The organism is Pseudomonas fluorescens (genome assembly GCF_001623525.1).
Taxonomy (GTDB): Bacteria; Pseudomonadota; Gammaproteobacteria; order Pseudomonadales; family Pseudomonadaceae; genus Aquipseudomonas; species Aquipseudomonas fluorescens_Q.
On the sequence record NZ_CP015225.1, the window covers coordinates 6398121 to 6852736 of the forward strand.

General features: G+C 60.5%; 439 protein-coding genes, 13 tRNA genes, 6 pseudogenes and 2 riboswitches (2 of these 460 cut by a window edge). Of the genes and pseudogenes, 278 read left to right on the top strand and 180 right to left on the bottom strand.

What is annotated here, in order from left to right; translation table 11 throughout:
* Window positions 1-814, bottom strand: the 5' portion of a protein-coding gene (argF, locus tag TK06_RS27800; RefSeq protein ID WP_063324646.1) for an ornithine carbamoyltransferase. The gene continues 107 nt to the left of window position 1, outside the view; 814 of the gene's 921 nt are visible here — the first part of the coding sequence; the start codon lies at window positions 812-814; its stop codon lies beyond the left edge, outside the window.
* A 403-nt stretch (window positions 815-1217) separates the two neighbouring features.
* Between argF and TK06_RS27805 the strand changes: the two genes are divergently transcribed.
* From TK06_RS27805 to grxD, 3 genes are all read left to right on the top strand, one after another.
* Window positions 1218-1505 carry a hypothetical protein gene (locus TK06_RS27805; RefSeq protein ID WP_063324647.1) on the top strand — a complete coding sequence of 96 codons (288 nt, stop codon included), beginning with the start codon at window positions 1218-1220 and terminating at the stop codon, window positions 1503-1505.
* A 131-nt stretch (window positions 1506-1636) separates the two neighbouring features.
* Window positions 1637-3745 carry a molybdopterin oxidoreductase family protein gene (locus TK06_RS27810; RefSeq protein WP_063324648.1) on the top strand — a complete coding sequence of 703 codons (2109 nt, stop codon included), beginning with the start codon at window positions 1637-1639 and terminating at the stop codon, window positions 3743-3745.
* An 89-nt stretch (window positions 3746-3834) separates the two neighbouring features.
* Window positions 3835-4176, top strand: a complete 342-nt coding sequence (gene grxD / locus TK06_RS27815; protein WP_003204956.1) for a Grx4 family monothiol glutaredoxin — start codon at window positions 3835-3837, stop codon at window positions 4174-4176.
* Window positions 4177-4343: 167 nt separating this feature from the next.
* Here the strand turns inward: grxD and bfr are convergent, their stop codons facing one another.
* Together bfr and TK06_RS27825 are read right to left on the bottom strand one after the other, a co-directional pair.
* The gene (gene bfr / locus TK06_RS27820; RefSeq protein ID WP_003178701.1) at window positions 4344-4817 is read right to left on the bottom strand and encodes a bacterioferritin; all 474 of its coding nucleotides are present in this window, start codon (window positions 4815-4817) and stop codon (window positions 4344-4346) included.
* A 198-nt stretch (window positions 4818-5015) separates the two neighbouring features.
* Window positions 5016-5234, bottom strand: coding sequence for a bacterioferritin-associated ferredoxin (locus TK06_RS27825; protein ID WP_003178704.1), 219 nt, complete (start codon window positions 5232-5234; stop codon window positions 5016-5018).
* A gap of 314 nt (window positions 5235-5548) precedes the next feature.
* Between TK06_RS27825 and TK06_RS27830 the strand changes: the two genes are divergently transcribed.
* Window positions 5549-6151, top strand: coding sequence for a peroxiredoxin (locus tag TK06_RS27830; protein ID WP_025215179.1), 603 nt, complete (start codon window positions 5549-5551; stop codon window positions 6149-6151).
* A gap of 187 nt (window positions 6152-6338) precedes the next feature.
* Here TK06_RS27830 and rnt read toward each other — a convergent pair whose 3' ends face one another.
* Both rnt and pyrC read right to left on the bottom strand, forming a co-directional pair.
* Window positions 6339-7016 carry a ribonuclease T gene (rnt, locus tag TK06_RS27835; protein WP_063324649.1) on the bottom strand — a complete coding sequence of 226 codons (678 nt, stop codon included), beginning with the start codon at window positions 7014-7016 and terminating at the stop codon, window positions 6339-6341.
* Window positions 7013-8059, bottom strand: a complete 1047-nt coding sequence (gene pyrC / locus TK06_RS27840; RefSeq protein ID WP_003204946.1) for a dihydroorotase — start codon at window positions 8057-8059, stop codon at window positions 7013-7015. Before pyrC ends, rnt begins: the two co-directional genes overlap by 4 nt.
* A 190-nt stretch (window positions 8060-8249) precedes the next feature.
* On the opposite strand from pyrC, the gene TK06_RS27845 reads away from it, so the two are divergent.
* Both TK06_RS27845 and TK06_RS27850 read left to right on the top strand, forming a co-directional pair.
* A complete protein-coding gene (locus TK06_RS27845) occupies window positions 8250-9227 on the top strand; it encodes a flagellar protein MotY (protein WP_063324650.1) in 978 nt (325 codons plus the stop codon).
* Window positions 9228-9356: 129 nt separating this feature from the next.
* On the top strand, window positions 9357-10574 hold the full coding sequence (locus TK06_RS27850) for an argininosuccinate synthase (protein ID WP_003204943.1): 1218 nt from the start codon (window positions 9357-9359) through the stop codon (window positions 10572-10574).
* Between the two features lie 90 nt (window positions 10575-10664).
* Here TK06_RS27850 and TK06_RS33145 read toward each other — a convergent pair whose 3' ends face one another.
* Window positions 10665-11147 carry a hypothetical protein gene (locus tag TK06_RS33145; protein WP_063324651.1) on the bottom strand — a complete coding sequence of 161 codons (483 nt, stop codon included), beginning with the start codon at window positions 11145-11147 and terminating at the stop codon, window positions 10665-10667.
* A gap of 469 nt (window positions 11148-11616) precedes the next feature.
* Here TK06_RS33145 and TK06_RS27860 point away from each other — a divergent pair, with 469 nt between their 5' ends.
* A complete protein-coding gene (locus tag TK06_RS27860) occupies window positions 11617-12243 on the top strand; it encodes a response regulator transcription factor (RefSeq protein WP_003204939.1) in 627 nt (208 codons plus the stop codon).
* Between the two features lie 55 nt (window positions 12244-12298).
* On the opposite strand, the gene TK06_RS27865 is transcribed toward TK06_RS27860, so the two are convergent.
* The 8 genes from TK06_RS27865 to metG form a co-directional block, all read right to left on the bottom strand.
* On the bottom strand, window positions 12299-12481 hold the full coding sequence (locus tag TK06_RS27865) for a PA3496 family putative envelope integrity protein (protein ID WP_063324652.1): 183 nt from the start codon (window positions 12479-12481) through the stop codon (window positions 12299-12301).
* Between the two features lie 107 nt (window positions 12482-12588).
* Complete coding sequence (gene nth, locus TK06_RS27870; RefSeq protein WP_003204935.1) at window positions 12589-13227, bottom strand: endonuclease III; 639 nt, start codon at window positions 13225-13227, stop codon at window positions 12589-12591.
* On the bottom strand, window positions 13224-13757 hold the full coding sequence (locus TK06_RS27875; RefSeq protein WP_063324653.1) for an Rnf-Nqr domain containing protein: 534 nt from the start codon (window positions 13755-13757) through the stop codon (window positions 13224-13226). Before TK06_RS27875 ends, nth begins: the two co-directional genes overlap by 4 nt.
* A complete protein-coding gene (locus TK06_RS27880; RefSeq protein ID WP_063324654.1) occupies window positions 13750-14361 on the bottom strand; it encodes an RnfABCDGE type electron transport complex subunit G in 612 nt (203 codons plus the stop codon). Before TK06_RS27880 ends, TK06_RS27875 begins: the two co-directional genes overlap by 8 nt.
* Complete coding sequence (locus TK06_RS27885) at window positions 14358-15344, bottom strand: RnfABCDGE type electron transport complex subunit D (RefSeq protein WP_063324655.1); 987 nt, start codon at window positions 15342-15344, stop codon at window positions 14358-14360. The genes TK06_RS27880 and TK06_RS27885 overlap by 4 nt, the downstream gene beginning before the upstream one ends.
* Entirely contained in the window at window positions 15331-16350 is a 1020-nt protein-coding gene (rsxB, locus tag TK06_RS27890) for an electron transport complex subunit RsxB (RefSeq protein WP_063324656.1), read from the bottom strand. The genes TK06_RS27885 and rsxB overlap by 14 nt, the downstream gene beginning before the upstream one ends.
* Window positions 16347-16919, bottom strand: coding sequence for an Rnf-Nqr domain containing protein (locus TK06_RS27895; protein WP_063324657.1), 573 nt, complete (start codon window positions 16917-16919; stop codon window positions 16347-16349). Before TK06_RS27895 ends, rsxB begins: the two co-directional genes overlap by 4 nt.
* Window positions 16920-17049: 130 nt before the next feature.
* Window positions 17050-19095 carry a methionine--tRNA ligase gene (gene metG / locus TK06_RS27900; protein ID WP_063324658.1) on the bottom strand — a complete coding sequence of 682 codons (2046 nt, stop codon included), beginning with the start codon at window positions 19093-19095 and terminating at the stop codon, window positions 17050-17052.
* Window positions 19096-19370: 275 nt separating this feature from the next.
* On the opposite strand from metG, the gene apbC reads away from it, so the two are divergent.
* The gene (apbC, locus tag TK06_RS27905) at window positions 19371-20465 is read left to right on the top strand and encodes an iron-sulfur cluster carrier protein ApbC (protein WP_063324659.1); all 1095 of its coding nucleotides are present in this window, start codon (window positions 19371-19373) and stop codon (window positions 20463-20465) included.
* 59 nt (window positions 20466-20524) lie between these two features.
* Here the strand turns inward: apbC and TK06_RS27910 are convergent, their stop codons facing one another.
* The gene (locus tag TK06_RS27910) at window positions 20525-21283 is read right to left on the bottom strand and encodes an SDR family oxidoreductase (protein ID WP_063324660.1); all 759 of its coding nucleotides are present in this window, start codon (window positions 21281-21283) and stop codon (window positions 20525-20527) included.
* Between the two features lie 164 nt (window positions 21284-21447).
* On the opposite strand from TK06_RS27910, the gene TK06_RS27915 reads away from it, so the two are divergent.
* The 4 genes from TK06_RS27915 (at window position 21448) to groL (ending at window position 24954) form a co-directional block, all read left to right on the top strand.
* A complete protein-coding gene (locus tag TK06_RS27915) occupies window positions 21448-22179 on the top strand; it encodes a HugZ family protein (RefSeq protein ID WP_063324661.1) in 732 nt (243 codons plus the stop codon).
* 66 nt (window positions 22180-22245) lie between these two features.
* Window positions 22246-22722 carry an FxsA family protein gene (locus TK06_RS27920; RefSeq protein WP_063324662.1) on the top strand — a complete coding sequence of 159 codons (477 nt, stop codon included), beginning with the start codon at window positions 22246-22248 and terminating at the stop codon, window positions 22720-22722.
* 244 nt (window positions 22723-22966) lie between these two features.
* A complete protein-coding gene (locus tag TK06_RS27925) occupies window positions 22967-23260 on the top strand; it encodes a co-chaperone GroES (RefSeq protein ID WP_003204913.1) in 294 nt (97 codons plus the stop codon).
* 50 nt (window positions 23261-23310) lie between these two features.
* Window positions 23311-24954 (top strand): chaperonin GroEL, encoded by a 1644-nt coding sequence (groL, locus tag TK06_RS27930; RefSeq protein ID WP_063324663.1) that lies wholly within the window; start codon window positions 23311-23313, stop codon window positions 24952-24954.
* A 226-nt stretch (window positions 24955-25180) separates the two neighbouring features.
* Here groL and TK06_RS27935 read toward each other — a convergent pair whose 3' ends face one another.
* Entirely contained in the window at window positions 25181-25924 is a 744-nt protein-coding gene (locus TK06_RS27935; protein WP_063324664.1) for a phosphatase PAP2 family protein, read from the bottom strand.
* Between the two features lie 218 nt (window positions 25925-26142).
* On the opposite strand from TK06_RS27935, the gene colR reads away from it, so the two are divergent.
* The 5 genes from colR (at window position 26143) to TK06_RS33150 (ending at window position 29821) form a co-directional block, all read left to right on the top strand.
* Window positions 26143-26826: a two-component system response regulator ColR gene (gene colR, locus TK06_RS27940; protein ID WP_025215158.1), complete on the top strand. Its 684-nt coding sequence runs from the start codon at window positions 26143-26145 to the stop codon at window positions 26824-26826.
* Window positions 26816-28093, top strand: coding sequence for a sensor histidine kinase (locus TK06_RS27945; protein ID WP_063324665.1), 1278 nt, complete (start codon window positions 26816-26818; stop codon window positions 28091-28093). The genes colR and TK06_RS27945 overlap by 11 nt, the downstream gene beginning before the upstream one ends.
* A 114-nt stretch (window positions 28094-28207) precedes the next feature.
* Window positions 28208-28876 carry a class I SAM-dependent methyltransferase gene (locus TK06_RS27950; protein ID WP_063324666.1) on the top strand — a complete coding sequence of 223 codons (669 nt, stop codon included), beginning with the start codon at window positions 28208-28210 and terminating at the stop codon, window positions 28874-28876.
* Between the two features lie 4 nt (window positions 28877-28880).
* The gene (locus TK06_RS27955) at window positions 28881-29591 is read left to right on the top strand and encodes a lipopolysaccharide kinase InaA family protein (RefSeq protein ID WP_063324667.1); all 711 of its coding nucleotides are present in this window, start codon (window positions 28881-28883) and stop codon (window positions 29589-29591) included.
* A 2-nt stretch (window positions 29592-29593) separates the two neighbouring features.
* On the top strand, window positions 29594-29821 hold the full coding sequence (locus tag TK06_RS33150) for a hypothetical protein (RefSeq protein WP_063324668.1): 228 nt from the start codon (window positions 29594-29596) through the stop codon (window positions 29819-29821).
* Between the two features lie 224 nt (window positions 29822-30045).
* Here TK06_RS33150 and TK06_RS27965 read toward each other — a convergent pair whose 3' ends face one another.
* The 11 genes from TK06_RS27965 to TK06_RS28015 form a co-directional block, all read right to left on the bottom strand.
* Entirely contained in the window at window positions 30046-33072 is a 3027-nt protein-coding gene (locus TK06_RS27965) for a multidrug efflux RND transporter permease subunit (protein ID WP_063324669.1), read from the bottom strand.
* Window positions 33073-33085: 13 nt separating this feature from the next.
* Entirely contained in the window at window positions 33086-34234 is a 1149-nt protein-coding gene (locus tag TK06_RS27970; protein ID WP_063324670.1) for an efflux RND transporter periplasmic adaptor subunit, read from the bottom strand.
* A 155-nt stretch (window positions 34235-34389) separates the two neighbouring features.
* Complete coding sequence (locus TK06_RS27975) at window positions 34390-35487, bottom strand: DUF1513 domain-containing protein (protein ID WP_063324671.1); 1098 nt, start codon at window positions 35485-35487, stop codon at window positions 34390-34392.
* A gap of 2 nt (window positions 35488-35489) precedes the next feature.
* A complete protein-coding gene (locus TK06_RS27980; RefSeq protein ID WP_003204891.1) occupies window positions 35490-36554 on the bottom strand; it encodes an imelysin family protein in 1065 nt (354 codons plus the stop codon).
* A 28-nt stretch (window positions 36555-36582) separates the two neighbouring features.
* The gene (locus TK06_RS27985; protein ID WP_063324672.1) at window positions 36583-38010 is read right to left on the bottom strand and encodes a di-heme oxidoredictase family protein; all 1428 of its coding nucleotides are present in this window, start codon (window positions 38008-38010) and stop codon (window positions 36583-36585) included.
* Window positions 38011-38293: 283 nt separating this feature from the next.
* Window positions 38294-39634 (bottom strand): sensor histidine kinase, encoded by a 1341-nt coding sequence (locus TK06_RS27990; RefSeq protein ID WP_063324673.1) that lies wholly within the window; start codon window positions 39632-39634, stop codon window positions 38294-38296.
* Window positions 39635-39700: 66 nt separating this feature from the next.
* A complete protein-coding gene (locus TK06_RS27995) occupies window positions 39701-40138 on the bottom strand; it encodes a Spy/CpxP family protein refolding chaperone (protein WP_063324674.1) in 438 nt (145 codons plus the stop codon).
* Between the two features lie 336 nt (window positions 40139-40474).
* Window positions 40475-41152 carry a response regulator transcription factor gene (locus TK06_RS28000; RefSeq protein ID WP_063324675.1) on the bottom strand — a complete coding sequence of 226 codons (678 nt, stop codon included), beginning with the start codon at window positions 41150-41152 and terminating at the stop codon, window positions 40475-40477.
* 7 nt (window positions 41153-41159) lie between these two features.
* Window positions 41160-41570, bottom strand: a complete 411-nt coding sequence (locus TK06_RS28005) for a hypothetical protein (RefSeq protein WP_063324676.1) — start codon at window positions 41568-41570, stop codon at window positions 41160-41162.
* A 107-nt stretch (window positions 41571-41677) separates the two neighbouring features.
* On the bottom strand, window positions 41678-41977 hold the full coding sequence (locus tag TK06_RS28010) for a YciI family protein (RefSeq protein WP_057452480.1): 300 nt from the start codon (window positions 41975-41977) through the stop codon (window positions 41678-41680).
* A gap of 1 nt (window position 41978) precedes the next feature.
* Window positions 41979-42575 carry a septation protein A gene (locus tag TK06_RS28015; protein WP_063324677.1) on the bottom strand — a complete coding sequence of 199 codons (597 nt, stop codon included), beginning with the start codon at window positions 42573-42575 and terminating at the stop codon, window positions 41979-41981.
* Window positions 42576-42662: 87 nt separating this feature from the next.
* Here TK06_RS28015 and TK06_RS28020 point away from each other — a divergent pair, with 87 nt between their 5' ends.
* From TK06_RS28020 to rluB, 5 genes are all read left to right on the top strand, one after another.
* Window positions 42663-43526 carry a PHP domain-containing protein gene (locus tag TK06_RS28020; RefSeq protein ID WP_060740970.1) on the top strand — a complete coding sequence of 288 codons (864 nt, stop codon included), beginning with the start codon at window positions 42663-42665 and terminating at the stop codon, window positions 43524-43526.
* Window positions 43527-43539: 13 nt separating this feature from the next.
* On the top strand, window positions 43540-44169 hold the full coding sequence (locus TK06_RS28025) for an L-threonylcarbamoyladenylate synthase (protein ID WP_063325238.1): 630 nt from the start codon (window positions 43540-43542) through the stop codon (window positions 44167-44169).
* A 132-nt stretch (window positions 44170-44301) separates the two neighbouring features.
* Window positions 44302-45000, top strand: coding sequence for a segregation and condensation protein A (locus tag TK06_RS28030; protein ID WP_165826070.1), 699 nt, complete (start codon window positions 44302-44304; stop codon window positions 44998-45000).
* 11 nt (window positions 45001-45011) lie between these two features.
* Window positions 45012-45953, top strand: coding sequence for an SMC-Scp complex subunit ScpB (gene scpB, locus TK06_RS28035; RefSeq protein WP_063324679.1), 942 nt, complete (start codon window positions 45012-45014; stop codon window positions 45951-45953).
* A gap of 297 nt (window positions 45954-46250) precedes the next feature.
* Entirely contained in the window at window positions 46251-47486 is a 1236-nt protein-coding gene (rluB, locus tag TK06_RS28040; RefSeq protein ID WP_063324680.1) for a 23S rRNA pseudouridine(2605) synthase RluB, read from the top strand.
* A 181-nt stretch (window positions 47487-47667) separates the two neighbouring features.
* Here the strand turns inward: rluB and TK06_RS28045 are convergent, their stop codons facing one another.
* Window positions 47668-48633 (bottom strand): hypothetical protein, encoded by a 966-nt coding sequence (locus tag TK06_RS28045; protein ID WP_063324681.1) that lies wholly within the window; start codon window positions 48631-48633, stop codon window positions 47668-47670.
* A gap of 92 nt (window positions 48634-48725) precedes the next feature.
* On the bottom strand, window positions 48726-48863 hold the full coding sequence (locus TK06_RS32825) for a hypothetical protein (protein WP_003178782.1): 138 nt from the start codon (window positions 48861-48863) through the stop codon (window positions 48726-48728).
* Window positions 48864-49801: 938 nt separating this feature from the next.
* On the opposite strand from TK06_RS32825, the gene TK06_RS28050 reads away from it, so the two are divergent.
* Together TK06_RS28050 and arfB are read left to right on the top strand one after the other, a co-directional pair.
* Window positions 49802-51220: an amino acid permease gene (locus tag TK06_RS28050; protein ID WP_063324682.1), complete on the top strand. Its 1419-nt coding sequence runs from the start codon at window positions 49802-49804 to the stop codon at window positions 51218-51220.
* A gap of 338 nt (window positions 51221-51558) precedes the next feature.
* Entirely contained in the window at window positions 51559-51972 is a 414-nt protein-coding gene (gene arfB / locus TK06_RS28055) for an alternative ribosome rescue aminoacyl-tRNA hydrolase ArfB (protein WP_063324683.1), read from the top strand.
* Here the strand turns inward: arfB and TK06_RS28060 are convergent.
* The 4 genes from TK06_RS28060 to TK06_RS28070 all read right to left on the bottom strand — a co-directional run bounded on the left by TK06_RS28060 (window position 51969) and on the right by TK06_RS28070 (window position 54847).
* Window positions 51969-53168, bottom strand: a complete 1200-nt coding sequence (locus TK06_RS28060; RefSeq protein ID WP_063324684.1) for an MFS transporter — start codon at window positions 53166-53168, stop codon at window positions 51969-51971. The genes arfB and TK06_RS28060 overlap by 4 nt on opposite strands.
* 102 nt (window positions 53169-53270) lie before the next feature.
* Window positions 53271-53501, bottom strand: a complete 231-nt coding sequence (locus tag TK06_RS28065) for a hypothetical protein (RefSeq protein WP_086936732.1) — start codon at window positions 53499-53501, stop codon at window positions 53271-53273.
* A 37-nt stretch (window positions 53502-53538) separates the two neighbouring features.
* Complete coding sequence (locus TK06_RS32830) at window positions 53539-53682, bottom strand: hypothetical protein (RefSeq protein ID WP_003204853.1); 144 nt, start codon at window positions 53680-53682, stop codon at window positions 53539-53541.
* Between the two features lie 142 nt (window positions 53683-53824).
* The gene (locus tag TK06_RS28070; protein ID WP_063324685.1) at window positions 53825-54847 is read right to left on the bottom strand and encodes a transporter; all 1023 of its coding nucleotides are present in this window, start codon (window positions 54845-54847) and stop codon (window positions 53825-53827) included.
* A gap of 244 nt (window positions 54848-55091) precedes the next feature.
* Between TK06_RS28070 and TK06_RS28075 the strand changes: the two genes are divergently transcribed.
* Entirely contained in the window at window positions 55092-56717 is a 1626-nt protein-coding gene (locus tag TK06_RS28075) for a methyl-accepting chemotaxis protein (RefSeq protein WP_063324686.1), read from the top strand.
* 80 nt (window positions 56718-56797) lie between these two features.
* Here TK06_RS28075 and TK06_RS28080 read toward each other — a convergent pair whose 3' ends face one another.
* Both TK06_RS28080 and TK06_RS28085 read right to left on the bottom strand, forming a co-directional pair.
* Window positions 56798-57103 (bottom strand): PepSY domain-containing protein, encoded by a 306-nt coding sequence (locus TK06_RS28080; protein WP_063324687.1) that lies wholly within the window; start codon window positions 57101-57103, stop codon window positions 56798-56800.
* A 123-nt stretch (window positions 57104-57226) separates the two neighbouring features.
* Window positions 57227-58354 (bottom strand): glycerophosphodiester phosphodiesterase, encoded by a 1128-nt coding sequence (locus TK06_RS28085; RefSeq protein ID WP_063324688.1) that lies wholly within the window; start codon window positions 58352-58354, stop codon window positions 57227-57229.
* A 243-nt stretch (window positions 58355-58597) separates the two neighbouring features.
* Here TK06_RS28085 and TK06_RS28090 point away from each other — a divergent pair, with 243 nt between their 5' ends.
* Entirely contained in the window at window positions 58598-58924 is a 327-nt protein-coding gene (locus TK06_RS28090) for a DUF2025 family protein (RefSeq protein WP_063324689.1), read from the top strand.
* 216 nt (window positions 58925-59140) lie between these two features.
* On the opposite strand, the gene TK06_RS28095 is transcribed toward TK06_RS28090, so the two are convergent.
* On the bottom strand, window positions 59141-59455 hold the full coding sequence (locus TK06_RS28095) for an antibiotic biosynthesis monooxygenase family protein (protein WP_063324690.1): 315 nt from the start codon (window positions 59453-59455) through the stop codon (window positions 59141-59143).
* The gene (locus TK06_RS28100; RefSeq protein WP_063324691.1) at window positions 59452-60162 is read right to left on the bottom strand and encodes a CTP synthase C-terminal region-related (seleno)protein; all 711 of its coding nucleotides are present in this window, start codon (window positions 60160-60162) and stop codon (window positions 59452-59454) included. Before TK06_RS28100 ends, TK06_RS28095 begins: the two co-directional genes overlap by 4 nt.
* A gap of 14 nt (window positions 60163-60176) precedes the next feature.
* On the opposite strand from TK06_RS28100, the gene TK06_RS28105 reads away from it, so the two are divergent.
* On the top strand, window positions 60177-61124 hold the full coding sequence (locus TK06_RS28105; protein WP_086936733.1) for a LysR family transcriptional regulator: 948 nt from the start codon (window positions 60177-60179) through the stop codon (window positions 61122-61124).
* Between the two features lie 92 nt (window positions 61125-61216).
* Window positions 61217-61750: a DUF1003 domain-containing protein gene (locus TK06_RS28110; protein ID WP_063324693.1), complete on the top strand. Its 534-nt coding sequence runs from the start codon at window positions 61217-61219 to the stop codon at window positions 61748-61750.
* A gap of 23 nt (window positions 61751-61773) precedes the next feature.
* On the opposite strand, the gene TK06_RS28115 is transcribed toward TK06_RS28110, so the two are convergent.
* Window positions 61774-62382, bottom strand: coding sequence for a TetR/AcrR family transcriptional regulator (locus TK06_RS28115; protein ID WP_063324694.1), 609 nt, complete (start codon window positions 62380-62382; stop codon window positions 61774-61776).
* Between the two features lie 190 nt (window positions 62383-62572).
* Between TK06_RS28115 and TK06_RS28120 the strand changes: the two genes are divergently transcribed.
* The gene (locus TK06_RS28120; RefSeq protein WP_063324695.1) at window positions 62573-63631 is read left to right on the top strand and encodes an MBL fold metallo-hydrolase; all 1059 of its coding nucleotides are present in this window, start codon (window positions 62573-62575) and stop codon (window positions 63629-63631) included.
* A 15-nt stretch (window positions 63632-63646) separates the two neighbouring features.
* Here TK06_RS28120 and TK06_RS28125 read toward each other — a convergent pair whose 3' ends face one another.
* Complete coding sequence (locus TK06_RS28125) at window positions 63647-63964, bottom strand: helix-turn-helix domain-containing protein (protein ID WP_063324696.1); 318 nt, start codon at window positions 63962-63964, stop codon at window positions 63647-63649.
* Between the two features lie 83 nt (window positions 63965-64047).
* A complete protein-coding gene (locus tag TK06_RS28130; protein ID WP_063324697.1) occupies window positions 64048-64824 on the bottom strand; it encodes an AraC family transcriptional regulator in 777 nt (258 codons plus the stop codon).
* Between the two features lie 112 nt (window positions 64825-64936).
* Here TK06_RS28130 and TK06_RS28135 point away from each other — a divergent pair, with 112 nt between their 5' ends.
* From TK06_RS28135 to TK06_RS28145, 3 genes are read left to right on the top strand one after another with little or no spacing between them, the layout of a single operon-like run.
* A complete protein-coding gene (locus tag TK06_RS28135; protein WP_063324698.1) occupies window positions 64937-65749 on the top strand; it encodes a sulfite exporter TauE/SafE family protein in 813 nt (270 codons plus the stop codon).
* Window positions 65750-65792: 43 nt separating this feature from the next.
* Window positions 65793-66143 (top strand): hypothetical protein, encoded by a 351-nt coding sequence (locus TK06_RS28140; protein ID WP_063324699.1) that lies wholly within the window; start codon window positions 65793-65795, stop codon window positions 66141-66143.
* 31 nt (window positions 66144-66174) lie between these two features.
* The gene (locus TK06_RS28145) at window positions 66175-66873 is read left to right on the top strand and encodes a DUF6933 domain-containing protein (RefSeq protein WP_063324700.1); all 699 of its coding nucleotides are present in this window, start codon (window positions 66175-66177) and stop codon (window positions 66871-66873) included.
* 62 nt (window positions 66874-66935) lie between these two features.
* Here TK06_RS28145 and TK06_RS28150 read toward each other — a convergent pair whose 3' ends face one another.
* The 5 genes from TK06_RS28150 to TK06_RS28170 form a co-directional block, all read right to left on the bottom strand.
* A complete protein-coding gene (locus tag TK06_RS28150; protein WP_063324701.1) occupies window positions 66936-67922 on the bottom strand; it encodes a hypothetical protein in 987 nt (328 codons plus the stop codon).
* A gap of 260 nt (window positions 67923-68182) precedes the next feature.
* Window positions 68183-68692, bottom strand: coding sequence for a BRO-N domain-containing protein (locus TK06_RS28155; RefSeq protein WP_063324702.1), 510 nt, complete (start codon window positions 68690-68692; stop codon window positions 68183-68185).
* 400 nt (window positions 68693-69092) lie between these two features.
* The gene (locus tag TK06_RS28160; protein ID WP_063324703.1) at window positions 69093-70340 is read right to left on the bottom strand and encodes a ribonucleotide-diphosphate reductase subunit beta; all 1248 of its coding nucleotides are present in this window, start codon (window positions 70338-70340) and stop codon (window positions 69093-69095) included.
* A gap of 490 nt (window positions 70341-70830) precedes the next feature.
* Window positions 70831-71046: a hypothetical protein gene (locus TK06_RS28165; protein WP_063324704.1), complete on the bottom strand. Its 216-nt coding sequence runs from the start codon at window positions 71044-71046 to the stop codon at window positions 70831-70833.
* Window positions 71047-71077: 31 nt separating this feature from the next.
* Entirely contained in the window at window positions 71078-71341 is a 264-nt protein-coding gene (locus TK06_RS28170; protein ID WP_003204807.1) for a DUF2790 domain-containing protein, read from the bottom strand.
* 445 nt (window positions 71342-71786) lie between these two features.
* Here TK06_RS28170 and acs point away from each other — a divergent pair, with 445 nt between their 5' ends.
* From acs to astE, 13 genes are all read left to right on the top strand, one after another.
* A complete protein-coding gene (acs, locus tag TK06_RS28175) occupies window positions 71787-73742 on the top strand; it encodes an acetate--CoA ligase (RefSeq protein ID WP_063324705.1) in 1956 nt (651 codons plus the stop codon).
* A 745-nt stretch (window positions 73743-74487) separates the two neighbouring features.
* The gene (locus TK06_RS28180) at window positions 74488-75261 is read left to right on the top strand and encodes an ABC transporter substrate-binding protein (RefSeq protein ID WP_063324706.1); all 774 of its coding nucleotides are present in this window, start codon (window positions 74488-74490) and stop codon (window positions 75259-75261) included.
* Window positions 75262-75351: 90 nt separating this feature from the next.
* Window positions 75352-76041 carry an ABC transporter permease gene (locus tag TK06_RS28185; protein ID WP_003204800.1) on the top strand — a complete coding sequence of 230 codons (690 nt, stop codon included), beginning with the start codon at window positions 75352-75354 and terminating at the stop codon, window positions 76039-76041.
* Window positions 76038-76736: an ABC transporter permease gene (locus TK06_RS28190; protein ID WP_063324707.1), complete on the top strand. Its 699-nt coding sequence runs from the start codon at window positions 76038-76040 to the stop codon at window positions 76734-76736. The genes TK06_RS28185 and TK06_RS28190 overlap by 4 nt, the downstream gene beginning before the upstream one ends.
* Window positions 76737-76792: 56 nt before the next feature.
* Window positions 76793-77557, top strand: a complete 765-nt coding sequence (locus TK06_RS28195; protein WP_063324708.1) for an ABC transporter ATP-binding protein — start codon at window positions 76793-76795, stop codon at window positions 77555-77557.
* Window positions 77558-77670: 113 nt separating this feature from the next.
* The gene (locus tag TK06_RS28200; RefSeq protein ID WP_063324709.1) at window positions 77671-78651 is read left to right on the top strand and encodes a GlxA family transcriptional regulator; all 981 of its coding nucleotides are present in this window, start codon (window positions 77671-77673) and stop codon (window positions 78649-78651) included.
* Window positions 78652-79061: 410 nt separating this feature from the next.
* Entirely contained in the window at window positions 79062-80282 is a 1221-nt protein-coding gene (locus TK06_RS28205; protein ID WP_063324710.1) for an aspartate aminotransferase family protein, read from the top strand.
* 249 nt (window positions 80283-80531) lie between these two features.
* Window positions 80532-81551 (top strand): arginine/ornithine succinyltransferase subunit alpha, encoded by a 1020-nt coding sequence (gene aruF, locus TK06_RS28210; RefSeq protein WP_063324711.1) that lies wholly within the window; start codon window positions 80532-80534, stop codon window positions 81549-81551.
* 54 nt (window positions 81552-81605) lie between these two features.
* On the top strand, window positions 81606-82631 hold the full coding sequence (astA, locus tag TK06_RS28215) for an arginine N-succinyltransferase (protein WP_063324712.1): 1026 nt from the start codon (window positions 81606-81608) through the stop codon (window positions 82629-82631).
* Window positions 82628-84097: a succinylglutamate-semialdehyde dehydrogenase gene (astD, locus tag TK06_RS28220; RefSeq protein ID WP_203417452.1), complete on the top strand. Its 1470-nt coding sequence runs from the start codon at window positions 82628-82630 to the stop codon at window positions 84095-84097. The genes astA and astD overlap by 4 nt, the downstream gene beginning before the upstream one ends.
* 130 nt (window positions 84098-84227) lie before the next feature.
* Window positions 84228-85574, top strand: coding sequence for an N-succinylarginine dihydrolase (gene astB, locus TK06_RS28225; protein WP_063324714.1), 1347 nt, complete (start codon window positions 84228-84230; stop codon window positions 85572-85574).
* Between the two features lie 69 nt (window positions 85575-85643).
* Window positions 85644-85931: a hypothetical protein gene (locus tag TK06_RS28230; protein WP_003178862.1), complete on the top strand. Its 288-nt coding sequence runs from the start codon at window positions 85644-85646 to the stop codon at window positions 85929-85931.
* Window positions 85932-85943: 12 nt separating this feature from the next.
* Window positions 85944-86951, top strand: a complete 1008-nt coding sequence (gene astE / locus TK06_RS28235) for a succinylglutamate desuccinylase (protein ID WP_063324715.1) — start codon at window positions 85944-85946, stop codon at window positions 86949-86951.
* 56 nt (window positions 86952-87007) lie between these two features.
* On the opposite strand, the gene TK06_RS28240 is transcribed toward astE, so the two are convergent.
* Window positions 87008-87517, bottom strand: a complete 510-nt coding sequence (locus TK06_RS28240) for a 6,7-dimethyl-8-ribityllumazine synthase (RefSeq protein WP_024618891.1) — start codon at window positions 87515-87517, stop codon at window positions 87008-87010.
* Window positions 87518-87617: 100 nt separating this feature from the next.
* A riboswitch (FMN riboswitch) is annotated at window positions 87618-87786 on the bottom strand.
* Window positions 87787-88057: 271 nt separating this feature from the next.
* Between TK06_RS28240 and ltaE the strand changes: the two genes are divergently transcribed.
* The 7 genes from ltaE (at window position 88058) to TK06_RS28275 (ending at window position 94025) form a co-directional block, all read left to right on the top strand.
* Window positions 88058-89062: a low-specificity L-threonine aldolase gene (ltaE, locus tag TK06_RS28245; protein ID WP_063324716.1), complete on the top strand. Its 1005-nt coding sequence runs from the start codon at window positions 88058-88060 to the stop codon at window positions 89060-89062.
* 146 nt (window positions 89063-89208) lie between these two features.
* The gene (gene alaS / locus TK06_RS28250) at window positions 89209-91830 is read left to right on the top strand and encodes an alanine--tRNA ligase (protein WP_063324717.1); all 2622 of its coding nucleotides are present in this window, start codon (window positions 89209-89211) and stop codon (window positions 91828-91830) included.
* A gap of 91 nt (window positions 91831-91921) precedes the next feature.
* On the top strand, window positions 91922-93163 hold the full coding sequence (locus tag TK06_RS28255) for an aspartate kinase (protein ID WP_014339802.1): 1242 nt from the start codon (window positions 91922-91924) through the stop codon (window positions 93161-93163).
* Between the two features lie 186 nt (window positions 93164-93349).
* Window positions 93350-93538, top strand: a complete 189-nt coding sequence (csrA, locus tag TK06_RS28260) for a carbon storage regulator CsrA (RefSeq protein ID WP_003178872.1) — start codon at window positions 93350-93352, stop codon at window positions 93536-93538.
* Between the two features lie 62 nt (window positions 93539-93600).
* Window positions 93601-93691, top strand: a tRNA-Ser gene (locus tag TK06_RS28265).
* 108 nt (window positions 93692-93799) lie between these two features.
* Window positions 93800-93876, top strand: a tRNA-Arg gene (locus tag TK06_RS28270).
* Between the two features lie 72 nt (window positions 93877-93948).
* Window positions 93949-94025 (top strand) — tRNA-Arg (locus tag TK06_RS28275).
* Between the two features lie 40 nt (window positions 94026-94065).
* Here the strand turns inward: TK06_RS28275 and TK06_RS28280 are convergent.
* Window positions 94066-94572: a hypothetical protein gene (locus tag TK06_RS28280; protein ID WP_063324718.1), complete on the bottom strand. Its 507-nt coding sequence runs from the start codon at window positions 94570-94572 to the stop codon at window positions 94066-94068.
* Window positions 94573-94894: 322 nt separating this feature from the next.
* Here TK06_RS28280 and mgtE point away from each other — a divergent pair, with 322 nt between their 5' ends.
* Window positions 94895-96337, top strand: coding sequence for a magnesium transporter (gene mgtE / locus TK06_RS28285; RefSeq protein ID WP_063324719.1), 1443 nt, complete (start codon window positions 94895-94897; stop codon window positions 96335-96337).
* 116 nt (window positions 96338-96453) lie between these two features.
* On the opposite strand, the gene TK06_RS28290 is transcribed toward mgtE, so the two are convergent.
* The 3 genes from TK06_RS28290 to TK06_RS28300 form a co-directional block, all read right to left on the bottom strand.
* Window positions 96454-97068 carry a LysE family translocator gene (locus TK06_RS28290; RefSeq protein WP_063324720.1) on the bottom strand — a complete coding sequence of 205 codons (615 nt, stop codon included), beginning with the start codon at window positions 97066-97068 and terminating at the stop codon, window positions 96454-96456.
* A 79-nt stretch (window positions 97069-97147) separates the two neighbouring features.
* A complete protein-coding gene (locus TK06_RS28295; protein ID WP_086936734.1) occupies window positions 97148-97960 on the bottom strand; it encodes an AraC family transcriptional regulator in 813 nt (270 codons plus the stop codon).
* A gap of 164 nt (window positions 97961-98124) precedes the next feature.
* A complete protein-coding gene (locus TK06_RS28300; protein WP_003204761.1) occupies window positions 98125-98451 on the bottom strand; it encodes an Arc family DNA-binding protein in 327 nt (108 codons plus the stop codon).
* A gap of 526 nt (window positions 98452-98977) precedes the next feature.
* Here TK06_RS28300 and TK06_RS28305 point away from each other — a divergent pair.
* The 5 genes from TK06_RS28305 (at window position 98978) to TK06_RS28325 (ending at window position 104712) form a co-directional block, all read left to right on the top strand.
* Window positions 98978-99054, top strand: a tRNA-Arg gene (locus TK06_RS28305).
* A gap of 424 nt (window positions 99055-99478) precedes the next feature.
* Window positions 99479-101086: a tetratricopeptide repeat-containing response regulator gene (locus TK06_RS28310; RefSeq protein WP_063324722.1), complete on the top strand. Its 1608-nt coding sequence runs from the start codon at window positions 99479-99481 to the stop codon at window positions 101084-101086.
* Entirely contained in the window at window positions 101079-101771 is a 693-nt protein-coding gene (locus TK06_RS28315) for a sensor histidine kinase (protein ID WP_063324723.1), read from the top strand. Before TK06_RS28310 ends, TK06_RS28315 begins: the two co-directional genes overlap by 8 nt.
* Before the next feature lie 261 nt (window positions 101772-102032).
* Window positions 102033-103274, top strand: a complete 1242-nt coding sequence (locus TK06_RS28320) for a glutamine synthetase family protein (RefSeq protein ID WP_161951763.1) — start codon at window positions 102033-102035, stop codon at window positions 103272-103274.
* 70 nt (window positions 103275-103344) lie between these two features.
* On the top strand, window positions 103345-104712 hold the full coding sequence (locus TK06_RS28325; protein WP_063324725.1) for an MFS transporter: 1368 nt from the start codon (window positions 103345-103347) through the stop codon (window positions 104710-104712).
* A gap of 62 nt (window positions 104713-104774) precedes the next feature.
* Here TK06_RS28325 and TK06_RS28330 read toward each other — a convergent pair whose 3' ends face one another.
* From TK06_RS28330 to flgA, 4 genes are all read right to left on the bottom strand, one after another.
* Window positions 104775-105521, bottom strand: coding sequence for a flagellar brake protein (locus TK06_RS28330; protein WP_063324726.1), 747 nt, complete (start codon window positions 105519-105521; stop codon window positions 104775-104777).
* A gap of 92 nt (window positions 105522-105613) precedes the next feature.
* Window positions 105614-106081 (bottom strand): flagella synthesis protein FlgN, encoded by a 468-nt coding sequence (locus tag TK06_RS28335; protein ID WP_063324727.1) that lies wholly within the window; start codon window positions 106079-106081, stop codon window positions 105614-105616.
* 47 nt (window positions 106082-106128) lie between these two features.
* Entirely contained in the window at window positions 106129-106446 is a 318-nt protein-coding gene (gene flgM, locus TK06_RS28340; protein WP_063324728.1) for a flagellar biosynthesis anti-sigma factor FlgM, read from the bottom strand.
* 172 nt (window positions 106447-106618) lie between these two features.
* Entirely contained in the window at window positions 106619-107383 is a 765-nt protein-coding gene (gene flgA / locus TK06_RS28345; RefSeq protein ID WP_063324729.1) for a flagellar basal body P-ring formation chaperone FlgA, read from the bottom strand.
* Between the two features lie 78 nt (window positions 107384-107461).
* On the opposite strand from flgA, the gene TK06_RS28350 reads away from it, so the two are divergent.
* From TK06_RS28350 to flgE, 6 genes are all read left to right on the top strand, one after another.
* Entirely contained in the window at window positions 107462-108388 is a 927-nt protein-coding gene (locus TK06_RS28350) for a chemotaxis protein CheV (protein WP_058544891.1), read from the top strand.
* Window positions 108389-108446: 58 nt separating this feature from the next.
* Window positions 108447-109274, top strand: a complete 828-nt coding sequence (gene cheR, locus TK06_RS28355; RefSeq protein ID WP_063324730.1) for a protein-glutamate O-methyltransferase CheR — start codon at window positions 108447-108449, stop codon at window positions 109272-109274.
* A 299-nt stretch (window positions 109275-109573) separates the two neighbouring features.
* Complete coding sequence (gene flgB, locus TK06_RS28360) at window positions 109574-109981, top strand: flagellar basal body rod protein FlgB (RefSeq protein WP_003204732.1); 408 nt, start codon at window positions 109574-109576, stop codon at window positions 109979-109981.
* Between the two features lie 3 nt (window positions 109982-109984).
* Window positions 109985-110428 carry a flagellar basal body rod protein FlgC gene (flgC, locus tag TK06_RS28365; protein WP_003204730.1) on the top strand — a complete coding sequence of 148 codons (444 nt, stop codon included), beginning with the start codon at window positions 109985-109987 and terminating at the stop codon, window positions 110426-110428.
* 15 nt (window positions 110429-110443) lie between these two features.
* On the top strand, window positions 110444-111166 hold the full coding sequence (gene flgD, locus TK06_RS28370; protein ID WP_063324731.1) for a flagellar hook assembly protein FlgD: 723 nt from the start codon (window positions 110444-110446) through the stop codon (window positions 111164-111166).
* Between the two features lie 28 nt (window positions 111167-111194).
* Window positions 111195-112520 carry a flagellar hook protein FlgE gene (gene flgE / locus TK06_RS28375; protein WP_063324732.1) on the top strand — a complete coding sequence of 442 codons (1326 nt, stop codon included), beginning with the start codon at window positions 111195-111197 and terminating at the stop codon, window positions 112518-112520.
* Window positions 112521-112881: 361 nt separating this feature from the next.
* Here flgE and TK06_RS28380 read toward each other — a convergent pair whose 3' ends face one another.
* On the bottom strand, window positions 112882-115773 hold the full coding sequence (locus tag TK06_RS28380) for a ribonucleoside-diphosphate reductase subunit alpha (RefSeq protein ID WP_063324733.1): 2892 nt from the start codon (window positions 115771-115773) through the stop codon (window positions 112882-112884).
* Between the two features lie 875 nt (window positions 115774-116648).
* Between TK06_RS28380 and TK06_RS28385 the strand changes: the two genes are divergently transcribed.
* Window positions 116649-117371, top strand: coding sequence for a response regulator (locus tag TK06_RS28385; RefSeq protein ID WP_063324734.1), 723 nt, complete (start codon window positions 116649-116651; stop codon window positions 117369-117371).
* The gene (locus tag TK06_RS28390; protein ID WP_063324735.1) at window positions 117368-118978 is read left to right on the top strand and encodes an ATP-binding protein; all 1611 of its coding nucleotides are present in this window, start codon (window positions 117368-117370) and stop codon (window positions 118976-118978) included. The genes TK06_RS28385 and TK06_RS28390 overlap by 4 nt, the downstream gene beginning before the upstream one ends.
* Window positions 118979-119004: 26 nt before the next feature.
* Here the strand turns inward: TK06_RS28390 and TK06_RS28395 are convergent, their stop codons facing one another.
* Together TK06_RS28395 and TK06_RS28400 are read right to left on the bottom strand one after the other, a co-directional pair.
* Window positions 119005-119730: a 4'-phosphopantetheinyl transferase family protein gene (locus TK06_RS28395; RefSeq protein ID WP_063324736.1), complete on the bottom strand. Its 726-nt coding sequence runs from the start codon at window positions 119728-119730 to the stop codon at window positions 119005-119007.
* A 221-nt stretch (window positions 119731-119951) separates the two neighbouring features.
* Window positions 119952-120743, bottom strand: a complete 792-nt coding sequence (locus TK06_RS28400; RefSeq protein ID WP_063324737.1) for a dienelactone hydrolase family protein — start codon at window positions 120741-120743, stop codon at window positions 119952-119954.
* A gap of 147 nt (window positions 120744-120890) precedes the next feature.
* On the opposite strand from TK06_RS28400, the gene TK06_RS28405 reads away from it, so the two are divergent.
* The 3 genes from TK06_RS28405 (at window position 120891) to TK06_RS28415 (ending at window position 123615) form a co-directional block, all read left to right on the top strand.
* Window positions 120891-121490: a hypothetical protein gene (locus TK06_RS28405; protein ID WP_063324738.1), complete on the top strand. Its 600-nt coding sequence runs from the start codon at window positions 120891-120893 to the stop codon at window positions 121488-121490.
* A gap of 104 nt (window positions 121491-121594) precedes the next feature.
* On the top strand, window positions 121595-122272 hold the full coding sequence (locus TK06_RS28410; RefSeq protein ID WP_014339772.1) for a response regulator: 678 nt from the start codon (window positions 121595-121597) through the stop codon (window positions 122270-122272).
* Entirely contained in the window at window positions 122269-123615 is a 1347-nt protein-coding gene (locus tag TK06_RS28415) for an ATP-binding protein (RefSeq protein WP_063324739.1), read from the top strand. The genes TK06_RS28410 and TK06_RS28415 overlap by 4 nt, the downstream gene beginning before the upstream one ends.
* A gap of 163 nt (window positions 123616-123778) precedes the next feature.
* Here the strand turns inward: TK06_RS28415 and TK06_RS28420 are convergent, their stop codons facing one another.
* Entirely contained in the window at window positions 123779-124777 is a 999-nt protein-coding gene (locus TK06_RS28420) for an AraC family transcriptional regulator (protein ID WP_063324740.1), read from the bottom strand.
* 333 nt (window positions 124778-125110) lie between these two features.
* Between TK06_RS28420 and TK06_RS28425 the strand changes: the two genes are divergently transcribed.
* Window positions 125111-126463, top strand: coding sequence for a dicarboxylate/amino acid:cation symporter (locus TK06_RS28425; protein ID WP_063324741.1), 1353 nt, complete (start codon window positions 125111-125113; stop codon window positions 126461-126463).
* A gap of 304 nt (window positions 126464-126767) precedes the next feature.
* Complete coding sequence (locus TK06_RS28430) at window positions 126768-127949, top strand: CaiB/BaiF CoA transferase family protein (protein WP_063324742.1); 1182 nt, start codon at window positions 126768-126770, stop codon at window positions 127947-127949.
* A gap of 49 nt (window positions 127950-127998) precedes the next feature.
* On the opposite strand, the gene TK06_RS28435 is transcribed toward TK06_RS28430, so the two are convergent.
* Entirely contained in the window at window positions 127999-128493 is a 495-nt protein-coding gene (locus tag TK06_RS28435) for a SprT family zinc-dependent metalloprotease (protein WP_003204703.1), read from the bottom strand.
* Between the two features lie 172 nt (window positions 128494-128665).
* A complete protein-coding gene (locus TK06_RS28440; RefSeq protein ID WP_058542562.1) occupies window positions 128666-129268 on the bottom strand; it encodes a Yip1 family protein in 603 nt (200 codons plus the stop codon).
* A 416-nt stretch (window positions 129269-129684) separates the two neighbouring features.
* Between TK06_RS28440 and ttcA the strand changes: the two genes are divergently transcribed.
* Window positions 129685-130509, top strand: a complete 825-nt coding sequence (ttcA, locus tag TK06_RS28445; RefSeq protein ID WP_063324743.1) for a tRNA 2-thiocytidine(32) synthetase TtcA — start codon at window positions 129685-129687, stop codon at window positions 130507-130509.
* 81 nt (window positions 130510-130590) lie between these two features.
* On the top strand, window positions 130591-131265 hold the full coding sequence (locus TK06_RS28450; protein ID WP_063324744.1) for a DNA-3-methyladenine glycosylase I: 675 nt from the start codon (window positions 130591-130593) through the stop codon (window positions 131263-131265).
* A gap of 87 nt (window positions 131266-131352) precedes the next feature.
* On the opposite strand, the gene TK06_RS28455 is transcribed toward TK06_RS28450, so the two are convergent.
* From TK06_RS28455 to arsC, 3 genes are read right to left on the bottom strand one after another with little or no spacing between them, the layout of a single operon-like run.
* Window positions 131353-131778 carry a DUF2069 domain-containing protein gene (locus TK06_RS28455; RefSeq protein WP_063324745.1) on the bottom strand — a complete coding sequence of 142 codons (426 nt, stop codon included), beginning with the start codon at window positions 131776-131778 and terminating at the stop codon, window positions 131353-131355.
* Window positions 131771-132376 carry an NAD(P)H:quinone oxidoreductase gene (wrbA, locus tag TK06_RS28460; RefSeq protein ID WP_003204695.1) on the bottom strand — a complete coding sequence of 202 codons (606 nt, stop codon included), beginning with the start codon at window positions 132374-132376 and terminating at the stop codon, window positions 131771-131773. Before wrbA ends, TK06_RS28455 begins: the two co-directional genes overlap by 8 nt.
* On the bottom strand, window positions 132373-132726 hold the full coding sequence (arsC, locus tag TK06_RS28465; protein ID WP_057448610.1) for an arsenate reductase (glutaredoxin): 354 nt from the start codon (window positions 132724-132726) through the stop codon (window positions 132373-132375). The genes wrbA and arsC overlap by 4 nt, the downstream gene beginning before the upstream one ends.
* A 114-nt stretch (window positions 132727-132840) precedes the next feature.
* Between arsC and TK06_RS28470 the strand changes: the two genes are divergently transcribed.
* Window positions 132841-133308, top strand: a complete 468-nt coding sequence (locus tag TK06_RS28470; RefSeq protein WP_063324746.1) for a TlpA disulfide reductase family protein — start codon at window positions 132841-132843, stop codon at window positions 133306-133308.
* 162 nt (window positions 133309-133470) lie between these two features.
* On the opposite strand, the gene TK06_RS28475 is transcribed toward TK06_RS28470, so the two are convergent.
* The 4 genes from TK06_RS28475 to TK06_RS28490 form a co-directional block, all read right to left on the bottom strand.
* The gene (locus TK06_RS28475) at window positions 133471-133875 is read right to left on the bottom strand and encodes an META domain-containing protein (RefSeq protein WP_003204689.1); all 405 of its coding nucleotides are present in this window, start codon (window positions 133873-133875) and stop codon (window positions 133471-133473) included.
* Complete coding sequence (locus tag TK06_RS28480) at window positions 133875-134309, bottom strand: hypothetical protein (RefSeq protein ID WP_063324747.1); 435 nt, start codon at window positions 134307-134309, stop codon at window positions 133875-133877. Before TK06_RS28480 ends, TK06_RS28475 begins: the two co-directional genes overlap by 1 nt.
* A gap of 335 nt (window positions 134310-134644) precedes the next feature.
* Window positions 134645-135634, bottom strand: a complete 990-nt coding sequence (locus TK06_RS28485; protein WP_063324748.1) for a 2-hydroxyacid dehydrogenase — start codon at window positions 135632-135634, stop codon at window positions 134645-134647.
* Between the two features lie 66 nt (window positions 135635-135700).
* A complete protein-coding gene (locus TK06_RS28490; RefSeq protein WP_063325240.1) occupies window positions 135701-138451 on the bottom strand; it encodes a response regulator in 2751 nt (916 codons plus the stop codon).
* A gap of 287 nt (window positions 138452-138738) precedes the next feature.
* Here TK06_RS28490 and TK06_RS28495 point away from each other — a divergent pair, with 287 nt between their 5' ends.
* The 6 genes from TK06_RS28495 to TK06_RS28520 all read left to right on the top strand — a co-directional run bounded on the left by TK06_RS28495 (window position 138739) and on the right by TK06_RS28520 (window position 145561).
* The gene (locus TK06_RS28495) at window positions 138739-139131 is read left to right on the top strand and encodes a hypothetical protein (RefSeq protein ID WP_063324749.1); all 393 of its coding nucleotides are present in this window, start codon (window positions 138739-138741) and stop codon (window positions 139129-139131) included.
* Between the two features lie 297 nt (window positions 139132-139428).
* A complete protein-coding gene (gene cysM, locus TK06_RS28500; protein WP_063324750.1) occupies window positions 139429-140331 on the top strand; it encodes a cysteine synthase CysM in 903 nt (300 codons plus the stop codon).
* Complete coding sequence (gene rlmD, locus TK06_RS28505; RefSeq protein ID WP_063324751.1) at window positions 140331-141701, top strand: 23S rRNA (uracil(1939)-C(5))-methyltransferase RlmD; 1371 nt, start codon at window positions 140331-140333, stop codon at window positions 141699-141701. The genes cysM and rlmD overlap by 1 nt, the downstream gene beginning before the upstream one ends.
* A 100-nt stretch (window positions 141702-141801) precedes the next feature.
* On the top strand, window positions 141802-144048 hold the full coding sequence (relA, locus tag TK06_RS28510) for a GTP diphosphokinase (protein ID WP_003204671.1): 2247 nt from the start codon (window positions 141802-141804) through the stop codon (window positions 144046-144048).
* A 113-nt stretch (window positions 144049-144161) separates the two neighbouring features.
* Complete coding sequence (mazG, locus tag TK06_RS28515; protein ID WP_063324752.1) at window positions 144162-144995, top strand: nucleoside triphosphate pyrophosphohydrolase; 834 nt, start codon at window positions 144162-144164, stop codon at window positions 144993-144995.
* A 26-nt stretch (window positions 144996-145021) separates the two neighbouring features.
* Window positions 145022-145561, top strand: coding sequence for a DUF2058 domain-containing protein (locus TK06_RS28520; protein WP_053124301.1), 540 nt, complete (start codon window positions 145022-145024; stop codon window positions 145559-145561).
* 130 nt (window positions 145562-145691) lie between these two features.
* Here TK06_RS28520 and TK06_RS28525 read toward each other — a convergent pair whose 3' ends face one another.
* The 4 genes from TK06_RS28525 to purM all read right to left on the bottom strand — a co-directional run bounded on the left by TK06_RS28525 (window position 145692) and on the right by purM (window position 148593).
* Window positions 145692-145886, bottom strand: a complete 195-nt coding sequence (locus TK06_RS28525) for a hypothetical protein (RefSeq protein ID WP_025215049.1) — start codon at window positions 145884-145886, stop codon at window positions 145692-145694.
* Window positions 145887-146162: 276 nt separating this feature from the next.
* On the bottom strand, window positions 146163-146876 hold the full coding sequence (locus tag TK06_RS28530) for a DUF3108 domain-containing protein (RefSeq protein ID WP_063324753.1): 714 nt from the start codon (window positions 146874-146876) through the stop codon (window positions 146163-146165).
* 8 nt (window positions 146877-146884) lie between these two features.
* On the bottom strand, window positions 146885-147535 hold the full coding sequence (gene purN / locus TK06_RS28535) for a phosphoribosylglycinamide formyltransferase (protein ID WP_003204660.1): 651 nt from the start codon (window positions 147533-147535) through the stop codon (window positions 146885-146887).
* Complete coding sequence (gene purM, locus TK06_RS28540) at window positions 147535-148593, bottom strand: phosphoribosylformylglycinamidine cyclo-ligase (RefSeq protein ID WP_003204658.1); 1059 nt, start codon at window positions 148591-148593, stop codon at window positions 147535-147537. The genes purN and purM overlap by 1 nt, the downstream gene beginning before the upstream one ends.
* A 364-nt stretch (window positions 148594-148957) precedes the next feature.
* Here purM and TK06_RS28545 point away from each other — a divergent pair, with 364 nt between their 5' ends.
* The 5 genes from TK06_RS28545 (at window position 148958) to TK06_RS28565 (ending at window position 153535) form a co-directional block, all read left to right on the top strand.
* On the top strand, window positions 148958-150016 hold the full coding sequence (locus TK06_RS28545; protein ID WP_063324754.1) for a DUF2066 domain-containing protein: 1059 nt from the start codon (window positions 148958-148960) through the stop codon (window positions 150014-150016).
* A 32-nt stretch (window positions 150017-150048) separates the two neighbouring features.
* Window positions 150049-151122 carry an AI-2E family transporter gene (locus TK06_RS28550; protein ID WP_063324755.1) on the top strand — a complete coding sequence of 358 codons (1074 nt, stop codon included), beginning with the start codon at window positions 150049-150051 and terminating at the stop codon, window positions 151120-151122.
* A 169-nt stretch (window positions 151123-151291) separates the two neighbouring features.
* Window positions 151292-151996, top strand: a complete 705-nt coding sequence (gene hda, locus TK06_RS28555; RefSeq protein WP_003178999.1) for a DnaA regulatory inactivator Hda — start codon at window positions 151292-151294, stop codon at window positions 151994-151996.
* A gap of 214 nt (window positions 151997-152210) precedes the next feature.
* Window positions 152211-152837 (top strand): C40 family peptidase, encoded by a 627-nt coding sequence (locus TK06_RS28560; RefSeq protein WP_003204649.1) that lies wholly within the window; start codon window positions 152211-152213, stop codon window positions 152835-152837.
* Between the two features lie 164 nt (window positions 152838-153001).
* Complete coding sequence (locus TK06_RS28565) at window positions 153002-153535, top strand: C40 family peptidase (protein ID WP_063324756.1); 534 nt, start codon at window positions 153002-153004, stop codon at window positions 153533-153535.
* Between the two features lie 181 nt (window positions 153536-153716).
* On the opposite strand, the gene TK06_RS28570 is transcribed toward TK06_RS28565, so the two are convergent.
* The gene (locus TK06_RS28570; RefSeq protein ID WP_063324757.1) at window positions 153717-155027 is read right to left on the bottom strand and encodes a PQQ-dependent sugar dehydrogenase; all 1311 of its coding nucleotides are present in this window, start codon (window positions 155025-155027) and stop codon (window positions 153717-153719) included.
* A 66-nt stretch (window positions 155028-155093) separates the two neighbouring features.
* Window positions 155094-155678: a hypothetical protein gene (locus TK06_RS28575; RefSeq protein ID WP_063324758.1), complete on the bottom strand. Its 585-nt coding sequence runs from the start codon at window positions 155676-155678 to the stop codon at window positions 155094-155096.
* A gap of 158 nt (window positions 155679-155836) precedes the next feature.
* Window positions 155837-156046: riboswitch (cobalamin riboswitch) on the top strand.
* 81 nt (window positions 156047-156127) lie between these two features.
* Here TK06_RS28575 and cobO point away from each other — a divergent pair.
* The 10 genes from cobO to TK06_RS28625 are packed head-to-tail and all read left to right on the top strand — an operon-like array spanning window position 156128 to window position 164961.
* The gene (gene cobO / locus TK06_RS28580) at window positions 156128-156739 is read left to right on the top strand and encodes a cob(I)yrinic acid a,c-diamide adenosyltransferase (RefSeq protein ID WP_063324759.1); all 612 of its coding nucleotides are present in this window, start codon (window positions 156128-156130) and stop codon (window positions 156737-156739) included.
* A gap of 11 nt (window positions 156740-156750) precedes the next feature.
* A complete protein-coding gene (locus TK06_RS28585; RefSeq protein ID WP_063325241.1) occupies window positions 156751-158067 on the top strand; it encodes a cobyrinate a,c-diamide synthase in 1317 nt (438 codons plus the stop codon).
* Complete coding sequence (gene bluB, locus TK06_RS28590) at window positions 158064-158714, top strand: 5,6-dimethylbenzimidazole synthase (RefSeq protein ID WP_063324760.1); 651 nt, start codon at window positions 158064-158066, stop codon at window positions 158712-158714. Before TK06_RS28585 ends, bluB begins: the two co-directional genes overlap by 4 nt.
* On the top strand, window positions 158711-159619 hold the full coding sequence (cbiB, locus tag TK06_RS28595) for an adenosylcobinamide-phosphate synthase CbiB (protein ID WP_063324761.1): 909 nt from the start codon (window positions 158711-158713) through the stop codon (window positions 159617-159619). Before bluB ends, cbiB begins: the two co-directional genes overlap by 4 nt.
* Window positions 159612-160604 (top strand): threonine-phosphate decarboxylase CobD, encoded by a 993-nt coding sequence (gene cobD, locus TK06_RS28600; protein WP_063324762.1) that lies wholly within the window; start codon window positions 159612-159614, stop codon window positions 160602-160604. The genes cbiB and cobD overlap by 8 nt, the downstream gene beginning before the upstream one ends.
* Complete coding sequence (locus TK06_RS28605) at window positions 160601-162052, top strand: cobyric acid synthase (RefSeq protein ID WP_063324763.1); 1452 nt, start codon at window positions 160601-160603, stop codon at window positions 162050-162052. Before cobD ends, TK06_RS28605 begins: the two co-directional genes overlap by 4 nt.
* Before the next feature lie 35 nt (window positions 162053-162087).
* Complete coding sequence (cobU, locus tag TK06_RS28610) at window positions 162088-162609, top strand: bifunctional adenosylcobinamide kinase/adenosylcobinamide-phosphate guanylyltransferase (RefSeq protein ID WP_063324764.1); 522 nt, start codon at window positions 162088-162090, stop codon at window positions 162607-162609.
* Window positions 162606-163661 (top strand): nicotinate-nucleotide--dimethylbenzimidazole phosphoribosyltransferase, encoded by a 1056-nt coding sequence (gene cobT, locus TK06_RS28615; RefSeq protein WP_063324765.1) that lies wholly within the window; start codon window positions 162606-162608, stop codon window positions 163659-163661. Before cobU ends, cobT begins: the two co-directional genes overlap by 4 nt.
* Window positions 163658-164233 (top strand): alpha-ribazole phosphatase family protein, encoded by a 576-nt coding sequence (cobC, locus tag TK06_RS28620; protein ID WP_063324766.1) that lies wholly within the window; start codon window positions 163658-163660, stop codon window positions 164231-164233. Before cobT ends, cobC begins: the two co-directional genes overlap by 4 nt.
* Window positions 164234-164235: 2 nt before the next feature.
* On the top strand, window positions 164236-164961 hold the full coding sequence (locus tag TK06_RS28625; protein WP_063324767.1) for an adenosylcobinamide-GDP ribazoletransferase: 726 nt from the start codon (window positions 164236-164238) through the stop codon (window positions 164959-164961).
* 43 nt (window positions 164962-165004) lie between these two features.
* Here TK06_RS28625 and TK06_RS28630 read toward each other — a convergent pair whose 3' ends face one another.
* Window positions 165005-165739: a response regulator transcription factor gene (locus tag TK06_RS28630; RefSeq protein ID WP_063324768.1), complete on the bottom strand. Its 735-nt coding sequence runs from the start codon at window positions 165737-165739 to the stop codon at window positions 165005-165007.
* Between the two features lie 58 nt (window positions 165740-165797).
* Entirely contained in the window at window positions 165798-166073 is a 276-nt protein-coding gene (locus TK06_RS28635; RefSeq protein ID WP_063324769.1) for a response regulator transcription factor, read from the bottom strand.
* 371 nt (window positions 166074-166444) lie between these two features.
* Between TK06_RS28635 and TK06_RS28640 the strand changes: the two genes are divergently transcribed.
* From TK06_RS28640 to TK06_RS28650, 3 genes are all read left to right on the top strand, one after another.
* Window positions 166445-166849: a MarR family winged helix-turn-helix transcriptional regulator gene (locus tag TK06_RS28640; RefSeq protein WP_063324770.1), complete on the top strand. Its 405-nt coding sequence runs from the start codon at window positions 166445-166447 to the stop codon at window positions 166847-166849.
* A gap of 52 nt (window positions 166850-166901) precedes the next feature.
* Complete coding sequence (locus TK06_RS28645; RefSeq protein ID WP_063324771.1) at window positions 166902-168110, top strand: MFS transporter; 1209 nt, start codon at window positions 166902-166904, stop codon at window positions 168108-168110.
* 180 nt (window positions 168111-168290) lie between these two features.
* Window positions 168291-168842, top strand: a complete 552-nt coding sequence (locus TK06_RS28650) for a glutathione peroxidase (protein WP_063324772.1) — start codon at window positions 168291-168293, stop codon at window positions 168840-168842.
* An 88-nt stretch (window positions 168843-168930) separates the two neighbouring features.
* Here the strand turns inward: TK06_RS28650 and TK06_RS28655 are convergent, their stop codons facing one another.
* The 3 genes from TK06_RS28655 to TK06_RS28665 form a co-directional block, all read right to left on the bottom strand.
* Window positions 168931-170205 carry an OmpP1/FadL family transporter gene (locus tag TK06_RS28655; RefSeq protein ID WP_063324773.1) on the bottom strand — a complete coding sequence of 425 codons (1275 nt, stop codon included), beginning with the start codon at window positions 170203-170205 and terminating at the stop codon, window positions 168931-168933.
* 144 nt (window positions 170206-170349) lie between these two features.
* Window positions 170350-170832: a hypothetical protein gene (locus TK06_RS28660; RefSeq protein WP_063324774.1), complete on the bottom strand. Its 483-nt coding sequence runs from the start codon at window positions 170830-170832 to the stop codon at window positions 170350-170352.
* A gap of 276 nt (window positions 170833-171108) precedes the next feature.
* Entirely contained in the window at window positions 171109-171333 is a 225-nt protein-coding gene (locus TK06_RS28665) for a hypothetical protein (protein ID WP_003204606.1), read from the bottom strand.
* A gap of 1080 nt (window positions 171334-172413) precedes the next feature.
* Here TK06_RS28665 and TK06_RS28670 point away from each other — a divergent pair.
* Both TK06_RS28670 and rmuC read left to right on the top strand, forming a co-directional pair.
* Window positions 172414-172737 (top strand): sel1 repeat family protein, encoded by a 324-nt coding sequence (locus TK06_RS28670; RefSeq protein ID WP_072348674.1) that lies wholly within the window; start codon window positions 172414-172416, stop codon window positions 172735-172737.
* Between the two features lie 188 nt (window positions 172738-172925).
* Complete coding sequence (gene rmuC / locus TK06_RS28675; RefSeq protein ID WP_161951764.1) at window positions 172926-174311, top strand: DNA recombination protein RmuC; 1386 nt, start codon at window positions 172926-172928, stop codon at window positions 174309-174311.
* Between the two features lie 150 nt (window positions 174312-174461).
* On the opposite strand, the gene TK06_RS28680 is transcribed toward rmuC, so the two are convergent.
* Entirely contained in the window at window positions 174462-177932 is a 3471-nt protein-coding gene (locus tag TK06_RS28680; RefSeq protein WP_063324776.1) for a hybrid sensor histidine kinase/response regulator, read from the bottom strand.
* Between the two features lie 250 nt (window positions 177933-178182).
* A complete protein-coding gene (locus TK06_RS28685; RefSeq protein ID WP_063324777.1) occupies window positions 178183-178722 on the bottom strand; it encodes a TetR/AcrR family transcriptional regulator in 540 nt (179 codons plus the stop codon).
* A 103-nt stretch (window positions 178723-178825) separates the two neighbouring features.
* On the opposite strand from TK06_RS28685, the gene TK06_RS28690 reads away from it, so the two are divergent.
* From TK06_RS28690 to TK06_RS28705, 4 genes are all read left to right on the top strand, one after another.
* Window positions 178826-180019 carry an MFS transporter gene (locus TK06_RS28690; RefSeq protein ID WP_063324778.1) on the top strand — a complete coding sequence of 398 codons (1194 nt, stop codon included), beginning with the start codon at window positions 178826-178828 and terminating at the stop codon, window positions 180017-180019.
* Window positions 180020-180095: 76 nt separating this feature from the next.
* Window positions 180096-180407 carry a hypothetical protein gene (locus tag TK06_RS28695; protein ID WP_063324779.1) on the top strand — a complete coding sequence of 104 codons (312 nt, stop codon included), beginning with the start codon at window positions 180096-180098 and terminating at the stop codon, window positions 180405-180407.
* A 104-nt stretch (window positions 180408-180511) separates the two neighbouring features.
* Window positions 180512-181660, top strand: a complete 1149-nt coding sequence (locus tag TK06_RS28700) for a TDT family transporter (protein WP_063324780.1) — start codon at window positions 180512-180514, stop codon at window positions 181658-181660.
* A gap of 82 nt (window positions 181661-181742) precedes the next feature.
* Window positions 181743-183617: an MFS transporter gene (locus tag TK06_RS28705; protein ID WP_063324781.1), complete on the top strand. Its 1875-nt coding sequence runs from the start codon at window positions 181743-181745 to the stop codon at window positions 183615-183617.
* Window positions 183618-183658: 41 nt separating this feature from the next.
* On the opposite strand, the gene sugE is transcribed toward TK06_RS28705, so the two are convergent.
* From sugE to rdgC, 3 genes are all read right to left on the bottom strand, one after another.
* Window positions 183659-183973 (bottom strand): quaternary ammonium compound efflux SMR transporter SugE, encoded by a 315-nt coding sequence (sugE, locus tag TK06_RS28710; protein WP_003204587.1) that lies wholly within the window; start codon window positions 183971-183973, stop codon window positions 183659-183661.
* A 118-nt stretch (window positions 183974-184091) separates the two neighbouring features.
* Entirely contained in the window at window positions 184092-185057 is a 966-nt protein-coding gene (locus TK06_RS28715) for a bile acid:sodium symporter family protein (RefSeq protein WP_063324782.1), read from the bottom strand.
* A 75-nt stretch (window positions 185058-185132) separates the two neighbouring features.
* Window positions 185133-186053, bottom strand: a complete 921-nt coding sequence (rdgC, locus tag TK06_RS28720; RefSeq protein WP_063324783.1) for a recombination-associated protein RdgC — start codon at window positions 186051-186053, stop codon at window positions 185133-185135.
* 160 nt (window positions 186054-186213) lie between these two features.
* Here rdgC and TK06_RS28725 point away from each other — a divergent pair.
* From TK06_RS28725 to TK06_RS28740, 4 genes are all read left to right on the top strand, one after another.
* A tRNA-Val gene (locus TK06_RS28725) sits at window positions 186214-186289 on the top strand.
* Between the two features lie 19 nt (window positions 186290-186308).
* Window positions 186309-186385 (top strand) — tRNA-Asp (locus TK06_RS28730).
* 176 nt (window positions 186386-186561) lie between these two features.
* Window positions 186562-186637 (top strand) — tRNA-Val (locus tag TK06_RS28735).
* A 17-nt stretch (window positions 186638-186654) separates the two neighbouring features.
* Window positions 186655-186731 (top strand) — tRNA-Asp (locus TK06_RS28740).
* An 89-nt stretch (window positions 186732-186820) separates the two neighbouring features.
* Here TK06_RS28740 and TK06_RS28745 read toward each other — a convergent pair.
* Together TK06_RS28745 and TK06_RS28750 are read right to left on the bottom strand one after the other, a co-directional pair.
* On the bottom strand, window positions 186821-187957 hold the full coding sequence (locus tag TK06_RS28745; protein ID WP_063324784.1) for a catalase family protein: 1137 nt from the start codon (window positions 187955-187957) through the stop codon (window positions 186821-186823).
* Window positions 187958-187988: 31 nt separating this feature from the next.
* A complete protein-coding gene (locus TK06_RS28750) occupies window positions 187989-189794 on the bottom strand; it encodes a di-heme-cytochrome C peroxidase (protein ID WP_063324785.1) in 1806 nt (601 codons plus the stop codon).
* 269 nt (window positions 189795-190063) lie between these two features.
* On the opposite strand from TK06_RS28750, the gene TK06_RS28755 reads away from it, so the two are divergent.
* From TK06_RS28755 to TK06_RS28785, 7 genes are all read left to right on the top strand, one after another.
* Window positions 190064-190777: an FKBP-type peptidyl-prolyl cis-trans isomerase gene (locus tag TK06_RS28755; protein ID WP_003204577.1), complete on the top strand. Its 714-nt coding sequence runs from the start codon at window positions 190064-190066 to the stop codon at window positions 190775-190777.
* A 294-nt stretch (window positions 190778-191071) separates the two neighbouring features.
* Window positions 191072-191527 carry a YkvA family protein gene (locus TK06_RS28760; RefSeq protein WP_063324786.1) on the top strand — a complete coding sequence of 152 codons (456 nt, stop codon included), beginning with the start codon at window positions 191072-191074 and terminating at the stop codon, window positions 191525-191527.
* A 114-nt stretch (window positions 191528-191641) separates the two neighbouring features.
* Window positions 191642-191983: a helix-turn-helix domain-containing protein gene (locus TK06_RS28765; protein ID WP_003204574.1), complete on the top strand. Its 342-nt coding sequence runs from the start codon at window positions 191642-191644 to the stop codon at window positions 191981-191983.
* Window positions 191980-192351: a hypothetical protein gene (locus tag TK06_RS28770; protein WP_003179080.1), complete on the top strand. Its 372-nt coding sequence runs from the start codon at window positions 191980-191982 to the stop codon at window positions 192349-192351. The genes TK06_RS28765 and TK06_RS28770 overlap by 4 nt, the downstream gene beginning before the upstream one ends.
* Window positions 192352-192753, top strand: a complete 402-nt coding sequence (locus tag TK06_RS28775) for a sel1 repeat family protein (RefSeq protein WP_063324787.1) — start codon at window positions 192352-192354, stop codon at window positions 192751-192753. It begins immediately after the preceding gene.
* 188 nt (window positions 192754-192941) lie between these two features.
* Window positions 192942-197600 carry an RHS repeat protein gene (locus TK06_RS28780; RefSeq protein ID WP_063324788.1) on the top strand — a complete coding sequence of 1553 codons (4659 nt, stop codon included), beginning with the start codon at window positions 192942-192944 and terminating at the stop codon, window positions 197598-197600.
* A complete protein-coding gene (locus TK06_RS28785; RefSeq protein ID WP_063324789.1) occupies window positions 197597-197902 on the top strand; it encodes a contact-dependent growth inhibition system immunity protein in 306 nt (101 codons plus the stop codon). Before TK06_RS28780 ends, TK06_RS28785 begins: the two co-directional genes overlap by 4 nt.
* Before the next feature lie 305 nt (window positions 197903-198207).
* On the opposite strand, the gene TK06_RS28790 is transcribed toward TK06_RS28785, so the two are convergent.
* Together TK06_RS28790 and TK06_RS28795 are read right to left on the bottom strand one after the other, a co-directional pair.
* Entirely contained in the window at window positions 198208-199995 is a 1788-nt protein-coding gene (locus TK06_RS28790; protein WP_063324790.1) for a bifunctional diguanylate cyclase/phosphodiesterase, read from the bottom strand.
* Window positions 199996-200113: 118 nt separating this feature from the next.
* A complete protein-coding gene (locus TK06_RS28795; RefSeq protein ID WP_203417453.1) occupies window positions 200114-202192 on the bottom strand; it encodes a carboxy terminal-processing peptidase in 2079 nt (692 codons plus the stop codon).
* Window positions 202193-202331: 139 nt separating this feature from the next.
* On the opposite strand from TK06_RS28795, the gene TK06_RS28800 reads away from it, so the two are divergent.
* From TK06_RS28800 to TK06_RS28820, 5 genes are all read left to right on the top strand, one after another.
* Complete coding sequence (locus TK06_RS28800; RefSeq protein WP_063324792.1) at window positions 202332-203294, top strand: zinc-binding dehydrogenase; 963 nt, start codon at window positions 202332-202334, stop codon at window positions 203292-203294.
* A 255-nt stretch (window positions 203295-203549) separates the two neighbouring features.
* A complete protein-coding gene (locus TK06_RS28805) occupies window positions 203550-203771 on the top strand; it encodes a hypothetical protein (protein WP_139230551.1) in 222 nt (73 codons plus the stop codon).
* 9 nt (window positions 203772-203780) lie between these two features.
* Window positions 203781-204020, top strand: coding sequence for a hypothetical protein (locus tag TK06_RS33650; RefSeq protein WP_086936740.1), 240 nt, complete (start codon window positions 203781-203783; stop codon window positions 204018-204020).
* 226 nt (window positions 204021-204246) lie between these two features.
* The gene (locus TK06_RS28815) at window positions 204247-204882 is read left to right on the top strand and encodes a DUF1326 domain-containing protein (protein WP_063324795.1); all 636 of its coding nucleotides are present in this window, start codon (window positions 204247-204249) and stop codon (window positions 204880-204882) included.
* Window positions 204882-205670, top strand: coding sequence for a DUF2182 domain-containing protein (locus tag TK06_RS28820; RefSeq protein WP_063324796.1), 789 nt, complete (start codon window positions 204882-204884; stop codon window positions 205668-205670). Before TK06_RS28815 ends, TK06_RS28820 begins: the two co-directional genes overlap by 1 nt.
* A 222-nt stretch (window positions 205671-205892) precedes the next feature.
* Here TK06_RS28820 and TK06_RS28825 read toward each other — a convergent pair whose 3' ends face one another.
* The 6 genes from TK06_RS28825 to TK06_RS28850 all read right to left on the bottom strand — a co-directional run bounded on the left by TK06_RS28825 (window position 205893) and on the right by TK06_RS28850 (window position 211203).
* Complete coding sequence (locus tag TK06_RS28825; RefSeq protein ID WP_063324797.1) at window positions 205893-206546, bottom strand: HAD family hydrolase; 654 nt, start codon at window positions 206544-206546, stop codon at window positions 205893-205895.
* A gap of 46 nt (window positions 206547-206592) precedes the next feature.
* Window positions 206593-207582, bottom strand: a complete 990-nt coding sequence (locus tag TK06_RS28830) for an ABC transporter ATP-binding protein (protein WP_063324798.1) — start codon at window positions 207580-207582, stop codon at window positions 206593-206595.
* Window positions 207579-208379, bottom strand: coding sequence for an ABC transporter permease (locus TK06_RS28835; RefSeq protein ID WP_063324799.1), 801 nt, complete (start codon window positions 208377-208379; stop codon window positions 207579-207581). Before TK06_RS28835 ends, TK06_RS28830 begins: the two co-directional genes overlap by 4 nt.
* Window positions 208366-209202: an ABC transporter permease gene (locus TK06_RS28840; RefSeq protein WP_161951765.1), complete on the bottom strand. Its 837-nt coding sequence runs from the start codon at window positions 209200-209202 to the stop codon at window positions 208366-208368. The genes TK06_RS28835 and TK06_RS28840 overlap by 14 nt, the downstream gene beginning before the upstream one ends.
* A 5-nt stretch (window positions 209203-209207) precedes the next feature.
* Window positions 209208-210014, bottom strand: coding sequence for an alkaline phosphatase family protein (locus tag TK06_RS28845; protein WP_063324801.1), 807 nt, complete (start codon window positions 210012-210014; stop codon window positions 209208-209210).
* A gap of 121 nt (window positions 210015-210135) precedes the next feature.
* Window positions 210136-211203 carry an ABC transporter substrate-binding protein gene (locus tag TK06_RS28850; RefSeq protein ID WP_063324802.1) on the bottom strand — a complete coding sequence of 356 codons (1068 nt, stop codon included), beginning with the start codon at window positions 211201-211203 and terminating at the stop codon, window positions 210136-210138.
* Window positions 211204-211552: 349 nt separating this feature from the next.
* Here TK06_RS28850 and TK06_RS28855 point away from each other — a divergent pair, with 349 nt between their 5' ends.
* A complete protein-coding gene (locus TK06_RS28855) occupies window positions 211553-212299 on the top strand; it encodes a UTRA domain-containing protein (RefSeq protein ID WP_063324803.1) in 747 nt (248 codons plus the stop codon).
* 7 nt (window positions 212300-212306) lie between these two features.
* On the opposite strand, the gene TK06_RS28860 is transcribed toward TK06_RS28855, so the two are convergent.
* From TK06_RS28860 to minC, 6 genes are all read right to left on the bottom strand, one after another.
* Window positions 212307-212489, bottom strand: a complete 183-nt coding sequence (locus TK06_RS28860; protein ID WP_063324804.1) for a hypothetical protein — start codon at window positions 212487-212489, stop codon at window positions 212307-212309.
* 242 nt (window positions 212490-212731) lie between these two features.
* The gene (locus TK06_RS28865) at window positions 212732-214021 is read right to left on the bottom strand and encodes a M18 family aminopeptidase (RefSeq protein ID WP_014339686.1); all 1290 of its coding nucleotides are present in this window, start codon (window positions 214019-214021) and stop codon (window positions 212732-212734) included.
* Window positions 214022-214259: 238 nt separating this feature from the next.
* Window positions 214260-214895 (bottom strand): RluA family pseudouridine synthase, encoded by a 636-nt coding sequence (locus tag TK06_RS28870; RefSeq protein WP_003204542.1) that lies wholly within the window; start codon window positions 214893-214895, stop codon window positions 214260-214262.
* A 101-nt stretch (window positions 214896-214996) separates the two neighbouring features.
* Entirely contained in the window at window positions 214997-215251 is a 255-nt protein-coding gene (gene minE, locus TK06_RS28875; protein WP_003179111.1) for a cell division topological specificity factor MinE, read from the bottom strand.
* Entirely contained in the window at window positions 215251-216063 is an 813-nt protein-coding gene (gene minD / locus TK06_RS28880; RefSeq protein ID WP_058542331.1) for a septum site-determining protein MinD, read from the bottom strand. The genes minE and minD overlap by 1 nt, the downstream gene beginning before the upstream one ends.
* Window positions 216064-216263: 200 nt before the next feature.
* On the bottom strand, window positions 216264-217001 hold the full coding sequence (gene minC, locus TK06_RS28885; RefSeq protein WP_063324805.1) for a septum site-determining protein MinC: 738 nt from the start codon (window positions 216999-217001) through the stop codon (window positions 216264-216266).
* A 118-nt stretch (window positions 217002-217119) separates the two neighbouring features.
* Between minC and TK06_RS28890 the strand changes: the two genes are divergently transcribed.
* Window positions 217120-218052 carry a lipid A biosynthesis lauroyl acyltransferase gene (locus TK06_RS28890; protein WP_063324806.1) on the top strand — a complete coding sequence of 311 codons (933 nt, stop codon included), beginning with the start codon at window positions 217120-217122 and terminating at the stop codon, window positions 218050-218052.
* A gap of 43 nt (window positions 218053-218095) precedes the next feature.
* Window positions 218096-219250 (top strand): patatin-like phospholipase family protein, encoded by a 1155-nt coding sequence (locus tag TK06_RS28895; protein ID WP_063324807.1) that lies wholly within the window; start codon window positions 218096-218098, stop codon window positions 219248-219250.
* A gap of 131 nt (window positions 219251-219381) precedes the next feature.
* Here the strand turns inward: TK06_RS28895 and TK06_RS28900 are convergent, their stop codons facing one another.
* The 6 genes from TK06_RS28900 to puuE all read right to left on the bottom strand — a co-directional run bounded on the left by TK06_RS28900 (window position 219382) and on the right by puuE (window position 225044).
* A complete protein-coding gene (locus TK06_RS28900; RefSeq protein ID WP_063324808.1) occupies window positions 219382-220167 on the bottom strand; it encodes an outer membrane protein OmpK in 786 nt (261 codons plus the stop codon).
* Window positions 220168-220529: 362 nt separating this feature from the next.
* Window positions 220530-221837 carry a urate hydroxylase PuuD gene (locus TK06_RS28905; protein ID WP_063324809.1) on the bottom strand — a complete coding sequence of 436 codons (1308 nt, stop codon included), beginning with the start codon at window positions 221835-221837 and terminating at the stop codon, window positions 220530-220532.
* A 52-nt stretch (window positions 221838-221889) separates the two neighbouring features.
* Window positions 221890-222393 carry an ureidoglycolate lyase gene (locus TK06_RS28910; protein WP_063324810.1) on the bottom strand — a complete coding sequence of 168 codons (504 nt, stop codon included), beginning with the start codon at window positions 222391-222393 and terminating at the stop codon, window positions 221890-221892.
* A gap of 147 nt (window positions 222394-222540) precedes the next feature.
* Entirely contained in the window at window positions 222541-223536 is a 996-nt protein-coding gene (gene alc / locus TK06_RS28915) for an allantoicase (protein ID WP_063324811.1), read from the bottom strand.
* Window positions 223537-223590: 54 nt separating this feature from the next.
* Complete coding sequence (gene uraD / locus TK06_RS28920) at window positions 223591-224106, bottom strand: 2-oxo-4-hydroxy-4-carboxy-5-ureidoimidazoline decarboxylase (RefSeq protein WP_063324812.1); 516 nt, start codon at window positions 224104-224106, stop codon at window positions 223591-223593.
* Window positions 224103-225044 carry an allantoinase PuuE gene (gene puuE / locus TK06_RS28925; protein WP_063324813.1) on the bottom strand — a complete coding sequence of 314 codons (942 nt, stop codon included), beginning with the start codon at window positions 225042-225044 and terminating at the stop codon, window positions 224103-224105. Before puuE ends, uraD begins: the two co-directional genes overlap by 4 nt.
* 413 nt (window positions 225045-225457) lie before the next feature.
* Here puuE and uraH point away from each other — a divergent pair, with 413 nt between their 5' ends.
* A complete protein-coding gene (gene uraH / locus TK06_RS28930) occupies window positions 225458-225811 on the top strand; it encodes a hydroxyisourate hydrolase (RefSeq protein ID WP_063324814.1) in 354 nt (117 codons plus the stop codon).
* A gap of 96 nt (window positions 225812-225907) precedes the next feature.
* Here the strand turns inward: uraH and TK06_RS32510 are convergent, their stop codons facing one another.
* The 5 genes from TK06_RS32510 to TK06_RS28955 all read right to left on the bottom strand — a co-directional run bounded on the left by TK06_RS32510 (window position 225908) and on the right by TK06_RS28955 (window position 234328).
* Complete coding sequence (locus tag TK06_RS32510) at window positions 225908-227497, bottom strand: hypothetical protein (protein ID WP_153044855.1); 1590 nt, start codon at window positions 227495-227497, stop codon at window positions 225908-225910.
* Window positions 227498-227667: 170 nt separating this feature from the next.
* Window positions 227668-231384 carry a calcium-binding protein gene (locus TK06_RS28940; RefSeq protein WP_203417395.1) on the bottom strand — a complete coding sequence of 1239 codons (3717 nt, stop codon included), beginning with the start codon at window positions 231382-231384 and terminating at the stop codon, window positions 227668-227670.
* A gap of 121 nt (window positions 231385-231505) precedes the next feature.
* On the bottom strand, window positions 231506-232135 hold the full coding sequence (locus tag TK06_RS28945; protein ID WP_063324816.1) for a LysE family translocator: 630 nt from the start codon (window positions 232133-232135) through the stop codon (window positions 231506-231508).
* A 63-nt stretch (window positions 232136-232198) separates the two neighbouring features.
* Window positions 232199-233548, bottom strand: a complete 1350-nt coding sequence (locus TK06_RS28950) for an NCS2 family permease (RefSeq protein ID WP_063324817.1) — start codon at window positions 233546-233548, stop codon at window positions 232199-232201.
* Window positions 233549-233881: 333 nt separating this feature from the next.
* On the bottom strand, window positions 233882-234328 hold the full coding sequence (locus tag TK06_RS28955; protein ID WP_063324818.1) for a MarR family winged helix-turn-helix transcriptional regulator: 447 nt from the start codon (window positions 234326-234328) through the stop codon (window positions 233882-233884).
* Window positions 234329-234409: 81 nt separating this feature from the next.
* On the opposite strand from TK06_RS28955, the gene TK06_RS28960 reads away from it, so the two are divergent.
* Window positions 234410-235576 carry a PLP-dependent aminotransferase family protein gene (locus TK06_RS28960; protein ID WP_063324819.1) on the top strand — a complete coding sequence of 389 codons (1167 nt, stop codon included), beginning with the start codon at window positions 234410-234412 and terminating at the stop codon, window positions 235574-235576.
* A gap of 85 nt (window positions 235577-235661) precedes the next feature.
* Here TK06_RS28960 and TK06_RS28965 read toward each other — a convergent pair whose 3' ends face one another.
* The 5 genes from TK06_RS28965 to TK06_RS28985 form a co-directional block, all read right to left on the bottom strand.
* Window positions 235662-236033, bottom strand: a complete 372-nt coding sequence (locus TK06_RS28965) for a glutathione S-transferase N-terminal domain-containing protein (protein ID WP_063325242.1) — start codon at window positions 236031-236033, stop codon at window positions 235662-235664.
* A gap of 104 nt (window positions 236034-236137) precedes the next feature.
* Window positions 236138-236683: a GTP cyclohydrolase I FolE gene (gene folE, locus TK06_RS28970; RefSeq protein ID WP_063324820.1), complete on the bottom strand. Its 546-nt coding sequence runs from the start codon at window positions 236681-236683 to the stop codon at window positions 236138-236140.
* Between the two features lie 77 nt (window positions 236684-236760).
* Entirely contained in the window at window positions 236761-237318 is a 558-nt protein-coding gene (locus tag TK06_RS28975; RefSeq protein ID WP_063325243.1) for a Smr/MutS family protein, read from the bottom strand.
* A 73-nt stretch (window positions 237319-237391) separates the two neighbouring features.
* Window positions 237392-237712 carry a hypothetical protein gene (locus TK06_RS28980; RefSeq protein WP_063324821.1) on the bottom strand — a complete coding sequence of 107 codons (321 nt, stop codon included), beginning with the start codon at window positions 237710-237712 and terminating at the stop codon, window positions 237392-237394.
* 130 nt (window positions 237713-237842) lie between these two features.
* Window positions 237843-238433, bottom strand: a complete 591-nt coding sequence (locus TK06_RS28985) for a cysteine hydrolase family protein (RefSeq protein WP_003204493.1) — start codon at window positions 238431-238433, stop codon at window positions 237843-237845.
* 254 nt (window positions 238434-238687) lie between these two features.
* Here TK06_RS28985 and prmB point away from each other — a divergent pair, with 254 nt between their 5' ends.
* On the top strand, window positions 238688-239596 hold the full coding sequence (prmB, locus tag TK06_RS28990) for a 50S ribosomal protein L3 N(5)-glutamine methyltransferase (protein ID WP_003204491.1): 909 nt from the start codon (window positions 238688-238690) through the stop codon (window positions 239594-239596).
* Window positions 239597-239779: 183 nt separating this feature from the next.
* Here the strand turns inward: prmB and TK06_RS28995 are convergent, their stop codons facing one another.
* Both TK06_RS28995 and TK06_RS29000 read right to left on the bottom strand, forming a co-directional pair.
* On the bottom strand, window positions 239780-240568 hold the full coding sequence (locus TK06_RS28995; RefSeq protein ID WP_063324822.1) for a hypothetical protein: 789 nt from the start codon (window positions 240566-240568) through the stop codon (window positions 239780-239782).
* Window positions 240569-240675: 107 nt separating this feature from the next.
* Entirely contained in the window at window positions 240676-241641 is a 966-nt protein-coding gene (locus TK06_RS29000) for an alpha/beta hydrolase (RefSeq protein ID WP_063324823.1), read from the bottom strand.
* A gap of 142 nt (window positions 241642-241783) precedes the next feature.
* On the opposite strand from TK06_RS29000, the gene aroC reads away from it, so the two are divergent.
* The 3 genes from aroC to TK06_RS29015 are packed head-to-tail and all read left to right on the top strand — an operon-like array spanning window position 241784 to window position 244623.
* On the top strand, window positions 241784-242875 hold the full coding sequence (aroC, locus tag TK06_RS29005) for a chorismate synthase (RefSeq protein WP_060741135.1): 1092 nt from the start codon (window positions 241784-241786) through the stop codon (window positions 242873-242875).
* A gap of 34 nt (window positions 242876-242909) precedes the next feature.
* Window positions 242910-244055 (top strand): MFS transporter, encoded by a 1146-nt coding sequence (locus TK06_RS29010; RefSeq protein WP_063324824.1) that lies wholly within the window; start codon window positions 242910-242912, stop codon window positions 244053-244055.
* Between the two features lie 34 nt (window positions 244056-244089).
* Window positions 244090-244623 carry an acireductone dioxygenase gene (locus TK06_RS29015; RefSeq protein WP_063324825.1) on the top strand — a complete coding sequence of 178 codons (534 nt, stop codon included), beginning with the start codon at window positions 244090-244092 and terminating at the stop codon, window positions 244621-244623.
* 204 nt (window positions 244624-244827) lie between these two features.
* On the opposite strand, the gene TK06_RS29020 is transcribed toward TK06_RS29015, so the two are convergent.
* Window positions 244828-245106: a DUF3509 domain-containing protein gene (locus TK06_RS29020; RefSeq protein ID WP_003204481.1), complete on the bottom strand. Its 279-nt coding sequence runs from the start codon at window positions 245104-245106 to the stop codon at window positions 244828-244830.
* A 353-nt stretch (window positions 245107-245459) separates the two neighbouring features.
* Between TK06_RS29020 and TK06_RS29025 the strand changes: the two genes are divergently transcribed.
* The 4 genes from TK06_RS29025 (at window position 245460) to TK06_RS29040 (ending at window position 248935) form a co-directional block, all read left to right on the top strand.
* Window positions 245460-247298: a long-chain-acyl-CoA synthetase gene (locus TK06_RS29025; RefSeq protein WP_063324826.1), complete on the top strand. Its 1839-nt coding sequence runs from the start codon at window positions 245460-245462 to the stop codon at window positions 247296-247298.
* 94 nt (window positions 247299-247392) lie between these two features.
* Complete coding sequence (locus tag TK06_RS29030; RefSeq protein ID WP_060741139.1) at window positions 247393-247911, top strand: ankyrin repeat domain-containing protein; 519 nt, start codon at window positions 247393-247395, stop codon at window positions 247909-247911.
* 230 nt (window positions 247912-248141) lie between these two features.
* Complete coding sequence (locus TK06_RS29035; RefSeq protein ID WP_063324827.1) at window positions 248142-248672, top strand: hypothetical protein; 531 nt, start codon at window positions 248142-248144, stop codon at window positions 248670-248672.
* 71 nt (window positions 248673-248743) lie between these two features.
* Window positions 248744-248935 carry a PLDc N-terminal domain-containing protein gene (locus TK06_RS29040; RefSeq protein WP_003204476.1) on the top strand — a complete coding sequence of 64 codons (192 nt, stop codon included), beginning with the start codon at window positions 248744-248746 and terminating at the stop codon, window positions 248933-248935.
* A 60-nt stretch (window positions 248936-248995) separates the two neighbouring features.
* Here the strand turns inward: TK06_RS29040 and TK06_RS29045 are convergent, their stop codons facing one another.
* From TK06_RS29045 to gcl, 9 genes are all read right to left on the bottom strand, one after another.
* Entirely contained in the window at window positions 248996-250198 is a 1203-nt protein-coding gene (locus tag TK06_RS29045) for an MFS transporter (protein WP_063325244.1), read from the bottom strand.
* Between the two features lie 294 nt (window positions 250199-250492).
* Window positions 250493-251491 (bottom strand): sulfate ABC transporter substrate-binding protein, encoded by a 999-nt coding sequence (locus TK06_RS29050; protein WP_063324828.1) that lies wholly within the window; start codon window positions 251489-251491, stop codon window positions 250493-250495.
* Window positions 251492-251584: 93 nt separating this feature from the next.
* The gene (locus TK06_RS29055) at window positions 251585-252409 is read right to left on the bottom strand and encodes an ion transporter (protein WP_063324829.1); all 825 of its coding nucleotides are present in this window, start codon (window positions 252407-252409) and stop codon (window positions 251585-251587) included.
* A gap of 20 nt (window positions 252410-252429) precedes the next feature.
* Window positions 252430-253344, bottom strand: coding sequence for an urea transporter (locus TK06_RS29060; protein WP_063324830.1), 915 nt, complete (start codon window positions 253342-253344; stop codon window positions 252430-252432).
* Window positions 253345-253467: 123 nt separating this feature from the next.
* The gene (gene pyk, locus TK06_RS29065) at window positions 253468-254883 is read right to left on the bottom strand and encodes a pyruvate kinase (RefSeq protein ID WP_063324831.1); all 1416 of its coding nucleotides are present in this window, start codon (window positions 254881-254883) and stop codon (window positions 253468-253470) included.
* Window positions 254873-256153 (bottom strand): glycerate kinase type-2 family protein, encoded by a 1281-nt coding sequence (locus TK06_RS29070; RefSeq protein ID WP_063324832.1) that lies wholly within the window; start codon window positions 256151-256153, stop codon window positions 254873-254875. The genes pyk and TK06_RS29070 overlap by 11 nt, the downstream gene beginning before the upstream one ends.
* An 88-nt stretch (window positions 256154-256241) precedes the next feature.
* Entirely contained in the window at window positions 256242-257132 is an 891-nt protein-coding gene (locus TK06_RS29075) for a 2-hydroxy-3-oxopropionate reductase (protein WP_063324833.1), read from the bottom strand.
* 177 nt (window positions 257133-257309) lie between these two features.
* A complete protein-coding gene (gene hyi / locus TK06_RS29080; protein ID WP_063324834.1) occupies window positions 257310-258092 on the bottom strand; it encodes a hydroxypyruvate isomerase in 783 nt (260 codons plus the stop codon).
* Between the two features lie 169 nt (window positions 258093-258261).
* Window positions 258262-260037 carry a glyoxylate carboligase gene (gcl, locus tag TK06_RS29085; protein WP_063324835.1) on the bottom strand — a complete coding sequence of 592 codons (1776 nt, stop codon included), beginning with the start codon at window positions 260035-260037 and terminating at the stop codon, window positions 258262-258264.
* A 267-nt stretch (window positions 260038-260304) separates the two neighbouring features.
* On the opposite strand from gcl, the pseudogene TK06_RS29090 reads away from it, so the two are divergent.
* A pseudogene (locus TK06_RS29090) lies at window positions 260305-260746 on the top strand (GlcG/HbpS family heme-binding protein).
* Between the two features lie 125 nt (window positions 260747-260871).
* Here TK06_RS29090 and TK06_RS29095 read toward each other — a convergent pair.
* Window positions 260872-261478, bottom strand: a pseudogene (locus tag TK06_RS29095) (TetR/AcrR family transcriptional regulator).
* A 131-nt stretch (window positions 261479-261609) separates the two neighbouring features.
* Here TK06_RS29095 and TK06_RS29100 point away from each other — a divergent pair.
* Window positions 261610-262524 (top strand): DUF808 domain-containing protein, encoded by a 915-nt coding sequence (locus TK06_RS29100; RefSeq protein WP_063324836.1) that lies wholly within the window; start codon window positions 261610-261612, stop codon window positions 262522-262524.
* Window positions 262525-262658: 134 nt separating this feature from the next.
* Here the strand turns inward: TK06_RS29100 and TK06_RS29105 are convergent, their stop codons facing one another.
* Both TK06_RS29105 and TK06_RS29110 read right to left on the bottom strand, forming a co-directional pair.
* Complete coding sequence (locus tag TK06_RS29105; RefSeq protein ID WP_063324837.1) at window positions 262659-263447, bottom strand: MlaA family lipoprotein; 789 nt, start codon at window positions 263445-263447, stop codon at window positions 262659-262661.
* A complete protein-coding gene (locus TK06_RS29110) occupies window positions 263440-264738 on the bottom strand; it encodes a hypothetical protein (protein WP_063324838.1) in 1299 nt (432 codons plus the stop codon). Before TK06_RS29110 ends, TK06_RS29105 begins: the two co-directional genes overlap by 8 nt.
* 422 nt (window positions 264739-265160) lie before the next feature.
* Between TK06_RS29110 and TK06_RS29115 the strand changes: the two genes are divergently transcribed.
* The 3 genes from TK06_RS29115 (at window position 265161) to TK06_RS29125 (ending at window position 268208) form a co-directional block, all read left to right on the top strand.
* Window positions 265161-266015, top strand: a complete 855-nt coding sequence (locus tag TK06_RS29115) for a glycine betaine ABC transporter substrate-binding protein (RefSeq protein ID WP_063324839.1) — start codon at window positions 265161-265163, stop codon at window positions 266013-266015.
* Between the two features lie 226 nt (window positions 266016-266241).
* Window positions 266242-266553 (top strand): DUF485 domain-containing protein, encoded by a 312-nt coding sequence (locus tag TK06_RS29120; protein ID WP_003179217.1) that lies wholly within the window; start codon window positions 266242-266244, stop codon window positions 266551-266553.
* Entirely contained in the window at window positions 266550-268208 is a 1659-nt protein-coding gene (locus tag TK06_RS29125) for a cation acetate symporter (protein WP_063324840.1), read from the top strand. Before TK06_RS29120 ends, TK06_RS29125 begins: the two co-directional genes overlap by 4 nt.
* 288 nt (window positions 268209-268496) lie before the next feature.
* Here TK06_RS29125 and gltA read toward each other — a convergent pair whose 3' ends face one another.
* Entirely contained in the window at window positions 268497-269786 is a 1290-nt protein-coding gene (gene gltA, locus TK06_RS29130) for a citrate synthase (RefSeq protein ID WP_014339589.1), read from the bottom strand.
* A gap of 365 nt (window positions 269787-270151) precedes the next feature.
* On the opposite strand from gltA, the gene sdhC reads away from it, so the two are divergent.
* The 11 genes from sdhC to TK06_RS29185 all read left to right on the top strand — a co-directional run bounded on the left by sdhC (window position 270152) and on the right by TK06_RS29185 (window position 284303).
* The gene (sdhC, locus tag TK06_RS29135; protein WP_024780620.1) at window positions 270152-270526 is read left to right on the top strand and encodes a succinate dehydrogenase, cytochrome b556 subunit; all 375 of its coding nucleotides are present in this window, start codon (window positions 270152-270154) and stop codon (window positions 270524-270526) included.
* Window positions 270520-270888: a succinate dehydrogenase, hydrophobic membrane anchor protein gene (gene sdhD / locus TK06_RS29140; protein WP_003204438.1), complete on the top strand. Its 369-nt coding sequence runs from the start codon at window positions 270520-270522 to the stop codon at window positions 270886-270888. Before sdhC ends, sdhD begins: the two co-directional genes overlap by 7 nt.
* Before the next feature lie 3 nt (window positions 270889-270891).
* Window positions 270892-272664 carry a succinate dehydrogenase flavoprotein subunit gene (sdhA, locus tag TK06_RS29145; RefSeq protein WP_063324841.1) on the top strand — a complete coding sequence of 591 codons (1773 nt, stop codon included), beginning with the start codon at window positions 270892-270894 and terminating at the stop codon, window positions 272662-272664.
* 11 nt (window positions 272665-272675) lie between these two features.
* Window positions 272676-273380 (top strand): succinate dehydrogenase iron-sulfur subunit, encoded by a 705-nt coding sequence (locus tag TK06_RS29150; RefSeq protein WP_003204434.1) that lies wholly within the window; start codon window positions 272676-272678, stop codon window positions 273378-273380.
* Between the two features lie 262 nt (window positions 273381-273642).
* Complete coding sequence (locus TK06_RS29155; RefSeq protein ID WP_063324842.1) at window positions 273643-276474, top strand: 2-oxoglutarate dehydrogenase E1 component; 2832 nt, start codon at window positions 273643-273645, stop codon at window positions 276472-276474.
* A 42-nt stretch (window positions 276475-276516) separates the two neighbouring features.
* Window positions 276517-277740, top strand: coding sequence for a 2-oxoglutarate dehydrogenase complex dihydrolipoyllysine-residue succinyltransferase (odhB, locus tag TK06_RS29160; protein ID WP_063324843.1), 1224 nt, complete (start codon window positions 276517-276519; stop codon window positions 277738-277740).
* Between the two features lie 113 nt (window positions 277741-277853).
* Window positions 277854-279299, top strand: coding sequence for a dihydrolipoyl dehydrogenase (gene lpdA / locus TK06_RS29165; protein ID WP_063324844.1), 1446 nt, complete (start codon window positions 277854-277856; stop codon window positions 279297-279299).
* Between the two features lie 196 nt (window positions 279300-279495).
* On the top strand, window positions 279496-280662 hold the full coding sequence (gene sucC / locus TK06_RS29170; RefSeq protein ID WP_003179235.1) for an ADP-forming succinate--CoA ligase subunit beta: 1167 nt from the start codon (window positions 279496-279498) through the stop codon (window positions 280660-280662).
* A complete protein-coding gene (sucD, locus tag TK06_RS29175; protein WP_003179236.1) occupies window positions 280662-281546 on the top strand; it encodes a succinate--CoA ligase subunit alpha in 885 nt (294 codons plus the stop codon). Before sucC ends, sucD begins: the two co-directional genes overlap by 1 nt.
* A gap of 489 nt (window positions 281547-282035) precedes the next feature.
* Complete coding sequence (gene brnQ / locus TK06_RS29180; protein ID WP_063324845.1) at window positions 282036-283349, top strand: branched-chain amino acid transport system II carrier protein; 1314 nt, start codon at window positions 282036-282038, stop codon at window positions 283347-283349.
* Window positions 283350-283565: 216 nt separating this feature from the next.
* The gene (locus TK06_RS29185) at window positions 283566-284303 is read left to right on the top strand and encodes a DUF599 domain-containing protein (protein WP_063324846.1); all 738 of its coding nucleotides are present in this window, start codon (window positions 283566-283568) and stop codon (window positions 284301-284303) included.
* 72 nt (window positions 284304-284375) lie between these two features.
* Here TK06_RS29185 and TK06_RS29190 read toward each other — a convergent pair whose 3' ends face one another.
* The gene (locus tag TK06_RS29190; RefSeq protein WP_063324847.1) at window positions 284376-284624 is read right to left on the bottom strand and encodes a hypothetical protein; all 249 of its coding nucleotides are present in this window, start codon (window positions 284622-284624) and stop codon (window positions 284376-284378) included.
* 157 nt (window positions 284625-284781) lie between these two features.
* Between TK06_RS29190 and TK06_RS29195 the strand changes: the two genes are divergently transcribed.
* The 4 genes from TK06_RS29195 to TK06_RS29210 all read left to right on the top strand — a co-directional run bounded on the left by TK06_RS29195 (window position 284782) and on the right by TK06_RS29210 (window position 288507).
* The gene (locus TK06_RS29195; RefSeq protein WP_063324848.1) at window positions 284782-285258 is read left to right on the top strand and encodes a PaaI family thioesterase; all 477 of its coding nucleotides are present in this window, start codon (window positions 284782-284784) and stop codon (window positions 285256-285258) included.
* Window positions 285255-285716 (top strand): PaaI family thioesterase, encoded by a 462-nt coding sequence (locus tag TK06_RS29200; protein WP_063324849.1) that lies wholly within the window; start codon window positions 285255-285257, stop codon window positions 285714-285716. The genes TK06_RS29195 and TK06_RS29200 overlap by 4 nt, the downstream gene beginning before the upstream one ends.
* A gap of 87 nt (window positions 285717-285803) precedes the next feature.
* Window positions 285804-287708: a molecular chaperone HtpG gene (htpG, locus tag TK06_RS29205; protein ID WP_060743152.1), complete on the top strand. Its 1905-nt coding sequence runs from the start codon at window positions 285804-285806 to the stop codon at window positions 287706-287708.
* Window positions 287709-287778: 70 nt separating this feature from the next.
* A complete protein-coding gene (locus TK06_RS29210) occupies window positions 287779-288507 on the top strand; it encodes a dienelactone hydrolase family protein (RefSeq protein WP_063324850.1) in 729 nt (242 codons plus the stop codon).
* 125 nt (window positions 288508-288632) lie between these two features.
* On the opposite strand, the gene TK06_RS29215 is transcribed toward TK06_RS29210, so the two are convergent.
* Window positions 288633-289493, bottom strand: a complete 861-nt coding sequence (locus TK06_RS29215) for a pirin family protein (RefSeq protein WP_063325245.1) — start codon at window positions 289491-289493, stop codon at window positions 288633-288635.
* A 120-nt stretch (window positions 289494-289613) separates the two neighbouring features.
* Here TK06_RS29215 and TK06_RS29220 point away from each other — a divergent pair, with 120 nt between their 5' ends.
* On the top strand, window positions 289614-290630 hold the full coding sequence (locus tag TK06_RS29220) for an amidohydrolase family protein (RefSeq protein ID WP_161951766.1): 1017 nt from the start codon (window positions 289614-289616) through the stop codon (window positions 290628-290630).
* 184 nt (window positions 290631-290814) lie between these two features.
* Window positions 290815-291279, top strand: coding sequence for a DUF3859 domain-containing protein (locus tag TK06_RS29225; RefSeq protein ID WP_063324852.1), 465 nt, complete (start codon window positions 290815-290817; stop codon window positions 291277-291279).
* 89 nt (window positions 291280-291368) lie between these two features.
* Here TK06_RS29225 and fabB read toward each other — a convergent pair whose 3' ends face one another.
* The 5 genes from fabB to TK06_RS29250 form a co-directional block, all read right to left on the bottom strand.
* On the bottom strand, window positions 291369-292589 hold the full coding sequence (fabB, locus tag TK06_RS29230; RefSeq protein ID WP_063324853.1) for a beta-ketoacyl-ACP synthase I: 1221 nt from the start codon (window positions 292587-292589) through the stop codon (window positions 291369-291371).
* 11 nt (window positions 292590-292600) lie between these two features.
* Window positions 292601-293116, bottom strand: a complete 516-nt coding sequence (gene fabA, locus TK06_RS29235; protein ID WP_003204400.1) for a 3-hydroxyacyl-[acyl-carrier-protein] dehydratase FabA — start codon at window positions 293114-293116, stop codon at window positions 292601-292603.
* Window positions 293117-293364: 248 nt separating this feature from the next.
* Window positions 293365-295266: an ATP-binding protein gene (locus TK06_RS29240; RefSeq protein WP_063324854.1), complete on the bottom strand. Its 1902-nt coding sequence runs from the start codon at window positions 295264-295266 to the stop codon at window positions 293365-293367.
* Window positions 295263-296195 (bottom strand): ABC transporter substrate-binding protein, encoded by a 933-nt coding sequence (locus TK06_RS29245; RefSeq protein ID WP_063324855.1) that lies wholly within the window; start codon window positions 296193-296195, stop codon window positions 295263-295265. Before TK06_RS29245 ends, TK06_RS29240 begins: the two co-directional genes overlap by 4 nt.
* Window positions 296196-298319, bottom strand: coding sequence for a TonB-dependent receptor plug domain-containing protein (locus tag TK06_RS29250; RefSeq protein WP_063324856.1), 2124 nt, complete (start codon window positions 298317-298319; stop codon window positions 296196-296198).
* A gap of 199 nt (window positions 298320-298518) precedes the next feature.
* Here TK06_RS29250 and TK06_RS29255 point away from each other — a divergent pair, with 199 nt between their 5' ends.
* From TK06_RS29255 to TK06_RS29290, 8 genes are all read left to right on the top strand, one after another.
* Window positions 298519-299544, top strand: a complete 1026-nt coding sequence (locus TK06_RS29255; protein ID WP_063324857.1) for an NAD(P)H-dependent glycerol-3-phosphate dehydrogenase — start codon at window positions 298519-298521, stop codon at window positions 299542-299544.
* Window positions 299545-299574: 30 nt separating this feature from the next.
* Complete coding sequence (locus TK06_RS29260) at window positions 299575-299922, top strand: DUF4389 domain-containing protein (RefSeq protein ID WP_003204392.1); 348 nt, start codon at window positions 299575-299577, stop codon at window positions 299920-299922.
* Window positions 299919-300371, top strand: coding sequence for a phosphohistidine phosphatase SixA (gene sixA, locus TK06_RS29265; RefSeq protein ID WP_063324858.1), 453 nt, complete (start codon window positions 299919-299921; stop codon window positions 300369-300371). The genes TK06_RS29260 and sixA overlap by 4 nt, the downstream gene beginning before the upstream one ends.
* Before the next feature lie 52 nt (window positions 300372-300423).
* Window positions 300424-300867, top strand: coding sequence for a hotdog fold thioesterase (locus TK06_RS29270; RefSeq protein ID WP_063324859.1), 444 nt, complete (start codon window positions 300424-300426; stop codon window positions 300865-300867).
* A gap of 296 nt (window positions 300868-301163) precedes the next feature.
* Window positions 301164-301958, top strand: a complete 795-nt coding sequence (locus tag TK06_RS29275) for an alpha/beta fold hydrolase (protein ID WP_063324860.1) — start codon at window positions 301164-301166, stop codon at window positions 301956-301958.
* A complete protein-coding gene (locus TK06_RS29280; protein ID WP_063324861.1) occupies window positions 301955-302806 on the top strand; it encodes an alpha/beta hydrolase in 852 nt (283 codons plus the stop codon). The genes TK06_RS29275 and TK06_RS29280 overlap by 4 nt, the downstream gene beginning before the upstream one ends.
* Before the next feature lie 129 nt (window positions 302807-302935).
* Window positions 302936-303754: a DUF4892 domain-containing protein gene (locus TK06_RS29285; RefSeq protein WP_063324862.1), complete on the top strand. Its 819-nt coding sequence runs from the start codon at window positions 302936-302938 to the stop codon at window positions 303752-303754.
* 64 nt (window positions 303755-303818) lie between these two features.
* A complete protein-coding gene (locus TK06_RS29290) occupies window positions 303819-304856 on the top strand; it encodes an AI-2E family transporter (RefSeq protein ID WP_003204378.1) in 1038 nt (345 codons plus the stop codon).
* Window positions 304857-305072: 216 nt separating this feature from the next.
* On the opposite strand, the gene xopAW is transcribed toward TK06_RS29290, so the two are convergent.
* The 3 genes and pseudogenes from xopAW to TK06_RS29305 form a co-directional block, all read right to left on the bottom strand.
* Window positions 305073-305795, bottom strand: a complete 723-nt coding sequence (gene xopAW / locus TK06_RS29295) for an EF-hand domain-containing protein (protein WP_063324863.1) — start codon at window positions 305793-305795, stop codon at window positions 305073-305075.
* Window positions 305796-305947: 152 nt separating this feature from the next.
* Window positions 305948-306990, bottom strand: a pseudogene (locus TK06_RS29300) (HAMP domain-containing sensor histidine kinase).
* Window positions 306990-307748, bottom strand: a complete 759-nt coding sequence (locus TK06_RS29305; protein ID WP_063324864.1) for a response regulator — start codon at window positions 307746-307748, stop codon at window positions 306990-306992. The pseudogene TK06_RS29300 and the gene TK06_RS29305 overlap by 1 nt, the downstream one beginning before the upstream one ends.
* 289 nt (window positions 307749-308037) lie before the next feature.
* On the opposite strand from TK06_RS29305, the gene pyrF reads away from it, so the two are divergent.
* Entirely contained in the window at window positions 308038-308736 is a 699-nt protein-coding gene (gene pyrF / locus TK06_RS29310; protein WP_063324865.1) for an orotidine-5'-phosphate decarboxylase, read from the top strand.
* Window positions 308737-308792: 56 nt separating this feature from the next.
* Here pyrF and TK06_RS29315 read toward each other — a convergent pair whose 3' ends face one another.
* On the bottom strand, window positions 308793-309797 hold the full coding sequence (locus TK06_RS29315; protein ID WP_063324866.1) for an NADP-dependent oxidoreductase: 1005 nt from the start codon (window positions 309795-309797) through the stop codon (window positions 308793-308795).
* A gap of 226 nt (window positions 309798-310023) precedes the next feature.
* On the opposite strand from TK06_RS29315, the gene TK06_RS29320 reads away from it, so the two are divergent.
* The 4 genes and pseudogenes from TK06_RS29320 to TK06_RS33660 all read left to right on the top strand — a co-directional run bounded on the left by TK06_RS29320 (window position 310024) and on the right by TK06_RS33660 (window position 314460).
* Window positions 310024-310785 carry an SDR family oxidoreductase gene (locus tag TK06_RS29320; RefSeq protein ID WP_063324867.1) on the top strand — a complete coding sequence of 254 codons (762 nt, stop codon included), beginning with the start codon at window positions 310024-310026 and terminating at the stop codon, window positions 310783-310785.
* A gap of 206 nt (window positions 310786-310991) precedes the next feature.
* Window positions 310992-312382 (top strand): annotated as a pseudogene (locus TK06_RS29325) (PLP-dependent aminotransferase family protein).
* Between the two features lie 992 nt (window positions 312383-313374).
* Window positions 313375-313551, top strand: a pseudogene (locus tag TK06_RS33655) (HAMP domain-containing protein); the annotation flags it as partial.
* Window positions 313552-313755: 204 nt separating this feature from the next.
* Entirely contained in the window at window positions 313756-314460 is a 705-nt protein-coding gene (locus TK06_RS33660; RefSeq protein WP_371856966.1) for a methyl-accepting chemotaxis protein, read from the top strand.
* 196 nt (window positions 314461-314656) lie between these two features.
* Here the strand turns inward: TK06_RS33660 and TK06_RS29335 are convergent, their stop codons facing one another.
* Window positions 314657-315415 (bottom strand): hypothetical protein, encoded by a 759-nt coding sequence (locus TK06_RS29335; protein WP_063324869.1) that lies wholly within the window; start codon window positions 315413-315415, stop codon window positions 314657-314659.
* A 371-nt stretch (window positions 315416-315786) separates the two neighbouring features.
* On the opposite strand from TK06_RS29335, the gene TK06_RS29340 reads away from it, so the two are divergent.
* The 5 genes from TK06_RS29340 (at window position 315787) to TK06_RS29360 (ending at window position 317105) form a co-directional block, all read left to right on the top strand.
* Window positions 315787-315862, top strand: a tRNA-Glu gene (locus tag TK06_RS29340).
* Between the two features lie 2 nt (window positions 315863-315864).
* Window positions 315865-315940, top strand: a tRNA-Gly gene (locus TK06_RS29345).
* A 105-nt stretch (window positions 315941-316045) separates the two neighbouring features.
* A tRNA-Glu gene (locus TK06_RS29350) sits at window positions 316046-316121 on the top strand.
* A 3-nt stretch (window positions 316122-316124) separates the two neighbouring features.
* Window positions 316125-316200: transfer RNA gene (locus tag TK06_RS29355), tRNA-Gly, on the top strand.
* Window positions 316201-316472: 272 nt separating this feature from the next.
* Complete coding sequence (locus TK06_RS29360; protein ID WP_063324870.1) at window positions 316473-317105, top strand: LysE family translocator; 633 nt, start codon at window positions 316473-316475, stop codon at window positions 317103-317105.
* A 67-nt stretch (window positions 317106-317172) separates the two neighbouring features.
* Here TK06_RS29360 and TK06_RS29365 read toward each other — a convergent pair whose 3' ends face one another.
* From TK06_RS29365 to TK06_RS29380, 4 genes are all read right to left on the bottom strand, one after another.
* Window positions 317173-318429 carry a PLP-dependent aminotransferase family protein gene (locus tag TK06_RS29365; RefSeq protein ID WP_063324871.1) on the bottom strand — a complete coding sequence of 419 codons (1257 nt, stop codon included), beginning with the start codon at window positions 318427-318429 and terminating at the stop codon, window positions 317173-317175.
* 62 nt (window positions 318430-318491) lie between these two features.
* Window positions 318492-319637, bottom strand: a complete 1146-nt coding sequence (locus tag TK06_RS29370) for a PLP-dependent transferase (protein ID WP_063324872.1) — start codon at window positions 319635-319637, stop codon at window positions 318492-318494.
* Window positions 319634-321118, bottom strand: coding sequence for an AmmeMemoRadiSam system radical SAM enzyme (amrS, locus tag TK06_RS29375; RefSeq protein ID WP_063324873.1), 1485 nt, complete (start codon window positions 321116-321118; stop codon window positions 319634-319636). Before amrS ends, TK06_RS29370 begins: the two co-directional genes overlap by 4 nt.
* 103 nt (window positions 321119-321221) lie before the next feature.
* Window positions 321222-321935: a YczE/YyaS/YitT family protein gene (locus tag TK06_RS29380; RefSeq protein WP_063324874.1), complete on the bottom strand. Its 714-nt coding sequence runs from the start codon at window positions 321933-321935 to the stop codon at window positions 321222-321224.
* A gap of 188 nt (window positions 321936-322123) precedes the next feature.
* Here TK06_RS29380 and TK06_RS29385 point away from each other — a divergent pair, with 188 nt between their 5' ends.
* Window positions 322124-322555, top strand: coding sequence for an Lrp/AsnC family transcriptional regulator (locus TK06_RS29385; protein WP_063324875.1), 432 nt, complete (start codon window positions 322124-322126; stop codon window positions 322553-322555).
* Window positions 322556-322628: 73 nt separating this feature from the next.
* On the opposite strand, the gene TK06_RS29390 is transcribed toward TK06_RS29385, so the two are convergent.
* The 6 genes from TK06_RS29390 to TK06_RS29415 form a co-directional block, all read right to left on the bottom strand.
* Window positions 322629-323879: an MFS transporter gene (locus TK06_RS29390; protein ID WP_343226758.1), complete on the bottom strand. Its 1251-nt coding sequence runs from the start codon at window positions 323877-323879 to the stop codon at window positions 322629-322631.
* Complete coding sequence (locus tag TK06_RS29395) at window positions 323843-324445, bottom strand: DUF1349 domain-containing protein (protein WP_063324877.1); 603 nt, start codon at window positions 324443-324445, stop codon at window positions 323843-323845. The genes TK06_RS29390 and TK06_RS29395 overlap by 37 nt, the downstream gene beginning before the upstream one ends.
* 7 nt (window positions 324446-324452) lie before the next feature.
* On the bottom strand, window positions 324453-325103 hold the full coding sequence (locus tag TK06_RS29400; protein ID WP_063324878.1) for an HAD family hydrolase: 651 nt from the start codon (window positions 325101-325103) through the stop codon (window positions 324453-324455).
* Window positions 325103-325777, bottom strand: a complete 675-nt coding sequence (locus TK06_RS29405; RefSeq protein ID WP_063324879.1) for a dihydrofolate reductase family protein — start codon at window positions 325775-325777, stop codon at window positions 325103-325105. Before TK06_RS29405 ends, TK06_RS29400 begins: the two co-directional genes overlap by 1 nt.
* A gap of 29 nt (window positions 325778-325806) precedes the next feature.
* Window positions 325807-326835 (bottom strand): alcohol dehydrogenase catalytic domain-containing protein, encoded by a 1029-nt coding sequence (locus TK06_RS29410; RefSeq protein WP_063324880.1) that lies wholly within the window; start codon window positions 326833-326835, stop codon window positions 325807-325809.
* Window positions 326836-327158: 323 nt separating this feature from the next.
* Window positions 327159-328028 carry a response regulator transcription factor gene (locus tag TK06_RS29415; protein WP_063324881.1) on the bottom strand — a complete coding sequence of 290 codons (870 nt, stop codon included), beginning with the start codon at window positions 328026-328028 and terminating at the stop codon, window positions 327159-327161.
* A 311-nt stretch (window positions 328029-328339) separates the two neighbouring features.
* Here TK06_RS29415 and TK06_RS29420 point away from each other — a divergent pair, with 311 nt between their 5' ends.
* From TK06_RS29420 to TK06_RS29475, 12 genes are all read left to right on the top strand, one after another.
* On the top strand, window positions 328340-328534 hold the full coding sequence (locus tag TK06_RS29420) for a Flp family type IVb pilin (RefSeq protein ID WP_008070254.1): 195 nt from the start codon (window positions 328340-328342) through the stop codon (window positions 328532-328534).
* 158 nt (window positions 328535-328692) lie between these two features.
* A complete protein-coding gene (locus TK06_RS29425) occupies window positions 328693-328887 on the top strand; it encodes a Flp family type IVb pilin (protein ID WP_063324882.1) in 195 nt (64 codons plus the stop codon).
* A gap of 26 nt (window positions 328888-328913) precedes the next feature.
* Entirely contained in the window at window positions 328914-329444 is a 531-nt protein-coding gene (locus TK06_RS29430; protein WP_063324883.1) for an A24 family peptidase, read from the top strand.
* A gap of 2 nt (window positions 329445-329446) precedes the next feature.
* Window positions 329447-330775 carry a hypothetical protein gene (locus TK06_RS29435; RefSeq protein ID WP_063324884.1) on the top strand — a complete coding sequence of 443 codons (1329 nt, stop codon included), beginning with the start codon at window positions 329447-329449 and terminating at the stop codon, window positions 330773-330775.
* A gap of 15 nt (window positions 330776-330790) precedes the next feature.
* Window positions 330791-331603, top strand: coding sequence for a Flp pilus assembly protein CpaB (gene cpaB, locus TK06_RS29440; protein ID WP_063324885.1), 813 nt, complete (start codon window positions 330791-330793; stop codon window positions 331601-331603).
* Between the two features lie 70 nt (window positions 331604-331673).
* Window positions 331674-332990 carry a TadE/TadG family type IV pilus assembly protein gene (locus TK06_RS29445; protein ID WP_063324886.1) on the top strand — a complete coding sequence of 439 codons (1317 nt, stop codon included), beginning with the start codon at window positions 331674-331676 and terminating at the stop codon, window positions 332988-332990.
* A gap of 8 nt (window positions 332991-332998) precedes the next feature.
* Window positions 332999-333478: a TadE/TadG family type IV pilus assembly protein gene (locus TK06_RS29450; RefSeq protein WP_063324887.1), complete on the top strand. Its 480-nt coding sequence runs from the start codon at window positions 332999-333001 to the stop codon at window positions 333476-333478.
* Window positions 333478-333972: a TadE/TadG family type IV pilus assembly protein gene (locus TK06_RS29455; RefSeq protein WP_063324888.1), complete on the top strand. Its 495-nt coding sequence runs from the start codon at window positions 333478-333480 to the stop codon at window positions 333970-333972. Before TK06_RS29450 ends, TK06_RS29455 begins: the two co-directional genes overlap by 1 nt.
* Window positions 333966-335186, top strand: a complete 1221-nt coding sequence (locus tag TK06_RS29460; protein ID WP_063324889.1) for an AAA family ATPase — start codon at window positions 333966-333968, stop codon at window positions 335184-335186. The genes TK06_RS29455 and TK06_RS29460 overlap by 7 nt, the downstream gene beginning before the upstream one ends.
* Window positions 335187-335189: 3 nt before the next feature.
* Window positions 335190-336632, top strand: a complete 1443-nt coding sequence (locus TK06_RS29465) for a CpaF family protein (RefSeq protein WP_063324890.1) — start codon at window positions 335190-335192, stop codon at window positions 336630-336632.
* Window positions 336629-337615 (top strand): type II secretion system F family protein, encoded by a 987-nt coding sequence (locus TK06_RS29470; RefSeq protein WP_063324891.1) that lies wholly within the window; start codon window positions 336629-336631, stop codon window positions 337613-337615. The genes TK06_RS29465 and TK06_RS29470 overlap by 4 nt, the downstream gene beginning before the upstream one ends.
* 27 nt (window positions 337616-337642) lie before the next feature.
* Entirely contained in the window at window positions 337643-338608 is a 966-nt protein-coding gene (locus tag TK06_RS29475; RefSeq protein WP_063324892.1) for a type II secretion system F family protein, read from the top strand.
* A gap of 1076 nt (window positions 338609-339684) precedes the next feature.
* On the opposite strand, the gene TK06_RS29480 is transcribed toward TK06_RS29475, so the two are convergent.
* The 4 genes from TK06_RS29480 to TK06_RS29495 all read right to left on the bottom strand — a co-directional run bounded on the left by TK06_RS29480 (window position 339685) and on the right by TK06_RS29495 (window position 343075).
* Window positions 339685-339954, bottom strand: a complete 270-nt coding sequence (locus TK06_RS29480) for a DUF3613 domain-containing protein (RefSeq protein ID WP_063324893.1) — start codon at window positions 339952-339954, stop codon at window positions 339685-339687.
* 22 nt (window positions 339955-339976) lie between these two features.
* Complete coding sequence (locus tag TK06_RS29485; RefSeq protein ID WP_063325246.1) at window positions 339977-340690, bottom strand: tetratricopeptide repeat protein; 714 nt, start codon at window positions 340688-340690, stop codon at window positions 339977-339979.
* A gap of 56 nt (window positions 340691-340746) precedes the next feature.
* On the bottom strand, window positions 340747-341970 hold the full coding sequence (locus TK06_RS29490; RefSeq protein WP_063324894.1) for a type II and III secretion system protein family protein: 1224 nt from the start codon (window positions 341968-341970) through the stop codon (window positions 340747-340749).
* Window positions 341971-342448: 478 nt separating this feature from the next.
* On the bottom strand, window positions 342449-343075 hold the full coding sequence (locus TK06_RS29495) for a hypothetical protein (protein ID WP_063324895.1): 627 nt from the start codon (window positions 343073-343075) through the stop codon (window positions 342449-342451).
* A 90-nt stretch (window positions 343076-343165) separates the two neighbouring features.
* On the opposite strand from TK06_RS29495, the gene TK06_RS29500 reads away from it, so the two are divergent.
* A complete protein-coding gene (locus TK06_RS29500; protein WP_063324896.1) occupies window positions 343166-344164 on the top strand; it encodes a LysR family transcriptional regulator in 999 nt (332 codons plus the stop codon).
* A 101-nt stretch (window positions 344165-344265) separates the two neighbouring features.
* Here TK06_RS29500 and TK06_RS29505 read toward each other — a convergent pair whose 3' ends face one another.
* Both TK06_RS29505 and TK06_RS29510 read right to left on the bottom strand, forming a co-directional pair.
* A complete protein-coding gene (locus tag TK06_RS29505) occupies window positions 344266-344673 on the bottom strand; it encodes a PA2817 family protein (protein WP_063324897.1) in 408 nt (135 codons plus the stop codon).
* A 232-nt stretch (window positions 344674-344905) separates the two neighbouring features.
* A complete protein-coding gene (locus tag TK06_RS29510; protein ID WP_063324898.1) occupies window positions 344906-347353 on the bottom strand; it encodes an acyl-CoA dehydrogenase in 2448 nt (815 codons plus the stop codon).
* Window positions 347354-347756: 403 nt separating this feature from the next.
* Here TK06_RS29510 and TK06_RS29515 point away from each other — a divergent pair, with 403 nt between their 5' ends.
* The 4 genes from TK06_RS29515 to TK06_RS29530 all read left to right on the top strand — a co-directional run bounded on the left by TK06_RS29515 (window position 347757) and on the right by TK06_RS29530 (window position 350936).
* Window positions 347757-348416: a transglutaminase-like domain-containing protein gene (locus TK06_RS29515; RefSeq protein WP_063324899.1), complete on the top strand. Its 660-nt coding sequence runs from the start codon at window positions 347757-347759 to the stop codon at window positions 348414-348416.
* A 45-nt stretch (window positions 348417-348461) separates the two neighbouring features.
* The gene (locus tag TK06_RS29520; RefSeq protein ID WP_063324900.1) at window positions 348462-349085 is read left to right on the top strand and encodes a glutathione S-transferase family protein; all 624 of its coding nucleotides are present in this window, start codon (window positions 348462-348464) and stop codon (window positions 349083-349085) included.
* Window positions 349086-349221: 136 nt separating this feature from the next.
* Window positions 349222-350154 carry an ABC transporter ATP-binding protein gene (locus TK06_RS29525; protein ID WP_063324901.1) on the top strand — a complete coding sequence of 311 codons (933 nt, stop codon included), beginning with the start codon at window positions 349222-349224 and terminating at the stop codon, window positions 350152-350154.
* A 2-nt stretch (window positions 350155-350156) separates the two neighbouring features.
* The gene (locus TK06_RS29530) at window positions 350157-350936 is read left to right on the top strand and encodes an ABC transporter permease (RefSeq protein WP_053124195.1); all 780 of its coding nucleotides are present in this window, start codon (window positions 350157-350159) and stop codon (window positions 350934-350936) included.
* Between the two features lie 294 nt (window positions 350937-351230).
* On the opposite strand, the gene TK06_RS29535 is transcribed toward TK06_RS29530, so the two are convergent.
* Window positions 351231-351746, bottom strand: a complete 516-nt coding sequence (locus tag TK06_RS29535) for a DUF2062 domain-containing protein (RefSeq protein ID WP_046063671.1) — start codon at window positions 351744-351746, stop codon at window positions 351231-351233.
* A 144-nt stretch (window positions 351747-351890) separates the two neighbouring features.
* Here TK06_RS29535 and TK06_RS29540 point away from each other — a divergent pair, with 144 nt between their 5' ends.
* The 12 genes from TK06_RS29540 to TK06_RS29595 all read left to right on the top strand — a co-directional run bounded on the left by TK06_RS29540 (window position 351891) and on the right by TK06_RS29595 (window position 363385).
* Window positions 351891-354137 carry a DNA internalization-related competence protein ComEC/Rec2 gene (locus tag TK06_RS29540; protein ID WP_063324902.1) on the top strand — a complete coding sequence of 749 codons (2247 nt, stop codon included), beginning with the start codon at window positions 351891-351893 and terminating at the stop codon, window positions 354135-354137.
* Window positions 354138-354232: 95 nt separating this feature from the next.
* Window positions 354233-354868 carry a MotA/TolQ/ExbB proton channel family protein gene (locus tag TK06_RS29545; RefSeq protein ID WP_161951746.1) on the top strand — a complete coding sequence of 212 codons (636 nt, stop codon included), beginning with the start codon at window positions 354233-354235 and terminating at the stop codon, window positions 354866-354868.
* Window positions 354865-355293, top strand: coding sequence for an ExbD/TolR family protein (locus TK06_RS29550; protein WP_053123850.1), 429 nt, complete (start codon window positions 354865-354867; stop codon window positions 355291-355293). The genes TK06_RS29545 and TK06_RS29550 overlap by 4 nt, the downstream gene beginning before the upstream one ends.
* Window positions 355293-356303: a tetraacyldisaccharide 4'-kinase gene (gene lpxK / locus TK06_RS29555; protein WP_063324904.1), complete on the top strand. Its 1011-nt coding sequence runs from the start codon at window positions 355293-355295 to the stop codon at window positions 356301-356303. The genes TK06_RS29550 and lpxK overlap by 1 nt, the downstream gene beginning before the upstream one ends.
* Before the next feature lie 23 nt (window positions 356304-356326).
* Window positions 356327-356512, top strand: a complete 186-nt coding sequence (locus TK06_RS29560) for a Trm112 family protein (RefSeq protein WP_003179363.1) — start codon at window positions 356327-356329, stop codon at window positions 356510-356512.
* Entirely contained in the window at window positions 356509-357273 is a 765-nt protein-coding gene (kdsB, locus tag TK06_RS29565; RefSeq protein ID WP_053189634.1) for a 3-deoxy-manno-octulosonate cytidylyltransferase, read from the top strand. The genes TK06_RS29560 and kdsB overlap by 4 nt, the downstream gene beginning before the upstream one ends.
* The gene (locus TK06_RS29570) at window positions 357273-357737 is read left to right on the top strand and encodes a low molecular weight protein-tyrosine-phosphatase (protein ID WP_063324905.1); all 465 of its coding nucleotides are present in this window, start codon (window positions 357273-357275) and stop codon (window positions 357735-357737) included. The genes kdsB and TK06_RS29570 overlap by 1 nt, the downstream gene beginning before the upstream one ends.
* Entirely contained in the window at window positions 357734-358753 is a 1020-nt protein-coding gene (murB, locus tag TK06_RS29575; protein WP_063324906.1) for a UDP-N-acetylmuramate dehydrogenase, read from the top strand. The genes TK06_RS29570 and murB overlap by 4 nt, the downstream gene beginning before the upstream one ends.
* Before the next feature lie 267 nt (window positions 358754-359020).
* Complete coding sequence (locus TK06_RS29580) at window positions 359021-359491, top strand: (2Fe-2S)-binding protein (RefSeq protein WP_063324907.1); 471 nt, start codon at window positions 359021-359023, stop codon at window positions 359489-359491.
* Window positions 359488-361803 (top strand): xanthine dehydrogenase family protein molybdopterin-binding subunit, encoded by a 2316-nt coding sequence (locus TK06_RS29585; RefSeq protein ID WP_063324908.1) that lies wholly within the window; start codon window positions 359488-359490, stop codon window positions 361801-361803. Before TK06_RS29580 ends, TK06_RS29585 begins: the two co-directional genes overlap by 4 nt.
* Window positions 361803-362774, top strand: coding sequence for an XdhC family protein (locus tag TK06_RS29590; RefSeq protein WP_063324909.1), 972 nt, complete (start codon window positions 361803-361805; stop codon window positions 362772-362774). Before TK06_RS29585 ends, TK06_RS29590 begins: the two co-directional genes overlap by 1 nt.
* Window positions 362775-362794: 20 nt before the next feature.
* A complete protein-coding gene (locus tag TK06_RS29595) occupies window positions 362795-363385 on the top strand; it encodes a nucleotidyltransferase family protein (protein ID WP_063324910.1) in 591 nt (196 codons plus the stop codon).
* Window positions 363386-363611: 226 nt separating this feature from the next.
* Here TK06_RS29595 and rne read toward each other — a convergent pair whose 3' ends face one another.
* On the bottom strand, window positions 363612-366818 hold the full coding sequence (rne, locus tag TK06_RS29600; protein ID WP_063324911.1) for a ribonuclease E: 3207 nt from the start codon (window positions 366816-366818) through the stop codon (window positions 363612-363614).
* A 699-nt stretch (window positions 366819-367517) separates the two neighbouring features.
* On the opposite strand from rne, the gene rluC reads away from it, so the two are divergent.
* Genes rluC through TK06_RS29615 form a run of 3 tightly spaced genes read left to right on the top strand, consistent with a single transcriptional unit; the run spans window position 367518 to window position 370136 of the window.
* Window positions 367518-368474, top strand: a complete 957-nt coding sequence (rluC, locus tag TK06_RS29605; RefSeq protein WP_063325247.1) for a 23S rRNA pseudouridine(955/2504/2580) synthase RluC — start codon at window positions 367518-367520, stop codon at window positions 368472-368474.
* Window positions 368464-369126: an HAD-IA family hydrolase gene (locus tag TK06_RS29610; RefSeq protein WP_063324912.1), complete on the top strand. Its 663-nt coding sequence runs from the start codon at window positions 368464-368466 to the stop codon at window positions 369124-369126. Before rluC ends, TK06_RS29610 begins: the two co-directional genes overlap by 11 nt.
* 20 nt (window positions 369127-369146) lie before the next feature.
* Window positions 369147-370136 carry a S49 family peptidase gene (locus tag TK06_RS29615; RefSeq protein WP_063324913.1) on the top strand — a complete coding sequence of 330 codons (990 nt, stop codon included), beginning with the start codon at window positions 369147-369149 and terminating at the stop codon, window positions 370134-370136.
* A 138-nt stretch (window positions 370137-370274) separates the two neighbouring features.
* Here TK06_RS29615 and TK06_RS29620 read toward each other — a convergent pair whose 3' ends face one another.
* Window positions 370275-370853 carry a Maf family protein gene (locus TK06_RS29620; protein ID WP_063324914.1) on the bottom strand — a complete coding sequence of 193 codons (579 nt, stop codon included), beginning with the start codon at window positions 370851-370853 and terminating at the stop codon, window positions 370275-370277.
* A gap of 105 nt (window positions 370854-370958) precedes the next feature.
* Between TK06_RS29620 and TK06_RS29625 the strand changes: the two genes are divergently transcribed.
* From TK06_RS29625 to araH, 23 genes are all read left to right on the top strand, one after another.
* Complete coding sequence (locus TK06_RS29625) at window positions 370959-371486, top strand: YceD family protein (RefSeq protein ID WP_003204262.1); 528 nt, start codon at window positions 370959-370961, stop codon at window positions 371484-371486.
* Window positions 371487-371499: 13 nt separating this feature from the next.
* On the top strand, window positions 371500-371682 hold the full coding sequence (rpmF, locus tag TK06_RS29630) for a 50S ribosomal protein L32 (RefSeq protein WP_003179396.1): 183 nt from the start codon (window positions 371500-371502) through the stop codon (window positions 371680-371682).
* Between the two features lie 4 nt (window positions 371683-371686).
* Window positions 371687-372697, top strand: coding sequence for a phosphate acyltransferase PlsX (plsX, locus tag TK06_RS29635; RefSeq protein ID WP_086936742.1), 1011 nt, complete (start codon window positions 371687-371689; stop codon window positions 372695-372697).
* A gap of 123 nt (window positions 372698-372820) precedes the next feature.
* Window positions 372821-373759: an ACP S-malonyltransferase gene (gene fabD, locus TK06_RS29640; RefSeq protein ID WP_003204258.1), complete on the top strand. Its 939-nt coding sequence runs from the start codon at window positions 372821-372823 to the stop codon at window positions 373757-373759.
* Window positions 373760-373774: 15 nt separating this feature from the next.
* Entirely contained in the window at window positions 373775-374518 is a 744-nt protein-coding gene (gene fabG, locus TK06_RS29645) for a 3-oxoacyl-ACP reductase FabG (protein ID WP_018613558.1), read from the top strand.
* Between the two features lie 191 nt (window positions 374519-374709).
* The gene (acpP, locus tag TK06_RS29650; RefSeq protein WP_003175607.1) at window positions 374710-374946 is read left to right on the top strand and encodes an acyl carrier protein; all 237 of its coding nucleotides are present in this window, start codon (window positions 374710-374712) and stop codon (window positions 374944-374946) included.
* 108 nt (window positions 374947-375054) lie between these two features.
* A complete protein-coding gene (gene fabF, locus TK06_RS29655; protein WP_063324916.1) occupies window positions 375055-376299 on the top strand; it encodes a beta-ketoacyl-ACP synthase II in 1245 nt (414 codons plus the stop codon).
* Entirely contained in the window at window positions 376299-377114 is an 816-nt protein-coding gene (gene pabC / locus TK06_RS29660) for an aminodeoxychorismate lyase (protein WP_063324917.1), read from the top strand. Before fabF ends, pabC begins: the two co-directional genes overlap by 1 nt.
* Before the next feature lie 3 nt (window positions 377115-377117).
* Complete coding sequence (gene mltG / locus TK06_RS29665) at window positions 377118-378278, top strand: endolytic transglycosylase MltG (protein WP_086936743.1); 1161 nt, start codon at window positions 377118-377120, stop codon at window positions 378276-378278.
* A gap of 19 nt (window positions 378279-378297) precedes the next feature.
* Complete coding sequence (tmk, locus tag TK06_RS29670) at window positions 378298-378930, top strand: dTMP kinase (RefSeq protein WP_063324919.1); 633 nt, start codon at window positions 378298-378300, stop codon at window positions 378928-378930.
* A complete protein-coding gene (locus tag TK06_RS29675) occupies window positions 378923-379909 on the top strand; it encodes a DNA polymerase III subunit delta' (RefSeq protein ID WP_063324920.1) in 987 nt (328 codons plus the stop codon). Before tmk ends, TK06_RS29675 begins: the two co-directional genes overlap by 8 nt.
* 125 nt (window positions 379910-380034) lie before the next feature.
* On the top strand, window positions 380035-380391 hold the full coding sequence (locus tag TK06_RS29680) for a PilZ domain-containing protein (RefSeq protein ID WP_053180946.1): 357 nt from the start codon (window positions 380035-380037) through the stop codon (window positions 380389-380391).
* Window positions 380392-380402: 11 nt separating this feature from the next.
* Window positions 380403-381197, top strand: coding sequence for a TatD family hydrolase (locus tag TK06_RS29685; RefSeq protein ID WP_063324921.1), 795 nt, complete (start codon window positions 380403-380405; stop codon window positions 381195-381197).
* A gap of 383 nt (window positions 381198-381580) precedes the next feature.
* Window positions 381581-382219, top strand: coding sequence for a TetR/AcrR family transcriptional regulator (locus TK06_RS29690; RefSeq protein WP_060741238.1), 639 nt, complete (start codon window positions 381581-381583; stop codon window positions 382217-382219).
* Between the two features lie 153 nt (window positions 382220-382372).
* Window positions 382373-383341 (top strand): GTP 3',8-cyclase MoaA, encoded by a 969-nt coding sequence (locus TK06_RS29695; RefSeq protein ID WP_063324922.1) that lies wholly within the window; start codon window positions 382373-382375, stop codon window positions 383339-383341.
* A 985-nt stretch (window positions 383342-384326) separates the two neighbouring features.
* Complete coding sequence (locus tag TK06_RS29700) at window positions 384327-384932, top strand: DUF4823 domain-containing protein (RefSeq protein ID WP_063324923.1); 606 nt, start codon at window positions 384327-384329, stop codon at window positions 384930-384932.
* Between the two features lie 16 nt (window positions 384933-384948).
* A complete protein-coding gene (locus tag TK06_RS29705) occupies window positions 384949-385509 on the top strand; it encodes a DUF1285 domain-containing protein (RefSeq protein WP_014339492.1) in 561 nt (186 codons plus the stop codon).
* Between the two features lie 162 nt (window positions 385510-385671).
* Window positions 385672-386418 carry a FadR/GntR family transcriptional regulator gene (locus TK06_RS29710; RefSeq protein WP_063324924.1) on the top strand — a complete coding sequence of 249 codons (747 nt, stop codon included), beginning with the start codon at window positions 385672-385674 and terminating at the stop codon, window positions 386416-386418.
* Window positions 386415-387290, top strand: a complete 876-nt coding sequence (locus TK06_RS29715) for an SMP-30/gluconolactonase/LRE family protein (RefSeq protein WP_063324925.1) — start codon at window positions 386415-386417, stop codon at window positions 387288-387290. The genes TK06_RS29710 and TK06_RS29715 overlap by 4 nt, the downstream gene beginning before the upstream one ends.
* 236 nt (window positions 387291-387526) lie before the next feature.
* A complete protein-coding gene (locus tag TK06_RS29720) occupies window positions 387527-388345 on the top strand; it encodes an SDR family oxidoreductase (RefSeq protein ID WP_063324926.1) in 819 nt (272 codons plus the stop codon).
* A 175-nt stretch (window positions 388346-388520) separates the two neighbouring features.
* The gene (locus tag TK06_RS29725; protein ID WP_063324927.1) at window positions 388521-389525 is read left to right on the top strand and encodes a substrate-binding domain-containing protein; all 1005 of its coding nucleotides are present in this window, start codon (window positions 388521-388523) and stop codon (window positions 389523-389525) included.
* 75 nt (window positions 389526-389600) lie between these two features.
* Window positions 389601-391145: an L-arabinose ABC transporter ATP-binding protein AraG gene (gene araG, locus TK06_RS29730; protein ID WP_063324928.1), complete on the top strand. Its 1545-nt coding sequence runs from the start codon at window positions 389601-389603 to the stop codon at window positions 391143-391145.
* Window positions 391146-391155: 10 nt separating this feature from the next.
* Window positions 391156-392124, top strand: a complete 969-nt coding sequence (araH, locus tag TK06_RS29735; RefSeq protein ID WP_063324929.1) for an L-arabinose ABC transporter permease AraH — start codon at window positions 391156-391158, stop codon at window positions 392122-392124.
* A 153-nt stretch (window positions 392125-392277) separates the two neighbouring features.
* Here araH and TK06_RS29740 read toward each other — a convergent pair whose 3' ends face one another.
* Window positions 392278-392658 (bottom strand): Rho termination factor N-terminal domain-containing protein, encoded by a 381-nt coding sequence (locus tag TK06_RS29740; protein ID WP_063324930.1) that lies wholly within the window; start codon window positions 392656-392658, stop codon window positions 392278-392280.
* A 32-nt stretch (window positions 392659-392690) separates the two neighbouring features.
* Complete coding sequence (locus TK06_RS29745) at window positions 392691-393035, bottom strand: hypothetical protein (protein WP_018613594.1); 345 nt, start codon at window positions 393033-393035, stop codon at window positions 392691-392693.
* 189 nt (window positions 393036-393224) lie between these two features.
* Between TK06_RS29745 and TK06_RS29750 the strand changes: the two genes are divergently transcribed.
* Complete coding sequence (locus TK06_RS29750; RefSeq protein WP_014339485.1) at window positions 393225-393707, top strand: GNAT family N-acetyltransferase; 483 nt, start codon at window positions 393225-393227, stop codon at window positions 393705-393707.
* A 5-nt stretch (window positions 393708-393712) separates the two neighbouring features.
* Here TK06_RS29750 and TK06_RS29755 read toward each other — a convergent pair whose 3' ends face one another.
* Window positions 393713-394345 carry a glutathione S-transferase family protein gene (locus tag TK06_RS29755; RefSeq protein WP_063324931.1) on the bottom strand — a complete coding sequence of 211 codons (633 nt, stop codon included), beginning with the start codon at window positions 394343-394345 and terminating at the stop codon, window positions 393713-393715.
* A 187-nt stretch (window positions 394346-394532) separates the two neighbouring features.
* Between TK06_RS29755 and TK06_RS29760 the strand changes: the two genes are divergently transcribed.
* From TK06_RS29760 to TK06_RS29780, 5 genes are all read left to right on the top strand, one after another.
* Window positions 394533-395513: a 2-dehydro-3-deoxygalactonokinase gene (locus TK06_RS29760; RefSeq protein WP_063324932.1), complete on the top strand. Its 981-nt coding sequence runs from the start codon at window positions 394533-394535 to the stop codon at window positions 395511-395513.
* 19 nt (window positions 395514-395532) lie between these two features.
* The gene (locus TK06_RS29765) at window positions 395533-396153 is read left to right on the top strand and encodes a 2-dehydro-3-deoxy-6-phosphogalactonate aldolase (RefSeq protein WP_063324933.1); all 621 of its coding nucleotides are present in this window, start codon (window positions 395533-395535) and stop codon (window positions 396151-396153) included.
* Between the two features lie 49 nt (window positions 396154-396202).
* Entirely contained in the window at window positions 396203-397351 is a 1149-nt protein-coding gene (gene dgoD / locus TK06_RS29770) for a galactonate dehydratase (protein WP_003179439.1), read from the top strand.
* A gap of 190 nt (window positions 397352-397541) precedes the next feature.
* Entirely contained in the window at window positions 397542-398852 is a 1311-nt protein-coding gene (locus TK06_RS29775; protein ID WP_063324934.1) for an MFS transporter, read from the top strand.
* Between the two features lie 58 nt (window positions 398853-398910).
* A complete protein-coding gene (locus TK06_RS29780) occupies window positions 398911-399714 on the top strand; it encodes an IclR family transcriptional regulator (RefSeq protein WP_063324935.1) in 804 nt (267 codons plus the stop codon).
* Between the two features lie 6 nt (window positions 399715-399720).
* Here the strand turns inward: TK06_RS29780 and TK06_RS29785 are convergent, their stop codons facing one another.
* Window positions 399721-400773, bottom strand: a complete 1053-nt coding sequence (locus TK06_RS29785; protein ID WP_063324936.1) for an NAD(P)-dependent alcohol dehydrogenase — start codon at window positions 400771-400773, stop codon at window positions 399721-399723.
* 185 nt (window positions 400774-400958) lie between these two features.
* Here TK06_RS29785 and TK06_RS29790 point away from each other — a divergent pair, with 185 nt between their 5' ends.
* Entirely contained in the window at window positions 400959-401849 is an 891-nt protein-coding gene (locus TK06_RS29790) for an AraC family transcriptional regulator (RefSeq protein WP_063324937.1), read from the top strand.
* A gap of 306 nt (window positions 401850-402155) precedes the next feature.
* Here the strand turns inward: TK06_RS29790 and TK06_RS29795 are convergent, their stop codons facing one another.
* A complete protein-coding gene (locus tag TK06_RS29795; protein WP_063324938.1) occupies window positions 402156-403820 on the bottom strand; it encodes an electron transfer flavoprotein-ubiquinone oxidoreductase in 1665 nt (554 codons plus the stop codon).
* A 546-nt stretch (window positions 403821-404366) separates the two neighbouring features.
* Here TK06_RS29795 and TK06_RS29800 point away from each other — a divergent pair.
* The 14 genes from TK06_RS29800 (at window position 404367) to TK06_RS29865 (ending at window position 415874) form a co-directional block, all read left to right on the top strand.
* Complete coding sequence (locus TK06_RS29800; protein WP_014339477.1) at window positions 404367-405116, top strand: electron transfer flavoprotein subunit beta/FixA family protein; 750 nt, start codon at window positions 404367-404369, stop codon at window positions 405114-405116.
* A gap of 2 nt (window positions 405117-405118) precedes the next feature.
* On the top strand, window positions 405119-406048 hold the full coding sequence (locus TK06_RS29805) for an electron transfer flavoprotein subunit alpha/FixB family protein (protein ID WP_063324939.1): 930 nt from the start codon (window positions 405119-405121) through the stop codon (window positions 406046-406048).
* A 75-nt stretch (window positions 406049-406123) separates the two neighbouring features.
* Window positions 406124-406948, top strand: coding sequence for a substrate-binding periplasmic protein (locus tag TK06_RS29810; protein WP_063324940.1), 825 nt, complete (start codon window positions 406124-406126; stop codon window positions 406946-406948).
* A gap of 9 nt (window positions 406949-406957) precedes the next feature.
* Entirely contained in the window at window positions 406958-407317 is a 360-nt protein-coding gene (locus tag TK06_RS29815) for a DUF4398 domain-containing protein (RefSeq protein WP_003204190.1), read from the top strand.
* On the top strand, window positions 407314-408123 hold the full coding sequence (locus tag TK06_RS29820) for an OmpA family protein (protein WP_063324941.1): 810 nt from the start codon (window positions 407314-407316) through the stop codon (window positions 408121-408123). The genes TK06_RS29815 and TK06_RS29820 overlap by 4 nt, the downstream gene beginning before the upstream one ends.
* A 200-nt stretch (window positions 408124-408323) precedes the next feature.
* On the top strand, window positions 408324-409766 hold the full coding sequence (locus tag TK06_RS29825; protein ID WP_014339472.1) for a PLP-dependent aminotransferase family protein: 1443 nt from the start codon (window positions 408324-408326) through the stop codon (window positions 409764-409766).
* 85 nt (window positions 409767-409851) lie between these two features.
* The gene (locus tag TK06_RS29830) at window positions 409852-410328 is read left to right on the top strand and encodes a hypothetical protein (RefSeq protein WP_063324942.1); all 477 of its coding nucleotides are present in this window, start codon (window positions 409852-409854) and stop codon (window positions 410326-410328) included.
* Window positions 410329-410476: 148 nt separating this feature from the next.
* Window positions 410477-410731 carry a YkgJ family cysteine cluster protein gene (locus TK06_RS29835; protein WP_063324943.1) on the top strand — a complete coding sequence of 85 codons (255 nt, stop codon included), beginning with the start codon at window positions 410477-410479 and terminating at the stop codon, window positions 410729-410731.
* Window positions 410732-410785: 54 nt separating this feature from the next.
* The gene (locus TK06_RS29840; RefSeq protein ID WP_063324944.1) at window positions 410786-411394 is read left to right on the top strand and encodes an START domain-containing protein; all 609 of its coding nucleotides are present in this window, start codon (window positions 410786-410788) and stop codon (window positions 411392-411394) included.
* 141 nt (window positions 411395-411535) lie between these two features.
* Entirely contained in the window at window positions 411536-411772 is a 237-nt protein-coding gene (locus TK06_RS29845) for a hypothetical protein (RefSeq protein WP_057452053.1), read from the top strand.
* Window positions 411773-411973: 201 nt separating this feature from the next.
* Window positions 411974-412315: a ribonuclease E inhibitor RraB gene (locus TK06_RS29850; protein ID WP_003179463.1), complete on the top strand. Its 342-nt coding sequence runs from the start codon at window positions 411974-411976 to the stop codon at window positions 412313-412315.
* Between the two features lie 389 nt (window positions 412316-412704).
* Window positions 412705-414114, top strand: a complete 1410-nt coding sequence (locus TK06_RS29855; protein WP_063324945.1) for a circularly permuted type 2 ATP-grasp protein — start codon at window positions 412705-412707, stop codon at window positions 414112-414114.
* A gap of 9 nt (window positions 414115-414123) precedes the next feature.
* Complete coding sequence (locus TK06_RS29860) at window positions 414124-415074, top strand: alpha-E domain-containing protein (RefSeq protein ID WP_063324946.1); 951 nt, start codon at window positions 414124-414126, stop codon at window positions 415072-415074.
* Complete coding sequence (locus tag TK06_RS29865) at window positions 415071-415874, top strand: transglutaminase family protein (protein WP_063324947.1); 804 nt, start codon at window positions 415071-415073, stop codon at window positions 415872-415874. The genes TK06_RS29860 and TK06_RS29865 overlap by 4 nt, the downstream gene beginning before the upstream one ends.
* A gap of 128 nt (window positions 415875-416002) precedes the next feature.
* Here TK06_RS29865 and TK06_RS29870 read toward each other — a convergent pair whose 3' ends face one another.
* Complete coding sequence (locus TK06_RS29870; protein WP_063324948.1) at window positions 416003-416815, bottom strand: c-type cytochrome; 813 nt, start codon at window positions 416813-416815, stop codon at window positions 416003-416005.
* A gap of 604 nt (window positions 416816-417419) precedes the next feature.
* Here TK06_RS29870 and TK06_RS29875 point away from each other — a divergent pair.
* From TK06_RS29875 to TK06_RS29885, 3 genes are all read left to right on the top strand, one after another.
* Window positions 417420-418625, top strand: coding sequence for an acetyl-CoA C-acetyltransferase (locus TK06_RS29875; protein ID WP_063325248.1), 1206 nt, complete (start codon window positions 417420-417422; stop codon window positions 418623-418625).
* 26 nt (window positions 418626-418651) lie between these two features.
* The gene (locus TK06_RS29880) at window positions 418652-420796 is read left to right on the top strand and encodes a 3-hydroxyacyl-CoA dehydrogenase NAD-binding domain-containing protein (RefSeq protein WP_063324949.1); all 2145 of its coding nucleotides are present in this window, start codon (window positions 418652-418654) and stop codon (window positions 420794-420796) included.
* 89 nt (window positions 420797-420885) lie between these two features.
* Window positions 420886-421620 carry an amidotransferase gene (locus TK06_RS29885; protein ID WP_063324950.1) on the top strand — a complete coding sequence of 245 codons (735 nt, stop codon included), beginning with the start codon at window positions 420886-420888 and terminating at the stop codon, window positions 421618-421620.
* Window positions 421621-421751: 131 nt separating this feature from the next.
* Here the strand turns inward: TK06_RS29885 and TK06_RS29890 are convergent, their stop codons facing one another.
* The 3 genes from TK06_RS29890 to TK06_RS29900 all read right to left on the bottom strand — a co-directional run bounded on the left by TK06_RS29890 (window position 421752) and on the right by TK06_RS29900 (window position 424457).
* Window positions 421752-422723, bottom strand: a complete 972-nt coding sequence (locus TK06_RS29890) for a magnesium and cobalt transport protein CorA (protein ID WP_063324951.1) — start codon at window positions 422721-422723, stop codon at window positions 421752-421754.
* Between the two features lie 133 nt (window positions 422724-422856).
* Window positions 422857-423579 carry a 1-acylglycerol-3-phosphate O-acyltransferase gene (locus TK06_RS29895; protein ID WP_063324952.1) on the bottom strand — a complete coding sequence of 241 codons (723 nt, stop codon included), beginning with the start codon at window positions 423577-423579 and terminating at the stop codon, window positions 422857-422859.
* Window positions 423580-423767: 188 nt separating this feature from the next.
* Window positions 423768-424457 (bottom strand): crotonase/enoyl-CoA hydratase family protein, encoded by a 690-nt coding sequence (locus tag TK06_RS29900; RefSeq protein ID WP_013693979.1) that lies wholly within the window; start codon window positions 424455-424457, stop codon window positions 423768-423770.
* Window positions 424458-424765: 308 nt separating this feature from the next.
* On the opposite strand from TK06_RS29900, the gene TK06_RS29905 reads away from it, so the two are divergent.
* Window positions 424766-424855 (top strand) — tRNA-Ser (locus TK06_RS29905).
* Window positions 424856-425177: 322 nt separating this feature from the next.
* Here TK06_RS29905 and TK06_RS29910 read toward each other — a convergent pair.
* On the bottom strand, window positions 425178-426023 hold the full coding sequence (locus tag TK06_RS29910) for a helix-turn-helix domain-containing protein (RefSeq protein ID WP_063324953.1): 846 nt from the start codon (window positions 426021-426023) through the stop codon (window positions 425178-425180).
* An 83-nt stretch (window positions 426024-426106) separates the two neighbouring features.
* Here TK06_RS29910 and TK06_RS29915 point away from each other — a divergent pair, with 83 nt between their 5' ends.
* Together TK06_RS29915 and TK06_RS29920 are read left to right on the top strand one after the other, a co-directional pair.
* The gene (locus tag TK06_RS29915) at window positions 426107-426730 is read left to right on the top strand and encodes a glutathione S-transferase family protein (protein ID WP_063324954.1); all 624 of its coding nucleotides are present in this window, start codon (window positions 426107-426109) and stop codon (window positions 426728-426730) included.
* Window positions 426731-426898: 168 nt separating this feature from the next.
* Complete coding sequence (locus TK06_RS29920; protein WP_063324955.1) at window positions 426899-427804, top strand: DMT family transporter; 906 nt, start codon at window positions 426899-426901, stop codon at window positions 427802-427804.
* A gap of 310 nt (window positions 427805-428114) precedes the next feature.
* Here the strand turns inward: TK06_RS29920 and TK06_RS29925 are convergent, their stop codons facing one another.
* From TK06_RS29925 to TK06_RS29945, 4 genes are all read right to left on the bottom strand, one after another.
* The gene (locus tag TK06_RS29925; protein ID WP_063324956.1) at window positions 428115-428420 is read right to left on the bottom strand and encodes a hypothetical protein; all 306 of its coding nucleotides are present in this window, start codon (window positions 428418-428420) and stop codon (window positions 428115-428117) included.
* Window positions 428417-429397 (bottom strand): integrase domain-containing protein, encoded by a 981-nt coding sequence (locus TK06_RS29930; protein WP_063324957.1) that lies wholly within the window; start codon window positions 429395-429397, stop codon window positions 428417-428419. Before TK06_RS29930 ends, TK06_RS29925 begins: the two co-directional genes overlap by 4 nt.
* Window positions 429398-429717: 320 nt before the next feature.
* Window positions 429718-431118 (bottom strand): YfjI family protein, encoded by a 1401-nt coding sequence (locus TK06_RS29940; protein ID WP_086936744.1) that lies wholly within the window; start codon window positions 431116-431118, stop codon window positions 429718-429720.
* Between the two features lie 1016 nt (window positions 431119-432134).
* Window positions 432135-433379, bottom strand: a complete 1245-nt coding sequence (locus TK06_RS29945) for a tyrosine-type recombinase/integrase (RefSeq protein WP_063324960.1) — start codon at window positions 433377-433379, stop codon at window positions 432135-432137.
* 429 nt (window positions 433380-433808) lie between these two features.
* Here TK06_RS29945 and TK06_RS29950 point away from each other — a divergent pair, with 429 nt between their 5' ends.
* The 3 genes from TK06_RS29950 to TK06_RS29960 all read left to right on the top strand — a co-directional run bounded on the left by TK06_RS29950 (window position 433809) and on the right by TK06_RS29960 (window position 436118).
* A complete protein-coding gene (locus tag TK06_RS29950; protein WP_063324961.1) occupies window positions 433809-435008 on the top strand; it encodes an MFS transporter in 1200 nt (399 codons plus the stop codon).
* A 258-nt stretch (window positions 435009-435266) separates the two neighbouring features.
* Complete coding sequence (locus TK06_RS29955) at window positions 435267-435749, top strand: nuclear transport factor 2 family protein (protein ID WP_086936805.1); 483 nt, start codon at window positions 435267-435269, stop codon at window positions 435747-435749.
* 141 nt (window positions 435750-435890) lie between these two features.
* Window positions 435891-436118, top strand: coding sequence for an integrase (locus tag TK06_RS29960; protein WP_003204158.1), 228 nt, complete (start codon window positions 435891-435893; stop codon window positions 436116-436118).
* Between the two features lie 13 nt (window positions 436119-436131).
* On the opposite strand, the pseudogene TK06_RS29965 reads toward TK06_RS29960, so the two are convergent.
* Window positions 436132-436410: pseudogene (locus TK06_RS29965) on the bottom strand (GNAT family N-acetyltransferase); the annotation flags it as partial.
* Between the two features lie 280 nt (window positions 436411-436690).
* Between TK06_RS29965 and TK06_RS29970 the strand changes: the two are divergent.
* Entirely contained in the window at window positions 436691-437320 is a 630-nt protein-coding gene (locus TK06_RS29970) for a hypothetical protein (protein ID WP_063324963.1), read from the top strand.
* Window positions 437321-437394: 74 nt separating this feature from the next.
* Here TK06_RS29970 and TK06_RS29975 read toward each other — a convergent pair whose 3' ends face one another.
* The gene (locus TK06_RS29975; RefSeq protein WP_063324964.1) at window positions 437395-438327 is read right to left on the bottom strand and encodes a helix-turn-helix transcriptional regulator; all 933 of its coding nucleotides are present in this window, start codon (window positions 438325-438327) and stop codon (window positions 437395-437397) included.
* A 564-nt stretch (window positions 438328-438891) separates the two neighbouring features.
* Between TK06_RS29975 and TK06_RS29980 the strand changes: the two genes are divergently transcribed.
* From TK06_RS29980 to TK06_RS30020, 9 genes are all read left to right on the top strand, one after another.
* Complete coding sequence (locus tag TK06_RS29980) at window positions 438892-440223, top strand: MFS transporter (protein WP_063324965.1); 1332 nt, start codon at window positions 438892-438894, stop codon at window positions 440221-440223.
* 102 nt (window positions 440224-440325) lie between these two features.
* On the top strand, window positions 440326-441024 hold the full coding sequence (locus TK06_RS29985; protein ID WP_063324966.1) for a fumarylacetoacetate hydrolase family protein: 699 nt from the start codon (window positions 440326-440328) through the stop codon (window positions 441022-441024).
* Between the two features lie 21 nt (window positions 441025-441045).
* Window positions 441046-441804 carry an SDR family oxidoreductase gene (locus TK06_RS29990; protein ID WP_063324967.1) on the top strand — a complete coding sequence of 253 codons (759 nt, stop codon included), beginning with the start codon at window positions 441046-441048 and terminating at the stop codon, window positions 441802-441804.
* A gap of 194 nt (window positions 441805-441998) precedes the next feature.
* On the top strand, window positions 441999-442955 hold the full coding sequence (locus tag TK06_RS29995) for a 2-hydroxyacid dehydrogenase (protein WP_063324968.1): 957 nt from the start codon (window positions 441999-442001) through the stop codon (window positions 442953-442955).
* Window positions 442956-443099: 144 nt separating this feature from the next.
* Entirely contained in the window at window positions 443100-443387 is a 288-nt protein-coding gene (locus TK06_RS30000; RefSeq protein ID WP_063324969.1) for a type II toxin-antitoxin system Phd/YefM family antitoxin, read from the top strand.
* Window positions 443377-443688 (top strand): type II toxin-antitoxin system RelE family toxin, encoded by a 312-nt coding sequence (locus TK06_RS30005; protein WP_063324970.1) that lies wholly within the window; start codon window positions 443377-443379, stop codon window positions 443686-443688. Before TK06_RS30000 ends, TK06_RS30005 begins: the two co-directional genes overlap by 11 nt.
* Before the next feature lie 4 nt (window positions 443689-443692).
* Window positions 443693-444331: a helix-turn-helix domain-containing protein gene (locus TK06_RS30010; RefSeq protein WP_063324971.1), complete on the top strand. Its 639-nt coding sequence runs from the start codon at window positions 443693-443695 to the stop codon at window positions 444329-444331.
* A gap of 181 nt (window positions 444332-444512) precedes the next feature.
* The gene (locus tag TK06_RS30015; protein WP_063324972.1) at window positions 444513-445094 is read left to right on the top strand and encodes a hypothetical protein; all 582 of its coding nucleotides are present in this window, start codon (window positions 444513-444515) and stop codon (window positions 445092-445094) included.
* Between the two features lie 50 nt (window positions 445095-445144).
* Window positions 445145-445705, top strand: a complete 561-nt coding sequence (locus tag TK06_RS30020) for a GNAT family N-acetyltransferase (RefSeq protein WP_063324973.1) — start codon at window positions 445145-445147, stop codon at window positions 445703-445705.
* A 33-nt stretch (window positions 445706-445738) separates the two neighbouring features.
* Here TK06_RS30020 and TK06_RS30025 read toward each other — a convergent pair whose 3' ends face one another.
* The gene (locus tag TK06_RS30025) at window positions 445739-446860 is read right to left on the bottom strand and encodes a S1C family serine protease (protein ID WP_161951747.1); all 1122 of its coding nucleotides are present in this window, start codon (window positions 446858-446860) and stop codon (window positions 445739-445741) included.
* Window positions 446861-447063: 203 nt separating this feature from the next.
* On the opposite strand from TK06_RS30025, the gene TK06_RS30030 reads away from it, so the two are divergent.
* The 4 genes from TK06_RS30030 (at window position 447064) to dapF (ending at window position 449875) form a co-directional block, all read left to right on the top strand.
* Entirely contained in the window at window positions 447064-448224 is a 1161-nt protein-coding gene (locus TK06_RS30030) for a PDZ domain-containing protein (RefSeq protein ID WP_086936746.1), read from the top strand.
* A 339-nt stretch (window positions 448225-448563) separates the two neighbouring features.
* Window positions 448564-448701: a hypothetical protein gene (locus tag TK06_RS31345; RefSeq protein ID WP_409077369.1), complete on the top strand. Its 138-nt coding sequence runs from the start codon at window positions 448564-448566 to the stop codon at window positions 448699-448701.
* A 14-nt stretch (window positions 448702-448715) separates the two neighbouring features.
* On the top strand, window positions 448716-449081 hold the full coding sequence (locus TK06_RS30040) for a VOC family protein (protein WP_063324977.1): 366 nt from the start codon (window positions 448716-448718) through the stop codon (window positions 449079-449081).
* Window positions 449072-449875: a diaminopimelate epimerase gene (dapF, locus tag TK06_RS30045; protein ID WP_063324978.1), complete on the top strand. Its 804-nt coding sequence runs from the start codon at window positions 449072-449074 to the stop codon at window positions 449873-449875. Before TK06_RS30040 ends, dapF begins: the two co-directional genes overlap by 10 nt.
* Window positions 449876-450060: 185 nt before the next feature.
* Here the strand turns inward: dapF and TK06_RS30050 are convergent, their stop codons facing one another.
* Entirely contained in the window at window positions 450061-450621 is a 561-nt protein-coding gene (locus TK06_RS30050) for a nucleotidyltransferase family protein (protein ID WP_063325249.1), read from the bottom strand.
* Window positions 450622-450722: 101 nt separating this feature from the next.
* On the opposite strand from TK06_RS30050, the gene TK06_RS30055 reads away from it, so the two are divergent.
* The 5 genes from TK06_RS30055 to TK06_RS30075 form a co-directional block, all read left to right on the top strand.
* Window positions 450723-451220 (top strand): GNAT family N-acetyltransferase, encoded by a 498-nt coding sequence (locus TK06_RS30055; protein WP_063324979.1) that lies wholly within the window; start codon window positions 450723-450725, stop codon window positions 451218-451220.
* Between the two features lie 88 nt (window positions 451221-451308).
* Window positions 451309-452406: a sterol desaturase family protein gene (locus TK06_RS30060; RefSeq protein ID WP_063324980.1), complete on the top strand. Its 1098-nt coding sequence runs from the start codon at window positions 451309-451311 to the stop codon at window positions 452404-452406.
* Entirely contained in the window at window positions 452403-453218 is an 816-nt protein-coding gene (locus tag TK06_RS30065) for a suppressor of fused domain protein (RefSeq protein ID WP_063324981.1), read from the top strand. Before TK06_RS30060 ends, TK06_RS30065 begins: the two co-directional genes overlap by 4 nt.
* 81 nt (window positions 453219-453299) lie before the next feature.
* Window positions 453300-453914, top strand: coding sequence for an alpha/beta fold hydrolase (locus TK06_RS30070; protein WP_063325250.1), 615 nt, complete (start codon window positions 453300-453302; stop codon window positions 453912-453914).
* Between the two features lie 97 nt (window positions 453915-454011).
* Window positions 454012-454616, top strand: partial view of an SMI1/KNR4 family protein gene (locus TK06_RS30075; protein WP_063324982.1) — the 5' portion only. Its footprint extends 19 nt past the window's final position; only the first 605 of its 624 coding nucleotides appear in the window; its start codon is at window positions 454012-454014; its stop codon lies off the right edge, out of view.

Here is a 454616-nt window from a genome sequence, read left to right on the forward strand (position 1 = left end):
AATCGAAGCTGATCTCCTCGCCACGGTGGGCCGGCAGGCAGTGCATGAACAGCACGTCGGCATCCGCCAGGTCGAGCAAGGCCCGGTTGACCTGCAGCGGCGCGAACAGCTCGAGGCGCTTGGCGGTTTCTTCTTCCTGGCCCATGGAGGTCCAGACGTCGGTGCTCACCAGATGCGCACCGGCCACGGCCTGTTTCGGATCACGCACGATGGTCACCCGCTCGCCGGCCTTGGCGAGCAGTTCGGCATTGGGGTCATAACCTTCAGGGCAGGCAATGCGCAGTTGGAAGTCGAATTGCAGCGCCGCTTCTATATAGCTGTTGCACATGTTGTTGCCGTCGCCGATCCAGGCCACGGTCTTGCCCTGGATCGAGCCGCGATGTTCGAGGAAGGTCTGCATGTCGGCCAGCAACTGGCAGGGGTGCAGGTCATCGGACAGGCCGTTGATGACGGGTACGCGGGAATGGGCTGCGAACTCGGTCAGGGTGCTGTGGGCAAAGGTACGGATCATCACCGCGTCCAGCATGCCCGACATGACGATGGCGCAATCGCTGATGGGTTCGCCACGGCCCAGTTGAGTGTCGCGGGGCGACAGGAAGATCGCCTGGCCGCCCAGCTGGATCATGCCAGCTTCGAAAGAGATGCGGGTGCGGGTCGATGACTTCTCGAAGATCATCCCCAGCACGCGGTTTTTCAAGGGCTCGAACAGTACGCCGCGGTTACGCAGGTCCTTGAGCTCCACGCCTCGACGGATTACGCCGAGCAACTCATCGGGCGTGAAATCCATCAGGGAGAGAAAGTGCCTTGCGCTCATGATTGACTACCTTTTTGTAACTGACCGCAGATGCTCAAAGCCTTGTTTATTCAAAAAACGGGCGAGACCTGCGGCAAAAGCCGCACGGGGCGACGAAATAGGGGAAGGCGCGATCTTATAATTAAATGTCGCGTCTTACCAATAGGGCTACGGTTTTTGGGGATTTCAGCGAGGCCATCACGCGAATGCGATGGCATATTTGTGGCCGGTTTCCTGACAGCAGCGACCCATTTGTACACTGGCGTTGCTTGGATTGGCAATCGAGCGCGGCGGGCGTGCCATGGATGAACGTCGTTTTGCGCCGTGGCATCCCAGCCTTTCGCCTGTCTGCGGGTGGCTGTGAAACATTTCCTAATGCAAAGGCCTGGGTTATAAATGAGCCTCAGCGGCACAGGAGCCCGAAATGGATTCGAAAGAGCAACAATTGATGGAATTGCTGGGGCTGACTGCACGCTCGCTGACGCACCTGACGGCTTCGGTGACTTCCATGTCATTCGAATTGCTGCGCAGCGATGACGAGGTGACCAAGGCAGCGGGCCGTCGGATGATCGACCGCATGGCCACTATCAGCAGCGGCCTCGACGAGCATTGGCGGCTGATTGGCGAGCTCACGGGGATGCCCATTACCCAGGAGCAGGTGGAAACCGTCGAAGAAATCCAGATGCTGGCACCGCCTTCCGATCAGCCTTGATGCCCTCTCATCGGTGGGCCTGATGCCCGGCAATTCACAGGACGAACGTCGCTGGCGCTGCCGGGAATCACGCGCCATAGTTTTGTTCCCGCGGCCGAAAGCGCCCGCCACGAATAAAACAGAGACTGGCCATGACCAAGACTCTCCACCACCGTGCGTGCCACCTGTGTGAAGCCATCTGCGGCTTGACCCTCGAAACCACCGAAACCGACGGCCAGGGCCTGGCAATCACCTCGATCAAGGGCGATGCGCTGGACACCTTCAGCCGCGGTCACATCTGCCCCAAGGCGGTGGCCCTGCAAGATATCCAGAACGACCCGGACCGGCTGCGCCAGCCCATGCAGCGCGTTGGCAATGAATGGCAACCCATTGCCTGGGACGACGCCTTCGCGTTGGTGGCCGAGCGTCTGGCGGATATCCAGGCGCGCCACGGCCAGAACGCGGTGGCGGTCTACCAGGGCAACCCCAGCGTGCATAACTATGGGCTGATGACCCACAGCAACTATTTCCTGGGCCTGTTGAAAACCCGCAGCCGTTTCTCGGCGACTTCGGTGGACCAACTGCCCCATCACCTGACCAGCTACTTGATGTATGGCCACGGCCTGCTGCTGCCCATTCCGGACATCGACCACACCGACTTCATGCTGATCCTGGGCGGCAACCCGCTGGCTTCCAACGGCAGCATCATGACCGTGCCGGACGTGGAGAAGCGCCTCAAGGCGATCCAGGCCCGTGGCGGCAAGGTGGTGGTGGTCGATCCGCGCCGCAGCGAAACGGCGGCCATTGCCAACCAGCATGTCTTTGTACGCCCTGGCGGTGATGCTGCGCTGCTGTCTGGTTTGCTCAACACATTGTTCAGCGAAGGCCTGACCCGTGACAGCCACCTGCCGGTGGACGGCCTGGACGAGGTGCGCGAGGCCGTTGCCACGTTCACGGCTGAAGCCATGAGCCCGCTCTGTGCGGTGCCAGCAGCGCAGATCCGGCAATTGGCCCGGGACTTCGCCGCCGCGCCGTCAGCGGTGTGCTACGGGCGGATGGGGGTCTCGACCCAGGCGTTTGGCACGCTGTGCCATTGGCTGATCCAGGTGATCAACCTGGTGACCGGCAATCTGGATCGGGTGGGCGGGGCGCTGTGCACCGAGCCGGCGGTGGACTTGGTGGCGACCACTTCGGGCGGGCATTTCAACCGTTGGCAGAGCCGGGTGTCCGGGCGTCCCGAGTATTCCGGGGAGTTGCCAGTGTCGGCCCTGGCCGAGGAGATGCTCACCGAGGGCGAAGGCCAGATTCGTGCGCTGGTCACCGTGGCCGGCAACCCGGTGCTGTCCACACCCAACGGGCGGCAGTTGGAGCAGGCCCTGGACGGGCTGGAGTTCATGGTCAGTGTCGATCTGTACATCAACGAAACCACGCGTTACGCCGACCTGATCCTGCCCTCGACCTCGGCCCTGGAAAACGATCATTACGACACCACGTTCAACCTGTTCGCGGTGCGCAACGTGACCCGTTTCAACCGGGCGATCCTGCCCAAGCCCGAGGGTGCGCTGCACGATTGGGAAATTTTCGTCGGCCTGGCCAAGGCTTTTGCCGCCCGAACCGGCAAGGAACTCAAGCCGACCATGCCGCCGGCGCAGATGATCGATTTCGGCCTGCGCAGCGGAGCGTATGGCGATGCCTCGCCGCATAAGCTGTCCCTGGCGACCCTGTTCGATCATCCCCATGGCATCGACCTCGGTGCGCTCAAGCCCAACCTGGCTGCGCGCCTGAAAACCGAAAACCAACGTGTGCAGGCTGCGCCAGCCGTGATACTTGTCGATCTCGAGCGCTTCGCTGGGTTGCAGGCGCCAAAACCGGACGAATTGCTGATGATTGGCCGCCGCCATGTGCGCAGCAATAACTCCTGGATGCATAATTTTCATCGACTGGTGAAGGGCAAGCCGCGCCACCAATTGTTGATGCACCCGGATGACCTCGCCAGTCGCGGCCTTGTCGACGGGCAACGGGTGACCGTCAGTTCGCGGGTGGGCGTCATCGAAGTCGAGGTGCTGGGCTGCCTGGACATGATGAAAGGCGTGGTCAGCCTGCCCCACGGCTGGGGGCATGCCCGGCCGGGCGTGCAGATGACCATTGCCAGCGGACAACCGGGCTCCAGCGCCAACGACCTGACCGATGATTGTCAGCTCGATGAGTTGTCTGGCAATGCGGCGCTTAACGGCGTACCGGTGAAGGTGGCAGCTGCGTAAAATTGTCTCTGGAGCAGGTTCGGCTTTCCGTTACAATGCGTCACCGTGTCGACAACTTAAGTCGCAAAAGTTTTAAGCCGAGGTGCTCCATGGATATCATCGAAACGATTAAAGACCAGATTGCCAACAACACCATCCTGCTTTACATGAAAGGCTCGCCGAACGCGCCACAGTGCGGTTTCTCGGCAAAGGCTGCTCAGGCTGTGATGGCGTGTGGCGAGAAGTTTGCCTACGTGGACATCCTGCAGAACCCGGAAATCCGCGCCAACCTGCCCAAGTACGCCAACTGGCCAACCTTCCCACAGCTGTGGGTGGGTGGTGAACTGATCGGCGGTAGCGACATCATGACCGAGATGGCCGCCGACGGCTCTCTGCAGGCCACGATCAAGGAAGCGGTAGAAAAAGCGGCGGCGAACAAGACCGAAGCCTGATTCATGGATGTATGTTCACCGCATCCGTCGTGGTGAACGGGAAACCTTGTGGGAGCGAGCAAGCTCGCTCCCACAGTGGTTTTCGGTGTGGCCTGGAATTCAGGTAATAAAAAGCCCCGCCTCTCGAAAGAGGGCGGGGCTTTTTAGTGGCTGGCTTTCGGGGAAGCTTACTCTTCACCCATCTGCGATTGCAGATAGTTCTCAAGACCGACTTTGTCGATCAAGCCCAATTGGGTTTCCAGCCAGTCGATGTGCTCTTCCTCGGATTCGAGAATGTCTTCCAGCAGTTCGCGGCTACCGAAGTCGCCAACGCTTTCGCAATGGGCGATAGCGGCTTTCAGGTCGGCGTGGCCGGTGCGCTCGATACGCAGGTCGCACTCGAGCATCTCGCGGGTATGTTCGCCGATGTGCAGCTTGCCCAGGTCCTGGACGTTCGGCAGGCCTTCGAGGAACAGGATGCGCTTGATCAGCTTGTCCGCGTGCTTCATCTCGTCGATGGATTCGTGGTACTCGTGCTTGCCCAGCTTGTTCAGGCCCCAATCCTCGTACATGCGCGCATGCAGGAAGTATTGGTTGATCGCGACCAGCTCATTGGCAAGGATCTTGTTGAGATGCTGGATGACTGTAATGTCGCCTTTCATGATGAGGCCTGCCCTGTAATAGCTGTGTATAAGGCAGAGTTTGAGCCGCGTATTTACGAGTGTCAAACCTAAGTTATTGAATAATAAATGAAAATTAATCGGAATAAGAATGTTTGTGTTCCGCGTCTGGAGGCTAAGCGCTTGATTTACAGGCATAAAAAAACCGGACATTGAGTCCGGTTCTTCAAAAAGCTGGTTTCAAGCGGCAGTAAATTCTACCGGATAGGGAATCGAGGCTTGGGCCGTTTGCACTTTGGCGAGGGTTTCACGAACCACTTCCTTGGCCAGGCAGGCACATTTGCCGCATTGGCTGGCTACGCCGGTGGCCTGGCGGACTTCGCGATAGCTGCAGCAACCTTCGTAGATCGCTTCGCGGATTTGCCCGTCGGTGACGCCAGTGCAGAGGCATACATACATAAGTGAGAACCGTCGCTGGTTGTGACTCAATTGGGACGGATCTTAATGTTAACGAGAATGATTGTCAAAGTGGTTTCTCAAGGTCTTGCGCCAGAGCGTTGCCAGGCTGACGAACGGTTTGTTCAGGACGACTGATGCGGCATGCAACCGGACGGCGATTTTTTCGATGTCGCCGAAAAACCGTTGAAGACAGCCCAAATGCGCGGTGTATGATGATCGGCCCTTGCAAGCGGGTTCGTGTCACAGGGCTGTCGCCTGAGGGTGGCAGGCTGGCCCGGACCTTGTTTTCACGCTATTACATCAGGAGATATCCAATGAGCGTACTCGTAGGCAAACAAGCCCCAGACTTCACCGTTCCAGCCGTCCTCGGCAACGGCGAAATCGTCGACAGCTTCACCCTGTCCTCGGCCATCAAAGGCAAATACGGCCTGGTGTTCTTCTATCCACTGGACTTCACCTTCGTCTGCCCGTCCGAGCTGATCGCACTGGATCACCGCATGGATGATTTCAAGGCGCGCAACGTCGAAGTGGTCGCTGTTTCGATCGACTCGCACTTCACCCACAACGCCTGGCGCAACACCCCGATCAACAATGGCGGTATCGGTCAGGTGAAATACACCATGGCTGCCGACATGAAGCACGAAATCGCCAAGGCCTATGACGTTGAGTCCGAAGGCGGCGTGGCCTTCCGTGGCGCGTTCCTGATCGACGACAAAGGTGTTGTCCGTTCGCAGATCATCAACGACCTGCCACTGGGCCGTAACATGGAAGAACTGATCCGTCTGGTCGACGCGCTGCAATTCCACGAAGAGCACGGCGAAGTCTGCCCGGCCAACTGGAAAAAAGGCGACAAGGGCATGGACGCATCGCCTGAAGGTGTGGCCGCTTACCTGACCGAGCACGGCGGCAAGCTGTAAGCGCGCAAGGCATAAAAAAACCGGCCCTCGACAGGCCGGTTTTTTTATGGGGGTTCTAAAGCAGAACCCAGACCCCGTGGCGAGGGAGCTTGCTCCCGCTGGGTGGCGCAGCCGCCCCAAGATCTTGTGAGCGCTGCGCACTCAAGCGGGAGCAAGCTCCCTCGCCACACAAAGAGCCAGGCCGATGTCAGTCGTCGAAATCCTGCCAGCCACCCATCTGCTTCCACCGATTGACGATGCCGCAGAACAGCTCGGCGGTCTTCTCGGTGTCGTAGCGGGCCGAGTGGGCTTCACGGCCATCGAAATCGATGTCGGCCGCCTGGCACGCCTTGGCCAGGACGGTCTGGCCGTACGCCAGGCCAGCCAGGGTCGCGGTGTCGAAGCTGGAGAACGGGTGGAACGGGTTGCGCTTCATGTCCAGGCGCGCGACGGCGGCGTTGAGGAAGCCCAGGTCGAAGCTGCTGTTGTGGCCGACCAGGATCGCTCGCTTGCAACCATTGGCCTTGAGCGCCTTGCGCACGCCACGGAAGATGTCGGTCAGGGCCGTTTCTTCGCTGACAGCCATGCGCAACGGGTGATCGAGCTTGATCCCGGTGAACTCCAGGGCCGCCGCTTCGACGTTGGCGCCTTCGAACGGTTCGACACGGAAGAAGTAGGTGTGGTCAGGGAACACGAAGCCTTTTTCGTCCATGCCAATGGTGGTCGCGGCGATTTCGAGCAAAGCGTCGGTGGCGGAGTTGAAACCGCCGGTTTCTACGTCGACGACGACCGGCAGGTAGCCACGGAACCGAGCTGCCATGGGGTGACGGGCGCCGCCCGAACCACCGTTGCCGTCCAGTTCGTCGTCGAAATGATCTTCACTCACGCGTTTTCCTCCAGCAGGCGCCAGCGCAGTTTTTCACCGGCGCGCAGCGGGATGACAGCCAGATCGCCGAAAGGCAGGCTGGCGGGGGCGGTCCACTCATCGCGAACCAGGGTAATACGATCAGTGTTCACCGGCAGGCCATAGAAACGTGGGCCATGCAGGCTGGCGAAGCCTTCGAGCTTGTCCAGCGCGTTGCGCTGTTCGAAGGCTTCGGCGTACATCTCGATGGCGGCATAGGCGGTGTAGCAACCGGCGCAACCGCAGGCCGCTTCCTTGGCATGCTGGGCGTGGGGTGCCGAGTCGGTGCCGAGGAAAAACTTGGCGCTGCCGCTGGTGGCGGCGTCCAGCAAGGCTTCCTGGTGGGTATTGCGCTTGAGGATCGGCAGGCAATAGAAGTGCGGCCGGATCCCGCCCACCAGCATGTGGTTGCGGTTGTACAGCAGGTGATGGGCGGTAATGGTCGCGCCGACGTTGGCCGGGGCCTCGTTGACGAACTGCACGGCATCGCCGGTGGTGATGTGTTCGAACACCACCTTGAGGGTCGGGAAGCGCTCCACGACGCGGCGCATGTGCTCGTCGATGAAGATTTTCTCGCGGTCGAACACGTCGACGTCGCCCCGGGTGACTTCACCATGGATCAACAACGGCATGCCGACTTCGGCCATGGCCTCCAGCGCCGGGAAGATCTTGTCGATGCTGGTGACGCCGGAATCGGAGTTGGTGGTCGCGCCGGCCGGGTACAGCTTGGCGGCATGGACGAAGCCGCTGGCCTTGGCCTCGCGGATTTCTTCGGGCTGGGTGCGGTCGGTGAGGTAAAGCACCATCAACGGTTCGAAGCGGCTGCCAGCCGGGCGTGCGGCGAGGATGCGCTGGCGATAGCCGTCGGCTTCGGCGGCGTTGCGCACTGGCGGAACCAGGTTAGGCATGATGATTGCGCGCCCGAAGGTGCGCGCGACATCGGCGACGGTATGGGTCAACACAGCACCATCGCGAAGATGAATATGCCAGTCGTCGGGACGCAGCAGGGTCAGGCGGTCGGACATTGGGGGGCTTCCAGGCGGGTCAAACTGTGGGAATGCTACCGGAAAAGACCGATTCAGGCACCCGCTATCAAGTTCTGGCGCAACTTACCGATAGCTCCTACAGGTGTGCCACGAATCCGTTCAGTGCCCCGGACAGGCGTCATGCCCTCGGCATGCGTCGATCTTTGTATAAAAGTCAGTGGAGCCTCCCGTGCGCCAGCGTTATCTAGCCTTGCTCAGTGTGTTTGCCAGCCTTCCTGCCATGGCGCTCACTTTCCAGACCCGTCTGGAGAGCATTGAGTGGACGGTCGAAGGCGACAAGTTCGAGTGCCGGCTGAGCCAGCCGATCACTGATTTTGGCAGTGGCGAATTCGTGCGCCGGGCGGGTGAGCAGGCCACCTTCAGGCTCAAGGCCTATAATCCGATGCTCGGCGGCGGTTCCGCGACCTTGTTGGCGGCGGCCGCGCCATGGCAACCGGGGCGAGGCGATATCAACCTGGGCTCGGTCAGCATTGGCAGTGGCGATGTGTTGTTCAACAGCTCCCAGGTCCAGGCTGGTCGCTTGATCAGCGGCCTGATGGACGGTCGCAGCCCTGTGGTACGGCGCAATACCGAGGACGGTCGAGTGTCGGAAGTCCGGTTGCTGCCGGTGCGTTTCAACAAAGCCTTCAGCGACTATCAGAGCTGCGTGGCCAAGTTGCTGCCGAAGAATTTCGAACAGGTGAAGCAGACCCAGATCGGCTTCCCTGGCGAGGAAGTCGAGCTCGATGCGCGGGCCAAGGCCCAGTTGCAGGTGATGCTCGACTTCATCAAGGCCGACCCGAGCGTCAATCATGTCGAACTCGATGGTCACTCCGACAACAGTGGCAATCGCCTGACCAACCGTGAACTGTCGCGCCGTCGGGCCCTGGCGGTCCAGGATTTCTTCAAGGCCAATGGCTTCCAGGAATCGCAGATCACCCTGCGTTTCCACGGCGAGCGTTATCCCCTGGTGCCCAATACCAACGCCGCCAACCGGGCCAAGAATCGTCGCGTGGTCGTGCGCCTGGAGCGTGTGGCGCCGACCGAAGCACCGGCCCCGCAGCCGACAACCCCGGCGCCAGCCCCAGCAGCAGCCCCCGCCAAGGTTCCGGCACCGGCTGCGGCACCGGCCAAGGTTCCCGCTGCCGCCACTGCACGCACGTCCTGATCCCAAGGGCGGCCGTCGCTCAATCGACATAATCTGTCGCTTCGTCGTCATAAGCTGTCGCGCCTCTGTAAATTATCCGCATTGGACGTTAGACTTCCCGGCTTTCCGTACAACCCGTGGAGTGATGGCATGGCGGACGTAAACAAGGTCGTTCTGGCGTATTCCGGCGGCCTGGACACTTCGGTGATCCTCAAGTGGCTGCAGGACACTTATAACTGCGAGGTGGTGACCTTCACCGCTGACCTGGGGCAGGGCGAAGAAGTCGAGCCTGCACGCGCCAAGGCCCAGGCCATGGGCGTCAAAGAGATCTACATCGATGACCTGCGCGAAGAATTCGTCCGCGACTTCGTGTTCCCGATGTTCCGCGCCAACACCGTTTACGAAGGCGAGTACCTGCTGGGTACCTCCATCGCCCGTCCGCTGATCGCCAAGCGCCTGATCGAAATCGCCAACGAAACCGGCGCCGATGCCATTTCCCATGGCGCCACCGGCAAAGGCAACGACCAGGTGCGTTTCGAGCTGGGTGCCTATGCCCTCAAGCCGGGCGTGAAAGTCATTGCCCCGTGGCGTGAATGGGACTTGCTGTCCCGTGAAAAACTGATGGACTACGCCGAGAAGCACGCGATTCCGATCGAGCGCCACGGCAAGAAGAAATCCCCGTACTCGATGGATGCCAACCTGCTGCACATCTCCTATGAAGGCGGCGTGCTGGAAGACACCTGGACCGAGCACGAAGAAGACATGTGGCGCTGGACCGTCTCCCCGGAGAAGGCTCCTGATACTCCGCAATACCTGGAACTGACCTATCGCAACGGCGATATCGTCGCGCTGGACGGCGTTGAGATGAGCCCGGCCACCGTGCTGGCAACCCTGAACCGCATCGGTGGCGAACACGGCATCGGTCGTCTGGACATCGTCGAAAACCGCTATGTGGGCATGAAGTCCCGCGGTTGCTACGAGACCCCGGGCGGCACCATCATGCTGCGCGCCCACCGGGCGATCGAGTCGATCACCCTGGACCGCGAAGTGGCTCACCTCAAGGATGAGCTGATGCCCAAGTACGCCAGCCTGATCTACACCGGCTACTGGTGGAGCCCAGAGCGCCTGATGCTGCAACAGATGATCGACGCCTCCCAGGCTCACGTGAATGGCGTGGTACGCCTGAAGCTGTACAAGGGCAACGTGATCGTCACCGGGCGCAAGTCCGACGAGTCGTTGTTCGATGCCAACATCGCGACTTTCGAAGAAGACGGCGGTGCCTACAACCAGGCTGACGCGGCCGGCTTCATCAAGCTCAACGCCCTGCGCATGCGCATCGCGGCGAACAAGGGTCGCAAGTTGTTCTGACCCTGGTGATCTGAAAACGGCCTGCCATGAGCAGGCCGTTTTTTTACCCTTTTTTTGTGTGGCTTTTGTTGCGGCGCTGCCCCGGCTCGCTCATTCATCCTGCCCGCGCGTTGCCAGGTCTGCGCTGCTGTAGATGACGTACACGACGATGCTGGTTTGCTTCAAATGTCTTGATCGACAAGTCTCGATCGGGCGTTTCGATTGGCTGCATACGATACAAAGGGTATCTGGTCCGCGCCTGCGTCGATGAAGACGTATCACCAGCAGTTCCTTGACGTCGTCGGCCCGACGTAGCTGTCGTTTGCGTCGACAGGGCGAATCATCCATGGTCTTTATGAAGTGTTTGCTCTTGCGGAAATCCGAAGGTGAATACAACGAACGATAATTGAAGTTGAGCGTTATGAAAAAAAGCAGCAATAGATAAAAAGGAAAGCTGATCAGGAACCACAGATAATACTCACGATCCTGGTCATCCAGAAAGGGCAGGGAAATCGCCGCGGAAGTTTCGGATAAAGTGGCAAATATGGCGATGAGGGTCATGGGGTTGGTTATGGTCTTCAAAGGTTTGTTCATGGTTAATGCTCATGGAGTACTTGTGCTCGGTATGTGGGTTGGAAAGTGGTTGTCCATGCCGAATGAAATATAGGCATGGTCGCAATGGCTGCCGATGCTGGATGTCAGGCGCCTGAATATGTTTTATATAGGATTCCCCTTCCTTAAGTGAGTGGAAGGTAGTTTTAACAGTAAATAATTCAGTTACTTTCTATGAGTGAAGAACTTTCCAGTGGGCTGTCCATAGGTGGGTGGGCCGCTGAAAAAGCGCATTGTTCACAGGGTTACCGAATTGTTAAGAAAGCTCATTCCTTCTCTGTAAAAAAATCCATGACACATTTTTTCTGCGGCGATTTGTAGGACTTTTCTGTATAGCTTGTAGGTTCTGTCTCTCGGTGCGAGCGTTCAGGGGGGGGCGGCATGCCAAGGTAGAAATGACTAGGCTATTGTGCGTGCTCTAAAAATTCGAACAGCGAAGTTGGATTTGCCCATGAATAAAGTGCTGATCGTGGATGATCATCCCGTCATTCGTCTTGCTGTACGTTTGCTGATGGAACGTCATGGTTATGAAGTCGTTGCCGAAACCGATAATGGCGTCGATGCGTTACAGTTTGCTCGCGAACTTATGCCCGATATCGTCATTCTCGATATCGGTATTCCGAAGCTGGACGGATTGGAAGTCATTGCTCGCCTGACGGCCATTCCTTCACCCATGAAGGTGTTGGTGCTGACTTCCCAGGCGCCGGGACATTTTTCAATGCGCTGCATGCAGACGGGGGCGGCCGGGTATGTATGCAAGCAACAGGATCTTACCGAGTTACTAAGTGCAATAAAGGCGGTACTGTCCGGTTACAGTTACTTTCCCAACCAGGCATTGCATACGGTGCGGTCGAGTCTGGGTAATGCCAGTGAGTCCGATATGGTCGATCGATTATCGGGGCGGGAAATGATGGTCTTGCAGCAACTGGCGCGCGGAAAGACCAACAAGGAGATCGCCGATGGAATGTTCTTGAGCAACAAGACCGTCAGTACCTACAAGACGCGCCTGTTATTGAAGCTCAATGCCCGTTCGCTGGTCGACCTGATCGAACTGGCGCAGCGCAATGGCTTGGTGTGAGTTTTCGGGTCACGCGTACTCAGTAAAAAGCCTCCATCAGGGAGGCTTTTACGTGTCAGAGGTCAAAATCATAATCGGCCAGTTGTTTCTGCAGGCGACGCTCTTCCAGCAGGTTATCGATGGTGCGGCGCTTGCTCAGGTTGGTTTTCGCCACTTCCACGACCACAGGTTCGACGTCGTCGCCCTCAGCGGCGATGAATTCGTCTTCTACATCCAGTTGTTCTTTGCCAGCACTCATGGGTTCGACTCCAGGCTAAGACTGCCATTGGCGCTCCTTATATCGATAAACCGCGGGCGGGTAAAAAAGATTTTTTCAATCGATGGATCGATAAAAGCAATAGCACCTCAATCGTCGGAGGTCTTGTGCTTGTACTCGCATAAATCTTCGATTCGGCAGCTGCCGCAGCGAGGCTTGCGTGCCAGGCAAACGTAGCGGCCGTGAAGGATGAGCCAGTGATGGGAGTCCAGCAGGAATTCCTTGGGAACAAATTTCATCAATTTCTTCTCGACCTCCACCACGTTTTTGCCGGGGGCCAGCCCGGTGCGGTTGCTGACGCGGAAAATGTGGGTGTCGACCGCCATGGTCAACTGCCGAAACGCGGTATTGAGCACGACGTTGGCGGTTTTGCGGCCGACCCCCGGGAGGGCTTCCAGCGCTTCGCGAGTCTGCGGGACTTCACTGCCATGGCGCTCGATCAGCAGGCGGCAGGTCTCGATCACGTTTTTGGCCTTGCTGTTGAACAGCCCGATGGTCTTGATGTATTCGGACAGTCCTTCGACGCCCAGGGCATAGATCGCCTCTGGCGTATTGGCCACCGGGAACAGTTTGGCCGTGGCTTTGTTGACGCCGACATCGGTGGACTGGGCTGACAGAATGACCGCGATCAGCAACTCGAACGGCGAGGAATAGGCCAGTTCGGTTTTCGGTTCCGGGTTGTCCTCGTGAAGGCGACGAAATATTTCCAGGCGTTTTGCGGCGTTCATGGGCGCGGCGTTTCCTCAACGGATGAATGGGGTCTGGCGGCCGTCCAGGCCTGTCGGGCCGCCAACAGCAGCCCGAGCAGAATGAACCCGCCAGGGGCGAGCAGGGCCAGGGGCAGGCCGTTGCCGATCAACTCACGCACGGCGCCCAGGCTGATCATCAAAAGGCCAAACAGCCCGGCCAGCCTGAGGCGTCCGGGCCAGCGAGAATCAACGAAGAAGCCCTCATGCTCCAGCGCTACGCAGCTCAGGGCGACCCAGCCAACGTAAAGGCTCAACGGTCGATACAATTCCAGTGCCCAGGCCTGGAGGACAAGGCCAATGCAGGTGCTCAGGGTAGCGGCCAACACGATAGAGGCGAGCAGCCGTTGACAGGCTGCCAGGTGTTGGCGCACAAGCCCCATTGCCAAGCCATGGCTGCAAAGAACCAGGGCCCAGGCCAGCCATAACCCCAGCGCGCCAACCAGCGAATCGCTCGCGCCGACCAATGGGACGAGCAGCAGGCCGTGTGTCAGTCCCCAAGACTTATTCATTGGCCGCCACCCCCGTCAACTGAGCCTTGTGCTCGTCGAAGTAACGCAGCGCATCGTGAACAGCCTGGAGGACCGCCCGGGACGTCACTGTCGCGCCAGCCAGTTGATCGAACTGGCCCTGGTCCTTTTTCAAGGCCCAGCCGCTGTCATCAGGTGCCTGGCGTGATTTACCCGTGAAGGTCTGCAACCAGGCGTTCGGCCAGCCGGCAATTGCTGCGCCCAATCCGGGTGTCTCGGATTGGCGCAGGGTCTTGACGCCCAGCAACCGGCCCTGTGGATCGATGGCGACCAGCAATTCGATGCTGCCTTCATAGCCCAGCGCCTGGCTACGCAGCAGCACGGCGCTGGGTTGGCCGCTGCGAGTCGCCAGGTAGCCGCCCAGCAGCGTGCTATGGGCCAGGGGCTCTGAGGCTGTGACAACGGGGTGCGCCAACGGCTGGTTATCATAGTGGTCGGTGGGCAGCACCTCGAGCAAGGCCCTGTTCGCCAGCGCTTGCTGCTGGGCCTCGATGCGCCCGGCCGTGCCGAGGTGCGTGAGGTAAGTGGCACCGAGCCCCAGGCCGATCAACAAGGTCAGGATTGCCACGCCGACGGGGTTGTTCATGTCAGTGGCCGCCGTTGTCGCGCCTCGGCAAACCGGTCCAGTGCCGGCACGCCGAGGTTCATCAACAACACTGCGAACGCCACGCCGTCGGGATAGCCACCCCAGGTGCGTATCAGATAGACCAGCAATCCCATGCCCGCGCCAAACAGCAGGCGGGCGAGAGGAGCCTTGGCACCTGAGACCGGTTCGGTCGCGATAAAAAACGCGCCGAGCATGGTTGCGCCGCTGAACAGATGAAACAGCGGCGAGCCATGGGAGTCGGAGCCCGAACCGTTCCAGCACAGCAGGCTGACGACGGATAGGCTCAGCAGCATGCCCACGGGGGCATGCCAACTGAACACCCGTTGCTGCAGCAGAAACAGACCGCCCGCCAGGAAGGCCAGGTTGACCCATTCGCCACCCCGGCCGCCGAAACGCCCGAACGCCGGATCGTTGGCGAACAGTTCATCGATGGTCAGGCTCGCGTTGATTCGCAGGCTGTCCAGTGCGGTCGCCCCGGCCCAGGCATCGGGCGCCGGATGAGCGCCGAATACCTGCTGCAAGCCTTCAGACAGGCCCATGCCGTGGAGCGCCGGCCAGTGACTCATCTGGGAAGGAAAGGCCACCAGTACCAGGGCGTACCCGAGCATGGCCGGGTTGAACGGGTTACTGCCGACGCCGCCCCACAGGTGCTTGCCGAACAGCAAGGCGCAGGCGGCCGCCGTGACGGTCAGCCACCAGGGGCAATAGGCCGGTAAGGCCAGGGCCAGCAGCGTGGCGCTGACCAGCGCGCTGCCATCGTTCAGGTCGCGCCTGAGTGGCTGGCGTCGCAAACGCAGCACCAACGCCTCCACTGCCAGCGCAGTGACGCCGGACAACAGCAGGTTGAGCGCCACGCCCCAGCCTTGGAACCACAGCAACGCCAGCACGCCGGGCAGCGTCGCCAGCAACACTCGCGTCATTGCTTGGCGCAGCCGTTCGTCCACTGGCTCAAGAGGCGGCATGGGCGTCCACCTGGCGTTCGGCATCCTTCACCGCTTGTTCCAATGCCTGCAGTTGTTCATCCGATGCCGTAGCTGCCCGGGCTTTGCTGAGTTCGGCGCGGCGCATCGCCAGTTGGATCTTGGCCCGCTTCAGCTCGGCGTTTTGCGTCGGTGCTGGGGCTGGCGCGGCCGCGGGCGCGGCGTTTTCCAGCTGGTTCAGCGCCTGTTCGGCCGCTTCGAACTGGCGTTGCAGCACGATCAGTTGCGACTGCTGCTCGAAGGTTGGCGGGTGGCCGAACGCTTTCAAGGATTTGTTCAACTGTGCCCGGCTCATGGCCAGGTCGACCTTGGCTTTTTTCAAGGCGGCATCGGCGGTGGCGGCTTTTTGCGCGCGCACGCGCTCCAGCGCGGCTTGCACGGGGTCGAGTGCCGGGGCCTGGGTTTGAGCCTGGACCTGCGCCGCCCGTTGGGTCCGAGCCAGGCGCTCGGCCTGGCGCTGCTCATCTTCGCGGCGCAGGCGTGCATTGCGTTGTTCGAAGCGGCGCCGGGCATGATTGCGCTTGGCGGTTCGCGCCTGTTGCTCTTCGGTGCTGAAGGCCAGGCCGCCGACGATCGGCAGCACGTTTGCCGTCAGCAGAGGACGCATTTCGATGCAATCGACCGGGCAGGGCGCCACGCACAGGTCGCAGCCTGTGCATTCGTCGATGAGGACGGTGTGCATCAGCTTGGCGGCGCCGACAATCGCATCCACCGGACAGGCCTGGATGCACTTGGTGCAACCGATGCATTCGGCTTCCCGGATAAAGGCGATTTGCGCCGGGGCCACGCCGCGGCTGGTGTCCAGCTCCAACACCGGTATTTTCATCAGTTCGGCCAGGGCCGCGATGGTTTCGCGCCCCCCGGGCGGACATTTATTGATCGGCTCGCCCTGGGCGATGCCTTCGGCGTAGGGTTTGCACCCGGGATGGCCGCACTTGCCGCATTGGGTCTGCGGCAGCAGGGCGTCGATACGTTGAATCAGGCTCATGTTTTGACCAGCCCGCGTAATCCGAGAAAGGCCACCGCCATCAGGCCGGCGCTGATCAACTGAATCGGCAGGCCCCGAAAGGGCAGGGGAATATCGTTATTGAAAGTGCGCTGGCGCAAATCGTCGAACAGGCCCAGCACCAGCCAGAACCCCAGCCCGGCACCCAGGCTCAGGGCGATGGCGTGGCCCAGGCCCCGGTCATCCTGGCCGTTGAGCAGTGTGACGCCCAGTATGCCGGCATTGCCGAGCAACAGCGGCCACAACCCCTCGAACGACATTGCCGGCCGCCAGCGTGCCAGCAGGCGCAGCAAGGGGCCGATCAGCAACACGCTCAAGGACAGCCAGGCCAACAAGCGCAGCGAGACCAGGTTGCTCGGCGCAAGCAGATAATGATCGATCAGGTAGCCCAGGGTGCCGACGATCAGCATCAGGCACGCCGTCGCCAGGCCCAAGGCGTGCACCTGCTTTCGACCATTGGCCGCCAGCAGCGGATCGACGCCCAGCGGCCAGTGCAACACCAGGTTGTTGATCAGGGCAGCGCTGAACAGCGTGAGGACGATTTCGGTCATGGGTGCGTTGGCGACAAAGGGCCTGTTACAAGATTAGGCATTATCCGGCACGCCGGGAGCGTGGGCCAGATATGAAAATCCCACAGCCACCTGCAAGGCGACTGTGGGATCGGTGCAGCAAGCGGTCGCGTTACTTGATTCGCTGGCCCGGCTTGGCGCCGCTGTCAGGGCTCAACAGGTAGATTTCCTCGCCGCCGGGGCCTGCCGCCATCACCATGCCTTCGGAGATGCCAAAGCGCATTTTGCGCGGCTTGAGGTTGGCGATCATCATCGTCAACCGACCTTCGAGCTTGGCCGGGTCCGGGTAGGCACTCTTGATACCGGAGAACACGTTGCGTTGCTCGTCGCCGATGTCCAGGGTCAGGCGCAGCAGCTTGTCGGCGCCTTCGACGGCCTCGGCCTTGACGATCAGCGCCACGCGCAGGTCAACGGCGGCGAAAGTGTCGAAGTCGATTTCCGGCGACAGCGGGTCCTTGGCCAGTTCGCCGTTCCCGGCAGGTGCACCGGTGTCGGTCTGGCTGGCGGCCAGGTCTTCCTTGGAGGCGTCGGTCATGGCTTGCACCTTGGTCGCGTCGATACGGGTCATCAACGGTTTGAACGCGTTCAACTGATGGTTGCTCAGCAGCGTCTGGTGATCGTTCCAGGTCAGCGGTGCGACGTTGAGGAACGCCTCGGCATCGGCGGCCAGCAGCGGCAGCACCGGCTTGAGGAAAATCACCAGTTGGCGGAACAGGTTGATGCCCAAGGCGCAGATCGCCTGGACTTCGTCCTGCTTGCCTTCCTGCTTGGCCAGGGACCAGGGCGCCTTGTCGGCGATCCAGGCATTGGCGCGGTCGGCCAGGGCCATGATTTCGCGCATGGCGCGGGCAAAGTCGCGGCTCTCGTAGGCGTCGGCGATGCTTGGCGCCGCGGCCAGGAAGGCGTCGGTCAGCTCCGGCGCGGCGTTGCCGGCTACCAGAACACCGGCGTTGCCTTTGTGGATAAAACCGGCGCAGCGGCTGGCAATGTTGACCACCTTGCCCACCAGGTCGGAGTTGACCTTCTGCACGAAGTCTTCGAGATTCAGGTCCAGGTCGTCGACGCCACGGCCGAGCTTGGCCGCGTAGTAGTAGCGCAGGTATTCCGGCGACAGGTGGTCCAGGTAGGTCCGGGCCTTGATGAAGGTGCCGCGGGACTTGGACATTTTCTGGCCGTTGACGGTCAGGTAGCCGTGGACATTGATGCCGGTCGGCTTGCGGAAGCCGGCGCCTTCGAGCATGGCTGGCCAGAACAAGGCGTGGAAGTTGACGATGTCCTTGCCGATGAAGTGATACAGCTCGGCAGTGGAGTCCTTGCCCCAGAACGCGTCGAAGTCCAGCTCCGGTGTGCGGTTGCAGAGGTTCTTGAAACTCGCCATGTAGCCGATCGGTGCGTCCAGCCACACGTAGAAATACTTGCCAGGCTCGTCGGGGATCTCGAAGCCGAAGTACGGCGCATCGCGGGAAATGTCCCACTGCTGCAGGCCGGCATCGAGCCATTCGGCGATCTTGTTGGCGACGGCGTCCTGCAGGGTGCCGCTGCGGGTCCAGGCTTGCAGCATCTGCTGGAAGTCCGGCAGCTTGAAGAAGAAATGCTGGGAGTCCTTGAGCACCGGCGTCGCCCCGGAAATCGCCGATTTCGGGTCCTTCAGGTCGGTCGGTGCGTAGGTGGCGCCGCATTTTTCGCAGTTGTCGCCGTACTGGTCTTCAGTGCCGCATTTCGGACAGGTGCCCTTGATGAAGCGGTCGGCCAGGAACATTTTCTTTTCCGGGTCGAAATACTGGGTGATCGAACGGGTAGCGATGTGCCCGGCGTCACGCAGCTTCAGGTAGATCTGGCTCGACAGCTCACGGTTTTCTTCGGCGTGGGTGGAGTGGAAGTTGTCGAAATCCACCAGGAACTCGGCAAAGTCGGCGCTGTGTTCAGCCTGGACGTTGGCGATCAGTTGTTCCGGGGTGATGCCTTCCTTTTCCGCACGCAGCATGATGGCCGAGCCGTGGGCGTCGTCGGCGCAGACATAAATACATTGGTTGCCGCGATGCTTCTGGAAGCGCACCCACATATCGGTCTGGATGTATTCCAGCATATGGCCGAGGTGAATCGAACCATTGGCATAGGGCAGGGCGCTGGTGACGAGGATCTTGCGTGGCTCGGACATGGGGCTCGGCTACTTGATGAAACGGAGGTCGGCCACTATAAAGCGCTGGCGGCTTTTTTTCACCCTGTGAGCCTGTTTCCAGATGCTGGCAGGGCCTCTGTGGCGAGGGAGCTTGCTCCCGCTGGGTGGCGCAGCCGCCCGCAAACGCTCAACCCGACCTCTCATGGCCTCATTGCGACTGCTGCGCAGTCGAGCGGGAGCAAGCTCCCTCGCCACACAAGCAGGTGGGGCGTAGGATAGCGGCCTGTTTTCAAGTCTTGCTATCGGAGTTGCCCATGAGCGCCGTCAATCGCGCAGCGGTGGAAGCCGTCCTTCGCCAGTACACCGACCCCTACCTGAACCAAGACCCAGTCAGCGCCGGATGTGTGCGCACCATCGACATCCAGGGTGATCGCGTCAGCGTCCAGCTGGAAATCGGCTACGCCGCCGACCTGTTCAAGGGTGGTTGGGCGCAGATGCTGCAAATGGCGATCGAGGCCCTGGACGGGGTGAGCGCCGCCAAAGTCGACATCACCAGTGTGATCGCCGCCCACAAGGCCCAGGCGCAGGTGCCGGGGCTGGCGAACGTCAAGAACGTGATCGCCGTGGCCTCGGGCAAGGGCGGCGTGGGCAAGTCCACCACCGCCGCCAACCTGGCCCTGGCCCTGGCCCGTGAAGGGGCGAAGGTCGGGATTCTCGATGCAGACATCTACGGCCCGAGCCAGGGCATCATGTTCGGTGTTGCCGAGGGCACCCGACCGCAGGTCAAGGACCAGAAGTGGTTTGTGCCGATCCAGTCCCATGGCGTGGAAGTCATGTCCATGGCCTTCCTCACCGACGACAACACGCCGATGGTCTGGCGCGGGCCGATGGTGTCCGGTGCCTTGTTGCAACTGGTCACGCAAACCGCCTGGGGCGACCTGGATTACCTGGTGATCGACATGCCACCAGGCACCGGCGATATCCAACTGACCCTGGCGCAGAAAGTCCCGGTGGCCGGTGCGGTGATCGTCACCACGCCTCAAGACCTGGCCTTGCTGGACGCGCGCAAGGGTGTGGAGATGTTCCGCAAGGTCAACATCCCGGTGCTGGGCGTGGTGGAGAACATGGCCGTGCACATCTGTTCGAACTGCGGGCATGCCGAGCACCTGTTCGGCGAAGGTGGCGGGGAAAAACTGGCGAGCCAGTACGGCGTCGAATTGTTGGCTTCGCTGCCGCTGTCGATGCTGATCCGCGAACAGGCCGACGGCGGCAAGCCGACGGTCATCGCCGAACCGGACAGCCAGATCGCCATGGTCTATCAGGAACTGGCCCGCCACGTGGGCGCGCGGATCGTGTTGCAAGAGGCCGCTTCACCGATGATGCCGAACATCACGGTCAGTGACGATTGACAGACTGAGCCATCCGCTGTGGGAGAGAGCTGGCTCCCACAGTGGCTGTGTGCGGGCGCTTAGATCCGCAACCCGCCATCCATCTCCAGGATCCGACCGGTGTAGTAGTCGTTCTCGAAGATATACGCCGCCGAATGAGCAATCTCCTCGGGCTTGCCCATGCGCTTGAGCGGAATCCCCGAGGTCATTTTTTCCAGGGCCTCGGGCTTCATGCCCAGGGTCATCTCGGTTTCGATGAAGCCCGGGGCGATGCCGGCGACACGGATGCCGTAGCGCGCCAGCTCCTTGGCCCAGGTCACAGTGGCGGCGGCCACACCGGCCTTGGCGGCCGAGTAGTTGGTCTGGCCGACGTTGCCGGCGCGGGAGATCGACGAAATGTTGATGATCGCGCCGCTGTTCTTCAGTTCGACCATTTTCGCCGCCACTTCACGGGTGCACAGGAATACCCCGGTGAGGTTGACGTCGATCACGGCCTGCCACTGGGCCAGGCTCATCTTGGTCATTTCGCCGTCCTTGACCTTGAGCAGCAGGCCGTCACGCAGGATCCCGGCGTTGTTGATCAGGCCGTGGATCGCGCCGAAGTCCTCGGCGACCCGGGCGACCATGTCGCTGACCTGCTCCTCATTGGCAACGTTGCACAGGTACGCCCGGGCTTCGACGCCCTTGGCTGCACACGCGGCAACCGCCTGGTCGAGTTTTTCCTGGTTGAGGTCCACCAGGGCGAGTTTCGCGCCTTTGCCCGCGAGATACTCGGCCATGGAGCGGCCCAGGCCCTGGCAACCGCCGGTGATAATGATTACTTTGTCAGTGAGTTGCATGCTCATGTCCAGGTGGCGCAGCGATGGAGGGGACCTTTTGGAACGTCTCTCGATTGGCGACGGTGTAGCCCGGTTGCACACGAGAACTGTCCTATCGGTGTATCGGAACATTACTCCAGTCGCCTGACCGTTTTCTAGACGGATTTCATTAAAGGAGTCATAAGTTGAGCGTTGAAGCTGCCAAGCATGCCCGGGAACTGCTGCTCAAGGAATACCGTGGAGTGCTCTCCACTCATTCCAAATCCATGCCCGGTTTTCCGTTCGGTTCCGTGGTGCCCTATTGCCTGGACGAACAAGGCCGGCCACTGATCCTGATCAGCCGTATCGCCCAGCACACTCACAATCTGCAGAAAGACCCCAAGTGTTCGATGCTGGTGGGCGAGCGGGGAGCCGAGGATGTGCAGGCCGTGGGGCGCCTGACCTACCTGGCCGAGGCCCGCAAACTCGAAGACAGCGCCGTCATCGAGGCTGCCGCCGAGCGTTACTACCGCTATTTCCCTGACTCGCAGAACTACCACAAGGCCCATGATTTCGATTTCTGGGTGCTCGAGCCGGTGCGCCATCGCTACATTGGCGGCTTTGGCGCCATCCACTGGATAGACCAGCTCACCCTGGCCAACCCCTTCGCCGGCAAAGCCGAAGCCAGCATGGTCGAGCACATGAATGCCGATCACGCCAAGGCCATTGCCCATTACGTGGAACTGACCGGCCTGCCGAAAAGCGAACCGGCACAACTGGCGGGCATCGACAGCGAGGGCATGCACTTGCGCATTGGCCAGGGCCTGCACTGGCTGGCGTTTCCGACGCCTTGCAACACCCCGACACAAGTGCGCGAAGCCTTGGTTTATCTGGCTCACGCCGAGCAATGGCCGAAAAATGCCGAGGTCGACGCTTGAATTCACGAAAGGGCGACGTCATTTAGGGTTTCATAGCAAGGCATTCTTGCGTTGAGGAACCATTTGATGCGCCCTTTTTTGTTGCTCTTTCTGCTGTTCCCGGTGTTGGAGCTGTTCGTATTCGTCAAGGTCAGCGGTGCGATCGGGTTTTTCCCGGCCCTGCTGCTGGTCATTCTCGGCTCGATGCTCGGCGTGTTCGTGCTGCGTATCGCCGGCCTCGCCACGGCATTGCGTGCCCGTGAAAGCCTGAACCGCGGCGAGCTGCCCGCCCAGACCATGCTCGAAGGCCTGATGCTGGCCCTGGGTGGCGGTCTGTTGATCCTGCCAGGCTTTATCAGCGACGTGTTGGGCCTGGTCATGCTGTTGCCGTTCACCCGTAGGCTGCTGGCCAATAAAATGCGCCAGCGTGCCGAAGAGCAGGCGATGCGTCAGCGCGCCTTCGCCGATGACCTCCAACCCCGTGGCGGCCCGGCTCCGCGAGAGCCTATGGGCCGCGAGCCCAATGTGATCGAAGGCGAATTCGAACACCGGGATTCCAAGTAAAACCTTCAGCACGGCGCCTTCGGGCGCCGTGCTCGTTTTGGTGGCGCGGAGCAAAAAAATTTCTGTCCCCGCCCTTGTAATCCACTTGTGCGCCCTTATGTAACGGTCACCGCAAGGTTTCCGGTGGTGACACCGGGCAGACTTCCGCGGTTCGACTGACGAACCGCACCCGGCTCCGCCGGCTTTGTTAAACCCGCCGGGACTACACCGGCCGATGAAAACCAAAAATTAGGAGAGATCGACAATGAAGCTTCGTCCTCTGCATGACCGCGTCGTCATCCGTCGCAGCGAAGAAGAGAAGAAAACCGCTGGCGGTATCGTCCTGCCAGGTTCGGCTGCTGAAAAAGCCAACCACGGTGAAGTTCTCGCTGTAGGCCCAGGCAAGGCACTGGAAAACGGTGAAGTACGTGCGCTGGCCGTGAAAGTGGGTGACAAGGTTGTGTTCGGCCCTTACTCCGGCAGCAACACAGTGAAAGTCGACGGCGAAGACCTGCTGGTAATGAGCGAGAACGAAATCCTCGCTGTTCTCGAAGGCTGATTCCCCCGCCCATTTTCCCGTTACTACAAAGTATTTAAGGAATATCGATCATGGCTGCTAAAGAAGTTAAATTCGGCGATTCCGCCCGCAAGAAAATGCTCGCCGGTGTCAACGTCCTGGCTGACGCAGTAAAAGCGACCCTGGGCCCGAAAGGCCGTAACGTGATCATCGAGAAGAGCTTCGGCGCTCCGACCATCACCAAGGACGGCGTTTCCGTAGCCAAGGAAATCGAGCTGAAAGATCGCTTCGAAAACATGGGCGCGCAGCTGGTCAAAGACGTTGCCTCCCGTGCCAACGATGACGCCGGTGACGGCACCACCACCGCCACCGTACTGGCTCAGTCGATCGTCAACGAAGGCCTGAAAGCCGTCGCTGCCGGCATGAACCCGATGGACCTCAAGCGTGGTATCGACAAGGCGACCATCGCCATCGTCAAGGAACTGAAGGGTCTGGCCAAGCCTTGCGCTGACTCCAAGGCGATCGCTCAGGTCGGCACCATCTCGGCCAACTCCGACAACTCCATCGGCGACATCATTGCCGAAGCCATGGAAAAAGTCGGTAAAGAAGGCGTGATCACCGTTGAAGAAGGCTCGGGCCTGGAAAACGAACTGTCGGTTGTAGAAGGCATGCAGTTCGACCGTGGCTACCTGTCCCCGTACTTCGTCAACAAGCCGGACACCATGACCGCCGAGCTGGACAGCCCGCTGATCCTGCTGGTGGACAAGAAGATCTCGAACATCCGCGAAATGCTGCCAGTGCTGGAAGCCGTTGCCAAAGCTGGCCGCCCACTGCTGATCGTGGCTGAAGACGTTGAAGGCGAAGCCCTGGCGACCCTGGTTGTGAACAACATGCGCGGTATCGTCAAAGTGGCTGCCGTCAAGGCACCAGGCTTCGGCGATCGTCGCAAGGCCATGCTGCAGGACATCGCTGTACTGACCGGCGGTACCGTTATCTCCGAAGAGATCGGCCTGAGCCTGGAAAGCACCACCCTGGAGCACCTGGGTAACGCCAAGCGCGTGATCCTGTCCAAGGAAAACACCACCGTGATCGACGGTGCCGGCGTTGAGGCTGACATCCAGGCTCGCGTTACCCAGATCCGCGCACAAGTGGCCGAGACCTCGTCCGACTACGACCGTGAAAAACTGCAAGAGCGTCTGGCCAAGTTGTCCGGCGGCGTCGCAGTGATCAAGGTTGGCGCGGGTTCCGAAGTTGAAATGAAAGAGAAGAAAGCCCGCGTTGAAGACGCCCTGCACGCTACCCGCGCAGCCGTCGAAGAAGGCGTGGTACCTGGCGGTGGCGTGGCTCTGGTTCGTGCCCTGCAAGCCATCAGCGAACTCAAAGGCGACAACGATGACCAGAACGTCGGCATCCAGTTGCTGCGTCGCGCTGTAGAAGCTCCGCTGCGCCAGATCGTTGCCAACTCCGGCGACGAGCCAAGCGTTGTGGTCGACAAGGTCAAGCAGGGTTCGGGTAACTACGGTTACAACGCTGCCACCGGCGAATACGGCGACATGATCGAAATGGGTATCCTGGACCCGGCCAAAGTGACTCGTTCGGCTCTGCAAGCGGCTTCGTCGATTGCCAGCCTGATGATCACCACCGAGGCGATGATCGCTGAAATCAAGGAAGACGCTCCAGCTGGCGGCGGTATGCCAGACATGGGCGGCATGGGTGGCATGGGCGGCATGATGTAAGCCAGCCTTACCCCTGTAGCGAAAAACCCCGCCTGCGAAAGCAAGCGGGGTTTTTTATTGCCTTGGATTTATCCCGGCATTGAGCTGGGCCCAGCTGTCTCTGTGCCAGCTGTTTCTGTGGGAGCAAAGCTTGCTCGCGATCACGGTGGGTCGGCTTGTCAGGATGCTGAAGCTGCCCTCGCAATCGCGAGCAGCTTTGCTCCCACAGGGTTTGTCCGGGGGGCTTTCAGGTATTGGCGGGACTGGTTACAGCTACACGATCAGCCGTGGCGGCCGGTCGGTACAGGATGTAGGAGTAACACCCCAGGCAGATCAGCCAACAGAACACCGCCGTCCACACGTTATGGGAAAAGAAGTGCGCCCCTTGCATCATCCGCCCCAGGGAAAACACCGTTCCCAGCGTAAAGGCGAGTACCAGGGCTTGACGGGCCAGGCGTGGACGGCGGTCGCGTAGCACAAAAAACAGCGCAAACAACGTGAACCCAGTGGCGGCGTGACCGCCGGGCCAGCATCGACCGGGTTTGTCCGTGGCCGGCCGTGGGCTGAGCAGTTCGCTATAGGTTTCCTTGCCACCGAATTCCTTCAGGCTCCAGGGGCATTGCACTGCTGTCACCGCTTTCATCGGCGTGACGAAGGACGTCGCCAGTGCCAGGGACAGCACCAGGCAACCGAGCTCGCGCTTGAGCGGTTTGAGCCGGGCGATGAAGAACGAGCTGATGAATCCCAGGACCGCCAGCATGGAAAATACGATCACCACCTCTTTGGCCCGGTCGTGCAGGATGTCCTCCAGGAAAAAGCTGTGTCGACCGATAAATCCACCCGCCATCGGGTCGTAAAACAGCTTCGCCAGGTCCATGTCCAACGTGGTCAGTTCCAGTAACACCAGAATCGCTGCGACAAAGGCAGGCAGGCCGAGGGCAATCCAGAAATTCAGGGGCCTGGAAGCGGGGCGGATGGCGGTGGAAACCATGGCAGTACCTTTGGTGGTGGGGGCGTAAGCAGCGCGATGCGCAGTCTGGTCTGTGTTGCGTCGGGACGGTGTGAATGTTGGGTGAAAAACTCGTCAATGCCTTGCAGTCTGGCTGTGGGTCCAGGCTGCCACAGCCGATACAATCCTAGCCGTCAGCCAAACTTGGCCGTAAGCTGCGCGGGCCAAGATGGCCGTTAACTGTGTACGCAGAGGTGCCCATGCGAATTCTATTGGTCGAAGACAACCGCGATATCCTGGCCAATCTGGCCGATTACCTGGGGCTCAAGGGTTACACCGTCGATTGTGCCCAGGACGGTTTGTCGGGGTTGCACCTGGCCGCGACCGAACACTACGACCTGATCGTGCTCGACATCATGCTGCCGGGCATCGACGGCTACACCTTGTGCAAGCGCCTGCGCGAAGACGCCCGACGCGATACACCGGTGATCATGCTCACCGCCCGGGATCAGTTGGACGATCGTTTGCAGGGCTTCAAGTCCGGGGCCGATGACTACCTGATCAAACCGTTTGCCCTGTCGGAACTGGCCGCACGGATCGAAGCTGTCATGCGTCGGGCCCAGGGCGGTGGCCGCCGTGCCTTGCAGGTTGGCGACCTGAGCTACGACCTCGACACCCTGGAAGTGACCCGTGAAGGCAAGCTGCTCAAGCTCAACCCCGTAGGCCTCAAGCTGCTGGCGGTACTGATGCAGAAAAGCCCCCACGTGCTGCGCCGCGAAATCCTCGAAGAAGCCTTGTGGGGCGATGACTGCCCGGACAGCGACAGCCTGCGCAGCCACGTTCATCAACTGCGCCAGGTGATCGACAAACCGTTCGACAAACCGTTGTTGCACACCGTACATGGCGTCGGCTATCGCTTGGCCGAGGGCCGCGATGGAGTTTAAGCAGAGCCTCGCCCAACGGATCATCATCGCCTTTGCGCTGATGAGCGCACTGGTGGCAGGCGCTTTCGCCATGGGCATCGTGGCGACGGTCCACCTGGTGGAAGAGAAGCTGATTTCCGCCGGGCTTGGCGGTGATTTGCAACGCCTGCTGTTGATGGACAGTGTCTCGGACTGGAACCATCGGCCGGAACCCGACCAGTTGTTTTATTTCAGCGGCGGCCCGGGGGACTTCGAGTTGCCCAAGGATCTGCGCCATCTGGAGCGCGGTTTCCACGAGGTGTTTCGCGAGCAGTTGTCCTATCACGCCATGGTAGAGATCGTTGATGGGCGGCACTACGTGTTGCTGCAGGACCAGAGCGATTTCGAAGAGCGCGAACGGGTGCTGTTCGCCGTGGTGCTGGTGGGTTTCGTGCTCAGCCTGGCACTGGCGGTATTTTTGGGCTGGGTCTTGGCACGCCGGGTAATGGCGCCCGTGGTTCGCCTGGCCCGGCAAGTGCGTCATCGCGACCAACTGCTGGGACTCGCGCCGCCGCTGGCCCCGGATTATGCCGCCGATGAGGTGGGTGAACTGGCGGTGGCGTTCGATGCCACATTGGGGCGTTTACGCCAGGCCTTGACCCGCGAGCGGTTGTTTACCAGCGACGTGAGCCACGAGTTGCGCACCCCGTTGATGGTCCTGGCGACCTCTTGTGAGTTGCTGTTGGAAAACCCGGCGCTGGACCCGCGCGGTCGTACCCAGGTCGAGCGCATCAATCGGGCCAGTGAAGAGATGCGCGAGCTGGTGCAGACCTTCCTGATGCTCGCCAGGGCCGAGCGTGAAGACAACGGCATGTCGCCTCGACTGACCTTGGGGCAGGTGGCCGAGAACCTCCTTGGCGTGTGGCGTGCCCCCATCGAATCCAAAGGTCTGACGCTGATCTTCGAACCTGGGCAACCCGTCGACACCCTGTATAACGCCACGTTCCTGACGGCCGTGATGGGCAATCTATTGCGTAACGCCCTGCACTACACTGACCAGGGTTTTATCCGCCTTTCGCTGACCACCACCGGATTCGTGGTCGAGGACAGCGGCGTGGGGATTCCAGAGGAGAAGCGCGAGGCGATGTTCGAGCCGTTCGTGCGCGGAAACGAAAAACGCGGTGAGGGATTGGGATTGGGCTTGTCGCTGGTGCAGCGCATCTGCGAGAACCAGGCTTGGACAGTCAGCCTCAGTACGATGGAGCCCAATGGTTGCCACTTCGAGGTGGAATTGAATCCAGAGGGCTAAACCTCCATGCCGAAAAGTCTTGTAAACATTGGAGCGTTTACCTGACTTTATTTTCACAAAGGCATGACATTCCGATCCATAAGGTGGGGCCGATCAGTCATCGAGACCCGCCTAATGTCCAAACCCATCAAGCTGGAATTTTCTGAAAAATACGACGAGCAGCACGCCAGGGAATATTTTCATAAGCACCGCCGTGGCTTGAGTCGCCGTCTTTCCAATCAGCGAGATCAACAACTGGCCCGGCGTGCATTGGCCCTCGTCGGAGACCCCGGCCTGGTCCTGGACCTGCCCTGCGGTGCCGGGCGCTTCTGGTCTTTGTTAGCCGAAAAGCCGAATCGAGTCATCATCGGCGCGGACAATTCCGAGGCCATGCTCAAGACCGCAATGGAGGCTCAACCGACCGATGTGGTGAAACGGGTACAACCCTTGCACACTTCTGCGTTCGACATCGCGTTGCCTGATAACGCCGTCGATAGCATTTTTTGCATGCGTCTGTTGCACCACATCGGTGAACCCGCGCACCGACTGGCGATTCTGAAGGAATTCGAGCGTGTCAGCCGCGACAGCGTGATCGTTTCATTGTGGGTTGATGGCAATTTCAAGGCCTGGAAACGCAAGCGTCTGGAGCGCACTCGTGCGCAGAAAAACTACCAGAATCGATTTGTGTTACCGACAGATACAGTAGAAGAAGAGTTTCGGCAGTCTGGGTTTCGCATTCAGGAACGGCTGGATTTCCTACCGCTCTATGCCATGTGGCGAGTTTATGTATTACGCAAGAGGTAAGGGCATGGGTGTACAGGCAGCAGAACCATCAATGTTTCTTCTCGACGACTTTGAACATTTCTGGAGTCAGCAGGGTGATTGGGTGGAAGAACCTAATGTACGTCGCGGCGGTGAAAGCGGCGTGCAGCGGATCAAGAGCAAGGATGGCAAGCTGCTTTATGCCAAGCGTCAGACCGGACATATTTATCGCAGCTGGCTGCACCCATTCGGTAGACCGACCGTGCTGCGCGAGCAAGACGCACTCCTGGCGTTGACCCGACTGGATGTTCGCGTCCCTCAGCTCATTTTCTGTGGCGCCCAATGGGACCCGGTTCACCAGTGGCGTGCGCTGCTGGTAACCCAGGCGCTGGAAGGTTTTGAAGAGATCGAGCACTGGTATGCCGGGGGTGGCCGCGAGCGCCATGGCGAAGCCGTGCATGATCAAATCCTCCTGGCACTGGCTGAAAACCTGGCTCGCATGCACAAGGGCCGTTGGCAACATGGCTGTATCTACATCAAGCATGTCTTTGTGCGTGTGAGCGGGGAGGGCGAGGCGGCCAAGGCCGAAGTGGCTTTGCTCGATTTTGAAAAGTGTCGCCAGCGTCTGACCGCCCAACGTGCGGCATCCCATGACCTGAAGCAGCTGCGGCGCCACTCGTCGTTCAGCGAGGTTGACTGGAAAAAACTGGTCTATTTTTACGAGGCGGCGTTTGGCAGCGCTATCAAAGGTTTATAGCGATGAAACTAGAAATTGCTAGAGGTTTGTTTTTAGTCGGAGCCCTGGCAGTTGCGTCGATGGCGTTGGCTGTCTGGGAACAGCCTCGTTCGCAGATCCTCAGTGCGTCCAGTGCGGGTGCGTATTGTCCGCTGCCGCGTGTGGCAAAGACGAGTGAGGCGATCCGACCGGACGATGATCTGTTGCTGTTCATGTTCAGCCTGTCCCAAGGGATGAGGCCGCAGAGTTGAACATCACGAAGCCCAAAAGGCCTCGCTTGTGCGAGGCCTTTTTTTTCCTGCCGCAATCTCCAGTCGAGCACTGAAACCTGTGGCGAGGGAGCTTGCTCCCGCTGGACCGTGAAGCGGTCCCAATCGATTGCTCAGGTAGCCTTGGTGCATTGACGACTGCTTCGCAGCCGAGCGGGAGCAAGCTCCCTCGCCACAAAAAAACTCCTGTTCCCTTCTGGCCGCCTTCAGGGTTTATCGGGCTTGGCCAGCAGCGTGTAGACGCAAGGCAACACGAACAGCGTGAACAAGGTGCCAATCGACATCCCGGTGGCGATCACCGTGCCAATGTCGAAGCGGCTCACCGCCCCGGCGCCTGTGGCGAAGATGAGCGGCACCATGCCGAACACCATCGCAGCGGTGGTCATCAGCACCGGCCGCAGACGAATCGATGCGGCTTGTTCCACGGCTTCCCGCGGTGTCAGGTTCTGTTCCCTGCGCAGCTGGTTGGCGAATTCGACAATCAGGATCCCATGCTTGCTGATCAGGCCAATCAACGTCACCAGCCCCACCTGGGTATAGATGTTCATGCTCGACCAGCCGAGGAACAACGGAATCAAGGCGCCGCAAATAGACAACGGCACGGTCACCAGGATCACCAGCGGGTCCCGGAAACTCTCGAACTGCGCGGCCAGCACCAGGAAGATAATCGCCAGGGCCAGGGCAAAGGTCACCCACAACGCGCTGCCTTCCTGTACGAATTGGCGTGAAGCCCCGGCGTAATCGAAGGCGAACCCCGCTGGGGCTTCCTCCCGGGCGATCTGGCGGACGGTCTCGATCGCCTCGCCCATGCTTACGACGGGAAAGCCTGAAATGGTCACCGCATTGAGCTGCTGGAACTGGTTCAGCTGTCGCGGTCGCGCCCGGTCGCTGACCTTGATAAGGGTCGACAGCGGGAGTGATTCACCCTTGGCATTTTTCACGTAGTAGTTGTTCAACCAGTCCGGGTTGTCCCGGAAGGGGCGTTCGACCTGGGCAATGACCTTATAGCTGCGCCCCTCGAGGGTGAAGCGGTTGATCTCGGCTTCACCCAGCAGTGTCGCCAGGGTACCGCCCAGATCCTGCATCGAGACGCCCATCTGGGCGGCCTTGGCGCGATCGATATCCACCACGACTTCGGGTTTGTCGAACGCCAGGTCAATGTCCATGAAGGCGAACTTGCCGGATTCCAACGCGCGCTTTTTGACACGCTCGGCAATCTCCAGCAGCGTCGCATAATCCTTCGGCGAGTTGATGACGAACGCAAATGGCAAGCCTTCGCCAGTGCCCGGCAGTGAGGGCAGGTTGAAACCGAAGATCTGCAAACCAGGCACGCTTTCGAGCTTGGCCTGGACCTCTGGCAGGATTTCCATCTGGGTGCGGCTGCGTTCGTTCCAGGGCTTGAGCAGGAAGCCGCCGATGCCCGACTGTACGCCGTTGTAGCCGTTGATCTGGAACGAGGAGTAGTACTCCGGGAACTCCTTGAAGATGGTAATGAAGTGATCGGTGTAGGTGTTCAGGTAGTCGAGGTTGGTTGGCTGCGGGGCGTTGGCCATCATGAAGATGATGCCCTGGTCCTCGTCGGGGGCCAGTTCGGACTTGGTGAACATGATCAGCACCGGGATCAGCAGCAGTACGATCACGGCGAATACCAGTACCACCGGCCGGGTGTTGAGCGTGCCGTGAAGCATGCGCTGGTAACGGCTCTTCAGACGCTCGAAAACCATGTCCAGCCGATGGGCCAGCCCCGAGGGGTTCTCATCGTGGCGCAGGAGCATGGCGCACATCATCGGTGACAAGGTCAGGGCGACGATGCCGGAGATCACCACCGCCCCGGCCAGGGTCAATGCGAACTCCTTGAACAAAGCGCCCGTCAGGCCCTGCAGCAGGCCGATCGGCGCGTACACCGCCGCCAGGGTGATGGTCATCGAGACCACCGGCATGGCGATTTCCCGGGCACCTTCTATCGCGGCGTCGAATGGTGTCTTGCCTTCCTCGATGTGCCGGTGAATGTTCTCCACCACCACGATGGCGTCGTCCACTACCAGGCCGATGGCGAGCACCATGGCCAGCAGGGTCAGGAGGTTCATCGAGTAGCCCATCAACTGCATGAAGAACATCACGCCGATCATCGACAGCGGGATGGTCACCACCGGGATGACCACCGAACGCAGGGCACCGAGGAACAGGAACACGACGACGATGACGATCAGCACCGCCTCGAACAGGGTTTTCACCACTTCGTCGATCGAGGCCTGGATGAACAGGGTGGCGTCGTAGGCAATCTCGGCCTTGAGGTTGGCCGGGAGCTGGGCCTCCATGTCCGGCATGATCTTGCGTACTTCCTTGATCACATCCAGCGGGTTCGCACCGGGTGTGGCCTTGATCCCTATGTACACCGAGGGTGTGCCACCAAAGGAACTGATGGTGTCGTAGTTCTCGGCGCCCATTTCCACGCGGGCGACGTCTCGCAGCAACACCCGGCTGTCGCCGTCGGTCTTGAGCGGGATCGCGGCGAAGGCCTCGGCGGACTTGAGTTCGGTGTTGGCGTTGATGCTGGTGACGATGTATTCGCCTTTCACTTCACCGGCGGCGGAGAGGAAGTTGTGCTGGCGCACGGCATTGGTTACGTCGGCGGCAGTCAGGCCGAAGCCGGCGAGCTTGACCGGGTCCAGCCACAGGCGCATGGCGAAGACCTGGTTGCCGAGGATCTCCGCCTCGGCCATGCCGGGCAATGTCGCCAGCTTGGGCTGGATCACCCGTGACAGGTAGTCGGTGATCTGCGGGTTGTTCAGTTCCTTGCTGAAGAAGCTGATGTACATCAGTGCCGAGGCATCGGCGGCCTCGCGGCTGAGGACCGGGTCCTCGGCATCCTGGGGCAACTGGTTCTTGACCTCGTTGGCCTTGGCCAGCAGTTCGGTAAAGAGCCGGTCGCTGTTGGAGCCGATGCGGGCATAGACCGAAATCACCGAGAAGTTCTGGCGACTGACCGAGGTCATGTAGTCGATGCCCTCGGCACTGGCCAGGCTCTGTTGCATCGGTTGGGTGATGTAGCCCTGGATGGTCTCGGCGTTGGCCCCGGGGTAGGCGGTGGTCACCGTGATCAGGGCGTTTTCCATTTGTGGATACTGACGCAGGGGCAGCTTGCTCCAGGCCTGGAAACCCAGGAGCACGATCAACAGGCTGACCACGGTGGCGAGCACCGGACGGCGGATGAACGGATCGGTAAAAGCCATGGGGGTTCCTTGATCAGTCCGCGCGCGGCGGGCTGTTCTGTTCGGTCAGGGTCTTGTCGTCGCTGACGGCGATCGGCGTACCGTTATCGAGCTTGATCTGGCCGGCGATCACGACTTGGTCGCCGCTCTGCACACCTTTGGTAACCAGCACCTGCCCGTCGCGTCGCTCGCCGGTTTCAACGAAACGCCGTTCAGCGATCAGGACCGGCTGGCCCTTGTCGTCTTTCTCGACTGTGCCGTCGGCGGCTTTCTTTTGCGCCACCACGTACATGGAGTTGCCGTAGAGGGTGTAGGTCACGGCGCTTTCCGGCACGACGATTCCGGCGGCCACGTCCGGCAGGATCACCTGCAGGTTGGCGAACATACCGGGCAGCAGCTTGCCGTCGGGGTTGGCCAGGGTGGCGCGCACCAGGACGTTGCGGGTGCTGTCCTCGACCTTGGGGTTGATCGCGCTGATGGTGCCGACGAAGGTCTGCCCGGGATAGGCCGAGACGCTGACGTTGACCGGTTGGGCGACCGCGAGCCTGGGCACGGTTTGCTCAGGTACGTAGAAGTCCACATAAAGGCTGCTGAGATCCTGCAGGGTAGCGATCACCGTGCCGCTGGCCAGGTAGTCGCCGACGTCCACCTGGCGAATGCCGATGGTGCCGCTGAATGGCGCCAGAATCTGTTTTTTGGCCAGCGAAGCCTTGAGCTGGTTGACCGTGGCCTGGTTCTTCTTCAGTTGTGCCGAGAGCCGGTCGAATTCGCCCTTGGAGATCGCCTGGCTGCCCACCAGCTGTCGGCCGCGACCGAAATCCAGTTGCGCCAGGCCAAGGTCGGCCTCGGCGGTTTCCAGCAGGGCGCTTTCGACTTCACTATCCAGTTGCAGGAGCGGCTGGCCCGCCTTGACCTTCTGCCCGGACTGGAACTGCACCTTCTGCACGGTCCCGGCGATTTCCAGGCTCAGGTCCACGCCTTGCAGGGCCTTGAGGCTACCGACGGTGGGCAGGCGTGCCTGCCAGGGCTGCTCGATGGCCTTGGCCACGGCCACGCTGACGGGTGGTTTCGGTGCAGAAAACATCTGGATCTGCTGGTAGATGGAGAAGGCCTTGTAGCCGGCGAGCAACAGCACCACCAGCAGGACAACACCCAACATGATCAGCATGCGGCGTCGCAGCATGTTCCACTTCCTTGGAAAAGAGCTGAGAGAAAATACAGATAGGCGGGCACATTACCCTGAGTGTGCGGGCTATTCCAGATGCTGGCGGGCTGGAGGTGCGTGGGATTTTTCCGAAAAATCAGGGAGCTCGGCGCCGATGGGCTTCGCTCCCTGGCTCAGGCCAGATGCAAATGGTTGTCCCAGAGCCCTGCCGGCAGATCCAGTGGCTTTGCAACCAGTTGTGTCTGCCGGCAATCGTAATAACGGCAACGCCCTTGTCCCGACGTCACGACGAAACCGTCGGCCACCGCACCCACACCGGCACAGTCCGGTAAAGGTGCATCCAGGCGCACTTCACCGCTGTCCAGGTCCCAGATGAAAAAGCGGTTGCCACGGGGAGCGGTCAGGGCCACCAGGCGCAGGTCGCTGTGCACGGCGACGCTGGCGGTGTAGTGCCCCATGGCCTGCAATTGTTCCTCAGGCAGGGGAAACGCCTGGAACGGCTGGCCCGGCCGCTTGATCGCGAGCAGTTCCGACGACTCGTGGGCTGCGCCCATGAACTGCTGGCCGGAGACGATGGTGCCGTCACTGGCGATGCCGAGGTGGCGCACGCTGTTCATCGATTGGGCGAGGGTTTCCTTGCTCAGCAGGGTGCCATCGCGTTGCATCAGCACCAGGCTCGGCTCCATGGCGTCGAGGTTCATTTCGACCCGGCTTTCGGCCTCGGTGCGAATGCCGCCATTGGCCACCACCAGGGTTTCGCCGTCAGGCATCCATGAGACCTGGTGCGGACCGATGCCATGGGTGGATATCTCGCCGCTGTGCACCAGCCGCTCGCCTTCGAAACGGTAAACGCCCAACAGGCCGCGTCCCGGGTCGGTGGTGTCGTTCTCGGTGGCGTACAGCCATTCGCCGCTGTTATGGATGACCGCGTGGCCGTAGAAATGCCGGTTCGGCAACGAGGCGATGGTTTGCAGCAGCGCCCCGTCGCGCAGGTCGATCAAGTAGCTTTCGGTGCCGGGGCGACGGGCGACGAACAGCGCAATCGGCTGTGTCGGATGATTGATGATGTCATGGCAGCGTTGGCCGACCTGGGTGGCGAACACCCGGGTGCCGTCCAGTCGATAGCCGACGGCGTAGTGCTTGCCGTCGCCATCGTCCCGTGCCGAAAGCAAGAGTGGGTGCTTGTCCTTTTGCTTGAACAGCGTCCAGCCGCCCAGGGTGACGGCACCGAGCAGCAAGCTGCCCAGTGCCAGGACCTGACGTCGAAACATGATCAGTCACCATCGTTGGCATTGAAGCCCAGTTGAATGCCCAGCGCCTTGGCCAGTTCGCCTTCGTGCAGGCGATGGACGACGTTGAGGCTGTCATACAAATCGTTGAGTTGCTGGCGCCCGGCATCGTCGTTGAGCATTTCAGTCAGCGAACGCTGGCTGCTGGCGAACAACTTCAAGGAGGCATCGTAGGCTGCGTCGATCTTGTCCGCCAACGGTTTCTGGTCGCTGGGCAGCAGGCCGCGCAGACCCTTGTTGTCCACGCCGGCCCAGACAGTCCTGGCCGCGCTCAGGCTGGCCTCCAGGCCTTGCAGCGACGACTGGCTGCGCCAGGCATCGGCCTGGAACGGTTGCGGCACACCCTTGCTCTGGCGGCCCATCGGCGTGCCGAGTTTTTTCTTCAGGGTGTCGAGGGCGGTGACCTGGACCCGCAGCAGGTCAGCGATGGCTTCGTGGGAATCGGCGTAGCGCTGGTTGGGGAATTTGCTCATCTGGGCGAGCATGCCGTCGTTGGTGTTCCAGCGCGACAGGATCTCTTCGGCCAGTTGTTTCTGGCGTTCGCCAATGGCGGTGAGCAGCGGGCAATACTTGGCTTTTTGCGCACTGTCGGCCATGTCGATCTTGGCGTCGAACAGCAGGTATTCATAGGCCGAGAGGCCCTGGACCACGACGCTGGACTTGGCCAGGCCGGCGGCGTCGATCTGTGGCTCGCTGTTGACCAATTGCTCGACCTGACGGCCCACCAGGTTTTTCTTGTCCGGCCAGAACTGCACCTGCCAGGCGCGGTTGCCCTCGGCCAGCGGACCGATCAACAGCGGTTGCAATTCGGCCCAGGCTTTTTGTGCCTTGAGGAAATCGGCGCGGGCGGTTTCCAGGTTTTCCTTGCCTTGGCAGAAAGCCAGGGCGCTGGTCGCCAGTTGCCGGTCGGCGTCGACCCAGCGGCTATAGGTCGGCAGGATCACTTGCTTGGCGATGGCGGCCGAGGTTACGGCTTGTGGATCCTGGGGCGAGCAGGCACCGAGGGCGATGGCGGCGAGGCTGGTGAACAACAGCTTGGGACGGAACATGTCGTGCTCCCACTTCTGGAAAAGGCATTTAAAGGGAATTCAGGAAGGCCAGCAACGCAGTGCGCTGCTCGGCATTGAACGCTAAAACCTGACGCTGCGCCGCTTGTGCTTCGCCGCCATGCCACAGCACGGCTTCGAGCAGGTTGCGGGCCCGGCCGTCATGCAGGAACTGGGTGTGGCCGTTGACGGTTTCGGTCAGGCCGATGCCCCACAGCGGCGGGGTTCGCCAGTCACGGCCGCTGGCCTTGAATTCGCTGCGGTTGTCCGCCAGGCCTTCGCCCATGTCGTGCAACAGCAGGTCGGTGTAAGGGCGGATGACCTGGTTCGCCAACTCCGGTTCGGCGGCGTTGGCGGAGGTGGTGTATTTCGGGGTGTGGCAGGACTGGCAACCGGCCTGGAAGAACAGATTCTTGCCCGCCAGCACCTGGGGTGAATTCACCTCGCGCCGGGCCGGTACGGCGAGGTTGCGGCTATAGAACAGCACCAGTCGCAGGATGTTGTCGCTGACTTCCGGTTCGCCATCGGGGCCGTTGCCGCTGGGCGCACGCTTGCAGTCGGCCTGGGTCTGGGTGCAGTCGTCGAAGGGTCGCAGGCTTGTCGTCAGGCCCATGTCGCCGGAGAACGCGTGGACGTTCTGCTGGTTGAGGTTGGGCTGTCCGGCCTTCCAGCCGAACCTTCCCAGGACGGTTTTTTGCTGGGCATCGTCCCAGACCTCGTTGGGACGCCCGGCGATGCCGTTTTTCTCCCGGGCCTGGGCTTCGGCGTTTGCGAGGATGGCTTCGTCGGGGATCGCCTCAAGCAGTCCCAGGCCGATCATCGGCGGGGCGACGCGGGCGGAAAAACGCGTGTCCGGGTGCATCGGCCCATAGGCCAGTTGGGTAATCTGCAGGTCCGGCTTGCGTAGTTCCACCACGGTGCCGTCCTTGAAACGCACGGGGACCGGCGTGTAATCGACCCGCACCTTGCCTTCGGGGGCGACGCCGGGCACGGACATGTCCTGTAATTGCCCGCCGTAAACCGGTTCCGGCACGACGCCCAATTGTTCGATGACCTTGGCGTATGGCGGTGTGTCGGGGATCGACAGGCGTACCAGCATCGATACCGCGGTGGTCGCGTCCGGCGCAGGTGGGTGGCCGCGGCCGTCCTTGATGTGGCAGTTCTGGCAGGCGTTGGTGTTGAACAAGGGCCCGAGGCCGTCGCGAGCGGTGGTGGTCGAGGGGGCGATCACCCAGGGGCTGCGGAAGAAACTGTTGCCGACGCTGAAATCCACGCGCCGTGAGGGCGGCAGGTTGGCCGAGGGCAGGGAAAAGGCGTTCTGGTCCGTCTTGCGTACTGTCGCGGCGCCACCGGAACGGGCTTCACCCGGCTCGGCCTGGGTAAAGCGCGGGGCATCATCGCAGGCGCTCAGGCCCAGGGCCATGAACAGCGCACATAAACGAAGAGGCAACGACGGCATCGGGCGTCCTGGGAGATGAGTGAAAACGAGGGCGCAAAGTCTAACAGGGCGGGGCTGTTTGAATAAGAGGAATTATCGTTTGGTTGAGGGGGTCGCGCTTGCCTGGCGGCAACACTGCTCACTCAGGCTTGCTCGATTCCCTGTGGCGAGGGAGCTTGCTCCCGCTCGGTTGCGCAGCAACCGCAAAATCTTGGGGCCGCTTCGCAGCCCAGCGGGAGCAAGCTCCCTCGCCACAGGGTGCAGCGTTGCCCTGGAGTCAACGGATCAACTGTTCATTTGCAGGTTACGGCTGGACGACCGCCCCCGGCACCAACGGCAACTCCAGCGTCGCGATGAACCCGCCGCCAGGATGATTGCCCAGCACCAGCGTGCCGCCGTGGCGTTCGGCGGCACGGCGCGCGATGGCCAGGCCCAGGCCATGGCCGGCGGCGGTCTGGCCGGGCGCGCGGTAGAACGGCTCGCCCAATTGTCCCAGGTGTTCGGCATCCACGCCTGGCCCGTGGTCGCGCACGCTGATCAGGATCCGTTCACCCTGGCGCATCGCGTGCATCTCGATCGATTGCCCGGCCGGATTGAAGCGCTGGGCGTTGCGCAGCAGGTTGTCCACTGCTCGCTCGATCATGGTCGGCCAGCCCTTGAGGGTCAGGTCCGCCTCGGTTTCGAGCTGCACGGTTTGTTCCGGTGAGGCCAGTTGCGCATCTTTTTGCAGGGTGACCAGCAAACCGTTGAGTTCCACCTCTTCGGCGCTGGCGTTGTCGGCATCGACCCGGGCCAACACCAGGATTTCACTGATCAGCGCTTCCAGGCGATCGCATTCGCGGGTCAGGCGTGGCCAGAGCCTTTCACGCTCCTCGGGGCTGGCCCGTTCAGCCAAGGCCAAGGCAATGCGCAGCCGGGCCAGGGGCGAGCGCAGTTCGTGGGACACGTCGCGCAGCAGTTGTCGCTGGCTGGTGATCAAGCTTTGCAGGCGCGCACCCATGCGGTTGAAGTCAGTGGCCAGTACGCCGAACTCATCTCGCCGGTTGGCCAGCTTGGCGAGGCTGTTCTGCTGATAGGCGGCCTGGCCCAAGTCATGCACCGCGCCACGCAGGCGACTCAGCGGGCGAGTGATGGAAAGCGTCACCAACAGGCTGAACAAGGTCAGCACCACCAGCGCGATCCCCAGCGCACTGAGGGGCCAGAGCAGGCTGTCGCGGTGCCAGGCGTCCAGTTCGGGATGGGGGATGCGGTAGATGAACAGATACGTGTCGCCGGTTTTGGCGCTGGTGAATTCGTCGGTCAGTCGCCGCCAGGGTAGGCGTCGCTCGTTGTTGTTCTGCCGAGCCTCGAAGGCCGCGGCGCGATGTGGGAAGGTGCCGCGCACCACCGGGTCGCCGCTTTCATTGAACACTTGGACGTCGATGTGATACTGACGCTTGCGCTGTTGCAGGATGTCCTGCGCGGCGTCCTCGCCCTGGCTTTCGTAGGTTTGTGTCCACTCTTCGGGCAGGGTGTTGAGACCCGGATGGCGGCTGAGGATCCAGGCGTCCTGATTGAGCATGTGGCCCATCAGGAGCGAAAGTCCTGCAACCAGAGCGATGGCCAGCCAGAAACTGGCCAGGATGCGCCAGAACAATGAACGCACGGTAAATCCTCGAAAACAAAGAAAGCCCAACGGCGACTTGCCGTTGGGCTGGGGGGCTTCAGTGCATTATTGCGCTTTTTGCGGCTGTTGCGCTTTCCAGGCCTTGAACTCAGCCCACTCGGCGCGACGCTCGGCCTGTTTCTTCTGGATCGCGTCGAACTCTTTCTGCTGCTCAGGCTTCAACAGCCCGCGGATCTGGGCATCGATCTTCTGATGCCGGGCGTCCATTTCGTCTTGCATGGCTTTCTGGTCGGCTGGCGACAGCTTGGCCAGGTACTTGTCTACCAGTTCGCGTTGTTCGTGGCGCTGTTCGCCCATGATCCGGCGAATTTGCTGGCGCTGTTCGCGGCTCAGGTCCAGATCGCTGAAGGGACCTTTGTCATGCATCATGCCGCCGTGGCGCGGGCCATCCATCGGACCCATCGGGCCGGCGTCTCCAGGCATGGCCATGGCGACGGTCGGCAGGGCAGCAGCGAACATCAGAGCGATAAGGGTCTTGCGCATGGTGTGTCTCCTTGTCTCATTCCCGGTCAGTTCCGGATGAGTGCAGATTACGGAGATCAAGGTCAGCGGCGGTCAGGGGTGGGTAAAGCTTGGGTAAAGAGGTTTTGGTACGGACCTGACAAACAGCCTGCACAAAACCCCGTGGGGCATGCAATGGGAAGGAGGAGGGCTCTTGGTTCATTGTGGCGAGGGAGCTTGCTCCCGCTCGGTTGCGCAGCAACCGCAAAATCTTGGGGCCGCTTCGCAGCCCAGCGGGAGCAAGCTCCCTCGCCACAAAAGCCTCCAGGGGCTGTAATAGCAATTACAGTCTCTAGGGCGTAATAGCAGCCACAACCTTTAGAGGCTGTAGTAATAGCCACGGCTACGCAGCGCTACGATGCGCGGGCGGCCGTCGGGGTGGGGACCGATCTTCTTGCGCAGGTTGCTCACGTGCATATCGAGGCTGCGGTCGTACAGGGTCAGCTTGCGGCCCAGGGCGATCTGCGCCAGTTCCTGCTTGTCCAGCGGCTCGCCTGGCTGCTTGAGCAACGCTTCGAGCAGGCGGCTTTCGGAAATGGTGAGGGCCTGTTCCTGTTCATCGATGCTGACCACGCCACGCACCGGGCTGAAAGTCAGGTCACCCAGTTCGATCTGGGTGGACACGGCCGTCGGGTGGCTGCGCCGTAGCACGGCGCGCAGGCGGGCGGTCAGTTCGCGTGGGTCGCAGGGCTTGGCCAGGTAATCATCGGCGCCCAGTTCCAGGCCGAGGATACGGTCCAGCGGTTCACCCCGGGCCGACAGCATCAGCACCGGCAGCTCCGGGTGATCGCTGCGCAATTGCTTGAGCAGTTCCAGGCCACTGCCGTCGGGCAGCATCACGTCCAGTACCACGGCTGCCGGGGCGGTTTCGGCCAGGGCCTTGCGGGCACTTTGGCCATCGTGACAGGCCCGGACCTGAAAACCTTCCTGGCTCAACCAGCTAACGAGGAGCTCGCACAGCTCCTGGTCATCGTCTATCAGTAACAGCTCGCTCATGACTCACTCAATTTAGCCATTGCCGACGTTGTCTACGTCCACCGCTGGCAAAGATACCGCACAGCAGGGCCAATAGCGCTACCCCGGCACCGATGACAAACCATTGCTGTTGATCGGTCAACAGGCGTGGCAGGGGGCTGGCCTGGGCTTCCTTGAGTTGCAGCTTCAGGCGCTGGTTCTCCTGGCGCAACCGGGCCAGCAATGCGCTCTCGCGTTCGCTGTCAGCGTTTTGCAACTGCTTGCTCAGTTCTTCGCGCTGGCGTTCGCTGTCTTTCAAGCGTTGCTGCAGTTCGGCGATCTGGCTGCCGGCACTCAGGGACAAAGGCGTCGAATGACTGCCCTCGGTGTTCTCCTCGCCATGGGCGGGTGCCCCGATCGCCAACGTGACCAATAACAGGCACAACGGACCTTTGCGCATTGCAACTCCTGAATTCCAATCGAGATTAGACAGGTTGTCGGCAGGCAAACGAGAACAATGAGCAATTGAACGCAATGAGCCGCGAAGGCTCATCGCGCCAGGGGCATTTACGGCATGACTTGCTTGAATGGCTTGACCACGACATTGGCATAGACGCCGGCCGCAACGAACGGATCGGCCTCGGCCCATTGCTGCGCAGCGGACAGCGAGTCGAATTCGACCACCATCAGGCTGCCACTGAAGCCCGCGGCGCCCGGGTCATTGCTGTCCACCGCCGGATGCGGTCCAGCCAGCACTACGCGGCCTTCGTCCTGGAGTTTTTGCAGGCGCTCCAGGTGCGCGGGACGAGCGGCCTGGCGTTTTTCCAGGGAGTTGGCGACGTCGGTAGCAATGATTGCGTAGAGCATGTCAGTCCTCGGTTTTTGGCGTAGTGGGGTCGGCATCATGCAGATGACGGGACAGGTAGATACCCTGGCCAATCAGGAACAACAGCGTCAAGCCCAGGCTACCGAAGACCTTGAAGTCGACCCAGTAGTCCTGGAACGTGAACGCAACAAACAGGTTGGCGGCGCCGCAGAACAGGAAGAACGCGATCCAGGCGATGTTCAGCCGGGTCCAGATCAGTTCTGGCAGGTTGATGGCATGGCCCATGATGCGCTTGATCAGCAAGCGGTCACCGACAAAGTGGCTGCCGATGAAGGCGAGGGCGAACAACCAGTTGACCACCGGGGCCTTCCATTTGAGGAAGGTTTCGCTGTGGAACGCCAGGGTCAGGCTGCCGAACACGAGGCAGGCGATCAGGGTCAGCCACTGGCTCTTCTCCAGCTTGCGCTGGGACACGAACAATGCGCCGTAGACCACCAGGGAACTGATGATCAGCACTGCGGTGGCGCTGTAAATACCGCCTACAGTCAAGGAATGACCGGCGAAGTCGACGGCCCGGGGATCAAGTTTGTAGACGATGAAAAACAGCAGGAGCGGGATGAAGTCGATGAATTGTTTCACAGTGGCAGCCAGAAGCAGGATGTGGCGGCATAATAACAAACATCCTTGGCCGCGATAGGGCCAGCTGATTTGAGGTAACAAACTCTCGTGAATGTTGATTTGCACTGCCATAGCACGGCCTCCGATGGCGCCCTGGCGCCTGCGGTTCTGGTGGCGCGGGCGTTCGAGCACGGCGTGCGAGTCCTGGCCCTGACCGATCACGACACCCTCGAAGGCCTCGACGAGGCCCGCAGCGCCGCCACGGCACTGGGCATGCAACTGGTCAATGGGGTCGAGTTGTCCTGTACCTGGGGCGGGGCGACCATCCATGTGCTGGGCTATGGTTTCGATGTGAATGCGCCCGCGTTGGTCCAGGCCATCGCGCAGTTGCGCGACGGGCGCTGGCTGCGTTCCGAAGAGATCAGCCGCAAGCTGGCCCTCAAGGGCATGCCCGGTGCGCTGGACGGCGCCCGGCAGATCCAGCAGGAACTGGGCGACAGCGGCAACGCACCGGCCCGGCCACACTTTGCCGACTGGATGGTGCGCGAGGGGTTCGTCAAGGACCGCGCCGAAGCGTTCCGCAAATGGCTGGGGGCCGGCAAGCTGGGGGATGTCAAGCAGCACTGGCCGACGCTGGAAGAAACCGTCCAGACCCTGCGGGCCGCTGGCGCCTGGGTCAGCCTGGCACATCCATGGCATTATGATTTCACTCGCAGCAAGCGCCGTCGCCTGGTCGCCGACTATATTCAAGCGGGGGGCCATGCCATTGAGGTGGTCAACGGCCATCAGCCTGCCGAGCAGGTCGGCAGCCTGGCGATCCTGGCCCGTGAGTTCGGCCTGCTGGTCACCGCCGGCAGTGATTTCCATGGCCCTGGGGGCTGGTCCGAGATTGGCGAATACCGCCCGTTGCCGGAAGATCTGCCACCACTATGGTGTAGATTCAAACATGATCCCGTTACCGCCGCCGTCTGAACAGGTAGAACACGTGAGTCAATTTTTCCAGATTCATCCGGAAAACCCGCAAGCGCGCCTGATCAAACAGGCCGTGGAGATTATTCGTAGCGGTGGCGTGGTGGTCTATCCCACCGACTCGTCCTATGCCATCGGTTGCCAGATCGGCGACAAGAATGCCGTGGAGCGTGTCAGACGCCTGCGTCAACTGGATGACAAGCACAACTTCGCGCTCATCTGCAGCGACCTGTCGCAGTTGGGCCTGTTCGCCAAGATCGACACCGGCACCTTCCGCCTGCTCAAGGCGCATTTGCCGGGGCCATACACCTTTATTCTCAATGCTACGCGGGAAGTCCCGCGGCTGTTGCTGCACCCGAAAAAGCGCACCATCGGCCTGCGGGTGCCAAGCCATCCCATTGCCCTGGCGCTGCTGGCGGAACTGGGTGAGCCGCTGATGAGCGTGACGCTGATCATGCCCGGCGAGACCGATCCATTGACCGATCCCTATGAGATGCGCCAGATCCTCGAGCATCAGGTGGACCTGATCATCGACGGCGGTTTCGGCGGCATGTCGGCGTCCACGGTGATCAACCTGGCCGATGGCGAGCCCCAGGTGGTGCGCGTCGGTTGTGGCGATCCGACGCCGTTCATGGTCGAGGCCTGAATGTCCGCCGTGGAAACCGCCGTGGAGCGTACAGACAGCCAGGCCGGCGCGCAGCAGGAGCTGCCGTTCGCCATGGTCTATGGCCAGGCGGTCATGGAAATGCCCCTGGACCTGTACATTCCGCCGGATGCGCTGGAAGTGTTCCTCGAAGCCTTCGAGGGCCCGCTTGACTTGCTGCTGTACCTGATTCGCAAACAGAACATCAACATCCTCGACATCCCCGTGGCGGAAATCACCCGCCAGTACATGGGCTACGTCGAGTTGATGCAGTCGGTGCGCCTGGAACTGGCGGCCGAGTACCTGGTGATGGCCGCCATGCTGGCCGAGATCAAGTCGCGGATGCTGCTGCCGCGCTCGGCTGAGGTCGAAGCGGAAGAGGACGACCCGCGGGCCGAACTGATCCGTCGTTTGCAGGAGTACGAACGCTTCAAGGTCGCAGCCGAAGGCCTCGATGGTTTGAACCGGGTCGGGCGCGATGTGGTGGTGCCCAAACTCGATGCCCCCGAGGCGCGGGCGCGCAAGTTGCTGCCGGATGTGAGCCTGGAAGAGTTGCTGATGTCCATGGCTGAGGTCCTGCGCCGGGGCGATATGTTTGAAAGTCATCAGGTCAGCCGCGAAGCGCTGTCCACCCGCGAGCGCATGAGCGATGTGCTGGAGCGGCTCAAGGGCGGCGGTTTTGTGCCGTTCGTCGAGCTGTTCACCGCCGAGGAAGGGCGCCTGGGGGTCGTTGTGACGTTTATGGCGGTCTTGGAATTGGTCAAGGAATCCTTGGTCGAGCTGGTACAGAATGAGCCGTTCGCAGCGATCCATGTGCGGGCACGAGCCGAATAACGAGCAAATCAATGAATCTGACTGAACCCCGCGAGCTGGCCCCCTTGCTTGAAGCTTTCCTGTTGGCCTCGGGAAAGCCGCAATCGATGGAGCGCCTGTTCGAACTCTTCGAAGAAGGCGAGCGACCTGAGCCGGCCGTGTTCAAGAAAGCCCTGACGCTGCTGGGCAAATCCTGCGAGGGACGGGCCTTCGAGCTCAAGGAAGTGGCGTCCGGTTATCGCCTGCAGATCCGCGAGAAGTTCGCGCCATGGGTCGGGCGCCTGTGGGAGGAGCGGCCGCAGCGCTACTCCCGCGCCATGCTCGAAACCATGGCATTGATTGCCTATCGTCAACCGATCACCCGGGGCGAGATCGAAGATGTGCGCGGCGTGGCGGTCAACAGCCATATCGTCAAGACGCTGTTGGAGCGCGAGTGGATCCGCGTCGTCGGCTATCGCGATGTGCCCGGCAAACCGGCGATGTTCGCCACCACCAAGGCCTTTCTCGATCACTTCAACCTGAAGAACCTGGATGACCTGCCGCCGCTGGCCGAACTGCGGGAGCTGGAACCCGAACCGATGCTGGAATTCGACGACGCCCCGGTGCCCCAGGGCCTGCAGGAATTGGCCGACGCCAGTGCCGAGCCTGAGGAGCCGAAGGAAGAGACCAGTTTCCACTCGTTGTTGCTGGAGCTGGACACCATGGAGGAGGGCTTGAAGACCGATTTCGACGACCTGCTGCGTGAGGGGCCGGGGCCTGAAGGCGAGACGGATGAGTTGCCGGAGCCTGACAGCGAGTCGGAGCCTGAACCTGAGCCGGAAGAGGACATCCTCGGCGTTGCCGAAGCCCGGGAAAAACTGCTGGCCGCCGTCGCCGCCCTCCAACCGCCGGAACCCGAACTGAGCGACGAGGAAGCCGAAGCCCGCGCCCTGGCCGAAGCGATCGAAAACGAACGGCGCCAGTTCGACGATTGATTCAACTGGTTTGGAACGCGGTCGCCTGTGGGAGCCGAGCTTGCTCGCGATGACAGAGGAACATTCAGCATCAATGCAAGCTGACCCACCGCTATCGCGAGCAAGCTCGGCTCCCACAGGGGACTTCAGCCACCGGTCGGCGGAAAAAGCGCTGAGCCTGGGTTGATCAGCTAGTCTCAGATGCGCAATTGCCTCAACAGGCGTATGATTCGCGACCCTTTGGCGATCCCTTCGTCCAAGACCCGTTTTCAAAGCGTCAGGCCAAGCCTGACCCGACCACACCGGGAGGTGCCCAGAATGAAAGACCAAGACCAGAACGACAGCCAGGAAATCGGCCCAGCAGGCGAGAAGCTGCAAAAAGTCCTCGCCCGTATCGGCGTCGGTTCGCGCCGTGACGTGGAAGCCTGGATCACTCAGGGCCGGATCAAGGTCAATGGCAAAGATGCCATCTTGGGCCTGCGTGTCGACATGCACGACGCCATCACCATCGATGGCAAGGTGATCAAGCGCGAAGAGGCCGCCGAAACGGTGCGCCGCGTGATCATGTACAACAAGCCCGACGGCGAGATCTGCACCCGCGACGATCCGGAAGGCCGTCCGACCGTGTTCGACAAGATGCCGCGTCCGAAAGAAGGCCGCTGGATCAACATCGGTCGCCTGGACATCAACACCACCGGTTTGCTGATGTTCACCACCGACGGTGAGCTGGCCAACCGTTTGATGCACCCGTCCTACGAGATGGACCGCGAATACGCCGTGCGTGTGCGTGGCGAAGTCGACGACGAGATGATCGAGCGCCTCAAGGCCGGCGTTGTGCTGGAAGACGGCCCGGCGCGTTTCACCGACATCAAGCAGGCGCCCGGCGGTGAAGGCTTCAACCACTGGTATCACTGCGTGGTGATGGAAGGCCGTAACCGTGAAGTACGGCGTTTGTGGGAATCCCAGGGGCTGGTGGTCAGCCGCCTCAAGCGCGTGCGTTTCGGCCCGGTGTTCCTCAACTCCGACCTGCCGATGGGCCGCTGGCGCGAAATGAGCCAGTACGAAGTCGACATCCTGGCGGCCGAAGTGGGTCTCAAGCCGGTGGCGATGCCGCAGATGACCGCCAAGAGCAAGGACAAGCTGGAGCGGATGCAGCGTAAATCCTCGCGCCCGATGGGCAAGACCGAGCGCGTGCGTACGCTGCGTCCGGCTGCTGAAGGCGCACCGACGGGGCCGCGTCCTTCACGCGAGCCGCAGATCGAAGGCGAGCGCCCGGCCCGCAAGCCTGCACCTCGCCAGGACGGCGAGCGTGGCCCACGTACGCCGCGTCCGGCCAATGGTCGGACTGAACGTGGTGAGGGGCGCGGTGCTCCGGCTGGCCGCGGTACGCCAGTCGCCGATCGCCCGGCCGACACCAAGCGTCCGGCCAAGCCCGCGCCGAAAAAGCGCCCGGGTATCGTCCTGGCCGATCGCGATGCGCCATCGGGCAAGCGCCGTGGTGCACCGGCAGGTTCGGGACAGCGTCCGGGGTTCGGGCGTCGTAAGCCGGAGTGAGGCAGCCATGAGCTTCTAGCTGCAAGCTGCAAGAAAAAACGGCAACCACTAGGTTGCCGTTTTTGTGTCTGGCGTTATTGATACGCTGCCGGTGCGGCCGTCTTCGCGAGCAGCTCCACACCACGATCCAGAGGCTGCTCGCTCTTTCTTGCCGCTTGAAGCTCGCCGCTTGCAACTGCCCCTAAAGCACAAACCGCCCATCAAACATCGGCTCGTTATCCAGCGCCAATACGCCGCTCTCGAAAATCAGGTCCAGGTGATGGCTGCCCTTGGCCCCGCCACCGAGTCCCAGGTGCAGGCCGCAATGGCGCTCCTCGAAACCGGCGTTGCGTGCATAAAGACTCTTGACCCCTTCATTGGTGCCGATTCCCAGTTCCTCGATGCGGCGATTGGACGGGTTGGCGTCCAGGTACTTGTTGAAGTCGTGCTCCAGGCCCGGTACGTCGGTGGCGATTTTCTGGATGGTGGAGTCTTCGATCCACAGCTCCAGCGGCGATTGCAGCACGCCGTATTTACGTGCGAACGGGATGGTGCTCAGGAAGGTGCCGACGAAATTCACCCGACCATTGATGGTGTCGCTGTGAGTGGCGATTTCGCCGGGCGCCAGGTCGTAGTTGCCGAGGCCGTTGATGTCGGTCCACTTCTTCACGCCGCCCAGGACTGTGTCGAAATATGAACCGTGGTCATCCTGGAAACTCAGGGTCGCCGCCTGGGACATGCGTCGGATCAGGTGACTGTTGAGCCCGGCGATACGCTGGGGAATCACGCTGAAGGTGTCGTAGAAGTAGTCGCCGTAGTCCTTGAACAGCAGCGATTTCTTCCAGTTGTCGGCCATCACGCCTTGCAGTGCGCGGACAAAGTCCGGGCCGTCGGGACGAGGGTTGGGCAGGGTGGAGGAGTCGTAGAAGAAAATATACAGATCGCTGTCGGCAATGGCCTTGGACAGGCGCTCCGTGGGTTCGAGGTCCAGGCGCATGGCACTGAACCGGAAAGGCGAGCCGCTGCCCGCCTGTTCGGCGATGGCGCCGGTCAGCGCTTCGTAGTCAGCGGTATGGCCGAGCAACACCTTGGCGGGCTGGATGCCGGCCAGGGCGGGATGGTGTTCGAGGTAGTAAAGGAAATGTGAGATGGCTCGTTGCGTGTCCATGCTTATTCTTCCCTGACAAGTTCATTAAACGTCCCTGACAACCGGCAAAAGTGGCGGAGTCGACCGGCCGGATCGCCTCCGCCGGGCGGTGCCTACAGAGGCCACATCGCCGTGCCGAATGGAACGACGGCATCGGCCTGCATCATTTCAACGGCGGCTTCATGGGTTGGGGCTTCAAACCATTCGTCCAGTTGCAGTTCGGTTTCCAAGTCTTTGTCCAGTGCTTGCATAGTGAATCTCCTAGATGACTTTTACGGAAATAAGCGGCTCGCTTCGGCGAGTGGAAACAGGCCGGCGACGGCACCGCAGAACTTGTCGGCACGATGCCTTGGCAAGTCGCTGAAAACCTAGTCGAGGGAATTTTGGATTGCAAAAAAATAATTTATTTTTTTTCGTTTGAACTTTTTGTTCCATTTTTAGCGACGACATTACTCATTCAAAAACAGCCGCCTGGGTGTTTTTTTAAATAGGTAGCTACCTACCGTCAATTTGCAGTCAGCTTACGGAAATTTCCTACTTGGAAAGTTTGCGTGACGGGCTGTAAAGAAATGTTGACGTAAAAGGCCGGCCGAGAGGGGCTGAAACGTGGTTTTCCCAAAGCGTAAGAAAAAACTTCCGTAAGCCCCGCCCTGCAGGGGGTTGCGAGGCTCTGGCCCGCTTGTTTCGAATCGATGGGCAGGGTGAGATGCGCCCCATGCCTGTCGTGCAGGTGAATAACAAGAAGGAGGCGCAATGAACGCCGCAGCTCAAGTGCATTTCTCCCGTCGTAGCGTTTTTAGCGCTACACCCTTCAGGGGCTCGCAAGGGCCTGGACACTTTTTTGCAGCCGCCCGGCCTGTTCGGGGCGGCCCCATGCAATCCCGGCAAACGACACGCTGATCCGGTGGTGTCTGGCAGCAGGGGGTCAGCGGTGTACAATGCGCCGCGTTTTACTGTGACCCTTCGCGTACCCACGCACTTTCAAGGTTATCCGCCTTGTTCACTCCGTCACGCCACAAGCGTGTCGGGTTCGATTTCGTCACAGATAAAAACAAACAGGTGACGCATGACCGTTGTAAAAACGCTGAATTCCTGGTGCCTGCGCTGGGGTTTGATCGGCGCTGCTTGAGATCCGATTCGAGCGGCAACGTCTAACGAACATCATCAAACCTTGCGTGAGACCCTTTTCATGAGTGGACAAAACTCGCATTCGGGCGAGCTGAAACGCGGCCTGAAAAATCGCCACATTCAACTGATCGCCCTCGGTGGCGCGATCGGCACTGGCTTGTTTCTCGGCTCGGCGGGGGTGCTGAAATCAGCCGGCCCGTCGATGATCCTTGGCTACGCCATCTGCGGCTTCATCGCCTTCATGATCATGCGCCAGTTGGGCGAAATGATCGTCGAAGAGCCAGTCGCCGGGTCCTTCAGCCATTTCGCCCACAAGTACTGGGGCGGTTTCGCCGGGTTCCTGTCGGGTTGGAACTGCTGGATTCTCTACATCCTGGTGGGCATGTCCGAACTGACCGCAGTGGGCAAGTACATCCATTACTGGGCGCCGGATATCCCGACCTGGGTGTCGGCGGCGGCGTTTTTCATCCTGATCAACGTCATCAACCTGGCCAACGTCAAAGTCTTCGGCGAGGCCGAGTTCTGGTTCGCGATCATCAAGGTCGTGGCGATTGTCGGCATGATTGCCCTGGGCAGCTATTTGCTGGTCAGTGGCCACGGCGGCCCGCAAGCGTCGGTGACCAACCTGTGGTCCCATGGTGGGTTTTTCCCCAACGGCGTCAGCGGCCTGGTGATGGCCATGGCGATCATCATGTTCTCTTTTGGTGGCCTGGAAATGCTCGGTTTCACCGCCGCTGAGGCCGACAAACCGAAAACCGTGATCCCCAAGGCCATTAACCAGGTGATCTACCGGATCCTGATTTTCTACATCGGTGCGCTCGTGGTGCTGCTGTCCCTGACGCCCTGGGACAGCCTGCTGAGCACGCTCAACGCCTCCGGCGATGCCTACAGCGGCAGCCCGTTCGTGCAGGTGTTCTCGATGCTGGGCAGCAACACCGCGGCGCATATCCTCAACTTCGTGGTGCTGACCGCCGCGCTGTCGGTGTACAACAGCGGCACCTATTGCAACAGCCGTATGTTGCTGGGCATGGCCGAGCAGGGCGATGCGCCCAAGGTCTTGTCCAAGATCGACAAGCGCGGCGTGCCGGTGCGTTCGATCCTCGCGTCGGCGGCGGTCACGCTGGTGGCGGTGCTGTTGAATTACCTGATCCCGCAACATGCGCTGGAGTTGCTGATGTCGCTGGTGGTCGCGACCCTGGTGATCAACTGGGCGATGATCAGCTACTCGCACTTCAAGTTCCGCCAGCACATGAACCAGACCCATCAGACGCCGCTGTTCAAGGCGCTGTGGTACCCGTACGGCAACTACATCTGCCTGGCGTTCGTGGTGTTCATCCTGGGCGTGATGTTGTTGATCCCGGGCATCCAGGTATCGGTCTATGCGATTCCGGTGTGGGTGGTGTTCATGGCCGTGTGCTATTGGATCAAGAACAAGCGCAGTGCGCGGCAGGAACTGGCTGTGGCGGCTGCAGCCAAGTAATCCATCTTGAAAATACAACAAACCCGGCGAAGTGCCGTAATGCGGTTCACTCAAGGCAATCGACAAACCCGTGGCGAGGGAGCTTGCTCCCGCTGGGCCGCGAAGCGGCCCCAAAACCTGCCAGATGCGGAGCATCAGACATACCGCACCCGCCGGTTTACGCCTGCTTCGCAGCCGAACGGGAGCAAGCTCCCTCGCCACAGGTCCATCATTTTTCTTGAATGAACCGCATTAGGCCAAGTGCCGGGTTTGTCGTTTCCGGCTCACACCTCCCACAGGGTTAGGCGTTGCCGGGGGGATTCGCGGTATCCTGTGGGGCCTGATACCGGACACTTTCCATGCTGGCGATTTCCAACACCGTGCACATCCCGGATGCCGAGATCGAGTTGACGGCCATCCGCGCCCAGGGGGCCGGGGGGCAGAACGTCAACAAGGTCTCCAGTGCCGTGCATTTGCGCTTCGACATTCCGGCCTCGTCGCTGCCCGAGTTCTACAAGGAGCGGCTGCTGGCCCTGCGTGACAGTCGCATTACCAGCGACGGTGTATTGATCATCAAGGCCCAGCAGTACCGCACCCAGGAACAGAACCGGGCCGATGCCCTGGAGCGCCTGCTCGAGCTGATCCTCAGCGCCACCAAGGTCGAGAAGAAGCGCCGTCCGACCAAACCGACCCTGGGTTCGAAAAAGCGTCGCCTGGAATCCAAGACCAAGCGCGGCTCGATCAAGGCCGGCCGCGGCAAGGTGGACTTCTAGCTTTTCTCCCGTTCCTGGCGATGCCTCGGCGCCTGTCGGTACAGATAGACACTCAATGCCAACCCGCCCAGGGCCGCGAATGCGGCGAACAGAAAGATCGAGGCAAAGCCGAAGCCCGCAGCAATCGCACCGGCCAGCGGTCCGGTGATCCCCAGCGACAAATCAATGAACAGTGAATAAGCCCCCACCGCCGCCCCACGGCTGGAGGCCGGCACCAGGTTGACCGCTTCCACGCCCAGCGCAGGAAACACCAGGGAGAAGCCGAAACCGCTCAACGCCGCGCCCGCCAGGGCCCAGTGGGCATCCGGTGCGAGCCACAACAGCAACAGGCCCAGGGTTTCCACCGACAGGCAGGCAATGGCGACGCGGAAGCCGCCCATTCGGTTGATCAGGTTGCCAAAGAGCAAGCGCGCGCCGATGAAGCTGGCGCCGAACAGGCTCAGGCACAACACCGCGTTGTCCCAATGCTGGGTTGCGTAGTACAGGGTGATGAACGTGGCGATGGTGCCAAACCCGATGGAGCCCAGGGCCAGGCCGCAGCCGTGGGGCAGGACGCGCCCCAGCACGTGCATGAACGGCAGGCGTTCGCCAGTGACGATGGGCGCGGCGGTTTTGCGCCAGGCCAATGCCAACCCCAGCAAACCGAGCAAGATAATGCTAACGCCCATGCTCCACAGCCCCAGCGCATTGACCAGCCACACCCCCAGCGGTGCGCCGATCGCCAGCGCGCCGTAACTGGCGATACCGTTCCAGGAAATCACCTTGGCGGTATTCGCCGCGCCGACCCGGCCGATGCCCCAGCCAATCGAACCGGAGCCCACCAGGCTTTCCGCGCTGCCGAGCACCAGACGACCGATCAGCAGGCTGATCAGGCTGAACGTGGGCAGGTGGGGCGTCCAGGCAGAGACCAGCATGAACACGCCGCTCAGTCCGCAGCCGGCGAGGCCGAACATCACCGCGCGCTTGCTCCCCAGGTTATCGATGATTCGCCCGGCGTAAGGACGACTGAGCAGGGTGGCCAGGTATTGCACGCTGATCACCAACCCGGCGATCACCGCGCCGAAGCCCAGTTCGCCGTGGACGAACCCGGGCAGCACGGCCAGGGGAATGCCGATATTCAGGTAGCCGATGAAGGTGAACAGGACGATGGAAACGACTTGCAGCGTGACCGCCAGGGGGCGCTGGGAATCTGACATGGGGTAAAGGTCCACGGAGCAGCAGGATAGATAGGCTGCTTATGATAACGGCGACCGTGGGGTCAGGGCGCAGAAAAGTAAAACTATTTGCCCAATGGTGGTTCAGTTGCCGCTCTCACCGCTGAGCAGGCGTGTGGTGACCAGTGCGGCGATGGCGTTTTCTTCGCTGCCAAAACGCGCCAGCAGGGCCGCTCGTTTCTCGGCAGGAAGGCGGGTCCAGATATCGACCATTTTTTCGGCAGTGCCGATCAGCACGCTGGCCTGGGCTTCGCTGAATGGAGGGGTGTCATCGGTCATGGAGGGCTCGGGGTTCAGGCGGTGTGGAAAGCGCATCTTAGCGCTTTCCACACGGTCTGGTGGTGCGGGTCAATCAGTCTTCGCTGTCGGCCTGGCGGCGTTCAGTGGCTTCTTTTGGCTCGGGTTGCTGGGCGTCTGCTTGCCCCCCGGCTTGTAGCGTGGTCGTCTGCTCAGTGTCGTGCAGGCTTGGGAAGGGGAGATTAGGGATCTCGTGCATATCGCGCTCCTCGCAAGGTCTGTGGATAGATCTGGTAGATCCGCGCTTTTACAAAGCCTGGGCAGGATACAGCAGGAGAAATGACAAAAAGACTTTTAAATCCCGTCGGGCCGACAAAAGGGATTGTCTAGACACGTCATGTTCAATAGTCACCTCGCTTGCGAAATGCCCAGCGGCCGGCAATCAGCGTGAAGGTTGCCACCAGTGCCACCAGGATCCAGAAGCCTTCGGGATCGCTGGCAAGCGGCACGCCACCGACGTTCATGCCAAAGAACCCGGCAATGATGTTGATGGGCAACGCCAATACCGTGACCACCGTCAGGGTGAACAGGGTGCGGTTGCTTTGTTCGTTGAGATTGGCGGCGATTTCTTCCTGGAGCAGCTTGATCCGTTCACTCAACGCGGTGAGGTCGTTGATGATCAGGGCGAACTCCTCGGTGGATTTGCGCAGCTCCTTGACGTCTTCTTTCTGCAACCATTGCGGCGGGCGGTTGAGCAGACGTAGCAATGAACCCGGCTCCAGGGCCAGCAAGCGCTGCAAGCGCACCAGCACCCGGCGGTTGCTGCCCAGCTCGGCGCGGTTGGTGGACAGCCGCGAGGACAGCAATTGATCTTCGACCTGGTCGACGCTCAGGCTGGTCTTGCGCACGATCTGGGTCAGCACTTCGCCCTGGTCGCGCAGCAAGTGCACGAGTAATTCCACTGGCGAGCGAAAGCACTCGCCGGCCTTCACCGACGAGCGCAGCTTGTCGACCGAGTGCAAGGGTTGCAGGCGCGCGCTGACGATCAATCGGCTGTGCACGCAAACCCACAAGGTGGAGACATCCGAGGACACCATATTGCTGAGGTTGAACACGACATCGTTCACTACGGCCAGCAACGCCGAGTCGACATGCTCGATGCGGGTCGAGCGCGAGCCTTCGTGCAAGGCTTCGAAAAATTCCTGGGGCAGGGCCAGGTGACCTTTCATCCAGCGCTCGCACGCAGCGTGGGCCAGGTTCAGGTGCAGCCAGAGGAACTCATCCGAGTCTTGCGGGTGTTGCAGGCTCCGTAAGGCCTGGGCCGAATCGATTTCCTGCCCGCGTTCGCCGGGGCGGAAACGGAACCCGTAAAGCAGGCCGAACAGGTCCGGATCACGGTGGCTTTGATCAAGGCTGTGGTTCATGAAGTCTCGCTGGCGGGAAGTGCCTGTCGCGGCTACAGGTTCACTTGAACGCCATCTTCGCAAGCTTTCTTGATGGTTTTGTGACAGTTCCATCCGCACCGCCAAGCTGGCGCTACCGGCAGTCGCCTAGTTTCAAGAATGCCCCGGGCAGGCCGATGTCGTGTACATATCCCCCGTATTCGCTGTGTTGCGGACATGGGGGCGGGACATCGTTCCTGTTCCTCTTGCTTAGAGATTGCTCCCCATGATTCTACAAAAATCCCTTCGAGCCCAGATTCTCGCCCTGTTGAGCGGCAGCCTGCTGGCGATGTTGCTGATCGCCCTGGCGTCCTTTCATTTCCTTTCCAATGGTGTCCAGAACTATCGCAACCTGATCGATGGACCGTTGCGTGCCTCGCAATTGATCGACGAGGCCAACCTGCAGTTCAAGGTGCAGGTGCAGGAATGGAAAAACGTCCTGCTGCGCGGCAAGCAGCCGGCGGACCTGGATAAATACTGGAAGCAGTTCGAGGAACGTCAGCGTGAGGTCCAAGACATCCTTGGCCAATTGAGCGGGCATGAAGGTGTGCCGGCGCCAATCAAGACCCGCATCGTGGCCCTGCGCGATGAACATCGTCAGTTGGGTGCTGCCTACCAAAAGGGCCGTGACGCATTTGTCGCCTCCGGTGGCGATTCGGCGGCGGGCGATGCGGCGGTCAAGGGCGTGGACCGTGCGGCCAGTGAGCAAATGAGTGCGCTGGTGGTGGAGCTGCGCAAGCTGGGCACCGAGCAATCGACGCTGATCAGTGCCGGCGCCGATCGCACGATTATGCTGGGCACCGTGATCATGCTGGTGTCGGGCGTGCTGATTGGGCTGTTCAGCCTGTGGCTGGTCAATCGCAACCTGGTTCAACCGATCCGTAACCTGATCGACTACGTGACCCGACTCAGCCATGGGCGTTTCGCCGAGCGTGTGACGAGCAACCGTCAGGACGAGTTGGGCAATCTGGCGGTAGCGGCCAACACATTGCGCGATTTCCTTGCCGAAACCTTTACCCGCCTGCAACGCAGTGCCACGGAACTGGACAGTGCCAGCGGTGAGCTCAATGCCATCGCCAGCCTGATGAGCCAGGGCACCAGCGAGCAATTCGAACGCACCGATCAGGTGGCGACGGCGATGAACGAAATGTCCGCCACGGCCCAGGAAGTGGCCCGCCATGCGGCTGACGCTGCAAGGGCGGCCGATGACGCCGATCAATCGGCGCAACAGGGCGAGAAGGTCATGCAAGGGACCATTCACACCATCACCCGGATGCGCGGCGAGATCGCCAACACGGCCACGGTCATCCGTCAGTTGGAAACCGACAGCGGGCGCATCGGCAAGGTGCTGGAGGTGATCCGCGGGATCGCCGAACAGACCAACCTGCTGGCCCTCAATGCTGCCATCGAAGCCGCGCGAGCCGGGGAGGCGGGGCGCGGTTTCGCGGTGGTCGCCGATGAGGTCCGCAGCCTGGCCCAGCGTACGGCTTCGTCAATCATCGAGATCAACCAGATTATCCAGACTGTACAAACGGGAGCGGTGGACGCGGCCCACGCCATTGAGAGTGGGCAATCGCGCAGCGAAGAAAGTGTGGAGCAAGTGACCCAGGCCGGTGTGATGCTCGAACGCATCACCCAGGCTGTCGAAGCGATTCGCGACATGAACCGCCAGATCGCCACCGCAGCCGAAGAGCAGACTTCCGTGGCCGAAGACATTTCCCGCAACCTGACGGAAATCACCTGCATTGCCAGCACTAACCTGGACAATGTGCAGCGCACCGAAGCCGCCAGTCGGGATTTGCACGGTTTGTCGGGACAGTTGAATGAAGTGACGGCGCGGTTAAGTGCCTGACGGTCGTTCGCGACAGGTATCGATAAACGCAAAAGAGCCGCGCAACCCCAAGGTTGCGCGGCTCTTTTTTTGCAGATGGATCAAGTGTCTTGCTTGTTGCTCAAGACTTTGCCGGTCGTGGCATCGAAATCAACATCAAACTCTTTGCCGTCGGCGGTTTTCAATTCGACTTCATATTCATAACCGTTGAAGTGGTTATCCAGGTCGGTGTCGGTGATGGTCGCGCCCGGGTGCAACTTCAGGGCTTCGTCGTTCATCGACTCAAGGGACTTGATCTTGCCTTCCTTGACCAGTTGGGGAATCTGATCGACGCGAACATCTGCCTGGGCCAGGCCAGCAGTCAGGGTCAGGGCAGCGGCGGTAAACAGGGCAGTCAATGTTTTCATGAGTTCTTTCCTTGGTGTCGTTAAGGGTGAGTCGTTTAAGTGAGCTCAGATTAACTGTGGCAACTTAATTCACCCTTAATTCGAAAAAACCTGAAGCAAGTTGCCTGGCAACCGTCTTGCGACTCAGTAGCCATTGTTTTCCAATAGTTGCGCCACGCTGCCTGTCTCGGGACGCTGGAAGTACTTGAGCAACTCATTGGCACGGTTGGTGAAGATGCCATCGACACCGGCATCCATCACTTTCTTGAAGTCCACCGCTTCATCCACGGTGTAGACATGCACCAGCAGACCCTGGTCATGGGTGTACTGGTTCATCCACGGTTGCACCAGGTCCGCGTAACTCTGGCTGCCGCCATGGGTCAACGCCGCGGATGGCCCGGTACCAACGGCGCCCTGGGCCTTGGCGTACTGAATCCACTTTTCGAATTCAGCCTTGTCCTTGGGTTCCTGCTTGGCGTAATAGGCGGCCTTGTCCGTTTCGCCGGACTCGGCAAAAGGCACCTTGGATTTGGGCTCGATGTTGCCTTCGCCCACCCACAACAGCAGGATCTTCGGCACCTTCGGCATCTCTTTGTGCAGCAGTTCGAGACTGCTCTTTTCAAAGGTCTGCAAGACGACTTTGCCCTTGCCCTGGCCGACCCCCGTGGCCCGCTTGGCCAGTTTCGACCCGGCCGGGCTCAGCCAACCGCGGTCTTGCAGTTTGTCCTTCAGGTCGCGCTCGATGCCGGGGAACAGTTTCGGCTCTTTGGTTTCGATGTACAGCCCGGGCTTTTGCTGCGGATTGCCCTCGGCGATATTGATCACTTCATCGAGGGTCAGGATCTTCAGGCCGGCGAACGAAGGGCGCGCGCGATCCGGGTAAGCGGTGTTGAACCAACTGCCGGCATCGAGGGTTTTGAGCTCCGCCATGGTGAATTCGTTGGCGGTGCTGTCCTTACGCTCGGGGAATTTGACCGCGACATCCGTGGTGCGCAGCAGGCTGTCGTCATGCAGGACGAACAACACGCCGTCCTTGCTGCGTTGCAGGTCCAGTTCCAGGTAATCGGCGCCCAGGTCGCGGGCCAGCTTGTAGGCGGCAGCGGTAGATTCCGGCGCGTCGAACGAGGCCCCGCGGTGGGCGATCACGGCGGGGTGCGGAATGCCTTGGAGGCTTGCCAGGGCCTTGGGGTTCGGGTTCTCGGACGCTTGGGTCTGGCCGAAGCCGAGCAACAGGCTCAGCATCAAGGCGGTGCGGGTGAAGGTGACAGGCATGCTCGAAATCCTTTCGTCGGTGTGCAAAAAACTATCTTTTAACAACTGAACGCGGTCGGCGCTATCGCCATACCGACATAAAGCTGTGCAAAGAAGATTTTTCCCACGCATTTCCAGGCCGCTTTGCAGTACCCTTGCCGCATCAGTTTCCCCGGCAGAGGGAAACCTTAAATCCTGTGTCCGCTTGCCCTGCGTGTAAACCATTGATCAGACGTCCTGAGGGACGCATCCATGAGGTTTACCATGCGCACCACTTCGACATTCATCTGCCAGGCCGCCGACCAGCTCAAGGGTTTTGTCGGCTTGAACCGCAAGACTGGCCAGTACATCGTGCGTTTCAGCGAAGACGCTTTCGGCATGGACGTGGCCGACGACGGCATCATCCCCACCTGCGAATTTGTCTGGGCCCCCGTGGCAGACGGCACCATGGCCCTCAAGCGCGAGCGGATCCAGTTGCTGCTAGACCAGCACATCGACGACCGGATCAACCTCACCGAACCCTTGCGGGTGTACATGGCCCGCAGTGATTTGCCAGAGATCGTGGCGGTGCGGCAGTTGGTGGAGGGCTGAAGCCCTCGATCTTGCGTTGAACAGAGATCCTGTGGGAGCCCACAAGGATTTTTGGAATGGCACGGTCCTGTGGCGAGGGAGCTTGCTCCCGCCGGGTCGCGCAGCGGCCCGCAAAAAAGCGATGAGCGCTGCGCACTCAAGCCGGAGAAGGCTCCCTCGCCACAAAAGCTTCCCTGCTATCACGCTACAGATTGATCAACGGTAAACACTGTGACATTAGATTGGGCGTTGGAAGGCATAGTCGCGTTCGACCTTGCACACCCTCGTATGGCAATGGCTATACCAGGTGGAGCGGCCGCGCTCACGGATCGCGCGGTGTTCGGGATGCTGCTTCCAGGCCAGGATCGCGGCTTCATCGCTCCAATAGGACACGGTAATCCCCAGGCCATCTTCGCCACGCGCCGATTCGACACCGAGAAACCCCGGCTGCTCTCGAGCCAAGGCCAGCATGTGCTCGGCGGCTTCGGCGTATCCTTGGTTCCCCTCGGTGCGCAGGGAGGTGAAAATCACTGCGTAGTAGTGGGCGTTCATGGCGTTGTCCTGGCGCAGGCTTGGACAAACGCGCTGACCAGCGGCGGCACGCGCCCTTCCAATGCGGCACGTTCAGGCTGGAACAGCGTGGCGACGAAGAACGGATGGTCCTGCAGCTCCACCGCTCGCAGGCCGCCGGCCGAGTCTCGGGCCACGGGATGCAGGCGCTGATTGAGCAAGTCTTCTTCAAAGTTCGGGTTGACCCCGAAGCGGCAATGGTAGCCCTCGAATACCATCTGGCGACCATAAGCCTTGGCAATCAACGAGTCCGCATCGAGCTGAAGGCTATCGATGGTTTCGATCAAGGCACAGCTCAGCGGCGTCAACAGCGCGCGTTTAGCTTCGGGATCGGTTTCGCCATGGGCGGCATCGGCCCAACCCATCACATTGCGCGCGTATTCCAGCACGGCATGCTGAAAACCACCGCAGGTGCCGAGGAAAGGGCGATGCTGTTCGCGGGCAAAACGAATCGCTTGCACGGCGCCGTCTTCACTTCGGTAAGGACTGCCGGGCACGCACCAGACGCCGTTGAAGTCATTTAGAACGCTGTTGTCAGCGATGGAGTCGGTTGCCAACCATTGGAAGTGAATGTCTTGGCCGGTTTGTCTGGTGATGAGCTCAAGGGCGATGGGGATTGCCCGATGAGCCGTTATCTGGGGGGCATGGTCGCCGACCAGGGCGATGTGTAAAGGACGCTGTTTTTCCATGGGAGAGTCGCCGCTTGTTGATTCCTGGTCGCCACTATAGATTGGCGTTCACGCAATCAATATTGGCGTTTATACAAGTGATCAATGCAGCAGCGCACTATCGTTTGGACTATCCCGACCTGTCCCTGATCCTCGCACTGGTCCGTGGCGGCTCACTGGCCCGGGCCGCTCGATTGCTGCAGGTGGATGTGTCCACGGTGTTTCGTTCGGTACGTCGGCTGGAGGCGGCCCTGGGCCAGCCCTTGTTCGAAAAAAGCCGTTCCGGGTACTTGCCCACGAGCCTGGCCCAGGCGCTGGCCGAGCAAGCCGAGCGCGCCGAACAGGCCTTGGAGGCGGCGCGGGTGGGGGTGGAGCAGGGCGGCGAGGTCATCAGCGGGACGGTACGCTTGACGTGCAGCGACTCGGTCCTGCAAGCGTTGCTGCTGCCTGCGCTGGCGCGTTTCATGCCCGCGTATCCGGCGTTGACCCTTGAGCTGAGCACCTCGAACGACTTCGCCAACCTGAGCCGCCGCGATGCCGACATCGCGTTACGCCTGACCCGTACGCCGCCGGAACACCTGGTCGGTCGAAATCTGGGCGATGTGGCATACCGGGTATGCGCCAGCGCCACCTACCTGCGCTTGGCGAATACGGATGACCTGGCTTCCATGACCTGGATCGCGTCGGACGATTTCCTCCCGGATCACCCCACCGTGGCCTGGCGCCGCCAACATCTACCCGCCGTGGTGCCCGCCTATCGCTGCAACAGCATGCTCTCGGTCACCGAACTGGTGCGAGCCGGCTTGGGTGTGGCGGCGTTGCCGGACTTTCTGATCGATGAACACCAGGGCCTGATACCCCTTGGCGAACCGCTGGAGGGGTATGACACCGCCCTGTGGCTCCTGACTCGCCCTGACTGCCGGGCCTTGCGCTCGGTGGTGAGCTTGTTCGATGAGCTGGGGCGCAATCTGCGCTGGCTCTGACTTTTAACGAGTAGGGTGTGCATGACTCAATGGACGATGGTCCCCAACGGTTATAGTGCCTCAAGCACCCGCCCTTGGCAGAGAACATCACGATGACGAAGTCTTCCCAACCCACTCCCGCCGCACCCGTTGACCACTTGCGTTTTCATCGCCCCCACGCGCATCTGGCGCCGACCTTCGGCAATGACCGCTTTGCGCTGAGAGCGGAGGCGTTCGCGCGTTTTTTCGGGACGCCGATGTTCCTCGGCGCGCAAACCTTGATCGTGCTGATATGGGTCAGCCTGAACCTGGTGGGGGTCTTTCATTTCGATGCTTACCCATTCATTTTGCTGAACCTGGCGTTCAGCCTGCAGTCAGCCTATGCCGCGCCGCTGATTTTGCTGGCACAAACCCGTCAGGCTGCTCGGGACAAAGCCCAGGCGGAAGCCGATGCCCAGCATCGTGAAGCCTTGGCCATCGCCAACAGCGAGCGCCAGGCCCAGTCCGCGCAGAATACGGCGCAGTTGCTTGAGTTGTTGGAACAGAACACCCGCCTGACGGAAATGACCAAGGCATTGACCGAGCGCATCGACAACTTGACCACTGAAATGCACCAGAAGGTCGTGCACAACCCATCGGTGCAGTAGTCCTTCACGCCAGGACTTCTTGATCAAGCCTGGTAACGGCTCAGGAACATGTCGAGGGCCGATTCGATCACCTGGGCTTGCTCCTCCTGGGTCAGGCTGGGTTGCCCCATCGAGACCTGCGGCCAGAAGGCGAACGTCTTGAGCAGCCCATGCATTTGCTGGGCGGCAAATGCCGGTTCCACGGGTTTCAACCGGCCATCGGCCTGGGCTTGGCGAATCCAGGCCGTCAGGCCTTCTTCCCGCTGGCCCATGCGCGACACCATGTCCCGGGCCCGCTCCGGGGAATGAATGGTTGCGGCGATGGCGATGCGCGCCAGGTCAAGGAAGTTCTCATCCGCCAGCATGTGCAGTTTGGCTTGCAGCAACGTTTGCAGCTGCTCCCGTAGCGGCTTTCGCGGGCTGTAGGGCATGTCCTGTTCCGCGGTAATGCTGTTCCATAACCGATTCAGAATTTCGGCAAACAATTCTTCCTTGCTCGGAAAATGGTTATACACCGTGCGCTTCGATACGCCGGCAGTCGCCGCAATCTTGTCCATGCTGGTGATCTCGAAACCGCTGCTACGGAATTCAGCAATCGCGGCCTGGAGGATGGCTTCGCGTTTTCGCTCGGTAAGGCGCTGCGGTACGGTCATGGGCAATTCGTCGGTGAGATGAGAGAACTTACACTCGGCAGTTTACTTGCTACCGGGATTCATGCAATCTAGAAAGTACACCGAGTGGTGTAGTTTTTTGAGTCAAGCGGCTGAGCGTGCATGCAACGGCCATCCAGCGTCCCACAACGGCGAAGCGCAATTGCGCCGACGCCCTTGGAGTTATCGCACCATGACCATTCCCTCTCTTTCGACCGACAATCCGTCCGCCCAAAACGCATCCCGGCGTGAACAGGGCAAGTATCGCAATCATGCCTTCACGCCTCGGGAAGGCTTTGGCACCACCCTGCGTATCATCTGGAACATGATCTTCCACAAGCCGCGCACCACTCGGCCTTCGGGCGCCATCGAGGTTCAACCGCTGTCGCGCGACACCCTGCTGGCCGCGCCGAACAACAGTGTCTGGCGCCTCGGCCATTCCACCGTGCTGCTCAAGCTGCGGGACAAGTTCTGGCTGACCGACCCGGTTTTCTCCGAACGTGCCTCACCCGTGCAATGGGTCGGTCCCAAGCGTTTTCATCAGCCACCCATCAGCCTGGAAGAACTGCCGCCGATCGAAGCAGTGATCCTTTCCCATGATCATTACGATCACCTCGACCATCAGGCCATTCTCAAACTGGCTGCCAAGACTCGCCACTTCCTGGCTCCCTTGGGCGTGGGCGACACCCTGATCAAATGGGGCATCGACGCCAGCAAGGTCCGTCAGTTGGACTGGTGGCAAGGCACCGAAGTGGACGGTATCGAGTTCATTGCCACGCCATCCCAGCATTTTTCCGGTCGCGGCCTGTTCGACAGCAACGGCACGTTATGGGCCTCGTGGGTGATGATCGACGCCGGTACCCGGATTTTCTTCAGCGGCGACACTGGTTATTTCGATGGTTTCAAACGCATCGGCGAGCAATACGGCCCCTTTGATCTGACGCTGATGGAAACTGGTGCCTATAACGTCGACTGGCCGCATGTCCACATGCAGCCGGAGCAAACCCTGCAAGCTCATATCGATCTCAAGGGCCGTTGGCTACTGCCGATCCACAACGGCACATTCGACCTGGCGATGCATGCCTGGTATGAACCCTTCGATCGCATCCTGGCGCTGGCCTGGGAGCGCAACGTCAGCATCGCTACGCCGCAAATGGGCGAAGCATTCACCCTGACGCAGCCGAAACGTGGCCGCGCCTGGTGGCTGGACGTGGAGCCCTCGGCTTATCAGGACCAGCCCGACATGGCCTGACTCCCGACGCATCGATCATTCGATCATTGCGTAGTCTGGGCGCTCCATCGGATCCGGCGTGGCGCCCTTGATGTTCATGCCGCGCCCCGGTGCGAAGCCGGGGAAGAACACCAGGCCCTCGGCCTCCAGCCGAAAGGCCAGGGCCAGGCGGGTCACATCGAGCAACTCGCCCCCAGCCTCGAAGCGGCGGATGGCCTGGACCGAGACGCCGGATTGGCGGGACAGCTCCTCGACACTCCAACCGAGCATGGCTCGCGCCTGTGCACTGTGAGCAGGGGTGAATTGATAGACAGCGATGCGTTGCAGGGTGGTTTTGATTGCGAGAGAGGCCATGGGGGGGCTCCAAAGCTGTGGGATAAAAAAACACTGTGTTTTTGTACAGTTGTTTTGAATCCCGATCAATCTCATTTTTTTGATCAATGACCAGCGGTCTTTTCCAGCCAGGCACTCGGCGCGTGTCCCAGTACCCGGCGGAACATGGTGGAGAACGCGGCGGGGCTGTCGTAGCCCAGATCCAGGGCAATGCGGGTTACCGAATCGCCTACGGCCAATCGGGACAATGCCGACATCACACACGCCTGTTGCCGCCATTGGCTGAAACTTGCCCCGGTTTGCTGGCTGAACAGGCGATTGAACGAGCGCAAGCTGATATGTAACTGCGCCGCCCATTGCACGGGCGAGACGTGGGCGTTGGGGTGTTTCAGAAATCCCTGGCACAGGCCTAGCAGACGCGGGTCCTTGGGCAGTGGAAGGTGCAGCGGCAAATGCGCGCTGCGGGCCAGCTCGTGCAGCAACAGATCGATTAATGCACCGTCGCGTCCAGCCTCGTCATAGTCCGGGGCAAGTTCCACGGCTTCCATCAGCAACTGGCGCATCAGCGGCGACACGCTGATGACCTGGCAACGGGCGTCCATGGCCGTTACGGCGGCCGGTTTGATATACAAGCTTCGCGTGCTGACGCCCAGCATCAGCACCTCATGGGCAACCCCGGGCGGGATCCACACCGCCCGTTGCGGCGGCACCACCCAATTGCCGTCCGCGGTGCTGACCTGCATGACTCCGGTGGCGCCGTAGAGCAACTGCGCCCGACGATGGCGGTGCAATGGCAACAAATGTCCGTGGGGGTAATCGGTGCCAATGGCGACGACTGCCCTGGGGGTCGCATCCAATAAATCGATCGAAGTGTTGCGCATCAACGGGCCACTCGTGATTGGCGTAAACGCGAACATTATTGGCCTGTTTGCTACAGCAGGCCAAGCGTCGCTTACCCATCGTGGGCGCCCACATTTCACGGAATCACCTCGAATGTTCTATATATTGCTCGCATGCTTCGGCTGCCTGAGTGGCGTGACAGCCGTGCTGTTCGGGTTCGGCGGCGGCTTTGTCGTGGTGCCCTTGGTGTATCGCATGCTGACGGTCCATCACACCGGTGACGTCATCGGTGAGTCGGCGATGCACATCGCCGTCGCTACCTCCACCTGCGTCATGATCGTCAACGCCCTGGTTGCCACTCGAAAACAACGCCGCGCCGGTCAGTTGATTCGTCGTTATTTGTGGCCGTTCGGCGGCTTCATTGCCCTGGGCGCGGCCCTCGGCGCAGCTACTGCCACCTGGATGAGCGGCGAGATTATCCGCTACGCTTTCATTGCCTACCTGGGCCTGACCATTTTGGATTGCCTGCTGCGGCGAGGTTTTCTGACACACACCAGCGATGCCGTCCCACGACCTTTGGCGACAATGGAGACCGCGTTGGGTGGCACCACCATCGGAATCATCGCCACGGTCCTGGGGGTTGGCGGCAGCGTCATGACCGTGCCGTTGCTACGCCGCTGCGGCCTGAGCATGTCCCAGGCCACGTCGATGGCCAATCCGCTGAGCTTGCCCGTCGCGTTGGCCGGTACTGTTACCTACATGGCCATGGCCGGTTTCACCGATACAGACTTCGGCCCGTGGTTTATCGGTTATATCGATCTACTGGCCTTTGTTGCGCTCACACTTGGCGCGTTACTGGGCATTCGCCTGGCAACGCCATGGATCGGGCGGATACCGGATCGGCTGCACGCGTGGGTCTATATTGGATTGTTAGTCATTGTGATGCTGGGCATATCGATACAATAAATCGCTGCACGGCGTTGCTCGAAATCCAGTGAAGGAGGGTGCCATGTCGATATCCGACAGTGACTGGAAGAGTTACAACGAACTCTACGATCTGGCGCTAGAGCGCTTCTGCCAAGGCGTTCTTGCTGATGCCCAGACCATCGCTCAGAGCGAAGCTTTATCAGCTCACGCGCGATATCGTACGCTCTATCGCCTCATGCGAAATCGGGACAAGGACTTGGCGATGGCATTCAATGTATCTCGACGCCGAGACGTCTCTTTATCTTTGAGATTGATGATTGCATATGACCTGCTGAGCGATCAGGAATTGGCGGTCCTGAGCGAGGAGCTGCGTGAAAGGGTTTCTGACGCCGTTCGCCAACCCTTTGAGATTGAATGGGCTGAAGACACATAAGTATTTTTCAAGCATTTTCCAGAGAGTCTGAATGTTAATCTTCAACTGCACCGAAGCGGCCAGCAACTTCTTCAGCCGCGTGAGCAAAGGTAAGAAAATTACCCCAGTGGAGAAACCACCATCACCCGTTATCGAGGACGATGAGGTGGTGGTTGAGTTCGCCGAACAGTGGCTGGTCCATGCTATCACCGTGCAGCGCAAACACGTGTTGTTCGTCATCCATGTGCAAACCCGTTACTGCATGATTTTCGCCGATGCTAAAAAAGCTGATATTGAAGGTTTTGTTCAGCGGTTTTCCGAGCGATGGATCAATGGCCTGATGCGTCACGCGGGACAGCACGACCTCCTTCGCTGGGTCGATGATGAACCGATGATGGAACGCTTCCGGGAAAGTTGCCGTGAGTACGTTTTTTACAAACGTGGTCATCGTGGTGCGCAAAAGCACATCAACGAAATTTCCTGGATTTTCGAGGACTGTGCCGCCGAATGGGGAACGTTACCCACAGATGAATACGCTGCGGGCCGCTTCGATGGCAATAGGAATAACACCCCGAGAAGCAGTAAGGGGCATAAGGACTATTACTACCCGGATGAGGAAATGATCATTCACTGGTTGCGGGTGTACGGTGGCGTGGATGATTCCGCCGCCGAGGCTGCTCGTGAACGACGTATGGAAGTGAGACGGGAAATCTGGGCACTCGAACGGCAACTTGCGCAAGAAGCGCAATGAATAGGAAAAGCGACGACGCTCCGCAGCTCGTCGTCTGAGTCACAACAGTCTCTCAGGCGAAATTACTTTTCATCCAACCCCGGCGCTTCCCGAATAATGAAGTGATCCAGGTTCTCGATATTGGCACTGAACACCCCGAACGTCTGGTCGGGGTTTTTCTTGCTCGGTACCTGCTTGAGCTCCGGCGTCACGCCATAAAAGAAGCAATACAACGGCGCATCACTGTCGGCGGCGTGCTTGATCTCTTCCAGGAACGCTTTGCGCTTGCGGTAGTTATCGATCAGCTTCTTGCTCAGGTAAACGTTGACCGAGTAAGGCTTTTTCTTCGTCTCGTCCGGTTGTTTGAACCAGACCTTGGGTTCGAAATCGATGCGAAAGCTTTGCGTGTAATCCTTGATCTCCTTGATCTTGCCCCAGTAAATGAGCCCCTTGTTATCCAGCAGGTACTCGATCTTCTTGAAGAACGACCCATAGGGCGCCGTGTGCTCGCCAATCTTCAGCATCATGCGCTTGAGCAGGTCCTTGTCCGCGAAGTTCGACACGAAGCACTCCACCGGATGGGCGAAGACATGGGTCTTGTCCGGTGCCGAGTCACGGCCCGGGTGCTCGTCATGCCTGGCGGCTGAAGGCATGCGCTCATCGCGTATCACGTCTGCCGTCGCCGTCGGGTTGGACGGCTTGCGCACATACTCACGCCGAGTCAGCAACAACTCCGAAGGGAAATGCTCCTCCCGCCCGTCATCCGATTCCGCGCCATCCACTTCCAGGCCCGAGGCTGGCGCCTTCAGGCTGACATAAGGGCAACCCTCGATATGCCGCGTGCTGGGGATGTTCTTGAAGTGCGGCGTGCGCACGTAATTCACATTCTTGGCGTTGAACGTCCCCAACACATTCGCCGCATCAAACGCCATTCGACAGGCATCGTTGGGGCACTGGAACTGTTCTTTCGCGGAATCGAACGCCACCGTCTCGTCGAAATTCAGATCGCGCACGTCATAAATCGACAGCTTGTCGTCGAGGCTGCGGCAGTAGGCGAGGTCGAATTTCATGGTGGGCTCGGGTCCTTGAGGGGGAAGGGTATTAATAGCGGGAGGCGGGGTGGGTTGCACTGACTGTTTTCAGATCAGAGCAAATTTGTAGCAATGCCCCGCCCATGGACAGCGCCCGAGACGTTATTGATATTCTTCCAGCTCAACACCGACCCTGTGGCGAGGGAGCTTGCTCCCGCTGGGCTGCGCAGCAGCCCCCAACCTCATTTCACCAACGAAAAACCGCCGCCCGAACACGAACGACGGCTTCAGATTGAGCTTCAAAACCCCCGCAAAACCCGCGACGCCTTCCGCCACCAAGACTCATGCTGGCCAAACGGATCATCCACCAACACCGCCGGCATATCCCGCAAGCGAATCCATGGTTCATCCAGCCAATGCAGCATGCAGAGCGACATCTTCGGCCAATCCAACACGCTCAACGTCGGCCGCTCCACCTTATGCGAGCAGCGCTCATCCCGCAGCGTAGGCACCACCTGATACGTGATCCACTCACGCAGCAACCGATACTCAGGGCAGTAGTGATAAACCAACAACGCATAAATGCCCGACTCGCTCAGCATCAGACGTTCCTCGGTCAACCCGTGGACATGCACGAGCATCATCCGACGCTGGTCAGGGTCAAGCTTGCGGGTCATGCGCTCATCGAGGTGCTTGCTCATCAAGCGTCCCAAGTCGCAGGCGCTGAACCAAGCCTGGTTTTCAACCAAGAGGGCATGAAGATGGAGGTTGTGACGGGTGAACGATCCCGGGAGATAAGCATCAGGCATGATTGATCTCCAAGGTATACGGAGAGCAGGGTGAAATTTTTGTGGGCATAACCACCTCTACGTTCGAAGGTTAGCGGCGCGAGCCCGACGTAGAGGATGTAAGAAAATCCCAACAAGCTATTTCCCTACACAGAATTGCTCATGTTCTTAGACAACATGCGCTTCTATGGGGGGGCGATCAGCTACTACGTTGGGCGTTTCTTAGGCACCTGCGACTAAGATAGGTAACGAGGCGATACGGCGTCAATGCGGAAGGATTCTGAGTTTTTCGTAGGGCAAAGGTAGCGCGCCTGCGCCAGAGTTAAACGCGGCTTTGGTTCTGCAGAACACAAAAAACCCCGTTTTCACGGGGTTTTAAGTTAAGTCGCTGGTGGTTCAGCTCAGGATTTCTCTCTCGAAATCAATCCCAGCTCAAAGCCCCACCCGTCTGATACTCAATCACTCGCGTCTCAAAGAAGTTCTTCTCTTTCTTCAAGTCCATGATCTCGCTCATCCAAGGGAACGGGTTAGTCGTGCCTGGATACTCTTCCTTCAGACCAATCTGCGACAAACGACGGTTAGCGATGAACTTCAGATAGTCTTCCATCATCGCCGCATTCATCCCCAACACGCCGCGAGGCATGGTGTCGCGGGCGTATTCGATCTCCAGCTGCGTACCCTGCAGGATCATCTGGGTCGCTTCTTCCTTCATCTCGGCATCCCACAAGTGCGGGTTTTCGATCTTGATCTGGTTGATCACGTCGATGCCGAAGTTCAGGTGCATGGATTCGTCGCGCAGGATGTACTGGAACTGCTCGGCGACGCCGGTCATTTTGTTGCGGCGGCCCATGGAAAGGATCTGGGTGAAGCCACAGTAGAAGAAGATGCCTTCCAGGACGCAGTAGTAGGCGATCAGGTTGCGCAGCAGCTCTTTGTCGGTGTCCGGGGTGCCGGTTTCGAACTTCGGATCGGAGATCGAACGGGTGTATTTCAGGCCCCAGGCGGCTTTTTTCGCGACCGATGGGATCTCGTGGTACATGTTGAAGATCTCGCCTTCATCCATGGCCAGCGATTCGATGCAGTACTGGTAGGCGTGGGTGTGGATCGCCTCTTCGAAGGCCTGGCGCAGGATGTACTGGCGGCATTCCGGGTTGGTGATCAGGCGGTACACGGCCAGGACCAGGTTGTTGGCAACCAGGGAGTCGGCGGTGGAGAAGAAGCCCAGGTTGCGCATCACGATGCGGCGCTCGTCGTCGGTCAGGCCTTCCGGGTTTTTCCAGAGGGCGATGTCGGCGGTCATGTTGACTTCTTGCGGCATCCAGTGGTTTGCGCAGCCGTCCAGGTACTTCTGCCAGGCCCAATCGTATTTGAATGGCACGAGCTGGTTGAGGTCGGCGCGGCAGTTGATCATGCGCTTTTCGTCGACGGCGACACGGGCGGAGGCGCCTTCGAGTTCGGCGAGGCCTTCGGCGATGTCGAGTTTGTCGAGGGCGGCCTTGGCGCGAATGATCGCGGCCGAGTCGTTGGCCGTCACGGCCCGGGCTTCGAGGGCGGCGGCACCGCCGGCGCTGTCGAGGCGGTCCATGTTGGCTTCAGAAGCGTGGCCGGCGTTGGCGCCTTTTACAGCGACTTCGCCGTCTTCTTTGTCGAATTCGTCCCAGCTCAGCATGACGTGTCGTCTCCTGCGTGAGGGCCAGATGCCCAATGAAGGCCTACTGGCCGCGGTGGATCTTGGAAAAATCGTTTGTTGCAGCAGCTGACGCAGGCAATAAACAGAAAAATGTACGGGTCATTCTGAAGCGGCTGTGTACGCGAGGAGGCGATGAGCCTCTGCGGGGGCTTCAGGCTGGCTTGATCCCCTGTAAGGGAATATTGCAGGCCCGTTTAAGGCGGCATTATAAGGACTTTTTTGCCTACGTGCTGCGGCGAAATAGCTCACAGAAGGGGTAGCGGCTGGCATATCCGCGTGGGAGCGAGGGTTTACAAGGCTTTGGCCGCTGAAGATTTTTTTTGCATGGGTTGCGGGGCGGGTTTTTTTGATCAAAAAATGAGCGTTTTTTACGGTTTTGCACTACATGTTGTGTTTATGGAGGGTTTTCGGCGCTTTCAGACACAACCAGGCCCGATCGAAGTCGGGCCGTGGAAAATGCCAGTAATGATCAGCCGATACGGGCCGAACCGGTTTGATCGTAGCCATCTTCCGCGACGGTAGCGGAGCCGGTACGGTCGTAGCCGTCTTGCGCGACGGTAGCAGAACCGGTGCGGTCGTAGCCGTCTTCAGCGACCGCGGAACCGGTGCGATCAAATCCGTCGGCGGCGAAGGTGTTGCCGGCCAGTACGGACAGGGTCAGGACGAGGATCAGTGGGGTTTTCATGGTGGTTGCTCCCGATTGGTTTAAAGGTTGATCAGCCGTTGGAGCAGCCGTTGCCCATGACGCTGTAGCGCAGGATGTGGCGCTGGCCCTTGGAATCGTCGTATTCCATCTTCGCCGGGACCACTTCGCAGACGTTCGGGATTTCGCTCATGGAAATGACTTTGGCGATGTCCAGGTGGGTGGAGTAGGTGTACTCCTCAATGGCCGGTTTTTGCTGTGCAGCATCGGTCGGGAGCTCGTCTGCCATCGCGGTGGCGCAAAGGCTGCCGAGGACCAGAACCCATAAAGCTTTCATCTGATTCACCTTTCTTGAGGTCGAGTGGGGTCACGCAACCTTTTTGGGGTTGCGTGTGGAGCAAGTATTGGAAGTTGGATTAACGGCCTTCGTGGGGGCTGTGTTGCGTTAATCGTGTTTGCCGGTTGGCGAGATGAATTTTAGGGAGTGGGGCGGGGCACAAAAAGACTCGGTTTTGATAAACACTGTTGGTTGATCTGGTAATAATCGCTGCAGGTGGGGGGATTGTCTGCTGTATCTATGTTGGATGGGCTACCGCCATCGCGAGCAAGCTCGGCTCCCACAGGCTCGGCTGCTGCACAGGGAAAAGCCTGGCGGGAGGGAGTTGCACGTTAGTACCGACATTTTGTAGGGACTTGTTACTACCATCGTCGAATGGTTCTATAGGCCCGCCCCGGGCTACAACGGGATCATACAAAAACAACTATTCACCGAGGTAAGAAAGATGAGTGCGGCTTCTGTGTATCCCGTTCGCCCCGAGGTTGCGGCCAATACGCTGACTGACGAGGCGACCTACAAGGCCATGTACCAGCAGTCGGTGGTCAACCCGGACGGCTTCTGGCGCGAGCAGGCCAAGCGCCTCGATTGGATCAAGCCTTTCACCACGGTGAAGCAGACGTCCTTCGACGATCACCATGTCGATATCAAGTGGTTCGCCGACGGCACCCTGAACGTTTCCTACAACTGCCTCGACCGTCACCTGGCCGAGCGCGGCGATCAGGTGGCGATTATCTGGGAGGGCGATGACCCTGCCGAGAGCCGCAACATCACCTATCGCGAGCTGCATGAAGAAGTCTGCAAGTTCGCCAACGCCCTGCGCGGCCAGGACGTGCATCGCGGCGACGTGGTGACGATCTACATGCCGATGATCCCCGAGGCCGTGGTCGCCATGCTGGCTTGTGCCCGGATCGGAGCGATCCACTCGGTCGTTTTCGGCGGCTTCTCGCCGGAAGCACTGGCCGGTCGGATCATCGACTGCAAGTCCAAAGTGGTGATCACCGCCGACGAGGGCGTTCGCGCCGGCAAGAAGATCCCGCTCAAGGCCAACGTCGATGACGCGTTGACCAACCCGGAAACCAGCAGCATCCAGAAGGTCATCGTGTGCAAGCGCACCGCGGGCAATATCAAATGGAACCAGCACCGTGACATCTGGTACGAAGACCTGATGAAGGTGGCCGGTACCGTTTGCGCGCCGAAGGAAATGGGCGCCGAAGAAGCGCTGTTCATCCTCTACACCTCCGGTTCCACTGGCAAACCCAAGGGCGTGCAGCACACCACGGCCGGCTACTTGCTGTACGCGGCGCTGACCCATGAGCGCGTGTTCGACTACAAGCCAGGCGACGTCTACTGGTGCACCGCCGACGTCGGCTGGGTCACCGGTCACAGCTATATCGTCTATGGCCCACTGGCCAACGGCGCGACCACACTGCTGTTCGAAGGCGTGCCGAACTACCCGGACATCACCCGAGTGGCCAAGGTTGTCGACAAGCACAAGGTCAACATCCTCTACACCGCGCCGACCGCCATCCGCGCGATGATGGCCTCGGGCACTGCCGCCGTCGAAGGTGCTGACGGCAGCAGCCTGCGCCTGTTGGGTTCGGTCGGCGAGCCGATCAACCCGGAAGCCTGGGACTGGTACTACAAGAATGTCGGCAAGGAGCGTTGCCCGATCGTCGACACCTGGTGGCAGACCGAAACCGGTGGCGTGCTGATCAGCCCACTGCCAGGCGCCACGGCGTTGAAGCCAGGTTCGGCCACGCGTCCGTTCTTCGGTGTGGTGCCGGCGTTGGTGGACAACCTCGGCAACCTGATCGAAGGCGCGGCCGAAGGCAACCTGGTGATCCTCGATTCGTGGCCAGGCCAGGCGCGTACGCTGTACGGCGACCATGACCGTTTTGTCGACACCTACTTCAAGACTTTCAGCGGCATGTATTTCACCGGCGACGGTGCGCGTCGCGACGAGGATGGCTACTACTGGATCACCGGTCGGGTGGATGACGTGCTCAACGTGTCCGGCCACCGCATGGGCACGGCCGAAATCGAGAGCGCCATGGTCGCCCACCCGAAAGTCGCCGAAGCGGCGGTGGTCGGTGTGCCGCACGACATCAAGGGGCAGGGCATCTACGTCTATGTCACCCTCAATGCCGGCGAAGAAACCAGCGAGGCGCTGCGCCTGGAACTGAAGAACTGGGTGCGCAAGGAGATCGGTCCGATTGCTTCGCCGGATGTGATCCAGTGGGCGCCGGGGCTGCCAAAAACCCGCTCTGGCAAGATCATGCGCCGCATCCTGCGCAAGATCGCCACGGCGGAGTACGACGGGTTGGGTGATATCTCCACCCTGGCCGACCCGAGCGTGGTGGCGCATCTGATCGAGACGCACAAGACCATGAACGTTGCCTGACGGCGGTTTGTGACCTCAAGCAGCCCCGCCTGGCATTTGCCTGGCGGGGCTTTTTTGTGGGGCCTGTCTGATCCTGAATAAGGTTTACACCTATTTCACGGCTGGACGCTCTTGTGGCGAGGGAGCTTGCTCCCGCTCGGCTGCGCAGCAGTCGTAAACCGGCCCATGCGGTATGACCGAACGACCGCGGTGCCTGGCTTTGGGGCTGCTGCGCAGCCCAGCGGGAGCAAGCTCCCTCGCCACAGGGTTTTGTGTTTGGCCGACATGGTCTGCGAATAAATATCGATCTTCGTCGTCAGACGCTTCCGAGCGTTACCGGTGTTTCGAAATGTGTAACCAAAGGCGCCACAACGGGGCGATGTGAAACGCCAAGCCCCGATACAGGGCGCTTTCGGGCGTCTGCAAAAATAAGCCGACACGCTGTGCTTGCCGGATTAGAAGGGTTTGCGAATAATGGGCCCGCTATTTGCAGCATAGATCGGTTTCCCTTCTTTTGCTCTTGCATGAATTTGCGGGGCTGTCAATGCGCTTGAACAGCTTTCTCGGTGCTTCTGTAATTTGTTGTCGCATTGAAGAAATATCGGCTTCGGGCCTGTCGTTAGAATGCCGATCACTCGCTCGTCGTGGCTCGTGTTGAATAAACCGTGAGCTTCCTAGGACGCAGCACCAAAGTTCGTTTCACTCATTCGCATATTGGGCTGTTGCTCACTCTGCCGTTTTTGCCCTTTACCGATGGAGTCCCAAGATGAAGAAACTTGTGCTGCTTGGCGCCCTGGCACTGTCCGTGCTGTCCCTGCCAACCTTCGCTGATGAGAAGCCCCTGAAGATTGGTATTGAAGCGGCTTACCCTCCGTTCGCCTCGAAAGCTCCAGATGGCAGTATCGTCGGTTTCGACTACGACATCGGCAATGCGCTGTGCGAAGAGATGAAAGTCAAGTGCGTGTGGGTCGAGCAAGAGTTCGACGGTCTGATCCCGGCGCTCAAGGTCCGCAAGATCGACGCGATCCTGTCGTCCATGTCGATCACCGAAGATCGCAAGAAGTCGGTTGATTTCACCAACAAGTACTACAACACCCCGGCTCGTCTGGTGATGAAGGCCGGAACCCAGGTCAGCGATAACCTGGCCGAGCTCAAGGGCAAGAATATCGGCGTGCAGCGCGGTTCGATCCACGAGCGTTTCGCCCGTGAAGTCCTGGCCCCGCTGGGTGCCGAGATCAAGCCATACGGTTCGCAGAACGAGATCTACCTGGACGTGTCCGCTGGTCGTCTCGACGGCACTGTGGCAGACGCTACGCTGTTGGATGACGGCTTCCTCAAGACCGATGCCGGCAAGGGCTTCGCATTTGTAGGTCCAGCCTTCACCGATGAGAAATACTTCGGCGACGGCATCGGTATCGCGGTTCGCAAGGGCGATGCGCTGAAAGACAAGATCAATGGCGCGATCACCGCCATCCGCGAGAATGGCAAATACAAGCAAATCCAGGACAAATACTTCGCTTTCGACATCTACGGCAAGTAACGACGTCCCGCCACTCGTGCGAAATGGCGCAAGCAACAGGATCTCTGCGGTTTGCGCCATTTTTTCATCCCACTTTCGAGGACCTGAATCATGTTGAAAGGCTACGGGGCTGTCATCCTCGATGGCGCATGGTTGACGCTTGAGCTCGCCTTGTCGTCCATGGCCCTGGCCATCGTCCTGGGGTTGATCGGCGTTGCGTTGCGCCTCTCTCCGGTGCGCTGGCTGGCGTGGCTGGGCGACCTGTATGCCACGGTCATTCGCGGTATTCCCGATCTGGTGCTGATCCTGCTGATTTTCTACGGTGGCCAGGACTTGCTCAACCGCGTGGCGCCGATGCTCGGCTACGACGATTACATCGACCTGAACCCGCTGGCGGCCGGTATCGGCACTCTGGGGTTCATCTTCGGTGCCTACCTGTCGGAAACCTTCCGCGGTGCCTTCATGGCGATCCCCAAGGGGCAGGCCGAGGCGGGCATGGCGTACGGCATGAACGGGTTCCAGGTGTTTTTCCGGGTGCTGGTGCCGCAGATGATTCGCCTGGCGATCCCGGGCTTCACCAACAACTGGCTGGTGCTGACCAAGGCCACCGCGCTGATTTCCGTGGTGGGCCTGCAAGACATGATGTTCAAGGCCAAGCAGGCGGCAGATGCCACGCGCGAGCCTTTCACCTTCTTCCTCGCAGTGGCGGCGATGTACCTGGTGATCACCAGTGTCTCGTTACTGGCATTGCGTCACCTTGAGAAGCGCTACTCGGTAGGCGTAAGGGCGGCTGATCTATGATCTTCGACTACAACGTCATCTATGAAGCCTTGCCGCTGTATTTCAGTGGCTTGTTGACCACTCTGAAGTTGCTGGCCCTGTCGCTGTTCTTCGGCCTGCTGGCGGCGTTGCCCCTGGGGCTGATGCGTGTGTCCAAGCAGCCGATCGTCAACATGACGGCCTGGCTCTACACCTACGTGATCCGCGGCACGCCGATGCTGGTGCAACTGTTCCTGATCTACTACGGGCTGGCGCAGTTCGCGATCGTTCGCGAAAGCTTCCTCTGGCCGTGGCTGTCCAGTGCGACCTTCTGTGCGTGCCTGGCGTTCGCCATCAACACCAGCGCCTACACCGCCGAAATCATCGCCGGCAGCCTGCGGGCCACGTCCAATGGTGAGATCGAAGCGGCCAAGGCCATGGGCATGTCGCGCTACAAGCTGTATCGCCGGATCCTGCTGCCATCGGCCTTGCGTCGGGCGCTGCCGCAATACAGTAACGAAGTGATCATGATGTTGCAGACCACCAGCCTGGCCTCCATCGTGACCCTGATCGACATCACCGGCGCCGCGCGTACGGTGAATGCGCAGTACTACTTGCCGTTCGAAGCCTACATCACGGCCGGCGTTTTCTACCTGTGCCTGACTTTTATCCTGGTGCGCCTGTTCAAGCTGGCCGAGCGCCGCTGGCTGGGTTACCTGGCCCCGCGCAAGCACTGATAACGCATCGATCCGATCGACTGCTCAACGACTGACGTTTTGTGAGAACCGACCGCATGTACAAGCTTGAAGTCCAAGACCTGCATAAACGCTATGGCAGTCACGAAGTGCTCAAGGGCGTGTCCCTGAAAGCCGCCGCTGGCGATGTGATCAGCATCATCGGCTCCAGTGGCTCCGGCAAGAGTACCTTCCTGCGTTGCATCAACCTGCTCGAGCAACCCCATGCTGGCAAGATCCTGCTCAACAACGAAGAGTTGAAGCTGGTCGCCGGCAAGGACGGCGCGTTGAAGGCCGCAGACCCCAAGCAACTGCAGCGCATGCGTTCGCGGCTGTCGATGGTGTTCCAGCATTTCAACCTGTGGTCCCACATGACCGCGTTGGAAAACATCATGGAAGCGCCGGTGCATGTGCTGGGCGTGACCAAGGCTCAAGCGCGGGAGAAAGCCGAGCACTACCTGAACAAGGTCGGCGTGGCCCATCGCAAGGATGCCTACCCGGGCCACATGTCCGGCGGCGAGCAGCAGCGTGTGGCGATCGCCCGTGCGCTGGCGATGGAGCCGGAGGTGATGCTGTTCGACGAGCCGACCTCGGCCCTCGACCCGGAACTGGTAGGCGATGTGCTCAAGGTGATGCAGGGCCTGGCCCTGGAAGGCCGGACGATGGTGGTGGTGACCCACGAAATGGGCTTTGCCCGTGAAGTGTCGAACCAACTGGTGTTCTTGCACAAAGGTATCGTCGAAGAAAGCGGCAACCCGCGCGAAGTGCTGGTCAATCCGCAATCCGAGCGCTTGCAACAATTTCTTTCGGGCAGCCTCAAGTAATCGCTCCCGTTACGCACCTGATTTGGGTCATGCTGCGCACCGCGCGCCAGATGGTCTAATTTGGTTGCAGCCGCTTTTGGCTTTAACACTGTTTTCGCTTCGGATCGCCCGCCATGACTGCCCATCGAATAGGTTTCCTGATTTGGCCCAGCACTAAAGCCTTGACGCTGGCGCTGGCCGAGGAGGCCTTGCGTGTTGCTCAGCGGGTGCATCCGGATGTGGTCTATGAACTGTCGTTCTTGCAGGCCGAACCACCGATCGACGGTGCCTGGCAACTGCCGGGCGAGCCCTGGGCTGGCAAGCTCGAAGGCTTGCAGAAGCTTTTCCTGCTGGCCGATGAGCCGCCGGCTGCGCTGGCCTCATCCCTGAGCAGCGCCCTCAAGCAACTGGTGCGTGCCGGTTGTGTGATTGGTGGTTTGTCTGCCGGTGTCTATCCCCTGGCCCAACTGGGTTTGCTCGACGGTTACCGTGCCGCCGTGCATTGGCGCTGGCAGGACGATTTCTCCGAGCGCTTCCCCAAGGTCATCGCCACTAGCCATCTGTTTGACTGGGATCGCGATCGCCTGAGCGCTTGCGGCGGCATGTCGGTGCTTGACCTGTTGCTGGCGGTGCTGGCTCGCGATCACGGCGCGGAACTGGCCGGTGCGGTGTCGGAAGAGTTGGTGGTCGAGCGCATTCGCGAGGGCGGCGAGCGTCAGCGCATCCCGTTGCAGAACCGTCTTGGCTCCAGCCATCCAAAGCTCACCCAGGCAGTGCTGTTGATGGAAGCCAACATCGAAGAGCCGCTGACTACCGACGAGATCGCCCAGCATGTCTGTGTATCCCGTCGACAGTTGGAGCGGATCTTCAAGCAATACCTCAATCGCGTGCCCAGCCAGTATTACCTGGAATTGCGCCTGAACAAGGCCCGGCAGATGCTGATGCAGACCAGCAAATCCATCATCCAGATCGGCCTGTCCTGCGGCTTCTCCTCGGGGCCGCACTTCTCCAGCGCCTACCGCAACTTCTTCGGCGCCACACCGCGGGAAGACCGCAATCAGCGCCGCAGCAGCAGCCCGTTCGAACTGTCGTCGGTGCCGTCCGAGCGGGGCTAGGGCTGGCGCGGTTCCTGTGGTAAGGCAACTTACCCGTGGCGAGGGAGCTTGCTCCCGCTGGGCCGCGAAGCGGACCCAAACGGCAAAACCGGTGCTTCAGATTGATCGGGGGCTTTTCTGGGGGACGCTGCGCGCCCCAGCGGGAGCAAGCTCCCTCGCCACAGATAACGCCTCTCAAGCTCCAGTTGTGGCTGGCCAGGGAAATATGGATGCAGGTGCCTCAAATCCCTTGGCAACGTTTAAACTGCGCCTTTGCGACGCTATTTGTCGCATTGCCGTAAACCCGCGAAAAACGTGGGTTGGCGCTATAAGAAGTTGTCGCTTGGCGGCAAGGCCGGGCTGAAAACTGTCCTTACAATCCTTACCAAGCCCGCCAGTTCCAGGCGGGTGTTCCTCATCAGGAGACTCCGATGTCCGTTGAGCAAGCCGCGGTACAACGCGCCGATTTCGACCAGGTTATGGTTCCCAACTATGCACCTGCTGCCTTCATCCCTGTGCGTGGTGCCGGTTCCCGCGTATGGGACCAATCCGGTCGTGAGTTGATCGACTTTGCTGGCGGTATTGCAGTCAACGTCCTGGGCCATGCCCACCCGGCACTGGTCGGTGCACTGACCGAACAGGCCAACAAGTTGTGGCACGTGTCCAACGTATTCACCAACGAGCCGGCCCTGCGCCTGGCCCATAAGTTGGTCAACGCAACCTTTGCCGAGCGCGCGTTCTTCTGCAATTCGGGCGCCGAAGCCAACGAGGCCGCCTTCAAGCTGGCCCGTCGCGTCGCGTTCGATCGTTTCGGCAGCGAGAAGTACGAAATCATCGCCGCACTCAATAGCTTCCACGGTCGTACCCTGTTCACCGTCAACGTCGGCGGGCAGTCGAAGTACTCCGACGGCTTCGGTCCTAAAATTACTGGCATCACCCACGTTCCTTACAACGACCTGGCCGCTTTGAAAGCCGCCATTTCGGATAAGACCTGCGCCGTGGTGCTGGAGCCGATCCAGGGCGAGGGCGGGGTGCTACCGGCCGAGCAGGCCTACCTGCAAGGCGCCCGCGACCTGTGCGATGCCCACGACGCATTGCTGGTGTTCGATGAAGTGCAGACCGGCATGGGCCGCAGCGGTCACCTGTTCGCCTACATGCATTACGGCGTGGTCCCGGACATCCTCACCAGCGCCAAGAGCCTGGGTGGTGGTTTCCCGATCGCGGCGATGCTCACCACCGAAGCGTTGGCCAAGCACTTGGTCGTCGGCACCCACGGCACCACCTACGGCGGTAACCCGCTGGCCTGCGCGGTGGCCGAAGCGGTGATCGATGTGGTCAATACGCCTGAGGTACTCGGTGGTGTCAAAACCAAGCACGCCAAGTTCAAGGCGCGCCTGGAGCAGATCGGCGAGAAGTACGGCCTGTTCACCCAAGTACGCGGCCTGGGCCTGCTGATCGGCTGCGTGCTGAACGACGCCTGGAAAGGCAAGGCCAAGGACATCTTCAACGCCGCCGAACAGGAAGGCCTGATGATCCTGCAAGCCGGCCCGGACGTGATTCGCTTCGCCCCGAGCCTGGTGGTGGAAGACGCCGATATCGACGAAGGCCTGGATCGTTTCGAGCGGGCCGTGGCGAAGTTGACCCAAGCCTAAGGTTGAGTCGGACCCCTTGTGGGGGCGAGCTTGCTCCGGGCGGCGATCCGACGATGGCGTCGGATCAGCCAGCATCGATGTTGACTGGCACACTGCTATCGCGAGCAAGCTTGCTCCCACAGGAGTCTTGCAGCGGCTGAAAAATCGAAGACCGCCGCAGATGCAATGCGGACCCGCGTGTTCGTTTAGTTTTTTCTGTGTATCGACCCTGATGGTCGAACCGTTTATTTCAAGTTAAGGAGTGACACCATGCTGGTGATACGCCCCGCGCAAATGGCTGATCTGGGCGAGGTACAGCGTCTGGCTGCGGACAGTCCGATCGGTGTCACTTCCTTGCCGGATGACGTGGAACGCCTGAGCGACAAGATCGCCGCAAGCGAAGCCTCGTTTGCCGCCGAAGTCAGCTTCAACGGTGAAGAGAGCTATTTCTTCGTCCTTGAAGACACCACGACCGGCAAGCTGGTGGGCTGTTCGGCCATCGTCGCTTCGGCCGGTTATTCCGAACCGTTCTACAGCTTTCGCAACGAGACTTTCGTTCACGCCTCCCGTGAGCTGAAGATCCACAACAAGATCCACGTGCTCTCCCAATGCCACGACCTGACTGGCAACAGCCTGCTGACCAGTTTCTACGTGGTGCCGGAGCTGGTGGGTTCGCCATGGTCGGAACTCAATTCCCGCGGGCGCCTGCTGTTCGTCGCCAGCCACCCGGAACGGTTTGCCGATTCGGTGGTGACCGAGATCGTCGGCTACAGCGATGAGAATGGCGACTCGCCATTCTGGGACGCCATCGGTCGCAACTTCTTCGACCTCAACTACGCCGCCGCCGAGCGCTTGTGCGGGTTGAAAAGCCGTACCTTCCTCGCCGAATTGATGCCGCACTACCCGATCTACGTACCGCTGTTGCCGGACGCCGCCCAGGAAGCCATGGGCCAGGTCCATCCGCGGGCGCAGATCACCTTCGACATCCTGATGCGCGAGGGTTTCGAGACCGATCACTACATTGACATCTTCGACGGTGGCCCGACCCTGCACGCTCGTGTCTCGGGCATCCGCTCGATTGCCCAGAGCCGCGTGGTGCCGGTCAAGATCGGTGAACCGGTCAAGGGTGCCGGCCGCCAGTACCTGGTGGCCAATGCCCAGTTGCAGGATTACCGCGCCGTGCTGCTCGAGCTCGATTACGCGCCGGGCAAACCTGTGACGCTGGACATGGAAGCGGCCGAAGCCTTGGGCGTCGGCGAAGGCGCCAGCGTGCGCCTGGTAGCCGTATAACGCTTTACAGCTGAGTTTCGCGGGTGGCGTGAGCGACCCGTTTGAGGAGATAGCATGATCGTTCGTCCCGTACGCAGCAGCGATTTACCCGCTCTGATCGCCCTGGCCCGCAGCACGGGCACCGGCCTGACCACCTTGCCGGCCAACGAAGAGCGCCTGGCCCATCGGGTCGGCTGGGCCGAGAAGACCTTTCGCGGCGAAGCCGGGCGCGGTGACGCGGACTACCTGTTCGTGCTCGAAGACGATGACGGTCGCGTGGTGGGCATTTCCGCCATCGCCGGTGCCGTGGGGTTGCGTGAGCCCTGGTACAACTTCCGGGTCGGCCTGACGGTCAGCGCCTCCCAGGAGCTGAACATCTACCGGGAAATCCCGACCCTGTTCCTGGCCAACGACCTGACCGGCAATTCCGAGCTGTGCTCGCTGTTCCTGCATGCCGATTTCCGCAGTGGTCTCAATGGCCGCATGCTGGCCAAGGCGCGGCTGTTGTTCATTGCCGAATTCCCACAGCTGTTCGGCAACAAGATCATCGCCGAGATGCGCGGCATGTCCGACGACAAGGGGCGTTCACCGTTCTGGGAAAGCCTGGGCCGGCACTTCTTCAAGATGGAATTCAGCCAGGCCGATTACCTCACCGGCGTGGGCAACAAGGCGTTCATCGCCGAGCTGATGCCCAAGTTCCCGCTGTACACCTGTTTCCTGTCCGAAGATGCCCGGGCCGTGATCGGCCAGGTTCATCCGGACACCGAACCGGCATTGTCGATGCTCAAGAGCGAAGGCTTCAGCTACCAGGGTTACGTCGACATCTTCGACGCCGGCCCGGCGGTGGAGTGCGAAACCGGCAAGATCCGCGCGATTCGTGACAGCCAGGCGCTGGTGCTGGCCATCGGTACGCCGGGTGATGACGCCACGCCGTTCATCATTCATAACCGTAAGCGCGAGGACTGCCGCATCACGGCGGCACCGGCGCGCCTGGCTGCGGGCACCCTGGTGGTCGATCCGCTGACTGCCAAACGTCTTCAACTCAATGCCGGCGATCAGGTGCGTGCCGTCGCGTTGTCTGCTGCTCGGGAGTCGAAATAATGAATTCGCTGTACATCGCAGGAAGTTGGCTGGAAGGCCAAGGTGACGTTTTTGAGTCGTTGAACCCGGTGACCCAGCAGGTGTTGTGGTCGGGCAAGGGCGCCACGGCTGCGCAGGTGGAGTCGGCGGTGCAGGCCGCGCGCCAGGCGTTTCCGGGCTGGGCTCGGCGCACGCTGGATGAGCGCATCCAGGTACTGGAAGCCTTTGCCGCGACCCTGAAAAGCCATGCTGACGAACTGGCCCAGTGCATCGGTGAAGAAACCGGAAAACCGTTGTGGGAAGCGGCGACCGAAGTCACCACCATGGTCAATAAAATTGCCATTTCGGTGCAGAGCTACCGCGAGCGGACCGGCGAGAAGAGCGGCCCCCTGGGCGACGCCACCGCCGTGCTGCGCCACAAGCCCCATGGCGTGGTGGCGGTGTTCGGCCCCTACAACTTCCCCGGTCACTTGCCCAATGGCCACATCGTGCCAGCGCTGCTGGCCGGTAACAGCGTGCTGTTCAAGCCGAGCGAGCTGACGCCGAAAGTCGCCGAGCTGACGGTCAAGTGCTGGGTCGAGGCTGGTCTGCCGGCGGGCGTACTGAACCTGCTGCAAGGCGCGCGGGAAACCGGTATCGCCCTGGCGGCCAACTCGGGCATCGACGGACTGTTCTTCACCGGCTCCAGCCGTACCGGCAATCTGTTGCACCAACAATTTTCCGGGCGTCCGGACAAGATCCTCGCGCTGGAAATGGGCGGCAACAACCCGCTGGTGGTGGATGAGGTGGCCGACGTCGATGCTGCGGTCTACACCATTATTCAGTCCGCTTTCATTTCCGCCGGGCAGCGCTGCACCTGTGCGCGCCGCCTGCTGGTGCCGGAAGGGGCCTGGGGCGATGCCTTGCTGGCGCGCCTGGTGGCCGTCAGCTCGACCCTTGAAGTCGGTGCCTTCGACCAGCAACCGGCACCCTTCATGGGGGCGGTGATTTCCCTGGGCGCGGCGAAGGCGCTGATGGACGCGCAGAACCATTTGCTGGGCAAAGGCGCGGTGCCGCTGTTGAGCATGACCCAGCCCCAGCCTCAGGCGGCATTGCTGACGCCGGGTATCCTGGACGTGACGACCGTGGCCGAGCGGCCTGATGAAGAACTGTTCGGGCCGTTGCTGCAAGTGATCCGCTACAAAGATTTCGCAGCGGCAATCACCGAGGCCAACAATACGCAATATGGCCTGGCCGCCGGGTTGCTGTCCGATTCCCAGGAGCGTTACCAGCAGTTCTGGCTGGAGAGCCGTGCCGGTATCGTCAACTGGAACAAGCAACTGACGGGGGCTGCCAGCAGCGCGCCGTTCGGCGGTGTCGGTGCCTCGGGCAACCATCGCGCCAGCGCTTATTACGCGGCTGACTATTGCGCGTACCCGGTGGCTTCCCTGGAAACCCCGAGCCTTGTCATGCCGGCTGCCCTGACCCCCGGCGTGAGAATGGCGTAGCCCTTTTCGCGAGCAGGCTCGCTCCCACAGGAATTGCGCAAGACCCTGTGGGAGTGAGCCTGCTCGCGATAGCCGCGCCGCGGTTGTTACTTGATGCCTATAAAAAACAGATTCTCGTGGAGCCTCGCTGATGAAATCCTATGAAGTCAACTTTGACGGTCTAGTGGGGCCGACCCATAACTACGGCGGGCTCTCGTACGGCAACGTCGCGTCCCAGAGCAACAGCCAGCAGTCCTCCAACCCCAAGGAAGCGGCGTTGCAGGGCCTGGCGAAAATGAAAGCGCTGATGGACATGGGTTTCCAGCAAGGGGTGCTGGCGCCACAGGAGCGCCCGGACGTGGCGGCCCTGCGTCGGTTGGGTTTTGCCGGCAGCGACGCCCAGGTCATCCAACAGGCCGCGAAAGAAGCGATGCCGCTGCTGGTCGCCAGTTGCTCGGCCTCCAGCATGTGGGTGGCCAACGCCGCCACCGTCAGCCCGAGTGCCGACACCGCTGATGGTCGCGTGCATTTCACCGCCGCCAACCTGAATTGCAAATACCACCGCAGCATCGAACATCCGACCACCAGTCGTGTGCTGGGGGCGATGTTCGCCAACCAGCAACACTTCGCCCACCACGCCGCGTTGCCAGCGGTGGCGCAGTTCGGCGATGAAGGCGCGGCCAACCACACCCGTTTCTGCCGCGCCTACGGTGAGGCCGGTGTCGAGTTCTTTGTGTTCGGTCGCAGCGCTTTTGACACCCGCTATCCCGCGCCGCAGAAATACCCGGCGCGCCAGACCCTGGAAGCTTCCCAGGCTGTTGCCCGCCTGCACGGGCTGAGGGAGGAGGGCGTGGTGTACGCTCAACAGAACCCATCGGTGATCGACCAGGGTGTGTTCCACAACGACGTGATCGCGGTGGGCAATGGCGAAGTGCTGTTCTATCACGAGGACGCGTTTCTCGAGACCGACAGGATGTTGGCCGAGCTGAGCAGCAAACTCGCCAAAGTCGGTGGGAAATTTCAGTCGGTGTGCGTGCCGCGTTCGGCGGTGACGGTGGATGATGCGGTGCGCTCCTACCTGTTCAATAGCCAGTTGCTGTCGCGTCCCGACGGCTCGATGCTGTTGATCGTGCCGGAAGAGTGCCGTGGCAACGAGCGCGTCTGGCAATACCTGCAGGGCCTGACGGGCACTGGCGGGGTGATTCGCGAAGTGAAGGTCTTCGACCTCAAGCAAAGCATGCAGAACGGTGGTGGCCCGGCTTGCCTGAGGTTGCGCGTGGCCCTTAATGAAACCGAGCTGGCGGCGGTCAACCCAGGGGTTATCATGACCGCGCCGCTGTACGATTCGCTGACCCAATGGGTCGAGCGGCACTACCGCGACCGCATGACCGAAAACGATCTGGCAGACCCCCAGTTGCTGCTCGAATGCCGTGGGGCACTGGATGAACTGACACAAATCCTTAAACTTGGCTCGGTTTATCCTTTCCAGATCAATTGAAAGCGCGCGCGACCTGACTACAGTCAAAGCAGGGCGCGTTGCCTTATCCCCAGACGAGAATGTAAAGACATGAGCGATACCTTGCAGCTGATCCTTGAAGACACCGACGGCACCCAACTGGAAACCTCCTGCACCCGCGTCGCGGTGATGTGGCAAGGCAAGGAGTTGTGGATCCAGCAGGATGGCCGTGGTCAGTTGCTGATCGGCGTCGATGTCGAGGAAGGGGACGAGGAATACGCCAACCTGTTGTTGCGTCCATTGGCGACCAACCTGGTCAGCCTGCAACTGGAAATGGAACCGGCGGACGTCGGCGACGATGACCATGTCCATGGCCCGGATTGCGGCCACGACCATTAAGGAAACCGCGCTATGCTCGCCCTCGGCAAACTGCTTGAACTGACCCTCGCCGGCCGTGAACCGGCGGAGAAGACTCAACTGACTGTCGAAGGCGTACGGATGCGCTGGTTGAGCGAGGGCGCGCTGGAGGTCAAGCCGCCCGAAGCCCGTGATAACGGTCTGGACCTGCTGCTGTCGGCCGGTATCCACGGCAACGAAACCGCGCCGATCGAGCTGCTCGACCGCTTGCTGCACGACATCGCCCGTGGCCATTTGAAGCCTCGGGCCCGCATTCTGTTCCTGTTCGGCAACCCCGAGGCCATACGGCGCGGTGAGCGTTTCGTCGAACAGGACGTCAACCGCCTGTTCAATGGCCGCCATGAGCTGAGCGGCGGTCCTGAGGCGCTACGGGCCTGCGAGCTGGAGCGCCTGGCCGCCAGTTTCTTCAGCCGGCCAGAACGCAGTCGCTTGCATTACGACCTGCACACCGCCATCCGCGGCTCGAAGATCGAGCAGTTCGCCCTCTACCCGTGGAAAGAAGGTCGCCAGCATTCACGCCGTGAACTGGCACGCCTGCGTGCCGGGGGCATGGAGGCGGTGTTGCTGCAGAACAAGCCGTCCATTGTGTTCAGCGCCTACACCTACGACCAGCTCGGTGCCGAGTCCTTCACCCTGGAACTGGGCAAGGCCCGGCCATTCGGACAGAACGACGGGGTCAACGTCAGCCTGCTGGAAACCCGCCTGCAACAGATCATCGAGGGCAACGAGCCGGAACTGGATGAAGGGCTCGATGGCCTGCAGCTGTTCAGCGTGGCCCGGGAAATCATCAAGCACAGCGACAGTTTCCGCCTGAACCTGCCGGCGGACATCGAGAACTTCTCGGAACTGGGGAAAGGCTACGTGCTGGCCGAAGACATTGCCCAGACCCGCTGGGTGATCGAAGAAGAGGGCGCCCGGATCATCTTTCCCAACCCCAAGGTCAAGAATGGCTTGCGGGCTGGGATTCTGATCGTTCCGGCTACGGATGAAAACCTGGCCTGACGCCACATCTTTCCAATGTGGGAGCAAGCCCGCTCCCACAGTTTTTTGGGTGATGTTTAGACCGCTACCGCCCGCTGCTCACTACGGCGCAACGCCCGGGTCTTGTGCAGGGTATCGGCGCAGGTCTTCGCCGCTTCCTGGCCCTTGTGCACGAAATGCTCAAAGAAGAACTTCTGATGTTCTTCCCCAGCATGGAAGTGATGCGGCGTGAGCACGACCGAGAACACCGGCACTTCGGTTTCCAGTTGGACCTGCATCAGGCCGCTGATCACCGATTGGGCGACGAATTCGTGACGGTAGATGCCACCGTCCACCACCAGGCCGGCGGCGACGATGCCGGCGTAGCGGCCTGACTTGGCCAGCAGCTTGGCGTGCAGCGGAATCTCGAAGGCGCCACCGACTTCGAAGAAGTCGATATCACTTTCCTGGTAACCCTGGATGATCATTTCGGCGACGAAGCCTTTACGGCTCTGGTCGACGATTTCCTTATGCCAGCAGGCCTGGATGAACGCGACGCGCTCGCCCGGATGACTTTTGCTTTTGCTGTCGATTGCAGTGGGTTGCATGTTCTGGTTCCTGTTTGTGTGAAAAACAGGGCGTCATGAATCGAAGGGGATTCGAGGGTACGCCGCGCACGGATAGTCGCAGTCGGCCCTTGGGTATCAATCCCGTTCTCTCTTCATCCGGACTATGACCGTCGGCCCCGGAATCACACCGGGTCTGCTGACCTTGTCGCTACACCCCAAAAAGCGGTGCACCACCAAGCGCTCGCGGGCTATGCACGTTGCGTGCAATTACCGCCGGTGGGGAATTACACCCCGCCCTGAGAACGTTTTTGCTGCCATGGTTTTTGGCGGCGGAGGATTTTTAACACATATTTCAGCGCGACGCATGACCTGGATGTCCCGAGAACATTGTGGCGAGGGAGCTTGCTCCCGCTGGGCTGCGAAGCGGCCCCAAGATTTTGCGGCTGCTTCGCACCCGAGCGGGAGCAAGCTCCCTCGCCACGGAATATTCCTCCAGTCGGTCTTGATTAATCGTCGCCATGCCCGCAGTAATTGCCCTTCGAAAGGGATTTCCCTCCACTTGAGCCCGAGGCCAGATTCATGAGCGTTATCGATCTTCGCAGTGACACGGTCACCCAACCCAGCGCCGGCATGCTGGATGCCATGGCCAGCGCGCCTACCGGTGACGATGTGTACGGGGAAGACCCGACCGTCAATCGCCTCGAGGCCGAACTGGCCGCGCGCCTGGGGTTTGCCGCAGCGTTGTTCGTGCCCACGGGGACCATGAGTAACCTGTTGGGGTTGATGGCCCACTGCGAGCGCGGCGACGAATACATCGTCGGCCAGCAGGCCCACACCTACAAATACGAAGGTGGCGGGGCGGCGGTGCTGGGTTCGATCCAGCCTCAGCCCCTCGAGGTGCAAGCGGACGGTTCCCTGGACTTGGCGCAAGTGGCCGCGGCGATCAAGCCCGATGACTTCCACTTTGCCCGCACCCGCCTGCTGGCCCTGGAAAACACCATGCAGGGCAAGGTGCTGCCACTGGAATACCTGGCCCGGGCCCGGCGTTTCACCCAGGAACATGGCCTGGCCCTGCATTTGGACGGGGCGCGGCTGTACAACGCCGCGGTCAAGCTGAATGTCGACGCCCGGCAGATCACGCAGCATTTCGATTCGGTGTCGGTGTGCTTGTCCAAGGGCCTCGGCGCGCCGGTGGGCTCGGTCCTGTGCGGCAGCGTCGAGCTGATCGGCAAGGCCCGTCGGCTGCGCAAGATGGTCGGTGGCGGCATGCGCCAGGCCGGGATTCTCGCGGCGGCGGGGCTGTACGCCCTGGAACATCAGGTCCAGCGCCTGGCCGATGACCACGGCAATGCCCAGCGGCTCGCCGAGGGCTTGCGAGCGGCGGGTTACGAGGTCGAGCCGGTGCAGACCAACATGGTCTACGTGCAAATGGGCGAGCGGGCCGAGGCGATCAAGGCATTTGCCGATGAACGGGGCGTCAAGCTCAGCGCTGCGCCACGCCTGCGAATGGTGACGCACATGGACGTGAGCGCGGCGCAAATCGACCAGGTGGTCGCCACTTTCGTCGAATTTTCCCGCCACTGACCCGTCAACCGGGCCAATTGACAGTTTCTATCGCATAAACACGCTGTACCCCACGCGCAGGGCCGATATAATGCGGCCCTTTGCCGTTGCTTCGTCTGTTGACGTTTTGCACAGGCCTTTGGCCGCAGCCTCCGTGGAAGAACCTAATGAAAAGCGCAGAAATCCGTGAAGCCTTCCTTCGCTTCTTCGAAGAGCAAGGCCACACCCGAGTAGCCTCCAGCTCTTTGATTCCGGGCAACGACCCGACCCTGCTGTTCACCAACGCGGGGATGAACCAGTTCAAGGACTGCTTCCTGGGCCAGGAAAAACGTGCCTACACCCGTGCGGTGAGCAGCCAGAAGTGCGTGCGTGCCGGCGGCAAGCACAACGACCTGGAAAACGTCGGTTATACCGCTCGTCACCACACCTTCTTCGAAATGCTGGGTAACTTCAGCTTCGGTGACTATTTCAAGCGCGACGCCATCACCTTCGCCTGGACCTTCCTGACCTCCGACAAGTGGCTGAACCTGCCCAAGGAGAAGCTCTGGGTAACGGTCTACGCCACCGACGACGAAGCCTATGACATCTGGACCAAAGAAGTCGGTGTCCCAGCTGAACGCATGGTGCGCATTGGCGACAACAAAGGTGCGCCTTACGCCTCCGATAACTTCTGGACCATGGGCGACACCGGCCCGTGCGGTCCGTGCACCGAGATTTTCTACGATCACGGCGCCGACATTTGGGGCGGCCCACCCGGCTCGCCGGAAGAAGACGGCGACCGCTACATCGAGATCTGGAACAACGTGTTCATGCAGTTCAACCGCACCGCCGATGGCGTGTTGCATCCGCTGCCAGCGCCGTCGGTCGACACCGGCATGGGCCTGGAGCGGATCAGTGCGGTGCTGCAGCACGTTCACTCCAACTACGAAATCGACCTGTTCCAGAGCTTGCTGAGCGCGTCGGCCCAGGCTATCGGTTGCACCAACGACAACCAGGCCTCGCTCAAAGTGGTGGCCGACCACATCCGTTCCTGTGGCTTCCTGATTGCCGACGGTGTGTTGCCGTCCAACGAGGGCCGCGGCTATGTGCTGCGCCGGATCATCCGTCGCGCCTGCCGTCACGGCAACAAGCTGGGCGCCAAGGGCAGCTTCTTCTATCAGATCGTTGCGGCATTGGCGGCCGAGATGGGCGACGCTTTCCCGGAACTCAAGTCCCAGCAGGCGCATATCGAGCGCGTGCTCAAGGCTGAAGAAGAGCAATTCGCCAAGACCCTGGAGCAAGGCCTGAAGATCCTCGAGCAGGACCTGGCCGAGCTCAAGGGCAACGTGGTCCCGGGCGACGTGGTGTTCAAGCTGTACGACACCTACGGCTTCCCGATGGACCTGACCGGCGACATCGCCCGTGAACGCAACCTGACCCTCGACGAGGAAGGGTTCGAGCGCGAGATGGAAGCCCAGCGGGTGCGCGCGCGTTCCGCCAGCTCCTTTGGCATGGACTACAACAGCCTGGTCAAGGTGGACGTGGCCACCGAGTTCACCGGTTATGCGGGCACCACCGGCTCGGCCAAGATCGTCGCCATCTATAAGGATGGGCAATCGGTCGACATCCTGAGCGAAGGCCAGGAAGGCGTGATCGTGCTGGACAAGACTCCGTTCTACGCCGAATCCGGCGGCCAGATCGGCGACAGCGGTTACCTGCAGGCCGGCAGCTCGCGTTTCGACGTGCGTGACACCACCAAGACCGGCGGCGCTTTCCTGCACCACGGCGTGCTGGCGTCGGGCAGCCTGATGATCGCCGCCCCGGTGGCCGCCCATGTCGACGCCGACGTTCGGCATGCCACGTCGCTGAACCACTCCGCTACGCACTTGCTGCACGCGGCGTTGCGCCAGGTGCTGGGCGAGCATGTCCAGCAGAAGGGTTCGTTGGTGGACAGTCAGCGCCTGCGCTTCGACTTCAGCCATTTCGAAGCCATCAAGCCTGAGCAGCTCAAGGCGCTGGAAGAAATCGTCAACGCCGAGATTCGCAAGAACTCCCCGGTGGAAACCGAAGAAACCGACATCGAGACCGCCAAGCGCAAGGGCGCGATGGCGTTGTTCGGCGAGAAGTACGGCGACAGCGTGCGCGTACTGAGCATGGGCGATTTCTCCGTTGAACTGTGCGGCGGTATCCACGCCAACCGCACCGGCGACATCGGCCTGATGAAAATCATCAGCGAAGGTGGCGTGGCATCCGGTGTGCGCCGGATCGAAGCGGTCACCGGCGCCGCGGCCCTGGCGTACCTCAACGCGGCTGAAGAACAACTCAAGGAAGCGGCAACCCTGATCAAGGGCAGCCGCGACAACCTGATCGACAAGCTGTCGGCTGTGCTGGAGCGCAACCGCCTGCTGGAAAAGCAACTCGAGCAGTTGCAGGCCAAGGCCGCCAGCGCCGCGGGCGACGATCTGTCGGCCCAGGCCGTGGATGTCAAGGGCGTGAAAGTGCTGGCTGTGCGTCTGGATGGCCAGGATGGCAAGGCACTGCTGGCGCTGGTCGATCAATTGAAAAACAAACTCGGCCGCGCAGTGATCCTGCTCGGCAGTGTCCATGAGGAAAAGGTCGTTCTCGTCGCAGGCGTGACCAAAGACCTGACTGGCCAACTCAAAGCCGGTGATTTGATGAAGCAAGCCGCTGCGGCAGTGGGCGGCAAGGGCGGTGGTCGTCCGGACATGGCGCAAGGCGGTGGTACCGACGTCGGCGCCCTGGACGCGGCACTGGCCCAGACCGTTGCATTCGTAGAGCAGGGTATTTAAGGCAGCGTCGCGGGCTCGTGGTCTAGTGACGAGCCCGGCCGCTGTTTGAGTGATTTATTGGGCGCCCTTCATGGGCAGAGGCGGCTTTGAAATGGCTTTGATCGTACAGAAATTTGGAGGCACCTCGGTCGGCACTGTCGAGAGAATCGAACAAGTCGCCGACAAGGTTAAGAAATTCCGTGAAGCGGGCGATGACCTGGTGGTTGTGCTGTCGGCAATGAGCGGCGAGACCAACCGTCTGATCGATCTGGCCAAGCAAATCAGCGGCGACCAGCAACCGGTTCCCCGTGAGCTGGACGTGATCGTTTCCACTGGCGAGCAGGTGACCATCGCCTTGCTGGCCATGGCGCTGATCAAGCGTGGCGTGCCAGCGGTGTCTTACACCGGCAACCAGGTGCGTATCCTGACGGACAGCGCGCACAACAAAGCGCGTATCCTGCAGATCGACGACCAGAAGATTCGCGGCGACCTGAAGGCTGGCCGTGTCGTGGTTGTCGCCGGTTTCCAGGGTGTGGACGAGCAGGGCAACATCACCACCCTCGGCCGTGGCGGTTCCGACACCACCGGGGTTGCCCTGGCGGCGGCCCTCAAGGCTGACGAATGCCAGATCTACACCGATGTGGACGGTGTCTACACCACTGACCCACGGGTGGTGCCTGTGGCCCAGCGGCTGGACAAGATCACGTTCGAAGAAATGCTGGAAATGGCCAGTCTCGGTTCGAAGGTGTTGCAGATCCGGGCGGTCGAATTCGCCGGCAAGTACAACGTTCCGCTGCGCGTTCTGCACAGCTTCAAAGAGGGTCCGGGCACCCTCATTACTATTGATGAAGAGGAATCCATGGAACAGCCGATCATTTCCGGCATCGCTTTCAACCGCGATGAGGCCAAGCTGACCATCCGTGGCGTGCCAGACACCCCCGGCGTGGCGTTCAAGATTCTCGGCCCGATCAGTGCCGCGAACATCGAAGTCGACATGATCGTGCAGAACGTCTCGCACGATAACACCACTGACTTCACCTTCACCGTGCACCGCAACGACTACCAGTCTGCCGAAGCGATCCTGAAAAAGACCGCTGGCGAGATCGGTGCCCGGGAAGTGGTGGGTGATACCAAGATCGCCAAGGTCTCGATCGTCGGTGTCGGCATGCGTTCCCACGCAGGCGTGGCCAGCCGCATGTTCGAATCCCTGGCCAAGGAAAGCATCAACATCCAGATGATCTCTACCTCGGAAATCAAGGTTTCCGTGGTGATCGAAGAGAAGTACCTGGAACTGGCCGTGCGCGCCCTGCACACGGCTTTCGAACTCGACGCTGCTGCCCAGCCGGGCGAGTAAAAAGCGTTGTCTGGAGGGCGCGGCTGGACCGCGCCCTTTGTTTTTCTGAATGGCGCGTCCCAAAACTGTTCTTTTGCCCGCGCTGGTCAATACTAGGCTTGTAGGCTTCGACCGTTTCGGTTGTAGGTCCAATGCCTTTTTTTTGCAGACTGTTGTCCCTTAAGTGAATTGCGTGAGGAGAAAGGTATGCTGATTCTGACCCGTCGGTGTGCAGAAAGCCTGATTATTGGCGATGGCGAAATCACCGTGACCGTGCTCGGCGTCAAAGGAAACCAAGTGCGTATCGGCGTCAATGCCCCGAAAGAGGTTGCTGTACACCGCGAGGAAATTTACCTGCGTATCAAGAAAGAGAAGGACGACGAACCAAGCCATTAATTTTTATCGATTTTTATGTTTGCAAACGGGGATGAAGGTGGTTAATATACGCCCCGTGTTGCGGAGAGCTGGCCGAGTGGCCGAAGGCGCTCCCCTGCTAAGGGAGTACACCTCAAAAGGGTGTCGGGGGTTCGAATCCCCCGTTCTCCGCCATTATTCGTTTAGTGCGTCAAAACCTGGCTTGCTCAGTAAGTGATTGAAATTACTGAAAAAAAGCGCTTTACAAAAGGAATTGACGACCTATAATGCGCGGCAACAAATGCACTCGTAGCTCAGCTGGATAGAGTACTCGGCTACGAACCGAGCGGTCACAGGTTCGAATCCTGTCGAGTGCACCATTTAAGAGTTGTTTGCAGCAATGCAAATAACTTGGCTTCAACCAGTTGTGATCTGGTATAAAACCACAACTTGCACTCGTAGCTCAGCTGGATAGAGTACTCGGCTACGAACCGAGCGGTCACAGGTTCGAATCCTGTCGAGTGCACCAAACACCAAAAAGCCCGCGTTAAACGCGGGCTTTTTGCTGTCTACGATTTGCCTTTCACGCATCCCCTCTCATCGAACACGACCTCTGCGCTGCGGCCTTTCTTCGCCTTGTAGGTATAGCGCGTGCTCGAATTCCGAACTTTGATCGAGTCTGGCTTGCCCAGGGCGCTCTCTACGTCCTGCTGGCTCATGCCGGCGATGATGCGTCGGCCCAGGATGGCGTCGCGGCGTCGCCTGGCGTCGATGAGGTTCCCGCAGCGGTCCTGGAACTGGCCAATCACGGTCGGTTCCTTGCGCGTGGTTTTGTTGCTGGATGTTTGTCCGCGCTCCGCTTCAGGCAGCATCGCCTCGGTCGTCGGTTTGATTGTCGGTTCGATCGAACCTGGGCGGTACGGATGGATCTGTTGTAGTGACAGAGCTTCTTCCGGGCCGCAGCTCAGGGTGGTGAATGTCACGTGCCCTGCGATGTTTTCGCAGCGATGCACGGTCTGCCCGGCAGCCCATAAAGGCGAGCAGGCGAGCAGGAACAGGCAGTGGTTGAGGTGCATCCGGTCGTCCTCCTTGACGGTGCAGAAGAGAAGAGTAGTCGCCGCATTTCTGCCGCGGCGTGTGTTTTCTTTTCCGGATAAGTCGTCGTAAAGGAACAGGTTCAGCCTGTGTTCAGGTTTGTCTCGCAAGCGCTTGTTCTTGCCATGATTTTTTAGCGTTTTAAAGCGTCAAGCGGTGTATGATTGCGCCCGTCAGCCCCGCCGGGGCTTTGGAATATATCCATGGACTTACCCAGTAGTTACTCAATATTAAGTTTTGCCAATCATGAATTAACTGATTGATGCTTCCGGCGTGCTCCACTGCTGGGAGTGGAGTTCGCCTATGACCCAAGTAGAAGTAAAAAAAACGCAGGAAAGCCTTCAGGATCGTCTCGCTCAAGTCGTTGAGCTGCTGCAGCGCCAGCGGGTCGTCGAAGACCTGACGCATCGCCAGGAAGGTCCGCATCATGACCGGGTCGAGAACCTGGTCCACCGGCAGAATCTCGTCGAGCTGCAACGCAAGCTCGATGACCTGCACTCCGCCGACGTCGCCTACATTCTTGAAGCCTTGCCACTGGAAGAGCGTCTGACGGTCTGGCAGTTGGTCAAGGCTGATCGCGACGGTGACATCCTGCTCGAAGTGTCGGACTCGGTTCGGGAAACCCTGATCGCCGACATGGATGATCACGAGTTGCTGGCGGCGGCCAAGGAAATGGACGCCGACGAACTCGCCGACCTTGCGCCCGAACTGCCGCGGGACGTTGTCCACGAACTGATGGAAGCCCTCGACGGCCAGCAGCGCGAGCGTGTGCGCTCGGCGTTGTCCTATGACGAGGAGCAGGTCGGTGCGCTGATGGACTTCGAGATGGTGACGATCCGTGAGGACGTCAGCCTTGAAGTGGTCTTGCGCTACCTGCGTCGCCTCAAGGAACTGCCGGGGCATACTGACAAACTGTTTGTGGTCGACTACGGCGGCGTGCTCAAGGGCGTGCTGCCCATCAAGCGCCTGCTCGTCAATGATCCGGAAAAACAGGTGGCCGAGGTGATGGCCAGCGATCCGGTGAGTTTCCACCCGGACGAAGACGCCTACGATGCGGCCCAGGCATTCGAACGTTATGACTTGATTTCGGCACCTGTGGTCGACAAGAACGGCAAGCTGATCGGCCGTCTGACCATCGATGAGATGGTCGACTTGATTCGTGAGGAAAGCGAAAGCGAAGTTCTCAACATGGCCGGTCTGCGCGAAGAAGAAGACATCTTCGCCTCGGTCTGGAAGTCCCTGCGTAACCGCTGGGCCTGGCTGGCGATCAACCTGATCACGGCGTTTGTCGCTTCCCGGGTCATCGGCCTGTTCGAAGGCTCCATCGAGAAGCTGGTGGCGCTCGCGGCGCTGATGCCCATCGTCGCCGGTATCGGTGGCAACTCCGGTAACCAGACCATCACCATGATCGTCCGTGCCATGGCACTGGACCAGGTCAGCACCGGCAATACCTCGCGATTGATGCGCAAGGAGCTCGCGGTTTCCTTGATCAACGGCGTGATTTGGGGGGGAGTGATTGGTGTGGTGGCTTATCTGCTTTATGGCAGTTGGTCGCTGGGGGTGGTCATGACGGCCGCAATGACGCTCAACCTGCTGCTGGCGGCATTGATGGGGGTCTTGATCCCCATGACCCTGGCCCGCATGGGGCGCGATCCTGCCATGGGCGCCAGTGTCATGATTACCGCGGTGACTGACAGCGGCGGGTTCTTCATTTTCCTGGGGTTGGCGACGATTTTCCTGCTCTGAGTCGCTCATCGAGAAACCCGCCTGTTTGGCGTAATACTGTCCACATAGAAAAAACGGCGCTTCTTTCAGAAATGAGAGGCGCCGTTTTTTTTGCGTTTCTTTTGGTTTGCGGGGCGTCAAGAACCAAAGACTAACGCCAGTCGTGCAGCCAGTAGCACAAAGGCTGCCGAGAATAGCCGGCGTATCCACTGCAACACGGATGGACGCTCCAGAACATGGCGGCGCATCGATGCGCAGAGCACGCCATAGATGACGAAGACGACAAGGGTGATCGCCATGAAGATGAAGCTCAGTTGCAACATGCGCCACATGGCATCCGTTTCTCCTGGCGCGAGAAATTGCGGTAGAAAGGCCAGGAAAAAAATCGACAGTTTTGGATTCAGCAGATTGACCAAGATGCCCGAAAAAATCACCGCGCCGTTCGAACGTGGGGTCTTGTGCGGATCAATATGCAATGCCCCATGGCTCTGGAGCGTGCTCCATGCCATCCACAGCAGGTAAGCGACGCCAAGGTACGTGATGATCTCGAAGGCCGGTGGGCTTGTGTGCAGCAGTGCAGCGAGGCCCGTGATGGCTGCCAGCATGTGCGGCACGATCCCCAGCGTACAACTCAATGCCGCTACCACGCTTGCGCGCCAGCCCCGGGCCAGGCCGGCTGCCACTGTATAGACCACGCCAGTGCCAGGCGAGGCCGCCACGATCAGGGAAGTGATAAAAAATTCGAGGTTCATGCGACGCCGACCTTGGCAGTTGTGAAGTCTCCAGCCTGCCTGCTGTGAGGAGGGGCGTCTTGAACGAAATTGCAGGTTGCTACGGGTGTCCTTGCCGGGCGTACATGCCCGGTGAGAATCCAAAGCTGCGCACGAAGCATCGAGTCATATGGCTCTGATCGGCGAAACCGCTGGCCAGGGACGCATCGGCCAGCGGCATGCCTGCAGCGATCAGTTGTCGTGCTCGGTGGATGCGTCGTTGCATCAGATAGGCGTGGGGTGTCAAACCGGTCAGGCGGGTGAAGGCGCGTACCAATTGAAAGCGGCTTAAATCGGCCTCCCTGGCGAGCAGGGCAAGCGACATGGACGACTGCGGATCGTCGTCGATCAAGGCTTTTGCACGGTTTGCCGCGACCTTCGGCAAACACGATATCGGCATGGAGCGATCCAGCAAATGTTCGAGCAAAAGCACGAGCGTTTCTTCGATCTTCAGGTGAGCGCCAAATTCCTCGGCTTGAGCGAGGGTTTGATACAAAGTGCGGAACAATTCTGCCGCATGGGGGCTTTGCAGCACCGGATAAGCGAATTCCTGGGCACAGATGCCTCCATCGTTCTCCATATCCTTGAATGCCTGCGCAATCAGCAGCGGGTCGAAATACAGCATCTGCCAACGACGCGTTCCGTTTCCGATGGGCGCGCCGTCATGCACTTCGGCCGGATTGACCGATATAAGGTCGCCAGCCATCGCTTCTACCTGGCCTCGGCCGCTGGCTGAACGTTGCGCCCCGCGCACAAGCAAGCCAATGCCAAAATGTTCGTGCATATGCCGGACGAACGTTCGATCTGAATCGGCCTCGACGATTTCCACGCCCAGCCCTGGAATTCTTTGGATCTTGAATGCGTGACCTGTCATGCAGGCCTCCATGCCCTCACTTTTTAGAGGATCAATTTAGCATTACGGCCATGGATCAGCAGTGGTGTTGGTTCGATGGCTCTATGAGTGCTTGAAAAGCAGGCTGAGGCCAAACGCCAGGCAAAAAAAGCCAGCACGAGGCTGGCTTGAGTATTTTGGGGCTATCAGGTCGCGTCTGCGGCCATTTCTGCGTCATGGGCAATCAGCGAAACGAGGGCGTTCTGCTGGCGATGGGAGAGTTGTCGGAAGCGTTGAAGCAGTTCGCGCTCATGCAATGACAGCTCTGGACTGTCCAGGCGCATGCTCAACTCTTCACCCAACGCGCCTTCCTGAATAAGGCTTTGCTCAAGACGCGCGATGATTTCAGAGTTCATGCTGCGGTGATGATTGCGAGCCACTTCGGCAATGCGTTCCCGCATTCCGTCTGGCAGACGTACGACGAACTTGTCAGCCGTACGGCTGGAATAAATTGCCTGTTTCAATGGGCGCATATATTTAACCGGTTAGTTCAGGGGAGCGGTTCTCGGGATTGGCCGCAGGATGTCGATAGGACAAGCTCCATTGCCAAATGTTCAACCTGAATTGTTAAGAGGCCCGCATCATGCCTCAAAATTGCCAGATCATTGGCGCCAATTCTGTGACAAATTCTGATCGGGGTAAAGGCGTTCTGCCAGTATCCTTCATCAAAAAATGCGGACTGGTTGGTAAAAAACAACAGGTTCGCATTTGTGACCGTCGAATTGTGTCTATGTGCCATACCGTCTGGCGGATAACGGAAATGGACAAAAACCTGTGCCATCCCTGTCTTGTACAGGATAGTGGCAAATGGCCGATTTACTAGGATGAGCGAGCCAGGACAGATGAATGGCGGCCCGCGCTCGGCGTCCAGAATCTGCCAGCCTTACAGGGGAGTACTATTTGCCTACACTTAAAAAGCCATGGGCGACATGACAAACGCAGGGCAGGTCGTTAACATGCACGCCGTCCTGCGCACCGCATCTCTTGTGGTCGACTCGTGTCTCAGTAGCTCAATTGGATAGAGCATCCCCCTCCTAAGGGGAAGGTTGGCAGTTCGAACCTGCCCTGGGACACCATATTAATCAAAGATTTAGCGAATTTTTGCCCTGCTCTCGTTTTTTTTCCTGATCCCCACTTCTTAATGCATTCTTTGTGGCGAGGGAGCTTGCTCCCGCTCGGTTGCGCAGCAGCCGCCAAAAAACGGGGCCGCTGCGCGGCCCAGCGGGAGCAAGCTTTCTCGCCACGGTCTGATTTTCTGCACTCGGTTTTCCCTACAGCTTCCCCTTAACGGAACGCCATCTGCTGCCGATAACCCGATGAGCCCGGTTGTCTCCTGCGTTTTGGCTCGCAATGTGCGTCACGACACAGCCAGGCCAAGCGATTGCTGAAATCCCTTGAACGTTGCTGGCTGGTGGCTATCATCTGCGCGCCTCGGGCTTGTGACACGGCGTTTCGTTGTTATGCCATTGGGTTATTTTTTTACTTGCCTGGACATCCTCGATGCTGGCGTACCACCAAAAAAGTTTTCTGATCGTCGATGATTTCTCGGATTTCCGCAGTTCGATCCGGTCCATGCTGCGTGAGCTGGGCGTCAAGGACGTGGACACCGCCGACACCGGTGAAGTGGCGCTGCGCATGTGCTCGCAGAAGCGTTATGACTTCATCTTGCAGGACTATCACCTGGGCGATGGGCGCAAGAATGGCCAGCAGGTGCTGGAAGACCTGATGGTCGAGAAGCTGATCAGCCATGAAAGTGTGTTTCTCATGGTGACCGCCGAGACCAGCCAGGCGATGGTGCTCAGTGCCCTGGAGCATGAGCCCGATGCGTACCTGACCAAACCGTTCAACCGCTCCGGCCTGGCCCAGCGGCTGGAGCGGTTGGAGCAGCGCAAGACCCTGCTCAAGCCGATCCTGCAAGCCCTCGATCGTGGCAAGCCGATGGACGTGCTCAATGCCTGCATCGCCTTGTGCAAGCAGGACCCGCGCTACGGGCCGTTGTGCCTGCGTTATCGGGCCGATGCGTTGCGCGACCTGAATCAGAACGAGGCCCTGGAGCGTCTGTACAACTCCATCCTCGCGGATCGCCCGTTGCCGTGGGCCTACGCGGGGCTGGGCAAGTTGATGTTCAAGCGTGGCCAGGTGGGGCAGGCCAAGGCCGTTTATGAAAAAGCCCTGAAAGTCTTTCCGATGATGCCGGCGTTGTACGACGGTATGGCCGAAGTGTTGATGGCCGAAGGTGACACCAAGCAGGCGCAGCACGTGCTGGAAGAGGCGGTGCGCTTGTCGCCGCTGGCGGTGCGCCGCCAGTCGTTGCTGGGCAAGTTGGCGATGACCAACGAAGACTACGACACGGCTTCCCGGGCTTATCGCCAGGCGGTCGGGCAGGGCGCGCAGTCGCGCTTCAAGGATCCGGAAAGCAACCTCGGCCTGGCCCATGCGCTGATCAGCAAGGGCAGCGAAAAAGGCCTTGATACCCGGACCCGGCTGGAGATCAACACCACCCTCAGTGCCGTGGCGAAGGAGAACCTCAATGACCCGGGTTTGCAGGTCCGGGCGCGGCTGATGAAGGCCACCAGCCTGTTGCTCAACGATGCCGAAACCGCCGAGAAGCTCACCGAACAGGCTTTGCAGCGCCTCGATGGCATGGAGCAATTCATGAGCGCCGAGGCCGCGTTGCTGGTGGCCAAGCAGTTACAAATGCTTGGCCAGGCCAGCGCCGGCGAGTCGATGCTCAAGAACTGCGCGGAAATCTACGGTGATGACCCGACGGTGATGCAAGGCATCGCCAAGCTGACCGACGATCCGAACATTCTCAATCAAGGCAATGCCGCCGCCGAGCTGAACCGCGAAGGCGTGCGGGTCTACAAGACCGGCGCGTTGCCGGAGGCGCGGGAGCTGTTCCGCCGCGCCCTGAAGATGCAACCGAAGAACATCAGTATTGCCCTGAACATGGCGCAATCGCTGCTGCATGGCACCGACACCAGCGTGGAGTCGGAACTGCTGCAGGAGTGTCGCGCCTGCCTGAAACTGGTGGGCATGATGCCCGACACCGATGCGCGTTTTGCGCGTTATCAAAAACTGCGAAGCAAGGCATTTGGCGATGAATGACAGCGAACAGGTCCTCGATTTTTCCACGGTGATCGCATCGACCGTGCACGACATGAAGAACTCCCTGACCTTGCTCATGCAGACGCATACGCAATGGCTTGAGCGCTTGCCCGACGCCGAGCGCCAGACCTCGGAGCAAGGCGTCATCGAGTTCGAATTCGCCCATCTCAATGGTTTGCTGGTGCAACTGCTGGGGCTGTACAAGCTCGGTGTCAACCAGTTGCCGCTGCACCCGGCCTACCATGAGCTGGATGACTTCATCGAGGCGCAACTGGCCGGCCATCAGGACGTGTTCCGCAGTCGCGGGATCATGGTCACCTATGAAGTCGATCCGCTCAGCCCCTTGGGTTTTTTCGACCGTGAACTGATTGCTTCGGTGCTCGACAATTGCATCAATAATGCCATTCGCCATGCGCGCCAGGCGCTGCTGATCAGTGTGAGCGACGAGGCCGGGCAACTGGTGCTGACCCTCAATGACGACGGCGAAGGTTACCCGCCTGAGATGATCGAGCGTCAGGCCGAGTACGTGCAAGGCATCAACCACAGCAGCGGCAGCACCGGGCTGGGTCTGTACTTCGCCGCGCGGATCGCCAGGCTGCACCAGCGCGGCGGCGTGAGCGGGCGTACCGAGATTGCCAATGGCGGTGTGTTGGGTGGTGGGGTGTTCCGGCTTTACTTGCCTTGAGCGTGCGCTCATAAATACGCAGCCCCCACAAATCCCCACACGGAATCTCACATTCCCGCGCTCGGTGTTTATTGTCTGTGGGTGCTTGATATTCCGAACAGCCGAAGCCTATTTTGTACGGGTTGCCGTTCGCGGCTCGCACATAACAAGGATTGCGTCATGACGACCGATGGCCAGCGTTCACTCGCGCAGCGACTGACGGGCATTGATGAGATTGAATGTGTCACGCCGGATTTGAATGGCGTGCCGCGGGGCAAGGTAATGACCGCTGAGGGTTTCCTCGAAGGCCGGCGGTTGCAGTTGGCGCGGGGCGTGCTGCTGCAATGCATCATGGGCGGTTATCCGCCGTCGCGTTTCTACGGCAGCGACGACGGCGACCTGGCGCTGGTGGCCGATCCGAAACAGATTCATCGCCTGCCTTGGAGCCAGCAGCCCCGTGCCCTGGCGATCTGCGATGCCGACGAGTTGACCGGTGAAAGCTCCCGGCTCTCGACGCGCGGCCAGCTCAAGGCCGTTGTCGCGCGCTATGCCGCCCTTGGCCTGGCGCCGGTGGTGGCGACCGAACTGGAATTTTTCGTGTTCGCCCCCAATCCGGACCCGACCCAGCCGTTCCAGCCGCCGATGGGCCTGGATGGTCGTCGCGAAGACGGCCATTCGGCGTTCAGCGTCAGCTCCAACAATGGCCTGCGCCCGTTCTTCAGTGAAGTCTATGCCTGCATGGCGGCGCTGGGCCTGCCTCGCGATACCTTCATGCATGAAATGGGCGTAAGCCAGTTCGAGATCAATCTGCTGCACGGCGATCCGCTGTTGCTGGCCGACCAGACGTTCCTGTTCAAGCACCTGCTCAAGGAAGTGGCCCTCAAGCACGGCCTGACGGTGGTCTGCATGGCCAAGCCCCTGGCCCACACGCCGGGCAGTTCGATGCACATCCATCAGAGCGTCGTCGAGGAGGGCAGCGGTCGTAACGTCTTCAGCGACGAAGCGGGCGAACCGACGGCCGCGTTCCGGCATTTCATCGGGGGGCAACAGGCGTGCCTGGCGGACTTCACCGCGCTGTTCGCGCCGAACGTGAATTCCTACCAGCGCCTGTGCCACCCGTTCGCCTCGCCGAACAATGCCTGCTGGTCCCATGACAACCGTTCGGCCGGGTTGCGGATTCCTGCCAGTTCGCCGGTGGCCCGGCGGGTCGAGAACCGCTTGCCGGGAGCCGATGCCAACCCCTACCTGGCGATTGCCGCCAGCCTGGCCGCCGGGCTGTATGGGATTGAACATCGGCTGGAGCCGAGCGCGGCGATCCAGGGTGAATTCGAAGTGCCGGATAATCTGTCGCTGCCATGTACCTTGCATGCCGCCTTGGAGCGTCTGAAGCGTAGTCATCTGGCGAAGGAACTGTTTGGTACGGAGTTCATCGAAGGCTACATCGCCTCCAAGACCCTGGAGCTGACCAGCTTCTTCGATGAAATCACGCCTTGGGAGCGACGTGTCCTCGCGGCCCAGGCATAACGAACCGTCGCATTCGGGCTATCTTCAACAGGTAGCCCTTACTCACCTCAAGGAGCCGCTCGGAACGCCGATGCGCCAAATCTGGAAACCTTTTCGAGCGCTTTATTTCGCTTCGCTGATGATGTTGATCGGCTCGGGCCTCTTGAGTACTTACCTGGCCTTGCGCCTGGCCGCCGACCATGTGGACAGTCTCTGGGTCGGTGCGCTGATGGCCGCCAACTATTTCGGCCTGGTGCTGGGGGGCAAGATCGGTCATCGGCTGATCGCCCGCGTCGGGCACATCCGCGCCTATTCGGCCTGCGCCGGGATTGTCGGGGCGGCCGTGCTGGGCCATGGCTTGGTGGACTGGCTGCCGGCCTGGGTCGTGCTGCGGATGATTGTCGGCCTCGGGATGATGTGCCAGTACATGGTCATCGAGAGCTGGCTCAACGAGCAAGCCGATGCCAAGCAGCGTGGGGTGGTGTTCAGTGGCTATATGATCGCCTCGTACCTGGGGTTGGTGCTGGGGCAGTTGATCCTGGTCATGCACCCGGCCCTGGGGCCTGAGCTGTTGATGCTGGTGGCGCTGTGCTTCGCCTTGTGCCTGGTGCCGGTGACACTGACCCGGCGGATTCACCCGGCGGCGCTGCATCCGGCGCCCATGGAGCCGCGCTTCTTCATCAAGCGTGTGCCACAGTCATTGAGTACGGTGCTGGGCTCCGGATTGATCGTCGGCTCGTTCTATGGTCTGGCGCCGCTGTATGCCTCTCAGCAGGGCCTGTCGACCGAGCAGGTCGGTCTGTTCATGGGTAGCTGCATCTTCGCCGGACTGCTGGTGCAGTGGCCCCTGGGCTGGCTGTCCGATCGATATGACCGGGCGCTGCTGATCCGCTGCTTTGCGCTGGTCCTGACGATCTGTGCGCTGCCATTGGCGATTCTTCCGACGGTGCCGCTGGAGGTGCTGTTCGTCGCGGGGTTCTTCTGTTCGCTGGTGCAGTTCTGCCTGTATCCGCTGGCGGTAGCGTTCTCCAACGACCACGTCGAAGCTGATCGAAGGGTGTCCCTGACCGCGATGCTGCTGGTGACCTACGGCGTGGGAGCCAGCATCGGGCCGCTGGTGGCGGGTGTGCTGATGAAGATGTTCGGTAGCCAGATGCTCTACGGCTTTTTCGCCTTCTTCGCCCTGGTGCTGGTGTGGCGGATCCGGCCGAAAGCGGTGACCAACCTGCATCAGGTCGATGACGCACCGCTGCATCACGTGGCGATGCCGGACAGCATGTCGAGTTCGCCTCTGGTGGCGTGCCTCGATCCGCGGGTGGATGAACAAGTGGTGCAGGAGCAGATGCAGGCGCCGGCCAATCCGGACGTGGAGCCCGAGCCGGCCACTGAGGCTGCGGCCGAGGCTGAAACTGAAACCGAGGCGCCCGAGACGCCGAGTTTTACCCAGGCCAGGCCTTGAAGCAGGCATAAAAAAACGGGCAGTCGCCGCAAGGGACTGCCCGTTTTTCATGCCTCGAAAAATCAGAGGTCGTCTTTATCGAAGCGCCGGGCTTCTCGTTGGAGCTGGTAGACGAACCGCTCGACCTGCCGTTGCACCAGGCCACTGATGTTGTGGAAGCGTACACCGGCGAACGTGGTGTTGATCCTTTCTTCGAAATGCAGGTAACGCAGCTCGACTGGCGCGGTCATGTTGCCAAAAGGCAGGGCCGCGATGAAACGCTCATACACCTGGCCCAATTGCAGACGCTCCGTGATGTCGCCGTCAAAGCGCAATTTGCAACCGGTGGCGGAGATGTCCAGCAACTTGCCATCTACGGGGGACTTGAGCTTGTCGCCGCCCAGTTCAACGCTTACCAGTTGTGCCAGTTTCAGGGCGGCGCGGAAGGCGTTGCGACGTTGGTGGTAGACCACTTCGTCGGGCAGGGCGCCGCGATAGCAGCGACCGTCGTTGGATTCATCGATGGTCAGTGGACCCTTGCCATCCCAGGCGATACGCACGCCGTCATGAAAACCCTCGACACGAAACGGCTCGCCGGCCAGCAGGAAACGCTCGCCGTCCCGGGGGATCATTTCATCCAGGGCGATGGAGTTGGTCTCGCGATCGACGTTGACCAAATAGCTCTGGAAGCGCTGGCTACGTTCGTGGAAGGTGATGATCAGTGGGTCGTGGCTCTCTTGCAGCATCCGCAGGTTGCCGGAGATTTCCAGGGGCGTGGTGAGGACCTTGGGGGGCTGCGGAGCATCATCCGCGTTTGATGCATTGAACACGGTGAGTCAATCTCCAGGCAAAATACGACTACGAATGGCCGGCATTTTGCCAGCATGTATCGCGCGTTGATAGAGCGAAGGCATTGTTCGTTTCATGCCTGGCTGAGCGGGCGGTGCTTGACCATTCTGGCCGTTGAACCGCTAGCGTCATACAGCGTCGGGATCTCGCCACCGTTGAGAATGCGCAACTGGTTGGCGGTGGCGGCCTGCTGCATCAGGATCGACTGGCCGTTGCGGGCGTTGGTCGCCTGGCATTGGGCGAGCAGGTCGTTGAGTACTTTGCTCTGGGAGCGCAGCTGATCGCCGACCGTCGACTGGTCGGCCAGTTGCTCGAGGCCGTCATGGCTGGCGGGCAGGTTGAGGCTGGCGAGGATCTCGCTGCGTTTGCGGCCATGCTGGTCAAGCAAGATGATCAATGCCTGTTTCTGCGCCAGGATATTCTCCAGCAGGGGCATGTCACGACCGTGCAGTGCCACGGATTCGGCCTGCAACAATTCCAGTAGCTGTTGCGCTGGAACGAAGTCGTCGATGATCAATTGCAATAAATGAGTGTCGTGCATGGCTGGCCTTGGGTCTTAGCGTCCAAAAGCCTGGCGCAGGCGGCGGCCTAGCGCTGGGCTTCGAAGTTGAGCAGTTTGCTGGCTACGCGGTTGCTGTCGACTTTGTAGCTGCCATCGGCGATTGCTGCTTTCAACTCGGCCACGCGGGCGTTGTCGACGACAGGTTGATCGCGCAGCTTGTCAGTGACCTTCTGCAACTGCTGAGCCTCATTGCTGAGGTGTACCGACTCCCCATTGCTGACCTGGTCGGCTGGTGTAGACAGCGGCGCGGATTTGCCGGCTTCGGCGGTTTCCTTGGTAGCGCTGGTACGCGTAGTGCCTGTCAGCGGTGAAGAGCTGTTTAAACGATTGAAATCGATGACCATGGTAAAAAACCTCTGGGTATTTGGACGCTTGCCATGTTTTCGGCCATTCCCAAAAAAACTTTAGGCTCATTTATTCAATGAACGTGCGCACGTCTGCGCTTGCCTTTGCGTAAGGCACAGTCTAGGGAACACCGGGATCAAGCGCCAGCTTTCTACCTCCTCTACCGGGTCATTACATCGCCACTTCCACTTGGCCTGGAGCCATCACTTGCGCCTTGATGACGCGCTGGGAATTGAGGTTTTTTACCCGTATCTGTTCACGCATGCCGCCGTTGGACAGGGCTTCGCCGGGCATCCGCACGGCCAGGGAGCCGCTGCGGGCGGTGATCACGACCTGGTCGCCCTTGCGGACCACTTCGGCCTGCTCCAGGTGCACCAGCGTCACGACCTGATCGGCGACCATTGGTCGGACAAGTTTCTGCCCGATGGCCTGATCGACGGAGGTCAGGAAGCCCTGGGTGATCTGGCTGATGTCCCGTTCACGCAGCATCACGTCCTGGGGCTCGACGATCCCGGCCCGCTTGAGCGGACGCGTGGTGGTGACAATTTCCCGAAACAGGCGCACTTGAGCGGGCACGAACACCGTCCAGGGCGCGGCGCTGTCGCAACGAACCTTCACCGTGACGCGGCCCAGAGGGCGAGCGGGACTCTCCAGCGAAGCAGTCAATTCCTTGTCGCACATTGGCATGCGCAGGCGCGGGTCGAGTTGGTTGACTTCGATTTCGTAGCGACCTTCGGTTTGACTGGTAGCCAGATAGTCTTCTACGGTGAATTCAAGAAAGCCCTGAGTGACGCCGATAAGGAGATCAGGCAAGGTAACCGGAACAGCAGCAAGGGCAGGACCGCCCGAAGTGAACAGGCAGACAGCCAGCAGTGCACCGAGCCAGTGGCGGCAGTGAGTGGTCAGGCGTCGAGAAAATGTCGTTTGTGCGTTCATGCCGGTTCAATAGCAAGCCCCGTGCCGTTTAGTGATGAATGCGCGTCGGACACATTAGCGTTAGGTAGGAGTCAGGGCATGGCGGGAGTAATGGATTCGGTAAACCAGCGCACTCAGCTGGTCGGTCAGAATCGCCTGGAGCTGTTGTTGTTCCGTCTCGACGGCCAACAAATGTATGGGATCAACGTATTCAAGGTCCGCGAGGTGCTGCAATGCCCCAAGCTGACCCTGATGCCCAAGTCCAGCCCCGTCGTGTGCGGTGTGGCCAATATTCGGGGAGCGACCATCCCGATTCTCGACCTGGCGATGGCGACCGGTTCCGGTCGGCTGCTGGACCAGAGCAATCCGTTTGTGATCATCACCGAGTACAACACCAAGACCCAGGGGTTCCTGGTCCGCTCGGTGGAGCGCATCGTCAACATGAACTGGGAAGAGATCCATCCACCGCCCAAGGGGACCGGCCGCGATCACTACCTCACGGCAGTGACCCGGGTCGATAACCAGTTGGTGGAAATCATCGACGTGGAAAAAATCCTCGCCGAAGTAGCACCCACGCCGGAAGCGATCTCCGTGGGGGTGGTGGATGCCGAAACCCAGCACAAGGCGATTTCGCTGCGGGTGTTGACCGTCGATGACTCTTCGGTGGCCCGCAAGCAGGTGACCCGTTGTCTGCAAACGGTTGGCGTCGAGGTGGTGGCGTTGAACGACGGGCGACAGGCGCTGGATTACCTGCGCAAGCTGGTCGACGAGGGCAAGAAGCCTGAGGAAGAGTTCCTGATGATGATCTCCGACATTGAAATGCCGGAGATGGACGGGTACACCCTGACCTCGGAAATCCGCAGCGATCCGCGCATGCAAAAGCTGCACATCATCTTGCATACTTCGTTGTCCGGGGTTTTCAACCAGGCGATGGTCAAGAAGGTCGGTGCCGACGATTTCCTGGCGAAATTCCGTCCCGATGACCTGGCGTCCCGGGTCGTCGATCGGATCAAGGCAGCAGAATAAAGTAAAGGTCGGGCGCGTTGTGCGCCCGGCAAGTCAACACGATGAAAGAGGCGGTATCTTGTCTACGGGTAATTTGGATTTCGAACAGTTCCGGGTCTTCCTGGAAAAAGCCTGTGGCATCTTGCTTGGTGAAAACAAGCAATACCTGGTGTCGAGCCGTCTCAATAAATTGATGGAGCAACAGGGCCTCAAGTCATTGGGCGAGCTTGTGCAGCGTATCCAGACCCAACCGCGCAGCGGCTTGCGCGAGATGGTGGTGGACGCCATGACCACCAACGAAACCCTGTGGTTTCGCGACACCTATCCGTTCGAGGTGTTGAAGAACAAAGTACTGCCAGCCGCCATCAAGGCCAGCCCGGGCCAGCGCCTGCGGATCTGGTCGGCGGCCTGTTCGTCGGGGCAGGAACCCTATTCGCTGTCGATGTCCATCGATGAGTTCGAACGCTCCAACCTCGGCCAGTTGAAAGGCGGCGTGCAGATCGTCGCCACCGACCTGTCCGGGACCATGCTCAATAACTGCAAGACTGGCGAGTACGACAGCCTGGCCATCGGCCGTGGTTTGTCGCCGGACCGCCTGCAACGCTACTTCGACCCGAAAGGGCCGGGCAAGTGGGTGGTCAAGGCGCCGATCAAGAGCCGGGTGGAGTTCCGCTCGTTCAACCTGCTGGACAGCTATGCCAGCCTGGGCAAGTTCGACATCGTGTTCTGCCGCAACGTACTGATCTACTTCTCCGCCGAAGTGAAGAAAGACATCCTGCTGCGCATCCACGGCACGCTCAAGCCGGGCGGCTACCTGTTCCTCGGCGCCTCCGAGGCGTTGAACGGTTTGCCGGATCATTACCAGATGGTCCAGTGCAGCCCGGGGATCATTTACCAGGCGAAGTGATTGGCTTGGGTTGTCAAAAAACGGGAGTCCCCACGGGTTCCCGTTTTTTTATGCCCGATAATTTCCTTCCTATCACCCTGATCCCTGTGGGAGCGAGTCAGCTCGCTCCCACATTTTTGACCTCTGTTGCCTGGATGAAAGCGGCAGAAAAGCGGCAGCTTGCGGAAGCCAGTTGCCGCTTTTCTGGCATTGCCGCTTTGCCGATGCCCGCAAAACCCCGGTTTATGGGCCTTTTGAAAGTGGCACGCCGCTTGCTAAGTTCATCGTACGTACATTCTGGTCACCCAAAGGTTTCCGACATGAGCATCAGCTTCGATAAAGCGCTCGGTATCCACGAACAGGCCCTGAGCTTCCGCGCCCAGCGTGCCGAAGTCCTGGCCAACAACATCGCCAACGCCGACACCCCGAACTACAAGGCTCGGGACCTGGACTTCTCCAAAGTGCTCGCCGAGCAGAACGAGAAGACCAAGAACGGCCACTTCGCCTTGAACATGACCAACAGCCGTCATATCGAGGCCGAAGGCCTGGGCAATGGCGACGAATCGCTGATGTATCGCACGCCGATGCAGCCTTCGATCGACCAGAACACCGTGGACGCTCAACTGGAACAGTCCAACTACGCGGAAAACTCCGTGAACTTCCAGGCCAGCTTCACCCTGCTCAACAGCAAATTCAAAGGGCTGGTATCGGCCCTGCGTGGAGAGTAAGCCATGTCGATTGCTAGCGTATTCAACATTGCCGGCAGTGCCATGAGTGCCCAGACCACTCGCCTGAACACCGTCGCCAGTAACATCGCCAACGCCGAGACCGTTTCGTCGAGCATCGACCAGACCTACCGCGCCCGCCACCCGGTTTTCGCCACCATGTTCCAGGGCGGCCAGTCCGGCGGCAGCGACTCGCTGTTCCAGGAGCAGGACGCGGCCGGGCAGGGCGTACAGGTGCTTGGCGTGGTCGAAGACCAGAGCAACCTCGAAGCCCGTTATGAGCCAAATCATCCGGCTGCGGACGCCAAGGGTTATGTCTACTACCCGAACGTCAACGTGGTCGAAGAAATGGCCGACATGATTTCCGCCAGTCGTTCGTTCCAGACCAACGCCGAAATGATGAACACCGCCAAAACCATGATGCAGAAGGTCCTGACCCTCGGTCAGTGATAAGGGGCGAGTCACATGAGCGTTACCAACACTACCAGCGGTTTGAGCCTGAACGAGATTCTGGCCAATTCCTCGGTCAAGACCAACAACACCTCCGATACCCTCGGGGCAGTGACAGGTGCGGCGACCGGCAAGAAGGAACTGGGCAAGGATGCGTTCCTGCAACTGCTCGTTACCCAGCTGAAGAACCAGAACCCGCTGGAGCCCCAGGACAACGGTGAGTTCGTGGCCCAATTGGCGCAGTTCAGCAGCCTGGAAGGCATCACCACCCTCAACGAGACCGTCAGCGGCATCGCCGGCAACTACAACTCGTCCCAGGCCTTGCAGGCTTCGTCGCTGGTGGGCCGCTCGGTCATTGCTCCAGGCGACAAGGCTGTGGTCGATACCTCCAAGAGCCTCAACGGCACGGTGGTGGTGCCAACCTCGGTGTCCTCCGTCGCGGTCAAGATCGTGGACAAGGACGGCAAGACCGTTCGCACCATCGACTTGGGCAGCCAGAACGCCGGCAATTCCGCGTTCATCTGGGATGGCAAGAACGATGCGGGCACGGTCGTTGAATCGGGCACTTACACCTTCGCGGCCTCGACCACCATCGACGGCAAGGCCACGTCGTTGATCACCAACCTGCCGGCCACGGTCAGCAGCGTGACGATCAGCCAGACGGGCGGTGAGCTGATGCTCAACCTGGCCGGGCTGGGCAGCATTGCCCTGTCCAAAGTACAAACTATTGGTATGTAGAGCCGACTAACCGGCAAAAGGAGTCAACATGTCTTTCAACATCGGCCTTAGCGGTCTCTATGCAGCCAACAAACAGCTGGACGTGACCGGCAACAACATCGCCAACGTGGCGACCACCGGTTTCAAATCGTCCCGCGCGGAATTCGAAGACGTCTACTCGGCCACCAAGCTGGGCTCGGGCAGCAAGACTGTCGGCAACGGCGTGCGCCTGGCCAACGTTTCCCAGCAGTTCGGCCAGGGGGATGTCAACAACACCGGCAACGTGCTGGACATGGGTATCCAGGGCCAGGGTTTCTTTGTTCTGAGCAACGACGGCTCCCTGAGCTACACCCGTGCCGGTACGTTCAAGACCGACAAGGAAGGTTTCATCACCAACAGCGATGGTACTGCGCGCCTGCAGGGTTATGGTGTGGACGCCAACGGCAAGATCCAGAACGGGATCCTGACCGACCTGCGCATCGACACTTCGAACCTGCCGCCGCAAGCCACCAGCCTGGTTTCTTCGACGATCAACCTGAACTCCACGGCGACGCCGATCACCGTTGCGTTCAACCCGACCGACACGGCCACATTCACCAAGCAATTCACTACCCCGGTCTATGATACCCAGGGCAACCAGCACTCCATGGACCAGTACATGGTCAAGACTGCCGGTAATACCTGGAACGTCTATACCTTGATCGATGGTCGTAACCTCAATGGCAGCGCGCCGGTTGCTCCGAACGCTCCGGTTCCTTCCACAATGACGTTCGACTCGAACGGCAGACTAACCCAGGTCAGCACTCCGGTTCCGCCGACCGTTCCGCCGACTGTTCCGACACCTGCGCCAACCATCAGCAATGATCTGAATCTGGTTGGCTGGGTCCCAGGCACTGTGACTAATGGTACATGGACTGCTAATGGCGCGGGCTCGTCGACTATTACGATCTCCATGGCCAACACCACCCAATTCAACGCCGACACCGCCCGCTCGATTCCAGCCCAGAACGGTTACGCCACGGGCCAGATTACCAACCTGACCATCGACGGCAGCGGTGTACTGTTGGCCAACTTCAGCAACAACCAGACCAAGCCGATCGGCCAGCTCGCACTCGCCAGCTTCACCAACGAGCAAGGCCTGCAGCCGGTAGGCGGCACCAGCTGGAAAGAAACCTTCGCCTCGGGCATCCCGGGCTACGATGCCCCGGAAACCGGCACTTTGGGCTCGATCGTCTCCAACTCCCTGGAAGAGTCCAACGTCAACCTGACCAACGAACTGGTCGAGCTGATCAAGGCCCAGAGCAACTACCAGGCGAACGCCAAGACCATCTCCACCCAGAGCACCATCATGCAGACCATCATTCAGATGACCTGATGTCGAAGGTTGCTTGACGCTGCACACGGAGCCCCTCGCAAGAGGGGCTTTTTCATGCGTGCTAGAGCCCGTCCTCATGCCAGGTTTCCCTTTGTGGCGAGGGGATTTATCCCCGCTGGGCTGCGCAGCAGCCCCTCCACAAGCAGTCAATACGACCTGCCTGACCCACCGGGTCGCTGGCATTCAGGGCCGCTCCGCGCCCCAGCGGGGATAAATCCCCTCGCCACAATGAATGTCACCCTGAATATGGATAAGGGCAGCCCAGGCGACGTCGTTTCCAAGGCAAAAGAAAACCCCCGATAAACCAGCGGTCTATCGGGGGCTTCTTCAGTCGGCGCCTTTACACGCCCACCCACTCAGCTTATTGGCAAGCTTCGCAATCCGGCTCGTCGATCGCGCAGGCCTTTGGCACTGGCGCAGGGCCTGCTGGAGCAGCCAGGACCGAATCGTCACCGTGGTTGCCGCCGCTGGAAACAGCGTTCAGCTTGCCGGTGTTGATGGTCGACTTCTCGGTGCTGGTCGCGGCCAGGGCACGGAGGTAGTAAGTGGTTTTCAGGCCACGGTACCAAGCCATGCGGTAGGTCACGTCCAGCTTCTTGCCCGAAGCACCGGCGATGTACAGGTTCAGCGATTGAGCCTGGTCGATCCACTTCTGGCGACGGCTGGCGGCGTCGACGATCCACTTGGTGTCCACTTCGAACGCGGTGGCGTAGAGCGCTTTGAGCTCTTGCGGGATGCGTTCGATCTGCTGCACCGAACCGTCGTAGTACTTCAGGTCGTTGATCATGACCGAGTCCCAGAGGCCGCGGGCCTTGAGGTCGCGAACCAGGTACGGGTTGATCACGGTGAACTCGCCCGACAGGTTCGATTTCACATACAGGTTCTGGTAGGTCGGTTCGATCGACTGCGACACGCCGGTGATGTTGGCGATGGTGGCGGTCGGTGCGATGGCCATGATGTTGGAGTTACGGATGCCTTTCTGCACACGGGCGCGAACCGGTGCCCAGTCCAGGGATTCGTTCAGGTCAACGTCGATGTACTTCTGGCCGCGCTGGGCGATCAGGATCTGTTGCGAGTCCAGCGGCAGAATGCCCTGGGACCACAGCGAACCCTGGAACGTCTCGTAGGCGCCACGCTCGTCGGCCAGGTCGCAGGAAGCCTGGATCGCATAGTAGCTGACCGCTTCCATGGACTTGTCGGCGAATTCGACCGCGGCATCGGAACCGTACGGGATGTGCTGCAGGTACAGCGCGTCCTGGAAGCCCATGATGCCCAGGCCGACCGGACGGTGCTTGAAGTTGGAGTTCTTCGCCTGTGGCACCGAGTAGTAGTTGATGTCGATCACGTTGTCGAGCATGCGCACGGCAGTGTTCACGGTGCGTTGCAGCTTGGCGGTGTCCAGCTTGCCGTCGACGATGTGGTTCGGCAGGTTGATCGAGCCCAGGTTGCAGACCGCGATCTCATCCTTGTTGGTGTTCAGGGTGATCTCGGTGCACAGGTTCGAGCTGTGGACCACGCCCACGTGCTGCTGCGGGCTGCGCAGGTTGCACGGGTCCTTGAAGGTCAGCCATGGGTGGCCGGTTTCGAACAGCATCGACAGCATCTTGCGCCACAGGTCTTTGGCCTGGACGACTTTGAACAGCTTGATCTTGTTGTACTCGGTCAGGGCTTCGTAGTACTCGTAGCGCTCTTCGAAAGCCTTGCCGGTCAGGTCGTGCAGGTCCGGTACTTCGGACGGCGAGAACAGGGTCCACTTGCCGTCATCGAAGACACGCTTCATGAACAGGTCAGGGATCCAGTTGGCGGTGTTCATGTCGTGGGTACGACGACGGTCATCACCGGTGTTCTTGCGCAGCTCGATGAACTCTTCGATGTCCATGTGCCAGGTTTCCAGGTAGGCACAGACCGCGCCCTTGCGCTTGCCACCCTGGTTGACCGCGACGGCGGTGTCGTTGACCACTTTGAGGAACGGCACCACGCCCTGGGATTTGCCGTTGGTGCCCTTGATGTACGAGCCCAATGCGCGAACCGGGGTCCAGTCGTTGCCCAGGCCACCGGCGAATTTCGACAGCATGGCGTTGTCGTGGATTGCGCCGTAGATGCCCGACAGGTCATCCGGAACGGTGGTCAGGTAGCAGCTCGACAGCTGTGGACGCAGGGTACCGGCGTTGAACAAGGTCGGAGTCGAGGCCATGTAGTCGAAGGACGACAACAGGTTGTAGAACTCGATCGCACGGTCTTCGCGCTGCTTCTCTTCGATCGCCAGGCCCATGGCCACGCGCATGAAGAAGATCTGTGGCAGTTCGAAACGCACGCCATCCTTGTGGATGAAGTAACGGTCATACAGGGTTTGCAGGCCCAGGTAGGTGAACTGCTGGTCGCGCTCGTGGTTGATCGCCTTGCCGAGTTTTTCCAGATCGAATTCGGCCAGGACCGGGTTCAGCAATTCGAACTCGATACCCTTGGCAACATAGGCTGGCAGCGCCTTGGCGTACAGGTCGACCATTTCGTGGTGGGTCGCGCTCTCGGCGACTTCCAGGAAGCTCAGGCCTTCGGCACGCAGGGTGTCCATCAGCAGGCGGGCGGTCACGAAGGAGTAGTTCGGCTCGCGCTCCACCAGGGTCCGGGCGGTCATCACCAGGGCCGTGTTGACGTCCTTGAGTGCAACGCCGTCATAGAGGTTCTTCAGGGTTTCGCGCTGGATCAGGTCGCCATCGACTTCTTCCAGGCCTTCGCAGGCCTCGGTGACGATGGTGTTCAGGCGACCCATGTCCAGTGGCGCCAGGCTGCCGTCGGCGCGGGCGATGCGGATCGAAGGGTGGGCCTGGACCGGTGCGTCGGCTGGGGAGCGGGTAGCACGTTCCTTGGCGCGGGAGTCACGGTAGATCACGTAGTCGCGCGCCACTTTCTGCTCGCCGGCACGCATCAGGGCCAGTTCGACCTGGTCCTGGATTTCTTCGATGTGGATGGTGCCGCCCGAGGGCATGCGACGCTTGAAGGTCGCGGTGACCTGTTCGGTCAGGCGGGCCACGGTGTCGTGGATTCGCGACGAAGCGGCAGCGGTGCCACCTTCAACTGCGAGGAACGCTTTGGTGATGGCGACGGTGATCTTGTCATCGGTGTAAGGAACGACAGTGCCGTTACGCTTGATCACACGCAGTTGGCCCGGCGCGGTGGCGGACAGATCCGGGTTCGAATCGGCGGCCAGCGGCGCGGTGCCCTGCGGGTTCTCGCGAGTTGTGTCGGTGTGCATGGGTGTCTCCACGTTCTCTATGTTTGTTTGGGCACCATCACGGTGCCCACCGTTCCGTCCTGAAGCACTACAACCGACTGGCGCCGGGCATAACAACTTCGGGACAGTAGGAAGCAGGCGTTTAATGCCGCTTCCATCCGAAGTTCTCAGGTTGCGAGCGGGGCTCGAAACCGGGTTGCCGGGGTGGCAGCAATTGACTGCAACACCCGTACCGTTTCGGTCGTTTTCGACCTTGAAACAGTTGCCATCCGCAGGGGCGGTCTGGGCTTGGGGAAATACGGTGTTTCAGCTGGGCAGAAGCAAGAAAAGCGCTTGAATTCTCTGCCCGACTTGTGTTTGGTTTTTGGCCTGAAACCCTACATGTAGGGTTTTTTGCGCGGCGGGCTACAAGATAATGCGTTTTTGGGGGGTATGCAACGTGCTACCTGTGGATAAGCCTGTGCGTAATTTGTGTGCGAAACGTGGAACTGCTCTGTAGGCCGCGACCTAGCTGGAGTGGACCTTTTTTCATCGGTTTCGACGGTCTGAAAACTGCCCGATGGTTTTTTGCGGGCGCGGACGTTACCACATAAAACCTGCTTCGACCGAACGCATTTGTCCGCTTGTTTTCTAGGGGGGCGACGTTTATACAATCGGTCGGTGTGCTGGCATGTTTATCCTCCTTTGATATGACAAAAAGAGGAGGCTGTATTCGAATCTCTGGAATGAACACTGTTGTGGCCAGAGATTGCTCCCGCTCGATTGCGCAGCAATCGCAAAAAACAGGGGCCGCTTCGCAGCCCAGCGGGAGCAAGCTCCCTCGCCACGGGGTAGTGATCCTTCTGCAAGGGTTGTGGCCATCCGGTCCTTTATTTTCATAACAAAACGAGGCCCCCATGGAACAAGAAGCCTGGCAGGTATTGATCGTCGAGGATGACCAGCGTCTGGCCGAGCTGACCCGGGAGTACCTCGAAAGCAACGGGTTGCGTGTCGCCATCGAAGGCGACGGCGCGGTGGCGGCGGCGCGGATCATTGCCGAGCAGCCGGACCTGGTGATCCTCGACCTGATGCTGCCCGGCGAAGACGGCCTGAGCATCTGTCGCAAGGTGCGCGGGCATTATGACGGGCCGATCCTCATGCTCACCGCCCGCACCGACGACACCGATCAGATCCAGGGCCTGGACCTGGGCGCCGATGATTATGTCTGCAAGCCGGTTCGCCCGCGTTTGCTCTTGGCGCGTATCCAGGCCCTGCTGCGGCGCAGCGAACCGGAGCCGAGCGTCGCGCAGAAGCAGCGACGCCTGCAATTCGGCCCGCTGGTGGTCGACGACGCCCTGCGCGAAGCCTGGTTGCAGGGCAACGGTATCGAGCTGACCAGCGCCGAATTCGACCTGCTGTGGCTGCTGGTGTCCAATGCCGGGCGCATCCTGTCCCGGGAAGAAATCTTCACCGCTTTGCGCGGCATCGGTTATGACGGCCAGGACCGTTCCATCGACGTGCGCATTTCGCGTATCCGCCCCAAGATCGGCGATGACCCGGACCATCCACGGCTGATCAAGACCATTCGCAGCAAAGGCTACCTGTTCGTTCCTGAAGCCTGCGTAGACCCGGCACCGTGAACTCGATCTTCCTGCGTATTTATGGCGGCATGTGTGCCGCACTGGTGCTGGTGGCGGTCCTCGGCGTACTGGCCCTGCACCTGCTCAACCAGACCCGCAGCGAGCAATACCGCGAGCGCCTGGCCCACGGTACGTTTTCGTTGATGGCCGACAACCTGCGGCCGATGAATGACACCGAACGGCGGCGGGCGTTGCTGGTATGGGAGCGCCTGCTGGGCATTCCCCTGGCGTTGCAGACCTTTGCCCAGACCGACCTCGACCTCGGCCAGCGCACCCGCGTGCTGCGTGGCCAGGCCTTGGTGGAGCAGACCGGACCCCATGCGGCCAAAGTCTATCGGCTGGTCAGCGATGGCGAGCAACTGATGTTGGTGGGGGAAGTCCAGCAGATCAGCGAACAACTGGCCCGCGCGACCATCTATCTGTTGGCCGACGAGCTGGTGCGTTCCCCGGTGGCCGAACAACCCAAGCGGCTGGCGCAACTGGCGCAGGAAAAAGGTTTTGGTTTCGATCTGCGACTCATGACCGCCGAGCAGGCGGACATGGATGAAGACCAGCGCCGTCGTGTGTCCGAGGGCGATACGGTGATGGCGTTGGGCAAGGGCGGCGACTCCATCCGGGTCTTCGCCGGCATGGTCGGCACGCCGTGGGTGCTGGAGATTGGTCCGCTGTACCAGATGAACCCTTATCCGCCGCAATGGCTGGTGCTGATCGCGGCGCTGGGCTTGAGCCTGATCGGCTTGATCGTCTACCTGTTGGTGCGCCAGTTGGAGCGGCGCTTGCGCGGCCTGGAGTCGGCCGCGACCCAGATCGCCCAGGGCAGTTTGGAAACCCGGGTACCGGCCCGAGGTGCCGACTCGGTGGGGCGGTTGGCCGCTGCGTTCAACGGCATGGCCGAGCACTTGCAGCAATTGTTGGCCATCCAGCGCGAGCTGGTGCGGGCGGTGTCCCACGAATTGCGTACCCCGGTGGCGCGCCTGCGCTTCGGCCTGGAAATGCTCGGCAGCGCCACCACGCCCCAGGCCCGGGACAAATACCTGGCGGGCATGGACCACGACATCGAAGACCTGGATCGGCTGGTGGACGAAATGCTCACCTATGCGCGACTGGAACAGGGTTCACCGGCCCTGAATTTCCAGCGGGTGGACCTGGATGCGCTGGTCAATCAAGTGATCGATGAACTGGGGCCGTTGCGGGCCGGGATCACGGTCGAGCGCGGTCTATGCCTGTCGGCCGTCGATTGCGACGGCGCCTGGGTCGAGGCCGAGCCACGCTTTCTGCATCGGGCCCTGCAGAACCTGGTGGGCAACGCCATGCGTCACGCCAGTTCCCGGGTCACTGTCAGCTACCAGGTGGGTCAGTTGCGTTGTCGGGTGGATGTGGAGGACGACGGGCCTGGTGTGCCGGAAGCGGCATGGGAGCGGATCTTCAAGCCCTTCCTGCGTCTGGATGACAGCCGCGCCCGGGCGTCGGGCGGGCATGGGCTGGGGCTGTCGATCGTGCGGCGGATTATCCACTGGCATGACGGTCGGGCGTTGATCGGCAAGAGCAAGAGCCTGGGCGGGGCTTGCTTCAGTTTGAGTTGGCCGAGGCATCAGGACAGGTCTTGATAGGTGGGCTCCCAAACCCACAACTCTCAGGCTTTGATCCCCACCAGGCTCAATAGCTGCCCATCCTTCACCCCGAACTGCGCCTGCAGTTCGCTGCCATGACGCCACTCGGCCGACAGGTCCGTCAGCAACCGCAGTCGCACCTGTCCGTCGTGTGTCCATTCCAGCACTTCGGCATGCTCGAAATAAAAGCGCTGCCTGACGATGGGATACAGCGCCTTGAACAAGCTTTCCTTCACTGAAAAGGTCAGGGTGACCAGCAAGGCCCGCTCGTCATGCGCAAGCGTTGCCATGCGCAGCAGCTCCGGCGGGGTGAGGATTTCACCGGCCAGGCGCTCGGCGCGTTCGGGGTCGAGCAGGTTTTCCACGTCCATGCCCAAGCCTTGCCAGTGGTCTTTTTTCGCGACGATGGCCGCGGCCCGGCCCGTGCTGTGGGTGATCGAGCCGCTGACATGGGCCGGCCACACGGGGGCGCGGTCCTCGCCAATGGCCGGCACGCAGGTCTGGCCGTCCAGCTGGCGAAGGGCTGCCCGGGCGCAGATCCGCCCGGCCAGGAATTCAGCCTGACGCTTGGCCACCGATCGCTGGATGCTCGCCGGTGGTTCGATGGCGCTGTCGGGGAAGTCGGTGCCTACCAGCAGCAACGGGTCGAAGCGGGTGCTCAGCAGCACCGTATCGGGCAGCGCATCGGGCAAAAGCCAGTGTTCATCCAGAGGCGAGCAACAGGCGGGCAGGGTGGGGAGTGTCTTCATGCCCGGCATTTTGCCGGGTTGACGGGAGGCTGGGTAGTGGGGCAAGCCTGAGTGGCGCAAGTGAGTGGAAAAGAAGCTTCTGTGGCGAGGGAGCTTGCTCCCGCTGGGCTGCGAAGCAGTCCTGAATCTGACAGCTCGGAGTATCAGATTGAACGCGTCGCTGCTGTTGGGGCTGCTGCGCAGCCCAGCGGGAGCAAGCTCCCTCGCCACAGGGTTATGCGTCAGTCAAAAACTTTCTTGAAGAACTTCTGCATATCCGCCCACGATTTCTCATCGGCTTCCTTGTTGTAGCCAATGTCCGGCCCGCCATGTTCGCCGTGGCTCAAACGGTCGGCGTCCGGGTTGCTGAAGCCGTGTTTGGCGCCTTCGAGGTTGACGAATTTATAGTCGGCGCCGGCCTTGTCCATCTCGCTCTTGAACGCGGTGACGTTGTCCTGGGTGACCATGCTGTCCAGGGCGCCATGCTCGACCAGCACCTTGGCCTTGACGCTGCCAGGTGTTGCCGGGGTGTTGGTCACCAGCGCACCGTGGAAGCTCACCACGCCGGCCAGCGGCACACCCTGGCGCGCCGCATCGAGTACCACCTTGCCGCCGAAGCAGTAGCCGATGGCAGCGAGTTTGTCCGGATCAGTCTGGGGTTGTTTCTTCAGTAGGTCCAACCCCGCCTGGAAGCGTGCGCTGGCGGCCTTGCCGTCCTTGAGCGCCGCCTGCATGAAGGCCATGGCGTCCTTGGGGTGCTCGGTGTTCTTGCCGTCGCCGTACATGTCGATGGCCAGGGCGCTATAGCCCAGGCCGGCGAGGTCACGGGCACGGCGCTTGGCGTAGTCGTTCAACCCCCACCATTCATGCACCACCACCACGCCCGGGCGCGGGCCCTTGACGGTGTCGTCATACGCGTAATAGCCGATCAGCTTGGTGCCGTCGGCACTGGTGTAGGGGAGCTCCTGGGTCTGGATGGCGGCTTGGCTCACGCCGCTAATGGCCAGAAGTACAACAGCAAGCAGCCTGCGCATGATGGATCTCCTTAAAAAGTGCTGAGACAGGACACTCTAGCCGATTCATTCAGCGAAGGTTCAGAGAACGTTCAAGGGGGGTTCAGGGAGCGCTGGTTAAGGTGACGGCGACTTCACAATTCACCCACGCTGCAAAGGAACTCGATCATGACTGCTATGAAAAAACTGCTGTTGGCTTTCACCGTGCTGGGCGCCAGCGCCCTGGCCCACGCCGATGACAACTTCGCCAGCCTGACCCTCGGCCAGACCAGCGACAAGGTGAAGAAGTCCAACGCCTTGGACAGCGCCCTGAACAACCCGAACGCCGACGGCGTCATCGGCAAGGACACCACGTATGGCCTGCGACTGGGCAAGCAAAACGACCAGGGCCGCTACTACGCCACCTACGACAACGTCTCGGGCACCCACAACGGCATCAAGCTGCGCCAGGAAAACCTGCTGGGCAGCTACGATGTGTTCTATCCGGTCACCAGCAGCACCAAGCTGTTCGGTGGCGGCACGGCGGGCCTGACCAAGCTGACCCAGGATTCTCCCGGCTTCAGCCGCGACAGCGACATTGGCTACGCAGTGGGCTTGCAAGGGGGCGTGCTGCAACAAATTTCGCAGAACACCTCGGTTGAACTGGGTTACCGTTACCTGCGCAGCAACGCCAGCACCGAGATGAGCCCGCACGGTGGCGATAAGGTTGGCTCGTTGGACCTGACCAGCAGCGCCCAGACCTACCTGTCCGCCAACTACACGTTCTAAGCGGTTGATGGTGAGCGTATCCAGCCGGATCGGTCGAAGACGATCCGGCGCCTTTCGTTGAAGTGCGCCGCACTGGATTGTTTGATTTGCCTGGGAGAGGCTCCATGAAATTACTGGTCGTCGAAGACGAAGCGCTGTTGCGTCACCACCTGCAAACCCGTCTCACCGACAGCGGCCATGTGGTGCAGGCCGTGGCCAATGCCGAAGAGGCCTTGTACCAGGTCCGGGAATTCAACCATGACCTGGCGGTGATCGACCTGGGCTTGCCGGGCATCAGCGGGCTGGAGCTGATCCGCCGGCTGCGCTCGCAGGACAAGACGTTTCCGATCCTGATCCTGACCGCCCGCGGCAACTGGCAGGACAAGGTCGAAGGCCTGGCCGCCGGTGCCGACGACTATGTGGTCAAGCCGTTTCAGTTCGAAGAACTGGAGGCCCGGCTGAACGCCCTGTTGCGCCGCTCCAGTGGTTTTACCCAATCGACCATCGTCGCCGGTCCGTTGCTGCTCGACCTCAACCGCAAGCAGGCGTCCCTCGATGAGGAGCCGCTGGCGTTGACTGCCTACGAGTACCGCATCCTCGAATACCTCATGCGCCATCACCAGCAGGTGGTGGCCAAGGACCGCTTGATGGAGCAGCTTTACCCCGATGACGATGAGCGTGATCCCAATGTCATCGAAGTGCTGGTCGGGCGCCTGCGCCGTAAGCTGGAAGCGCCGGCTGGCTTCAAGCCGATCGATACCGTGCGCGGCCTGGGCTACCTGTTCAACGAGCGCTGCCAGTGATTCGTTCGCTTCGCCTGCGGTTGATGCTGGCCGCCATGACCCTGGCGGTGCTGTTCATGCTGGCCTTGTTGCCGGCCATGCAAGGCGCGTTCAGCCTGGCACTGCAGGAATCCATCGAGCAACGCCTGGCTTCGGACGTGACCACGCTGATTTCCGCCGCCCGAGTGGAAAACAACCGCTTGAGGATGCCGGCGCAGTTGCCCGATGAGCGCTTCAACCTCGCCGATGCCCGCCTGCTGGGCTACATCTATGATCGCGAGGGGCGGTTGGTCTGGCGCTCGAAGGCTACCCAGGAAGAGAACATCAATTACACGCCACGCTATGACGGCCAGGGCAACCAGTTCGCGCGCATTCGCGAGAACGACGGCCAGGAGTTTTTTGTCTATGACGTCGAGATCAAGCTGCTCGGCGGCCAGAGCGCGGCGTTCAGCATCGTTACCTTGCAACCGGTGCGCGACTACGAAGTGACCTTGCAGGGCCTGCGGGACAATCTGTACCTGGGCTTTGGCGCGGCCCTGTTGGTGTTGCTGGCGCTGTTGTGGATCGGCCTGACCTGGGGCCTTCGGGCGCTGCGGCGCCTGAGCCAGGAACTGGACGAAATCGAAAGCGGGGCCCGGGAAAGCCTCAGTACTGAACATCCCCGGGAACTGTTGCGCCTGACCGGCTCCCTCAACCGCCTGCTGTACAGCGAGCGGGAGCAACGCAGCCGTTATCGCGATTCCCTCGATGACCTGGCCCACAGCTTGAAGACCCCGTTGGCGGTGTTGCAGGGCGTCAGCGAGGACATGGCCCGACGCCCGGAGGACCGTGGACAGGCTTGGGTGCTGCAAACCCAGATCGAGCGCATGAGCCAGCAGATCGGCTACCAGTTGCAGCGCGCCAGCCTGCGCAAAAGCGGGCTGGTGCGCCATCAGGTACGCTTGCGCCCGGTGTTGCAAAGCCTGTGTGACACCCTGGACAAGGTCTATCGCGACAAACGAGTCAATGTCAGTTTCGATCTGCCGGAGCACTGCCAGGTGCCGATCGAACAGGGCGCCTTGCTGGAGATGCTCGGCAACCTGCTGGAAAACGCCTATCGGCTGTGCCTGGGCGAGGTGCGCGTCAGCGTGCACCAGACCCTCGGCGGTACGGAGTTGAGTGTCGAGGACGACGGGCCGGGCGTGCCACCGGATCAACGTGCGCGGATTCTCCAGCGGGGCGAGCGACTGGATCGCCAGCATCCGGGGCAAGGGATCGGACTGGCGGTGGTGGAAGACATCATCGAGAGCTACGGCGCCAAGTTGACCCTGGGGGATTCAGAGCTGGGCGGGGCGGCGTTCCGGATTCATTTTCCGGTGGTTTGACTGGAATACTTCGGTGGGGTTGCCGGCCTTTGTGGCGAGGGAGCTTGCTCCCGCTCGAGTGCGCAGCGCTCGCAAGTCCTTGGGGCCGCTTCGCAGCCCAGCGGGAGCAAGCTCCCTCGCCACAGGGGCCGGCGGGCTCTCCACAGAAGTTGGATGTCACCACTCAATTCTCCTGCTCCCGATAAGCCCCCGGCGTCAGCCCCGTCCACTTCTTGAACGCCCGGTGAAACGCCGATGGCTCTGAGAAACCCAACTGCTCGGCAATCTGCTGCAACGACAGGTCCGCCCGCCCCAAGTGGTAGATGGCGATATCCCGCCGCAGCTGATCCTTGAGTTCCTGGAAGCTGGTGCCTTCTTCACGCAAATGCCGGCGCAAGGTCTGCGGGCTGATGTGCAGATGGCCGGCGACGGTGTCCAGGTCGGGCCAGCGGGCGGTGTCGCGGCTGAGCAGGCGGCGCAGTTGGCTGCTCAGGCTATGGCCATCGTCCGGGCGCGACAGCAGGTCGGCGGGGGAGCGTTCGAGGAAATGCTTGAGGGTGCGTTCGTCCTGCAGCAGTGGCATGCCCAGGTAACGGCTGTGGAACAACAGGCTGCTGCTGCGCGCTTCGAACACCAGCGGACAGGAAAAAAGTAAGTCGTATTCGGCACCGTGGGCGGGTTTGGTGTAGCCGAAAGTCGCCTGTTCCAGGCCGATACGCTGGCCGATCAGCCAACTGGCCAGGCGATGCCAGACTACCAGCAAGCTTTCAGTCAGAAAATGATCCGGGTCCCACAGCGTCGAATCGTCCAGCACCAGCCGCACTCGCTCGCCTTCGGCTTCCAGGGTCAGGCTCGGCGCGTCGGGGAACAGACTGTAGAACAGCAAGCCGCGTTGAAGGGCCTTGCCCAGGGTCCGACAGTGGATCAACGCGTGACACATCATGGCAAACGTCCCGGGTTTACTCGCAGCCCTACCGAATCCCAGGTATTCGTCCCCCAATGCCAGCCACAGCGCCTGCAACAGGCGCGCGAACTGCTCGGGCGCAATCCGCGCGCGCGGCTCGTCCAACAGCTCTGGGCTGATGCCCAGCTGTTGCAGCACAGGAACATAGTCGAAGCCTTGCCGGCGCGCGCCGCCCAAGGCTGCGCGGGCGAAGTGGCTGGCGATCGTGCGTTGGCGCATGGCTGGAATCCGTCCGTTAAGCGGGCGATGGTAGCAGGGCACTGCGGCCCGACAAGGCGGATATCCGCCAAATCCCGGAGTGATAAACACCCCGTGGGCGGAAATCCGCCACATTCCACGCCCGTGTTTAACTCGTGAATAATTCCAGAACCCTTCTGCGACAGCGCTTGTAGGGGTTTTCTGAAAAATGGCACGAGCCTTGCGATACAGCACACAGGTCTGCCGCGTGCAGCCGACAAAAAACAAATCCCTCCAGTGCAGGAGGGTTCGCAATTGAGGTGCCGTGGACGACAGGTGGAAGTCGTCAAACGGGACTCTTGAGGAAGGTTTGCCATGACGACTCGTCAGCCACTGTACAAATCCTTGTATTTCCAAGTGATCGTAGCCATTGCCATCGGCATTTTGCTCGGCCACTTCTACCCGCAGACTGGTGTTGCCCTCAAGCCGTTCGGTGACGGGTTCATCAAACTGATCAAAATGGTCATCGCCCCCATCATTTTCTGTACCGTCGTCAGCGGCATCGGCGGTATGCAGAACATGAAATCGGTCGGCAAGACCGGCGGCTATGCGCTGCTGTACTTTGAAATTGTCTCCACCATCGCCCTGCTGATCGGCCTGGTCGTGGTTAACATCGTGCAACCGGGTGTAGGCATGCACATCGATGTATCGACCCTGGACACCAGCAAGATCGCCGGTTTCATCAATGCCAGTAAAGACCAGAGCATCATCGCCTTTATCCTCAACGTGATCCCGAACACCATCGTCGGCGCGTTCGCCAACGGTGACATCCTGCAAGTGCTGATGTTCTCGGTGCTCTTCGGCTTCGCTCTGCATCGCCTGGGTGCCTACGGCAAGCCGGTACTGGACTTCATCGATCGCTTCGCCCATGTGATGTTCATCATCATCAACATGATCATGAAGCTGGCGCCGATCGGTGCGTTCGGTGCCATGGCCTTCACCATCGGCGCCTACGGTGTCGGTTCGCTGGTGCAACTGGGCCAGCTGATGATCTGCTTCTATATCACCTGCGTGGTGTTCGTGCTGGTAGTACTGGGCGCCATCTGCCGCGCCCACGGCTTCAGCGTGGTCAAGCTGATTCGCTACATCCGTGAAGAACTGCTGATCGTGCTGGGCACTTCCTCGTCGGAATCGGCCCTGCCACGCATGCTGATCAAGATGGAGCGCCTGGGTGCCAAGAAGTCGGTCGTAGGCCTGGTCATCCCGACTGGCTACTCGTTCAACCTCGACGGTACGTCGATCTACCTGACCATGGCCGCGGTGTTCATCGCCCAGGCCACCGATACCCCGATGGACCTGACTCACCAGATCACCCTGCTGCTGGTGCTGCTGCTGTCCTCCAAAGGTGCGGCTGGCGTGACCGGTAGCGGCTTCATCGTGCTGGCGGCCACCCTGTCGGCCGTGGGCACCTTGCCGGTGGCCGGTCTGGCACTGATTCTGGGTATCGACCGCTTCATGTCCGAAGCTCGCGCCCTGACCAACCTGGTGGGCAACGCCGTTGCCACGATCGTGGTTGCCAAGTGGGTCAAGGAACTGGACGAAGACCAGTTGCAGACCGAGCTGGCTTCCGGTGGTCGTGGTATCGCCGATGTCCGTGAAGATGACGAGCAGATCGCGGCGGCGCAGATTGCAGCGGCTGAGTCCTCTGCTCCAGTCACTGTGAAGTAAACTTCAGGCTGTAATGAAAAACCCGCTTCGGCGGGTTTTTTATTGGAAGAACTCTTCCGTCGAGGAGGTTTCTGTGGCGAGGGAGCTTGCTCCCGCTGGGTTGCGAAGCGACCCTAAGATGTATCTGCCACCGCGGTGCCTCAGACAAATGGCGGGGGGGCTGCTGCGCACCCCAGCGGGCGCAAGCTCCCTCGCCACAAGAGCTCTCACGCTGAGCGCAATGGTCATCCAGACTGGCACCTGCGGTGATTGCCCTACCACCAACCCCTGCCTAGTCTTTAGCCATCACCCACCGGAGATCGCTATGCAAGGCCCACTGGCATCGCTCAAGGTTCTGGATTTCTCGACCCTGCTGCCCGGCCCGTTTGCCTCGCTGTTGCTGGCAGACATGGGGGCCGAGGTGTTGCGCATCGAGTCGCCGACCCGCCAGGACCTGCTGCGGGTGCTGCCGCCCCATGATCAGGGCTCCTCGGCCAGCCACGCCTACCTCAACCGTAACAAACGCAGCCTGGCCCTGGACCTCAAGCAACCGGAAGCGTTGGCGGTGGTCACGCAATTGCTGGAGGACTACGACATCCTGCTGGAACAGTTCCGCCCCGGCGTGATGGAGCGGTTGGGCCTGGGATACGAAGCCTTGAAAGCCATCAATCCGCGGCTGATCTACGTGTCGATCACCGGCTACGGCCAGACCGGGCCCTACAAGGACCGCGCCGGTCACGACATCAATTACCTGGCCCTGGCGGGGCTGGCCAGCCACACCGGCCGCGCCGACAGCGGTCCGTTGCCGCTGGGGATCCAGGCGGCGGACATCGCCGGAGGTTCGTTGCATGGGGTGATCGGGCTGTTGGCGGCGGTCATCGCCCGCCAGCAAACCGGTCAGGGGCAGCATCTTGACGTGAGCATGACTGACTGTGTGTTCAGCCTCAACGCCATGGCCGGTGCCGGTTACCTGGCCTGCGGTGTCGAGCCGGAGCGGGAAAAACAGATGCTCAACGGCGGCAGCTTCTATGACTATTACCGTACCCGCGATGCTCGCTGGATGTCGGTGGGTAGCCTGGAACCGGTGTTCATGCAGGCGTTGTGCGAGGCCTTGGGACGGCCGGAACTGGCGGCCCAGGGGTTGTCGCCCAAGCCTGAACAACAGCACGCTCTTAAGCAGGCGCTGCAAGCCGAGTTTGAAAAACGCGATTTTGCCGAGCTGTGCAGCCTGTTTGCCGGGATCGATGCCTGCGTCGAGCCGGTCCTGAGCCTGGAGGAAGCTGTTCGGCATCCGCAGTTACAGGCTCGGGAGCTGGTGACACAGGTGCCCCGGGGCGATGGTTCAAGCCAGGCGCAGATGGCTTGTCCGTTGAGATTTTCCGAAGGGTTGCCTGAGCCTCGGCATATTGGCGCGGGATTGGGGGCGCATACGGATCAGGTGTTGGGGGAGTTGGGGTTTAGTGCGCAGCGGATCGCTCAATTGCGGGATGCCAAGGTGATTTTGTAGTGCTCTTTAGGGCCTCTTCGCGGGCAAGCCCAGACACCACAAAAGCCTGCTATTCCACCCGGGTTTCTCCACTGAACACCAAGGTATTGCGACAGCTTCGGCACAAATACCGCCGCCCCTGGCGCACCAGGCTGTGGCGCTGGGCCGAGAACGGGAAGTCGCTGCCGTCGCAGGGGCATTTGTAGATGTAGCGGGTCACGCTGCGGCGTTTGATTTCGTAGGTGTGGCAGCGGTTGGGCGGTAGTTCGTACACCCCACGCATGATCAGTTGCCATTCTTCGCCATGGGGCTGGATGCGTTCGCCAAACAGTTGATGGGCGATCAGGTGCGCGACTTCATGGGCGACGGTCTGCTTGAGGAAGTCTTCGGCGTTTTCCCGGTACAACTGTGGATTGAAGCGCAGCAGATTCTCATGCAGGTGCGCAACGCCGGCCTTCTGGCCACGCAATTTGAAGCTGACCACTGGGCGTTTGAAAGGACGTTTGAAAAAGGATTCGGCTTGTTGGTAACACTCTTCGACGCGGGTATTGAGTTGCTCGAGCATGCTTTACGGGTCTCCAGAAGCCCGAGTATGCCGCAAGCGTCGGCCGTTGCGAATCGTCCAGGCGCCCAGCGGTCGTGTCGAGCGGCTCAAACACAGGAAGGCCGCCTTGCGGCGGCCTGTGTCGGCAGATCCTGTTTTTATTGGAGGGTACTATCGGGACCGTTTCAATCCTTCAATTGGTATAGACCGGGCCGACGCCGAGCCCCCAGACAATCACCGTGAACGCCATGATGGCTACCAGCACCACCAGGCCTACGGCGAGCACCGAACTGGAAAACAGAAAACCTTCGTCCTGGGGAATGTTCATGAACGTCGGCAAGCCCACATACAGCAGGTAGACCGTGTAGCAGATCGCCGCCGTGCCGACGATCATCCCCAGCCACATGTGCGGGTAGAGCGCCGCCAGGCCGCCGATGAACAAAGGTGTCGCGGTGTAGGTAGCGAACGCGACGCAACGGGCCAGGCTCGGGTTGGCGTCATAGGTTCGGGCCATCCAGTGGATGAAGGCGCCCATCACTGCCACACCGCCCAACATGGCCAGGTACGACATGACTGTCATCCACAGCGCACTTTCCTGGGTGAGCATGACCGGTGCACGATTGCCGATGACCCATCCCACCTGCGTGGTGCCGATGAACGCCGATACCGCGGGAATGGCCGCCAGGATCAGCGTGTGGGTGAGGTACATGTGGCTGATGCTTTCCTCCTGATCGCCACGGATTTCTTTCCATTCTTGATCAGGGTGGGTAAAGAGCCCCACGACATGATGGATCATAGTCAGTCACTCCTTTGTTATTGCCATCGCCCCCCAACGGAGCGCCTACGGGCCAAATGGCCGGGTAAGTAAAGGTCTGTAAGTGTGTGCGACCTTATGTCGCAGTATAGAAAGGAGTCACCCCAAGGGGGATGGTGGGCTTAGAGCAAATCGCGCTGTAAAGGAGCAGGTTAATCGCGGCTTGATCTGTATGCGTAATTCTCAGGCGAAGAGATTCATGTGGCGAGGGAGCTTGCTCCCGCTGGACTGCGCAGCAGGCCCCTGCGTTCTGTCCGGCACCGCGGTGATACATACATTTTCGGGGCTGCTTCGCACCCCAGCGGGAGCAAGCTCCCTCGCCACAGGGGGGCGGTGCCATATGGGAGATTTTTTGCGTAAAATGCCGCCCTTTCGTCACACCTCACGGATTTCGCGTCATGGGCACTCTTACGGTCAACCAGAACAAACTGCAAAAGCGCCTGCGCCGCCTGGCCGGTGAGGCGGTCGCCGATTTCAACATGATCGAGGACGGTGACAAGGTCATGGTCTGCCTGTCCGGCGGCAAGGACAGCTACACCTTGCTCGATGTGCTGATGCATCTGCAGAAGGTTGCGCCGATCAAGTTCGACATCGTCGCGGTAAACATGGACCAGAAGCAGCCCGGGTTCCCCGAGCATGTGCTGCCGGCCTACCTTGAATCGCTGGGTGTGGAATATCACATCGTCGAGAAAGACACCTATTCGGTGGTCAAGGAACTGATTCCCGAAGGCAAGACCACCTGTTCGCTGTGCTCACGCCTGCGGCGCGGAACGCTCTACACCTTCGCCGACGAGATCGGCGCAACCAAGATGGCCCTGGGGCACCATCGCGACGACATCGTCGAGACCTTTTTCCTGAACATGTTCTACAACGGCTCGCTCAAGGCCATGCCGCCCAAGCTGCGAGCCGATGACGGGCGCAACGTGGTGATCCGGCCATTGGCCTATTGCAGCGAGAAAGACATCCAGGCCTATTCGGATTTCAAGCAATTCCCGATCATCCCCTGCAACCTGTGCGGCTCCCAGGAAAACCTGCAACGTCAGGTGGTCAAGGAAATGCTCCAGGAGTGGGAGCGCAAGACGCCGGGCCGTACCGAGAGCATTTTCCGCGGCTTGCAGAACGTCATTCCGTCGCAACTGGCGGACCGCAACCTGTTCGACTTCACCAACCTGCGCATCGACGAAAACGCCACGCCGCGGTTCGTCAACGTGGTGAATCTCTGACGGCGCCAACCGCTCTATTCACGGCGCCAATGGCTATAAGGGCCACTGGCGCCGTTTTCATTTCCGACCCCAGGAGAGGGCATGCGCGATTACAAGTGGCTGCACGAGTATTGTCTGAACCGCTTCGGTTCGGCGGCTGAACTGGAAGCCCATCTGCCGGTTCCCAAGACCCCGGCGCAATTGCGCAAGATCGGCGACGACCGCTACCTCTCGACCATGGCGCTGCGGGTGTTCCGCGCCGGGCTCAAGCACAGCCTGGTGGATGCCAAGTGGCCGGCGTTCGAAGAGGTGTTCTTCAAGTTCGATCCGGAGAAAGTCGTGCTGATGAGCGCCGAGCACCTGGAGCGGTTGATGCAGGACGCGCGGATCATCCGCCATCTGGGCAAGCTCAAGAGCGTACCGCGCAACGCGCAACTGATATTGGACGTGGCCCACGAAAAGGGCAGCTTCGCCGCACTGGTCGCTGACTGGCCAGTGACCGACATCGTCGGCCTGTGGACGTACCTGAAAAAACGCGGCCATCAACTGGGCGGCCTGTCGGCGCCGCGCTTTTTGCGGATGATGGGCAAGGACACCTTCGTGCCCAGTTATGACGTGGTGGCCGCGCTCAATGCCCAGGACATCATCGACAAAGTCCCCACCAGCCAGCGGGACCTGGCGACGGTGCAGAATGCCTTCAACCAGTGGCATGAAGAGAGCGGGGGAAGGCCCATGAGCCAGATATCGATGATGCTGGCGTATACCGTGAATCATTGAGACCGCGTTGCGGCCATCGCGAGCAAGCTCGCTCCCACAGGGACTCGATGGCACCCTGTGTGCGAGCTTGCTCGCGATAGCGGTATATCAGGCGACGGAGACATCTCCCTCGCCCGCCAACCGTCGATTCAACTGAAACCGCCACCGCACATACAACAACGCCGAGCAGAACACCGCCACGCTCGCCGCCATTTCCAGCACACCGAACAGCTGACGGTTCGGGTCATAGGCTGCCAGTGCGCCCTTGATGAAGTACAGGTTCACCACGAAGCACATCCATGAGTGTCCACGGGCGCTGCCGCTGAGCATGCCGGGCGCGAGTATCAGCAGCGGCACCAGTTCGATCAGCAGAATCACCCAGGGCCGCGCGCCGTGCAGGTCGGCGATCAGCAGGTAATAGGCGCTGAGCAACCCCACCAGGCCGAAAAAGCACAGCAGGCTGAGAACGCGAGCCAGGCGTACGCGCGGTTCGAGCCATTGGATGGAAGGCAGGATCTTCGGCTTCTTAGCCACGGCCGTTCTCCAGCAACAGGGCGGTTTTCGCCAGGCGCAAACCCAGGGCGCGGCACAGGGCAACCTCATGTTCGTTCAAGCCGCTTTTACCGTCGGCCCCGGCGTGATGGCTCGGGCCGTAGGGCGTGCCACCGCCCTGGGTGTCGATCAGGGCCGATTCGCTGTAGGGCAGGCCGGTGATCAGCATGCCGTGGTGCAGCAGCGGCAGCATCATCGACAGCAGGGTGGTTTCCTGGCCGCCGTGCAGGCTCGCGGTGGAGGTGAACACCCCGGCCGGTTTGCCCACCAGCGCGCCGGTCAGCCACAGGTTGCTGGTGCCGTCGAGAAAGTACTTGAGCGGCGCGGCCATGTTGCCGAAACGGGTCGGGCTGCCCAAGGCCAGGCCAGCGCAGTTCTTCAGGTCATCGAGGCTGGCGTAGAGCGGGCCTTGTTCTGGGATGTCTGGCGAAACCGCTTCGCACTCGGCGGAAATGGCCGGCACCGTACGCAACCTGGCTTCCAGCCCGGCCTGCTCGACACCACGGGCGATCTGCCGGGCCATTTCGTTGGTGGAGCCACTGCGGCTGTAATACAACACCAGGATGTACGGCGTGGTCACGGCAGGATCTCCAGGATCTTCTCCGGCGGACGGCCGATCACGGCCTTTTCCCCGGCTTCCAGAATCGGCCGTTCCATGAGTTTCGGGTGCGCGGCGATGGCTGCGATCAACTGGGCCTGGCTCAGGCTTTCGTCGGCCAGGTTCAAGTCTTTGTACTCGTCCTCGCCGGTGCGCAGCAATTGCCGGGCGGTGATGCCGAGCTTGCCCAGCAGACGCTCCAGGTGCGCGGCATCGAGCGGGGTTTCCAGGTAGCGGACCACGGTGGGCGTCAGGCCACGGGCCTCCAACAGTTCCAGCGCACCGCGGGATTTCGAGCAGCGCGGGTTGTGATAAAGCGTCAGATCGGTCATGAGTGGGTCGCATCTTGCGTAAGGTGGCGGCTATTCTACTGTGCCGCGAAGCCCCTAGCACCTGAGAGAGGCGACGGGTCGCAGCAGCGTTCACATTCAGACAAGGATTGGCACATGGCAAGGCGATTGACGGCGGCACTGACATTTATCGGCATTTTGTTGCTCGCCGGCTGCGGGAACGACTACGGCGTGGACCAGAACGGCCAGGCCATTGCCTCGCAGCGGCTGGACAAACAATGGGTGGTGCTCAACTACTGGGCCGAATGGTGCGCGCCATGCCGTACCGAAATCCCGGAATTCAATGCCTTGGCCGAACAGCTCAAGGGGCGCAACGTCGGTGTATTCGGGGTCAACTTCGACCAGGTGCAGGGCGAAGAACTCAAGAGCGCCAGCGACAAGATGGGGATTCGCTTCACGGTGCTGGCCCGGGATCCGGCCGAGATCTTCGACCTTCCTCGCAGCGAAGGGCTACCGGTGACGTACATCATCGATAACAAGGGCAAGGTGCGCGAGCAGTTGCTGGGGGAGCAGACGGCGGCGGGGGTGATGGCCAAGCTTGAAGCGTTGCAGGCGTTCAAATAACCCCTGTCATGGCTGAGGGCTTGTGTGGCGAGGGAGCTTGCTCCCGCTGGGCTGCGCAGCAGCCCCAAAATGTATCTGTCACCACGGTGTCGGACAGGACGCAGGGGCCTGCTGCGCAGTCCAGCGGGAGCAAGCTCCCTCGCCACAGGGGGGGCGTCAGCTTCAGCCCTCTTCCAACCACCACCGCAGCGGCTTGCCCTGGGCCGGCCAGAAGCGTATTTGCTCGATGGGCGAGATGTCCCAGCGCTCGACCTTTTCCAAGGCCTGCAAGAAGCGCGTTTCTTGCTCCATCACCGCCGGGGCGCAGAGTTTGCGCGTGCTGCCGATCTTGCCGAAGCTCAAACGGTGGCCTTCCAGGGTATAGGGCGCGAACCAGTGGTTGCAGCCGCCATTGCCATAGGCGCGACCGTCATCCCCAAGGGTGATGGTCAGGTGGCTGTAGTCCATCAATGGCCGTTCACCGATCCACTCCAGGATGTAGCTGCGGTTATGTTGCAGCTGTACAGGTTCAGCGGCACAGCCCATCAGGCTCATGCCGATCAACGCGGACAGGGCCAAACGTTTCATCAGGCGGCTTCCTGGCATTTCGGGCACAGGTGTTTTTCACCCACGGTGATCCAGCCCAGTTCGGCGATCCGTGCAGTGGCGGCCGGTTTTTCGGCCTTGACGCCGAGCTTGGCATCGACGGCGAATTCGAAGCTCAGTTCCTTGGCGCAGCTGTCGCAGTTGACCTGCCAGGTGTGGATCGCCAGTTCGCCGAACACCGGGCCGGTGGTCATGGCGGTCCATTGGCCCATGGGCTTGAGCAGGTGCCGCACGGTGTCCACGGTCAGGCGCATGGACAAGTCCTTGCTGCCCTTGAGCGTGACGAGCAACACATCGTTGGCCTGGATCGAACCGCCATTGCCGGTGACCTGGTAGCGGCCCGGCGCCAGTGCGCGGACTTCGGTCAAGGTGTGCTGCGGGTTCATCAGGGTGTAGCGGAAATCGTGTTCGGCCATGGGTCCTCCAAATAGGCGCGATATGCTAGCACGGGGCATGGCTTTGGATGCTCCATAAGGGATCTGACCGACGAAACTCCATCCCTGTGGGAGCAAGCTCGCGATGGCGTCAGCCCAGACAACCCACAACCCGTGGCGAGGGAGCTTGCTCCCGCTCGGCTGCGCAGCAGTCGCCAACCGGATCATGCGGTCCGGCTGAAAAAATGCAGAGGCCTGCTTCGCAGGCCAGCGGGAGCAAGCTCCCTCGCCACATTGGGTTTGTGTGAAGCCGAAATTGGAGCTCGACCAAAGTCCCTGTGTGAGCGAGCTCCTACAGGGGGGCTGGCTAGAGCTGATCAGCCATCCACCAGGTTTTGCGGCGTGCCGGCTGCCCAGGCGGCGATGTTGTCCAGGGTGGTCATGGCAATCGCCGCCAAGGCTTCATGGGTCAGGAACGCCTGGTGAGCGGTGACGATCACGTTGGGGAAGGTCAACAGCCGGGCCAGCACGTCGTCCTGCAAGGGCAGGTCGGAGCGGTCCTTGAAAAACAGCTGGGCTTCTTCCTCGTAGACATCCAGGCCCAGATAGCCCAGCTGGCCGCTTTTCAACGCCTCGATCAAGGCCGGTGTGTCCACCAGGCCGCCACGCCCGGTATTGATCAGCATGGCGCCGCGTTGCATCGCAGCAAGCGATTGGGCATTGATCAGGTGTCGGCTTTGTTCATTGAGCGGGCAATGCAGGCTGATGATCTGCGCCTGCGCGAGCAGCTCGGCCAAGGGCAGGTAGCGGGCGCCCAAGGCTTCGACCTGCGGGTTGGGGTAGGGGTCATAGGCCAGCAACTGGCAGCCGAAGCCTGCCATGATCCGTGCGAACGTCGCGCCGATCTGCCCGGTGCCGATCACGCCAACGGTCTTGCCCACCAGATCGAACCCGGTCAGCCCATGAAGGCTGAAATTGCCGTCCCGGGTGCGGTTGTAAGCGCGATGCAGGCAGCGATTGAGGGCCATGATCAATGCCACGGCATGTTCGGCCACGGCATGGGGCGAGTAGGCCGGCACCCGGACGATGCTCAAGCCCAGGCGCTGGGCGGCGAGCAGGTCGACGTGGTTGTAGCCGGCCGAGCGCAGGGCAATCAGCCGCGTGCCGCCTTCGGCCAGTTGCTCCAGCACCGGGGCGCTGAGGTCATCGTTGATGAAGGCACACACCACTTCATGCCGTTCGGCCAGGGCCACGGTGTCGAGGTTCAGGCGGGCGGGCTGGAATTGCAATTGAAGGCCCGCGGGCGTCGGGGCCTTGGTGAAACTGTCGCGGTCGTAGGTCTGGCTGCTGAAAAAAATCACGCGCATGGCGGCCTCCTGGCATTGGAATAGACCCAGCTTAACCGCCATCGCTCCGGTCGCCATTGCCCTGGATCAGGCGCTGATACGCGCCTCGCTGGCCAGGCGGTTGATGGCCCGCTCCAATTCCTCCAGGGCGTCGGCGGCCTTGGGATCCTGTTGCTTGAGCAGGGTTTCGCTGCGCTGGCAGGCCGCCCGCAATTGCGGTACGCCGCAGTAGCGGGTGGCGCCGTGCAGGCGGTGGACGCGTTCGATCAGTGCGTTGTGATCGTTGGCCTCGATGGCCTGGCGGATCGCTTCGCGGTCGGCTTCCAGGGAGGCCAGCAGCATCGCCAGCATGTCCGCCGCCAGGTCAGCCTTGCCGGCGGCCAGGCGAAGGCCTTCTTCGTGATCGAGCACCAACAGTTCGCTGCCGCCCGGGGCATCGCCGCTGCGCTCCGGTGACTGGTTGCGCAGGGCCAGGCCAGTCCATTTGAGCACCACCTGGGCCAGTTGCCGCTCGCTGATGGGTTTGGTCAGATAATCATCCATGCCACTTTGCAGCAGGGCGCGCTTTTCGTTGGCCATGGCGTGGGCGGTGAGGGCGACGATCGGCAGCGGCGTGCAGTGCCGCTCGCTTTCCCACTGGCGGACCGCCTCGGTGCTCTGGCGACCGTCCATGCCGGGCATCTGCACGTCCATCAAGACCAGGTCGAAGGTTTCCTTCTGCACGGCCTTGACCGCCGCATAACCGCTTTCCACGGCCAGCACCTTGGCGCCCATGTCTTCGAGCAGGGTCTGTACCAGCAGCAGGTTGGCCGGGTTGTCGTCCACGCACAGCACTTTCGGGGCGCGGCTGGAAACCGGTTCGTGGGGGTCGCTGCGGGTCGGGCGCGGGTTGACCAGGTCGGAAAGCGCGCGGCGCAACTTGCGGGTGCAGGCCGGCTTGGCCTGGAGCTGGCTGTGAGGGTTGGGCACCGAGAGGTGGTACAGGGTCTGTTCGGTGGTGGGGCACAGCACGAGTACTTTGCAGCCCAGGTGCTCAAGGTCCCAGATGTGTTGGTTGAGGCGCTCCGGTGGCATGTCGTTGCTGGTGATGCCCAGCACGGCCAGGTCGATCGCCTGATCGGTCTGGTGGGCGATGGTGATGCCGTTGGTCAAGCTTTCCAGGGTGTTGAACGGCGTCACTTGCAGGCCACAGTCTTCGAGCTGGTGCTGCAAGGCCTGGCGGGCCAGTTCGTGATTCTCCAGCACCGCTACACGCCGGCCCAGCAACGGTGGGCCGGGCAGGTCCTCGGCATCGTCACGGGTCTTGGGCAGGCGCAGGCTGATCCAGAATTCCGAGCCTTCGCCCGGTGTGCTGTCGACGCCGATTTCCCCGCCCATCTGTTCCACCAGGCGCTTGGAAATCACCAGGCCCAAGCCGGTGCCCCCCGGTTGCCGCGACAGCGAATTGTCAGCCTGGCTGAACGCCTGGAACAGCGCCCGCACATCCTGGTTGGACAGGCCGATGCCGGTGTCCTGGATGCTGATGCGCAACTGCACGCTGTCTTCGTGCTCGTCTTCGAGCATGGCCCGGGCGACGATGGTGCCCTCGCGGGTGAACTTGATGGCGTTGCTCACCAGGTTGGTGAGGATCTGCTTGAGGCGCAGTGGATCGCCCACCAGCGACAGTGGCGTGTCCCGGTAGACCAGGCTCACCAGTTCCAACTGCTTGGCATGGGCGGCGGGGGCGAGGATGGTCAGGGTGTCCTGCAGCAGGTCGCGCAAGTTGAACGGAATGCTGTCGAGCACCAGCTTGCCGGCCTCGATCTTCGAAAAGTCGAGGATCTCGTTGATGATCCCCAGCAGGCTGTCGGCGGATTTTTCAATGGTACCCAGGTAGTCGAGCTGGCGTGGGGTCAGTTCGCTTTTCTGCAACAGGTGGGTAAAGCCGAGGATACCGTTGAGCGGCGTGCGGATTTCATGGCTCATGTTCGCCAGGAACTCGGATTTGATCCGGCTCGCTTCCAGGGCTTCCTTGCGAGCCAGGTCCAGCTCGATGTTCTGGATCTCGATGGTTTCCAGGTTCTGGCGCACGTCCTCGGTGGCCTGGTCGATGCTGTGCTGCAATTCTTCCTGGGCGTTCTGCAAGGTACTGGCCATGCGGTTGATGCCCGAGGCCAGTTCGTCCAGCTCCTGGCTGCCCAGCGGCGGCAGGCGGGTTTCCAGGTGACCGTCCTTGAGCTGTGCCACGGCCTGCTTGATCTGGCTCAGCGGGCGGTTGATCGTGCGGCCCATGCGCAGGGCCAGCAAGCCGGTCAGGCACAGGCCAGCGGCGATCAGCAGCAGGCTGGCGAACAGGCTGCGATAGCCGCGCAGCAACATACCGCTGTGGGACAACTCCAACTCGACCCAGCCCAACAGGCGGTCGGCTTCTTCGGGAATCAGTTCCCCCGCCAGGTTGCGGTGCTTGCCGAATACCGGCAGCAAGTAGCGCGTGGCGTCGTTGCCAGTGCGTTGCAGTAGCTGCGTGCTGTTGCCCTCCGGCGCCCGGTTGAGCATGGTCGGGCCGGCGTGGGCCAGTGGTACGCGGTCGGGGGCGAGGAAGGTGACGGCGCGCACGTCCGCCTGTTCGAGGGACTGGGTGGCGATGCGCTCCAGTAGATCGATGTCCTGGCGGCTCATGGCTGGGGCGACCAGCGGAGCAAGTTGTTCGGCAATCATTTCACCGCGTTGCAACAACTGGGCATGCAGCTCCGATTGTTGCATCCAGGTGAAATAGCCGCCCAGGACCAGCGCCATCAGGCTGGTTGGCAACAGGGTCAGCAACAGCACGCGGCCTTTGATTCCCAGTTTCTTGAGCACACTTGTCTCCTGCATCCAGCGGGTTTGATTGAACTTGCACGCATCCGGCATGCAATACCTGCGCAGTGTAGCGATTTGCGGGCGGGCAATCTTCGTAAAAATCATGCCTGCCCGCGCATCCGTACTGCCAATCCTGTAATGACCTGGCAAGCAACCTCCGGGCCTGTGTCCGCTCAGACTCGCCCATCGGACCTTCGGTCGGGCCTGTCAACGTTGACAGGTGTTGTTTTCGTTCTTCTGTTTAAGCTCGGTCTCGTTGAACTGCATAGAAACAACGGGAGAACAACATGAATACCAAGCATGCAGAAGAAAGATTGAAAGCTGTAAAGATTGCACCCCGACTTGATGCGAAAGGCTCAATAACTATCTCGCTTAATGGACAGGTTACGAAAACCGAGGATGTTCATATCCTGGATCAACCCGGTCACTCCATTGTGGGGCTCATAGGGGAGGGTATTGTCATCGTGCAGTTCAGCTCACTGACAGCACCTGGTACCTATGAGATCAAGGAACATGGTATCTGGATATATATGTCGTTCCACGGTTTCCAGGGGGAGGCGGCAACCGGAGCCTTGACCCTTGACACCATCGAGACGAAAAGCAAGTACAGAGGTCATTTTGATGTGAAGACCTCGGATCACCAAAAAGTCGATGGGATATTTGACGTCCAGAGGGTATAGGTTTGGATGTTGAGGGTAGGGGGGCGCCTCCATGTGTAAGGTCCCCCCCCCATCAGACTTCGTTCACTGTTCATGTTCGCGACGTTAGCGATGAGTTTCAGCCGATGTGCAGCCTCCTCGCCCCTGCCACTCAGAAAATAGCTTGAGGCCGCTACGCCGGCAGGCGGAAGCAAGCTCACTCGTCACACCTTGGCTCGCTTATTCCCATAAGCCATAACCACCACACTTTGCGTGATATGGCCGCGCCGGGTTTGCCGGTATGATAGGCGCCCCCGCAGTCCGGATTGCGAATACGCCATGACTCTGCAGTACCCAACCATCGCCGATTGCGTCGGCAACACTCCGCTGGTCCGTTTGCAACGCTTGCCCGGCGTGACCACTAATACGCTTTTGCTCAAGCTCGAAGGGAATAACCCGGCGGGTTCGGTCAAGGACCGGCCGGCGCTGTCGATGATCACCCGTGGCGAATTGCGCGGACAGATCCGGCCTGGCGACACGCTGATCGAGGCGACCTCCGGCAACACCGGTATTGCCCTGGCGATGGCGGCGGCGATCAAGGGCTACAAGATGATCCTGATCATGCCCGACAACTCCAGCGCCGAGCGCAAGGCAGCGATGACGGCCTACGGTGCCGAGTTGATCCTGGTGACTCAGGAGCAGGGCATGGAAGGTGCCCGGGACCTGGCCGAGCGCATGCAGGCCGAGGGTCGTGGCAAAGTGCTGGACCAGTTCGCCAACGGCGACAATCCAGAGGCCCACTACACCTCCACCGGCCCTGAGATCTGGCGTCAGACCGACGGCACCATCACCCATTTCGTCAGCTCGATGGGCACCACCGGCACCATCATGGGCACCTCGCGCTATCTGAAAGAACAGAACCCGAACGTGCAGATCATTGGCCTGCAACCGATGGAAGGCTCGGCCATCCCCGGTATTCGTCGCTGGCCCGAAGAGTATTTGCCGAAGATCTACCAGGCCGACCGCGTGGATCGCATCATCGACATGGCCCAGAGCGAAGCCGAGGACACCACCCGTCGCCTGGCGCGCGAAGAAGGCATCTTCTGCGGCGTGTCTTCGGGCGGTGCCGTGGCGGGGATGCTGCGCCTGTCCAAGGAAGTTGAAAACGCGGTGATCGTCGCGATCATCTGTGACCGTGGCGACCGTTACCTGTCGACCGGCATTTTCGACGCGCCCAACTGATGGCCAAGCAAGAGAGAGGCCTGCGCTTCCAGCCCAGCGGCGGAAGCCGGGCCCCGCAAGTGCCCACCGGCAAGAAGCAGCGCTTGACCATCGAGCGCCTGGCCAACGACGGTCGGGGCATCGCCTTCATTGAAGGGCGCACCTGGTTTGTCATCGGCGCCCTGGCCGGCGAAGAAGTCGAGGCGCGGGTGCTCGGTGCCCATGGCAAAGTGGTCGAGGCCCGTACCGAGCGCGTGTTCCTGCCCAGTGAACTGCGACGTGCGGCGCCGTGCGTCCATGCTGGTCGCTGCGGCGGTTGCAGCGTCCAACATTTGCCCCATGACGAACAACTCGCCCTGAAACAGCGCATGCTCGCCGAGCAGTTGTCGCGGGTGGCCGGGGTGGTGCCAGAGGAATGGGCCGCGCCCTTGAGCGGGCCGGAATTCGGTTACCGGCGTCGCGCCCGCGTGGCGGTGCGCTGGGATCAGAAGGCGAAAAAACTCGAAGTCGGTTTCCGCGCCGTCGGCAGCCAGGACATCGTCGCCATTGGTGATTGCCCGGTGCTGGTACAGCCCTTGCAGCCGATCATGAGCCGCCTGCCGGAGATGCTGCGTCGCTTGAGCAAACCCCAGGCGTTGGGGCATGTGGAATTGTTCGCCGGTTCGTCCCGCGCGGTATTGCTGCGCCACATGGCGCCGCTGTCGGAGGCCGACCTGACGATCCTCAAGGACTTCTGCGCGTTCCATGAAGCCCAGTTGTGGTTGCACGGTGAAGGTGAGCCGCAACCGGTCGAGCCCGGGCAAGCTCTCGGGTTTCGCCTGGATGCCTGGGACCTTGAGCTGGCTTACCGACCGGGGGATTTCATCCAGGTGAACGCCGGGGTCAACGAGGCGATGATCGCCCAGGCCCTGCAATGGCTGGCACCGCGAGCCGAGGAACGGGTGCTGGATCTGTTCTGCGGCCTGGGCAACTTTGCCTTGCCGCTGGCCCAAAGCGTGCGTCAGGTGGTGGCTGTCGAAGGCGTGCAGACCATGGTGGATCGTGCGGCGGCCAATGCCGTCAGTAACAATTTGAATAACACGGCCTTTTTTCAGGCCGATTTATCCCAGCCTCTGGCTGATGCCGAATGGATCGGCGAAGGCTTTTCTGCGGTACTCTTGGACCCACCCCGTGACGGTGCTTTCGAGGTGGTGCGCAAACTGTCGTCCCTGGGTGCCAAACGATTGGTCTATGTATCGTGCAACCCGGCAACTTTGGCCCGGGATACGGTCGAACTGATCAAGCAGGGCTACCGGTTAAAACGTGCCGGGATTCTCGATATGTTTCCTCAAACGGCGCATGTCGAGGCCATGGCGTTATTTGAAGCGAGCCAGGATGGCTTGTCCGACTGACCCGTTCGTGCCAACTCGCCACAGCCCTGGGCGTAAACACGGGCATGAAGGTCAGCGAAGTTGACGCATTGAATCTGCGTCGTAGGGAAGGTAAGTAAAGATGGTACAGGTGAGAGCACACCAGCCGATCAACACCGACGGCAGTATCAATCTCGAGGCTTGGCTCGATCATGCGGTCAGCGTCGACATGGCTCTGGATCGCGAAGCCTTGAAGGCCGCCTGCGAGTTCGCTCGTGAGGCGGAGCAGCAACATAACGCAGCGAAGAACCTGTGGTCCGAAGGCACCTCGAGTTTCCAGACGGGCCTGGAGATCGCCGAAATTCTTGCTGACCTCAAGCTCGACCAGGACTCCCTGGTGGCGGCGGTGTTGTACCGCGGCGTGCGCGAAGGCCAGATCCAGCTACCGGTGGTCAGCCAGCGCTTCGGCACGGTGGTCGCCAAGCTGATCGATGGCGTGCTGCGCATGGCCGCCATCAGCGCCAGCCTCAGCCCGCGCCAGTCCATGGTGCTGGGCACCCAGGGCCAGGTGGAAAACCTGCGCAAGATGCTGGTGGCGATGGTTGACGACGTGCGCGTCGCGCTGATCAAGCTGGCCGAACGTACCTGCGCCATCCGCGCCGTGAAGTCTGCCGATGACGAAAAACGCAATCGGGTCGCCCGGGAGGTGTTCGACATCTATGCCCCCCTGGCCCACCGTCTCGGCATCGGTCACATCAAGTGGGAGCTGGAGGACCTGTCCTTCCGCTACCTGGAGCCGGATCAATACAAACAGATCGCCAAGCTGTTGCATGAGCGGCGCCTGGATCGCGAGCGTTTCATCACCGATGTGATGACCCAGTTGCGCGAAGAGTTGCAGGCCACCGGCGTGGTAGCCGACATCAGTGGCCGGGCCAAGCACATCTACTCGATCTGGCGAAAAATGCAGCGCAAGGGCCTGGAATTCAGCCAGATCTACGACGTTCGCGCCGTTCGCGTCCTGGTCCCGGAAATGCGCGACTGCTACACCGCGCTGGGGATCGTCCATACCTTATGGCGGCACATTCCGAAGGAGTTCGACGACTACATCGCCAACCCCAAGGAAAACGGTTATCGCTCGCTGCACACTGCAGTGATCGGCCCCGAGGGCAAGGTACTGGAAGTGCAGATTCGCACCCATGCGATGCACGAGGAGGCTGAGCTGGGCGTCTGCGCCCACTGGAAATACAAGGGCACCGACGTCAAGTCCGGCTCCAATCACTACGAAGAGAAGATCTCCTGGCTGCGTCAGGTGCTGGAGTGGCACGAGGAACTGGGTGACATCGGCGGCCTGGCCGAACAGCTGCGGGTCGATATCGAGCCGGACCGGGTCTATATCTTCACCCCCGACGGCCATGCCATCGACCTGCCCAAGGGCGCGACGCCGCTGGACTTCGCCTACCGGGTCCACACCGAGATCGGCCACAACTGCCGTGGCGCCAAGATCAACGGGCGGATCGTACCGCTCAACTACAGTCTGCAGACCGGTGAACAGGTCGAGATCATCACCAGCAAGCACGGTACGCCGAGCCGCGACTGGTTGAACCCGAACCTGGGCTACATCACCACGTCGCGGGCCCGGGCGAAAATCGTCCACTGGTTCAAGTTGCAGGCTCGCGACCAGAACGTCGCCGCTGGCAAGACCCTGCTCGAGCGCGAACTCGGTCGCCTGGGCCTGCCGCAGGTGGATTTCGACAAGCTGGCCGAAAAAGCCAACATGAAAACCGCCGAAGACATGTTCGCCGCCCTCGGTGCCGGCGATCTGCGCCTGGCGCAGTTGGTCAACCTGGCCCAGCAACTGGTGGAGCCGGAGCGGGGCAACGAGCAACTGGAGCTGATCCCGCGCAAGGCTACCGGCTACAAACCGGGCAAGCGTGGCGATATCCAGATCCAGGGCGTGGGCAACCTGATGACCCAGATGGCCGGCTGCTGCCAGCCGTTGCCGGGGGATGCGATCGTCGGCTACATCACCCAGGGCCGTGGCGTGAGCATTCACCGCCAGGACTGTGCCTCGGTGCTGCAACTGGCCGGTCGCGAGCCGGAGCGGATCATCCAGGTCAGTTGGGGCCCGGTACCGGTGCTCACCTACCCGGTGGACATCGTCATCCGTGCCTACGACCGCTCCGGCCTGCTGCGTGACGTGTCCCAGGTGTTGCTGAACGAGCGGATCAACGTGCTGGCGGTCAACACCCGTTCGAACAAGGAAGACAACACCGCGCTGATGTCGCTGACCATCGAGATCCCAGGGTTGGATGCGCTGGGGCGGTTGCTGGGGCGGATTTCCCAGTTGCCGAACATCATCGAGACCCGGCGTAACCGGACGCCAGGTTAAGCGCAGTCCAAACATGTGGGAGCGAGCTTGCTCGCGATAGCGGTCCATCACTGACCGGCCGCCATCGCGAGCAAGCCCGCTCCCACAGGGTTATTTTGTGATGAGATGGATTGATGTATAGCCTCGAAGACCTGCTCCACCTGATGAACCGCCTGCGGGACCCGCAGTACGGCTGTCCGTGGGACATCCAGCAAACCTACGCGACCATCGTTCCTCATACGCTTGAAGAAGCCTACGAAGTGGCCGATGCCATCGAGCGCGGCGATTTCGATCATTTGCAGGGCGAGTTGGGCGACCTGTTGTTCCAAGTGGTGTATTACAGCCAGTTGGCCCGGGAAGAGAACCGCTTCGAATTTGCCGGCGTGGTCGACAGCATTACCCGCAAGCTGATCCGCCGCCATCCCCATGTGTTTCCTACCGGGGACCTTTACGCGCCAGTGGACATCCCGCGCCTGAGTGAAGAGCAGGTCAAGCAGCGCTGGGAAGAGATCAAGGCAGAGGAGCGGGCCGAGAAAGCCGCGGCCCCCGAGCAGTTGTCGCTGCTCGACGATGTGCCGGGGGCGCTGCCGGCGTTGTCCCGTTCGGCGAAGCTGCAAAAGCGTGCGGCGCAGGTCGGTTTCGACTGGCCAGGCCCGTTGCCGGTGCTCGACAAGGTCCGGGAGGAGCTGGACGAAGTCCTCGAAGCCATGGCCGACAACGATCCGGTGGCTATCAGCGACGAGATCGGTGACTTGCTGTTCAGCGTGGTGAATCTGGCTCGCCACCTCAAGGTCGACCCGGAAACCGCCCTGCGTGGCGCCAACGGGAAGTTCGAACGAAGGTTCCGATTTATCGAACAGGCATTGCGCGACACCCACCGTCCCATGGAAGATTGCACCCTCGAAGAGTTGGACGCCTTGTGGGGCGAAGCCAAACGTCAGGAAAAGAATTTGCCCAGCTGTGGCTGAGGCCGTTGCCTAAGTGAGTAAGCACCATGAGCCTTTCCCTTCGCGACCAGTTGCTCAAAGCAGGGCTGGTCAACCAAAAGCAGGCCAAACAGGTCGGCAAAGAGAAACAGAAGCAGCAGCGCCTGGCCCACAAAGGCCAGATCGAACTGGATGACTCCCAGCAACGTGCGGCCCAGGAGGCCATGGCCGAGAAGGTCAAGCGCGACCAGGAACTCAACCGGCAGCAGCAGGAAAAGGTCGAGCAGAAGGCCCGGGCCGCGCAGATCAAGCAATTGATCGAAGTCTCGCGCCTGCCGAAGCTGACCACCGAGGATTACTACAACTTCGTCGACGACAAGAAGGTCAAGCGCATCTCGGTCAACACCCTGATGCGCAACAAGCTGAGCAGCGGCTCGTTGGCGATCGTCCACCATGCCGGCGGTTACGAAGTGATCCCGCGCGAGGCGGCCCTGAAGATCCAGGAGCGCGATCCCAAGCGCATCGTCCAGCTCAACACCCAGACCGAAGAAGTGGATGCCGATGATCCGTACGCGGCGTATCAGATTCCGGATGATTTGATGTGGTAACGCCGGCAACCTGAAAAAACAACCCGTGGCGAGGGAGCTTGCTCCCGCTTGAGTGCGAAGCGCTCACAAGAAAGGGCTGCTACGCAGCCCAGCGGGAGCAAGCTCCCTCGCCACAGGGTCCCGGTGTCGTTCAGGATTCCGCCATTTCTCGCGAGCGCAGCCGTTCCTCGCGCTCCAGCTCAGCCTTGTAGCTATGGGCATCCGTCTCCGAGTGGAACATCCCCACCAGCAAATCCTGTTGATGCACATCCCAGATCCGGATACCGGCGGCAATGCCTTCGTGGGACATATGGGCGTCATCGCGTTCAGTTACTTTCACAGTCATCTTGCAAGCTCCAATCTCTGTTATCTGCAGCAAGGCGTGTGCAGGACTTTGTTATAGATTTGGATAGCGTGCTACGTAAATGCCCCGGTTCGTTAAGAAGTTTTCATGGAAAGCGCCATAATCCTGCAGGCCAAGTGGTGCGCGGCATTCGGTCGCAGGTGTTTTTCATGAAGAAGATTTCATGTCGCAATCCTCCATGAATACAAATCCTGTGGGAGCTTGAAATCCAGGCAATAAAAAGCCCCGCATGGCGGGGCTTCCTGGTGTTTGCGTCGATCAGCTGCCTTTCACAGCCTTGCCGTTGACCGTACCGTCCAGGAGCATGATGTTGTACTCCTTGCCGTCGGTCTCGACCTGTTGCAGGCGCACCAGCAGGTAGTCCCAGTCCTTGGCGAACCAGAGCACGGTGATGCGTTTGCTTTGCGTCGGGTCGCGCACGCGCTCGACCTTGATCGCGTCGATCTGGCCGGCCTTGGTGTCGACTTTTTCCGAGCCCAGCACGCGGAAGTCATAAGTATCGATCTCGCCATCATCGACGACCTGATAGCTCATGCTTTTCTTGCCGGCCGCCACGTCGTGCTGCAGGGCCAGTTGATAGGTGGATTTATCGACCATGCCACGGTTGAGCGGCAGCTTGACCGCGTCGCCGCGATCGGTGCCGGTGACCATCTTGGTGTTCCAATCGAAGTCCAGGTCGGCCTTCTTGGCTTTGCCCAGGCCACCGCGTTCGAAGTGGTAGGACTGTGGCAGCAGCGTGTCCTTGTCCAGGGTCAGGGTGCTTTCTTCGGTCAGGCTGGCGATCATCATCGAAGCCTTGAAGCTCAGCTTCCAGGTACCGTTGGCTTCCTTGGTCAGGCTGCGCTCGGCGGTGCCGCTCATGGGCAGCTGTTTCCAGTCGGCGGTGTAGCTGGCGGAGAACGGTTGTAGTTCCGCAGCCTGTGCCAGGGGCAGGGCAAGCAGAGCGCAAGCGAAGAGCAGGGCGCGACGCATAAAATCTCCTAGTATCGAATCAAATGGCCGCTGGCGGCGAGCAACTGGCCGTCCAGTGAGGCACCGCGATCGTCGAGGGTCAGCCTTCCTTCGGCAAACCAACGCACGGCCATCGGGTAGATCTGGTGCTCGCGGGCGTGAACCCGTTGCGCCAGGCTTTGCGGCGTGTCGTGCAACTCTACCGGTATTACTGCCTGTACGACCAGTGGTCCGCCATCGAGTTCCTCGGTGACAAAGTGCACCGAGCAGCCATGCTCCGTGTCTCCGGCCTCCAGCGCCCGCTGGTGAGTGTGTAACCCTTTGTATTTGGGTAGCAGCGAAGGATGGATATTGAACAGGCGGCCCTGGTAGTGACGCACGAAGCCGGCGCTGAGGATGCGCATGAAGCCAGCGAGGACCACCAGTTGCGGATTGAAGGTGTCGATCTGTTCGATCAACGCGGCGTCGAAGGCTTCGCGGCCCTCGAACGCCTTGTGATCCAGGACGCGGGTGTCGATCCCCGCGTCCTTGGCGCGTTGCAGGCCATAGGCATCGGCGCGGTTGGAGATTACCGCGCGGATACGGACCGGGCTGTCGCCGGTCCGGGTGCTGTCGATCAGGGCCTGCAAATTACTGCCGGTGCCGGACAGCAGCACCACCACGTCACAGGTTGCGGACATCAATGCGCCTTAAGGTTTTTCAGCTCGACCTGTGCAGCGCCTTCGGCCGCGGTAGCGATCTGGCCGATGACCCAAGGCTGCTCGCCAGCTTCACGCAATACGTTCAGGGCGGTCTCGACGTGCTCCTGGGCCACGCAGATGACCATGCCCACGCCGCAGTTCAGCACGCGGTGCATTTCGGTTTCATCGACATTGCCTTTCTCTTGCAGCCAGTCGAACACCGCCGGGCGGGTCCAGCTCGCCACGTCGACCACGGCCTGGGCGCCTTTTGGCAACACGCGCGGGATGTTGTCCAGCAAGCCACCACCGGTGATGTGGGCCATGGCCTTGACGGCGCCGGTGTCCTTGATCAACTTGAGCAGTGGCTTGACGTAGATGCGAGTCGGGGCCATCAGCAGGTCGGCCAGTGGCTTGCCGTCGAGCTGGGTGTTTTCGATGTCGGCACCCGAGACTTCGATGATCTTGCGGATCAGCGAGTAGCCGTTGGAGTGCGGGCCGGAGGACGGCAGGGCGAGCAGGGCATCGCCAGCGGCGACTTTCGAGCCGTCGATGATCTCGGCTTTCTCTACCACGCCGACGCAGAAGCCGGCCAGGTCGTAGTCTTCGCCTTCGTACATGCCAGGCATTTCAGCGGTTTCGCCACCGACCAGGGAGCAGCCGGACAGTTCACAGCCGGCACCGATGCCGGTCACCACCTGAGCGGCGGTATCGACGTTCAGTTTGCCGGTGGCGTAGTAGTCGAGGAAGAACAGCGGCTCGGCGCCGCAGACCACCAGGTCGTTCACGCACATGGCCACCAGGTCGATGCCGATGCTGTCGTGCTTGTTCAGGTTCAGGGCCAGGCGCAGCTTGGTGCCGACACCGTCGGTGCCCGAGACCAGGACCGGTTGCTTGTAGCCGGCCGGGATCTCGCAGAGGGCGCCGAAACCGCCCAGGCCGCCCATGACTTCCGGACGCGCAGTGCGCTTGGCGACGCTCTTGATGCGTTCGACCAATGCTTCACCGGCGTCGATGTCTACACCGGCGTCCTTGTAGCTCAGGGAGGGTTGCTTGCTCATGATCCAGGCCTTTAGGGGGGATTTCTGGGTAACGACCGACGCCGGGGCCATTGAATAACCGTTGTACGAATTATTCCGGGAGCCCAGCCATTGCCGGTCTGCGAAGGCGCGCGATTTTATCAGGCTTGAGGGGCAGCGGCCATCCTCGCGCCGACGGGCAGGGACATATCCACGGAAAAAAACCGATATTTCTTATATTGGTACTGCGTAGCGCGTCTGTATAAGGTGTAGCGGTAACCGGCTATGGTGATGACCGTGCGAAACTTCCATCGGGCGTGTGAATGTTTTGCCGGGTGTTGTGGTCACAGCCATGCTCAATCTTCTTCACACGGCCTGTTCCAGCCGTTATGTCCGGGAATCTTCCATGCGTTTGTTCAAACTCTTGTCTATGGGCTGCCTGGCGCTGATCAGCCTGGCGAGTCATGCCGAAACCGTCAATGGCCTGTATCAAGTGCTCGAACCGGTCAGCAGCCAGACCCCGGAAGAGCGTAACCAGGCGACTCTGCGTGCGCTGGACACGTTGGTGCTGCGCCTGACCGGCGACGCCAAGGCTGCCCAGAATCCTGGCCTGGCGGCGATCCGCAAGGACCCGCAACAGATCATTCTTCAATATGGCTACGACGCCGGCCCGCCGGAAAGCCTCAAGGTGGACTTCGACCCGGCGAGTACCGACCGGGCATTGCGCTCGGCAGGCTTGTCACTGTGGAGTGCGAACCGGCCATCGATCCTGGGTTGGTGGCTGAACGACTCAGCCGAGGGCTCCAGCCTGGTGGGCGATGGCCAGGCCAGCGCCACGCCATTGCGGCGTGCCGCCCAGCATCGGGGGCTGGCGTTGCACCTGCCGCTGGCGGACTTGAGCGAGCAGATCGTTGCCACCGCACCAAACCTGGAAGGCAGCGACCCGGCGCCTTTGCGCGATGCCTCGGAGCGCTACGCGACAGACGCCTTGCTGGCGGTCCACGCCAAGGAGGAGGGCGGGCAGTGGAATGGGGCCTGGCGCCTGTGGCTGGGCGATCAGCGTGAGCAGGGTACGGCCCAGGGCGCCGATCCGGCCGCATTGGCTGACGCGGTGATGTTGGCGGTGAACCAGCGCCTGGCGCCGCGCTTCGTCGCCAAGCCGGGCGTGGCGACTGAACAGTTGCTGGAGGTGCAGGGCATGAACCTTGAGCGGTATGCGGCGCTTGGGCGTTTGCTCGAACCATTTGGTGGGCAGTTGCAGCAGGTCGAGGGTGATCGGATCGTCTATCGAGTCAATGGCAGCGCCGAGCAGTTGAAGGCGCAACTGGCCCTGGCGAAACTTCAGGAAGTTCCGCCCGGCGAGGCCGTCGCGCCAGCGCCAGTGGCGCCTCCCGCCGCCGATGGCTCGGTCCCGGTTGCAGCACCTGTGCCGGCGCCGGCAGCCAATCTGCGGTTCCGCTGGTAGGTTTTCTTTCTTTATATAGCTAGGAGTGGTTCATGGGCGATACGCGGCGTTGGTTCTGGTTGGGTGGGGTTGCCCTGCTGTTCGCCCTTATCTATTTGCTGCATCCGATCCTGACGCCGTTCCTGGTCGCGCTGCTGTTGGCCTATCTGTTCGATCCGGTGGTGGATCGCCTGGAAAAACTCGGCCTGTCGCGCACATGGGGCGTGGTGGCGGTATTTGCGCTGTTCACACTGATTGTGAGCGCCCTGTTGCTGGTGCTGATACCGATGCTCGCCAAGCAACTGTTGCGCCTGTACGAATTGGCGCCGCAGATGCTCGATTGGTTGCAGCACAGCGCGGTGCCGTGGGTGCAATCGAAGCTAGGGCTGGCGGACGGTTTCTGGAAGTTCGACAAGGTCAAGGCGGCTATCAGTGAGCATATGGGCCAGACCACCGACATCGTTGGCGTGGTGTTGAGCCAGGCCACGGCCTCGGGCCTGGCGTTGATCGGCTGGCTGGCGAACCTGGTGTTGATTCCGGTGGTGGCCTTCTATCTGCTGCGGGATTGGGATCTGATGATGGCGAAGATTCGTAGCCTGCTGCCGCGTCACCGTGAAGAACGCATCATGACCTTGACCTTCGAATGCCACGAAGTGCTGGGGGCGTTCGTGCGCGGGCAACTGCTGGTGATGGTGGCCCTGGGTTTCATCTATGCCGCAGGGCTGATGCTGGTAGGACTGGAGCTGGGCCTGTTGATCGGCCTCATCGCCGGCCTGGCCGCCATCGTGCCGTACATGGGGTTTGTGATTGGTATTGGCGCGGCATTGATCGCCGGATTGTTCCAGTTCGGCGGCGACCTGTACCCGATGCTGGGCATCGTCGCGGTGTTCATGGTCGGTCAGGCGCTGGAGGGCATGGTGCTGACGCCGCTGCTGGTGGGCGATCGTATTGGCCTGCATCCGGTAGCGGTGATCTTCGCGATCCTGGCTGGGGGAGAGTTGTTCGGCTTCACCGGGATTCTGTTGGCGCTGCCGATGGCGGCGGTGATCATGGTGCTGGTGCGCCATATGCATGATTTGTACAAGGATTCGGACATTTATAGCGGCGCTGAAGACCCCGACCTGTAGGGCAAATCGTTGGCGGAGCGTCAGGGAAACCGACGCTCTGTCCTCTTTCCGCTGCAAACCTTTGATTTTGCTCGTGGTCCGGCGCATTGTGCGGTCCGTGTCACGGGTATAAACTTTGCGAACTTTACACAGAGGCCACTAACGGTTCCTTTGGAACTGTTCAGTCAGCATGAAACCGATTCAGCTGCCCCTAGGTGTGCGTCTGCGTGATGACGCCACCTTTATCAATTACTACCCAGGCGCCAATGCCGCTGCACTCGGCTATGTCGAGCGGCTTTGCGAAGCCGACGCCGGCTGGACCGAAAGCCTGATCTACCTGTGGGGCAAGGACGGGGTAGGGCGCACGCATCTGTTGCAGGCCGCGTGCCTGCGGTTCGAACAATTGGGCGAACCTGCGGTGTACCTGCCGTTGGCCGAATTGCTTGACCGCGGTGTTGAGATCCTCGACAACCTTGAGCAGTACGAACTGGTCTGCCTGGACGATCTCCAGGCCGTGGCCGGCAAGGCTGATTGGGAAGAGGCGCTGTTTCATCTGTTCAATCGGTTGCGCGACAGCGGTCGGCGCTTGTTGATCGCCGCGTCGACGTCGCCACGGGAGCTGCCGGTGAAGCTGGCGGACCTCAAGTCCCGTCTCACCCTGGCGCTGATTTTCCAGATGCGTCCGCTTTCCGACGAAGACAAACTTCGTGCCTTGCAGCTGCGCGCGTCCCGGCGTGGCCTGCACCTGACCGACGAAGTCGGGCATTTCATCCTCACCCGTGGCACCCGCAGCATGAGCGCGTTGTTCGAACTGCTCGAACGCCTCGACCAGGCCTCGCTTCAGGCCCAGCGCAAGCTGACCATTCCTTTTTTGAAAGAAACTTTGGGCTGGTAAAGCTGTCGCCCGATGATGGCTTAAAGCCTCTTCTGGACCCGGTGAAGCCCGCGGTTTTACTGGGCTGTAGGGCTGTAACCCGCTCAGGTCGGGCTTAAGCGCTTAGATGTAAGCGTAAAACCGAGAAGTCACATTTGCATCGATTGAATTTGCAAATGAGGTTGATAGAAGGCATAGTCTCGCCATCTTTACTACTTCAGCCACGGTCGTGCCCATGCTAAATCGCTTCGCACCCCTCGTGCCTCTCGCACTCGTTACCCTGTTGTTTGGTTGCGCTGCCCACTCCCCAGTGTCCCAGCAAGAGCAACAACCACAGGTCAAGAACTCCGTTACCGCCCAGTCTTCCTCCGTTGCGTTCCAGGAAGAAATGGCCTCCGACAAAGAGCTCGCAGCCTTCGCCGGCAGCAAGCCTTACCAGCTTCCAGTATTGGCTGACAGCATCCTGGAACGTGGGATGTCGTTGATCGGTACCCGCTACCGTTTTGGCGGCACCTCTGAAGCTGGCTTCGATTGCAGCGGTTTCATCGGTTATCTGTTCCGCGAAGAGGCCGGCATGAACCTGCCGCGCTCCACCCGCGAAATGATCAACGTGAACGCCCCACTGGTGGCTCGCAACCAACTGGAGCCCGGTGACCTGCTGTTCTTCAGCACCAACGGTCGTCGCGGTCGCGTCAGCCACGCCGGTATCTACCTGGGCGACAACCAGTTCATCCATTCCAGCAGCCGCCGCAGCGGTGGCGTGCGGATCGACAGCCTGGGCGACAGCTACTGGAGCAAGACCTTCATCGAAGCCAAGCGCGCCCTCGCCATGGCGCCGACTGTGGTCACTGCCCGCAAGTAAGCACACAGTTTGTAAGGCAAACTTAAAGTCTTACTTGAAGTTTGTCGTATAGCCGCTAGAATCCTGATCATTGTTTGATGGCAATCCGCCTGCGTACTCCGCAGGCGGATTTGTTTTCATGCCCACGGCAGAAAAGCCGCATCCAGATCAGGATTGTTCTGCATATGTCGACGTCGGCCCGCCTCGCTCTCATGTTCCTCGCCGCGCTGCTCAGCGCCTGCGCCAGCCGCACTCCACCGCCAGCTCCCGTGCGGGCTCCGGTGGTCTTTGCCCCCTCACAAACCTTTTCCCCGGCTGCCGAAGATGTGCTGTTCCGGGCATTGGGTTTGGTGGGGACGCCGTATCGCTGGGGCGGTAATACGCCGGATTCGGGTTTCGATTGCAGCGGCTTGATTGGTTACGTCTACCGCGATGCGGCGGGTATTTCCCTGCCACGTTCCACGCGGGAAATGATCGGCATGCGCGCCCCGGATGTGGGCAAGGAGGCGTTGCAGACAGGTGATTTGATTTTCTTCGCCACCAACGGCGGCTCCCAGGTCAGCCATGCCGGGATCTATGTGGGGGAGGGCCGTTTCGTCCATGCACCGGCCACCGGTGGCACGGTCAAGCTCGACAGCTTGTCCAAGGCCTATTGGCAGAAGGCTTACCTGGGTGCCAAGCGGGTGCTGCAGTCGGAACATCTGGCGCGTAATCCCTGACCCTTCAACGTTTGCAGTGCTAGAAAGCTTTTGTGGCGAGGGAGCTTGCTCCCGCTCGGTTGCGCAGCAACCGCCAGAAGCTGGGGGTTGCTTCGCAGCCCAGCGGGAGCAAGCTCCCTCGCCACGGGGTTCACCATGTCCCCGGACCAAACAGGGTTCCTTCACAAGTCTTGGTGGTGGGTTATTTACCCGACACTCGCCAAACCTTGTTTCCCACATCATCAGCCACCAACAACCCACCCTGTTGATCGATCACCACGCCCACCGGCCGGCCCTGGGCTTTTTCGTCGGCGTTCAGGAAGCCGGTGAGCACATCCACGGGTTGTCCCACGGGCTTGCCGCCAGTGAACGGTACAAAAATCACTTTATAACCACTGTGGGGTTTACGGTTCCAAGAGCCGTGCTGCCCGATGAACGCCCCTTCGGTGAACGGTGCCGGTAAGCGGCTGCCTTCGGCGAAGGTCAGGCCCAGCGATGCGGTGTGAGGGCCGACGGCATAGTCCGGGGCGATGGCCTTGGCCACCAGGGCCGGATTCTGCGGTTCGACCCGCACATCGACGTGCTGCCCATAGTAGCTGTAGGGCCAGCCATAGAACGCGCCGTCCTTGACCGAAGTGATGTAGTCCGGCACCAGGTCGCTGCCGATTTCATCCCGCTCGTTCACGGCCGTCCACAGGGCACCGCTGCGGGGTTCCCAGGCCAGGCCGTTGGGGTTGCGCAGGCCCGAGGCAAATATGCGGTGATTGCCGCTGGCTCGGTCCACTTCCCAGATGGCGGCGCGACCTTCTTCGGCCTCCATGCCGTTTTCCGCGACGTTGCTGTTCGAACCTGTGGTGACGTACAGCTTGCTGCCGTCCCGGCTGGCGATGACGTTTTTGGTCCAGTGATGATTGAGCGTGCCGCCCGGCAAATCGACGACCTTGGTCGGTTGCGCCTTGATCTGCGTGTCACCGTCCTTATAGGGGAAGCGGATCAGCCGATCGGTGTCGGCCACGTACAGGTCATTGCCCACCAGGGTCATGCCGAACGGCGAGTTGAGATTTTCCAGGAACACCGTGCGGGTTTCGGCGACGCCGTCATGATTGGCGTCGCGCAGCAGCGTGATGCGATTGGGGCTGGGCACGCCGGCACCGGCGCGGCCCATGACCTTTTTCATCACCCAGCCGCGGATGCCCTTGGAATCGTCCGGTTTGGGTGGGGCGTTGGTTTCGGCCACCAGCACATCGCCATTGGGCAACACATAGAGCCAGCGCGGATGGTCCAGCCCTTCGGCGAAGGCGACCACTTGCAGGCCTGGGGCCGGGGTGGGTTTGGCGCCGCTGGCCCAGCCGACGGCTTCGGCGATGTTGACGGTAGGCACCAGGGTCTTGTTCGGTTCAGGCAGCTTCGGCGCAGGACCGGTGCCGTCGGACACTTGCAGGGTGGACGACTCGCCACAAGCGACAAGCCCGGCGGCAAGGGCGACGATCAGGAGATGGGGTGGCTTGAGCATGCTGGCTTCCCTATGAATGCATGGAGTTATTCATAGAGAAGCGTAGACGCGCGATGGTTCAACCGGTCAGCCGTGGGCCTGTTTGAACAGCACGGCGATGCCGGGGTGATAGAAGCCGGCTTCATTGCGCAACTTGCGGTAGGCGTAGGGGAAGTACCAGGCCACGGCGCAGGTGTTTTCCTTTTGCAGGTCATCGATCATGTCCTGCAATTCTTCGGGCGTGGCGCTCTGCTGGGCTTTTTGCGGCGAGACGAACAGGCAACCCAGCTTCAGGTCGCTGGCATAGCTGATGCGCTTGGCATCGCTGGCGGCCTCCTGCAGCGGCTGGGTCAGGTTCAGGTTGTTGACCTTGGGCCAGCGTTGGGTGGCCTGGATGAAGGCGCGCTCATCGGTACTGGCGATAAACAGATCGGCGCTGACATTGCGTTCGCCTTCTTCATTCTGCTTGCGGGTCGGGGCATTCTGCAGCGTGACCATTTCGGCCATCCAAGCGGCGGCCGAGAGCAAGCCCAGGTTGGCTCGTTCATCGAACCAGTAAGGCGTGTCGTTATCGCCGCGCACGGCGTTGTAGCGGTCGATACAGTCAAACCAACGTTCCAGCACCGGACGCAGGAATTCCAGTTTTGGATTGCTGATGATCATGCCTTGCATACATTGCCCTCTTGTTCTTGTGATATCGGGTCGTGATGCCGCTTTGATATCACTTCCCTCAGCGTGACACAAGATTGACGTCATTCCATTGATCCCGGCCAATAAACAGCGCTGGACCCGTGGCGGCTTTAATTGACGCTCCACCCCCAACCCTCTAACCTTCGCCGCTTGTTTCAGGTGCTCTGTGGCCGTGGCCGACAGAGTGAAACAGGGAAGCCGGTGAGTGCACACGAACCCGGCGCTGCCCCCGCAACGGTAAATGAGTCAAGGTTGCCTACAGGCCACTGTGTCCATGGACATGGGAAGGCGCGCAGCCCGGCATCACGCCGCTCATGAGCCCGGAGACCGGCCTGATTCATCCAACGGCATCACGGTGGGCGATGCCAGGCTTGTTGCCGTCTTTTTTTGTGCCCGCCCGCCGTTATCCAAGCCCAACGGAGAGCTCCCCCATGACCGACACCCCGGATCGCGACGAACGCCACCTGGCGCGCATGCTGCGCAAGAAAGCCGTGATCGACGAGCGCATCGCCAATTCGCCGAACGAGTGTGGCCTGCTGCTGGTGCTGACCGGCAACGGCAAGGGCAAGAGCAGTTCGGCGTTCGGCATGCTCGCCCGGGCCATGGGCCACGGCATGCAGTGTGGTGTGGTGCAGTTCATCAAGGGGCGCAACAGCACGGGCGAAGAATTGTTTTTCCGCCGCTTCCCGGAGCAGGTGCGCTTTCATGTCATGGGCGAAGGCTTCACTTGGGAAACCCAGGATCGCCAGCGCGATATTGCCGCCGCCGAAGCGGCCTGGACGGTATCGCGCCAGTTGCTCAGCGATCCTTCCGTGGGCCTGGTGGTGCTCGATGAACTCAATATCGCCCTCAAGCACGGTTACCTCGACCTCGATCAGGTCCTCAGCGATCTCCAGGCCCGCCCGCCGATGCAACACGTGGTGGTGACCGGTCGTGGCGCCAAGCCGGAAATGATCGAACTGGCCGACACCGTCACCGAGATGGGCATGGTCAAGCACGCGTTCCAGGCCGGCATCAAGGCGCAGAAAGGCGTCGAGCTGTGAGTGACACGTCCATGACGAGTCGCCATTGCCCGGCGGTGCTGATCGCCGCTCCGGCTTCGGGGCAAGGCAAGACCACCGTCACCGCCGCCCTGGCCCGTTTGCATCGCAACCAGGGGCGCAAGGTACGCGTCTTCAAGTGTGGCCCGGACTTTCTCGATCCGATGATTCTCGAGCGGGCCAGCGGCGCGCCGGTCTATCAGTTGGACATGTGGATGGTCGGCGAGCAGGAAAGTCGTCGGTTGTTGTGGGAAGCCGCCGCCGAAGCAGACCTGATCCTGATCGAAGGGGTGATGGGGTTGTTCGACGGCACCCCGTCCAGCGCCGACCTGGCGCGACATTTTGGTGTACCGGTGCTGGCGGTGATCGATGGCACGGCCATGGCCCAGACCTTCGGCGCCCTGGCCTTGGGCCTGGCGCGTTATCAAGCGGACTTGCCGTTCGCCGGGGTCTTGGCCAACCGCGTTGGCACCTTGCGCCACGCGCAGTTGCTCGAAGGCAGCCTGACCGAAGGCCTGCGCTGGTACGGCGCGCTGTCCCGGGAAACCGGCATCGAGTTGCCCAGCCGTCATCTCGGGCTGGTCCAGGCCAGCGAGTTGAATGACCTCGACCTGCGCCTCGACGCGGCAGCCGAGGCCCTGGCCGGCAGTTGCGAAGTGGCGCTGCCGCCAGCGGTCGAATTCGCCGCGCCCGAGGTGATCGACCCGCAACCATGGCTCGACGGCGTGCGCATCGCCGTGGCCCGGGACGAAGCGTTTGCCTTCACCTATGGCGCGAGCCTGGATCTGTTGCGGGCCATGGGCGCGCAGTTGAGCTTTTTTTCGCCGATTCATGACAGCGAATTGCCCGAGGCGGACAGCCTGTATCTGCCCGGCGGTTATCCAGAGCTGCACCACGTTGCGTTGGCCCGGAACACGCCGATGTTGGCGGCGATCCGTGCCCACCATGCAGCCGGTAAACCGTTGCTCGCCGAATGTGGCGGTATGTTGTATCTGCTTGATTCATTGACCGATGTCGAAGGCGTGCGTGCCGAGCTGCTGGGCTTGCTCGCGGGTGAGGCGCAGATGCAAAAGCGTCTGGCGGCCCTGGCGCTGCAATCGGTGGACTTGCCGGAAGGCATCTTGCGTGGGCATACCTATCATCATTCGCTGACCAGCACCGAACTTGAACCGATTGCCCGTGGCCATAGCCCCAACGGGGGGCGTGGGGCAGAAGCGGTGTTCCGGCAGGGGCGGATGACGGCTTCCTATGTGCATTTTTATTTTCCGTCGAATCCGAGGGCGATTGCCGCGCTGTTTGCGCCTGACCTTGAGGCCGCGAAAAGGCCATGACCGACAACGCTTTCTCCCAGGTCGAACGCGACGCAATCTACCGCGCCATCGCCGAGCGCCGTGACATGCGCCACTTCAGCGGCGGCACGGTCGAACCGGCCTTGCTGCGCCGGCTGCTGGAAGCCGCGCACCAGGCGCCCAGCGTGGGCCTGATGCAACCGTGGCGGTTTATCCGCATCAGTGACCGCGCCTTGCGCGGGAACATCCAGCAGTTGGTGGAAGAAGAACGCATCCGCACCGCCGAGGCCCTCGGCGAGCGCAGCGATGAATTCATGAAGCTCAAGGTCGAAGGCATCAACGACTGCGCCGAGGTGCTGGTGGCGGCGTTGATGGAGGATCGCGAGCGGCACATCTTCGGTCGCCGGACCTTGCCGGAAATGGACCTGGCCTCGCTGTCCTGCGCGATCCAGAACTTGTGGCTGGCGGCCCGCGCCGAAGGCCTGGGGATGGGCTGGGTGTCGTTGTTCGATCCCCAGGCCCTGGCCGATCTGCTGGGCCTGCCAGCGGGCGCCAAGCCGTTGGCGATACTCTGCCTGGGTCCGGTCGAGGCTTTTTACCCGGCGCCGATGCTCGCCCTGGAAGGCTGGGCGCAACCGCGTTCGCTGAATGAACTGCTCTATGAAAACCAGTGGGGCGTGCGCCCATGAGCGTGGCCTTGCTCACGGTCGCCGCGGTGGCGCTGGATGCGTTGCTGGGTGAGCCCCGGCGTTGGCATCCGCTGGTGGCGTTCGGCGGTTTTGCCTCGCGGATCGAACAACGTTTCAACTCCGGTGGGCGCGGCTGGCGCAGCCATGGGGTGACGGCGTGGATCATCGCCGTGGTGCCCTTGACCTTGCTCGCCACGGCCCTGTCTTGGGCGCCCATGGTGGGCTGGCTGGTGGACATCCTCGCGCTGTACTGCGCCCTCGGCCTGCGCAGCCTCGGCGAACATGTCGAGCCGGTGGCCCAGGCGCTGCGCAGTGGCGATCTGGATGAAGCGCGCCTGCGTGTCGGCTACCTGGTCAGCCGCGAAACCCGCGAGCTGGACGAAACCGCCGTGGCCCGTGCCGCCACCGAGTCGGTGCTGGAGAACGGCAGCGACGCGGTGTTCGCCGCGCTGTTCTGGTTCGCCGTGGCCGGCGCGCCCGGTGTGGTGTTGTACCGCTTGAGCAATACCCTCGATGCCATGTGGGGCTATCGCAACGAGCGTTTCGAGCGCTTCGGCTGGGCGGCGGCAAAGATCGACGATGTGCTCAACTACATTCCGGCGCGTCTGGTGGCGTTGACCTACGCGCTGCTCGGCAAGACCCGCCTGGCACTCAAGTGCTGGCGCAGCCAGGGCCCGACCTGGGACAGCCCCAATGCCGGGCCGGTCATGGCTGCCGGTGCCGGTGCGCTGGGTGTGGAGTTGGGCGGGGCGGCGGTTTATCACGGTGAACTGCACCAACGTCCGCCGCTGGGCGAAGGCGTGCCGGCGAGCGCAGACTCCATTGATCGCGGCTGGCAATTGGTCCAGCGCGGCGTATGGTTATGGCTGCTGATTCTCTGCCTGGGAGCTGAGTTTTATGCTTGAGCACGGTGGGCGCTTGCGTAACGCGGCCCGGCAATACGGCATCGCCGAGGCTGACTGGCTGGATTTGTCCAGCGGCCTGGCGCCTTGGCCGTTCGAGGTTCCGGCGATTCCCCTGCGGGCCTGGGCGCGCCTGCCGGAAACCGATGACGGCCTGGAACAGGCCGCCTGCGACTACTACGGTGCGTTGGATGTATTGCCGGTGGCCGGTTCGCAAATGGCCATCCAGCTGTTGCCGCGCCTGCGCCGGGCTGGCAAGGTCGGCGTCTTGTCGCCGTGTTACGCCGAGCACGCCGAAGCCTGGCGCCGCAGCGGCTACATCGTGCGCGAAGTGCTGGAGTCGGAGGTGGATTTCTTTCTCGACAGCCTCGACGTGCTGGTGGTGGTCAATCCGAACAATCCCACGGGCCTGAGCCTTGCACCCGAGCGCTTGCTGGACTGGCATGGGCGCCTGGCTCAGCGCGGTGGCTGGCTGGTGGTGGATGAAGCCTTCATGGACGTCACGCCGGCGCTGAGTCTGGCGGCGCACACCCATCTGGTCGGGTTGATCGTGCTGCGCTCGTTTGGCAAGTTCTTTGGCCTGGCCGGGGTTCGCCTGGGGTTTGTACTGGCCGAGCGCCGCTTGCTCAAGTTGCTCGCCGAACAGGTCGGGCCGTGGGTGGTCAGCGGGCCGACCCGGGTGCTGGGGCAGGCGTGCTTGCTGGACACTGATGCCCACGCCTACCAGCGCCAACGCTGCGAAGCCAACAGCCAACGCCTGGCGCTGATGCTCGAACGCCACGGCTTCAAGCCACAGGGCGGCTGCGGGTTGTTCCAATGGCTGGTCACCGAACACGCCCTGGGGCTTCATGATTTCATGGCCCATCGCGGCATTCTCCTGCGCTTGTTTACCAACACCAGCAGCCTGCGCTTCGGACTGCCAGCCGACGACAGCGAATTCCTGCGCCTCGAACAGGCCTTAGAGGCCTACACCAAGGACATTCGATGACCACTGTGATGGTGCAAGGCACCACGTCCGATGCCGGCAAAAGTACCTTGGTCACGGCTTTATGCCGCTGGGTCCGCCGCCAGGGTGTCAGCGTGGTGCCGTTCAAGCCGCAGAACATGGCGCTCAACAGCGCCGTGACCGCTGACGGCGGCGAAATCGGCCGCGCTCAGGCGGTGCAGGCCCAGGCCGCCGGCCTCGAACCGCACACCGACATGAACCCGGTGCTGCTCAAGCCCAACAGCGACACGGGCGCCCAGGTGATCATCCACGGTCGCGCCGTGACCACCATGAATGCCGTGGCCTATCACGATTACAAAGCCATCGCGATGCAAGCGGTGCTGGCCTCCCACACGCGCTTGAGCGCGGCCTATCCGGTAGTGATGGTGGAGGGCGCCGGCTCGCCAGCGGAGATCAACCTGCGTGCTGGCGACATTGCCAACATGGGCTTTGCCGAGGCGGTGGACTGCCCGGTGCTGCTGATCGCCGACATCAATCGCGGTGGAGTATTCGCCCATCTGGTCGGTACGCTGGAGTTGCTTTCACCCAGCGAGCAGGCGCGGGTCAAGGGTTTCGTCATCAACCGTTTTCGCGGCGACATCGCCTTGTTGCAACCGGGCCTCGATTGGCTGGAGGCGCGCACCGGCAAACCGGTGGTGGGCGTGTTGCCCTACGTGATGGACCTGCACCTGGAAGCCGAGGACGGCCTCGACCAGCGCCAGGCCGACAAGGTCGAACAGCTGCTCAAGGTGGTGGTGCCGGTTTTGCCGCGCATCAGCAACCACACCGATTTCGATCCGTTGCGCCTGCATCCGCAGGTCGACCTGCAATTCATCGGCCCCGGCCAGCCCATCCCGCCGGCCGACCTGATCATCCTGCCCGGTTCGAAAAGCGTGCGCAGCGACCTGGCCTACCTGCGCGCCAACGGCTGGGAAAGCGCGCTCCAACGGCACCTGCGCTACGGCGGCAAGCTGCTGGGCATTTGCGGCGGCTTGCAGATGCTCGGCCAGCAGGTCCACGACCCGCTGGGGCTGGAAGGCGCGGCGGGCTCCAGTGCCGGCCTGGGCCTGCTGGCCTTTGAAACGACGCTGGAACACGAGAAACAACTGCGCAATGTCCGCGGGCGATTGGCCTTGGAAGAGGCTGAAGTCAGCGGCTATGAGATTCACGCCGGCGTGACCACCGGCCCGGCACTGGAACACGCAGCGGTGTACCTGGAAGACGGCCGTTGCGACGGCGCGCAAAGTCTCGATGGGCAGATTTTCGGCACCTACCTGCATGGGCTGTTCGAGTCTCCCCAGGCCAGCAGCGCGTTGTTGCGCTGGGCTGGGTTGCCGGATGTGCAAACGGTGGATTACCACGGCTTGCGCGAGCGGGACATCGAGCGGTTGGCGGATCTGGTGGCGCGGCATCTGGACACTGGTTTGTTGCGTGAACTCTGTGGGATTTAGGCCGGCAGCAACACCGCCATTGAAAGGTAAAACACATGCTCCAACTGATCCTCGGCGGCGCCCGCTCCGGCAAAAGCCGCCTGGCGGAAAAACTCGCGGTCGAAACAGGCTTGCCAGTGACCTACATCGCCACCAGCCAGCCCCTGGACGGCGAGATGAACGCACGGGTCGCCCAACACCGAGCCCGTCGCCCGGCCGAATGGGCGCTGGTGGAAGAACCCTTGGCCCTGGCCCGGGTGCTGCAAGAAAACGCCGCCCCCGGACAATGTCTGCTGGTGGATTGCCTGACCCTGTGGCTGACCAACCTGCTGATGCTCGACGACCCCGAGCGGCTGAACGCAGAACGCGAAGCACTGCTGGACTGCCTCGCCGCGCTGCCCGGGGAGATCATTTTTGTCAGCAACGAGACTGGCATGGGTGTCGTGCCCCTGGGCGAGTTGACTCGCCGTTATGTCGATGAAGCCGGTTGGCTGCATCAAGCCTTGGCCGAACGGTGTCAGCGCGTCGTGCTGACCGTCGCCGGCCTGCCCCTGACTCTCAAAGGTACTGCGTTATGAATCACCGCTGGTGGCTGGACCCGTGCAAGCCCCTCGATACCCAGGCCCTGGAACAGGCCACGGCCCGTCAGCAACAACTGACCAAACCGGCCGGCTCCCTCGGGCGGCTGGAGTCGGTGGCGGTGCAACTGGCGGGGCTGCAAGGGCAGGTCAAGCCGAGTCTGGATCACGTCTGGATCGCGATTTTTGCCGGTGACCATGGCGTGGTGGCGGAGGGCGTCTCAGCCTTTCCCCAGGAAGTGACCGGGCAGATGCTGCTCAACTTCGTCAGCGGCGGCGCGGCCATCAGCGTCCTGGCGCGGCAACTGGGCGCTTCGCTGGAAGTGGTGGACCTGGGCACCGTAACGCCTGCGCTGGACCTGCCCGGCGTGCGGCATCTGCGCGTCGGCCCCGGCACGGCGAATTTCGTCCATGGCCCGGCGATGACCGTGGCCCAAGGCGAGCAAGCCCTGCAAGCCGGCCGCGACAGTGTGCAGCGTGCCGTTGCAGCCGGGACGCACTTGTTCATTGGTGGCGAGATGGGCATCGGCAACACCACGGCGGCCAGCGCCCTGGCCTGTGCCTTGCTTGATTGCCCGGTGGCGCATCTGGTTGGTCCGGGCACCGGGCTGGACGCGGCGGGTGTCAGCCACAAGGCCCAGGTGATCGAACGGGCCCTGGCGCTGCACGCAGCCCAACGCGACGACCCGTTGCAGACCCTGTTCAACCTCGGCGGTTTTGAAATCGCCGCGTTGGCCGGCGCGTACCTGGCCTGTGCCCAGCAAGGCGTCGCCGTGCTGGTGGACGGGTTCATCTGCAGTGTCGCGGCTCTGGTGGCGGTACGCGTCAATCCCGGATGCCGGCCATGGTTGCTGTTCGGCCATCGCGGCGCCGAGCCGGGCCATCGCCACGTGCTGGAAACCCTCGGCGCCGAACCGCTGCTGGACCTTGGCCTGCGCCTGGGCGAGGGCAGTGGCGCGGCGTTGGCGGTGCCACTGTTGCGCCTGGCCTGTGGCTTGCACGGGCAGATGGCGACGTTTGCCGAAGCGGCCGTGGCGGATCGCCCGGCATGACCTTGCGCCTGGACCTGTTGCGTCACGGCGAAACCGAACTGGGCGGCGGACTGCGCGGCAGCCTCGACGACGCCTTGACCGCCAAGGGCTGGGAGCAAATGCACGCGGCAGTCATAGAAGGCGGGCCCTGGGATCGGTTGGTTAGTTCGCCGTTGCAGCGTTGCGCCCGTTTCGCCGAACAACTCGGCGCCCGGCTGGGCGTGCCAGTGCACTTGGACAAGGACCTGCAAGAGCTACATTTCGGCGCCTGGGAAGGCCGCAGCGCGGCGGCGTTGATGGACACCGATGCCGAAGCCTTAGGCCGATTCTGGGCCGATCCCTACAGCTTCACGCCACCCGATGGCGAGCCGGTGCTGGCGTTTTCCGGGCGCGTTTTGGCGGCGGTGGAACGCCTGCATAGCGCTTATGTCGGCCAGCGGATTTTGCTGGTCAGCCATGGCGGCGTGATGCGCTTGCTGCTGGCACAGGCCCGGGGTCTGCCTCGGGAGCAACTGCTCAATGTCGAAGTCGGCCACGGCGCGTTGTTTACCCTGCACGTGTCGTCCGGTGCGCGGCTGGAAGAGGCGGTTTGACCATGTTGCCATTCTGGATCGCCTTGCAATTTCTCAGCAGCCTGCCGGTTCGCCTGCCGGGCATGCCCGAGCCTGAGCAACTGGGCCGTTCGCTGTTGTTCTACCCGCTGGTGGGCCTGTTGTTCGGCGGTCTGCTGTGGCTGCTCAATGCACTGCTGCTGGGTGCACCGTCGCTACTCCACGCCGCGCTGTTGCTGACGGCCTGGGTGTTGCTCAGCGCAGGCCTGCACCTCGACGGCCTGGCCGACAGCGCCGACGCCTGGCTGGGCGGTTTTGGTGACCGCGAACGCACGCTGCTGATCATGAAGGATCCGCGCAGCGGACCCATTGCGGTGATCACCTTGGTGTTGGTGCTGCTGCTCAAGTTCGCCGCGCTGCTGGCGTTGATCGAGCAGGGGCAAGCGTTGGCCTTGATCATCGTGCCGGTGCTGGGGCGTGCGGCGTTGCTTGGCCTGTTTCTCAGCACACCTTACGTGCGCGCCGGCGGGTTGGGCCAAGCGCTTGCCGATCATCTGCCCCGGCGCGCGGGTGGATGGGTGTTGTTGGTGTGTGCGTTGGGCTGTGTGCTGGTGGCGGGGTGGCCCGGCGTTTGGGCATTGGCCGTTGCTTTCGCGGTGTTCGTTGGCTTGCGGCGGATGATGCTGCGCAGGCTCGGGGGCTGCACCGGGGATACAGCCGGGGCGTTGCTGGAGTTGCTTGAAATAGCGGTGCTGGTGGGGTGGGTCTGAGTTGACGGGAACGCGATGGTGGGCCGTTTCGGGATTTGAGGGGTCAACCCTTTAACCCACTCACCCGAGCAAACTCCATCAATCCACCGTCATGCCCAAGCCCCAACTTGTCCATGGCGGTGCGTTTTTGTCGGCTGATAGTTTTTTCACTGCGATTGAGCTGGGCTGCAATCTGTCTGCCCGACATCCCGTGCACGAACAGCCTCACCACCTCCAGCTCCCGTTCGGAAAGGCTCACCCGGTTGGCGTCCGAGCGCGTGGCGGCCAAGGTTTGCCCTCGCAGAAGCTCAAGAAAAGCCGGGCATGCATACTGCCGCCCCTGGGTGACACCGAGGATGGCCTGTTTCAGTTCCATCAAAGGACTGCGTTTATCGAACAAGCCGTTCACGCCGGTATTGAGCAAGGCCTGCAACACGGACGGATTGCGTAGCATGGTGATCACGATCAGGGGGCAGGCGCGGTAGTGGCGTTTCAAATAGCCCATCAGGGCCAGGCCGTCCGGAAACTGCCCATCGGGCATCGAATAGTCGCAGATGACCAGGTCGCAGGGGGTGCGCTCCAAGTGCTGGAGCAGTTCATCGGCGTTGCGAGCCTTGGCAACCACTGAAAACCCAGCCCCCGCCAGGACCATTTCGATACCCGTCAGCACGACGGGGTGATCATCGGCAAGGATGATGCGTATAGGGTTGTCCGAAGAAGGCCTGTGCGACACTCGCGTATCGTCACAGGTGCTGAGGCCGAAAATGTCGCGGCATTCGGGCGTGTGGTTCAGATTCATTGCTGCCTCTACAGGGGTCAAGTACATCCCGACCGCTGCTGACAAGCCGTCGGAGCGCTCAGATCAAGCCTCGTTCGCGCGCGATTTTTCCCGCGAGATGACGCGAACTGACGCCGAATTTTCGGCGAATGTTGTTGAAGTGATAATTGACGTTGGCCTCGCTGCAATCAACGATGACGGCAATCTCCCAAGAAGATTTGCCAGCCTCGCTCCACTGCAGGAATTCCTTCTCCCGATTGGTGAGTCGGATCGCTTGAGCAGGTTTTTTTTCCGTGGAGTGGTAATGGTCTTGGTATGGCGCCGAACGTCCAGAAATCGCGGTGCTGTGGTACATGACTGAAACTCCCATTCATCATCATTATTTGATGGCGTGGGGGTGGCGGAATCTTCCCACTTCTTGATGGCATGGTTCGCACAACCCGTCTTCAAGCCTGCAGGCAGGGCTGAAAGCACGGTTTCGTTTATAGCTTGATTCAAAGCACCTGAAACCTGTCAGACATTACAGGTGGGGGACTCTAATGAGTAATGGTTGAAAAGGCTGTCAGCCAAAGCGCCTGATTTTGTGGGATTTATTTCCGTCTGGTTGACGATTCCGTTTGTCCTGACCAAGCAAAAACCAGGAGAAAGCGAGGCTAGGGAACATGACATAAGTGAAAATCGCCATTTAAATTTGCATTCAATCAACCCCGGGTATATACACGCACCATGCTTCCTTCCCAATGCTTGTGCATCAACCTGCGTCGCGCCGCGCGTGGCGTCAGCAGGTATTACGACGGCGCCCTCGACGGCTTCGGGATCAACGTTGCCCAGTATTCTTTGCTGAGCAACCTGGCGCGCTTGGACCAGCCGAGTATTTCTTCCCTGGCCGAAGCCATGGGCCTGGACCGCAGCACTCTGGGTCGTAATCTGCGTGTGCTGGAAGGCGAAGGGCTGGTGGCGCTGGCCGAGGGGGAAGACCTGCGTAACCGCATCGTCGTGCTCACTGAGACGGGGCAGGCCCGGTTGGCGGCGGCGTTGCCGGCCTGGGAAGCGGCGCAGCAGAAACTGATTGATAAGCTGGGCGCCGAAAAGCGTGCGACCTTGCTGGCCTTGCTGGATGAACTGGCGTGAAGCCGGTTCGTTCGATGATAAGTGGGTATATACCCGCGACCGGAGAGCAAGAATGACATCGATGTGGCGTACCTGTGGTTGGGTCCTGGTGGGCAGCGCGCTGATCCTGGCGTTGTCCCTGGGCGTACGGCATGGCTTCGGCCTGTTCCTGGCGCCCATGAGTGCCGAGTTCGGCTGGGGCCGTGAGGTGTTCGCCTTCGCCATTGCCTTGCAGAACCTGATCTGGGGCTTGGCGCAGCCGTTCACCGGCGCGCTGGCCGACCGCTTCGGTGCGGCGAAAGTGGTGCTGATCGGCGGTGTGCTGTACGCATTGGGCCTGGTGTTCATGGGCATGGCCGATTCGCCATGGTCCTTGTCGTTGAGTGCGGGTCTGCTGATTGGCATCGGCCTCTCAGGCACGTCGTTCTCGGTGATTCTGGGTGTGGTCGGGCGGGCCGTGCCGCCGGAAAAACGCAGCATGGGCATGGGTATCGCCAGTGCCGCCGGTTCCTTCGGCCAGTTCGCCATGCTGCCCGGTACGCTGGGGCTGATCGGCTGGCTCGGTTGGTCGGCGGCGTTGTTGGCGCTGGGGCTGCTGGTGGCGTTGATCGTGCCGCTGGTGAGCATGCTCAAGGACGCGCCGTTGCCGGTCGCCGGCCATGAGCAAACCCTGGGCGAAGCCTTGCGTGAGGCGTGCAGTCATTCCGGGTTCTGGCTGCTGGCGGTTGGTTTTTTTGTCTGCGGTTTCCAGGTGGTGTTCATCGGCGTGCATTTGCCGGCCTATCTGGTGGACCAACATCTGCCGGCCAGCGTCGGGACCACCGTGTTGGCCCTGGTCGGGCTTTTCAATATCTTCGGTACCTACACCGCCGGCTGGCTGGGCGGACGCATGTCCAAGCCCCGGTTGCTGACGGGGTTGTACCTGGTGCGAGCGGTGGTGATCGGCTTGTTCCTGTGGCTGCCGGTGACCACCACTACGGCGTACCTGTTCGGCATGGCGATGGGCTTGCTGTGGCTGTCGACGGTACCGTTGACCAACGGCACGGTAGCGACCTTGTTTGGTGTACGAAATCTCTCGATGTTGGGTGGGATCGTGTTCCTGTTCCACCAGTTGGGTTCGTTCCTCGGTGGTTGGTTGGGCGGGGTGGTGTACGACCGCACCGGCAGCTACGACTTGATCTGGCAGGTGTCGATCCTGCTCAGCCTGTTGGCGGCGGCCTTGAACTGGCCAGTACGTGAACGTCCGGTGGCGCGCCTGCAAGTCCAGGCCGGCGCAGCATGAATCGCATCGGTCCGTGGTTGATCGCTGCCGGTGCCGGCCTGCTGCTGGCGTTCGCCTGGTGGGGCTGGCATCAGGGCGGATTGGCCTTGATGCAGTTGGGCATGGGCAACTGCTGACAATGGACGGCGTCGGACGCTGCGAGTAACGTCTTGGTCTGACGTGCTTTTAAGGAAAATCGACATGTTGATGCGCTGGTTTGCTGTTCCCGCCCTGTTGCTGGCTGTGACCGGGCAAGTCTGGGCCGCTGGTTGCCCACCGTTGCTGGAGGGTTCGTTGCCCAAGCTACGGGCCAAGGAAACCATCGATCTGTGCCAGCGCTTCGCCGGCAAGCCGCTGGTGGTGGTCAACACTGCCAGCTTCTGTGGGTTCGCCCCGCAATTCAAAGGTCTTGAGGCGCTCAACCAGCGCTACAAGGACCAAGGGCTGCAAGTGCTGGGTGTGCCGTCCAATGACTTCAAGCAGGAGTCCAAGGACGGCGCTGAAACCGCCAAGGTCTGCTACGTCAATTACGGCGTGACCTTCACCATGACCGAACCACAACCGGTGCGCGGCGCTGACGCAATACCGTTGTTCAAGCATTTGGCTGAACAGTCTGGTGCGCCGAAGTGGAATTTCTACAAATACGTCGTGGACCGACAGGGCAAGGTCATCGCCAGTTTTTCCAGCCGGACCAAGCCCGATGATCCTGAGTTGATCAAGGCTGTAGAAGCTGCCATCGCTTCGAAACCCTGACCGCCAGCCACGAAAAAGCCCCGGCTCTTTGCAGAGTGCGGGGCTTTTTTCGTTTTTGCGGCGAGGCGTTCAGCTTCGCCGTGCATCATCAGAAGCGGTAGGTTGCACCGACACCAAAACCGTTGGCGCTGTTTTCGTATTCAGCGTTGTAGGATTGGTTGAGAGCGTTGCTGCCACTGACTTTGACTTTTTCTTCCTTGAGGTAGGAATACGCCACGTCAATGGTCAGGTCGTCGGTTGGGCTCCAGCCGGCACCGAGGCTGAAGATGGTCCGGTCGCCAGTAGGAATGCGTGGCGAGCGATCGGCGTTGTTGGTGGGCGCCTGGTCGAAAGACAGGCCGGTACGCAGTACCCACTGTTTGTTCAACTGGTAGGAAGTCCCGATGGCGTAGGCCCAGGTGTCGTGCCAGTTTTGTTCTTCGGTGATGGTGCCGAGAGACGGGTTCAGTAAACCACCGCCGCTGCTGGTGCCTTCGTTTTCCACCGTGATTTCTTTCAGGCGGCTCCAACGAGTCCAGGTGCTACCGGCATAGACGGTCCAGGCATCATTGATTTGTTGAGTGACCGAAAAGTCCACCGACTCAGGCGTGGTGATGTCCAGCGAAGCGTCGTAGCGACCGTCGGTAAGCAGGAAGGCAGGCATCCCGGCGCCCGGGTTCACTTCAGTGTGGCCTTCAAGCTTGTACTTGACCTTGGAATGGTAGGTCAAGCCGACACGAGTGGTGTCGGTTGCCTGGACCAGCACGCCGACGTTATAGCCGTAGCCAATGTCGTCACCCTTGATCTCTACGCCGGCCTCGGGCAGACCCGGTACGCCCAACTGCGATTCCAGGGAGCCGGAAATACGGTTGATGGTCGGGCCGAAACCGATCGATACCTTGTCGTTGAAGGCATAGCTGACGGTTGGCTGGAAAGTGACGACTTTCACTTCGCTCTTGCTGCCGAAACTCCGACCCTGGAAGCCGTTTTCATAATCGGTGATCAAGCCAAACGGTGCGTAGACACCCAGGCCGAAAGCCCACTGATCATCGATAGGCTTGACGTAATAGCCCATCGGAACGCCGGTCAGCGGGACCATGTCACCCTTGTTGGTGCCGGACTGGGTGCCGCTGGCATCGTTGATATCGGTGGAGGCATCAATGGCGGCGAAGCCACCAGTGACTTGCTGGCGCTTGAGGCGCGACATGCCGGCAGGGTTGCCAAAAACGGTGCTGGCGTCATCGGCAATGGAAGAACGACCTGCGAAACCAGTGCCCATGCCACTGATGCTTTGTTCGTTCAAGGCAAAGCCACTGGCGAAAAGTTGGGTGGATGCCAAGGTGACGGCAAGGCCGAGGGTGGTTTTGAGCATGATTTTTTTCATTGTTAGAACTCCTGATGATCACCGGGGCGAAAATTACCAACATTTTCGTGCAAGCGCTATAGCCCGTATCGCTTGATTTAGAGGGGTTTTGTAGGACAATCCGACCAGATTCGCGACCGTTGCAGGAAGTTTCCAAATTCCCCATCAGCAAGCGACCTGATTCAGTGATGAAACACAGCTTCGCCAGGCGCAGGTGAAATCTCGCAGGCGCCCTTGGGGGTGGAAGGTTTGTCGCCAGATGCGGGCCATGCCAAGCAGGTCATCGGCTTCGGGAAGCGGAGTGTTCTGTTCCTCCACCAGCAGCCAGGCAATGGCAGTGGCATAGCGCAGGTTGACGGTCAATTCCAGGTGCGGACCGCTGAGAAAGGCGTGCTGGCTGGCCAGGCCGCGTACCAGGCTGGCACGTTCTGGGTCCAGCGCCAGGTAATGGTCCCAGAGTGCCTGGTGTCGGGGCTCGGTAATGCGATACAGGCCATGCCCGCGGCGATCATGCAGGGCTGAACCCAGGGCGGACTGGCTGGCGGCAATACCCAGCAACAAGGATTCCGCAGTTGCACTGTGACGCTCAAGGTAGAGGAGCGTCGGGCGGATCACATATCGACACAGTTCGCTGGCAGCGATACCCATAAAACCCTCGAAGTGTGAAATGGGCGGAGCCTGAAGAGTGTGGGCTTGGCAGCGGTGGATCGGTCCAGGCCCCGCCGGAAGCGGATCATGCCGCTTGACTTGAAGTTTAGTGTCATATTTGCGTTGTAAAGGACTGTTTTTAAAACATCTTCAACGAACGGTTATAACTGTTATATCCCTTGGTACTTACGCCGTTTCGCTTAATCGAGGAATTCCAGGCAATAAAAAACCCCGCTTTTTGGGCGGGGCCTTTGGGGTTTCAGCCTTTCTGGCGTCTCAGGCAACCAGTGCCTGACGAGTACGCTCGATCACGGCCTGCAGCGGCTCGGCGCTGGAGTACTGATCGGGGTACAGGCGTTCGCTGTGACGGGCGATGCCGTGTTCGTTGACCAGGGTGAAGCTGAAGCAGCCTTTGCGAGCGGCCATGATCAGGCAGTTCATCGGGGCAAAAGCGTTGGTTAGGGTGCGGATAGCATCCTGTGCGTGGATTTGAGTGGACATGTTATGGGTGTTCCTGCAAATGACACGGTTAAGAACCGTGCAACGTTAAAACGTTCCAGTAACGTCGACCACCATTGGTCGAACGAAGAACCCGACTGGAACAAAGCAGCCAGTTTGAGCGCTATATGAAGTGCGCGCTTGGGCTGGCAGGTAGGTACTTAGGAGGGCAGGCAACACATCGAGGGCAAAGGTTCTGGGCCCGGGGTGAAGATCCTGATCAATTTTGCAGGTTGGTTCGGTCAGAGTAAGGAGCCTGGCAACACCCTTTGCATTCGATCAAAGGCTGTGTTGACGCAAGGTTTACCTGGAAACCATCGAGGGGGCCGGTCTCCTTTTTTCGGTGAGGCGTCCTTTGAAGGATGGCTGACCGTGGAGATGTGTTCGACCCGGAATTGACTTTCAGCTTGGTACTAACGCCGCGGATACTAACGGATCGAACTCGTGAAGGGAAGGGCGTTGGCTAAAAAATATTCAAATGGGCCATAAGAGAAAGGCCAAACCATGACTGTCTGTACCGCGGACAGGATGGACACGGACCCCGTGGCGAGGGAGCTTGCTCCCGCTGGGTTGCGCAGCAGCCCCAAAAGCAGGGCCGCTTCGCGCCCCAGCGGGAGCAAGCTCCCTCGCCACCGACATAGCACAGGATCCCGAGGACTGCGGTGCATCCAAGCCACTGTTGCGCTGGGCAGGGCATCAAGGTTATCCCCAGGTTCTGCTGCCAAACGTACCAAAAAATCGCAGCCTTATAACCCGTTCGGATGGTATTTGTGCACACTTGTGATGCGGCTTGTCACCGAACTGTCATGTGCGAACAATTCGGGGTGGGTGCCTGCATCCAAAATTTAAGTCAATGAAAAACATCGCTTTTTTTTACTGGTGAAAAAATCGTCAGTTTGAGCGCAGGCCCCGTTCCATAGGGCTTTGCGCGAGTTCAGGGGGGGTTGTCCACTGAGTTATCCACAGCTTCTGTGGATTGTCCCAAGCGCTTGCTCTAGCACGGGCGTGCCGGTTTTTTTCGGCTTTACCCGTACGAAAAAAGGAGTAGAGTGGCGCGCCTTCCGATCTATCCCACAGTGTTTTATGAAGTTTCGCTCCGTATCAAATCCTGTTACCTCCACACCCCCGGGTGTTACCCCACCCAAGCGTATTTCGATGCGGGTGGCTGAGTGGCTGCTCGACAGCCCGCGACTGGGAGATAGCCCCAGCGTCAAGCACTTGGCCGGCCGGTTACTCAAGCAACCGGCCCGTGAAGGCGTGGTGGCCGCGCAAAGTCGCCTCGGACAATTGATGTGCCGTGAATGCGGCAACGCCCGGGATCGCCGCATCGGCCAGGACCTGCTGCGCCAGGCTGCGCGTGCCGGCGATGATCGAGCCCGCCGAGCCCTCGGTGAAATCGAAGGCTGAAAACGAAGACCGAGCTGGGCAACCCCGGGCCGCTTGGTTAACCTTCGGGCTTTATTTGATCGGCAGGAATTGTCATGGCTATGGATTTGACCAGCCTGTTGTTTGGCCTGGCGGGCGCTGCGGTGCCGTTGCTGGCACTGGCCTGGCACCTGCAACGCCAGGCCGCCGCCGCGCAGACCGAACAGGCCCTGCTGGAAGAGCGCCTGGCCACCGCACACATGGCCCACGACGGCCTCAATGCCCAGCTTGATGCCTGCCGCGATGAGATCAGCGACCTGAGCCAGGCGAACGCCGCCAAGCAAGCCGAGCTTGCCGCAGCCTGTCGTGAAGTGGAGTTGTTGCAGATCGAGCGCGACAACGCCCGGGATGCGGCCCACGCCTGGAACCTTGAGCGCGCCAACAAGGAAGCGGAACTGCGGCGGCTCGATGCCCAGGCGGCGTCGTTGCATGCCGAACTGCGCGAGCAGCAGGAAAGCCATCAGCAACGTCTGGATGATCTGCAAGGTTCGCGCGACGAGTTGCGGGCACAGTTCGCCGAGCTCGCCGGAAAAATCTTCGATGAGCGTGAGCAGCGTTTCGCCGAAACCAGCCAACAGCGCCTGGGCCAGTTGCTCGATCCGCTGAAGGAGCGCATCCAGTCCTTCGAAAAACGTGTCGAAGAAAGTTATCAGGCCGAGGCCCGGGAACGTTTCTCCCTGGGCAAGGAGCTGGAGCGGCTGCAGCAGTTGAACCTGCGCCTGAGCGATGAAGCCACCAACCTCACCCGTGCCCTCAAAGGCCAGAAAACCCAGGGTAACTGGGGCGAGTTGATCCTGGAGCGGGTACTCGAACATGCCGGCCTGGAGAAGGGCCGTGAATATCAGACCCAAGTCAGCCTCAAGGGCCCGGACGGCGAGCGTTTCCAACCAGACGTGTTGATTTACCTGCCCGGCGACAAGCAAGTGGTGGTCGATTCCAAGGTCAGCCTCACGGCCTATCAGCAGTACGTGGCCGCCGAGGACGACGCCATTGGCCAACATGCCCTCAAGCAACATGTGGCGTCGTTGCGCGCCCACGTCAAAGGCTTGGCCGGCAAGGACTACAAACGCCTGGACGGTCTGCACAGCCTGGATTTCGTGTTGCTGTTCGTGCCGATCGAAGCGGCGTTTTCCGCCGCCCTGCAAGCCGAGCCGAACCTGTTCCAGGAAGCCTTCGATCGCAATATCGTGATTGTCAGCCCGACCACGCTGCTGGCGACATTGCGGGTGATCGACAGCTTGTGGAAGCAGGAACGCCAGAGCCAGAACGCTCGGGAAATCGCCGAGCGAGCGGGGTGGCTGTATGACAAATTCGTGCTGTTCATCCAGGACCTGGACGAGATCGGCAGTCGCCTGCAGCAACTGGACAAGGCCTACAGCGCAGCGCGCAACAAGCTGACCGAAGGACGCGGCAACCTGATCAGTCGCAGTGAACAGCTCAAGCTCCTCGGTGCCCGGGCGAGCAAGAGTTTGCCCGCCGATTTGCTCGAACGGGCGATGACCGATGCGGATGGGCTGCCTGAGTTGCCTGAAGAAACGGTAAAAACCCAGGATTAATGAAACCCATAAGCTTGATGCAAACCCCTGTGGCGAGGGAGCTTGCTCCCGCTTGAGTGCGCAGCACTCACAAAAAGGGGTTGCTGCGCAACCCAGCGGGGATGAATCCCCTCGCCACAGGTTCCGTGCCCAGTTGGGGAGTTCCAGTGCCTACAACGGCAAATGCCGACTCAACAACGCCCGCAGTGCCGCCGGCTTCACCGGTTTGGCCAGGTAATCCAGGCCCGCCGCATGCACCTGGGCAATCATTTCGGGCCGGCCGTCGGCGCTGATCACCACGCCCGGGATCGGTTCGCCCATGCGTGTGCGCAGCCAGGCCATCAGCTCGGTGCCGGTCTCGCCGTCGTCCAGGTGAAAGTCCACCAAGGCCAGTTGCGGTCGTCCGCCCTGGGCAAGCCAGCGCTCGCACTCTTCCCGGTTGCGCGCGGTCCAGACCTGGCAACCCCAACGGGTCAGCAGGCTGTCCATGCCGATCAGGATGCTGTCTTCGTTATCGACACACAGCACCTGCGCGCCGCTGGGTAAGTGACCGTTGAGTTCGGCCACCGGGTTGGGGGCGACGGCCTGGGTGCTGGCCAGCGGTACGCTGACGCTGAACACACTGCCGCGCCCCGGCCAGGAACGCACGCGCAAGGTATGGCCGAGCACGCGGCACAACCCGTCGGCGATCGCCAGGCCCAGGCCGAGGCCTTTTTCGGCGCGGGTCTGGTGGCTGTCCAGGCGTTTGAATTCCTCGAAGATGACCTGCTGTTTGTCTTCGGCGATGCCTGGTCCACGGTCCCAGACTTCCAGGCACAACTCCCCATTGCGCCGTCGCACGCCCAGCAGCACCGGCCCCTTGGCGTAGCGGAAGGCATTGGTCAGGAAGTTCTGCAAAACCCGGCGCAGCAACTTGATGTCACTGTCGACCCGTAACCGCGAACCGCGCACCCTGAATTTCAGGCCTTGTTCCTGGGCCAGCGCGGTGAACTCGGCGCCAAGGGTATCGAACAGTTCGTTGAGGACGAATGGCTTGCGCTCGGGGTTGATCTTGCCGTTTTCCAGGCGGGAGATGTCCAGCAGGTCGGTGATCAGGTCTTCGGCCGAACGCAGTGAGCTGTCCAGGTGATGCACCAGTTGTCGGGCTTCCTCCGGCAAGCCTTCGTGCTGGTGCGACAGCGCGGCAGAGAACAGTCGCGCGGCGTTGAGCGGTTGCATCAGGTCGTGGCTGACCGCCGCCAGGAACCGGGTCTTGGATTGATAGGCCGCTTCGGCGGTGCTCTTGGCTTCGGTCAGGGCCAGGTTCAGCTGTGACAATTCTCGGGTGCGTTCGGCCACCCGTTGCTCCAACCCCTCGTTGGCTTCGGTCAGCGCTTGTGCGGCCTCACGGAAGGCGGTGATGTCGGTGAAACTCATGACGAAACCGCCACCGGGCATCGGGTTGCCGATCAGCTCGATTACCCGACCGTTGGGAAACAGTCGTTCAGAGGTATGGGCGCGGCCCTGGCGCATCCAGTGCAGGCGTCGGGCAACGTGTACTTCGGCTTCGCCTGGGCCACAGAGGCCACGTTCGGCGTTGTAGCGGATGATATCGGCAATGGGCCGGCCAACACTGATCAAGCCGTCCGGATACTTGAACAGTTCCAGGTAGCGACGATTCCAGGCTACCAGCCTGAGGGACTGGTCGACCACGCTGATGCCCTGGCTGATGTTCTCGATGGCGCCTTGCAACAGCGCGCGGTTGAACTGCAGCACTTCCGAGGCTTCGTCCGCGATCCGGACGACGTCTTCGAGCTGCATCTCCCGACCTTCAATGGCGGCCTTTACCACAGCCCTTGTCGAAGAGGCCCCGAGTACACCGGCCAGCAGGCGTTCGGTGTGGGCGATCCATTCGCTGTCGGCATTCTGGGTCGGGTTGAAGCCTTTGCCCTGGCGGTAGGCAAAGCGAATGAAACTCTGCCGCGCCCGTTCCTCGCCGACGAAGCGCGCGGCCAGCTGCAACAGGTCTTCGATGTGCACCGCCAGCATTGAGCGGGGGTTGGGGCGGGCGCTGATTTCCTGGCCGATGAAACGTCCGGCCTGCCAGTGTTCCGACACGCGTGTGCGCGACAGCACGGACACCCAGGCAAACAGCGTGAAGTTACCGGCCAGGGACAGGACCACCCCTTGAGTCAGAGGGGTAATCGGCAGGTTCAAGGGATTGCCGTGCAACCAGGCCAGGCCGGGGAAGCTAGTGAGCGACCAACCAAGGCTGTGAGCGGCGATCGGCAACACCAGGGTGTAGAACCACAGGAAAATCCCCATGGCGAGGCCGGCGAACACACCGCGGCGGTTCGCCTGTTTCCAGTACAGCGCGCCGAGCATGGCCGGGGCCAGTTGGGTCACGGCGGCGAAGGCGATCTGGCCGATAGTCGCCAGGCTCGCCGTCGAACCCAGCAGCCGGTAGCTGACGTAGGCCAGCAGCAGGATCACGACGATGCTCACCCGCCGCACCGAGAGCATCCACTGGCGGAACACTTCGAAGGGCCGCTCGGCGTTGTTGCGGCGCAGCAGCCACGGTAACAACATGTCGTTGGAAACCATGGTGGACAACGCCACGCTGGCCACGATCACCATGCCGGTAGCCGCCGAGGCACCGCCAATGAAGGCCAGCACCGCCAGGGCCGGGTGGGCCTGGGCCAGTGGCAGGCTGATGACGAACGAATCCGGCAGTACCGAACTGGGCAGCATCATTTGCCCGGCGAGGGCGATGGGCACCACGAACAGCGCGGCCAGGGCCAGGTAGGCGGGGAATACCCACTTGGCCAGGCGCAAATCCTGGGGCTCGATGTTCTCCACCACGGTCACGTGAAACTGCCGCGGCAAACAGATGATCGCCATCATCGCCACCCCGGTCTGCACCACCATGGACGGCCAGTTGATGGTTTCTTTCCAGTATTGCTCCAGCCGTGGGGCGAGCATGGCCTGGTTGAACAGGTCGTCGAAGCCGTCGTACAGGCCGTACGTCACGAATGCACCTACCGCCAGGAAGGCGAACAGCTTGACCAGGGATTCGAAGGCAATCGCCAGCACCATGCCACGGTGGTGTTCGGTCGCGTCCAGGTTGCGCGTACCGAATACGATGGTAAACAGCGCCAGGATCAGCGAGACGATCAGCGCGGTGTCCTGGGCGCGGGTGCCCATGGCATCGGCGCCGGCACCGATCAACAGGTTCACCCCGAGCACGATGCCCTTGAGCTGCAAGGCGATGTACGGCAACACGCCCACCAGGCAGATCAGTGCGACCACCACTGCCAGGGATTGGGACTTGCCGTAGCGAGCGGCGATGAAGTCGGCGATGGAGGTGATGTTCTCCTGTTTGCTGATCATCACCATTTTCTGCAGAACCCACGGCGCCAGTACCAGCAGCAGGATCGGCCCGAGGTAGATCGGCAGGAACGACCAAAGCTGCTCGGCAGCCTGGCCCACGGCACCGAAGAACGTCCAACTGGTGCAGTACACCGCCAGCGACAGGCTGTAGACCCAGGCGCGCACCCGTGGCGGCAGCGGCGTGCTGCGCCGGTCGCCGTAGAAGGCGATGGCGAACATGATGGCCATATAGGCCAGGGCGACAACGGCGATCAGCCCGCTGGACAACGACATGGAAACTCCCCAACGAAGACACCGGGACTTGAGCCCGGCAGGACAGTCTCGCATGCCCGCTCGGGTTCGTCAGTGTCGACCAAGGTCGAGGCGTGGTGGGGTGTCGCAGGTGGAGGGATTCTTGGGTTATGCAGGGCGGTTGCCGGCCTCATCGCGAGCAAGCACGCTCCCACATTTGATCTGCTGCCAACGCAAAATCTATGTTCGCCCAGGGCCCGATGTGGGAGCGGGCTTGCTCGCGAATGCGGTCTTACTGACTCAACGCAATATCCACCAACCGATGCAACTCCTCGACCCCCAGCGGCGCGCTAGCAAAGAGGATGCGAAACACCGTCGGCGCCACGATCACATTGATCAGCCGTTCGACGCCTGGATTGGGCTCATCGGGATAGCGATCCAGAATGATCTGCAACTGACGGCTGATGATCCCCACGCAATACCCCGCAGTGGCGCAGGCCTGGATGTCGCGCATCATGTTGCGACCGGGCTCGGAACTCATTTCGTCCAGGTACTGTTCGGCCCAGGCGAGCAGGTCGCCGCGCAGGCTGCCGGTGTTGGCGGGGTCGCTGTCGGGGCGCAAACGAGCGATGGCGACGTCGGCCAGCAGCGCCGGCAGATCACCCCAGCGCCGGTAGATGGTGGACGGCGTCACGCCAGCGCGCGCAGCGATTTGCGGCACGGTCAGGGTCGCGCGGTCCTGCTCTTGCAGCAGGTCGCGGACCGCCGAATGAATCGACTCTTGGACCCGGGCGCTTCTACCGCCTGGGCGTAAACCTTCTTTAATCGCCATGCGTCAGACCTTAACACAAAGAATTTGCTTTAAGCGCATGCGGGTAGCACACTCCGCAAAAGCAAAAAATTAGCTTTTGCGAGTATTCCTGTGGAGCGTGCCCATGTCCCGTCCAGCTTCGACCCGCGCCAGCCTGATATTCCTGGCGCTCACCTTGCTCGGTTTTCTCGCCGCGTCCAGTGCGCCGACGCCGTTGTACCACCTCTACCAGGAACAATTGCAATTTTCCCCGGCCGTCCTGACGCTGATTTTCGGTGTGTACGCCTTCAGTCTGCTGGCGGCTTTGCTGACGGTGGGTTCGTTGTCGGATTACTTGGGCCGCAAACCGGTGATTTTCGTGGCGCTGTTGCTCAATATGCTGGCGATGCTGCTGTTCATCAGCGCCGACAACGTTGCCTGGTTGATCAGTGCCCGATTGATCCAGGGATTTGCCACCGGCATGGCCACCAGCGTGCTGGGGGCTGCCTTGCTGGATTTCGACCGTCGCCAAGGCCCATTGATCACCAGTGTCGCACCGCTGTTGGGCATGGCGTGCGGGGCGCTCGGTTGCGGCCTGCTGGCGGAATTCGCGCCGCGGCCTTTGCAACTGACGTACTGGATCCTGCTCGGGTTGTTCCTGCTCCAGGCTGTTTATATCTGGCGCCTGGCGGAGAGCGTCAGTCCGCAGCCTGGCGCCTGGCAGTCACTGCGTCCGACCTTGCATGTGCCAATCCAGGCGCGGCGCGCCTTGTGGTTGATCCTGTCGCTGAACCTGGCGGCCTGGGCGGTGGGCGGCTTTTATCTGTCCCTGGCACCTTCGCTGGTGCGGGCCGCGACGGGATCGACGTCCAACCTGATTGGCGGCGCGCTGGTGGCGGTGTTGACGCTTACCGGCGCGCTGTCCATTTATACGCTGCGCAACCAGGGGGCAGACAAGATGCTGCGTCTGGCCGCCAGCCTGTTGGTGATTGGCCTGGCGCTGGTGTTGCTCGCGGTGCACGGCGCCAGCTTGCCGTTGTTCTTTGTCGGCACATTGGTCACTGGCAGTGGTTTCGGCGCCGGGTTCCTGGGGGCACTGCGCAGCATCATGCCGCTGGCCTTGCCCCACGAGCGGGCCGGCTTGATGTCGGCGTTCTATGTCCTCAGTTACCTGGCCTTCAGTCTTCCATCGCTGTTGGCCGGGAACCTGACCCGGGTATTCGGGTTGATTCCGACCACCGATGGCTATGGCGCGGTGCTGATCGTGTTGTCGACAGGCGCCTTGCTAGGGCTGTTGCGTCAATCTGTAAAACCACTGGGAGACGGGGTTCGACCTTGAAAGTGTTGAATGCAGGCGCCGCCTTGGCGGTTTTGCGCTAGCCTGGACGCCTCTGCATTTCTTTCGGTCGATCGCTTTGAAAATTATCCGCAGCAAATCCTTCACCGGGGACCGCGCCTGGGCGGCGCTGGATATCGCCAACATGAATGGCATCACCACGCGCCTGCACTGGACCGATCAACCGTATAAATGGCACGTCAATGACGGCGAGGAAGTCTTTGTGGTGCTCGATGGGCAAGTGCGGATGTGCTATCGGGAAGACGGCGTCGAAAAAGAGGTCCTGCTGGCTATAGGGGACATTTTCTACGCATCGGTGGGCACCGAGCATGTGGCCAAACCGTTGGGCGAAGCGAGAATCCTGGTGATCGAGACCGAGGGCAGTGTCTGATAGTTATCTGTGAAACCGATAACAGATAGAGAAATTACCCGTTATATAGATATTTGATCCGGCTCTAGCATGGCTCCACCCTCATCCGAGGACAGGAGTTCGCCATGACATGCTGCGCTGCAAAAAACCGCTTGCGTCCATTGAGCCATTTGCCCGGGCCGCTGGAGGCTGTTCGCCAATTCACGCCTAACTGGTTTGCCGTGGTGATGGGCACCGGTGTGCTGGCGTTGGCTTTGGCGCAATGGCCCGGAAACGTACCGGGCCTGCGCTTACTCGGTGAAGGGTTGTGGTTGTTCAACATCCTGTTGTTCGTGGTGTTCGCCGGCTTGTACACGGCTCGTTGGCTGTTGTTCTTCGACGAGGCGCGGCGGATCTTCGGCCACTCCACGGTTTCGATGTTCTTCGGCACCATTCCCATGGGGCTGGCGACCATCATCAACGGCTTTTTGGTATTCGGGCTGCCGCGCTGGGGCAACGGTGTGGTGCCGTTGGCCGAAGCGTTATGGTGGATCGACGTGGCCATGTCGCTGGCCTGTGGTGTGCTGATCCCATTCTTGATGTTCACCCGCCAGGAACACCGCATCGACCAGATGACCGCCGTGTGGCTCTTGCCGGTGGTGGCCGCCGAAGTCGCGGCGGCCAGTGGCGGGCTGATGGCACCGCATCTGGCCGACGCTCATGGGCAACTGGTCATGCTGGTGACCAGCTACGTGCTCTGGGCCTTTTCCCTGCCGGTGGCGTTCAGCATCCTGACGATTTTGCTGTTGCGCATGGCGCTGCACAAACTGCCTCACGAAAACATGGCCGCCTCGAGCTGGCTGGCCCTCGGCCCGATCGGCACTGGCGCCCTGGGCATGTTGCTGCTGGGCAACGATGCCCCACTGATTTTTGCCGCCAATGGCCTGTCCGGCGTGGGCGAAATCGCCGCCGGGTTGGGCCTGATAGCTGGTATCACGCTGTGGGGGCTGGGGTTGTGGTGGATGTTGATGGCGCTGCTGATCACCGTGCGCTACTTGCGCGCAGGCATTCCCTTCAACCTCGGCTGGTGGGGCTTTACCTTTCCCCTGGGCGTGTACGCGTTGACCACGTTGAAGCTTTCGGAGCTGCTGAGCCTGGGTTTTTTCAGCGTGTTCGGGGCTGTGCTGGTGGTGATGCTGGTGGTGATGTGGCTGATCGTCGGACGGCGTACGGTGCAGGGCGCCTGGCACGGTGAGTTGTTTGTGTCGCCCTGCATTGCAGGGCTGGCGAAATAATCGCTAAAGACAGGTAATGTGTGGCCTGGATCGAAAAGCGTTCATTCCAATAAGCGTCCACGCCACTGTAGGAACATGGAAGATGAGTCACCCTTCGCAGTTCACCTTGCTTCGCACGCGGCGTTTCCTGCCGTTCTTCATCACGCAGTCCTTGGGCGCGTTCAACGACAACATTTTCAAGCAGTCGCTGATCCTCGCCATCCTCTACAAATTGACCATCGAGGGGGACCGCTCGATTTGGGTCAACCTCTGCGCGCTGCTGTTTATCCTGCCGTTCTTTCTGTTCTCGGCGCTGGCGGGGCAGTTCGGGGAAAAATTCGCCAAGGACGCGTTGATTCGCCTGATCAAGCTCGGCGAAATCGTCATCATGGCGGTGGGTGCAGTAGGGTTTCTGTTCGATCACTTATCGCTGATGCTGGTGGCGTTATTCGCCATGGGCACGCATTCGGCGTTGTTCGGCCCGGTGAAGTACTCGATCCTGCCCCAGGCCTTGCGTGAGGAAGAGTTGGTCGGCGGCAATGGCCTGGTGGAAATGGGCACCTTCCTGGCGATCCTGGCCGGCACCATAGGCGCCGGGATCATGATGTCCTCGGCGCATTACGCACCCGTAGTGTCCACCGCGATCATCGGCGTTGCCGTGCTCGGTTACCTGGCCAGCCGCGGCATTCCGCGCGCGGCCGCGGCCTCGCCACAGATGCGCCTGAACTGGAACATCTTCAGCCAATCCTGGGCCACCCTGAAACTGGGGTTGGGGCAAACCCCGGCAGTGTCCCGTTCGATTGTCGGCAACTCCTGGTTCTGGTTCGTCGGTGCGATCTACCTGACGCAGATCCCCGCCTATGCCAAGGAGTGGATGCACGGTGACGAAACCGTGGTGACCTTGATCCTGACGGTGTTCTCGGTAGGGATCGCCTTGGGTTCGATGCTCTGCGAAAAGCTTTCCGGGCGCAAAGTCGAGATCGGCCTGGTGCCGTTCGGCTCGTTCGGGCTGACGGTGTTCGGCCTGCTGTTGTGGTGGCATTCCGGTGGAATCCCCGACAGCGTCGATGGCCATGGTTGGCTTGAAGTACTCGGTTTCGGTCACGCCTGGCTGGTATTGATCGACATCCTTGGCCTGGGTGTCTTCGGTGGTTTCTACATCGTGCCGCTGTACGCCTTGATCCAGTCGCGCACCGTCGAAAACGAACGGGCGCGAGTGATCGCTGCCAACAACATTCTCAACGCCTTGTTCATGGTGGTTTCGGCGATTGTCTCCATCGTCTTGCTGAGCCTGGCCAAGTTGTCGATCCCGCAGTTGTTCCTGGTGGTGTCGTTGCTGAACATCGGCGTCAACGCCTACATCTTCAAGATCGTCCCCGAGTTCAGCATGCGTTTCATGATCTGGCTGCTGAGCCATTCCATGTACCGCGTGGAGCACCGCAACCTGGAGGCGATACCGGATGAAGGGGCTGCGCTGTTGGTGTGCAACCACGTCTCCTTCGTCGATGCCTTGCTGATTGGCGGCGCGGTACGTCGGCCGATTCGCTTCGTGATGTACTACAAGATCTACAACTTGCCAGTGCTGAATTTCATCTTCCGTACCGCTGGGACGATTCCGATTGCCGGGCGTCAGGAAGACATCCATATCTACGAAAAGGCCTTCAGCCGAATCGCGCAATACCTGAAGGACGGTGAGCTGGTGTGCATCTTCCCGGAAGGAAAACTGACGGCTGACGGTGAGATCAATGAGTTCAAGAGCGGGCTGACGCGCATCCTCCAGGAAACTCCGGTGCCGGTGATTCCCCTGGCGCTGCAGGGCTTGTGGGGCAGTTTTTTCAGTCGCGATCCGAGCAAGGGCATGTTCCGCCGGTTCTGGTCGCGGGTGACGTTGGTGGCGGGTTCGGCGGTCGCGGTAGAGGCGGCAACGCCTTCGAGTTTACAGGCGTTGGTGGGAGACTTGCGCGGCACCGTCCGCTAGGGCGAAAAAACTGTGGGAGCGAGCGTGCTCCCACAATTAATTCAAGCGCTGACCTTGAGCCCGATCAACCCCGCAACGATCAACGCCACACTGGCCAACCGAACCAGCGCCATCGACTCACCGAACAGAATGATCCCGGCGATCACCGTGCCCACGGCACCGACCCCGGTCCAGATCGCATAGGCCGTGCCCAGCGGCAGTTCCTTCATTGCAAGGCCGAGCAGGCCGAGGCTGATCGCCATGGCGGCGATTGTCAGTGCAGTGGGGAGAGGGCGGCTGAAACCGTCGGTGTATTTCAGGCCGACAGCCCAGCCGACTTCGAACAGGCCGGCAAAAAACAGAATGATCCAGGACATCACACACCTCATCGATGGATGGGGTCGTCCCCGGATAACGAACGCTCTAGCGTTGCGGGGTCGTCCCCGCATTGGGCGCAAGAGTGCCCAATGCTGACGAGTCGGTCAAGATTCTCCTTCAGTCCGCCGCTGGACGGGCCTGTAGTTCACGGTCCTGTTTTTCGCTCATGCGCCGGAAGTACGTCGAGAGCAGAGCCCCGGAAATGTTGTGCCAGACGCTGAACAGCGCGCTGGGTACCGCCGCCAGTGGCGAAAAGTGCGCGCTGGCCAACGCCGCGCCCAGGCCGGAGTTCTGCATGCCGACTTCCAGCGCCAGGGATTTACGCTGGGCCAGCGGCAGCTTGAACAGATGCCCGGTGAAGTAACCCAGCAAAAAGCCGAAGCTGTTGTGCAGCATCACCACGGCCATGATCAACAGGCCCGACTCGGCAATTTTTGCCTGGCTGGCGGCCACCACCGCAGTGACGATGATGACGATGCTCACCACCGACACCAATGGCAATACTTCCACGGCATGACGGACCTTGTCCCCCAGCAGCCGTTGCGCCACCACGCCCAACACGATAGGCAGCAGCACCACTTGCAGGATCGACCAGAACAGCTCCATGAACGATACCGGCAGCCAGGCCGAGGCCAGCAGCCAGATCAGCGCCGGGGTCAGCAGCGGCGCGAGCAGGGTGGTGACGGCGGCGATGGCCACCGACAGGGCCAGGTCGCCACGGGCCAGCCAGGTCATGACATTCGACGAGGTGCCGCTTGGGCAGCAGCCCACCAGAATCACGCCGACGGCGATTTCCGGTGGCAGGTGGAACACCTGGCAGAGCAACCAGGCCACACCGGGCATGATCACGAAATGCGCGACCACGCCGAGGGCCACGCGCCAGGGATGGCGTGCGACTTCGGCGAAGTCTTCGAGCTTGAGGGTCAGGCCCATGCCGAACATCACCAGGCCCAGCAGCGGCACGATGGCGCTTTTTAGACCGATGAACCAGACCGGCTGCAGAAACGCCACCACTGCGAAAAACAGTACCCAGTAAGCGAAGGTATTGCCGACAAAGCGACTCAATGCAGCCAATGCGCGCATGACCTGATCCTTATTATTAAGAACACCGAATACTAATGTGGGAGCGAGCAAGCTCGCTCCCACAGGGGGCGGGTTTTAGATACCTTGCGGAATCTCTTCCCCACCCAAGGCTTCAACCAGCGCCGGCAGGAACTCGCCGAACGTCAACATCATCAGCGTGAAACTGGCGTCCAGTTGGCCAAGGGCTTCGTCGCCTCCGTCCTGTTCCGCCTGGTCCTGCAGCAGGTCTTCGAATTTCAGGCGCTTGACCACCATCTTGTCGTCGAGCACGAAGGACAGCTTGTCCTGCCACGCCAGGGACAGTTGCGTGACGACCTTGCCGGTGTTCAAGTGCAGCTGGATTTCGTCGCTGGTCAGGTCCTGGCGCTTGCAGCGCACGATGCCGCCGTCTTCGTGGGTGTCGCGCAGTTCGCATTCATCGAGCACGAAGAAATCGTCCGCGGCTTTCTGGGTCTTGACCCAGTCGGTCATGGTGGCAGTCGGGGCCATTTTTACCGTCAGTGGACGTACCGGCAGCGAGCCGATCACTTCGCGCAGGGTAGACAGCAGGTCTTCGGCGCGTTTCGGGCTGGCGGAGTTCACCAGGATCAGGCCCTGTTTCGGCGCGATGGCGGCGAAGGTGGACGAGCGACGGATGAACGCGCGCGGCAGGAACGCCTGGATGATTTCATCCTTGAGCTGGTCCCGTTCCTTTTTATAGACCTTGCGCATTTGCTCGGCTTCGATCTCTTCGACCTTTTCCTTCAAGGCATCACGCACGACGCTGCCAGGCAGGATGCGTTCTTCCTTGCGCGCGGCGATCAGCAGGAAATCCTGGCTGACATGCACCAATGGCGCGTCTTCGCCTTTGCCAAACGGCGCGACGAAACCGTAAGTGGTCAACTCCTGGCTTGCACATGGACGCGCCAGTTTGGTGGCCAGTGCAGTTTCCAACGCCTCGGCATCAAAAGGCAGATCTTGGGTCAGGCGATAGATAAGCAGGTTTTTGAACCACATGGGGTGAGTCTCTCCTTTATACAAAGGGGGGCATTATTCTCTTCGCGGCGCCATAGGCCAACCCTTCGCTAAGCCTTTGGAAGGCCTGAAAAAATTAATTTAAAAAGTGCTTGCCAGCTTAAAGAGTGCTCCGTAGAATGCGCGCCACACCGAAAGCGAAGGGTGATTAGCTCAGCTGGGAGAGCGTCTGCCTTACAAGCAGAATGTCGGCGGTTCGATCCCGTCATCACCCACCATTCGTTCAACGTGTTACGCGCAGCGGTAGTTCAGTCGGTTAGAATACCGGCCTGTCACGCCGGGGGTCGCGGGTTCGAGTCCCGTCCGCTGCGCCATATTCGGTTACCTGGAACACTGAACGCCAGGTCACCACGGAAAGCCCGCTCACGCGGGCTTTTTGCTGTTTGCAGTTCCTGTGGTGTGCGTTGCTCATGTTTTTTTGCTGAATTTGCTAATTAAATCAGCACGTTAAGAAAAACTGTGAGAGAATGCGCCCCGCATCGAAAGTGAAGGGTGATTAGCTCAGCTGGGAGAGCGTCTGCCTTACAAGCAGAATGTCGGCGGTTCGATCCCGTCATCACCCACCAAACTTTCAGTGTTACGCGCAGCGGTAGTTCAGTCGGTTAGAATACCGGCCTGTCACGCCGGGGGTCGCGGGTTCGAGTCCCGTCCGCTGCGCCATATTCGGTTATCTGGAATGCTGAACGCCAGGTACCAACAAAAAGCCCGCTCATTGAGCGGGCTTTTTGCTGTCTGGCATTTGCCTGCCTCTATTGCTCGGCGTTACGGCTGTGACGGTAGTCGCTGACCGCCTCATACACCGCTTTACGCAAGCGATTGATCCCACCAATAGGCCGATGCGCCTCAATGCCGAACCAAGGATTGAACGACTGATTATCACAAGCCAGGTTCAGCTTGGGCGTATCAAAATCCTGAGCCGGAACCTTGATCCGTGCCACGGTCTCGAACGGCGCATCACTTTCCTGCCATTCAATACTGGTGTCTTCGATCGGCATGTACTTGCTCGGATCCTGGCGCTGGATCTGCAAGACAAAACACGCCGGCACCCGATCTGTGGATAACTGCTGGTTCAATGCGCTACGCAAGAAGTTCGGCAGGTCCTGGTTCTGGGCCGGCAAGGTGTAGCTTGGGCAACTGTCCGGATCCGGTGCGACGCGAAACTTGGCGTTGGCCTCACCGAACTTATAGGGCGATACCGAGAAGTAAGTGGTCTGGGTCGGACTGGCCGGTGGCGGTGAGAGGGTCGCCAGGGCGATGAATAAATGCCGAATCTGCCAACTGCGCGGGTCGAGGCTCGGAAAAAAGGCCATCGCCTTTTTCCCGTCAGCCTGAGCCGCCACATTCTGACGATATTCGGCGACATCACTGACAAAGAAGTTCGGATGGTTGAACATCACGAAATCCTGCTCACCTTGTGATTGCCGATCAGCGAGCAGTTGCTTGCCCGGTACGTTCGTCAGCTTGATCGCCATCCCCCGTGCATCGCGCAGGCTGTCGAACTGCGGATAGGCGTTGCCGTTGGACAGGCGAATCGTCGCCTGCCAGACCTTCCCCGGCTCGGCGAATACCCCTTGGCGCAATGGTGCCGGCAGGTCGCTCGGTACCTGGACTTCGGCCATGACACAGCCGTGGGCCTTGGCGTGGGCATCGCGCAGATAACGCGTGCTTTCGCGGTGCTGATCGACGATGCGAATAGCGGTCTGGATGATGTCCTGGGTCATGGCCGCTTCGCCGGGCGCCACCTGTTCCTTGTCCGGGACCGGTCCCTTGTGTTGCCAGGCAAACCAGGCCGTGGACAGTGCCCAGCCGAGCAGCCCGATGCCCAGCAGCCACAGGAGCGTCTTGCCCAAAAAGGCACCGAGGCGCAGCCAGAGCGTGATCAACATTGAAACTTCCTTTTACCTGTGGGGTTCATCATTACAGTTGCGACTCCAATGGCCCGCCCAGCACCTTTAAATACTCCAGCAAGGCCCAGCGTTCCTGTGGTTGCAGCAAGCGGCCAATGACGCCATTGCCTCGCTCGCCCGCGCGGAATTCATGGCCGCTGTTGTGGTTGCCGGTAATGCGGGTATCGAAGAGAAAACCGTTGGTAAAGGCTTCGGTGCGATAGCCCAGGTGGCGCGGGTCGTATTCGAAGTTGCCTTTATAGAACGTGGTCGCGCGCTCATCCTGGGGGGACAGCAGTTGATAGATCGTCGGCACCGAGCCGTTGTGCAGGAACGGTGGCGTGGCCCAGACACCCGCCAGTGGCCGGGCTTTGTAGGCGCGCAATTCACGTACGCCGATGGGCAAGCCGAAACCGTCCAGCGCCGGGCGCTCGGCGGGGGTGACGCCGGCGTCGCGGTAAGCGCGGTTTTCGACGAATGCCGTCACGTAGGCCAGGCCTTTGGCGACCGAGAGTTGACTCAGGTCCAGCGGTTCTGTTGGGGTCGGGTGCAGTTGCACTTCCAGCTTCGCCAGCTCGGCCGGATCCCACTGCAGGCTGGTCAGGTCGAAGCGGTGATCGGCGATGTTATTGGCAGTGCCCGGGTCGGTGCCGATCACCTGCACGGGCAGCATGTGCAATTGCTGGACCGGCCTGTCGGGCCCTTGGACCACCTTGGGTACATGGCAGCCGACGCAGTTTTCGGTAAACAGTGCCCGGCCCTTGGCGGCCAGCGGTTTGTCGATTGGGCCCAGTAGCGCTTGCGGCCATACAGGCGGTTTGAGCAGTTGCAGGGTCTCTTCGATCTTGTTCAAGTCGCGCACACGCACGCTGGAGGGGTATCGCGCATCGCCCTGCAGCGGTTTGCCTTGGGCGTCGAAGAAATTCAGCGTGGCGCCGACCCCCAACGCCTCACCGACGTTGCGGGCCATCGGTTGCTGGGCCGATCCGTTCCACTGCACCCAGTCGAATGTCCATATGTCCCACAACTGCGGGTAATCCACGGGGGCGTTGGCCACCCGGTAGTTTTGCGGCGAAATGGCGTCGCCGAAGCTGGCATTGGCGATACGACCGAAGGCGTCGGTACGGCCAGGCCCTTCTTCGGTGGGGTAGAGGCCACGATGGGTGTCGTTCCAGGCCACCCGCAGGAACGTGTCCAGGGAGGCCTTGAAGGCCTTGCGCAATTCCTCGTGGCGGGCTTCGTAGTCCTTGCCCAGCACTTTGCGGGCGAAGCGCTCGAATTTCCAAGGGTTGTAGTAGGTAGACGCCAGACTGGCGACCAATGCTTGTCCGAAACTGCCACCGCGTAATGTAGGAACACTGGAGGGCAGCACGTGCTGAGCCGTGCCGCCGTCGATCCGTATTGCCTGGCCCTTGAAGCGCAATTCGCCGGTATGGCACGCCGCGCAAGTGATATCCAGGAACTGCTCGGTGCTGCCCGGGTTCTGGTGCCGCGCAAACCCTACCGGCAAGTTGCCGGGATTGGCCGACGAGGCTTTCTGCGCCGGATCGACCAGGAACCCAAAGCGCGCCAGGTACTCGGGCGATGCGAAGCGTTGTTGTGAAAACGGTAATTCGAGGGCGGTGAACCAGTCGTAGCGCAGGCCTTTGACCTGGGTGCCCTGGGGTGTGAAGTAATACGTCTGGCGCTCGGCGGCACTCCATTGGTCCAGGTAATTCACCTGTTCGACGGGCGTGTAGAACGGCAAGCGAGGATTGGCGACGTAATAAAGCACCACGGCCACGACAATGATCAGCAGCGCGAGGAGCAGCAAGAGGATGCGAGAGAGAAGGCGCACGGTAACGTCCTTGTTTTTTTGATAAGCCCTTATGCCTCAGTGCTGCGCGGCGGGCAAGTGGCCATTACCTCTGGCCTGTAGGGGAGCGGCAATTTGTCCCTGTACGTAACAGATGACAGATGCTTCATTCGTCCAGGCTTAAAAAGCGTTTGCGGACCTGAACTTATCATGACTTTGTGGCTCACATGCCGGTAGCCATTGGTCGTGGCCGCCTGATAAGCTCGCGGCTTTATTCGATTGCCCTTTAGGCGCATGAACAAGGAAATAGCATGAAACAGCATCGGTTGGCGGCGGCGGTGGCCCTGGTTGGCCTGGTACTCGCGGGTTGCGACTCGCAGACCAGCGTAGAGCTGAAGACCCCGGCGCAGAAAGCTTCCTACGGTATTGGCCTGAACATGGGCAAGAGCCTGGCTCAGGAAGGCATGGATGACCTGGACTCCAAAGCGGTCGCCCAGGGCATCGAAGATGCCGTCGGCAAGAAAGAACAGAAGCTGAAAGACGAAGAACTGGTCGAAGCCTTTGCCGCGCTGCAAAAGCGTGCCGAAGAGCGCATGGCCAAGATGAGCGAAGAGTCGGCAGCCGCCGGCAAGAAATTCCTCGAAGAAAACGGCAAGAAAGCCGGTGTTACCACCACCGCTTCCGGCCTGCAGTACGAAGTGGTCAAGAAAGCCGACGGTCCACAGCCCAAGCCGACCGACGTAGTGACTGTTCACTACACCGGCAAGCTGACCAACGGCACTGTGTTCGACAGCTCCGTTGAACGTGGCAGCCCGATCGACCTGCCGGTCAGCGGCGTGATCCCGGGTTGGGTCGAAGGCCTGCAACTGATGCACGTCGGCGAGAAGTACAAGCTGTACATCCCGAGCGACCTGGCCTATGGCGCCCAGAGCCCGAGCCCGGCAATTCCGGCCAACTCGGTCCTGGTGTTCGACCTGGAACTGCTGGCGATCAAGGATCCGGCAAAAGAAGACGCAGCCAAGTAATCGCGTCTGCTATAACGACAACGCCTCGCTCATGCGGGGCGTTGTCGCATCTGGGCTGCGGCAAAATGGCAAAAAAACCGAACGCACGATGCAGGGTATAGTCATAGGCAATACAGGCGCTGTGGTAGACGCAGTCCGCCGGTCAAGTCAATGAAATATTGGGTTTTTTTATGTGAGTAAAAAACGCCCGATCTAAGCCGGGCCCTTATGAAACAGGGGCTTCAGCGGTGAAATGCAGCTCTGTTCACAAGGTTATCCACAATTTGTGTGGATAACATTTCAGTCGGAGAAAAAATGAAGGCTCCGTGGAATTTTGCGCGATTTCTGCCCTTGGCAGGCCGCCTGCTGGCCCGCGGTCGATTGCCGACGTTGCTGTTCGCCGTCGCCAGCAAGGGTGCCCGGGAGGGCGGACGACTGGGCAAACTCAAGGAGGACCTGCATCTGTTGCAGGCCTTGTGCCTGGCCTACTGGCGGGGCGAATACCGCGCTGTCAGCGCCAAGTCGATGCTGTCGGTGGTGGCAGGGCTCATGTATTTCCTCAGCCCCTTGGATGCGATTCCAGATATCTTGCCGATGTTTGGCATGTTCGACGATATCGCCGTGCTGGCCTGGGTCATGAAAACCCTCGACGTTGAACTCGAGGCTTTCCGCGCCTGGCGTTATCGGCAGTCGCCCGAAAAGCTTGCCCAGGTCGAAAGGCTTCCCGATACCCCGGAACAACTTCAACTCCAAGGTCAGAAAAAAACCTGATTCGCTAGCACTTGCCCCAGAGAATTCATCGCCCCGCGACCTTAGCCGGTATTAGGATTACACTTCTAAGAAAAAAGGCTGTCTCGCTAAGTGTTGTTGTCCTACGGGGTAGACATGGATATTCAAATAATCACACGTGACGGAGAGCCCGAATACGCGGTTTTGCCGTGGGATCAGTACCAGTCGTTGTTGAAGGCAGCAGGCATCGATCAAGCTCCGCCGCGCGAAGCGACAGTCCGTCACGCGGCGGCACCGGGCCAGGTTCTCCCTGGCCTGGATCAATTACGCAGTTTACGCGAAGGGAAGGGCATCGCCATCGAGGCGCTGGCCCGCACGGTAGGTATCAGCCCGTCTTATCTGGCCTTGATCGAGAGCGGCGAGCGTCAGCCCGATGCCGCGATTCGGCGCAGTCTGGCCTGGGAGTTGACGGTGCCGGGTTGGAGGGAAGAGTCGTGAGCGTACGCATCAGTCGGCAGCATTGGGATGGGTTGTTGGGTGAGTTGGACCAGGCGCGCCGCCAGCGGCATTTATTGACCTACCGCGCGTTGCTGGAGCGTCTGCAGTTGCCCAGTCCGGCCATGCAGACCTTGACTGCGGCCCTTGAACACCTGGCTGCGCTGGACGCCCGGGCGGAACAGCCGCTGCGCAGTTCATTGGTGATCAGCCAGGGCGCCAGTCGGTTGCCGCGCACGGGGTTCTTCGAGTGTGTAGAACGCCTGGGGCGCTTTTCCGGGCCTTCCGATGGCGTCGCCGCTGCTTCCTGGCACGCTTCGGAAGTGGTCCGGGTATTTGAATACGAGTACCCCGAGTCGGCGGAGGCCTGAGTGCTCTGGCGACTCAAGGCGCGGGCCGGTTACTGGTTGGCGCGTCGGCTGTTTCACTGGTCCTGGTTCGTCCGTCAGCCGCGTGGCTGGGCCTGGCTCGAGGGGCAGTTCTCTCGCATGGCGAACTTGGGCGACGTCGGTGCGCAAAGCTTCTATGGGCATATCCTCACGTTTCGCGGCCAAGGGCTGGGCGCCCGGGAAGAAGGGATTCGCCTGTTGCGGCTGGCGGCATTGGCCGGTGATGGCAAGGCCGCCTACCAGGTTGGCGTGATCAGCCTGGCCGGCACAGCCAGCAAGGCGCCGGACCCGGCTGAAGCGGCGCGTTGGTGGACCTTGGCGGCGAAAGCCGGGCATCCGCTGGCCGAAATCAAGCTCAAATCACTTGAAGCTCGCTATCTCTAGGGTTATCCACTGGCGATTCGTTGTGCAGGTCAGACGAATTTAGCGAATCGCCCTACGGGCTCTGTCTCCTCCCCCTGACTTAATTCCCCTGTCATCCCCGGCAAAGTCTCGCGCTCCCTGAGTGCTGCGAGACGTCTGCCCATGTTCGACCGTTTTTTCCTGCCAGCCCTTGAGCGAGCCCTGTCCTGATGGATCAGGTGAGCCGAATCGAGCAGGAACTCGACAGCTTCAAAGACACCCTTTCGGTCTATCGCGAGCAGCTCGAGCGCTGGTACAGCCGAGCGGCGGATCGAGCCAGCCACATGGCCGACTTGCCCTCGCTTATGGGCATGGAGCGGTTGATCCGCTTTGGCGACAGCACCACCGCTGTCAGCACCGGCGACGATGACTTCCTCTCCACGGTCGTCCAGTGTCCTAAGGGCGGGCCGATGACGATCGAAAGCAAGTTCGAATCGGTATACGACATCCCACTGGGCGACATTGTGGTGGACGTGGTGGATGTGGTCAGCGGCGAGGTCACGCCGGTCACCCTGGATGCCCACGGCCTGGGAACCTTCATGGGGGAGGCGGGCAAATCCTATCGTGTTCACGTTCAGGGCGAGGTGTCCGCCAAGCAAATCGCGAATCTGTTTTCTTCCTACGATGGCTTGACCACCAATCTGACGGAATGGTTGCGCGGTGAGTGGCAGGGCTTCAAGCCGCGATGGGCTCAACAATCGTTGTCGACTTCGGCGGCGTCGGTGGGCAACGGGTTGCTCGCCGGCAGTTGGGCGGCGATTGAAAGTGCGTGGGACAGCATCAGCTTGCTCTCGGACATCCTCAAGGATCCCGGTCAGTTTGTTGAGCGGTTGGGCGAAAGCGCCAGGCAGTTGGAGGACCTGGCGAAAAAAACACCGCGGGTGATGGCCAAGCTGCAGCTGTTGGCCAGCGACGAAGCGGCACTGTGCCTGTTGGTGCGCACCGCCAGCCTCTGGTTGGATATGTTGCCGCCCAGTGAGCTTGCCGGCGAAACGGCCGAAGCCTTGTCGAGGGCGACGGTCCAGTTGTTGATCGACCTGTTGATTGGTGTCGTCCTGACCTTCACCGGGGCGGGTGCCGGTATCGCTTATCTGTCGATGCGCCTGGGGAATGTGGGCGCGCGCCTGCTGGGCGTCTTGCAGCGTTTCATCGGTGCGATCTTTGCGGTGGTCAACGGCTTCATGACCTACGTGGACCGCTACAAAACCGTGGCGGCACGCGGTATCGCGGCCGGCGTGAAAAAGGGCAGGATGCAACTGCGCTGGGATGCACAGCGCAACACCACGCTGAAAAAACACGAACATCACGACGACGCCCCCGCCCAGTCGAAAAACCCCAACGGCGACAGCGCCGACACCGCGGCCCAGACCCAGACCAGCGGCTGCCCGGTGTCGATGGTCACCGGCGAAGAACTGCTGACCCTCGACGATGGCACCCTCGATGGCCGCTTGCCGTTTGTTTTCACCCGTTTGTACCGCACCAGCGCCGCTGACCTGGATGTCGGCCTCGGGCGCGGCTGGAGCCATGCCCTGGCCCATCGCTTGGAGCTTGAGGGCGAGCAGGTCACCTGGGTCGACCAGGAAAACCGCCGCACGACGTTTCCCCTGCCCAACGCCCAGCGTCCGGCCATTCACAACAGCCTGGCCCGCGCGGCCATCTACCTGGGGGCCGAGCCGGACGAACTGATCGTCGCCCAGCCCGGGGAAAACGCCCCGTTCCTGCACTTTCGCGACGGCCACCTGACCGCCCTCAGCGACCGCTACGACAACCGCCTGACGCTACAGCGCAACATCCATGGCGACATCAGCCGCCTGGACAACGGCGCCGGGCGCGCCCTGCGCCTGCGTTACGAGCAGCGCCACCTGATCGCCGTCGACTACCAGAGCTTCCATCCCGCCATCACCCTCGACGAAGCCTGGCGGACCGAACAGACGCTGATGTCCTACCGCTACGACGGACGTTTCCGACTGATCGAAGCGACCAATGCCGCCGGTGAAAGCGAACGCTACGACTACGACGACCAGCACGTCATCCTCCAACGGCAACTGGCCGGCGGGGCGAGTTTCTACTGGGAGTGGCAAGGGGCCGGGCGGGCGGCGCGCTGCGTACGGCATTGGGCTTCGTTTGCGCAAATGGACAGCCGCTACACCTGGGGCGAGGACGGCAGCGTCACGGTCCAGCACCTGGACGGCAGCCAGGAGGTGTATGTCCACGATGACCGGGCGCGGCTGGTGCGCAAGGTCGAGCCCGACGGCGGTGAGCACCTCAAGGCCTACGACGAACAAGGCCGCTTGATCGCCGAGCAGGACCCGCTGGGCGCCGTGACCGAATACCGCTACGACGAAGCCGGTCGGCTGCTGGCGCTGATTCCACCCGTTGATGAGCCGACGTCCTACGAATACCGCAACGGTTTCCTGCACACCCGTGCGCGCGGCCAGGCGGTGTGGCGCTACCGGCGCAATGCCCGGGGGGACGTGATCGTCCTTATCGACCCGGACGGCCGGCGCACGGAATATGCCTACGACGCCCATGGGCAACTGCTGGCGACGTATGACCCGGACGGCGGCGAACATCGGTTCACCTGGAGTCGCCTGGGCCAACTGACCGAAGAGATCCTGCCCGACGGCAGTCGCCGGTGTTTTTCCTACGACGCCCTGGGGCGTTTGCTCAGCCGCCAGGACGAACATGGCGCGCTCACGCACTACCAATGGGACGCCGTCGGCCGCCTGCTGCAGGTGACCTTGCCCAACGGAACCACGCGGACCTGGCGCTACAACGCCTACGGCAAGATCACCGCCGAGCGCGATGAACAGGGCCGTCTGACCCGCTACGAATACGCCGACGACCTGCACCTGGTCAGCCGTCGCCTGAATCCCGACGGTAGCGAGCTGAAATACCGCTACGACTCGGCGCGGTTGCTGCTGACCGAAATCGAAAACGAATCCGGCGAAAAATATCAGCTGGACTACACGCCCAACGGCTTGATCCGACAGCAAGTCGGCTTCGACGGCCAACGCACCGTCTACGCCTACGACCTCAATGGCCACCTGCTGGCGAAAACCGAGCACGGCGAGGACGGTTCGCAACGGCTCACCCAGTACCAGCGTGACGCGGCTGGGCGGCTGCGAGTCAAGACCTTGCCCGACGGCCAGGCCATCGAATACCGCTACGACGAGCTGGGCCGATTGGTCCACGTCAACGACGGCAGCGATCATCCCCTGGCCTTTGAGTACGACGCCCAGGACCGGCTGGTTTGCGAACACCAGGGCTGGGGCACCCTGCGTTATCGCTACGACGCTTGCGGACGCCTCAACCACCTGCGCCTGCCGGACGACAGCCAGCTCGACTACCACCATGCCCCAGGTGGCGCACTGACCTCCATCGACCTCAACGGCTCGCGCCTGACCGAACACCGCTTCGTCGGCGGTCGCGAACGGCAACGCCAGCAAGGCCGGCTGCTCAGTGACTACGACTACGACGAACAGGGCCGCCTCAAGGCCCAGACCGTGTGGCAGAGCCAACAGCAGCAACTGTTCTGGCGCGATTATGCCTACAGCGCCAAGGGCAACCTGCAAACCCTTTCCGACAACCGAAACCGCCGCAGCTACCAGTACGACCCGCTGGATCGCCTGACCCGCATCGACTTTTCCCACAGCGAACCGCCGGAACACTTCTGCCACGATCCGGCCGGCAACCTGATGATGCAGGACCGCCCCGGCCCGACCACCCTCAAGGGCAACCGCCTGCTGAAAGAGGGCGACCGCCACTACGACTACGACGCCTTCGGCAACCTGATCCGCGAACGCCGCGGCCAGGCTCTGGTCAGCGCCTACCGCTACGACAGCCAGCACCGCCTGATCGGCGTCACCACGGCCGATGGGCGTGAAACCTCCTACCGCTACGACGCCTTTGGCCGACGCATCAGCAAGACCGTGGACGGCCTGACCACGGAATTTTTCTGGCAGGGCGACCAGGTCGTCGCCGAAAACAGCCCGCGCCACCACCGCAGCTACGTCTACGAACCCGGCACCTTCCGCCCACTGGCGATGCTCGACGGCGAAGGCCCCGACGCCCGCCCGTTCTACTACCACCTCGACCACCTGGGCACCCCCCAGGAACTGACCAACCCCGCCGGCCAGATCGTCTGGTCGGCGCGCTACAACGGCTACGGCCAACTCACCGAACTCCAGCACGGCGGCGGCGAACAACTGGAACAACCGCTGCGCTTCCAGGGCCAATACTTCGACCCGGAAAGCGGCCTGCACTACAACCGCCACCGCTACTACAATCCCGGAACCGGCCGCTATCTGACGCCTGACCCGAGCAAATTGGCGGGTGGGCTCAATGGGTATCGCTACACGGTGAACCCGACGGGGTGGGTGGATCCGTTGGGGTTGGCGTGTCAGTGTCCTGGCGACATTGAGGCTGATGGGCCGTTCAGCGAGATTGTGCCGGGGGGAGGGTTGGCTACGCATGAGGCTCAAGGAGGACATTTGATTGAAAAACATATTGGTAGAACAGATGCACAGTTAGCCCAAAGGTTAGAGGCGGAGCCACATATCCCAGCGGCCTCCACGTTCCCTGACCGGCCTACTGCTGAGTTGACGGCAGCAAGGGCATTGGCGGCGAATGAAAAGAAAATTGAAAAATTCTTAGCTAGTAAGAAAGATAAGACGACTATTAATCATACTTTTACCCATCCCGTGGGCATCAGCTTGCTAAATGGCCGTACCGACTATCTGCCGGCATCAAAAATTTTATTGGTCTTGAAAAAAGACGAACGAAGACCCTTGGGGTACTTTGTGCTAACAGGATTCCCGGAAGTATGAGTACAGAATTTCCTGAATTACATGATTTTTTTGGGGCTTATTTTCACCAGGATTGGCCTGATGAACATGGAACGGCTGAGGAAGTCCTCGACGCCTTCCTGGCAGAGTCTGATGTTGATGATTTGAGGGCTATTCAACAAGAACTCAACGACCTAATTGAACGGAGGAAAGATGAGTCGGAATTGAGGGCTTATTTATTGAGGGAGCTGAGTTGTTATTACAGTTACTGGATAGCATGGGGCACGGGCGAGGCATGGTTACGTCATATTGCCCGTAGGCTGAGTTCTAGAGTTGATCGCTGAAACTGAGGCCTTCGATCTCTTGTTCATGAAAATTGAAGCCCCAATGTGGGAGATTCTATGCTGCAGGGCAACCCTGCAACATAGGCGTTGGTTGTTATTCGCTCTGATTTTTCGAACCGCTTTTGTGGCGAGGGAGCTTGCTCCCGCTGGGCTGCGCAGCAGCCCTAAAAACAACTAACTCGGTCAGCCAGATACACCGTGGCGTTGGTCAGAAGAGGGGGGCTGCTACGCAGCCCAGCGGGAGCAAGCTCCCTCGCCACAGGGTCAGCGCCAGGCGTTTGGGCTGTGGTGAGTGGGGAATCCGCTTACACCGACAAACCCAACGCCACCCCAGCCTCCCGCTCCGCCAAACCCTCCACCAAATACACACTTCCTCCCAAAATTTCCTTGGCATGATGCTTGGCCTGGGAAGCCAGCTCAGCCAACTGACTGGCGTCCAATTCCTCACAGGCCTCGGCGCGCAGGTGCACCACGCCAATCGACAGCGACAACAACGCGAACTCCTGTCGAATACCCTGCCGATTCAACGCCGTAAAGCATCCCGCCTCTAGGTGTTCGGGGCGGTAGAAGCGACGGCAGTGGGTCTGGAAGTCGCTGAGGAGCTGGTCCAGGCGTCTGCGCCAGTCTTCCGGGCCGAGGACCAGCAGGAAGTCGTCGCCGCCGATATGACCGACGAAGTCGCGGCTGGGGTCGATGCGTTCGTTCAGGCATTGGGCCAGGCACAGCAGGACTTCGTCACCGCGACCGTAGCCGTAGATGTCGTTGAAGGGTTTGAAACTGTCGATGTCCACGTAGCAGATCACCGACTCCTGCCGCTGCTGCAGCAGGCGCGTGAGGCATTGCTGGATCGGTACGTTGCCCGGTAGCAGCGTCAGTGGGTTAGCGTAGCGGGCCTGTTGGATTTTCAGTTCAGTGATGAGCTTGAGCACATCGATCACCCGGCCCAGGCCCATGTAGCTGCCGTTGAGGGTGATGATGAAGTCCTCTTCGATGCGTTGTCGGGCGCGGCTGGTGATCAGGCGACTGACTTGTTGCAACGACTGGTTCAACTCCACTGCGAGAAAGTCGTCGCTCATCAAGCGGCTGATGGGTTTGCGGGCGAACAGGTCGGTGGCGAAGGGTTTGAGCAAGGCATCCGAGAGCGAATGGCGATGAACGATGCCGCAGGGCTGCCCTTGATCATCCAGCACCGCCAGGGAGTTGAGGTTGGCCTGGCGACGAAAGGCTTCCAGCACGGTGGCTGTCGGCGTGTTGTGGGCCACTGCCGGTTGTTCGTTGAGCAGCGCACCGAGGTCGTTGACCTCATCGCTCAACGCCGCCACGCCGCTGTCCTGCTTGGGCATCAGCGCCCTGGCATCGCGTGACGGTTGTTCCTGAGGCCGGGCCAGCAGATAGCCCTGGACCAGGTCGACGCCCATTTCGATCAGCACCGCCAATTCTTCCGGCAGTTCGATTCCCTCGGCAATCACCTGGGCGCGGGAGGCCCGGGCGATTTTCAGGATCGAGCCCACGAACTCGCGCTTGAGGGCGTCCTGGTGGATGCCGTCGATGAAATGCCGGTCGATCTTCACATAATCGGGCCGCAATTCAGACCACAGCCGCAGGCTCGAATAGCCGGCGCCCAGGTCGTCCAGGGCAATCGAGAAACCCATCGCACGATAATGATGCAGCGCGGTTTGCAGGAGCTGGAAGTCATCGATAGGGGTTTGTTCAGTCAGTTCGATCACGACTTGGCTGGGGGCAATGCCGAGGTCCTGCAGCAGTTGCAGGGTGCGCCCGGTCTGGTGCGCGGATTCCAGCAGCGACTCGGGCGAGACGTTGAGAAACAGCTTGCCCGGGAGCTTTTGCTCATTGAAGCGCTGGCAGGCGCTGCGGCGGCAGGCCAACTCTAGTTCGCTGAGGCGGCCGGCCTGGCGCGCCACGGAGAGTAGCGCGATGGGGGAGTGCAACGGGCTGTTGGAGGGGCCGCGGGTCAAGGCTTCATAACCCACGATGCGCCGTTCGGAAAGGCAGATGATCGGTTGGAACAGGCTGTGCAAACCGCTTTGAGCCAGGATCGAACTCAAGGCACTCAGCTGTTCTGTCGTGGTCATGGCAATCTCTGGCGATAAAAAAAGGACCGGGTGCGTGGCACCCAGTCCTGTATTTCACGACAGACTGATGTCAGTTTGATGACACTCCGACGAGCATCGCCATTAAATGGCCATCATCCTAGTGCTTGGCGATCGCTGTGTTGAGTTTCAGGTAATCCAGCAGGATCCGCCCGGTCTCGCTCAGGTAGGCATCGTCTTCCGGCTTGGTTTTCTCCGGCTCGGTGATCAGGTCTTCGTCCTCTTTCTTCAGTTCTTTGAGCGGTTCTTCGCCCTTGGCCTTGCGACGCAGGTTTTCCATGGTCAGTTGCTTGGCCTCGATGTCGGCATGCTGCGCGCGACGGTCGGCTTCGTTGAGGGTGACGGTTTTCTCCATCATCAACTTCTGCGCCAGGGCCAGCTTGTCGCGGATGAAGACAAACTCTGCATCCTGGGCCGTGCGGGTGTCGTGCTCGGACTTGAGCTGGGCCAGGAACGGTTTGAACGGATCCACCGCCGGTTTGATCGCCGGGCGGATGGTGTCCCACGGCATCGCTTCGGGCAGGGCGCTTTCGCCGATTTCCTTGGTGTCGATGATCGACGGGTAGTCGATGTCAGGCAGTACGCCCTGATGCTGGGTGCTCTGGCCGGAAACCCGGTAGAACTTCGCCAGGGTCAGCTTCAGTTCGCCATGGTTGAGCGGCTGGATGGTCTGCACGGTGCCTTTGCCGAAGGTCTGGCCGCCGATGATCAGCGCACGGTGATAGTCCTGCATGGCGCCGGCGAAAATCTCCGAGGCAGAAGCGGACAGGCGGTTGACCAGCAAGGCCATTGGCCCCTTGTAGAACGCACCGGGGTTTTCGTCTTCCAGCACGTCCACTCGACCATCGGCGTTACGCACGAGCACGGTCGGGCCCTTGTCGATGAACAGGCTGGTCAGCTCGGTGGCTTCCTGCAGGGAGCCGCCGCCGTTGTTGCGCAAGTCGATGACCACGCCGTCGACTTTTTCCTTCTGCAGCTCGGTCAGCAGCTTCTTGACGTCGCGCGTGGTGCTCTTGTAGTCCGGATCCCCGGCGCGGAAGGCCTTGAAGTCCAGATAGAAGGCCGGGATCTCGATGATGCCGAGCTTGTAGTCCTTGCCGTCCTGCTTGAGGTTGAGGACCGATTTCTTCGCTGCCTGTTCTTCCAGCTTCACCGCTTCACGGGTGATGGGCACGATCTTGCTGGTCTGGTCGTTCGGCGCATTGCTGGCCGGGATGACTTCCAGGCGCACCACCGAGCCTTTCGGACCACGGATCAGCTTGACCACTTCGTCCAGGCGCCAGCCGACCACGTCGACCATTTCCTTGTTGCCTTGGGCGACGCCGATGATCTTGTCCGCCGGGCTGACCTGTTTGGTCTTGTCCGCCGGGCCGGCCGGGACCAGACGCACGATTTTCACCTGGTCGTTGTCGCTCTGCAGCACCGCACCGATGCCTTCCAGGGACAGACTCATGTTGATGTCGAAGTTTTCCGCGTTATCCGGCGACAGATAATTGGTGTGCGGGTCGTAGGACATGGCAAAGGTGTTGATGTACGCCTGGAAAACGTCTTCGGCGCGAGTCTGGTCCAGGCGAGCCAATTGGTTCTTGTAGCGCTTGGCCAGGGTTTCCTGGATCTGCTTGGAATCCTTGCCGGCGATTTTCATGCGCAGCACTTCGTCCTTGACGCGCTTGCGCCACAGGTCATCGAGTTCGGCTGTGCTTTTGAGCCAGGGGGCGTCCTTGCGGTCGACCAGCAAGGTTTCCTTGGTATTGAAATCGATTTTGTCGACGCCTTTGTTCAGCTCGGCCAGGGCGTAGTCCAGACGCGCCTTCACGCGGTCCAGGTAGCGCTTGTAGATGGTGAACCCGGCGTTCAGGTCGCCGCTCTTGAGGAAGTCGTCGAACTGGGTTTTCCACTTGTCGAATTCAGCGATGTCGCTGGCCAGGAAATAACTGCGCGACGGATCGAGCAGCTTCAGGTAGCTGTCGTAGATGATGACCGAACGCGCGTCATCGAGCGGCGGCTTGCTGTAGTGATGGCGCTTGAGCAACTCGACCACGTTAAGGCTGGCAATCACCTCGTCACGATCGGGCTGAAGCTTGTCCCAGCTGTTGGCTGCGAACGTATCGTTCGACAGCGGTAACAGGCCGAGGCCAATGACTAGCGCGAGGGCGGTACTGGGGAACAGATGCTTCATGCTGATTCGACGCAGGGACAATTGATAACGCATATTAGGCCGTCTTTGAAGTCGCCGGTTCCATGTGGCCCGGGCGCATAATGCAAGAAAGCCCGGCGTTGAAGCAGCGGGCCCAGTCGAGACTCACTATGGAGGCACCGTGAAAGCATTGCAAGGCGTTGAAGGCCAAGTGGTATGGGCAGATGAGCCGAGCCCGGCGTGTGATGTCGGGCAAGTTCGTATTCGTGTGGCAGCCGCCGGCCTGAATCGGGCCGATTTGCTGCAAAAAGCCGGACTTTACCCGCCGCCGCCCGGCGCCAGCCAGGTGTTGGGGCTGGAGTGCGCCGGGGTGATCAGCGAGGTCGGGCCGGGCTCGTCCTGGCAGGTGGGCGACCGCGTTTGCGCGTTGCTGGCCGGCGGTGGGATGGCCGAGGAGGTGGTGGTCGATGGCCGGCATGTATTGCCGGTGCCGGAGGGCCTGTCATTGACTGAGGCGGCCGCGCTGCCGGAGGTCTACGGCACTGCGTGGCTGAACCTGTTCCAGCTGGCGGCGCTCAAGCCGGGTGAAAAAGTACTGTTGCACGCTGGGGCCAGCGGCGTCGGCTCGGCCGCGATCCAGCTGTGCAAGGCGTTCGGCAACCCATGCTGGGTCAGTGTCGGTTCGACCGAGCGGCTGGCCTATTGCGAGGCCCTGGGCGCCCAGGGCGGCGTGGTACGCACCGATGGCCTGGAGAGTTTGAACGATCTCGGTCCGTTCGACGTGATCCTCGATCCGGTGGGCGGCAGCTACGCCAAACTCAACGTGAAACTTTTGTCAGTTGACGGCCGCTGGGTGTTGATCGGCCTGATGGGGGGGCGCTCGACCGAACTGGATCTGGCACAGGTGCTGGGCAAGCGTATCCAATTGCTCGGTTCGACCTTGCGCAGCCGTGACGAGCAGTTCAAGGCTGACCTGATCAGCGAGCTGGGCCAACAGGTGTGGCCGCTGTTTGCCGACAAGCGCCTGAGCCCGCAACTGGCCAAGACCTTCGCGATCAAGGATGCCGAAGCGGCGTTTGCGGAGTTGGCGACCAACCAGGTGTCAGGGAAGCTGGTGTTGGTGATCGACGAGAGTCTGAGCTAGTCGCGCAAGCAGTACAGCTGCGGTTCCTGTGTCGAGCAAGCTTGCTCGACACAGGAATTTGAGTGTCCTGTAGTAAGTGCTCGCTCCCGCGCTCGCTGGAATTTGCAAAGGGCTAGATAGGGATACACCCTGTCAAGTCTGACAGTAGACACCACGAAGAAAGTCACTCTAGAGTGGGTTCGAGAGTAATAGATGTCTCTCTGTTTAGTGTCCACTGACAGAAGAGGTGCTGTGATGGCTACGAAAGAGCTCCGCATGACCCAGGAATATGTTGACGACAACAGATCGCCCGACGTTGTCCTGGAGATCTATAAGGGCAAGAAGTTGCAGTTCGCGACTTTTGTCTCTGCGTCGAAAAAGAACGGCCCCTACGATACCGTCAATGTCAAAACCGACGCTGATGGCGACGGCGACATGGACAGGCAAGACGAAAAAGCAATTCTGGATCTGGCAAAAGCCTTTTCCAAGTTCAAGTAGGGCACTGGCATGTCTGATCATGTCGTTCTACACGCGCTGGTTTGTGCACTTTCATGGGTACTCGTTGAAGCTGCCCAAGCACAAGTCCCTTCAGACACGTCAGAACAAGGGCCATGGGGAGATTGGGGCGCGGCTGCATACTGCCCTCAGGGACAATATGTCTGGGGATTCCGACTCAAAAGTGAACCCGATCAGGGCAATGGGGATGATACGGCCCTGAATGCGATGCAGGTGTATTGCGGGCTCTAGCTCTAGTGCCTGTTGCCGTTTCGCAGACTCACCAGCACAGTGCAGGTGCGGCCCGTGGCAGCGACAAGGTGATATCGACGGTGGCTTTCACCTTTGACCGGCGACCACGGGCAAGCCGACCTTCGGTCGGCAGCCCGTATCCGATGCGCGCGCCCTGCTAGCGTTAACTAATGGGGGATGGGGTAACCGCAGCTTTCATTTCACCTGCCAGGTGAAGAGGTTGATCATGGCCATCGCCGAATGGCGCATGCAGGGCGTCGAATTCATTGCCTGCAACTGCAATTGGGGCTGCCCCTGTCAATTCAATGCACCACCGACCCATGGTCACTGCCAGGCGGTGGCGTCGATGCGAGTGGAACACGGATATTTCAATCAGGTCGCGCTGGACGGTTTGTGCTGGGCCGCCACCTTCGCTTGGCCGGGTGCCATCCATGAGGGCAACGGCAGTTGCCAGGTGTTCATCGATGAACGCGCCGATGAGGCGCAACGCCAGGCCCTGTTGACCATTCTTTCTGGCTTGGAGAGCGACCCTGGGGCCAACGTGTTTCAGGTGTTCAGCAGCACCATGAGTGAAGCGTTCGAACCGCTGTTCGTGCCCATCACGCTCTCCATCGATGTCGATCAGCGCTTGGCGCACCTGGACATTCCTGGCGTGCTGCAGGCCAGCGGCGAACCGATCCGCAGTCCGATCGACGGCTCACCTCATCGAGCCCGCCTGTCCCTGCCCAACGGCTTCGAGTTCCGTGAGGCCGAAGTGGCGAGCGGCAGCTACCAGACGCATTCAGCCCTCAAACTACAATCCCAGGGCAGTCATAGCCACCTCGCCCACGTGCACTTCACCGGCCATGGCATAGAGCCGTAATGGCAGAACCTCAGGCGGCGACGCCGAGCAAGCGACTGACAGGCGAGCAGTTACTGCTCCTGCTCTGCCTGCTCGCGCTGACTGCCCTGGCCTGGCTGATGTTGCTGGAGATGGCTCGCGACATGAGTGCGCCGGGCGGCATGGCTGATGCGGCGATGGGTGGCATGGTCATGCCTTGGAGCCTGGCCGATGCGCTGCTGATGTTCGCCATGTGGGTGGTGATGATGGTCGGCATGATGCTGCCCAGCACCTTGCCCATGCTGTTGATCTACCAGCAGATGCTGCGCAAGCGCATGCCGGCACCGCGGCGACACCTGGCCCTGCTGCTGTTCGGCAGCGCCTATTTCCTGGTCTGGGCCGGTTTTGCCCTGGGCGCCACGGCGCTGCAATGGGCGCTCGAGCAGCTCGCCCTGCTCAGTCCGGGGATGCGTAGCACCAGTACCGCGCTGGGCGCCGGCCTGCTGTTGGTCGCAGGCGTCTATCAGTGGCTGCCAAGCAAGGCGGTCTGCCTTGAGCATTGTCGCGGGCCGCTGCATTTTCTGCTCAGCTACTGGCGCCCCGACGTGCTCGGGGGCTGGCGCATGGGGCTGGCCCATGGCGCTTACTGCCTGGGCTGCTGCTGGGCCCTGATGGGCCTGCTGTTCGTGGTCGGCGTGATGAACCTGCTCTGGGTGGCAGTGATCGGTGCCTTCATTTTGCTGGAGAAAAACCTGCCGCAGGGACTCTGGTTCAGCCGTGTCTGCGGTGTGTTGTTGCTCGGCTGGAGCCTGTGGCTGCTGCTTGGCTGAACCTGTGGGAGCGAGTGTGCCTTATTGCCAGGAACTTACCGACGCACTCGTGCCCCGTGGCGAGGGAGCTTGCTCCCGCTGGGTGGCGTAGCCGCCCCAATCGAGACGACGCAATTGCCCAGGCAGATCGCGTCAACCGTTTTTACGACTGCTTCGCAGCCGAGCGGGAGCAAGCTCCCTCGCCACACAAGCCTGGGTGTTCTTCCTGGGGCTGTTCAGTGTTCATTTCCAGGTATGGATTGGCCACCCGGCCGATTCGGCATGGGCCTTCAGCACGGGATCCGGGTTGACCACGTGGGGGAAATCCACCCGCAGCAACAGCGGCAAATCATTGCGCGAGTCGGAATAGAAACTGGCGCCCTCCAGGTTCTCTTCCTCGGCATCCAGCCAGTCCAGCAACCGCGCGATCTTGCCTTCGCGGTAGGTCAGGGTGCCTACGGTCTTGCCGCTGTAGACGCCATGGGCCACTTCAAGGTTGATCGCCAGGATCTCGTCGATGCCCAGGCGTTCGGCAATCGGCTTGACCAGGTGCGTGCCCGAGGCCGAGATCACCAGGATCCGGTCGCCGGCCTTGCGGTGTTCGGCGATGGTCTTGGTGGCGTCGCTGAAGATGATCGGTTCGATGAAGTCTTCCACCCAAGGCCCTACCAAGTGTTCGATTTCCTCCGGTGTGCGGCCGATCATCGGTTCCAGGCTGAAGTCCATGTACTCTTCCATGCTCAGTTTGCCGTGGCTGTAGGCGTCCATCAGCGCGTTGTTGCGCTGCATGAACGACTCGGGATCGACCCAGCCCAGGCGTCCCATCTGTTCGCTCCAGAGGGTGGCGCAGTCGCCGTGGATCAGGGTTTCGTCCAGATCAAAAATTGCCAGGGCCATCAGCGCGTTTTCCTCTTCAAGATCAACTTCAAAATCGATAAAGCCATCAGGCTACCTCACACAGCGCCGACGGATCGATGGAAAGTGACAACCGTGCGCCATCGGGGTGCAGGTCGGCGGCCGAGCGATTGAGTACATCCACCACCAGTTCCACGCCACGGGCCTCGACCCGGTAGCGAATCACGTTGCCCAACAGGCTGTGGCTGCGAATCAGCGCATCGGCTTCGCCACCGCGACTCAGTTCGATGGCTTCCGGGCGAATGGCGATGCGGCCGTTCACCGGGCGTTGCAGCAGCCGGCTGGCACTGTCGGCGTCCAGCAGGTTGTAGTTGCCGATGAACCCGGCGGCAAAGACATCGACCGGCGCAGTGTAAAGGGTTTCGGCATCGCCGCTTTGTACGATCTTTCCCTGGTTCATCAGGAAAATCCGATCAGACATCGTCAGGGCTTCTTCCTGGTCGTGTGTGACGAAGATCGTGGTCAGGCCCAGTTCGCGCTGGATCTGACGGATCTGTTCGCGCAGGTGTTTGCGAATCCGCGCATCCAGGGCCGACAGCGGCTCGTCCAGCAGCAACAGGCGCGGCCGGGTCACCAGGGAGCGGGCGAGGGCGACGCGCTGGCATTGGCCGCCGGAGAGTTGATGGGGATAGCGACCGGCAAAATCATGCAGCTCCACCAGGCGCAGGATTTCCAGCACACGCTTGTGGCTGTCCGAGGCGTCGACTTTTTGCATGCGCAGGCCGAAGGCGACGTTCTGTTCCACGGTCATGTTGGGGAACAAGGCGTAGCTCTGGAAGACCATGCCGATGCCGCGTTTCTGCGGGCTCAACGGGACGATGTCTTGCCCGTCCAGGATGATCTGGCCAGCATCCACTGCGGTCAGGCCGGCAATGCAGCGCAGCAGTGTGGACTTGCCGCAACCGGAAGGGCCGAGGAGGGTGACGAACTCGCCCTTGTGGATCTCGCAATTGATGTCGCTGAACACCGGCGTGCCGGCGTAGCTTTTTTGCAGGTGTTGGACGCTGACGTAGCTCATTGGCTTTTGTCCTTGTTCAAGATGTTGGCCGCCCAGGTCAGGACCAGTACGAAGAAGAAGTAGGAAATCACCAGGGCACTGGTGAAGTGGCCGCTGCTGTTGCGCATGTTGTTCAGGTAGACCTGCAGGGTTTCATAGCGCGTGCCGACGAGGATGTTGGCAAACACGAATTCGCCGAACAGGAACGAGAAGGACAGCAGCAACGCCACCATCAAGCCCTTGCGCAGGTTCGGCAGTACGACCAGGAACGCGGCCTGAAAGGTGCTGGCGCCGAGCAGTTGGGCGGCGTCCATCAAGTCGCGCAGGTTGATGGCTTGCAGGTTGTTGGTGATCGCCCGGTACATGAACGGCAGGGCGACGGTGAAGTAGCAGCCGATCAGGATCCATGGCGTGCCGACCATCGCCAGCGGTCCGGAGCCATAGAGTTGCAACAGCCCCACCGATGACACCACCGGCGGCACCGCGAAGGGCAGCAGGATGAGGATGTTCATCAGCGCGTCGAGTTTCGGAAAGTGGTAATGCACCACGAACAGCAGTGGCAGGATCAACACCACCGAGAGCACCAGCGCACCAACGCAGACCAGCAGCGATTGGCCGAAGGCATGGAGAAAACGCGGATCGCTCCACAACTGCACATACCATTTGAACGTGAAGCCGCTGGGCAGCACGGTGGCCGACCAGCTGCTGGCGATGGAGTAGATCAGCGTGCCGGCCAGGGGCAGCAGCAGGATGGCGAACAGCAGGTACACCACCGCCCGATGATAGAGCCCGGCGGAGCCCGGTTCAGCGCGAGACATGGTAGCTCCTCTTGAGCAGCAACTGGTGGACGATGGTCACGACGGTCATCAACGCCACCAACACCACGGCCAGGGCGCTGGCCAGGTTCGGGTCGAGGGAAATATCGCCGGAAACCATGGCGGCGATGCGAATCGGCAGCACGTTGAAGTTGCCGGTGGTCAGTGCATAGACCGTGGCGTAGGCGCCGAGGGCGTTGGCCAGCAGGATCACGAAGGTGCCCAGCAGCGCCGGGGTCAGCACCGGCAAGCCGATGTGCCGCCAGAACTGCCAACCGCTGGCCCCCAGCAGTTCGGCGGATTCGCGCCAGTCTTCGCGCAGGGCGTCGAAGGCCGGATAGAGCAGCAGCACACCCAGGGGGATCTGGAAGTAGGTGTAGAGGATGATCAGTCCGGTTTTCGAGTACAGGTTGAAATCCTCGATGATCCCCGCCTGTTTGAGCATGATCGTGATGCTGCCGTTGAACCCGAGCAAAATGATGAAGGCGAAGGCCAGGGGCACGCCAGCGAAGTTGCTGGTCATGTTGGCGAACGCGTTGACGAAGTTGCGCAACCGCGAATCCACCCGGCGCAGGGAGTAGCTGCCGAGTACGGCGATGACGATGCCGAACACACTGGACCAGAAGCTGATCTCCAGGCTGTGCTGGATCGCTTGCAGGTAGAACTTGGAACTGAAGATCTTGCTGAAGTTGGCCAGGCCCCAGCCGAACTCTTCCGATTCCAGGCTGTTGACCAGCACCCAAAGCAGGGGGGCGATCTGGAACACGATGAAGAAAATCGCGAAGGGCACCAGGCACAACGCTGCCAGCCATTTGCCGCGCGTCATGGCGTTCACTTGAGTAACTCCTGGCAATAGGGTTTGTCGTGGTCGACGCCGAGCAATTGGCAAATGGTGCCGCACAGTTCGGTCTGCCGGGGCGCGGCCGCGGGATCGAGACTGAAGCCGTCACCCAGGACAAACAGCGGCACTTCCCGTTCTTCGGCCAACAGACCGTTATGGGAGCGATCGTTGTTCATGCCGTGGTCGGACGTCACCAGCACCTGGTAACCGGCGTCGAGCCAGCCTTGCAGGTAGACCGCCAGGTTGATGTCGGCCGAGCGGGCGCTGTTGCGGTATTGCGGGGTGTCGAGGCCGTGCTTGTGGCCGGCGTCGTCGATGTTCATCGGGTGCACCAGCAGGAAGTTCGGCAAGTAGCGCTGGCGCAGGTGTTCGGCGTCGGCGAACAGATGGGAATCGGGGTAGTGGTCATTCCAATAGAAATGCCCGTACTGGATCGGCAAATCGGGGTTGTCGGTGTGACGATCTCGACCGGCCACGAAGGGTGAGACGTTGTAGAGCTCGCTGACCCAGTGATACGCCGCGGCCGCCGTACTCAAGCCGGCCTGGGTGGCGTAGTGGAAAATGCTGCGCTGATTCGACAGGCGCGAGACGTTGTTGTGCACGATCCCGCTGTCGATGGGCACGACGCCGGTGAGGATGCATTCATAGAGCGGACGGGACAGGGCCGGCAGTTCACATTCCAGTTTGTAGAGGGCCGCGCGTCCTGCGCCGACGTAAGCCTGCAAATGCCCCATGGCATGCCGGGCGACTTCATGGTTGAGGCCGTCGAGCACCACCAGGATGACGTTGTGCTTCATGGATACCAGGACTCCGGATGGGAACCAGAAAACTCGGATTCACCGCAGGTCCAATGTGGGAGCGAGATTGCTCACTCCCACAATTGGATTTCCATTGGATATCCGAGCGAGAGCTAGCGCCTCACTGCATATTGATGATCACTTCTTCCTGCCATTTCTGCGGCAGAGCCTTGGAGGTTTTTTCCCACGCATCGGCATCCTTGATCGGCGTCACGCCTTTGTACTGCTCATTCGGCAGCAGCTTGGCCTTGACCTCTTCCGGCAGTGTCAGGTGCTCGGCGCGGATGGGCCGGGCGTTGCCCTTGGCCAGGTTGATCTGGCCGGCGTCGCTGAAGATGTACTCGCGAGCCAGCTTGGCGGCGTTCGGGTGCTTGGCGTATTTGTTGATGATGGTGGTGTAGCCGGAGATGACCGAGCCGTCGGACGGAATCAGCACGACGTAGTCATCCGGGTTGGCCATCTTGGCCTTGTAGCTCAGGCCGTTGAAATCCCAGACCACGCCGACTTCGACTTCACCTTTCTCCATCGTGGCGATGGTCGGGTTGGCCATGGACAGGCGCCCTTGCTTGGCGATCTCGGCGAACATCAACAGCGCCGGTTGCAGGTTTTTCTCGTCGCCGCCGTTGGCCAGGGCGGCAGCCAGCACGCCGTTGGCCGCCTGGGCCGCGGTGCTCACGTCACCAATGGAGACTTTGTACTTACCGGTTTTCAGGTCCGCCCACTTGGTCGGCACTTCGGAACCGTGCAGCAGCTTCTTGTTGACGATGAAGGCGATGGTACCGGTGTAGGCCAATGCCCAGTTGCCGTCCTTGTCCTTGGCCCAGGCAGGTACTTGTTCCCAGGTGCTTGGCTTGTAGGGTTGCACCACGCCCTGCTTGACCGCGATCGGGCCGAAAGCTGCACCGACGTCGCCGATGTCGGCGCTGGCGTTGTCTTTCTCGGCGGCGAACTTGGCGATCTCCTGGGCCGAGCTCATGTCGGTGTCGATGTGTTTCAGGCCGTAGACCTTGGCCAGGTCGTCCCAGGTGCCTTTCCAGTTTGCCCAGTCATCGGGCATGCCGACGCTGTTCACGGCGCCTTCCGCTTTCGCAGCGGCTTCCAATGTTTTCAGATCGGTGTCAGCGGCCATGGCGGCGGTGCACATGGCAATGGTCGAGCCTAACAGTGATGCCAGGAAAAGCTGTTTCATCCGAAGCTCCTATGGGCGTTTTCAACGCTGCGATTGCGGTTGTGTTGGTCTAGGTCAGCAATACCTGAGCCAATGTAGGCCAGCCCTGTGACATTTTGATGTCGGTGGTGCAGGCTTCAGGAAATGCCCGGCTCGTGGAGGTTGGCTGCGAATTAAGCGTAGACCATGGTTAAACAGCTGATCTGAAAGGACTTGGCCGTTAATTTGCACGCTTGCAAAACGACCGTTCGGCGGCTCTGTCATCTGCCAGTCATGTGCAGTGCCTAGGCTTGCTGGACCAAGAAGCGGATCGATGGACAGTCGATCTTGCCCCGAAACAGTGCTGGTCTAGTCCAGATAGGTAACGTTGATGCGCATCGATGCAACCAAAGCGGTGACAGCCATCGGACAGGTCCTGCAAGAGCAGCTCGACCACGGGTTGCTGGCGCCCGGCAGCAAATTGCCGGCCGAGCGCAAGCTCAGTGAGTTGTTCGGGACCACGCGGATTACCGTGCGTGAGGCGTTGTTGCAGCTCGAAGCCCAGGGGCAGATTTATCGGGAGGAGCGCCGGGGCTGGTTCGTTTCGCCGCCGCGCCTGGCCTACAACCTGATGCAACGCAGCCATTTCCACGCCATGGTCGCAGCCCAAGGGCGTGTGCCTTCTACCCAAGTGATCTCGGCGCGCCTGCAACCGGCCTCGGCGGCGGTATGTGCCTGGTTGCAACTGCCGGCGTTGTCCAGCGTGATCCAGATCTGCCGCGTGCGGCGTATCGACGAGCGGCTGGTGCTGTACGTCGAGCACTACCTGAACCCGCAGTATTTTCCGGACATCCTGGGGTTCGACCTCAACCAATCCATCACCGAACTGTACGCACGCCATTACGACCTGCACTACGGCCGGGTGAAGTTTGAAATCGTGCCCACCTCGTTACAGCCGGAAGCGGCAGCGGCGTTGAAGGTTTCGGTGGGCAGCCCCGGGCTTCGCATCGCACGGGTCAACTATGACCAGCACCAGCGGCTGATCGATTGCGACCTGGAATTCTGGCGACACGATGCGATCCATGTCGGCGTGGATGTGCCGGAGCAACCTGTACCGGAACAATCGCCCGCAGCCTGAGGCAGGCTCAGAGCGACTCGTTGAGCTTGCTCAGGATCTTGATCACCACCGTGGCGAGGATCAGCAACATGCCGATCCACATGGCAAAGACCCCGACGCTCTTGTCACGGAAGTTGAAGCCGATGGCCAGCAGGATCATGCCGGCAATGATGGGCACCAGCATGGCGTTGAACGAAGATATGGAAACCATGGAGACAGCCTTGTCGGGGGGGATAAGGTCAGTCTAGTTGGGGTTTTCCCAGGATGTGATGATGTAAGTCACATCCCCCGCGATCCCGAGGTGAACCCTCTTGTGGCGAGGGAGCTTGCTCCCGCTCCAGTGCGCAGCACTGGCAAATCTGCATTCAACCGCAGTTTTGGGGCTGCTGCGCAGCCCAGCGGGAGCAAGCTCCCTCGCCACATGGGGCCATTCACACAGAGGGAGCGCGGCGGTTATGGCAACTCGCGCGACGCATAAAACGCGCTCAACACCTTCACCAGATGCGCCAGGTCATGGCTGCCGCACAGTTCGCGGATCGAATGCATGGCGAAGGTCGGTAGGCCGATGTCCACGGTGCGCACGCCCAGCTGGCTGGCGGTGATCGGGCCGATGGTCGAACCGCAGCCCATGTCGCTGCGCACTACGAAGCTCTGCACCGGCACTTCTTCAGCCATGCACAGGTGGCGGAAGAACCCGGCGGTTTCGCTGTTGGTGGCGTAGCGCTGGTTGCTGTTGACCTTGATCACCGGGCCGGCGTTGAGCTTGGGGCCGTGGTTGGCGTCGTGCTTGTCGGCATAGTTGGGATGCACGCCGTGGGCGTTGTCCGCCGACACCAGCAAGGATTTCTGAATGGTGCGGACGAACTCTTCACCTTCAGGCAGCAGGCGACGCAGGGTTTGCTCCAGCATCGGGCCGTCGGCACCACAGGCCGAGCACGAACCGACCTCCTCGTGATCGTTGCATACCAGCACGCAGGTTTCTTCGGTATCGGCGTTCAGCAACGCTTGCAGGCCGGCGTAGCACGACAGCAGGTTGTCCAGGCGCGCACCGGCGATGAAATCGCCGTGCAGGCCAATGACCGCAGCGCTTTGTGTGTCGTAGAAACTCAACTCGTAGTCGAGTACCACGTCGGCGTTCAGGCCATGTTCGCGGGCCAGTTGATCGGTGAGCACGGCACGGAAATCGACGCGCTCGTCCCCGGCGAACTGGGCAAGGATCGGCGGCAGTTCATTCTGCGGGTTGATGGCCCAACCCTGGTTGGCTTCGCGATTGAGGTGGATGGCCAGGTTCGGAATCGTAGCGATCGGCGCCTTGAAGTCGATCAACTGGCTTTCGACCTTGCCATCACGGCGGAAAGTCACGCGCCCGGCCAGTGACAGGTCGCGGTCGAACCACGGCGCCAGCAACGCGCCGCCGTAGACTTCCACGCCCAGTTGCCAGAACCCGTGGCGTTGCAGTTCCGGCTGCGGTTTGACCCGCAGGCAGGGGCTGTCGGTGTGGGCACCGACCAGGCGGATGCCATCGTGCAACGGTGAGTTGCGGCCGAGCTTGAAGGCGATGATCGAGGAGTCGTTGCGCGTGACGTAATAGCGACCGTTGGCCTCGGTGGCCCAGGTCTCGCGTTCGTCAAGACGCTGATAGCCAGCCGCTTCCAGGCGCTTGGCAAGACTGGCGGTGGCATGGAACGGGGTAGGGGAGGCCTTGAGAAAGTCGATCAGGCCCTGGTTCAACTCTGCGCGCATAAGAAACTCCAGACAGCAATGGGCGGCAGTTTACCGTATTGGTGGTCGCTGGGGAGGGTGCGGCGTGGATATGTGAGTGACTAGGGGGGGGGCTGTGGCGACGGAGCTTGCTCCCGCTGGGCTGCGCAGCAGCCCCAACAGCAGCAACCCAAGCAGACTTTCCGAGGTGTCAGTCTTTAGGGCCGCTTCGCGGCCCAGCGGGGATAAATCCCCTCACCACAGGGCTCGGTGGTGTCTCTTAGAACGGTGCCGGGCACTCGAAGCGCAGGCGCTCGCCGCTTTGCGGATGGGTGAAGCTCAGCATGCTGGCGTGCAGGCACAGGCGTGGCCAGGCAGCGAGGGCCTGCGGGTGGGCGTAGAGTCCGTCGCCCAGCAGCGGATGACCGATGGACAGCATGTGCACGCGCAATTGGTGCGAGCGCCCGGTGATCGGCGTCAGCTCGACCCGGCACCAATCGCCGCAACGTTCCAGTACGCGCCAGAAGGTCAGGGCGTGTTTGCCGTGCTCATGGTCCACCACATGCCGAGGTTTGGTCGGCGGGTCGTAGCGCAAGGGCAGGTCGATGCTGCCACTGTCCAGCTCCGGTTGGCCCCAGCACAACGCCGTGTAGGCTTTTTCGGTTTCGCGATCATGAAATTGCCGGGACAGTTCGCGATGGGTGTCCGGGTCGCGGGCCAGCAGGATGATGCCGGAGGTTTCCCAGTCCAGTCGGTGCACGATTCGGGCTTCCGGATAACCGTTTTCCTGCAGGCGGGTGATCAGGCAGTCCTTGTTGTCGTCGGCCCGGCCGGGCACGGAGAGCAACAGGGTCGGCTTGTCGACCACCAGGACAGCGGCGTCCTGATGAATGATGCGGATGTTGGACAGGGGCATTGAAAACAGTCTCGTTACAAACGCCAACGGCGGCGCGGGCCCTTCTCAGCCCACGAATGGGAGGAGAAGGACCCGAGCCGCCGTGGCTTCCGCCGGCGCGATCAGCGATCCGGCAGGGTGATGTTGAGTTCCAGGATCGAGCAACTGCCCTGGCTTTCCAGTGCCACGTGCACGTCATCGCTACCGATGTTGACGTATTTGCGGATCACTTCCACCAGCTCCTTCTGCAAGGCCGGCAGGTAGTCAGGGGTGCTGCGTTGGCCGCGTTCGTGCGCCACGATGATCTGTAGACGCTCTTTCGCGACCGAGGCGGTACTGGGCTTTTTGTTGGCACGAAAGAAGTCAAAAAGGTTCATTACCTACCTCCAAACAGGCGCTCGAAGAAACCTTTCTTCGTTACATCGAGGAAACGATGCGCTACGGTTTTGCCCAGCAGGCGATCGACGGCATCGCTGTACGCCTGGCCGGCGTCGCTCTGGTCGTCGAGAATCACCGGCACGCCGGAGTTGGAGGCCTTGAGTACCGCTTGGGATTCGGGAATGACGCCCAGCAGGGTGACCGCGAGGATTTCCTTGACGTCTTCGACGCCGAGCATTTCGCCGTCGCTGACCCGTTGTGGGTTATAGCGAGTCAGCAGCAGGTGTTCCTTGATCGGCTCTTCGCCCTTTTCGGCGCGGCGGGATTTGCTTGCCAGCAGGCCCAGCATGCGGTCGGAGTCACGGACCGACGACACTTCCGGGTTGGTCACGACAATCGCCTCATCGGCGAAGTACATGGCCAGGTGGGCACCTTTCTCGATACCGGCCGGGGAGTCGCAGACCACGAACTCGAAGTCTTCCTTGAGTTGCATCAGGACTTTTTCCACGCCTTCCTGGGTCAGCGCGTCTTTGTCGCGGGTCTGGCTGGCGGCCAGCACGTAGAGGTTCTCAAGGCGCTTGTCCTTGATCAGGGCTTGTTGCAGGTTCGCTTCACCGTTGACGACGTTGACGAAGTCATAGACCACGCGACGCTCGCAACCCATGATCAGGTCCAGGTTACGCAGGCCGACGTCGAAGTCGACGATGACTGTCTTGTGGCCGCGCAGAGCGAGACCGGTACCGATAGCGGCGCTGGTGGTGGTCTTACCCACACCACCCTTGCCGGATGTAACCACGAGAATCTTGGCCAAGGTGTTTCACCCCTAAGGAAAAAGGACTTTTTCAGCCCCTGAAAAACATCTCTGGAAAACGGCTGCAATTGGACAGGCTTGGCTGGAATCGGATGTCGGACGGGGTCTACCTCCGGTAAACACTGCCTGATCCTTTTTCCTACGTCGTTTAAGCCGTTTTCGCTCGTTTTAGAGATGCTTGGAAAATGCGGCAGTATCCGTTAAAGCCGAATGATGTTCAACACGTCGCCCGACAGGCTGATCTGAACGCCCGCCCCCCACAACGGATCGCGGCGCAAATCCTCGGAGACCTTGTACTGCCCGGCGATGGAGACCAGTTCAGCGCTCAATTGCTGACAGAAGATCCTGGCTTTCGTATCCCCCTTGACGCCGGCCAGCGCGCGGCCGCGCATCGGGCCGTATACATGGATGTTGCCATCGGCCAGAAGTTCCGCGCCCGGGCTGACCGAGGACACCACGACCAAATCGCCACCCTGGGCATAGATCTGCTGCCCGCCGCGTACTGGCGAGGTGATGACGCGCGTCGGCTTGATGGTGGGCTCTGGTGGTTTTTCCGGGACTTTCCTGGCTTCGACCGGGCTCAGTTCCAGCACGCGCTCCCGGGCGCCGGACGGCGGCAGCACCGGAATGTCCACGGCAATGGCCGCGGCGATGTCTTCGATACGGCTGGCGCGGATCGCCAGGGTGCGCAGGCCGTGCTGGCGGCAAACGCGCATCAGGCCTGGCAGGTCCACCGCGCCTTCGCCGGCCGGCAGCTTGTCCAGGGCCAGCACCAGCGGTGCATTGCTGAAGAAGTTCGGCGCCTGGGCGACTTTGGCCGCCAACTGCCGGTCAAGGCCTTCCAGGTCGTTGCGGGCCAGCTCCAGCACCGTAATGGCGAGCATGCTGCCCTTCAACTGGAACACGGGATCTTGGTCTAGCGGTTCGGTTTGGCTCATGGTCGGCGTACAACGGCTTGTCACTAAAAGTGCCGAGACTTATAACGAGATCGTCCGCCAGCCGCAACCCGGGTCGAACAATGTAGAATGCGCGGCCCATGTCTTAATGGAAGCTGTAATGGATCGCCCGCGTTTTCGAGCTGCATTTTTTCATCCGCGTTTCTGGCTGCTGTGGTGCGGCCTGGGCCTGCTGTGGCTGATCGTTCAATTGCCTTATCCGTTGTTGCTGCGGGTCGGTCGCGCACTCGGTGCGCTGATGTATCGAGTAGCCGGCGACCGACGGCGCATCGCCCGGCGCAATCTGGAACTGTGTTTCCCGCAAAAGTCCGCCGTCGAGCGCAAGCGTCTGCTCAAGGAAAACTTTGCCTCCACCGGCATCGCTTTTTTCGAAATGGCCATGAGCTGGTGGTGGTCGCGTTCGCGTTTGGCGAAACTGGCCCATGTCGAAGGGCTGGAGCATCTCAAGCAGGCCCAGCGCGAGGGCAAGGGCGTGATCCTGATGGCGCTGCATTTCACCACCCTGGAAATCGGCGCGGCGTTGCTCGGCCAGCAGCACACCATCGATGGCATGTACCGCGAGCACAAGAACCCGCTGTTCGACTTCATCCAGCGCCGCGGCCGCGAGCGGCACAACCTCGACTCCCTGGCCGTGGAGCGTGACGACGTGCGCGGCATGCTCAAGCTGCTGCGGGCCGGGCGGGCGATCTGGTATGCGCCGGACCAGGATTACGGCGCCAAGCAGAGCGTGTTCGTGCCGCTTTTCGGCATCCAGGCCGCGACGGTCACCGCCACCAGCAAGTTCGCCCGCTTGGGCAAGGCGCTGGTGGTGCCCTTCATCCAGGAACGCCTGGCCGACGGCAGCGGTTATCGCCTGGTGATCCAGGCCCCGCTGACGGATTTTCCGGGCGAGACCGAGGAAGCCGATTGCATCCGCATCAACCAGTGGGTCGAGCAGTCGGTGAGTGATTGTCCTGAGCAATACCTCTGGGCCCACCGGCGCTTCAAAAGCCGTCCACCGGGCGAGCCGAAGCTGTACGACAAACGCGGTTGAGCCAATATCCGCCATTTCAGCACCTTGAGCACGGAGCATTGCGATGACCCCAGCTGAACCGGTTACAGGTTTGATTCTTTCCGGCGGTGGGGCTCGAGCGGCGTATCAGGTAGGCGTGCTGGCGGCCATCGCCGAATTGTTGCCAGACGGTGCGGACAACCCGTTCCCGGTGATCGTCGGTACGTCGGCCGGGGCAATCAACGCCGTCAGTCTGGCGAGCGGGGCGATGGACTTCAAGACCGCCATCGAGCGGCTGACGGCGTTCTGGCAAGCGGTGCGCAGCCATCAGGTCATGCGCAGCGACTGGCGAGGCGTGATCGCCCAGGCGACGCGTTTCATTACCCACAGCCTGTTGGGCCTGGGGGCCAAGTTGCCCGTGGCGCTGATCGACAGTTCGCCGTTGCGCGAACTGCTCCAGGCCCAATTCCACGCCTCGGGTATCGAGCAGGCCATCGTCGAGCAGCAACTGCGCGCCGTGGCAGTGACGGCGTTCGGTTATGAATCCGGCCAGGCCGTCACCTTCTACCAAGGGCGCGGGACCATCGATGCCTGGCTGCGACATCGACGTATTGGGGTGCCGACGCAGTTATCGGTGGAGCACCTGCTGGCCAGCTCGGCGATTCCCTTGTTGTTCGCGCCGGTCAGGATCGGCCCGCAATACTTCGGTGACGGCGCGGTACGGCAATCGGCGCCCATCAGCCCGGCCTTGCACCTGGGGGCCAATCGGGTGCTGGTGATCGGCGTCAGCGGCAATCCCCGTGGCGCGGGTGGTCAGGATCCCGCCGAGCGCAGCTACACCGGCCTGCAACCGACCCTGGCGCAGATCGGCGGCCATATGCTCAACAGCACGTTCATTGACAGCCTGGAAAGCGACATCGAGTTGCTTGAGCGCCTGAACGGGTTCAGTCACCTGCTGCCCGCCGACGTGCCGGCCCACGCCCTCGGCGCGGCGCCGGTGGACGTGCTGGTAATTTCGCCCAGCCAGCCCATTGATGAAATCGCCGCCCGCCATCGGCAGGAACTGCCCCGTGCGCTGCGGTTATTCTTGCGAGGGCCGGGCGCGACCAAGACCAGCGGCGCGGGGGTGCTGAGTTATCTGTTGTTCGAGTCGGGCTATTGCAGCGAACTGATCGAGCTGGGACGCCAGGATGCACTGGCACAGCGTGAGGCGTTGAGTCGGTTTTTGGGGTTGTCCTGACGGATGCAAGCAGGTCCCCCGCTATCGCGAGCAAGCTCGCTCCCACAAGGGATTTGCGGTGGGCGCTAAATCCTGGCTTTCACGAAACCAATGTGGGAGCGAGCTTGCTCGCTCTCACCTGGGTGGTGCGATTAGAAATGGTACTTGAGCAAGAAGCTGGTATTGCTCTGGTTGGTCTTGAACCCGTCGCTGTCTTCGATCCCGTACTTGTTCTTCCAGTAGTCGTACTCCACGCCCACATACAACTGCTTGGCACCGAGCTTCAACGCCTTGCCCAGGTCATATTTGATCTGCGGGTTGATGTGCAGGTTGGCGTGGTAGGTGCCCTTGGAGTTGGTGTCATTGTCCACCACCCAGTCGATGAAACCGTCGATCAGGAGGTCGGATGAGCCCATGGGGATGGTGTAGGCCCAGGTCGGGGTGATCTGCCAGACGTTGTCGCCGGCGCGTGGACCTTCGGTCTGGCGGTTGTAGAAGTTCAGCTGGAAGTAGTCGAAGCCGGGAATCGCCAGGTCGAAACCCGGGCCGATCAGGTAGGACTCGTTGTCGCCTTCGCCGAATTCATACGTCATGGCCAGCAGCACGTCCTTGATCGGACCCAGTTCCAGCTTCTGGTCGAAGATCTTGCCAAACGACAGGCGTGGGCTGAACTCACCGTAGTAGGTGTTCGGGCCGGACTGGCTGTCGTCCTGGCCGTTGTAGAAGATCCGGTCGAGGAAGAAGAAGTTGTCGCCGTATTTCCAGGCGTCGGCGTGTTCGAAGGTCACGGTCTGCTGGATGCGCGGGTTGACCTGGAAATCCTTGCCGTACAGGTAGGTCAGACTATTGTTCTGCCATTGGAACAGGTCATCGGCCATCGCTTGGCCTGCGACCAACAAGGCGCCTGCGAGTATCAGGCTGGTGCATGTACGTTTCATTCAGTTTGCTCCCAAAGGTAAGTGGTACCGCCATTTTTTTTCAGATCAGCGCTCTTGATGTGGCGCTTTTTTCTACGGATAAAAACATCCGTTCGGTCAGCTTTTTGCTCGTGGCAGATGCTGATAGCAAGAGCTGAGCCAAACCCGAAAAAAGCTCGTCCCAGCTATTTGGAACAGTCGAAAAAGATGTTTTCCAGGGCCGTCCGATATCCCCCGTGATGCCGGGATAAGCTGGCGTTTCGGTCAGGATTCGATGATTTTTTTACGCTGCCCGGGTGTGAACGGCCGCGCAGGGTACGGGCTTGTCCTGGTGGGATCAAGTGCCCTGCAACGGCGCATTCGCGGCGAATTTGGGGCGCGGCTCAGTTGGTCCGCGCGCCCTGGTTGATCCACGCGCCGATCAGGTCGCGTTCCTGTTGGGTCATCTGGGTGATGTTGCCCAAGGGCATGATCTGGGTGGCCACGGCCTGGGCCTGGATACGCGCAGCCTGTTGCTGGATCTGCTCTGGCGTATCGAACATCACCCCACCTGGCGCGGCGCTGAACAACGGGCTGGTGGGCTTGGCTGAATGGCAGACCGAACAGCGCTCCTGGATCACGCTGTGGACCTTCTCGAACGATGGGCCCTGAGCTTTGGCGGCCTGAGTGGGTGCCGATGCCGATGCCGGTGCGGCCGGGGCGGTTGCCGGTTTCGCGCCGCCACCCACTGCCGTTTCCGGCAACGGCTGGTATTCGATGGCGGCTGGCGTCTTGGCCACGTCCGGTGCGCTGGGCATGGGTTTAGGGCCGGTGACATACGCCAGGCAGATCATCGCCAGGGCGCCGACTGGCAGCGTCCAGGCAAACCGGTTGCTGTCATGGCGTGTGTTGAAGTAATGCCGCACCAACACCGCCGCCACGGCGATCCCGGCCAGGATCAGCCAGTTGTACTGGCTGCCATAGGTGCTCGGGAAATGGTTGCTGATCATGATGAACAGCACCGGCAGGGTGAAGTAGTTGTTGTGGCGCGAACGCAGTAAACCCTTGGCCGGCAGCGCCGGATCGGGCGTGCGGTTCTCGGCGATGGCCGCCACCAGCGCACGTTGGGCTGGCATGATGATGCGGAACACGTTGCCGACCATGATCGTGCCGATGACCGCCCCGACGTGCAGGTAGGCACCGCGACCGCTGAACACCTTGCTGAACCCGTAGGCGGCGGCGATCAACAGCACAAACAGGATCAAACCGAGCAGGGCGGGGCGCTTGCCCAGGGCCGAGTCGCAGAGAAAGGAATAGACGAACCAGCCAACGAACAACGAGCCGATACCCAGCGCCACGCCTTCGGGGCCGCTGAGGCTGCTGCCGGGGGCCAGCAGGTATAGGGTCGGGTTCCAATAGAACACCACGCACAGCAGCGCGACACCCGACATCCAGGTGAAATACGCTTCCCACTTGAACCAGTGCAGGTTTTCCGGCATGGACGGTGGCGCGAGTTTGTATTTTTCCAGGTGGTAGATGCCACCACCGTGGATCGCCCACAAGTCACCAGCCAGACCACTTTTTGGATTGACGCGATTGAGGTTGTTTTCCAGCCAGACGAAGTAGAACGACGCGCCGATCCAGGCCACGCCAGTGATCATATGAACCCAGCGTACGCTCAGGTTCAGCCATTCCAGCATATGTGCTTCCACAGTCTTTACCTCTCGCCCGTCACGCTTGTCTGCGCGTGATCGGACGCTTCTCTTATTGGTGGGGGGCGAGGATCAGTAACTCATCCTCTTGGAAAAAATGCTCATCGCAGTTATTGCCTGTGCCACTGCGATCAACCACCAGGAAGTCATCCCGCTTTTCGATCGTCAGCACCGGGTGGTGCCAGACGCCGCGATGGTAATTAATGCCCTGCCTGCCGTTGGTGACGAAGGCGCGGACCAAGCCTGATACAGGTGCATCGCCAAGTGGCGCGACCACGATCAGAAAGGGGTTGCCGAGCAGCGGAATGAACGCCTGGCTGCCCAGCGGATGGCGCTCCAGCATGCGCACGGTCAACGGCATCTCCAACGCGTCGGCGCGGAAGATGCTGATGATCGCCTGGTCGTCCGGCGTGGCGGTTTGCACCGTTGCCAGGCGATGGAAGCGCATGGTCGAGCCGTTGTTGATCATGAAGTGATCGCTGCCATCGGTTTCGATCACGTCACCGAACGGGGCGAAGGCTTCTTTGGTCAACGGTTCGATCTTGAGTGTGCGCATGCTGGTCTTCTTATCCAAAAAATTCTGTGTCGTTTGTTCAGCTTTTGTGGCGAGGGAGCTTGCTCCCGCTGGGTCGCGAAGCGGCCCTCGAAATGGGACTGCTGCGCAGTCCAGCGGGAGCAAGCTCCCTCGCCACAGGTGCGGTGTTTACTTCGCTATCTTGCCCAGCACCCGCAGACGACTCACGCCACCATCCGGGAACACGTTCAGGCGAATGTGGGTGATCGGTCCCAGGGCCTTGATCTGCTCGGCGAAGGTGTGTTCGGCGTGCATTTCCAGTTTCTGGCTGGGCAACAGCTCACGCCAGAACAGCGATTGGGTTTCGATCTGGCTGTCGGTGCCGCCCTTGACGAACGCGCCCTGGATCGAGCAACTGTCGGGGTAGTTGCCCTTGAAGTGCAGGGTGTCGACGATGACTTGCTCAACGATGCCGGCATGGCCCAGGGCGACGATGACCCAGTCATTGCCCGGGGTGCGACGACGGGCGGTTTCCCAGCCATCACCCATGTTGACGCCACGACCCGGGTTGAGGATGTTGCTCATGCGGCCGAAGTGTTCATCGGAGCAGGCCAGGGCACGGCCTCCGTTGAGGGCTGCGGCCAGGTCGATCTGTTCGTTGTCGCCCACGGCCGACCAGTCGCGGTACGGAATGCCGTAGACCCGCAACCGGGCCACGCCGCCATCGGGGTAGATATTGAAACGCAGATGGCTGAAGGCCTGGTCGTTGTTGATTTCGTGATAGTGGTGGCTGTTGCCTTGCAACTCGACGGCCGACAGCACTTCAGTCCATTGGGTGTTTTCGTCTGGCTCGCCTTCAGTCAGGAAGCAGGCTTCGAGGGAGGCCGACGGGGGATAGTTACCGGTGAAGAATGAGGTGTCGATGTCCACGCCTTTGATCGAACCCGCCACGCCCAGGCGGATCACTGCGCTGTCGTAGCCTTCGAAGCGCTTGCGCCGCGATTCCCAGCCGTCCATCCACTTGCCGTTGTCGTCGAACACGCCCTCCTTCCACACGGCCGGGGTCGGCTGGAACAGACGGTTGGCGTCGGCGAACCAGTCATCGGTGACTGAGATGATCTTGGTGCCGAGGCGGGCGTCGGCCAGGTTGACGAACTTCTCGAAAGGTACGGCGTAAGCTTTCATTCTTCTTGTCTGCCTTTAATAAGTTGGCTGGGGATGCTTGCAGGAGGCTGCTCGCTAAAGGGTCAGTAGTCGGAACAACGCGATCTTGTTGATCTCTGCCAGCGCGCATTTGAATTCGGTGTCTACCGAGTGATGGATGCGCGTTTCGAACGCCGCGAGGATCTGGTGCCGGTTGCTGCCTTTTACCGCCATGATGAAGGGAAACTTGAACTTGGCCTTGTAGGCGTCGTTCAGCTCGGTGAAGCGCTGAAACTCTTCGGCCGTGCATTGGTGAATACCGGCGCCGGCCTGTTCGTTCGTGCTGGCTTCGGTCAGTTGGCCCTGGACGGCAGCAAAGCCTGCCAGGTCCGGGTGAGCGTTGATCAGTGCCAGCTGGCTGTCGTGATCGGCACTCAACAGGATGTCGCTCATGCGCTGGTGCAGGGTTTCGATCTGGTCGATCGACGGGTCCTGGCCCAGGTCGAAAGCCTTTTCGGCAACCCATGGCGAATGTTCGTAGATGTCGGCAAAAGCCCGGATGAAGGCTTCACGGCTCAAGGTCGAGGGCTTGAGGGTCTGGAAGGCGGTCATTTCGACGCTCCTGGTTTCGAAGCCCCTTGATACGGATGGGTCTGCTGCCAGTGACGCGCAATATCGACACGACGACTGAACCAGACGTGTTCATGGCCTTTGACGTATTCGAGGAAGCGCTTGAGGGATGCCAAGCGGGCAGGGCGGCCGATCAGGCGGCAGTGCAAGCCGATGGAGAGCATCTTGGGGGCTTCGGCGCCTTCGGCATACAGCACGTCGAAGGCGTCCTTGAGGTATTGGAAGAAATCATCGCCCTTGTTGAAACCCTGTACCTGGGTGAAGCGCATGTCGTTGGTATCGAGGGTGTAGGGGATCACCAGGTGCGGCTTGCCGTTGGGCGTGTTCGGTTCCCAGTAGGGCAGGTCGTCGTCGTAGGTGTCGCTGTCATAGAGAAAACCGCCTTCCTCCATGACCAGCCGGCGGGTATTGGGGCCGGTGCGACCGGTGTACCAACCCAGCGGGCGCTCGCCGGTGATTTCGGTGAGGATACGGATCGCTTCGAGCATGTGCTCGCGCTCCTGGGCCTCATCCATGTATTGGTAGTCGATCCAGCGATAGCCGTGGCTGCAGATTTCGTGACCGGCGGCGACCATGGCGCGGATCACCTCCGGATGGCGCTGGGCGGCCATGGCCACGGCGAAAATGGTCAGCGGGATATCGAATGCCTTGAACAGCTTGAGGACCCGCCAGACCCCGGCACGGCTGCCATACTCGTACAGCGATTCCATGCTCATGTTGCGTTCGCCCTGCAGCGGTTGTGCCGCGACCATCTCCGAGAGGAACGCCTCGGATTCCTTGTCGCCATGCAGGATGTTGCGCTCGCCGCCTTCTTCGTAATTGAGCACGAAGGACAGGGCGATACGGGCATTGCCCGGCCACTGCGGATGGGGAGGGTTATTGCCGTAACCGATCAGGTCGCGTGGGTAGTCAGCGCTCACTGCAGTTTTCCTTCTTGTTCGAACCATGTGGGTGGCGCCCTGGCGATGGATCATAGGCTGGCGTCACGACGATGGGGTGATTGTATACAACTTTATGTGCGATTTGTAAGCCCGATTTTTTGCATTTTTCATCGCTGTCCCAGGTTTGTCTACACTGCAAGAAACCTGCCCATCTGGTCAATTAATGGCTGGAAGAATGGCGTATCCGTTGGTTTGGCTTAAGATTGGGCGGGAACCTTTGTCGGGACGAGTGCTGACTGAATATCTGTTTTTTATTGTGTACAATTTTCTTTTAAAGTGTCTTAATTCGCTCATCGCCGTAGTGTTTCGTGCTCCGAAACGGTGCGGTTTGTCTTTCAACTGATTCAGGAGGCGTCGCGCCGGACTGCCCAGCAGCGAGGCACGCACAATCAATGGGACGTTTGACTACTCACGTTTTGGATGCTGCACACGGCTGCCCGGGCAGCTCGATCAAGGTCGAGTTGTACCGCGTGGAAGGTTCGCAACTGCAGCTGGTCGCCAGCGCGCTGACTAACAGCGACGGTCGCTGCGACGCGCCGCTGCTGCAAGGGGATAACTACCGTTCGGGCGTCTATCAGATTCAATTCCATGCCGGCGATTACTACCGCGCCCGTGGTGTCCAGTTGTCCGAGCCGGCGTTCCTGGATGTGGTGGTGCTGCGCTTCGGCATTTCGGCCGAGCAGGAGCATTACCACGTGCCCCTGCTGATTTCGCCTTACGCCTATTCAACCTATCGAGGCAGTTGAGCCCCCAAGCAACTGCCTGGTCCTGGAAGCCACTGCGCATAAAGCTTCTTTGGTTTTTCGCCCGCTCACACTGCGGGCTTTTTTTGCGCGGCGTATTTACAGCCTGGAATTGTCATCCCGGATGATGAAGACCGTGTCGGCAATGCCTGGACGGATTTCAGTACCGCCTTTGAGCCAGATGATTTTGTTGGCCGCGTGGGCGTCCCTGACGACTTTCGCCGCGGCTTCGCCGAGCTGGTTTTCCAGGAGGACGCCGGCTGTATTGGGGTCCAGGTACGTTGGCAGGGAAATCTTTGGGATCCTGGTGCGATGCAGGCTCATGAAAAATACATGGTCATGCTCGGCGCGTTGGAATACCAATGCCGGGAAACTATTGTAGGAGCTTGGCTCCATGACCGTGTAGCCGTTGCGGGTCAGAAGGGCGGCCATAAAGCGTTTGAACTCCACGGGTGTGTACGTCGACTGGAAAGAAAGCCACTGTCGCTGGAACCGCATGGGATCAAAATCCAGCCGCTCCAGCGTCCCCGTCGAAAATGGGGCGGGCAGGGTTATCGAGCGGGCAGCCCCTCTGGAGGAGGCCGTGGTCGCAAGCGTTGGCAGCATCAAGAGCGGATCGGACCATTGCGGATGCGGCGCGAGGCCGGCGTTTTTCCAGCCGTTGAAAATCTGGCGCAGGGCGGTCAAGCCCGCGGCATCGGCGAACGGTCCGTTATTGGCGAGTTCGAATTGCTTTCTTGCGATGTTTTCCAAGGTGACTGTCGTGACTTCTGGAAAACAATCCCTGACGTAAGCCGTCAGTGGTTTTTCAAAGGGAAGCCGGGCGTCAATTTCCCAGTGGTTATCCGGTGGAATTTGCATTGCGCCTCGGGGCTGCTCGTCAGGCGTATGCCGGAGGGTGGCTTCCAGCAGGTCAAAATCATAGGTGGGATGAGTGGGCGGCTGAACGTAGACGATTGGGTGTTCTCGCGCGTCGCTGCGTGTCACCACCTTGTAGTGGACATTGTCCAGGGTGATGAACTCGGACACCATGAATCTTGGGTCGATCCCCCAATTCTTACTGAATACCGGGGCGTTTTGTGCAGGTGCTTCGTTTTGTGAGGTCGTCGCGCGCTGACGCTTGGGCGCAGTCACTGATGACACCTCATCATCCGATAGCCCGAGGGGCACAGGAACAAGATCGGAATCACCGCCGTGCGTCACTTCTGGGGGCGCAATCCGACGCCATAGGTGGCTGCCTTCCACTTGCTCCAGGCGTGGTCCGGAGGCGACGAGTTCGATGCCTGATCGGGCCCTGTAGTTCTGTTCGGAATCGCGTCCAAGCAGCACCGTTCCACCCTCTGAAAGCTCGACGTAAGTGCGTGTCCTGAACGTCCGGATCCCAGACGTTGCGTCCGGCTCCGATAACATGGGCACCAGCTCGGGTGAAAGGTAGTAATCGTCCAGCGATACCGAGGGAGGGGCTTCACGGATGGTGGCCGGTGATGCCATTTCGGATATCTGAATGGTCGAGAGCAAAGATTCAGGCGTTTCAATCGCGTGCTCGGTTGGCGAGACGGATGCTGGATCGATTCCCTCTCCCCTCACGGGGGTTGCGAGCGTTGTTTCCGCTGTCGTATCGCGGCTGGAGTGAGGCGTATCGGGGAGCGACTTTGGCGGCTTGGGCCGGGTGTTTTGTCTTGGACTCATTGAAAATGCCTGTTCTTGAGTTTGAAAAATAGTGTTGATTCATGCGGCCATGAAGCGAGCGGCCTGTCGCATAGCGGGCAGGCCCAGGGCTTGAGAATGTTCGTGGAAAACCAACAGGCAGCTGCGGTACATATGTATGGCGTCTGGAACTTCGAAAAGATGCCTGAAGCCTATATCTGTTCGGGAGAGGGCTCAGCCAATGAGAGGAGCCAGCCCATTTGCGAAAGCCTGATGCCGAAGACCGCGCTCAGGGCTAGCGCCCGGGCAAACATCACCGAGTGTGCCAATGTGACGCTCTCCATCAATTCCACGCACTTGCCACGCAACGAACGCAGGGCTTCATCCCCCATGGGTGGGGTCTGGCTGAGGCCATCGCGGGCCAGGTCCTGATAGATCTGGAGGGCGTGTTCACACAGGTCTGTTTTTCTCAGGTCCGCCGTCTCGATGACTCGGGACTTATCGGTGTCGAGGATCCATTGGCGGGTCTTGAGGTGATAGCTCAAGGTGCCAGGAGACCCATCCTTGACGGCAATGTGAAGAACCTTCAGTTCTTCGGATGCCAGGCTGGACAGTTCGCTGGGCAATACTGCGCTGGAATCGGCGAGTGGGACAAAGTACCGGCCATCGAGCGCTTCTACATAAACTCGCTCGAACAGACTGTCGACAGCATGGACAACGCCTCGTGTGGTGATGACGCGTATCTGGTCGACAAGGTCTCCAGCTTCATGGACTGGAAGATGAATGATTGCTGTGCCGATCCGCAGCAGGTTGGAGGAAAGTGTGATCTCAACTGGACCGAGGTGCCGGGCGTCGAGTTCCCATAGCGAGGCCCGGGGGAGTCGAGGATTGGCGCCGGCCAGCGCGCCCGGCGTGGACAGGCGTAGCGTCATGTCCGGGCTCAAGTGAACAAGGTAGGTGGCGCCTTCGCCAATCAGGACTTCGATACCCGTCTGTTCGGTAGGGGATGTGAGCAGGGCGCAGGTTGCCCAGCTGCGCATGTAGTGGGGATGCTTGTCCAAGGGCTGTAGGTAGGCGTAGTGCTTTCTCGTCGGTGTGAGTGCCCGTGACGCTTCTGTTTTCCACTCGACCGGGTCTTTACCGATGAATGTTTTGTCCAGCAACAGATCATAGTCAGGCGAGGGTTGGACCAGGCGGTAGGATGAGCCGTCGTTCATGACCAGAATAAACGTGTGATGCGAACCCAAGGCGGAAAATGCACGCCGCCCTGTCTGCGGGTTTTGCGCGCTATAACGTTCATCGGAACTTGCCAGGTTCTTCAAGACGACTCGGCGAACGCCAAAGTGTAATGTCAGGCCACATTCGCCGTATTTCACGGTATCCCCTTCGGCGTCCTGAGTGGCGTGGGCGCTGTAATGGGCTTCGATACGGGTCAGTTCAGCGTCGCTATAGTCCAGATGGAGGGTGGTGGAGAATTTGCTTTTTTGCTTGACCTTGAGCGTGGTGAGTTCATTGATGCGTGAAACGTAAAAACTCGTGTCTTTGTCATGGGCGATCTGCTGCTCGCTTCGTCCATTGAGGATGGCCGGGTTTCGTGGTGTTCCTGCCTGCACCACGATGGCTTCAATGTCCAGCGGACCGCGGTGCTCGATCGTGTCAGGCAGGTCGGGTACCAAATGGTAGCCATCCTGGGTGATGAACGTCAGCTTATTGTTTTGTAGGGGGCTTGGATAATCGGTGTCTTCATAGACGTTCCTGATGATGACTTTTCGAAGCGCCCAGTCGTTGGCATCGAAGCAGGACGTCATAACCAAGTGACCTTCTTCTATTCGCCAGCTTTCAATCAGGTCCGCTCTCCAGTCCAGAGCGATGACGCTGTTGCCTACGCCATCTTCGCTGATGGAGACACAACCGGGTTTATGCGCGATGGCATAGACGTCATCGCCAGGTCCACCGTCTGCGTTACGGTTGTTTCCATTCAGGAGAAAAATCCGGTCATTTCCCGCACCGGCCTCGATTGAGTCATTGCCGCGGGATTTAATGATGTTCGGGCCGGCGCTGCCCTTGATGACGTTGGCACCGCCCTCGGGGATTTCGACATTTTCAATGCCTTCAAGGCGCGCATGGGGAGTGTGTTCGCTCTCTGTTTGATGACTGGCTTGAGTGATGACGGATACGTGCCCGGCCTCCAGGTCGACCTGATAGCCCAGGCGCGGCTCCTGACTATTGCGGGTGCGACCCGATAAGATGAGCGTGTCGTTGCCCAGGCCTCCCACCAGGGTATTCGTTGTTTGTCCTCCACTGAGAGGCTCTGCCGAGCCCTCGAAGATGAAAACGTCATCTTTCACGCCGCCGGTCAGTTTTTTAACGCCCGCCCCGTAATGGAAGACATTTGGCTGGTTTTCAACGCCTAGAACCGTGTCGTCGCCACCGCCGATATACCAATGGATGCCTTTATCTTCCGCCGACGTTTCAATGACTGCGCCGGGCGTCTGAGCAGTAACGCCACTTCGCGCATCGATCCAGTCGTCGCTGTCCTTGATCCTGGGACGTACTGTGGTCGCCTGGTATTGTTCTCCCGTCCACCAATTCCAAGTGGTGTAGGTGACCGGTTCGAGTTCTACGGTGAATGCTCCGTTTACGATCGCCTCAGTGCTGTCTTTCAACGGGCCCTTGAGCAAGTACAAGGCATTGGCCCGCAGCCGCTTGGTATGTTCGGCGGTCGCCTTGGCGAGGGTGTAGCGATCCTGGATGTCTTTATCAGGGCTGATTGCCCAGAAAGCGAGCCAACCGGTGCGCAGGCGCTCGTGCGCGGTGAGTTCGATATAGTCGTCGATTTCATCGACTTGACGAATCGCGCCCCAGATTTGTGATCCCACCACCAGGATAAGCCCCGCGGCAAGGCCCACAGGACCGGCTGAACTGAAACCTGCCAGTGCCGCGATGCCGAGGGTCAAGCTCATGGCCGCACTGGTGACGCTCAGGGCGGCGCTGACGTAGTGGTCGGTGGCTTCCTTGCCGGTGGCGCGGGCGGCGGCCTTGAAAGCGTCGACAGCGGCGATGATATCGAAAGGCAGTGTCAGTACGCTGGCGATCAGGCTGCTTCCACGGGCGAGCCTTATGGCGAAGCCTGTTTTGGCGAAATCCCTGAGGGCGCTCTGGCCGGCCTTGATCATCTGAGTGGCTTGTCGGGTCACCGCTGCCTCGACACCGATCGAGGCCATCTCGGCCGCCACGCCGGCCCCGTTGAAGACCGTCTGGTAAGCGTCCTTGTTCTGGATGGCGTCCTGCAGGCCTCGCAGACCGCTATAGATGCCGAAGGCCTGGAGGCCAAGACCCGTTGGGATGAGGAGGTTGCTCTTCGCTTGGCTCACCCAGCTCATGGTTTGCGAGAGCGCATGGAGGTTGAGTCTCTGGGCGGCGTTCAAAAGCTTTTCAAGCGTGCTTCGATACCCGGTTGGTTCAGCCTGTGTATCAGGACTTTCTTTCAACAAGGGGCGCGCCGTGGGCGAACGTTGACTCGCCATTTCGAAAAGCAAAGTGGGTAACCGATAGTCGTCCACATCGCTGGTGAGCGTCATACGCGTTTCGATGTCAACGGCGCAGAACTGCAGCGAGTTCAAGAAAAAGCGATTGGGGGTGCGGAAAAAAGTATTGTCCCCTGTCAGCGGTTGTCCATCGGTCGTGGCGCCCAACGCATCCAGGGCTGAACGGGTCACCTTCACGGTGCCGATAGAGAGCGGGCCATAAAGTTTATCCACGACGTCGAGTTGGGCCTGCCGATGCTTGTGTTCGGCGCTGAGCGGCGTCTCATCGGCCACCCTGAAATCGAGTGTTTCGACGGTGTGCTCATTGGCATGAAAGCCCAGGTCCGTAATGACTACGGCGTGCTCGTCAGAAACAGGGGAGGGATAGAAAACCTTGGTCATTGTGAACGTCCTTGTTCAACGATGATGTGAATGGCCCTCTATCTAAGGTGTTTTCCTGAAGGGTGTACATCGATTGGTTGTTGCGGTGTTTTGCGAAAGCCCGACATGAAAAACGACGGGTTCAGTGACTGGACAGTAAAGAGGCTGCACCCGCGCCGCCAAATAATCCTGCGCTGATGCGGTTGAACCAGCTCTGGCCTTTCCCCGTACGCAAATACCGCGCCGCGCCGTGGGCGCCGAGACCGTAGGCCAGCTTGCACAGCAGGTCGAGCACGGTCCAGGTGGCGATCATGATCAACAGTTGCGGCAGGAACGCTTGCTCGGCGCTCAAGAATTGCGGCAGGAACGCGGCGAAGAACAGGATGTCCTTAGGGTTGCTGGCGCCCAGCACGAACGCCCGGCCGAAGAGGGCACCAAAGCGTGGGACGGCAGCGGCCTGGGGCACTTCGGCGCCTTGGGACGGTTGGCGTGATTGCTGCCAGCTCTGCCAGGCCAGATAAAAAAGGTACAGGGCACCGACAATCTTCAGGGCACTGAACAGTTGCTCCGAGGCCATCAACAACGCACCGAGCCCCAGCGCCGAAGCGCTCAACAGGCAGATCGAGGCGATCACGCCGCCGAGGAACGCCGGGTACGAGCGGCGCAGGCCGTAGTTCAGGCTATTGCCGATCATCAACAGCGACAGAGGGCCGGGGATGAGGATCACCACCAAGGCGGCGCCGCTGAACAACAGCCAGGTTTCCAGATTCATTGCGTGGGTCCTTAGGTGCAAAAGCCTCATCCAAGGGATGAGGCGGGTGGCTAGGTGTATCGCTTACAAGAAGATGAACTTGGCGATGAAGATCGCGCAGAGCACCCACAGGCTGACGGAGATTTCCTTGTGTTTACCGGTGCCGGCCTTGAGCACCACATAGGTGATGAAACCCAGGGCGATACCGTCGGCGACCGAGAACGTCAGGGGCATCATGATGGCCGTGACGATGGCCGGGATACTGTCGGTCGCCTCGTCCCATTCGATATGGGCCATGCCGCCCATCATCAGCATGGCGACGTAGATCAACGCGCCGGCCGTGGCGTAGGCCGGGATCATCCCGGCCAGCGGTGCGAAGAACATGGCGGCAATAAATAGCACACCGACGGTCACGGCGGTAAGCCCCGTCCGGCCACCCGCCGCCACACCGGCGGCGCTTTCCACGTAGCTGGTCACCGGCGGCACGCCAACCATGGCGCCGAACACACTGGAGGCGCTGTCGGCTTTCAAGGCGCGGGACAGGTTCTCGATCTTGCCGTCGGCTTTCACCAGGCCGGCGCGCTGGGCAACACCCATCAGGGTGCCGGCGGTGTCGAACATGTGCACGAACAGGAAGGCCAACACCACGCTGATCATGCTGACGTTGAACACCCCGGCCACGTCCATCGCCATCCAGGTGGGGGCCAGGCTCGGTGGTGTCGACATGACACCGTTGTACTGCACCAACCCCAGGCCCCAACCGGCCAGGGTCACGGCGATGATGCTGATCAGGATCGCGCCGAATACGCGGTGATAACTGAGCACGGCGATCATCAGGAAACACACCGCGGCCAACAACGGACCGGGCTCACGCAACGAGCCGAGCTTGATCAGGGTCGCGGGGCTGTCGACGATGATCCCGGCGGTTTTCAGGCCGATCAGCCCGAGGAACAAGCCGACCCCCGCGCCCATGGCGAACCGCAGGCTCACTGGAATGCTGTTGAGCAGCCACTCGCGCACCCGTGACAGGGTCAGGATCATGAACAGCACACCGGAAATGAACACCGCGCCCAACGCGGTTTCCCAGTTGTAGCCCATGGTCCCGACCACTGTGTAGGTGAAGAACGCGTTCAGGCCCATGCCTGGCGCCAGGCCCACCGGCCAGTTGGCGTACAGTCCCATCAGCAGGCAACCCAGGGCCGCGGCGATGCAGGTGGCGACGAAGGCGGCGCCGTGATCGATGCCGGCGTCGGCCATGATGTTGGGGTTGACGAAGATGATGTAGGCCATGGTGATGAAGGTCGTCAGGCCGGCAATCAGCTCGGTCTTCACCGTGGTGCCATGCAAGCTGAGTTTGAAGATGCGCTCCAGCCAGCCACTGCGTAGTGGCGGCGAGAGGTCCAGCGTTCGGGCTTCGGGTTTGCGGCTTTCCACAGCGAGTACTCCTCAAGAGTCTTATTGTTATTTCCTGCACCGCATACGCCCTGGGGGTGGTTGCGATGCGCTGAGGCAGGTAAGGCTGGCGAAGTATGTTGACCTGTTGGTCAGGAACTCGCACGAAGCGAATTATGCTTTTGTATACAAATAATGCAAATAATGTTTTCTGTGTTGTCGACGAAATGATGGGCGATAGGGATATATCGATCTTGAGGGCGCTATCACGAGCACGCTTTGCTCCCACAGCGAGCGTCCGCTGAGACCCTCCGTGGGAGCAAGGCTTGCCCGCGATGGCGATAGACCGGGCAATACACAGCTTGCGGAGGAAACTCAGTCGACAGCCACCTGTCCCTTTCCCAGTGCCAGGTTTACGGCCAACCAGCCATTCACCGCCGCCTCCCCAGCCTCGGCAAACACCCGCTCCAGCAATTTCACCTGCTCACGCCGCAACGCCTGTTCGAACCGCTCGCCCTCGGCCGTCAGTTCCAGCAGCCGTTTACGCTTGTCGGTCTCGGACGCGACGCTGTTCACCAGGTGCATTTCCATCAGTTGCCGCAACGGCATGTTCAGCGCTTGCTTGCTCACGCCAAGAACCGCCAGCAACTCCTTCACGCTCAGGGACGGGTAGCGGGCGATGAAAAAAACGATGCGCTGGTGCACCCGGCTCAACCCACGGCGCTCGAGCATTTCATCGGCCTTGGCGGTGAATGCCTGGTAACCGAAGAAGAACGCTTCCATGGCCATTTGTTGGGAAGTTGGGTTTTTAAGGTCAAGCATGTTGACGTATCCACATGAGCTGGCGTAATTTCGGTCAACCAGTTTGACTCATTCCTCCCGTGCCTCGCTACAGGTGACTCCATGGCTTTTTCCGAACGTGTCTCGCGCCTCAAAAGTTCTTTGATTCGAGAAATCCTCGCGGCGGCGCAGCGCCCTGAAGTGATGTCGTTCGCCGGCGGCCTGCCGGCCGAAGCCATGCTGCCGAAAGTGGAATGGGCGGCCATGCCCTTGTCCATGGGCCAGTACGGCATGAGCGAAGGCGAACCCGCCCTGCGCGAAGCCCTGGCGGCCCAGGCGCGGGCGCTGGGTGTGGCCTGTGAGGCGAGTCAGGTGCTGGTGGTCAGCGGCTCCCAGCAAACCCTTGACCTGGCGGCCAAGCTGCACATCGACGTCGGGACTGAAGTGATGTTGGAAGCGCCCACTTACCTGGCGGCGTTGCAGATTTTCCAGCTGTTTGGCGCCGATTGCATCACGGTGCCCCTGGAAGCCGACGGTCCGGACCTGAAAGCGTTACGGGCTCGGCTGGAGCGGCATCGGCCGGCGTTCATCTACCTGATTCCGACCTTCCAGAACCCCTCGGCGGTGCGCTACAGCGAGGCCAAGCGCGATGCGGTAGCAGCACTGTTGGACGAGTTTGGTGTGACCCTGATCGAAGACGAACCTTATCGTGAGCTGACTTTCGACGGTGGCAGCGCCACGCCGATTGTCAGTCGCTTGCGCAAGGCCAGTTGGATCTACACCGGCACGGTGTCGAAAACCCTGTTGCCAGGGCTGCGGGTGGGCTATTTGATTGCCAGTCCGGATCTGTTCCCGCATCTGCTGCGACTCAAGCAGTCAGCGGACCTGCACACCAATCGCATCGGCCAATGGCAAGCGCTGCAATGGATCGGCACCGAGCAGTACCGTCGCCATCTGAGTGAGCTGAGGGATTTTTACCGAGACCGCCGTGATCGCTTCCAGGCCGCGCTGGAGAAGCATTTCACCGATCTCGCGGACTGGAACATACCTCAGGGCGGGCTGTTCTTCTGGCTGACCCTCAAGCAACCGCTGGACACCCGAACCTTGCTCGCCGCCGCACTGGCTGCCGACGTGGCGTTCATGCCGGGGGAGCCCTTTTTCCCCGAGCCGGACCAGCACCCGGGGCACTTGCGTTTGAATTTCAGCCACATCGACCCGGCGCGGCTGGATGAAGGGCTCAAGCGGTTGGCGGGGGTGGTGCGGGAGGCGTTGGCGGCAAAAGCGGCTTGATGTCAGGAGGTTTCGCGGTGGTCTTGCTGGCCCTATCGCGAGCAAGCTCGCTCGCGATGAGGCCAGTAGCCACAGTAGAAAATTGTCAGGCTGCAGAGAACCGGTTATCCAGATAATCAATGATCACCTTGGACTCATACATCCAAGTGGTCTCACCGTTTTCTTCGATACGCAGGCACGGCACTTTGATCTTCCCGCCTTGCTCCAGCAGCGTCTGGCGATCTTGCGCGTTGTTTTTCGCATCGCGCAGGGCCACCGGTACGTTGAGGCGGCGCAGGGTGCGGCGGGTTTTCACGCAGAACGGGCAGGCGTGGAACTGATACAGCGTCAGGCTGCGAGCGGCCTGCTCGACCTGCGCCTGGGCCTCGGCCGGGCGCTTTTTCTTGCCCGGGCGGGTGATGAAGTCGATGAAGATGATGAGCTGGCCCAAGCCAACCCGAAGCGCTTTGACGATCACGGTATTAAGCCTCGCGGCAGGGAAGAAGAGGGCGCGCAGCTTACCTGATTTTTCACAGGCGAAAAAAAACCGGCGATCAATGCCGGTTTTCTTCATGCGGCGGATTACTTGATGAGGCTGAGGAATTCGCTGCGAGTGGCGGCGTTTTCCCGGAACTCACCGAGCATCACCGAGGTGATCATCGAGGAGTTCTGCTTTTCCACGCCGCGCATCATCATGCACATGTGCTTGGCCTCGATCACCACCGCCACGCCCAAGGCACCGGTCACTTGCTGGATCGCGTCGGCGATCTGGCGGCTGAGGTTTTCCTGGATCTGCAGGCGACGGGCATACATGTCGACGATGCGCGCGACTTTCGACAGCCCCAGCACCTTGCCGCTCGGGATGTAGGCCACGTGAGCCTTGCCGATGAAAGGCAGCAGGTGATGTTCGCACAACGAGTACAACTCGATGTCCTTGACCAGCACCATCTCGCTGTTGTCGGAGCTGAACAAGGCACCGTTGGTGACTTCTTCAAGGGTCTGTTCATAACCGCGGCAGAGGTACTGCATGGCCTTGGCAGCACGCTTGGGCGTGTCGAGCAGGCCCTCGCGGGAAACGTCCTCGCCCAATTGGCCGAGAATCGCGGTGTAATTCTGTTCCAGAGACATGAAACTACCTGTGGGATTTTACGCAAAGGGCAAGGGTACGGTGGCGGACACGGCGCTGCAAGCTCGGCAATCGAGGGCTATTCGTCGCGACCTTCCATCATGGTGCGCTTGAGCATCACGTAGACCGCCCCGGCGCCGCCGTGTTTCGCCTGGCAGGAGGTGAAGCCCAGCACTTGCGGGTGCTGGCGCAGCCAGGTGTTGACGTGGCTCTTGATCATCGGCCGCTTACCGTCCAGGCGCACGGCTTTGCCATGGGTGACGCGCACGCAGCGGATTTCGAATTTCGTGGCTTCGGCCAGGAACGCCCAAAGAGTTTCCCGGGCCTTTTCCACGGTCATGCCGTGCAGGTCGAGGCTGCCCTCGAAGGGGATCTGGCCGACCTTCAGCTTGCGCATCTGGCTTTCCTGGACACCGTCGCGTGCCCACATCAACTCGTCTTCCGGCCCGACGTCGATCACGAACTGATCGGACAAGCCATCCACGGTCGTGGCGTCGTTGCGCACGGTAGCGGCCTGGCGCAGCTTGGCGATTTGTGCGCGATCGGCCTTGGGCTTGCCGGTCTCGGCGCGGTCGTGCTTGATCGGTTTTACGCCCTGGATCGCACTTTTGAACAGGGAAAAGTCGTCGTCTTGCATGTCAGCCTCCGCGAAGCCGACCAGTTTACCCAACTCTGGCGGGATCAGGCGCGACAAAACGTCGGATGGCGGGTCAGTCGTGCTTTTTCATCAGGTGCGGAGCCATGGCCAGCTCCAGGGATTGGCGGGCGCGACGGCGGCAGCGGCGCCAGAGCCAGACGCCCAGCAACAACACGAAAAGACCGATTGCCAGGATGATCGCCGAACCCAGTGGGGTGGCATTCAATTCGCCCAGAGCGGGCGGGCGGCCCAGCAGGCTGGCCGCACCGGCCATGGCCAGCAACACACCGAGTGTTGCCAGTAGCGCGGCGATCGCCGCGCCGAAACGAAACCGCCAGTTGCTCGGGCCCTTGGGCCGCAAGCGACGTGCGTCAAAACCATCGGATAACTTCATTCCGACCTTCCTCAATGGGTATCGGCCCTTCGACCGGAAGATGTTCGGGTTGTTCCTGAAGGTAGGGCAATTGCGGCAAATGCGAGGCTTTTGTGGATGAGCGGCGAAAGTGGCCGCTCATCAAGGCGAATCAGATGAAGTCACGGGTCAACGCCAGGGTGGCGAAGTTGTCCGCCATGATCGCCATTTCGGTCTGCTGAACGTGTTCGGCGCTGAGGACGCCGCCCTTGTACGGCAGGTCGCGAGTGGCGCAGGCGTCTTCCACCAGGGTACAGCGAAAGCCCAGGTTCTTGGCGGCGCGCACGGTGGTGCTGACGCTGGAGTGGCTCATGAACCCGCACACGATCAGGTCCAGGGGGCCGAAGTCTTCCAGGCGCTTTTTCAACTCGGTGCCGTGGAAGGCGCTGGGCAGCAGCTTTTCGATCACGGTTTCGTCGGCCTGGGGTTCGAGGCCGGGAATGAACTCCCCGCGCTCGCCTTGTGGATCGAACAGCCCGCCATGGGTGCCCAGGTGGCGCACATGCACGATTGGCCGACCGGCTGCACGGGCCGCGCCGAGCAATTGCTTGATGTTCGCGACGGCTGCATCCATGCCGCTCAGGGCCAGGGGGCCGGCGAGGTATTCTTTCTGGGCATCGATGATGATCAGGGTCGCTTGACTCAGATTGGCCGCTGCATAACCACGGCCGCTGAGTTGAAACATCGTTTTTGGAACGGACATTCTGGGGCTCCTTCGAGTGGGGCTTTTGCGACATTGTCCTCTGGCTGAGCGGTTCTGTGAATCGCTTCCATCGCAAGGGCCGCCGTTGCTGGCCTACAGCCTTGTCAAGATGCTCATCTTGTTCAATAGGCTGATCAAAAAACGGATAATTCCTACGATTGATCCGGGGTTTTTCGTTCGTCATCGGGGCGTGTTTGGGTGGGGTCGCGTTTGACTGGTAGACTCGCCCGTCGATTTTTCTGGAGTTTGCCGCCGTGATCACTTCTCGTCTCCGTACCCTGCGCGACCATATCCGTTGGGCCGTCAGCCGTTTCCATGGGGAGGATCTGTTTTTCGGCCATGGCACCGACAATGCGTGGGATGAAGCCCGGCAACTGGTGTTGGGCGCATTGCACCTGCCATGGGAAATTGCCGACAGCTACCTGGACTGCCGTCTTGAAGACGAAGAATTGGTTCATGTGCAGCGCCTGCTGCGCCGGCGTATCACAGAGCGTGTGCCAACCGCCTATTTGTTGGGTGAGGCCTGGTTCTGCGGGATGTCGTTCATCGTCGACGAGCGCGTGCTCATTCCGCGCTCGCCCATCGGCGAACTGATCGAAAAGCATTTCGAGCCGTGGCTGGGCCAGGAACCGGCACGAATTCTTGATCTGTGCACCGGTTCCGGCTGCATCGGCATTGCCTGTGCCTATGAGTTCCCGGAGGCCGAGGTGGTGCTGGCCGACCTATCGTTCGAAGCGCTGGAAGTGGCCAACCAGAATATCGAGCGCCATGGCGTCGACGAGCGCGTGTTCACGGTCCAGGGCGATGGCTTCGACGGTCTGCCGGGGCAACGTTTCGACTTGATCGTGTCGAACCCGCCTTACGTCGATGCGGAAGATTTCGCCGACATGCCGCAGGAGTACCAGCACGAACCGGAGCTGGGCCTGGCCTGTGGCGATGATGGCTTGAACCTGGTTCGCCGGATGCTGGCCGAGGCGGCCGATCATCTGACCGAGAAGGGATTATTGATTGTCGAGGTGGGCAACAGCCAGGTGCACGTCGAGGCGTTGTACCCGGAAGTCGATTTCGCCTGGCTCGACTTCGAACGCGGTGGTCATGGCGTGTTCATGCTCAGCGCCGAGCAGTGCCGCCAGCACCAGGGGTTGTTTGCTTCGCGGGTTTGACCCGATCGATGGTGAGCGGCTTTTGTGGCGAGGGAGCTTGCTCCCGCTGGGCTGCGCAGCAGCCCCGAAACCCATGCATTGTGATTTTTCAGGCCAGTCGCATCCGGTGGATTTACGGCTGCTGTGCAGCCGAGCGGGAGCAAGCTCCCTCGCCACAGGAGTGTGTGGGCAGGCCGCTGGCAATCAGTGCCGCGTCGCAATCCAGATCAGCAACCCCGCCTGGAACATGGCGAAGGCCACCAGGCAGGTGATGGTGAAGCGCAGGCCGGCGTCTTCGCGCTTGAACTTGGTGACCTTTTCTTCCTGCTGCTTGAGTTTGACTTCCTGTTCCGCCAGGTTCTGCTCGGCCTGTTGCAGCATCTGCGCCGCTTCGAGGATTTCCACGAACTGCAGCTTCTCGGTGTTCCAATCCCCGAGCAGATCACCAACGTGGGTTGGCTTGACGCTGCCCTTGAGGTGCTGGGCGTCGGCGTAGACCACCTCGAAACCCTGGGCTTTGAGAAAGCGGTCGCGGCGCAGGCGAGTGTCTTCGTTCAGGGCGTCCTTGTTATCCAGGTCGGTGCCGTGCACCTGGTAGGCCGACCAGCGTTTCTTGGCCCAGGTAATGCCCTGGGCCGCCAGGAAACGGCCAATGCCACGGTTGGACGGCTCGACTTGCAGGTTGTCCGGGGAAAAAAACAGGCGTTTCTCGACGTGGTCCGCCCAGACGTCCAAGTGATTCTGTTCCTTGCGCACACGCTGGTTCGGCAATTGGATGCTCATGCGCAGCAGGCTGCGTTCCTTGCTGTGGCGCTCGGCATAGCTGAACTCGACAAACCGCAATGGCCGCGCACCGGTGGCGCGGTCGGTCTTGAGCGGCGCCAGGCGGAGCATTTTGTGATGCTCGGTATGCACGTCGGCCCACGGCAGTTCCACCGCAGACGAGGCGGGGGCTTCGGCAGCGGTGTCGGGGGAAGCTTGAGTTTCAGTCATAACGGCAAAAATCCTGTCCAGGCCGGCGGGTCGGTAGCCATTGCGCTATCCGACACCGGGTTATCGGCTGTTTTTGCCAGTACTGAAGCTAAATCGACTAAAACCGCCTAACGGGCGGCTAACGAGTCAATAAAACGCAAAAGCCGCGTACCCAGCTCGGCCGCCAGGGGCAGGTTGGGATCCTTGTAGGAGGCCAGTTGCCGTTTCACGTCGTTGGGCACGATGCGCATCACGTGGTTCATACCCTCGATCAGCGCCAATTCAGCGTCGGGCTTGGCGGCTTTCAACTGCCTGGCGTCATCGACGCTGACCTGGATATCGTTGCTGCCCTGGATGATCAAGGCAGGCATCTTCAATGTCGCAAAGGCCCGGGCCGGGTCCTGGCGGAACAACGAGATCAGATAGGGCTGTACGCTGGGGCGGAAAATGACCAGCAGTTGTGCCGGCACGTTATCGTCGGGCCGACCGGCCTTGAGGCTGTCGAGCAGCTCGTTGCTGCGCAACATCAGCGGCGGTGGCAAGCGGTTGCTCAATTGTTGACGCAGCACCTGGTCGATCGGCCTGGCGCTGCCAGACAGTGAAATCACCGCCGCCGCGTTGGTCTGGGGCGCGGCGAGGCTGGCGATCAACGCGCCTTCGCTGTGGCCCAGCAGGATCAATGGGCCCAGGCGCGGATCGGCGGCGAGCTTGTGGCTCCAGGCCACGGCATCGGCCACATAGGCCTCGACGCTCAGGTTGCGCTCGTCCGGGGTCGCCGCGAGGCTGGCCGCTACGCCGCGTTTGTCATAGCGCACGCTGGCAATGTTGTGCCTGGCCAGGACCCAGGCCAGGCGCTTGAGGCTGTCGTTGCGTCCACCGTCGGGGTTGTTGCCGTCGCGATCCGTAGGACCCGAACCGGAAATGATCAGGACAACCGGCACCGGCGTGTCGGACTTGGGCAGCAACAACGAGCCGAAAAGCTCACCATTGCCTGTATCGAGGCTGATGGGGCGTTGCAGCACCGTGGCCTGGGCCACGCCGGAAAGCAGGCCGGTGAACAAGGTAAGGCTTAGAGCAAGCAGCTTTAACATCATCACGCCATTAGTTGCGAAGGTGCCGGTTGGACTGGTGGCCGCCGATAAGGTTCGAGGATGAACTACGCGGGGAGCCTGCGTATACTGGCGCCCATTACGAATCCAAGGTTGAGTCTCTCAGCGATTTCACGGAGCACCCTGCATGTCCGGCAATACCTACGGCAAGCTGTTCACTGTCACCACCGCGGGCGAAAGCCATGGCCCGGCGTTGGTCGCCATTGTCGACGGCTGCCCGCCGGGCCTGGAGATTTCCCTGGATGACCTGCAGCGTGACCTGGACCGCCGCAAGCCCGGCACCAGCCGCCACACCACCCAGCGCCAGGAAGCCGATGAAGTCGAAATCCTTTCCGGCGTGTTCGAAGGGCGCACCACCGGCTGCGCCATCGGCCTGTTGATCCGCAACACCGACCAGAAGTCCAAGGACTACTCGGCGATCAAGGATCTGTTCCGCCCGGCCCACGCCGACTACACCTACCATCACAAATACGGCGAGCGCGACTACCGTGGCGGCGGTCGCAGCTCGGCGCGGGAAACCGCCATGCGCGTGGCGGCTGGGGCGATTGCCAAGAAGTACCTGGCCAGCCAGGGCATCGTGATTCGTGGCTACATGAGCCAGTTGGGCCCCATCGAAATCCCGTTCAAGACCTGGGATTCGGTGGAGCAGAACGCCTTCTTCTGCCCCGACCCGGACAAGGTGCCGGAACTCGAGGCCTACATGGACCAACTGCGCCGGGACCAGGATTCGGTCGGCGCGAAGATCACCGTGGTCGCCGAAGGGGTGATGCCGGGCCTGGGCGAGCCGATCTTCGACCGCCTCGACGCCGAGCTGGCCCACGCGCTGATGAGCATCAACGCGGTGAAGGGCGTGGAGATCGGCGCCGGTTTCGCCTGTGTCGCCCAGCGCGGCACCGAGCACCGTGACGAACTGACTCCGGATGGTTTCCTGAGCAACAATGCCGGCGGTATCCTCGGCGGCATTTCCTCGGGCCAGCCAATCGTGGCGCACCTGGCCTTGAAACCGACGTCCAGCATCACCACGCCGGGCCGCTCCATCGACATTCATGGCAACCCGGTGGACGTCATCACCAAGGGCCGTCATGACCCGTGCGTCGGCATCCGTGCCACGCCCATCGCCGAGGCGATGATGGCGATCGTGCTGATGGATCACCTGCTGCGTCATCGCGGCCAGAACGCCGACGTCCGCGTCAGCACCCCGGTGCTAGGGCAACTTTGATGGCCGGCCTGCCAGCCGCCGTGGCCTGACGACCATGGCGGCACTGCCGTACTGGCGGCTCTCCAGTTTCTATCTGTTCTATTTCGCGCTGCTCGGTTCGACGGCGCCGTTCCTGGCGCTGTATTTCGATCACCTGGGGTTCAATGCGGCGCGCATCGGCGAGCTGGTGGCGATTCCCATGCTGATGCGCTGTGTGGCGCCGAATATCTGGGGCTGGCTGGGGGATTACACCGGCCGGCGCCTGGCGATTGTGCGTTTTGGCGCGATCTGCACGCTGCTGGCTTTCTCGCTGATCTTCATCGATAAAAGCTACGCCTGGCTGGCGATGGTCATGGCGCTGCATGCGTTCTTCTGGCACGCGGTGTTGCCGCAGTTCGAAGTCATTACCCTGGCCCATCTGGGCGGGCAGGCCTCGCGCTACAGCCAGATCCGCCTGTGGGGTTCCATCGGTTTCATCATCACCGTGGTGGTGCTCGGCCGCTTGTTCGAATGGCTGAGCCTGGACATCTATCCGGTGGCGCTGGTACTGATCATGGCCGGCATCGTGCTCGCCAGCTTCTGGGTGCCCAATGCCCAGCCATTGCAGGGGCCGCGCATCGCGGGGGAGGGGTTCCTACGGCAACTGCGCAACCCTGGCGTGCTGGCGTTCTATACCTGTGTGGGCCTGATGCAGGTGAGTCACGGGCCGTATTACACCTTCCTGACCTTGCACCTCGAACACCTGGGCTACAGTCGCGGGTTGATCGGCCTGCTCTGGGCCCTCGGCGTGGTGGCGGAAGTTCTGGTCTTCCTGCTGATGAGCCGGATCCTGACGCGGTTTTCCGTGCGCCGGGTGCTGCTGGCGAGCTTCCTGCTGGCGGCGTTGCGCTGGTTGTTGCTGGGCTCGCTGGCCGAGTTTCTCTGGGTATTGTTGTTCGCCCAGGTGCTGCACGCGGCGACCTTCGGCAGCTTTCACGCCGCTGCCATCCATTTCGTGCAACGCAGTTTCGGGCCTCGCCAGCAAGGCCAGGGGCAGGCGCTGTATGCGGCGTTGGCCGGTACGGGCGGGGCCCTGGGCGCATTGTATTCCGGCTATAGCTGGAACGCCTTGGGTGCCAGTTGGACGTTCAGTCTCGCCAGCCTCGCGGCTTTCGCGGCAGCCGTTATCATTGCCACACGTATGCAAGAGGACCGGCCATGAGCCTTCGAACCGTTAATTTGCTGGAGCCTTTGTCATGAGCAGCCTGTCCGTCTATCACGTTTCGAGCCCTGACATCCCGAACAAAGTGTTGACCCACGTCGAGGACATTGCCGCGACCCTGGCTGAACAAGGTATTCACTTCGCCCGTTGGGAAGCGGCGGTGAAAATCCAGCCGGGTGCCAGTGAGGAGGACATCATTGCGGCTTACCAGGCTCAGATCGATGGGTTGATGACTGAGCGGGGTTATGTTGAGGTCGATGTTGTCAGTGTCAGCAGTGATCAGCCGGAACAGGCTGGGGAGCTCGATGAGTATCGCCATAGCCAGGATGAAGTGCGATTTTTCGTTGCTGGTCGTGGCTTGTTTAACCTGCACGTTGGGGATTATGTCTATGCGGTGCTGTGTGAAAGGAGCGACTTGATAACGGTGCCGGCTGGTATGCCGCATTGGTTTGACATGGGGGAGCGGCCGCATTTCGTTACGATTCGTTTGTCTGGTGATTTGCAGGGGTTGGTTGCTGAGGTTACGGGGGATGATATTGCTCGCCGGTTTCCTCGCCTGGAAGACTGACCTGCGTTGGTGGTGCCGTGAGGTTTGTTGGGTGTGTATATCCGTTGCTGCGCAACCGTCAGCAGCCATTACCGAAGAAACGGATATACAGACCAGAACCAAAAGCGGACTCGCCCAAAAGAAGCCCCAAAAAAAACGGCGCTTCCCATTTCTGAAAGAAGCGCCGTTTTTTCAAGCAAGCAGCATCGCGTTTTGCCAGCAGGCTCAAGCGCTATGGTAAGTCGGCAAAGCAAACCGATGCTGGCTCTGCAACAAGGTGATCTGTGGCAACTCGCTAGCCTGTTCGGCCAGGTCACGACGAATCGCGCTGATCGCCCAAGACAACTGATCCCCAGCGTGCAGTTGAGCATAGGAAATCGTGCGTTTGAACAGCTTGCCGTCGCTATTACGCAAGGTCAGCAGAATGCCGCCATCGGGGCGGGGCTGGGTGGTCACTTCGTAGTTGGAAAACAGGGACGCAAACTTTTCTTGAATCATGTTCATAGTTGACTGCTCCATGGTATGGCAAACCGTGGAGGGGAAGTTGCACTGTCTGTGCCAGCATTTGGCTTTATATAAAGTTCTTTAAAAACAAGTAGTTATGTTTTTACTGTGTTTTTGATTTCGTGCATCTTGCATGAATAGCCATCGTGCATCCTGCATTTTGCGTGGTCGGGCAATGATTTTTGGAACCAAATCGTTTTGCGGCGCTCACGCTTCGCCTGTCTCGGGCAGCGGATACAAAACATTGCAAAAACCGCATGTACAGCGCCGCAATCGCCGGCGTACTTTCGAGCCAAATCATCTGCTGCCCATAACAAGAACCGAGACCACGAGGTCGAACGGGGAAGATCACCATGAGTCGTACACCCAGCGACGCGATTACCTGGGGCATGATGCTGCGTAAGCTGCCTGCCATTGCCAAAGCCGTCCCCCGGATCGTCAAAGGCATGAAGCAGGCCAACGTCCAGGACCCGACCCAGCCTTGCGGCCTGGGCTGGTGCTTCGAACAGGCCACGCAACGCAATCCCCAGGGCCCGGCACTGCTGTATGGCGAGACGGTGTTGAGTTATGCACAGGTCAACGCGCAGGCCAATCGCATCGCCCATTACCTGCTGGCCCAAGGCATCGGCAAGGGCGATTGCGTGGCGATATTCATCGAGAACCGGCCGCAGCTGCTGATCAGCGTGCTGGCGATGGCCAAGGTTGGCGCGGTCAGTGCCATGCTCAACACCTCGCAAACCGGCGATGCGCTGGTGCACAGCCTGGCCTTGGTCAACCCGGTCGCGGTGGTGGTCGGGGATGAACGGGGCGCGGCCTTCAACGACATACGAACGCGAACCACTCTGTCGAGCAGCAGGACCTGGTGGCTGGCGGATCAGGACTGCGCCGATACCCCGTCCCATGCACCGTCCGGTTTCATCGACCTGATGGCGGGCAGCGAGGATTACCCAAGCGATAACCCGGCATGCAGCCAACAGGTTTTCTGCAACGACCCGTGTTTTTATCTCTACACCTCGGGTACCACCGGCCTGCCCAAGGCTGGGGTGTTTCGCCATGGTCGCTGGATGCGCACGTCCACCAGCTTCGGCCTGATCGCCTTGGACATGCAGCCCGACGACGTCGTGTATTGCACGTTGCCGCTGTACCACGCCACCGGCCTGTGCGTGTGCTGGGGCGCGGCGATCTGTGGGGCATCGGGGTTCGCGATTCGGCGCAAGTTCAGCGCCAGTCAGTTCTGGAGCGACGTGCGCCGCTACCGGGCGACCACGCTGGGGTATGTCGGTGAGTTGTGCCGCTACCTGATCGACCAGCCTGCCGCTGCCGATGACCGTCACCACGGCGTGAAGAAAATGATCGGCAACGGTCTGCGGCCCGGGGCCTGGTCGACCTTCAAGACCCGGTTTGGCATCGACCATATCTGTGAGCTGTATGCCGCCAGCGACGGCAATATCGGTTTCACCAACATCCTGAATTTCGACAACACCATCGGGTTTTCCCTGATGGGCTGGGAGCTGGTGCAGTACGACCATGCCAGCGGCCTGCCGTTGCGCAACCTGCAAGGTCGCATGCAAAAAGTGCCCAGGGGCCAACCGGGCCTGTTGTTGGCGCGCATCGACGAGAAGGCGCCGCTGGATGGCTACACCGATCAGGCCTTGACCGAAAAAACCATCTGCCGGGATGTCTTTGTCCCGGGCGACCGTTACTTCAATACCGGAGACCTGTTGCGCAACATTGGTTTCGGGCATGGGCAGTTCGTTGATCGCCTCGGCGACACCTATCGCTGGAAAGGCGAAAACGTCTCCACCACGGAAGTCGAAAATGTGCTGCTGCAGCATCCGCAGGTGGCCGAGGCGGTGGCTTATGGCGTGGAGATCAACGGCACCAATGGCCGTGCCGGCATGGCGGCAATCACCCCGTCCGAATCCCTGGCGACCCTGGACTTCAGCGAGTTGTTGCAGTTTTTGCAAGGCAAGCTGCCTGCCTATGCCGTGCCGCTGTTCCTGCGCATCAAGGTGAAAATGGACACCACCGGCACCTTCAAGTACCAGAAGACTCGACTCAAGGCCGAAGCATTCGATCCATGCGTTACCGGGGATGAGCCGGTCTACGCCTGGCTGCCGGGCACCGATACTTACGTGCGGGTGGATCGGCAACTGGCAGTTCGGATTCAGGGCGGACAATTGCGTTATTGATTCTGGCTATGACAGGCACAGTGAAAAAAGGGATGACAGCGCCCGGGTCCCTCGGGAAACTAGCCGCTTTGCGAAGAGCCGAGTGGAGTTTCCCATGTCCGATACAAGCCGCCAGATGACCCCGGAAGAGGCTGCGGAGTTTGCCGAGCAAGTGTTCAACGTCGCACGCCAGGGCGATGCGGCCATGATGGCTGCGTTGCTGAGCAAGGGCCTGCCGCCCAATCTGCGTAACCACAAGGGCGACACCTTGTTGATGCTGGCCGCTTACCATGGGCATGTGGAAACGGTGAAAGTGTTGCTGGAGCACAAGGCCGATCCGGAAATCCGCAACGACAACGGCCAGAGCCCGATTGCCGGTGCGGCGTTCAAGGGCGACCTGGCCGTGGTTTCGGCGTTGGTGGATGGCGGCGCGCAAGTGGAAGGTGCCTCCTTCGATGGTCGTACTGCGCTGATGATGGCGGCGATGTTCAACCGCGTGGAAATCGTCGACTACCTGATCGGCAAAGGCGCCGACCCGAAAGCCAAGGATGCCAACGGCGTCTCGGCTCTGGATGCCGCCAGGACCATGGGCGCGGTGGACACCACGGCGCAGTTGGAAAAGATGTTGGGCTGAAAGGTCCGAGCAGATCCCGACGGCTTTTGTGGCGAGGGAGCTTGCTCCCGCTGGGCTGCGCAGCAGCCCAAAATCCAGCCACCGCAACCTGTCAGGTTTACCGCTGTTTGGCGGGTTTACGACTGCTTCGCAGCCGAGCGGGAGCAAGCTCCCTCGCCACGCCTGACTCGACCGATGTGATGCGCTATCCTGCCCGCCCTCAAGACACCCTTCGCCACAGGATCCACCCCATGAAAGCCGCACTCGTCGAACTCATCAGCAAAATCAGCTCCGGCTGCCTCGGCGAGGCGGACATTGCGAAAATCGCTGACGAAGCGGCCCAGGCCTACGCCGATCCGACGGCTTTCCTGGGGGCCAACCCCGATATCAACTACGACGACACGTTCCCGATCCCGTTGGGTGAGTGGGTAGTGGTGGGCAGCCTGCCGGACACCGTGCTGTTCCAGGCCGACACCTACGTGGACCTGTTCGAACAGATCGTCGCCTCGTTCGGCCCCGGCGTGGCGTTCAACCTCAAGCCCAAGCAGCTGGCGAAAACCGAAGCCCTGACGGCGCTCAACCGCATCCAGATCCAGATGAGCAGCCTGAACAAGGAAAACGGCGGCTACGTGCTGATGAACTTCAGCCAATTGCTCGACGATGAATTGCAAATGGTGTTGGTGTACGGCAACGATGTACCGCGTGTGCTGGAACTGTGTGCTGAAGTCGGCATCGCCGCGGCGCCCTCCCTGGAAGCCCTCAAGGTCGCGGTCCACGTCTGAAGCAATAAAACGGAACCCTTGCCAGGGGCCCGCTATCCTAAGTGTGCACATCACCATTTGGGAGCGACACCATGGGTTCCACTTTCAACGGCCTGGTCGGCCTGATCATCCTGGCGCTCGATATCTGGGCGATTATCAACGTACTCAAGAGTGGCGCGGAAACCGGGATGAAAATCCTCTGGGTGTTGCTGATCCTGCTGTTGCCGGTACTGGGCCTGATCATCTGGGCGATTGCCGGGCCGCGTGGCAACGTGCGGATTTGACACGCTCCACCAAAAAGCCCGGGCGCTGACGGCGACCGGGCTTTTTTATGCGTGGGGTATTCAGGCCGTAGCCAGGGACCGCTTGCGCGAGGTGCTCAAGAAGCGCAGCAAGGCCAACAGCGGGAAGGCACTGCCGACGATCACCACCCACAACCAGCCGCCGTGTTCGTACACCGCACTGGCAATCGATGAGCCGAAGGCGCCACCGACGAAGATGCTGGTCATGTACAGCGCATTCAGCCGGCTGCGACTCTTGGCATCGAGGGCATAGATGGTGCGCTGGCCCAGGACCAGGTTCATCTGCACACAGAAATCCAGGACCACGCCGGTCACCGCCAGGCCGATCACGCTGTAGAACGGATGGATGAATGTCGGCAGGAAACTCAGGCTGGCGAACAGCATCGCCAGCAGCGAGGCGATGCGGGTATGGCCGGCATCCGCCAGGCGACCGGCGATGGGCGCGGCAATGGCGCCAATGGCACCGACCAGGGCGAACAAGGCGATTTCAGTCTGGGACAGGCCATGGTTGCGTGACAGTTCCAGCGGCACGGCGGTCCAGAACAGACTGAACGTGGCAAACATGCAGGCCTGGTAGAACGCCCGTTGCCGCAACAGCGGTTGTTGGCGCAGCAGGGTGCCGAGCGAACCCAGCAGTTGGCCATAAGAGGCGCTGTGGTCGGGCTGGCGCTTGGGCACGGTCAGTGCCAGGACGATGCTGATGGCGGCCATCAACGCGGCGGCGATGATGAACATGGCCCGCCAGCCGAAGTGATCGGCCACGATGCTGGAGACCGGCCGCGCCAGCAGGATTCCCAGCAGCAGGCCACCCATGATCCCACCCACGACCCGACCCCGGGTCTGCTCCGGCGCCAGGTGTGCGGCCAGCGGAATCAGGACTTGCACCGACACCGAGCTGAACCCTACCAACAGCGAAACCAGCAGGAATACGTTCGGTTGATCGGTGAACGCTGCCCCTAACAAACTGGCGATCGCCACCACGGTAGTGATGATCATCAGCCGACGGTTTTCCAGCAAGTCCCCCAGTGGCACCAGGAAAAACAGGCCCAAGGCATAACCGATCTGGGTCAGCGAGACGATCAGGCTGGCCATGGTGCTGCTCAAGCCGACGTCGGGTGCGATCAGTTCGATGATGGGTTGGGCGTAGTAGATGTTGGCGACGATGGCGCCGCAGCAGAAGGCGAAGAGCAGGACCATGCCGCGGGTCAGGGGGCTGCCGGGCGAGGTAGGTGAATGAGCACTCATGGCAATCTCATCGATCAATTGAAAGGATGGCGTGAGGCTAAAGTGTTCCCGGATGTTGCGACAGGCTTTGTGGTTGATAGCGGTCATGCTTGCCGTTAATGGTTGCAGCGAGCGCCTTGTTTGGAGCGGAGGCAGGGTGGCCTTTGTGGCGAGGGAGCTTGCTCCCGCTGGGCTGCGTAGCAGCCCCTTGGGCCGGCCATCGAGGTGTTTCAGGCCGACCGCATTCTGCTTTATTGGGTCTGCTTCGCAGCCCAGCGGGAGCAAGCTCCCTCGCCACAGGGGATCTGCAGCGTTTTATTGCCCGCTGTAGACCTGGTCGAAAATCCCACCGTCATTGAAGTGAGTCTTCTGCACCGTGCGCCAGTCGCCGAAGGTTTTTTCCACCGACAGGAAGTCCACTTTCGGGAAGCGGTCGGTGTATTTGGCCAGTACCGCCGCGTCCCGTGGGCGCAGATAGTTGGCGGCAGCGATTTCCTGGCCTTCGGGCGACCACAGGTACTTGAGGTAGGCTTCGGCGGCTTCGCGGGAGCCTTTTTTCTCGACAACCTTGTCGACCACGCTGACCGGTGGCTCGGCCTCGGCGGAAACGCTCGGGTAGATCACTTCGAACTGGTCGCGGCCGAATTCGCGGGCAATCATTTCCGCTTCGTTTTCAAAGGTCACCAGCACGTCGCCGATCTGGTTGGTCATGAAAGTGGTCGTCGCGGCGCGGCCGCCGGTGTCCAGTACCGGCGCCTGCTTGAACAGTTTGCCGACGAAGGCCTTGGCCTTGTTCTCGTCACCGCCATTTTTCAGCACGTACCCCCAGGCCGACAGGTAGGTGTAGCGACCGTTGCCGGAGGTTTTCGGGTTGGGCACGATCACCTGCACACCGTCCTTGAGCAGGTCGGGCCAGTCTTTCAAGGCTTTCGGGTTGCCTTTGCGCACGATGAACACCGTGGCCGAGGTGAACGGCGCGCTGTTGTTCGGCAGGCGGGTGGCCCAGTTCTCGGGCACCAGTTTGCCGTTGTCCGCCAGCGCATTGATGTCTGTGGCCATGTTCATGGTGATGACATCCGCTGGCAGCCCGTCGATCACCGAGCGCGCCTGCTTGCTGGAGCCGCCGAACGACATCTGCACGGTGATGTTTTCGTTGTGCTCGGCCTGCCAGTGCTTCTGGAAAGCGGTGTTGTAGTCCTTGTAGAAATCGCGCATCACGTCGTAGGAAACGTTGAGCAGGGTCGGGGCGGCGTGGGCCAGGCTGCCAAAAGTCAGGCCGGCGGCGAGAAGGGAGGCGCCAAAGAAGTTCTTCACTGCGAATTCCTTTTTATCAACGGGGGTTCCGGGCAATTAGCCAGCACACTAGCTGCAAGCCTATAGACCTTCAAGCATCAAAAAGTGCTTTGCTTATTCCAATTTCTTAAACAGCGCATTGCCACAACGGGAGCAGAAAGCGGCACCGTGTTCGTGGTTGTTTTTGCTGCACACCGGGCAATCGTGCTTGAGCTGGTCCCCGCGCATGGCGGTGGCCAGTTCAGCCGTGAAAATACCCGTCGGCACAGCGATGATCGAATAGCCGGTAATCATTACCAGGGATGACACCACCTGGCCCAGCGGCGTCTTGGGCACGATGTCGCCGAAGCCCACAGTGGTGAGTGTCACGATAGCCCAATAGATGCCCTTGGGAATGCTGGTAAAGCCATGCTCGGGGCCTTCGATGACGTACATCAGCGTGCCGAAGACGGTCACCAGGGTTGAGACGCTGACCAGGAACACGATGATTTTCTGCTTGCTCCCCCGCAGCGCCGCCATCAGGTAGTTGGCTTGCTTGAGGTAAGGACTGAGCTTGAGCACGCGGAAAATCCGTAGCATGCGGATGATCCGAATGATCAGCAGGTATTGGGCATCGCTGTAGTACAGCGCCAGGATCCCCGGCACGATCGCCAGCAGGTCCACCAGCCCGTAGAAACTGAAGGCATAGCGTAGCGGCTTGGGCGAGCAGTACAGGCGCAGGCCGTACTCGACGATGAAGACGAAGGTGAAGCCCCACTCGATACCGGCCAGCAGGGCCGCGTAGTTTTTATGCACGCTGTCGATGCTGTCGAGCATCACGATCACCAGGCTGGCGAGGATGATCAACAGCAGGGTGCTATCGAAGCGCCGACCGGCGACGGTGTCGGACTGGAAAATGATCACGTAGAGGCGTTCGCGCCAGTTGTTGCTGCTTTGCATAATCGTCGCCTGAACCGGAATCAGCGAAGCCTAGGGCGATTGCCCTGCAGAGCGCAAGGCGTGCTGTCGAGGCTGGCCTGGCGCCACGCCCGGCCGGTGGCCTGGATCAACCAGCACGCGAGGATGAACGGTGCCGTCAGGGGAGGCAGGCCGAGGGCGATAAAACCAGGGGTAAGCATGACCGCCAGGAGAATGCCCGCCAGTGGCAGCCAGGTTTGGCGGCGCTGTTGGCTGAGGGCCAGCGCCACCAACACCGGGTTGTAGCCACCCAGCCCGCAAAGAGCGGTTGCGTTTTCATGTTGCGACAAGGTAAAGGCCAGGCCGGCGGCGGAACCGAACAATGCCCAAGCGCCTGCGCACCGGTTGGCCAGCAGCAGACCGGCGGCGATCAGCGCCCCGGCCGCTGGATGACCGAGAAACATGACCTGGCCCAGTCCGCTCAAATGCGCGGCAAGCAGGTTGGGTACTGTCATTTCAATCGAGGTGGTTGAGGGCGGCGGCAGGGTGAAACTCATCAGCAGCCAAGCCAACCCTACAAAAGGCGCAGTGTAGGCGGGCAGGCATCGAGGGCCTCGGCTGCGCTTGAGCCACTGCTGGGTCAACATTGCGCTGAGACCGCCTGCGGCGATGATCAACGGCGGCAACAGGACGGACCAGGGCAACGCGAGGCTCAGCAGCAAGCCCAGCAGGATGCCGTTGTAACTGAACAGCCCGGCTTGCCGGTCGACCTTGGCGTAACCGCGTCGCTGGGCCGTGAGCAACCCGGCGACCCCGCCCAGTAACGCGCCGCCGAACAGGGCCGGCGCAGTGAGCAGGATCGCCAGCAGGCACAGCAGGCCGCACAACGGATGGCGTTGGAGGAAGACTTGGCTGAAGCCGTTGAGCAGGGCGGTGGCCCAGTCGGGGCAGTGGGTGTTGGAGAAATGGTTGGGCATGATGGATCGCAGATAAGAGAGCACTGTGGCGAGGGAGCTTGCTCCCGCTCGATTGCGTCGCAACCGTCAAAAAGAGGGGCCGCTGCGCAGCCCAGCGGGAGCAAGCTCCCTCGCCACAGAAAATTAGATCAACGTCTCGATGCGCAGTGAATTGGTCGACCCTGGCTGCCCGAACGGCACGCCCGCCGTGATCAGCAGGGTATCGCCGCGCTGGGCCATACCTTGGGCCTGGGCGATTTCCAGGGCGGTGGAACAGACTTCATCCACTTGCTTCAATCGATCGTTGACCACCGAATGCACGCCCCAGGCCACCGTCAGACGGCGGGTGGCCTGCAGGTTTGGCGTGAGGTTGAGGATCGGCACCGTCGGCCGTTCCCGCGCCGCCCGTAGACTGGAACTGCCCGATTCGCTGTAGTTCACCAGCACCGCCACCGGCAGCACGTTACTGATACGGCGGATCGCGCAACTGATCGCGTCCGACACCGTGGCTTCGGCTTTCGGCCGGCTGACGTCCAATTGCGCCTGATAGTCGGGGCCGTTTTCCACTTGGCGGATGATCTTGCTCATCATCTGCACGGCTTCGAGGGGGTAATCCCCTGAAGCGGTTTCCGCCGACAGCATCACGGCGTCGGCCCCCTCGGCCACGGCGTTGGCCACGTCGGTGACTTCGGCGCGGGTGGGCGCCGGGGAGAAACGCATCGACTCGAGCATCTGGGTCGCCACCACTACCGGTTTGCCGAGGGCGCGACAGGTGCCGATGATGTTTTTCTGGATCTGCGGCACGCTCTCGGCCGGGACTTCGACACCCAGGTCACCACGAGCAACCATGATCGCGTCACTCAATTCGGCGATTTCCCGCAGTTGGGTCACCGCCGACGGTTTCTCGATCTTCGCCATCAGGAACGCCTTGTCGCCGATCAGCGCCCGGGCCTCGCGGATGTCCTCGGGGCGTTGGACGAACGACAATGCCACCCAGTCCACGCCCAGCTCCAGGCCGAAACTCAAGTCGCGCCGGTCCTTGGCGGTCAATGGGCTCAGGTCGAGCACGGCCTGGGGCACGTTCACGCCTTTGCGGTCCGACAGCTCGCCGCCGTTGAGCACCTCGGTGTCGATGGCATCGCTGTGCCTGGCGGTCACGCGCAGGCGCAACTTGCCGTCGTCCAGCAGCAGGTCCATGCCCGGCTCCAGGGCTGCGATGATCTCCGGATGGGGCAGGTTGACCCGGCGTTGATCGCCGGGCGTCGGGTCCAGGTCCAGACGCAGGGCCCGGCCGCGTTGCAACAGGACCTTGCCGTCGGCGAATCGGCCGACCCGCAGCTTCGGGCCTTGCAGGTCCATCAGGATACCCAGCGGGTAATTGAGCTGCCGCTCGACCTCGCGAATCCACTGGTAGCGCTGGACGTGGTCGGCATGCTCGCCGTGGCTGAAGTTCAGGCGGAAGATGTTCACGCCGGCCTGTACCAGGGCGCGGATGTCATCGATGCCGCGGGTGGCGGGGCCGAGGGTCGCGAGGATCTTGACCTTTTTATCAGGCGTCATGTTTGGGGTTCTCGAGGATCAGGATGGCGCGAAAGTCGTTGACGTTGGTGCGGGTTGGTTCGGTGACGATCAGCGCATCCAGGGCGGCGAAGTAACCGTAGCCATTGTTGTTGTCCAACTCGTCGCTGGCGCACAGGCCCAGTTCGGCAGCGCGGCGATAACTGTCCGGGGTCATGAGGGCGCCGGCGTTGTCTTCGGAACCGTCGATGCCGTCGGTGTCGCCGGCCAGCGCATAGATGCCCGGATGCCCCTTGAGGCTGTCGGTCAGGCTCAGCAGGAATTCTGCATTGCGTCCGCCACGACCGTCGCCGCGCACGGTGACGGTGGTTTCGCCACCGGAGAGGATCACGCACGGTGCTGCCAGCGGCTGGCCGTGCAGGGCGATTTGCCGGGCAATGCCGGCGTGGACTTTCGCCACCTCCCGGGATTCGCCTTCCAGGTCGCCGAGGATCAACGGGCTGAAACCGGCCTGGCGCGCCTTTACCGCGGCGGCTTCCAGGGATTGCTGGGGACGGGCGATCAATTGGAAGTGGTTGCGGGCCAGGCTCGGGTCGCCGGGCTTGACGGTTTCCGACGCTGGATTGTGCAGCCAGTCGCGTACCGACGCCGGCACATCGATGTGGTAGCGCTGGAGAATCGCCAGGGCTTCGGCCGAGGTGCTGGGGTCGGCCACGGTGGGGCCGGAGGCGATGACCGTGGCCAGGTCACCCGGCACATCGGAAATCGCGTAGGTGTATACCGTCGCCGGCCAGCAGGCCTTGCCCAGGCGCCCGCCCTTGATCGCCGAGAGGTGCTTGCGCACGCAATTCATCTCGCCGATGGTCGCCCCGGATTTGAGCAGTGCTTTGTTGATCGATTGCTTGTCGGCCAGGGTGATGCCTTCGGCGGGCAGGGCCAGCAGGGCAGAACCGCCGCCGGACAAGAGGAAGATCACCCGGTCGTCTTCGCTGAGATTGCTCACCAGCCCCAGGACTCGCTGGGCCACGGCCAAGCCGGCGGCGTCAGGCACCGGGTGGGCGGCTTCCACTACTTCGATTTTCTGGCAGGGCGCGCCATGGCCGTAGCGGGTCACCACCAGGCCGGACACGTCACCCTGCCAGCAGCGCTCGACCACTTGCGCCATGGCCGCCGCGGCCTTGCCGGCACCGATGACGATCACCCGGCCGCTGCGATCGCCGGGCAGGTAGTGCTCAAGGACGTGGTGCGGATGGGCCGCATCGATGGCTGTGGCAAACAGCTCGCGCAGCAGTTGTTGCGGATCGACCGACATGGCGGGCTCCCGGTTTTTATTATTGGCTGAAGCGACTCGGTTATCTGTGGGAGCGAGCAAGCTCGCTCCCACAAGGGGAATGCAGGGCTTATTTGTCGCGAATGGAGAAATTGGCCATATGCTCCAACCCCTTGATCAGCGCCGAGTGATCCCAGTTGCTGCCGCCAATGGCCGCGCAGGTGCTGAACACTTGTTGGGCGTTGGCGGTATTGGGCAGGTTGATGTTCAGTTCCTTGGCGCCTTGCAGGGCCAGGTTCAGGTCCTTCTGGTGCAGGCTGATGCGGAAGCCCGGGTCGAAGGTGCCCTTGATCATGCGTTCGCCGTGCACTTCGAGGATCTTCGATGACGCGAAACCGCCCATCAGCGCTTCACGGACCTTGGCCGGGTCGGCACCGTTTTTTGCGGCGAACAGCAACGCTTCGGCCACCGCCTGGATGTTCAGGGCGACGATGATCTGGTTCGCCACTTTGGCGGTCTGGCCATCGCCGTTGCCGCCCACCAGAGTGATGTTCTTGCCCATGGCCTGGAAGAGTGGCAGGGCGCGCTCGAAGGCGGCGCTGTCGCCACCGACCATGATGCTCAGGGTCGCAGCCTTGGCACCGACTTCACCACCGGAGACCGGGGCATCGAGGTACTGCGCGCCTTTTTCATTGATCTTCGCCGCGAACGCCTTGGTGGCGGTGGGGGAGATCGAACTCATGTCGATCACCACCTTGCCCGCGCCCACGCCCGCCGCCACGCCGTCGGTGCGGAACAGCACGTCGTCGACCTGCGGGGTGTCCGGGACCATGACGATGATGAACTCGGCTTCCTGGGCCACTTCCTTCGGGTTGGCCAAAGCCACCGCGCCACCGGCCAGCAGGTCGGCCGGGGCCGCGTCGTGGTGCTGGGACAGGAACAGGTTGTGCCCGGCCTTTTGCAGGTTCAGGGCCATGGGGTGGCCCATGATGCCGGTGCCGATGAATCCGATTTTAGCCATGGAAAAATCCTCTTGTTGTTAGATGTCCCGGTGTCTCTGGGTTCGGTGTCCCTGTGGCGAGGGAGCTTGCTCCCGCTGGGTCGCGAAGCGGCCCCAGAAATCGTGCCGGGTGAAATCATGCGTCTGCTTCGCAGCCGAGCGGGAGCAAGCTCCCTCGCCACAAAAGCTCGCGCGGGATCAGATCGCGTTATGGGTTTTCAGCCAGCCCAGGCCGGCTTCGGTGGTGGTCAGCGGCTTGTATTCACAGCCGACCCAACCCTGGTAGCCGATGCGGTCCAGGTGTTCGAACAGGAAGCGGTAGTTGATCTCGCCTGTACCCGGCTCGTTGCGCCCCGGGTTGTCCGCCAGCTGCACATGGTTGATCTCGCCCAGGTGCGCCGACAGGGTTCGGGCCAGGTCACCTTCCATGATCTGCATGTGGTAGATGTCGTATTGCAGGAACAGGTTCGCGCTGCCTACCTGCTCGCGAATCGACAGGGCCTGGGCGGTGTTGTTCAGGTAGAAGCCAGGAATGTCACGGGTGTTGATGGCTTCCATCACCAGCTTGATGCCTTTGGCCTGCAACTTTTCGGCGGCGTATTTCAGGTTGGCGACGAAGGTTTTCTCCACCAGGGTTTCACTGCAGTTCTGCGGACGAATCCCCGACAGGCAGTTGACCTGGGTGTTGCCCAGCACCTGGGCATAGGCGATGGCCAGGTCGACACCGGCGCGGAATTCCTCGACCCTGTCCGGCAGGCAGGCAATGCCGCGCTCGCCCTTGGCCCAGTCACCGGCCGGCAGGTTGAACAGCACTTGGGTCAGGCCGTGGGCGTCGAGCAAGGCCTTGAGTTCGGCGGAGCTGTAGTCATAGGGGAACAGGTATTCGACGCCACTGAACCCGGCCTTGGCGGCGGCTTCGAAACGGGCGAGGAAATCCTGCTCGGTGAACAGCATGGACAGGTTGGCGGCGAAACGCGGCATGACAGTCTCCTATGGACGAGTAGAGGCCCCTTGTGGCGAGGGAGCTTGCTCCCGCTCGAGTGCGAAGCCCTCAAAAAAGGGGCTGCTGCGCAGCCAGCGGGAGCAAGCTCCCTCGCCACAGGTCCGGTGATTTCCTTGATGAACAGTATTGCCTGTGAAGGCCTCAGTACTAGTCGAGCAATGAAATGGCAGTCGGTGCATCGTTGCCCACCAGCGCCAGATCTTCAAACTCATTGACGGCGTTGATCTCGGTGCCCATGGAAATGTTAGTCACCCGTTCCAGGATAATCTCGACGATCACCGGCACCTTGAACTCCTCGATCATTTTCTCGGCCTGGCGCAGGGCCGGTGCGATCTGACTCGGTTCGAACACCCGTAGCGCCTTGCACCCCAGGCCTTCGGCCACGGCAATGTGGTCCACGCCATAGCCGTTGAGCTCCGGTGCGTTGAGGTTGTCGAAGGACAGCTGCACGCAGTAATCCATGTCGAACCCGCGTTGGGCCTGGCGGATCAGCCCCAGATAAGAGTTGTTCACCACCACATGGATGTACGGCAGCTTGAACTGCGCACCCACCGCCAGCTCTTCGATCATGAACTGGAAGTCATAGTCGCCCGACAGCGCGACGACCTTGCGGCTCGGATCGGCCTTGACCACCCCCAGCGCGGCCGGAATGGTCCAGCCCAAAGGACCTGCCTGGCCACAGTTGATCCAATGGCGTGGCTTGTAGACGTGGAGGAACTGCGCCCCGGCGATCTGTGACAAGCCAATGGTGCTGACGTAGCAGGTGTCCTTGCCGAATACCTGGTTCATTTCTTCGTACACACGCTGTGGCTTGACCGGCACGTTGTCGAAGTGCGTCTTGCGTTGCAGGCTGGCCTTGCGTTGCTGGCAGTCTTGCAACCAGGCGTCGCGGTTTTTCAGCTTACCGGCGGCTTGCCATTCACGGGCCACTTCGATGAACACCGTCAGGGCCGAGGCGGCATCGGAAACGATGCCCAGGTCGGGAGTGAACACGCGGCCGATCTGGGTCGGCTCGATGTCCACGTGAATGAACGTGCGGCCTTCGGTATAGACATCCACCGAACCGGTGTGACGGTTGGCCCAGCGGTTGCCGATGCCCAGCACCACGTCCGACTTGAGCAAGGTTGCGTTGCCATAGCGATGGGAGGTTTGCAGGCCGACCATGCCGACCATCAGCGGGTGATCGTCGGGGATGGTGCCCCAGCCCATCAAGGTTGGGATGACGGGGATGCCAGTCAGTTCGGCGAACGCCACCAGCAGTTCGCTGGCATCGGCGTTGATGATGCCGCCGCCAGCCACCAGCAATGGACGCTCAGCCTGATTGAGCATCGCCAGGGCTTTCTCGATCTGCACGCGGTTGGCCGCGGGTTTGGCCAGGGGCAGTGGCTGGTAGGCGTCGATGTCGAATTCGATCTCGGCCATCTGCACGTCGAACGGCAGGTCGATCAGCACCGGGCCCGGACGGCCGGAGCGCATCTCGAAGAACGCCTTCTGGAAGGCATACGGCACCTGGCCCGGCTCGAGCACGGTGGTTGCCCATTTGGTCACGGGTTTGACGATGCTGGTGATATCCACAGCCTGGAAGTCTTCCTTGTGCAGACGGGCGCGAGGGGCTTGCCCGGTGATGCACAGGATCGGGATCGAGTCGGCCGAGGCGCTGTAGAGCCCTGTCACCATGTCGGTGCCGGCCGGGCCCGAGGTGCCGATGCACACACCGATATTGCCGGCCTTGGTGCGGGTGTAGCCCTCGGCCATGTGGGAGGCGCCTTCAACGTGGCGAGCAAGGACGTGATCGATGCCACCCACTTTCTGCAGGGCGGAGTACAGCGGGTTGATCGCGGCACCCGGGATACCGAAGGCGGTGTCCACGCCTTCACGGCGCATTACCAGAACGGCGGCTTCGATTGCTCTCATTTTGCTCATTGTTTGTGCCTCTTACGTTTTGTAATTGTATACAAGTGGCTGTGTGATGAGTGTATTCACGGTAAATGGCGCAGGTCAATCCATTTCCTCAAGCACCTGTTTCATTCGTCGGAAGGTCAGGTTTTGCTGTGGTCTTCATCGATTAAAGTGGCCTGCGAGGAATTATTGTATACAAAATTATGAATTACTGTGTTCTATTTGTTGTGTTCGGTTTTGCTGAAAGTGAAGCCCGCAAGGTTCTCCCATAACAAAAGAAGGACAGCACCCATGAGCGTTCTAACCTTGAAAATCGCCGTCAACCTGGCCGGGCAAGCCCTTGCCGTCGGTCGTGAAATCAGCGCTGCGCCTTTGACCGTCGCGGTCCTGGACAGTGGCGGACACCTGATTGCCTTGCAGCGCGAAGACGGCGCCAGCCTGCTTCGCCCGCAGATCGCCATCGGCAAGGCCTGGGGCGCCATCGCCCTGGGTAAAGGCTCGCGTCTGCTCGCCCAGGACGCCCAGCAACGCCCGGCGTTCTTTGCCGCTTTGAATGGGTTGGGACAGGGCAACGTCGTACCGGCCCCGGGTGGGGTATTGATCAGGGATCAGGATGGGAAGGTGCTGGGGGGCGATGGGGGTCAGTGGTGATGTTTCGGATGTGGATGAGCAGGTGGCGGTCAGGGCGGTGGAGGCGCTGCAGTTGAGGGCGGATGTGGGGGTGGTTGCTTGATTTTTATGCTGATTTGACTGGCGTCTTCGCGAGCAGGCTCAGATTTGATGCTGGACACATAATGTCTAAATACCGCAAACCCAGTGTGGGAGCGGGCTTGCTCGCGATTGAAGGCGACTCGGTCTTCAGTCTGGCTCACACCCCTTCAACACCAACCGAATAATCGTCTGCGCCGCCGCTTCGTAATCCGCTTCATCCAGCTTGGCCTTGCCGGTCACGGCGCTGATCTGCCAGTCGAAATCGGCATAGGTCTGGGTGGCGGCCCAGATGCTGAACATCAGGTGGTTGGGGTCGATGGGGGCGATCTGGCCACGGTCGATCCAGGTCTGGATGCAGTCGATGTTGTGCCGGGCCTGGGCGTTGAGTTGTTCCACCAGGTCGGGGCTCAGGTGGGGGGGCGCCGTGCATGATTTCGCTGGCGAAGACTTTCGAGGCGAAGGGCAGGTCGCGGGAAATGCGGATCTTGGAGCGGATGTAATGACTCAGTACCTCGCCGGGCACACCGTCGGCATTGAACGGTGTCGAAGCCTGGAGAATCGGCTCGATGATGCTTTCCAGTACCTCGCGGTAGAGGTTTTCCTTGGATTTGAAGTAGTAGTAGACGTTGGGTTTGGGCAGGCCCGCCTTGGCCGCGATGTCGCTGGTCTTGGTCGCGGCGAAGCCCTTGTCGGCAAACTCTTCGCTGGCGGCACGCAGGATCAATTCTTTGTTGCGCTCGCGGATAGTGCTCATAAACCCAGGGGTTCCTTGCCTGTTCTGGCGGTGGCGCATGGTAGCACCGGCCTCGCGCGGCGCTCAAGAATGCCCAAGGCGCCGCGGCTCGCGGTATGCTGCGCGGCATTATTATTCAAGGAGCCCACTCCATGGCTGGAAGCAGTTTGCTGGTACTGATCGACGATATCGCCACCGTGCTCGACGATGTCGCGCTGATGACCAAGATGGCCGCCAAGAAAACCGCCGGCGTGCTCGGCGATGACCTGGCGCTCAATGCCCAGCAAGTCTCGGGTGTGCGTGCCGAGCGGGAGCTGCCGGTAGTCTGGGCAGTGGCCAAGGGTTCGTTTATCAACAAGTTGATCCTGGTGCCGTCGGCGCTGGCGATCAGCGCCTTCGTGCCCTGGTTGGTGACGCCGTTGTTGATGGTGGGCGGCGCCTACCTGTGTTTCGAAGGGTTCGAAAAGCTGGCCCACAAGTTCCTCCACAGCCCGGCCGAAGAGCAGGCAGAACATGCGCAACTGGTCGAGGCCGTGGCGGATCCGGCGGTCGATCTGGTGGCCTTTGAAAAGGACAAGATCAAGGGTGCGGTACGCACCGACTTCATCCTGTCGGCGGAAATCATCGCCATCACCCTCGGCACCGTTGCCGACGCCGCACTGACCCAGCAGGTGATCGTCCTGTCGGGCATCGCCATCGTCATGACCATTGGCGTCTATGGCCTGGTGGCCGGCATCGTCAAGCTCGATGACCTGGGGCTTTGGTTGACCCAGAAACCAGGGCAGGCCGCCAAAAGCATCGGAGGCGCCATCCTGAGTGCAGCGCCCTACATGATGAAAAGTCTGTCGGTGATCGGCACGGCGGCGATGTTCCTGGTGGGCGGTGGCATCCTGACCCATGGCGTGCCGGTGGTGCATCACTGGATCGAAGGCGTGACGGCCAGCGCCGGTGGTGCCGGGTTTATCGTGCCGATGTTGCTCAATGCGGTGGCGGGGATCGTCGCTGGGGCGGCGGTGTTGGCGGGGGTGATGGTGGTCGGCAAGGTCTGGAAAGCGCTGAAAGGCTAAGACCTGGCAACCCATGACAACTGTGGGAGCGAGCTTGCTCGCGATAGCGGTCTGTCAGACAACATAAAGGTTGAATGACAGGCCTTCATCGCCAGCAAGCTCGCTCCCACAGCGGGTTTTGGGGTGGCCGAACGTTACTCGGCAATCTGCAACTTGCGCGACTCGGTGTACACGTAGCGCACCTTCTCATATTCGAACGGCGAGTTCAGTTGCCCGTAGCGGAAGCTGGTCTGGTAGCGTTTGTCGACGCCGCGCAGAAGCAGCAATTCCGGGTGGTTGGCGCTGACTTCGGCGACATTGAGGTAGTTGATCGCTGATTCGGCCGTGTAGTCCACCAACAAGCCTGAGGTGTCGCGCAGGTTCGAAGGGCCGAAGATCGGCAATACGAAGTACGCGCCGCCAGGGACGCCGTAGAAGCCCAGGGTCTGGCCGAAGTCTTCGCTCTGGCGCGGCAGGCCCATGGCGGTGGCCGGGTCCCACAGGCCGGCGATGCCGACGGTGGTGTTGAGCAGCAGGCGCGCTGTGGTTTCCATCGAACGCTTGCCCTTGAATTGCAGCAGGCTGTTCATCAGGTTCGGCACATCCCCCAGGTTGTTGAAGAAGTTGCTGACGCCGGTGCGCACGAAGCTGGGCGTGACGTAGCGGTAGCCATCGACCACCGGCAGGAAGACCCATTGGTCGAAGCGGTAGTTGAAGTGGTAGACGCGGCGGTTCCAGGATTCCAGCGGGTCATAGACGTTCAAGGCATTGAGCGTCGAGCGCTCGAACTCACGCTGGTCCAGCCCCGGGTTGAACTTGAGCTTGCTCAACGGCTCCTTGAAACCGTCGGAGTCCACCACCACAGGCGCATTGGCCTTGCTGTTATCGGCCTGGGCCAGGCCAGCACTCATTAACGCAGCGATAAGCAGGAGATATTTAGCCACGGAAGAACTCCAGCATCGCGTCGCTGTTGACGCGGTAATTAATGTTGCCGCAATGGCCGCCCAGTGGATAAACCGTCAAGCGGTCGCCAAAGGTCTTGCGCAGGAAGCCCAGGTCACCCGGGCCGAGGATCACGTCGTCAGCGTTGTGCATGACGGCAATCTTCGGGCTGTCGTGCAGGTAATCCTTCAGCGCGTACAGGCTGACCTGGTCGACCAGTTGCAACAGGCTGCCGCCGTCAGTGCGCGCGCGCCACATCGGAATCACCTGCTCGGTGAGGTAACAGTCGAAATCGCATTGCAGTGCACGCTTGAGGAACGGCGTCAGGCTGGTGCTTTCGGTAATCGGGAACTTGGGCGGGATGATCAGCCCGCGCCGATTGATCAGGTCCGAAGTGAACGCGATGTCGGCCGCCGAGAAACGGAACGAGGTGCCGATCAGCATGGCCATCTGCTCGTTGCTCAAGTGTTGCTTGGACTGCTGGAAGTCATAGAGCAGCGCATCGTTGAGGTCGATGTAGCCTTTTTGCTGGAAGTAGCGCGTCAGCTTGTTCAGTACCAGTTCGTAGAACGTGGTGGTGCTGTTGATGCCCTTGACCTCGGTCTGGACCAGTTTGTCCAGGTTGGTGATCGAGGTGTAGAGGTTCACCGGTGGGTTGAGCAACAGCACTTTCTTGAAATTGAAGCTGCGCCGGGTTTCGTCCAGGTGTGCGACGAAGGCCGCGTCCAGGGCGCCGAGGCTGTAGCCGGTCAGGTAATACTCGGTCACTGGCAGCTTGGGGTTCTGCGCGCGCACGGCTTGCATCACCCGGTACATGTCTTCGGCGTCTTCCTTGCTGATGCCCGGGGTGGCAAAGCGTGAGGCGGCGCTCATGAAGTCGAAGCTGGTGGGCGAGGACAACTGCACCACGTGGTAGCCGGCCTTGTAGTAGAGGCGCTTGAGGTATTCATTAATGCTACTGTCAAAGCGCGCACCGGTGCCGGCGATGAGGAAGATCAGCGGCGCGGGTTTGTCCTGGGTGGCCATGCGGTAAGTGAGGCTTTTCACCGGCCAGAAGTTGTCCGGCAGGATGAACTCGCGTTCCGGGCGCAGGGTCAGGCTGTGGTCCGCCTGATTGATGTCTTCGATCAGCGGCAGCTCCGGGCGCAGGTCCGGCGGAGTGGTGGCGATGGTCGCTTCGAACGGGTTGGTCAAGGGGTAGCCATAGCTGGCGGCGTCAATGTCTGCCGCCAGCGCGGACGCACTCAGGATAAGGCCGCCGAGAAGGGCAGCGAAGCGCAAGGAACGGAGCATGACTGGATCCCTTAGAGGAAGGTGCCGAATGAGGTTCGCAGGCTATGACCACCGAAGCAGAGCCAAGTGCCATGACGGGCACAAAACAGGCACGGACGGGGTGCGATAGTAGCGGGACGATACACGGTCGTGCGTGCTGGCGGCTAGTTATCTGGCGTTTGCCGGATTTGACTGCTAAATCTCATGTGTGATGGAGCTACAAATGCCCGGAACTGAGAGCTGGCGTTCTGATGTCGTTTCTCGTTGCCTCGACGTCGCAGGCAGAGCAGGTTCCAGATCGGCGCGGGTTGATGATCGACAGGTCAGTACTCCACTGACGTTCGAGCCGGTTTCTAAGCGGGCGTGATGGGGGCGCTGCCACCATAACTATACGTTGACGCCGCTCGGCATCCGCCGGGCGCAGCACTTTCGGGGAAGTAACGATGAAGATGCGACGACTCTTGGGCGCAGGTGCCGCACTGGTACTGGCGATCAGCTCCACACTGGCTAGCGCCGAAACCAAAACCCTGAGCATCGGTTACGTTGACGGCTGGTCCGACAGCGTCGCGACCACTCACGTGGCCGCCGAAGTGATCAAGCAGAAACTCGGTTATGACGTGAAGCTGCAAGCGGTCGCGACCGGGATCATGTGGCAGGGTGTGGCCACCGGCAAACTCGACGCGATGCTTTCGGCTTGGCTGCCGGTGACTCACGGCGATTATTGGACCAAGAACAAGGATCAAGTGGTCGATTATGGCCCGAACTTCAAGGACGCCAAAATCGGCCTGATCGTGCCGGAGTACGTCAAGGCCAAGTCGCTCGAAGATCTCAAGACCGACGACTCCTTCAAGAAGCGCATCGTCGGCATCGATGCCGGTTCAGGCGTGATGCTCAAGACCGAACAGGCAATCAAGGACTACGACCTGACCGGTTATCAACTCAAGGCCAGTTCCGGTGCCGGCATGATTGCCGAGCTGACCCGCGCCGAGAAGAAAAACGAATCCATCGCGGTCACCGGTTGGGTGCCGCACTGGATGTTCGCCAAGTGGAAACTGCGCTTCCTGGAAGACCCGAAAGGCGTCTACGGCGCGGCTGAGACTGTAAACAGCATCGGCAGCAAGGAACTGGGCGCTAAGGCGCCGGAAGTGGCCGAGTTCCTGAAGAAGTTCCAGTGGGCTTCGAAAGACGAGATCGGCGAAGTCATGCTGGCGATCCAGGAAGGGGCTAAGCCGGACGCAGCGGCCAAGGACTGGGTCGCCAAGCACCCGGACCGTGTAAAAGAGTGGACCGGCAAGTAACTCACCGGGTTTAGCTGGCTCGAAAACCGTATGGCGTTGTGTCATGCGGTTTTTTTGTGCCTGCAATTCTTCGATTGGCACCGCTCCCACAGGGGGAATACCAATAATGTGCGGGAAACTGGTAAAGCCGTCATATCGTTCTAATACTAAGGTCGTCTGGAACCTGGCCTTGAGCCGCATAGAGTAGGGCTGTTCCAATTAAATCTGTGCTGCGAGGATAAAAACAATGAACGACAGCATTTACCTCTCGATTCAAAACAGCCCGCGCTTCAAGGAGCTGGTTCGAAAAAGAGAAAAGTTCGCCTGGATTCTCTCGGCGATCATGCTTGGGTTGTATTCCGGCTTCATTCTTCTGATCGCCTACGGGCCACACATTCTCGGGGCCAAGATCACGCCTGAGTCCACCATGACCTGGGGTATTCCCATCGGTGTCGGCCTGATTCTCTCGGCTTTCGTTCTGACTGCAATCTACGTACGGCGCGCCAACGGCGAGTTCGACGACCTGAACAATGCGATTCTCAAGGAGGCTCAGCAATGATCCGGCGTCTATTGGCCCTATTGAGCATCGCAGCGTTCGCCCCGGGCGCCTGGGCGGCTGAAGCCCTGACCGGTGCCGTGCAGAAGCAACCCCTTAACGTCGCGGCGATCCTGATGTTCGTTGCCTTCGTCGGCGCGACTTTATACATCACCTACTGGGCGTCCAAGAAAAACAACTCGGCGGCCGACTACTATGCGGCCGGCGGCAAGATCACCGGCTTCCAGAACGGCCTGGCAATTGCTGGCGACTACATGTCGGCGGCGTCTTTCCTGGGCATTTCCGCGCTGGTGTTCACCTCCGGTTATGACGGTCTGATCTACTCCATCGGGTTCCTGGTGGGCTGGCCGATCATTCTGTTCCTGATCGCTGAGCGCCTGCGTAACCTGGGTAAATACACCTTTGCCGACGTGGCGTCCTATCGCCTCGGGCAAACCCAGATCCGCAGTCTGTCCGCCAGCGGCTCGCTGGTGGTGGTGGCGTTCTACCTGATCGCGCAAATGGTCGGTGCCGGCAAGCTGATCCAGCTGCTGTTCGGCCTGGACTACCACGTTGCGGTGATCCTGGTGGGCATCCTGATGTGCCTCTATGTGTTGTTCGGCGGCATGCTGGCCACCACCTGGGTACAGATCATCAAGGCGGTGCTGTTGCTGTCGGGTGCTTCGTTCATGGCTCTGATGGTGATGAAGCACGTCAACTTTGACTTCAACATGCTGTTTGCCGAAGCGGTCAAGGTTCACCCTAAGGGTGAGGCGATCATGAGCCCTGGCGGCCTGGTGAAGGATCCGATCTCGGCCTTCTCCCTCGGTCTGGCGCTGATGTTCGGTACCGCTGGCCTGCCACACATCCTGATGCGCTTCTTCACCGTGAGCGACGCCAAGGAAGCGCGCAAGAGCGTGCTGTATGCCACCGGCTTCATCGGTTACTTCTACATCCTGACCTTCATCATCGGCTTCGGCGCGATCCTGCTGGTCAGCACCAACCCGGCCTTCAAGGACGCGGCAGGTGCCTTGCTCGGCGGTAACAACATGGCGGCGGTGCACCTGGCCAATGCCGTGGGCGGCAGCATCTTCCTCGGCTTCATCTCGGCGGTAGCCTTTGCCACCATCCTGGCGGTAGTCGCGGGTCTGACCTTGGCCGGTGCCTCGGCGGTGTCCCATGACCTGTATGCCAGCGTGATCAGGAAAGGCAGGGTCAACGAGAAGGATGAGATCCGCGTCTCGAAAATCACCACCATCGCCCTGGCGGTGCTGGCGATCACCCTGGGTATCCTGTTCGAGAAGCAGAACATCGCGTTCATGGTCGGCCTGGCGTTCTCCATCGCGGCGAGCTGCAACTTCCCGGTATTGCTGCTTTCGATGTACTGGAAGAAGCTGACCACCCGTGGCGCCATGATCGGCGGCTGGCTGGGCCTGGTCAGTGCCGTGGGCCTGATGATCCTCGGCCCGACCATCTGGGTGCAGATCATGGGTCACGAGAAGGCGATCTTCCCGTATGAATACCCTGCGCTGTTCTCGATGGCCATCGCCTTCGTCGGCATCTGGTTCTTCTCCATTACCGACAAGTCGGCTGAAGGTGCAAACGAGCGGGCGCTGTTCTTCCCGCAGTTCGTGCGTTCGCAGACTGGCCTGGGGGCGAGTGGGGCGGTTAACCACTGATGCGGTAAGCGGTAAGCGTCGTGATTGAAGAAATACCCCGGTCGAGAGGCTGGGGTATTTTTTTGTGCCGGGTTTATGAGGAGTGCCAGGTTTGCCGCCATCGCGAGCAAGCTCGCTCCCACATTGGAGCGCGTTCATCCTGTGGGAGCGAGCTTGCTCGCGATGACGTCGGGTCTGTCAATGCGGTTCTGGACCAGATAAAAAGAGGCACAAACAAAACAGCCCCTGCTCTTATATAAGAAGCAGGGGCTGTTTCAGTACAGCTTTGAACCTATCGCAAGGCAGGCCTTACTTGCGGTCTTCCAGCTGGGTAATGTCACGCGACTCGTAGCCAGTGTACAGCTGGCGTGGACGGCCGATCTTGTACGGGCTGGAGAGCATTTCCTTCCAGTGGGAGATCCAGCCGACGGTCCGCGCCAGGGCGAAGATCACGGTGAACATGCTGGTTGGAATGCCGATCGCCTTGAGGATGATCCCCGAGTAGAAGTCGACGTTCGGGTACAGCGAGCGTTCGATGAAGTATGGGTCGGTCAGGGCGATCTCTTCCAGGCGCATGGCCAGCTCGAGTTGCGGATCGTTCGTGATCCCCAGTTCCTTGAGCACTTCGTCGCAGGTCTGCTTCATGACGGTGGCGCGCGGGTCGCGGTTCTTGTAGACCCGGTGACCGAAGCCCATCAGCTTGAACGGATCGTTCTTGTCCTTGGCCTTGGCGATGAACTTGTCGATGTTCGAGACATCGCCGATTTCATCGAGCATGGTCAGTACCGCTTCGTTGGCACCGCCGTGGGCTGGGCCCCAGAGTGCGGCGATACCAGCGGCGATACAGGCGAACGGGTTGGCACCCGAGGAACCGGCCAGGCGCACGGTAGACGTGGAGGCGTTCTGCTCGTGGTCGGCATGGAGGATGAAGATCCGGTCCATGGCCTTGGCGAGCACCGGGCTGATCGGTTTGATCTCGCACGGGGTGTTGAACATCATATGCAGGAAGTTCTCTGCATAGGTCAGGTCGTTGCGCGGGTACATCATGGGCTGGCCCATGGAGTACTTGTAGACCATGGCTGCCAGGGTCGGCATCTTCGCCACCAGGCGGATCGCGGAGATTTCGCGATGCTGGGGGTTATTGATGTCCAGGGAGTCGTGGTAGAAAGCCGAGAGGGCGCCGACAACGCCGCACATGACGGCCATCGGGTGGGCGTCGCGACGGAAACCGTTGAAGAAGGTCTTCAACTGTTCGTGAACCATGGTGTGGTTCTTCACGGTGCTGACGAACTGGGCCTTTTGCTCTGCGGTTGGCAGCTCGCCGTTGAGCAGCAGGTAGCAGGTTTCCAGGTAGTCCGATTTTTCAGCCAGTTGCTCGATCGGGTAGCCGCGGTGCAGCAGGATGCCGTTGTCGCCGTCGATATAGGTGATTTTCGACTCGCACGAGGCGGTCGACATGAAACCTGGGTCAAAGGTGAAACGGCCCGTGGCCGTCAGGCCCCGTACGTCGATTACATCGGGACCAACGGTGCCGGTTAAAATGGGCAGCTCGACGGGGGCTGCGCCCTCGATGATCAACTGCGCTTTTTTGTCAGCCATGTGGCCTCCTATTAATGCTTGGAATCATCAGACAGACCCCCCACGCAGGGCCCGCACCACTATAGTGAGATAAATCCGAATGTCAATTTGCCTAAAGTCTTGCTCCAGAAGGCTTTAACCGGACTTTTTCCGCGAAATTACCTGCCGTTTACGCCTTTTGCGCCGTATGTGCAATGCGCTATTAGGGGAAGGTGAACGCGTTGTCATTAGTAGCCTAACTGTCTATACTCGGCCACCGACCGCCAGGGGCTTTTGGGCCTGCTTTCTTGGGGGTCGTCACTCCCTGGGTGGTGAGTACCTGACCAGTGCGCGCCCCAACAACTTTGCCCTGATTGTTAGGGGCTCTTCAGTGTGAAAAAAAAGCCGTGAAAAGCCAACGACCTGTAAACCTAGACCTAAGGACCATCAAACTCCCAGTCACTGCTTACACGTCCATTCTTCACCGTATTTCCGGTGTCATCCTCTTCGTCAGCCTGGCCATCATGCTTTATGCATTGGACAAGTCGCTCGATTCGGAAGAAGGCTTCGGTCAGGTGAAAGCGTGTCTGACCAGTCCGCTAGCCAAGCTAGTGATTTGGGGCATCCTGTCCGCCTTGCTGTATCACTTGGTTGCCGGTGTGCGCCACTTGATCATGGACATGGGCATCGGTGAGACGCTGGAAGGCGGCAAGCTGGGCTCGAAAATCGTTATCGCCGTTTCCGTGGTGGTAATCGTTCTGGCAGGAGTTTGGATATGGTAACCAACGTCACGAACCTTTCGCGTTCGGGCCTCTATGACTGGATGGCCCAGCGTGTGTCTGCGGTCGTTCTCGCGGCTTACTTCATCTTCCTGATCGGATATGTCGTAGCAAACCCAGGCCTGGGCTACGCCCAATGGCATGAACTGTTCGCAAACAACTGGATGCGTATCTTCAGTCTGCTGGCACTTGTCGCACTAGGCGCTCACGCCTGGGTCGGCATGTGGACCATCGCGACCGACTACCTGACGCCAATGGCGTTCGGTAAGTCGGCGACTGCCGTACGTTTCCTCTTCCAGGCAGTATGCGGCGTTGCGATGTTCGCTTACTTCGTCTGGGGTGTGCAGATTCTCTGGGGTATCTGATCCATGGCTAACATTCCAACGATTTCTTTCGACGCTATCATCATTGGTGGCGGCGGTGCCGGCATGCGCGCAGCGCTGCAGCTGGCACAGGGCGGTCACAAGACTGCCGTGATCACCAAGGTTTTCCCGACCCGTTCGCACACTGTTTCCGCCCAGGGCGGCATCACCTGCGCCATCGCCTCGGCCGACCCGAACGATGACTGGCGCTGGCACATGTACGATACCGTCAAGGGTTCCGACTACATCGGTGACCAGGACGCTATCGAATACATGTGTCAGGAAGGCCCGGCCGCGGTGTTCGAGCTGGACCACATGGGTATGCCATTCTCGCGTACCGAGCAAGGTCGTATCTATCAGCGTCCGTTCGGTGGCCAGTCCAAGGACTACGGCAAGGGCGGCCAGGCTGCGCGTACTTGCGCGGCGTCCGACCGTACCGGTCACGCGCTGCTGCACACCCTGTACCAGGGCAACCTGAAAGCCGGTACCACGTTCCTGAACGAGTACTACGCTGTTGACCTGGTGAAGAACCAGGACGGCGCCTTCGTCGGTGTGATCGCGATCTGCATCGAAACCGGCGAAACCACCTACATCCGCGCCAAGGCCACCGTACTGGCGACCGGCGGTGCAGGCCGTATCTACGCATCCACCACCAATGCCCTGATCAACACCGGTGACGGCGTCGGCATGGCCCTGCGTGCTGGCGTGCCGGTGCAAGACATCGAAATGTGGCAGTTCCACCCAACCGGCATCGCCGGCGCCGGTGTACTGGTGACCGAAGGTTGCCGTGGCGAAGGTGGTTACCTGATCAACAAGCACGGCGAGCGTTTCATGGAGCGTTATGCTCCGAACGCCAAGGACCTTGCCGGTCGTGACGTGGTTGCCCGTTCGATGGTTAAAGAAATCATCGCTGGCAACGGTTGCGGTCCGAATGGCGACCACGTGATGCTCAAGCTCGACCACCTGGGCGAGGAAGTGCTGCACAGCCGCCTGCCAGGCATCTGCGAACTGTCCAAGACCTTCGCTCACGTCGATCCAGTCGTTGCGCCGGTTCCAGTGGTTCCAACCTGCCACTATATGATGGGCGGCGTTGCCACCAACATTCACGGCCAGGCAATCACCCAGAACGCCGAAGGCGTGGACGAAATCATCCCTGGCCTGTTCGCAGTGGGTGAAGTGGCTTGCGTATCGGTCCACGGTGCCAACCGCTTGGGCGGCAACTCGTTGCTCGACCTGGTGGTCTTCGGTCGCGCTGCCGGCCTGCACCTGGAAAAAGCCCTGTCCGACGGTATCGAATATGACGATGCCACCGACGCCAACATCGAAGCCGCCTTGGCGCGTCTGTCCGCCCTGAACGAGCGTACCGAAGGCGAAGACGTGGCGACCCTGCGTCGCGAGTTGCAAAACTGCATGCAGAACTACTTCGGTGTATTCCGTACCGGCGAATACATGCAGAAGGGTATTGCCCAGCTGGCGCAATTGCGTGAACGAATCGCCAACGTGAAGATCAACGATAAGTCGCAGGCGTTCAACACTGCCCGTATCGAAGCGCTGGAGTTGCAGAACCTGCTGGAAGTGGCCGAAGCCACCGCCATCGCCGCAGAAGTGCGTAAAGAGTCCCGTGGCGCCCACGCCCGCGAAGACTTCGAAGACCGTGACGACGAAAACTGGCTGTGCCACACCTTGTACTTCCCGGGTGAAAAACGCGTCGCCAAGCGTGCCGTGAACTTCTCGCCGAAGACTGTTCCGACTTTCGAACCAAAAGTCCGGACTTATTAAGGGTGACCGCTATGTTGCAAGTCAGTGTTTATCGCTACAACCCTGATCAGGACGCTGCGCCGTTCATGCAGGACTTCCAGGTCGATACCGGTGGTAAAGACCTGATGGTGCTGGACGTGCTGGCCCTGATCAAAGAACAGGACGAAGGTTTCTCCTACCGTCGCTCCTGCCGTGAGGGCGTTTGCGGCTCCGACGGCATGAACATCAACGGCAAGAACGGCCTGGCCTGCATCACGCCGCTGTCGGCCGTGGTCAAGGGCAACAAGCTGATCGTTCGTCCGCTGCCAGGTTTGCCGGTTATCCGTGACCTGGTCGTCGATATGAGCATCTTCTACAAGCAATACGAGAAGGTGAAGCCATTCCTGCAGAACGACACGCCGGCTCCGGCCATCGAGCGTCTGCAGACTCCTGAAGAGCGTGAGAAGCTCGACGGTCTGTACGAGTGCATCCTGTGCGCTTGCTGCTCGACCTCGTGCCCATCCTTCTGGTGGAACCCGGACAAGTTCCTGGGCCCGGCCGCCCTGCTGCAAGCGTACCGCTTCCTGGCAGACAGCCGTGACACCAAGACGTCCGAGCGTCTGGCTTCGCTGGATGACCCGTTCAGCGTATTCCGCTGCCGCGGGATCATGAACTGCGTCAACGTCTGCCCGAAAGGCCTGAACCCGACTAAGGCCATCGGTCACATTCGTAACATGCTGCTGCAAAGCGGCGTTTGATTCAGCTGCTGTACCCGTAGGACCGTTGTACCCGTAAAGGCCAGGGCGCGGGCTTCAACCCGCGTCTTGGCTATAACCAGAACAGCCGCTCACAAAGCGGCGGTTCTTATTTTGAAGAAATGAGACAAGCAGGGGCATCCGGGCTGGTACCCGGACTATCAGCGTGATCCTAAGTGGCTTGTTTTAGTCGCTGCACTCGGACTTCTGCAAGTTTGCTCGGTGTTTTCGCCGGTGGTGTTCCCCTAATCGAGGGTGACCAAGCATGCAAGAAAGCGTGATGCAGCGCATGTGGAACAGTGCCCACCTTTCCGGTGGTAACGCTGCCTATGTGGAAGAGCTTTACGAGCTCTACCTGCACGACCCTAACGCTGTGCCAGAAGAATGGCGCACCTACTTTCAGAAGCTACCGGCCGACGGTAATTCTGCCACTGATGTTTCGCACTCGACGATTCGCGATCATTTCGTGTTGCTGGCAAAGAACCAGCGCCGCGCTCAACCGGTATCTGCCGGCAGCGTGAGCTCCGAACACGAGAAGAAGCAAGTTGAAGTATTGCGACTGATCCAGGCCTACCGGATGCGTGGCCACCAGGCAGCCCAGCTTGACCCGCTGGGGCTGTGGCAGCGTCCTGCACCTGCAGACCTGTCGATCACTCATTACGGCTTGACCAATGCCGACCTTGATACGACCTTCCGTGCCGGCGACCTGTTCATCGGCAAAGAGGAAGCGAGCCTACGCGAAATTCACGAAGCGTTGCAGCAGACATATTGCCGCACCATCGGCGCTGAATTTACGCACATCGTCGATTCCGAGCAGCGCCAGTGGTTCCAGCAGCGTCTGGAAAGCGTTCGTGGTCGTCCGACGTACTCCGCTGATATCAAGAGCCACTTGCTCGAGCGCGTCACCGCCGCCGAAGGCCTGGAAAAGTACCTGGGCACCAAATACCCGGGCACCAAGCGTTTCGGCCTGGAAGGTGGCGAAAGCCTGATCCCGCTGCTGGACGAGCTGATCCAGCGTTCGGGTTCCTACGGCACCAAGGAAGTTGTCATTGGCATGGCCCACCGTGGTCGCCTGAACGTGCTGGTCAATACCTTCGGCAAGAACCCGCGCGAGCTGTTCGACGAGTTCGAAGGCAAGAAGAAGGTCGAGCTGGGTTCCGGTGACGTGAAATACCACCAGGGCTTCTCGTCCAACGTGATGACCACAGGCGGCGAAGTGCACCTGGCCATGGCCTTCAACCCATCCCACCTGGAAATCGTTTCCCCGGTGGTCGAGGGTTCGGTCCGTGCTCGCCAGGACCGTCGCAACGATCCGACCGGTGAAAAGGTCCTGCCGATTTCCATCCACGGTGACGCTGCGTTCGCAGGTCAGGGCGTGGTCATGGAAACCTTCCAGATGTCGCAGACCCGCGGCTTCAAGACGGGCGGTACCATCCACCTGGTGATCAACAACCAGGTCGGCTTCACCATCAGCAACCCTGAAGACTCGCGTTCCACCGAGTACTGCACCGACGTTGCGAAGATGATCCAGGCGCCGATTCTCCATGTGAATGGCGATGACCCGGAAGCCGTACTGTTCGTGACCCAGTTGGCCATCGACTACCGCATGCAGTACAAGCGCGACGTGGTGATCGACCTGGTCTGCTACCGTCGTCGCGGCCACAACGAGGCCGACGAGCCAAGCGGCACCCAGCCTCTGATGTACCAGCAGATCGCCAAGCAGCGCACCACCCGTGAGCTGTATGCCGAGCGCCTGACCCAGAGCGGTGTGCTGGATGCTGCGCGCGTCCAGGAAAAAGTCGATGAATATCGCAATGCCCTGGACAATGGCCTGCACGTTGTAAAAAGCCTGGTCAAAGAGCCGAACAAAGAGCTGTTCGTGGACTGGCGTCCATACCTGGGCCACGCCTGGACCGCGCGTCACGACACCCGTTTCGACCTCAAGACCCTGCAGGAACTGTCCGCCAAGCTGCTAGAAATCCCGGACGGCTTCGTGGTTCAGCGCCAGGTCGCGAAAATCTACGAAGACCGGCAGAAGATGCAAGCCGGCGGCCTGCCGATCAACTGGGGTTATGCCGAAACCATGGCGTACGCGACCCTGGCGTTCGAAGGTCACCCTGTGCGCATCACCGGCCAGGACGTAGGCCGCGGCACTTTCTCGCACCGCCACGCGGCGCTGCACAACCAGAAAGACGCCAGCACCTACATCCCGCTGCAACACCTGTACAAGGGCCAGCCACGTTTCGACCTGTACGATTCGCTGCTGTCCGAGGAAGCCGTCCTGGCGTTCGAATATGGCTACTCCACCACCGAGCCGAATGCGCTGGTGATCTGGGAAGCCCAGTTCGGCGACTTCGCCAACGGTGCCCAGGTGGTGGTCGACCAGTTCATCACCAGTGGTGAGCACAAGTGGGGCCGTCTCTGCGGTCTGACCATGCTGTTGCCACACGGTTATGAAGGGCAGGGGCCGGAGCACTCGTCGGCACGTCTGGAGCGTTACCTGCAACTGTGTGCCGAGCACAACGTCCAGGTCTGCGTACCGACCACGCCGGCACAGATCTACCACCTGCTGCGTCGTCAGGTCATCCGTCCGCTGCGCAAGCCGCTGATCGTGCTGACACCGAAGTCGCTGCTGCGTCACAAGCTGGCGATCTCCACGCTCGAAGACCTGGCCGAAGGCTCGTTCCAGACCGTTATTTCGGAAATCGACACCCTGGACGCGGCGAAGGTCACTCGCCTGGTCCTGTGCAGCGGCAAGGTCTACTACGACCTGCTGGAAAAACGTCGTGCCGAAGGCCGCGAAGACATCGCCATCGTGCGTATCGAGCAGCTTTACCCGTTCCCGGAAGAAGACCTGATGGAGGCCATCGCGCCTTATACCAACCTCACCCATGTGGTGTGGTGTCAGGAAGAACCGATGAACCAAGGCGCGTGGTACAGCAGCCAGCATCACCTGCGTCGCAGCATTGGCAACCATAACAAGGCCCTGGGTCTTGAATATGCCGGCCGTGATGCGTCCGCTGCACCTGCGTGTGGTTATGCGTCGATGCACGCCGAGCAGCAGGAAAAACTGCTGCAAGATGCCTTTACCGTTTAACGCCTTCGCGCACCTGAAACCGAATTTAAGGAACCACAGATAATGGCTATCGAGATCAAAGCCCCCACTTTCCCGGAATCGGTTGCCGATGGCACCATTGCCACCTGGCACAAAAAACCGGGCGACGCGGTCAAGCGCGACGAACTGATCGTCGACATCGAAACCGACAAAGTCGTTCTGGAAGTGTTGGCCGAAGCTGACGGCGTGCTCGGCGAAATCATTGCCGAAGAGGGCGCTACCGTCCTGTCGAACCAGGTACTGGGCTCGATCCAAGAGGGCGGCGCTGCTGCCGCTGCTCCGGCCGCCGCCGCTGCGCCTGCCGCTGCCCAGGCCGCTGCTCCAGCTGCCGACGGTGAAGACGATCCAGTCGCTGCCCCGGCCGCGCGCAAGATCGCCGAAGAGAACGGCATCAACATCGCTTCCGTTGCCGGCACTGGCAAGGGTGGTCGTGTGACCAAGGAAGACGTGGTTGCCGCCGTTGCCGCCAAGAAAGCCGCTCCAGCCGCTGCTCCGGCCAAGGCTGCTGCGCCTGCCGCTGCCGCGCCGGTGTTCGCTGCCGGTGACCGTGTTGAAAAACGCGTTCCGATGACCCGCGTTCGCGCTACCGTGGCCAAGCGTCTGGTCGAAGCCCAGTCGAACATGGCGATGCTGACCACCTTCAACGAAGTCGACATGACAGAAGTCATGGCCCTGCGTTCGAAGTACAAGGATCTGTTCGAGAAGTCCCACAACGGCGTACGCCTGGGCTTCATGTCGTTCTTCGTCAAGGCTGCCACCGAAGCGCTGAAACGCTTCCCGGCGGTCAATGCGTCGATCGACGGTTCGGACATCGTCTACCACGGCTACGCCGATATCGGTGTTGCTGTTTCCAGCGACCGTGGCCTGGTGGTTCCAGTACTGCGTAACGCCGAACTGATGAGCCTGGCCGAAATCGAAGGCGGCATCGCCACCTTCGGCAAGAAGGCCCGTGACGGCAAGCTGTCCATCGAAGAGATGACCGGCGGTACGTTCACCATCACCAACGGTGGTACATTCGGTTCGATGATGTCGACCCCGATCGTCAACCCGCCGCAAGCGGCTATCCTGGGCATGCACAACATTCTGCAGCGTCCTATGGCGATCAATGGTCAGGTCGTGATTCGTCCGATGATGTACCTGGCGCTGTCCTACGATCACCGCCTGATCGACGGTAAAGAAGCCGTGACGTTCCTGGTAACCATCAAGAACCTGCTTGAAGATCCGGCTCGTCTGCTGCTGGATATCTGATTTTCGCCGCGAGGGCCGGTCTGTTGTGACCGGCCTCTTGCTGAAACAACCGGTTTCGTCCCACGACGGTCACCACAAGTGACCGTTCGGTTTGATTCGAAAAGGAATGACTCATGACTCAGAAATTCGACGTGGTAGTGATTGGTGCGGGCCCTGGCGGCTACGTAGCGGCCATCAAGGCTGCGCAACTGGGCCTCACCACTGCCTGCATCGAGAAATACACCGACAAAGAGGGCAAGCTGGCCCTTGGCGGTACTTGCCTGAACGTCGGTTGCATTCCTTCCAAGGCGCTGCTGGACAGCTCCTGGAAGTTCCACGAAGCGCAAGACGGCTTGGCCATTCACGGTATTGGCGGTGTCAACCGCGAAAATGTCACCATTGACGTGCCTGCCATGGTTGGCCGCAAAGCCAACATCGTCAAAGGCCTGACCTCGGGTGTTGCCACCCTGTTCAAGGCCAACGGCGTGACTTCGATCCAGGGCCACGGCAAGCTGCTGATGGGCAAGAAAGTCGAAGTGACCAAGCCAGACGGCTCGGTTGAAGTGATCGAAGCCGAAAACGTCATCCTGGCGCCAGGCTCGCGTCCGATCGACATTCCACCGGCTCCGGTCGACCAGAACGTGATCGTCGATTCCACCGGTGCCCTGGAATTCCAGAGCGTACCAAAACGCCTGGGCGTGATCGGCGCCGGCGTGATCGGCCTGGAGCTGGGTTCGGTATGGTCGCGCCTGGGCGCGCAAGTGACCGTACTGGAAGCCCTCGACACCTTCCTGATGGCCGCCGATGCCGCGGTCTCCAAGGAAGCGCTGAAAACCCTGACCAAACAGGGCCTGGACATCAAGCTGGGCGCTCGCGTGACCGGTTCGAAGGTCAACGGCGAAGAAGTCGTGGTCAACTACACCGACGCCAATGGCGAACAGACCATCACTTTCGACAAGCTGATCGTCGCGGTCGGCCGTCGTCCAGTGACCACCGATCTGCTGGCTGCCGATAGCGGCGTGGAACTCGACGAGCGCGGTTTCATCAAGGTTGATGATTTCTGCGCCACCACCGTACCGGGCGTCTTCGCCATCGGTGACGTGGTTCGCGGCATGATGCTGGCACACAAGGCCTCCGAAGAAGGCATCATGGTCGTCGAGCGCATCAAGGGCCACAAAGCCCAGATAAACTACGACCTGATCCCATCGGTTATCTACACCCACCCGGAAATCGCATGGGTCGGTAAAACCGAGCAGACCTTGAAAGCCGAAGGCGTTGAAGTTAACGTCGGCACCTTCCCGTTTGCAGCCAGTGGCCGTGCCATGGCAGCCAACGATACCGGTGGTTTTGTGAAAGTCATCGCCGATGCCAAGACGGATCGCGTATTGGGCGTTCACGTCATTGGCCCGAGCGCTGCCGAGCTGGTACAGCAAGGCGCGATCGGCATGGAATTCGGCACCAGCGCTGAAGATCTGGGCATGATGGTCTTCTCCCATCCGACCCTGTCCGAAGCCTTGCACGAAGCGGCCCTGGCCGTAAATGGCGGCGCCATCCACGTGGCCAACCGCAAGAAGCGTTAATAGACAATAAGAAACCACGGCGGTATGGCCCGTCGTGAGCCTTGCGAGCAAGACTCACCGCGGAATATCCGCTGGACGCAGCCTTGCGTAGCCGAACCGGTTAACTGGAACGCTACGCAAGCAGCAGTCACAGGTGGTGCGGCACCAGAACGGTGCAGCACCGAATGCGCAGTACCTAACGAAGACGGTAATAAGCATGAATCTTCACGAGTATCAGGGTAAGCAGCTGTTCGCTGAGTACGGCCTGCCAGTATCCACCGGTTACGCGGTAGACACCCCGGAAGCGGCAGCAGAAGCTTGCGACAAAATCGGCGGCAGCGAATGGGTTGTCAAAGCCCAGGTTCACGCCGGTGGTCGCGGTAAAGCGGGCGGCGTCAAGCTGGTTCGCAGCAAAGAAGACGCCAAAGCCTTCGCACAGCAGTGGCTGGGCAAGCGTCTGGTGACTTACCAGACTGACGCCAACGGTCAGCCAGTCACCAAGATCCTGGTTGAATCGTGCACTGATATCGCTAAAGAGCTGTACCTGGGCGCTGTCGTTGACCGTTCGAGCCGCCGCATCGTGTTCATGGCTTCCACCGAAGGTGGCGTGGACATCGAGAAAATCGCTCACGACACCCCTGAGAAAATCCTCAAGGCCACCATCGATCCACTGGTTGGCGCACAGCCATTCCAGGGTCGCGAGCTGGCATTCCAGCTGGGCCTGGAAGGCAAGCAGGTCACTCAATTCGCCAAGATCTTCGTAGGTCTGGCCAAGCTGTTCCAGGACCACGACCTGGCACTGCTGGAAGTGAACCCGCTGGTGATCAAGGCCGACGGCGACCTGCACTGCCTCGATGCCAAGATCAACATCGACGCCAACGCCATGTACCGTCAGCCTAAGCTGAAGACTTTCCACGATCCGTCGCAAGACGATCCGCGCGAAGCGCACGCTGCCAAGTTCGAACTGAACTACGTAGCCCTGGAAGGTAACATCGGCTGCATGGTCAACGGTGCCGGCCTGGCCATGGGTACCATGGACATCGTCAACCTGCATGGCGGCAAGCCAGCCAACTTCCTCGACGTGGGCGGTGGTGCTACCAAGGAACGCGTAACCGAAGCGTTCAAGATCATCCTGTCCGACACTAACGTCGCTGCAGTACTGGTCAACATCTTCGGCGGCATCGTTCGCTGCGACATGATTGCCGAAGGCATCATCGGCGCCGTGAAAGAAGTTGGCGTGAAAATCCCGGTTGTTGTTCGCCTTGAAGGCAACAACGCTGAGCTGGGCGCTAAAGTACTGGCAGAAAGCGGTTTGAACATCATCGCTGCTACCAGCCTGACCGACGCTGCTCAACAAGTCGTTAAAGCTGCGGAGGGCAAATAATGAGCGTCCTGATCAATAAAGACACCAAGGTTATCTGCCAGGGTATTACCGGTTCGCAAGGTAGTTTCCACACCCAGCAAGCCATCGAATACGGCACCAAGATGGTTGGCGGCGTAACACCGGGCAAGGGCGGCACCGAGCACCTGGGCCTGCCAGTGTTCAACACCGTGAAAGACGCTGTAGCCGCCACTGGCGCCACCGCCAGCGTGATCTACGTTCCAGCTCCTTTCTGCAAGGACTCCATCCTTGAAGCAGCGTTCGGCGGCATCAAGCTGATCGTCTGCATCACCGAAGGCATCCCGACCATCGACATGCTGGAAGCCAAGGTCAAGTGCGACGAGCTGGGTATCACCCTGATCGGCCCTAACTGCCCAGGCGTGATCACTCCAGGCGAATGCAAGATCGGCATCATGCCAGGTCACATTCACTTGCCAGGCAAGGTCGGTATCGTTTCCCGTTCCGGCACCCTGACCTACGAAGCTGTGAAGCAGACCACTGACGCCGGTTTCGGTCAGTCGACTTGCGTCGGCATCGGCGGTGACCCGATCCCAGGCTCGAACTTCATCGACATCCTGAAGCTGTTCCAGGAAGACCCGAAGACCGAAGCGATCGTCATGATCGGTGAGATCGGCGGTTCGGCTGAAGAAGAAGCGGCTGCCTACATCAAGGCCAACGTGACCAAGCCGGTTGTTTCCTACATCGCTGGTGTGACTGCTCCTCCGGGCAAGCGCATGGGCCATGCTGGCGCAATCATCTCTGGCGGCAAAGGCACTGCAGACGAGAAATTCGCTGCATTGCAAGACGCAGGCGTGAAAACCGTGCGTTCGCTGGCAGACATCGGCAAGGCCCTGGCCGAGCTGACTGGCTGGGAAATGAAGAAGTAAGCTTCGGCTGACTTTTTGTTCCAGCAACAAAGGCCACCTTCGGGTGGCCTTTGTCGTTTCTGGCCCTTGAAAATTCATGTGTTGTGGCGGCGGCTCTTGTGGCGAGGGAGCTTGCTCCCGCTCGGCTGCGAAGCAGTCGTAAACCAGGCAACGCATTTTGTCTGAATGAATACGGTCGCCTGTATGGGGGCTGCTTCGCAGCCCAGCGGGAGCAAGCTCCCTCGCCACGGGGGGCTGGCTCCTGAAAATTCCGCCGCGAGCCGAAAAATAGATACGTAAACGCGACACTGGAATGTCGCGTATCGGATAGTTCGCCCCTTAACAGTGCGTTTTTTCGCTAAATTCGTTAGGCTAGCAGCCATTTTTGCGACCGCTGCCCACAAGGAAGCGCCGCGCTAAACGGGTCGGTCCCATACGGATCGGCAGCATTTCCCTCACCCATAAGGGAAATCCCTCTCTAAATTCCGATTCAGTAGTGTGGTTTCCTTAATGAAAGTGTTGAAAGGCCAGGACATCCTGGCGCTTGGTTTCATGACATTTGCCCTGTTCGTCGGGGCCGGTAACATCATCTTCCCGCCTATCGTCGGTTTGCAGTCCGGGCCTCATGTCTGGATGGCGGCGCTGGGCTTTTTGATCACGGCGGTTGGTCTGCCAGTCATCACGGTGGTTGCACTGGCCAAGGTGGGCGGTGCGATGGACGCCTTGAGCAGCCCTATCGGCAAGGTCGCCGGCGGGTTGCTGGCGGCGGTGTGCTACCTGGCCGTCGGCCCGTTGTTCGCCACGCCGCGTACCGCCACCGTTTCGTTCGAAGTCGGCTTGGCGCCGTTGACCGGTGAAAGCCCGCTGGCCCTGTTCCTCTACAGCGCAGCGTATTTCCTGCTGGTGTTTTTCATCTCGCTCTACCCGGGCCGCCTGCTGGACACCGTCGGGCGCTTTCTCGCGCCACTGAAGATCATCGCCCTGGCCGTGCTCGGCATCGCGGCGTTTGCCTTGCCCGCGGGTGATATCGGCGTGGCGACCCCCGAGTACATAGCGGCGCCGTTCTCCCAAGGGTTCATCAACGGCTACCTGACCATGGATACCCTGGGCGCCTTGGTGTTCGGCATCGTCATCGTCAACGCGATCCGTTCCCGGGGCGTCGAGTCGCCGGCCTTGATCACCCGCTATGCGATCATCGCCGGGCTGATCGCCGGGGTGGGCCTGGCGCTGGTTTACGTCAGCCTGTTCCGCCTCGGTTCCGGCAGCCATGAGGTGGCCGCAGGGGCGACCAACGGCGCCGCTGTGCTGCATGCCTACGTGCAACACACCTTCGGCAGCCTGGGCAGTGGCTTCCTCGCCGTACTCATCTCCCTGGCGTGCCTGGTGACCGCAGTCGGCCTGACCTGCGCCTGCGCCGAGTACTTCAGCCGTGTCCTGCCGCTGTCCTACAAGACCCTGGTGGTGATCCTGGCGGCGTTTTCGCTGCTGGTGTCCAACCTGGGCCTGACCAAGCTGATCGCGTTCTCGATTCCGGTCCTCACCGCGATCTATCCACCGTGCATCGCCCTGGTGGCCCTGAGCTTCTGCAAGGACTTCTGGCACGAGCAGGGGCGCATCGTTGGCCCGGTGATGCTGGTGTCGTTCCTGTTTGGCCTGATCGACGCGCTCAAGGGCGCCGGCCTGGCAGACTGGATGCCGACGCAACTGGCCCACCTGCCGCTGAGCGAGCAGGGCCTGGCCTGGCTGGTGCCTTCGGTGATGACCCTGGCGGTCGCGGTGGTGTGCGATCGCCTGCTGGGCAAGCGCAGCGAAGCGTTGGCTTAAGCGGCTACAGGCAGATTCATCGGCAAGAACCGAAATGCCCCGTATCAATCGATACGGGGCATTTTTTTTGAGTGCAGTGTCTTTTTCCGTGGGCTAACGTCGAAGCAGTGTCTTGAAAGGCTTGCACAAAACCTTGTGGGAGCTCGCTCCCACAGGTCGGCATTTCAAGGCAAGTCTGGCTTTAGACGTCATGTTTTTAGACATACAGGAAATCGAATGTCATTCATCCAAGCCAACCTGATCCACCTGCTTGCCGCCGCCTGGTTCATCATCTGCTGGGCGGGCTACACCCGTTATGCCACCTGGAAGGCGCGCGACACGGCGTGCCTGGCCAGCGTGATGCACCTGTACCGCGAAGACTGGATGCGCCGCATGCTGCTGCGTGAGAACCGTATCGCCGATGCCAGCGTGATCGGCAACCTGGAGCGCAACGCATCCTTCTTCGCCTCCAGCACATTGATCATCCTGGCCGGTATCCTGACGGTACTCGGGGCGTCCGATCGGGCGGTGTCGTTGCTGGCGGACATACCCTTGGTGCAGCAGGCGTCCCAGGGCATGGCGGAGGTCAAGTTGCTGTGCCTGGCACTGGTGTTCGTGTATGCGTTCTTCACGTTCAGTTGGTGCATGCGCCAGTACAACTTCGCGGCAGTCCTGATTGGCTCGGCACCGATGATTGGTGAGCGCCATGTGTCGGAGCAGGAGCGCAAGGCCTTTGCACTAAGGGCTGCGCGGGTCATTTCCATGGCCGCCAACCAGTTCAACTTTGGCCTGCGTTCCTATTATTTCGGCATGACCATGTTGGCGTGGTTCGTCAGCCCCTGGTTATTCATGTTGATGAGTGCCGGTGTGGTGTTCGTGCTGTATCAGCGCGAGTTTCACTCCGATGTGCTGGACGTGATGGTCTATACCCCCACCGAAGCGCCAGTGTCCGAGGTGGGCAAGGAGGCGGCCTGACAAGCGTGCCGCCAAATCGCAGGCAAAAGAAAACCCGCATCAGGCGGGTTTTCCTTCACTGCTAAAACCGTATCAGTTGGTTTTAGGCGCGGTAGCAGGTGCTTCCTGCTGGGCGGCACTGTTCGATTCAGACTGAGCTTTGGCGGCTTCGGCGTTTTCTTTCGCCGCTTCGTTCACTTTATCCTGTGCTTCGCCCATTTTCTGCTGGGCTTCTTGGGAGTGTTGGTTGGCATCTTGAGCTTTGTCCTCGGATTTTTTATCGCAGGCAGCGAGGCCGAGGGAAGCGGCCAACATCAAGGCAATAGCAAAAGTCTTACGCATGGGGTGTTTCTCCTTATGGAAATAACTACTGGCCTTTTGAACGCCGCCCCTCGGATTAAGTTCCTGTTGCGTAACAGATATATAACTTTGCACTGCAATGGAACTTTGTGCATCGCGCCTGTTGCCAGGTCTCGTCACTCATTGGAGCGTTGATCGAATGGCCGAAGACCCCGTTTTTGAGCGTGCCACACGTTTTTTATCCGCACTCAGGCATTGCCAGGTGCTGGGCTTGAAGTTGCACAGTGCCAGTCGTGACGGGCTGACGGTCATCCTGCCGTTCAGCCCGAAAATCGTCGGCAATCCCCTGACGGGCATCATCCATGGCGGGGCGTTGACCTCATTGATGGACACCGCGTGTGGTATGTCGACCTTGTGTGTGCTGCCGCAATTCGAAGTCTGTCCCACCCTCGACCTGCGGATCGACTACATGCACGCGGCCGAACCCCACAAGGATGTCTACGGCTTCGCGCAATGCTATCGGGTGACCCCAGACGTGATCTTCACCCGGGGTTTCGCCTACCAGGACGATCCCGAGCAACCCATCGCCCATGTGGTGGGCACCTTCATGCGCCTGGGCCAGCATGCCAGGGGAATGGGGAAGGGTAGTCCGATGACCGCTGTGGGCCAGCCATGACCGATATCCTTCAGGAACAACTGCGCCGCGCCTGCGAGCAGGGCGACTACGCGCTGCTGCTCGCCTCGATTCCCTATGCCCAACTCATCGGCGTCGAATGCACGCGCCAGGGCGACGACTTGTTGTTTCGCCTGCCGGCCAACAAAGACAACATTGGTAACCCTTTACTGCCGGCCATCCACGGTGGGGTCATCGCCGGTTTCATGGAACTGGCCGCTGCCGTGCATTTGTTGATCGCCACTGGTACGCCGGGCATACCGAAAATCATCGATTTCTCCCTGGATTACCTGCGCACCGGACAGTTTCGCGACACCTACGCCAAATGCCAGGTCTGGCGCCAGGGCCGGCGGGTCGCCAACGTCGCGATCACCGCCTGGCAAGACGTCGAGGCCGAACCCATCGCCACTGCCCGGGCCCATTTCAAGATCCAGGAGCCGTCAAAACCGGATCGCCCTTGAAATCATCAGCGTTGCCCCCACCTTGAGGACATCCCGCCGCCAATCTCAGCGAGGCGGACACCACCATCCACTTGGAGTTTGATGACCATGAGCGTGGAAACTCAAAAGGAAACCCTGGGCTTCCAGACCGAGGTGAAGCAACTGCTGCACCTGATGATTCACTCGCTGTATTCCAATAAGGAAATTTTCCTTCGCGAGTTGATTTCGAACGCCTCTGACGCTGTCGACAAATTACGTTTCGAAGCCCTTTCCAAGCCTGAATTGCTGGAAGGCGGCGCTGAGCTGAAAATCCGTGTGAGCTTCGACAAGGACGCAAAAACCGTCACCCTCGAAGACAACGGCATCGGCATGAGCCGCGAAGAGGTCATCACGCACCTGGGCACCATCGCCAAGTCCGGCACCGCCGACTTCATGAAGAACCTGTCCGGCGACCAGAAGAAAGATTCCCACTTGATCGGTCAGTTCGGCGTCGGTTTCTATTCCGCGTTCATCGTGGCCGACCAGGTCGAAGTGTTCAGCCGCCGTGCCGGCCTCGCTGCGAGCGAAGGCGTGCACTGGTCGTCCAAGGGCGAGGGCGAGTTTGAAGTCGCCACCGTCGACAAGGCCGATCGCGGCACCCGCATTGTGCTGCACCTCAAGTCCGGCGAAGACGAGTTCGCCGATGGCTGGCGCCTGCGCAACATCATCAAGAAGTACTCCGACCATATCGCGCTGCCGATTGAGCTGCCGAAGGAAGTCACCGCTGCCGAAGGCGAAGAAAAGCCTGAAGTGGAATGGGAAACCGTCAACCGCGCCAGTGCCCTGTGGACCCGTCCGCGCACCGAAGTGAAAGACGAGGAATACCAGGAGTTCTACAAGCACATCGCTCACGATTACGAGAACCCGCTGAGCTGGAGCCACAACAAGGTCGAAGGCAAGCTGGAATACAACTCGCTGCTGTACGTGCCGGCCCGTGCGCCGTTCGACCTGTACCAGCGCGAAGCACCACGCGGTCTGAAGCTGTATGTCCAGCGTGTGTTCGTGATGGACCAGGCCGAGTCGTTCCTGCCGCTGTACCTGCGTTTCATCAAGGGTGTGGTGGATTCCAACGACCTGTCGCTGAACGTGTCGCGGGAAATCCTGCAGAAAGATCCGATCATCGACTCCATGAAGTCGGCGCTGACCAAGCGTGTGTTGGACATGCTGGAAAAACTGGCGAAGAACGAGCCCGAGCAGTACAAGAGTTTCTGGAAAAACTTCGGCCAGGTCATGAAAGAGGGCCCGGCCGAGGACTTCGCCAACAAAGAAAAGATCGCCGGCCTGCTACGCTTTGCGTCAACCCAGGGTGACGATGGCGAGCAGATCGTTGGCCTGGCCGATTACCTGGCCCGCGCCAAGGAAGGCCAGGACAAGATCTACTACCTGACCGGTGAAACGTATGCGCAGGTCAAGAACAGCCCGCACCTGGAAGTCTTCCGCAAGAAAGGCATCGAAGTGCTGCTGCTGACCGACCGCATCGACGAGTGGCTGATGAGCTACCTCAACGAGTTCGACGGCAAGAGCTTTGTCGACGTGGCCCGTGGTGACCTGGACCTCGGCAACCTGGATTCGGAAGAAGACAAGAAAGCCGCCGAAGAAGTCGCCAAGAGCAAGGAAGGTCTGGTCGAGCGGATCAAGACCGCCCTGGGCGATGCTGTCAGCGAAGTGCGTGTCTCGCACCGCCTGACCGATTCCCCGGCGATCCTGGCCATCGGTGAGCAGGACCTGGGCCTGCAAATGCGCCAGATCCTCGAAGCCAGCGGCCAGAAAGTCCCGGACTCCAAGCCGATCTTCGAATTCAACCCGGCCCACCCGCTGGTGGAAAAACTCGACAACGAGCAGAGCGAAGAGCGTTTCGGCGATCTGTCGCACATCCTGTTCGACCAAGCGGCCCTGGCGGCTGGCGACAGCCTGAAGGACCCGGCGGCGTATGTGCGTCGCCTGAACAAGCTGTTGGTTGAACTGTCAGCTTAATCAAGTGCAGGAAAAACCCGCTTCGGCGGGTTTTTTCATTTCTGGTGTTCCGATTGAAGAGGAGTCCGTCATGAGTCAGGTTACGGTTCGTTCGCTGGTCTATCAGATTGAAGGTCAAACCTATGAAGGCCGCCTGGCCTTCGACATTAGCCAGCAGGGCTCGCGCCCGGGGTTGCTGATGGCGCCGAACTGGATGGGCGTAGGGGCGGGGGCCGAGGACATCGCCAGATCGGTGGCGGCCAACGGTTATGTCGTGTTGATCGCCGACCTGTACGGGCAGACGGTCCGCCCGAGCAATGCCGATGAGGCGGGAGCGGCGATGATGCCCCTCAAGAACGACCGGGCGTTGTTGCGCAAGCGCATGCAGGCGGCGCTCGAGCAACTGCAGAGCCAGGACGAAGCGCAGGTCGATACTTCCAGGCTGGCCACGTTCGGCTTTTGCTTCGGTGGCTGCTGCGCCCTGGAACTGGCCCGCAGCGGCGCACCGCTGAAGGCGGCGATTTCCTTCCACGGCACCCTGGATACACCCAATCCGGCGGATGCGCAGAACATCCAGGGGGCGGTGTTGGTGATGCATGGCGCCTCCGACCCGCTGGTGCCCAAAGAGCAGCTCCCGGCTTTCGAAGATGAAATGAACGCCGCTGGGGTGGATTGGCAATTGCTGAGCTACGGCGGTGCGGTGCATTCGTTCACCGACCCGCAGGCCAATGTGCCGGGCAAGATGATGTACAACGCCAAGGTCGCCGGGCGGGCGTTCCGGTCGATGCATAACTTGCTGGATGAAGTGTTCAAGGGCTGAGTGCTTCAAGCAAACCCCGTGGCGAGGGAGCTTGCTCCCGCTGGGCTGCGTAGCGGCCCCGTTTTTTCTGCGGTTGCTGCGCAACCGAGCGGGAGCAAGCTCCCTCGCCACGGGATGTTGTGAATCTAGGGCAACTCGATCCGCTCACTTTCCCCTGGCACGGTCGGCCAGTCCCCGGCTGCCCAGCGTCGACGGGCATCGTCGATCCGTGACGGGTCGCTGGAGACGAAATTCCAGTTCATCCGTCGCGGCCCGTCCAGGGGCGCGCCGCCGAACAGCACGGCATGGCAGTCGCTCTCTGCAAACAGCGTCATTTCTTCCCCGCTTGGCAGTATCACCAACGAGTGGGGTTCCACCGGCTCACCGTCCAGCGACGCCTCGCCGTTCAAGACATACAGCGCCCGTTCTTCATGCTCGGTGGGAATCAGCAGGGTCGTCGCGGTCTGCAGGTTCAGTTCGGCGTAAAGCGTCGGCGACAGCACCGGCACCGGCGATTCCAAGCAAAAGCCTGACCCGGCGATCATCCGGATGCTGACCCCCAGGTTCTCGCTGACGGGCAGGCTGTGTGCCGGGTGATGGCTGTAGTGCCCGGGACCTTGTTCGTGGGCCTTGGGCGAGGCCAGCCAGACTTGCAACCCATGCATGACGAACGCGCTGCCCAGCGATGACTCGGGGGTGCGCTCGACATGGGCGATGGCGCTGCCTGCGGTCATCCAACTGACCTCCCCGGCGTCCACCACCTGGTCGGAACCCAGGCTGTCCTTGTGCTGGAGTTTTCCTTCGAACAGGTAGGTGAGGGTGGACAGGCCGATATGCGGATGTTGGCGGATGTTCATGCCTTTGCCCGCCGGGTAGGTGGTTTGCAGCATGTGATCGAAGAACACGAAAGGCCCGACGCTGCGGCATTTGGCGGACGGCAGCGGGCGAAGAATCGGCTGGCCTTCGACATCTTCGGCGCGGGGGCGAACGGTCAGGGGAGTGGTCATGTTGTTTTCCAGGTTGAACAACGGTTGCACGAAGCATAACCCGTCGTCGGCAGGCGCGGCAGATACGCCTTGAACCCCAGCGGGACGGCGGGGGTCTATGTTGCTCATGGCTTCTGGAGACTGCCTGTGCCTTTGACCCGTTTGATCTTTGCCTGGCTGCTGGTTGTTTCGAGTAGCGGTGCCGCGGCTCGCGAATATGCCTACAGCGATGCGCACCTGCATTACGTCGATTTCTTCCAGGAAACCGCCGGCATGCCCAAGTTGCTCCAGGCGATGGCGGACAATCGCATCGAGCATGTGATGATTTCCGGTGTGCCAGTGGCCAAGAAATGGCATGAAGACGAGCCCAAGCGTCCTCGCTATTACGCCGGTGACGATGCGGATGCCTATTGGTACAGCGCCACCGACGTGATTGTCGCCGCGGCGGTGAGCAAGCTGACCGACGAGCAGCGCCGGCACTTTCATCCATTCCTGTCGGGCTTCAATCCCAACGACAAGAACTCCGCCGCGCATATCCAGCGCATGCTCGATCTCTACCCGGGTTTGTGGCAAGGCATCGGCGAGGTGTTTACCCGCCATGACGACCTGACTGCGCTGACCTCGGGCGACACCCCGCGGGCCAACAACGAAGCCATGACGCGGATCTATCACTTGGCGGCCGAGAACGACCTGCCGGTGATGCTGCATTCCAACATCACTTCCAAGCGTGAGAAAAATCCGCTGTACCTGGCGGAAATCGAGGAGCCGTTGCGCAATCATCCGCACACGCGCTTCATCTGGGCCCACGCCGGTACCAGCATGGAAATCCATCGCCACCAGACCCGCTTGGATTTTCTGTTGCCGACCCTGACCCGCATGCTCGAGGCCTATCCCAATCTGTACATAGACCTGTCCTGGAGCGTGCTCACGCCGTACTTGCTGGACGAGGCGGGTAAGCCTCGGCAGGAGTGGGTACGCCTGGTAGAGCGCTTTCCGGAGCGTTTCATGGTGGGGTCGGACGTGGTAGGACGTTTCAACAAGCTTGGTAAGGAGTTGCGCGGTTTCGATCCGTTCCTCGATGCCTTGCCCGAAGACGTGGCGCGGAAGGTGGCGCGGGATAACTTTCTGGCGGTATTGCCGCGCTCAGTGGCCCGCTAAGTCCGCTTTTGTGGCGAGGGAGCTTGCTCCCGCTGGGCTACGCAGTAACCCCAAATCTGGCGACTGCTGCGCAGTCGAGCGGGAGCAAGCTCCCTCGCCACGGGATTATCGGTGGGCAGGGTTTGTCATCAGCCTGTCACTCCCGCGTCATACCCTCGCGCTCATCTCAATCAAGGAGCGCACTATGCACCTCACCCGTTCAAGCGCACTGGTCGCGCTGTGGTTGACCTGCGGCCTGGCACAGGCCGAAGTCCGTGTCGAAGGCCCGGTGGAGTACGGTGTTTTCGAAGGGCCGCAAGCCGAACTGCAATCGGGAGAGCGGGTCCTGCGTCGCAGCAATGAGCAGATCCGCCAGACCGAGAGCGTGCCGGCGAAGCTGGGTACCAAGTTCGGCATGCGCTACCAGTTGGCCGGCAAGGTCGCGGATGACCAGCCGTTGACCCTGTTGTACTTCACGCCCGGTATCCGCACCCCCGATGGCGTGCGCCACGACAAGTTCGAGGTCATCCAGAAACTGGTGCCCGGCGCGCCTCAGGATGTCATGGCCTACGAATTCACCGAAAGCCACGAAGTGGTGCCGGGAGAGTGGCGGTTCATGGTGTTCCAGGGCGACCGGCTGCTGACGCAGCAGCGGTTTGTGGTGCGCTGAGTTCCATCCCACAGGACCCTGTAGTGGACAAGGCAGACAAAAAAAGCCCCGAACCAGTCGGGGCTTTTTTTGCGGCGTAACGGCAGGGCTTACTTGCCCTGCCAGCGCTTCAGTACCAGGGTGGCGTTGGTGCCGCCGAAGCCGAAGCTGTTGCTCATCACGGTATTGATGGTGGCGTTTTCGCGAGTCTTGGTCAGGATTGGCAGATCGGCCACTTCTGGGTCCAGCTCGTCGATGTTGGCGGAACCGGCCATGAAGTTGCCTTCCATCATCAGGATGCAATAGATCGCTTCGTGAACACCGGCGGCGCCCAAGGAGTGACCCGACAGGCTCTTGGTGGAGCTGATGGCTGGCGCCTTGTCGCCGAACACTTCCCGTACGCCCTTCATTTCCATCACGTCGCCCACTGGGGTCGAGGTGCCGTGGGTGTTCAGGTAATCGATCGGGGCATCGACAGTAGCCATGGCCATCTGCATGCAACGCACAGCGCCTTCACCGCTTGGTGCGACCATGTCGTAACCGTCGGATGTGGCGCCGTAGCCAACGATTTCGGCGTAGATTTTCGCACCGCGGGCCAGGGCGTGTTCCAGTTCCTCGACCACGACCATGCCGCCACCGCCGGCGATGACGAAGCCGTCACGGTCGGCGTCGTAGGCACGGGAAGCTTTTTCCGGCGTGTCGTTGCGCTTGCTGGACAACGCGCCCATGGCGTCGAACAGGAAGGATTGGCTCCAATGTTCTTCTTCACCGCCACCGGCGAACACGATGTCCTGCTTGCCCAACTGGATCTGCTCGACCGCGTTCCCGATGCAGTGGGCACTGGTGGCGCAGGCGGAGGAGATCGAGTAGTTGATGCCCTTGATCTTGAAGGGGGTAGCCAGGCAGGCCGAAACGGTGCTGCCCATGGTCCGCGTGACGCGGTACGGGCCAACGCGCTTGACGCCTTTTTCGCGCAGGATGTCCAGCGCTTCCATCTGGTTCAGGGTCGAGGCGCCGCCGGAACCGGCGATCAGGCCGGTACGTACGTTGGACACTTGCTCTTCGGTCAGGCCGGAGTCAGCGATGGCGTCCTTCATGGCCAGGTAGGCGTAAGCCGCCGCGTGGCCGACGAAACGGTAGATCTTGCGATCGATCAGCTCTTCGAGGGGAAGGTCAATGGAGCCGGAAACCTGGCTACGCAGACCCATTTCGGCATATTCCGGGTTGAACCGGATGCCAGGGCGACTTGCACGCAGGTTAGCGGAGACGGTCTCTTTGTCATTGCCCAGGCACGAAACGATGCCCAGACCAGTGATAACGACGCGGCGCATGCGGATAACCCTTAGAAGTTGTCAGTGGAGGTGAAAACGCCGACCCGGAGGCCTTCGGCGGTGTAGATCTCGCGACCATCCACGGCAACCGAACCATCGGCAATGGCCATGTTCAGCTTGCCCTTGAGGACGCGTTTGATATGAATGTTATAGGTGATTTTCTTGGCGGTCGGCAGGACCTGACCAAAGAACTTCACTTCGCCCGAACCCAGGGCACGACCGCGACCCGGCAGGCCTTGCCAGCCGAGGAAGAAACCGACCAGTTGCCACATGGCGTCCAGGCCCAGGCAGCCCGGCATGACCGGATCACCTTCGAAATGGCAGGCGAAGAACCACAGGTCCGGAGTGATATCCAGCTCGGCGACCAATTCACCTTTGCCGTACTTGCCACCCTCTTCGCTGATATGGGTGATGCGATCCACCATCAGCATGTTCGGGGCGGGCAGTTGCGCGTTACCTGGGCCGAACAGCTCACCGCGACTGCAGCGCAGCAGATCTTCCCGGGTAAAGGCGTTTTGTTTGGTCATGCGAGCTCCTCAATAGTCCCATGCGGCAGGGTGGGGCAAATCTTCCCGGCCGACCGAAGCGTTCATGCCTCGAATCGACAGCCTACTCATAGACTATTGCGTTGTAGTGAAAGTCACAGCACACGGGAAATGAATGTACACCTGTGCACTGAAATTTTTATTCAAGCCCCAATCGAGGCTTGTTCGGGTGCCTAAGACTGCCGCACTTTCGCCTTTCACGCCAGTCACAGATGGTCCAGTGACCTGTTCTAATTCACCCAGCGCTGCAGAATCTGCTGCAGGTCGTTCCTTTTGAACGGCTTGGCCAGGTAATCGTTCATGCCCGCCGCGAGGCAGGCTTCGCGGTCACCCTGCAAGGCGTTGGCCGTCAGGGCGATGATCGGCACCTCGCCGCAGCCCGGCAACTGACGGATCTGCCGCGTGGCTTCGTAGCCATCGATGATGGGCAATCGGCAATCCATGAGGATCGCTTCGAAAATCAGGCTTTCGGCGCTGCGTACAGCCTGGGCGCCATCGGTGGCGATGCTGACGGTGAAGCCCAGGCTGCGAAGCATGGCTTCGACCACTGTCTGGTTGACCGGATTGTCTTCCACCAGCAATACGTTGCGGCCTTCACCATCGCCGCTGCCGGTGGGCAGGCGCGGCGCCAGGGTCGGTGGCGTCTGGCGCGACAGGGCCAACGGGATTTCGAGGGTGAACACCGAGCCCTGGCCTTCTTCGCTCTGGGCCCGCAGCGTCCCGCCCATGCGCTCGGCCAGGGTGCGGGCGATCGGCAGACCCAGGCCGGTACCGCCGTAGCGCCGGGAGATCGAATTGTCGGCCTGCTGGAAGGCGTCGAACATGCGCTCCAGGCTCTCGGCCGGGATTCCGATGCCACTGTCGCGCACCGTGCAGGTGAACCACAGCAGTTCGTGGTCCAGGGCCTGCCACTGGCATTGCACGGTGACACGGCCTTGCTCGGTGAATTTCAGTGCATTGCCGATCAGGTTGACCAGGATCTGCCGTATCCGCGTCGGATCGCCCTGGACCTGCAAGGCCTGCATGTCGTCCGGGACCAGCAGGTCCAGGCCCAGCTTGCGTTGCGCGGCGCTGTGCTGGAACGATTGCGCGCAACTGCCCACCAGTTCTGCCAGGTTGAACGGGATGTGCTCCAGCTCCAGGGCCGAGCGTTCGATGCGCGAAAAATCGAGAATGTCGTTGATCACCTTCAGCAGGTGTTCGGTGGATTCCGAGGCCAGCGCCGTGTACTCGTGCTGCTCGTCGGTCAGGCGGGTGGTTTCCAACAACTGCAGCATGCCCAGTACGCCGTTCATGGGCGTGCGCAGTTCATGGCTCATCATCGCCAGGAATTCGGACTTGGCGCTGTTGGCCTTTTCCGCTTCTTCGCGGGTCTTGATCAACTGCGCCATGGCCTGGTGCTGTTCGCGGCTGGCTTGTCCCAAACCCTCGGCCAGGTTGTTGATGTGCCGCGACAAGGCCCCCAGTTCGGCGTCATCGACGATGGGGAGCGGGGTGCTGTAGTCGCCTTGCTGGATGGCCTTGACCGCGTTGCCGATGTCACGGATCGGCCGGGACAGGTTAGTCGCCAGCCGGCGCGCCACCAGGAAGGTGAACAGCAGGGCGAACAGCGCCAGGATCGCGGCCTTGAACAGAATCTCCTGTTGCCGCTGACTGAAGGCGTCACTGGACATGCCGACGATCACGCGGCCCAGGTAATCTTCGCCGGAGGCCTCCACGGATGGGCTGTTGCCCTGCAGGAAATCATTGTTCAGGGCGATGCGCTGCAAGCGCACCGGGGCCTGGAAGACTTCGACCTGCTGGGCATGGCTGCGGGTTTGCTCGGGTTGTTCGACGTACACCAGGACCTTGTCGGTGCTGTCCTGGACCTCCAGGAAGCGCACGTGTGGGGTCGCCAGGGTGGCGGTGAGCAGGCTTTCCAACACTTCTTTGTTGCCGGAAATCACCCCGTATTCCGTGGCGGGGGCCAGTTGGTTGGCGATCAGTTGCCCGGTGTGATTGAGTTCCTGGCGCAAGTCCTGGATCCGCACGAAGGTAAAGAAACTGATCAGCAGCACAGTCAGCAGCAACGCCGGGCCGAGGGCGATGAGCTGGGTTCGGGTGTTGATGTCCCAACGGCGACGCAAGGTCATGGGCGGTGTTCTCCTTCGGCCAACGTTGCCGCGACGGATTCGGCATCAATCGGTTCGATCCCCAGCGAGCGGGAGACCTGCCGGTTGCCCAGGACCTTGAAACGGTCTGGATACAGGGTGCGCGGCCAAGTGGTGGCGGGGCGGTCGAGCAGCTCATCGAGAATCGCCAGCCAGTCTTGTTGGTCGCTATAGGTGCTGGCCAGGCTGCCGGCCTTGACGAATGCGGCGCTGGGCCCGATCAGGGCGCGTTGCCGGGCGTAGCTGCTGAGCAACAGGTTCTTCACGGTCTTGGGGTTGTACAAGTCGGGGTCATCGAGACCCAGCAGCACGTCGCTCTGGCCCAGCAGGTTTTGCAGGGGGCGGCTGTCGTTGGTGTTGTCCCAGCGTTCGCTGACGATGGTCAGGCCCAGCGGTGCCGCGGCCTGTTGAATGTCCTTGAGCAGGAATTCGCTGTGGGTGTCGTAGAGCACGCCGACCCGTCGTACCTGCGGCAGGATGGCGCGGATCAGCCGCAATTGCCGCGCCATCGGTGGATCGCTCCACAGCAGGCTCAGGTGCGCGGGCGTTGCTTCGCCCAGGCGATCGCGGGCTTGCTGGCGGCTGATGCGCAGCACCAGGGTGGCCGGGCCCCGGGCGTCCTGCAGGCGCCAGTCGAGGCTGGGCAGGTCAAGCAGGATCAGGCGGACATTGCCCGGCAGCTTGTCTGGCGCTGGCAGGTCGGCCAGCGGCGTAAACTGCACGCTGTCTTCAGGGCGCAGGGTTTTCAGGGCCTGGGTAAAAGATTGCACGCCGGGGCTGTCCTCGGCGCCGGTCAGCAGGATTTCGGCGCCGCGGGCCTCGATGGTCCCCAGCCAACCGGCAAACACCAGGCATAGGGCTAGCGTCAGGCGGCCATGAAATGGCGTCTTGCGGGGTGGGCGTCGGGACATCTAGAAAGACAACTCCGCGCTGAAGTACACGACATGGCGGGAGTCGTAGCGATTGTCGGTAAACGTGGTGGGCTGGTTGTCCAGGCGCTGTTGCAGGACTCCCGCCAGTTCCAGGCTGGCCTTGCCCAGGGAAATGCGCCGGGCGAGGCGGGTGTCTACCCGTTCGTAGCGATAGCCATTGAGGGCGTCGGCGGCGTAATAGAACAGCGCACTGTTCCAGCCTTGTCCCCAATCCCGTAGCCAGCCGGCCGAACCGCTGTTGCGGGCGGTCAGTTGTTCGTCGAGGAGGGTGCTGGCCTGGGCGTCGACATAGGCATAGGTCAGGCGCAGGCGGTCGGCGCTGGTCACGCGCCAGTCGACCTGGGTTTCGGCCCCGGAGAATTGCGATTCGTTGCTGTTGCTGGCGATGTACTGATTGTTGCGCAACGGTTCGCTGATCATGCCGGTGATTTCGTCATGGAACAGTTTTACGTCCACCGCCAGCGCCAGGTCCACGAAATAACCGTTGTAGCCCAATTCCCGGGAGCGCATGTGCTCCTGTTCCAGGTTACCCGGGCCGCGGGTCTGGACGAAATAACGGGCACTGTTCTGGCCGAAGGCGGCGGGTTGCAGGTTGGTGACCTGATAGCTCCAGTTGACGTTGTTCTCGAACATGTCCGGCGAGCGCACGGCTTCGGAGTACACCGCGCGCAGGCCGTGGCGCGGGGTGATCAGGTAGTTGACCGCGACCCGTGGGGTCAGCGAACTGCCGGTCAGGCGGGTGTCCTCGAACATCGCGCCGCCTTGCAACAACCAATTCTCGGTGGCCCGCCATTCGAGCTGGCCGAACAGGCGCCAAGTGGTGTCGTCCAGGGTGCCGTTGAAGTATGTCTGCGAATCGGCCCGGTCATAGCGATAGTTGGCGCCGGTGACCAGCCGCAGGCTGTCGGACAGGCTCAGCGTGTCCTGGATCTCCAGGTCGTAGCGCGATTCCCGGGTGCTCTGGTCGATATCGCCGCACAGGGTTTGCGAGGCGCCGTTGCGCCACTGGTCGAGCACCTGATTGGCCAACGCCTGTTCCTGTGGTGTGCCGGCTGGCGCGCCGCCGCTGATGTAGCTGGGGATATTGCGCGCCAGCTTCTCGGCATAGTAGGGATTGAGCTGCCACAGGTCGGTCAATTGCGGGCTGAAGGACACCTCGGCGTCGCAGGCGCGCCAGGTCTGCTGGCGATCCCAATGCTGGATCGAGCCCTGTACATAAAGACTGTGGTCGGCGTCCAGGTCCAGGTTCCAGCGCAGTGAGCCGGCGTAGTCCTTGGCGATCACGTCGGAGTTATCCCCAGCGGCGGTAATCCCGGCGAACACCGGGTGGTAGGTGTAGGGCCGCTGATTGGTCCCGTCCTTGGCGTTCAATTGCCAGTCGATACTTTGCTGCTCGTTCAACGTCTGGCTGACGGACAGGTTGAAGCGGTTCAGGCGGCGGCTGTCGCGGTAATCGGCGCCGTTGCGGTCGCTGTCAAAGCCATCGTCTTCCTGGCCGGACAACGACAACCGCAGGTCGCCGCCGTCCCAACCGCTGCCCTGGCTGGCGTACCAATCGCTGATGCCGCGCTGGCCTCGGGTGATTTTCAGCCGGGTGCCGTGGCTGTCGGCCGGCGCGCGGGTGATGATGTTGACCACCGCCATCAGCGCATTGGCGCCGTAGCTGACGGTGTTGGGGCCGCGGAAGACTTCGATCCGCTCGATGTCTTCCATGGCCACCGGAATATCGCTCCAGTCCACCGTGGCCAGGCCGGCGCGGTACACCGAGCGGCCGTCGATCAGTACTTGCATGCGGCGGGCTTCGCTGGCGTTGGTGCCATGGTAGTTCACGGCAGCCTGGTTGCCGCTGATGTTGCCGACCATCATGCCCGGCACCAGGCGCAGCAGTTCGCTGATGTCGCGGGCGCCGCTGGCCTTGATCAACTCGCTGTCGAGCACGGTCATGCTGCCTGGCACAGCCGCTGGTGATTGCTTCAGGCGAGTGGCCGTCAGCACCTGGGGCAGGGGCTGGCTGTCCACGAACAGGTCGTCGCCCAGCACTGGCGGGCTGATGATCAGTGCCAATAGCAGGGACGAGCCAGGACGGGAAGGGCCAACGGACACGGCACAGCCTTTGAGATGGGATGGATGGCGGGCATGTTAACCGAGCTGAACGACTTTTCCATTCGCGTTGACAGCATTTTCCTAGGAATTGATGGTCAGCTTCCTACAGCTGATGGTAATTGTTGCCGGGGCTGGTCGCGCTCTGGCCGCTCCGTATAATGCCCCGCATTGCCACTTGGTATGGATGAACGGATTGCATATGACTGAACAGCGCCCGATTGCGGTCCTGGGAGGCGGGAGTTTCGGCACCGCCGTGGCTAACCTGCTGGCCGAGAATGGTCACCCGGTGCGCCAGTGGATGCGTGACCCGGAACAGGCCGAGGCCATCCGGATCAATCGTGAGAACCCGCGTTACCTCAAGGGCATCAAGATCCGTCCGGAAGTGGAACCGGTTACTGACTTGCAGGCAACCCTGGAGGGCAGCGACCTGTTCTTCGTCGCCTTGCCGTCCAGCGCCTTGCGTTCGGTGCTGGCGCCCTACGCAGAATGCTTGAGCGGCAAGCTGTTGGTGAGCCTGACCAAGGGCATCGAAGCCAAGACCTTCAAGCTGATGAGCGAGATTCTCGAAGAAATCGCGCCCAAGGCTCGGATCGGTGTGATCTCCGGGCCGAATCTGGCGCGGGAAATCGCCGAGCATGCGCTGACCGCCACGGTGGTCGCCAGTGAGGATGAGGAACTGTGCCAACGGGTCCAGGCGGCCTTGCATGGCCGCACCTTTCGGGTCTACGCCAGTGCCGACCGTTTCGGTGTGGAGCTGGGCGGGGCGTTGAAGAATGTCTATGCCATCATCGCCGGCATGGCGGTGGCGCTGGGTATGGGCGAGAACACCAAGAGCATGCTGATCACCCGTGCGCTGGCGGAAATGACCCGCTTTGCCGTCAGCCAGGGCGCCAATCCTATGACCTTCCTGGGATTGGCCGGTGTGGGCGACCTGATCGTCACCTGTTCATCGCCCAAGAGTCGCAACTACCAGGTCGGTTTTGCCCTCGGCCAAGGCTTGAGCCTCGACGAGGCCGTGTCGCGCCTGGGTGAAGTGGCCGAAGGGGTCAATACCCTCAAGGTGCTCAAGGCCAAGTCCCAGGAGGCGGGGGTGTACATGCCGCTGGTCGCCGGGCTGCACGCGATTCTGTTCGAAGGGCGCACGCTTGAGCAGGTGATCGAGCTGTTGATGCGTGGCGAACCGAAGACCGACGTCGATTTCATTTCCACCAGCGGGTTCAACTGAACCTTTATTGACCGCAAGCAGGAGCGAGCCATGAACGATCCGCAAGGGCAACCCCAATACGAATCCATCCTGCTGCGAGTGCTGTGGATGGTGATTTACCTGCTGGTCTGGCAGGTGGCGCAATTCATCCTCGGCGCCGTGGTGCTGGTGCAATTGATCTATCGGCTGATCTACGGCGCACCCAGCGCCAGCCTGATGAATTTCGGCGACAGCCTGAGCCAGTTCCTGGCCCAGATAGGTCGTTTCGGCACCTTTCACAGCGATCAGAAACCCTGGCCGTTCGCGGACTGGCCGACCCCGCGCACGCCTGAAGGTGAAGCGCCTCACACCGTGGCACCGGCGCCGCATCCCGCCCGGGACGAGGAGCCGAAGCTATGAGGTTGTGGGTGTTGCGTCATGGTGAGGCTGAGCCGTACGGTGCCCGTCCCGATCCGGAGCGGGCCCTGACGGCTCACGGTCGCGAGGAGGTGTTGCGCAGTGCCGCGCAATTGATCGGCCAGCCCCTGACCGCCATTTATGCCAGTCCCTATCTGCGCGCCCAGCAGACCGCACAACTGGTGCGTGAGGCGCTGGGTTTTCAGCCTGAGCTGATCACGGTGAACTGGCTCACGCCGGACACCCAGCCGCAAAAAGTCCTGGAGCGCCTCGAGGACCAGGACAATGTGCTGCTGGTCAGCCATAACCCTTTGGTGGGTAGCCTGCTGGGCTTTCTGCAGCACGGTCATCTGCAACACCCCGAGCAAGTGCAAACCGCCGGCCTGGCCGAGCTGGAAGGCGACCTGCCGCTGGCCGGGGCGATGAAGCTCAAAGGGATCAGGCATCCCTGAACCGGTCGCTTGCAGGACTGGGCAAGACACCAATCACACAGGAAGGGCAACGATGAGTCTGTGGCGCACCACCCCCAACATCGAGCAACTGAACGCCGCCGGTAAAAATACCATCAGTGAAATGCTGGACATTCGTTTCGAGTCTTTCGACGACGAATCCCTGACCGCCAGCATGGTGGTCGATCATCGCACCCACCAGCCGTTCGGCCTGCTGCATGGCGGTGCTTCGGTGGTGTTGGCCGAAACGGTCGGGTCCATGGCGGCCTATCTCTGTGTCGATGCCAGCAAGTTCTATTGCGTGGGCCTGGAGATCAATGCCAACCATCTGCGCGGTGTGCGTAGCGGACGGGTGACCGCCACGGCCCGGATGGTCCACCTGGGCCGCACTACCCAGGTCTGGGACATCCGCCTGGTCAATGACGAGGGCAAAGTCAACTGCGTGTCGCGCCTGACCATGGCCGTGGTGCCGCTGGGCGAGCAACCGCCGGCGCGTTGAAACATGAATACATGTTTGTGACTGATGGACCGCTCTTGTGGCGAGGGAGCTTGCTCCCGCTGGGCTGCGAAGCGGCCCCCTAAATCCATCGACGCGGTTAGCCTGGCACACCGCGTCGCCTGGTTTTGGGCCTGCTTCGCAGGCCAGCGGGAGCAAGCTCCCTCGCCACAGGGTTTCATCGCTCATACAGCCCCATAGCCCAAGCCCGACTGTCATCATTCCTGTCAGTTACGGTCATTGCCGTGCCGTCGGGTTCTGCGGACAATCTGCCCCAGTTCCCCAATGGATCGGCTGTCATGTCGCAACAGATTTTTTTCGCCCACGCCAACGGTTTTCCCTCGGCCACCTACGGCAAGCTGTTCGCCGCGCTGGCGCCGCAGTACCAGGTCGCGCATCTGGAGTTGCACGGCCATGACCCGCGTTTTCCGGTGGACGATAATTGGCACAACCTGGTGGACGAACTGATCCATCACCTGGAGCAGCAACCGGCGCCGGTGTGGGGCGTCGGTCACTCCCTGGGCGGCGTGCTGCACCTGCACGCGGCGTTGCGCTGCCCCGAGCTGTATCGTGGCGTGGTCATGCTCGATTCGCCGCTGCTGACCCGTACCGACCAGTGGGTGATCCTGGCCGCCAAGCGCCTGGGCTTCATTGACCGCCTGACGCCAGCGGGCCGGACCCTGGGTCGGCGTGAGGAGTTCGCCGACCTGGCGTCGGCCCGGCAGTATTTTGCCGGCAAGACCCTGTTCCGCAGCTTTGATCCGGATTGCTTCGACGCCTACCTGCAACACGGTCTGCAACAAGTCGGCGACCGGTTGCGGCTGCGCTTCGACCCGGCCACCGAAATCAGCATTTACCGCGGCGTGCCGCACACCAGCCCCGGGCGGCCCCGTAAGCTCAAGGTGCCGCTGGCCGTGGTGCGCGGGCGGCAGAGTCGCGTGGTGATGCGTCATCACACCCGTTCGGTGGGACGTATGCTCCATGGCGAATCCTTGAGCATGCCCGGCGGCCATATGTTCCCCCTCGAACGTCCGCAGGACACGGCCAACCTGCTCAAGAACCTGTTCCAGCGTTGGGAAGGGCGCAGCGCATGAGTGTGGTCGAGGAAGTCCGCCTGAGCTTGCCGCACATCGAACTGGCGGCCCACCTGTTCGGGCCGGAAGATGGACTGCCGGTAATTGCCCTGCATGGCTGGCTGGACAACGCCAACAGTTTCGCCCGCCTGGCGCCCAGGCTCGAGGGCCTGCGGGTGATCGCCCTGGACATGGCCGGCCACGGTCACTCCGGGCATCGGCCACTCGGTGCCGGTTATGCCCTGTGGGACTACGCCCACGATGTGCTGCAAGTCGCCGAGCAACTGGGCTTGAAGCGTTTCGCCCTGTTGGGGCACTCCATGGGTGCCATTGTCTCGCTGGTGCTGGCCGGCTCCCTGCCGGAGCGGGTGACGCACCTGGGGTTGATCGACGGGGTCATTCCTCCGACAGCCAAAGGCGATAATGCGGCCGAACGCATGGGCATGGCCCTGCAAGCCCAGTTGGATTTGCAGCAAAAACGCAAGCCAGTCTACAAAACCCTCGACCGGGCCATCGAAGCGCGTATGAAGGGGCTGGTAGCGGTCAGCCGCGAGGCCGCCGAGTTACTGGCCCAGCGCGGCCTGATGCCGGTGCCCGGGGGCTATACATGGCGCACCGACAACCGCCTGACCCTGCCATCGCCCCTGCGCCTGACCGAGGAGCAGGCCATGGCGTTCGTTGCACGGGTCGCTTGTCCGGCGCATCTGGTGGTGGCCGCCGACGGCATGCTGGCCCAGCACCCGGAGTTGCTGGAGCGTCTACCCTTCAGTCATGAGCAGTTGCCCGGCGGCCATCATCTACACCTGAACGACGAGGTCGGTGCCACGCTTGTAGCAGACTGTTTCAATCGGTTCTTCACCGTTCCTTGACTTGCGGCGGGCAACTGTCGAGGCTGGGCGGGTTGAAAGGGAGACAACCATGACAGACCTCTGTTTATCAGCCTCGGGGTGCATCGACGACGCCCGTTGCGTCCAAGCGTCCCAGGCCAAGCCGACCCGATGAAATCATCCGTTCACTCACTCGTCCTGCTGGTGCTGGCCTGCTTCAGCCCGGCGTCGTTCGCCGTCGATGTGCCAGGCAGTCGCGACCTGGAGCGTGTGCCGCGCATGCCCGACGCGCAGATTGTCGATTACCGGCAAACCAGCGACCTGGAACGCATCTATCCCATGGGCTCGATCCGCAAGATCAGCGGCCAGTTGCGCTTCGACGGCCAGGTCGATGCCCGGGGGAACGCCACGTCTGTTACTTACGAACTGCCGCCGGAACATTCCGCCACCCAGGCCTTTACTGCCGCGCGCGAAGCGTTGCAGAAACAGGACGCCGAGCTGTTGTTCTGGTGCCAGGCCCGCGATTGCGGCGAAAGCAGCCTGTGGGCCAACGACGTCTTCGGCAATGCCAAGCTCTATGGCGCCGACAACGGCCAGGCCTTCCTGCTGCTGCGCCTGGCGCCGCCCGCGGACAACACGCTGATTGCGCTGTATGCCATCACCCGCGGCAATCGCAAGGCCTACCTGCATGTCGAGCAGTTCGAGGCGAATGCACCGCTGGGGGACCTGCTGCCGACGTCCGCCACGCTGCTGCGCCAGCTCAAGGACACTGGGGGCCTGGATTTGCCGCGTCTTGCCGGTGAGCCAGACGACACCTGGTTGCGCCTGTTGTCCCGGGCGCTGAACCTGGACACGGGCTTGCGGGTCAGTATCGCCGGTCCCCGGGCCGAGGATTGGATTGAGGCGCTGGCGGGCCAGGGCGTTCGGGCGGCGCGCATGGAGGCCGCCAGCGGCGAGGCGGCGGGATTGCACCTGGAGTTGCTGCGCTAAGCTGTCTCGGGGCCGCGGGTTTCACGCCGTTGCCTCGCTCCTGTTCATTTTTTCGAGACCCTACATGATCAATAACGATCGGCTGTTGGTGCAGATCCTGCTCCTGGTGTTGTTCGGCGCAAGCCTCTGGGTCATGGCGCCGTTCTGGTCGGCGCTGTTCTGGGGGGCGGTGCTGGCGTTCGCCAGTTGGCCGCTGATGCGCCTGCTGACCCGCTGGGTCAATGGCCGCGAATCCCTGGCGGCGGCGCTGCTGACAGTAGGCTGGATGTTGTTGGTGGCGGTGCCGCTGGTGTGGCTGGGTTTCAACCTGGCCGACCATGTGCGCGATGCCACCGCGTTCATCAAGGACGCACAGGTCGACGGCCTGCCCGAAGCCCCGACCTGGTTGGCCGGTGTACCGCTGGTGGGCGAACGGCTGGTCGGCATCTGGAACAGCATCGACCAGCAGGGGGCCGCGCTGATGGTGTCCGCCAGGCCTTACCTGGGGCAGGTCGGCAACTGGCTGCTGGCGCGCAGTGCACAGATTGGTGGTGGCATACTCGAGCTGACCCTGAGTATCGTGTTCGTGTTCTTTTTCTATCGCGACGGCCCGCGCCTGGCGGTATTCGTCCACGGGTTGCTGGAGCGTCTGATCGGCGACCGGGCCGGTTACTACATCGAGCTGGTGGCCGGTACGGTGCAACGGGTGGTCAACGGCGTGATTGGCACCGCGGCGGCCCAGGCCGTGCTGGCGCTGATCGGCTTCCTGATCGCCGGGGTCCCGGGGGCGCTGGTGCTGGGTATCGTCACGTTCCTGTTGAGCCTGATCCCCATGGGGCCACCGCTGGTGTGGATCCCCGCAACGGCGTGGCTGGCGTGGAAGGGTGAGTACGGGATGGCGGTGTTCCTGGGCATTTGGGGCACGTTCATCATCAGTGGCGTGGACAACGTGCTCAAGCCTTACCTGATCAGCCGTGGCGGAAACCTGCCCTTGGTCATCGTGCTGCTGGGGGTGTTCGGCGGGTTGATTGCCTTCGGTTTCATCGGCCTGTTCATCGGCCCGACCCTGCTGGCGGTGGCGTATAGCCTGTTGACGGACTGGAGCAAAAGCCAGGCGCGGTAACCCCGGCAAGCCCAAGACCCTGTGGCGAGGGAGCTTGCTCCCGCTGGGTTGCGCAGCGACCCCAAACCAATTTTTTCGATATACCTGACACACCGCGTTGTCTGGCTTTAAGGGCTGCTGCGCAGCCCAGCGGGAGCAAGCTCCCTCGCCACAGGGTTATCGTCGATCAATCAACCGCGAACCTGGCTCCCGAACGGCCAAGTGTGTACGGATGAATCAGGTCGCCACGTTCAGGTGTTTCCCTACAGTGGCGACGTTATCCAGCGAGTATTGTCGGCTGAGGTTGGCGATCATTCTGTTCAACGCTTCGCTGACATTGGCCTGTTCGGTGGAACTGTCGCTGCGGCGACCGGCCTGCAAGGCGCTGCTCAGTTCGCTGGCGGTGGCGTCGCCATCGGCATCGAGCTGGCTGAACAGCTCTTCACCGGAGCCCTGTTGCGGTGGTGGCGGTGGTGCAAGGCTGGCGGCGAGTTCGTCGAGGCTGACAGTGCCGTCTTCATTCTTGTCCAACGCCGAGAACACTTGCTGGCTGTCGGCATCGCTGTCCGTGCTGGCCAAGCCGTTGCTCAACTCATCGCTGCTGACCGAGCCATCACCGTCGGTGTCCAGGACGCTGAGCAGCGCATCGGCCAGTTCGGTATTCGGCGCCTGGCTCCGTGGCGGCGGAGGTGGTGGCGCCATTGCGGCCATTTCCTCGCTGCTCAGGTCACCACTACCGTCACTGTCCAGGTCGCCGAAATTGTCGCTCAGGCTGACCAGGATGCCATCGTCGTTTTTTTGCGACAGGGCGGTGCTCAACTCTTCCTGATTGACCGAACCGTCGCCGTCACTGTCGAGCTTGCTCAGCAGTTCCTTTTGAAACTGCTGGCTGCGGGCACTGCTGGTTGCGGTACTGCTGGTGCTGGTATAGGTGGAGTAACTGCTGACGCTACCGATCATGGGCGCTCTCCTTGGGCTGGGATAGCCGGTGGGTGCACCGGCTTATGCAGCCTCTGCGAGGGAGTTGTCTGGGGTGTGTGGAGTTTGTACCGAGAGAAATACACGGCGTTCGCTCCTGTGGGAGCTTGCTCCCACAGGAGCGATAAGAGGGCTTAGAGACGAGGCAGGCTGATCACCGCTGTCAAACCACCCCCTGGCGTCTCTTCCAGGGTCAATTGCCCGCCCAGGCGTTCGGTGGCTTCCCGGGCGATGGTCATGCCCAGGCCGACGCCGCCGGAGTTGCGGTTGCGTGAGCCTTCCAGGCGAAAGAACGGCTCGAACACCGCCTCGCGTTTGTCCGCCGCAATACCGGGACCATGGTCGATGACTCGAATCAGCACCTGCTTATGTTGGTCTTCCAGGCTGATCAAGGCATGACCGGCGTAGCGCAGGGCATTGTCGATGAGGTTGTTGAGGCACGAACGCAGCGCCATCGGTTGCACCTGCAGCGGTGCACAGCTACCGCTGACCTGTACATCGGCGCCCTGGTCCTGGGCGTTTTCGCTCAACGATTCCACCAAGGCCTGCACGTCCATCCATTGCAACGCTTCACTGGTGCGCTGTTCGTGCAAGTAGGTGAGGGTGGCATCGAGCATGCCGATCATGTCGTCCAGGTCCTGGCGCATCTGGCCTTGCAGCTTGATGTCATCGATCTGCTCCAGGCGCAGCTTGAGCCGCGAAAGCGGCGTGCGCAGGTCATGGGACACCGCGCCGAGCATGCGCGAACGCTGCTGCACCTGCTCGCGAATCCGTTGCTGCATCAGGTTGAACGTATGGGCTGCCTGTCGCGCTTCACGGGGGCCGTTTTCATCCAGCGGCGGGCTGTCGAGGTTTTCGCTCAGGCGCTCGGCCGCATCGCTCAGGCGCTGGATGGGGCGGGTCAGGAGCTTGGCGCCGTACCAGGCCGCGATGATCAGGCACACGAATTGAAAGGTCAGCGGCACCAGCGGGCCGCCGAACCAGGGGCGCGCAGGGCGGTTAGGGGGCGGGCCGAAGCGCGGGGGCTTTCGGCCTGTCGGGAGAATTCCGGCGGTGGCCCGGGAGGCGGCCTGTCGTATTGAGAAAACCAGGCAAACGCCAACAGGTGCGCCAGGACAATCGCCAGCAACAGCACGCCAAACAGGCGGCCGAACAGAGAGTCGAGGCGCAGTTGCATCAACCGATGTCCCGCGCGTCGAACAAGTAGCCTTCACCACGCACGGTCTTGATCAGTTGCGGGGCCTTGGGGTCGTCGCCCAGCTTCTGGCGCAGGCGTGATACAAGCAGGTCGATGCTGCGGTCGAAGGCCTCGATGGAGCGCCCGCGAGCCGCGTCCAGCAGTTGTTCGCGGCTGAGCACCCGGCGCGGTCGTTCGATGAAGACCCACAACAGGCGAAACTCGGCATTGGACAGGGGCACCACCAGCCCATTGGCGGAGATCAGTTGGCGCAGCACACTGTTGAGCCGCCAGTTGTCGAAACGGATATTGGCCCGATGCTCGCTGCGGTCGTCGCGCACCCGGCGCAGGATGGTCTGGATACGCGCCACCAGCTCCCTGGGTTCGAATGGTTTGGCCATGTAGTCATCGGCGCCCAGCTCCAGGCCGATGATGCGGTCGGTGGGCTCGCAGCGGGCGGTGAGCATCAGGATCGGGATGTCCGATTCGGCGCGCAGCCAGCGGCACAACTGCAAGCCATCTTCACCCGGTAGCATCAGGTCGAGCACGATCACGTCGAAGTGCTCGGCCTGCATTGCCTGGCGCATGGCCGCGCCATCGGTCACGCCGCTGGCCCGGATGCTGAAACGGGCCAGGTAATCGATCAGCAGCTCGCGGATCGGCACGTCGTCGTCGACGATCAGCGCGCGGGTACTCCAGCGCTTGTCGTCGTCGGACACTTTTTGATCGTCAGAATTTGCAACAGGGGTGTTCTGCATGGATGCATCATCTGCCAGGTAGGCTGCCAACCGCAAAGAAGGCGGCGAGGTTGAGCCCTCAGCATAGGCTTCGTGCCGCGAGGCGTGAAGCGCTGAAAGGACGGGGTGCGGCGGCGGACGGTAGCGTGTCGACGTGTTGTACGCATGTCATGAATGTATCGGCTTCGACACAAAGGCCGGTATCGTCCATGCTGCTGGGGGACGATGATATTTACCGATCATCGGGTCCCGCACGGGCGCTCGTTCCGCTACAATGCGCGCCGATTTCGACTTGCCTGAGAGCCCGCTCATGTCCGCCTGCCAGACGCCCATTATCGTCGCCCTGGATTTCCCCTCCCGTGACGCCGCCCTGAAGCTGGCCGACCAGTTGGACCCCAAGCTATGCCGGGTCAAAGTCGGCAAGGAACTGTTCACCAGTTGTGCTTCGGAAATTGTCGGGACCCTGCGCGACAAGGGTTTCGAAGTGTTCCTGGACCTGAAGTTCCACGATATTCCCAACACCACCGCCATGGCCGTCAAGGCCGCTGCGGAGATGGGCGTGTGGATGGTCAACGTGCACTGCTCCGGTGGCCTGCGCATGATGGCGGCCTGCCGTGAAGTGCTGGATCAGCGCAGCGGCCCGAAACCGTTGCTGATCGGCGTGACCGTGCTGACCAGCATGGAGCGCGAGGATCTGGCCGGGATCGGCCTGGACGTCGAGCCTCAGGAGCAGGTGCTGCGGTTGGCGGCGCTGGCGCAGAAGGCCGGCCTGGACGGTCTGGTCTGTTCGGCCCTGGAGGCCAGCGCCCTGAAAGCGGCTCACCCGTCGCTGCAATTGGTGACCCCGGGGATTCGTCCGGCGGGCAGCGCCCAGGACGACCAGCGTCGCATCCTGACTCCGCGCCAGGCGCTGGACGCCGGTTCCGATTACCTGGTAATCGGCCGTCCGATCAGCCAGGCCGCCGACCCAGCTCAGGCGCTGGCGGCGGTCGTGGCCGAATTGGCCTGACCTGACACCGAAGATCCCTAATGTGGGAGCGAGCTCGCTCCCACAGTTGTTTTGTGTCAGACCTTCAATACCAACTTCCCGAAGTTCTCCCCACTGAACAATTTGGTCAGTGTCTCGGGGAATGTCTCCAGACCTTCGACAATGTCCTCCTTGCTCTTGAGCTGTCCCTTGGCCATCCAGCCGGCCATTTCCTGTCCAGCGGCGGCGAACTGCGCGGCGTAGTCCATGACCACGAAACCTTCCATGCGCGCCCGGTTGACCAGCAGTGACAGGTAGTTGGCTGGGCCCTTCACCGCGTCCTTGTTGTTGTACTGGCTGATGGCGCCGCAGATCACCACGCGGGCCTTGAGGTTCAAGCGGCTGAGCACGGCATCCAGGATGTCGCCCCCGACGTTGTCGAAATACACATCCACGCCCTTGGGGCATTCGCGCTTGAGGCCGGCATGAACGTCTTCGTTCTTGTAGTCGATGGCGCCGTCGAAACCCAGTTCATCGACGAGGAACTTGCATTTATCGGCCCCGCCGGCGATGCCCACCACGCGACAGCCTTTGATTTTGGCGATCTGCCCGGCGATGCTGCCCACCGCACCAGCGGCGCCTGAGAGCACCACGGTCTCGCCCGCCTTGGGCGCGCCGACGTCCAGCAGGGCGAAATAGGCAGTCATGCCCGTCATGCCCAGTGCGGACAAATAACGTGGCAGCGGTGCCAGTTTCGGGTCGACCTTGTAGAAACCTCTTGGCTCGCCGAGGAAATAATCCTGCACCCCCAACGCACCGTTTACGTAGTCCCCGACCGCGAACCCCGGGTTGTTCGAGGCAATTACCTGGCCGACACCCAATGCCCGCATCACCTCGCCGATGCCGACCGGCGGGATATAGGACTTGCCCTCGTTCATCCAGCCGCGCATGGCTGGGTCCAGGGACAGGTATTCGTTTTTCACCAGGATCTGGCCGGCTGCCGGTTCGCCGACCGGTACTTGCTGATAGGTGAAAGTCTCGCGGGTCGCCGCGCCTACCGGGCGTTTGGCGAGCAGGAACTGGCGATTGGTCTGGGCAGTCATGGCGGGCACTCAAGATGAATGAAGCCTTGTTGATAGACCTTCGAAGCATTTGCCGCAAGGTTTGCTGATACAGCGAATGCAGTTCGATCCAACACAGTGATAGTTCGGCCTGGGGCCTTATCACTGGTGCCCATGAGTGCTCAACCGGCAGTTGGATAGTGCTGCCGTGTCCTCGGGACCTGTGGCTAGACTGGCGGCATCTCCCGCATTCTTCGAGGAACAGACAATGAGCATGACGTTTTCCGGACAGGTCGCCGTGGTTACCGGCGCTGCCGCTGGCATCGGCCGGGCCACTGCCCTGGCGTTCGCGGCAGAGGGGCTGAAAGTGGTGGTGGCCGACCTCGACGTGGCGGGCGGCGAGGGGACGGTGCAGTCGATTCGTGATGCGGGCGGCGAAGCGGTGTTCGTGCGCTGCAACGTGACGCTGGAAAACGACGTGCAGCAGCTGATGGACGAAGTGATCAAGACCTACGGTCGTCTTGACTACGCCTTCAACAACGCCGGGATCGAGATCGAGAAGGGCAAGCTGGCCGACGGTACCCTCGATGAGTTCGACGCGATCATGGGGGTCAATGTGAAGGGCGTCTGGCTGTGCATGAAGTACCAGTTGCCATTGCTGCTGGCCCAGGGTGGCGGCGCGATCGTCAACACGGCCTCGGTGGCGGGCCTGGGTGCGGCGCCGAAGATGAGCATCTATGCAGCGTCCAAGCATGCCGTGATCGGCCTGACCAAATCGGCCGCCATCGAATACGCCAAGAAAAAAATCCGCGTGAATGCGGTCTGTCCGGCGGTGATCGACACCGACATGTTCCGTCGTGCCTATGAGGCGGACCCGAAAAAAGGCGAGTTCGCCAATGCCATGCACCCGGTGGGGCGTATCGGCAAAGTCGAGGAAATCGCCAGCGCCGTGCTGTATTTGTGCAGCGACGGCGCGGCCTTCACCACGGGCCATTCCCTGGCGGTGGACGGCGGCGTCACGGCGTTCTGAGGACTTGCCCTTCGGCTTGTAGGACGAAGCCCGCACTGGTTGCGGGCTTTTTCGTGGGGCGCTCGAAAAAACCTCGGAACGGTCCTTCAATGTGTTTCAAAGGGTGAGAATCGACGGTTTTGGCGACGTTGTCGTACATCGTCCCGTTGCGGCCTGTGCTTAACTGTTTCCGGAAATAAAACAAATGCTTAGGAGCTTGGTTACTCATGGAGTTGAGAATCGACCGACAGGCCCTGGTGCCTGTCGTGCAGCAAATCGTTGACGCGCTGACCGGCTGGATCCGACAGGATGCGGTACAACCGGGAACTCGGCTGCCATCCGTCCGCCAACTGGCGCGGGAGAACCTGCTCAGCCAGTCCAGCGTCAATGAAGCCTGTGAACGCCTGGTCGCCCAAGGCCTGTTGGCGTCCCGCCATGGTTCCAGCTTTTTTGTCGCACCACCCCCGTCGCCCGGGCCCGAGCCCACTGATCAGAATCGACAGCAAGCCACGTTCACCGACGGGGGCGACAGCTCGCAATGGGAGTTGAAGCTGGGGTGTGGCGGGCTACCCGAGAGCTGGCGTGAAAGCGATGACCTGGGCTATGCGATCCGCCAGGTCACTCGCACCGACATGGCGGGATTGTTCAACTACAGTACGTCGTTGGGGCTGCCTGCCCTGCGTGAGCAACTGTCCAGGCGCTTGAAACAATTCAATATCGAGGTCGATAAAGACCTGATCCTGACCACCACCGGGGCGACCCACGGGCTGGACCTGATCGTACGGACATTGTTGCCGCCGGGTTCCTGCGTGGTCGTGGAGAGCCCCGGCTATTCAAGCCTGTTCGACCTGCTCAGGTTGCACGACATCGACATGATCGAACTGCCCAGGACCCCGCGCGGCCCGGACGTCGATGCGCTGCAAGACCTGCTGGCGATGCACCGGCCCACTGCGCTATTCGTCAACAGCGCCTGCCATAACCCGACCGGCACCAGCCTGGCTCCGGCCGTCGCTCAACGGCTGCTGCAATTGACGAAGGAGCACGGCGTACTGGTGATCGAAGACGATGCCTATGGCGATTTCCAGAGCGCGGCGCGGACCCGGCTAGCGGCATTGGATCCTGAGGTGGTCTACGTGGGCAGCTTCTCGAAAACCCTGAGCAGTTCGTTGCGCGTCGGTTTCGTGGTGGCCGGGCCTTCCATCATCGCGCGCCTGAGCGAGGTCAAGGGCATTACCAGCATGGGGGGGATCGCGGTTCTGTGAGTCGGTCCTTGCCTGCCTCCTGGCCAATGGCGCCTATCGCAAGCTGGTCCAGCGCCAGCGGCAGCGTCTGGGTGCCGATATGGCGGCGCTGTTGCAGGTACTGGAAGACGCCGACTGGGAGGTCTTTGGCAAGCCGGCCGGGGGGGCTTTTCATCTGGGCAAGACCGCCATTGTGTGACTACGCTGGAGTACAGCGCCTGGCCAGGCGTTTTGGCGTGCTGCTGTCTTCGCGTAGCGCATTCAGCCCTTCGGGTGCCGACAGTGACTGGCTACGGATCAACGTGGCGTATGCCCGTGACCCCAGGGCGCTGGCGTTCTTCCGGGCAGCGGCTCTGGATCGACCTCTAGTGTCCTGAAAACGACGCAGCTGTAGCTTTTTGCCATTATTCCGACGCCAGCATCTTGTGTTGCAGGGTGTCTCGTTGCGAATCTGCAATCAACACACACTGGCAGAGGACTGAGCGCAATGATTTCCGCCGTGCAAGGACGTTTTGCCAACCTGGGTATGGCAAAGAAACTGGGTATCGGATTTGTCCTGGTGCTGTTGCTGACCGCAGTGGTCGCGGCCATCGGTGTCTGGTCCCTGCAGACCATCAGCCATCGCTTCGATGGCCTGAAACAGATGTCGTCCCTCAACAGCGGGTTGCTCAAGGTCCGGCTGCTGGAGCAGGAATACGCCTCGCGCTCCGACCCCAAGACCGCCGATGCGTTGCGCCAGGGGGTCGACGCTCTGGTGGCCCAGGCGAACGAACTCAAGGTGCAGTCGGCTGCCAACGTGCCGGTGATGAACGACGTGGAGCAGGCGCTGGGCGCGTATCGCAAGGCGTTCGACGAATTTGTCGGGTTGAGCCAGAGCAAGGACCTGGCGCTGGAAATGGCCAGTTGGTCGGTGTCCAGCGTCGCCAATAACCTGGATGTGTTGCAGGCCGGGCTGGCTGATGATGGCACCTATACCTTGAAAGATTCCGAGGGCAAGGAGGGGGCCGAGTTCATCGAGCAGGCCAACCAGGTCAGCGAAGTATCCCGCTTGATGTTGCAGGCCATGAACGAAGCGCGGGTCCGCCTGGACCAGAGCCGCAAAGGCAATGTCGAGGGCGCCGGAGAAGGCAGCATCGAGCAGGCCGAGCAGGCGATGAAACAGGCCGAAGTGCTCAAGACCACGGTCAAGGACCCGGGTTACCAGACCGTGCTGAATGAAGTGGCCGGGCATATCGCCGGGTTCAATGAGCAATTGGCCGAATACACCGGCCTGCTGGCGAAGGAAAAAGTCGTCTACCAGCAACTGCACGAGCGGGCCGATCAAGTGGTGGCGCGGGTTGACCAGGCCTTCGGTGCCGAAGACCAGGCCATGCAGACCGAACTGAAGAAAAATTCGCTGCTGATCATCGGTTCGTCGGCCTTGGCGTTGCTGGTGGGATTGATCGCGGCATGGGTCATAACCCGGCTGATCGTGACGCCGCTGCGCAGTGTCATTCGTGTGGCCCAGCAGATTGCGTCGGGTGACTTGAGCGCCACGGTGGAGGTGACGCGCCGAGACGAAATTGGTCAGTTGATGCAGGCGATGCAACAGATGGGCGCGGGGCTGAGCAGTATCGTCAGCGGCCTGCAGGCCGGTATCGAGCAATTGGCCAATTCGGCCCAATCGCTGTCAGCCGTGACCGAGCAGACCAACCTGGAAGTCAGTAGCCAGAAAGAAGAAACCGAGCAGGTCGCCACGGCGATGAACCAGATGACGGCCACGGTGCATGACGTGGCACGCAATGCCGAAGAGGCGGCCCAAGCGGCCCAGACTGCCGACGACAAGGTCGAAAGCGGCCAGCAGGTGGTGCGTCAGAGTATGGTGCGCATCGAACAGCTGGCCGATTCGGCCACGTCGGCCAGTTCCAGCATCGAAAGCCTCAGTGCCGAGATCCAGAACATCGGTACGGTGCTGAGTGTGATCAAGAGCGTGGCCGAGCAAACCAACCTGCTGGCGCTCAATGCCGCTATCGAGGCAGCCCGGGCCGGGGAGCAGGGCCGGGGCTTTGCGGTCGTGGCCGATGAGGTGCGGGCGTTGGCCAAGCGCACGCAACAGTCCACCGAGGAGATCGAGCGACTGGTGAGTGCCCTGCGTTCAGCGGCCCAGGCTTCCGTGCAGCAGATCCAGAGCAGCGGCGAGTTGGTGAAGATGGCGGTCAGCGATGCACTACAGACCGAAAGCGCCTTGGGCAGTATTGCGGCGGCGGTATCGCTGATCCAACAGATGAACCAGCAGATCGCGGCGGCGGCCGAGCAGCAGAGTTCGGTGGCCGAGGAGATCAATCGCAGTGTCACCAGCATTCGCGCCAGCGCCGATCAATCCTCTCTGGCGATGCGCGGCAATGCCGCTTCCAGCATCGAGCTGGCGCAGTTGGGGGTTGAGCTTAAGGGGATGGTGGGGCATTTCAGGTTGTGAGTCCGCGATAGCAGGTCCAACATTCCAACAGTTTTGCCTGCCTGGCGGTGTACGGGCATAGTTTACAGCCCCGTGGCGAGGGAGCTTGCTCCCGCTGGGCTGCGAAGCAGACCCGAAATTCGTGGGAGTGCTGCGCACTCCAGCGGGAGCAAGCTCCCTCGCCACAAAAGCTCCACCTGCACAGGGTGGAGCCGTATCAGTCGTAGACTTTCTTCTTCTTCCACTCGTCGTTGACTTCGGCTTCCTTCAGCCCTTCGGTCAACTGGTTGACTTCGCCTTCGACCGGCTGGGTGCTGGCCAGGACCTGGGCATTGGCGCGGGCCAGGAGTTTTTCCAGGTAGGCCAGTTGTTCGGCGTAGACCTGGGGTTCCTGTTGCTTGCGCAGGTACTGCACGCCACGCTCGAAGGCCAGGCGGGCCTGCCCGGGTTGTTCTTGCTGCAGGGCTTGCTGGCCGAGGTTGTTGAAGAACTCGATGTGCAGCAGCACCAGGATGTGTCGCACTTCGCGAATCCAGCGCTTGGCTTCGTTAGGCGGCAGGAAACCGTCCTGGGCGGCACGGGTGATCTGGCCGTGCAAGGCCTCAAGCAGAAAACGTACGTCCTTGGCCTTGGCTTCGGTCTGGATCGGTGCCGGTGGATTGTTCACCGGGATCGATTCACCTTGGGCGGCCAGTGTGCTCAATTCGTCCAGGCGTGCCTTGACCGCAGAATTGGTTTTCTCCAGGTTCAGCAGGCGCTGACAGACGTTCATCTCAAGGCGAGTCATCAACAACTTCAGGGCAGGGGTCATCAACTGCCCGGGGAAGGTTTCGGTGAGCTCCCCACAGCGACGCATACGGTCGTTGAGTTCTACCTTGGTGCGGGCCTTTTCCAGCTTGTTGTTTTCCACCACGTGGTTCATGTAGCCAATGGCGATCAACAGGGCGATCCCGGCTACGACGAGCAGGGTGATCATGAGTGGTGTCACCGGTAAGACCTCTTTATTGTGGTACGCATGTCATGAGTGTAGTGGCTTGGCTTTTAAGCGCATAGGTCCGAGCGACGCGATTAGACGGGCGTCGTGCTGTTTATAGGAAGCATAACCGGATGGGTGCACATTGCCATCATTTGCCGGGCTCGACTATAGCGTCTCGGCGGGTGACAGAATATAGGCGCCAGAGACCGGGCGGGTAAAATGTCCGGATCGCCCCCAAACCGGGCGAAGTCATTGATTTAAATAAATTTATATCTGGGGGTTGACGACCCTTCAATCCATCCATAGAATGCGCGCCACTTACAGCGTAAAGCACTCAGCCAAACGCTGTAAGCAGTGAATGTTGTACGTGTGTCCCCTTCGTCTAGTGGCCTAGGACACCGCCCTTTCACGGCGGTAACAGGGGTTCGAGTCCCCTAGGGGACGCCAATGCGGGAATAGCTCAGTTGGTAGAGCACGACCTTGCCAAGGTCGGGGTCGCGAGTTCGAGTCTCGTTTCCCGCTCCAATTTTAAACAGTGTTGCTTTCGAGCAGGGCTGAGTGAAGCCAGAGCCGACATCTTCGGATGCGGATTTGGGCACTGAAATACACACCATGTGTTTCAGTTAGTGTGTCCCCTTCGTCTAGTGGCCTAGGACACCGCCCTTTCACGGCGGTAACAGGGGTTCGAGTCCCCTAGGGGACGCCATTTGCGGGAATAGCTCAGTTGGTAGAGCACGACCTTGCCAAGGTCGGGGTCGCGAGTTCGAGTCTCGTTTCCCGCTCCAAATTCAAAAAAACGCCGCTCATTTGAGCGGCGTTTTTTTTGCGCGTAAAAAAGGCCATCTCAATGCCCAAGGTTATGTTTCCGGCGCTCAAGGGGCTTTGACCAGCGATTCGTCTTGTCTGAGGGGGCTGACGACGTTTTTCCTTAATATTGAAGGGGAGTGGAGAATATTTCCTGCAAAATTCAAGGGAAAACGCCTAGGAAGATTAATAGTTCATTCCTAAAGAAATGCACTTCTCCTAACCTTCCAGTACCCATTCTGGAGATGCATTTATGCTGATTTTCGTTAAATCGATGGTCATTGGGCTGTGCATTGCAGCCCCTGTAGGACCCATTGGGCTGTTGTGCATACAGCGAAGTCTGATGCTTGGGTGGAGAGCCGGTTTCGCGACGGGATTGGGCGCGGCCACAGCCGATTCGATCTATGGATTCATCGGTGCCCTGGGTGTTACCGCCGTCATTGCGACGCTCATCAGCTTCAAACCCTGGTTGTGCATCTTTGGAGGATTGTTCCTCGCCTACATTGGCTATCAGACAATACGATCGAAGGGTGGCGCGACGGCCATGGCGGGGGAGCGTGCCAACCTGTTCAAAGCCTACTCGACCACGCTGTTCCTGACGCTTTCCAACCCCATGACCATCTTGTCGTTTATCGCGATATTTGCTGCGTTGAGTGATGGCATGGCCAGTGACCAAGGCGGCCAGCACGCCTTGTTGCCGATGGTGACCGGTATCTTCCTGGGCTCGGCGGTCTGGTGGTTGGGGTTGAGTGGTTTCTCCTCCATTTTCAAGGCGCGGATTGCCGAATCGAAGCTAAGGCTGATCAACTACTTTTCAGGGGCAACCATCGCCCTCCTGGGGGCCTATCAGGTCGCCACTGGCGTCATGCTGGCCACGGCAATCTGACCCAAGGCTTATGCCTCGCTGAGCGGGGCATAAGCTTTGGTGTCTCCCTGCGACGCACGCAGGACGTTTATTCCAACCTGAACTCGACGTACGCCCTGAAACGGCCTATCGCCTGGGTGATTTGCGAGGTGGTTGCATTGCTGAATGACAGCCTGACCTGGGTGGTGGCCTCATTCATCAGTGAAAACAACGTGGTGGGAAATACAATCACCTTGAACAGCCTGGCGCATTCGCGCATTTCAAAATATCCAAAGACGAAAGGCAGTTGCACATTGATGAAGAAGCCGCCTGTCGGATGATTCCAGCTGACTGCTCTTTGAGCGTCGGCTTTGAGTGGAAATTCGCGCTCAAGGCATTCAAGCATGTGATTCCTTTTATTTGTATAAGACAGCACCCTGGGTTGGTTCAGCTCTCTCAGCGAGTAGTGGTGCTCGATCAGCAAGCCTGCGACAACCGCTTGGCACAGGGCGGGGGTGTTCACCGTGATCAGGCTTTTGGCTTTGCACAATCGACTGCTGAAGGACATGACCCCAGTGCCCTCTGGGGCGACCACATAGCCCATGCGCAAGCCCGGGAAAATCGATTTGGCAAAGGAGCCCAGCAAGAACACCCGACGACTGTCGATGGACTTCATCGACGCAATGGCATCGCCTTCGTACCTGAAGTAACGGTAGGCAGTGTCTTCGAGGATGAAAAAGTTCTTTTCATCGGCCAGAGAGAGCATGGCTCTCCTGTCGTCATGGGAAAGGCTGTCGGCAGTAGGATTGCTAAAGTCCGGAATCGCATAAAGCGCCTTGATTCGTTCACCTCTGGATTCCAGTGCTTCGATGAGCCTGCGCAGGGCAATCGGATCAAGAAAGGCAGCCATGGGGACGGGGACTATTTTTATACCCAGCAGTTTTGCGATACCCGTGATCCCGGAAAACACCGGATCAGGTACCAATAAAACCCCGCCGCCTTCAAAAATGGACAGGAGCGTCAAGGTGCAGGCTTCTTGAAAGCCCATGCACACCACAATGCTTTCAGGGTTGGCAACGTTGATCGCTTCATCCACCTGCAGATGGCTGGCGATTATTTCATTGATGATTCCAGCGGTTTTTCCATATTGGCAAAGCAGCGTCGCAAGTGACTGCTCGGTGCCGGCAACGTGATCTTTGTATTGGCTCAGGCCCCTGTCGATGAGCGAAGGGTCGCACTGCTCATCATCGGGTCGACCGGAGGCCAGTGAAATGGCCTCCGGGTTTTCTTGGGCAATCGAGTTTAGTAGGTGAATGACGTTCAGGATGGGGGCGTCGAATATCGTGCTTTCGAATGCGCTGGACACTTTCGCTTCTCCATAAAAAAGCAACGAGCCATTGAAGGCCCGTTGCTCATGATCAACACCCGCTACGCAGGATCGAGTGAGCTTTCTTGATCGACCATGCGCTCCATGGCTTCGAATGCCTGCAGCAGGTCTTCCTTGAGGTCATCCAGGTCCTCCAGGCCAAAGCACAATCGAACCAGGCCTTTCTCGATGCCCATGTCCGCTTTTTCCTGATCCGTCATCGAGGCATGGCTGCCACTGAAGGGCTGGGCAACCATCGACGTCACGCAGGCCATTCCCGTGCCCGTGCCAAACCATTTGAGCGTGCTGGTGAACGTTTTGTAGAAGGGAACCAGGTCGGGTCGAATATCGACAAACACGATGCCGCCGTAACCGGTCAGTTGTTTGCCATCGACGCGTGGGTAATAGACATGCTCGATAAAAGGCAGCTCGCGCAGATAGTTGAGCATGCTGGCTGTCGTCTGGCTGTGCTTTTCCATGCGCAGGTTGAACGTCTGCATGCTTCTGCGAAGCAACCATGCGCTATTGGGCGTTAATATCGTGCCTGAATAAAAGCGACCCTCGAGCAGGCGGTTGTAAATCATTTCACTGTTGACCAGAACCAGACCGCCCATGACATCGCTATGCCCGGAGAAGTATTTGGTGGCGCTGTACAGTGAAATGTCGGCGCCAAAGTTCAACGGCTTCTGAAATATCGGCGTGGCCCAAGTATTGTCAACCACCACCAGCGCTTGCGGGTTGTTTTGCTTGACGGCCCGGCTGACCGCATGAATATCAATGTCTTTCAGGAACGGGTTGGTCGGTGTTTCGAAAATGACCATGTCGACGTTCGCCGGCAAGGCATTCAACCCGTCTTGCGTGGTGAGATCCAGAATCGTCAGGTGTGCGCCGATGCGTGCTGCATACCGCTGGAACAATTTATAAGAGCAGCCATAAATGTATTTGTTGATGACCAGAGAAGCACCCGGCTTCAACAGTTCCAACACCATGTAGATGGCGCTCATCCCGGTGCTGTACGCCAGGGCATATTCGCTGCCCTCCAGGGACGCGACAACCTGTTCCAATTCACTCACGTTGGGATTGGCCTTCCTTGAGTAGAAGAAGGCCGAGTCAGCGCTGAAGGCGCTGCACTGATAAATAGGCGTGACCGAAGGTCGGGCGTCCCGGTCATCGACCTTGATATGAAGTATTTCAGTAGACACTTTCATGCTTGGCTGACCAGTTTGATGACCTGTTCATACATGTTTTGCTTGCCCTCGTAACCAATGGTCGGGGTAATGTCGTTTTGCGAAATACCAATTTCTTCAATCGATTCCGTGGGGAAGTGAGCCCTGTCGAATACTTCATGAAGGTTCGAGTTCACCCCGTTGGGGAGCCAGACCTCAGGACCGGTTTCGTCGATGCGTGCCTTGGCAATAATGAATCGATAGCTTTCATGGGGTCGCAGCGTCAGTGATTTCCAATCGCTGTTGTGCCCGTCCGTATAGTTGCGCCGCAGGTAGACGGTCTGTTCGAAGTCTTCGGTATTCAGCACTTGAGCGTGCAGCGACACGATATCCCCATGCCACTCGAACTTGCGTTTCTCGTAAGCGCTCAGCGCCTCCTCTCGCAGCTCGACAGGAACGTTCGCCTGGTGTTCGCCCAGCAGTTTGAAATGCGCATCGTGCCCGCATTGAGAGCAGCAACCCTTGCTGTCCAGCCCGATGATTTCAGCGTTCAAACCATAGCGGGTGACGAGCAGGGCGTTACAGTTGTTGCAACTGGTGTTGGTGCCCTCAACGTCATTCACGTTGCCCAGATAGACATGCTCTACGCCCATGCTCCGAGCAACGTCCCGAGCCTTCAGCAACCGGTCCACGGGGGTACGGATGCTGTTGCTCATTTTGTAATCGGGATGGAACCTGACGAAGTGCAACGGCACATTCGGGCCCAGCTCATCCAATACCCACTGGCTGATTTTCCGGGCCGTTTCCTCGTCGTCGCTGATGTCGGTCACCATCAAGGTGCTGACCTCGACATATTTGCCGGCGTCGTAGACCTTCTTGATTCCCGCCAGGACTGGCTCTACCCAGCCGGTGGTGACCTTGCGGTAGTATTCCGGGGAAATAGATTTCAGCGAAATCGAGAAAATATCGATGACCGGCAGTAATTCATCAATGGCTTCTTCACTGATAAAGAACGCCGATTTATATAGGTTGATCAGGCCCGCTTCCTTGGCCAGCCTTGCCGTGTCGAGGATGAACTCATGCCAGACAACGGGATCGTTATACGTCCAGGAAATGACGCGTATTCCGTGCTTGAGTGCGGTTTCCACAACTTGTTCAGGGGTGTAGTAGTAAACGTCTTTGTCGGTGACGTACTTGGCCTGCGAGGTCTTCCAGTTGTGGCAATAACCGCAGTTGAGCATGCAACCGATATTGCCCAGGGACAGGATCCGCTCTCCAGGGGCAAAGTGGAAAACGGCTTCGGTCTCAATCGTTTCTTCCGTGCTGTGAACACCTTTGCCGTAGTTCAATGTAACGAGTCTGCCGCCTCGGTTCCCGCGCACTTTGCAAAAACCTACCTTGCCCTCCTGTATGACACAGTTTCGCGGGGAAAGATGACACTTGACGACGCCCCCCGGGAGTATTTCTTCCAGTTTTGCCGGGCTGCTTTCCAAGGTCCAGTTTTTATTTTTTGTAGTGTCCATCTTTCTCACTCCTCATCACGGAAGTTGTTATCAATATCATCGGTTGAAAAAAATCGAGGCGAAACAATCCCGCTGCCATGGATGGCAACTATCTTTATGGGTGTTAGTAGGCGGATGAAGCGCGAATCAATCCATAGTTCTTGAGAGAAAAGCGCTTGGCATTCATGTTCATGAAGGGTTGAATAAGCGGGCCGATCACCAGCAGGAATGCGATCGTTCCCACGCCGAACGGGCCGCCTAAAAGCCATCCGCCCGAAAAGATGCCGATTTCAATGATCATTTTGGCTTTGGTGAATGACCAGCCCCACTTGGAAACCATGGTCAGGACCACGAGGTCCATGATTCTGATTCCAATACCGCTCATGATGATCAGCGCGGAGGAGTAGGCACATAACACCAGTCCCGTCGCCAATAACATGTACTCATTCATTCTCGCGATCAAATACTCTCCGAGCCCCAACCCTGACCAGAGATCAATCAACAGGCCGGTCAGCGTTGTTGTAATAAAGGGACTTATCGGCGGGTATTTTTTGTTCCAGAGCATCCACCATGTCAGGAAGAAGAGCGACACGATAGCCGAACAAATGCCCATGCCGAGCATAAGTATTTTATCGATGGAAATGATCAAGACGTCTAATGGGTCGGTACCCAGTTGGCTGATGATGAAGCACTTGGCGCCCAGTGAAAAGAAACCGACACCCGTCAAGTACATCAGGAGCTGGTCCTTCTTGAAGTGGCGAAAACTTAGTACTTGCGTGCCAATGTACTGAGCGAATGAGTATGACTTTTTTCCACACTTTATCTTCTCATCTTCCATGCGAGCACCATCCCTGGAGAGAATATTTTATTATGAGTGCGTCACGCTAAAGAGCAGGGCTATTGATTGCCCTCAGGCTTTCAGGCTGGAAATAGACTAGCGCTCTGCTTTATTTTGGTGCATGCTTTTTTTAATGAAAAACGCGGGCTTTTCATTAAAATTTATACTTTTAACCGGGGAAAACGCACATGGATCGTATAGACGTCAAAATCCTGGGTAAGGTACAGGACTGTGGTCGCATTTCCATCACAGAGCTTTCCAAGCACGCAGGTCTTTCTATTCCTGCCACCAATGACAGGTTGCGCAAACTTGAAGACTCAGGGGTCATCAAGGGCTATCACGCTCAGTTAGATCCAACCAAACTGGGGTACGGCATATCAGCTGTCGTCGGCATCACCACCCTCAAGCCGGCGAAATCCAAATTAATAGCAACGCTCACCGACATACCTGAAGTCGTTGAATGCCTGCACATCACGGGAAACGATTCCTATCTGATCCGGATCTACGCCAGATCCATGGCTGAAATCGAGGACATCATTGCGAAAATCAACGCATACGGAGAGACGCGTACCAGCATTGTCCTGTCCATTCCCATCGAGAGAAGAAAGCTCGCCCCGTGAGTCAGGGCGCCTGTCAGGCAGGGGCGGGGAGTGCTCGATCGACGAGGTCGCTCCCCGGCCATGGGCGTCCGGTCTAGCTCTGGCACGGGTGGGGATGCTTCTGTGGCCAGCGAGACATCCACACGAGTAATAGCATCATGGCGGCGGGGCAGAGGGTGACCGCCAGTAAACCGATGTGCAAATCCGAATGCGCTGAAATAATTCCCACAAGCCATGGAATCAGACTGCATCCGGCATTACCCGAGGCTGTCAGTACAGAGAACATGGTTGCTCCACCTTGAGGGTAGGCATCTGCGGTAATGGCGAGCATCGTGGGCCATAGGCAACTGCCTGAGAACCCTGCGGCGATGGCAGCGGTTAACGCCAATGCGGGGCTGGGGGTGAAGCTGATCACGAAAAACAGGACGACGGTCACGGCGCAGCAGCCTAGCATCAGTGAAACGGCGGGTATCCGTTCTTGCAGCAGAGCGGCAGCCATGCGCCCGAGGGCCATGCCCACTGAAAAACCGGCGAGCGCAAACCCCCCCACTTCTTTCGAGTAGCCCAATCCTTGTTCAGCGAAGGCGGGCAGCCATTGAGACAGTCCCGTTTCCGTAGCTCCTCCTAGAAAGATGGCGATCATGCAGGCGATGAAATAGGGTTGTCTGATAAGCGCGGGCATGGATTCGCGTTGCACGTGCTCCTGTATCAGCGGTGGCAGGGGCAATCGCAGGAACAATAGAAAGGTTGCAAGCGGGGCAATGATCAAGCCCAAGGCGACCATGCGCCAGGAAATGTCCCATCTCAGCGCGATGCTTGCGATCAGCACGGCACTTACCGCGCCAATGCAGAAATACGAATGCAGCCAGTTCATGGCGGCGCTTCGGCGCTCGGGTTGCAGGGCTGCGACAATAGGGCTGAGTATCATATCCAGCACACCCGCACCGAAACCCATGATGGCAACCGCGAAGAGCAGGAAGGTATAGGAAGGGGCAAAAGCCACAAGGGCCAGACCTGCTGAAGTGGTCATCAGCCCAAAGAGAATGATCCGCCTGGCGTCCCCTCGGTCTGCCAATGGCCCGGTGATCAGAATGGCCACTATAAAGCTGAGGAACATGACCGCCGGAATCCGTCCCAGTTGCTCCGTGGTCAGCCCTGACGAGGGGCCAAAGGCATCACTGAACGTCGTCAGGTACACCGGCAGGAAGTTGAGTGCCATGGCCAGGCACAGCATGGCTGCATAACAAGCGTAAAGCGCGTGTCGATGGGGATTGGGCGCAGACAGCATCAGGTATAAAACTCTTGAAATTAGAAACGTGGGGCGCCGTGCGCTTTCCAACAGCATTCAGTCCATTCAATCTCTGAAAAATGAGCTGCGAAAGATGAATCGCCCGGGCTACTGGCAAAGAACCCGAACCGGACGAGTTCTTCTGCATGGAGCAGGTGGAACATACGCATCATGCAGAACTGTGTCCCGTCAACCGAGTTTTCCAGAAGGAAGTCGCTGCCTCTTCGGCTCAGGCGGTAATACATGGTCTGGGTGACGCGATCGAAATCAGCCATGGACCAGTCTGAAAAACCATTGTTGGTCACGACAGAGAACAGCTGCTGGAAACCATTGTTCTGGTATTCGATGCCGCTTTTCATCCAGTGGTTTTTATCTTGGTAGATAAACAGGCCGCATTGGTCAAAGTAGGTACTTGAGGCAAAAGATACCTTGGCCTTCAATGTCCAGTATTGTTCCTCGCTGGCAACCACAATGGCCGGTGCATTGTCATACTCCAGGCCGTAATAGGTGCCTCGCCAGAAATCGGTGTCGGGTGTGGTGTGGATAATGATTTCCTGATCGTTGATGGACGATCGCTCGGGGACGTTAATCCAGGTCCAGTCTGAAATACTCAGTTTTTTCATGCTTTTATTACCCGAAAAACCAGTGGTTTATTTCCCAGTGCTGGTGAACACGTAAATCCGCCGCGCTCAGGTCCTGCTGCCCTGAATTGGGGTTGAGCAAACCCGCGCAAAACATGCTGGCGGCTTTTGCTGCCGCCACACCATGAGCGGAGTCTTCAATCACCACACAGGATGACGGTGGGAGACCCAGGCGTTGGGTGGCCATGAGAAAGATCTCGGGATCTGGCTTGCTGTGCGTAACGTCATCGCCACACACGATCTCACTGAAAAAAAGCTGCAGCCCAGCGTTACGTAAAATCAGCTCAACGAGTGCTCGCGGTGAAGAAGAGGCGACTGCACAAGGTATTCCCGCTCTCTGTAATGCGCCGAGAAGTTCTGTCACGCCTGGCATGGGAGGCAGGGGGGCGGAACTCAATACTTCCATCAACTGCCGGTGATGCTCCGCCATGAGGCAGTCCAGATCTTCTGCAAGCCCGTATTCGGTTTTGATGGCGCTCCACATATGACGCTGCGTGGTGCCTACAAAACGAGACAGTTCTGCCTCATCAAGCACCACGCCATGGCGTGCATAGGAATGTCTTTCCTGTTTCATATAGACCGGCTCACTGTCCACCAGCACACCGTCCATATCGAAAATGAACCCCTGGAAAGCCAGCATCAATGCGCACGCCGCTGTTGAGGGTCACGCTTGAAGTGCAGGAAGTTATAGTGTGAGCGTGCTTCAAACTCATGCAGCTTGAAGGCTTTGGTCATTTCAATGTCCTGGAATCCTTCGCCATCTATTAGCGTGGTAGTGTCTGAGCCGCCAATGATGATAGGCAATTGCATGAGCATGATTTCGTCGACTAGATCAAGATTGAATACCTGCCAGTTCAGGTGGCCACCCCCTTCAACCATGATGTGATTTATTCCGCGAGCTTCAAGCATCGGGAAGAGCTGTTTGAAGTCGACTCGTGCGGTTCCTGCAAAAAGAACCTCTTTACCATGCGCGCGGATGTGCTCGACCATCTTGTGGTCACGTGCTTCTTCTGTCGTTGCGATGATAGTGTGTTCGGGAGAACTGAAAATTTTCGCAGAAGCTGGGAAGTTGAGCGATGTCGTAGGAATGATACGCACAGGATTACGACCGGACTCATAGCGATTGGTCAATTGAGGATCGTCGGTGATAATCGTATTGCGACCGACCATGATGGCATCGACTTCACCGCGGAATTTATGAATGAAGCGCATGTCTTCATCGTCGAAATGCTGAAAAAGCGGTTTGCTGGAGGCTTCATTGCCGAGCGTCAGTTTGCCATCGATGGAAATCTGGCTGAATACAGTAACTTTCATAAGGGGTCTACTTGAAGGGCTGGTTAGCTTTAGCGTGACAAGTGCTTGGGATTGGGGGTGAAGACGCTTTTTATCGTGGGTGCGCAAGGATCATTCAACAAACTGTCAAATGCTGTTGAATAAGCTTCAAGGGGATAACGGTGGGTGACTAGCTTTCCAAGTTCAGGAAGCCTGTGGGCAATGCGCAGCGCCCGGGGGAAGTGCTGGTTGTACTCGCCTGCGGCAATGATACTGATGGCATTGACCAAGAAGTGTTTTGCAGGGAGTGAATATTCATAATTCCCGTTGAATCCGAACAGGACAATCCTGCCACCTCGGGCAACCCGGCTGGCGGCTGTCTCGAGCTGATTACCCACGGTATCGATGACAACATCGTATTTTTCCTGGTTTTGCCCAAGGCACTCAAGTTCCTCAGGGCGCACGATGTTCAAACCCAGGGAGTGTCCGAATTCGATTCGAAAGGTATTCAAATCGGTAGCACATGTATGGACGCCCATCGCGCGCAAAAGTAGTTGTGCGACCAGGCTCATGGGGCCCGATCCTAGAAGCAGCACACGTTCCCCCGCTTTGATGGAGGCTTGTTCAATGTTGTTCAAAATACAGGCTACGGGTTCAACCAAGACGGCTGTTTCCCAACTCATGTCGTCTGGGATGCAGTGTACAAAGCGCTCGCGTGTTATGAATCGCTCCGCAAATGTACCGTGCTTGTTGACGCCGGCGATGTCCAGGCCCGCATTTGAACCGCCATTGCATAGATGGGTTCTAGCGGCGTTGCAATGTTCGCAGTTACCGCAGTATTCGTTGGGGTCTATCACCACACGCATCCCTTTACGCGTGCGTTTGACGCCTGCCCCTACATTGACAACGACGCCGACCGCTTCGTGACCACGGACGATTCCCACCTGTCCCTCTTCACGCCCGGACAATACCGCCAGGTCTGTTCCGCAAATGCCGGAGAGTACAACGTCTATTTCTATACCATCGGCGGGTAGCGTTTCGGACACTTCGTGACTCACCAAGCTCAACGTTCGTGTGCTCGCTAAACTGATTGCTTTCATATACCCATCAGCGCTCTATTCGATTTTTTTGGATGAAGCATGCCAACTAGAGAACCCGCTCTGCTGTATCTGGAGCGGCCTACGGACGTGCAGCACGGTTCATCCATTTGGAAACGGCTGGCATTATGCAAGGCTGACAGAGTTGGTTTCAGTCGAAAAAGAATTACCGATAACGACACGATGATTCATGTTGTTTCAGCTTGGCCCGCCAGGCGCCGTAAAGACAGGCCACGCATGGTCTTTTCTAAGTTGGCAGGGGGGTGAATATTATTATTTGGACACAACTTGCGATGTGCAATTAATCAATAACGGTAACAAACCTTTTACCCTTCAAGGCTGTGCACCAGGTTTTCAATCGCTTCCAGGGCGGCCTCATCCGGTGGCTCCGGTGTCGGATGTGCGTTGCGCATCTGGTATGCAAGACGGTATTCACTGGGCGTGCAACTGGCATATTGCTTGAAGGCGCGAGCGAAGTAGGACGGGTCCTTGAAGCCGGCCTCGTAGCCGATGCTGGTGATGGGCATCTGGCTGTTATCGAGCAGTTCCTTGGCGAAGCTCATGCGTTTGTTCAGCACGTAGTCAGTGAAACCGAGGCCATTGGCTTCCTTGAACACCCGGCTGAAACGAAACGTCGTCATGCCACAGCGCTTGGCCAGGTCGCGCTGATCGATGCTTTCGCGAAAATGCTGGTCGATGTACAGCATGATGTGGCTGAGGGCCTGGTGCTTCTGGTGCCCGGCGGTCAGGCGAATGCTGTCCGGCAGGGTCGGGGAGTGGTCGATCTGCGAGGTCTTTCCTCGGCCATTGGTATTGCGACGCAACTCGCACAGTTGCACCACGGCCGTGAGGTAGCGCTTTTTCTCGGCGGCGGACAAGGGCAGCACCATGTATTCCCAGACGCTGGAGCGCATGGCCCACACCGCCAGCTCTTCGGAGTGCTGCACGGTGAACATGGTGATGGGCGTGCCAGGTACGGTTCGTTTGATCTCCAACAGGCGTCGCAGGCCCGGCGTGTCCGGGCGGTCGAAATGGATGCAGATCATGTCGACCTGTTCCGCACTGGGCAGCATGGCGTTTTTTGCCAGCGTGCAGTCGCACGTGTCCTGGAATTGGGAGACGAGTTCCTTGGTGGACCGATCGTGAGTCAGATCGAACCATAACAGCTTTGGTTTTTCAGTCAGACTTGGCGCCATAGGACGACTACCCAGAGGTTCTTCCTGCCCTTTAGCTAGCAGTATTGTCACAGTGCTATCACTTCGCCGAATAAATTTTTATAAAAAACCGATCTTTTAGCGCCGTCCCGCCACGAGACGCTCGCGAGCGCCCGTCTGCGCTGCGGTACGGATGGATTTTCCGACCCAGCAGGCCCTTTCCCACCCGCCGCAAAAAAATCCTAGCGAAGTGCAAAATCCTCCTAACGGCTATGACCACCTGCTGACTAGGGTTGCATCAGGCAGTTCGCAATGTACTGCCCTTGAAAAACAACCCCGATGAGGTGTGCGAAATGACTCTTCAAACAATCAAGGCTTCGGTACTGAAGTTCGCCAAAGATGAAGATGGCCTGACCATTGTGGAATACGCCGTGGCCGGTGGGTTGATCACCGTATTGGTGGCCGCTGCGTTTGTGCTTCTGGGCGGTGCCGTGAATACCAAGATCCGTGCGCTGTGCCAGGCGGTCAACGGCAACGTTGCTTGCTGACAGCGGCAACTTGCGGTGAAGGGGGCACGGTTACTTTCAAGGGAATAACGCTTGCGACTCTTTTGCAGTGAGTACAACGAATCAATCAAATGGACTTCGCGCTGTCCCCTCCAACCAAGTTCGTAGCATAACTTCTTAACGCGCGTGAGGTTCATGAAATGACTTTCCAGACAATAAGAACTTCGATCAGCAAGTTCGCCAAAGATGAAGACGGCCTGACCATTGTTGAATACGCGGTGGCGGGTGGCTTGATCACGGTGTTGGTGGCAGCGGCATTCGTCCTTCTGGGCGGCGCAGTGGACACCAAGATCCGTGCGTTGTGCCAAGCCGCCAATGGCAACGTCGCCTGCTAACGATAATCACACTAGGGAGACGCATCATGTCCATGGAATTGCTGGTGTCGACGGTGCTGCTGCTGGGACTGCTGGGTGTGGCGGTGGTGAGCGATCTGCTTCGCCACCGCATCCCCAACACGCTGGTCCTGTTGGGCCTTGCCCTGGGGTTGGCCGGCCAGGTTTATACCGGTGGGCTCGGCGGCCTGGGCGACATCCTATTGGGCATGCTGATCTGTTTCGGGTTGTTCCTGCCTATGTACGCGGTGGGTGGCATGGCCGCCGGTGACGTCAAGCTGATGACCATGGTCGGCAGCTTCCTGCCTTTTCATTACGCACTGTGGGCGGCGCTGTTCAGCCTGATCGCCGGCGGTGTGTGCGGTTTCCTGATCGTCCTGGCCCGTGGCCAACTGCTCCAGACCTTGGGGCGCTATTGGTTGATGGTGCGAGCCCAGGCCTATCTGGCGCCGACTTCCGATGAAGTGGCCGGTAAACCCTTTCCTTATTCGATTGCGATCCTGATCGGTACTTTGAACAGCGTTTACTGGCAACTGGTTGCCGGCGGCTGGGGAGTCTAGTCATGCACGTCATCAACGATAGCGATGCCTACCCCAGCGAACGGGAAGCGGTCCAACGCCTGGCGCCACAACCTTGCACCATTCGCGACACCGGCCTGAGCGACAGTTTCCTGGGTGAGCTGGTGTGCAAGCATCTGCACGACGCCGGTGTGCTGGACATGTCGCGGCTGGTGGAGCGCCTGGCCCTGACTGGCGCGGTGCTGGAAGAGGTCCTGGCGTTCCTGCGCAAGGACGGTCGTGTCGAAGTGCTGGGCCAGCTGGGGCAAACGGGTGTACAGACGCTGCGCTATGGCCTGACCGAACGCGGTCGCAGTTCGGCGCGTGACGCCCTGGCCCGTAGCGGCTACATCGGCGCGGCCCCGTTCCCGGTGAGCACCTATCGCTCGCTGATCAAGATCCAGACCATTCACCATGGCCGCATCACCGCCAAGGACATGCACCAGGCCTTGGCCGGCCTGGTGCTGAGCCAAGGCATGCTCGACCAGTTGGGCGTCGCCCTGAATTCCGGGCGGGCGATCATGATCTACGGTCCGGCGGGCACGGGCAAAACCTATGTCAGCAGCCGATTGATCCGGCTGTTCGCCGAGGCGATCTGGGTGCCCCATGCCATCGTCATCAACGAGTCGGTCATCGAGATCTACGACCCGCAGGTGCACCAGCGCCTGGATGACCACGGCCAATCGAACAACCTGATGCTCAACGAAGGCATCGACCGCCGGCTGCTGTGCTGCAAACGCCCGATCGTCATTACCGGCGGCGAGCTGAACATGGAACAGCTGGACGTGCGCTACGACCCGTTCACCCGGCAATACCAGGCGGCTTTGCAGCTCAAGGCCAGCAACGGCCTGTTCATCATCGATGACATGGGCCGCCAGCGCATGGCCCCAGCCGAGTTGCTCAATCGCTGGATCGTACCCATGGAGGAGAAGCGCGACTTCATCAACCTGGGCGGCGGCCGGCATTGCGAGCTGCCATTCGACCTGGTGCTGGTGTTTTCCACCAACCTCAATCCCCTCGAATTGGCCGACGAGGCCTTCCTGCGGCGCATTGGCTACAAGGTGCAGTTCGGCTACCTCAAGCCCGAGGAGTACGAACAGATCTGGCGCCAGGAATGCGAACGCCTGGGCATCCCGTATGACCCCCTGTTGGTGCGCTATGTCCTGCAGCGGTTGTATGCAAGCGAAGGCATGCCGCTGGTGCCTTGTCATCCCCGTGACCTGTTGAACATGGCGCTCGACCGCCAGCGTTACCTGGGCGGTTCCGGCCCGCTGTTGCCGCAAGAGCTGGAATGGGCCTGGCACAACTACTTCGTTCAGCTCGACTTCCTTTGATCTGGAGATACCGACATGAGCTCTCGTACGCTTCCGCTGATAGGCGTTTCCCTGGTAATGGGCCTTGGTGCCGCATGGATGGCTGACGCCTGGCTGAGCGCGCGACTCAACGCGTCTCCCGATGATCATTTGCGAAGCGTGGTGGTCGCCACGGTGGAAATCCCCTTCGGGCAAATGGTCGAGGCCCAGCAGGTCACCACCGTGCGCATGCCCATGGACACGATCCCGGACGACGCCTTCGATTCCAGCGAGCAGGCCGTAGGCAAGATCGCCACCTTCGACATCCTGCGTGGCGACATCGTGCGGGGCGCGCGGTTGAGTGAGCACCTGGGTGGCAGCACCCTGGCTTCGCTGATCGCACCGGACAAACGCGCCATTTCGGTAAGGGTGGATGATGTGGTCGGCGTGGGTGGCTTCCTCTTGCCGGGCAACCGGGTCGATGTCTTGGCGACCAAGACCACCAGTGCCGGCAGCAACAGTGCGACGTCCCGGACCCTCCTGGAAAACCTGCGGGTACTGGCCGTGGACCAGACCGCAGGCACGGACAAGACCCAACCCGTAGTGGTGCGTGCTGTGACGTTGGAAATGTCGGCCACCGAAGCGGAATTGCTGGTCACTGCGCAGACCGAGGGCAAGTTGCAATTGGCCTTGCGCAACCCGTTGAACCTGGAGAAAAAGGCCGTGGCCGTTGCACCGCCAGCCCCGGCGCCAGTCATGGCGATGGCCGCTCCACTGCCAAAACCTGTGGTACAGCGCAGTGCCAAGCCGCAAGGCGGGGCGATCACGCTGATCCGCGGAACTGAAAGCAGTGTGATCAATGTCCGCTGAGTAACACCCTCCATGCCAGGCCCTTGTGGACCGTGGCGATGCCGATCCTCAAACGTTGTATGAGGGCTCGATGATGAATGCCAATATCCGGCGCCAGGGAGGGGCGGTGAGTGTACTGATGGTGATCGCGTTGGTAGCGATTTCCATGATGGCGGCGTTGGCCCTGGATGGCGGGCACATGCTGCTGAACAAGACGCGTCTGCAAAATGCGGTGGATGCCGCCGCCCTGGGCGGGGCCAAGACCCTGAGCCAGGTGAGTGGCAGCATCAACATGGCCAGCACCACTCGCGCGGCGGCCCTGGACACGCTCAACAGAAACGCCAACGCCGCCGGCAACACCGAACTGGCAACCGCCGTTGCTGGCAACCCGGGGGCGTTTGCCGTGGTGGAACTGTCCAGCAGCGTCTACGGCCCGTTCTCCTATCCAGGGCCAACCGATGCCAAATACGTACGGGTGTCGGTGGCCAGCTATCAATTGAACGGTTTTTTCTGGAGCTTCGTGCAAACGATGGGCAGCGCCGGCTTGGGCAACAAGCGCGTGGCGGCGATTGCCACCGCGGGGCCCAGCCCCACCTCTCCGTGTGATCTGGCGCCGTTGATGGTCTGTGGCGATCCCACTCAATACGACCCGGCCGCCGGCAACTTCTGGGGGTATCAGTTTGGCGATCTGGAAGTCTTGAAAACGGCGGCGGGGAACACATCACCCATCGGCCCGGGCAACTTCCAATTGCTGGATTTCGGCTCAGGCGGCAGCGCAGTCCGCGAGGATCTGGCCGGCGGTGGCTCGGTTTGCCGCAGTGTCGGCGACAACGTCCAGACTGCGCCAGGTAATAAAGCCGGTCCTACTTCCCAAGGCTTGAATACGCGCTTCGGTATCTACAACGGCCCCGTCAGTTCTTCGGACTACCCGCCGGACCTGGTCACGTCCTCAGGCACCCCGGCGATCACCTACAACGATGCGCTCTCCCAGGCGCAATACAAAGGCCAATCCATCAATTCGAGCAACGGCGATCTTTCGGCGGGCGGCGAGGCGATACAGGACTACAACGACTGGCGGGCCCAGGTCGCCGCCTGTGTGGCGGGGGGCGGCAGCGGTTGTGAAAGCAACGGGGTTTTCGAGCGCCGGATGTTGAAAATCGTGATCGGTGATTGCGCCGGGAAGCTGAGCGGCTCGACGTCGATTCCAGTCTTGGGGTTCGGCTGCTATTTCGTCGTGCAGCCGGTGGACGGCGGTGGTTCGGAGTCCATTATCTTCGGCCAGTTCGTCCAGGAGTGCGAAGGCGACAACGTACCCGGTCCTACGCCCTCCACCGATTCCGGCCCGCAGATCATCCAGCTCTACAAAACCTATCTCAACGGCAGCGGCACGCCGAGCACCGACTCGTAGGAGGCGTCATGGGACTTTCTCATTTCAAACCCGCACAAGCCCAGCAAGGCGTAGCGCTGGTGGAGTTCACCCTGGTGCTGCCGTTGCTGCTGTTGTTGCTGCTGGCCTTCGGCGAGTTCGGCCGCATGCTCTACCAATACAACGTGCTATTGCAGGCCAGTCGCGATGCCGACCGTTTCGTCGCCAGCCAGGCGTGGAATACCACCCTGGGCGGCATCACGCTGAACAACACGTTGCTGACCCAGACAAAAAACGTCGCGGTGTATGGCGTGCCCAGTGCTACCGGCACCGCCGTGGTGTCAGGGTTGACCACGGCTCACGTTCAGGTCGCCGCCGAGGGCATCGATCATGTGCGCGTCACCATAACCTACCCCTTCTGTCCGGTGATTGGTGCGGGTAACTGCACAGGTTCGATTCCAGGATTTTTCGGCAATGCCATTCCCTTGGGCATCCAGTTGGTCGCAACCACCGTGATGAGGGCGCTGTGATGAATCACAAACACATGCGCGGCACTTACATCGTGGAGTTTTCCTTCGTGGGCTTGCTGGTGTTCATCCTGCTGTTCGGCGTGGTGGAAATGGGCCGGTTGTACTTCACGGTCAACGCGCTGGATGAAGCGGCGCGCCGTGGAGTCCGGCTGGCGGCGGTGTGCAATATCAGCGACCCGGTGGTGTTGCGTCGGGCCATCTTCAACGCCGCGACGGACGCCGGCACCAGTCAACTGATCACCAGCCTGGCGACCACGAACCTGGCGCTGACCTACCTGGATGTCAACGGAGCCGTCGTGGCGAACCCAGCCGACACCTCCGGCGCCAACGGTTTCCGTGCCATTCGCTACGTTCGCTTGAGCGTGGAGAACTTCGTTTTCAACCTGTTCATTCCCGGCTTAGGCGTGCCCATTACCTTGCCCGCGTTCAGGGCAACCTTGCCACGCGAAAGCCTTGGGCGTCATTCCGATTCCGGGGAGATCACACCATGCTGAATACCAGGGAAACTCCGCTTTCGACCGCGACTGGCAGAGCCGGGCTGCGGATACTGATCAGCAGCCGCGATGCCACGGCCCTGCGTGACCTGCAATGCGTCTGCCAGCGTATGCCTGGCCTTGAGGTGAGTACGCGCCTGGTCAGCAACGGGCATGTCGACCCGCTCTACGGCCTGGACCGCATGCCCGACCTGTTGCTGCTACGCGTCAGCCACCTGTGGCGCGAAGAATTGTCAGCCTTGCTGCAACGTCCGGCCCATGAACGTCCGCCGATGCTGGTGTGTGGTCCCTTGGGTGAGCAGGAGGGCATGCGCCTGGCGATGCAGGCCGGCGCTCGGGACGTGCTGCCCGAACCCATCGCCGATACGGAGTTGGTGGCGGCCCTGAATCGCCTGGTGACGGAAGTCCGCCTCGGCAACGGCAATGAAGGGAAGCTGATCGCGGTGATCAGCGCCAAGGGTGGTTCCGGCGGAACCCTGGTGGCGTGCAACCTGGCCCAACAACTCAGCGCCCGGGCCGGCAATACGCTGTTGCTGGACATGGACCTGCAATTTGGCAGCGTGACCCATTACCTGGACGTAGCGCAGTCCCACAGCCATCTGGAAGTGCTGCAGCAGATCGATGACATGGACAGCGTCGCGCTGCGGGGTTTTTGCAGCCACTTCAGCCCGACCCTGCATGTGCTCGGTGGCCGGGCCGGCGAGTTGTGCCTGCCCCAGGACGCCCAACCCGAACAGCTCGATGCCCTGTTGCAACTGGCTCGTACCAGCTATGACTGGGTGGTGGTGGACCTGCCGCGGCAGATCGACCACCTCACCGGCTCGGTGCTGGAGCAGGTGGACCGGGTGTACGTGGTGGTGCAACAGAGCGTCAGCCACCTGCGCGATGCCAGCGCCCTGGTGCGGATCCTGCGTGAAGACCTGGGCGTGCGCGGGGATCAGTTGCAGATCGTGATCAATCGCTATGACAAAAACGCCGCCGTCAGCCTCAAGGACATCGGCGAGGCCCTGCGTTGCACGAACCTGTCGAAATTGCCCAATGACTTCAACCTGGTCAGCCAGAGTCAGAACACTGGCGTGCCGTTGGGGCTGCATGCGCCGAAGGCGGCCATCACCGCCGCCCTGCGCGATTTGACCGAAGACCTGGTCGGTCACCAGATGGCCACAGACAAGGGCCTGCTTAAACGTGCCTTCAACCGTTTTTTCGGGGGATGACCCATGATCAGCGACTTTCGTAACCGCTTGCGCAAACAACCTTCCAAATCCGGCGCCTCAGCGGGCACCCAGCCCGAGGACGGCTTGCCGGACCCGACGGACGCCTTGATGGCCTGGGAACAGGCCATCCCCGACGTGCTGTATGAAACCCGCAGCCAGGTGACCCCGGTGGAGGCCGAATGGCGGGAAAAGATCTACCAGCAACTGCTCAAGGTCATGGACCTGTCGTTGCTCGATACCCTTGAGCAAGCCGAGGCCGCGCGGCAGATACGCGAAATTTGCCAGCGTCTGCTCGAGGAACATTCGGCGCCGGTGAGTACCGTCAGCCGGCAACTGATCATCAAGCAGATCACCGATGAAGTGCTCGGCCTCGGGCCGCTGGAACCGCTGTTGGCCGACCATAGCGTGTCCGACATCCTGGTCAATGGGTTTGCCTCGGTCTACGTCGAGCGCTTCGGCAAGCTGCAACGCACCGACGTGCGTTTTCGCGACGACCAGCATCTGCTGAACATCATCGACCGTATCGTCTCCAGCCTGGGGCGGCGAATCGACGAGTCCTCGCCGTTGGTGGACGCCCGGCTCAAGGACGGTTCGCGGGTCAACGCGATCATTCCACCGCTGGCCATCGATGGTCCAAGCATGTCGATCCGGCGCTTCGCCGTGGACCTGCTCAACACCGACAGCCTGATCCAGGTCGGCACCATGACCCCGGCCATTGCCTTGCTGCTCAAGGCCATTGTTCGCGGGCGCCTGAATGTGCTGATCTCCGGCGGGACCGGCAGCGGCAAGACCACCATGCTCAACGTGCTGTCGAGTTTCATCCCCCACAACGAACGCATCGTCACCATCGAGGATTCGGCCGAGCTGCAACTGCAGCAACCTCACGTGGTACGCCTGGAAACCCGGCCGTCGAACATCGAGGGACGTGGCGAGGTGAGCCAGCGGGAATTGGTGCGCAATAGCTTGCGGATGCGTCCGGACCGCATTGTCATCGGCGAGGTGCGTGGCGCCGAGGCGATGGACATGCTCACGGCGATGAACACCGGCCACGACGGTTCGCTGACCACCATTCACGCCAACACCGCACGGGACGCATTAGGTCGAATCGAGAACATGGTGTCGATGACCGGGGCGACGTTTCCGATCAAGGCCATGCGTCAACAAATTGCCTCGGCCATCGATGTGGTGATCCAACTGGAGCGTCAAGAAGACGGCAAGCGACGCGTGGTGAGCATGCAAGAGATCAATGGGATGGAAGGAGAGATCATCACCATGACCGAAATTTTCTCCTTCGTGCGCCAGGGCATCGGTGAGCACGGCGAGGTGCTTGGGGAGTATCGGCCCAGTGGCATGATCCCGGCATTCCGCGATGTGCTGGCCAAGCGCGGCATCGAGCTGCCACTGACCCTGTTTCGCCCTGAGTGGATGGAGGGCCGGACGTCATGAGCAATATCCCCAGTGAGTTCATTCTGATTTTCCTCGGCATGGTGTTCATCGCCGTATTCCTGCTGTCCCAGGGCGTGGTGGTGCCGGTGTTCGGTGAAGCCGGCAAGATGCGCAAGCGTATTCGCGGGCGCTTGCATGTGCTGGAGAAGGCCAACCACTTGCCCAACATGCAGACCGTGTTGCGGCAGAAATACCTGACGCGCCTGTCACCCTTGGAAGCCCGCCTGGAACAGCTGCCATTCATGGCCAACCTGACCCAACTGATCGAGCAGTCCGGTCATGAATACCGGGCCTATCGGGTCATGCTGCTGGGGCTGGTCCTGGGGGCGGCGGCCGGTGCCTTGGTACTGATGGTCTCGCCCGTCTGGTGGCTGGCGCTGCTGGCGGCATTTGCGTTGACCTGGGTGCCGGTGTTGAAGATCCTGCGTGACCGCAACAAGCGTTTCGCCGCGTTCGAGGAAGGTTTGCCGGATGCGCTGGACGCCATGTGCCGGGCCTTGCGCGCCGGGCATCCGTTCAACGAAACCCTGCGTCTGGTCGCCGAGGAGCACAAAGGGCCGGTCGCCCAGGAATTCGGTATGACCTTTTCCGACATCAACTATGGCAACGACGTGCGCCGGGCCATGCTCGGCCTGCTGGAGCGGATGCCGAGCATGACGGTGATGATGCTGGTGACTTCGATCCTCATCCACCGCGAGACCGGCGGCAACCTGACCGAAGTGCTGGAGCGCTTGAGCCGCCTGATTCGCGGGCGTTTCCGGTTCCAGCGCAAGATCAAGACGTTGTCGGCGGAAGGGCGCATGTCGGCCTGGGTGCTGGTGGCGATCCCGTTCGTGCTGGCGATCGCCATCGTGCTCACCAGCCCCAGCTACATGCCGGTGCTGATCAATGACCCCATAGGGCACAAGCTGATCATCGGCGCATTCTGCGCCATGTTGATCGGGATTTTCTGGATAAAGAAGATCATCCGGATCCAGGTTTAAGCGCTGTTGCGCCAAGAGGTTTCAGTCATGGACTTTTTGCTCGGATTGTTGAGTCGGTTTACCGGTAACGAAGAACTGGCGCGCCTGTTGTTCATCGCCGCGATTGGCCTCAGCACGGTGCTGGCGGCCGTCGCGCTCCTGCTATTGATGCTGGGCTTGCAGGATCCGGTGCAGCGGCGCCTGGCGTTGATCAAGCGCGGTTACGCTGGAAGCACGACGGGGCAGGAGGCGCCGGGTAACCTGCAACTCTTGCTGGAACGGATCGGCCAACGCTTTGCTTCCACCGACCAGGCCCACACGTCCGCCACCCAGACCTTGCTGACCCATGCCGGTTACCGCTCTGCCTCGGCGGTGCAGATGTATTGGGCGGTGCGCCTGATGTTGCCGTTGTTGCTGGTCGGCATTGCGTTGTTGCTGCTGCCGATGGTCAAGGTTTCAGTGGCCATTGGTCTGCTGGCGGTCACCCTCATCGCGGGTATCGGTTGGTTGCTGCCGGCGATCTACGTCGGTAAACGCAAGCAGGCACGGCAAGGCCGGCTGCGCGCCGCGTTCCCGGATGCCTTGGACTTGATGGTGGTTTGCGTCGAGTCGGGCCTGGCCCTGCCCACGACGATCGAGCGGGTGGCCGAAGAGATGTCAGTCAGCCAGGTCGAACTGGCCGAGGAACTGGCGCTGGTCAATGCGCAGATCCGGGCGGGCATCACCAGCACCGAGGCGCTCAAGCAACTGGCCGTGCGCACCGGCCTGGAGGATATCCAGGGTTTGGTCAGCCTGCTGGCGCAGAGCATTCGTTTCGGTACCAGCGTGGCCGATACCCTGCGGATCTACGCCGATGAGTTTCGCGACCGGCGTACCCAGGCCGCAGAAGAGATGGGGGCCAAGATTGGCACCAAGCTGATCTTCCCGCTGATCTTCTGCCTGTGGCCGAGCTTCTTCCTGGTTGCCATTGGTCCGGCCATGATCGGTGTGTTCAGGGCCTTTGGGAATATGTAGATCGGTGGGTGTCCATGAGTCTTGTGTTCACCGCAGGCCTATTGTGCGAGCTTGCTCGCGTTAGTGGCCTGACGGCTGGAGTTGCTCTTGTTGACTGAGTACATATCCATTGCTGTGGTAACGGCTGCTTAGGGTTTCGCCCCGACGGCGACTCACTTTCGAAAAGCGCGAAAGTAAGCAAAGCGCTTTTTGCCCCACCACTCGGTGCCTCGCCTAGGCTCGGCATGCCCGAACGAAGGCATTGCTCCGTGGGCCCGCCGCGAAGGGCCATCCATGGCCCAGGCTGTGTAAAAACGTTTTAGAGCAGGTATGACGGTCAGAACCTGAACGAAAATCGCGTTCCTACGCAAATTTTAGGTCTGGCTGACTAGCCAAGCGCTGGCAGATTTTACGTAGCAACGCAGATCTCCAAACGATGTCTGCGTTTTTACACACTCTGGGCCCAGCGCGGCTATCCCGGCATCCATGCCGGGATGCCCACTACGCAATGCCTTCGTTCGGCCATCGTGGTTAACGGGGCGCCCGAGATCAACGTCCACCCCGAGGCGGCCTAGTAGCCGACCTGGCTCTCCCGGTCGTACACCCCATCAGATCTGTGGGAGCAAAGCTTGCTCCCACAGGTTTCGATCGTTCCCACGCTCCCGCGTGGGAATGCCGCCAGGGACGCTCTGCGTTCCGCTTCTGCAAGGTGACGCAGAGCGTCAGGGGATGTATTCCCACGCAGAGCGTGGGAGCGATCAACACCTCGTTGTGTCAGGTTGTCTGGATTCGATCGTTCCCACGCTCCCGCGTGGGAATGCCGCCAGGGACGCTCTGCGTTCCGCTTCTGCAAGGTGACGCAGAGCGTCAGGGGATGTATTCCCACGCAGCGTGGGAACGATCAAAGACCCGATTTCGTGGGCGTGGCTCCAGTTCCCTACGCGACAGCGCAGCGTCGAAGACGCGGCAATCTCTCCCTCGCCACGAGCGACAATTGATACGTTCAAATCAAAAGATCGCAGCCTTCGACAGTTCCCGTCCTGATTCGGAGGCAGGTACCGCCAAAGGCTGCGATCTTTTCGTTTGTCCAGCGTGTTTCATTTGCTACTGGTGATCTCGCCTCCCGAGTCCTGGTCAAAGAATTCCGGGATCGGGTAGTTGAAGCTGTTGAGCCAACGCTGCATGGCCATCTCGCGCTCGGCGGCCGAGGCGGTTTGCAGGTTGGTGGAGGCCACCACGCCGCGAATCTGCAGTTGCATCCAGCTCTCGGTGCCTTGCTGTGCGGCCGAAGAGGGGCCTGGGTCAATGGCCCAGGCGCTGCTGGACAGGCTCACCATGCACACGATCATCAATTGTTTGGTCATCATTTCTTGAACTCCTCGTAACGCTCTACTTGACCGCGCCAGTTGAGGCATCGACGATCTCGGTGGGGCGGTTGGCGGGTGACGTCATTGTGTTTGTGGCCGAACCCCTGATTTTTTCCGCACGGGCTTGGGCATCTGCCACTTGCTGGGGGCTCAGCTTGGCCATGTTCGCGAGCTCGGCGGCCTGCTTCCAGTTGTCCTGGTAGATCAGCAGGGTCACCATGTTGAGCGCAGCCAGCGTGTCGGACTGCTGGAGCTCCATGGCGGTCATGAACTCGAAGCGGGCTTCTGAAATGCGTCGTTGGTTGAGGTAGACGACACCCAGGTCGTTGCGGATCTTGCCTTCGGTCGGGGCCATTTTCGCTGCGCGTTCGAGGTATTGCGTAGCGGCTGCATTGTCATTTTTGGCGACTGCCAATTGACCAAGGCCATGTTCACCGTCTGCGGCCAGGCATGTCCCGAGCAGGCTTTTGTACAACGGTTCGGCCTCGTTGCGGCCCATCAGGCGCAGCACCCGAGCCTTGCGCAGGCGGACCTGGACCAAGTCCTCGGGCAAGCGTTCGAGGTTCGCCAGGCTGGCGTACAAACGACCTTCGTTGGCCATGTCTTCGGCCATGTTCAAGGCCAGTTCCTGGTCGGCTCCGGGCTTGGCGCAATCGGTCGTGCGTGAAGCCACCACGCCGCTGCTGGCACAACCGGCAAGCATCAAGGACGCCGCTAATGCGATCACTGTTTTCATGGAATACCCCTTGGCGAACCGTTGGACGTCGTACGCGTTGCACACCAGGCGCCGGCTCATTGGGAAAGCCCGCTGCGGTTGTCGAACTCGCCATGTTCGAGGAAGTACATACGGTAGAAATTCGGGTCGTAATTGCGCAGTTGTTCGCCCGGCAATGTTGGCAGTTGCGCGTCGGCGGCCAACGGTTGGACCAGGTGCGGCGTGACGATCATCAGCAGTTCGCGCTCTTCGCGGTTGATGGCGTTGTCACGAAAGAACGCGCCGAGAATCGGCACATCGCCCAGCCCTGGAAACTTGTTCACCTGGGAGCTGTTGCGGGTGCTGATCAGGCCGCTGATGACGAAGCTTTCGCCATCGGCCAAGGCGATGCTGGTGTCGGTACGACGTACCGTGAGTGCTGGCACCAGGGTCCCGGCGATGTTCACCGCGTTGGTGAAGTCCAGCTCACTGACTTCCGGAGCCACCTTCAGTGCGATGCGATTCTTGCCGATGACGGTGGGGGTCAGGGTCAGGCGAATGCCGAATTCCTTGTACTCGATGGACACGTTGTCGCTACCGGCACTGGGCACCGGGATCGGCACTTCGCCGCCGGCCAGGAAGCTCGCACTCTGCCCGCTGAGGGCCACCAGGCTCGGCCGCGCCAGGGTATAGGCGAAACCGCTGCCTTCCAGTGCGTTGATCATCAACAGGGTCTTACCGGTGGCAAAGGACAGGTTGAACATGTCGTTATTGACCGGCAATGAAGGCCGGACAATACCGCCGACAGTGGGCAAGGTTCTCGGCGAGCCGAACAGGAAGTTGCCACGACTGCCAAAAATCGACGTCGAGGCTTCCTTGAGTTTGGTCCGGCTGACTTCAACGAAACGAATGTCGGTCTGCACCTGGGCGAGCAGCATCGGATCTTCGGACGGTATGCTCGCAGCGCCGGTCAGCGCCTCGGTGGCCCGGCCTTTGACAAAGATCATGCTCTGGCGCGGTATCTTCGAACAGTCGGTCCAGACCATCAGGCTGGTGGCGCCGGGTGCCAGGCCCGTGAGAATAAAGGCATCGCTGCCACTGGGCTGCACATCGGCAATTTTCGGGTCGCCGACTGCCAACTTCGTCACGGGGGCGAGAATGCGCAGTTCGCTCTGGAGCCCTTGGCCGACCTCGAAGGTTGCCGGCAAATTGTCCAGTTGCGAACAATTTGCCGCTGCGGCCTGGGCCGCATCCAAGCCAAGACCCATCCAGAACAGGCCATGAAGGAAATGTTTTAGAACGGGAGCAGTACGATGGGTCATGAAGTGATCCTCGATGAAGAGGCCATCCCTAGGCTTGTCTATTTGCCTCGGATCACTTAAGAGGCCCGGGCTACCCCTTTCCATCTAACCTGACCGTTCATTGATTCCGGTTTCAGGCCTCGTCGCTTACCAACAAACGGGCGCATTTCACCGGCCTGACTGAACGACAGGCTGCTTGCAAACGACTTTTCGGTACCCGGGAGCTCCGGGATTTTCGAAGGCGACGACGGTGTCGATCAGTTCGCTTCAGGGAGCGTTTTGCCGACCCTGTCATCGCTTCTGTTTGACGGTAGTTCAAGCATGGCAAAGCGCCACGCCTTAAATAAAAAAATGACTAAAAAGTGACGGAAGGGAAGAATTCGCGCAAATGGGCGTCAATAATCTGTCTTTTTGTGTTGTGAAGGGGATTTGCAGGAGCCAGGTCTGACGGGGGAGGCGAGACCTGCGAGCCATTGCTGGTCGCAGGGGCTGGCGGATATCAGGCCACGTGGTAATGCACTGACAGTATTCCTTTCTTTTGCGAAAGCGAGGCGATGGTGACTGTTCCCAGTTCCTGCAGGTGCTGCACGTGAGTGCCGCCGCAACCGTAGGCGGGCAGCTCACCGAAACCGACTTCGCGCAGGCCTTCGCGTAACGTGATCAGGCGCGGCAAGTCGTTGGCAATCCATTCGTCGATGCCTTGCTGGATCATCGAGATGTCCAGTTCCTGAGGATTTTCCCTTGGCTGGAACTGTACGCGGCTTTCACCGGGCCAGTGATGGGCCTTGATCGGCGTCCAGCCGCGGGTCTCGGCGAAATGGCCGATCAGATGCCCAGCCGAGTGCAGGCGCGCATTCAACTGTCGACGTTGCGCATCCACGTGGATCGCAACTGTGCCCAAGGTCACCGGACTGTCGACGTAATGGACGATCTGTGGCCCTTCCTGGACCACGCGTAGCACCTGGCTTTCGCCGATCCATCCGTTGTCGCAGGGCTGACCGCCACCCTGGGGATGGAACAGCGTGGCGTGCAGCACCACGGCAAACTCATGTTCCCGGGGGCTGCAATCCAGGACTTCCACGTTGGCCTTGAGGTCATCGCTATGGAAAAAGAGGCGAAGCGTCATGTGCCATATCCACATCAGAAATTGTGACGGGATTATAGGTAGGGCATAAAAGGGTGATAATCCGTTCAAATTTCAAAGGACTGTTGCGCCATGAGCACAAATCTACCGTTGCCATTGCTGGCCGAAATGGCCATCTTCGTCAAGGTCGTGGAGACTGGCAGTTTCTCCGAGGCGGCCCGCCAGTCAGGTTCATCACCGTCGGCCATCAGCCGCAGTATTTCTCGCTTGGAGAAAGCCCTGGCGACCCGTTTGTTGCAACGCACCACCCGCAAGTTGCGTTTGAGCGATGGTGGGGAAGAGGTGTTCAAGCGCTGTCAGGAAATGGTCGCCGCCGCTCGGTCGGTGATGGAAATCAGCGGGCAGTTCACTCAGGAGGCTGAAGGTCGCATCCGCATCAGCGTACCCAAGGCGGTGGGGCGTTTCGTGATTCATCCGCACATGCCCGAATTCTTGCGTCGTTATCCGAAGGTCGATGTGGAGCTGTTCCTGGAGGATCGGCAGGTTGACCTGATCGACGATCACGTCGACCTGGCCATCCGGATTACCGATCAACCTCCGGTCGGGCTGGTGGGGCGTCAGTTGCTGACCATTGATCACCTGCTCTGCGCCACGCCGCAGTACCTGGCTGAACACGGTATGCCCAAGCATCCTCATGACCTGTTGGAGCACAGCTGCATTTACCTGGGGGCAACCCCGAACGATGCGCGCTGGAAATTCAAGAAAGGCAGCAAGTCCGTTACCGTCAGCGTGCGCGGACGCTACGCGGCCAATCACACGGGCGTGCGGTTGGGGGCCGTCTTGCAGCACATCGGCATTGGCAGCCTGCCGTACTTCACCGCCCGTCATGCCTTGGAGCAAGGCTTGATCGTACAGGTATTGGCCGACTGGACGTTCCTGGCTTCCTACCACGGTGGCTTGTGGTTGCTGCATTCACCGACCCGCTACCTGCCGCCCAAGTTGCGGGTGTTCATTGATTATCTGGTGGCGTGTCTGGAGAAGGAACCGACTTTGAGCACGGTGGGCGGCGGGAGTGGTTCCAGCAAGGTCGCGACACGTTATGAGTTGCCTGAGAGTGATGGGTTGTTTTGACCGGCCCCATCGCGAGCCTGCTCGCGATGGCGACCGCCTGGTCGATACTATAAAAAAGGCCCGCAGGGTTAACCGTGCGGGCCTTTCATGACGGATTGCAATCAGTGCTTGCTGTCCTGGTCCGACATCGCCAGCAATTGCTTTTCCTGGTTCCAGTCGAAAGGCTCGTCGTTTTGCTCGGCTTCGAAACGACGCTCCTCCAGGGCCTGGTACAGGGCGATTTCTTCGTCGGGCATGTAGTGCAGGCAGTCGCCGGCGAAGTACCAGAGCAGGTCGCGAGGCACCAGGTGGGCGATTTGTGGATAACGGACGATCACTTGGCACAGGAGGTCCTGGCCCAGGTACTGGCTTTCGATCGGGTCGACGGGCAGTTGCGAGCGCAACTCGTCGAAGCGCTCCAGAAACAGGGCGTGGCTTTCTTCGGGCACCTGTTCGGCCTCACCCACGGCGACCAGGATGCTGCGCAAGTGGTCAAGCAAGACAAGGTGATCGGCAACGACATTGGACACGAGATAAGTCCTCAAGAGCAAAACGGGCGCAGGAGTATAAAGGGCCTGCGCGCAGTTTCATACGCTTGAGCGGATCGGGCTGATGAGAGTCAGCCTTCGTGGCGAGGGAGCTTGCTCCCGCTGGGCTGCGTAGCGGCTCCCGGCTTTTGCGGTTGCTGCGCAACCGAGCGGGAGCAAGCTCCCTCGCCACGAAGGTACAACCCCTTGGCACTGGGGTTGAAACGCTGTCCGCTCAGCGCACTTTGGCTTCGGCGAGTATCAATTGCTCCTTGTCGAAATCATCCACGTCGATGACCTTGCGCCGCGCCGCCTCGGCCGCGCGCAAGGTCTGCGCTTCACCGGCTTGCAGCACACCCGCTTCCAGGGCTGCGTCGATGAGGGGTTCGCCCGGCGCTGGGTTGAGCTGACCCTGCTTGAGCGCGATGTGCAGTTTCTTGTGCAGCGGATGAGCGGCGGCCAGCAGGTCGGCAGCGTGTTGCAGGGCACCCACCGGGTCGTCGATCGATTGCGGGCGATAGCAGCCCTGCAGCAACTCTTCGAGGGTCGGATCACCTTTGGGCCGGCCGATGACCGCCGCCACCTCGGCGTCGAGCCTGTCGCTCGGGCCCTTGTGACGCCGACCGAAGGGGAACACCACCAGGCGCAACAGGCAACCCAGCACCCGGTTCGGGAAGTTGCTCAGCAGTTCATCCAGCGCACGTTCCGACTGGCCCAGGCTTTCTTCCATGGCCCAGGTGAACAGTGGCGTCATGTGGTCCGGCGAATCCAGGTCGTGATAGCGCTTGAGCGCGGCGGACGCCAGGTACAGGTTGCTCAAGACGTCGCCCAGGCGGGCCGACAAGCGTTCGCGGCGTTTGAGCTCTCCGCCCAGCAGCATCATGCTCAAGTCCGCCAGCAGCGCGAATGCCGCGGCCTGCCGGTTGAGGGCGCGGAAATACCCCTGGCTCAAGGCATTGCCGGGGGCCCTCTCGAAATGCCCCAGGCCCAGGTTGAGCACCAGGGTGCTGGCGGCGTTGCTGACGGCGAAACCGATATGCTTGAGCAGCAAGGCATCGAACTCGACCAGCGCCTGGTCCTTGTCTTCACGGGTTGCCAGGGCCATTTCCTTGAGCACGAACGGATGGCAGCGAATGGCGCCCTGGCCAAAGATCATCAGGTTGCGCGACAGGATGTTCGCGCCTTCGACCGTGATGAAGATCGGCGCACCTTGCCAACTGCGACCCAGGTAATTGTTCGGGCCCATGATGATGCCCTTGCCGCCATGCACGTCCATGGCGTGGCTGATGCACTCGCGGCCGCGCTCGGTCAGGTGGTACTTGAGAATGGCCGACAGCACCGAAGGCTTTTCCCCCAGGTCCACGGCGTTGGCGGTCAGCATGCGTGCGGCATCCATCATCCAGGCGTTGCCACCGATGCGCGCCATGGCTTCCTGGATACCTTCGAACGCCGACAACGGTACGTTGAATTGCTCGCGCACCTGGGCGTACTGGCCCGTTACCAGGCTGGTGAACTTTGCAGCACCGGTGCCCACCGCCGGCAGGGAAATCGAGCGTCCGACCGACAGGCAGTTCATCAGCATCATCCATCCCTTGCCGAGCATGTCCTGGCCGCCAATGAGGAAGTCCAGCGGGATGAACACGTCCTTGCCCCAGTTCGGCCCGTTCATGAACGCGGCGCCAAGGGGCAGGTGACGGCGGCCGATATGCACGCCAGGGGTGTCGGTGGGAATCAAGGCGAGGCTGATGCCCAGGTCTTCCTCGTCACCCAGCAGGTGGTCGGGGTCATACGCCTTGAAGGCCAGGCCCAGGAGGGTGGCCACCGGACCGAGGGTGATGTAGCGCTTTTCCCAGTTCAGGCGCAGGCCCAATGTTTCCTGGCCTTCCCATTCACCCTTGCAGATGACGCCGGTGTCGGGCATCGCCCCGGCGTCGGAGCCGGCCAGCGGCCCGGTCAGGGCGAAGCAGGGAATGTCGTCGCCACGGGCCAGTCGCGGCAGGTAATGGTCGCGTTGCTCATCAGTGCCGTAGTGCAGGAGCAGTTCCGCCGGGCCGAGGGAGTTGGGGACCATCACGGTGGAGGCCAGGTCGCCGCTGCGCGTGGCCAGTTTCATTGCCACCTGGGAGTGGGCATAGGCGGAGAACCCCTTGCCGCCGTATTCCTTGGGAATGATCAACGCGAAGAACCCGTGCTCCTTGATATGGGCCCAGGCTTCAGGCGGCAGGTCCATGGCCTGGCCGATCTGCCAGTCGCTGACCATTGCGCAGAGGGCTTCGGTAGGGCCGTCGAGGAACGCCTGCTCCTCCTCGGTGAGTTGCACCTTGGGGTAGGCCAGCAGCAAGTCCCAGTCCGGGCGGCCGCTGAACAGTTCGCCGTCCCACCACACCGTGCCGGCGTCGATGGCGTCGCGCTCGGTCTCGGACATGGGCGGCAGGGTTTTCTGGAACCAGTCGAACATCGGCGCACTGAAGTACCGACGGCGCAGGTCCGGTAGCAGCAGCGGGGCCGCGACGGCTGCGAGTACCACCCAGAGGATCAGCAGCAGCCAGCCGGGCGCATGGCTGAAAATGCCCATGGCCAACAGATAGACCGCGACGATACCCAGCGCGGGCAGCGGGTCGGTGCGCCGATGCGCCAGCCAGGCGATCCCGACGACCAGGACCAGTATCCACAACAACAGCATATGTAATCCTCCGTGAACCAAGGCAAAACCGACTTTCAGAGCTTAGACGGCATCTGCAAAACCGGCAGTCGGCGCGATGTGATTGATTTCGTGGGAAACCCTGGGTGCATTGCACCAGTCTGGTTGGCAACAGCCGTGGGAAATCGTTCGTTAACGAGGTGAGAAAACGCCATTGTTTGGCCGGAATGCCGTTATCCCTGGGCCGGGGCGGTGGATAAACTCGTGGTTTCCCGATGCCAGTTCGCCCACCACTGTTGTGGCGAGGGAGCTTGCTCCCGCTGGGCTGCGTAGCGGCCCCCAGCTTTTACGGTTGCTGCGCAACCGAGCGGGAGCAAGCTCCCTCGCCACAAGGATCTGGTTCGGCATTACCTGCGGTGATGTTTCCCGAGAGGTCTTTCCTTATATGCAGCAATACCTGAACCCCGGCCCCTTCATCGACCGCGATCACCCCGCGGTCATCGACTTTACCGAAACCCACCGCGGCGTCGATCGCGACCCGCTGGCCCAAGCGGTCAGCCTGTATTACGCCGTGCGCGAGGCGGTGCGCTACAACCCCTACACCTTCAGCCGCGACCCGGCGACCCTGCGCGGCAGTTACGCGCTGGCTGCCGGCGAAAGCTATTGCGTGCCCAAGGCCACCTTGCTGGCCGGTTGCGCCCGGCATTGCGGCATCCCGGCGCGCATCGGCCTGGCGGATGTGCGCAATCACCTGTCTACGCCGCGCTTGCTGGAATTGCTCAGGAGCGACGTGTTCGCCATGCACGGTTATACCGAGCTGTACCTGAACGACCGCTGGGTCAAGGCCACGCCGGCATTCAACCAGGGGCTGTGCGAGTTGTTCGACGTGGCCCCGCTGGAGTTCGACGGTCGCCACGACAGCGTGTTCCACCCGTTCAATCGGCAAGGGGCAAAGCTGATGGAGTACATCACCGACCACGGCCAGTTCGCCGATGTGCCCGAAGCGTTCTTCTTCGAACACCTGGAGAAATGCTACCCGCACCTGTTCGGCGCGCAGGTGCCGCGCTTGCTCGGCGACATGCAGGGTGATTTGAGTCGTGTCTGATCCGGCGTATGCTGCTGCGGCATTTATCCATCGAGGGACGCCGTGATGCTGAAGATATGGGGTCGGAAAAATTCATCGAATGTGCGCAAGGCGTTGTGGTGCGCAGAAGAGTTGGGGCTGGCCTACGAGGCCATTGATGCGGGCGGGGCATTCGGTGTGGTGGATACGCCCGAATACCGTGCGAAAAACCCCAATGGTCGGGTGCCGATGATCGAGGACGACGGCTTCGTGCTTTGGGAGTCCAACACGATTGTGCGTTACCTGGCTGCTCGCCATGCGTCGGGTTCGGCCTGGTATCCCGCCAGCGTACAGGCACGGGCCCAGGCTGAAAAATGGATGGACTGGACCACCTCCAGTTTTGCCGCACCGTTTCGCACGGTGTTCTGGGGCGTCTTGCGCACCCCGGCCGAGCAACAGGACTGGGCAGCCATCAACGCGGCGATCAAAGACTGCGATGACTTGCTGGCCATGGTCGAGCAGACCTTGAGTGAGCAGCCCTACCTGTCGGGTGATGAAATCGGCATGGGCGACATTCCCCTGGGCAGTTTCATTTATGCCTGGTTCGAGATGCCCATCCAGCGCGCCGAGCTACCTGCCGTGCAGGCCTGGTACGCGCGATTGCAGCAGCGTCCGGCCTACCGCAAAGCTGTCATGACCGCGTTGACTTAATACTTACTATCGACACACTTGACTGTACTTGTGCGGCGACGCCAAGCACCATTGCCTTCGTGCGCCGTGGTTGCATTGCTCGCCGCCCGCCCTTATCTAGTCTTTTCTTCCCTCCCTTCTTGGTGCGTAATCCGATATGAGTTCCGCTCTGTCCATCCGGCAGCTAACCAAAACCTACGGCAACGGTTTCCAGGCCTTGAGTGGTATCGATCTGGATGTCGCCGAAGGTGACTTTTTCGCCTTGCTCGGCCCGAACGGTGCCGGCAAATCCACCACCATCGGCATTCTTTCCACCTTGGTGAACAAGACCAGCGGCACGGTGAACGTGTTCGGTCATGACCTGGATCGCGAGCCCGCAGCCCTCAAGCGCTGCATTGGCGTGGTGCCCCAGGAATTCAACTTCAACCAGTTCGAAAAGACCTTCGACATCGTCGTGACCCAAGCCGGTTACTACGGCATTCCGCCGAAGATCGCCAACGAGCGCGCCGAGCAGTACCTGACCCAATTGGGCCTGTGGGACAAGCGTGACGTGCCGTCCCGTTCACTGTCCGGCGGCATGAAGCGTCGCCTGATGATTGCCCGCGCGCTGGTGCATGAGCCGCGCCTGCTGATCCTCGACGAACCGACTGCCGGCGTGGACATCGAACTGCGTCGTTCGATGTGGACCTTCCTCACCGAGCTGAACCAGAAAGGCATCACCATCATCCTCACCACCCATTACCTGGAGGAGGCTGAGCAGTTGTGCCGCAACATCGGCATCATCGACCACGGCACCATCGTCGAGAACACCAGCATGCGCCAGTTGCTCAGCCAACTGCATGTGGAAACCTTCCTGCTGGACCTGAAAAACGACCTGGCGACGGCGCCCCAGCTCATGGGTTATCCGGCCCGCCTGGTAGACAGCCACACCCTGGAAGTCCAGGTAGACAAGGCCGTGGGTATCACCGGGCTGTTCGCCCAACTGGCCCTGCAGAACATTGAAGTGCAGAGCCTGCGCAATAAAACCAATCGCCTCGAGGAGTTGTTCGTGTCCCTGGTGGAGAAAAATCTGGCGAAGGTGGCGGTATGAGCATGAGTTCCGAACTGCGCCCCAACCTCATCGCCCTCAATACCATCGTTTACCGTGAAGTCCGGCGTTTCATGCGGATCTGGCCGCAGACGCTGCTGCCACCGGCCATCACCATGGTCTTGTACTTCGTCATCTTCGGTAATCTGATCGGCCGGCAGATCGGCGACATGGGTGGCTTCACGTACATGGACTACATCGTGCCGGGGCTGATCATGATGTCGGTGATCACCAACTCCTACGGCAACGTGGTGTCGAGTTTCTTCGGCAGCAAGTTCCAGCGTTCGATCGAAGAACTGATGGTCTCGCCGGTGTCGCCCCATACGATCCTCATCGGCTACACCTTGGGCGGTGTCCTGCGCGGCCTGGCGGTGGGCCTGATCGTGACCCTGCTGTCGTTGTTCTTTACCGATTTGCAGGTGCATCACCTGGGCGTGACGGTATTGGTGGTGGTGCTCACGGCCACGATCTTTTCGCTGCTGGGGTTCATCAATGCCGTGTTTGCGCGCAACTTCGATGACATCTCCATCATCCCGACGTTCGTGCTCACGCCGCTGACTTACCTAGGCGGGGTGTTCTACTCGATCTCCCTGCTGCCGCCGTTCTGGCAGACCGTGTCCCTGGCCAACCCGGTGCTGCACATGGTCAACGCCTTTCGCTATGGCATTCTCGGGGTGTCGGACATCAAGATCAGCATCGCGATCACCTTCATGCTGGTGGCGACCGTGGTGCTTTACATCGGTTGCGCGCGGTTGCTGGTCAGCGGCCGCGGGATGCGCACCTAAACCCTTGTGGGAGCGAGCTTGCTCGCGATGGCGTCAGTCGAAACACCATTAAGAAAGGCCTCCATTCCCAGACAAAGCGGTTCAGTCAAGAAAATGATGGACCTGTGGCGAGGGAGCTTGCTCCCGCTCGGCTGCGAAGCAGTCGTAAATCGGCGGGTGCGGTGTGTCTGATACTCCACATCTGGCAGGTTTTGGGGCCGCTCCGCGGCCCAGCGGGAGCAAGCTCCCTCGCCACGGGTTTGTCGATTGCCTTAAGTGAACAGCATGACCCTTCCCGGGAGGCCTTTTTGCGTCTCACATCCGGCTTTTCTTGCGCCGCCGCCACTGTCGGGCCACCCACCAGCGCCAGTAACTCATGGTGACGAAGTAGGCGAGGGCGCCGAGTACCAGGCCGGTCACCACCGAGCCGAGCAGGAACGGCTGCCACAAGGTGGACAACTGGCCACTGATCCATTCCCAGGTCAGCTCTTCGGGCAGCGTCCGGGCGGGCACATCCATCAGCCAGGCGCCGGTCTGATAGGTGCAGAAAAACACCGCCGGCATGGTGATCGGATTGGTCAGCCACACCAGGCTCACCGCAATCGGCATATTGCCGCGCACCGTGACGGCCAATGCGGCGGCCAGCAACATCTGCAGCGGGATTGGCAAGAACGCGGCAAACAGGCCAACAGCCATCGCCCGGGCGACAGAGTGCCGATTGAGGTGCCAAAGGTTGGGATCGTGCAGCAGCGTGCCGAGAAAACGTAAGGACTTATGTTCCCGAATGCTCTCTGGGTCTGGCATGTAACGTTTGAATAGGCGCCGGGGCATAAGGCTTCTCGGTCGGTTCAACGCAGTAAGGCCGCAAGTATGTCTGGATTCTACGGCTGGCAGATTCAGACTTTGTGACAATTGATAACGCCAGCGGTGCCGTGGACCGTCTATGCCTGAAGAGGGCACTCTCAAGGACGGGTTATGCGCACAGGGTTAGTCGCGCTTGCACTGGGGTTGTTGGCCCCGATTTTTTTGCCGGCATTGCCGCCGTTATGGCTGATTGCAGCCATGCCGGTGCTGGCGCTGATGGCGTTGCCGTTTCGAACTTATCCTCTGGGTTTTTTCCTGTTCGGGCTGGCCTGGGCCTGCCTGTCGGCGCAGTTTGCGCTGGACGATCGGTTACCGATCGCGCTCGACGGCGAAACCCGCTGGGTCGAGGGACGAGTGGTCGGCTTGCCGCAACAGGGCGAAGGCGTGGTGCGCTTCGAACTGACCGATACCCATTCACGTCGTACCCGATTACCGACAACGATGCGCCTCGCCTGGTTCGGGGGGCCGCCTGTAAACAGCGGCGAACGATGGCGATTGGCAGTGAAGCTCAAGCGGCCCGCCGGGTTGTTGAACCCGCACGGCTTCGACTATGCCGCCTGGTTGTTGAGCCGCGGCGTTGGTGCGACCGGTACCGTCAAGGACGGGCATCTCCTGCACGCGGTCCGGGGTGCCTGGCGTGACGAGGTGCGCCAGGCGTTGGCACAGGTTGACGCCCATGGCCGCTCTGGCGCGCTGGCGGCCTTGGTCCTGGGCGACGGCGGCGGGCTGAGTCGCGAGGATTGGCAGGTGCTGCAAGACACCGGCACCGTCCACTTGCTGGTGATCTCCGGGCAGCACATCGGCCTGCTTGCCGGCCTGGTGTACCTGTTGGTGGCCGGAGCGGCGCGTTATGGTCTGTGGCCGGCGGGGCTGGCGTGGTTGCCTTGGGCCTGTGCGCTGGCCTTTTGCGCCGCCCTGGGCTACGGCTTGCTCGCCGGCTTCGAGGTGCCGGTGCGGCGGGCCTGCGCGATGATTGGCCTGGTGTTGCTGTGGCGCTTGCGTTTCAAGCAGCCAGATCCGTGGTGGGCATGGCTGCTGGCCTTCGTCGGGGTGCTGGTGTTCGACCCGCTTGCCAGCTTGCGGCCAGGGTTCTGGTTGTCGTTTGCAGCCGTGGCCATATTGATGTTCACCTTTGGCGCCCGCCTGGGGCCCTGGCGCTGGTGGCAAACCTGGACCCGTGCCCAGTGGCTGGTAGCGCTTGGCCTGTGTCCGCTGTTGTTGATCGTGGGCTTGCCGGTCAGCCTCAGCGGGCCGTTGGTGAACTTGCTCGCGGTGCCCTGGATCAGCCTGTTGGTATTGCCGTCAGCGCTGCTTGGCACTGCATTGTTGCCGGTGCCATTTATGGGCGAAGGCCTGCTGTGGATCGCCGGCGGGCTGCTGGATCTGCTATTCAAGGGGCTGACGCTGGTTGCCGGACGGATGCCGGCCTGGGTCCCTGCTGCGGTCCCGCCCTGGGCCTTGGCTATCGCCGTCCTCGGTGCTTTTTTGCTGCTGTTGCCCAAAGGTGTGCCGCAACGTGTACTGGGCTGGCCGATGGTGTTGCTGATGGTATTTCCACCCCAAGAACACCTGCCGCAAGGGCACGCCGAGATCTGGCAACTGGACGTGGGCCAAGGGCTGGCGGTGCTGGTGCGGACCCGGCGGCACACCCTGCTTTACGACGCCGGACCGCGCTTTGGCGAGGCTGACGCGGGCGAGCGGGTCGTACTGCCGACCTTGCGCAAACTGGGTGTGCGCAGCTTGGACCTGATGTTGCTCAGCCACGCCGACGCCGATCACGCTGGCGGTGCCCGCGCCGTGCGCAAGGGGCTGCCGACGCTGGAGGTGATCAGCGGCGATCCCGACGCGCTCCCCGCCGAGCTGCTGGCCGGGCCTTGCGACAGTGGCAGGCGCTGGGAATGGGACGGGGTCGGGTTCGAACTGTGGCGGTGGGCCTCTGCTGTCGAGAGCAACCAGAAGTCCTGCGTCTTGCTGGTGGAGGCCGGTGGTGAGCGCCTGCTGCTGACCGGCGATATCGACACGCATGCCGAGCGCGCCTTGCTCGACGAGGCCCTGGCGGTGCCGATCCAGTGGCTGGCCGCGCCGCACCACGGTAGCCGCAGTTCGTCGTCGATGGCGTTGCTGTCGCGTCTCAAGCCGCATTCGGTATTGATCTCCCGAGGGCAGGGCAACGCGTTCGGCCACCCTCATCCCCAGGTGATGGCCCGGTATCGGCGCTCAGGCCTGACGATATACGACAGTGCCGAGCAGGGCGCCATTCGTCTGCAACTGGGCGCTTTCGAGCGGCCGCGTACCGAGGCCGGGCATCGCCGATACTGGCGTGATCCGCCAGCAGTCGGGGCACCGGGGCAATATTGATCCAGCGCAATCGGCTGATGCGCTTATCGGTGGGGCGGGTCTGCAAGGCGAGTCGGTGTGATAAAGTGGCGCACTTTTTCGAGGGGGCAGTCACTGTGTGGGAATTGGTCAAATCCGGCGGCTGGATGATGTTGCCGATCATTCTGAGTTCCATCGTGGCACTGGGTATCGTTGCCGAACGCCTGTGGACCCTGCGGGCCAGCCGCGTGACCCCGGAGCATCTGCTCGGGCAGGTCTGGGTCTGGATCAAGGACAAGCAACTGAACAAGGACAAGCTCAAGGAGCTGCGGGCCAGTTCCCCCTTGGGGGAAGTCCTCGCCGCCGGCCTGGCGAACTCCAAGCATGGTCGCGAGATCATGAAGGAGTGCATCGAGGAAGCTGCCGCCCGGGTCATCCACGAACTGGAGCGCTATATCAATACCCTGGGCACCATCGCCGCCATGTCCCCGCTGCTGGGCCTGCTGGGTACGGTGCTGGGCATGATCGACATCTTCAGTGCGTTTACCGGCTCCGGCATGACCGCTAACGCCGCAGTACTGGCGGGGGGCATTTCCAAGGCTTTGATCACCACCGCCGCCGGCCTGATGGTGGGTATTCCGGCCGTGTTCTTCCATCGGTTCCTGCAACGCCGTGTCGACGAGTTGGTGGTCGGTATGGAGCAGGAAGCGATCAAGCTGGTCGAGGTGGTGCAAGGTGACCGTGACGTGGACCTGGCTGGGGGCAAGAAGTGAAATTCCGCCGCAAGCCACGGGAAAACATCGAGATCAACCTTGCATCGCTGATCGACGTGGTGTTCATCCTGCTGCTGTTTTTCGTCGTGACCACCACGTTCACCCGGGAAACCCAGCTCAAGGTTGAATTGCCACAGGCCGTCAGCGGCTCGCCGGCCGAAGACCAGCAATTGAAGAACCTGGAAGTCACCATCAGCGCCGAAGGGGCGTTCTCGGTGAACAACCAGTTGCTGCCCAAGAGCGACCTGGCGAGCCTGATCGAGGCCCTGCAGAAAGAATCCGGCGGCGACACCAACCTGCCGCTGTCCATCAGCGCCGACGGCAAGACCCCTCATCAATCGGTGATCACCGCCATGGACGCGGCCGGCAAGCTCGGTTTCAGCCATCTGCGCATGACCACGGTCGAGGCGGCCCCGGCACCCTGATGGCCATGTCCGATCGATTGCTTGCCGCGTGGTACGAAGGTCATCCGGCCCTGGCCCTGCTACGGCCGCTGGAGTGGATGTACCGACGGGTGGTGGTGGGCAAGCGCGAGCGTTTCCTGGCGGGCGAAGGCCAGATCTACCAGCCCCCCGTGCCGTTGGTGGTGGTGGGCAATATCACGGTCGGCGGCACCGGCAAGACACCGTTGATCCTGTGGCTGATCCAGCACTGCCAGCGTAGTGGCCTGCGGGTCGGCGTGGTCAGCCGGGGTTACGGCGCCAAGCCGCCGCAGCTGCCGTGGCGGGTCGCGGCCGAGCAGGGCGCCGACATCGCGGGTGATGAGCCGCTGTTGATCGTCCAGCGCACAGGTGTGCCGTTGATGATCGACCCTGATCGCAGTCGCGCGATCCAGGCGCTGCTGGAGGCCGAACCACTAGACCTGATCCTGTCCGACGACGGCATGCAGCATTATCGGATGGCCCGGGACCTCGAGCTGGTGTTGATAGACAACGCCCGCGGCTTGGGCAACCGGCGTTGCCTGCCGGCAGGGCCGTTGCGCGAACCGGTCGAGCGCCTGCAATCGGTCGACGCCGTGCTGTACAACGGCGCCAGTGCCGACCGCGAAGACGGCTTCGCCTTCCAATTGCGCCCCACCGAACTGGTGAACCTGGCCAGTGGCGAACGCCGCCCCCTCGACCATTTCCCACCCGGCCAGGCCCTGCACGCCGTGGCCGGCATCGGCAATCCCCAGCGTTTCTTCAAGACCCTCGAAACGCTACACTGGCGGCCAATACCGCATGGGTTTGCCGACCACGCCGAATACAGCGCCCAGGCCTTGAGTTTCAAGCCATCGCTGCCGGTGGTCATGACGGAAAAGGACGCCGTCAAATGCCGTGCCTTCGCCGCACCCGACTGGTGGTACCTGGCGGTAGACGCCGCGCCGTCACCGGCTTTCGCGGCCTGGTTCGATACGCAGTTGATACGCCTGTTGCCGGATCGGCTTTTGCCTTAAAACCTTTTATCCAGGGGAATTCCATGGACACCAAATTGCTCGATATTCTGGCTTGCCCGGTCTGCAAAGGCCCGCTCAAGCTCAGCGCCGACAAGACCGAACTGATCAGCAAGGGGGCCGGCCTGGCCTACCCGATTCGCGATGGCATCCCGGTGATGCTCGAAAGCGAAGCCCGCACCCTGACCACCGACGAGCGCCTGGATAAATGACCGCAGCCTTTACCGTTGTCATTCCGTCGCGTTTCGCTTCGACGCGCCTGCCCGGCAAGCCGTTGCTGTCGATTGCCGGCAAGCCGATGATTCAGCATGTCTGGGAGCAGGCCTGCAAAAGCAGCGCCCAGCGTGTGGTGGTGGCGACTGACGATGCGCGCATCGTCGAGGCCTGCAAAGGCTTTGGCGCCGAAGTCGTCCTGACGCGTGAAGACCATAATTCCGGCACTGACCGCCTGGCGGAGGTCGCGGCGAAGCTCGGTCTTGCCGCCGATGCTATCGTGGTCAATGTGCAAGGCGACGAGCCGTTGATCCCGCCGAGCGTTATCGATCAGGTCGCCGCCAACCTCGCGGCCCACACCGAGGCGCGCATGGCCACCCTGGCCGAGCCGATCGAGGATGTGCAGACCTTGTTCAATCCCAACGTGGTCAAGGTGGTCAGTGACCTCAATGGCCTGGCGTTGACCTTCAGCCGCGCGACGTTGCCCTGGGCGCGGGACGCATTTGCCCAAAGCCGTGACGTGATGCCGGAAGGCGTGCCATACCGCCGCCACATCGGCATCTATGCCTACCGCGCCGGCTTCCTCCAGGACTTCGTCGCCTGGGGCCCGTGCTGGCTGGAAAACACTGAAGCCCTGGAACAGCTGCGTGCCCTGTGGCACGGCGTGCGGATCCACGTCGCCGATGCGCTGATCGCCCCGCCGACCGGCGTGGACACCGCCGAAGACCTCGAGCGCGTTCGTCGCCTGCTGGAGGCTTGATGCGGGTCCTGTTTGTCTGCCTCGGCAATATCTGCCGCTCGCCCACCGCCGAAGGCATCCTGCGCCACAAGTTGCGTGAGGCCGGGTTGGCCGGGCAGGTGGAAGTCGCTTCCGCCGGCACCGGTGACTGGCACGTCGGCAAGGCTCCGGACAAGCGCAGCCAGGCGGCGGCCCTGAAGCGTGGCTACGACTTGTCGGCCCAGCGTGCGCAACAGGTGACCCGCGCTGATTTCGCCGGCTATGACCTGATCCTGGCGATGGACAGCAGCAACCTGCGCCACCTCAAGGCCTTGCAACCTGCCAATGGCAAGGCCGAGCTGGACCTGTTCCTGCGGCGCTACGAAGCTGAACTCGACGATGTGCCGGACCCGTACTACGACGGCGAACAAGGCTTCGAACAAGTGCTGGACCTGATCGAGCGCGCTACCGATCGCCTGGTGATCGAATTGAAGGGGCGGTTATGACCTTGCAGGTTCGGGCGGGCGTCAGCCTCAAGCCCTTCAACAGTTTCGGGGTGGACGTCACTGCCCGGTTGTTCGCCGAAGCCCACAGCGATGGTGATGTTCGCGAGGCGTTGGCTTATGCCGCCGAACATGCCGTGCCATTGTTGGTAATAGGGGGCGGCAGCAACCTGTTGCTGACCGGCGACATCGACGCGCTGGTGCTGCGCATGACCAGCCACGGTATTCGCCTGCTCAGCGATGACGGCGAACGCGTAGTGGTCGAAGCCGAAGCAGGGGAGCCCTGGCACCCGTTCGTCCAGCACACGTTGGCGCAGGGCTGGTCCGGATTGGAGAACCTCAGTCTGATCCCCGGTACTGTGGGCGCGGCACCGATGCAAAACATCGGCGCCTACGGTGTGGAGATCAAGGACGTCTTCTCCGGCCTCACCGCGCTGGATCGCCAGACCGGCGAGCTGCGCGATTTCAGCCTTGAAGACTGTCGGTTCGCTTATCGCGACAGCCTCTTCAAACAGCAAGCGGGTCGCTGGTTGATCCTGCGGGTGCGCTTCGCCCTCAGTCGCGCCGCACACTTGCATCTGGAGTACGGTCCGGTTCGCCAGCGATTGACCGAGCAGGGCATCGAGCAGGCGACACCCTCCGACGTGAGCCGGGCCATTTGCAGCATCCGCAGCGAAAAACTCCCGGACCCGGCCGTGCTGGGCAATGCCGGCAGCTTCTTCAAGAACCCGCTGGTGCCGGCTGCGCACGTGGCGCACCTCAAACTGCAATACCCTGACCTGGTGGCTTATCCACAGTCTGAAGGGCAGATGAAAATCGCCGCCGGCTGGTTGATCGAACGGGCCGGCTGGAAGGGCTTTCGCGAAGGTGATGCTGGGGTGCATAAGTTGCAGGCGTTGGTGTTGGTCAACTACGGTAACGCCACGGGCCCGCAACTTCTGGACCTGGCCCTGCGCATCCAGAAAGACATTGCCGAGCGTTTCCAGGTCGAGCTGGAAATGGAACCCAATCGGTACTGAACCGCGCTTGCCCGATCACCTGGAAAAACGCCCTGAACACCTTGCGCACGATCATTTGTGCAGGATTGTGCAGGGCGTTTTGCTTGATCCTGGGTTAATTTAGCTCGCTAGCGATGTCACCATCGGCATCTTGAAGGCCCGGTGCAGACGCCTGCGTGCGCATGCATAAGAGAGCCCGATCAGCCTGAGTCAGTCTGCGACAACCGAACCGTCAACCCAGCGGCAGATTGCTCGACCCCATAACTCGATAACTATGCGGGCGTGCCCATGATTACCCTGAAACTCAATGGAAAAGACCATCAACTGGATGTGACCGAGGACATGCCGCTGCTGTGGGCTATCCGGGATGTGGCCGGTTACAACGGCACCAAATTCGGCTGCGGCATGGGCTTGTGCGGTGCGTGCACCATCCATATCGACGGCGCCCCGGCGCGCAGTTGCATCACGCCAATCGGCTCGGTGAAAGGGCTGGACATCAGCACCATCGACGGTCTTCATGCCGACCCGGTCGGGCAAATCGTCCAGAAGGCCTGGCTCGACACGGCAGTGGCCCAGTGCGGTTACTGCCAGGGCGGGCAGATCATGTCCGCCACCGCATTGCTCAAGACCAACCCCAACCCGAGCGATGAGCAGATCGAAGAAGCCATGGTCGGCAACATCTGCCGTTGCGGCACGTATAACCGGATCAAGACCGCGATCCGCCAGGCTTCCACTCACCTGAAGGAGGCCAAGGCATGAGCCGCTTGCCCGATGATTTCGTGCTGAGCAACCTCAGTCGCCGTGGTTTCCTCAAGGGTGCGAGCGCCACCGGCGTGCTGGTGCTGGCGGCGACGTGGGGCCTGCCGGATGCCTTTGCCGAGGAAAAGAAATTCGGTGCCGAGGGCATGCCCCATGGCGCGGTCGACGACCCGAAGGTGTACGTCAGCATTGCCACCGATGGCAGCGTGACCGTGATCTGCAACCGTTCGGAGATGGGCCAGGGTGTGCGTACCAGCCTGAGCATGGTCGTGGCCGATGAGCTGGAGGCCGACTGGGCGCGAGTAAAGGTGCAACAGGCGCCGGCCGATGAGGCGCGCTTCGGCAACCAGGACACCGACGGTTCACGCAGCATGCGTCATTGGTACGAGCCGATGCGCCGTTGCGGTGCTGCCGCCCGGACCATGTTGGAACTGGCCGCCGCCGCGCAGTGGAAGGTGCCGGTGGGTGAATGCCATGCCCAACTGCACAAAGTGCTGCACCAGCCTTCGGGGCGTGAACTGGGTTATGGCGAATTGGCCGCCGCCGCCAGTGCCCTGGCGGTGCCGAGCCGTGGCAGCCTGCGCCTCAAGCAGCCATCGGAGTTTCGCTACATCGGCAAGGAGGCGAGCCGGGCCATCGATGGCGCAGACATCGTCAACGGTCGTGCCGTGTTTGGTGCCGATGTGCATTTCGACGGCATGCTCTATGCCGTCATCGCGCGTCCGCCGGTCTATGGTGGCAAGGTCAAGAGCGTGGACAGCAGCGCCGCGCTGAAAGTACCGGGCGTGGTCAAGGTGGTGCAGATCGAAGGGCGCCCGCTGCCCTCGGAATTCCAGCCGTTGGGCGGCGTGGCGGTGGTGGCGAAGAACACCTGGGCGGCGATCAAGGGCCGCGAAGCGTTGAAAATCCAATGGGACGACGGCCCGAATGCCGGTTATGACTCCATTGCCTATCGCAAGGAGCTGGAAGCGGCGGCCCTCAAGCCCGGAAAAGTCGTGCGCAGCAGCGGCGATCTCGACGATGCACTGGCCAAGGCTGATTCGACGTTGGAAGCATCGTATTACTTGCCGCACCTGTCCCAATCACCGATGGAACCGATGGTTGCCGTCGCCCGGTTCAAGGACGGCCAATGCGAGGCCTGGGCACCGAGCCAGGCCCCGCAGGTGACCCGTGAACGTGTCGCTGAACGCCTGGGCATTCCTTTCGAGAAGGTCACGGTGAACATCACGTTGTTGGGCGGCGGTTTCGGACGCAAGTCCAAACCCGACTTTGTCGTCGAAGCGGCTGTGCTCGCCAAGGAATTTCCCGGCCAGGCAATACGGGTGCAATGGACCCGTGAAGACGACATCCATCACTCGTATTTCCACACGGTATCGGCCGAATACCTCAAGGCCGGCCTGAACCAGGACGGTATGCCGTCCGGCTGGTTGCACCGCACCGTGGCCCCGAGCATCACCGCACTGTTTGCGCCGGGCATGACCCACGAGGCGCCGTTCGAAATAGGCATGGGCGTGACCAACATGGCTTATGCCATCCCGAACCTGCGCCTGGAGAATCCCGAAGCGGTGGCCCATGCCCGGGTGGGTTGGTATCGCTCGGTGTCGAACATCCCCCATGGTTTCGCGATCCAGAGTTTCATCGACGAATTGGCCCACAAGGCCGGCCAGGATCCGCTGAAGTACCAAGTCAAATTGCTCGGGCCGGACCGTAAGATCGATCCGCGTAGCTTGAGCGAAGAGTGGAACTATGGCGAATCCCCCGAGCGCTATCCGATTGATACCGCGCGGATCCGCACGGTGCTGGAAACCGCTGCCAAGGCCGCCGGTTGGGGCCGGGAACTGCCCAAGGGCCGTGGCCTGGGCTTGGCCGTGCACTACAGCTTCGTCACTTACGTGGCGGCGGTGATCGAAGTAGAGGTCAAGGACGACGGCACGGTGATCGTGCACAAGGCGGACATCGCCGTGGATTGCGGTCCGCAGATCAACCCCGAGCGCATCCGTTCCCAGTTCGAGGGCGCCTGCGTCATGGGGCTAGGCAATGCCATGGTGGGGGAAATCAGTTTCAAGGACGGCAAGGTGCAGCAGGACAATTTCCACATGTACGAGGTGGCGCGCATGTCCCTGGCGCCCAAGGAAGTGGCCGTGCACTTGGTCACGCCGCCGGGTGAGGTGCCGTTGGGCGGTGTCGGCGAGCCGGGTGTGCCACCGATTGCGCCGGCGCTGTGCAACGCGATTTTCGCCGCCACTGGCAAGCGTATTCGTAGCCTGCCTGTGCGCTATCAGCTGCAAGGCTGGCAGCAGGCGAAGGCCTGATGGACAGCGTTGATCTGAACGTCCTGCGCAGCGTGCTCGAGTGGCGCCGCGCCGGGCAGCGGGTGGTGCTGTTCACTGTGGTCCAGACCTGGGGCACAGCGCCAAGGCCGCCGGGGGCGATGCTGGCCCTGCGCGAAGATGGCGTGGTGATTGGTTCGGTGTCGGGTGGTTGTGTCGAGGATGACCTGATCGCCCGGCTGCACGACGGTCGGATTCCGGCGGACGGCCCGCCGGTGCAACTGATCACCTATGGCGTCACCCGCGAAGAAGCGGCGCGCTTCGGCCTGCCGTGCGGCGGCACCCTGCGCCTGACCGAAGAGCGGGTGGGCGATCCACACTGGGTCGCGCAATTGCTGGAACGTTGCGAAGCCCATGAGATTGTCGCCCGTGAGCTGACAGTCGCCAGCGGCAACGTGGTCCTGACCCCGGCCAGCAAAACCGACGCCCTGGTGTTCGATGGACAGGTCCTGCGGGCCATATACGGCCCACGTTGGCGGCTGTTGCTGATCGGCGCCGGGCAACTGTCGCGCTACGTGGCGGAAATGGCCCGGTTGCTGGACTTCGAAGTGCTGATTTGCGATCCGCGCAAGGAGTTTGTCTATGGTTGGGAAGAGCAGCATGGCCGCTTCGTCTCGGGGATGCCCGACGAAGCCGTGTTGAGCATCCAGACCGACGAGCGCACCGCCATTGTGGCGCTGACCCATGATCCACGCCTGGATGACATGGCGCTGCTCACGGCCCTGGACTCCAAGGCCTTTTATGTCGGCGCCCTGGGCTCGCGAGTCAACAGCCAGAAGCGCCGGGATAATCTGGCTCAGCTAGGCTTGTCAGCACAGGCCATTGAACGCTTGCATGGACCCATCGGCCTGCACATCGGCAGCCACACCCCGGCGGAAATCGCCTTGTCGTTGCTGGCCGAGATCGTGGCCATCAAGAATGGCGTTGAACTGCGGCAGAAAAAGCCGTTGTAAGCCGCGGGGGAGGAGGGCGTATGAGCGAGTCGATAGGCGTGATCATTCTCGCGGCCGGATCGGGCAGTCGTTTCCGTCAGGTGGCCGGCCCCGACAAGGATAAGTTGCTGGCCGATTGCACCGGGCGGGACGGTGCCGTCCGTTCGGTGATCGAGCAGGTGCTGGCGAACTTGCCTGCCTCCCTGCAAAAGCGCGTCCTGGTGACGAGCCAGGATCGTCCGCAAGCCATCCGCATGGCCCAAGCCTATGGCTGCGATTTCGTGGCGCTGGACTCCCCCGGCCTGGGGGATAGCATCGCGGCCGGTGTCCAGGCTTGCCCGGACCTTGCTGGCTGGTTGATGGTACTGGGTGATATGCCTTTCATCTTGCCGTCGACTATCGAGCAGGTGGCGGCGAGGATTCGCGAGGATGGCATCAGTGTGCCGGTCCTCTCCGGCAAATACGGGCATCCGGTGGGATTCGACCGTGCGTTTGGCCCAAGACTGATGGCACTGACTGGAGATCGCGGTGCCAAGGCATTGTTTGCCGGGGCGCAAGTGGTCGAGGTGCCGGTGGATGACCCTGGCGTGACGTGGGATGTCGATGTGCCAGAGGCATTGGCCTTCAAATAACAGGCGACGCAGAACCCTGTGGGAGCAAGCTTGCTCGCGAAAGCGGTCCGACATTCAGCATTGATGCAAGCTGACCCGGCGCCATCGCGAGCAAGCTCGCTCCCACAGTGGATCTTCAGTGGGAATAAGTCTTGTGTCTGGTCCCAGTCCTGCTGTGGATAAGTATGGAGGCATAAAAAAGCCCCGCCTGGCATCACCAGGCGGGGCTTTTTACTGGGCGGTGGAATCAGGCGTGAGGTTTAGGCTCGTGCTCTTTTTCCAGGGCTTCAGTGTGACGCGGCACGACTTCTTCAGCGCTGTGCTGAGGTTCGTCGAATGTCGGAGCTGATTCAACCGGGGTTTCGGCGACCGGGGCAGGGGCCTCGGCGACTTCTTCCACGGCTGGAGCTGGCTCGGCAGCAGGCGCTTGAGCGGCAGCAGCGGCAGCTTGTTCGGCTTCCTTCTGCAGACGCTCGGCTTCACGCTTGCGACGGCGCACTTCGCGCGGATCGTTCGGCGCACGGCCGTTCGCGGTCAGGGCGCTGGCGGGTGCAGGCACTTCCACTGGGGCAGGGGCTTCGGCAACCACGGGTGCTTCGACCACTGGAGCAGATTCAACCACTTCTGGCTCGACCGCTTTCACGGGCTCTGGTGTCGGTTCTGGCTCGACAACAGGTGCCGGTGCGGCTGGCTCGGCGGTCCAGTTGAATGCAGTCTGCTCCTCGCGGGCAGGCTCCGGGGCCTTTTCCTCGGCCGGTGTTTCAACGGCCGGCTCAGCGGCTACCACTGGCTGCTCGACAACCGGTGCAGGCTCGGCGACCACTTCAGTTTCAGCAACCTGGGCTTCATGGGCCGGGGCGACTTCCACTTCTGGCGAAGCAGTGACTTCTACTGGGGTAGTGGCTTCGACCACCGGAGCTTCGACCACCGGAGCCTCGGCAACTGGCGCGCTTTCTACCGCCGCGGTCGCGCGTTCGGCTTGTTCGTGAGCCTGGGCTTCGGCCGGGGCGCTGATTGCGCTGCTGGCAACGGCCGCAGTCACGGCCAGGCCAGCGGCCAGATCGGCAGCGCTTGGCGCTTCAGTGTTCTCGGTGGACTCGGACTCTTCCGAACCTTCGATCACGTTGCCGTTGGCGTCGCGCTGACGCTCACGACGGTTGCTGCGACGACGCTGGCCACGGGAGCGGCGGCGTGGACGATCGCCTTCGGCGGTGTCCTGGCCGTCTTCCTGCAACTGCTCTTCGGTGTTCAGCACTTCTTCTTCGCTGGCAGCGGCGGCTGCTTGCTCGGCGCGTGGCTGGCGCTCTTCACGTGGCGGACGCGGTGCGCGTTCTTCACGAGGCTGGCGGGCCGGACGCTCTTCAGCGGTGGCGGCAGCAGCCGGGGCTGCATCCAGTGGCTCGCGCAGTTCGCGAACGCGTTCTTCACGCTCGCCACGTGGCTTGCGATCTTCACGCGGTGCGCGCGGCTGACGTTCTTCACGCGGTGGACGCGGTGCACGCTCTTCGCGGGCTACGGCTGGCGCTTCCTCACGGGCTTCGCGTGGCTGACGCTCTTCACGCGGCTCGCGTGGCGCACGTTCTTCACGCGGTGCACGTTCTTCGCGAGGTTTGCGTTCTTCGTCGCGACGACCGTTGCGGTTGCGGGTCTGTTGGCGACCGTTACGGCGTTCTTCGTTGCGGGCAGGACGCTCGGTCGTGGCAGGCTTGGCGACAACGGCCGGGGCAGCAGGTTCTTCCTTGGTGGCGAACAGGCTGACCAGCGACTTCACCAGGCCTTTGAACAGGCTTGGCTCTGGTGCGGCGGCCGGGGCGGCAACCGGAGCGGTCACTTCGGTCGGAACCGGAGCGTTGGCGCGGGCCGGAGCGGTCTTGACCGCGGCTTCCTGGCGAACCAGGGTGCGAGTGGCGGCGGCCGGCTGGACTTCTTCCACTTCGGCAGCGGCAGCAGCGATTTCGTAGCTGGACTGGTTGGTGTGGGCTTCCGGGCTGTCATCGCGCAGGCGCTGCACTTCGAAGTGCGGTGTCTCGAGGTGATCGTTCGGCAGGATGACGATGCGGGCACGGGTGCGCAGTTCGATCTTGGTGATCGAGTTGCGTTTTTCGTTGAGCAGGAACGCGGCCACCGGGATCGGCACCTGGGCGCGAACTTCGGCGGTGCGGTCTTTCAGGGCTTCTTCTTCGATCAGGCGCAGGATCGCCAGGGACAGCGACTCGACGTCACGGATGATGCCAGTACCGTTGCAACGCGGGCAAACGATGCCGCTGCTTTCGCCCAGGGACGGACGCAGGCGCTGACGGGACATTTCCAGCAGGCCGAAGCGCGAGATGCGACCGACCTGTACGCGGGCGCGGTCGGCTTCCAGGCATTCGCGGACCTTTTCTTCCACGGCGCGCTGGTTCTTGGCCGGGGTCATGTCGATGAAGTCGATGACGATCAGGCCGCCGATGTCGCGCAGGCGCAACTGACGGGCGATTTCCTCGGCCGCTTCAAGGTTGGTCTGCAGGGCGGTCTCTTCGATGTCGCTGCCTTTGGTGGCGCGGGCCGAGTTGATGTCAATGGACACCAGGGCTTCGGTCGGGTCGATGACGATGGAGCCGCCGGACGGCAGTTCGACGACGCGCTGGAAGGCGGTCTCGATCTGGCTTTCGATCTGGAAACGGTTGAACAGCGGAACGCTGTCTTCGTAGAGCTTGATCTTGCTGGCGTACTGCGGCATCACCTGGCGAATGAAGGTCAGGGCTTCGTCCTGGGCTTCGACGCTGTCGATCAGCACTTCGCCGATGTCCTGGCGCAGGTAATCGCGGATGGCGCGGATGATCACGTTGCTTTCCTGGTAGATCAGGAACGGCGCGGAGCGATCCAGCGAGGCTTCTTTGATGGCGGTCCACAGTTGCAGCAGGTAGTCGAGGTCCCACTGCATTTCTTCGCTGCTGCGGCCCAGGCCGGCAGTGCGCACGATCAGGCCCATGTCAGCCGGGGCAACCAGGCCGTTCAGGGCTTCACGCAGTTCATTGCGCTCTTCGCCTTCGATACGGCGGGAGATGCCGCCGGCGCGAGGGTTGTTCGGCATCAGGACCAGGTAACGGCCGGCCAGGCTGATGAAGGTGGTCAGGGCAGCGCCCTTGTTGCCACGTTCTTCTTTTTCGACCTGGACGATGACTTCCTGGCCTTCGCTCAGGACGTCCTTGATGTTGACGCGGCCTTCAGGGGCCTTCTTGAAGTATTCGCGGGAGATTTCTTTGAGGGGCAGGAAGCCGTGGCGCTCGGAGCCGAAATCGACAAAGGCAGCCTCAAGGCTTGGTTCGATGCGAGTAATCCGGCCTTTATAGATGTTGGCCTTCTTCTGCTCGCGTGCACCGGATTCGATATCCAGGTCGTAGAGGCGCTGGCCGTCTACCAGTGCAACACGCAACTCTTCGGGTTGAGTTGCGTTAATCAGCATTCTTTTCATGTAGTACCGTCGGTTTCCGGGCTGCCGGAAACGGCGTTCGGCACACACGACTTCTCACGGTCGGTGTCAGGTGCGTCCTGGAGATGGCAAGGCCACTCCAGTGTCCAGCGAGTTCGACCCAATGATGGCGAAGTCGCGACGGACGCGTCCTGCTTGCTGGTACTCAAGCACTCAGTCAGGAGGAGGAATCAACCGGCGCCTGTGGACGAGATGAAGCGTCTAAATATAAGCCTAGTGCTACACAGTCCGACGGTTGTACATCTCCACCCTACACGTATCCCTGATAATTCGGGTGCTGCCGCGCGCAGAATCCGCAGCGGGTTGGCATTTACCGTGAGCTCCGGAAGGGGAGGTCACGCATCATGGCTAATTTAGGCGTTGTTTCCGAAGCATTCGCTCGGGGTCGTCCGCAGCTGACTGCACTTTGTGAACTGGCCGTGAATGTGGCGCGCAAGGCGAGTCAAAACTCTGCTTTGCGGCGTATTTCAGGCCTCATGTCACCTGCGCTCGTTACACCTGAAAACTCTACCGTTACGTAGCGAAAGCCCCGTAGGACGGCCTCTCGTCCTCGTGAATTGCGTTGGTCAGGGCCGGTTTTTGACCGCTGGTCCACTGTCCAGCCACTTTTGGCGGCGTTCGCGACTATAGCAGCAATGATTAAGTGCTTCAATTCCATAAAAAATTGTTATGATCGCCGCCATGACAACTACTGCCCCTTCGACCCCTGGCGTTCAACTGCTCGAGGTCTCGCCGGAATATGCCGGCCAACGAATCGATAACTTCCTGCTGGCCCGGCTCAAAGGCGTGCCCAAGACCTTGATCTACCGCATTTTGCGCAAAGGCGAAGTGCGAGTGAACAAAGGTCGGATCAAGCCCGAGTACAAGCTCCAGGCCGGTGACATCGTGCGCGTGCCGCCGGTTCGCGTGCCCGAGCGCGATGAGCCGGTGCCCCTGGCCCAGGGGCTGCTGCAACGCCTTGAAGCCTCGATTATCTATGAAGACAAAGCCCTGATCGTGATCAACAAGCCTGCAGGTATTGCGGTTCACGGCGGCAGCGGCCTGAATTTCGGTGTGATCGAAGCCTTTCGTCAGTTGCGTCCGGACGCCAAGGAGTTGGAGCTGGTCCACCGCCTCGATCGCGACACCTCCGGCCTGCTGATGATCGCCAAGAAACGCAGCATGTTGCGCCACCTGCACGAGCAATTGCGCGGCGACGGCGTCGACAAGCGCTACATGGCGCTGGTGCGTGGTCGCTGGGAAACCTCCATCAAGCAAGTCCGTGCGCCGTTGCTCAAGAGCAACCTGCGTTCCGGCGAGCGCATGGTCGAAGTCAATGAGGAGGGCAAGGAGGCGCTGACGGTATTCAAGGTGCTGCGCCGTTTCGATGACTTCGCCACCCTGGTCGAAGCCAAACCGGTGACCGGGCGCACCCACCAGATCCGTGTCCATACCTTGCATGCCGGGCATTGCATTGCCGGCGACAGCAAGTACGGCGATGACGATTTCACCAAGGAAATCCGCGATCTGGGCGGCAAGCGCCTGTTTCTCCATGCTTACATGCTGACCGTGCCGCTGCCCGATGGTGGCGAGCTGAAATTGCAGGCCCCGGTGGACGACATGTGGGCCAAGACCGTGGAGCGGTTGAGTGCATCCTGACTACAAACTGTTGATCTTCGATTGGGATGGCACTCTGGCCAACTCCATTGGCCGGATCGTGGAGGCGATGCATGTCGCCTCGGACCGCATGGCGTATGCCCGGTGCGACGACTTAGCGGTAAAAGGCATCATTGGTCTCGGATTGCCAGAAGCTATTCGCAGCCTGTACCCGGAAATCGACGACAATGAGCTGGTGGTTTTTCGTCAGCATTACGCCGATCACTACATCGCGCTGGACGCCGAGCCTTCACCGTTGTTCGAGGGTGTGGCGGCTACGCTGGAGGTTCTGCGGGCCGAGGGCTATCACCTGGCTGTCGCGACCGGCAAGGCTCGTCGCGGGCTGGATCGAGTGCTCAAGTCCCATGGTTGGGAGGATTATTTCGACATCACCCGTGCCGCGGACGAAACCGCCAGCAAGCCGCATCCGTTGATGCTCGAGCAGATCCTGGCACACTGCGACGTGCGGCCGGAGCAGGCGCTGATGGTGGGGGATTCGTCATTCGACCTGCAGATGGCGCGCAACGCCGGCATGGGGTCGGTGGCGGTCAGCTACGGCGCTCAAACGATCGAGGCGCTACGGGCATTCGAGCCGCGACTGGCCATTGATCATTTTCCTGAGTTGCACGCCTGGCTGAGCCAGCGGGCTCTTTAAGTTTTGCTGGGGATTCACGCATGACCGATGAATGGAAAGCACCTGTCAAGGCGAGCGCCGAGAGCGGGGATGACAAAAGCTGGAAGCTGTTGGAGAAAACCTTGCTCGCCAGCGTGCAGGAACAGCGTCGCTCCCGCCGCTGGGGTATTTTCTTCAAGTTGCTGACCTTTATTTATCTCTTTGGTGCGCTGGCGCTGTTCACGCCGCTGATGAACATGGAGAAAAGCGCTGTCGCCGGCTCGGCGTACACCGCCTTGATCAATATCGAGGGCATGATCGCCGACAAAGAGCCTGCCAGTGCCGACAACATCGTCGGTAGCCTGCGGGCCGCCTTCGAGGATCCGAAGGTCAAGGGCGTGGTGCTGCGTATCAACAGTCCAGGCGGTAGTCCGGTGCAATCGGGGTACGTTTACGACGAGATCGTGCGGCTGCGCGCATTGCACCCGGATACCAAGGTGTATGCGGTCATTTCCGATCTCGGTGCCTCCGGTGCTTATTACATTGCCAGCGCGGCGGACCAGATCTATGCCGACAAGGCCAGTCTGGTGGGCTCCATTGGTGTGACTGCGACCGGCTATGGCTTTGTCGGGACCATGGATAAGTTGGGGGTGGAGCGTCGCGTGTATACCTCCGGCGAGCATAAATCCTTCCTTGATCCGTTCCAGCCGCAAAAGCCTGAAGAAACCGCTTTTTGGCAGGGCGTGCTCGATACCACTCACAAGCAATTCATTGCCAGCGTCAAGAAGGGTCGGGGCGAGCGCTTGAAGGACAAGGAGCATCCGGAGTTGTTCTCCGGGCTGGTCTGGTCGGGTGAGCAGGCGTTGCCGCTGGGCCTGATCGACGGCTTGGGCAGTGCCAGTTCGGTGGCGCGGGATGTGATCGGCCAGAAAGACCTGGTGGACTTCACCATCGAAGAGTCGCCGTTCGATCGTTTCTCGAAAAAGCTGGGGGCTAGCATTGCCGAGCATTTGGCGATGTGGATGGGGTTCCAAGGCCCGGCGTTGCGCTGATTGCCAGTGCTGTTCTCGATCCCTGTGGCGAGGGAGCTTGCTCCCGCTGGGCTGCGCAGCAGCCCCGTTTGTTGCGGTCGCTGCGCAACCGAGCGGGAGCAAGCTCCCTCGCCACACAGGTTTGCAGCCGGGCTTTCTTCAGGGGATCTGCACACCCTCGGCCAGCAACATATCCACAAGACGAATCAACGGCAGGCCAACCAGGCTGGTGGCGTCTGGCCCTTCGGTGCTCTGGAATAGGCTCACGCCCAGTCCTTCGGCCTTGAAGCTGCCCGCGCAGTCATAGGGTTGCTCGGCCCGCAAGTAGCGTTCGACGCGCCCTGGGTCCAGTGCGCGCATGTTCACGGTAAATGGAACGCAATCGACCTGGCAGTGGCCGGTCTGGCTGTTGAGCAGCGCCAGGCCTGTCAGGAACGTGACCCTCGCGCCGCTGGCGGCCAACAATTGCTCGCGAGCGTTCTCGAAGGTGTGAGGCTTGCCCAGGATGCGTTCGCCGAGCACGGCGACCTGGTCTGAGCCGATGATCAGGTGCGCCGGGTGGCTGTCGGCCAGTGCCAGGGCTTTTTCCCGGGCCAGGCGCTTGACCAGTTCAAGGGCGGGCTCGCCGGGGCGACGGCTTTCATCGATGTCGGGTGAGCAGCAGACGAACGGCAGTCCCAGGCGGGCAAGCAATTCCCGGCGGTAGACCGAGCTTGAGGCAAGTAATAAAGGCAGCATGGGCGGCTCCAAAAGGCAGGGGCGAATTCTAGCGAGGCGCGCAAGTGACGGACAGGGCTGAATTTCCTTTGACATGGCCGGGGGCATCCCTATAATGCTGCGCCTATGTTGAATGACCCGATTCCACCTCACGTTGACCCGCGCAAATTGGCTGACCGTGGCACCACCCTTCAAGGTGAACTGCTGCTGGCCGATTTGAAGAGACTCTGCGACCCGCTTTCCGACGATGTCGGTACGGTCCAGGCCAAATTCGTTTTTGAACGAGATGAACGTAAATCTGTGGTAATCCACAGCTTTATCGACACTGAAGTCAAAATGGTTTGCCAGCGTTGTCTTGAGCTGGTCACCCTGCCGATCCACAGCGAATGCAGTTACGCCGTGGTGAAGGAGGGTGCGAATACCCAGTCGTTGCCGAAAGGTTATGACGTGCTGGAACTGGGCGAAGATCCATTGGATCTGCAGTCACTGATCGAGGAGGAGCTTCTGCTCGCCTTGCCCATTGTGCCTGCTCATCATCCGGAAGAATGCCAGCAGCCGGCGGGAGCAGATGAGCCCGAACCGAGCGAGGACGAGGTAACGCGGTCCAACCCGTTCAGTGTATTGGCGCAGTTAAAGCGTGACCCAAACGTTTAGGAGTTAATCAATTATGGCTGTTCAGCAGAACAAAAAATCCCGCTCTGCCCGTGACATGCGCCGTTCGCACGACGCTCTCGAGGCTAGCACCCTGTCCGTAGAAAAAACCACTGGTGAAGTTCACCTGCGTCACCACGTATCGCCAGAAGGCGTATACCGTGGTCGTAAAGTGATCGACAAGGGCGCCGACGAGTAATCACTTGTCCGCTCAAGTCATCGCGATTGACGCAATGGGCGGGGACTTCGGTCCCCGCAGCATTGTTCAGGCCAGCCTTGCTTGTCTGAATGCTACGCCCTCGCTGCACCTGACCCTCGTCGGTCAACCCTCCCTCCTGGAAGAAATGCTCAGCGGCCAATCGGCTGTCGACCGCGCGCGCCTGACGATTGCCCCAGCGTCCGAAATCATCACCATGGACGAAAAGCCGGCCCAGGTCCTGCGCGGCAAGCCTGACGCCTCGATGCGGGTAGCCCTTGAGCTGCTGCGCGATGGCAGGGTCCAGGCATGCGTCAGCGCAGGCAATACCGGTGCGCTGATGGCGCTGTCGCGCTACGTGCTCAAGACCTTGCCGGGTATCGACCGGCCTGCAATGGTGGCGGCGATTCCGACCCAGCGTGGGTTTTGTCAGTTGCTCGACCTGGGGGCCAACGTCGATTGCAGTGCCGAACATTTGCTGCAATTTGCGGTGATGGGCTCGGTCGCGGCGCAAACCCTGGGCATCGTGCGCCCTCGTGTGGCGTTGTTGAACATCGGTACCGAAGACATCAAGGGCAACCAGCAGGTCAAGCTGGCGGCCACGCTGCTGCAGGGCGCGCGCGGCATCAACTATATCGGCTTCATCGAAGGCGATGGCTTGTACCGTGGCGAGGCCGATGTGGTGGTGTGCGACGGCTTCGTCGGCAATATCCTGCTCAAGTCCAGCGAAGGCCTGGCGACCATGATCGGCCAGCGCATCGAGGCCTTGTTCAAGCAAAGCTTCGCCTCGCGGGTGGTCGGCGCCCTGGCGCTGCCGTTGATGCGTCGGTTGCAGGCTGACCTGGCGCCAGCGCGGCACAACGGTGCGAGTTTCCTTGGGTTGCAGGGGATCGTGATCAAGAGTCACGGTTCGGCGGGGGTGCAGGGTTTCCAGAGTGCGATCAACCGAGCGGTGATCGAGATCCAGGAAAACCTGCCGGAGCGCCTGCATGGTCGCCTCGAGGATTTGTTAACTTAGGCGTTTTCGTCCGACAATGCTTAAATGTGACCGGTCGGTTCAAGCCGCCATCCAACTCTCAGTTTCCTAGCGCCCCCAGGGGCGTCAATTTTTGACGACAAGATCATTAGGGGCTTTGTTTTCATGTCTGCTTCCCTCGCATTCGTCTTTCCAGGACAGGGCTCGCAGTCCCTCGGCATGCTGGCCGAGCTGGGCGCGCAATACCCGCTGATCCTCGAAACATTCAAAGAAGCTTCCGATGCGCTCGGCTATGACCTCTGGGCACTGACCCAGCAAGGGCCGGAAGAGCGCCTCAATCAAACCGATAAAACCCAGCCGGCCATCCTGACCGCCTCGATCGCATTGTGGCGCCTGTGGCTGGCTGAAGGCGGCGCGCGCCCGGCATTCGTCGCCGGTCACAGCCTGGGCGAATACAGCGCCCTCGTAGCCGCTGGCAGCCTGAGCCTGGGCGACGCGGTGAAACTGGTGGAGCGTCGTGGCCAGTTGATGCAGGAAGCGGTTCCGGCCGGGCAGGGCGGCATGGCCGCGATCCTCGGCCTCGAAGACGCCGATGTGCTGGCCGCCTGTGCCGAAGCGGCGCAAGGCGATGTGGTCAGTGCGGTGAACTTCAACTCCCCGGGCCAAGTAGTCATCGCCGGTGCCAAGGCGGCTGTCGAGCGCGCCATCGAGGGCTGCAAGGCCCGTGGAGCCAAGCGCGCCATGCCACTGCCGGTCAGCGTGCCGTCGCACTGCGAACTGATGCGTCCGGCTGCCGAGCGCTTTGCCGAATCCATCGCCGCCATCGACTGGCAGGCGCCGCAGATTCCCGTGGTGCAGAATGTCAGCGCCAACGTGGCGCCGGATCTCGAGACCCTCAAGCGTGATCTGCTGGAGCAACTCTACAAGCCGGTTCGCTGGGTCGAATCGGTGCAGACCCTGGCGGCCAAGGGCGCGACCGAGCTGGTCGAGTGCGGCCCTGGCAAAGTGCTGGCAGGCCTGAACAAACGCTGCGCCGAAGGCGTATCGACTTCCAACCTCAACACCCCAGACGCCTTCGCTGCCGCCCGTGCAGCGCAGGCCTGAACAGGAGAAGCTTGCATGAGTCTGCAAGGTAAAGTTGCACTGGTGACCGGTGCAAGCCGTGGCATCGGCCAGGCCATCGCCCTGGAACTGGGTCGTCAAGGCGCCATCGTCATCGGCACCGCGACTTCCGCTTCGGGTGCCGAGCGTATTGCTGCGACCCTGAAGGAAAACGGCATCCAAGGCACCGGCCTTGAGTTGAACGTCACCAGCGACGAATCCGTTGCGGCGGTGCTGGCAAGCATCCAGGAGCAGTTCGGTGCGCCGGCGATCCTGGTCAACAATGCCGGTATCACCCGCGATAACCTGATGATGCGCATGAAAGATGACGAATGGTTCGACGTCGTCGACACCAACCTGAACAGCCTGTACCGGCTGTCCAAGGGCGTTTTGCGTGGCATGACCAAGGCTCGCTGGGGGCGAATTATCAGTATCGGTTCGGTTGTGGGTGCCATGGGCAACGCAGGCCAAGTAAACTATGCTGCGGCGAAGGCCGGTCTGGAAGGTTTCAGCCGTGCGCTGGCGCGTGAAGTGGGTTCGCGCTCGATTACGGTAAACTCGGTTGCACCGGGTTTCATCGACACCGACATGACCCGTGAACTGCCGGAAGCACAGCGCGAAGCCTTGTTGACACAGATTCCGCTGGGTCGTCTGGGGCAAGCTCAAGAAATCGCGTCCGTGGTCGCTTTTCTTGCGTCGGACGGTGCGGCATACGTGACCGGGGCTACAATCCCGGTGAACGGCGGGATGTACATGAGTTAAATGTGACGGATTGCTTCAAAAAAATGTCATACGAGCTGTCTAAAATCCGTTATAAAGCTGCAATCAATTTATAGACGGCGGGCCGCAGGGTTTGAGGAGTGAAGCTTTCGGTTGAAAAACCGAAAAGTTCTTCTATACACTTACCCACCGGCCAGCTGCCTGAATTTGTCCATTAGGAGTGAAAACAAGGTATGAGCACCATCGAAGAGCGCGTCAAGAAAATCGTTGCCGAGCAACTGGGCGTTAAAGAAGAAGAAGTTGTGAACACCGCTTCCTTCGTAGAAGACCTGGGTGCCGACTCCCTTGACACCGTTGAGCTGGTGATGGCTCTGGAAGAGGAATTCGAGACCGAGATTCCTGACGAAGAAGCTGAGAAGATCACTACTGTACAAGCTGCTATCGACTACGTTACCAGCCACCAGGCGTAATCGTTTTTAGTCGTCGCTAGCTGTCATGGAAAAACCGCACTGCCATCACGGCGTGCGGTTTTTTCTTTAGGCCTGATGCAAAGTCGTCATTAGAAAAAGGAGAGTGCTGTGTCGCGTAGACGCGTCGTAGTCACCGGTATGGGTATGTTGTCGCCACTGGGCACGGATGTGCCGAGCAGTTGGCAGGGCATTCTGGCTGGCCGCAGTGGCATTGGTCTGATCGAACACACCGACCTTTCTGCCTATTCCACCCGTTTTGGCGGCTCGGTAAAGGGCTTCAATGTCGAGGAATACCTGTCGGTCAAGGAAGCTCGCAAGCTTGACCTGTTCATTCAATACGGCTTGGCAGCCGGTTTCCAGGCAGTGCGCAACGCCGGGCTGGAAGTCACCGACGCCAACCGTGAACGCATCGGCGTGGCCATGGGCTCGGGTATTGGCGGCTTGACCAATATCGAAGAAACCAGCCGCACGCTGCACGAATCGGGGCCGCGACGGATTTCTCCGTTCTTCGTGCCGGGCTCGATCATCAACATGATTTCCGGTTTCCTGTCCATCCACCTGGGTGCCCAGGGACCCAACTACGCCATTGCCACGGCGTGCACCACCGGTACCCACTGCATCGGCATGGCCGCGCGCAACATCATGTACGACGAAGCCGACGTGATGATTGCCGGTGGCGCCGAGATGGCGGCTTGCGGCCTGGGCATGGGGGGCTTTGGTGCTTCCCGTGCGCTGTCGACCCGCAACGACGAGCCCGCCCGTGCGAGCCGGCCATGGGACAAGGGCCGCGATGGCTTCGTGCTGTCCGACGGTGCCGGTGCGCTGGTGCTCGAGGAGCTGGAGCACGCCAAGGCGCGCGGCGCGACCATCTACGCCGAACTGATCGGCTTTGGCACCAGCGGCGACGCCTACCACATGACGTCGCCACCGGCCGATGGCGCCGGTGCTGCCCGTTGCATCGCCAACGCCTTGCGTGATGCGAAACTCAACGGCGAGCAAGTGCAGTACATCAACGCCCACGGCACTTCGACCCCGGCCGGCGACTTGGCCGAAGCCCAGGCGATCAAGACCGTGTTCGGCGATCACGCGTACAAGCTGGCGGTCAGTTCGACCAAGTCCATGACCGGTCACCTGTTGGGTGCGGCAGGGGCGGTGGAAGCGATCTTCAGCGTCCTGGCGATCAACAGCCAGACAGCGCCGCCGACCATCAACCTCGATGAGCCGGACGAAGGTTGCGACCTGGACTTCGTGCCGCACACTGCCCGCAGCATGGACATCGATGTGGTGCTGTCCAACTCCTTCGGCTTTGGCGGGACCAACGGTTCGCTGGTGTTCCGCCGGTTCGCCGGTTGATGGAAAGCTGGGTCGACGGTCAGCCGGCCGACGTCCTGTCGCTGAAAGATCGCGGCCTGGCTTACGGCGATGGGTTGTTCGAGACCCTCGCCGTGCAGGGTGGCGAACCGGTGTTGCTGGCGCGTCACCTGCAACGCCTGGAAACCGGTTGCCGGCGGTTGGCGCTCAACGTCGACATGAGCGCGTTGAGCACCGAGTTGAATGCCTATGCCCGGCGCCTGGGCTACGGCGTGCTGAAGCTGATCGTGACCCGTGGCGACAGTCTGCGCGGTTATGCCGCAGATCCCTCGACCCCGGCCCGACGCATCCTGCAAGGGAGCCCACCAGCCGCTTATCCCGCCGCCCATGCCGAACAAGGCGTTCTGCTGTTTCCCTGCAGCGTGCGGTTGTCCGAGCAGCCCTTGCTTGCCGGCCTCAAACACCTCAATCGCCTGGAACAAGTGCTGGCTCGTGCCGAATGGAGCGATGGGCAATACGCCGAAGGCTTGATGCTGGATACGTCCGGGCGGGTGATCGAAGGTGTCTTCAGCAACCTGTTCCTGGTGCGCGACGGCGTGTTGTTCACGGCGGACCTGAGCCGTTGCGGCGTGGCCGGCGTGATGCGCGCAGAATTATTGTTTCAAGCCAAGTCCCAAGGCATCGCCACGCAAATCACGGATATCAGTCTCGAACAGCTGCACCAGGCTGATGAAGTCTTTGTCTGCAACAGCGTTTATGGCGTGTGGCCGGTACGCGGATGCGGTTCGGCGCGCTGGTCGGTTGGCCCGCTCACCCGTAAACTGCAAACCCTTGCCCGTGCGCTATTGGATGTTTGATTCGTGAGACGTAAATTCTTGCTGCTGCTGGAGACCGGACTGGTTCTGGCAGGGCTGATGTTGGGCGCTTCGGCCTGGAAGATTCATTCGGCGCTGCAACAGCCGCTGAACATCACCCAGGAAGAATTGCTGGACGTGCCCAACGGGACCACCCCGACCGGAACCCTCAAGCGCCTCGAAGCCGATGGCCTGATCAAGGACGCCTTCTGGCTGCGGATCTATTGGCGCTTCAATCTCGCCGACCAGCCACTGCATTCCGGTGAATATCGGATGGTGCCGGGCATGACCATGGAAGGCCTGATCGGTGTCTGGAAACGCGGCGAAGTGGTGCAGTACAGCGTGACGCTGGTGGAGGGCTGGAACTTCCGCCAGGTGCGCGCCGCACTGGCCAAGGATGAAAAACTCCAGCAGACCCTCACCGGCCTGAGCGACGCCCAGGTCATGGACCGTCTGGGTCACTCCGGGATATTTCCCGAAGGCCGATTCTTCCCGGATACCTATCGCTTCGTGCGCGGCACCTCGGACGTCGACCTGCTGAAAAAAGCCTACGAGCGCCTGGAAGACGTGCTCGCCAAGGAGTGGGCACAGCGTGCCGCCGATGTGCCTTATACCCAGCCGTATCAGGCGCTGATCATGGCGTCGCTGGTGGAGAAGGAAACCGGCGTGCCCCAGGAACGCGGGCAGATTGCCGGCGTCTTTGTGCGGCGCATGCGCTTGGGGATGCTGCTGCAGACTGACCCCACGGTGATCTATGGCCTGGGCGAGCGCTATACCGGCAAACTCACCCGCGCCCATCTGAAAGAAGAAAATCCGTACAACACCTATTTGATTCCTGGCCTGCCGCCGACGCCGATTGCGATGGTGGGGCGCGAGGCGATTCATGCCGCGTTGAACCCGGCGCAGGGCAACAGCCTTTACTTTGTCGCCCGCGGTGACGGCAGCCACGTGTTCTCCGATGACCTGGAGTCGCACAACAACGCGGTGCGCGAATTCCAACTCAAGCGCCGTGCCGATTACCGCTCCAGTCCGGCCCCGGCAACACCGGACGAGCAGGCACCCATTCCCGCGGCATCACCCGACACGGCGCCCGACGCTGTACCCCAGGTGCCGCCCCAAGTGCCGGCTCCCGAACCGGATGCCAGCGAGCCGCCGAGCCCGCAATGACTTTGATTAAGGATCGCCTGTGACTGGCTTGTTTATAACGCTGGAAGGCCCGGAAGGCGCCGGCAAGAGCACTAACCGCGAATACCTGGCCGAACGCCTGCGGGCTGCTGGCATCGAGGTGGTGTTGACCCGCGAACCGGGCGGTACGCCGCTGGCCGAGCGAATTCGCGAGGTGCTGCTGGCGCCCATTGAAGAGGTCATGAACCCCGACACCGAGCTGTTGCTGGTGTTCGCGGCCAGGGCACAGCATCTGGCCGAGGTGATTCGCCCGGCGCTGGCCCGTGGCGCAGTGGTGCTCTGCGATCGTTTTACCGATTCGACCTATGCCTACCAGGGCGGCGGCCGGGGCTTGTCCGTGGAGCGCATCGGTGCGTTGGAAACCTTCGTCCAGGGTGACCTGCGGCCAGACCTGACCCTGGTGTTCGACCTGCCGGTGGAAATCGGCCTGGCCCGCGCCAGTGCCCGTGGTCGGCTGGATCGTTTCGAACTGGAGGGCCAGGCTTTCTTCAACGCCGTACGCAGTGCCTTCCTGAATCGCGCCAAGGCCGATCCGGCGCGTTACCTGCTGATCGATGCCGCGCAACCGCTGGCCCAGGTCCAACAGTCCCTGGACGGCTTGCTGCCGCGTTTGCTGGAGCGCGTCCGTGGCTGAAGCCTATCCCTGGCAAGACGGCCTCTGGCAGCAACTGGCCGGTCGTGCCCAGCATGCCCACGCCTATCTGCTGCACGGCCCGGCCGGCATCGGCAAGCGGGCGCTGGCCGAGCGCCTGATGGCCAGCCTGCTGTGCCAGCGTCCTGGTGTCTCGAACGCCTGCGGCGAGTGCAAGTCCTGCCTGCTGCTTAAGGCGGGCAGCCATCCCGATAATTACGTGCTGGAACCGGAGGAGGCGGACAAGGCGATCAAGGTCGACCAGGTTCGGGATTTGGTCAGCTTCGTGGTCCAGACCTCTCAGATGGGCGGGCGCAAGGTGGTGCTGATCGAGCCGGTCGAGTCGATGAACATCAACGCCGCCAACGCCTTGCTTAAAAGTCTCGAAGAGCCTTCCGGCGACACCGTGCTGTTGCTGGTCAGCCACCAGCCGAGTCGCTTGCTGCCGACCATCAAGAGTCGCTGCGTGCAACAGGCCTGCCCGCTGCCGAGCGAGGCGATGAGCTTGCAGTGGCTGGCCCAGGCCTTGCCCGACAGCAGCGACGAAGAGCGTGTCGAGTTGCTGACCCTGGCGGCCGGTTCGCCCCTGGGGGCTGTCAGCCTTCAGGCCCAGGGCGTGCGGGAGCAGCGGGCCTTGGTGGTGGATGGGGTGAAGAAACTGCTCAAGCAGCAGCAATCCCCCACGCAACTGGCCGAGGGTTGGAACGCGATCCCGTTGCTCTTGCTGTTTGACTGGTTCTGCGACTGGTCGAGCCTGATCCTGCGCTACCAATTGACCGAGGACGAGGCTGGCCTGGGGTTGGCGGACATGCGCAAGGTGATCCAGTACCTGGCGCAAAAAAGCAGCCAGGATAAAATCTTGAACATTCAGGACTGGATTCTTGCCCAACGTCAGAAGGTGCTGGGCAAAGCGAACCTCAATCGGGTGCTGTTGCTCGAGGCGCTGTTGGTGCAGTGGGCGAGTTTGCCGGGTCGAAACTGACAGACACGGCCCAGTGTCCTGTTTCGCCAATACGTTCCTTTCTTGACGACAACAGACGCCGTCAAAAAGGAACAGTATTTGTGACACAGGACGCTAAACTCAGCTCAATCGCAGCGGAGATCAGCATGAACGAACCTGTCAGTCCCGGGCCACGCAACGGCATCCTGTCCCTGACTATCAAGGACAAGTCGGTGCTTTACGCCGCCTACATGCCTTTCATCAAGAACGGTGGCCTGTTCATTCCCACCAACAAGAATTATCGCTTGGGTGATGAAGTGTTCATGCTCTTGAGCCTGATGGATGAGTCTGAAAAGATCCCGGTCGCCGGCAAGGTGATCTGGATTACCCCCAAAGGCGCCCAGGGCAACAGGGCCGCCGGCGTTGGTGTGCAATTCAGCGACGGCGACAATTCAGCCCGCAATCAGATCGAAACCCACTTGGCCGGCTCCCTGAAGTCCGACCGTCCCACTCATACGATGTAGCCCGGCCTTTTATGCTTGTAGATTCCCATTGTCACCTTGACCGTCTCGACCTCGCTGCCCATGGCGGCTCCCTGGATGCTGCGCTGGACGCGGCCCGTGAGCGGGGTGTCGGTCATTTCCTGTGCATCGGCGTCAGCGCCGACAACGCCGCCGACGTCAAGGCTCTGGCCGAACGTTATGCCGATGTCGATTGCTCGGTCGGTGTTCACCCGCTGGATGTCCAGCCCGACGCCGCGCCGGCGCTCGATTGGTTGTTGCGTGAGCTGGACCATCCACGGGTAGTCGCCATCGGCGAAACCGGCCTGGACTATCACTACGAACCGGAAGCCGCCGACGTGCAGCAGGCGTCGTTTCGGCTGCACCTGGAGGCCGCCCGGCAGACCGGCAAGCCGGTGATCATCCACACCCGCGGCGCCCGGGCCGACACCCTGGCCTTGCTGCGTGACGCCGCGCTGCCCCAGGCCGGGGTGCTGCATTGCTTCACCGAAGATTGGGACATGGCCAAGGCCGCCCTGGACATGGGCTATTACATTTCCTTGTCCGGGATTGTCACGTTCCGCAATGCCGATGCATTGCGCGACGTTGCCAGCAAAGTGCCCGCTGATCGGCTGTTGGTGGAGACCGACTCGCCTTACCTGGCGCCCATTCCCTATCGTGGCAAGCCGAACCTTCCGCAATACGTACGGGAAGTGGCAGAGTTCCTGGCGATGCTGCGCGGTGAGTCCTACGAGCGGTTTGCCGAGCAGACGACGGAAAATTTTAAGCAGTTGTTTCCACTGGCTCACGTGCGTGTGGCGCAAGCCTGAATTCCATGCAAAAAAAACCCGGGTTCTGGGGGGTGAATCCGGGTTAAGACCATTAGGAGTAAAACAAAGGCACGCGGTCCGTTGGTACCTTCATCAGCGCGTCACTTGGGGGAGATGTCGCGCCGACAGTTCAAGTATTGATCAGTATGCCAACCCGTCCAGTCTGGCCGGGGTGGTTTTTAAACAAATTTGGAATACGCTCGCTTCGGATAAGTTCTCACTGTCGCCAAACCTCGCAGGCGCGGCGCATTGGCGTGAGAAACGGCGAGCCGGGCGTGTCGGTTTTGTGAAGAACAGTGGCCGAGAACGGATGATCCGTGCATTTTTGCGTAAGTTAGGCATAATACCCGGCTTCGAATTTTGACCCTTCAGACCTTTTTCTTATGCACAAAGAACCCCGTAAGGTCCGTGAGTTTCGCCGCCGCGAGCAGGAAATTCTCGACACCGCGCTCAAGTTGTTCCTCGACCAGGGTGAAGACAGTGTCACCGTCGAGATGATTGCGGATGCCGTGGGTATCGGCAAAGGCACGATTTATAAACATTTCAAATCCAAGGCGGAGATCTACCTGCGCCTGATGCTCGACTACGAGCGCGATTTGAACGAGCTGCTGCATTCGGCCGATGTGGACAAGGACAAGGAGGCCCTGTCCCGGGCCTACTTCGAGTTCCGCATGCGCGACCCGCAGCGCTACCGCTTGTTCGATCGCCTGGAAGAGAAAGTGGTCAAGGGCAACCAGGTGCCGGAGATGGTCGAGGAGCTGCACAAGATCCGCGCCTCGAACTTCGAACGCCTGACGCTGCTGATCAAGGGCCGGATCAGCGAAGGCAAGCTCGAAGACGTGCCGCCTTATTTCCATTACTGCGCTGCCTGGGCGCTGGTGCATGGCGCGGTGGCGCTGTATCACTCACCGTTCTGGAGCAACGTGCTGGAAGACCAGGAAGGTTTCTTCCAGTTCCTGATGGACATTGGTGTGCGCATGGGCAACAAGCGCAAGCGCGATACCGACGTCCCGAGCAACTGAGGCCGCACAGGCCAAGACATTCAGCTGTCTTATTGCGCCATGTCCGCTTACATGGCGCAGTGTCCCAGTAATATACTCAGGCTTGGGTCTTGCGAAATCTTGATTTCTAGGTCAATTTTTGCGAGTCCGATTTTTCTCGTGCCGGAGTGACCCATGATCGTTGACCGTCAAGGCAGGCGTTTCCGTAATCTGCGGATAAGCCTGACTTCAGCCTGCAATTACGCCTGTACCTATTGCGTGCCTGACGGCAAGCGGTTGGTGGCTGCGCAGGATGAACTGTCGGCCGAGGCCATGGCGCGTGGCGTGGCCTATTTGATCGAGGCCGCTGGCATCGAGCGGCTGCGCATCACCGGCGGCGAACCGTTGGTCAGCCCCAAGCTCGAGCGTTTCATGATGGCGGTGGGGCAGATGGGCCTGGAGGACATCAGCCTGACCACCAATGGCCAGTTGCTGGCGAAAAAACTGCCCTTGCTGGTAGACGCCGGTATCCGTCGCATCAACGTTTCCCTCGACACCCTGGACCCCGCCGCGTTTCGCAGTATCGCCCGGGGCGGCGACCTGGCGACCGTGCTCGATGGCATGGACCAGGCCCGAGCCGCCGGGATGAAGATCAAGGTCAACATGGTGCCATTGCGCGGGCAGAACCTGGACCAGGTGATGCCTTTGCTCGAATACTGTCTGGAACGTGGCTATGAGTTGCGTTTCATCGAGTTGATGCGCATGGGGCACCTGGCCAGCGACTCCAATGCTTTCCTGCAACAGTTCGTCAGCCTCCAGCAACTGCTCAGCCTGATCGGCGATCAGTACGAGTACCTGCAAGCCGATGCGCCGGTGGATGCTACCGCGGTGCGCTATGAGATACCGGGGCTGGGGCACTTTGGCGTGATCGCCAACGAAAGCGTGCCTTTCTGCCGTACCTGCTCACGGTTGCGGTTGTCTTCCACTGGTTGGCTGCATGGCTGCCTGTCGTCGAGTAACCGTCATTTCGTCGGCGACCTGCTGGACAAGCCCCGCCACCAGGCATTGCCGGCGCTTCAGCGCTTGTTGGTCAAAGCGTTGGGGGACAAGCAGGAAGTGGCATTCTCCGGCGGCGCGACCATCATGAAAATCATCGGCGGCTGAATAAGGCTTTTGTGGCGAGGGAGCTTGCTCCCGCTGGGTTGCGAAGCAGCCCCCTCTCAAGCTCACTCAATCAACCTGATCCACCGTGTCGCCGGGTTTTAGGGCCGCTGCGCGCCCCAGCGGGAGCAAGCTCCCTCGCCACGGGGAAGTGGCCTCAGGTGTATCGCGGAACACTTTTTGCTGTCGGATGTGATCGCCGCCATTGCGTGATTACTGCCTCGTTTTAGCGGAATTGGACAAGGCGCGGGTTAAGGGAATGCCTCGAGTCAGTGTCAGTCTCAAGATCAAATCGGTTGGTCGCCCGGGATGCTTTTGTGGCGAGGGAGCTTGCTCCCGCTGGGCTGCGCAGCAGCCCCCTCTCAAGCTCACTCAATCAACCTGATCCACCGCGTCGCCGGGTTTTAGGGCCGCTTCGCGCCCCAGCGGGAGCAAGCTCCCTCGCCACGGGAATTGGGTATGGCGCGGGTTAAGGGAATGCCTCGAGTCAGTGTCAGTTTCAAGAGCAAATCGGTTGGTCGACCGGGATGCTTTTGTGGCGAGGGAGCTTGCTCCCGCTGGGCTGCGCAGCAGCCCCTTCTCAAGCTCACTCAATCAACCTGATCCACCGTGTCGCCGGGTTTTAGGGCCGCTGCGCGCCCCAGTGGGAGCAAGCTCCCTCGCCACGGGAATTGGGCACGGCGCGGGTTAAGGGAATGCCTCGAATCAGTGTCAGTCTCAAGAGCAAATCGGTTGGTCGAGCGGGATGCTTTTGTGGCGAGGGAGCTTGCTCCCGATGGGCTGCGCAGCAGCCCCTCTCAAGCTCACTCAATCAACCTGATCTACCGTGTCGCCGGGTTTTAGGGCCGCTTCGCGCCCCAGCGGGAGCAAGCTCCCTCGCCACAACTGCATTCCAGGCGGAAAATCCAATCAATCCCAAGGTCTGGCGCAAAAGCTGCATCCCACGACCATTCGCCGGTTTTCCGACACCGGTTTTTTGGAGGGTAGGATGCGTAGCCTGGTTTTGCTGCTGGCCATTTTGGCGCTTGGTGGCTGCATGAATGTCAGTGACATGGGAGAGGGCGTTCGTTACCACATGAGCGACGCCGGTCTGCTGGACCATAGCGACAGCCGTCGTGTGAACAACCTGCGTATTCAGCCCGACTCGTTCATCTACATCGCCCAGGGCGCCTTCGCTCCGCCAGGCAGTGCTTATCCGCGTCCCAACGTCGTGGCCGAGGAAGCCTTCAATGGTTTCATCGAATATTTCCCCATGGTCCGTCGCGCCCGCGTTCCCGAAGGCCTCGACCAGGCCATGGGCGAGGCCCGTTCCGCTGGCGCCCATTATTTGCTGTACACCCGCTTCGCCAAGGCTGACAACCGCATCGGCAACACGGATGAATGGCAGGATGAAGAAGCCTTGGATCGCTTGGGTGTCGATACCAGCGTGATTCAAATCATGTTGATCGAGACCAGCACCCAGTATTTGATTGATACTGCACGGATCAAGAGTCGTGGCGGTTTACTGACGTTGCACGACAAGCAGCCACAAGACCTCATCGCCACGCCTTTGCGTGAATATGCCCGCAGCCTGCTGGGGATGAGCGACGAATAAATAATCAGGAGTCACCATGAGCGGACCGCAAAAAGCCAATGACTTGCTGGGGCAGATCCCCAAGACCAAAGGCCTGCCGCCGGTTCACTTGTGGAACCCCGACTTCTGCGGCGATATCGACATGCGCATCGCCCGGGACGGCACCTGGTATTACCTGGGTACGCCCATCGGGCGAAAGCCGATGGTCAAGCTGTTCTCCACCATCATCCGCCGCGACGGCGATGATTACTTCCTGATCACTCCTGTGGAAAAAGTCGGCATCAAGGTCGATGACGCGCCGTTCGTGGCCGTGACCCTTGAGGTCGAAGGGCAGGGGGAAGGGCAGTTGTTGCGCTTCACCACCAATGTCGAGGAAACCACTGAGGCCGGCGGCGAGCATCCACTGCGGGTGGTGATCGATCCCCAGACCCAGGAACCCGCGCCCTACGTGCATGTGCGCAGCAATCTCGAAGCACTGATCCATCGCAATGTGTTCTACCAACTGGTGGAGCTGGCGGTCAGTCGCGAGATCGATGGGCAGCGCTGGTTGGGTGTGTGGAGCGGTGGCGAGTTCTTCCCCATAGGCCTGGAACCCTGAGCCCTTTTGGGAGCGATGGTTGATCCAACATCTGTGTTGGCTGGACGACCGCTATCGCGAGCAAGCTCGCTCCCAGAGGTGGGTTACGTAAAAATTCAAATTGACACCCAATCATATGATGATTAGCGTGAGCCTCCTATAAGAGTGGCTCGCGGGGTTTTCATGTCCAGCAGTTTTCATGCATCGACCGTCGATTGGCTGGGGGGCTGGATAGCCGCCGGCCAGGTCAAGCCTGGGCAAACCATCAAGGTCGAGGCGGACTTGGGCGAACAACTGGGCGTCAGTCGCACGGTGATTCGCGAGGCGATCAAGACCCTGGTGGCCAAAGGCATGCTGGAGGTCGGGCCGAAAGTCGGCACGCGGGTGTTGCCGGTGCGACGCTGGAACCTGTTCGACCCCCAAGTGGTTGGCTGGCTGTCACGCAGTGGCTTGCCGGAAAATTTCGTTGATGACTTGCTGGACCTGCGCCGCACCATCGAGCCGATGGCGGTGCGTTGGGCCTGTGAACGGGCCACGGCCGACCAGGTGCAGGCGATCCGCCTGGCCTACCATGCGCTGGAGCGGGCCGTGGACAGCGGCGCGGATTACAACCGCGCCGACCAGTTTTTCCACGAATGCATCCTCGCCGCCAGCCATAATCAATTCATCGAACAGATGGTCCCGGCCCTGGGCGCGCTGCTGGCGGTATCGTTCGAGGTATCGGCTGCCGACCCGGATGAACTGCGCCGCACCTTACCCATCCACAAGGACATCGCCGACGCCATCGCGGCCCGTGACGCGGCGCGGGGTGTGTGGGCGTGCATGACCCTGATCGATAACGCAGACCTGGCCATCAAGCGCTTTTACCCTAATGTCATGGCCGGTCGGACAGACGCTGCCGGGCAGATAGGGAACGGGAGGTTTCAATGACGTGGACGGCTGTTACGGAACATCGGGCGATCTTGGGCGAGGGGCCGTTCTGGGATGAGCCGACCCAGGCGTTGTACTGGGTCGATATCGCCGGCAAGCAGGCGCTGCGGTTGATCGGCGCCAATGTGCAGATCTGGCAGATGCCCGAGCATGTGTCCGCCTTTATCCCGACGCAGAGTGGCGATGCACTGGTGACGCTGAGCAGTGGTGTCTACCGGCTGGACCTCGATTCGCCGGGCCTGGAACCGCGCCTGACCCTGCTGTGCATGGCCGACCCGCAACTGGGCAATCGTGCCAACGAAGCCCGTTGCGATGCCTTGGGCCAGCTCTGGCTCGGCACCATGCAGAACAACATCGGTGAAAACGCAGAGGACCTACCCATCGAGCGGCGCTCCGGCGGCCTCTTTCGTGTCAGTGGCGATGGCCGGGTCATGCCGTTGTTACGCGGGCTGGGTATCCCGAACACCTTGTTGTGGAGTCCAGATGGCACCACGGTGTATTTCGGCGAGAGCCTCGACGGCACTTTGTATCGGCACTTTATCCATCCCGATGGCAGCCTGGCTCCCGCCGAGGTCTGGTTCGGTCCACACCCGCGCGGCGGGCCGGACGGTTCGGCGATGGATGCCCGGGGTTATATCTGGAACGCGCGCTGGGACGGCAGTTGCCTGCTGCGATTGAATCCGCAAGGCCAGGTCGACCGGGTGATCGAACTGCCCGTCAGCCGGCCGACCAGCTGTGTGTTTGGAGGCGACGACCTCAAGACCTTGTACATCACCAGTGCGGCGAGCCCGTTGGGTCATCCGCTGGACGGTGCGGTGCTGTCCATGCGGGTCGATATACCGGGCGTGGCTTGTACTCGGTTTGCGGGATGAATCCCAAAATATGGGATGTAAATATATATATTGAGATTATTTGGCGGTCGGGTTTATAGTCGGCTCCATCGGCAATACGCACTCACACTAAAAAAACAAGACAGGTGAAGTGATGCAACGATCCTCCCCCGTACGCCTCGGCGGCGTACGCGATTCACGGCTGCTTACAACGTCTTTTGACCGGTCGTCCCTGGATGCCCGGTTTTTGTCGTGCCTGCGTCCGGGAGTCTTGATCCATGGCTGAGCCGCTTTCATTGCCGCCAGTGCCCGAGCCCCCGAAGGGCGAGCGCCTGAAAAACAAAGTGGTGCTGCTGACCGGCGCGGCCCAGGGCATTGGCGAGGCGATCGTCGCCGCGTTCGCTTCGCAACAGGCACGGCTGGTGATCAGCGATATTCAGGCCGAGAAGGTCGAGACGGTTGCCGCTCATTGGCGTGAACGCGGGGCGGACGTGCATGCGCTGAAAGCCGATGTGTCGAACCAGCAGGACCTGCACGCCATGGCCCGGCATGCCGTCGAGCGGCACGGTCGCATCGATGTGCTGGTGAATTGCGCCGGTGTCAATGTGTTCCGTGACCCGCTGGAAATGACCGAAGAAGATTGGCGTCGCTGCTTCGCCATCGACCTGGATGGTGCCTGGTACGGCTGCAAGGCGGTGTTGCCGCAGATGATCGAGCAGGGCGTGGGCAGCATCATCAACATTGCTTCGACCCATTCGTCCCACATCATTCCCGGTTGTTTCCCTTACCCGGTGGCCAAGCATGGCCTGCTCGGCCTGACCCGCGCCCTGGGCATCGAATACGCGCCCAAAGGGGTACGCGTCAATGCCATCGCACCGGGTTATATCGAGACCCAACTGAACGTCGACTACTGGAACGGCTTTGCCGATCCTTATGCCGAACGCCAGCGCGCGCTGGATCTGCACCCGCCACGGCGCATCGGGCAACCGATCGAAGTGGCAATGACGGCCGTGTTCCTGGCCAGCGATGAAGCACCGTTTATCAATGCCTCATGCATCACCATCGATGGGGGACGTTCGGTCATGTACCACGACTGAATATTCCTGGATTGCAGTGGGAAACTTCGCCTGTAATCCAATCATCATACGATATGACTATTCAGGCCTATGCTGTGTAGCAACTTGATGTGACCGCCCAGCCTGCGCATTTCCACCGACGGTGGAGCAGAACCCTGGTCGTTTGGCTTTCAATAAAAAAAACAAGGAGTCAACTATGAAACATCGTCGTGGGATCCGTTCCCTGTGTCGCGCCGCCCTGGCGGTTACCGCGGTCAGCCTCAGCAGCCACTTGCTGGCGGCCGATGCGGTAAAAATTGGTTTCCTGGTCAAGCAGGCCGAGGAGCCTTGGTTCCAGACCGAATGGGCGTTTGCCGAGAAGGCGGCCAAGGATAAAGGCTTCCAGTTGATCAAGATCGCCGTGCCCGACGGCGAGAAAACCCTCTCGGCCATCGACAGCCTGGCCGCCAACGGTGCCAAGGGCTTCGTGATCTGCCCGCCGGACGTTTCCCTCGGCCCGGCCATCGTGGCCAAGGCCAAGCTCAATGACATGAAAGTGATCGCCGTCGACGACCGCTTCGTCGGTTCCGATGGCAAGTTCATGGAAGACGTACCGTACCTGGGCATGGCGGCGTTCGAAGTCGGCCAGAAGCAGGGCGGCGCCATGGCGGCTGAGGCGAAAAAACGTGGCTGGGATTGGAAAGACACCTATGCCGTCATCAACACCTATAACGAACTGGACACCGGCAAGAAGCGCACCGACGGTTCGGTCGATGCCCTGAAAAAGGCCGGGATGCCGGCAGACCACATCCTTTATTCAGCGCTCAAGACCCTCGACGTGCCCGGGAGCATGGACTCCACCAACTCGGCCCTGGTGAAGCTGCCAAGCGCCGCCAAGAACCTGATCATCGGTGGCATGAATGACAACACTGTGCTGGGCGGCGTGCGCGCCACCGAAGCCGCGGGGTTCAAGGCGGCCAATGTGATCGGCATCGGCATCAACGGCACCGACGCCATCGGTGAGTTGAAGAAGCCTGACAGCGGCTTCTTCGGCTCGATGCTGCCAAGCCCTCACATCGAAGGCTACAAGACCGCCGAAATGATGTACGAGTGGATCACCACCGGCAAGGAACCGCCGAAGTACACCGCCATGGACGAGGTGACGCTGATCACCCGGGAGAACTTCAAGCAAGAGCTGGAAAAAATCGGCCTGTGGAACTGATGGCCGGTTGATTCAAAAGCGGCCCTGGTCACTTGAGTGGCGGGGTCGCTTGATCTCTGTAAGTTCGAGGTGGTTATGCAAGCGCAAACAGCGACACGGCAACACAACATCGGCGGCAGCTTGCGATTCAACGGGATCGGCAAGTCCTTTCCCGGCGTGCAGGCGCTGGCCAACATCAGTTTCGTCGCCCATCCGGGGCAGGTCCATGCCTTGATGGGCGAAAACGGCGCTGGCAAGTCCACGTTGCTGAAGATCCTCGGTGGTGCCTACATCCCGAGCAGCGGCGACTTGCAGATCGGCGAGCAGACGATGGCCTTCAAAGGCACCGCCGACAGCATCGCCAGCGGGGTGGCGGTGATTCACCAGGAACTGCACCTGGTGCCGGAAATGACCGTCGCTGAAAATTTGTTTCTCGGCCATTTGCCGGCGCGTTTCGGCCTGGTCAATCGTGGCGTGCTGCGCCAACAGGCGCTGACGCTGCTCAAAGGCCTGGCCGACGAAATCGACCCCCAGGAAAAAGTCGGTCGCCTGTCCCTCGGCCAGCGCCAATTAGTGGAAATTGCCAAGGCCTTGTCTCGCGGTGCTCACGTCATTGCTTTCGACGAGCCCACCAGTAGCCTGTCGGCCCGGGAAATCGACCGTTTGATGGCGATCATCGGCCGGCTGCGAGACGAGGGCAAAGTGGTGCTCTACGTCAGCCATCGCATGGAAGAGGTGTTCCGCATCTGCAATGCGGTGACGGTGTTCAAGGACGGTCGTTACGTGCGGACCTTCGAGAACATGAGCGAGTTGACCCATGATCAACTCGTCACGTGCATGGTCGGTCGCGATATCCAGGACATCTATGACTACCGTCCTCGGGAGCGCGGCGATGTGGCGCTGCAAGTGAAGGGCTTGTTGGGGCCGGGCTTGCATGAACCGGTGAGTTTCCAGGTGCACAAGGGTGAGATCCTCGGTTTGTTCGGGCTGGTCGGCGCCGGTCGTACCGAGCTGCTGCGCTTGCTCAGTGGCTTGGAGCGTCAGCGCGAAGGAAGTCTCGTCCTGCACGACAAGGAACTGAAACTGCGTTCACCTCGGGATGCCATCGCCGCGGGCGTGCTGCTCTGCCCGGAGGATCGCAAGAAAGAAGGCATCATCCCGTTGGGCAGTGTGGGCGAGAACATCAACATCAGTGCGCGCCCGTCTCATTCCACGCTCGGCTGCCTCTTGCGTGGCGACTGGGAGCGGGGCAATGCCGACAAACAGATCAAGTCGCTGAAAGTGAAGACCCCCACGGCGGGACAGAAAATCATGTACCTGTCCGGCGGCAATCAGCAGAAAGCGATTCTTGGTCGCTGGCTGTCGATGCCGATGAAAGTCCTGCTGCTGGACGAGCCTACTCGCGGCATCGACATCGGGGCCAAGGCGGAGATCTACCAGATTATCCACAACCTGGCGGCCGATGGCATCGCGGTGATTGTGGTGTCCAGCGACCTGATGGAAGTGATGGGCATTTCCGACCGAATCCTGGTGCTTTGCGAAGGCGCCATGCGCGGCGAGCTGTCGCGTGACCAGGCCAACGAATCCAACCTGTTGCAACTGGCGCTGCCGCGCCAACGCGTTGCCGACGCGGCGAACTGAGAGGTAAATCATGACCATTCAAAACAATGCACTGCCAACGGCACGCAAACCCCTGGACCTGCGTCGCTTCCTGGATGACTGGGTCATGTTGCTGGCGGCCATCGGCATCTTCGTGCTCTGCACCCTGATGATCGACAACTTCCTGTCGCCGCTGAACATGCGCGGGCTGGGCCTGGCGATTTCCACCACCGGCATCGCGGCCTGCACCATGTTGTATTGCCTGGCGTCCGGGCACTTCGACTTGTCGGTCGGTTCGGTGATTGCCTGTGCCGGCGTGGTCGCGGCGGTGGTGATGCGCGACACCAACAGCGTGTTCCTTGGCATCAGCGCGGCGCTGGTGATGGGGTTGATCGTCGGCTTGATCAACGGCATCGTCATTGCCAAGCTGCGGGTCAATGCGTTGATTACCACATTGGCGACCATGCAGATCGTCCGCGGCCTGGCTTACATCTTCGCCAACGGTAAAGCGGTGGGCGTGTCCCAGGAATCGTTCTTCGTGTTCGGCAACGGGCAGATGTTCGGCGTGCCGGTGCCGATCCTGATCACCATCGTGTGCTTCCTGTTTTTCGGCTGGCTGCTGAACTACACCACCTACGGGCGCAACACCATGGCCATTGGCGGCAACCAGGAAGCGGCGCTCTTGGCCGGCGTGAACGTTGATCGCACCAAGATCATCATCTTTGCCGTACATGGCGTGATCGGTGCCCTGGCCGGGGTGATCCTGGCCTCGCGCATGACCTCGGGCCAGCCGATGATCGGCCAGGGCTTCGAACTCACCGTGATCTCGGCTTGCGTGCTGGGTGGGGTGTCGTTGAGCGGCGGTATCGGCATGATCCGCCACGTCATTGCAGGTGTGCTGATTTTGGCGATCATCGAAAACGCGATGAACCTGAAGAACATCGACACCTTCTACCAATACGTCATCCGCGGCTCGATCCTGTTGCTGGCGGTGGTGATCGACCGCTTGAAACAGCGCTGAACAACCCATAGCGAGCTCTGGCGACTGATCTACCGCTATCGCGAGCAAGCTCGCTCCCACAGGATGTTGTGCCGGGACGCAGAACTCCAGCACAGCGCGGGCCCACTGTGGGAGCGAGCTTGCTCGCGAAGGCGTGCACCCAGACGCCGACAATCACCCCGCCTTGCGCAACGCCTCAACCAATTGCTGCTTACGCATCTTCGAGCGCCCGGGAATGTTTTTCGCCCGGGCCTCCTTCATCAGGCTGTCCACCGTCTGGGCCTCATGAGAGGCCTTGCTGGTGCGTGGATGACCTTCGCGGGTCTTGGCGGCGCGGCGGGCCGATTCCCTGCGGTCGGTTTTCTTTTCCGCGGCCGGTTTCGCCTTCCCCGAACCGCCGGAGCGTTCGCCGCCGCCGGACTGTTTGTTGACCGTTGCCCAAGCGCGTGCCTCGGCCGTGTCCTTGGACAGGCCTTTCTTCTCGTAGCTCTCTTCGATGTGCTCGGCCTTGCGCTTTTGTTCGGCGGTGTATTTGTCTTTGCTTCCACGAGGCATGGGATGTTCCTCCTCAAATGTCTGAGCAGAGGCTATTGGCTGGCGGCGCCACCTTCGGAGCCCGAACCACCGGTCGTGGTTTTCGAGCCTACCCCGGTCTCGGCGTTATCAGGCGCTGTCGAGTCCGGCGTATTCATGCCGCCCTGACGACCCGTGTCATTACCCTGCACACGCGGATCGGTGCCGGTGGCGGGCGGCTGGCCATTGTTCAGGCCGCCGCCGGTTCCGTCGGTGTTCAATTTGGGCAGGCCTTGCGTGGCGGGGGAGTTGGGCGCTTGCACGGGATCGGTCGGCCCGGTGCCGGAGGTCGAAGCCGCGAAGGCCACCGAGGACAGCAACGCGGCGAAGGTGAATGCGGTCAGCCTTGAAGTGATCATGGGTGTCGCCTCCATTTTTCAGAATGCTTACCTGATCTTGGGCCTCGCTGGATTTGGGTTGGTGCCTCGGACGCGACGAATGGCGGTTCTGAAGGAGGCGTGCGCCGCAATCAAATAGTTGGATCGATATGTGACGAGCGCCGCGCCGCGGCTTAGTATGGCGCTTTCAATTGGCTACAAGGCCTGTTCATGTCCATCGAGATCCGTCCTGCGCAACCCAGCGATGCGCCTCAAATCCTTGCCTTCATCACCGAGCTGGCCGATTACGAAAAGGCCCGTCACGAAGTCATCGCCAGTGTGGCGGACATCGAGCGTAGCCTGTTCAGCGAGGGCGCGACCGCCCACGGCTTGATCTGCCTGCGTGACGGCGTGCCAATCGGTTTTGCGGTGTTTTTCTTCAGTTACTCCACTTGGCTGGGCAGCAATTGCCTGTACCTCGAGGACCTGTACATCACGCCAGAGCAGCGCGGCGGCGGGGCGGGCAAGACCTTGTTGCGGCACCTGGCGAAAATTGCCTGCGACAACGATTGCGGTCGCTTCGAATGGAGCGTGCTGGACTGGAACACCCCGGCCATCGAGTTCTACAAATCCCTCGGCGCGCAGCCCCAGGAAGAATGGGTGCGCTACCGAATGGACGGCAAGGTGCTACGGGATTTTGCTAACGGCAACTGAGCTGTTCATGAGTGCGCGGCGGATGCGTACTCGGCAAATCCGGGGCGCTGTTCCAACCGCTTGCAATAGGCGGCGACCGCTGGATAGTCGGGACGCTCCATGGGCGCTTGGCGCCAGCGGTGCACCGACAAGCCGATGAGCACGTCCGCAAGGGAAAACGCCGTACCGGCCACGTAGGCGCCGGTGCGGTTCAACTGCTGCTCCAGCAAACCCATCTTCTCGTTCCAGCCCTTGACGCCGGCGGCGATGCGCAGTGGGTCCTGGAAGTCTGGATTCTTGCGTACCAGGGCGTGGAATGCGTAGCCCCATGACGGGTTGAGCTCTGTGGCTTGCCAGTCCATCCACTGCTCGACACGCGCCCGTGCGGCAGGCTCGACAGGCAGCAGGTCGTTGCGCCCATGTTTGCCCACCAGATAGCGGCAAATGGTGTTCGACTCCCAGAGCACACCGTTCTCATCAATGATCACCGGCACCTGGGCATTGGGATTCAAGGCCAGGAACGCCGGGTCGTGGGTCGAGGAAAAACCGATGCCCCAGTCTTCGCGCTCGTAGGCGATTTCCAATTCCTGGCAGGTCCACAACACTTTTCTGACATTGATCGAGGAAGTGCGACCGAGGATTTTCAGCTGTTGTCCCATCACTTTTTCCCTAGTTGTTTGGCGTCCGCTCAGAAACGTAGCAGGGTCTTGGACGGATGGCGATGGGCTTTAGGGTTGGTTCATAAAATCCCAATATATGGGAGTGATATTTATATATTGAGATTTTGTTGCGTCCAGGTTTATAGTCCGTTCCACTCACTGCCAAAAAACAGAACAGGTGAAGCGGATGCAGGCGCAATTGATCGCGCTCGATTGGGGGACCACCTCATTACGGGCTTACAAACTCGCAGCCGGTGGCGAGGTGCTCGAGCAGCGCTCGCTGTCATCGGGGATCATGCAGTTGCCTTCCCAGCCGCGAACCGTGGCCGGCCGGGCGTGCATCGATGGTTTCGAACTGGCCTTCGACGAGGCCTGCGGCGACTGGCTCGATGCCCAGCCAGGCTTGCCCGTGATTGCCTGTGGCATGGTCGGCAGCGCTCAGGGCTGGCGTGAAGCGCCTTACTGCGACACACCCGCCAACGTCGCCAATCTCGGACATTCCCTACAAACCGTTCGCAGCCTTCGCGGTGTCGATGTGCACATCGTGCCCGGCGTGATTCAGCGTTCACGCTTGCCCAATGTCATGCGCGGTGAAGAAACCCAGGTGCTCGGCGCCTTGCACAGCCTGCCGGACGAAGCGGTGTTGATCGGCTTGCCCGGCAGTCATTCGAAATGGGTGGAAGTGACCGATGGCTGCATCGTGCATTTCGACACCTTCATGACCGGCGAGATCTTTGCCGTGCTCAGTGACCACAGCATTCTCGGCCGCACCCAGCAACGGAGTACGACCTTCGATGGCGTGGCCTTTGATCGTGGCGTACAGGTGGCGTTGTCGGTGGACGGCCAGATCGGTCCGCTGTCCACGGTGTTCAGCGCTCGCAGTCTGGGCTTGACCGGCGAACTGGAGGCCAGCGCCCAGGCCGATTACCTCTCGGGCCTGCTGATCGGCCATGAGCTGACGGCGCTGGCCGAGGTGCAGCGTCGGCGACGCGACAGCCTCCATCTGCCGACGGTGGTGCTGATCGGCAACTCCCAACTCTGTGTCCGTTATCAACGGGCCCTCGACGCCTGCGGTTTCGCCCGGGTGACCCTGGCCGAACAGGCCACCGAACGCGGTTTGTGGCAACTGGCCGTAGCGGCCGGGTTGCTCGATTCCACCGCCCCCTGAACCTGACTGGAGGTCTGACATGCTCACACAAGCACTGGCGCACAACGGGCTGATTGCGATCCTGCGTGGTCTGCGTCCCGAAGAGGCGGCGGCCATCGGCGAAGTCCTGTACAGCGCCGGATTTCGCGTCATCGAAGTGCCGCTCAATTCCCCCGAGCCGTACGAAAGCATCCGCATCCTGCGTAGCACCTTGCCCGCCGATTGCCTGATCGGCGCCGGCACCGTGCTCACGCCGGAGCAGGTGGAGCAGGTGAAAACCGCTGGCGGCCAAGTGATCGTCATGCCTCACAGCGATCCGAAGGTGCTGCGGGCGGCGAAAGCGGCGGGTCTGTACCTGTCGCCGGGTGTCGCCACGCCTACCGAAGCGTTTGCCGCGCTGGCCGAAGGCGCCCATGTACTGAAGATGTTCCCCGCCGAGCAGATGGGCCCGGCGGTGGTCAAGGCCTGGCTCGCGGTGCTGCCGGCCGGGACCGTGCTGGTGCCGGTGGGTGGGATTACGCCGGACAACATGGCGGTGTTCGTCGAAGCCGGCGTCAAGGGTTTCGGCCTCGGTTCCGGGCTGTTCAAGCCGGGCCTGACAGTGGATGAAGTGGCGGTGCGCGCCAAGGCCTACGTGGCGGCATGGAACGCCTTGAACTGAAGACTTTTCCAGCGCCCCGTGCGCTGCATCTGACAAGAGAGACAACAAGATGAAAATCACCAAGCTGACCACGTTTATCGTTCCGCCGCGCTGGTGCTTCCTCAAGGTCGAGACCGACGAGGGCGTGACCGGTTGGGGCGAGCCCGTGGTCGAAGGCCGTGCCCACACGGTGGCAGCGGCTGTCGAGGAATTGTCCGACTACCTGATCGGCAAAGACCCACGCAACATCGAAGACATCTGGACCGTGCTCTATCGCGGCGGCTTCTACCGCGGCGGGGCCATTCACATGAGCGCCCTGGCCGGCATCGACCAGGCGCTGTGGGACATCAAGGGCAAGGCCCTGGGCGTGTCGGTCAGCGATCTGCTGGGCGGCCAGGTGCGCGACAAGATCCGTGTGTATTCGTGGATCGGCGGCGACCGGCCGGCGGACACCGCTCGTGCGGCGAAAGAGGCGGTGGCGCGGGGCTTCACGGCGGTGAAGATGAACGGCACAGAAGAGCTGCAGTTTCTCGACACCTTCGAAAAAGTCGACCTTGCCCTGGCCAACGTGGCGGCGGTGCGCGATGCGGTGGGGCCGAACGTCGGCATTGGCGTGGACTTCCACGGCCGGGTGCACAAACCGATGGCCAAGGTGCTGATGAAGGAACTCGACCCCTACAAGCTGATGTTCATCGAAGAGCCGGTGCTCAGCGAAAACTACGAAGCCCTCAAGGAGTTGGCGCCGCTGACCAGCACCCCGATTGCCCTCGGTGAGCGGTTGTTTTCCCGTTGGGACTTCAAACGGGTGCTCAGCGAAGGTTACGTGGACATCATCCAGCCGGATGCCTCCCATGCCGGCGGCATCACCGAAACCCGCAAGATCGCCAACATGGCCGAGGCCTACGACGTGGCGCTGGCGCTGCACTGCCCGCTGGGCCCGATCGCCCTGGCGGCGTGCCTGCAACTGGACGCGGTCTGCTACAACGCGTTCATCCAGGAACAGAGCCTGGGTATCCACTACAACGAGAGCAACGACCTGCTGGACTACATCAAGGATCCGCAGGTGTTCGACTACGACAAGGGCTTCGTGAAAATCCCGAATGGCCCGGGCCTGGGCATCGAGATCAACGAGGAATACGTCATCGAACGCGCGGCCATCGGCCACCGCTGGCGCAACCCGATCTGGCGTCATGCCGATGGCAGTTTTGCCGAGTGGTGATTCTCTAGACAACCACAACCCCTGTGGCGAGGGAGCTTGCTCCCGCTCGACTGCGCAGCAGTCGCAGAGATGTCAGTTCATACATACAGGGGGCTGCTGCGCAGCCCAGCGGGAGCAAGCTCCCTCGCCACGGGTCGACTCGACTGCTCGTTAGTTTCGCCCTTAATAAACATAAAAAGAGGCACCTCACATGCAAGCGCACACCCTGAGCGCGCAGGCGTCGTTGGTGACGCCCAGCCGCAAGCGTTTTTTCATCATGGTCCTGCTGTTCATCACCGTGGTGATCAATTACCTGGACCGCAGCAACCTCTCGATCGCCGCCCCCGCGTTGACCAGCGACCTGGGCATCGATCCGATCCATGTCGGGCTGATTTTCTCGGCGTTCGGCTGGACCTATGCCGCCATGCAGATCCCCGGTGGCTGGCTGGTGGACCGGGTGCCGCCGCGCATTCTGTATAGCGTGGCGTTGCTGTTGTGGTCGGTGGCCACGGTCATGCTAGGTTTTGCCGCCAGTTTCATCGCGCTGTTCGTGCTGCGCATGGCGGTCGGTGCCCTGGAAGCGCCGGCTTATCCGATCAACAGCCGCGTGGTCACCACCTGGTTCCCCGAGCGCGAGCGGGCCACGGCCATCGGTTTCTACACCTCCGGGCAGTTCGTCGGGCTGGCTTTCCTGACGCCAGTACTGGCGTGGCTGCAACACGCCTTCGGTTGGCACATGGTGTTTGTCGCCACGGGCGCGGTGGGTATTCTCTGGGCGGCGATCTGGTACGCGGTGTATCGCGAGCCACGGGATTTCAAAGGCGCCAACGCCGCCGAAATCGAACTGATTCGCGAAGGCGGCGGGCTGGTGGATATCCAGGCCGATACCGCCAAGGTCAAGGCCAAATTCAGTTGGTCCGACCTGGGCATTGTCCTGACTCAACGCAAGTTGTGGGGCATTTACCTGGGCCAGTTCTGTCTCAACTCCACGCTGTGGTTTTTCCTGACGTGGTTCCCGACCTACCTGGTGAAATATCGCGGCATGGATTTCATCAAGTCCGGTCTGCTGGCGTCGTTGCCGTTCCTCGCGGCGTTTGTCGGCGTGCTGTGCTCCGGGTTCTTCTCCGACTGGCTGATTCGCCGCGGCGCCACGGTGGGGTTTGCGCGCAAGCTGCCGATCATTGGCGGTCTGTTGATCTCCACCTCGATCATCGGCGCCAACTTTGTTGAATCGACGCCGCTGGTGATCGCCTTCCTGGCCCTGGCGTTCTTCGGCAATGGCCTGGCGTCGATCACCTGGTCGCTGGTCTCCACACTGGCCCCGGCGCGGTTGCTCGGGCTGACGGGTGGGGTGTTCAACTTCATCGGTAACCTGGCGGCGATCGCCACGCCGATCGTCATTGGCTTCCTTGCCAGCGGCGATTCGTTTGCCCCGGCCATCACCTATATCTCTGTCCTGGCACTGGCTGGCGCGCTGTCCTACATCCTGCTGGTCGGGAAGGTCGAGCGCATCGAGTTGTAGTCCGACGGGGCGGGCGACCATAATGCCGCCCGTTCCCGCTCACTGTTGAAGGCCGGCTATGCAGCAAGACGATCCAAAAATCACCAAGGATGCCGCACCTACGGGCACGCAGACATTGTTGCGTGGCCTGGGGGTGGTCCAGGCGGTCGCCAGCGGCGCCCGTGACTTGAAGGAAATCGCCCGGCTGATCGGCACCACCCGCAGCACCACCCATCGCCTGGCCAGTTGCCTGGTGGACGAACGTTACCTGCGCGTGGTGCCGCAAGTGGGCTACCTGCTGGGACCGAAGCTGATCGAGCTGGGTTTCCAGGCCCGCGAAGAGTTGCCACTGGTGAGCCTGGCGGGGCCGTACTTGGACGAACTGTCGGCACTGACCGGGGACACCGTTCACCTGGCGATTCGTGAGGGCGACGAAGTCTTGTACCTGCTGAAGAATCCAGGGCGCAACGGCCCGGAAATGCGTTCGCGCGTAGGCCATCGCATGCCGCTGGCGCGCACCGGGATCGGCAAGGCGCTGATGCTCGATGATTCGCAGGAACAATGGAAGCGGCTGTATGAAATCAGCCTGCCAGCCGGTGGGAAGAATCAGTTCTGGCCCCAGCATCAGGAGCAATCCTGGGAACAGTTCCAGCAACGGATGCTGGAGTACGTGGCGGGGGGTTATGCCTTCGACCTGGAAGACAACGAACCGTCGATTCGCTGTGTGGCGGCGCCGATCCGGGACGCCGGCAAGCGCATCGTTGCCGGTATCAGCATCGCCAGCACCGTGCCGTACATGCCGCTGGAAAAGATGGCCGAGCTGATTCCCCTGGTCAAAGGGGTCACAGCCCGGCTGTCGGCGGAACTGGGCGCCAAGGTCTGACGAACGTCAGGCCTTGAGCGTTGCCATGTCGATGACGAAACGGTATTTCACGTCACCGGCGATCATGCGGCTGTAGGCCTCGTTGATCTGACGGATGTCGAGCATCTCGATGTCGCAGCTGATGTTGTGCTCGGCGCAGAAATCCAGCACTTCTTGGGTTTCGGCGATACCGCCAATCAACGAACCGGCCAGGACGCGACGGCCCATGATCAAGTTGGCCGCATGGACCGGTGGATCGATCGGCTCGACCAGACCCACCAGGATGTGCACGCCGTCGAAGCGCAGGGTGCTGAGGTAGGGATTGAGATCGTGCTGCACTGGAATGGTGTCCAGCAGGAAATGGAAGCGTCCGGCCGCGGCGGCCATCTGCTCGGGATCGGTGGACACAATCACATGATCGGCGCCCTGGCGACGGGCCTCTTCAGCCTTGCTGGCCGAGCGGGTGAACAACGTGACTTCCGCGCCCATGGCTTTGGCGAACTTGATCCCCATATGGCCGAGGCCACCCATGCCCAGCACGCCGACCTTGTCGCCGGGCTTCACGCCGTAGTGCTTGAGGGGCGAGTAGGTGGTGATGCCGGCACAGAGAATCGGTGCGGCGCTGGCCGGGTCGAGTGCGGCCGGGATGCGCAACACGAAGTGCTCTTGGACCACGATGCTGTTGGAGTAGCCACCCATGGTATGCCCGCCGCTGACCCGGTCTGGGCTGGCGTAGGTCTGGGTCATGCCCTGATAGCAGTATTGCTCCAGGTCCGCGTGACAAGCTTCGCACTCGCGGCAGGAGTCGACCATGCAGCCAACACCCACCAAGTCGCCGACCTTATGACGGGTGACATTTGCACCGACGGCGGTGACTTTGCCGATGATCTCGTGGCCAGGCATCAGTGGATAAACGGCGATGCCCCATTCGTTGCGCGCCTGGTGGATGTCGGAGTGGCAGACGCCGCAATAGAGGATTTCGATCGCCACATCGTCAGCTCGCGGGCTGCGGCGTTCGAACTTCATGGGGGCGAGGGGAGCGGTGGGCGATTGGGCGGCGTATCCGATGGCGGTGTACATGATGGACCTCGCTAAGCAGTGAACAGTGAACAGTGAGGTGATCTATTCTGGGAGCCTTGACCGTATGCGGCGATGACCATTCCTACGGGTGTCATGCCTAATCCTCCGGCCTTGGCCTAGGATTGCTCCTATGTGACGCCAGACCTGCGATGATGTTCCCATCCATTTTTTCGTGAAGTTTCCCCATGTTGCTGACCCGTCATCTCGATGCCAACGCGGCGCTGGTTTCGCTGATCGAACCCTTGGCGACCCGTGACGGCTTTATTCCTACGCGCCTGCCTGGCGTGCAAGTGCTGCGGTGCAGCCAGGACATCGCCCGTGGCCCGCAGCTCTACGAGCCGAGCCTGGTGATCATCGCCCAAGGCAGCAAGCTGGCGTACCTGGGACCGCGTACGCTGGAGTACGGCGCCGGGCATTACTTGATCCAGGCGTTGCCGGTGCCGTTCGAATGTGAAACCTACGCCATGCCCGATGCTCCGTTGCTCGGGATTTCGGTTGCGATCGATCGGGCGCTGTTGGGCGAGCTGGTGCTGGCCATGGGATTGATGCCGGGGCGAAGCCTCGCGGCCCAGACGCCGGAGTCCATGACCAGCGCCGTGCTCGATGGCGCCATGCGCGGATGCGTCGAACGCCTGTTGCAGTGCTTGCACGACCCACTGGAATGCCAGGTCATGGGGCAGGCGCGGCTGCGGGAGTTGCTGTTCGTCGCGTTGCGCGGGCCCCAGGCCGATGTGCTGCGGGCGCTGGTGGAGCAGCAAGGCCAATTCGCCCGGATTGCCGCGGCCCTGAGCCATTTGCATACGCACTTCACCGAGCCGCTGAACGTCGAGACATTGGCCAGTTGCGCGAACATGAGCGCTTCGACCTTCCATGAGCATTTCAAGCGCAGCACCTTGCTGTCGCCCGTGCAGTACCTCAAGCGTCTGCGCCTGCTCAAGGCTCAACGATTGCTTCTCAGCGAAGGCTTGGGCGTGGCCCAGGTCGCGCATCAGGTGGGGTATCAGAGTTCGTCGCAGTTCAGCCGGGAGTACAAGCGCTATTTTGAGCGCAACCCCGGGGAAGAGCGCGCCGCCTGATTCACTGCAGATCCCACATTTTGGACTGCGGTGTTGCTTGGATGGCAGGCAACAAAAAGGCCCCCATTGTGGGTAATGCTGTTCACTTAAGGCAGTCGACAAACCCGTGGCGAGGGAGCTTGCTCCCGCTGGGCTGCGAAGCGGCCCCAAAACCTGCCAAATACGGAGCATCAGACACACCGCACCCGCCGGTTTACGACTGCTTCGCAGCCGAGCGGGAGCAAGCTCCCTCGCCACAGGTCCATCATTTTTCTTAAGTGAACAGCATTACCCCATTGCGGGAGCCTCGATGTTCAGCGTGTCGGCTTACATGTTCGGGTAAGTCGGTCCGCCCGCGCCTTCCGGCGACACCCAAGTGATGTTCTGCGAAGGGTCCTTGATGTCACAGGTCTTGCAGTGCACGCAGTTCTGGGCGTTGATCTGGAAGCGCTTCTCGCCGTCTTCCTTGGTCACCACTTCGTACACGCCGGCCGGGCAGTAGCGCTGGGCCGGTTCGTCGTACAACGGCAGGTTCTTGCTGATCGGGATGCTCGGGTCGGTCAGCTTCAGGTGGCAGGGCTGTTCTTCTTCATGGTTGGTACCGGAGATGAACACCGAGCTGAGTTTGTCGAAGCTGATCTTGCCGTCCGGTTTCGGGTAGTCGATCTTCTTGCTGTCGGCCGCCAGCTTGAGGCAGGCGTAGTCCGGCTTGTTGTCATGCAGGGTGAACGGCAGCTTGCCGCCGAAGATGTTCTGGTCGAGCCAGTTGAAGCCACCACCGATGATGGCGCCGTACTTGTGGATCGCCGCGCCGAAGTTGCGACTGGCGAACAGCTCTTCGTACAGCCAGCTGTTCTTGAAGCTGTCGACGTAGGCGGTCAGTTCATCACCGCCTTCGGATTCGGCGAACAGGCGATCAGCCACCGCCTCGGCGGCGAGCATGCCGGATTTCATGGCGGTGTGGCTGCCCTTGATCTTGGCGAAGTTCAGGGTGCCGAGGTCGCAACCGATCAGCGCACCGCCCTTGAAGACCATTTTCGGCAGCGAATTCAGGCCACCCTTGCAGATGGCGCGGGCGCCATAGCTGACGCGCTTGCCGCCGTCCAGGTACTGCTTGAGTACCGGGTGATGCTTGAGGCGCTGGAACTCGTCGAACGGGGACAGGTAGGCATTGCTGTAGGACAGGTCGACGATCAGGCCGACCACCACCTGGTTGTTTTCCAGGTGATAAAGGAAGGAGCCGCCGGTGTTCTCGGTGCCCATGATGTCCAGCGGCCAGCCGGCGGTGTGCACCACCAGGCCGGGTTGATGCTTGGCCGGGTCGATTTCCCAGATTTCCTTCAGGCCGATGCCGTAGTGCTGGGCGTCGGCCTCGCTGTCCAGGTTGAAGCGCTTGATCAATTGCTTGCCGATGTGACCACGGCAGCCTTCGGCGAACAGCGTGTATTTGCCACGCAGCTCCATGCCCGGGGTGTAGAGGCCTTCCTTCGGATTGCCTTCGCGGTCGACACCCAGGTCGCCGGTGATGATCCCGCGCACCACACCGTTTTCGTCGAACAGCGCTTCCTGGGCGGCGAAGCCCGGGTAGATTTCCACGCCCAGGTTCTCGGCTTGCTGGGCCAGCCAGCGGCACAGGTTGCCCAGGGAAATAATATAGTTGCCTTCGTTGTGCATGGTCTTGGGCACGAAGAAGTCAGGGATTTTGCTCGCGGTCTCGGCGTTTTTCAGGACATAAATGTCATCGCGTTTGACGGGCGTATTCAGCGGTGCGCCGAGTTCTTTCCAGTCCGGGAACAGTTCGTTCAGGGCACGGGGTTCGAACACCGCGCCGGAGAGAATGTGCGCACCGACTTCCGAGCCTTTTTCGACCACGCAGACGCTGATTTCCTTACCGGCTTCGGCGGCCTTCTGTTTCAGTCGGCAAGCGGCAGACAGGCCAGCGGGGCCGGCACCGACGATGACCACGTCGAATTCCATGTATTCGCGTTCCACAGGGCTATCTCCTACTCAAGGCTCACAGTTTTTTCTAATTGGAGGTTTGGCGTTGCATCCGTTGTTTCCTTCGCAAAAAGCGACGAAAGCGACAATGGATGAAACGCGTGTCTCTCTTAAGCGGCGCATTATATCTACACCACTCTCAGGGTCCAATACAAACGTTTGTTTGAAATTGCCGCAGCCCAGATAAATCACTGACGTACGGCTTATGACTGACCATTTTGCCGTATTGACCGGAATAGGCGTTCCGGTCAAGATACGGGCGGTTTTGCGCTCGCCGTAGGCTGACTGTTGGTTTCAAGAGCACCTCTAAAGACAGGGCGAAGGCAGCACAAAGTGACGCATTGCGTGGTTCCGACGCGCAGTTTACACGCCGCGATAATGAATGACTCATCGGTCATCACTGACGAATGGTCTTCACTCCCGTGAGCTGGGTCATGTGTGGTTCATGCCGGCGTTTTTAGAGGTGCCCTTGCGCCCATGAGCATCAACCGCCAGGTTCGCCTAGGCGACTTTTTTTCACCGGAGAGTAACGAGGAATCCATGAAGGTTCTTGTAGCTGTCAAACGAGTGGTCGACTATAACGTCAAGGTTCGCGTCAAGGCGGACAACTCCGGCGTCGACCTCGCCAACGTCAAGATGTCGATGAACCCTTTCTGCGAAATCGCCGTAGAAGAAGCCGTACGCCTGAAGGAAAAAGGCGTGGCGACAGAGATCGTCGTCGTCTCCATCGGCCCGACCACCGCCCAGGAACAACTGCGCACCGCGCTGGCACTGGGTGCCGATCGCGCCATCCTCGTCGAATCCGCCGAAGACCTGACCTCGCTGGCCGTGGCCAAGCTGCTCAAGGCCGTTGTCGACAAGGAACAGCCATCGCTGGTGATCCTCGGCAAACAAGCCATCGACAGCGACAACAACCAGACCGGCCAGATGCTCGCTGCTTTGAGCGGCTACGGTCAGGGCACGTTCGCGTCCAAGGTCGAAGTCAGCGGTGACAGCGTTGCCGTGACCCGCGAAATCGACGGCGGCGCGCAAACCGTTTCCCTGAAACTGCCGGCCATCGTCACCACCGACCTGCGTTTGAACGAGCCGCGTTATGCGTCCCTGCCAAACATCATGAAAGCCAAGAAGAAGCCGCTTGAAGTGCTGACGCCTGACGCTTTGGGCGTTTCCACCGCCTCCACCAACAAGACCCTCAAGGTCGAAGCGCCGGCTGCACGCAGCGCGGGCATCAAGGTCAAGTCGGTGGCTGAACTGGTCGAGAAACTGAAAAACGAAGCGAAGGTGATCTGATCATGACTATCCTCGTAATCGCCGAACACGATAACAAGGCGCTGGCTCCGGCCACGCTGAACACTGTTGCTGCTGCCGCTAAAATCGGTGGCGACATTCACGTGCTGGTAGCTGGCCAGGGTGCTGGCGCTGTGGCTGAAGCTGCTGCGAAAATCGCGGGCGTGGCCAAAGTGCTGTCGGCCGACAACGCCGCCTACGCGCACCAACTGCCGGAAAACGTTGCGCCGCTGGTAGCCGAGCTGGGCAAGGGCTACAGCCACATCCTGGCGGCCGCCACGTCCAACGGCAAAAACATCCTGCCGCGCGTGGCTGCTGCACTGGACGTCGACCAGATCTCCGAGATCATCTCGGTCGAAAGCGCCGACACCTTCAAGCGTCCGATCTACGCGGGCAACGCCATTGCCACCGTGCAATCGTCCGCTGCGGTCAAGGTCATCACCGTCCGCGCCACCGGTTTCGACCCGGTTGCCGCCGAAGGTGGCTCGGCTGCCGTTGAAGCGCTAGGCGCTGCCCACGACGCCGGCATCTCCAGCTTCGTCAACGAAGAACTGGCCAAGTCCGACCGTCCTGAACTGACCGCTGCCAAGATCGTCGTTTCCGGCGGCCGTGGCATGCAGAACGGCGATAACTTCAAGCACCTGTACGCCCTGGCCGACAAGCTGGGCGCGGCGGTCGGCGCTTCCCGCGCGGCGGTCGACGCAGGCTTCGTGCCCAACGACATGCAGGTCGGCCAGACCGGCAAGATCGTTGCGCCACAGCTGTACATCGCCGTCGGTATCTCCGGCGCGATCCAGCACCTGGCGGGCATGAAAGACTCCAAAGTGATTGTTGCGATCAACAAGGACGAAGAGGCGCCGATCTTCCAGGTAGCCGACTATGGCCTGGTGGCGGACCTGTTCGAAGCCATCCCTGAGCTGGAGAAGCTGGTCTAATCCGGCGTCTTCACTTATAAAGAGCCCGGCCCTTTGGCCGGGCTTTTTATTTCTGCCTCAGAGGAGCGTATTGCCATGGATCTGCGTCGTTTGGCCGGCTGGCCGTTGCTGTGGACGTTGGCGCTCGTGCCAGGCCTGTCTGTCGCCGCCGGCAAATGTGAACGACTGATCGCTACCGGTAGCCCGGATGCGCCGCCCTATCTCTGGCAGGACCCTCAAGACCCCAAGCACTTGATTGGCGCCAGTGCCGACCTGCTGGCGCACGTCGCGCAAGAACTGGGGATCAAGATCGAACTGCTGTATGCCGGCAAGCGCGCCCAGGCGTTGGACGAAGTGCGCAGCGGACGCATGGACCTGCTCACCGACGCGCCACTGACCGTTACCGGGCTTGAAGTGCTGGATTACGTTCATCCGCCCTTGCTCGAAAACGATTACCTGGTCTGGACCCGCAAGGACTCGACGCTGGTCATCAACCAGCCCGCGGACCTTCACGGTCATCCCGGGGCCTTGTCGGAAAAGGTCCGTATGACCCAGGGATTTGGCGTCTTTGCCGAGCAGAAATTGTCCCTGGTGCGCACGCCCAACCTGACCCAGGCCTTTCAGAAACTGCTGCTGGGCGAGGTGGAATATGTCCTGGCGGGACGCTACTCGGGTCTGGCAATGGCGCAGACACTGGGGATGGCCAACGACCTGCAAGCCGCACCGCAACCGGTGGACAAACCCGGGCTGTTCCTCGCGGTTTCCCATAACTCCGCCTGCAATGACCCATGGTTACGCGGACAGCTGGCGCAAAAGATGACAGAATTGGCCGCGTCCGGTCTGACGGAGGCTGTGTTGCAGCGCAATCTCGAGCGTTGGAAAACACAGTTGCAGCCACCTGTCAGTGCCCCAAAACAGTAGGGAACATTAGTGACTATTCGACCTCTTTTCGCTGCCCTGGCCGTTCTGGCTCTGGCGGGCTGCGCAGCCGATCCGGCGCCGAATGAACAGATCCGCCTGACCGAACAGGCACTGGAGCAAGCGCGGGCCGTTGGCGCTACTGCCGACGAAGTGCCCGAATTGAAACTGGCTGAAGAAAAATTCGCTCGCGCCAAATCCAACATGGCCGACGAATCCTACAAGAAGGCGCGCATGCGGGCCGAACAGGCCGAACTCGACGCCCGCCTGGCCGAAGCGAAGGTGCTGACCCTCAAGAGCCAGGAGCAACTGAACGTGCTCGACACCCGCATCAAGCGCTTGCGCAAACAGCTGAGGGAGGATGCCCAATGAAGCACTCCCACGTATTGGGCGGTCTGGTACTCGCCGGCCTGGCCAGCTTGTATGGCTGCGCCGGCCAACGCAGCGAAGCGGCGCTCGACCAGGCCAGCACCGATTTCCAGAAGGTCAAGGAAGACGCCAACGTATTGCGTGCCGCGCCCCGGGACGTGATCCGCGCTGGCGAATCCCTGGCCCGTGCCGATCGTTTGTCCAGTTACTGGGGCAGCGGCGAAGATGTGCAGCATTACGCCTACCTGAGCCAGCGCTACAGTGCGATCGCCCGGGAGCACAGCAATCAGGTGCTCAACGAAGAGCGCGCGGCGAAGCTCGAACTGGAGCGCCAGCGCCTGCAACTGGCCCTGCGCGAATCCAAGTTGCTGAGTGTGCAGCAGCAGGGCAAATGGCTCGAAGAACAGATCATGGCGATGGCGACCACCCAGACCGATCGCGGCCTGGTGATGACCCTGGGCGACGTGCTGTTCGACACCGGCGAAGCGGAACTGAAGAACTCGGCCAACCGGGTGGTGCTCAAGATTGTGCAGTTCTTACAGCTCAATCCCAAGCGCGTGGTGCGTATCGAGGGGTACACCGACAGCACGGGCGGCAAGCAGGAAAACCTCAAGCTGTCTCGCGATCGCGCGCAAGCGGTCGCGGATGTGCTGGTGGACCTTGGGGTTGATGAAAAGCGCATCCAGGTCGAAGGCTACGGTGATGAATACCCGGTGGACGTCAACGCTACCGAGCGTGGCCGGGCACAGAACCGTCGCGTTGAAATTGTGTTCTCTGACGAAAAAGGCCAGCTCGGCGCCGCCCGCTAAGGGTTGCGTCACTGGAAAACCCGGCCCCTGTAGAAGGCGCCGGGTTTTTTTGGCCCTGCAATCGATGCGCGATGAGTACAGTTAGAGCTGTCACTCCACTGTACTGTCGAGTAATCTGGCAACTGTCCCAGTACACTTCTAAACTGTTCCGGTATCGTTTCCGACAAGAATAAAATGCCCGTGAAATCGAGTGCTGCGTCATGACCAACCTTCTGCTCTATCAACGTATTGCTCAACAGCTGGCTGAAGACATCCGGCGCGGTGTGTATCAGCCCGGTGAACGCGTGCCTTCGGTGCGCAAGATGAGCTCGCAGCTCAACGTCAGCCATGCCACGGTGCTGCAGGCCTACGCCAACCTTGAAGACCAGGGGCTGATCCGCGCGCGGCCGCAGTCGGGCTACTACGTGCACCAGACGCCGGCCCTGACGGCACCGACGCCGGACATTGCCCGGGTCGAGCGTCCGGGGCTGGTGACGCGCAGCAGCATCATTCAGCAAGTATTGGTCGAGTCGCGCCGCGAAGGGGTGTTTCCCCTGGGCGCGGCGGTCCCGAGCGTCGACTATCTGCCTGTCCGGGCCCTGCATCAGCAATTGGCCAAGGTCACACGCTTCCACAGCCCGCGGGCGTTCAGCTACATGTTCAGCCCGGGTTTCGAGCCGTTGCGCCGCCAAGTGGCGATTCGCATGCGCGATGCCGGCGTCGTGGTGGACCCTTCCGAGGTGGTGATCACCCACGGCTGCGTCGATGCGTTGCAGATGTCCTTGCGGGTGCTGACGCGGCCCGGGGACTTGATCGCCGCTGAGTCGCCGACCTATTACGGCTTGCTGCAACTGGCGGATCTGTTGGGCCTTAAGGTCATCGAGATCCCCAGCGACCCGGTCACCGGTATGAGCCTGGAGGCCTTGCAGTTGGCGGCCAACCAATGGTCGATCAAGGCGCTGGTGCTGACCACGCGCCTGAGCAATCCTCTTGGCGGCACCATGCCGGAGGAGCGACAAAAGCAACTGCTGCGTCTGGCGTCGGACTTCGACATCCAGATCGTCGAGGACGATATCTATGGCGAGTTGATGTTCGAGCAGGGGCGCACCAAGGCCCTCAAGGCCTACGACCGGCTGGACCGGGTCATCTACTGCTCGAGTTTTTCCAAGACGTTGTCGCCGGGTGTGCGCATCGGTTGGATGATCGCGGGGAAATTCCAGCAGGAAATCCAGCGGCTCCAGACCTTCAGTACGCATTCGGCGTGCAGCGTCACGCAGATGGGCATTGCCGCGTACCTGGAAAACGGCGGCTATGACCGGCACTTGCGTTATATCCGGCAGGAGTACCGCAAGAACCTCAGTGCCTTTCAGCTGGCGGTGCAGCAGTACTTCCCCGAAGGCACGCAGATGAGCCGTCCCACTGGAGGCTTCATCCTGTGGGTCAGCCTGCCGGGGCGGGTCAATACCCAGGAGTTGCATGTGCGGGCGTTGCAACAAGGCATCAGCATCGCGCCAGGGCTGATTTTCAGTAACACCGAGCAGTTCAACCACTGCATTCGCTTGAACTGCGGCACCCCTTGGAACCGTGAGGCAGAGCGGGCCTTGATGACCCTGGGGCTGTTGGCCACTCAATTGTGCCAGGAGACGGCCAACGGATTTCTTTAGACGTCAGTGGCTTAGCTCGATGTGCTTGTCAGCGCCTCATTATCAGGCGAGCATGGGGGTCTCTGCCGTCAATGCTGTTGTATCTATGAAAGTCATTGTTCCTGCTGCCTGGGTTTTGATCGGCCTGTTGAGCGTCTTCCACATGGGAGGCGTAGTCGTGGCAGCGCCGGCGCAGGAAAAACCGGCCGCCAGTGTCACGAAGGATGCGCCGAAAAAAACCACGGCGGCCAAGAAACCTTCCGCCAAGAAGGTGGCACCGGCGAAGAAAAAACGCGCGCCCATCGCCTCCAAGAGCAAATCCGCCCACGAGGTCGCCAAGACCCCATTGCCGCCGGCCAAGCTGGATTTGAGCTTGCCCCATGAGATGGTCGATCAACTGCAACCACCGGGTAAGGTGGTGCAGTTCAAGCGTGAACCCCTCTTGCCGTCGATGTTCGGCGAGAAACCCGGGCCGTTTCAGCTCAATGGCCGTTTGTTGAGCAATGAAATGCAGCTGCCACTGCGCAACCAGGAGCGCAATGAGGTGGAAGGCGCAGCACTGGATTTCGAATTCAAGCAATAAACCTTCGACAGGCCTGCAGTTCGTTGCTGACCATTCGGTCATCCCGCCGTGGGCAAAAAAACACGCAGACGGTAATTTAAAACGAGTGTTTTAGCCGTTACTCTGTGTTCTGTTACTAACCATTACCTGTCCTGAGGATGTTGTCGTCATGAAATGCCGTGAAGGCTGTGGCGCCTGTTGCATCGCCCCTTCCATCAGCTCACCTATCCCTGGCATGCCCCAAGGCAAGCCGGCGGGAGAACGTTGCGTGCAATTGTCGGTCGATAACCTGTGCCGGATCTTCGGCCTGCCGGAGCGTCCGGCGGTGTGCTCGGCGTTCGAAGCCGACATCGAGGTTTGCGGCAGCAGCAGTGAAGAGGCCATCCGGCTGATCGGTTGGTGGGAGCAAATCACGGCAGCGTAATGAGTCAATGAACGGATCCTAACTGAACGAACTTGGACAATAAGGAAAAGAACTATGGGTTCGCTGCATCGTATGGCTGTGTTGTGTGGGTTGACCGTGTTGCTGGCAACGGCCACCGCTCAGGCAGAGGACTGGCAGGTTGCCAAGGAGAAAGACGGTATCAAGGTTTCCCTCAGTGAGGTGGCGGGCTCCAAATACAAGGCCTATCGCGGCGTGACGGTGATGAAAACCACCATGGCCAAGCTTCGGACCCTGCAGGAAGACGTTCCCGGTGCCTGCGCCTGGATTCATGAATGCAAGAGCCAGAAACTGCTCAAGCACGAAGGCAATCAGAGCTGGACCTACACTCAGTTCAACACGCCATGGCCGGTGACGTCCCGCGACTCGGTACTGGAAGTCACCACCGAGGAGGGCGCCGATGGCAGCCTGACCCGCAAGCTCAAGGGTGTGCCGAAATACCTGCCCGAAGAGCAAGGTTTCGTGCGAGTGACCCAGGTCGACGGCTTCTGGAAGTTCACGCCAAAGGGTGCTGGCCAGATCGAAGTGACCTACCAGGTCCACACCGAACCAGGGGGTGACGTACCGTCCTGGCTGGCGAACAAGTTCGTGGTGGATGCACCGTTCAACACCTTGAAAGCCCTGAAGGAACGCGCCGAAAAATGATCGGCCCCGGCTTCATACCCGGAGACCGCCCCAGAGGCGGTCTTTTCATGGGGGCCGTCCAGACGCCCGGCGGAACGATTGTCCGGACCTCAATGTCGAGATAAAGGTAAGCCAGGCCCTGAATTGATCAAGGAGACACCGATGCAAAAGTGGGAAATCACTTTCGTGGATGATCATGGCGAAGCCATCGCCGAGCAGTTCGACTACGAGCAGGAGCCTACGATGGAGCAGGCTGCACAACTGATTCGCGAAAAATTGCTGCCCGTTTCCGCCCAACTGGACCTCAACGACCTGGAAGGTCGCACTGAAGATCCCACCGTCAAGAACCTCAAGTCCCAGCACAGTATCGAAATCATCAGCATTACACCGATTTCATGAAACGGTGCCTGGTCTCGCTTGGCAGCGGCTGCCACTTGCGGCTACTCTGCAATTGAGATCAGCGAAAGGATCGCCAAGGTCCGGTCTTGTCAGCTACATGCTTGTGTCCCGGCGGCCATTTGATGCCGTACTGCTTGCAGCCTGAGGGCTTCACGCACGGGAAGACGGAAAGTCTATCCATTGGTTTCAGGAGGACGTTTCATGAGCACAGCCTATCAAGAAGACATCAGCACCAGCGTGTTGCGCCGCATGAAAGAAGGCGGTTTCGATTTTTCCCGATTCCATCCCATTGAGTTCTACGCCATTTTCCCGGACGAGGAGCGGGCGCGCAGGGCGGCAGGTCATTTTCGGGGAGAATCGTTGAACGCGCAGATCAGTGCACGGGACGATGGGGCTTGGTCGTTGGAACTGAGCCGGGTGATGTACGCCACTTACGATGACATTGGCGACTTCGAGCAAGACTTTGAGGCAGTCGTCGAACCCTTGGGTGGTGTGATCGAGGGCTGGGGTGTCAAGCAAGAGATCCGGCGCCTGCAGGCCTGACAGTCACTCACCGCAACCACAGCAACGGCTGACCTTTGTGTCGGCCGTTTTCATGTCTGTGAGCTAATCGAGCGTCTCTGTCGGAGCCGAGCTTGCTCGCGATGGCGGCTGCACGATCAACATCATTACTCGCTGACACACCACAATCACTTCCCCAGGTTTTGTACTTAACTGTATCCAGATCAAGTCGCGTCGTTTTTCCGAGACTATGCTCAGCAGAGCGACGCCCCTGCGTCGCAATGAAGCGGGGGCAGCGGGGTGGGGGCATTTGTTGCACTAGAAAAGTGCGCGGCCTGTCAGAGGAGAATCCAACCCGTTGATCATAAAGCGTTTATGCCGATGGCACGGGGCTTGCGAAGCCTTGCTGCCAGGGTGACAAGGAGTACGGCATGATCCGCAGCGGTTTTGATGAAATGTACGATGCCAACGGTCAGGTCCGCCCGCATTACCAGGCGTTTGCCCGCTGGCTGGCTGAAACGCCTGGTGAGCTGCTGGCGCAACGCAGGCGCGAAGCCGACCTGTTGTTTCATCGTGCTGGCATTACGTTTACGCTCTACGGGGACGAGCAGGGGACCGAGCGCCTGATCCCTTTCGACACTATTCCGCGCAGCATCCCGGCCAGTGAATGGCGGGTGGTCGAACGCGGCTGCATCCAGCGGGTCAAGGCGCTGAACATGTTCCTGGCCGACCTCTACCACGAACAACGGATCATCCGTGCCGGCATCATTCCCGCCGAACAGGTGCTGGTCAACGAGCAGTACCAACTGGCGATGCAGGGGCTTGATCTGCACCGCGACATCTATGCCCACATTTGTGGTGTCGATCTGGTTCGCGACGGTGACGGCACGTACTACGTGCTCGAAGACAATCTTCGTACGCCCAGCGGCGTCAGCTACATGCTCGAAGACCGCAAGATGATGATGCGCCTGTTCCCCGAACTGTTCGCCGCCCAGCGCATCGCCCCTATCGATCATTATCCGAACCTGCTGCTAGACACCCTGAAAAGCGCCAGCCCGCTGGACGATCCCAGTGTCGTGGTGCTCACGCCGGGGCGTTTCAACAGCGCGTTCTTCGAGCACGCGTTCCTGGCCCGAGAGATGGGCGTGGAGTTGGTGGAGGGCGCCGACCTGTTCGTGCGTGATGACAAAGTGTTCATGCGCACCACCGACGGCCCGAAAGCGGTGGATGTGATCTACCGTCGCCTCGACGACGCGTTCCTCGATCCGCTGGCCTTCAACCCGGACTCGATGCTCGGGGTGCCGGGCCTGTTGTCCTCCTATCGTTCCGGCAACGTGGTGCTGGCCAACGCCATCGGCACGGGCGTGGCGGACGACAAGTCGGTGTACCCCTTCGTCACCGACATGATCCGTTTTTACCTGGACGAGGAGCCGATTCTGAAGAACGTCCCTACATGGCAATGTCGTAATCCTGCTGAACTTTCCCACGTGCTGGCGAATCTTCCCGACCTGGTGGTCAAGGAAACCCAGGGTTCCGGCGGTTACGGAATGCTGGTGGGGCCGGCCGCGACGACGGCGCAGATCGATGCCTTCCGAGAGCGGATCAAGGCCAAGCCGCACGCCTATATCGCTCAGCCGACGCTGTCGCTCTCGACCTGTCCGACCTTTGTCGAAAACGGCATCGCCCCGCGCCACATCGACTTGCGGCCGTTTGTGCTGTCGGGGCGCGAGACCCGCGTGGTGCCTGGTGGGCTGACGCGGGTGGCGCTGCGCGAAGGTTCCCTGGTGGTGAATTCATCCCAGGGCGGTGGGACCAAGGATACTTGGGTAGTCGAGGATTGAGGAGCTGCCATGCTGAGTAGAACCGCCTCGGACCTGTACTGGATGTCGCGCTACCTGGAGCGCGCGGAAAACCTCGCACGGATGCTCGACGTCAGCTATTCGTTGTCACTGATGCCCCAGGACGGGCGTGGCGATGGCTTGCACGAGCTGGCCATGCCTTTGCTGATCACCGGCACGCTGGATGATTATCGGGAGCGACACGCCGATCTGCACGCCGAGCGCCTGCTGCATTTCTTTGCCCTGGAAGCGGCCAACCCGGCCAGTATCTACAGCTGCCTCGGCGCCGCGCGAGCCAGTGCCCACGCGGTACGTGGGCGAATCACCGCCGACATGTGGGAGAACATCAACGCCACCTGGCTGGAAATTCGCGGTATCGCCGAGCAAGGCTTGAATCGCTACGGCATGAGCCGTTTCTGTGAGTGGATCAAGGAGCGATCCCACCTGTTTCGCGGCGCTACCTACGGCACCATCATGCGCAACGACGCGTTCCGCTTCATTCGCCTGGGGACCTTCATCGAAAGGGCCGACAACACACTGCGCTTGCTCGACGCCCGCTACGAAATGGCCGGTGACCAGGCCGACACGGTCAGCGATGGCACGGCCCACGCCTATTACCAATGGAGCGCCTTGTTGCGAGCCTTGTCGTCCTTCGAGGCTTATACCGAGATCTACCGTGACGCCCCGGGCGCTCGCCATGTGGCTGAGTTGCTGCTGTTGCGCGCCGATGTGCCGCGTTCGCTGCGCGCCTGCACCGAAGAAATCAACCAGATCCTCGCGAGCCTGCCGGGCACCAACGGTCGGCAGGCACAACGGCTGGCGGCGGAAATGGACGCACGCCTGCGCTACACCGGCATCAATGAAATCCTCGACGGGGGCCTGCATGCCTGGCTCACCGAATTCATCCCACTGGTCCGTGAACTGGGCAATGCCATTCACAGTTCCTACCTGGAGGTCATATGAGACTCTCGATCAGCCATGAAACGGCCTACCACTATGAAGATCAGGTGCGCGCCAGCATCCAGTACCTGCGCCTGACGCCCCACGACAGCGAACGCCAGCATGTGCTGAGCTGGCAACTGGATTTGCCCCGGCCGGTGCGTGCGCAGCTGGACCCGTTCGGCAATATCCTTCACGTACTGACCCTGGACGAACCCCACGAAACAATCATCATCGGTGCCCGCGGACAGGTGGATATCGATCCGTTGCGCGAAGCCGAGCACGAGAGCCAATCGGCGCTGCCGTTCCTGCGCTTCACCCGGCTAACGGAAGCGGACGAAGCCCTTCGAGCCTTCGCCGCGCAGCAATGCCAGCAGCGTCGTGATCGCTCGGCGCTGATCGACCTGATGCACGGGCTGAACCAGCACATGATCTACACCCCAGGCACCACTGAGGTGGAGACCAGTGCGGCCCAGGCTTTTGCCGGTCGTAGCGGGGTGTGCCAGGATCACACCCACGCCTTCCTGGCCTGCGCCCGTAGCCTGGGGGTGCCGGCGCGGTATGTCTCGGGGTATCTGTTCAGCGAAGAGAGCGAACACCTGGCAAGCCATGCCTGGGCGGAGGCCTGGCTTGACGACGCCTGGTACAGCTTCGATGTGACCAACCAGCTGGCCCGTCCGGAGCGCCACCTGAAGCTGGCCGTGGGCCTGGATTACCTGGACGCCTGCCCGGTACGTGGCATGCGTCGCGGCGGCGGTTGCGAGCAGATGCATGCCAAGCTGGTCGTGCCACCGGCGCCGGTGATCACGGTGCAACAACAATAACCTTCCAACGAGGGAGCTTTTGTGGCGAGGGAGCTTGCTCCCGCTGGGCTGCGCAGCAGCCCCTTAAAAAGCTTGCGAGCGCTTCGCACTCGAGCGGGAGCAAGCTCCCTCGCCACAAAAAAGCAATCTCACGGGGCCAATGGCTGCTTGCGTCCCGCCATATGCTTCAAATAACCCACCAGCAAATCCAGCTCGGAATCCGGCAGCACCGCAGCCGAGAACCCGGGCATCTTGCCTTGGGGCCAGCGACGCAGCGCTTGCGGGTCGCGAATGTAGTGCTTGAGGAAATCCCCGGAGAAGTATTCGGTCGGGTTGAAGGGAATGTTCAGGTCAGGGCCGAACTGTGCATCGCCTGCGCCATTGAGCCGGTGGCACGCCAGGCAGTTTTTCTGGAACAGTTCGAAACCTTTATTGACCGGGTCGTCCTTGGCCAGGCTGGGCGCCGGCAGCAGGGCCGGGAAGCGTTCGGCCACCGCCGACAGGCGCTTGATGGTCGCCACCGCGTAGGGCCATTGCTCCGGGCTGATGTGGCCAGCCTGCGGATCGGTCCAGACCAGGTAGAAAGGCCCGGCACTGTGTTTGCCTTCCCCCAGCGACGGCCAGGGCTTGGCCGGGTCCTCGATCGCCAGCCAGGCCCGGGCCCCGCTCTTGTTGAGTAACGGCGCCGCAGGCATTTCGGCAGCGAAGCCGTCCAGGGCAATGGCTTGCAGGTGGTCGTTCGCTTGGACGCCCGTCAATAGTGCCGTCAGCGGCACGGCTCGATAGCTCATCGGCTTCTTGTAGGAAACGTCATCAGCTATCTGGACCGTTTGAACGTCCGGATGCTTGAGCAGTTCTTCGGTTTGCCAGGTGCGCGTACCCGCGCCCAACTCCAGCACCAGTTGAGCGGCATAAAGGGGCGTGCTGAGCAGCAACGCCCCGAACACAATAAGAGCTTTCAAGTCGATCGCCTTCCATGTCGAGGGGGTGCCGCAAAGGTTGGCACAGCCATCGCGGCTCGAACAGAGACCGTCACATTTTTTGGCGACAACTAATGGATGATGCAGATGCCCTCGCGCAGGATTCAGCCAATCACCTTGGTGATATTCGGCAAAATCAACAGCAGCGTCGTGGCAAAGAGAATGAGTCCGGCTTGGCGAACTTTCGAATGTTTGAACATGGCTGACCCGCCTTTATTGTTATTTCCTAAAAGCCAGCCTGCATATCCATGGCGGCTGGCGTTGCACTTCCTGTTCGACAAGCGCCTCGGCAAAACCCGACGACCTTCTTGTACAAGGATTACATTAGGGGCCGCAGCGGCCTTGGCTTAGATCCAATTCATATCAGCTTGGTACAGGTTGCTCTAAAAAAGGTATGAGGCCTATTGCCACCTTCCTGTCGGCCCTTTTGCTAGACAGCTTGCCCTCCTGAATCGGTTAACCCGATAGCTCGCTACCGTTCGTCTGAGCGTGGCCGTCAACGCCATTGAGCACTGTGGTCATTGAATCCGGCGCCGCTGGGCTTATGGTTGAAGGCATCGCATTACCCCGTGGTTTCGAGGACGTCATGACCCAAGCTTTGATTTTCGACGCATTACGCACGCCCCGCGGCAAGGGCAAGGCCGATGGCGCCTTGCACAGCGTCAAGCCGGTGAACCTGATGGGTGGCCTGCTCAGCGCTTTGCAGCAGCGCATGGATCTGGACACCAGCCAGGTCGATGACATCGTGCTCGGTTGCGTGACCCCGGTGGGTGAGCAGGGGGCCGATATCGCCAAGACCGCCGCGCTGGTGGCCAATTGGGATGTCAGCGTGGCAGGCGTGCAACTCAATCGGTTTTGCGCCTCGGGCCTGGAGGCGGTGAACCTGGCGGCGATGAAAGTGCGTTCCGGGTTCGAAGACCTGGTGGTGGCCGGCGGCGTCGAATCCATGTCCCGGGTGCCCATGGGCAGCGATGGCGGCGCGTGGGCGCTGGACCCGCAAGCCAACCTGCACGGTCACTTCGTTCCCCAGGGCATCGGCGCCGACTTGATCGCCACGCTGGAAGGCTTTAGCCGTGAGGATGTCGACGGTTATGCGCTGCATTCCCAGCAAAAAGCAGCGCGTGCCCGGGCTGACGGTTCGTTCAATAAATCCCTGGTCGCCGTGCGGGACCAGAATGGCATCGTGCTGCTGGACCACGACGAGTTCATCCGCGCCGACTCCACGCTCGAAGGCCTGGGCAAGCTCAAGCCAAGCTTCGAGGCCATGGGCCAGATGGGGTTCGATGGCACGGCGTTGCGCGTCTATAGCCATGTCGAACGAATTCATCACGTGCACACGCCGGGCAACAGTTCCGGCATCGTCGATGGCGCAGCGCTGATGTTGATCGGTTCCGAAGCCAAGGGGCGCGCCATGGGCCTGCAACCCCGGGCGCGGATCGTCGCCACCGCTGTCACCAGTACCGACCCGACCATCATGCTCACCGGCCCGGCGCCGGCTACCCGCAAGGCCCTGGCCAAGGCCGGGTTGCGGGTGGAGGACATTGACCTGTTCGAAGTCAATGAAGCCTTCGCCTCGGTGGTGCTCAAGTTCATCAAGGACATGGCCATCGACCCTGCCAAGGTCAACGTCAACGGTGGCTCCATCGCCATGGGGCATCCCTTGGGCGCCACGGGGTGCGCAATTCTCGGTACGTTGCTCGACGAATTGGAGGTGCGTCGCCTGCGTTATGGCCTGGCGACCCTGTGTGTCGGCGGCGGCATGGGCATTGCCACCGTCATTGAACGCCTCTGAGCCCCGACTTCAAGGAATACTTTTTCATGACCGATGCCATCCGTTACGAAACTGGCCAGGACCGGATCGTCGTCCTGACCCTGGACATGCCGGGCCAGAGCGCCAACACCATGAACGCGGTGTACCGTGAGGCCATGGCCGCCTGTGTCGCCCGTTTGCAGGCTGAAAAGGACTCGATTGCCGGTGTGATCATCACCTCGGCCAAGCACACCTTCTTCGCGGGTGGTGATCTCAATGAATTGATCAAGGTCGGCAAGCCCGAGGCCAAGGCTTTCTACGACATGGTTCTGCTGCTCAAGGCCCAACTGCGTACTTTGGAGACCCTGGGTAAACCCGTGGTGGCGGCCATCAATGGCGCGGCCCTCGGCGGTGGTTGGGAAATCTGCCTGGCCTGCCATCATCGTGTGGCCCTGGACCTGCCGTCGGTGCAGCTCGGCCTGCCGGAGGTCACGCTCGGCCTGTTGCCGGGTGGTGGTGGGGTGGTGCGGATGGTGCGACTGCTCGGTTTGGAAAAGGCCTTGCCGTATCTGCTCGAGGGCAAGAAGGTCAATGCGCAACAAGCGCTGCTGGCCGGTTTGATCGATGAGCTGGCGAAGGATCGTAATGAACTGCTGGCCAAATCCCGGGCCTGGATTCTTGCCAACCCCAGCGTCATCCAACCCTGGGATGCAAAGGGCTATCGACTCCCGGGCGGCACGCCGTCTGATCCGAAAGTTGCGCAAATGCTGGCAATCGCCCCTTCGATCCTGCGCAACAAGACCCAGGGTTGCCTGCCAGCACCGGAGAAAATCCTCTGCGCAGCGGTGGAGGGCGCCCAGGTTGATTTCGACACCGCGCACCTGATCGAAACCCGCTACTTCACTGAACTGACCACCGGCCAGGTGGCGAAGAACCTGATTGGCACCTTCTGGTTCCAGCTCAACGAGATCAAGGCCGGTGGTTCTCGCCCACAGGGTCTTGCGCCTTATCTGACGAAAAAAGTCGGCGTGCTCGGCGCGGGCATGATGGGGGCGGGTATCGCCTATGTCAGCGCCGTGGCCGGCATCGCGGTGGTACTCAAGGATGTCGATCTGGCGGCGGCCGAGAAGGGCAAGGCCCGTTCGGCGGCGTTGCTGGATAAAAAGATCGCCCGAGGCCAACTCACCGCCGAGCAGCGCGAAGCCACGCTGGCGCGGATCCACCCCACCGACAGCAACGCAGACTTGGCCGGCTGCGACTTGGTCATCGAAGCGGTGTTTGAAGATCGCGCCGTGAAAGCCAGCGTGTCGGCCGCCGCCCAGGCGGTGGTGGGCGATGATGCGGTGATCGCTTCCAACACTTCGACCTTGCCCATCACCGGCCTGGCCATGGCTGTACCGGACCCGACGAAGTTCATCGGCCTGCACTTCTTCAGCCCGGTGGAAAAAATGCCCCTGGTGGAGATCATCAAGGGGGCGCGTACCAGTGACGAGACTTTGGCTCGGGGTTTCGATTTTGTCCTGCAGATCAACAAGACGCCGATTGTGGTCAACGACAGTCGCGGTTTCTTCACATCGCGGGTGTTCGGCACCTTTACCAATGAGGGCATCGCCATGCTCGGCGAGGGCGTGAGCGCGCCGATGATCGAGACCGAAGCGCGCAAGGCCGGGATGCCGGTCGGGCCTCTGGCGGTCTCTGACGAAGTTTCCCTCAGCCTGATGAGCCATATCCGCGCGCAAACCGCCAAGGACCTGCACGCAGAAGGGAAGATGCCGATTGAGCACCCGGCATTCGCCGTGATTGACTTGCTGCTCAACGAATACAAGCGGCCGGGCAAGGCCGCCGGTGCCGGTTTTTATGAATACCCGGCCAATGGGCAAAAGTACCTGTGGCCACAGCTGAAGAGCCGCTTCGAGAAAACCGATGGGCAGATTTCCCCGCAGGATATCCGGGATCGCCTGCTGTTCATCCAGGCCCTGGAAACCGTGCGATGCATAGAGGAGGGAGTGCTGACTTCGACGGCCGACGCCAACATCGGCTCGATCTTCGGCATCGGCTTCGCTGCCTGGACCGGCGGTGCGCTGCAGTTCATCAACCAATACGGCCTGCAAGACTTTGTCGGTCGCGCCCAGTATCTGGCCGAGCAATACGGCGAGCGCTTCTCCCCGCCGGCCTTGTTGTTGGAGAAAGCCGCCCGCCACGAACTGTTCTGACAGATCCGGGAAGGGGCTTGCCTTGGGACCGTGTTTCAGGGCAGGCTCTGGGGTGTGCAATATTCCCATCATCGTGTCAGGTATTTTTTATGTCGCTACGCATCTGCATTCTGGAAACCGATATCCTGCGTCCGGAACTGGTCGACCAATATCAGGGTTACGGGCAGATGTTCCAGCGCCTGTTTTCGCAGCAGCCCATTGCGGCCGAATTTGTTGTGTACAACGTGATGGAGGGGCATTACCCCAGCGATGACGAGCAGTTCGACGCTTATCTGGTGACCGGCAGCAAGGCTGATTCCTTCGGCACCGACCCTTGGATCCAAACCCTCAAGACCTACCTGCTGGCGCGCTATCAGCGCGGCGATAAATTGCTCGGTGTGTGCTTTGGTCACCAGCTGCTGGCGTTGTTGCTGGGCGGTAAGACCGAGCGCGCCACCCAAGGCTGGGGCGTCGGCACCCATCGCTACAAGCTCGCCGCCAAGGCGCCTTGGATGAGCCCGGTGATGGAAGAATTGACCTTGCTGATCAGCCATCAGGACCAGGTCACCGAATTGCCCGAAAGCGCGACGGTCATCGCTTCCAGCGATTTCTGCCCGTTCGCCGCCTACCACATCAACGACCAGGTGCTGTGCTTCCAGGGGCACCCAGAGTTCATCCACGATTATTCCCGGGCCTTGCTGGAGATTCGCCAGCAGCACCTCGGCGAGCAGATCTATAGCCAGGGTGTGGCGAGCCTTGCCCACGAGCACCACGGCACTACGGTGGCGGAGTGGATGATGCGTTTCGTCGCGCACAAGCCGCAGGCCGAAGCCACCCAAGGCTAACGATCACCCCTCATGTGGGAGCGAGCTTGCTCGCGATAGCGGTGGATCAGTTGGCCTGATGCTGGATGTGCCAGGTCATCGCGAGCTTGCTCGCGATGAATCTCGCACACATTCCAGCGAAGAACGCTCGCCTACAACCATCCCGAGCGCTTGAAGCTCCACCACAGCGACGAGCATCCCACCGCAATAACTCCTAGCACCGCGAAATAGCCGTATTGCCAACTCAGCTCCGGCATGTCCTGAAAGTTCATCCCATAGATCCCGGCCACAGCCGTGGGAAACGCCAGGATCGCCGCCCAAGCTGCAAACTTGCGCTGCACCACGCTCTGGCGCGACGCTTCGAGCAACACGCCGACTTCGATGGTCTGGCTGGCGATGTCGGCCAGGGTTGTCAGGTCTTCCATTTGCCGGGTGACATGAATCTGCACGTCGCGGAAGTACGGGCTCATGTTCTTGTCGATGAAGGGGAAGTCCAGTCGCTGCAACTCTTCACTGATCTCCACCATTGGCGCCGCATAACGGCGCAGGCGCAATACGTCGCGGCGCAAGCTGTGCAGGTTCTGGATATCCCGTTCGTTCAGGGAACTGCACATGACATTGTGTTCCAGCTCATCGATTTCGGCGTGGATGGCCTCACCCATTGGTTGGTAGTTTTCAATCACGAAATCAAGGATGGCATAGAGGACGAAATCTTCCCCGTGTTTCAGCAAAAGCGGACGCGCCTCACAGCGCTGTCGGACGTGGGCGTAGGACGCGGAGTGGCCGTTGCGAGCCGTGATGATGTAGCCCTTGCCGGCAAAGATATGGGTTTCGATGAACTGCAGCTTGCCGTCCTTGCGTATCGGCGAATACGTGACGATAAACAGCGCATCGCCAAAGGTCTCCAGCTTGGGACGGCTGTGTTTCTCCATGGCGTCTTCGATTGCCAATTCGTGCAGGTTGAATTGACGCTGCAGGTTGGTCAGCTCCAGGGCGCTGGGCTCTTCGAGACCGATCCATACAAAATGACCAGGTTTGGCAGCCCAGGTGCTGCCTTCGTCGAGGGTGATATTGGTGACTTTCTTACCGGCGCTGTAGACCGCAGCAGCAACGACTCTACCCATAATGTGGTTCACTTCTTATTGGAAATGGCAGTGACAGGCGGCGTCCAGCTTAACGCGCCCTGTAGCTTGAGAGTCAGCAAAATCTGCGGAGTTCGGCAGCAAAAGAAAACCCACCGAGGGGGTGGGTTTCCATTCAGGCGGCTTGCAACTGCCGGTCCATTGTCGCGATGCACTCGCGCATCTGTTCACGGCATTGGGCGATGAGCCGGGGCATGTCATCCATACTCAATCCGGCCGTAGGAATCGCCGGCAATGAACGTATGAGGATGTCACCGCTGCGCCAACGGTTGAGGCGCATGTGCTTGATGTAGCTGCTCACGCACACCGGAACAATCGGCACTCCGGCGGCTATTGCCATCTGGAAGGCGCCTTTCTTGAATGGCAGCAGGTCTGCGCCCAGATTGCGCGTGCCTTCCGGAAAAACCCAGATCGAGGTGTCCTCGTGCTGCAAGGTATGGGTGGTGGTCAGCATCGACTTTCGGGCCTTGATCGCGTTGCCGCGGTCGATCAACACGTTGCCCGCCAGCCAGAACAATTGCCCGAACAGCGGCACCCATTTCAGGCTCTTCTTGCCAATGCACACGGTACGGCGCGGCACCACGTTGCCGAACATGAACAGGTCATAGTTGGATTGGTGGTTGGCGATGATGACGCAGCCGTTGGGCTTATTCACCAGCGAGTCGACCTGCGTCCGGACCCGCAAACGCAAAATGCACATCGCCGGCAATGCGTACAACCTTGCGCATAAACGGCTGTTGTCCGGGTTGAACGGCCGGCACAGGCCCAGAATCACCCCGAGCACGCCAGCCATTACAAAATGCAGGCCCATCAATAACATACGCAATACAAACAGCATCTACGGGCCCCATCGGGACAAAAGGTTGCGCAGTGTACGGATGTGCACTGTTTTCGGCAATTGCCCCTATAGATGTAGGAAATAGACGATGTTTAAGCGCATGTTTCCAAATAACGTGACAGAAGCGGCCTAGAGCGGTTGCGGACTTTTAAACGGCGCGCGTAGGAAAAAGCCCGGCTCTACAAGCGTCAGCCCAAGTGCTCCTGATCCAGCAGAATCGCACTGTCCAGCGTATCCAGCAGAGCCTTGCGCACTTTCAGCTTGGTGTTCTTGTGGGCTGTCATGTTGATCTTCTTCAACTGACGCGCCGCTTCCAGGGCCGCGCCCTGCAGTTCTTCGGCCGACACCACCTTGTCGAGGAAACCGGCATCCACAGCGCCCTGCGGATTGAACATCTCGGCGTTGATTACCGAGCGATGAAACGCCGACTTGCGCAGGCGATCACGGGCCAGCTCGATACCGGCGTGGTGCATGGTCATGCCGATCTGCACTTCGTTCAGGCCGATGCTGAATGGCCCTTCCACACCAATGCGGTAATCCGCCGAGAGCAGCAGGAACGCACCCTTGGCCACCGCATGCCCTGGGCAAGCGACAACGACAGGGAAGGGGTGCGACAACAGGCGACGGGCCAGGGTCGAGCCGGCCGTGACCAGGCTCACCGCTTCCTTGGGACCGGCAGTCATCACTTTGAGATCGTAACCACCCGACAAAATCCCCGGTTGCCCGGTAATGATCACCACCGCCCGATCCGCCGTCGCCTGGTCCAGCGCAGCGTTGAACGCGGCAATCACATCTGGCGAGATGGCATTGACCTTGCCGTTGTTCAAGGTCAGGGTCGCGATACCGTCTTCGAGATGGTAGGCAATCAAGTCGCTCATGACGCTATTCCTTGTAAGAGAAGTGACGCAGACGTTACCCACCGCCGCAGGTCAGGTAAAGCGCCGTGACTGACTCACCAGTCAGCCCCAGGCTCTGCAAACAGCCTGGCCCGCCCATCCTGCTTCGCCTTCATCTATAGAGCAGCGCCTGCATAGCCCCGAAGATTGGCCGGTTTGCCATGCCCAGGCGCGTTTGAAAAGCCTGACCAAGCTTAACCGCATGAAAATTCTGAAAAAAACCTTTGCCATCGGAAAAGCTTTCGACTACATTAGCGCGCCTCGACAGACTGAACAGTTTGCCGAGATACGGTGAAGTGTCCGAGTGGCTTAAGGAGCACGCCTGGAAAGTGTGTATACAGGAAACTGTATCGAGAGTTCGAATCTCTCCTTCACCGCCACATTTATACGTTAAAGCCCTGATTATTCAGGGCTTTTTCGTTTCTGCGTTTCTGAAAAAAATTCCAGCCCATACTTTGGCCCATACCCTGGATGGCTCAGTGCTTTGCGACCAAAGGTTAATTTTTCCGACAGTTTCTAAGCGGTGTAGTCCAGCAGCGTCCGTCGATCGATCTGACTTGTATCTGTGCTGGAACATCGTGGCGAACTGGTGGTGCACAGGCTTGAAGGCGGTGGATTGGAGGCGTGGGTGGTAGCCGATGCAGAGCACAAGGCCTTTCAGGGCTGACTCAAACGAGTCAGGCTATGGGGTTACTTACAGGCTCATGCACTGCTGTTGCGAAAACTGCCGGGTGTGATGCCGACTACTTTTTTGAAGGCTCGGGTCATGTGGCTTTGATCGAAGAAGCCGCAAGTGAATGACGCTTCTGCGAGACTGGACCCGGTGCGCAGCAGTTTTTGGACCTGGGCGATTCTTTTCTGGATTTGATAGCTGTGGGGGGAGACGCCAACGCTTTTTTTGAACACCCGGATCAGGTAAAGAGGGTCAAGGTTCACCAGTTGCGCCAGTTCTTCCAGAGATAGATGTTTGTCGAACTCGTCTTCGAGCTTCCTCTTGATTTTTTGCACTGCGTGCTGCTCAGCCGCACTGACTGGTTCGATGGGCGCTCCGCTGCGCTCGAAGAGCTGTGTCACCAGATCCAGCAAGATAGTTTCCCGTTCAAGGCTGGAGGGGGATTTTTCAATGATTTGATGTTGATGCAAAAAGGTCCGGGCGAAGTCGGGGGCCTGGCTCAGAGCTGTTTGAAAAAGATGAATATGATCGTCTGTAAAACGCCCTTGAAACACCATCCGATTGACCCATTCGGGGTCGATATAGAGCATTCGATACATCCAGCCCTCATCATGGCCTGGTAAGCCGTCGTGGATCTCCCCAGGGGTAATGGTGACCACACTGCCAGCGACCCCCATGTAGTAACTGCCCCGATAAAAAAGTTTTTCAACACCGCTACTTATAACGCCGATAGCGTACCGGTCATGTGAATGTCGGCCGAAAGATTGAGTGCTGTAACGCGCAGATAGCAACTCACAGTCGCCTTCGGGTATACGCCAGAATTGAACAAAGTCCTTGTCTTTTTGAGGGGCTTTGTTACGGCGATTCTCGTCCATGAATTGTCCAGTTTTGTGCAATACGTATGAAAAAAAGGTCGCTAAATTTAGCACCTATTTCATAACGCAAGCTAGGGGACGCGATGTCTACAAAACTGGTAGTTGGGGATTTTAATAAGTCTTCATGGTCATTTCGTGCATGGCTGGTTCTTGTGACAGCGGATGTTGCATTTGAAACCCTTCAGATCAAACTGGAACAAAACGACACCCGCCAGCGCATTCTGGAGCACTCGCCTTCCGGCAAGGTACCGGCGCTGCTGCTTGATGATGTCGTTATCAACGACAGCCTGGCCATCAGCGAATACATTGCCGGCACATATCCGACCGCCAACCTTTGGCCCCAAGATTCACGGGTCAAGGCCCTGGCACGAGCTGCTGCGGCAGAGATGCACTCCGGTTTCACTCACCTGCGCACGCAGATGTCGTTTGGCCTGAGCACCGGTGACATCCCAGAAAGCCTAACCGCCGAGACCCGAGAGGAAATCATGCGGGTATTCGCTATCTGGAACCAGCTCCGTGAGGTGAGTGGTTCAACACAGTTCCTCTGCGGCGACTTCGGCATTGTTGATGCGATGTTTGTTCCGGTGGTGTTCCGCTTCCGTCGCTATGGTATTGCCATTCCTGAACAACTGCAGAACTATGTCGAAAACATTCTGGGTTATGCGCCGGTACAACAATGGTTGAAGTTGGCTGCTCAAGAAGTTTGAAGGGTTGTGTTGCTGCTAACTATTAAAGCCAGTTAGAGATTGGTTGTTTTTTACTCGTGGAAGAAAAGACCTTTAGGGCTTTTCTGCTATGTCGAGTCTGATATTTGTTGCGCAGGGGGGTATCAGTGTTCATAAAGTTAATGCCGGTCTTTATCAATGAGGTTTCTCATGTCGACTAATAACAACCGGGCAATCATTGAATTGACCATCGGTGGACTGATGCTCAGTCTGTCTGCTCTAGCCGTCGCTTTCGCCCATATCGGCGCGGGTGGCGCGGGGTTCTATCGGATGTTGTTCGCCTCGATCCTGTTCTTCCTGCTGCTCAAAGTGCGCAAAACCCCGGTGCTGCTCAAAAGTGCCAAGGCGCAGGTGTACACCGCGTTGGCCGGAGTGTTTTTGGCCATCGACCTAGTGCTCTGGCACCAGAGCATCTATATCGTCGGCCCGGGCATCGGCTCGATCCTGACCAACTGTCAGGTATTCTTCATGACCCTACTGGGGTTGTACCTATTGAAGGAAAAACCTTCGATCTACTTCCTGGTATCCATCACCTTGGCATTTGTTGGACTCTATCTGTTGTTGCTACCCGAGATGACCAGTGCGGTAGGGATAAAGGGCGTGGTGTATGGCGTGCTGTCGGGGCTGGCGTATGCCATCTGCGTGTACTTCCTGAAGGTCAACACCCAGTTGCCTGACGGCGGAGGTGACAAGATCGCACAGATGCTCAATTTGAGTCTTTGGGCGGCACTGGTTCTGCTGACATACGCGCTGGCAACTGGGGAAAGCTTGGCCATCGTGGATGGGCAAACCTTGCTGATGCTGATCATATACGGGGTACTGGTGCAGTTTGTCGGCTGGCTGCTGGTCAACCGTTCGATCGGAGCCATCAGCCTAGGGCTGGCCGGTCTGATCTTGTTACTGGAGCCGGTGATCACGTATTTCATTGATGTCACCTTTCTCGGCAAAGCCAGCTCCACGTTGCAGATCTGCGGCGCGTTGCTGACTATCTTTGCGGTTTACATCGGTTCAATCAAACCGCCGGAGAAAGTGCAGCCTTTACCCGAGGCGACCTGACAGAAGGTGTATCACGGCAGTATCGTGAACTACGGACTGCCGTGATCCTAGCCAATACGTTACGCGCAGGCCGGCAAGGTCTGCGCGTAGTCGTTTCTATCCGTTGCGACGAACTTCCCGGACCTGGCAGATCGTGCCAGCTCAAAAAAAGGCTGAGAAAAAGCTACTGAATTCCCGGCTAATCGTTCGTATCGGGTCGCTATCCAGGGAACCGCGTCAGCTATAAACAGCGGTTATCAGGGACGTGGCACATCTGTCTTTTATTTACCCAGCAAGAGATCCTTCATCCTTTCCGACCGATCATTGCTCGTTAGCGTTCACTCATAATGTCTTGTGTGATCTTGCGCTTGAATTGCCAGGATTTGCCTAGGCGAACAGTGAGCAAATGTATGGTCAGCAGATAGTAATATCGTGTCGATTCAGAACGCTGGTTCATGTGGTAATTAAGAAACCAGCGCACATGCTTGAGCTGCCAGGTCCAGGGATTGTCTCGCTGCCATCGTTGTTGAATGGCCGCTTGCATGAGTCGGGCTTGCCGTAGGTGCCGCTGCTGCGTGACCTTCGAGCCGGACAGTACGCCGCTTAGGAGCAGCGCCATATCGAAGGGTTTGCTCACATTCGACCTCCAATGTAGGCCGAAACCACATCGACTCGATTATGCCCGAGCTCAAGGCTGATCTGTTGGCGCGCCTGTTGATCAAGGGCGCGATCAATGTGATAACAGCGACCACCATTGATCGGCGCGGCGTGCCCCGTGAGCTGCTCGTAACGCTCGCAGGTGTAGGCCGCTCGCAGTTCATGAAAACCCTTCAGCTCTTGTTCATGTAGCGTTTCGCGGGCGGGGAGCACGGTCTGTTTCAGGAATGCGGCGTAGCTTTCGTCTCGGGCCAGTAAGTCGCGGCTGCCGGGCGGTGACGCATTACGAGCAAACTGCAGCGCCGTTTTCACCTCTTCATTTGCCACGACCCATCTCGGCGCTGAAGCACCTGAACGGCCGCCTTTGGTGCCGTCCTGGATGTTGATGCGACCCAAGTTTTTGGCTTCGCGTTGCAATCGTGGCAGATCCGCAAGGATCGCTTCTCGCAGACGCATACCTGTTTCTCGGGCCAATAGGACAATAGCGGCCACCCGGTCGTATTTTTGTTCGCGAAGAGCCTCAATTACTCGCCGCACCTGTTGGCGGTCTTGGCCATCCGGCGCGTGGGTGCGTACGGTCGAACGCTGCCGTCCTAACGCCTGGCTCGGGCTCGGGATTTTCACATACTGATCACCGCGCAGCGCCGCCAGCGTTCGGTTGACGCTGGACAACCGGTTTTGCGCGGTGGCGATGCTGAGGTCGCCGTGGTCGATTTGCTGACGCAGATATTGGGCATAGTTGACCAGCGTCTGCCGATCGATTTGCCGCGCATCGTTGTAGCCAGGGCCTTGCTCGGACCGGCACCACTTTACAAACGCCTGCCAACGATCACTGTGGGCTTTGACCGTGGCGAAATGGCCGCCGCCGAACAGATCCTTGAGCGCCTGCGGACCGGCGTAGCTCAGTTGGCGACCATAACCAAAGTTGCGACCGTCACGCCTACCGACCAAGGCCATCCTGGAGCTCCTTCGCCTGTTGGCGTAGGTAAGCCAATAGCTCGCGCCACTGGCCGTTCACGGGGGGGAGTTGCCCCCAGTCACTGGGACGAAAACACAGTCGGTTGTCCAGGCAGAACAACTCGGCACCTTCCTGGTGTAGGCGCTCAATCAGATCGCTGATGTGTGAGCTGTCCCCTTGGTTTTTGGCGACAGCGGCGACAGTGGCGACAAGCCCCGTGGTACCTGGCGTGGAGCGTGGCGACAAAGTGGCGACAGTGGTGGCGACAAGTTGTAAATGATGAGCGTTTTTCGCCTGGTCGCGCCGGTTGCGTAGGGCTTCATTGAGTCGAAACATGGCGCACCTCGAAGTGGTGTCCGTCGGTGCCCAGCCATTGATGAGTGATCAACTCGACCAGCAGGGCCAACGTGTGATGGCTGCTTTTGCGGGCGAAGCGCGGGCCGTTGCGCAACAGATCTCGAACCGTGAAACGGCACCACTGTTTTTCCTGCAGCCAACGCAGCAGCCGATCGGCTTCTTCCCGCTGGGTGTTGATCGGTTCCTGCTCGGTCAGCCGTTGGATCTCAGTCAGGTAGTAATCCATCAGCGAGGAAGCGCGCTGGATGTGGGTGACCTCGATCAGGTCGCTGTCTTCCAGTATCGCAAAGACGCCGGCGATCCGTAGCAGATTGTCCGCGGCCTTGGAGGCACTGGGGCGCACGTTGGCCAGTTCGTCGAACTCGCCCAGTTGGGCTTCGATAGTGTCGTGCAGGTTGATCCAGGTTTGCCGGGCCAGGCTTCTTAGGGGCAGGGCTTTGGGGTGTAACGCGCCATCGCTGCCAATTGCCCAAGGACGTTGCAGCAGGTCGGTGATGCGTTGGGAGTAGCGTTTGAGGCTGATGTCTTGGGTGAGATCCACCGGCTGGTAAAAGCGCTGTCCGGCCAAGCTCTGTGGCCAGGTGATCAGGCAGCGGGCGAAGATGCCTTGGCCGTTGAGCAGCGGATCTTTGAGCAGTTGTCCCGCTAAATATGGTTGCAGCATTAGATGCAGGCTCAAGCGTCGGTCATAGGCGCGTAGGCTTTCTCCGGCCATGGAGCGAGAGCGATCGATGGGGTTGCCGTCCCACAGCGAGGACAGAGTGGTCACGGCCTTGAGGCGGTTGTCCCGGCTCATGGTGCTGCTGCCGAGGAATTGGCCGCCCTCATCGCTGAACAGCCCCATGCTGGGCAGACCCAAACACAGGCTTTTGGTCAGGGCTTCGATGGTCGGTTCGCTGCTGATCAGCCTTGGTGCTACGGGCTCTGGCTCTATCTGGATTGGCGTGTCGGTGTGGCCATCGATCGTTGCCATCTGCTTCTGAGATTGCGCAAGTGTGGCGCGATAGCGACTGAGTTTTTCGCGGTAGGCCTGCCATTGCAGGCGTTCCCATTCGCGGGCTGGCTGCAAGGCCAGCTTATCCACCGCCGTCTTGCGATCACCGGAAGCCGCAATAGTGAGCAGGTACAGTGACAGCGGATAGACCCGGCCATCCAAATGCACATTGGCATGCCCCTGAGTGGCCAAGGCCGAGGTGGCCAGCACCGATTGCGCCGCCATGGCCTGCGGCACACCCATCACTTCGGCCAAGCGCTCGACAGCCGGTCCCAGCAGATCACCGAGGGCGGCCACCGGATAATCTAATGGCGTCGGGTTGGCCTCCAGCAAGGGTTGCGGCGGCAAGCTCCAGGTTGATTGCAGCATCATCTGTCTCCTGTTCAGCAGTTGTTTCCCTCACGCTCCCGCCATGGATGTTGAGTGTTATCAGGGATAAAGGCCCATGCGACCTGTGAGGGTGTTCACTGACGCGGAACGAACGGCTCTGTACGACCAAGAGCGCGGGCATTTCCCATCGATCTGGCCTCCTGAACGCATCCGAAGATGCGGGCGGGTGGAGGCTGCACCGGTTGACGAATCCGGCACCGAGAGATCATGGGCGGGAGGAGGGCATCATCGTCGCGAGCGGGGCATGCCTGACTGTCAGTCAGGTGCAGCCTGTCCTGGGCTGCAGCACCGTCGCCAGCGATAATGCGAGACGCGTCGAATCGGTTTTGTCACGCCGATTGTCACGCGGTGAGTTGCCGCAGAGCCCGATAAGGCGTGGGCTGCAGTAGTGGTAGGAGCGCCCGTCTCTTTAGGGGGCAAAGAGACGGGCAACAGGTTGGCGCAAGAAATGGCCAAACGAATAAGTTGCTGCAGAGCAACCAGGAGGGGGCATCAGTTGCCTCAGTGGGCATTCTGGAAGAAGTGGCATCCATCACATCGCTGTGACCGTGCGAGCCGCCGGACGCTAATCGCACTTGGGGAGAACCACCACGATGTGGCGTAGCCTCAAAGGTTCTGGCCACCTGGGTGCTGTCGAGGACAGCGCTGGTACGGTTCTGATTTAGCGCTCGTACTGCTGGCGGTCAACCGTATTTTGGGGGTGACTCTTGCGCCCATTGGTAGCGCTGGAAGACCTTGGCGGCCGGTGGTTTTCCATGGCCGGGTGGTCGTTCGTCGGTTTTTAATGTGAGCCCATGCGAGTGGGAATGCGGAGCCTTCCCGCTCGCGTGGGCTTGGTCGAGAAAGCCCCAAGATCGATGCTGGCAATGGCGACAGTCGCCACCTCTGTCGCCACGTTGCAGGCCAGGTATTACGTGGGTTGTCGCCACTGTCGCCGCTGTCGCCATCCACCACTCGATAAACGTGGTGAGATGATGGCGTGAACATCTCGCTCCTCATGCAACAGTATTTGCTGCCGCATGCCCTGTGGCATATCGCGCCCAATCCTCCATCAGTATTCGCCGCTTTTCAAAAAGATCACCACGTCGATAAGCCGCCTCTACCGCATTCTCTACGGTGTGTGCGAGCGCTTGTTCACAGACCTCTCGAGGATAGTGAGTAACTTCACTCGCCCAATCCCTGAAAGTTGAACGGAATCCATGCGTCGTGAGATCGTCCCGCTTCATCCGACGCAATGTCATCAACATCGCCATATTACTGAGAGGGCGCTTTTTGCGAGCCCCTGCAAAGAGGTGATTGTTTCCTTTAATGCGAGGAAGCCCTGCGAGTAAATCCAATGCCGCTTTTGATAGAGGCACCCGGTGTTCCTTCCCGGCTTTCATCCTCAGTGCAGGAATGGTCCATACCTTTGCTGCGACATCAATCTCTGCCCATGTCGACTCAAGCACCTCACTGGTTCGGCAGGCAGTCAGAATGGTAAAGCGCAATGCTTTAGAGCTCAGATCCTCTGCTTTCTCAAGGGGCGCCATGAAGGCGGGAAGCTCTGTCCACGACATTGCTGCGTGATGTTTCACCGCACGCACTTTTGCGCGAGGTGGTAGCAGTTTGTCCAGATGTCCACGCCATCGAGCGGGGTTTTCTCCATCGCGCAGCCCTCTGGCCTTTGCTGCATCGAGGACCAGTTCGATACGGTTTCGCAAACGGCTAGCGGTTTCGGGTATTACTGTCCAAATCGGTTTGAGGATTTTCAGCACATGCTCAATACCTATTTCCTGCGTCGGAAGATCGCCTATGACCTTGAACGCATAAGTAGCCAGAGTGTTCTCCCACTGCTGAGCATGCTTGGCATTTTTCCAGCCCGTCCTGTGGGCTGCAATGTAGTCGAGAGCAACCTCTTTGAAAGTGGTCGCTTTGGCCTTGGCTGCATCCTGAGCTAAACGTTCGGCTTCTTTTTCCAGTCGATGCCGTTCCATCTCTTCATCCCGACTGGTAAGCGGATCGACGCCTGACTTGCTCAGCTTTCTGGCTTCTGCAGCTTTCTCACGAGCCACCGCAAGACTTACTTCGGAGTGCTTGCCCAGTCCCATGTCTCGGCTCTTGCCAGCAAGCTTGTAGCGGAAGATCCAGCTTGCGCCACCGGTACGGCCGAGTTTCAAGTAGAGGCCGCCACCATCGTTGGTCATTCCGGGTGACCCTGACCTGACTATTTTTTCTACCGCTTTTGTCGTCAGAGATGCCATCACTCACTTCCTGTTTGAAAGGATGATGACTCAATCTAAATGAACTCCAGCCCATACTCCAGCCCATACCTTAGACCCTGGCTTCCCGTAGTCACGCTTGGACCAAAAAAGAAAATATCTGCGTCAAATGCATGTTTTTATAGGATTTTTATGGAAATAATTAAACGTATATGGACTTCTAAAAACACTAAAATGGCGGACTCCTTCACCGCCAAATTCGATACACACAAAACCCCTGGTTTCCCAAGAAAACCAGGGGTTTGTGGTTTCTGCGGTCTGAAAAAATGACGATAGGGGCAATGGCCCCCAGGTGATACGCCGGCAGTGCAAAAGGTGTGAATTTCCTAACCTTGACTCCGCCACCCAAATGACTATCCCCCCATGTAGCCGTGCTACAAAACGGCCTGTTCAACGCGTGGGAAAACTCCGATGCCACCGCTCTCCAACGGCAGGCCCTCCAATCGATTTGGCCTGTTTTGCGTAGCCAGTTTCCTTCTGTCCATTTCTTATGGCGCCACTTTCCTGATCTCCCTGCTGGTGTCCTCCCTGGGGGGAACTGAGCGCGATGCAGGGCAAGTCTTTGCCGTTGCCATGACGAGTACTCTGGTCGCGGTGGTCGCCTCGGGGCATTTGATGCAGCGCGTAGGCGCTGCACTGTGCGTGGCCCTTGGCGCTGTGTTTCTGGTCATTGCGTCCATGGGTTTTGCGCTGCTATCGGACCTTGGTATCGGTTTGTTGGCCTGCGGTTTGATGCTGGGGATCGGCTGGGGACTGTTTTACACGGTTGGGCCCATCATGGTCGCAGCGATGGTCGAGCCATCCAGGCGGACTCATTGCTTCGCGCTTTTGTCGGGCAGCATGTTGACGGGGATCGGTAGTGGCCCTCTTTCAGGCAAGTTGGCCAGCTCCGTTGGGCTCCCCATACAGACGGCTTTCTTCTTTGCCGCCGCCGCAGCATTGTTGGGTGGGCTGTATTTTTGGTGGCTGAGAACGGGCTTTGCCGAAGTGGAGCGCCGCTCTGGCGATAAGGCTCGGATGGGGCTGAGATCGGCGACGGATGTGCTGCGCTCACGTTCGGCGTTGTCCATTTTGATGGTGGGGCTGGGCGGCGCGATCTTTGGCGGCCTGGGCAGTTTCCAGACCAGTTATGCCGCCAGTCAGGGACTTGATTACTCCCTGTTTTTCGTCGGCTTCATGGGGGCGGCTATCGCTTGTCGGTTGTTGATTGCCGGGTGGGTGGTCAGCCGTGACCCTCTCGCGACTTCTTGCCTGTTGACCACGTTGATGTTGGTCGCCGTGACAGGGTTCGGTGTGTGGGTCCATGACAGTCTGAGTTATGGGGTGACCGCCGCCTTGCTTGGGGTCGGTTACGGTCTCAACTATTCAGTCATCAATGGCCTGGCTGCCAACGAGGCGCCACCTGGGCTGACCGCACAAGCGCTGCTGCTTTTCAGCCTGTCCTACTTCATTGGCGTATTCGGGTTTCCCTTTATCGCCGGCAAGCTCATCAGCAGCACGGGCGTGAATGGGATGCTGCTTAGTGTCGGATTGATCGCTCTGCTTGCCTGGGCCTTGAGCGTCAGTCGCTGGCTGGCCGGGCGGTTCTGGAAACCAGCCTTCTCTGAATGAAAAATTCTCCTCAGGCGTGCGATAGCTTCCGGTGGGCGGGGAGATTGAGCACTGGGGCAAGAAGGTCGCGAAGACTGAAGGCAGAAAGGCACGGCAAATTGCTTGATGGACGGCTGCCCGTGGAGCCTCGCCACTGGACAGCATCAGGCAACCTCACAGCAGTATCGGGCAAAGGTTTCTGGGCACATGCCGTTAAGGTCCTCCTGGAAGAGCGTCTTATCAACTGCATGGCTGTGAGAGAACATCATGACCCGATGGATAAATTTTGCTTGGCGCGTCCAGGCGCTTGCACTGTCTTTAATATTGTTTACGAACAACGTCTGGGCTTCGGAAAACACCCAGCACGCGAATGCGACGCTGGTCCGCCAGGCGTTCATTAACTGGCAGCAGGGCAAAGGCACGGCGTTCGATCTGCTGGCGCCCAATGCGAAATGGACCGTGGCCGGGACGAGTCCTGTTTCCGGTGTCTATAACAGCAAGGCTGAGCTGGCCCAAGTCGTGCGGCCGATTACCGCGCGACTGGCAACACCCATTGTCCCCACGGTGCAGAGCATCGTTGCTCAGAATGATGTCGTGGTTGTGCTGTGGAACGGAACAGCCACGACGCTTGATCACAAGCCCTACAACAACACCTACCTGTGGCACATGACCTTCAAGAATGGTCAGATCATTGAAGTCACCGCCTTCCTGGACACCTACGTGCTGAACGATCTTATCCAGCGCGTAAAACCCCCACAGTAGTGGCTGGGCTATCTTGTTGGCTGTGAAGCAGTTCGCTTTTCCGTGGCGTGCTCTCCAAAAGGTTTATTCGATTCAGAACAAAAACCGGAAATGCGTGGTCTTTGTCAGTACCCCAAGTTCGTCTCTCCCTGAGGTCGCACAATGAGTCTGATCGATTGCCCTGAATGCGCTTCCAGAATTTCCGACAAGGCCTACGCCTGCCCACATTGCGGCAATCCTTTCCGGGAGCCGAGTTTCCGCCTGACTGAGAAGAACGTGGGACAGATTGCCGGGGTGACCGGCGTCTGGCTCACCGCGCCGTGGATCGCGCGGATGGTCTTTGGCGTGGTGGCCGTGATTGCGGTGGCCGCGGTGTTGATTCTGCGGTGACTGTGTCGATTGGCTAGCTAGCCGGGCCCGTCGTGCGAACGCTCTGCCGCACATAATAATTGTCGAACTCGCTGCTTTCGACGAATTGGAAGCCATGGCGGATGTAAAAGCGATTTGACGCGCTTTCCTTAAGGGCACCCACCCTGAGCGGGAGCGCGGCCGCATCCGCTTCCTTGAAAATATGACCGAGAACAGCAGCGCCTATTCTTGAGCCTTGCGCGCAGGGCCTGACATACAAGTGGTCAATCAAGAGCTCATTGTTGAGGGGCCTGACCACAACGAACCCAACCCGAACAAGTCAGGTGATCCAGAATGCAAACCGATTCGCCGCTTTGGCGAGAAAAAGTCCGCGTTCACAGGCCATATGGATGACTTAAGCGAAGCGATGAATTCGATGCGCGGTGTAAGTCCCGCCACGTAAATCTTTACTCTGAAAAGGGCTGCCGTTCCACTGTCCGGCCACTCGTCTCCGCTGGATCCATGGCCTGGCGCCATCACCCACCGTGTCCTAGTCTTTCCTGGTCGGCAGGACCACATCGATACTCATTGCACGGTGTCCAGGGAGTCATGGAATGGCGAACAAGAAAGGAACTGAGTTGGTAGCGGGGTTAGAGGCAATCACCGGAGCAGCAGGGATTTTCGGAATCTGTTATTCAATACTCACCTGGAGCGGTGTAGGAAAAGGCTTCAGCCCCTTCAGTTTTGGTTCTTGGAAAAAAACACTGGGCAAGCTTGTCGAAGATGGGCATGCCACGACCTTTCTCATCGACGGCAGAAACATCACCATGACGGGTATCAGTGATGACGGATGGGTATTCAATACAGGGGCTCTTGGCTCCACCGACTGGGCTCGTGCCACTGGCAGCGCGACCACTTATGTCTATTACATCGGTGTGAATAAAGCTTTCGTGAAAAAGTATCGGAAGCTTGAAGCCAAGCTAAAAAAAACCAAAACCTCCTACGATGCTTTCTGGCCCAATCTCCCGACTGCGAAAACCCAGTACCAGAACTGTGTGAGCCATAGCCACTATCTGATTTCCGAGCTGGGACTTGCTCACTGGGGTAATACCGTCAAGGGCTGGTGGATGCCGTCGGCGAGTAATTGGGTGGATTGGTTTAAAAGTTTCGCGCCTGTGCAGCGAGACGGATTCAGCTGGAAATACAAGAGGTTCGACGGCATCAACACGCACATTCCAGGTTAGGCGCAGGCTGGAATAGTTGGCATAAAAACGGCTCGTTGACTGAACGAGCCGTTTTTCCATAGCCGACAGACTCATCACGTATTCAATGCCAATTGCGGACTGTCCGGATTCAACTGCTGTCGCCTGAACTGCCCCGGTGGCTGTCCATGTATCTGGCGAAAACGCCTGGAAAAATAGGCCTCGTCGGCAAAACCGCACAACCTCGCCACTTCGCCCACTGGCCGTGTTCCATTGAGCAAGTAATTGCGCGCCGCATGCATCCGGCGTTCGAGTACCAGTTCGGTGAAGGTCTTGCCGATTTCCTTGCGCAGCCAGTGAGTCAGGTACGTGGGTGACAGGTAAGTTGCCGCGGCCACCTTGATCAGGTTGAGGTCGGGGTCGGCGATGTTCTTGCGCAAGTACTCGGACATCCGGCCCAGCGCATCGCGTCGGCTGACTTCGGCGGCGTTCTCTTCGGCCAAGCGCTTGAGCGGCTCGGCGTACAAGGCGCAGACGCTGCCGATCAGTTGCAGCAACAAGCCCTTGAGCATCTCGCGGGTGCCGAACTGACGGTTCTGGTCCAGGCCACGCATCTGCTCGATCAGCGCGCAGGCTTTGGCGAAATCCTCATCCCCCAGAATGAAGTCCAAGTGTTCCTGGAAGCGGAACGGTGACAGTTCCGGCGCCAGCAGAATCGAGACCTCTTCCAGGTCCATCGGGTCGCACTGCAGATGCGGCAGCAGGAACGTCTGGGAAAAATTGATCACCATGAAGTTGCTCTCGGCCGGGTGCGGAATCACATGCACGCGGTGGGGCAGGATGAAGGCCAGGGTGTTGCGCGGAAACGGACGTTCGACGTTGCCAATGTGTTGCACGGTATCGCCGCCAAGGTTGATCTGGATCTGGAAGTATTCGTGGCGGTGCGGGCTGGTTTCGGCGCGCCGACCCTTTTTGTCGCGGATGTAGAAATCCGTCAATTCGCTGCGTTGCTGCATGACGTAGGTGGGGACTCGGCTCGGTGATGACATCTCCTGGGAATCCTTTGCGGTGCATGACGGTGATGACGATTGTGACTGTGCATCTTGATGATTTTCAAGGAGTCATACGATGACGAAGCTGTTGGCGTGAATTTTCTGTCTCTTGAAAATGGAGGGCGCTTGTCCAAAAACGATAAATTTTATTTTTCTAATTTGCTTTTTAAAAACAAACGCTTAGGTTGATCTTAGAAAGATTCTGAAAAAAAGCACCCATCTGATTTTTTTGGACAGGTTCCTTTGATGCGGTTTTAAACGGGAAAAATGATCTAACAGCTCAGTTGATTTTGAATGGTCGTACGACCACTGTTGAGCCACGCAACCCGTCTCTCCATCCAAAAACAATCAAAAGGTGCGCACATCATGAACCTGTTCCTGCTTCACGCCGACCCTCCCGATTGCTCCTGCGACAGATCCTGTTGCAAGGCCTCTTTGAACACCTGACACCGGCTGTTCGCGCTTCTCATTCCTGTAGCGATTGTTCTGCCCCGGCATCGAGGGCATTGATTTCGGCTGCTCGTAAACATTTCGACGCTTCTAACAATAACGAGGTCCACCATGTCGAACTCTCACACCTCCCAAATTGCCAGCGCCCGGGACGCCGCAGTACCAGAGCGTCTGCCGTCGCGGCGGCGTTGGTTCATGCTGTCGTTGCTGCTGATCGCGACGATCATCAACTACATCGACCGGGTGAATATCTCGATTGCCGCGCCGTTCCTCGCCAAGGACCTGGGCCTGGACAAGATCGAGATGGGCCTGATTTTTTCGGCGTTTGCCTGGACTTACGCGATCGCACTGGTGCCGGCCGGCTTCATCGCCGATCGCTTCGGTTCCCGGTTCACCTACGGGGTGTCGCTGATCAGTTGGTCGACCGTCACCGTGTGCCAGGGCTTGGCCACGGGCTTCGCTTCGCTGTTCGGTCTGCGCCTGGCCGTCGGCGCGATGGAAGCGCCGGCGTTTCCGGCCAACAGCCGGGCGGTCACGGTGTGGTTCCCGGCGCGTGAACGGGGCCTGGCCAGCAGCATTTACGTCTGCGGCCAGTACTTGGGCACGGCGCTGTTTACCGGTGCACTGCTCTGGCTGGCCACCACTTATGACTGGCGCCATGTGTTCTACAGCACCGGCGCACTTGGCATCGTCTTCGGTGTGGCCTGGCTGTTCTTGTATCGCGACCCGATGAACTGCAAGAAAGTCAGCAAGGAAGAACTCAAGTACATCGAAGCCGGGGGAGGGCTGGTCAAGAGCAGCCAGGAGCGCACCCGCTTCAACTGGCGGCAGATCGCCGAGCTGTTCAGCTATCGGCAGGTCTGGGCGATTTGCATCGGCAAGTTCGCCAGCACGTCGGCGCTGTACTTCTTTCTCACCTGGTTCCCCACGTACCTGATCGAAGAGCGTCAGCTGACCATGATCAAGGCCGGGATCTTCGCCGTGCTGCCGTTCGTGGGCGCGACGGTGGGCATCCTGCTCGCCGGGATCGTGTCCGACCTGCTGATCCGTCGCGGCTACTCGCTGTCCTTCGCCCGCAAGTTGCCGTTGGTGGTCGGGTCGATGCTGGGCATGTCCATCGTCCTGGTGAATTTCACCGATTCGAACGTGATCTGCATCGCCGTACTGACGATTGCCTTTTTCGCCCAGGGCATCGCTTCGTCCTCGTGGGCGGCGGTGTCGGAAGTGGCGCCCAAGGAACTGATCGGGCTGACCGGCGGGATCACTAGTCTGGCGGCCAACATCGGCGGGATTGTCACCCCCATCGTGATTGGCGCAATCGTCCACAAGACCGGCTCATTCGCCTTGGCCTTCTGGTTCATCGGCGGCGTGGCGCTGATCGGCACCTTGTCCTATTCGTTGCTGCTCGGCCGTTTGTATCGCATTGAACTCAAGGCGCGTTGAGCCCGGAAAAAAGCTGTTTTTCTCCAACACGAGGCGGCATTCCTCCAACTTCGCCAAGGATTGCCGCCGTACGCTGACCCTTCCAACAGGACTTTTATCAGGATGAACATGCCCGAGTATGTCTTTACCCCGGACCTGCCAGTGACGTTGTCGGTTGTCGGCAGCCCGCAGCGTTTTCCCGTCGGCCGGGTCTTTTGCGTCGGTCGCAACTACCCCTGGCCTGATACCCAGGGTGAATCCCGAGTGCCACCGGTGTTCTTCATGAAGCCAGCCAGTTGCGTGGTGGAAGCGGCGGGTGAGGTGACGTTTCCATCGGTGACCGAGGAGTTCGCCCACGAAATCGAATTGGTCGTGGCCATCGGTGAGGGCGGCGCCCACATCCCTGAGAGCCAGGCGTTGGCTTATGTGTGGGGCTACGCGGCGGGTCTGGATCTGACCCGGCGTGATGTCCAGCGCGAGGCCAAGCGTAACGGTTTGCCGTGGGAGGGCGCCAAGGTGTTTGACGGCGCCGCGCCAATGACCGCCATCGTGCCGGTCTCCCGGGCGGGGCACCCCGATGGCGAGTTGTGGCTGAACGTAAACGGCCAGGAGCGTCAGCGCGACAGCCTCGACAGCCAGATCTGGTCGGTCAGTGAAGTGATCGCCCGCATCTCCCAATCGGTGGCGCTGCGGGCCGGCGACCTGATCATGACCGGCAGCCCGGCAGGCGTCGATGTGCTGCAGCCGGGGGATGTCGTCACGGCTGGCATCGACGGTATTGGCGAATTGGAAATGCGCGTCGGTCCGCGTTTGTCTTACTGAATTCGAGAAAGGAGACCCCACATGTCCAACGCATTGAAAGTGGCTTTGGTGACTGGCGCCGGCAGCGGGATTGGCCGAGCGGTGGCCCTGGGCCTGATGGAAGACGGCTACACACTGGTGTTGGCCGGTCGTCGGCCAGAGCCCTTGCAGGCATTGGCCGAATTGGCGGCCAGCCAGGGGCGCGAAGCCTTGGCGGTGCCCACTGATGTACGCGACCCGGTCAGTGTCGATGGGCTGTTTGCAACCATCGCCGAGGTCTACGGACGCCTGGACGTCGTGTTCAACAACGCCGGAGTCAACGCGCCCGCCGTACCGCTGGATGAGCTCACATTCGAGCAGTGGCGAAACGTGATCGACACCAACCTCAACGGCGTTTTCCTGTGCGCCCGCGGTGCTTTCGGCCTGATGCGCCGGCAGCAGCCCCAGGGTGGACGGATCATCAACAACGGTTCGATCTCGGCCCACACCCCACGACCGTTCAGCAGCGCCTACACCGCCAGCAAACACGCGGTGCTGGGATTGACCAAATCCCTGGCCCTGGACGGACGTGAATACAACATCGCCTGCAGCCAGATCGACATCGGCAACGCCCTCACTGAGATGTCCGTGCGCATGACCAAGGGCGTACGCCAGGCCAACGGCAGCATCGCGGTGGAGCCGATGGTGGACGTCAAGCATGTCGCCGATGCGGTGCGCTACATCGCCGGCCTGCCGTTGTCGGCCAACGTCCTGAACATGACCGTCATGGCCACGGCCATGCCGTTTGCCGGCCGCGGTTGAGCCTGCGTGCCGTTCATTTTCGAGGGTGTGCATTCGTGGCGAGGGAGCTTGCTCCCGCTGGGCTGCGTAGCGGCCCCAGTTCTTTTTATGAGCGCTTCGCACTCAAGCGGGAGCGAGCTCCCTCGCCACACACTGATTCGAGCACGCCTTGATTGCGCTTGAGTTAGTTTTTCCTATTTCGATACGAGGTCAACATGAAGCCAGAAGTCTTGCAACTCAGCCCGATCCTGATCCCTGAAATCAACGCCCGGCTCAACGAGCTGTTCACGGTGCGGCGCTATTTCGAACAGGCCGACAAACAAGCCTATCTGCAAGAACACGGTGCCAATATTCGCGGTGTGATCACCGGAGGGCATACCGGCATCAGCCAGGCGCTCATGGCCCAACTGCCCAAGCTGGAAGTGGTGGCGGTCAACGGCGTGGGCACCGATGCCGTGGACCTGGCCTACGCCAGGGATCGCGGAATCCGCGTGACGGCCACCATCGGCGCGCTGACCGAAGATGTCGCCGACCTGGCGATTGGCCTATTGATTGCCGTGTGTCGCGGGCTGTGCACCGGTGACCGTTACGTGCGCTCCGGCCAATGGCCCCAGAGCCCGACGCCACTGGCCCCGCTGCCATTGGCCCGGCAGGTGTCCGGCATGCGCATCGGCATCGTCGGCATGGGCCGGGTCGGTCGCGCCGTGGCTACCCGCGCCGCCGCGTTCGGTTGCCCGATCAGCTACACCGACCTGCAACCCATGAGTGACGTGAACCACACGTTCGTCGCCGACCTCAAGCAACTGGCCCGCGACAGCGACGCCCTGATCCTCGCGGCCGCCGCGGACAAGGCTGAAGCCATCATCGATGCCGAGGTGCTGCGTGCCTTGGGCCAAGGCGGGTATCTGATCAATGTGGCGCGGGGCAAACTGGTCAACGAGGTCGACCTGGTGGCGGCGCTGACCGCTGGTGAAATCGCCGGTGCGGCGCTGGATGTGTTTGTCGATGAGCCGCATGTGCCTGAGGCATTGTTTGGCAATGAGCAGGTGGTGCTGCAACCCCACCGGGCGAGCGCGACGTTGCAGACCCGCACGCGGATGGGGGAGATGGTAGTGGCGAGTCTGGTGGATAGTTTTGCTGGGAAGGTGCCGCAGGGGGGTGTGACGGGGTGAGGCGCAAGAGCTGCGGCTTCGCGGGCCAAATCGATGAATGTGGGCTACGGGGCGGAAGATAGGTCTCAGGTGTGCAACGGCTGTGCTTGCTCGATCAGCCAATAAAGACCAAAATAACGACCTATTTAAGCGAGAGCCGCCTCCATGCAAATCATTTTGGCTGATGTGGCCGTCAGCGTATCCGAACTCAAAAAGAACCCCTCATCCGTCCTGAGCGGCGCCAACGGCGCGCCAGTGGCCGTGTTGAACCATAACCGTGTTATGGGCTACATGGTCCCGGCAAGTGTCTACGAGGCGATGGTTGATCGCTTGGAGGAGCTGGAACTGGCGCAAGTGGTAAAGGCACGCATCGAGGCCAACGAAACACCTGTTCGGATGTCCCTTGATGAGCTCATTGGCGAGGCTGAGGCTGATATCGTCAATGGGCGTTGATTATGATGTCGAGTGGGATCCGAAGGCCCTCAAGGAGCTTAGAAAACTGGACGGTGCCATCCGTCTGCAGCTTCTGAAAAAACTCCAGTCCCGGCAGAGCAACCCGCGAGTGCCAGCCGATGCGCTTCATGGAATGAAGGATTGCTACAAGATCAAGTTGCGTGGGGCTGGGTATCGACTGGTGTACCGCATTGAGGAAGAGCGGATTGTCATTCTGGTGGTAGCGATTGGCAAACGGGAGCGCGGCAACGTTTACGATTCGGCCAGGAGCCGGGCTGGTATGCAAGAAACAAAGGGGTAAGACGATGAGCGCAGCCCGGAACGACTTTCAAACCGTGATCGCAACGCTTGGCGAGCTACATGCGCTACTGGATCGCCTGCGCGGTGAGTTTGTGCATGGCATCAAGACCCCTGCCGATTATGAGCGTGCGACCGACCTGCTCGATGCGCTCACCGACGGACGCGAACTGAGCAAGACTGAGGCGAAAATTCTCGTTGAGCTCGAGGAGGAAATCCTGGCCTACCAGCGCGACTCCGAACAGTTTCGCCAGTCGAATGCCGCTTTTGAGGCGACCTGCACGCCGGTGCAATTGATCAAGGATCTGATGGAGACGCTCGGGCTCACCGGTTCGGACTTCCCTGAAATCGGTGATAAAACGGCGGTGTCCAAAGTGCTCAATGGCGATAGACCTATCAGCCACAAGATGGCGTATGCGCTGGCGGAGCGGTTTGCGATGGAGCCGAGCGCTTTCTTGACCGCGACTTCAGCAAAGGTGGCGGCTCATATCGAAACTGTCCCTCTTTCCGTTAGCGCTTCAGGTCATTACGCTTTGCACGAGGGCTCTCTAACCGCATATTCAGTGGAAGAGGCCGGTGTCGGTGAGTACAACGTGGTGACTTCCAAGGGCCACAGAAAGACAGCCAAAGAGCCGGACAAGGGATAGGGCAATCATCTGCTGAAAGGGGCAGGATTGGTTGTCGATTCACGGAAGTTCAGGATGACACGCGTTTCGATACCTCGGCCATTGCAGCCAATCCCCGAACCCTCTATAAAATCCCGCGCTGGTATCGCATTCTTCTCGACCGTCGTTGGCCCTGGATATCTGACCCGCATGGAGCATCATCGTGAGCCAATCGCCGCACCCCCTCAACTCCCGAACTGACATTTGCCCGCGCATTACGTCTCGCGTCCTGCGATATACCTGGAGCCTCACCTTACTGACCCTGCTCACCGGCTGCGGAGCGCTATCGGACGTCCGCTCTTTTTCCACTCCCTACTCAACGCCTGATGGTGGTGAGACCGCCCGCTTGCGGGTGATCAGCGATGGCATGGTCAGGGCTGTACCCAAGTCCGATTGCGTGGACTTCCGCCTGCCGGGCGCGGGCGTCATGGTGGCGTTCCGCGATGGCTACGCCAATCGCAACGGCGAAAGCCTGGGCATGCCGGATGACGACAAACACTCATCTTCCACGGTAATGACTGAGCTGCTGGTGCCTGCCGGGCAGCCCATTGCCTTTCATTACATCGGTGCTCAATGCTACAACATGTTCAGCTTTGTCCCTAAGGCAGGAGAGGATTACCAACTGGATGCTGCGGGGCGTTATGAGTGTGAGGTGAGGCTCAAGCAACTGCCTGCGGCAACGACACAACTTCCCCGTTCATTCTTGAAGGACAGCAAACTCTGCAGGGCGACGGATAACTTTTAGCATGGAGGGTTTTCCAAGGACGCCATAACGTTGAAAAAGGAGTTTCAATCATGAGCCCCAGCCCCACGTTCCAAACCCGCCGCCTCATCCTCACACCCCTTGAGCTGACGGATGCACCGGCGATCCAACGGCTATTTCCCCATTGGGAAGTGGTCCGTTACCTGGACAGCCGCGTGCCCTGGCCTTACCCGGATGACGGCGCGCTGACGTACGTGCGCGACCATGCGCTCCCGGCTATTGCAGCCGGGCGCGAGTGGCACTGGATGATCCGCATTGCCGAAGAACCGACACAGAGCATCGGCAGCATCAGCCTGTACGACCAGCCCGGCAACAACCGTGGTTTCTGGCTGGCGCCGCAATGGCAGGGAAAGGGCTACATGCGCGAGGCTTGTGAAGTGATCAATGCCTATTGGTTTGAAAACCTTGAACGCCCCGTCATGCAAGTGCCCAAGGCGGTGGGCAACCTTGCTTCGCGCAGGGTATCGGAGCGCGAGGGCATGCGCATGATCGGGACTCAGCAGGGGGACTTTGTCAGTGGACGTCTGCTTAAAGAGGTCTGGGAGATGACGCGTGAGGTGTGGCTTGAAGCGAAAGCTATATCGAACACCTGATTCCGCGCCACCCAGAGCAACCCATCGAACGCGTCACTGACCCGCCAAGGGACGCCATGCTGTGGTCTGCAGATAAGGCCACTGTTTGAGCAGCAGACCACGCGTTGTTTCTACGCCCTGCAAGGTTTCAGTGCAATTGACCATCGTGGTAAAGCTGCGAGTGGTCAGCATGAAGCTCTCCGACCCCAACGCCTGGCACTGCTCGCTGGCGCCAATGGGTTGGCAGAACATCGGTTGCATTTTCACGTCGTAGCCTTGGGCCCGAGTGAATGCCTGGAACTCCGGCATGGCAAGACGAGCCGGTGTGCCGCTCAGTGCCGGGCCTTGCCAGACGGGGGTGATAAGGCCCCTTGATGGATAGTCGCTCAGCCCCTGGACTTGCCTGGCCTCGAACAGGGCAAAGCAGAACGAAGTATTTGTCGCGTTATTGCTCGCTGACGATGCAACGGGGGCGGCCAAGGGGAGGCTCGGCGTCGGCGCGACGACTGCCGCAGGCGCAGGTGCTACCGAGGACGCCACACCCGATGAGTCGCCTACTTCTACTAGCACATCGATGGGCGCCCGATAACGCCACACCTTCAGCGGCGCCGTGAAACCAGGTCGAATACGGCTGGCGACGGCGGTCAGCTCGGCTGGGCTATTGACCGAAGTCCCGGCAATTTGCAAAACGATATCGCCGGCCAACATGCCTGCCTTTTCAGCGCCACTTCCGGGTACGGGTCCCAAGACCAAGACGCCACTGACAGCGGCTAAGCCGAATTGCCGAGCCACCGTCGGTGTAACGGGGGTGATGTGCAGGCCCAGGGTCCCCGACTGATTGGACACGGGTACGGGCATTGCCGCAGGCGTCACGGATGTCGGAGCCACCGTCGCCGCGGTGGGCACAGGAGCGCTGCCGGCTGAACAGTCGCGTTGTGTGGCGACCTGTTGGATCACGAGGTTAACGGGGTCGGCCGCCATGTTGGGGTATTGTTCCCAACCCCGTTTGGTTGCCAGGAACGTTTCACAGTCCATGGCGTAGTAGGTCGCCGGGTCTCTGACCTTGCGCAGGTATTCCGTGGTTTCGGCTCGCTCGGCGGCGCTGTACATGGGGTTGACGCAAGACGCCAGGAGAGGGGAGAACACCAGTATTGCGGCAAGGCGTTTTGTCGACATGGGCTTCTCTGAGGTCATGGCGTTCAGGCGGGTCCAGGCAAGGTACTATTTGGCCATCATCCTGTCCAACCTCAAACCAACCACTTCGTTGCGGTGGTGATCGAGACGGGCGGCAGCAGGGCGGACGTGCATTCGATATACAACTTAAAGGCACTTTGCCATGATGTGGCACGATCCATTCGAATCCATCACTGAGAAGCGAAATGTTTGCTCCTGCCTTCAAATCAAGCACCAGGCTCGCTGTTGCACTTTCGCTCACTGCCTTGGCTGGCTGTGCCTCTGATGGCGGTCTCGGTGAGGCGGCGGTAGTCGGTGCGATGCTGCTTCCCATGGGAGGAGTGGACACCAGCGTAATGACCAGTGCCGCAGGCCTCGCGGCTGGCGCTTACGTCGTCTCCTCGGTCGCGACTGCGGACTCTGCCAGCGTCTCTCCCGCGACCTCCACCATTGCCGCGCCCCAAGGCCTGCCGCCCATTGACCTGCAAAAACTGGTGACCCGGGAAACGCCTGACCGCTATCGTTCCAAGTCCTGTGAGTACATCGAAATGTCCCTCAGCGAAGTGCCGATGTACCAGGCGAGCGCCGAGCCGATCATGAAGCAGGTCGCCACGGCTCGAAAAGAAGCGGCCAGCCAGGTATGGCTGGAAAAAGCTTGCCAGCCCGCCAATTTACCTCGTGGCCGGATCGGCGCCAGCATCGACACCATCGATCCGAAGCGGGCCATGGCCCTGTCAGCTCCCCCAGCTGGGGTTGTGGTGTTGTCAACTGTTCCGGGGAGCGGTGCGCAACAGGCCGGGATCTTGCCTCAAGACGTGATCGTGGCAGTGGATAACGGGCTTATCGCCGATTCAATCGATTTCAGGGTGGCCGTTGCAAAAGCGCCAATTGGCTCGCGGGTGAACCTGAAGGTATGGCGAAACAACGCGTTCAGCATCGTGCCGGTTCTGGTGGGGCCTGGCGGGACTCAAGTATCAATGACGCCGACGTTGATGGCGAACGGCGTAGCTGCTGCGGTTCCGGTCGATGCACTGTATTGCACTGCCGTACTGTCCACCCAGCACACTTACGGCGCTAGCGTCAGCCCGGTCAAATTGATCGCCGGAGCCGCGCGCGACATGCAGCCCTCGCTCAAAAACTACATCGCCAAGGTGAAGCAGGAACAACCTGGCGTTTGGGGGGATTTCAAACTTAACAGCGCTGTTTGTGCGCCGGGTGCGGTGGTGTGCATGGCCGAGGCCAAGGGGCCGAGTGGCAAGACCCAGAATGCCTTCGAGTTCTGCCACGCGACGCAAGCCAAGGCGGATGCTGAACTGGTCCAGATGCGCCAGGGCGATCCGAAAGCGGTGCTTGTTGATTGGCCTTGAGCTGCAATCGTCTTCTGCGGTTACGATCCCGCAGTTTGAAGTGCTGGCGTGCCCTGGAGGCATGCGCATGATGGGAACGCTGTGGTGCGTTGCTTAAAGAGGTGGGTAATCGGGAGTACCTGTCACCAGAGTCAACGGATGACCAGTCGACCTTTTTCTCGAACGACGCCGTCAATCTCGGCGGGTGCGCACTGCGTCACTTGCACCAGCAGACCGGATTGAGTCAACTGGACTGCGCACTGATTACTCGGGAAGCCTTGAACAATTCTGCGCTGGCGAATGAAGTGCCTCCGCTGTTGCTGACACGAGTCGGCTCTCCCCCAGGTGGAACTGACGTTCATGTCAACGTTCACAACCTTCGGCATGCCGCTCGACATCATCATGAGCTCATTGCGCATCGAGTATTTGATTCCTGCCGACGCCAAGACCTGGGAGGTCATGACCAAGGCATCTGGGCAAGCGCAACACTCACAATGATCAAGGAAGAACCCATGCAACCGTCACTCAATCGAATCATGTTGTATGTCCGGGACGTTCAAGCGACCTGCGATTTTTATGAGCATCACTTCGGTTTTACCAGTGAAAGAAAAGTCGATGACCGCGTCACCGAATTGAGCCCTGCAAACGGTGGCGCGATCCTGATGGTTCACCCGGCAGGTAAGGCCGTTAAAACAGGGCAAGTCACCGTAAAGCTTGTCTTTGATCTTCAGGACGTCGAGGGTTTCAAGGCCAAATGCCTGGCCCAAGGCCTGAGGTTTGGCGCTACGCACAGGGCGGACGGTTACTCTTTCGCCAACGCCAAAGACCCTGACGGTAATTCGATTTCCATCTCCAGCAGGGCGTTTGCATGCCGCTGAACTTTCAAAAGATGCATGCCAATGGCGATGATTTCGTTATCGTCGATTCGCGACATTCGGCCAACCCGGTGACGAGTGCCATGGCCCAGCGAATGGGGGATCGGAACCGGGGTGTGGGCTTCAACCAACTCGCGGTGTTGCTCGATTGCGACGATGCCGATGCCCGCGTGATGTTCTGGAACGCGGATGGCTCCGCGCTGGACGTTTGTGGCAGTGCGACGCGGGGTGCGGCGGATATGCTGATGCGCGAAGCAAATGTTGCTTCGGTAGCGCTGCGCACTAACCGAGGCCTGCTGACGTGCGAGCGTACCCCAACCGGCGACATTTCCGTCGACATGGGTGTGCCGCTTTTCGACTGGTCGGACATTCCTTTGGCCCAAGAGCTGGATACCACTGTGTTGCCACTTGCCGGCAGTCCAGTCGCTTGCAGCATGGGAAATCCGCACTGCACCTATTTTGTCGATGATCTGGCAACCGTTGATATCGCGACCATCGGCCCAGCCATTGAAACCAACGCGCTATTCCCACTCAAGACCAACGTTCATTTCGTCCAGATCATTGATCGCACGCATATTCGCTTGCGCATCTGGGAACGCGGGGCGGGTATTGCGCTGGGTTCGGGATCTTGCTCGTGTGGCGCGGTTGTCAATGGGATTCGTCGTGGTTTGTTGGACCCGCGCGTTGAGGTTGAATGTGATGGTGGAAGCGTGACGGTTCAATGGGATGGCGTGGGTGCGGTCTTTCTTATCGGGCCGGTGGAAGTGAGTTTTTCGGGGACGATGAGCCAGGGTTGAGTCGGTAGGTGTTTCAATCCTGGAGCAGGGATTTGCAACACGTTCCGTAGCGAGGGAGCTTGCTCCCGCTCGGCGGCGTAGCCGTCGTAGACCGGTTGATGCCGTTTGTCTGGAAGACCGTTTTGGCGCGGCTTCGCCGCCCAGCGGGAGCAAGCTCCCTCGCCACAGGGTTATGGCGGTTTGCATCATTTCTCCATAATCCTGAGCCACGGCCAGCGAGCCTGATAACTTTTCGCCTTCTCAGCGAACAAATCGGGCTGGGGGTTCTTTGGATTGATACGAAGAACACCTTGCTCGACGTCGTCCAGGCCATAGGGCGCATAGACCTCACCGGTCTCAACATCCAGTCCAATACACGTACCGGCAACCAAGTAACGATCAATGCCATCCCTGGCCGACTGAAGTTGAGGATAAGGCTTGCCAAACCGCCGACCGTACCAAGGATGGACGCGAGCCTGGTTCTTGATCTCGATGTTGACGTCGAGGTCCTGGAAGACACGCTGGGCGGCGTTGATGACTTCGTTCTCGGTTTCCCAAGACAGATCAGGGTCGAAGTAAAAAACGTCGTAATCCCTCACGCCCCAAGCCGGTGGCCGTTGTGACTGATGATTCCAGACGGCTTGGAACAGGCAGCCAGCGGTGAGCATGCATTGATTCAACCCGAGTGAAGGCAAGCGCGAGGTGATTTGCGCGTTGATTGGATTGGCCATTGCTATCCTGACCAAACGTTCGACCGTCAATGTCATATTCATCCTTTTGGAATCGGTCCGGTCCTGGCGCCCCGACAGATGTTTGAGCAAAATCAGGTGAGCCAAGGCACCCAGTACATAGATCTCAAGGACGCCCAATGATATTGCAAAGCAGGCCAGTGATGGCTGATGACATCAAGACCCTCTGTAACTTTGCGCAGGACGCTCGGGAACTGTTCCATATGTTCCCGAAAGCCCAATACCCTCTGACTGAGGCTCAGTTGGCTGAGGCTATCGCCCAACGATTCGATTCGACGGTCATCGAGGCTGGGAACCGTGTCGTTGGTTTTGCTAACTTCCATCGGGCCGAAAAAGATGGGGTTTGCTGTATCGGCAATGTCATCGTTGCCCAAGAGGCGCGAGACAAAGGCGTTGCCAGTTTTCTTGTGGAAACGATGACGGCCTTGGCATTCGACCGCTATGACGCCACTGAGGTGCAGGTATCGTGTTTCAATGAAAATACGGCGGGCTTGCTGCTTTATCCAAAGCTGGGCTTTTTGCCCTTTGCTGTCGAAGAGCGAGTTTCTCCAGATAATCGTAGAACCGCACTCATCCATATGCGTCGTGTTAGATCGGGCCGCCCCTGGATTCTTTGAGCGGTCTCCCAGAAAATGCCTGAAAACCCAAGCCCATCCCAACGCGACTGATTTACAATGCCGTTCCTTCGACAGAGAGCGGCCGTTCGTGGATGCGTTTTCCCTTGTCTATCAACACCTGGGCGCATGGGTAATCGAACCCGTCACCCAGCAGTTCCTCGGCATTTTCAACCTGAACGGCCGCCTCGGGGTCCTGTTTCTCTGCGCCTCCTACGGTGTCGCCTATGGCCTGTTCCGTTTCAGAAAACACCGCGGCCTGACCGATGCCCGGTCGTTCTGGCAATTCATTGGCGGCAATCAGGTGCATCTGCACCGTTCGGCACTGCTGGACTATCGCTACTACTTCGTCCGGGCGATTCTCAAGATTGCCCTGGTGTTGCCCATTGTTCATCTGGTCGATCCGTACATCCTGCGCTCCGGGGATTACCTGGCTTTTTTCAGCAACCTCTGGGGCGCGCGTCCGCGTCTGGGGGAGAACCTTTCGCTCGCCTTGCTCTATGGGCTGGGGGTGTTCCTGGTGAAGGATTTCGTCCACTACTGGGCGCACCGGGCGTTTCATTCGCGCTGGCTCTGGGCGTTTCACAAGGTGCATCACTCGGCGCCAGTGCTAGTGCCGGCTACGGCCAGTCGGGTGCATTTTGTGGAAAAGATCGTCGAGAAGCTCGGCATCACCGCCTGCATGGGCCTCTTCGCGGGCGGCTTCTGGTATGTCTGTGGTGGTGAGATCAGCCGCTACACGTTGTTCGGTGTGACGTACCTGGTGTTCATCTTCAATAGCCTGGCGGCCAACTTGCGTCACACCCATGTCTGGTTGTCCTTTGGCCCGGTGCTGGAACATGTGCTGAACAGTCCGGCCCAGCACCAGATCCACCACAGCGATGCACCGCGCCATTTCAATCGCAATTTCGGCGTCAACCTGTCGCTGTGGGACTGGATGTTCGGCACGCTCTATGTCACCCGCTCGCAGCCCGAGCACTTGCGTTTCGGCACCGGAGAACAGGACCACGCGCGTTACCTGACGGTGTATAGCCTGATTGTCACGCCTTTCGTTGAAACTGCCCGCAAGTACCTGCCCGCGTTTTCATATCAACGCCAACACGCCACAATGCGCCCAACGCCTGCCCTTGGATCAGCGAGTGCTGACACAGATGAGGCTCAGCGAAAAACCAGCAAGGAACGCCCATGAATTTTTTCAAGAAGCTCTTCGGTTCATCGAAAGCCCCTGAAACCCAAGACGCCCAGCCTGCACCGCAACCCCAGGAGCTTGGCGACCTGACCGAGGCTGAGGCCGCCAATCTGGCCGTCCGGGAAGCTGGCGCAGCGTGCCTGGATCGTCATTGGAGCGCTGTCGGCACGGTCGAGCGGGATGTCCTTGCCTACCTGATCAGCCCGACCTTTTCCGGCGGCCCGTACTGGCCTTCGACCCGCCAGGCCTACCGCGTGGTGCGCCGTGGCGACGCGATCATCCTCGCCACTGAAGGCCTGTCCGATCCATTCGATGATACGGAAGGAATGGGCAACGGTTTCGAGATGGAATTGTTCGTCGAAACCGCGAATATCCCCGAGCACGCCTATGGCCCCGTGGGGGAGGTCGATCCTTTCAAGCGCAGTTGGGCATTCGAGCTGTTGGAGCACGTTGCCAAAACGGTGGCCGACGCGGGCGGCATCACCCATCAACTCGACCAGCACGGGGCGCTATCCCTTGAGCTTCCCGGGCTCAGCCAATCGCATCAAATGAGCGATCAACTGCCCAAGCTCTTCGTGACCGATGACGACTCCACCGGCGTTCTGCTCGGCGCCCCGGCACCGGATTTTCCTACCCAACTGGATGACATGCCCTTGTCTCCGGTCAGATTGGTGCCGGTGGTATTGATTACGGCGGCGGAGCTGGAATACGTGCGTTCGGGAGGGCGAGCGGCGCGGGAGGATCTGGTGAGTCGTTTGAAGGCGGCGGGCATTGGGCATATGAGCAGCCTGCATCGGGCGAGTGTGGTGTGAGGCTGGAACCGGTCATTGAACCTGGCGGTATCCCTTTGGCCTCCTGCTGACTCTTTCAATCCCATTTTCAAGGACGAACCCGTGACCGCATCCCCCGCCAAACTCATCTTCTTGCCCGGCGCCTCAGGCAACACCCAATTCTGGCAACCGGTCGCTGAGCGCTTGACCCACCTGGCGCAGCCAGTTCATATCGGCTGGCCCGGCTTTGGAGACACACCGCCCATGCCTGGCGTGACCGGCATGAGTGACCTGGTGGCGCGTGTGCTGGCCGAGATCGACCAACCCACAGCGCTTGTGGCGCAATCCATGGGCGGTATCGTCGCGGTGCTCGCAGCACTTGAACGCCCAGAGCTGATCACCCACCTGGTGCTGACCGTCACCTCGGGCGGGGTGGACATGTCGGCGCTGGGCGCGCACGACTGGCGCCCGGATTTTGCGGCGGCCAACTCGACACTGCCGAGTTGGTTCCTCGACGACCGCACCGACCTCACATCCCGCTTGGTCGAGTTGCGCATGCCGGTCCTGCTGCTCTGGGGCGACGCTGATCCGATCAGCCCCGTTCGCGTCGGCCAGTACCTTGCCCAACTGTTGCCCCGCGCTGAACTGCACGTTTTCCCTGGCGCCGATCACAGCCTGGGCTTTACTCACGCAGATGAGGCAGCGAGGCTGATCGAGAGACATCTGGCCAGCGAGTGAGCGCAGCGCTTGCCGCTTGTTATCGATGTGTCGGACTGATTGTGCGACGCGGTGTGTTTCAAGACCTCTAGGGCCCCAATACCTTTTCGAGACAACAATGACTGACTACCGCGGACTCATCCTCGAAGACACCCGTGAAGGCGCCACCGACCGCGCCATCGCGCAACTGGAAACCAGCCTCGGTGCCCGCTTGCCGGACGACTATCGCCAATTCCTCAAGACCTGCAACGGCGCCTACGTGGAATACGATGTGCTGGCGACCCTGGCCAATGGCGACGAGGAGCTACTGAGTTTTTCACTGTACGGGCTGGACCCGGACAAAGAGTATGAATCCAACCCCTTCGAACTGGAGCAACTGCGTGCGCAGCCCGGTTTCCCTGCAACGGGATTGCTGCCGATCGGTCGCGACGGCGGCGCGAGTATCTTGCTGCTGGACCTGCGGGAAGGGCGCCAGGACGTGGCGGCGATGGTGGCGGGCTTACCTGCCTGGACTGGGCGCCGTCAGCAGGGCGATGAGTACGTGGTGCTGGCGGATTCTTTCAATGGCTATCTGGATTCGCTGCATTTATCGCAAGAGCGGATCGAGGAGCATATCAATCACTTCAACATCAGCCCTGAGAGTATCGAGGCGACGTTGGAGTGGTTGGATAAGGGGAGTCCGGGCTGGCGGGAGCGGTATCGGGAATTGTGGAATGCGAGGGT

Coding starts and splice junctions, on each gene's coding strand:
- TK06_RS27805 (WP_063324647.1), top strand. CDS start 1,218: ATGGATTCGAAAGAGCAACAATTGATGGAATTGCTGGGGCTGACTGCA.
- TK06_RS27810 (WP_063324648.1), top strand. CDS start 1,637: ATGACCAAGACTCTCCACCACCGTGCGTGCCACCTGTGTGAAGCCATC.
- grxD (WP_003204956.1), top strand. CDS start 3,835: ATGGATATCATCGAAACGATTAAAGACCAGATTGCCAACAACACCATC.
- bfr (WP_003178701.1), bottom strand. CDS start 4,817: ATGAAAGGCGACATTACAGTCATCCAGCATCTCAACAAGATCCTTGCC.
- TK06_RS27825 (WP_003178704.1), bottom strand. CDS start 5,234: ATGTATGTATGCCTCTGCACTGGCGTCACCGACGGGCAAATCCGCGAA.
- TK06_RS27830 (WP_025215179.1), top strand. CDS start 5,549: ATGAGCGTACTCGTAGGCAAACAAGCCCCAGACTTCACCGTTCCAGCC.
- pyrC (WP_003204946.1), bottom strand. CDS start 8,059: ATGTCCGACCGCCTGACCCTGCTGCGTCCCGACGACTGGCATATTCAT.
- TK06_RS27850 (WP_003204943.1), top strand. CDS start 9,357: ATGGCGGACGTAAACAAGGTCGTTCTGGCGTATTCCGGCGGCCTGGAC.
- TK06_RS33145 (WP_063324651.1), bottom strand. CDS start 11,147: ATGAACAAACCTTTGAAGACCATAACCAACCCCATGACCCTCATCGCC.
- TK06_RS27860 (WP_003204939.1), top strand. CDS start 11,617: ATGAATAAAGTGCTGATCGTGGATGATCATCCCGTCATTCGTCTTGCT.
- TK06_RS27865 (WP_063324652.1), bottom strand. CDS start 12,481: ATGAGTGCTGGCAAAGAACAACTGGATGTAGAAGACGAATTCATCGCC.
- nth (WP_003204935.1), bottom strand. CDS start 13,227: ATGAACGCCGCAAAACGCCTGGAAATATTTCGTCGCCTTCACGAGGAC.
- TK06_RS27875 (WP_063324653.1), bottom strand. CDS start 13,757: ATGAATAAGTCTTGGGGACTGACACACGGCCTGCTGCTCGTCCCATTG.
- TK06_RS27880 (WP_063324654.1), bottom strand. CDS start 14,361: ATGAACAACCCCGTCGGCGTGGCAATCCTGACCTTGTTGATCGGCCTG.
- TK06_RS27885 (WP_063324655.1), bottom strand. CDS start 15,344: ATGCCGCCTCTTGAGCCAGTGGACGAACGGCTGCGCCAAGCAATGACG.
- rsxB (WP_063324656.1), bottom strand. CDS start 16,350: ATGAGCCTGATTCAACGTATCGACGCCCTGCTGCCGCAGACCCAATGC.
- TK06_RS27895 (WP_063324657.1), bottom strand. CDS start 16,919: ATGACCGAAATCGTCCTCACGCTGTTCAGCGCTGCCCTGATCAACAAC.
- metG (WP_063324658.1), bottom strand. CDS start 19,095: ATGTCCGAGCCACGCAAGATCCTCGTCACCAGCGCCCTGCCCTATGCC.
- apbC (WP_063324659.1), top strand. CDS start 19,371: ATGAGCGCCGTCAATCGCGCAGCGGTGGAAGCCGTCCTTCGCCAGTAC.
- TK06_RS27910 (WP_063324660.1), bottom strand. CDS start 21,283: ATGCAACTCACTGACAAAGTAATCATTATCACCGGCGGTTGCCAGGGC.
- TK06_RS27920 (WP_063324662.1), top strand. CDS start 22,246: ATGCGCCCTTTTTTGTTGCTCTTTCTGCTGTTCCCGGTGTTGGAGCTG.
- TK06_RS27925 (WP_003204913.1), top strand. CDS start 22,967: ATGAAGCTTCGTCCTCTGCATGACCGCGTCGTCATCCGTCGCAGCGAA.
- groL (WP_063324663.1), top strand. CDS start 23,311: ATGGCTGCTAAAGAAGTTAAATTCGGCGATTCCGCCCGCAAGAAAATG.
- TK06_RS27935 (WP_063324664.1), bottom strand. CDS start 25,924: ATGGTTTCCACCGCCATCCGCCCCGCTTCCAGGCCCCTGAATTTCTGG.
- colR (WP_025215158.1), top strand. CDS start 26,143: ATGCGAATTCTATTGGTCGAAGACAACCGCGATATCCTGGCCAATCTG.
- TK06_RS27945 (WP_063324665.1), top strand. CDS start 26,816: ATGGAGTTTAAGCAGAGCCTCGCCCAACGGATCATCATCGCCTTTGCG.
- TK06_RS27950 (WP_063324666.1), top strand. CDS start 28,208: ATGTCCAAACCCATCAAGCTGGAATTTTCTGAAAAATACGACGAGCAG.
- TK06_RS27955 (WP_063324667.1), top strand. CDS start 28,881: ATGGGTGTACAGGCAGCAGAACCATCAATGTTTCTTCTCGACGACTTT.
- TK06_RS33150 (WP_063324668.1), top strand. CDS start 29,594: ATGAAACTAGAAATTGCTAGAGGTTTGTTTTTAGTCGGAGCCCTGGCA.
- TK06_RS27965 (WP_063324669.1), bottom strand. CDS start 33,072: ATGGCTTTTACCGATCCGTTCATCCGCCGTCCGGTGCTCGCCACCGTG.
- TK06_RS27970 (WP_063324670.1), bottom strand. CDS start 34,234: ATGCTGCGACGCCGCATGCTGATCATGTTGGGTGTTGTCCTGCTGGTG.
- TK06_RS27975 (WP_063324671.1), bottom strand. CDS start 35,487: ATGTTTCGACGTCAGGTCCTGGCACTGGGCAGCTTGCTGCTCGGTGCC.
- TK06_RS27980 (WP_003204891.1), bottom strand. CDS start 36,554: ATGTTCCGTCCCAAGCTGTTGTTCACCAGCCTCGCCGCCATCGCCCTC.
- TK06_RS27985 (WP_063324672.1), bottom strand. CDS start 38,010: ATGCCGTCGTTGCCTCTTCGTTTATGTGCGCTGTTCATGGCCCTGGGC.
- TK06_RS27995 (WP_063324674.1), bottom strand. CDS start 40,138: ATGCGCAAGACCCTTATCGCTCTGATGTTCGCTGCTGCCCTGCCGACC.
- TK06_RS28000 (WP_063324675.1), bottom strand. CDS start 41,152: ATGAGCGAGCTGTTACTGATAGACGATGACCAGGAGCTGTGCGAGCTC.
- TK06_RS28005 (WP_063324676.1), bottom strand. CDS start 41,570: ATGCGCAAAGGTCCGTTGTGCCTGTTATTGGTCACGTTGGCGATCGGG.
- TK06_RS28010 (WP_057452480.1), bottom strand. CDS start 41,977: ATGCTCTACGCAATCATTGCTACCGACGTCGCCAACTCCCTGGAAAAA.
- scpB (WP_063324679.1), top strand. CDS start 45,012: ATGAATCTGACTGAACCCCGCGAGCTGGCCCCCTTGCTTGAAGCTTTC.
- rluB (WP_063324680.1), top strand. CDS start 46,251: ATGAAAGACCAAGACCAGAACGACAGCCAGGAAATCGGCCCAGCAGGC.
- TK06_RS28045 (WP_063324681.1), bottom strand. CDS start 48,633: ATGGACACGCAACGAGCCATCTCACATTTCCTTTACTACCTCGAACAC.
- TK06_RS32825 (WP_003178782.1), bottom strand. CDS start 48,863: ATGCAAGCACTGGACAAAGACTTGGAAACCGAACTGCAACTGGACGAA.
- TK06_RS28050 (WP_063324682.1), top strand. CDS start 49,802: ATGAGTGGACAAAACTCGCATTCGGGCGAGCTGAAACGCGGCCTGAAA.
- arfB (WP_063324683.1), top strand. CDS start 51,559: ATGCTGGCGATTTCCAACACCGTGCACATCCCGGATGCCGAGATCGAG.
- TK06_RS28060 (WP_063324684.1), bottom strand. CDS start 53,168: ATGTCAGATTCCCAGCGCCCCCTGGCGGTCACGCTGCAAGTCGTTTCC.
- TK06_RS28065 (WP_086936732.1), bottom strand. CDS start 53,501: ATGCGCTTTCCACACCGCCTGAACCCCGAGCCCTCCATGACCGATGAC.
- TK06_RS32830 (WP_003204853.1), bottom strand. CDS start 53,682: ATGCACGAGATCCCTAATCTCCCCTTCCCAAGCCTGCACGACACTGAG.
- TK06_RS28070 (WP_063324685.1), bottom strand. CDS start 54,847: ATGAACCACAGCCTTGATCAAAGCCACCGTGATCCGGACCTGTTCGGC.
- TK06_RS28075 (WP_063324686.1), top strand. CDS start 55,092: ATGATTCTACAAAAATCCCTTCGAGCCCAGATTCTCGCCCTGTTGAGC.
- TK06_RS28080 (WP_063324687.1), bottom strand. CDS start 57,103: ATGAAAACATTGACTGCCCTGTTTACCGCCGCTGCCCTGACCCTGACT.
- TK06_RS28085 (WP_063324688.1), bottom strand. CDS start 58,354: ATGCCTGTCACCTTCACCCGCACCGCCTTGATGCTGAGCCTGTTGCTC.
- TK06_RS28090 (WP_063324689.1), top strand. CDS start 58,598: ATGCGCACCACTTCGACATTCATCTGCCAGGCCGCCGACCAGCTCAAG.
- TK06_RS28095 (WP_063324690.1), bottom strand. CDS start 59,455: ATGAACGCCCACTACTACGCAGTGATTTTCACCTCCCTGCGCACCGAG.
- TK06_RS28100 (WP_063324691.1), bottom strand. CDS start 60,162: ATGGAAAAACAGCGTCCTTTACACATCGCCCTGGTCGGCGACCATGCC.
- TK06_RS28110 (WP_063324693.1), top strand. CDS start 61,217: ATGACGAAGTCTTCCCAACCCACTCCCGCCGCACCCGTTGACCACTTG.
- TK06_RS28115 (WP_063324694.1), bottom strand. CDS start 62,382: ATGACCGTACCGCAGCGCCTTACCGAGCGAAAACGCGAAGCCATCCTC.
- TK06_RS28120 (WP_063324695.1), top strand. CDS start 62,573: ATGACCATTCCCTCTCTTTCGACCGACAATCCGTCCGCCCAAAACGCA.
- TK06_RS28125 (WP_063324696.1), bottom strand. CDS start 63,964: ATGGCCTCTCTCGCAATCAAAACCACCCTGCAACGCATCGCTGTCTAT.
- TK06_RS28130 (WP_063324697.1), bottom strand. CDS start 64,824: ATGCGCAACACTTCGATCGATTTATTGGATGCGACCCCCAGGGCAGTC.
- TK06_RS28135 (WP_063324698.1), top strand. CDS start 64,937: ATGTTCTATATATTGCTCGCATGCTTCGGCTGCCTGAGTGGCGTGACA.
- TK06_RS28140 (WP_063324699.1), top strand. CDS start 65,793: ATGTCGATATCCGACAGTGACTGGAAGAGTTACAACGAACTCTACGAT.
- TK06_RS28145 (WP_063324700.1), top strand. CDS start 66,175: ATGTTAATCTTCAACTGCACCGAAGCGGCCAGCAACTTCTTCAGCCGC.
- TK06_RS28150 (WP_063324701.1), bottom strand. CDS start 67,922: ATGAAATTCGACCTCGCCTACTGCCGCAGCCTCGACGACAAGCTGTCG.
- TK06_RS28155 (WP_063324702.1), bottom strand. CDS start 68,692: ATGCCTGATGCTTATCTCCCGGGATCGTTCACCCGTCACAACCTCCAT.
- TK06_RS28160 (WP_063324703.1), bottom strand. CDS start 70,340: ATGCTGAGCTGGGACGAATTCGACAAAGAAGACGGCGAAGTCGCTGTA.
- TK06_RS28165 (WP_063324704.1), bottom strand. CDS start 71,046: ATGAAAACCCCACTGATCCTCGTCCTGACCCTGTCCGTACTGGCCGGC.
- TK06_RS28170 (WP_003204807.1), bottom strand. CDS start 71,341: ATGAAAGCTTTATGGGTTCTGGTCCTCGGCAGCCTTTGCGCCACCGCG.
- acs (WP_063324705.1), top strand. CDS start 71,787: ATGAGTGCGGCTTCTGTGTATCCCGTTCGCCCCGAGGTTGCGGCCAAT.
- TK06_RS28180 (WP_063324706.1), top strand. CDS start 74,488: ATGAAGAAACTTGTGCTGCTTGGCGCCCTGGCACTGTCCGTGCTGTCC.
- TK06_RS28185 (WP_003204800.1), top strand. CDS start 75,352: ATGTTGAAAGGCTACGGGGCTGTCATCCTCGATGGCGCATGGTTGACG.
- TK06_RS28190 (WP_063324707.1), top strand. CDS start 76,038: ATGATCTTCGACTACAACGTCATCTATGAAGCCTTGCCGCTGTATTTC.
- TK06_RS28195 (WP_063324708.1), top strand. CDS start 76,793: ATGTACAAGCTTGAAGTCCAAGACCTGCATAAACGCTATGGCAGTCAC.
- TK06_RS28200 (WP_063324709.1), top strand. CDS start 77,671: ATGACTGCCCATCGAATAGGTTTCCTGATTTGGCCCAGCACTAAAGCC.
- TK06_RS28205 (WP_063324710.1), top strand. CDS start 79,062: ATGTCCGTTGAGCAAGCCGCGGTACAACGCGCCGATTTCGACCAGGTT.
- aruF (WP_063324711.1), top strand. CDS start 80,532: ATGCTGGTGATACGCCCCGCGCAAATGGCTGATCTGGGCGAGGTACAG.
- astA (WP_063324712.1), top strand. CDS start 81,606: ATGATCGTTCGTCCCGTACGCAGCAGCGATTTACCCGCTCTGATCGCC.
- astB (WP_063324714.1), top strand. CDS start 84,228: ATGAAATCCTATGAAGTCAACTTTGACGGTCTAGTGGGGCCGACCCAT.
- TK06_RS28230 (WP_003178862.1), top strand. CDS start 85,644: ATGAGCGATACCTTGCAGCTGATCCTTGAAGACACCGACGGCACCCAA.
- astE (WP_063324715.1), top strand. CDS start 85,944: ATGCTCGCCCTCGGCAAACTGCTTGAACTGACCCTCGCCGGCCGTGAA.
- TK06_RS28240 (WP_024618891.1), bottom strand. CDS start 87,517: ATGCAACCCACTGCAATCGACAGCAAAAGCAAAAGTCATCCGGGCGAG.
- ltaE (WP_063324716.1), top strand. CDS start 88,058: ATGAGCGTTATCGATCTTCGCAGTGACACGGTCACCCAACCCAGCGCC.
- alaS (WP_063324717.1), top strand. CDS start 89,209: ATGAAAAGCGCAGAAATCCGTGAAGCCTTCCTTCGCTTCTTCGAAGAG.
- TK06_RS28255 (WP_014339802.1), top strand. CDS start 91,922: ATGGCTTTGATCGTACAGAAATTTGGAGGCACCTCGGTCGGCACTGTC.
- csrA (WP_003178872.1), top strand. CDS start 93,350: ATGCTGATTCTGACCCGTCGGTGTGCAGAAAGCCTGATTATTGGCGAT.
- TK06_RS28280 (WP_063324718.1), bottom strand. CDS start 94,572: ATGCACCTCAACCACTGCCTGTTCCTGCTCGCCTGCTCGCCTTTATGG.
- mgtE (WP_063324719.1), top strand. CDS start 94,895: ATGACCCAAGTAGAAGTAAAAAAAACGCAGGAAAGCCTTCAGGATCGT.
- TK06_RS28290 (WP_063324720.1), bottom strand. CDS start 97,068: ATGAACCTCGAATTTTTTATCACTTCCCTGATCGTGGCGGCCTCGCCT.
- TK06_RS28295 (WP_086936734.1), bottom strand. CDS start 97,960: ATGACAGGTCACGCATTCAAGATCCAAAGAATTCCAGGGCTGGGCGTG.
- TK06_RS28300 (WP_003204761.1), bottom strand. CDS start 98,451: ATGCGCCCATTGAAACAGGCAATTTATTCCAGCCGTACGGCTGACAAG.
- TK06_RS28310 (WP_063324722.1), top strand. CDS start 99,479: ATGCTGGCGTACCACCAAAAAAGTTTTCTGATCGTCGATGATTTCTCG.
- TK06_RS28315 (WP_063324723.1), top strand. CDS start 101,079: ATGAATGACAGCGAACAGGTCCTCGATTTTTCCACGGTGATCGCATCG.
- TK06_RS28320 (WP_161951763.1), top strand. CDS start 102,033: ATGACCGCTGAGGGTTTCCTCGAAGGCCGGCGGTTGCAGTTGGCGCGG.
- TK06_RS28325 (WP_063324725.1), top strand. CDS start 103,345: ATGCGCCAAATCTGGAAACCTTTTCGAGCGCTTTATTTCGCTTCGCTG.
- TK06_RS28335 (WP_063324727.1), bottom strand. CDS start 106,081: ATGCACGACACTCATTTATTGCAATTGATCATCGACGACTTCGTTCCA.
- flgM (WP_063324728.1), bottom strand. CDS start 106,446: ATGGTCATCGATTTCAATCGTTTAAACAGCTCTTCACCGCTGACAGGC.
- flgA (WP_063324729.1), bottom strand. CDS start 107,383: ATGAACGCACAAACGACATTTTCTCGACGCCTGACCACTCACTGCCGC.
- TK06_RS28350 (WP_058544891.1), top strand. CDS start 107,462: ATGGCGGGAGTAATGGATTCGGTAAACCAGCGCACTCAGCTGGTCGGT.
- flgB (WP_003204732.1), top strand. CDS start 109,574: ATGAGCATCAGCTTCGATAAAGCGCTCGGTATCCACGAACAGGCCCTG.
- flgC (WP_003204730.1), top strand. CDS start 109,985: ATGTCGATTGCTAGCGTATTCAACATTGCCGGCAGTGCCATGAGTGCC.
- flgD (WP_063324731.1), top strand. CDS start 110,444: ATGAGCGTTACCAACACTACCAGCGGTTTGAGCCTGAACGAGATTCTG.
- flgE (WP_063324732.1), top strand. CDS start 111,195: ATGTCTTTCAACATCGGCCTTAGCGGTCTCTATGCAGCCAACAAACAG.
- TK06_RS28380 (WP_063324733.1), bottom strand. CDS start 115,773: ATGCACACCGACACAACTCGCGAGAACCCGCAGGGCACCGCGCCGCTG.
- TK06_RS28385 (WP_063324734.1), top strand. CDS start 116,649: ATGGAACAAGAAGCCTGGCAGGTATTGATCGTCGAGGATGACCAGCGT.
- TK06_RS28395 (WP_063324736.1), bottom strand. CDS start 119,730: ATGAAGACACTCCCCACCCTGCCCGCCTGTTGCTCGCCTCTGGATGAA.
- TK06_RS28400 (WP_063324737.1), bottom strand. CDS start 120,743: ATGCGCAGGCTGCTTGCTGTTGTACTTCTGGCCATTAGCGGCGTGAGC.
- TK06_RS28405 (WP_063324738.1), top strand. CDS start 120,891: ATGACTGCTATGAAAAAACTGCTGTTGGCTTTCACCGTGCTGGGCGCC.
- TK06_RS28410 (WP_014339772.1), top strand. CDS start 121,595: ATGAAATTACTGGTCGTCGAAGACGAAGCGCTGTTGCGTCACCACCTG.
- TK06_RS28420 (WP_063324740.1), bottom strand. CDS start 124,777: ATGCGCCAACGCACGATCGCCAGCCACTTCGCCCGCGCAGCCTTGGGC.
- TK06_RS28425 (WP_063324741.1), top strand. CDS start 125,111: ATGACGACTCGTCAGCCACTGTACAAATCCTTGTATTTCCAAGTGATC.
- TK06_RS28430 (WP_063324742.1), top strand. CDS start 126,768: ATGCAAGGCCCACTGGCATCGCTCAAGGTTCTGGATTTCTCGACCCTG.
- TK06_RS28435 (WP_003204703.1), bottom strand. CDS start 128,493: ATGCTCGAGCAACTCAATACCCGCGTCGAAGAGTGTTACCAACAAGCC.
- TK06_RS28440 (WP_058542562.1), bottom strand. CDS start 129,268: ATGATCCATCATGTCGTGGGGCTCTTTACCCACCCTGATCAAGAATGG.
- ttcA (WP_063324743.1), top strand. CDS start 129,685: ATGGGCACTCTTACGGTCAACCAGAACAAACTGCAAAAGCGCCTGCGC.
- TK06_RS28450 (WP_063324744.1), top strand. CDS start 130,591: ATGCGCGATTACAAGTGGCTGCACGAGTATTGTCTGAACCGCTTCGGT.
- arsC (WP_057448610.1), bottom strand. CDS start 132,726: ATGACCGATCTGACGCTTTATCACAACCCGCGCTGCTCGAAATCCCGC.
- TK06_RS28470 (WP_063324746.1), top strand. CDS start 132,841: ATGGCAAGGCGATTGACGGCGGCACTGACATTTATCGGCATTTTGTTG.
- TK06_RS28475 (WP_003204689.1), bottom strand. CDS start 133,875: ATGAAACGTTTGGCCCTGTCCGCGTTGATCGGCATGAGCCTGATGGGC.
- TK06_RS28480 (WP_063324747.1), bottom strand. CDS start 134,309: ATGGCCGAACACGATTTCCGCTACACCCTGATGAACCCGCAGCACACC.
- TK06_RS28485 (WP_063324748.1), bottom strand. CDS start 135,634: ATGCGCGTGATTTTTTTCAGCAGCCAGACCTACGACCGCGACAGTTTC.
- TK06_RS28495 (WP_063324749.1), top strand. CDS start 138,739: ATGAATACCAAGCATGCAGAAGAAAGATTGAAAGCTGTAAAGATTGCA.
- cysM (WP_063324750.1), top strand. CDS start 139,429: ATGACTCTGCAGTACCCAACCATCGCCGATTGCGTCGGCAACACTCCG.
- rlmD (WP_063324751.1), top strand. CDS start 140,331: ATGGCCAAGCAAGAGAGAGGCCTGCGCTTCCAGCCCAGCGGCGGAAGC.
- relA (WP_003204671.1), top strand. CDS start 141,802: ATGGTACAGGTGAGAGCACACCAGCCGATCAACACCGACGGCAGTATC.
- mazG (WP_063324752.1), top strand. CDS start 144,162: ATGTATAGCCTCGAAGACCTGCTCCACCTGATGAACCGCCTGCGGGAC.
- TK06_RS28520 (WP_053124301.1), top strand. CDS start 145,022: ATGAGCCTTTCCCTTCGCGACCAGTTGCTCAAAGCAGGGCTGGTCAAC.
- TK06_RS28525 (WP_025215049.1), bottom strand. CDS start 145,886: ATGACTGTGAAAGTAACTGAACGCGATGACGCCCATATGTCCCACGAA.
- TK06_RS28530 (WP_063324753.1), bottom strand. CDS start 146,876: ATGCGTCGCGCCCTGCTCTTCGCTTGCGCTCTGCTTGCCCTGCCCCTG.
- purN (WP_003204660.1), bottom strand. CDS start 147,535: ATGTCCGCAACCTGTGACGTGGTGGTGCTGCTGTCCGGCACCGGCAGT.
- purM (WP_003204658.1), bottom strand. CDS start 148,593: ATGAGCAAGCAACCCTCCCTGAGCTACAAGGACGCCGGTGTAGACATC.
- TK06_RS28545 (WP_063324754.1), top strand. CDS start 148,958: ATGCGTTTGTTCAAACTCTTGTCTATGGGCTGCCTGGCGCTGATCAGC.
- TK06_RS28550 (WP_063324755.1), top strand. CDS start 150,049: ATGGGCGATACGCGGCGTTGGTTCTGGTTGGGTGGGGTTGCCCTGCTG.
- hda (WP_003178999.1), top strand. CDS start 151,292: ATGAAACCGATTCAGCTGCCCCTAGGTGTGCGTCTGCGTGATGACGCC.
- TK06_RS28560 (WP_003204649.1), top strand. CDS start 152,211: ATGCTAAATCGCTTCGCACCCCTCGTGCCTCTCGCACTCGTTACCCTG.
- TK06_RS28565 (WP_063324756.1), top strand. CDS start 153,002: ATGTCGACGTCGGCCCGCCTCGCTCTCATGTTCCTCGCCGCGCTGCTC.
- TK06_RS28570 (WP_063324757.1), bottom strand. CDS start 155,027: ATGCTCAAGCCACCCCATCTCCTGATCGTCGCCCTTGCCGCCGGGCTT.
- TK06_RS28575 (WP_063324758.1), bottom strand. CDS start 155,678: ATGCAAGGCATGATCATCAGCAATCCAAAACTGGAATTCCTGCGTCCG.
- cobO (WP_063324759.1), top strand. CDS start 156,128: ATGACCGACACCCCGGATCGCGACGAACGCCACCTGGCGCGCATGCTG.
- TK06_RS28585 (WP_063325241.1), top strand. CDS start 156,751: ATGACGAGTCGCCATTGCCCGGCGGTGCTGATCGCCGCTCCGGCTTCG.
- bluB (WP_063324760.1), top strand. CDS start 158,064: ATGACCGACAACGCTTTCTCCCAGGTCGAACGCGACGCAATCTACCGC.
- cbiB (WP_063324761.1), top strand. CDS start 158,711: ATGAGCGTGGCCTTGCTCACGGTCGCCGCGGTGGCGCTGGATGCGTTG.
- cobD (WP_063324762.1), top strand. CDS start 159,612: ATGCTTGAGCACGGTGGGCGCTTGCGTAACGCGGCCCGGCAATACGGC.
- TK06_RS28605 (WP_063324763.1), top strand. CDS start 160,601: ATGACCACTGTGATGGTGCAAGGCACCACGTCCGATGCCGGCAAAAGT.
- cobU (WP_063324764.1), top strand. CDS start 162,088: ATGCTCCAACTGATCCTCGGCGGCGCCCGCTCCGGCAAAAGCCGCCTG.
- cobT (WP_063324765.1), top strand. CDS start 162,606: ATGAATCACCGCTGGTGGCTGGACCCGTGCAAGCCCCTCGATACCCAG.
- cobC (WP_063324766.1), top strand. CDS start 163,658: ATGACCTTGCGCCTGGACCTGTTGCGTCACGGCGAAACCGAACTGGGC.
- TK06_RS28625 (WP_063324767.1), top strand. CDS start 164,236: ATGTTGCCATTCTGGATCGCCTTGCAATTTCTCAGCAGCCTGCCGGTT.
- TK06_RS28630 (WP_063324768.1), bottom strand. CDS start 165,739: ATGAATCTGAACCACACGCCCGAATGCCGCGACATTTTCGGCCTCAGC.
- TK06_RS28635 (WP_063324769.1), bottom strand. CDS start 166,073: ATGTACCACAGCACCGCGATTTCTGGACGTTCGGCGCCATACCAAGAC.
- TK06_RS28640 (WP_063324770.1), top strand. CDS start 166,445: ATGCTTCCTTCCCAATGCTTGTGCATCAACCTGCGTCGCGCCGCGCGT.
- TK06_RS28645 (WP_063324771.1), top strand. CDS start 166,902: ATGACATCGATGTGGCGTACCTGTGGTTGGGTCCTGGTGGGCAGCGCG.
- TK06_RS28650 (WP_063324772.1), top strand. CDS start 168,291: ATGTTGATGCGCTGGTTTGCTGTTCCCGCCCTGTTGCTGGCTGTGACC.
- TK06_RS28655 (WP_063324773.1), bottom strand. CDS start 170,205: ATGAAAAAAATCATGCTCAAAACCACCCTCGGCCTTGCCGTCACCTTG.
- TK06_RS28660 (WP_063324774.1), bottom strand. CDS start 170,832: ATGGGTATCGCTGCCAGCGAACTGTGTCGATATGTGATCCGCCCGACG.
- TK06_RS28665 (WP_003204606.1), bottom strand. CDS start 171,333: ATGTCCACTCAAATCCACGCACAGGATGCTATCCGCACCCTAACCAAC.
- TK06_RS28670 (WP_072348674.1), top strand. CDS start 172,414: ATGAAGTTTCGCTCCGTATCAAATCCTGTTACCTCCACACCCCCGGGT.
- TK06_RS28680 (WP_063324776.1), bottom strand. CDS start 177,932: ATGTCGTTGTCCAGCGGGCTGATCGCCGTTGTCGCCCTGGCCTATATG.
- TK06_RS28685 (WP_063324777.1), bottom strand. CDS start 178,722: ATGGCGATTAAAGAAGGTTTACGCCCAGGCGGTAGAAGCGCCCGGGTC.
- TK06_RS28690 (WP_063324778.1), top strand. CDS start 178,826: ATGTCCCGTCCAGCTTCGACCCGCGCCAGCCTGATATTCCTGGCGCTC.
- TK06_RS28700 (WP_063324780.1), top strand. CDS start 180,512: ATGACATGCTGCGCTGCAAAAAACCGCTTGCGTCCATTGAGCCATTTG.
- TK06_RS28705 (WP_063324781.1), top strand. CDS start 181,743: ATGAGTCACCCTTCGCAGTTCACCTTGCTTCGCACGCGGCGTTTCCTG.
- sugE (WP_003204587.1), bottom strand. CDS start 183,973: ATGTCCTGGATCATTCTGTTTTTTGCCGGCCTGTTCGAAGTCGGCTGG.
- TK06_RS28715 (WP_063324782.1), bottom strand. CDS start 185,057: ATGCGCGCATTGGCTGCATTGAGTCGCTTTGTCGGCAATACCTTCGCT.
- rdgC (WP_063324783.1), bottom strand. CDS start 186,053: ATGTGGTTCAAAAACCTGCTTATCTATCGCCTGACCCAAGATCTGCCT.
- TK06_RS28745 (WP_063324784.1), bottom strand. CDS start 187,957: ATGTTGATCACGCTCTGGCTGCGCCTCGGTGCCTTTTTGGGCAAGACG.
- TK06_RS28755 (WP_003204577.1), top strand. CDS start 190,064: ATGAAACAGCATCGGTTGGCGGCGGCGGTGGCCCTGGTTGGCCTGGTA.
- TK06_RS28760 (WP_063324786.1), top strand. CDS start 191,072: ATGAAGGCTCCGTGGAATTTTGCGCGATTTCTGCCCTTGGCAGGCCGC.
- TK06_RS28765 (WP_003204574.1), top strand. CDS start 191,642: ATGGATATTCAAATAATCACACGTGACGGAGAGCCCGAATACGCGGTT.
- TK06_RS28780 (WP_063324788.1), top strand. CDS start 192,942: ATGGATCAGGTGAGCCGAATCGAGCAGGAACTCGACAGCTTCAAAGAC.
- TK06_RS28785 (WP_063324789.1), top strand. CDS start 197,597: ATGAGTACAGAATTTCCTGAATTACATGATTTTTTTGGGGCTTATTTT.
- TK06_RS28790 (WP_063324790.1), bottom strand. CDS start 199,995: ATGACCACGACAGAACAGCTGAGTGCCTTGAGTTCGATCCTGGCTCAA.
- TK06_RS28795 (WP_203417453.1), bottom strand. CDS start 202,192: ATGAAGCATCTGTTCCCCAGTACCGCCCTCGCGCTAGTCATTGGCCTC.
- TK06_RS28805 (WP_139230551.1), top strand. CDS start 203,550: ATGACCCAGGAATATGTTGACGACAACAGATCGCCCGACGTTGTCCTG.
- TK06_RS33650 (WP_086936740.1), top strand. CDS start 203,781: ATGTCTGATCATGTCGTTCTACACGCGCTGGTTTGTGCACTTTCATGG.
- TK06_RS28815 (WP_063324795.1), top strand. CDS start 204,247: ATGGCCATCGCCGAATGGCGCATGCAGGGCGTCGAATTCATTGCCTGC.
- TK06_RS28820 (WP_063324796.1), top strand. CDS start 204,882: ATGGCAGAACCTCAGGCGGCGACGCCGAGCAAGCGACTGACAGGCGAG.
- TK06_RS28825 (WP_063324797.1), bottom strand. CDS start 206,546: ATGGCCCTGGCAATTTTTGATCTGGACGAAACCCTGATCCACGGCGAC.
- TK06_RS28830 (WP_063324798.1), bottom strand. CDS start 207,582: ATGAGCTACGTCAGCGTCCAACACCTGCAAAAAAGCTACGCCGGCACG.
- TK06_RS28835 (WP_063324799.1), bottom strand. CDS start 208,379: ATGTCTCGCGCTGAACCGGGCTCCGCCGGGCTCTATCATCGGGCGGTG.
- TK06_RS28840 (WP_161951765.1), bottom strand. CDS start 209,202: ATGACGCGCGGCAAATGGCTGGCAGCGTTGTGCCTGGTGCCCTTCGCG.
- TK06_RS28845 (WP_063324801.1), bottom strand. CDS start 210,014: ATGAAGCACAACGTCATCCTGGTGGTGCTCGACGGCCTCAACCATGAA.
- TK06_RS28850 (WP_063324802.1), bottom strand. CDS start 211,203: ATGAAACAGCTTTTCCTGGCATCACTGTTAGGCTCGACCATTGCCATG.
- TK06_RS28855 (WP_063324803.1), top strand. CDS start 211,553: ATGCGCATCGATGCAACCAAAGCGGTGACAGCCATCGGACAGGTCCTG.
- TK06_RS28860 (WP_063324804.1), bottom strand. CDS start 212,489: ATGGTTTCCATATCTTCGTTCAACGCCATGCTGGTGCCCATCATTGCC.
- TK06_RS28865 (WP_014339686.1), bottom strand. CDS start 214,021: ATGCGCGCAGAGTTGAACCAGGGCCTGATCGACTTTCTCAAGGCCTCC.
- TK06_RS28870 (WP_003204542.1), bottom strand. CDS start 214,895: ATGCCCCTGTCCAACATCCGCATCATTCATCAGGACGCCGCTGTCCTG.
- minE (WP_003179111.1), bottom strand. CDS start 215,251: ATGAACCTTTTTGACTTCTTTCGTGCCAACAAAAAGCCCAGTACCGCC.
- minC (WP_063324805.1), bottom strand. CDS start 217,001: ATGAGCCAAACCGAACCGCTAGACCAAGATCCCGTGTTCCAGTTGAAG.
- TK06_RS28890 (WP_063324806.1), top strand. CDS start 217,120: ATGGATCGCCCGCGTTTTCGAGCTGCATTTTTTCATCCGCGTTTCTGG.
- TK06_RS28895 (WP_063324807.1), top strand. CDS start 218,096: ATGACCCCAGCTGAACCGGTTACAGGTTTGATTCTTTCCGGCGGTGGG.
- TK06_RS28900 (WP_063324808.1), bottom strand. CDS start 220,167: ATGAAACGTACATGCACCAGCCTGATACTCGCAGGCGCCTTGTTGGTC.
- TK06_RS28910 (WP_063324810.1), bottom strand. CDS start 222,393: ATGCGCACACTCAAGATCGAACCGTTGACCAAAGAAGCCTTCGCCCCG.
- alc (WP_063324811.1), bottom strand. CDS start 223,536: ATGAAAGCTTACGCCGTACCTTTCGAGAAGTTCGTCAACCTGGCCGAC.
- uraD (WP_063324812.1), bottom strand. CDS start 224,106: ATGACCGCCTTCCAGACCCTCAAGCCCTCGACCTTGAGCCGTGAAGCC.
- uraH (WP_063324814.1), top strand. CDS start 225,458: ATGGGACGTTTGACTACTCACGTTTTGGATGCTGCACACGGCTGCCCG.
- TK06_RS32510 (WP_153044855.1), bottom strand. CDS start 227,497: ATGAGTCCAAGACAAAACACCCGGCCCAAGCCGCCAAAGTCGCTCCCC.
- TK06_RS28940 (WP_203417395.1), bottom strand. CDS start 231,384: ATGACCAAGGTTTTCTATCCCTCCCCTGTTTCTGACGAGCACGCCGTA.
- TK06_RS28945 (WP_063324816.1), bottom strand. CDS start 232,135: ATGAATCTGGAAACCTGGCTGTTGTTCAGCGGCGCCGCCTTGGTGGTG.
- TK06_RS28955 (WP_063324818.1), bottom strand. CDS start 234,328: ATGCTTGACCTTAAAAACCCAACTTCCCAACAAATGGCCATGGAAGCG.
- TK06_RS28960 (WP_063324819.1), top strand. CDS start 234,410: ATGGCTTTTTCCGAACGTGTCTCGCGCCTCAAAAGTTCTTTGATTCGA.
- folE (WP_063324820.1), bottom strand. CDS start 236,683: ATGTCTCTGGAACAGAATTACACCGCGATTCTCGGCCAATTGGGCGAG.
- TK06_RS28975 (WP_063325243.1), bottom strand. CDS start 237,318: ATGCAAGACGACGACTTTTCCCTGTTCAAAAGTGCGATCCAGGGCGTA.
- TK06_RS28980 (WP_063324821.1), bottom strand. CDS start 237,712: ATGAAGTTATCCGATGGTTTTGACGCACGTCGCTTGCGGCCCAAGGGC.
- TK06_RS28985 (WP_003204493.1), bottom strand. CDS start 238,433: ATGTCCGTTCCAAAAACGATGTTTCAACTCAGCGGCCGTGGTTATGCA.
- TK06_RS28995 (WP_063324822.1), bottom strand. CDS start 240,568: ATGACTGAAACTCAAGCTTCCCCCGACACCGCTGCCGAAGCCCCCGCC.
- TK06_RS29000 (WP_063324823.1), bottom strand. CDS start 241,641: ATGATGTTAAAGCTGCTTGCTCTAAGCCTTACCTTGTTCACCGGCCTG.
- aroC (WP_060741135.1), top strand. CDS start 241,784: ATGTCCGGCAATACCTACGGCAAGCTGTTCACTGTCACCACCGCGGGC.
- TK06_RS29010 (WP_063324824.1), top strand. CDS start 242,910: ATGGCGGCACTGCCGTACTGGCGGCTCTCCAGTTTCTATCTGTTCTAT.
- TK06_RS29015 (WP_063324825.1), top strand. CDS start 244,090: ATGAGCAGCCTGTCCGTCTATCACGTTTCGAGCCCTGACATCCCGAAC.
- TK06_RS29020 (WP_003204481.1), bottom strand. CDS start 245,106: ATGAACATGATTCAAGAAAAGTTTGCGTCCCTGTTTTCCAACTACGAA.
- TK06_RS29025 (WP_063324826.1), top strand. CDS start 245,460: ATGAGTCGTACACCCAGCGACGCGATTACCTGGGGCATGATGCTGCGT.
- TK06_RS29030 (WP_060741139.1), top strand. CDS start 247,393: ATGTCCGATACAAGCCGCCAGATGACCCCGGAAGAGGCTGCGGAGTTT.
- TK06_RS29035 (WP_063324827.1), top strand. CDS start 248,142: ATGAAAGCCGCACTCGTCGAACTCATCAGCAAAATCAGCTCCGGCTGC.
- TK06_RS29040 (WP_003204476.1), top strand. CDS start 248,744: ATGGGTTCCACTTTCAACGGCCTGGTCGGCCTGATCATCCTGGCGCTC.
- TK06_RS29045 (WP_063325244.1), bottom strand. CDS start 250,198: ATGAGTGCTCATTCACCTACCTCGCCCGGCAGCCCCCTGACCCGCGGC.
- TK06_RS29055 (WP_063324829.1), bottom strand. CDS start 252,409: ATGCAAAGCAGCAACAACTGGCGCGAACGCCTCTACGTGATCATTTTC.
- TK06_RS29060 (WP_063324830.1), bottom strand. CDS start 253,344: ATGCCCAACCATTTCTCCAACACCCACTGCCCCGACTGGGCCACCGCC.
- pyk (WP_063324831.1), bottom strand. CDS start 254,883: ATGACGCCTGATAAAAAGGTCAAGATCCTCGCGACCCTCGGCCCCGCC.
- TK06_RS29070 (WP_063324832.1), bottom strand. CDS start 256,153: ATGTCGGTCGATCCGCAACAACTGCTGCGCGAGCTGTTTGCCACAGCC.
- TK06_RS29075 (WP_063324833.1), bottom strand. CDS start 257,132: ATGGCTAAAATCGGATTCATCGGCACCGGCATCATGGGCCACCCCATG.
- hyi (WP_063324834.1), bottom strand. CDS start 258,092: ATGCCGCGTTTCGCCGCCAACCTGTCCATGCTGTTCACCGAGCAGGAT.
- gcl (WP_063324835.1), bottom strand. CDS start 260,037: ATGAGCAAAATGAGAGCAATCGAAGCCGCCGTTCTGGTAATGCGCCGT.
- TK06_RS29100 (WP_063324836.1), top strand. CDS start 261,610: ATGGCTGGAAGCAGTTTGCTGGTACTGATCGACGATATCGCCACCGTG.
- TK06_RS29110 (WP_063324838.1), bottom strand. CDS start 264,738: ATGCTCCGTTCCTTGCGCTTCGCTGCCCTTCTCGGCGGCCTTATCCTG.
- TK06_RS29115 (WP_063324839.1), top strand. CDS start 265,161: ATGAAGATGCGACGACTCTTGGGCGCAGGTGCCGCACTGGTACTGGCG.
- TK06_RS29120 (WP_003179217.1), top strand. CDS start 266,242: ATGAACGACAGCATTTACCTCTCGATTCAAAACAGCCCGCGCTTCAAG.
- TK06_RS29125 (WP_063324840.1), top strand. CDS start 266,550: ATGATCCGGCGTCTATTGGCCCTATTGAGCATCGCAGCGTTCGCCCCG.
- gltA (WP_014339589.1), bottom strand. CDS start 269,786: ATGGCTGACAAAAAAGCGCAGTTGATCATCGAGGGCGCAGCCCCCGTC.
- sdhD (WP_003204438.1), top strand. CDS start 270,520: ATGGTAACCAACGTCACGAACCTTTCGCGTTCGGGCCTCTATGACTGG.
- sdhA (WP_063324841.1), top strand. CDS start 270,892: ATGGCTAACATTCCAACGATTTCTTTCGACGCTATCATCATTGGTGGC.
- TK06_RS29150 (WP_003204434.1), top strand. CDS start 272,676: ATGTTGCAAGTCAGTGTTTATCGCTACAACCCTGATCAGGACGCTGCG.
- TK06_RS29155 (WP_063324842.1), top strand. CDS start 273,643: ATGCAAGAAAGCGTGATGCAGCGCATGTGGAACAGTGCCCACCTTTCC.
- odhB (WP_063324843.1), top strand. CDS start 276,517: ATGGCTATCGAGATCAAAGCCCCCACTTTCCCGGAATCGGTTGCCGAT.
- lpdA (WP_063324844.1), top strand. CDS start 277,854: ATGACTCAGAAATTCGACGTGGTAGTGATTGGTGCGGGCCCTGGCGGC.
- sucC (WP_003179235.1), top strand. CDS start 279,496: ATGAATCTTCACGAGTATCAGGGTAAGCAGCTGTTCGCTGAGTACGGC.
- sucD (WP_003179236.1), top strand. CDS start 280,662: ATGAGCGTCCTGATCAATAAAGACACCAAGGTTATCTGCCAGGGTATT.
- brnQ (WP_063324845.1), top strand. CDS start 282,036: ATGAAAGTGTTGAAAGGCCAGGACATCCTGGCGCTTGGTTTCATGACA.
- TK06_RS29185 (WP_063324846.1), top strand. CDS start 283,566: ATGTCATTCATCCAAGCCAACCTGATCCACCTGCTTGCCGCCGCCTGG.
- TK06_RS29190 (WP_063324847.1), bottom strand. CDS start 284,624: ATGCGTAAGACTTTTGCTATTGCCTTGATGTTGGCCGCTTCCCTCGGC.
- TK06_RS29195 (WP_063324848.1), top strand. CDS start 284,782: ATGGCCGAAGACCCCGTTTTTGAGCGTGCCACACGTTTTTTATCCGCA.
- TK06_RS29200 (WP_063324849.1), top strand. CDS start 285,255: ATGACCGATATCCTTCAGGAACAACTGCGCCGCGCCTGCGAGCAGGGC.
- htpG (WP_060743152.1), top strand. CDS start 285,804: ATGAGCGTGGAAACTCAAAAGGAAACCCTGGGCTTCCAGACCGAGGTG.
- TK06_RS29210 (WP_063324850.1), top strand. CDS start 287,779: ATGAGTCAGGTTACGGTTCGTTCGCTGGTCTATCAGATTGAAGGTCAA.
- TK06_RS29215 (WP_063325245.1), bottom strand. CDS start 289,493: ATGACCACTCCCCTGACCGTTCGCCCCCGCGCCGAAGATGTCGAAGGC.
- TK06_RS29225 (WP_063324852.1), top strand. CDS start 290,815: ATGCACCTCACCCGTTCAAGCGCACTGGTCGCGCTGTGGTTGACCTGC.
- fabB (WP_063324853.1), bottom strand. CDS start 292,589: ATGCGCCGCGTCGTTATCACTGGTCTGGGCATCGTTTCGTGCCTGGGC.
- fabA (WP_003204400.1), bottom strand. CDS start 293,116: ATGACCAAACAAAACGCCTTTACCCGGGAAGATCTGCTGCGCTGCAGT.
- TK06_RS29240 (WP_063324854.1), bottom strand. CDS start 295,266: ATGACCTTGCGTCGCCGTTGGGACATCAACACCCGAACCCAGCTCATC.
- TK06_RS29245 (WP_063324855.1), bottom strand. CDS start 296,195: ATGTCCCGACGCCCACCCCGCAAGACGCCATTTCATGGCCGCCTGACG.
- TK06_RS29255 (WP_063324857.1), top strand. CDS start 298,519: ATGACTGAACAGCGCCCGATTGCGGTCCTGGGAGGCGGGAGTTTCGGC.
- TK06_RS29260 (WP_003204392.1), top strand. CDS start 299,575: ATGAACGATCCGCAAGGGCAACCCCAATACGAATCCATCCTGCTGCGA.
- sixA (WP_063324858.1), top strand. CDS start 299,919: ATGAGGTTGTGGGTGTTGCGTCATGGTGAGGCTGAGCCGTACGGTGCC.
- TK06_RS29270 (WP_063324859.1), top strand. CDS start 300,424: ATGAGTCTGTGGCGCACCACCCCCAACATCGAGCAACTGAACGCCGCC.
- TK06_RS29275 (WP_063324860.1), top strand. CDS start 301,164: ATGTCGCAACAGATTTTTTTCGCCCACGCCAACGGTTTTCCCTCGGCC.
- TK06_RS29280 (WP_063324861.1), top strand. CDS start 301,955: ATGAGTGTGGTCGAGGAAGTCCGCCTGAGCTTGCCGCACATCGAACTG.
- TK06_RS29285 (WP_063324862.1), top strand. CDS start 302,936: ATGAAATCATCCGTTCACTCACTCGTCCTGCTGGTGCTGGCCTGCTTC.
- TK06_RS29290 (WP_003204378.1), top strand. CDS start 303,819: ATGATCAATAACGATCGGCTGTTGGTGCAGATCCTGCTCCTGGTGTTG.
- xopAW (WP_063324863.1), bottom strand. CDS start 305,795: ATGATCGGTAGCGTCAGCAGTTACTCCACCTATACCAGCACCAGCAGT.
- TK06_RS29305 (WP_063324864.1), bottom strand. CDS start 307,748: ATGCAGAACACCCCTGTTGCAAATTCTGACGATCAAAAAGTGTCCGAC.
- pyrF (WP_063324865.1), top strand. CDS start 308,038: ATGTCCGCCTGCCAGACGCCCATTATCGTCGCCCTGGATTTCCCCTCC.
- TK06_RS29315 (WP_063324866.1), bottom strand. CDS start 309,797: ATGACTGCCCAGACCAATCGCCAGTTCCTGCTCGCCAAACGCCCGGTA.
- TK06_RS29320 (WP_063324867.1), top strand. CDS start 310,024: ATGAGCATGACGTTTTCCGGACAGGTCGCCGTGGTTACCGGCGCTGCC.
- TK06_RS33660 (WP_371856966.1), top strand. CDS start 313,756: ATGACGGCCACGGTGCATGACGTGGCACGCAATGCCGAAGAGGCGGCC.
- TK06_RS29335 (WP_063324869.1), bottom strand. CDS start 315,415: ATGATCACCCTGCTCGTCGTAGCCGGGATCGCCCTGTTGATCGCCATT.
- TK06_RS29360 (WP_063324870.1), top strand. CDS start 316,473: ATGCTGATTTTCGTTAAATCGATGGTCATTGGGCTGTGCATTGCAGCC.
- TK06_RS29370 (WP_063324872.1), bottom strand. CDS start 319,637: ATGAAAGTGTCTACTGAAATACTTCATATCAAGGTCGATGACCGGGAC.
- amrS (WP_063324873.1), bottom strand. CDS start 321,118: ATGGACACTACAAAAAATAAAAACTGGACCTTGGAAAGCAGCCCGGCA.
- TK06_RS29380 (WP_063324874.1), bottom strand. CDS start 321,935: ATGGAAGATGAGAAGATAAAGTGTGGAAAAAAGTCATACTCATTCGCT.
- TK06_RS29385 (WP_063324875.1), top strand. CDS start 322,124: ATGGATCGTATAGACGTCAAAATCCTGGGTAAGGTACAGGACTGTGGT.
- TK06_RS29390 (WP_343226758.1), bottom strand. CDS start 323,879: ATGCTGTTGGAAAGCGCACGGCGCCCCACGTTTCTAATTTCAAGAGTT.
- TK06_RS29395 (WP_063324877.1), bottom strand. CDS start 324,445: ATGAAAAAACTGAGTATTTCAGACTGGACCTGGATTAACGTCCCCGAG.
- TK06_RS29400 (WP_063324878.1), bottom strand. CDS start 325,103: ATGCTGGCTTTCCAGGGGTTCATTTTCGATATGGACGGTGTGCTGGTG.
- TK06_RS29405 (WP_063324879.1), bottom strand. CDS start 325,777: ATGAAAGTTACTGTATTCAGCCAGATTTCCATCGATGGCAAACTGACG.
- TK06_RS29410 (WP_063324880.1), bottom strand. CDS start 326,835: ATGAAAGCAATCAGTTTAGCGAGCACACGAACGTTGAGCTTGGTGAGT.
- TK06_RS29415 (WP_063324881.1), bottom strand. CDS start 328,028: ATGGCGCCAAGTCTGACTGAAAAACCAAAGCTGTTATGGTTCGATCTG.
- TK06_RS29420 (WP_008070254.1), top strand. CDS start 328,340: ATGACTCTTCAAACAATCAAGGCTTCGGTACTGAAGTTCGCCAAAGAT.
- TK06_RS29425 (WP_063324882.1), top strand. CDS start 328,693: ATGACTTTCCAGACAATAAGAACTTCGATCAGCAAGTTCGCCAAAGAT.
- TK06_RS29430 (WP_063324883.1), top strand. CDS start 328,914: ATGTCCATGGAATTGCTGGTGTCGACGGTGCTGCTGCTGGGACTGCTG.
- TK06_RS29435 (WP_063324884.1), top strand. CDS start 329,447: ATGCACGTCATCAACGATAGCGATGCCTACCCCAGCGAACGGGAAGCG.
- cpaB (WP_063324885.1), top strand. CDS start 330,791: ATGAGCTCTCGTACGCTTCCGCTGATAGGCGTTTCCCTGGTAATGGGC.
- TK06_RS29445 (WP_063324886.1), top strand. CDS start 331,674: ATGATGAATGCCAATATCCGGCGCCAGGGAGGGGCGGTGAGTGTACTG.
- TK06_RS29450 (WP_063324887.1), top strand. CDS start 332,999: ATGGGACTTTCTCATTTCAAACCCGCACAAGCCCAGCAAGGCGTAGCG.
- TK06_RS29455 (WP_063324888.1), top strand. CDS start 333,478: ATGAATCACAAACACATGCGCGGCACTTACATCGTGGAGTTTTCCTTC.
- TK06_RS29460 (WP_063324889.1), top strand. CDS start 333,966: ATGCTGAATACCAGGGAAACTCCGCTTTCGACCGCGACTGGCAGAGCC.
- TK06_RS29465 (WP_063324890.1), top strand. CDS start 335,190: ATGATCAGCGACTTTCGTAACCGCTTGCGCAAACAACCTTCCAAATCC.
- TK06_RS29470 (WP_063324891.1), top strand. CDS start 336,629: ATGAGCAATATCCCCAGTGAGTTCATTCTGATTTTCCTCGGCATGGTG.
- TK06_RS29475 (WP_063324892.1), top strand. CDS start 337,643: ATGGACTTTTTGCTCGGATTGTTGAGTCGGTTTACCGGTAACGAAGAA.
- TK06_RS29480 (WP_063324893.1), bottom strand. CDS start 339,954: ATGATGACCAAACAATTGATGATCGTGTGCATGGTGAGCCTGTCCAGC.
- TK06_RS29485 (WP_063325246.1), bottom strand. CDS start 340,690: ATGAAAACAGTGATCGCATTAGCGGCGTCCTTGATGCTTGCCGGTTGT.
- TK06_RS29490 (WP_063324894.1), bottom strand. CDS start 341,970: ATGACCCATCGTACTGCTCCCGTTCTAAAACATTTCCTTCATGGCCTG.
- TK06_RS29495 (WP_063324895.1), bottom strand. CDS start 343,075: ATGACGCTTCGCCTCTTTTTCCATAGCGATGACCTCAAGGCCAACGTG.
- TK06_RS29500 (WP_063324896.1), top strand. CDS start 343,166: ATGAGCACAAATCTACCGTTGCCATTGCTGGCCGAAATGGCCATCTTC.
- TK06_RS29510 (WP_063324898.1), bottom strand. CDS start 347,353: ATGCTGTTGTTGTGGATACTGGTCCTGGTCGTCGGGATCGCCTGGCTG.
- TK06_RS29515 (WP_063324899.1), top strand. CDS start 347,757: ATGCAGCAATACCTGAACCCCGGCCCCTTCATCGACCGCGATCACCCC.
- TK06_RS29520 (WP_063324900.1), top strand. CDS start 348,462: ATGCTGAAGATATGGGGTCGGAAAAATTCATCGAATGTGCGCAAGGCG.
- TK06_RS29525 (WP_063324901.1), top strand. CDS start 349,222: ATGAGTTCCGCTCTGTCCATCCGGCAGCTAACCAAAACCTACGGCAAC.
- TK06_RS29530 (WP_053124195.1), top strand. CDS start 350,157: ATGAGTTCCGAACTGCGCCCCAACCTCATCGCCCTCAATACCATCGTT.
- TK06_RS29535 (WP_046063671.1), bottom strand. CDS start 351,746: ATGCCCCGGCGCCTATTCAAACGTTACATGCCAGACCCAGAGAGCATT.
- TK06_RS29540 (WP_063324902.1), top strand. CDS start 351,891: ATGCGCACAGGGTTAGTCGCGCTTGCACTGGGGTTGTTGGCCCCGATT.
- lpxK (WP_063324904.1), top strand. CDS start 355,293: ATGGCCATGTCCGATCGATTGCTTGCCGCGTGGTACGAAGGTCATCCG.
- TK06_RS29560 (WP_003179363.1), top strand. CDS start 356,327: ATGGACACCAAATTGCTCGATATTCTGGCTTGCCCGGTCTGCAAAGGC.
- kdsB (WP_053189634.1), top strand. CDS start 356,509: ATGACCGCAGCCTTTACCGTTGTCATTCCGTCGCGTTTCGCTTCGACG.
- TK06_RS29570 (WP_063324905.1), top strand. CDS start 357,273: ATGCGGGTCCTGTTTGTCTGCCTCGGCAATATCTGCCGCTCGCCCACC.
- murB (WP_063324906.1), top strand. CDS start 357,734: ATGACCTTGCAGGTTCGGGCGGGCGTCAGCCTCAAGCCCTTCAACAGT.
- TK06_RS29580 (WP_063324907.1), top strand. CDS start 359,021: ATGATTACCCTGAAACTCAATGGAAAAGACCATCAACTGGATGTGACC.
- TK06_RS29585 (WP_063324908.1), top strand. CDS start 359,488: ATGAGCCGCTTGCCCGATGATTTCGTGCTGAGCAACCTCAGTCGCCGT.
- TK06_RS29590 (WP_063324909.1), top strand. CDS start 361,803: ATGGACAGCGTTGATCTGAACGTCCTGCGCAGCGTGCTCGAGTGGCGC.
- TK06_RS29595 (WP_063324910.1), top strand. CDS start 362,795: ATGAGCGAGTCGATAGGCGTGATCATTCTCGCGGCCGGATCGGGCAGT.
- rne (WP_063324911.1), bottom strand. CDS start 366,818: ATGAAAAGAATGCTGATTAACGCAACTCAACCCGAAGAGTTGCGTGTT.
- rluC (WP_063325247.1), top strand. CDS start 367,518: ATGACAACTACTGCCCCTTCGACCCCTGGCGTTCAACTGCTCGAGGTC.
- TK06_RS29615 (WP_063324913.1), top strand. CDS start 369,147: ATGACCGATGAATGGAAAGCACCTGTCAAGGCGAGCGCCGAGAGCGGG.
- TK06_RS29620 (WP_063324914.1), bottom strand. CDS start 370,853: ATGCTGCCTTTATTACTTGCCTCAAGCTCGGTCTACCGCCGGGAATTG.
- TK06_RS29625 (WP_003204262.1), top strand. CDS start 370,959: ATGTTGAATGACCCGATTCCACCTCACGTTGACCCGCGCAAATTGGCT.
- rpmF (WP_003179396.1), top strand. CDS start 371,500: ATGGCTGTTCAGCAGAACAAAAAATCCCGCTCTGCCCGTGACATGCGC.
- fabD (WP_003204258.1), top strand. CDS start 372,821: ATGTCTGCTTCCCTCGCATTCGTCTTTCCAGGACAGGGCTCGCAGTCC.
- fabG (WP_018613558.1), top strand. CDS start 373,775: ATGAGTCTGCAAGGTAAAGTTGCACTGGTGACCGGTGCAAGCCGTGGC.
- acpP (WP_003175607.1), top strand. CDS start 374,710: ATGAGCACCATCGAAGAGCGCGTCAAGAAAATCGTTGCCGAGCAACTG.
- pabC (WP_063324917.1), top strand. CDS start 376,299: ATGGAAAGCTGGGTCGACGGTCAGCCGGCCGACGTCCTGTCGCTGAAA.
- TK06_RS29680 (WP_053180946.1), top strand. CDS start 380,035: ATGAACGAACCTGTCAGTCCCGGGCCACGCAACGGCATCCTGTCCCTG.
- TK06_RS29685 (WP_063324921.1), top strand. CDS start 380,403: ATGCTTGTAGATTCCCATTGTCACCTTGACCGTCTCGACCTCGCTGCC.
- TK06_RS29690 (WP_060741238.1), top strand. CDS start 381,581: ATGCACAAAGAACCCCGTAAGGTCCGTGAGTTTCGCCGCCGCGAGCAG.
- TK06_RS29695 (WP_063324922.1), top strand. CDS start 382,373: ATGATCGTTGACCGTCAAGGCAGGCGTTTCCGTAATCTGCGGATAAGC.
- TK06_RS29700 (WP_063324923.1), top strand. CDS start 384,327: ATGCGTAGCCTGGTTTTGCTGCTGGCCATTTTGGCGCTTGGTGGCTGC.
- TK06_RS29705 (WP_014339492.1), top strand. CDS start 384,949: ATGAGCGGACCGCAAAAAGCCAATGACTTGCTGGGGCAGATCCCCAAG.
- TK06_RS29710 (WP_063324924.1), top strand. CDS start 385,672: ATGTCCAGCAGTTTTCATGCATCGACCGTCGATTGGCTGGGGGGCTGG.
- TK06_RS29715 (WP_063324925.1), top strand. CDS start 386,415: ATGACGTGGACGGCTGTTACGGAACATCGGGCGATCTTGGGCGAGGGG.
- TK06_RS29720 (WP_063324926.1), top strand. CDS start 387,527: ATGGCTGAGCCGCTTTCATTGCCGCCAGTGCCCGAGCCCCCGAAGGGC.
- TK06_RS29725 (WP_063324927.1), top strand. CDS start 388,521: ATGAAACATCGTCGTGGGATCCGTTCCCTGTGTCGCGCCGCCCTGGCG.
- araG (WP_063324928.1), top strand. CDS start 389,601: ATGCAAGCGCAAACAGCGACACGGCAACACAACATCGGCGGCAGCTTG.
- araH (WP_063324929.1), top strand. CDS start 391,156: ATGACCATTCAAAACAATGCACTGCCAACGGCACGCAAACCCCTGGAC.
- TK06_RS29740 (WP_063324930.1), bottom strand. CDS start 392,658: ATGCCTCGTGGAAGCAAAGACAAATACACCGCCGAACAAAAGCGCAAG.
- TK06_RS29745 (WP_018613594.1), bottom strand. CDS start 393,035: ATGATCACTTCAAGGCTGACCGCATTCACCTTCGCCGCGTTGCTGTCC.
- TK06_RS29750 (WP_014339485.1), top strand. CDS start 393,225: ATGTCCATCGAGATCCGTCCTGCGCAACCCAGCGATGCGCCTCAAATC.
- TK06_RS29755 (WP_063324931.1), bottom strand. CDS start 394,345: ATGGGACAACAGCTGAAAATCCTCGGTCGCACTTCCTCGATCAATGTC.
- TK06_RS29760 (WP_063324932.1), top strand. CDS start 394,533: ATGCAGGCGCAATTGATCGCGCTCGATTGGGGGACCACCTCATTACGG.
- TK06_RS29765 (WP_063324933.1), top strand. CDS start 395,533: ATGCTCACACAAGCACTGGCGCACAACGGGCTGATTGCGATCCTGCGT.
- dgoD (WP_003179439.1), top strand. CDS start 396,203: ATGAAAATCACCAAGCTGACCACGTTTATCGTTCCGCCGCGCTGGTGC.
- TK06_RS29775 (WP_063324934.1), top strand. CDS start 397,542: ATGCAAGCGCACACCCTGAGCGCGCAGGCGTCGTTGGTGACGCCCAGC.
- TK06_RS29780 (WP_063324935.1), top strand. CDS start 398,911: ATGCAGCAAGACGATCCAAAAATCACCAAGGATGCCGCACCTACGGGC.
- TK06_RS29785 (WP_063324936.1), bottom strand. CDS start 400,773: ATGTACACCGCCATCGGATACGCCGCCCAATCGCCCACCGCTCCCCTC.
- TK06_RS29790 (WP_063324937.1), top strand. CDS start 400,959: ATGTTGCTGACCCGTCATCTCGATGCCAACGCGGCGCTGGTTTCGCTG.
- TK06_RS29800 (WP_014339477.1), top strand. CDS start 404,367: ATGAAGGTTCTTGTAGCTGTCAAACGAGTGGTCGACTATAACGTCAAG.
- TK06_RS29805 (WP_063324939.1), top strand. CDS start 405,119: ATGACTATCCTCGTAATCGCCGAACACGATAACAAGGCGCTGGCTCCG.
- TK06_RS29810 (WP_063324940.1), top strand. CDS start 406,124: ATGGATCTGCGTCGTTTGGCCGGCTGGCCGTTGCTGTGGACGTTGGCG.
- TK06_RS29820 (WP_063324941.1), top strand. CDS start 407,314: ATGAAGCACTCCCACGTATTGGGCGGTCTGGTACTCGCCGGCCTGGCC.
- TK06_RS29825 (WP_014339472.1), top strand. CDS start 408,324: ATGACCAACCTTCTGCTCTATCAACGTATTGCTCAACAGCTGGCTGAA.
- TK06_RS29830 (WP_063324942.1), top strand. CDS start 409,852: ATGAAAGTCATTGTTCCTGCTGCCTGGGTTTTGATCGGCCTGTTGAGC.
- TK06_RS29835 (WP_063324943.1), top strand. CDS start 410,477: ATGAAATGCCGTGAAGGCTGTGGCGCCTGTTGCATCGCCCCTTCCATC.
- TK06_RS29840 (WP_063324944.1), top strand. CDS start 410,786: ATGGGTTCGCTGCATCGTATGGCTGTGTTGTGTGGGTTGACCGTGTTG.
- TK06_RS29845 (WP_057452053.1), top strand. CDS start 411,536: ATGCAAAAGTGGGAAATCACTTTCGTGGATGATCATGGCGAAGCCATC.
- TK06_RS29850 (WP_003179463.1), top strand. CDS start 411,974: ATGAGCACAGCCTATCAAGAAGACATCAGCACCAGCGTGTTGCGCCGC.
- TK06_RS29855 (WP_063324945.1), top strand. CDS start 412,705: ATGATCCGCAGCGGTTTTGATGAAATGTACGATGCCAACGGTCAGGTC.
- TK06_RS29860 (WP_063324946.1), top strand. CDS start 414,124: ATGCTGAGTAGAACCGCCTCGGACCTGTACTGGATGTCGCGCTACCTG.
- TK06_RS29865 (WP_063324947.1), top strand. CDS start 415,071: ATGAGACTCTCGATCAGCCATGAAACGGCCTACCACTATGAAGATCAG.
- TK06_RS29875 (WP_063325248.1), top strand. CDS start 417,420: ATGACCCAAGCTTTGATTTTCGACGCATTACGCACGCCCCGCGGCAAG.
- TK06_RS29880 (WP_063324949.1), top strand. CDS start 418,652: ATGACCGATGCCATCCGTTACGAAACTGGCCAGGACCGGATCGTCGTC.
- TK06_RS29885 (WP_063324950.1), top strand. CDS start 420,886: ATGTCGCTACGCATCTGCATTCTGGAAACCGATATCCTGCGTCCGGAA.
- TK06_RS29890 (WP_063324951.1), bottom strand. CDS start 422,723: ATGGGTAGAGTCGTTGCTGCTGCGGTCTACAGCGCCGGTAAGAAAGTC.
- TK06_RS29895 (WP_063324952.1), bottom strand. CDS start 423,579: ATGCTGTTTGTATTGCGTATGTTATTGATGGGCCTGCATTTTGTAATG.
- TK06_RS29900 (WP_013693979.1), bottom strand. CDS start 424,457: ATGAGCGACTTGATTGCCTACCATCTCGAAGACGGTATCGCGACCCTG.
- TK06_RS29910 (WP_063324953.1), bottom strand. CDS start 426,023: ATGGACGAGAATCGCCGTAACAAAGCCCCTCAAAAAGACAAGGACTTT.
- TK06_RS29915 (WP_063324954.1), top strand. CDS start 426,107: ATGTCTACAAAACTGGTAGTTGGGGATTTTAATAAGTCTTCATGGTCA.
- TK06_RS29920 (WP_063324955.1), top strand. CDS start 426,899: ATGTCGACTAATAACAACCGGGCAATCATTGAATTGACCATCGGTGGA.
- TK06_RS29930 (WP_063324957.1), bottom strand. CDS start 429,397: ATGGCCTTGGTCGGTAGGCGTGACGGTCGCAACTTTGGTTATGGTCGC.
- TK06_RS29940 (WP_086936744.1), bottom strand. CDS start 431,118: ATGCTGCAATCAACCTGGAGCTTGCCGCCGCAACCCTTGCTGGAGGCC.
- TK06_RS29945 (WP_063324960.1), bottom strand. CDS start 433,379: ATGGCATCTCTGACGACAAAAGCGGTAGAAAAAATAGTCAGGTCAGGG.
- TK06_RS29950 (WP_063324961.1), top strand. CDS start 433,809: ATGCCACCGCTCTCCAACGGCAGGCCCTCCAATCGATTTGGCCTGTTT.
- TK06_RS29960 (WP_003204158.1), top strand. CDS start 435,891: ATGAGTCTGATCGATTGCCCTGAATGCGCTTCCAGAATTTCCGACAAG.
- TK06_RS29970 (WP_063324963.1), top strand. CDS start 436,691: ATGGCGAACAAGAAAGGAACTGAGTTGGTAGCGGGGTTAGAGGCAATC.
- TK06_RS29975 (WP_063324964.1), bottom strand. CDS start 438,327: ATGTCATCACCGAGCCGAGTCCCCACCTACGTCATGCAGCAACGCAGC.
- TK06_RS29980 (WP_063324965.1), top strand. CDS start 438,892: ATGTCGAACTCTCACACCTCCCAAATTGCCAGCGCCCGGGACGCCGCA.
- TK06_RS29985 (WP_063324966.1), top strand. CDS start 440,326: ATGAACATGCCCGAGTATGTCTTTACCCCGGACCTGCCAGTGACGTTG.
- TK06_RS29990 (WP_063324967.1), top strand. CDS start 441,046: ATGTCCAACGCATTGAAAGTGGCTTTGGTGACTGGCGCCGGCAGCGGG.
- TK06_RS29995 (WP_063324968.1), top strand. CDS start 441,999: ATGAAGCCAGAAGTCTTGCAACTCAGCCCGATCCTGATCCCTGAAATC.
- TK06_RS30000 (WP_063324969.1), top strand. CDS start 443,100: ATGCAAATCATTTTGGCTGATGTGGCCGTCAGCGTATCCGAACTCAAA.
- TK06_RS30005 (WP_063324970.1), top strand. CDS start 443,377: ATGGGCGTTGATTATGATGTCGAGTGGGATCCGAAGGCCCTCAAGGAG.
- TK06_RS30010 (WP_063324971.1), top strand. CDS start 443,693: ATGAGCGCAGCCCGGAACGACTTTCAAACCGTGATCGCAACGCTTGGC.
- TK06_RS30020 (WP_063324973.1), top strand. CDS start 445,145: ATGAGCCCCAGCCCCACGTTCCAAACCCGCCGCCTCATCCTCACACCC.
- TK06_RS30025 (WP_161951747.1), bottom strand. CDS start 446,860: ATGTCGACAAAACGCCTTGCCGCAATACTGGTGTTCTCCCCTCTCCTG.
- TK06_RS30030 (WP_086936746.1), top strand. CDS start 447,064: ATGTTTGCTCCTGCCTTCAAATCAAGCACCAGGCTCGCTGTTGCACTT.
- TK06_RS31345 (WP_409077369.1), top strand. CDS start 448,564: ATGTCAACGTTCACAACCTTCGGCATGCCGCTCGACATCATCATGAGC.
- TK06_RS30040 (WP_063324977.1), top strand. CDS start 448,716: ATGCAACCGTCACTCAATCGAATCATGTTGTATGTCCGGGACGTTCAA.
- dapF (WP_063324978.1), top strand. CDS start 449,072: ATGCCGCTGAACTTTCAAAAGATGCATGCCAATGGCGATGATTTCGTT.
- TK06_RS30050 (WP_063325249.1), bottom strand. CDS start 450,621: ATGACATTGACGGTCGAACGTTTGGTCAGGATAGCAATGGCCAATCCA.
- TK06_RS30055 (WP_063324979.1), top strand. CDS start 450,723: ATGATATTGCAAAGCAGGCCAGTGATGGCTGATGACATCAAGACCCTC.
- TK06_RS30065 (WP_063324981.1), top strand. CDS start 452,403: ATGAATTTTTTCAAGAAGCTCTTCGGTTCATCGAAAGCCCCTGAAACC.